Origin of the sequence: Tenacibaculum sp. 190524A02b (assembly GCF_964036645.1) — a bacterium.
Lineage (GTDB): Bacteria > Bacteroidota > Bacteroidia > Flavobacteriales > Flavobacteriaceae > Polaribacter > Polaribacter vairaonense.
In genome coordinates this window covers 1,882,501-2,343,873 of the sequence record NZ_OZ038525.1, presented here as the reverse complement: position 1 = coordinate 2,343,873, position 461,373 = coordinate 1,882,501, and the positions used below count along the sequence as shown (strand labels likewise).

Annotated in this window: 405 protein-coding genes, 6 tRNA genes, 2 rRNA genes and 5 pseudogenes (2 of these 418 cut by a window edge); 211 read left to right on the top strand and 207 right to left on the bottom strand. The window is 30.9% G+C overall.

The features are described 5' to 3' along the window. From glgB to ABNT65_RS09400, 8 genes are all read right to left on the bottom strand, one after another. Positions 1-1,866: the 5' portion of a 1,4-alpha-glucan branching protein GlgB gene (gene glgB / locus ABNT65_RS09435; RefSeq protein WP_348747741.1), read on the bottom strand. Its footprint begins 48 nt before the window's first position; 1,866 of the gene's 1,914 nt are visible here — the first part of the coding sequence; it begins with the start codon at positions 1,864-1,866; its stop codon lies beyond the left edge, outside the window. Next, complete coding sequence (locus ABNT65_RS09430; protein WP_348747740.1) at positions 1,863-3,164, bottom strand: glucose-1-phosphate adenylyltransferase; 1,302 nt, start codon at positions 3,162-3,164, stop codon at positions 1,863-1,865. Before ABNT65_RS09430 ends, glgB begins: the two co-directional genes overlap by 4 nt. 13 nt (positions 3,165-3,177) lie before the next feature. Beyond that, positions 3,178-4,584 (bottom strand): glycogen synthase, encoded by a 1,407-nt coding sequence (locus tag ABNT65_RS09425; protein WP_348747739.1) that lies wholly within the window; start codon positions 4,582-4,584, stop codon positions 3,178-3,180. Between the two features lie 455 nt (positions 4,585-5,039). Next, positions 5,040-6,584: a T9SS type A sorting domain-containing protein gene (locus ABNT65_RS09420; RefSeq protein ID WP_348747738.1), complete on the bottom strand. Its 1,545-nt coding sequence runs from the start codon at positions 6,582-6,584 to the stop codon at positions 5,040-5,042. Positions 6,585-6,745: 161 nt separating this feature from the next. After that, positions 6,746-6,819: transfer RNA gene (locus ABNT65_RS09415), tRNA-Arg, on the bottom strand. A 47-nt stretch (positions 6,820-6,866) separates the two neighbouring features. Further along, positions 6,867-7,094 (bottom strand): putative signal transducing protein, encoded by a 228-nt coding sequence (locus ABNT65_RS09410; protein WP_348704438.1) that lies wholly within the window; start codon positions 7,092-7,094, stop codon positions 6,867-6,869. A gap of 16 nt (positions 7,095-7,110) precedes the next feature. Further along, positions 7,111-7,263 (bottom strand): SsrA-binding protein, encoded by a 153-nt coding sequence (locus tag ABNT65_RS09405; protein WP_348704439.1) that lies wholly within the window; start codon positions 7,261-7,263, stop codon positions 7,111-7,113. A gap of 179 nt (positions 7,264-7,442) precedes the next feature. Next, on the bottom strand, positions 7,443-8,774 hold the full coding sequence (locus tag ABNT65_RS09400; protein ID WP_348738038.1) for a hypothetical protein: 1,332 nt from the start codon (positions 8,772-8,774) through the stop codon (positions 7,443-7,445). A 530-nt stretch (positions 8,775-9,304) separates the two neighbouring features. On the opposite strand from ABNT65_RS09400, the gene ABNT65_RS09395 reads away from it, so the two are divergent. Beyond that, entirely contained in the window at positions 9,305-10,246 is a 942-nt protein-coding gene (locus ABNT65_RS09395; RefSeq protein ID WP_412766855.1) for a calcium/sodium antiporter, read from the top strand. 377 nt (positions 10,247-10,623) lie between these two features. On the opposite strand, the gene ABNT65_RS09390 is transcribed toward ABNT65_RS09395, so the two are convergent. Continuing rightward, the gene (locus ABNT65_RS09390) at positions 10,624-11,652 is read right to left on the bottom strand and encodes a glutamine synthetase beta-grasp domain-containing protein (protein ID WP_348747737.1); all 1,029 of its coding nucleotides are present in this window, start codon (positions 11,650-11,652) and stop codon (positions 10,624-10,626) included. A gap of 245 nt (positions 11,653-11,897) precedes the next feature. On the opposite strand from ABNT65_RS09390, the gene ABNT65_RS09385 reads away from it, so the two are divergent. The 9 genes from ABNT65_RS09385 (at position 11,898) to ABNT65_RS09345 (ending at position 30,777) form a co-directional block, all read left to right on the top strand. Continuing rightward, positions 11,898-14,081 carry a glutamine synthetase III gene (locus ABNT65_RS09385; protein ID WP_348747736.1) on the top strand — a complete coding sequence of 728 codons (2,184 nt, stop codon included), beginning with the start codon at positions 11,898-11,900 and terminating at the stop codon, positions 14,079-14,081. Continuing rightward, complete coding sequence (locus tag ABNT65_RS09380) at positions 14,081-14,557, top strand: GNAT family N-acetyltransferase (protein WP_348747735.1); 477 nt, start codon at positions 14,081-14,083, stop codon at positions 14,555-14,557. Before ABNT65_RS09385 ends, ABNT65_RS09380 begins: the two co-directional genes overlap by 1 nt. A gap of 1,306 nt (positions 14,558-15,863) precedes the next feature. Further along, positions 15,864-17,045 (top strand): AIR synthase related protein, encoded by a 1,182-nt coding sequence (locus ABNT65_RS09375; RefSeq protein WP_348738043.1) that lies wholly within the window; start codon positions 15,864-15,866, stop codon positions 17,043-17,045. Between the two features lie 131 nt (positions 17,046-17,176). Then, positions 17,177-17,710 (top strand): OmpH family outer membrane protein, encoded by a 534-nt coding sequence (locus ABNT65_RS09370; RefSeq protein WP_348747734.1) that lies wholly within the window; start codon positions 17,177-17,179, stop codon positions 17,708-17,710. Between the two features lie 410 nt (positions 17,711-18,120). After that, positions 18,121-18,747 carry a hypothetical protein gene (locus ABNT65_RS09365; protein ID WP_348747733.1) on the top strand — a complete coding sequence of 209 codons (627 nt, stop codon included), beginning with the start codon at positions 18,121-18,123 and terminating at the stop codon, positions 18,745-18,747. A gap of 467 nt (positions 18,748-19,214) precedes the next feature. Further along, positions 19,215-24,359 carry a hypothetical protein gene (locus ABNT65_RS09360; protein ID WP_348747732.1) on the top strand — a complete coding sequence of 1,715 codons (5,145 nt, stop codon included), beginning with the start codon at positions 19,215-19,217 and terminating at the stop codon, positions 24,357-24,359. A gap of 3 nt (positions 24,360-24,362) precedes the next feature. Then, positions 24,363-28,937 (top strand): RHS repeat-associated core domain-containing protein, encoded by a 4,575-nt coding sequence (locus ABNT65_RS09355; RefSeq protein WP_348747731.1) that lies wholly within the window; start codon positions 24,363-24,365, stop codon positions 28,935-28,937. 72 nt (positions 28,938-29,009) lie between these two features. Then, positions 29,010-29,327, top strand: coding sequence for a S1 RNA-binding domain-containing protein (locus tag ABNT65_RS09350; protein ID WP_348747730.1), 318 nt, complete (start codon positions 29,010-29,012; stop codon positions 29,325-29,327). Between the two features lie 892 nt (positions 29,328-30,219). Further along, the gene (locus ABNT65_RS09345) at positions 30,220-30,777 is read left to right on the top strand and encodes an REP-associated tyrosine transposase (RefSeq protein WP_348747729.1); all 558 of its coding nucleotides are present in this window, start codon (positions 30,220-30,222) and stop codon (positions 30,775-30,777) included. A 192-nt stretch (positions 30,778-30,969) separates the two neighbouring features. Here the strand turns inward: ABNT65_RS09345 and ABNT65_RS09340 are convergent, their stop codons facing one another. The 4 genes from ABNT65_RS09340 to pdxH all read right to left on the bottom strand — a co-directional run bounded on the left by ABNT65_RS09340 (position 30,970) and on the right by pdxH (position 35,247). Beyond that, on the bottom strand, positions 30,970-33,054 hold the full coding sequence (locus ABNT65_RS09340; RefSeq protein WP_348747728.1) for an OmpA family protein: 2,085 nt from the start codon (positions 33,052-33,054) through the stop codon (positions 30,970-30,972). 122 nt (positions 33,055-33,176) lie between these two features. Continuing rightward, complete coding sequence (locus tag ABNT65_RS09335; protein ID WP_348704967.1) at positions 33,177-34,073, bottom strand: exopolyphosphatase; 897 nt, start codon at positions 34,071-34,073, stop codon at positions 33,177-33,179. A gap of 8 nt (positions 34,074-34,081) precedes the next feature. Then, complete coding sequence (locus tag ABNT65_RS09330; RefSeq protein WP_348704447.1) at positions 34,082-34,570, bottom strand: histidine phosphatase family protein; 489 nt, start codon at positions 34,568-34,570, stop codon at positions 34,082-34,084. A 29-nt stretch (positions 34,571-34,599) separates the two neighbouring features. Next, positions 34,600-35,247 carry a pyridoxamine 5'-phosphate oxidase gene (gene pdxH, locus ABNT65_RS09325; protein ID WP_348747727.1) on the bottom strand — a complete coding sequence of 216 codons (648 nt, stop codon included), beginning with the start codon at positions 35,245-35,247 and terminating at the stop codon, positions 34,600-34,602. A 216-nt stretch (positions 35,248-35,463) separates the two neighbouring features. Between pdxH and ABNT65_RS09320 the strand changes: the two genes are divergently transcribed. From ABNT65_RS09320 to ABNT65_RS09305, 4 genes are all read left to right on the top strand, one after another. Then, complete coding sequence (locus tag ABNT65_RS09320; RefSeq protein WP_348747726.1) at positions 35,464-37,623, top strand: TonB-dependent receptor; 2,160 nt, start codon at positions 35,464-35,466, stop codon at positions 37,621-37,623. Positions 37,624-37,954: 331 nt separating this feature from the next. Further along, positions 37,955-38,371, top strand: a complete 417-nt coding sequence (locus ABNT65_RS09315) for a DUF2141 domain-containing protein (protein WP_348704450.1) — start codon at positions 37,955-37,957, stop codon at positions 38,369-38,371. A gap of 31 nt (positions 38,372-38,402) precedes the next feature. Further along, a complete protein-coding gene (locus tag ABNT65_RS09310; RefSeq protein ID WP_348704451.1) occupies positions 38,403-39,041 on the top strand; it encodes a hypothetical protein in 639 nt (212 codons plus the stop codon). A gap of 195 nt (positions 39,042-39,236) precedes the next feature. After that, a complete protein-coding gene (locus tag ABNT65_RS09305) occupies positions 39,237-39,911 on the top strand; it encodes a hypothetical protein (RefSeq protein WP_348737402.1) in 675 nt (224 codons plus the stop codon). A 61-nt stretch (positions 39,912-39,972) separates the two neighbouring features. Here the strand turns inward: ABNT65_RS09305 and ABNT65_RS09300 are convergent, their stop codons facing one another. From ABNT65_RS09300 to ABNT65_RS09225, 16 genes are all read right to left on the bottom strand, one after another. Then, positions 39,973-40,392 (bottom strand): hypothetical protein, encoded by a 420-nt coding sequence (locus ABNT65_RS09300; protein WP_348747725.1) that lies wholly within the window; start codon positions 40,390-40,392, stop codon positions 39,973-39,975. Positions 40,393-40,988: 596 nt separating this feature from the next. Next, positions 40,989-41,666, bottom strand: coding sequence for a VOC family protein (locus ABNT65_RS09295; RefSeq protein ID WP_348747724.1), 678 nt, complete (start codon positions 41,664-41,666; stop codon positions 40,989-40,991). Further along, positions 41,656-42,195 (bottom strand): hypothetical protein, encoded by a 540-nt coding sequence (locus ABNT65_RS09290; RefSeq protein ID WP_348737405.1) that lies wholly within the window; start codon positions 42,193-42,195, stop codon positions 41,656-41,658. Before ABNT65_RS09290 ends, ABNT65_RS09295 begins: the two co-directional genes overlap by 11 nt. Positions 42,196-42,305: 110 nt before the next feature. Then, positions 42,306-43,025 carry a VOC family protein gene (locus ABNT65_RS09285; protein ID WP_348704457.1) on the bottom strand — a complete coding sequence of 240 codons (720 nt, stop codon included), beginning with the start codon at positions 43,023-43,025 and terminating at the stop codon, positions 42,306-42,308. 45 nt (positions 43,026-43,070) lie between these two features. Beyond that, positions 43,071-43,955, bottom strand: a complete 885-nt coding sequence (locus ABNT65_RS09280) for a sterol desaturase family protein (RefSeq protein WP_348704458.1) — start codon at positions 43,953-43,955, stop codon at positions 43,071-43,073. Continuing rightward, positions 43,955-44,443, bottom strand: a complete 489-nt coding sequence (locus ABNT65_RS09275; protein WP_348704459.1) for a hypothetical protein — start codon at positions 44,441-44,443, stop codon at positions 43,955-43,957. The genes ABNT65_RS09280 and ABNT65_RS09275 overlap by 1 nt, the downstream gene beginning before the upstream one ends. Before the next feature lie 65 nt (positions 44,444-44,508). Beyond that, the gene (locus ABNT65_RS09270) at positions 44,509-45,072 is read right to left on the bottom strand and encodes a Crp/Fnr family transcriptional regulator (protein WP_348704460.1); all 564 of its coding nucleotides are present in this window, start codon (positions 45,070-45,072) and stop codon (positions 44,509-44,511) included. Between the two features lie 18 nt (positions 45,073-45,090). Continuing rightward, positions 45,091-46,197: a DNA alkylation repair protein gene (locus ABNT65_RS09265; RefSeq protein WP_348737408.1), complete on the bottom strand. Its 1,107-nt coding sequence runs from the start codon at positions 46,195-46,197 to the stop codon at positions 45,091-45,093. A gap of 158 nt (positions 46,198-46,355) precedes the next feature. Continuing rightward, positions 46,356-47,279: an SDR family NAD(P)-dependent oxidoreductase gene (locus ABNT65_RS09260; RefSeq protein ID WP_348737409.1), complete on the bottom strand. Its 924-nt coding sequence runs from the start codon at positions 47,277-47,279 to the stop codon at positions 46,356-46,358. A gap of 12 nt (positions 47,280-47,291) precedes the next feature. After that, complete coding sequence (locus ABNT65_RS09255; RefSeq protein ID WP_348704463.1) at positions 47,292-47,693, bottom strand: DUF4345 domain-containing protein; 402 nt, start codon at positions 47,691-47,693, stop codon at positions 47,292-47,294. 82 nt (positions 47,694-47,775) lie between these two features. Beyond that, complete coding sequence (locus tag ABNT65_RS09250; RefSeq protein WP_348704464.1) at positions 47,776-48,612, bottom strand: AraC family transcriptional regulator; 837 nt, start codon at positions 48,610-48,612, stop codon at positions 47,776-47,778. A 128-nt stretch (positions 48,613-48,740) separates the two neighbouring features. Further along, positions 48,741-49,127: a nuclear transport factor 2 family protein gene (locus tag ABNT65_RS09245; RefSeq protein ID WP_348704465.1), complete on the bottom strand. Its 387-nt coding sequence runs from the start codon at positions 49,125-49,127 to the stop codon at positions 48,741-48,743. A 12-nt stretch (positions 49,128-49,139) separates the two neighbouring features. Then, positions 49,140-50,228, bottom strand: a complete 1,089-nt coding sequence (locus ABNT65_RS09240) for an aminoglycoside phosphotransferase family protein (RefSeq protein WP_348704466.1) — start codon at positions 50,226-50,228, stop codon at positions 49,140-49,142. Beyond that, positions 50,221-51,126 (bottom strand): sugar phosphate nucleotidyltransferase, encoded by a 906-nt coding sequence (locus ABNT65_RS09235; protein WP_348704467.1) that lies wholly within the window; start codon positions 51,124-51,126, stop codon positions 50,221-50,223. The genes ABNT65_RS09240 and ABNT65_RS09235 overlap by 8 nt, the downstream gene beginning before the upstream one ends. A gap of 11 nt (positions 51,127-51,137) precedes the next feature. Then, positions 51,138-52,526, bottom strand: coding sequence for a Gfo/Idh/MocA family oxidoreductase (locus ABNT65_RS09230; RefSeq protein ID WP_348704468.1), 1,389 nt, complete (start codon positions 52,524-52,526; stop codon positions 51,138-51,140). A gap of 14 nt (positions 52,527-52,540) precedes the next feature. Then, positions 52,541-54,184 (bottom strand): M1 family metallopeptidase, encoded by a 1,644-nt coding sequence (locus tag ABNT65_RS09225; protein ID WP_348704469.1) that lies wholly within the window; start codon positions 54,182-54,184, stop codon positions 52,541-52,543. Between the two features lie 204 nt (positions 54,185-54,388). Between ABNT65_RS09225 and ABNT65_RS09220 the strand changes: the two genes are divergently transcribed. The 6 genes from ABNT65_RS09220 to ABNT65_RS09195 all read left to right on the top strand — a co-directional run bounded on the left by ABNT65_RS09220 (position 54,389) and on the right by ABNT65_RS09195 (position 60,045). Continuing rightward, positions 54,389-55,093, top strand: a complete 705-nt coding sequence (locus tag ABNT65_RS09220; protein WP_348747723.1) for a hypothetical protein — start codon at positions 54,389-54,391, stop codon at positions 55,091-55,093. A gap of 114 nt (positions 55,094-55,207) precedes the next feature. Continuing rightward, the gene (locus ABNT65_RS09215) at positions 55,208-55,756 is read left to right on the top strand and encodes a hypothetical protein (protein ID WP_348737416.1); all 549 of its coding nucleotides are present in this window, start codon (positions 55,208-55,210) and stop codon (positions 55,754-55,756) included. Positions 55,757-55,852: 96 nt separating this feature from the next. After that, positions 55,853-56,653 (top strand): SDR family oxidoreductase, encoded by an 801-nt coding sequence (locus ABNT65_RS09210; protein WP_348747722.1) that lies wholly within the window; start codon positions 55,853-55,855, stop codon positions 56,651-56,653. A 65-nt stretch (positions 56,654-56,718) separates the two neighbouring features. Next, positions 56,719-57,372 carry a fructose-6-phosphate aldolase gene (fsa, locus tag ABNT65_RS09205; RefSeq protein ID WP_348704473.1) on the top strand — a complete coding sequence of 218 codons (654 nt, stop codon included), beginning with the start codon at positions 56,719-56,721 and terminating at the stop codon, positions 57,370-57,372. Positions 57,373-57,976: 604 nt separating this feature from the next. Continuing rightward, a complete protein-coding gene (gene menD / locus ABNT65_RS09200) occupies positions 57,977-59,632 on the top strand; it encodes a 2-succinyl-5-enolpyruvyl-6-hydroxy-3-cyclohexene-1-carboxylic-acid synthase (protein WP_348747721.1) in 1,656 nt (551 codons plus the stop codon). 2 nt (positions 59,633-59,634) lie between these two features. After that, positions 59,635-60,045, top strand: a complete 411-nt coding sequence (locus ABNT65_RS09195) for a DNA-binding protein (RefSeq protein WP_348704475.1) — start codon at positions 59,635-59,637, stop codon at positions 60,043-60,045. 12 nt (positions 60,046-60,057) lie between these two features. On the opposite strand, the gene ABNT65_RS09190 is transcribed toward ABNT65_RS09195, so the two are convergent. Beyond that, a complete protein-coding gene (locus ABNT65_RS09190; protein WP_348704476.1) occupies positions 60,058-61,296 on the bottom strand; it encodes an alpha/beta hydrolase in 1,239 nt (412 codons plus the stop codon). Positions 61,297-61,388: 92 nt separating this feature from the next. Between ABNT65_RS09190 and ABNT65_RS09185 the strand changes: the two genes are divergently transcribed. The 15 genes from ABNT65_RS09185 to ABNT65_RS09115 all read left to right on the top strand — a co-directional run bounded on the left by ABNT65_RS09185 (position 61,389) and on the right by ABNT65_RS09115 (position 73,287). Further along, positions 61,389-62,228, top strand: a complete 840-nt coding sequence (locus ABNT65_RS09185; protein ID WP_348737420.1) for a 1,4-dihydroxy-2-naphthoyl-CoA synthase — start codon at positions 61,389-61,391, stop codon at positions 62,226-62,228. 91 nt (positions 62,229-62,319) lie between these two features. Continuing rightward, entirely contained in the window at positions 62,320-62,928 is a 609-nt protein-coding gene (locus ABNT65_RS09180) for a fumarylacetoacetate hydrolase family protein (RefSeq protein WP_348704478.1), read from the top strand. Between the two features lie 9 nt (positions 62,929-62,937). Beyond that, a complete protein-coding gene (locus tag ABNT65_RS09175; protein WP_348737421.1) occupies positions 62,938-63,264 on the top strand; it encodes a hypothetical protein in 327 nt (108 codons plus the stop codon). 173 nt (positions 63,265-63,437) lie between these two features. Next, entirely contained in the window at positions 63,438-63,623 is a 186-nt protein-coding gene (locus tag ABNT65_RS09170) for a hypothetical protein (RefSeq protein WP_348704480.1), read from the top strand. 303 nt (positions 63,624-63,926) lie between these two features. Then, a complete protein-coding gene (locus ABNT65_RS09165) occupies positions 63,927-65,174 on the top strand; it encodes a competence/damage-inducible protein A (RefSeq protein ID WP_348704481.1) in 1,248 nt (415 codons plus the stop codon). Between the two features lie 161 nt (positions 65,175-65,335). Continuing rightward, complete coding sequence (gene rpmB / locus ABNT65_RS09160) at positions 65,336-65,575, top strand: 50S ribosomal protein L28 (protein ID WP_105004371.1); 240 nt, start codon at positions 65,336-65,338, stop codon at positions 65,573-65,575. Between the two features lie 27 nt (positions 65,576-65,602). Beyond that, entirely contained in the window at positions 65,603-65,785 is a 183-nt protein-coding gene (rpmG, locus tag ABNT65_RS09155; RefSeq protein ID WP_348704482.1) for a 50S ribosomal protein L33, read from the top strand. 27 nt (positions 65,786-65,812) lie between these two features. Continuing rightward, positions 65,813-65,965: a DUF4295 domain-containing protein gene (locus ABNT65_RS09150; RefSeq protein WP_348747720.1), complete on the top strand. Its 153-nt coding sequence runs from the start codon at positions 65,813-65,815 to the stop codon at positions 65,963-65,965. A 207-nt stretch (positions 65,966-66,172) separates the two neighbouring features. Further along, positions 66,173-67,126 carry a signal recognition particle-docking protein FtsY gene (ftsY, locus tag ABNT65_RS09145; RefSeq protein ID WP_348704483.1) on the top strand — a complete coding sequence of 318 codons (954 nt, stop codon included), beginning with the start codon at positions 66,173-66,175 and terminating at the stop codon, positions 67,124-67,126. A gap of 174 nt (positions 67,127-67,300) precedes the next feature. Further along, positions 67,301-68,890 carry an amidase family protein gene (locus ABNT65_RS09140; RefSeq protein ID WP_348747719.1) on the top strand — a complete coding sequence of 530 codons (1,590 nt, stop codon included), beginning with the start codon at positions 67,301-67,303 and terminating at the stop codon, positions 68,888-68,890. Between the two features lie 56 nt (positions 68,891-68,946). Continuing rightward, positions 68,947-70,299, top strand: a complete 1,353-nt coding sequence (gene rimO / locus ABNT65_RS09135) for a 30S ribosomal protein S12 methylthiotransferase RimO (protein ID WP_348704485.1) — start codon at positions 68,947-68,949, stop codon at positions 70,297-70,299. Between the two features lie 36 nt (positions 70,300-70,335). After that, a complete protein-coding gene (locus ABNT65_RS09130; protein ID WP_348704486.1) occupies positions 70,336-70,908 on the top strand; it encodes a Crp/Fnr family transcriptional regulator in 573 nt (190 codons plus the stop codon). A 149-nt stretch (positions 70,909-71,057) separates the two neighbouring features. Continuing rightward, positions 71,058-71,975, top strand: a complete 918-nt coding sequence (locus ABNT65_RS09125) for a hypothetical protein (RefSeq protein WP_348737425.1) — start codon at positions 71,058-71,060, stop codon at positions 71,973-71,975. A gap of 4 nt (positions 71,976-71,979) precedes the next feature. Continuing rightward, a complete protein-coding gene (locus tag ABNT65_RS09120) occupies positions 71,980-72,372 on the top strand; it encodes a hypothetical protein (protein WP_348704488.1) in 393 nt (130 codons plus the stop codon). Further along, entirely contained in the window at positions 72,373-73,287 is a 915-nt protein-coding gene (locus ABNT65_RS09115; RefSeq protein WP_348704489.1) for an NmrA family NAD(P)-binding protein, read from the top strand. It abuts the gene before it with no gap. 90 nt (positions 73,288-73,377) lie between these two features. On the opposite strand, the gene ABNT65_RS09110 is transcribed toward ABNT65_RS09115, so the two are convergent. The 12 genes and pseudogenes from ABNT65_RS09110 to ABNT65_RS09055 all read right to left on the bottom strand — a co-directional run bounded on the left by ABNT65_RS09110 (position 73,378) and on the right by ABNT65_RS09055 (position 84,808). Beyond that, positions 73,378-74,040, bottom strand: coding sequence for a LysE family translocator (locus tag ABNT65_RS09110; RefSeq protein ID WP_348747718.1), 663 nt, complete (start codon positions 74,038-74,040; stop codon positions 73,378-73,380). Positions 74,041-74,086: 46 nt separating this feature from the next. Beyond that, positions 74,087-74,995 (bottom strand): alpha/beta hydrolase fold domain-containing protein, encoded by a 909-nt coding sequence (locus tag ABNT65_RS09105; protein ID WP_348747717.1) that lies wholly within the window; start codon positions 74,993-74,995, stop codon positions 74,087-74,089. Between the two features lie 127 nt (positions 74,996-75,122). Beyond that, complete coding sequence (locus ABNT65_RS09100; RefSeq protein ID WP_348704492.1) at positions 75,123-76,355, bottom strand: alpha/beta hydrolase family protein; 1,233 nt, start codon at positions 76,353-76,355, stop codon at positions 75,123-75,125. A gap of 250 nt (positions 76,356-76,605) precedes the next feature. Further along, positions 76,606-77,820 (bottom strand): alpha/beta hydrolase family protein, encoded by a 1,215-nt coding sequence (locus ABNT65_RS09095; RefSeq protein WP_348747716.1) that lies wholly within the window; start codon positions 77,818-77,820, stop codon positions 76,606-76,608. Between the two features lie 194 nt (positions 77,821-78,014). Continuing rightward, a complete protein-coding gene (locus tag ABNT65_RS09090) occupies positions 78,015-78,782 on the bottom strand; it encodes a hypothetical protein (RefSeq protein WP_348747715.1) in 768 nt (255 codons plus the stop codon). Positions 78,783-78,862: 80 nt separating this feature from the next. Further along, positions 78,863-79,426, bottom strand: coding sequence for a Crp/Fnr family transcriptional regulator (locus ABNT65_RS09085; protein ID WP_348747714.1), 564 nt, complete (start codon positions 79,424-79,426; stop codon positions 78,863-78,865). Then, the gene (locus ABNT65_RS09080) at positions 79,419-80,852 is read right to left on the bottom strand and encodes a serine hydrolase (protein ID WP_348747713.1); all 1,434 of its coding nucleotides are present in this window, start codon (positions 80,850-80,852) and stop codon (positions 79,419-79,421) included. Before ABNT65_RS09080 ends, ABNT65_RS09085 begins: the two co-directional genes overlap by 8 nt. A gap of 74 nt (positions 80,853-80,926) precedes the next feature. Continuing rightward, the gene (locus ABNT65_RS09075) at positions 80,927-81,343 is read right to left on the bottom strand and encodes a GNAT family N-acetyltransferase (protein WP_348747712.1); all 417 of its coding nucleotides are present in this window, start codon (positions 81,341-81,343) and stop codon (positions 80,927-80,929) included. Between the two features lie 83 nt (positions 81,344-81,426). Next, positions 81,427-82,721 (bottom strand): annotated as a pseudogene (locus tag ABNT65_RS09070) (IS3 family transposase). Between the two features lie 314 nt (positions 82,722-83,035). After that, complete coding sequence (locus ABNT65_RS09065; RefSeq protein ID WP_348704498.1) at positions 83,036-83,485, bottom strand: DMT family transporter; 450 nt, start codon at positions 83,483-83,485, stop codon at positions 83,036-83,038. 54 nt (positions 83,486-83,539) lie between these two features. Further along, positions 83,540-84,139: a Crp/Fnr family transcriptional regulator gene (locus tag ABNT65_RS09060; protein WP_348747711.1), complete on the bottom strand. Its 600-nt coding sequence runs from the start codon at positions 84,137-84,139 to the stop codon at positions 83,540-83,542. An 18-nt stretch (positions 84,140-84,157) separates the two neighbouring features. Continuing rightward, the gene (locus ABNT65_RS09055; protein ID WP_348747710.1) at positions 84,158-84,808 is read right to left on the bottom strand and encodes a hypothetical protein; all 651 of its coding nucleotides are present in this window, start codon (positions 84,806-84,808) and stop codon (positions 84,158-84,160) included. 321 nt (positions 84,809-85,129) lie between these two features. On the opposite strand from ABNT65_RS09055, the gene ABNT65_RS09050 reads away from it, so the two are divergent. The 3 genes from ABNT65_RS09050 (at position 85,130) to ABNT65_RS09040 (ending at position 90,940) form a co-directional block, all read left to right on the top strand. Beyond that, a complete protein-coding gene (locus ABNT65_RS09050) occupies positions 85,130-86,983 on the top strand; it encodes a CocE/NonD family hydrolase (protein ID WP_348747709.1) in 1,854 nt (617 codons plus the stop codon). 468 nt (positions 86,984-87,451) lie between these two features. Next, entirely contained in the window at positions 87,452-89,932 is a 2,481-nt protein-coding gene (locus ABNT65_RS09045) for a T9SS type A sorting domain-containing protein (RefSeq protein ID WP_348747708.1), read from the top strand. A gap of 267 nt (positions 89,933-90,199) precedes the next feature. Then, positions 90,200-90,940: a diphthine--ammonia ligase gene (locus ABNT65_RS09040; protein WP_348737446.1), complete on the top strand. Its 741-nt coding sequence runs from the start codon at positions 90,200-90,202 to the stop codon at positions 90,938-90,940. 87 nt (positions 90,941-91,027) lie between these two features. Here ABNT65_RS09040 and ABNT65_RS09035 read toward each other — a convergent pair whose 3' ends face one another. From ABNT65_RS09035 to ABNT65_RS09000, 8 genes are all read right to left on the bottom strand, one after another. Beyond that, on the bottom strand, positions 91,028-92,176 hold the full coding sequence (locus ABNT65_RS09035) for a sensor histidine kinase (protein WP_348747707.1): 1,149 nt from the start codon (positions 92,174-92,176) through the stop codon (positions 91,028-91,030). Beyond that, entirely contained in the window at positions 92,177-93,274 is a 1,098-nt protein-coding gene (locus tag ABNT65_RS09030; protein ID WP_348747706.1) for an FIST signal transduction protein, read from the bottom strand. Between the two features lie 111 nt (positions 93,275-93,385). After that, a complete protein-coding gene (locus ABNT65_RS09025) occupies positions 93,386-93,952 on the bottom strand; it encodes a PAS domain-containing protein (protein ID WP_348747705.1) in 567 nt (188 codons plus the stop codon). A gap of 11 nt (positions 93,953-93,963) precedes the next feature. Next, positions 93,964-95,448: a S10 family serine carboxypeptidase-like protein gene (locus ABNT65_RS09020; protein ID WP_348747704.1), complete on the bottom strand. Its 1,485-nt coding sequence runs from the start codon at positions 95,446-95,448 to the stop codon at positions 93,964-93,966. Between the two features lie 41 nt (positions 95,449-95,489). Beyond that, positions 95,490-96,254: a TIGR02757 family protein gene (locus ABNT65_RS09015; protein WP_348747703.1), complete on the bottom strand. Its 765-nt coding sequence runs from the start codon at positions 96,252-96,254 to the stop codon at positions 95,490-95,492. 29 nt (positions 96,255-96,283) lie between these two features. Then, positions 96,284-96,838 (bottom strand): CPBP family intramembrane glutamic endopeptidase, encoded by a 555-nt coding sequence (locus ABNT65_RS09010; RefSeq protein ID WP_348747702.1) that lies wholly within the window; start codon positions 96,836-96,838, stop codon positions 96,284-96,286. A gap of 110 nt (positions 96,839-96,948) precedes the next feature. Beyond that, positions 96,949-97,611 (bottom strand): ABC transporter ATP-binding protein, encoded by a 663-nt coding sequence (locus tag ABNT65_RS09005; RefSeq protein WP_348747701.1) that lies wholly within the window; start codon positions 97,609-97,611, stop codon positions 96,949-96,951. Positions 97,612-97,808: 197 nt separating this feature from the next. After that, the gene (locus tag ABNT65_RS09000; RefSeq protein ID WP_348747700.1) at positions 97,809-100,289 is read right to left on the bottom strand and encodes a DUF5916 domain-containing protein; all 2,481 of its coding nucleotides are present in this window, start codon (positions 100,287-100,289) and stop codon (positions 97,809-97,811) included. A 241-nt stretch (positions 100,290-100,530) separates the two neighbouring features. Between ABNT65_RS09000 and sucC the strand changes: the two genes are divergently transcribed. Beyond that, on the top strand, positions 100,531-101,727 hold the full coding sequence (sucC, locus tag ABNT65_RS08995; protein WP_348704512.1) for an ADP-forming succinate--CoA ligase subunit beta: 1,197 nt from the start codon (positions 100,531-100,533) through the stop codon (positions 101,725-101,727). 170 nt (positions 101,728-101,897) lie between these two features. On the opposite strand, the gene ABNT65_RS08990 is transcribed toward sucC, so the two are convergent. The 6 genes from ABNT65_RS08990 to ABNT65_RS08965 all read right to left on the bottom strand — a co-directional run bounded on the left by ABNT65_RS08990 (position 101,898) and on the right by ABNT65_RS08965 (position 110,876). After that, complete coding sequence (locus ABNT65_RS08990) at positions 101,898-102,260, bottom strand: hypothetical protein (RefSeq protein ID WP_348747699.1); 363 nt, start codon at positions 102,258-102,260, stop codon at positions 101,898-101,900. A 63-nt stretch (positions 102,261-102,323) separates the two neighbouring features. After that, complete coding sequence (locus ABNT65_RS08985) at positions 102,324-103,256, bottom strand: restriction endonuclease (RefSeq protein WP_348747698.1); 933 nt, start codon at positions 103,254-103,256, stop codon at positions 102,324-102,326. Between the two features lie 27 nt (positions 103,257-103,283). After that, complete coding sequence (locus ABNT65_RS08980; RefSeq protein ID WP_348747697.1) at positions 103,284-104,798, bottom strand: class I SAM-dependent DNA methyltransferase; 1,515 nt, start codon at positions 104,796-104,798, stop codon at positions 103,284-103,286. Further along, positions 104,795-106,507 carry a DUF262 domain-containing protein gene (locus ABNT65_RS08975; protein WP_348747696.1) on the bottom strand — a complete coding sequence of 571 codons (1,713 nt, stop codon included), beginning with the start codon at positions 106,505-106,507 and terminating at the stop codon, positions 104,795-104,797. Before ABNT65_RS08975 ends, ABNT65_RS08980 begins: the two co-directional genes overlap by 4 nt. Positions 106,508-106,707: 200 nt before the next feature. Continuing rightward, the gene (locus ABNT65_RS08970) at positions 106,708-108,054 is read right to left on the bottom strand and encodes a restriction endonuclease subunit S (protein WP_348747695.1); all 1,347 of its coding nucleotides are present in this window, start codon (positions 108,052-108,054) and stop codon (positions 106,708-106,710) included. Then, the gene (locus ABNT65_RS08965) at positions 108,054-110,876 is read right to left on the bottom strand and encodes a DEAD/DEAH box helicase family protein (protein WP_348747694.1); all 2,823 of its coding nucleotides are present in this window, start codon (positions 110,874-110,876) and stop codon (positions 108,054-108,056) included. Before ABNT65_RS08965 ends, ABNT65_RS08970 begins: the two co-directional genes overlap by 1 nt. Before the next feature lie 443 nt (positions 110,877-111,319). Between ABNT65_RS08965 and ABNT65_RS08960 the strand changes: the two genes are divergently transcribed. The 7 genes from ABNT65_RS08960 (at position 111,320) to ABNT65_RS08930 (ending at position 118,316) form a co-directional block, all read left to right on the top strand. Beyond that, positions 111,320-112,060 carry a DNA-binding domain-containing protein gene (locus tag ABNT65_RS08960; protein ID WP_348747824.1) on the top strand — a complete coding sequence of 247 codons (741 nt, stop codon included), beginning with the start codon at positions 111,320-111,322 and terminating at the stop codon, positions 112,058-112,060. Between the two features lie 1,431 nt (positions 112,061-113,491). Beyond that, positions 113,492-114,103 carry a response regulator transcription factor gene (locus ABNT65_RS08955; protein ID WP_348704517.1) on the top strand — a complete coding sequence of 204 codons (612 nt, stop codon included), beginning with the start codon at positions 113,492-113,494 and terminating at the stop codon, positions 114,101-114,103. 64 nt (positions 114,104-114,167) lie between these two features. Then, complete coding sequence (locus tag ABNT65_RS08950; RefSeq protein ID WP_348747693.1) at positions 114,168-114,335, top strand: hypothetical protein; 168 nt, start codon at positions 114,168-114,170, stop codon at positions 114,333-114,335. After that, positions 114,319-114,993, top strand: coding sequence for a hypothetical protein (locus ABNT65_RS08945; protein WP_348747692.1), 675 nt, complete (start codon positions 114,319-114,321; stop codon positions 114,991-114,993). Before ABNT65_RS08950 ends, ABNT65_RS08945 begins: the two co-directional genes overlap by 17 nt. Before the next feature lie 135 nt (positions 114,994-115,128). Further along, the gene (locus tag ABNT65_RS08940; protein WP_348747691.1) at positions 115,129-115,326 is read left to right on the top strand and encodes a hypothetical protein; all 198 of its coding nucleotides are present in this window, start codon (positions 115,129-115,131) and stop codon (positions 115,324-115,326) included. 218 nt (positions 115,327-115,544) lie between these two features. Next, entirely contained in the window at positions 115,545-116,471 is a 927-nt protein-coding gene (locus tag ABNT65_RS08935; RefSeq protein WP_348747690.1) for a T9SS type A sorting domain-containing protein, read from the top strand. A 492-nt stretch (positions 116,472-116,963) separates the two neighbouring features. Next, on the top strand, positions 116,964-118,316 hold the full coding sequence (locus tag ABNT65_RS08930) for a hypothetical protein (RefSeq protein ID WP_348704523.1): 1,353 nt from the start codon (positions 116,964-116,966) through the stop codon (positions 118,314-118,316). Between the two features lie 92 nt (positions 118,317-118,408). On the opposite strand, the gene ABNT65_RS08925 is transcribed toward ABNT65_RS08930, so the two are convergent. From ABNT65_RS08925 to ABNT65_RS08915, 3 genes are read right to left on the bottom strand one after another with little or no spacing between them, the layout of a single operon-like run. Further along, positions 118,409-119,338, bottom strand: coding sequence for a peptidylprolyl isomerase (locus ABNT65_RS08925; RefSeq protein WP_348704524.1), 930 nt, complete (start codon positions 119,336-119,338; stop codon positions 118,409-118,411). 29 nt (positions 119,339-119,367) lie between these two features. Further along, complete coding sequence (locus ABNT65_RS08920; RefSeq protein ID WP_412766853.1) at positions 119,368-120,924, bottom strand: hypothetical protein; 1,557 nt, start codon at positions 120,922-120,924, stop codon at positions 119,368-119,370. Next, on the bottom strand, positions 120,911-122,500 hold the full coding sequence (locus tag ABNT65_RS08915) for a peptide chain release factor 3 (protein ID WP_348704526.1): 1,590 nt from the start codon (positions 122,498-122,500) through the stop codon (positions 120,911-120,913). The genes ABNT65_RS08920 and ABNT65_RS08915 overlap by 14 nt, the downstream gene beginning before the upstream one ends. 107 nt (positions 122,501-122,607) lie before the next feature. Between ABNT65_RS08915 and idi the strand changes: the two genes are divergently transcribed. The 4 genes from idi to ABNT65_RS08895 all read left to right on the top strand — a co-directional run bounded on the left by idi (position 122,608) and on the right by ABNT65_RS08895 (position 125,199). After that, positions 122,608-123,129, top strand: a complete 522-nt coding sequence (idi, locus tag ABNT65_RS08910; RefSeq protein ID WP_348747688.1) for an isopentenyl-diphosphate Delta-isomerase — start codon at positions 122,608-122,610, stop codon at positions 123,127-123,129. 6 nt (positions 123,130-123,135) lie between these two features. Then, positions 123,136-123,549 (top strand): 6-pyruvoyl trahydropterin synthase family protein, encoded by a 414-nt coding sequence (locus ABNT65_RS08905; protein ID WP_348704528.1) that lies wholly within the window; start codon positions 123,136-123,138, stop codon positions 123,547-123,549. A 10-nt stretch (positions 123,550-123,559) separates the two neighbouring features. Next, positions 123,560-124,534, top strand: a complete 975-nt coding sequence (locus ABNT65_RS08900; RefSeq protein WP_348747687.1) for a type I phosphomannose isomerase catalytic subunit — start codon at positions 123,560-123,562, stop codon at positions 124,532-124,534. An 80-nt stretch (positions 124,535-124,614) separates the two neighbouring features. Continuing rightward, positions 124,615-125,199: a hypothetical protein gene (locus tag ABNT65_RS08895; RefSeq protein ID WP_348704530.1), complete on the top strand. Its 585-nt coding sequence runs from the start codon at positions 124,615-124,617 to the stop codon at positions 125,197-125,199. Between the two features lie 7 nt (positions 125,200-125,206). Here ABNT65_RS08895 and ABNT65_RS08890 read toward each other — a convergent pair whose 3' ends face one another. The 4 genes from ABNT65_RS08890 to ABNT65_RS08875 all read right to left on the bottom strand — a co-directional run bounded on the left by ABNT65_RS08890 (position 125,207) and on the right by ABNT65_RS08875 (position 128,362). Beyond that, positions 125,207-125,671 carry a hypothetical protein gene (locus ABNT65_RS08890; protein ID WP_348747686.1) on the bottom strand — a complete coding sequence of 155 codons (465 nt, stop codon included), beginning with the start codon at positions 125,669-125,671 and terminating at the stop codon, positions 125,207-125,209. Positions 125,672-125,675: 4 nt separating this feature from the next. Beyond that, on the bottom strand, positions 125,676-126,209 hold the full coding sequence (locus ABNT65_RS08885; protein ID WP_348704532.1) for a hypothetical protein: 534 nt from the start codon (positions 126,207-126,209) through the stop codon (positions 125,676-125,678). A 33-nt stretch (positions 126,210-126,242) separates the two neighbouring features. Further along, on the bottom strand, positions 126,243-126,791 hold the full coding sequence (locus ABNT65_RS08880; protein WP_348739064.1) for a sigma-70 family RNA polymerase sigma factor: 549 nt from the start codon (positions 126,789-126,791) through the stop codon (positions 126,243-126,245). A gap of 128 nt (positions 126,792-126,919) precedes the next feature. Further along, positions 126,920-128,362, bottom strand: coding sequence for a TonB-dependent receptor (locus tag ABNT65_RS08875; protein WP_348704534.1), 1,443 nt, complete (start codon positions 128,360-128,362; stop codon positions 126,920-126,922). Positions 128,363-128,443: 81 nt separating this feature from the next. Between ABNT65_RS08875 and ABNT65_RS08870 the strand changes: the two genes are divergently transcribed. From ABNT65_RS08870 to ABNT65_RS08860, 3 genes are all read left to right on the top strand, one after another. After that, the gene (locus ABNT65_RS08870) at positions 128,444-129,226 is read left to right on the top strand and encodes an MBL fold metallo-hydrolase (RefSeq protein WP_348704535.1); all 783 of its coding nucleotides are present in this window, start codon (positions 128,444-128,446) and stop codon (positions 129,224-129,226) included. A 112-nt stretch (positions 129,227-129,338) separates the two neighbouring features. Further along, positions 129,339-130,097, top strand: a complete 759-nt coding sequence (gene yaaA, locus ABNT65_RS08865; RefSeq protein ID WP_348704536.1) for a peroxide stress protein YaaA — start codon at positions 129,339-129,341, stop codon at positions 130,095-130,097. 93 nt (positions 130,098-130,190) lie between these two features. Further along, positions 130,191-130,748 (top strand): vancomycin high temperature exclusion protein, encoded by a 558-nt coding sequence (locus ABNT65_RS08860; RefSeq protein WP_348704537.1) that lies wholly within the window; start codon positions 130,191-130,193, stop codon positions 130,746-130,748. Positions 130,749-130,792: 44 nt separating this feature from the next. Here the strand turns inward: ABNT65_RS08860 and ABNT65_RS08855 are convergent, their stop codons facing one another. Then, positions 130,793-132,220 carry an L-serine ammonia-lyase gene (locus ABNT65_RS08855; protein ID WP_348704538.1) on the bottom strand — a complete coding sequence of 476 codons (1,428 nt, stop codon included), beginning with the start codon at positions 132,218-132,220 and terminating at the stop codon, positions 130,793-130,795. Between the two features lie 86 nt (positions 132,221-132,306). Beyond that, the gene (locus ABNT65_RS08850; RefSeq protein ID WP_348704539.1) at positions 132,307-132,648 is read right to left on the bottom strand and encodes a DUF2853 family protein; all 342 of its coding nucleotides are present in this window, start codon (positions 132,646-132,648) and stop codon (positions 132,307-132,309) included. 206 nt (positions 132,649-132,854) lie between these two features. On the opposite strand from ABNT65_RS08850, the gene ABNT65_RS08845 reads away from it, so the two are divergent. Next, positions 132,855-134,240, top strand: a complete 1,386-nt coding sequence (locus ABNT65_RS08845; protein WP_348704540.1) for a tetratricopeptide repeat protein — start codon at positions 132,855-132,857, stop codon at positions 134,238-134,240. On the opposite strand, the gene ABNT65_RS08840 is transcribed toward ABNT65_RS08845, so the two are convergent. Then, positions 134,230-134,922, bottom strand: coding sequence for a leucine-rich repeat domain-containing protein (locus ABNT65_RS08840; protein ID WP_348747685.1), 693 nt, complete (start codon positions 134,920-134,922; stop codon positions 134,230-134,232). The genes ABNT65_RS08845 and ABNT65_RS08840 overlap by 11 nt on opposite strands. Positions 134,923-135,102: 180 nt before the next feature. On the opposite strand from ABNT65_RS08840, the gene pfkA reads away from it, so the two are divergent. The 4 genes from pfkA (at position 135,103) to ABNT65_RS08820 (ending at position 138,657) form a co-directional block, all read left to right on the top strand. Then, entirely contained in the window at positions 135,103-136,089 is a 987-nt protein-coding gene (gene pfkA, locus ABNT65_RS08835) for a 6-phosphofructokinase (RefSeq protein WP_348704542.1), read from the top strand. A 14-nt stretch (positions 136,090-136,103) separates the two neighbouring features. Then, positions 136,104-137,099, top strand: coding sequence for a type I glyceraldehyde-3-phosphate dehydrogenase (gene gap, locus ABNT65_RS08830; protein WP_348739060.1), 996 nt, complete (start codon positions 136,104-136,106; stop codon positions 137,097-137,099). A gap of 138 nt (positions 137,100-137,237) precedes the next feature. After that, on the top strand, positions 137,238-138,230 hold the full coding sequence (gap, locus tag ABNT65_RS08825) for a type I glyceraldehyde-3-phosphate dehydrogenase (RefSeq protein ID WP_348747684.1): 993 nt from the start codon (positions 137,238-137,240) through the stop codon (positions 138,228-138,230). Positions 138,231-138,294: 64 nt separating this feature from the next. Further along, positions 138,295-138,657, top strand: a complete 363-nt coding sequence (locus ABNT65_RS08820) for a methylglyoxal synthase (RefSeq protein WP_348739057.1) — start codon at positions 138,295-138,297, stop codon at positions 138,655-138,657. A gap of 53 nt (positions 138,658-138,710) precedes the next feature. On the opposite strand, the gene ABNT65_RS08815 is transcribed toward ABNT65_RS08820, so the two are convergent. Continuing rightward, positions 138,711-139,091, bottom strand: coding sequence for a RidA family protein (locus tag ABNT65_RS08815; RefSeq protein ID WP_348704546.1), 381 nt, complete (start codon positions 139,089-139,091; stop codon positions 138,711-138,713). A gap of 32 nt (positions 139,092-139,123) precedes the next feature. Beyond that, positions 139,124-141,841, bottom strand: a complete 2,718-nt coding sequence (locus ABNT65_RS08810) for a putative LPS assembly protein LptD (RefSeq protein WP_348739056.1) — start codon at positions 141,839-141,841, stop codon at positions 139,124-139,126. 91 nt (positions 141,842-141,932) lie between these two features. Here ABNT65_RS08810 and ABNT65_RS08805 point away from each other — a divergent pair, with 91 nt between their 5' ends. From ABNT65_RS08805 to aat, 13 genes are all read left to right on the top strand, one after another. Continuing rightward, on the top strand, positions 141,933-143,150 hold the full coding sequence (locus tag ABNT65_RS08805) for an N-acetylmuramoyl-L-alanine amidase (protein WP_348747683.1): 1,218 nt from the start codon (positions 141,933-141,935) through the stop codon (positions 143,148-143,150). Positions 143,151-143,220: 70 nt separating this feature from the next. Beyond that, a complete protein-coding gene (locus ABNT65_RS08800; protein WP_348739053.1) occupies positions 143,221-144,177 on the top strand; it encodes an MlaD family protein in 957 nt (318 codons plus the stop codon). Next, entirely contained in the window at positions 144,177-144,779 is a 603-nt protein-coding gene (locus ABNT65_RS08795; RefSeq protein WP_348739052.1) for a peroxidase-related enzyme, read from the top strand. The genes ABNT65_RS08800 and ABNT65_RS08795 overlap by 1 nt, the downstream gene beginning before the upstream one ends. A gap of 16 nt (positions 144,780-144,795) precedes the next feature. After that, entirely contained in the window at positions 144,796-146,109 is a 1,314-nt protein-coding gene (locus ABNT65_RS08790; protein ID WP_348704551.1) for a 4Fe-4S dicluster domain-containing protein, read from the top strand. Positions 146,110-146,175: 66 nt separating this feature from the next. After that, positions 146,176-146,955, top strand: coding sequence for a (Fe-S)-binding protein (locus ABNT65_RS08785; protein ID WP_348747682.1), 780 nt, complete (start codon positions 146,176-146,178; stop codon positions 146,953-146,955). A 104-nt stretch (positions 146,956-147,059) separates the two neighbouring features. Then, positions 147,060-147,461: a hypothetical protein gene (locus ABNT65_RS08780; protein ID WP_348704553.1), complete on the top strand. Its 402-nt coding sequence runs from the start codon at positions 147,060-147,062 to the stop codon at positions 147,459-147,461. Between the two features lie 86 nt (positions 147,462-147,547). After that, entirely contained in the window at positions 147,548-148,486 is a 939-nt protein-coding gene (gene menA / locus ABNT65_RS08775) for a 1,4-dihydroxy-2-naphthoate octaprenyltransferase (protein WP_348704554.1), read from the top strand. 90 nt (positions 148,487-148,576) lie between these two features. Continuing rightward, positions 148,577-149,257 carry a metal-dependent hydrolase gene (locus ABNT65_RS08770; protein ID WP_348704555.1) on the top strand — a complete coding sequence of 227 codons (681 nt, stop codon included), beginning with the start codon at positions 148,577-148,579 and terminating at the stop codon, positions 149,255-149,257. Positions 149,258-149,282: 25 nt separating this feature from the next. Next, positions 149,283-149,795 (top strand): SRPBCC domain-containing protein, encoded by a 513-nt coding sequence (locus ABNT65_RS08765; protein ID WP_348747681.1) that lies wholly within the window; start codon positions 149,283-149,285, stop codon positions 149,793-149,795. Further along, positions 149,796-150,833 carry an o-succinylbenzoate synthase gene (locus tag ABNT65_RS08760; RefSeq protein WP_348704557.1) on the top strand — a complete coding sequence of 346 codons (1,038 nt, stop codon included), beginning with the start codon at positions 149,796-149,798 and terminating at the stop codon, positions 150,831-150,833. It abuts the gene before it with no gap. A 3-nt stretch (positions 150,834-150,836) separates the two neighbouring features. Further along, complete coding sequence (locus tag ABNT65_RS08755) at positions 150,837-151,754, top strand: CPBP family intramembrane glutamic endopeptidase (RefSeq protein WP_348704558.1); 918 nt, start codon at positions 150,837-150,839, stop codon at positions 151,752-151,754. A 6-nt stretch (positions 151,755-151,760) separates the two neighbouring features. Beyond that, complete coding sequence (locus ABNT65_RS08750; protein ID WP_348704559.1) at positions 151,761-152,822, top strand: AMP-binding protein; 1,062 nt, start codon at positions 151,761-151,763, stop codon at positions 152,820-152,822. Between the two features lie 53 nt (positions 152,823-152,875). After that, a complete protein-coding gene (gene aat / locus ABNT65_RS08745) occupies positions 152,876-153,499 on the top strand; it encodes a leucyl/phenylalanyl-tRNA--protein transferase (RefSeq protein WP_348704560.1) in 624 nt (207 codons plus the stop codon). Here the strand turns inward: aat and ABNT65_RS08740 are convergent. Then, positions 153,494-153,994 (bottom strand): GNAT family N-acetyltransferase, encoded by a 501-nt coding sequence (locus ABNT65_RS08740; protein WP_348747680.1) that lies wholly within the window; start codon positions 153,992-153,994, stop codon positions 153,494-153,496. The two genes, aat and ABNT65_RS08740, sit on opposite strands and share 6 nt — an antisense overlap. Positions 153,995-154,124: 130 nt before the next feature. Here ABNT65_RS08740 and ABNT65_RS08735 point away from each other — a divergent pair, with 130 nt between their 5' ends. Together ABNT65_RS08735 and ABNT65_RS08730 are read left to right on the top strand one after the other, a co-directional pair. After that, positions 154,125-154,934 carry a CPBP family intramembrane glutamic endopeptidase gene (locus ABNT65_RS08735; RefSeq protein ID WP_348747679.1) on the top strand — a complete coding sequence of 270 codons (810 nt, stop codon included), beginning with the start codon at positions 154,125-154,127 and terminating at the stop codon, positions 154,932-154,934. Positions 154,935-155,004: 70 nt separating this feature from the next. After that, positions 155,005-155,184, top strand: a complete 180-nt coding sequence (locus ABNT65_RS08730) for a hypothetical protein (RefSeq protein WP_348704563.1) — start codon at positions 155,005-155,007, stop codon at positions 155,182-155,184. 92 nt (positions 155,185-155,276) lie between these two features. On the opposite strand, the gene ABNT65_RS08725 is transcribed toward ABNT65_RS08730, so the two are convergent. Then, positions 155,277-157,214: a CocE/NonD family hydrolase gene (locus ABNT65_RS08725; protein WP_348747678.1), complete on the bottom strand. Its 1,938-nt coding sequence runs from the start codon at positions 157,212-157,214 to the stop codon at positions 155,277-155,279. Positions 157,215-157,350: 136 nt separating this feature from the next. On the opposite strand from ABNT65_RS08725, the gene ABNT65_RS08720 reads away from it, so the two are divergent. Both ABNT65_RS08720 and ABNT65_RS08715 read left to right on the top strand, forming a co-directional pair. Then, positions 157,351-158,097 carry a DJ-1/PfpI family protein gene (locus ABNT65_RS08720; protein WP_348747677.1) on the top strand — a complete coding sequence of 249 codons (747 nt, stop codon included), beginning with the start codon at positions 157,351-157,353 and terminating at the stop codon, positions 158,095-158,097. A 190-nt stretch (positions 158,098-158,287) separates the two neighbouring features. Further along, positions 158,288-160,309, top strand: a complete 2,022-nt coding sequence (locus ABNT65_RS08715) for a protein-disulfide reductase DsbD family protein (protein ID WP_348747676.1) — start codon at positions 158,288-158,290, stop codon at positions 160,307-160,309. Between the two features lie 57 nt (positions 160,310-160,366). Here ABNT65_RS08715 and ABNT65_RS08710 read toward each other — a convergent pair whose 3' ends face one another. The 5 genes from ABNT65_RS08710 to ABNT65_RS08690 all read right to left on the bottom strand — a co-directional run bounded on the left by ABNT65_RS08710 (position 160,367) and on the right by ABNT65_RS08690 (position 164,846). Further along, positions 160,367-161,095: a phospholipase D family protein gene (locus ABNT65_RS08710; RefSeq protein WP_348739039.1), complete on the bottom strand. Its 729-nt coding sequence runs from the start codon at positions 161,093-161,095 to the stop codon at positions 160,367-160,369. A gap of 217 nt (positions 161,096-161,312) precedes the next feature. Next, on the bottom strand, positions 161,313-161,642 hold the full coding sequence (locus ABNT65_RS08705) for a hypothetical protein (protein ID WP_348739038.1): 330 nt from the start codon (positions 161,640-161,642) through the stop codon (positions 161,313-161,315). 75 nt (positions 161,643-161,717) lie between these two features. Continuing rightward, the gene (locus tag ABNT65_RS08700) at positions 161,718-162,080 is read right to left on the bottom strand and encodes a hypothetical protein (RefSeq protein ID WP_348739037.1); all 363 of its coding nucleotides are present in this window, start codon (positions 162,078-162,080) and stop codon (positions 161,718-161,720) included. Between the two features lie 634 nt (positions 162,081-162,714). Then, positions 162,715-164,076, bottom strand: a complete 1,362-nt coding sequence (locus tag ABNT65_RS08695) for an exonuclease domain-containing protein (protein WP_348739036.1) — start codon at positions 164,074-164,076, stop codon at positions 162,715-162,717. Further along, positions 164,073-164,846, bottom strand: a complete 774-nt coding sequence (locus ABNT65_RS08690; RefSeq protein ID WP_348739034.1) for a LexA family transcriptional regulator — start codon at positions 164,844-164,846, stop codon at positions 164,073-164,075. Before ABNT65_RS08690 ends, ABNT65_RS08695 begins: the two co-directional genes overlap by 4 nt. A gap of 355 nt (positions 164,847-165,201) precedes the next feature. On the opposite strand from ABNT65_RS08690, the gene ABNT65_RS08685 reads away from it, so the two are divergent. Next, positions 165,202-165,471, top strand: a complete 270-nt coding sequence (locus tag ABNT65_RS08685) for a hypothetical protein (RefSeq protein ID WP_348704575.1) — start codon at positions 165,202-165,204, stop codon at positions 165,469-165,471. 468 nt (positions 165,472-165,939) lie between these two features. On the opposite strand, the gene ABNT65_RS08680 is transcribed toward ABNT65_RS08685, so the two are convergent. After that, positions 165,940-166,917 (bottom strand): polyprenyl synthetase family protein, encoded by a 978-nt coding sequence (locus ABNT65_RS08680; protein ID WP_348747675.1) that lies wholly within the window; start codon positions 166,915-166,917, stop codon positions 165,940-165,942. Between the two features lie 64 nt (positions 166,918-166,981). On the opposite strand from ABNT65_RS08680, the gene ABNT65_RS08675 reads away from it, so the two are divergent. Then, positions 166,982-167,497 carry a hypothetical protein gene (locus tag ABNT65_RS08675; RefSeq protein ID WP_348747674.1) on the top strand — a complete coding sequence of 172 codons (516 nt, stop codon included), beginning with the start codon at positions 166,982-166,984 and terminating at the stop codon, positions 167,495-167,497. Between the two features lie 14 nt (positions 167,498-167,511). Here the strand turns inward: ABNT65_RS08675 and ABNT65_RS08670 are convergent, their stop codons facing one another. The 21 genes from ABNT65_RS08670 to ABNT65_RS08570 all read right to left on the bottom strand — a co-directional run bounded on the left by ABNT65_RS08670 (position 167,512) and on the right by ABNT65_RS08570 (position 193,020). After that, positions 167,512-168,264, bottom strand: coding sequence for a hypothetical protein (locus ABNT65_RS08670; RefSeq protein ID WP_348747673.1), 753 nt, complete (start codon positions 168,262-168,264; stop codon positions 167,512-167,514). Continuing rightward, complete coding sequence (gene rlmN, locus ABNT65_RS08665) at positions 168,264-169,304, bottom strand: 23S rRNA (adenine(2503)-C(2))-methyltransferase RlmN (protein ID WP_348739073.1); 1,041 nt, start codon at positions 169,302-169,304, stop codon at positions 168,264-168,266. Before rlmN ends, ABNT65_RS08670 begins: the two co-directional genes overlap by 1 nt. Before the next feature lie 118 nt (positions 169,305-169,422). Continuing rightward, entirely contained in the window at positions 169,423-173,790 is a 4,368-nt protein-coding gene (locus ABNT65_RS08660; protein ID WP_348747672.1) for a T9SS type A sorting domain-containing protein, read from the bottom strand. A 420-nt stretch (positions 173,791-174,210) separates the two neighbouring features. Beyond that, positions 174,211-175,260: a tRNA preQ1(34) S-adenosylmethionine ribosyltransferase-isomerase QueA gene (gene queA / locus ABNT65_RS08655; RefSeq protein WP_348747671.1), complete on the bottom strand. Its 1,050-nt coding sequence runs from the start codon at positions 175,258-175,260 to the stop codon at positions 174,211-174,213. Positions 175,261-175,332: 72 nt separating this feature from the next. Then, positions 175,333-176,559, bottom strand: a complete 1,227-nt coding sequence (locus ABNT65_RS08650; protein WP_348747670.1) for a 3-phosphoshikimate 1-carboxyvinyltransferase — start codon at positions 176,557-176,559, stop codon at positions 175,333-175,335. A 6-nt stretch (positions 176,560-176,565) separates the two neighbouring features. Then, positions 176,566-176,814 (bottom strand): hypothetical protein, encoded by a 249-nt coding sequence (locus ABNT65_RS08645; protein ID WP_348747669.1) that lies wholly within the window; start codon positions 176,812-176,814, stop codon positions 176,566-176,568. After that, a complete protein-coding gene (locus ABNT65_RS08640) occupies positions 176,815-177,141 on the bottom strand; it encodes a nucleotide pyrophosphohydrolase (protein WP_299109156.1) in 327 nt (108 codons plus the stop codon). Positions 177,142-177,237: 96 nt separating this feature from the next. Beyond that, on the bottom strand, positions 177,238-177,684 hold the full coding sequence (locus tag ABNT65_RS08635) for a GNAT family N-acetyltransferase (protein WP_348739028.1): 447 nt from the start codon (positions 177,682-177,684) through the stop codon (positions 177,238-177,240). Beyond that, entirely contained in the window at positions 177,677-178,468 is a 792-nt protein-coding gene (locus ABNT65_RS08630; RefSeq protein ID WP_348747668.1) for an RluA family pseudouridine synthase, read from the bottom strand. The genes ABNT65_RS08635 and ABNT65_RS08630 overlap by 8 nt, the downstream gene beginning before the upstream one ends. Before the next feature lie 142 nt (positions 178,469-178,610). After that, positions 178,611-180,602 carry an excinuclease ABC subunit UvrB gene (gene uvrB / locus ABNT65_RS08625; RefSeq protein ID WP_348747667.1) on the bottom strand — a complete coding sequence of 664 codons (1,992 nt, stop codon included), beginning with the start codon at positions 180,600-180,602 and terminating at the stop codon, positions 178,611-178,613. Between the two features lie 59 nt (positions 180,603-180,661). Continuing rightward, complete coding sequence (locus ABNT65_RS08620; RefSeq protein WP_348747666.1) at positions 180,662-184,195, bottom strand: T9SS type B sorting domain-containing protein; 3,534 nt, start codon at positions 184,193-184,195, stop codon at positions 180,662-180,664. Between the two features lie 51 nt (positions 184,196-184,246). Beyond that, complete coding sequence (locus ABNT65_RS08615) at positions 184,247-185,083, bottom strand: ABC transporter permease (protein WP_348704587.1); 837 nt, start codon at positions 185,081-185,083, stop codon at positions 184,247-184,249. Between the two features lie 2 nt (positions 185,084-185,085). Beyond that, positions 185,086-185,994, bottom strand: coding sequence for an ABC transporter ATP-binding protein (locus ABNT65_RS08610; RefSeq protein WP_348704588.1), 909 nt, complete (start codon positions 185,992-185,994; stop codon positions 185,086-185,088). A gap of 118 nt (positions 185,995-186,112) precedes the next feature. Then, positions 186,113-186,811: a response regulator transcription factor gene (locus ABNT65_RS08605; RefSeq protein WP_348704589.1), complete on the bottom strand. Its 699-nt coding sequence runs from the start codon at positions 186,809-186,811 to the stop codon at positions 186,113-186,115. Positions 186,812-186,825: 14 nt separating this feature from the next. Further along, positions 186,826-188,388, bottom strand: a complete 1,563-nt coding sequence (locus tag ABNT65_RS08600; RefSeq protein WP_348704590.1) for a HAMP domain-containing sensor histidine kinase — start codon at positions 188,386-188,388, stop codon at positions 186,826-186,828. A gap of 109 nt (positions 188,389-188,497) precedes the next feature. Beyond that, the gene (gene coaE / locus ABNT65_RS08595) at positions 188,498-189,088 is read right to left on the bottom strand and encodes a dephospho-CoA kinase (RefSeq protein WP_348747665.1); all 591 of its coding nucleotides are present in this window, start codon (positions 189,086-189,088) and stop codon (positions 188,498-188,500) included. Between the two features lies 1 nt (position 189,089). Then, positions 189,090-190,022, bottom strand: a complete 933-nt coding sequence (locus ABNT65_RS08590) for a YbbR-like domain-containing protein (RefSeq protein ID WP_348704592.1) — start codon at positions 190,020-190,022, stop codon at positions 189,090-189,092. Between the two features lie 53 nt (positions 190,023-190,075). After that, the gene (yajC, locus tag ABNT65_RS08585) at positions 190,076-190,396 is read right to left on the bottom strand and encodes a preprotein translocase subunit YajC (RefSeq protein WP_348704593.1); all 321 of its coding nucleotides are present in this window, start codon (positions 190,394-190,396) and stop codon (positions 190,076-190,078) included. A gap of 5 nt (positions 190,397-190,401) precedes the next feature. Beyond that, positions 190,402-190,866, bottom strand: coding sequence for a DUF1573 domain-containing protein (locus tag ABNT65_RS08580; RefSeq protein WP_348704594.1), 465 nt, complete (start codon positions 190,864-190,866; stop codon positions 190,402-190,404). 37 nt (positions 190,867-190,903) lie between these two features. Then, positions 190,904-191,842, bottom strand: coding sequence for a transcription antitermination factor NusB (gene nusB, locus ABNT65_RS08575; protein WP_348704595.1), 939 nt, complete (start codon positions 191,840-191,842; stop codon positions 190,904-190,906). A 77-nt stretch (positions 191,843-191,919) separates the two neighbouring features. After that, complete coding sequence (locus ABNT65_RS08570) at positions 191,920-193,020, bottom strand: Glu/Leu/Phe/Val dehydrogenase (protein WP_348739017.1); 1,101 nt, start codon at positions 193,018-193,020, stop codon at positions 191,920-191,922. Positions 193,021-193,185: 165 nt separating this feature from the next. Here ABNT65_RS08570 and ABNT65_RS08565 point away from each other — a divergent pair, with 165 nt between their 5' ends. Then, entirely contained in the window at positions 193,186-194,940 is a 1,755-nt protein-coding gene (locus ABNT65_RS08565; protein ID WP_348704597.1) for an ABC transporter ATP-binding protein, read from the top strand. Positions 194,941-195,021: 81 nt separating this feature from the next. After that, positions 195,022-195,378 (top strand): PUR family DNA/RNA-binding protein, encoded by a 357-nt coding sequence (locus ABNT65_RS08560; RefSeq protein WP_348704598.1) that lies wholly within the window; start codon positions 195,022-195,024, stop codon positions 195,376-195,378. A 173-nt stretch (positions 195,379-195,551) separates the two neighbouring features. On the opposite strand, the gene ABNT65_RS08555 is transcribed toward ABNT65_RS08560, so the two are convergent. Genes ABNT65_RS08555 through ABNT65_RS08545 form a run of 3 tightly spaced genes read right to left on the bottom strand, consistent with a single transcriptional unit; the run spans position 195,552 to position 197,856 of the window. Then, on the bottom strand, positions 195,552-196,589 hold the full coding sequence (locus tag ABNT65_RS08555; protein WP_348747664.1) for an isochorismate synthase: 1,038 nt from the start codon (positions 196,587-196,589) through the stop codon (positions 195,552-195,554). Next, a complete protein-coding gene (locus tag ABNT65_RS08550) occupies positions 196,586-197,437 on the bottom strand; it encodes an alpha/beta fold hydrolase (protein ID WP_348747663.1) in 852 nt (283 codons plus the stop codon). The genes ABNT65_RS08555 and ABNT65_RS08550 overlap by 4 nt, the downstream gene beginning before the upstream one ends. Further along, on the bottom strand, positions 197,437-197,856 hold the full coding sequence (locus ABNT65_RS08545) for a PaaI family thioesterase (protein ID WP_348704601.1): 420 nt from the start codon (positions 197,854-197,856) through the stop codon (positions 197,437-197,439). The genes ABNT65_RS08550 and ABNT65_RS08545 overlap by 1 nt, the downstream gene beginning before the upstream one ends. A 58-nt stretch (positions 197,857-197,914) precedes the next feature. On the opposite strand from ABNT65_RS08545, the gene ABNT65_RS08540 reads away from it, so the two are divergent. The 3 genes from ABNT65_RS08540 to ABNT65_RS08530 are packed head-to-tail and all read left to right on the top strand — an operon-like array spanning position 197,915 to position 199,702. Next, on the top strand, positions 197,915-198,406 hold the full coding sequence (locus ABNT65_RS08540) for an IS1096 element passenger TnpR family protein (protein ID WP_348704602.1): 492 nt from the start codon (positions 197,915-197,917) through the stop codon (positions 198,404-198,406). Positions 198,407-198,408: 2 nt separating this feature from the next. After that, complete coding sequence (locus tag ABNT65_RS08535; RefSeq protein ID WP_348704603.1) at positions 198,409-199,029, top strand: L-threonylcarbamoyladenylate synthase; 621 nt, start codon at positions 198,409-198,411, stop codon at positions 199,027-199,029. Position 199,030: 1 nt separating this feature from the next. Further along, entirely contained in the window at positions 199,031-199,702 is a 672-nt protein-coding gene (locus ABNT65_RS08530) for a hypothetical protein (RefSeq protein ID WP_348739012.1), read from the top strand. A gap of 67 nt (positions 199,703-199,769) precedes the next feature. On the opposite strand, the gene ABNT65_RS08525 is transcribed toward ABNT65_RS08530, so the two are convergent. Together ABNT65_RS08525 and ABNT65_RS08520 are read right to left on the bottom strand one after the other, a co-directional pair. After that, positions 199,770-200,306 carry a DUF2911 domain-containing protein gene (locus ABNT65_RS08525; protein ID WP_348747662.1) on the bottom strand — a complete coding sequence of 179 codons (537 nt, stop codon included), beginning with the start codon at positions 200,304-200,306 and terminating at the stop codon, positions 199,770-199,772. A gap of 34 nt (positions 200,307-200,340) precedes the next feature. Then, positions 200,341-201,444 carry a hypothetical protein gene (locus ABNT65_RS08520; protein ID WP_348747661.1) on the bottom strand — a complete coding sequence of 368 codons (1,104 nt, stop codon included), beginning with the start codon at positions 201,442-201,444 and terminating at the stop codon, positions 200,341-200,343. A 122-nt stretch (positions 201,445-201,566) separates the two neighbouring features. Here ABNT65_RS08520 and ABNT65_RS08515 point away from each other — a divergent pair, with 122 nt between their 5' ends. Next, a complete protein-coding gene (locus tag ABNT65_RS08515; RefSeq protein WP_348747660.1) occupies positions 201,567-202,814 on the top strand; it encodes a hypothetical protein in 1,248 nt (415 codons plus the stop codon). A gap of 8 nt (positions 202,815-202,822) precedes the next feature. On the opposite strand, the gene ABNT65_RS08510 is transcribed toward ABNT65_RS08515, so the two are convergent. Continuing rightward, positions 202,823-203,821, bottom strand: a complete 999-nt coding sequence (locus ABNT65_RS08510; protein ID WP_348704608.1) for a glycosyltransferase family 2 protein — start codon at positions 203,819-203,821, stop codon at positions 202,823-202,825. 47 nt (positions 203,822-203,868) lie between these two features. Then, a complete protein-coding gene (locus ABNT65_RS08505; protein ID WP_348704609.1) occupies positions 203,869-204,312 on the bottom strand; it encodes a type I restriction enzyme HsdR N-terminal domain-containing protein in 444 nt (147 codons plus the stop codon). A gap of 56 nt (positions 204,313-204,368) precedes the next feature. Here ABNT65_RS08505 and holA point away from each other — a divergent pair, with 56 nt between their 5' ends. Continuing rightward, positions 204,369-205,373, top strand: coding sequence for a DNA polymerase III subunit delta (holA, locus tag ABNT65_RS08500; protein WP_348704610.1), 1,005 nt, complete (start codon positions 204,369-204,371; stop codon positions 205,371-205,373). An 11-nt stretch (positions 205,374-205,384) separates the two neighbouring features. Here holA and ABNT65_RS08495 read toward each other — a convergent pair whose 3' ends face one another. Both ABNT65_RS08495 and ABNT65_RS08490 read right to left on the bottom strand, forming a co-directional pair. Next, on the bottom strand, positions 205,385-206,023 hold the full coding sequence (locus ABNT65_RS08495; protein ID WP_348704611.1) for a porin family protein: 639 nt from the start codon (positions 206,021-206,023) through the stop codon (positions 205,385-205,387). A 180-nt stretch (positions 206,024-206,203) separates the two neighbouring features. After that, positions 206,204-206,905, bottom strand: coding sequence for a hypothetical protein (locus ABNT65_RS08490; RefSeq protein ID WP_348704612.1), 702 nt, complete (start codon positions 206,903-206,905; stop codon positions 206,204-206,206). Between the two features lie 99 nt (positions 206,906-207,004). Between ABNT65_RS08490 and ABNT65_RS08485 the strand changes: the two genes are divergently transcribed. After that, positions 207,005-208,636, top strand: a complete 1,632-nt coding sequence (locus tag ABNT65_RS08485; RefSeq protein ID WP_348739006.1) for an ABC-F family ATP-binding cassette domain-containing protein — start codon at positions 207,005-207,007, stop codon at positions 208,634-208,636. Positions 208,637-208,919: 283 nt separating this feature from the next. Here ABNT65_RS08485 and ABNT65_RS08480 read toward each other — a convergent pair whose 3' ends face one another. The 16 genes from ABNT65_RS08480 to dapF form a co-directional block, all read right to left on the bottom strand. Continuing rightward, a complete protein-coding gene (locus tag ABNT65_RS08480) occupies positions 208,920-209,591 on the bottom strand; it encodes a DUF1906 domain-containing protein (protein WP_348704614.1) in 672 nt (223 codons plus the stop codon). Between the two features lie 33 nt (positions 209,592-209,624). Further along, positions 209,625-210,254: a hypothetical protein gene (locus ABNT65_RS08475; protein ID WP_348704615.1), complete on the bottom strand. Its 630-nt coding sequence runs from the start codon at positions 210,252-210,254 to the stop codon at positions 209,625-209,627. 28 nt (positions 210,255-210,282) lie between these two features. Then, on the bottom strand, positions 210,283-212,520 hold the full coding sequence (locus ABNT65_RS08470) for a glycosyltransferase (protein ID WP_348747659.1): 2,238 nt from the start codon (positions 212,518-212,520) through the stop codon (positions 210,283-210,285). Positions 212,521-212,522: 2 nt separating this feature from the next. Continuing rightward, a complete protein-coding gene (locus ABNT65_RS08465) occupies positions 212,523-213,140 on the bottom strand; it encodes a phage tail protein (protein WP_348747658.1) in 618 nt (205 codons plus the stop codon). 1 nt (position 213,141) lies between these two features. Further along, positions 213,142-216,039, bottom strand: a complete 2,898-nt coding sequence (locus ABNT65_RS08460) for a hypothetical protein (RefSeq protein WP_348747657.1) — start codon at positions 216,037-216,039, stop codon at positions 213,142-213,144. 33 nt (positions 216,040-216,072) lie between these two features. Then, positions 216,073-216,666, bottom strand: a complete 594-nt coding sequence (locus tag ABNT65_RS08455) for a hypothetical protein (protein WP_348704619.1) — start codon at positions 216,664-216,666, stop codon at positions 216,073-216,075. A 32-nt stretch (positions 216,667-216,698) separates the two neighbouring features. Then, the gene (locus ABNT65_RS08450) at positions 216,699-217,148 is read right to left on the bottom strand and encodes a hypothetical protein (protein WP_348704620.1); all 450 of its coding nucleotides are present in this window, start codon (positions 217,146-217,148) and stop codon (positions 216,699-216,701) included. Positions 217,149-217,232: 84 nt separating this feature from the next. Continuing rightward, positions 217,233-217,853, bottom strand: coding sequence for a hypothetical protein (locus tag ABNT65_RS08445; RefSeq protein ID WP_348747656.1), 621 nt, complete (start codon positions 217,851-217,853; stop codon positions 217,233-217,235). A gap of 34 nt (positions 217,854-217,887) precedes the next feature. Next, positions 217,888-218,124, bottom strand: coding sequence for a hypothetical protein (locus ABNT65_RS08440; RefSeq protein WP_348747655.1), 237 nt, complete (start codon positions 218,122-218,124; stop codon positions 217,888-217,890). A gap of 664 nt (positions 218,125-218,788) precedes the next feature. Next, positions 218,789-219,463, bottom strand: a complete 675-nt coding sequence (locus tag ABNT65_RS08435) for a porin family protein (protein WP_348704624.1) — start codon at positions 219,461-219,463, stop codon at positions 218,789-218,791. Between the two features lie 39 nt (positions 219,464-219,502). Then, the gene (locus ABNT65_RS08430; RefSeq protein WP_348704625.1) at positions 219,503-219,721 is read right to left on the bottom strand and encodes a hypothetical protein; all 219 of its coding nucleotides are present in this window, start codon (positions 219,719-219,721) and stop codon (positions 219,503-219,505) included. 85 nt (positions 219,722-219,806) lie between these two features. Further along, the gene (locus ABNT65_RS08425) at positions 219,807-220,097 is read right to left on the bottom strand and encodes a helix-turn-helix transcriptional regulator (protein WP_348704626.1); all 291 of its coding nucleotides are present in this window, start codon (positions 220,095-220,097) and stop codon (positions 219,807-219,809) included. Positions 220,098-220,147: 50 nt separating this feature from the next. Next, a complete protein-coding gene (locus ABNT65_RS21030) occupies positions 220,148-220,507 on the bottom strand; it encodes a helix-turn-helix domain-containing protein (protein ID WP_412766850.1) in 360 nt (119 codons plus the stop codon). 704 nt (positions 220,508-221,211) lie between these two features. Further along, positions 221,212-222,240: an endolytic transglycosylase MltG gene (mltG, locus tag ABNT65_RS08420; protein ID WP_348747654.1), complete on the bottom strand. Its 1,029-nt coding sequence runs from the start codon at positions 222,238-222,240 to the stop codon at positions 221,212-221,214. Further along, on the bottom strand, positions 222,233-222,757 hold the full coding sequence (locus ABNT65_RS08415; RefSeq protein ID WP_348704628.1) for a GNAT family protein: 525 nt from the start codon (positions 222,755-222,757) through the stop codon (positions 222,233-222,235). The genes mltG and ABNT65_RS08415 overlap by 8 nt, the downstream gene beginning before the upstream one ends. Next, positions 222,757-223,533, bottom strand: coding sequence for a diaminopimelate epimerase (dapF, locus tag ABNT65_RS08410; protein ID WP_348704629.1), 777 nt, complete (start codon positions 223,531-223,533; stop codon positions 222,757-222,759). The genes ABNT65_RS08415 and dapF overlap by 1 nt, the downstream gene beginning before the upstream one ends. 234 nt (positions 223,534-223,767) lie before the next feature. Between dapF and ABNT65_RS08405 the strand changes: the two genes are divergently transcribed. From ABNT65_RS08405 to ABNT65_RS08395, 3 genes are all read left to right on the top strand, one after another. Next, the gene (locus ABNT65_RS08405) at positions 223,768-225,144 is read left to right on the top strand and encodes a trypsin-like peptidase domain-containing protein (protein WP_348704630.1); all 1,377 of its coding nucleotides are present in this window, start codon (positions 223,768-223,770) and stop codon (positions 225,142-225,144) included. Between the two features lie 233 nt (positions 225,145-225,377). Next, complete coding sequence (locus ABNT65_RS08400; RefSeq protein WP_348704631.1) at positions 225,378-226,817, top strand: glyceraldehyde-3-phosphate dehydrogenase; 1,440 nt, start codon at positions 225,378-225,380, stop codon at positions 226,815-226,817. Positions 226,818-227,032: 215 nt separating this feature from the next. Beyond that, complete coding sequence (locus ABNT65_RS08395; RefSeq protein ID WP_348704632.1) at positions 227,033-228,376, top strand: T9SS type A sorting domain-containing protein; 1,344 nt, start codon at positions 227,033-227,035, stop codon at positions 228,374-228,376. 65 nt (positions 228,377-228,441) lie between these two features. Here the strand turns inward: ABNT65_RS08395 and ABNT65_RS08390 are convergent, their stop codons facing one another. Next, entirely contained in the window at positions 228,442-229,212 is a 771-nt protein-coding gene (locus ABNT65_RS08390; RefSeq protein WP_348747653.1) for a GEVED domain-containing protein, read from the bottom strand. A gap of 230 nt (positions 229,213-229,442) precedes the next feature. Between ABNT65_RS08390 and ABNT65_RS08385 the strand changes: the two genes are divergently transcribed. The 6 genes from ABNT65_RS08385 (at position 229,443) to ABNT65_RS08360 (ending at position 234,791) form a co-directional block, all read left to right on the top strand. Further along, the gene (locus ABNT65_RS08385) at positions 229,443-229,817 is read left to right on the top strand and encodes a lipocalin family protein (protein ID WP_348704634.1); all 375 of its coding nucleotides are present in this window, start codon (positions 229,443-229,445) and stop codon (positions 229,815-229,817) included. A 206-nt stretch (positions 229,818-230,023) separates the two neighbouring features. Beyond that, positions 230,024-230,602 carry a hypothetical protein gene (locus ABNT65_RS08380; protein ID WP_348704635.1) on the top strand — a complete coding sequence of 193 codons (579 nt, stop codon included), beginning with the start codon at positions 230,024-230,026 and terminating at the stop codon, positions 230,600-230,602. Positions 230,603-230,624: 22 nt separating this feature from the next. After that, the gene (gene ligA / locus ABNT65_RS08375; protein ID WP_348704636.1) at positions 230,625-232,622 is read left to right on the top strand and encodes an NAD-dependent DNA ligase LigA; all 1,998 of its coding nucleotides are present in this window, start codon (positions 230,625-230,627) and stop codon (positions 232,620-232,622) included. Positions 232,623-232,914: 292 nt separating this feature from the next. Then, the gene (locus tag ABNT65_RS08370) at positions 232,915-233,571 is read left to right on the top strand and encodes a lysoplasmalogenase (protein WP_348704637.1); all 657 of its coding nucleotides are present in this window, start codon (positions 232,915-232,917) and stop codon (positions 233,569-233,571) included. Further along, positions 233,568-234,296, top strand: a complete 729-nt coding sequence (locus ABNT65_RS08365; RefSeq protein WP_348747823.1) for a YafY family protein — start codon at positions 233,568-233,570, stop codon at positions 234,294-234,296. The genes ABNT65_RS08370 and ABNT65_RS08365 overlap by 4 nt, the downstream gene beginning before the upstream one ends. Before the next feature lie 36 nt (positions 234,297-234,332). Next, on the top strand, positions 234,333-234,791 hold the full coding sequence (locus ABNT65_RS08360) for a GyrI-like domain-containing protein (RefSeq protein WP_348704638.1): 459 nt from the start codon (positions 234,333-234,335) through the stop codon (positions 234,789-234,791). A gap of 102 nt (positions 234,792-234,893) precedes the next feature. Here the strand turns inward: ABNT65_RS08360 and ABNT65_RS08355 are convergent, their stop codons facing one another. Next, positions 234,894-235,283, bottom strand: a complete 390-nt coding sequence (locus ABNT65_RS08355; protein ID WP_348704639.1) for a DoxX family protein — start codon at positions 235,281-235,283, stop codon at positions 234,894-234,896. Between the two features lie 112 nt (positions 235,284-235,395). Here ABNT65_RS08355 and ABNT65_RS08350 point away from each other — a divergent pair, with 112 nt between their 5' ends. The 14 genes from ABNT65_RS08350 to ABNT65_RS08285 all read left to right on the top strand — a co-directional run bounded on the left by ABNT65_RS08350 (position 235,396) and on the right by ABNT65_RS08285 (position 252,569). Next, positions 235,396-236,475 (top strand): esterase-like activity of phytase family protein, encoded by a 1,080-nt coding sequence (locus ABNT65_RS08350; protein ID WP_348747652.1) that lies wholly within the window; start codon positions 235,396-235,398, stop codon positions 236,473-236,475. Between the two features lie 27 nt (positions 236,476-236,502). Continuing rightward, entirely contained in the window at positions 236,503-237,015 is a 513-nt protein-coding gene (locus tag ABNT65_RS08345) for a DUF6913 domain-containing protein (protein ID WP_348738992.1), read from the top strand. Beyond that, positions 237,015-237,890 (top strand): 4-hydroxy-tetrahydrodipicolinate synthase, encoded by an 876-nt coding sequence (gene dapA, locus ABNT65_RS08340; RefSeq protein WP_348747651.1) that lies wholly within the window; start codon positions 237,015-237,017, stop codon positions 237,888-237,890. Before ABNT65_RS08345 ends, dapA begins: the two co-directional genes overlap by 1 nt. Before the next feature lie 618 nt (positions 237,891-238,508). Beyond that, positions 238,509-243,239, top strand: coding sequence for a YDG domain-containing protein (locus ABNT65_RS08335; RefSeq protein ID WP_348747650.1), 4,731 nt, complete (start codon positions 238,509-238,511; stop codon positions 243,237-243,239). Between the two features lie 453 nt (positions 243,240-243,692). Further along, positions 243,693-244,205, top strand: coding sequence for a ferritin (locus tag ABNT65_RS08330; RefSeq protein WP_348704644.1), 513 nt, complete (start codon positions 243,693-243,695; stop codon positions 244,203-244,205). A gap of 122 nt (positions 244,206-244,327) precedes the next feature. Then, on the top strand, positions 244,328-245,149 hold the full coding sequence (locus ABNT65_RS08325) for an outer membrane protein assembly factor BamD (protein ID WP_348704645.1): 822 nt from the start codon (positions 244,328-244,330) through the stop codon (positions 245,147-245,149). A 3-nt stretch (positions 245,150-245,152) separates the two neighbouring features. Further along, positions 245,153-245,470 carry a DNA-directed RNA polymerase subunit omega gene (locus ABNT65_RS08320; RefSeq protein ID WP_348704646.1) on the top strand — a complete coding sequence of 106 codons (318 nt, stop codon included), beginning with the start codon at positions 245,153-245,155 and terminating at the stop codon, positions 245,468-245,470. 6 nt (positions 245,471-245,476) lie between these two features. Beyond that, positions 245,477-246,688, top strand: coding sequence for a bifunctional phosphopantothenoylcysteine decarboxylase/phosphopantothenate--cysteine ligase CoaBC (gene coaBC, locus ABNT65_RS08315; protein WP_348704647.1), 1,212 nt, complete (start codon positions 245,477-245,479; stop codon positions 246,686-246,688). Continuing rightward, on the top strand, positions 246,681-247,571 hold the full coding sequence (locus tag ABNT65_RS08310; RefSeq protein WP_348704648.1) for a DUF4835 family protein: 891 nt from the start codon (positions 246,681-246,683) through the stop codon (positions 247,569-247,571). The genes coaBC and ABNT65_RS08310 overlap by 8 nt, the downstream gene beginning before the upstream one ends. Before the next feature lie 59 nt (positions 247,572-247,630). Beyond that, positions 247,631-249,289 (top strand): DNA repair protein RecN, encoded by a 1,659-nt coding sequence (gene recN / locus ABNT65_RS08305; RefSeq protein ID WP_348738984.1) that lies wholly within the window; start codon positions 247,631-247,633, stop codon positions 249,287-249,289. Positions 249,290-249,297: 8 nt separating this feature from the next. Beyond that, on the top strand, positions 249,298-249,840 hold the full coding sequence (locus ABNT65_RS08300) for a GNAT family protein (protein ID WP_348738982.1): 543 nt from the start codon (positions 249,298-249,300) through the stop codon (positions 249,838-249,840). Between the two features lie 97 nt (positions 249,841-249,937). Beyond that, positions 249,938-250,750, top strand: a complete 813-nt coding sequence (locus tag ABNT65_RS08295) for an enoyl-ACP reductase (protein WP_348704651.1) — start codon at positions 249,938-249,940, stop codon at positions 250,748-250,750. Positions 250,751-250,835: 85 nt separating this feature from the next. Beyond that, on the top strand, positions 250,836-251,615 hold the full coding sequence (locus tag ABNT65_RS08290; protein WP_348704652.1) for a DUF3050 domain-containing protein: 780 nt from the start codon (positions 250,836-250,838) through the stop codon (positions 251,613-251,615). Continuing rightward, entirely contained in the window at positions 251,616-252,569 is a 954-nt protein-coding gene (locus ABNT65_RS08285; RefSeq protein WP_348747649.1) for a glycosyltransferase, read from the top strand. A gap of 24 nt (positions 252,570-252,593) precedes the next feature. Here the strand turns inward: ABNT65_RS08285 and arsC are convergent, their stop codons facing one another. The 3 genes from arsC to prfB are packed head-to-tail and all read right to left on the bottom strand — an operon-like array spanning position 252,594 to position 255,729. After that, positions 252,594-252,935, bottom strand: a complete 342-nt coding sequence (arsC, locus tag ABNT65_RS08280; RefSeq protein WP_348738978.1) for an arsenate reductase (glutaredoxin) — start codon at positions 252,933-252,935, stop codon at positions 252,594-252,596. Then, complete coding sequence (locus tag ABNT65_RS08275) at positions 252,932-254,605, bottom strand: phosphoethanolamine transferase (protein WP_348747648.1); 1,674 nt, start codon at positions 254,603-254,605, stop codon at positions 252,932-252,934. The genes arsC and ABNT65_RS08275 overlap by 4 nt, the downstream gene beginning before the upstream one ends. 29 nt (positions 254,606-254,634) lie before the next feature. Beyond that, entirely contained in the window at positions 254,635-255,729 is a 1,095-nt protein-coding gene (gene prfB / locus ABNT65_RS08270) for a peptide chain release factor 2 (RefSeq protein ID WP_348704656.1), read from the bottom strand. A gap of 42 nt (positions 255,730-255,771) precedes the next feature. Between prfB and ABNT65_RS08265 the strand changes: the two genes are divergently transcribed. Next, positions 255,772-256,794: a GntG family PLP-dependent aldolase gene (locus ABNT65_RS08265; RefSeq protein ID WP_348747647.1), complete on the top strand. Its 1,023-nt coding sequence runs from the start codon at positions 255,772-255,774 to the stop codon at positions 256,792-256,794. A gap of 23 nt (positions 256,795-256,817) precedes the next feature. Here ABNT65_RS08265 and ABNT65_RS08260 read toward each other — a convergent pair whose 3' ends face one another. Genes ABNT65_RS08260 through ABNT65_RS08250 form a run of 3 tightly spaced genes read right to left on the bottom strand, consistent with a single transcriptional unit; the run spans position 256,818 to position 258,466 of the window. After that, a complete protein-coding gene (locus ABNT65_RS08260; RefSeq protein WP_348738975.1) occupies positions 256,818-257,300 on the bottom strand; it encodes a hypothetical protein in 483 nt (160 codons plus the stop codon). A gap of 6 nt (positions 257,301-257,306) precedes the next feature. Then, positions 257,307-257,963: a hypothetical protein gene (locus ABNT65_RS08255; protein WP_348738974.1), complete on the bottom strand. Its 657-nt coding sequence runs from the start codon at positions 257,961-257,963 to the stop codon at positions 257,307-257,309. An 8-nt stretch (positions 257,964-257,971) separates the two neighbouring features. After that, positions 257,972-258,466: an RNA polymerase sigma factor gene (locus ABNT65_RS08250; RefSeq protein WP_348704660.1), complete on the bottom strand. Its 495-nt coding sequence runs from the start codon at positions 258,464-258,466 to the stop codon at positions 257,972-257,974. Positions 258,467-258,707: 241 nt separating this feature from the next. Between ABNT65_RS08250 and ABNT65_RS08245 the strand changes: the two genes are divergently transcribed. The 12 genes from ABNT65_RS08245 to ABNT65_RS08190 all read left to right on the top strand — a co-directional run bounded on the left by ABNT65_RS08245 (position 258,708) and on the right by ABNT65_RS08190 (position 266,833). Then, positions 258,708-259,121: a DUF2141 domain-containing protein gene (locus ABNT65_RS08245; protein WP_348747646.1), complete on the top strand. Its 414-nt coding sequence runs from the start codon at positions 258,708-258,710 to the stop codon at positions 259,119-259,121. A 13-nt stretch (positions 259,122-259,134) separates the two neighbouring features. Then, positions 259,135-260,493, top strand: a complete 1,359-nt coding sequence (locus ABNT65_RS08240) for a histidine kinase (protein ID WP_348738971.1) — start codon at positions 259,135-259,137, stop codon at positions 260,491-260,493. Further along, positions 260,493-260,822, top strand: a complete 330-nt coding sequence (locus tag ABNT65_RS08235) for a 2TM domain-containing protein (RefSeq protein WP_348747645.1) — start codon at positions 260,493-260,495, stop codon at positions 260,820-260,822. Before ABNT65_RS08240 ends, ABNT65_RS08235 begins: the two co-directional genes overlap by 1 nt. A 2-nt stretch (positions 260,823-260,824) precedes the next feature. Then, positions 260,825-261,124 carry a 2TM domain-containing protein gene (locus tag ABNT65_RS08230; protein ID WP_348747644.1) on the top strand — a complete coding sequence of 100 codons (300 nt, stop codon included), beginning with the start codon at positions 260,825-260,827 and terminating at the stop codon, positions 261,122-261,124. Between the two features lie 12 nt (positions 261,125-261,136). Further along, positions 261,137-261,424, top strand: coding sequence for a 2TM domain-containing protein (locus tag ABNT65_RS08225; RefSeq protein ID WP_348747643.1), 288 nt, complete (start codon positions 261,137-261,139; stop codon positions 261,422-261,424). Between the two features lie 2 nt (positions 261,425-261,426). Continuing rightward, entirely contained in the window at positions 261,427-261,720 is a 294-nt protein-coding gene (locus tag ABNT65_RS08220; RefSeq protein ID WP_348747642.1) for a 2TM domain-containing protein, read from the top strand. Next, positions 261,717-262,037 (top strand): 2TM domain-containing protein, encoded by a 321-nt coding sequence (locus ABNT65_RS08215; RefSeq protein ID WP_348747641.1) that lies wholly within the window; start codon positions 261,717-261,719, stop codon positions 262,035-262,037. The genes ABNT65_RS08220 and ABNT65_RS08215 overlap by 4 nt, the downstream gene beginning before the upstream one ends. Next, complete coding sequence (locus ABNT65_RS08210) at positions 262,021-262,365, top strand: 2TM domain-containing protein (protein WP_348704668.1); 345 nt, start codon at positions 262,021-262,023, stop codon at positions 262,363-262,365. The genes ABNT65_RS08215 and ABNT65_RS08210 overlap by 17 nt, the downstream gene beginning before the upstream one ends. Positions 262,366-262,496: 131 nt before the next feature. Beyond that, the gene (locus tag ABNT65_RS08205) at positions 262,497-263,252 is read left to right on the top strand and encodes a LytTR family DNA-binding domain-containing protein (protein ID WP_348704669.1); all 756 of its coding nucleotides are present in this window, start codon (positions 262,497-262,499) and stop codon (positions 263,250-263,252) included. An 87-nt stretch (positions 263,253-263,339) separates the two neighbouring features. Beyond that, a complete protein-coding gene (locus ABNT65_RS08200) occupies positions 263,340-264,689 on the top strand; it encodes a histidine kinase (RefSeq protein WP_348747640.1) in 1,350 nt (449 codons plus the stop codon). 13 nt (positions 264,690-264,702) lie between these two features. Beyond that, positions 264,703-266,091 carry a sensor histidine kinase gene (locus tag ABNT65_RS08195; protein ID WP_348747639.1) on the top strand — a complete coding sequence of 463 codons (1,389 nt, stop codon included), beginning with the start codon at positions 264,703-264,705 and terminating at the stop codon, positions 266,089-266,091. Between the two features lies 1 nt (position 266,092). Next, a complete protein-coding gene (locus ABNT65_RS08190; protein ID WP_348704672.1) occupies positions 266,093-266,833 on the top strand; it encodes a LytTR family DNA-binding domain-containing protein in 741 nt (246 codons plus the stop codon). Between the two features lie 282 nt (positions 266,834-267,115). Here the strand turns inward: ABNT65_RS08190 and ABNT65_RS08185 are convergent. Continuing rightward, positions 267,116-267,200 (bottom strand) — tRNA-Ser (locus ABNT65_RS08185). Positions 267,201-267,526: 326 nt separating this feature from the next. Between ABNT65_RS08185 and aroC the strand changes: the two genes are divergently transcribed. From aroC to ABNT65_RS08165, 4 genes are all read left to right on the top strand, one after another. Next, the gene (aroC, locus tag ABNT65_RS08180) at positions 267,527-268,588 is read left to right on the top strand and encodes a chorismate synthase (RefSeq protein WP_348747638.1); all 1,062 of its coding nucleotides are present in this window, start codon (positions 267,527-267,529) and stop codon (positions 268,586-268,588) included. A 167-nt stretch (positions 268,589-268,755) separates the two neighbouring features. Then, positions 268,756-269,820, top strand: a complete 1,065-nt coding sequence (locus ABNT65_RS08175; RefSeq protein ID WP_348747637.1) for a PA0069 family radical SAM protein — start codon at positions 268,756-268,758, stop codon at positions 269,818-269,820. Further along, a complete protein-coding gene (locus tag ABNT65_RS08170) occupies positions 269,820-270,353 on the top strand; it encodes a Crp/Fnr family transcriptional regulator (protein ID WP_348738961.1) in 534 nt (177 codons plus the stop codon). Before ABNT65_RS08175 ends, ABNT65_RS08170 begins: the two co-directional genes overlap by 1 nt. A gap of 57 nt (positions 270,354-270,410) precedes the next feature. Then, complete coding sequence (locus ABNT65_RS08165) at positions 270,411-270,956, top strand: DinB family protein (protein ID WP_348747636.1); 546 nt, start codon at positions 270,411-270,413, stop codon at positions 270,954-270,956. Positions 270,957-270,979: 23 nt separating this feature from the next. Here the strand turns inward: ABNT65_RS08165 and ABNT65_RS08160 are convergent, their stop codons facing one another. Continuing rightward, positions 270,980-278,818, bottom strand: coding sequence for a fibronectin type III domain-containing protein (locus ABNT65_RS08160; protein WP_348747635.1), 7,839 nt, complete (start codon positions 278,816-278,818; stop codon positions 270,980-270,982). 212 nt (positions 278,819-279,030) lie between these two features. Between ABNT65_RS08160 and ABNT65_RS08155 the strand changes: the two genes are divergently transcribed. The 3 genes from ABNT65_RS08155 to ABNT65_RS08145 all read left to right on the top strand — a co-directional run bounded on the left by ABNT65_RS08155 (position 279,031) and on the right by ABNT65_RS08145 (position 285,648). After that, positions 279,031-281,034, top strand: coding sequence for a glycoside hydrolase family 19 protein (locus ABNT65_RS08155; protein ID WP_348747634.1), 2,004 nt, complete (start codon positions 279,031-279,033; stop codon positions 281,032-281,034). Between the two features lie 143 nt (positions 281,035-281,177). Beyond that, positions 281,178-283,784, top strand: a complete 2,607-nt coding sequence (locus ABNT65_RS08150; RefSeq protein ID WP_348747633.1) for a glycosyl hydrolase family 18 protein — start codon at positions 281,178-281,180, stop codon at positions 283,782-283,784. A gap of 160 nt (positions 283,785-283,944) precedes the next feature. Then, positions 283,945-285,648 (top strand): glycosyl hydrolase family 18 protein, encoded by a 1,704-nt coding sequence (locus ABNT65_RS08145; protein ID WP_348747632.1) that lies wholly within the window; start codon positions 283,945-283,947, stop codon positions 285,646-285,648. A 366-nt stretch (positions 285,649-286,014) separates the two neighbouring features. Here the strand turns inward: ABNT65_RS08145 and ABNT65_RS08140 are convergent, their stop codons facing one another. From ABNT65_RS08140 to ABNT65_RS08115, 6 genes and pseudogenes are all read right to left on the bottom strand, one after another. Further along, entirely contained in the window at positions 286,015-287,652 is a 1,638-nt protein-coding gene (locus ABNT65_RS08140) for a pyruvate dehydrogenase complex dihydrolipoamide acetyltransferase (RefSeq protein WP_348747631.1), read from the bottom strand. Between the two features lie 26 nt (positions 287,653-287,678). Further along, positions 287,679-288,668 (bottom strand): pyruvate dehydrogenase (acetyl-transferring) E1 component subunit alpha, encoded by a 990-nt coding sequence (pdhA, locus tag ABNT65_RS08135; RefSeq protein WP_348747630.1) that lies wholly within the window; start codon positions 288,666-288,668, stop codon positions 287,679-287,681. Positions 288,669-288,792: 124 nt separating this feature from the next. Further along, a complete protein-coding gene (locus ABNT65_RS08130; RefSeq protein WP_348704683.1) occupies positions 288,793-289,470 on the bottom strand; it encodes a hypothetical protein in 678 nt (225 codons plus the stop codon). A 65-nt stretch (positions 289,471-289,535) separates the two neighbouring features. Further along, positions 289,536-290,207: a M15 family metallopeptidase gene (locus ABNT65_RS08125; protein ID WP_348704684.1), complete on the bottom strand. Its 672-nt coding sequence runs from the start codon at positions 290,205-290,207 to the stop codon at positions 289,536-289,538. Between the two features lie 5 nt (positions 290,208-290,212). Then, positions 290,213-291,859 (bottom strand): ArnT family glycosyltransferase, encoded by a 1,647-nt coding sequence (locus tag ABNT65_RS08120; RefSeq protein WP_348747629.1) that lies wholly within the window; start codon positions 291,857-291,859, stop codon positions 290,213-290,215. 324 nt (positions 291,860-292,183) lie between these two features. Then, a pseudogene (locus tag ABNT65_RS08115) lies at positions 292,184-293,506 on the bottom strand (ABC transporter permease); the annotation flags it as partial. A 106-nt stretch (positions 293,507-293,612) separates the two neighbouring features. Here ABNT65_RS08115 and ABNT65_RS21025 point away from each other — a divergent pair. Next, positions 293,613-293,672, top strand: a pseudogene (locus ABNT65_RS21025) (hypothetical protein); the annotation flags it as partial. Positions 293,673-293,680: 8 nt separating this feature from the next. Here ABNT65_RS21025 and ABNT65_RS21020 read toward each other — a convergent pair. The 3 genes and pseudogenes from ABNT65_RS21020 to ABNT65_RS08105 form a co-directional block, all read right to left on the bottom strand. Next, positions 293,681-294,166: pseudogene (locus ABNT65_RS21020) on the bottom strand (PspC domain-containing protein); the annotation flags it as partial. Continuing rightward, on the bottom strand, positions 294,159-294,503 hold the full coding sequence (locus tag ABNT65_RS08110) for a PadR family transcriptional regulator (RefSeq protein WP_348704687.1): 345 nt from the start codon (positions 294,501-294,503) through the stop codon (positions 294,159-294,161). The gene ABNT65_RS08110 and the pseudogene ABNT65_RS21020, both read right to left, overlap by 8 nt. 17 nt (positions 294,504-294,520) lie before the next feature. Beyond that, complete coding sequence (locus tag ABNT65_RS08105) at positions 294,521-294,958, bottom strand: DUF4870 domain-containing protein (RefSeq protein WP_348704688.1); 438 nt, start codon at positions 294,956-294,958, stop codon at positions 294,521-294,523. A gap of 157 nt (positions 294,959-295,115) precedes the next feature. Between ABNT65_RS08105 and ABNT65_RS08100 the strand changes: the two genes are divergently transcribed. After that, entirely contained in the window at positions 295,116-295,571 is a 456-nt protein-coding gene (locus tag ABNT65_RS08100; protein ID WP_348704689.1) for a DUF4442 domain-containing protein, read from the top strand. A 43-nt stretch (positions 295,572-295,614) separates the two neighbouring features. Then, the gene (locus ABNT65_RS08095) at positions 295,615-296,412 is read left to right on the top strand and encodes a TIGR00266 family protein (protein ID WP_348747627.1); all 798 of its coding nucleotides are present in this window, start codon (positions 295,615-295,617) and stop codon (positions 296,410-296,412) included. A 68-nt stretch (positions 296,413-296,480) separates the two neighbouring features. On the opposite strand, the gene ABNT65_RS08090 is transcribed toward ABNT65_RS08095, so the two are convergent. Further along, positions 296,481-297,875: a TlpA disulfide reductase family protein gene (locus ABNT65_RS08090; protein WP_348738944.1), complete on the bottom strand. Its 1,395-nt coding sequence runs from the start codon at positions 297,873-297,875 to the stop codon at positions 296,481-296,483. Between the two features lie 2,183 nt (positions 297,876-300,058). Next, the gene (locus ABNT65_RS08085; protein ID WP_348747626.1) at positions 300,059-300,862 is read right to left on the bottom strand and encodes a hypothetical protein; all 804 of its coding nucleotides are present in this window, start codon (positions 300,860-300,862) and stop codon (positions 300,059-300,061) included. Positions 300,863-300,966: 104 nt separating this feature from the next. On the opposite strand from ABNT65_RS08085, the gene ABNT65_RS08080 reads away from it, so the two are divergent. Beyond that, the gene (locus ABNT65_RS08080) at positions 300,967-301,137 is read left to right on the top strand and encodes a hypothetical protein (RefSeq protein WP_348747625.1); all 171 of its coding nucleotides are present in this window, start codon (positions 300,967-300,969) and stop codon (positions 301,135-301,137) included. Between the two features lie 121 nt (positions 301,138-301,258). After that, positions 301,259-301,453, top strand: a complete 195-nt coding sequence (locus tag ABNT65_RS08075) for a hypothetical protein (protein WP_348704693.1) — start codon at positions 301,259-301,261, stop codon at positions 301,451-301,453. Between the two features lie 297 nt (positions 301,454-301,750). Here ABNT65_RS08075 and thrC read toward each other — a convergent pair whose 3' ends face one another. From thrC to ABNT65_RS08055, 4 genes are all read right to left on the bottom strand, one after another. Further along, the gene (gene thrC / locus ABNT65_RS08070) at positions 301,751-303,052 is read right to left on the bottom strand and encodes a threonine synthase (protein ID WP_348747624.1); all 1,302 of its coding nucleotides are present in this window, start codon (positions 303,050-303,052) and stop codon (positions 301,751-301,753) included. A gap of 42 nt (positions 303,053-303,094) precedes the next feature. After that, a complete protein-coding gene (locus ABNT65_RS08065) occupies positions 303,095-304,027 on the bottom strand; it encodes a homoserine kinase (RefSeq protein ID WP_348738940.1) in 933 nt (310 codons plus the stop codon). Between the two features lie 27 nt (positions 304,028-304,054). Continuing rightward, on the bottom strand, positions 304,055-306,496 hold the full coding sequence (gene thrA, locus ABNT65_RS08060; RefSeq protein ID WP_348738939.1) for a bifunctional aspartate kinase/homoserine dehydrogenase I: 2,442 nt from the start codon (positions 306,494-306,496) through the stop codon (positions 304,055-304,057). A 236-nt stretch (positions 306,497-306,732) separates the two neighbouring features. After that, entirely contained in the window at positions 306,733-308,295 is a 1,563-nt protein-coding gene (locus tag ABNT65_RS08055; protein WP_348704697.1) for a hypothetical protein, read from the bottom strand. 132 nt (positions 308,296-308,427) lie between these two features. On the opposite strand from ABNT65_RS08055, the gene ABNT65_RS08050 reads away from it, so the two are divergent. From ABNT65_RS08050 to leuB, 4 genes are all read left to right on the top strand, one after another. Then, the gene (locus ABNT65_RS08050; RefSeq protein WP_348704698.1) at positions 308,428-309,603 is read left to right on the top strand and encodes a 2-isopropylmalate synthase; all 1,176 of its coding nucleotides are present in this window, start codon (positions 308,428-308,430) and stop codon (positions 309,601-309,603) included. Next, positions 309,603-310,985 carry a 3-isopropylmalate dehydratase large subunit gene (gene leuC / locus ABNT65_RS08045; protein WP_348704699.1) on the top strand — a complete coding sequence of 461 codons (1,383 nt, stop codon included), beginning with the start codon at positions 309,603-309,605 and terminating at the stop codon, positions 310,983-310,985. The genes ABNT65_RS08050 and leuC overlap by 1 nt, the downstream gene beginning before the upstream one ends. Next, positions 310,985-311,569: a 3-isopropylmalate dehydratase small subunit gene (gene leuD, locus ABNT65_RS08040; RefSeq protein ID WP_348704700.1), complete on the top strand. Its 585-nt coding sequence runs from the start codon at positions 310,985-310,987 to the stop codon at positions 311,567-311,569. The genes leuC and leuD overlap by 1 nt, the downstream gene beginning before the upstream one ends. Positions 311,570-311,649: 80 nt before the next feature. Next, positions 311,650-312,765 (top strand): 3-isopropylmalate dehydrogenase, encoded by a 1,116-nt coding sequence (gene leuB, locus ABNT65_RS08035; RefSeq protein WP_348704701.1) that lies wholly within the window; start codon positions 311,650-311,652, stop codon positions 312,763-312,765. A gap of 148 nt (positions 312,766-312,913) precedes the next feature. Here leuB and ABNT65_RS08030 read toward each other — a convergent pair whose 3' ends face one another. From ABNT65_RS08030 to ABNT65_RS08010, 5 genes are all read right to left on the bottom strand, one after another. Then, complete coding sequence (locus tag ABNT65_RS08030; RefSeq protein WP_348704702.1) at positions 312,914-313,456, bottom strand: hypothetical protein; 543 nt, start codon at positions 313,454-313,456, stop codon at positions 312,914-312,916. A 93-nt stretch (positions 313,457-313,549) separates the two neighbouring features. Then, positions 313,550-314,227 (bottom strand): YafY family protein, encoded by a 678-nt coding sequence (locus ABNT65_RS08025; RefSeq protein ID WP_348747623.1) that lies wholly within the window; start codon positions 314,225-314,227, stop codon positions 313,550-313,552. A 48-nt stretch (positions 314,228-314,275) separates the two neighbouring features. Further along, positions 314,276-314,905: a transglutaminase-like domain-containing protein gene (locus tag ABNT65_RS08020; protein WP_348747622.1), complete on the bottom strand. Its 630-nt coding sequence runs from the start codon at positions 314,903-314,905 to the stop codon at positions 314,276-314,278. A 127-nt stretch (positions 314,906-315,032) separates the two neighbouring features. Then, positions 315,033-315,596: a hypothetical protein gene (locus ABNT65_RS08015; RefSeq protein WP_348747621.1), complete on the bottom strand. Its 564-nt coding sequence runs from the start codon at positions 315,594-315,596 to the stop codon at positions 315,033-315,035. A gap of 219 nt (positions 315,597-315,815) precedes the next feature. Beyond that, complete coding sequence (locus ABNT65_RS08010) at positions 315,816-316,313, bottom strand: hypothetical protein (protein WP_348704706.1); 498 nt, start codon at positions 316,311-316,313, stop codon at positions 315,816-315,818. Positions 316,314-316,629: 316 nt separating this feature from the next. Between ABNT65_RS08010 and ABNT65_RS08005 the strand changes: the two genes are divergently transcribed. Both ABNT65_RS08005 and ABNT65_RS08000 read left to right on the top strand, forming a co-directional pair. Further along, positions 316,630-316,827, top strand: a complete 198-nt coding sequence (locus ABNT65_RS08005; RefSeq protein WP_348738932.1) for a hypothetical protein — start codon at positions 316,630-316,632, stop codon at positions 316,825-316,827. A 925-nt stretch (positions 316,828-317,752) separates the two neighbouring features. After that, positions 317,753-319,156 carry a hypothetical protein gene (locus ABNT65_RS08000; protein WP_348747620.1) on the top strand — a complete coding sequence of 468 codons (1,404 nt, stop codon included), beginning with the start codon at positions 317,753-317,755 and terminating at the stop codon, positions 319,154-319,156. 158 nt (positions 319,157-319,314) lie between these two features. Here the strand turns inward: ABNT65_RS08000 and ABNT65_RS07995 are convergent. The 10 genes and pseudogenes from ABNT65_RS07995 to ABNT65_RS07950 all read right to left on the bottom strand — a co-directional run bounded on the left by ABNT65_RS07995 (position 319,315) and on the right by ABNT65_RS07950 (position 329,018). Beyond that, positions 319,315-319,872, bottom strand: a pseudogene (locus ABNT65_RS07995) (REP-associated tyrosine transposase). 216 nt (positions 319,873-320,088) lie between these two features. Next, positions 320,089-321,369 carry an argininosuccinate lyase gene (gene argH, locus ABNT65_RS07990; protein ID WP_348747619.1) on the bottom strand — a complete coding sequence of 427 codons (1,281 nt, stop codon included), beginning with the start codon at positions 321,367-321,369 and terminating at the stop codon, positions 320,089-320,091. A gap of 151 nt (positions 321,370-321,520) precedes the next feature. Continuing rightward, the gene (locus ABNT65_RS07985; protein WP_348704714.1) at positions 321,521-322,585 is read right to left on the bottom strand and encodes a M20 family metallo-hydrolase; all 1,065 of its coding nucleotides are present in this window, start codon (positions 322,583-322,585) and stop codon (positions 321,521-321,523) included. Next, positions 322,585-323,361, bottom strand: a complete 777-nt coding sequence (gene argB / locus ABNT65_RS07980) for an acetylglutamate kinase (protein WP_348704716.1) — start codon at positions 323,359-323,361, stop codon at positions 322,585-322,587. The genes ABNT65_RS07985 and argB overlap by 1 nt, the downstream gene beginning before the upstream one ends. After that, positions 323,358-324,293, bottom strand: a complete 936-nt coding sequence (locus ABNT65_RS07975; RefSeq protein WP_348704717.1) for an acetylornithine carbamoyltransferase — start codon at positions 324,291-324,293, stop codon at positions 323,358-323,360. The genes argB and ABNT65_RS07975 overlap by 4 nt, the downstream gene beginning before the upstream one ends. Continuing rightward, complete coding sequence (locus tag ABNT65_RS07970) at positions 324,290-325,429, bottom strand: aspartate aminotransferase family protein (RefSeq protein ID WP_348747618.1); 1,140 nt, start codon at positions 325,427-325,429, stop codon at positions 324,290-324,292. The genes ABNT65_RS07975 and ABNT65_RS07970 overlap by 4 nt, the downstream gene beginning before the upstream one ends. Then, a complete protein-coding gene (proC, locus tag ABNT65_RS07965) occupies positions 325,426-326,226 on the bottom strand; it encodes a pyrroline-5-carboxylate reductase (RefSeq protein ID WP_348704721.1) in 801 nt (266 codons plus the stop codon). The genes ABNT65_RS07970 and proC overlap by 4 nt, the downstream gene beginning before the upstream one ends. Before the next feature lie 11 nt (positions 326,227-326,237). Further along, positions 326,238-327,215 (bottom strand): N-acetyl-gamma-glutamyl-phosphate reductase, encoded by a 978-nt coding sequence (gene argC / locus ABNT65_RS07960; RefSeq protein ID WP_348747617.1) that lies wholly within the window; start codon positions 327,213-327,215, stop codon positions 326,238-326,240. Between the two features lie 2 nt (positions 327,216-327,217). After that, positions 327,218-328,396 carry an argininosuccinate synthase gene (gene argG, locus ABNT65_RS07955; protein ID WP_348747616.1) on the bottom strand — a complete coding sequence of 393 codons (1,179 nt, stop codon included), beginning with the start codon at positions 328,394-328,396 and terminating at the stop codon, positions 327,218-327,220. Between the two features lie 7 nt (positions 328,397-328,403). After that, on the bottom strand, positions 328,404-329,018 hold the full coding sequence (locus ABNT65_RS07950) for a GNAT family N-acetyltransferase (RefSeq protein ID WP_348704727.1): 615 nt from the start codon (positions 329,016-329,018) through the stop codon (positions 328,404-328,406). 1,108 nt (positions 329,019-330,126) lie between these two features. Here ABNT65_RS07950 and ilvD point away from each other — a divergent pair. The 7 genes from ilvD (at position 330,127) to ABNT65_RS07915 (ending at position 337,547) form a co-directional block, all read left to right on the top strand. Continuing rightward, the gene (ilvD, locus tag ABNT65_RS07945) at positions 330,127-331,803 is read left to right on the top strand and encodes a dihydroxy-acid dehydratase (protein ID WP_348704729.1); all 1,677 of its coding nucleotides are present in this window, start codon (positions 330,127-330,129) and stop codon (positions 331,801-331,803) included. A 54-nt stretch (positions 331,804-331,857) separates the two neighbouring features. Continuing rightward, positions 331,858-333,591, top strand: coding sequence for a biosynthetic-type acetolactate synthase large subunit (gene ilvB, locus ABNT65_RS07940; protein WP_348747615.1), 1,734 nt, complete (start codon positions 331,858-331,860; stop codon positions 333,589-333,591). A 2-nt stretch (positions 333,592-333,593) separates the two neighbouring features. Next, the gene (gene ilvN / locus ABNT65_RS07935) at positions 333,594-334,118 is read left to right on the top strand and encodes an acetolactate synthase small subunit (RefSeq protein ID WP_348704732.1); all 525 of its coding nucleotides are present in this window, start codon (positions 333,594-333,596) and stop codon (positions 334,116-334,118) included. Between the two features lie 38 nt (positions 334,119-334,156). Further along, the gene (ilvC, locus tag ABNT65_RS07930) at positions 334,157-335,653 is read left to right on the top strand and encodes a ketol-acid reductoisomerase (protein WP_348704733.1); all 1,497 of its coding nucleotides are present in this window, start codon (positions 334,157-334,159) and stop codon (positions 335,651-335,653) included. 3 nt (positions 335,654-335,656) lie between these two features. Beyond that, complete coding sequence (gene ilvA / locus ABNT65_RS07925; protein ID WP_348747614.1) at positions 335,657-336,922, top strand: threonine ammonia-lyase IlvA; 1,266 nt, start codon at positions 335,657-335,659, stop codon at positions 336,920-336,922. 150 nt (positions 336,923-337,072) lie between these two features. Continuing rightward, entirely contained in the window at positions 337,073-337,276 is a 204-nt protein-coding gene (locus ABNT65_RS07920) for a transposase (RefSeq protein WP_348704737.1), read from the top strand. A 28-nt stretch (positions 337,277-337,304) separates the two neighbouring features. Beyond that, the gene (locus tag ABNT65_RS07915; RefSeq protein ID WP_348704977.1) at positions 337,305-337,547 is read left to right on the top strand and encodes a transposase; all 243 of its coding nucleotides are present in this window, start codon (positions 337,305-337,307) and stop codon (positions 337,545-337,547) included. A gap of 93 nt (positions 337,548-337,640) precedes the next feature. Here ABNT65_RS07915 and ABNT65_RS07910 read toward each other — a convergent pair. Together ABNT65_RS07910 and ABNT65_RS07905 are read right to left on the bottom strand one after the other, a co-directional pair. Next, positions 337,641-337,716: transfer RNA gene (locus tag ABNT65_RS07910), tRNA-Phe, on the bottom strand. A 65-nt stretch (positions 337,717-337,781) separates the two neighbouring features. Next, positions 337,782-337,854 (bottom strand) — tRNA-Phe (locus tag ABNT65_RS07905). Positions 337,855-337,962: 108 nt separating this feature from the next. Between ABNT65_RS07905 and ABNT65_RS07900 the strand changes: the two genes are divergently transcribed. The 7 genes from ABNT65_RS07900 to ABNT65_RS07870 all read left to right on the top strand — a co-directional run bounded on the left by ABNT65_RS07900 (position 337,963) and on the right by ABNT65_RS07870 (position 345,646). Beyond that, positions 337,963-338,694: a type III pantothenate kinase gene (locus ABNT65_RS07900; RefSeq protein WP_348747612.1), complete on the top strand. Its 732-nt coding sequence runs from the start codon at positions 337,963-337,965 to the stop codon at positions 338,692-338,694. Further along, the gene (locus ABNT65_RS07895) at positions 338,687-339,979 is read left to right on the top strand and encodes a hypothetical protein (RefSeq protein ID WP_348738912.1); all 1,293 of its coding nucleotides are present in this window, start codon (positions 338,687-338,689) and stop codon (positions 339,977-339,979) included. The genes ABNT65_RS07900 and ABNT65_RS07895 overlap by 8 nt, the downstream gene beginning before the upstream one ends. 21 nt (positions 339,980-340,000) lie before the next feature. Continuing rightward, entirely contained in the window at positions 340,001-341,311 is a 1,311-nt protein-coding gene (locus ABNT65_RS07890) for a hypothetical protein (RefSeq protein WP_348704742.1), read from the top strand. A gap of 7 nt (positions 341,312-341,318) precedes the next feature. After that, positions 341,319-341,888 (top strand): LPS export ABC transporter periplasmic protein LptC, encoded by a 570-nt coding sequence (gene lptC, locus ABNT65_RS07885; protein WP_348704744.1) that lies wholly within the window; start codon positions 341,319-341,321, stop codon positions 341,886-341,888. Continuing rightward, positions 341,888-342,085 carry a hypothetical protein gene (locus ABNT65_RS07880; RefSeq protein WP_348704746.1) on the top strand — a complete coding sequence of 66 codons (198 nt, stop codon included), beginning with the start codon at positions 341,888-341,890 and terminating at the stop codon, positions 342,083-342,085. Before lptC ends, ABNT65_RS07880 begins: the two co-directional genes overlap by 1 nt. A gap of 8 nt (positions 342,086-342,093) precedes the next feature. Beyond that, positions 342,094-343,386 (top strand): hemolysin family protein, encoded by a 1,293-nt coding sequence (locus tag ABNT65_RS07875; RefSeq protein ID WP_348704747.1) that lies wholly within the window; start codon positions 342,094-342,096, stop codon positions 343,384-343,386. A gap of 139 nt (positions 343,387-343,525) precedes the next feature. Then, the gene (locus tag ABNT65_RS07870) at positions 343,526-345,646 is read left to right on the top strand and encodes a peptidylprolyl isomerase (protein WP_348747611.1); all 2,121 of its coding nucleotides are present in this window, start codon (positions 343,526-343,528) and stop codon (positions 345,644-345,646) included. 336 nt (positions 345,647-345,982) lie between these two features. Here ABNT65_RS07870 and ABNT65_RS07865 read toward each other — a convergent pair whose 3' ends face one another. Next, the gene (locus ABNT65_RS07865) at positions 345,983-347,767 is read right to left on the bottom strand and encodes a T9SS type A sorting domain-containing protein (protein WP_348704750.1); all 1,785 of its coding nucleotides are present in this window, start codon (positions 347,765-347,767) and stop codon (positions 345,983-345,985) included. A gap of 365 nt (positions 347,768-348,132) precedes the next feature. Between ABNT65_RS07865 and ABNT65_RS07860 the strand changes: the two genes are divergently transcribed. The 3 genes from ABNT65_RS07860 to ABNT65_RS07850 are packed head-to-tail and all read left to right on the top strand — an operon-like array spanning position 348,133 to position 349,309. Continuing rightward, the gene (locus ABNT65_RS07860) at positions 348,133-348,303 is read left to right on the top strand and encodes a hypothetical protein (RefSeq protein WP_348704753.1); all 171 of its coding nucleotides are present in this window, start codon (positions 348,133-348,135) and stop codon (positions 348,301-348,303) included. After that, positions 348,290-349,090 (top strand): hypothetical protein, encoded by an 801-nt coding sequence (locus tag ABNT65_RS07855; RefSeq protein WP_348704756.1) that lies wholly within the window; start codon positions 348,290-348,292, stop codon positions 349,088-349,090. The genes ABNT65_RS07860 and ABNT65_RS07855 overlap by 14 nt, the downstream gene beginning before the upstream one ends. 15 nt (positions 349,091-349,105) lie before the next feature. Continuing rightward, positions 349,106-349,309 (top strand): hypothetical protein, encoded by a 204-nt coding sequence (locus ABNT65_RS07850; protein WP_348704758.1) that lies wholly within the window; start codon positions 349,106-349,108, stop codon positions 349,307-349,309. On the opposite strand, the gene ABNT65_RS07845 is transcribed toward ABNT65_RS07850, so the two are convergent. Then, positions 349,301-349,714: a hypothetical protein gene (locus tag ABNT65_RS07845; protein WP_348747610.1), complete on the bottom strand. Its 414-nt coding sequence runs from the start codon at positions 349,712-349,714 to the stop codon at positions 349,301-349,303. The two genes, ABNT65_RS07850 and ABNT65_RS07845, sit on opposite strands and share 9 nt — an antisense overlap. A 533-nt stretch (positions 349,715-350,247) precedes the next feature. Continuing rightward, positions 350,248-351,648, bottom strand: a complete 1,401-nt coding sequence (gene lpdA / locus ABNT65_RS07840) for a dihydrolipoyl dehydrogenase (protein ID WP_348747609.1) — start codon at positions 351,646-351,648, stop codon at positions 350,248-350,250. A gap of 134 nt (positions 351,649-351,782) precedes the next feature. Between lpdA and ABNT65_RS07835 the strand changes: the two genes are divergently transcribed. Beyond that, positions 351,783-352,253, top strand: coding sequence for a heme-binding domain-containing protein (locus ABNT65_RS07835; protein WP_348704765.1), 471 nt, complete (start codon positions 351,783-351,785; stop codon positions 352,251-352,253). Between the two features lie 2 nt (positions 352,254-352,255). Next, the gene (locus tag ABNT65_RS07830; RefSeq protein WP_348747608.1) at positions 352,256-353,491 is read left to right on the top strand and encodes a glycosyltransferase; all 1,236 of its coding nucleotides are present in this window, start codon (positions 352,256-352,258) and stop codon (positions 353,489-353,491) included. 472 nt (positions 353,492-353,963) lie between these two features. Here ABNT65_RS07830 and ABNT65_RS07825 read toward each other — a convergent pair whose 3' ends face one another. The 6 genes from ABNT65_RS07825 to ABNT65_RS07800 all read right to left on the bottom strand — a co-directional run bounded on the left by ABNT65_RS07825 (position 353,964) and on the right by ABNT65_RS07800 (position 359,304). Next, positions 353,964-354,281: a hypothetical protein gene (locus ABNT65_RS07825; RefSeq protein ID WP_348704770.1), complete on the bottom strand. Its 318-nt coding sequence runs from the start codon at positions 354,279-354,281 to the stop codon at positions 353,964-353,966. Between the two features lie 160 nt (positions 354,282-354,441). Next, positions 354,442-356,460, bottom strand: a complete 2,019-nt coding sequence (locus ABNT65_RS07820) for a M3 family metallopeptidase (RefSeq protein ID WP_348747607.1) — start codon at positions 356,458-356,460, stop codon at positions 354,442-354,444. Between the two features lie 79 nt (positions 356,461-356,539). Continuing rightward, on the bottom strand, positions 356,540-357,019 hold the full coding sequence (purE, locus tag ABNT65_RS07815) for a 5-(carboxyamino)imidazole ribonucleotide mutase (protein WP_348738902.1): 480 nt from the start codon (positions 357,017-357,019) through the stop codon (positions 356,540-356,542). Between the two features lie 3 nt (positions 357,020-357,022). Continuing rightward, entirely contained in the window at positions 357,023-357,655 is a 633-nt protein-coding gene (locus tag ABNT65_RS07810) for a hypothetical protein (protein ID WP_348747606.1), read from the bottom strand. Further along, on the bottom strand, positions 357,655-358,812 hold the full coding sequence (locus ABNT65_RS07805) for a 5-(carboxyamino)imidazole ribonucleotide synthase (RefSeq protein WP_348704777.1): 1,158 nt from the start codon (positions 358,810-358,812) through the stop codon (positions 357,655-357,657). Before ABNT65_RS07805 ends, ABNT65_RS07810 begins: the two co-directional genes overlap by 1 nt. A gap of 66 nt (positions 358,813-358,878) precedes the next feature. Next, on the bottom strand, positions 358,879-359,304 hold the full coding sequence (locus ABNT65_RS07800) for a hypothetical protein (protein ID WP_348704778.1): 426 nt from the start codon (positions 359,302-359,304) through the stop codon (positions 358,879-358,881). A 99-nt stretch (positions 359,305-359,403) separates the two neighbouring features. On the opposite strand from ABNT65_RS07800, the gene greA reads away from it, so the two are divergent. Continuing rightward, a complete protein-coding gene (gene greA / locus ABNT65_RS07795) occupies positions 359,404-359,877 on the top strand; it encodes a transcription elongation factor GreA (RefSeq protein ID WP_348704779.1) in 474 nt (157 codons plus the stop codon). 116 nt (positions 359,878-359,993) lie between these two features. Further along, positions 359,994-360,386, top strand: a complete 393-nt coding sequence (locus ABNT65_RS07790) for an HIT family protein (protein ID WP_348704781.1) — start codon at positions 359,994-359,996, stop codon at positions 360,384-360,386. Between the two features lie 87 nt (positions 360,387-360,473). Here ABNT65_RS07790 and ABNT65_RS07785 read toward each other — a convergent pair whose 3' ends face one another. Together ABNT65_RS07785 and ABNT65_RS07780 are read right to left on the bottom strand one after the other, a co-directional pair. After that, positions 360,474-362,093 (bottom strand): T9SS type A sorting domain-containing protein, encoded by a 1,620-nt coding sequence (locus ABNT65_RS07785; protein ID WP_348738900.1) that lies wholly within the window; start codon positions 362,091-362,093, stop codon positions 360,474-360,476. A 37-nt stretch (positions 362,094-362,130) separates the two neighbouring features. Continuing rightward, positions 362,131-363,282: a HAMP domain-containing sensor histidine kinase gene (locus ABNT65_RS07780; protein ID WP_348747605.1), complete on the bottom strand. Its 1,152-nt coding sequence runs from the start codon at positions 363,280-363,282 to the stop codon at positions 362,131-362,133. 79 nt (positions 363,283-363,361) lie between these two features. On the opposite strand from ABNT65_RS07780, the gene ABNT65_RS07775 reads away from it, so the two are divergent. Continuing rightward, entirely contained in the window at positions 363,362-364,222 is an 861-nt protein-coding gene (locus tag ABNT65_RS07775) for a flavin reductase family protein (protein ID WP_348738898.1), read from the top strand. 7 nt (positions 364,223-364,229) lie between these two features. Continuing rightward, positions 364,230-364,595: a DUF3127 domain-containing protein gene (locus ABNT65_RS07770; RefSeq protein ID WP_348704788.1), complete on the top strand. Its 366-nt coding sequence runs from the start codon at positions 364,230-364,232 to the stop codon at positions 364,593-364,595. A gap of 77 nt (positions 364,596-364,672) precedes the next feature. On the opposite strand, the gene ABNT65_RS07765 is transcribed toward ABNT65_RS07770, so the two are convergent. After that, positions 364,673-365,296, bottom strand: coding sequence for a Crp/Fnr family transcriptional regulator (locus ABNT65_RS07765; RefSeq protein WP_348747604.1), 624 nt, complete (start codon positions 365,294-365,296; stop codon positions 364,673-364,675). Positions 365,297-365,469: 173 nt separating this feature from the next. Beyond that, the gene (locus ABNT65_RS07760; RefSeq protein WP_348747603.1) at positions 365,470-366,084 is read right to left on the bottom strand and encodes a Crp/Fnr family transcriptional regulator; all 615 of its coding nucleotides are present in this window, start codon (positions 366,082-366,084) and stop codon (positions 365,470-365,472) included. Between the two features lie 607 nt (positions 366,085-366,691). Here ABNT65_RS07760 and ABNT65_RS07755 point away from each other — a divergent pair. The 4 genes from ABNT65_RS07755 (at position 366,692) to ABNT65_RS07740 (ending at position 378,289) form a co-directional block, all read left to right on the top strand. Next, entirely contained in the window at positions 366,692-367,675 is a 984-nt protein-coding gene (locus ABNT65_RS07755; RefSeq protein ID WP_348747602.1) for a hypothetical protein, read from the top strand. Between the two features lie 6 nt (positions 367,676-367,681). Then, on the top strand, positions 367,682-368,248 hold the full coding sequence (locus tag ABNT65_RS07750) for a hypothetical protein (protein WP_348747601.1): 567 nt from the start codon (positions 367,682-367,684) through the stop codon (positions 368,246-368,248). A gap of 11 nt (positions 368,249-368,259) precedes the next feature. Continuing rightward, positions 368,260-377,016: a LamG-like jellyroll fold domain-containing protein gene (locus tag ABNT65_RS07745; RefSeq protein ID WP_348747600.1), complete on the top strand. Its 8,757-nt coding sequence runs from the start codon at positions 368,260-368,262 to the stop codon at positions 377,014-377,016. Positions 377,017-377,566: 550 nt separating this feature from the next. Next, entirely contained in the window at positions 377,567-378,289 is a 723-nt protein-coding gene (locus ABNT65_RS07740) for a hypothetical protein (RefSeq protein ID WP_348704801.1), read from the top strand. 116 nt (positions 378,290-378,405) lie between these two features. Here the strand turns inward: ABNT65_RS07740 and ABNT65_RS07735 are convergent, their stop codons facing one another. The 4 genes from ABNT65_RS07735 to ABNT65_RS07720 all read right to left on the bottom strand — a co-directional run bounded on the left by ABNT65_RS07735 (position 378,406) and on the right by ABNT65_RS07720 (position 381,488). Continuing rightward, a complete protein-coding gene (locus tag ABNT65_RS07735; protein ID WP_348704802.1) occupies positions 378,406-379,380 on the bottom strand; it encodes an MBL fold metallo-hydrolase in 975 nt (324 codons plus the stop codon). An 82-nt stretch (positions 379,381-379,462) separates the two neighbouring features. Further along, positions 379,463-380,335 carry an MBL fold metallo-hydrolase gene (locus ABNT65_RS07730; RefSeq protein WP_348747599.1) on the bottom strand — a complete coding sequence of 291 codons (873 nt, stop codon included), beginning with the start codon at positions 380,333-380,335 and terminating at the stop codon, positions 379,463-379,465. 285 nt (positions 380,336-380,620) lie between these two features. Then, entirely contained in the window at positions 380,621-380,809 is a 189-nt protein-coding gene (locus tag ABNT65_RS07725) for a hypothetical protein (RefSeq protein ID WP_348747598.1), read from the bottom strand. A gap of 94 nt (positions 380,810-380,903) precedes the next feature. Next, positions 380,904-381,488 carry a Crp/Fnr family transcriptional regulator gene (locus ABNT65_RS07720; RefSeq protein ID WP_348747597.1) on the bottom strand — a complete coding sequence of 195 codons (585 nt, stop codon included), beginning with the start codon at positions 381,486-381,488 and terminating at the stop codon, positions 380,904-380,906. Between the two features lie 647 nt (positions 381,489-382,135). Between ABNT65_RS07720 and ABNT65_RS07715 the strand changes: the two genes are divergently transcribed. The 6 genes from ABNT65_RS07715 (at position 382,136) to ABNT65_RS07690 (ending at position 392,356) form a co-directional block, all read left to right on the top strand. Next, the gene (locus ABNT65_RS07715) at positions 382,136-384,097 is read left to right on the top strand and encodes a YgiQ family radical SAM protein (protein ID WP_348704810.1); all 1,962 of its coding nucleotides are present in this window, start codon (positions 382,136-382,138) and stop codon (positions 384,095-384,097) included. A gap of 37 nt (positions 384,098-384,134) precedes the next feature. Beyond that, a complete protein-coding gene (locus ABNT65_RS07710) occupies positions 384,135-384,467 on the top strand; it encodes a hypothetical protein (RefSeq protein ID WP_348747596.1) in 333 nt (110 codons plus the stop codon). A gap of 513 nt (positions 384,468-384,980) precedes the next feature. Further along, positions 384,981-389,294: a CusA/CzcA family heavy metal efflux RND transporter gene (locus tag ABNT65_RS07705; protein ID WP_348747595.1), complete on the top strand. Its 4,314-nt coding sequence runs from the start codon at positions 384,981-384,983 to the stop codon at positions 389,292-389,294. A gap of 4 nt (positions 389,295-389,298) precedes the next feature. Continuing rightward, positions 389,299-390,495 (top strand): efflux RND transporter periplasmic adaptor subunit, encoded by a 1,197-nt coding sequence (locus ABNT65_RS07700; protein WP_348747594.1) that lies wholly within the window; start codon positions 389,299-389,301, stop codon positions 390,493-390,495. A gap of 94 nt (positions 390,496-390,589) precedes the next feature. Beyond that, complete coding sequence (locus ABNT65_RS07695; RefSeq protein WP_348747593.1) at positions 390,590-391,486, top strand: cation diffusion facilitator family transporter; 897 nt, start codon at positions 390,590-390,592, stop codon at positions 391,484-391,486. Positions 391,487-391,525: 39 nt separating this feature from the next. Further along, the gene (locus ABNT65_RS07690; protein ID WP_348704822.1) at positions 391,526-392,356 is read left to right on the top strand and encodes a prohibitin family protein; all 831 of its coding nucleotides are present in this window, start codon (positions 391,526-391,528) and stop codon (positions 392,354-392,356) included. A gap of 34 nt (positions 392,357-392,390) precedes the next feature. Here the strand turns inward: ABNT65_RS07690 and ABNT65_RS07685 are convergent, their stop codons facing one another. Further along, entirely contained in the window at positions 392,391-393,287 is an 897-nt protein-coding gene (locus ABNT65_RS07685) for a sterol desaturase family protein (protein WP_348747592.1), read from the bottom strand. 124 nt (positions 393,288-393,411) lie between these two features. Between ABNT65_RS07685 and rpsF the strand changes: the two genes are divergently transcribed. From rpsF to rplI, 3 genes are read left to right on the top strand one after another with little or no spacing between them, the layout of a single operon-like run. Further along, positions 393,412-393,759, top strand: a complete 348-nt coding sequence (gene rpsF / locus ABNT65_RS07680) for a 30S ribosomal protein S6 (RefSeq protein ID WP_348704826.1) — start codon at positions 393,412-393,414, stop codon at positions 393,757-393,759. Between the two features lie 3 nt (positions 393,760-393,762). After that, positions 393,763-394,059, top strand: a complete 297-nt coding sequence (gene rpsR / locus ABNT65_RS07675; protein ID WP_348704828.1) for a 30S ribosomal protein S18 — start codon at positions 393,763-393,765, stop codon at positions 394,057-394,059. A gap of 15 nt (positions 394,060-394,074) precedes the next feature. Further along, positions 394,075-394,524, top strand: coding sequence for a 50S ribosomal protein L9 (gene rplI, locus ABNT65_RS07670; RefSeq protein WP_348704830.1), 450 nt, complete (start codon positions 394,075-394,077; stop codon positions 394,522-394,524). Between the two features lie 123 nt (positions 394,525-394,647). Here the strand turns inward: rplI and ABNT65_RS07665 are convergent, their stop codons facing one another. The 6 genes from ABNT65_RS07665 to ABNT65_RS07640 all read right to left on the bottom strand — a co-directional run bounded on the left by ABNT65_RS07665 (position 394,648) and on the right by ABNT65_RS07640 (position 400,886). Then, a complete protein-coding gene (locus ABNT65_RS07665) occupies positions 394,648-395,745 on the bottom strand; it encodes a PolC-type DNA polymerase III (RefSeq protein ID WP_348704832.1) in 1,098 nt (365 codons plus the stop codon). 32 nt (positions 395,746-395,777) lie between these two features. Continuing rightward, a complete protein-coding gene (locus ABNT65_RS07660; protein ID WP_348704835.1) occupies positions 395,778-396,437 on the bottom strand; it encodes a YggS family pyridoxal phosphate-dependent enzyme in 660 nt (219 codons plus the stop codon). A 19-nt stretch (positions 396,438-396,456) separates the two neighbouring features. Beyond that, positions 396,457-397,695, bottom strand: coding sequence for a DUF1015 domain-containing protein (locus ABNT65_RS07655; protein ID WP_348747591.1), 1,239 nt, complete (start codon positions 397,693-397,695; stop codon positions 396,457-396,459). Between the two features lie 3 nt (positions 397,696-397,698). Next, positions 397,699-398,652: an NAD(P)-dependent oxidoreductase gene (locus ABNT65_RS07650; protein ID WP_348747590.1), complete on the bottom strand. Its 954-nt coding sequence runs from the start codon at positions 398,650-398,652 to the stop codon at positions 397,699-397,701. A gap of 69 nt (positions 398,653-398,721) precedes the next feature. Further along, positions 398,722-399,786 (bottom strand): 3-phosphoserine/phosphohydroxythreonine transaminase, encoded by a 1,065-nt coding sequence (gene serC / locus ABNT65_RS07645; RefSeq protein ID WP_348747589.1) that lies wholly within the window; start codon positions 399,784-399,786, stop codon positions 398,722-398,724. 38 nt (positions 399,787-399,824) lie between these two features. After that, positions 399,825-400,886: an acyl-CoA reductase gene (locus ABNT65_RS07640; protein ID WP_348747588.1), complete on the bottom strand. Its 1,062-nt coding sequence runs from the start codon at positions 400,884-400,886 to the stop codon at positions 399,825-399,827. A gap of 69 nt (positions 400,887-400,955) precedes the next feature. Here ABNT65_RS07640 and ABNT65_RS07635 point away from each other — a divergent pair, with 69 nt between their 5' ends. The 3 genes from ABNT65_RS07635 to ABNT65_RS07625 all read left to right on the top strand — a co-directional run bounded on the left by ABNT65_RS07635 (position 400,956) and on the right by ABNT65_RS07625 (position 404,164). Continuing rightward, positions 400,956-401,306, top strand: a complete 351-nt coding sequence (locus ABNT65_RS07635) for a 4Fe-4S dicluster domain-containing protein (protein WP_348704845.1) — start codon at positions 400,956-400,958, stop codon at positions 401,304-401,306. A 325-nt stretch (positions 401,307-401,631) separates the two neighbouring features. Continuing rightward, positions 401,632-402,381, top strand: a complete 750-nt coding sequence (locus ABNT65_RS07630) for a DUF6503 family protein (RefSeq protein ID WP_348704847.1) — start codon at positions 401,632-401,634, stop codon at positions 402,379-402,381. Between the two features lie 118 nt (positions 402,382-402,499). After that, positions 402,500-404,164, top strand: coding sequence for a sodium:solute symporter (locus ABNT65_RS07625; protein ID WP_348738870.1), 1,665 nt, complete (start codon positions 402,500-402,502; stop codon positions 404,162-404,164). Between the two features lie 805 nt (positions 404,165-404,969). On the opposite strand, the gene ABNT65_RS07620 is transcribed toward ABNT65_RS07625, so the two are convergent. Together ABNT65_RS07620 and ABNT65_RS07615 are read right to left on the bottom strand one after the other, a co-directional pair. Beyond that, on the bottom strand, positions 404,970-405,557 hold the full coding sequence (locus ABNT65_RS07620) for a hypothetical protein (RefSeq protein WP_348747587.1): 588 nt from the start codon (positions 405,555-405,557) through the stop codon (positions 404,970-404,972). A gap of 231 nt (positions 405,558-405,788) precedes the next feature. Beyond that, on the bottom strand, positions 405,789-406,085 hold the full coding sequence (locus tag ABNT65_RS07615) for a hypothetical protein (RefSeq protein ID WP_348747586.1): 297 nt from the start codon (positions 406,083-406,085) through the stop codon (positions 405,789-405,791). Positions 406,086-406,151: 66 nt separating this feature from the next. Here ABNT65_RS07615 and ABNT65_RS07610 point away from each other — a divergent pair, with 66 nt between their 5' ends. Then, a complete protein-coding gene (locus tag ABNT65_RS07610; protein ID WP_348747585.1) occupies positions 406,152-406,622 on the top strand; it encodes a GNAT family N-acetyltransferase in 471 nt (156 codons plus the stop codon). Positions 406,623-406,753: 131 nt separating this feature from the next. Here the strand turns inward: ABNT65_RS07610 and ABNT65_RS07605 are convergent, their stop codons facing one another. Beyond that, on the bottom strand, positions 406,754-409,045 hold the full coding sequence (locus ABNT65_RS07605; RefSeq protein ID WP_348747584.1) for a neutral/alkaline non-lysosomal ceramidase N-terminal domain-containing protein: 2,292 nt from the start codon (positions 409,043-409,045) through the stop codon (positions 406,754-406,756). Between the two features lie 167 nt (positions 409,046-409,212). Next, complete coding sequence (locus ABNT65_RS07600) at positions 409,213-410,055, bottom strand: DUF2911 domain-containing protein (RefSeq protein ID WP_348747583.1); 843 nt, start codon at positions 410,053-410,055, stop codon at positions 409,213-409,215. A 103-nt stretch (positions 410,056-410,158) separates the two neighbouring features. On the opposite strand from ABNT65_RS07600, the gene ABNT65_RS07595 reads away from it, so the two are divergent. The 4 genes from ABNT65_RS07595 to ABNT65_RS07580 all read left to right on the top strand — a co-directional run bounded on the left by ABNT65_RS07595 (position 410,159) and on the right by ABNT65_RS07580 (position 415,454). Beyond that, positions 410,159-410,824 (top strand): aquaporin, encoded by a 666-nt coding sequence (locus tag ABNT65_RS07595; protein ID WP_348704861.1) that lies wholly within the window; start codon positions 410,159-410,161, stop codon positions 410,822-410,824. A gap of 89 nt (positions 410,825-410,913) precedes the next feature. Continuing rightward, positions 410,914-411,966, top strand: a complete 1,053-nt coding sequence (locus ABNT65_RS07590) for a helix-turn-helix domain-containing protein (RefSeq protein WP_348704863.1) — start codon at positions 410,914-410,916, stop codon at positions 411,964-411,966. A gap of 90 nt (positions 411,967-412,056) precedes the next feature. Then, the gene (locus tag ABNT65_RS07585) at positions 412,057-413,763 is read left to right on the top strand and encodes a S41 family peptidase (protein ID WP_348704866.1); all 1,707 of its coding nucleotides are present in this window, start codon (positions 412,057-412,059) and stop codon (positions 413,761-413,763) included. Then, entirely contained in the window at positions 413,763-415,454 is a 1,692-nt protein-coding gene (locus tag ABNT65_RS07580; protein WP_348747582.1) for a S41 family peptidase, read from the top strand. The genes ABNT65_RS07585 and ABNT65_RS07580 overlap by 1 nt, the downstream gene beginning before the upstream one ends. Before the next feature lie 72 nt (positions 415,455-415,526). On the opposite strand, the gene gldG is transcribed toward ABNT65_RS07580, so the two are convergent. From gldG to ABNT65_RS07560, 4 genes are all read right to left on the bottom strand, one after another. After that, positions 415,527-417,167 carry a gliding motility-associated ABC transporter substrate-binding protein GldG gene (gldG, locus tag ABNT65_RS07575; RefSeq protein ID WP_348747581.1) on the bottom strand — a complete coding sequence of 547 codons (1,641 nt, stop codon included), beginning with the start codon at positions 417,165-417,167 and terminating at the stop codon, positions 415,527-415,529. Continuing rightward, on the bottom strand, positions 417,160-417,879 hold the full coding sequence (gene gldF, locus ABNT65_RS07570) for a gliding motility-associated ABC transporter permease subunit GldF (protein ID WP_348747580.1): 720 nt from the start codon (positions 417,877-417,879) through the stop codon (positions 417,160-417,162). Before gldF ends, gldG begins: the two co-directional genes overlap by 8 nt. A gap of 137 nt (positions 417,880-418,016) precedes the next feature. Then, positions 418,017-418,313, bottom strand: coding sequence for an antibiotic biosynthesis monooxygenase family protein (locus tag ABNT65_RS07565; protein WP_348704873.1), 297 nt, complete (start codon positions 418,311-418,313; stop codon positions 418,017-418,019). Positions 418,314-418,315: 2 nt separating this feature from the next. After that, positions 418,316-419,182: an SAM-dependent chlorinase/fluorinase gene (locus ABNT65_RS07560; RefSeq protein WP_348747579.1), complete on the bottom strand. Its 867-nt coding sequence runs from the start codon at positions 419,180-419,182 to the stop codon at positions 418,316-418,318. 118 nt (positions 419,183-419,300) lie between these two features. Between ABNT65_RS07560 and ABNT65_RS07555 the strand changes: the two genes are divergently transcribed. The 14 genes from ABNT65_RS07555 to ABNT65_RS07490 all read left to right on the top strand — a co-directional run bounded on the left by ABNT65_RS07555 (position 419,301) and on the right by ABNT65_RS07490 (position 436,109). After that, positions 419,301-420,254 (top strand): PhoH family protein, encoded by a 954-nt coding sequence (locus ABNT65_RS07555; protein ID WP_348704877.1) that lies wholly within the window; start codon positions 419,301-419,303, stop codon positions 420,252-420,254. Positions 420,255-420,571: 317 nt separating this feature from the next. Further along, the gene (locus tag ABNT65_RS07550) at positions 420,572-421,564 is read left to right on the top strand and encodes a hypothetical protein (protein ID WP_348704879.1); all 993 of its coding nucleotides are present in this window, start codon (positions 420,572-420,574) and stop codon (positions 421,562-421,564) included. Positions 421,565-421,753: 189 nt separating this feature from the next. Then, on the top strand, positions 421,754-422,704 hold the full coding sequence (locus ABNT65_RS07545) for a phosphoribosylaminoimidazolesuccinocarboxamide synthase (RefSeq protein ID WP_348747578.1): 951 nt from the start codon (positions 421,754-421,756) through the stop codon (positions 422,702-422,704). Next, positions 422,694-423,095 carry a glyoxalase gene (locus ABNT65_RS07540; RefSeq protein ID WP_348747577.1) on the top strand — a complete coding sequence of 134 codons (402 nt, stop codon included), beginning with the start codon at positions 422,694-422,696 and terminating at the stop codon, positions 423,093-423,095. The genes ABNT65_RS07545 and ABNT65_RS07540 overlap by 11 nt, the downstream gene beginning before the upstream one ends. A 254-nt stretch (positions 423,096-423,349) precedes the next feature. Then, entirely contained in the window at positions 423,350-423,811 is a 462-nt protein-coding gene (locus tag ABNT65_RS07535) for a (2Fe-2S)-binding protein (protein WP_348704884.1), read from the top strand. An 11-nt stretch (positions 423,812-423,822) separates the two neighbouring features. Beyond that, positions 423,823-425,982, top strand: coding sequence for a molybdopterin cofactor-binding domain-containing protein (locus ABNT65_RS07530; RefSeq protein ID WP_348747576.1), 2,160 nt, complete (start codon positions 423,823-423,825; stop codon positions 425,980-425,982). 278 nt (positions 425,983-426,260) lie between these two features. After that, positions 426,261-429,713 carry a pyruvate carboxylase gene (locus ABNT65_RS07525; protein WP_348747575.1) on the top strand — a complete coding sequence of 1,151 codons (3,453 nt, stop codon included), beginning with the start codon at positions 426,261-426,263 and terminating at the stop codon, positions 429,711-429,713. A gap of 73 nt (positions 429,714-429,786) precedes the next feature. After that, positions 429,787-431,040 carry an aminotransferase class I/II-fold pyridoxal phosphate-dependent enzyme gene (locus ABNT65_RS07520; RefSeq protein WP_348704891.1) on the top strand — a complete coding sequence of 418 codons (1,254 nt, stop codon included), beginning with the start codon at positions 429,787-429,789 and terminating at the stop codon, positions 431,038-431,040. 103 nt (positions 431,041-431,143) lie between these two features. Beyond that, positions 431,144-431,602, top strand: a complete 459-nt coding sequence (gene smpB, locus ABNT65_RS07515; RefSeq protein ID WP_348704893.1) for an SsrA-binding protein SmpB — start codon at positions 431,144-431,146, stop codon at positions 431,600-431,602. After that, positions 431,602-432,501: a UbiA family prenyltransferase gene (locus ABNT65_RS07510; RefSeq protein WP_348704895.1), complete on the top strand. Its 900-nt coding sequence runs from the start codon at positions 431,602-431,604 to the stop codon at positions 432,499-432,501. Before smpB ends, ABNT65_RS07510 begins: the two co-directional genes overlap by 1 nt. Beyond that, the gene (locus ABNT65_RS07505; protein WP_348704897.1) at positions 432,488-433,069 is read left to right on the top strand and encodes a Maf family nucleotide pyrophosphatase; all 582 of its coding nucleotides are present in this window, start codon (positions 432,488-432,490) and stop codon (positions 433,067-433,069) included. Before ABNT65_RS07510 ends, ABNT65_RS07505 begins: the two co-directional genes overlap by 14 nt. 53 nt (positions 433,070-433,122) lie before the next feature. Then, positions 433,123-434,073 carry a transketolase family protein gene (locus tag ABNT65_RS07500; RefSeq protein ID WP_348704899.1) on the top strand — a complete coding sequence of 317 codons (951 nt, stop codon included), beginning with the start codon at positions 433,123-433,125 and terminating at the stop codon, positions 434,071-434,073. Between the two features lie 47 nt (positions 434,074-434,120). After that, on the top strand, positions 434,121-434,708 hold the full coding sequence (locus tag ABNT65_RS07495; RefSeq protein ID WP_348747574.1) for an outer membrane beta-barrel protein: 588 nt from the start codon (positions 434,121-434,123) through the stop codon (positions 434,706-434,708). A gap of 106 nt (positions 434,709-434,814) precedes the next feature. After that, positions 434,815-436,109 (top strand): IS3 family transposase gene (locus ABNT65_RS07490; protein WP_412766822.1). Its coding sequence is split into 2 segments (ribosomal slippage): positions 434,815-435,181 and positions 435,181-436,109, totalling 1,296 coding nucleotides; the frame shifts between segments, so codons are not numbered across the junction. Positions 436,110-436,166: 57 nt separating this feature from the next. Here ABNT65_RS07490 and ABNT65_RS07485 read toward each other — a convergent pair. The 10 genes from ABNT65_RS07485 to ABNT65_RS07440 all read right to left on the bottom strand — a co-directional run bounded on the left by ABNT65_RS07485 (position 436,167) and on the right by ABNT65_RS07440 (position 446,404). Next, entirely contained in the window at positions 436,167-437,306 is a 1,140-nt protein-coding gene (locus ABNT65_RS07485; protein ID WP_348704904.1) for a geranylgeranyl reductase family protein, read from the bottom strand. A gap of 55 nt (positions 437,307-437,361) precedes the next feature. After that, positions 437,362-438,375 (bottom strand): endonuclease/exonuclease/phosphatase family protein, encoded by a 1,014-nt coding sequence (locus tag ABNT65_RS07480; RefSeq protein ID WP_348704906.1) that lies wholly within the window; start codon positions 438,373-438,375, stop codon positions 437,362-437,364. Next, positions 438,376-439,254: a rhomboid family intramembrane serine protease gene (locus ABNT65_RS07475; RefSeq protein ID WP_348704908.1), complete on the bottom strand. Its 879-nt coding sequence runs from the start codon at positions 439,252-439,254 to the stop codon at positions 438,376-438,378. Continuing rightward, positions 439,247-440,476, bottom strand: a complete 1,230-nt coding sequence (locus ABNT65_RS07470; protein WP_348738840.1) for a tetratricopeptide repeat protein — start codon at positions 440,474-440,476, stop codon at positions 439,247-439,249. Before ABNT65_RS07470 ends, ABNT65_RS07475 begins: the two co-directional genes overlap by 8 nt. A gap of 5 nt (positions 440,477-440,481) precedes the next feature. Continuing rightward, positions 440,482-441,789 carry an AAA family ATPase gene (locus ABNT65_RS07465; protein WP_348747573.1) on the bottom strand — a complete coding sequence of 436 codons (1,308 nt, stop codon included), beginning with the start codon at positions 441,787-441,789 and terminating at the stop codon, positions 440,482-440,484. Between the two features lie 12 nt (positions 441,790-441,801). Continuing rightward, positions 441,802-442,437 (bottom strand): rhomboid family intramembrane serine protease, encoded by a 636-nt coding sequence (locus tag ABNT65_RS07460; RefSeq protein WP_348738838.1) that lies wholly within the window; start codon positions 442,435-442,437, stop codon positions 441,802-441,804. 160 nt (positions 442,438-442,597) lie between these two features. Then, complete coding sequence (gene mutL, locus ABNT65_RS07455; protein ID WP_348747572.1) at positions 442,598-444,475, bottom strand: DNA mismatch repair endonuclease MutL; 1,878 nt, start codon at positions 444,473-444,475, stop codon at positions 442,598-442,600. Further along, on the bottom strand, positions 444,475-444,759 hold the full coding sequence (locus tag ABNT65_RS07450) for a riboflavin synthase subunit beta (RefSeq protein ID WP_348704920.1): 285 nt from the start codon (positions 444,757-444,759) through the stop codon (positions 444,475-444,477). The genes mutL and ABNT65_RS07450 overlap by 1 nt, the downstream gene beginning before the upstream one ends. Before the next feature lie 319 nt (positions 444,760-445,078). Further along, positions 445,079-445,585 carry a 6,7-dimethyl-8-ribityllumazine synthase gene (ribH, locus tag ABNT65_RS07445; RefSeq protein WP_348704923.1) on the bottom strand — a complete coding sequence of 169 codons (507 nt, stop codon included), beginning with the start codon at positions 445,583-445,585 and terminating at the stop codon, positions 445,079-445,081. A 33-nt stretch (positions 445,586-445,618) separates the two neighbouring features. Next, a complete protein-coding gene (locus ABNT65_RS07440) occupies positions 445,619-446,404 on the bottom strand; it encodes a tetratricopeptide repeat protein (RefSeq protein WP_348704925.1) in 786 nt (261 codons plus the stop codon). A gap of 112 nt (positions 446,405-446,516) precedes the next feature. Here ABNT65_RS07440 and recF point away from each other — a divergent pair, with 112 nt between their 5' ends. Then, positions 446,517-447,599, top strand: coding sequence for a DNA replication/repair protein RecF (gene recF / locus ABNT65_RS07435; RefSeq protein ID WP_348747571.1), 1,083 nt, complete (start codon positions 446,517-446,519; stop codon positions 447,597-447,599). A gap of 57 nt (positions 447,600-447,656) precedes the next feature. After that, complete coding sequence (locus ABNT65_RS07430; protein WP_348738831.1) at positions 447,657-447,953, top strand: DUF721 domain-containing protein; 297 nt, start codon at positions 447,657-447,659, stop codon at positions 447,951-447,953. Between the two features lie 82 nt (positions 447,954-448,035). Here ABNT65_RS07430 and ABNT65_RS07425 read toward each other — a convergent pair whose 3' ends face one another. Then, positions 448,036-448,455 carry a nucleoside-diphosphate kinase gene (locus ABNT65_RS07425; protein ID WP_320417690.1) on the bottom strand — a complete coding sequence of 140 codons (420 nt, stop codon included), beginning with the start codon at positions 448,453-448,455 and terminating at the stop codon, positions 448,036-448,038. Between the two features lie 233 nt (positions 448,456-448,688). On the opposite strand from ABNT65_RS07425, the gene ABNT65_RS07420 reads away from it, so the two are divergent. The 12 genes from ABNT65_RS07420 to ABNT65_RS07365 form a co-directional block, all read left to right on the top strand. After that, positions 448,689-449,717, top strand: a complete 1,029-nt coding sequence (locus ABNT65_RS07420) for a bifunctional oligoribonuclease/PAP phosphatase NrnA (protein ID WP_348704935.1) — start codon at positions 448,689-448,691, stop codon at positions 449,715-449,717. Next, a complete protein-coding gene (gene gldI / locus ABNT65_RS07415) occupies positions 449,707-450,240 on the top strand; it encodes a gliding motility-associated peptidyl-prolyl isomerase GldI (RefSeq protein WP_348704938.1) in 534 nt (177 codons plus the stop codon). The genes ABNT65_RS07420 and gldI overlap by 11 nt, the downstream gene beginning before the upstream one ends. Before the next feature lie 2 nt (positions 450,241-450,242). Next, positions 450,243-451,010, top strand: a complete 768-nt coding sequence (locus ABNT65_RS07410; protein WP_348704940.1) for an FKBP-type peptidyl-prolyl cis-trans isomerase — start codon at positions 450,243-450,245, stop codon at positions 451,008-451,010. Positions 451,011-451,077: 67 nt separating this feature from the next. Continuing rightward, entirely contained in the window at positions 451,078-452,121 is a 1,044-nt protein-coding gene (locus tag ABNT65_RS07405) for a peptidylprolyl isomerase (RefSeq protein ID WP_348704943.1), read from the top strand. 1 nt (position 452,122) lies between these two features. After that, positions 452,123-452,698: a phosphatase PAP2 family protein gene (locus tag ABNT65_RS07400; protein ID WP_348747570.1), complete on the top strand. Its 576-nt coding sequence runs from the start codon at positions 452,123-452,125 to the stop codon at positions 452,696-452,698. A gap of 132 nt (positions 452,699-452,830) precedes the next feature. Then, complete coding sequence (locus ABNT65_RS07395) at positions 452,831-454,858, top strand: NADPH-dependent 2,4-dienoyl-CoA reductase (RefSeq protein WP_348738829.1); 2,028 nt, start codon at positions 452,831-452,833, stop codon at positions 454,856-454,858. A 133-nt stretch (positions 454,859-454,991) separates the two neighbouring features. Next, positions 454,992-455,168 (top strand): CAL67264 family membrane protein, encoded by a 177-nt coding sequence (locus tag ABNT65_RS07390; protein ID WP_348704980.1) that lies wholly within the window; start codon positions 454,992-454,994, stop codon positions 455,166-455,168. Between the two features lie 25 nt (positions 455,169-455,193). Beyond that, positions 455,194-456,885 (top strand): energy-dependent translational throttle protein EttA, encoded by a 1,692-nt coding sequence (gene ettA / locus ABNT65_RS07385; RefSeq protein ID WP_348738828.1) that lies wholly within the window; start codon positions 455,194-455,196, stop codon positions 456,883-456,885. 706 nt (positions 456,886-457,591) lie between these two features. Continuing rightward, positions 457,592-459,109: ribosomal RNA gene (locus ABNT65_RS07380) — 16S ribosomal RNA — on the top strand. Between the two features lie 163 nt (positions 459,110-459,272). Further along, positions 459,273-459,346 (top strand) — tRNA-Ile (locus tag ABNT65_RS07375). A gap of 114 nt (positions 459,347-459,460) precedes the next feature. Next, positions 459,461-459,534: transfer RNA gene (locus tag ABNT65_RS07370), tRNA-Ala, on the top strand. Positions 459,535-459,762: 228 nt separating this feature from the next. Beyond that, positions 459,763-461,373 (top strand): 23S ribosomal RNA (locus ABNT65_RS07365); it runs 1,261 nt beyond the window's last position. Together the 16S and 23S rRNA genes with 2 tRNA genes alongside form the textbook arrangement of a ribosomal RNA operon.

Sequence of the window (461,373 nt, the reverse complement as noted above, 5' to 3'; positions counted from 1 at the left end):
TTCACAAGAAAAAGATCTGTAATTCCAATTAACCTTTTCTATGGGTAAGCTCTTTTTGTTAGAAATACCACTTCCTCCGTATTTTTTATAATCACTATTAAATAATTGTATTAATTTACCTTTTTTAGGTAAACCAATTCTGTAAGATTCTCTAGGAATAGGGGTCATATTGCATACAACAATTAGGGAGTTTTTTTCATGCTTGCCTTTTCTGATGTAACTAATTACTGAGTTTTCATGGTCATCATAATTGATCCATTCAAAACCCTCTTGTTCAAACTGTTTCTCATAAAGGGCTGGATATTTTCTGTACAAAGTATTTAAATCCTTAACCAATTTTTGAGTTCCTTTATGAACATCATATTGCAATACGTACCAATCTAAACTAGTTTGAAAATTCCATTCTGCATGTTGTCCAAATTCACTACCCATAAATAATAACTTACTACCAGAATGTGTAAACATGTAACTGTATAGTAAACGTAAGTTGGCAAACTTTTGCCATTCATCACCAGGCATTCTACCAACAATACTACTTTTACCATGAACAACTTCATCATGCGATAAAGGAAGCATAAAGTTTTCAGTAAAAGCATAGGTCATACTAAACGTTAAGTCATTTTGATGATGTTTTCTATAAATAGGTTCTTTACCAAAGTATTGAAGAGAATCATGCATCCAGCCCATCATCCATTTCATACCAAACCCTAAACCACCTAGATAAGTTGGTTTAGATATTTTGGGAAAAGCGGTAGATTCTTCGGCGATAGTTTGTACATCGGGAAAGCTAGCATATACTTCTTCATTAAGTTCTTTCAGGAATTCAATAGCGTCTAGGTTTTCGTTTCCACCATATATATTAGGTTCCCATTCACCTTCACTTCTAGAATAATCTAAAAAAATCATAGAGGCTACAGCATCTACACGTAATCCATCAATATGATATTGATCTAGCCAATAAATAGCATTACTAATTAAAAAACTTCTCACTTCATTTCTTTCGTAATTAAAAATAAGACTTTTCCAATCTGGATGATAGCCTTTTCTTCTGTCTGGATGTTCGTATAAATGTGAACCATCAAAGAAACCAAGACCATGCGAATCTTCAGGAAAATGAGAAGGCACCCAATCTAAAATAACACCAATGTCATTTTGATGGAATTTGTCGATTAAATACTTAAAATCTTCTGGATATCCAAAACGTGAAGTGGGCGCAAAATAACCTGTAATTTGATAACCCCAAGAAGGTTCATAAGGGTGTTCCATAACAGGCATAAGCTCTACATGTGTAAAGTTCATGTCTTTCACATAATTCACTAACTCATCGGCCATTTCTATATAAGAATATGAGCGATGATTATCATCAAACTTTTTTTTCCAAGAAGCTAAGTGCACTTCATAAACAGAAAATGGAGCATTTAAGGCATTGTGTTGCTTTCTCTTTTTTAACCAATTATTATCACTCCATAAATAATCATCATTCCAAACAACTGAAGCTGTTTTAGGTGGATGTTCACAGCGTTTAGCAAAAGGATCGGCCTTTTCAGTTCTTATGTTGTTGTTGTGAGAAAGAATTTTGTACTTATATAAGTTTCCTTTCCCAATATTAGGGATAAAACCTTCCCAGATTCCTGATTTATCCCATCTAACATTTAATAGATGTTCTTCTTCTGTCCAGTGATTAAAATCTCCAATAACAGAAACTTTTTTAGCTGAAGGAGCCCATACGGCAAAGTAAGTTCCGGCTATACCGTTTACTGTTAGTGTATGTGATCCTAACTTTTTATAAAGACGGTAATGTTTTCCGGCTTTAAATAGATCAATATCAAAATCTGTAAACAAACTGTAGGTTATAACGTTGCTCATACAGAATAGGCTGCTTCTTGCGTTTTTTGTAATATAAATCCGTCAGGAATTACTGCTTTAGCTCTGATAACTACAATACCATCTTTAATTACATAAGCCTCATTTTCTTCATCCTTAAGATGAGAACCGCCTTTAATAATTACATTATTACCAATTCTAGCATCCTTATCTATGATAGCATTTTCAACATGGCAATTTTCGCCAATACCTATATAAGGAATGCCTTGTTGTTTATCGTTTTCTATTTCTCCAATCTCTTGATATAAATTAGCGCCTATAACATAACTGTTGGTAATTTCACTGCCAAAACCAATTCTTGAACGAATACCAATAACTGAGCGTGTTATTTTTTTAGCATGTATAATACAGCCATCTGCTACCATAGCTTTTTCTAAAATAGTCCCATCAATTTTACTAGGTGGTAATATTCTAGGTCTAGTTAAAACACCTTTAGAATTGGTAAATAAATCAAACTTAGGTACATCATCAGTAAGTCCAATATTTGCTTCAAAGAAAGAAGCAATAGTTCCAATATCGGTCCAGTATCCTTTATATTGATAGGCTAATACTTTGTTTTTATGAATAGATTGCGGAATTATTTCTTTACCAAAATCTATGGTACTTGGGTCAGACATTATTTTTTTTAATAATTCTCTATTAAAAATATAAATTCCCATAGAAGCAAGATAAGTTCTTCCTTCACTTACCATTTCTTCATCCACTTCAGATTCCCATCCTTTTAATTCAGTTTCTGAAGGTTTTTCAATAAAAGAAGAGATAAAACTTTCTTCATTAGTTTTTAAAATACCAAACTGAGGAGCTTCTTTAAAAGTAACGGGTAAAGTAGCTACAGTTATATCGGCATTTTTCTCTTCATGCTGTTTTAGCATATCGTTAAAATCCATTTGATACAATTGATCACCAGAAAGAATCAAGGCATATTCAAACTCATGATTTAAAATATGATTCATGGATTGTCTAACAGCATCGGCAGTACCCTGAAACCACGTTTTGTTTTCAGGAGTTTGTTCGGCAGCCATAATGTCTACAAAAGCCTCGCTAAAGCTACTAAAGGTGTAGGTGTTTTTAATATGTCTATTTAAAGAAGCAGAATTAAACTGCGTTAATACAAACATTCTTTTTAAGTTACAATGAATACAGTTAGATATTGGGATGTCAACCAATCTGTATTTTCCTGCTATAGATACAGCAGGTTTTGAACGTTTGTCTGTAAGAGGTGATAGTCGTGTTCCTTGTCCACCTCCCAAAATAATTGCGAGCGCTTTTTTATTGATCATGTTATATGTTAAGTTAGATTGATTTATAAAGTTCTATGTATTCTTGAGCAGATTTAGTCCATGAATGATCTATTTTCATGATGCGTTTTTGAATTTTTCTAAAAGCATCTTTGTCATGATACAATGCAATTGCTCTTTTAATAGAATAACAGATGTCCCATACTGAAGCTTGATCATGACAAATACCAAAACCATCATCTCCTATGTCTACTACAGTATCTTTTAAACCTCCCGTTCTTCTAACAATAGGAATGGTTCCGTATTGTAATGAATACATTTGATTCAGTCCGCAAGGCTCAACTCTAGAAGGCATTAACAAAAAGTCAGCACCCGCATATACTAAATGTGCTAATTTTTCATCGTATCCAATATGAGTATTAAAGTTGCCTTTAAATTCTTCTTTTAAGTCAATTAATTGTTTTTCTATTTCCTCATGTCCAGAACCCAATACAAGTATGTTTATTTTTGGGTGTTCTTGTAAGGCTTGTTGTATAACTTCAGGTAATAAATCGGCCGATTTTTCACCAACTAATCTTCCTATGAAGCCAAATAAAGGGTAATCAATGTTTAATCCGTATTTATCGCACAATTCTTTTTTATTGGCTCTTTTTCCTGATATCACATTACTTTGTTTATAGTTTTTAACCAGCATATTGTCTGTTTCTGGATTCCATACAGACGTATCAATACCATTTAAAATACCAGTACATTTTTCACTTTCACTTCTCAGTAAACCTTCAAGCCCATTAGCATTTTCTTTTAACTCTTCCATGTAGGAAGGAGAAACTGTGTTTACTTTTGAGGCGCACTTTATACCAGCTGCTAAAGGGTTGATAGCACCATACCAATCTAAAATTCCTACGTCTTTAAAATCAAAAGGAGGCAAAGTGTCTAATTTATCATGAGAAAAGTGACCTTGATATTGGGCGTTATGAATGGTTAATACGGTAGGTGTGTTTTCTAATTCCTTGTAGTTATTACAGTAATTAATAAAAAAAGGAATTAAAGAAGTATGATGGTCGTGACAATGGATAACATCAAAAGATAGTTCATTATTAATAATCCAGTCTAATAAAGCTAACTGAAAACCTAAACATCTATTAGTTTCGTCTTCATAACCATAAACTTCTTCGGTATCCAAAAGATTTTCTATTTGAATAAGGTATAACTCGTATGGTTTGTTTTTAGTAGTAACTTTTAAAATTGTATAATCAGATTGTTGTCCGTTAATGTCAATTTTACCATTACTAATTGCTTCTAGTTTTTGCTTTTTAACAAACGTGTTTTTATAAAAAGGCATAACCACAGTGGGGGACGTGTTCAAGTCGTGTTGATATTTTGGCAAAGCGCCTACTACATCGGCAAGGCCTCCAACTTTGGCTATTGGATAACACTCAAAACTTGTGTGAAGAATTTTCATTTGGAAGTTGTTAAATATTAAATAGTTGAATATTAAAAATAGCCAATCCTTGTGAAAATTAGGTGAATTTATTATTAAAAAAAGGCTATCAAAAATGTAAACACAATAAAAATAAAGCCTTTTTTTAAAGTTTTGATAATGTGGGGGTTGTAAGTGTTTTTTCAAGGGGTTTTGGGTAGGTGAAAACCCTTAAAAGTACTGGTTAGTTTAAAAAGTGTACTACTAAAAATTTTAAGTATTTTAATTGTATGAGCGATAGTTAAAGGGATTTTTCGATGTTTTGTATTGAATAGGTTTTTAATATTTTTGATTAGATATTCCGTGTGTTTATACTGGGGCGATTCATTAATGTTGTATGTGGTTTAACGTGTTGTTTAATGATATTGTTATTTATGAAGTGTGAAATAGAAGAATAGCCCAGTACTCTACTGAGCTTTTTAATAAGGAATGTTAAATTAGTATTTAATAAAGCGTTTTACACTTGAATTCCCATTCTTAGTGTAGGCTTTAAGAAGGTAGATGCCGTTAGCTAAAGAAGAAATTGTTATTGGAGTGTTTGTATTATAAGTAGCAACAATTTGTCCTTGTAGGTTGTAAATTTCAGTTTTTTCAATAGAGAACCTAGTTTGTAACTTAAGGTAGTTTTTAGTTGGGTTTGGGAAGATATTAAAGTCTACCAAAGTAATTTCTTTTAAAGAGGCAGTTGTGCAATTTTCTTTGAAACTAGCACTGATATCTTTTTGACTCCTCCAATGTGTATTGCTATAAGTTTCGTCATCTACCTGTATGCATGTTAAATTAGGGTTTTGAAACATAACAGGGCTAAGGTTTTTATAATTGCCGCTTTTTAAATTTAAAGAAGTCAATAAGTTGTTATTTATTTCAAAAAAATCCAGCTTCGCATTGTTAGAAATGTCAAAATGAGTTAATTGATTAAAGTCAATATATAAACCATTTAAATTAATATTTTTAGAAATGTCTAAACTTTTTAGTTGATTATATCTTAAGCTGATAAAATTTAACTCGGTGTTTTTAGAAATATTAAGGTCGGTAAAATTATTATAATCGCCAAAAAAGTGAGTTAGTTTGATATTTTTTGATAAATCTAGGTGGTTTAATTGATTAGTATAAACATATAGGTTCTGTAAAACAAAATTCTTGGAAATGTCTAATTGAGTAAGCTTATTGTCTGAAATTAAAAGGAAAATAAGTTTCGTGTTTTTAGAAGTGCCTAATTGATTCAGCATGTTAGATGTCAGGTCAAGATGTTCTAAAGCTGTATTGTTGGAAATATCTATAACTTCCAATTTATTCCCTGAAGCAATCAGTTTCTTTAAAGCAATATTTTTAGTAATATCTATGGTTGAAATCTGATTATTATGAATATTTAACGTAGAAAGAGAAGGATTTTTAGAAACATCTAAGGAAGTAAGTGAGTTTTTATAAATGAAAAATAAGGATAGCAATGTGTTTTTAGAAATATCAATGTTGGTAATTTTATTTTCAGATAAGTGAAGTGTTGATAGTAAAGTGTTTTTAGAAAGGTCAATATCACTAATATTATTGTTACTTAAACCTAGGTTTTTTAAAGCAATGTTGTTCGTAACATTTAAACTAGTAAGCCTATTGTTGTTGATATAAAGTTGTGTCAAAGCGACATTTTTTGAAATATTTAGTTCAGTAAGTTGATTGTCACTTATTAATAGTCTTGTAAGTTTTTTGTTTTTAGAAACATCAATGCTGGTTAAAAAGTTATCGGTAACATCTAGCTCTTCTAAGCTTGTGAACTCTTCAATACCAGTTAGGTCTTCAATTCCTTTAAGTTGAATAGATAAGCTTTTAATGGTGCTAATGTTTGCGGTGGGTACATAATCATCTAAAGGTTCACTATCATACCCTTGTTGAATTAAAGCACGTTCAAAATTATCATCAGGGACAAAAGTGTTTTGTGCTAATGTCATTTTATTGATAAGCAATATTAATAGTATAATTTTTTTCATGTAATAGTTTTTTGGAATAATGCAACAAAAATATTTTTTGTAATAATTTGTTTTCCCACCCTTTTTGGGTAGTTTTTTAGAGATAGGATGTATAAAATATCTATGTGAAAGTAAAAAGAAGGAATAAAAAAAGCTCTTTAAAAATATTTTAAAGAGCTTTGTGACCTCGGCAGGATTCAAACCTGCAACCTCTTGAGCCGTAATCAAGTGCACTATTCAGTTATGCTACGAGGCCGTTGTTTTGCGGGTGCAAATATATAAACTTTTTTGGCTTATCAAAAATTATTTTTCAATTTCTTTTTTAAAATTTTCAATTAAGTTTTTAGTAGCTTCATAATCAGAATCAAAAATATGTAACTCTACAGCATCTCCAGTAGTGCCAAAACCAGCCAATCTTCCAGATTCTTTGTCGTTTTTAATAATAAAAGGTATTTTAATTTCTTGTAATAAGTAGGCCAAACGATTTACAAGAATCGTTGATCCAGTAAAAACATTAATATAATTTGTCATGATAATCTTTTTTAAATTATGATAAAGAATTTTTAGTAACATAAGCCCTCCAACCAATAATAGCTAATTGAAATTTAGAGGCTTTTGTAATGTCCAACTGTCTTTTGGTGAAAGACGGTAAAATGATCTTATTAAGTTTAGCTAGTACTTTAAATACTTGTAATTTCATTATAGTAGGTTTACTATCAAAAATAATGAAAATAAGTTAAAAATGGTATTAAATAAGTAGAGTGGTTTATGCCACTCTACTTTTATATATCTTTCTTTTTGTTTTGTTTTATAGTTGAGGTCATAGCAAATTCTCCCATTTAACGACGACTGTATTCTTTTTTAGCAATTTTTATAGTATTATTTCTTTCCTTTTTCCATCATTTTTTTGGCTAGTTCTGCACCAATTAAAGATTGTAATAAGTTTCCATTGTTGCCAGATTTACTTCCTTCAATATAGGTAGAAGGTAATCTTAAATCCTTTAACTCTTTAGCAACACCTACAGCAGTTTTGTATTCCCACTCAGCACGTTCCTGTGGTGTTAATCCAGCACTAACTAATTTTGCATTTTCATAGTATTGTGCATCAGCAGCTACTTTTTTACTTTTTGCTTTAAACTGTTCAACTTCATACTGTTTCTTTTCTTTTACTAAGTTAAACTCGGCAACTTTAGCTTCTGTTTCGGCAGCAATGGTTTGTTGTATCTGCGCTTTTTCTAATCTAGCACGTTCTTTTGCTTTTTCAGCTTCTCCTTTTGCCTTTTCTTTTTGCGCTCTATAAAATTCACGTTCAGCTTGTTGTTTCTCTAACTGTGTTTGCGCAACTTCTTCTTTTTGTAATTGCAATCGATTGTCAAAAGTAGCTTCCCAATCAATTTCAGTAACTACGGCTTGTACAACTGTTAAACCGTATGATTTTAAAGAGTTTCCTTTTACACGGACTGGTTGCCCATCTATATATTTTATTCGAAACCTTTTTTGTCTAGATTCCTTGTTAGGAATTGTTCTAACTATGGTACTGTCTCCAATAACCTCAGGTTTTTCATTATTTTGATATTCTTCTAAAACATACATTCCGTTTTCTAACTGATCTTGAAAATAACGATCAAAATCTGCTGCCTGACCAGAAATGTAATCTTGTGCTGCCATTAGCTTACAAGTGTTTTTTATAGACTGATCTATATTGGGTATAATACGAGAACGTATTAAGTTTTTTTCTGTTTTGTTTCTATCGGCAACCGATAAAAACTGAACTTCATCAGAAATATCAATACTAATAACAATCGAGGTGGCTATTTTTCCTTTAACAGCATCGTTAAACTCCCATTGTCTAGCCTTGTCTACATAGGCGTACTGACTTTGATCGCCTAAGTTTCCATCAGTATTTGGAATTACATATTTAATAGGCATTTCAAATTGAATAGGAATCAAACGTCCCCACATTTTAGTATTAATTCCTTGTCTAAATACAGCTTTTTGACTTCCCCAAGGGTATTGTACAGCATAAGCAGTACCAGGTTCTGCATAGAAAAACATTCCTGTTATAATACTAAAGATAATTCCAATAATAGTTATTTGAATACTTTTAGCGGTTGTAAACCATTTTAGGTATTTGTTATCTTTTAAAATAGTATTGGTAAATAAAGTGGCTATTCCGGTAATAATTAATAAAACTCCAATAAATGTTAGCATAGTAATAGTGTTTTAATAGTTAATTTAAAATATAGATTGTATAAATACGGTAACAATTTTTAGTATAAATACAAATAGTTTTAAAGTGGCAGTAATCATTAGTTTTTTTAGTGTTTTTTAGTTAATAATTATAGTTAATTCCGGAATTGTTTTTTCAATATACAGGAAAGGAAATCACACCACCAAAAAAATAGAATAGAATTAATTAGTTTGCATTTTAATATTAACATAAAAAGGTTTAAAATGTTTTAATATGAAACTTTGTTTTCTTTAGATTGGTTTTATAGTGTAATTGTATTTTGTGTTTTTGGTTTGTTTTAGTTAGGTAGATAAGGGCGTTTTTTTTTGTTTTTGAAAAAGTAAAGGGAATTTGATTTTTTTTAAGTGTAAAAATGGACGTTTGATTTTTGTGTTAGTTGAAGAAACTCTTTTTTTGAGTGCTTTTTAAAAGAAGAAAAAGAGATGTTTTTGAACATGAAATTAGATTTCAGATTAGACTTCAAAACATTATCTTCGCACAAAAATATATTATGAGTATTCTTTACATTATTATAGGGTTGGTTTTATTAGTTTTAGGAGGGAATTGGTTGTTAAAAGCTGCTGTAGGTTTGTCTTTACGTTTAAACATACCTAAAATAGTGATTGGAATGACAGTGGTTTCTTTTGCAACTTCAGCGCCAGAATTAATCGTAAGTGTTAAATCTGCGTTAGATGGTGCAACTGGTTTAGCTGTAGGAAATGTAATAGGATCTAATATTGCAAACTTAGCACTGGTATTAGGAATTACGATTATACTATCTCCTATTGATGTAGAAAAAAGTTTCTATAAAACAGATTGGCCTGTAATGATGATAGCTTCAGGGTTATTGTATTTTTTTATTGTAAATGACAGAGTAATACAATCCTACGAAGGAATGATTTTATTTGCTGCGTTAGTAGCTTTTTTAGTGTATCTATTAAGGTTTCAAAAGCAAGCTGTAGTAGATGAAATGCCTGAGGACGATGAGGAATTGCCCTTGTATAAAGTAGTATTATTTTTAGCTATTGGAGGTTTAGGTTTGTGGGGTGGTTCTGAATTATTGATTAACGGATCAGTAACTTTAGCTAAAAATTTAGGAGTAAGTGATGCGGTAATTGGAGTAACAGTAGTTTCAGTAGGAACAAGTATCCCAGAGCTAGCAGCTTCTATTATTGCGGTATTAAATAAAGAAAAAGCAATTTCACTAGGAAACTTACTTGGTTCTAATGTGTTTAATATTTTGGCTGTTTTAGGAATCACATCTATGATAACACCTGTTGAGGTAAAAGCAGATGCATTAAGCTTAATTAATAATGATATCTATTGGATGTTAGCTATATCTTTTGCAGTATTACCATTGGTATTTATTCCAAAAGGAATGCGTTTAGGGTGGAGAGATGGTGTAGTGTTGTTAGCAAGTTATGTAACCTTTGTGTATCTAACCATAGCCTAATAGAGTTTTGAAAATAGGAGTTGTTAGTTTTTAATTATTAGAGCTTAATTTTAGTTTTCATAAACTCATAATTTAAGTTGTCATTGTGAATGTAGTTTACGGAATAAAGTAATCTTTTTTATAAGGTTATAAGAATTGAATATTTAGTAAAGAATAAGGACATCATTAAAAACTGAAAATTTACTAACCTTCCGCCTTCAACCTTTTCAAAAGTTAATAAGTTTCAGTGAGTATTGATAACTGATAATTGAAGAAAACTTCTACCTCAAACCTTTTACCTTCAACCTTTTTTAGAGGCTAAAAAAACTCTAAGAGTTAACAACTAAAAAAACCGCTAATTAGCGGTTTTTTAGTTGTGTTGTGTGTTGTTGTATTTATTATTTATCAGCAGTTACTTTAACTTTAGCACTTTTTACAGTTTCAACAATTCTACCAGCTACTTTGTACGGATCAGCATTAGAAGCAGGTCTTCTATCTTCTAACCAACCTTTCCATCCTTGTTCTACTGTGATAATAGGAATACGGATAGAAGCACCACGATCAGAAACACCGTAACTAAAATCGTTAATAGATGCAGTTTCATGTAAACCAGTTAAACGTTGGTCGTTATATTGACCATAAACTTCAATATGTTCTTTTGTTACCGGGCGGAAAGCCTCACATATTTGTTCGTAAACTTCTTGGCTACCACAAGTTCTTAATAAGGTGTTTGAGAAGTTAGCGTGCATACCAGAACCATTCCAGTCACCTTTTACTGGTTTAGGGTGGTATTCAATGTAATAACCATACTTTTCAGTAAGCCTATCTAATAAATAACGAGCCACCCAAATTTCATCGCCCGCTTTCTTAGCACCTTTTGCAAATAATTGGAACTCCCACTGTCCAGAAGCTACCTCTTGATTAATACCTTCAAAAGTTAAACCAGCAGCAATACATAAATCAGCATGCTCTTCAACAAAATCTCTTCCGTGTGTGTTTTTACCACCTACAGAACAGTAGTACATACCTTGTGGACCAGGATAACCACCAATAGGGAAGCCTAAAGGTAATTGTGTGTGTGTGTCCATAATGAAATACTCTTGCTCAAAACCAAACCAGAAATCATTATTATTATCGTCAATTTTTGCACGTGCATTGGTTGGGTGTGGCGTCCCGTCTGCATTTAAAACTTCTGTCATTATTAAAAAACCATTCTCACGAGCAGGATCAGGATAAATAGCTACAGGTTTTAATAAGCAATCAGAATCTCCGCCTTCAGCTTGTTTTGTTGAAGAACCGTCAAAAGACCATATAGGACAGTCTTCTAATTTACCGCTAAAGTCTTCTACAACTTTAGTTTTACTTCTCATGTTTTGAGTTGGAAAGTAACCATCTAACCAAATGTACTCTAATTTAGATCTACTCATGAATTTTATTTTTTAATAATATAAAATATTGTTGTTGTGTTGTTGAGTACAAAAATCAATATTTTTTTGGTTACCCCCAAATTTTTTAGGGTTAAATTTTTGTAAAGTTGTTTTTTGGTGGTTTTTGCGGGGTTTAAATTGGGGTTTTTTGTTTTTAATTATGTTTGTTTTTTAAATACCCCCTATTTTTTTAGGGGGTGTTTTGAATTATTTATATTTTTGAACAAAATTTATAAACTAATACTATGTCAGCTATTCGTTTTAATGCTTTACAAGAAACACTTAATAGAAAATCAGAAATGATTGAGGAGAGAAAAAGAAGATCGGAGTTGTATGCTGAAAATGTGTTTAATGAGAGGGCTATGAGGCAGCATATGGCAAAAGAAGCCTATCAAAGCGTAATGGATGCCATTGAATATGGAACTAAAATAGATAGGAAGATTGCAGATCAGATAGCGGTAAGTATGAAAGATTGGGCACTTTCTAAAGGAGCTACGCATTATACGCATTGGTTTCAGCCGCTAACAGGTGCAACTGCAGAGAAACATGATGCCTTTTTTGAAACTATTGAAGGAGGTGGAGCAATGGAACGTTTTGATGGAAGTCAGTTGGTGCAACAAGAACCAGATGCTTCTTCATTTCCCAATGGTGGAATTAGAAACACTTTTGAAGCAAGAGGGTACACAGCTTGGGATCCTACATCACCTGCTTTTATATACGGAACAACACTGTGTGTGCCCACAGTATTTGTAGCTTATACAGGAGAAGCTTTAGATAATAAAGCACCGTTATTAAGAGCGTTACAAGCAGTAGATGATTCGGCTACAGCGGTTTGTAAGTACTTTGATAAAAATGTAACTAAAGTAAATGCTACTTTAGGTTGGGAGCAAGAGTACTTTTTAATAGATAAATCATTGGCAGCATCTAGACCTGATATAATGATGACAGGTAGAACCTTGTTAGGGCATGCTTCTGCAAAAGGGCAGCAATTAGATGATCATTATTTTGGAACAATTCCGGCTCGAATTATGAATTTTATGCGTGATTTAGAGCAAGAATGTATGTTGTTGGGGATTCCTGTAAAAACCAGACATAATGAAGTAGCACCTAATCAGTATGAATTGGCGCCTATTTTTGAGGAAGCTAATTTAGCAGTAGATCACAATTCATTATTAATGGATGTAATGGAGAAGGTTTCACAAAGGCATCATTTTAAAGTGTTGTTTCATGAAAAGCCTTTTGAAGGAATTAACGGATCAGGAAAGCATAATAATTGGAGTTTATCTACAAACACAGGGGTTAACCTATTGAGTCCTGGAAAAACCCCAATGAAAAACCTACAATTTTTAACCTTTTTTGTAAATACTATAAAAGCAGTGTGTGATTATGAAGAATTAATTAGAGCTTCAATTGCCAGTGCGAGTAATGATCATAGATTGGGAGCTAATGAAGCACCGCCAGCAATTATTTCAGTATTTATTGGGTCTCAATTGTCAGAAGTGTTAGATGAATTAGAAAATGTAACGAAAGGAAAATTATCACCACAAGAAAAAACAGACTTAAAATTAAATATTGTTGGTAAAATACCTGAAATTTTATTAGATAATACCGATAGGAATAGAACTTCACCATTTGCTTTTACAGGAAATAAGTTTGAGTTACGTGCGGTAGGGTCGTGGTCTAACTGTGCAGGGCCTATGACCATATTGAATACTATCATAGCTAAGCAGCTTAAAGATTTCAAGGTAGAAGTAGATAAATTAATAGAAGAAAAAAGTTTGAAAAAGGATGAGGCAGTATTTAATGTGTTGAGGGAATATATTAAAGCTTCAAAAAAAATCCGATTTGAAGGTGATGGTTATGGAGAAGCTTGGGAAAAAGAAGCTAAGAGAAGAGGGTTGAGTAATAATAAAACAACTCCTGAAGCTTTAAAAGCTAAGATTTCTAAAAAAGCAATTGAGTTATTTGAAGAAATGAAGGTAATGAGTAAGATAGAGGTAGAGGCGCGTCATGAAATTGAACTAGAAGAATATACAAAACGTATTCAAATTGAAAGTAGAGTGTTGGCAGATGTAGCAAGAAACCATGTAATACCAACAGCAATTCAATATCAGAATACTTTAATAGAAAATGTAAAAGGGTTAAAAGAAATTTTTGAAGAACATTATGAGGGGTTTGCTAAAGAACAAATTGAATTAATTAAAAAAATATCAAATCATATAGCAGAAATTAATTCTAAAATAGAACAAATGACGGAGGAGCGAAAGCAAGCAAATAAGTTAACAGGGCAGAAGAATGCCGATACTTATTGTAATAAGGTAAAGCCTTATTTTGAAGAAATACGTTACCATGCGGATAAATTAGAGTTGTTGGTAGATGATAACTTATGGCCGTTAACAAAATACAGAGAGCTTTTATTTACGAAATAATGGAAAATGATATTAAATTAAAAAGAACAACTGCTACAGATAAAAAATTTAAAGAGTTAGCAGTGGAGTTGGATGCATATTTGTCAAAAATAAACGGTGAGAATGATGCTTTTTTTAAACAACAGAATCAGTTAAACGATATAAAAAATGTTGTCATCTGTTATTTAGATAAAGTGCCCGTTGGTTGTGGAGCGTTTAAGGTGATTACAGAAGAAACAGTAGAGGTTAAGCGTATGTATGTAAAAGATAATTATAGAGGATATAATATTGGAACACGTATTTTAAAGGAGTTGGAAAAATGGGCTAAGGAAGCGGAGTTTGATAACATAATTTTAGAAACTAGCAAAACAATGTTACCTGCTGTTAACCTATATAGAAAGAATGAATATAGTATTATACCTAATTATGAACCTTATAAAGACGTTACTTCAAGTATTTGTTTTAAAAAAAAGATTGGTTGGCGTATTTTGAGTTAGTTTAAATAATTGATAGCTGTTCGGGGTCTAGAGAAATAAGGTTGAATAGAGTGTATTTGTGTCAGTTTGAGCGCAGTCGAAAACTTTGTTTCTTGGTTTCAAAACAAGTATTGGAACTATCTTGGTCTGATTGAAATAAAAAATAACGATTAAAAGCAGCGCTTTTCAAATCTTCTTCGCAGAATAGAATTTTCTTTCGTTAAGAAATCTTGAACCCTTGGAAAGATTTTAGAAAAAAAGTTGTTACGATACAATTATAGGGGGCTCTAGTTAAAAGTATAAAAAAACTATTTGATGTAAGGTGTCTAGGAATTAAATTCTTGGCTTTCGCCCTTGCGATTAAAATTTGGTTTTTAGCTTAAGCTGAAAAATTCATTGAAGAAGTGTCCTTTTTTTGGTTCGTTTTTTTGGACAAGCAAAAAAATGAACAATAAACGAATAGAAAATCCTAGCTTATAAAGTTTACTAGAGGAGAAAAAAAGTGAAGATTGATAAACGAAATGTATAATAATGTGACAAAAACCATCCCAACCATGTTGAGAAGGAAAAAGTAAGTGCCGAAACCGTCCCAACTATGTTGAGAAGGAAAAAGCAAGTGAAGAAACCGTCCCAACCATGTTGAGAAGAAAAAAGTAAGTGCCGAAACCGTCCCAACCATGTTGAGAAGAAAAAAACAAGTGTCGAAACCGTCTCAACCGTGTTGGGAAGAAAAAAGTAAGTACCGAAACCGTCCCAACCACGTTGAGAAGAAAAAAGTAAGTGCCGAAACCATCCCAACCGTGTTGAGAAGAAAAAGATAAGTACTGAAACCGTCCCAACCATGTTGAGAAGAAAAAAAACAAGTGTTGAAACCGTTCCAACCGTGTTGGGAAGAAAAAAAAGTAAGTTTAGAAGCAGTTTCCATCATTTTATAGGATAAAAAATAGCGATTAAAAGCAGCGCTTTTCAAATCTTCTTCGCAGAATAGAATTTTCTTTCGTTAAGAAATCTTGAATCCTTGGAAAGATTTTAGGAATAAATATTTGGTTTTTAGCTTAAGCTGAAAAATTCATTGAAGAAGTGTCCTTTTTTTGGTTCGTTTTTTTGGACAAGCAAAAAAATGAACAATAAACGAATAGAAAATTCTAGTTTATAAAGTTTATTAGAGAAGAAAAAAGTAAGTGCCGAAACCGTTCCAATCGTGTTGAGAAGAAAAAACAAAGCATAAAATGGATCCAGTTAATTGAAAAAGCTAAAAAGTAACAATTCCTTTGAAAGTTTTAGGGTTTTAAAGTAATTTCGCAGGCAACAACACAACAAACAGAATATGAGTCAAGAAGTTTCTAAAAGATATGCACAAAGAGGAGTATCTGCCTCTAAAGAAGATGTGCATAATGCAATTAAAAATATAGATAAAGGTTTGTTTCCAAAGGCATTTTGTAAAATAGTACCAGATTATCTAACAAATGATGAGGAGTACTGTTTAATAATGCATGCAGATGGAGCGGGAACAAAAAGCTCTTTAGCATATATGTACTGGAAAGAAACAGGAGATGTTTCTGTATGGAAGGGAATCGCACAAGATGCGTTAATTATGAATATTGACGATTTGTTATGTGTAGGTGCTACAGATAATATTATGTTATCGTCAACTATAGGACGCAATAAAAATTTAATATCGGGAGACGTTCTTTCAGCTATAATTAACGGAACAGAAGAGTTGATAGCTGAGTTAAAAGAGTTTGGAGTAACCATTCACTCAACAGGAGGGGAAACGGCAGATGTAGGTGATTTAGTACGTACTATTATTGTAGACTCTACAGTAACAGCTCGTATGAAAAGAGAAGATGTAATTGACAACTCAAATATTCAAGCGGGTGATGTAATTGTTGGGTTGGCTTCTTTTGGTCAAGCAACCTATGAAAAAGAGTACAATGGAGGAATGGGAAGTAACGGATTAACATCAGCCCGTCATGATGTATTCCATAAATATTTAGCTGAAAAGTATCCAGAAAGTTTTGATGCATCGGTTCCTTCTGATTTAGTGTATTCTGGAGGAACAAAATTAACGGATGCAGTAGAAGAATCGCCAATAGATGCAGGGAAACTGGTGTTGTCACCAACAAGAACATATGCACCTATTATAAAAGAAATACTTTCAAAGTATAAATCAGATAAAGTACATGGAATGGTTCATTGCTCAGGAGGTGCGCAAACTAAAATTTTGCATTTTATTGATGAGAATCATGTGGTGAAAGACAATATGTTTGAAATACCACCTTTATTCAAATTGATTCAAGAGCAATCAAAAACCGATTGGAAAGAAATGTATCAAGTATTTAATTGTGGACATAGAATGGAATTGTATGTAACTCCTGAAATCGCGGAAGACTTAATTGCAATTTCAAAAAAATACAATGTAGAAGCAAAGGTTATAGGCCGCGTAGAAGCATCAGCTACTAAAAAGCTAACCATACAAAGTAAGTATGGTACTTTTGAATACGAATAAAGAAATTAAATTTATAGATAAAAGTCACATTACTATTGTTTTGTGGCTTTTTTTTTGTGGGGAAATATTTTGTGGTTGATTAAAAAGAACTACATTTGCGCCGTTAAATTTTTTAAGAAAAGATATAAATCATGAAAAAAATTGTTTTACCCTTAAGTGTTTTAGCACTAGTATTTTCAATCGTTACATTTTTCTATTCACAAAGTTCATCAGACTTAGTATATGTAGATGTAAATAAATTATTAGATGGTTATAAACGTACAAAGGTTGTTCGTGCTGAGTTTGAGAAAAAGGCAAAAGTGCTAAAATCAAATGTAGACAGTTTGGTAACTGATTGGCAAAAAGAATTAAAGCTATACGAAAAAGAGCGCTCAAAATTCTCTAAAAAAGAATTAGAATTAAAGCAACAGTTATTAAGTAACAAACAACAACAAATTAATAACTACCAACAAGCTATTCAAAAACAAATCCAATCAGAAGATAAAAAAGCGACACAAACTGTGGTGAATGATATCAATGATTATGTAAAAGAATACGGAAAGAAAAAAGGTTACAAAATCATTTTTGGAGCTAGCGGAGGCGGTAACATCATGTACGCAGATAAAAGTGCTGATTTAACAGAAGTAGTTTTAGAAGGATTAAATTCTGAATTCGAAGGAAAGTAAATTACTTCGTACCTCACAATGACGTTGAATCCCTTCATTACGAACGAAGTTTACGGAGTGAAGTAATCTTTATAAAAGGGAACAATAAATAAAAAAGAGGTTGTTACTTCGAGTGATTTTCTGGAGATTAAGTATATCGAAATCGAAAGAAAATAGTACTTCGACTACGCTCAGCAGAGCTATCGAGAAGTAGTTGAATGAAGAGTTTTCTTCGATATCTCACAATGGCGTTGAATCCCGTCATTACGAAGGAGCGGTAGCGGATGAAGTAATCCGTTAGTTGGATAAAGAGATTGCTTCGATACCTCGCAATGACGTTCAAATTCCTTCATTACGAACGGAGTTTACGGAGTGAAGTAATCTCATAAAAGAGGACTATAGAAAAGTAATATTATATAAGCTATAAATAAATGAAAACTAAATTAGTTGCTAATGCTATGAAGTATATCCTATTTATTTTATCAGTAATAATGGTAACAAGCTGTTCTAACAAAACATTTGATACCAAGGACGAATTATGGAGTTACTTGCGTAATGAAGACAATGGTTATTTACATACTAAAAAAGTAAATGGATATGAGTTCTCATTACTATACAAACCAACTGATTTATTGGTGGATCAAGAACTAGGAGAAGAAATTAACAAGGATAAAATAAAAGAGTTAAGAGAAAAGTACCAGCAGTACATCTATTTTACTTTATCCATGTCTAGAGACAATAAGGAATTGTTAAGTACCACTCCTAGAAACCGACAAGAATTTGGAGCTATGGTAAATGAGTTAGCCTTCGGTATGGGAAAAAAAGTACACGTATTCACACCACAAAAAGATACCTTGGAGTTGCTAGACTATGTATATCCAAGAATGTATGGAATGAGCAAAGCAACTACCATGCTTTTTGTATACCCAAGAGATCAAAAATATTTAAAAGAAGATTACATAAACATCACCATAGGCGATTTAGGAACCTATACAGGAGAGGTGAAGTTTAAAATACCTACAAAAAATATAAATAGCGAACCAAGTATAGAATTTTAATCCGTCATTACGAAGCAGCGGTAGCGAATGAAGTAATCTGTCAATCGATAAGAAGATTACTTCGATACCTCGTAATGACGTTCATTCCCGTCATTACGAACGGAGTTTACGGAGTGAAGTAATCTTTTAAAAGGGAACAATAAATAAAAAAGAAGTTGTCACTTCGAATGATTTTCTGGAGATTGAGTATATCGAAATCGAAAGAAAATAGTACTTCGACTACGCTCAGCAGAGCTATCGAGAAGTAGTCGAATAAGAAGATTACTTCGATACCTCGTAATGACGCTCAAATTCCGTCATTACGAACGAAGTTTACGGAGTGAAGTAATCTGTAAATCGAATAAAACAAAATGTGATCGATTAAGTACAATTAGCAATAGCGTAATTAAAGAATAGAAAAAACTATATAAATAGAAAAGAAAACATAACAACCCTTAAATTAAATAATTAAGCACAAACCAGAAATTATGATAAAGAACAAACAAACCCGAAGAACGATTGCTATGTTCTTCCTATTAAATTTTTTAAGTACCATTTTTCCGTACAATGTCTTGTATGCAAATAACAATGGTCCCAATGCACCAGAAGCAGCAGCTTTTGAACCAGTAGATGCGACAGATATGGTAAATTTAGTAACAGGTAATTTAAGTTATGTATTACCCTTGTTAAATGTACCCAGTCCAGAAGGAGGTTATCCGTTGGCATTAAATTATCATGCAGGAATTGCCATGGATCAAGAAGCTTCGTGGGTAGGTTTGGGTTGGAATTTAAACCCTGGAGCTATTAATAGAGGTGTAAATGGAAACCCTGATGATTGGGGGAAAACTTCGGTTAATGAATTTTTCTATGATAAAGGTTGGTCTGAGGATTATTATAGTTTCAGTGTGGGGACAAGTTTAAGTAATGGGTTTTCAGTTGGTTTAGGGCTTTCTTGGGGCTCAAATCAATCTTTATCTGGATCAGTTTCTTTTGGTGTAGGAGGAAGTTTTGTAAATATAGATCATAGCGGTGTTTCAGCTGGAATTGGTCTTAGAGCTAAAGGAGCTAACATAAGTTTTGCAACAAATGGTATAAACGCTGGATATGGTTATAGGAATAGTAACTCAGTATTAGGGTTAAATTTAAACTATAATTACAGTAATGGTTTATCAGGGAGTTTTTCTTCTTCAACGGTTGTCGGCTACTCAGGGAAAGGAGCGGCGCAAGTGTTAGGGACAGGTATTAGTTTTAATTCACAAGGAGTTTCTATGAATGGGAGTTTAAATGGTGCTGGAATAGGGGTTTTTAATTCTTCGGAAGTTATATCTAGTCAAGATTATAGTGTAAGATCTAGAGTATCAGGTTTTTCATTGCCTGTTTTTATGTTTTATGTAGGGTATCAACATAAAGAAGTTAAGTATTCATTATTTAAGAATAACACCCTTAATACTTCTGGGATACTGTATCCTTATGTGTCAAATTCTAATAGGAAATATAACGATGGAACTTTATTACCATATTCAAAGAGAGATCATTTTATGGATGTTAGTGATATCTATTATAAATCAGAAATAGAAAATAGATTTCATTCAGCTTCACATGGATTAACTCAATATAACTATGCTTCAATATCTTTACCTAGTTATGATAATTATAGTGTTAACTCACAGGGGATTTCAGGGAGTATCTCTCCATATAATGATAAAATGATATTATCACCAAGGTCAATAAAGGCACCTAAACCTTTTTGGTGGAAACCTAATGATGTACATTCGTCATGGGATAATGACTTTGGAACTTTTTATTTGAATAGAGATATAACTGAAATTACTAATGAAGAGTTAAATAAAAAAAGTTTTTTTACATTCCAAGATGCATATAATTCTTTTCTTAGAATTGAAACTTCAGATATTGAATATTCAGATAATATTGATTTAGGAGTTTTAAAAACTAATATTTTTCAAAAAGTTAAAACTAATCAATTAAATAACTATAGTAATGATTATGCGAATGGAAGAAAAAGAGAAGGGAATACAATAACAACTTTTACGAATAAGGAAATAAGGAGTGGAGTTAATAAATTTTTTCTTGAAGCTAAGGATAAGGATAACTTTTTAAATAGAAGTAATAAAAAAATATTTTTAAATGAAGGAATAGGAGCTTTTCAAATTACTGCTATGGATGGAAAAACATATCATTATTCATTACCGGTATATCAATTTGAAAGTTATTATAAAACTTTTCAAGACAAGTCTAATGAAAATAAAAATTTTTTTGAAAAAGAAAAAAATGCACCTTATGCAACGCATTGGCTACTTACAGCTATTACAGGACCAGATTATGTCGATACAAATAATAATGGTGAATTAGATAATACCGATTATGGATATTGGATAGATTTTGATTATGGTAAATGGTCTGAAGGCTTTGGTTGGAGAATACCGATAGAAGGCTATGAGGAAACTGAAAATGAAAAGGGTAAAAAATCATATTCATACTCAAAAGGGCGTAAAGAAATTTATTATTTGGATGCTATTAAAACAAGAACTCATACAGCACTTTTTGTTAAGGAAATAAGGGAAGATAATAAATCACATAATATTAAAGACTATATATATAAAGCGCCTTTTGATATTAATTCAAATACTTTTAATATAGATATAGAAAAAAATGGGTTAAGTATAACAACAGATGACTATGGTAGATATTTAAATACAGAGATTTATGAAATGTATACAGCTAAAGGAGATAGGCATAATTTAAAGTTAAATATACCCTATGGATATTTTTATAAAAAAACAAGAAGATTATATAGAGATGTACCTGAGAATTATTCATTAAAATTAAATAAAATAATTTTATTAAAAAATGATCATTATTCTTACAGGCCGATTGAAAAACAAAATGATCATATTTTGGGGCGTTGGAAAGAACTTGGTTTTGGAGCTATTAGTAAACCATTATATGGTATAGAAGATATAAAATGGGGGTTTAATGGTGTGCCTTATGAAAAAAACACTTTGTATTGGGATAGAATCGATTCTAAAATATTTAGATATAATATAGGTAAAAATATATTAGATATTTATGATTTAGATATAAATAGTATAGAAAGAAAAGCTTTACAGGTAATAAATTTTGATTATGATTATAAATTGGCGAGAAATTCTCCTAATTCATCTTATGGTAAATTAAGCTTGAGAAAAATTCTTTTTAAAGGAAAAAAAGGTATAGGATTGATACCTCCTTATGAATTTAACTATGAGAAAGAAAATACAATGTTTAATCTAGAAGATAAAGATAATTGGGGGTATAATTCAAAATCACCTGATGCTTGGAGTTTAAATAATATAAAAACTCCATTAGGAGGTAATATAAAAATAGAATACGAGTCGGATTCTTATTTTGCAGAGGCATCAAGTTTAGATATATTTAAATTGAAAGTAAATGTTGATCGTACAAATAAATTAATAACAACTAATAATGAGTTTGTAGATTTTACAAAATATTACCAGTCTAATGATTATTTCTCTTATTCTCATTACCCAAGACATGCATCTGTACAAGTAGAAGAAGTGTCAGAAAAGAGTATTAAATATAAAGGAGACATAAAAAATAAGCATGAAGTTGAACTTTTATTACCTAAAGATTATATTGTTAAAGATGAAACTTTAAATGGTTTTAAAGGAGGTGGTCTTAGAGTTAAGAAGATTAGTGTATCAAACAATGTAGGTAACGAAGAGGTTTCTTCAAATTATCTGTATTTGAATGAAGAAACAGGTAGAGTGTCAGGGATTACTTCATATGCTCCAACAAAAAAAAATAAATTAATTCCTTTTCAGCCTTATCTACCTTCACCTTTAGTTATGTATAGTAATGTTCAGGTCGAAAACAAAGATAAAAATGGAAAAGTATTAGGGAAAGAAAATTATGAGTTTGAAACGATAAAGGTTGCAAGTTCTTCAGGAAGGAATGAATTTAATTTTGGTAGAGTTTTTAGTATAAGAAGAGTTCAAGATCGAGCAGTGAAAAATGGAACATACACTTTTGATTATATAAATACAGGAGAAATTTATTCTGGACATTCTGGTGTAGTTATAAAACCAGATATTGAAACAACAAAGTATATGATAGAGAGTAGGTTGGGGGCTATTGGGAGATTGAAGAAAATGACAAAATATAACCATAGAGATCATGTACTACAGAGAGTGAAAAATAATTATAAAGAAGACCTTAATAAAGATAAAGAAATTGGAGTTTTTCAAGAGAGCCATATTAATTATAAAAGGTTATATGGTTTTTCATTTGGGTTATATGTTACATCGACAAGTAAGATTAATTACCCAAGTGTTTTAGAAAGTGTAGAAGAAACTTCAGGGGGATTAACCGTAACTAAGCATTTTGATAAGCATGACTTTTTAACAGGACAGGTACTTGAGACAAGAACCTATGCTAGTGATGGAAAGGCTTTTAAAACAAAACATGTTCCAGCATATACAATACCAGAATATGCTCAAATGGGATCTAAAATAGATAATGTGGATAACAAAAACATGCTAACACAAGGAGCTGTTAATTACACATATTTGTATAAAGATAATACATGGAGGCCTATTAATGTGGGAGTTACAACATGGAAGAATGAATGGACTTATAAAGCACGTCAAATATATTTACCAGAAGAGAATGATTATACTCCTACAGAATCTAGAAAGAAAGTTTGGAGGAAGCATAAAGAGTTTGTATGGAATGGAGAAATAGATGAACAAGGTTTGTATACTGGTTTTGATGAGAATAGTCATGATGATTTTCAATGGGGAATTGGAGCGTCACAAACTAATTCAGATTGGAGAGAAGTTTCTGAGATAACAGCATATAATCGTATTTCTCAACCATTAGAAGTAAAAGATATTAATGGAAACTATGCATCTACTAGAATGACAGGTGATAACTCTAAAGTTTTAGCAACTTCTAATGCGGCATATAAAGAGATGTATTATTCAGGAGCGGATAATTTATCAATGACTTCTGCTGTACTACCAGGTCAAGGAGGTGTAGCTTTAGTAGGAATTGAGGATGGTGCAGAAGCAGCTAAAAGTAAAACAAGTATAGAAAAATCACATACAGGGAAGACTTCTATATTGGTAGATAGTAATGTCAATTGTTTTACATTTTTAATGAAGAAAGGAGAACATCGAACAGGGGAATACAAAATATCTCTATGGGTAGACAAAGGTAATGAGTCAAAAGCAAGGGTAATGGTTAATGGTAATGCAAAGGCTTTTAATGGAGAAAAAGTGTATGCAGGTTCATGGGTATTGTTAAATCATTACGAAGATATATTAAGTACCGAGGATTATAACATAGGAATTAGAAGTACAACAGGTACTTTATACGCAGACGATTTCCGCTTACATCCAGCTACTTCAAGTATGACCAGTTATGTATATAACCAATGGGATGAAGTGACGTTTATTACAGGAGCTAACGGGTTGTCTACCTGTTATGTATATGATGATGCAGGACGTTTAAAAGAAACTTGGGTAGAAGTAGTAGACAATCCAGCTGCAGGAATCACTGGTGGATTTAAGAAAGTAAGTACGAATAGTTATAACTATAAAAAGAATCAATAAATTATGAAAAGGACAGGTTTACAACTTAGGTATATAACAATAATTTTCTTACTTATAGGAAACGTATTGGTAGCACAAAAAACGCTAGGAGATACGGGAGATGTTTGTAATTATTTAGGTTTTGAAGTTCAGGCTAATAATGACGTAAGTGTCATTCGAGGAGATGTAGTTTTAGCAAATTGGAATACAACAAGTTTAAATTTTCAAATGAATTATGAAGGTTGTCAAGGATTTCCTAAAGTGACAACTGATTTAGATAACTTTCCATGGGTACGAGTAATTAATACTGGAAAAAATAGAATGGAATTCTCTCTTTCTAATAATGAAACGGCAGTAGATAGGGAAGTTACTTTTACTTTTGATCATGGTACAATGTTAGCGGGTGGAATACCAGATATAATAACTATAAAACAAAAAGCCAATCCCTCATATAGTTTTTATTATAAAGATACAGATGGAGATGGTTATGGAGATTATAATGCAGAGCCAGTTTCAAGGTTAACAGCAGCAGCAGGAGAAGTAGATAATAATTTAGATTATTGTATTGATGAACCAAGTACTACAAATAATGGCTGTTTAGAACCTTACGAAGATAGAAATTGGACACGTTCAAAAACCTATGATATCAATGGTCGTTTGATAGGAAGTGCTAAAAATTACTATAATGATTTAGGTAAACTAGAGCAATCACAAAGTTATGATTCCAAGCATAATAGAGTATTAGCATCACAAACCATCTACGATGCACAAGGACGTCCAGCCTTGCAAAGTTTAAGTGCCCCAGTAAGAGAAGGAGAAAATTATAATTATCAAGAAGGATTTGTTGAAAAAACGACAGGAGGAGAGTTGACAACAGATGATTTAGACACAGATGATACATTAGACCCTACCATATTAAATACGTCAACATTAGGAGCCTATTATTACAATAACCAAGAGGAAGCTTTGATGGATAAAACGGAACGTCCTTATACTCGTTCTGTGTATAGCGAGTTAATGCCCGGAGCTGTAATGCAAACCATTGGAGGTAATAAACAAAACGGAGAGTGGAGAAGAGGTTACAGTTTTTCTATGCCAGCTGCTCAAGAAATGTATTATGTATATGGTTACAGTAGTTTTTCAGGCAATCCAGCTATTGCCGCTACCTATTATACGGACATTGATGGCGATTTAAGCGATGTTAATAAACACTTAGTGTGGTTAAAAGCAGGAAAAACAGTAGTACAAGATATAAAAGGAAATGAATCTGTAGTATTTACAGATGCAGATGGAAAAACCTTAGGTGCTGCACGTTCAGGCGGAGCTAAAGGATACCAAGTGTTATCATTAATAGGAGAACAAAAATATGTTGATGTACACATTCCAGTAGGTTGTGAAAATACAGCAACTTTATTAGGAAATGCCAGCGACTATAAAATTTTTGATTTAAAAACTGAGCAGCCTAATGGAGATATTTCTAAGGCTGGATTTTATCGTATTGAATACACAGGCTCAAAAACATTAACAAAGAGCCATACCTTAACGTATATTGACAAAGGGAGTAAAAGAATAGAACCTGTAAAAGGGAATGATGCGGTAGGAATACGTTATGAGGTAAACTATTATGATTTTAGCCTAAACTATTACAATGAAGTTGGTCAGTTAACCAGTTCATTACAGCCTTTAGGTTTCGTAGATACCTGTTTAGACGGGTTGCAAGCTAATGTAAGTCATAATGATAAGTTAAAGAGTAATTTTGTTTACAATGCTTTAGGACAGTTAACCCACACTCAAAGTCCAGATGAAGGACATGCTTGGTTTATCTACCGTAAAGATGGGCAAATAAGATTCTCTATTAATAGTAAGCAATGGAATCACTATGAAATTTCGTACACCAGTTATGATGAATTAGGACGTCCAGTTCAAAGTGGAGTACATTCAGATAGAGAGGTTTTAGAAAATTTTCCTGGAGATGAGCATATCACAATGGATACATATCCGTTTAAGAGTATTTTAATGAATAGTGTAGAAGTTTACCAGAGTGATTTGCCAAACCATAACAGAAAAGAACAACATTTTACAGAGTATGATTTCTTGTCTTCTTCTGCACAAACATGGTTAAATTCCAATGCAGGAGTAGCCTATAGGAATCCTACTTTTTTATCAGGTAATGTAGCAAGAACTTATAATATGGAAGGTAGTACTATTCTTTCTAGAACCTATTATAGTTATGATGTATACGGACGTGTAAAATGGATAATTCAGGATATTGAAGGTTTAGGCGTAAAAACCATTGATTATGAATACGACCCAATTACCAGTCAGGTAAATAAAGTATATTTCCAAAAGGGAAATGCAACAGAGCAGTTTATTCATAAATATACTTATGATGAGCACACACAACAGTTGGTGAAAGTAGAAACTTCTTCTGACGATAGTATTTTTACTACCCATGCAGATTATACCTATTATCAAACCAACGGAGCATTAAAAAGAACAGAATTAGCAGGCGGTATTCAAGGAATTGACTATGTATACAATTTAGCAGGACAATTAAAAGCGATTAACCATCCTAGTTTGACCAAAGAATTAGATCCTAATGGTGATGAAACCGATTTATTTGGAATGACCTTAGATTATTATGGAGGCGATTACCAAAGGAATAGTAACTTTACCTTTAACAATAACCTTATGGGAATTGAAGACCAATATACGGGGAATATTAAAGGAATGACTTGGAATACCAAGCGAACTACAGATGCTAATACCACACCTGTATTGTATAAATATAAATATGATAGAAATAATTGGTTAAAAGAAGCTATCTTTGATGGTATGGGGAATCAACAAAATGATGCTCCAAAAGATATTACGTTCAATGAAAAATTAACGACATCTAGAAATGCAGCGGCTACCGATTTTATAGTATTAAAAGAAGGTTTTGAAATAAAAGCATCTAGCAGTGTTACTTTTTCAGCTAAAATAGTGGATGTGAATACCGATGGAACCTACGGAACGGATGATTATAAGGTACACAATATTACCTATGATGCCAATGGTAATATTGAGAGTTTACATAGGAACAAGAACACAGAAGGTGGTTCTAACAAAATGGATGAACTGACGTATACCTATAAGGAAGATAAACCTAACCAATTAGATTATGTAAAAGACGATGCTGGTAATGTAGGGGTAGGTGATATAGGAACACAAAGTGCAGGAAATTATGTGTACAATAGCATTGGACAGTTAGAAGAAAATATAGAAGAAGATGTAAAGTATGAATACAATGCTAGTGGGTTAGTAACCAAAGTATTTTATAATGATGCTTTAAAAGTACAGTTTTATTATAATGATAAAAACTTTAGAACTAAAAAAGTAAGTTATCTAGATGGTGGAGGAAGTAAAACCACGCATTATGTACTAGACGCCTCAGGAAGTACTTTGGCTATTTATGAAAACCAACAGTTAGAAGAGCTACCAATATACGGAGCAAGCAGACTAGGAATTCATAAAAAGCAAAGTGGAACAAATGTGTACCAGTTAACAGATCATTTAGGAAATGTACGTGCGGTGATTGCTAAAAATGGAAGTACAGCAGTAGCAGCTACTAGTACTACAGATTATTATCCTTTTGGTATGCCAATGCCGAATAGACAAATCGTTAATGGTGAGCATTATAGATATGCCTATCAAGGGCAAGAAAAAGACCCTGAAACAGGGAAGGAAGCTTTTCAATTAAGGCTTTGGGATGCGAGGATTGGTAGATGGTTGACTACGGATCCTGCCCATGCACATCCGAGTCCTTATTTGGGTATGGCAAATAATCCTATCAATACGATCGATCCCGATGGAGGTTGTCCTTGTAGTGAATGTCCTGAAAATTGTGGAGAAGGTACAATTGACCCAGCAACTGACTCCTCTTCAGCTTTTCCAAATACAAGTGGACAACAATTATTAGATGAAGTAGTAATTGGCGGTTCTAATGGAGTGAAGAATATAACTGGATACCACTATACAGCTAAAGACTTAAGGATAAGAAGTATTTTAATGGAGTCTAGAATTTTACGACATTCTATTCTCGATTTGGAATCAAGAGGGTACTATGCTCCAATGGGATTACAAGATTGGATTGACTTTCATGGCGCAAGTCATTATAATAGTTATAGGTTTTTTACGGCAGTAACTTTGTCCTATGAGCTTTTAGCTCCACCATCTTTTGGTAGTATTTCTCCTAGAGGTTTCAATTTGAGAGGTTATGGGAAAGGTAGTCCAAAAGAAGTTTATATTTATAGAGCGCCTAGAGAAGGTACAATGGATGATATAATGAATAATGGATTTAGAAAAGCGGATCATTCCTCTGGTGATAGGAGAATATATTTTGGAGAGGAATCTGTAGCAGGAGAATATGCAAAAACGGGAGCATATGATTCGTTTTTGATAAAAATTAAAGTAAAAGAATCATTCTTAAAAGGCCATACGTTTAAATATGCTGCTAAGAAAATAGGTGGTCCAAGTAGACTTGAATATAGAATACCAGTAGAAAAAATAGATTTTTTAAATACGTTAGACAGAACTAAGATAGGTCCTTATTGGTAATGATAAAACAATTGAAACAAATTAATTACTGAGCATGACGTCAATTCAATTTAATGATTAATATTATGAAATATGTTGAATAATAGGACAGTAGAAAATTGGGAGAAATTAAAAATTGAAATTCAAATAGGTGATGTACTTTATGGTGAAGTTTTTAGAGTTGAGCCTTATGGTGTTTACGTTAATATAAATAAGGATTTTTATGGTATAGTTTTAGCTCCTTATATAGCGGAAGGAAACGTAAAATTGGCCGACTATCCTAAAATAGGTGAAAAATTAAAGGTCATAGTTGTACACTTCTCCGACTTTGATGGCGAATTTACCTATATAACTTTAAGTATGAAAGATTCTGATTTTCTTGATGCGGCTAAAATTATACATAAAAAGTAGTAAAACCCCCCCCGCACCTTGACACTTGAGCGATAGCGGAAATGACAAGTTTTAAAAGTAAGTTTAAAAAGAAACGAGCATATTATTAGCCATTTGTAATGGCAACACTAGAAGTTATAAAAAAGCTACTTTACATTAGATTGTAAGGTAGTTTTTTTTGTTTTTATATACTACCAAGTTTAATTTTAGTAATCATAGCATCAAGTGCAAATAAAATATGCTCTTGGTCTTTTTTTGAGAAGCTAGCAATATCATTAAGACGTTTAAGCATAACCGAATCTTTAAGCACGTTTAAATTATCTGTTTCCCCAAGTAAATACCCAACATTAGTGTCAAGTACATTTGCTAGTTTTTTAACCACACCCGATAGTGCATTCTATGGATAAAAACAAATAAAAATTGATGTTTTTTATGGGGCATTATTGAAATAGCATAACTTTTTTAAAACTTCGTTTCAAAAGTTATTACCAGTTCAACAAGCCAAAATTAATATTATTTTTAAAAAAAATAGGCAGCAAAATTGTGTGTATTAACATAAGGCTGCTGCCTTTTAATAACGGCAAAAATGCGATGCAAAAGTTTGTTCTTAATATTGTTTAGAACAACCCGATCGCGCGGATTTGTAATCCGTGCCGAGTATGATAAGCCAAATAATAATAAATATAAAAACTACTTTACATTAGATTGTAAGGTAGTTTTTTTGTTTATAGTAATTAAAAGAATATTATAAATGCTCGGATTACAAATCCGAGCTATCACGTTATGAAAAGTATAATACGTATGATAAAATTTTGAATTATAAATTTAATAAATAGATGAGTAGTGTAAGTTAATCTTTGTTAAATGATTTTATAATGTGTATTTTAACGACTTAAATAAAAGCTATAGAAAGATGTCTACAAAATATAAAGCAACAGACGATCAATGTTATTTTATAACTATAACAACAGTAGGTTGGATAGATATTTTTACTCGACTTAATCAGAAAGAATTAATTATAAAATCATTAGAATACTGTCAAAAAGAAAAAGGTTTAGAAATTTATGCATACTGTTTAATGCATAGTCATCTACATATGGTATGCAGAGCAAAAGAAGGATTTATATTATCTAATATTGTAAGAGACTTTAAAAAATATACCTCAAAGAAGATTATAAAAACTATTATAGAAGAGCCAGAAAGTAGAAGAGAATGGTTGCTTAGCTATTGTAAAGAGGCATGCAGTCATTTAAAAAGAAAGCAACAGTATAAAGTTTGGCAAGATGGCTATCATGCAGAAGTATTGTATTCAAATTCATTTTTAAAAGAAAAAATTAATTATATACATCACAATCCTGTAAAAGAAAAAATAGTAGAATATCCAGAAGATTATATATTTAGTTCAGCAAGAAATTATGCAGATTTAGTTAGTGAAATAGATATAGTTGTATGTATGGAAGTAATGATGTGAATTAAACTATAGTTTTATTAGTCACGGATTGCAAATCCGCCTTATCGGATTTCCTAGAATCCATAAAATAACTTTTAGTTGTAACGCTATTTTAGGACGGGACATTTATAATAAGAAAAAAACCGAGCACTAAGGCTCGGCTTTTATTTTTGATTACTTTGTTAGAGAATCGTAGTAAGTTAGTTCGGTGTATTACTTTTGGTTAATAACTCTAAACGTTGTTCTACGGTTAGCAGCGTGCTCTCTTTCTGTACAAGAAACACCGTCAGAACATCTGTTTGTTAATTTATTTTCACCGTAACCATTAGCTGTTAATTGACTTGGGTTAATTCCTTTAGAAATTAAATAATTAACAACTGATTGTGCTCTTCTTTCTGATAAATTCTGGTTGCTAGTTTTATTACCTCTAGAATCTGTATGAGATTCAATAGCAACAGCAACACCGTCTTTTAATATTGGTAATAAACGAGCATCAATAATACGCTTAGCTCCAGAAGTTAAGGTAGCACTACCTAAGTTCCAGTTGATAGGTAATGGTGTATTTTCTACTAACTTACACTCAACTTCTTTCCAAGACGTTAATCCACCTTTAGAAACTAAAACCTCTTTAGTAATTGTCTTGTACTTAGCAGCTACAGGAACCTCTTCCTTCCAAGCATCTTTTACTAAAACAGTTTTCTTAATAGTTTTATAAACAGCATCACCTTTAATCAATCTTGTAGTTGGAGGCGTAGCCATTACTGTTCTTTTCATGGTAGTAGTAACCTCAGGAATATCAATTACTCTAGTAGTTGTTTCAGCAGGAATTGCTCTCTTCACTGTAGTTGCAACTTCAGGAATTTCAATAGTTCTTGTACTTGGAGGCGTAACCATTACTCTTTTCTTAATAATTTTAGTTACCGCTGGAATATCAATAACTCTAGTAGTTGGTGGCTTCACCATAACTCTTTTCTTGATAACCTTAGTTTTTGCTGGTATTTCAACTACTCTTGTACTTTCAGGAGTAACTACTGTTCTCTTAATAGTTTTGGTAACCTCAGGAATGGCAATTGTTCTTGTGCTTGGAGGCGTAGTCATTACCCTTTTCTTAATAATCTTAGTTACTGCAGGAATATCAATTACTTTAGTACTAGGAGGTGTTACCATTACTCTTTTCTTAACAGTTTTAGTTACTGCAGGAATTTCAACAGGTCTAGAAGAAGGAGGAGTTTTTAACACTTTCTTTCTATAAGAAGCCTGTCCACATTTTGTAGGAGAAGTACTCTCATTACAAGTTGGTTTAGAAACCACAGAAGCATCTTTATTTAAAACCGTCTTATTAATAGTTTGGAACTGCGCAGGTACTTCTTTATAACACCAGTAACGACAATCATTAGGATCAGAAGATTCACAATCTGGCGCTTTTTCACTCATTTGCCATCTTGCAGATTTTGCTTTAACCTCAATAGTTTCACTATCTTGGTTAAAAGAAGCAGGAATGATGCTTAATTTAGAACCATAATCTCTTTTTTGATATGCGATTGTTTCATAGTCATATACAGCAGGAACAGTTGTTAAACGCTGCGATGCATCTTTAACAGTTACTACTACATCTCGCATTTCATATCTCGCAGGAATCACTTCCACTCTTTGCGAAGCTTCTTTTACGGTAACTACTACATCACGCATTTCGTATTTTGCAGGAATCACTTCCAAACGTTGTGATGCTTCTTTAACTACTACAGTTTCTTCTACTGTACTAGTTTTAGCAGGTACTTTTACTAAACGTTGGCTAGCTTCTTCTACAGTAACTACCACGTCTTGCATTTCATATCTTGCAGGAACAATTTCTAAGCGTTGTGTAGCTTCTTTAACAGTAACCACTACATCACGCATTTCATATTTAGCAGGAATTACTTCTAAACGTTGTGAAGCTTCTTTAGTAACTACTCTTTCGGTAGTTGAAGAAGGCTTTGATAAAGACTTTTCAATACGCTTAGAGGCTTCTTTGGTAGTAACAATAAAGTCTTCCGTTTTGTAGGTAGCAGGTACTACTACTAACTTTTGACTCCCCTCGTCAACCAAAACTCTCTCTGTAACTGTTTTGTATTCTGCAGGATGGGTAACAATTCTTTTGTACGCAGGTGCTACCTCAATAGTAACATCTTCATTTTTCCAAACTTCAGGAGTTTTACAACGTACGTAACATTTCCCCGGTTCAGCGTTTGTTGGAAGATCTTGCGAAAAAGCACTGTATCCAAAGGCTAATAAAACTCCAGATAGTATTAGTTTTTTCATAATTAATAAAAATTTGTTTGTGATTATTTAGTTTCATTCCATATGACACGCCAAGGGGTGCAAAGTCACATATACACAAATATAAAGATTTTTATTAAATGTTAAAAACTTGTTAAATTAAATTATAGTTTATTGAAATATAAGCTTTTAATAATTCCGTCAGAGAGCCCTATTTTAGGGACAAATATCTTTCTGGCGTTACTCCATTTCATGGCAGAAAGGTATATTTTAGTGGCTGGAATAATCACATCTGCTCTATCAGGATTCAATCCAAGTTCTGAAATTCGCTCCTTATACGTCATTTTTTTCAAGAACTGATATTGGGCATTTAAGTAAATATATGATATAGGTTTGCCTTGTTCTCTACCAGACATTTTAAATATCTTGTTTATATTACCTCCAGAGCCTATTAAAGCAATTCTTTTATAATTTTTAGTATTCTCTTCAATCCATTGCTGAACTTTCTTAAAAATGGCCTTATTTTCCGATTTTTTATTATTAATCAATCGGACAGTACCAATTTTAAACGATTTAGAGTTGATTATTTTTCCTCTTGAAAATAAGGTAAATTCTGTACTTCCACCACCTACATCTACATATAAGTAGGTACTATCAGATTCTATAAGCTGACTTAAGTCTGTAGAAGAAATAATAGCGGCTTCTTTTTTACCGTCAATAATATCAATAACTACTTCGGTTTTCTTTTTAATTGCTTTTACAACTTCTTCACCGTTACTAGCTTCACGCATGGCAGAAGTAGCACAAGCTTTGTACTTTTCAACCCCATGTACTTTCATAATTAATTTAAAAGCATTCATGGTGTCAATCATTCGGTTAATATTTTTCTCTGAAATAGCTCCAGATACAAAGGCATCTGCTCCTAAACGAATAGGAACACGTACCAATGATGATTTTTTAAATTGTGGATCTTTATCTTCTTCTTCAATTACATTGGCAACTAATAATCTTACAGCATTTGAGCCAATATCAATGGCTCCATATTTCGTTATTTTCAAAATTAGTTATTTTATCTATGATGTTTAGGGAACTCAATTAACTTAGTATTTCCTTTTTTAATATTTTTCCAGTGCTTTTCTGAAAACTCAATGCCAATAACGCCACATGTAGGTACATGAGCTATTGGTTTGCTTCCAAACTTGTTTACAAACGTATTGATACCATGGTCATGACTAAAAATAATGGCACTATTAAAGCTATCATCCAAAGCCATTACAGTTTTTACCAAGTATCCATCACTAAAACTATACAATTGACGTTTAATTTGCAAGTTAGATAAGGGATAACCAAAGTTTTCGCAAAAAATTACAGCAGTATGCAAAGCTCTGTTGGCACTACTAGATACAAAAACATCGGGTTTGTCTATTTTTTTTGAAAGGTACTTTGATAATAAATGAGCGTCTGTAATACCACGCTCTTTCAAAGGCCGGTCAATATCTTTAACGCTATCATATTTCCATGATGATTTTGCGTGACGAACAATGTAGATAGTTTTCATTTAATTATAAACAATGGGTAAATATAAAACTAAGGAGCTAAACGTTCAAGTATCCAAGAAAAATCTTTTTGTAGCGTATAACGAATCCTGTCATGCATTCGGTTAGGACGCCCTTGCCAAAACTCAATAGAAATAGGCTTTACAAGAAAACCTCCCCAATGTTCTGGTCTAGGTATTTCTTGATTTTTAAACCGAGTTTCTAAATCCACTAAACTTTGATCTAAAGCTTCTCTAGAAGCAACAACTTCACTTTGATTGGAAGCCCAAGCACCCAGTTTACTACCGTCTGGTCTTGAATCAAAATAACCATCCGATAAATTAGGCGCTAGCTTTTCAGCATTTCCTTTTATAATAACTTGTCGTTCTAAGCCAGGCCAAAAAAAGGACAAACAAACATGGTTGTTTTCTAAAATAGCTTTTCCTTTTTCGGAATTATAATTGGTATAAAAAATAAAACCTTCCCAAGTATACTTTTTTAATAAAACCACTCTGTTTTTAGGAAAACCGTCTAAACCCACTGTAGCAATAGTCATTGCATTTGCTTCGTCAACCATTTCGGATTCGTCAGCAGTTAAAAACCAGTTTCTAAAAAGTTCTATAGGATTTTCAGGGCAGTTTTTTTCAAGCAGTTCTTGTTTTTCGTAGGACTTTCTGTAATTACTTAAATCGTGTGCCATTGGTAACTTTAATAGTTGCGGTAAAGGTACACTTTTTAGCAAGATTTGTAAACTACATCGCAAGAAATGTAAAAGTTATAAGAGAAATTCACAGCTACATTTGCGGCATAACAATTCGTCATTAAAAAATTACAGTTGGGTAGCTCTTTTTAGTAAAGTACTTGAATCTGTTGCAATTTTGAAGTGTAAAAATTAATTAACTGTAGTAAAAACAACATGAAAAAATTACTAATAACTACTATACTAATACTATTACCATTTGTAATCATGGCACAAGAAACCATTTCAGGAACGGTAACGGATACACAAGGAAAAGCAATTGAAGGAGCTAATGTTTACGTGGAAGGAAGTTACGATGGAGGTTCTTCTGATGAAAAAGGAGCCTTTAGTTTTGAAACTTCTGAAAAAGGAACACAAACCTTGGTTGTTTCTTTTATTTCTTTTGAAACGTATACCAAAATAACAGAAGTTTCAGCGATGAAAAAACTAACAATTAAATTAAAAGAAGATGTAAATACCTTGGATGCAGTAACTATTAATGCTGGTTCTTTTGAGGCGGGAGATAATGCAAAAGTAACTGCTTTGAAACCTTTAGATGTAGTTACTACGGCAAGTGCATTAGGTGATTTTGTAGGGGCGTTACAAACCTTACCAGGAACATCTACAGTAGGTGAGGATGGACGTTTATTTGTGAGAGGTGGAGATGCAGGAGAAACCCAAATTTTTGTAGATGGTATTCGCGTATTTACACCCTATTCACCATCGGCTAGAAATGTGCCAACTCGTGGGCGTTTTTCTCCATTTTTGTTTAAAGGATTTTCTTTTTCAACAGGAGGTTATTCAGCGGAGTACGGACAAGCATTATCAAGTGTGTTAACTATGAATACAGTAGATGAACCTATGCAAGAAAAAACAGATATTTCTATCATGACAGTAGGTGCTGGACTTGGAAATACCCAAATTTGGGGTAAAAACTCATTAAGCTTTAATACATCTTACATAAATCTGAAACCTTATTTAGAGCTTTTTCCTGATAGAAATGTATGGATGAAGCCTTTTCAGTCGGCAAGTGGAGAAATGGTATATCGTTATCGAGTAAATGAGGATGCGTTGCTAAAATTGTATGGGGCTTTTAATTATACAGATTTAGAAACGTTGCAAGAGGATATTAATTATGAAAATGGTTTACGTTTTGGGTTGCAAAATAGAAACTTATATTTCAACGGATCCTATAAACAAAGATTGGGAGCTGGTTGGAAAGTATCTGGAGGCTTGAGTTATACAAATGACGGTGCCAAAGTTGGAATTATTGAGGATAAAGTAAACGATGTAGAAAACTCAGTTCATGCCAAAATAAAGCTACAAAAACGTTTTTCTAATAGATTTAAATTAAATTTTGGAGCGGAGTATTTACTAACAAAATTCTCTGAAAACTATAAAAACCCATTAGTAGGAAGTTTTGATTATAAGTTTACCAATGATATTAGTAGTGTATATGCAGAGTCGGATATTTTCTTTTCAAAAAAATTAGCATCTAAAGTAGGAGTGCGTATGGAAAACTCAGGATTGTTAAATGAGTTCACGGTTTCACCAAGAGTGTCTTTAGCTTATAAGTCAGGAAAAAACGGACAGTTTTCAGTAGCTTACGGACAGTTTTATCAAAATCCTAACAATGAATATTTAAAATTTACTTCAGCATTAAAAGCTCAAAAAGCAACACATTGGATTGCCAATTATCAATATGTAAAAGATAGACAGATTTTTAGAGTAGAAGGGTATTATAAAAAGTATGATGATTTAGTAAAATTTGATACCCCAAGAGCGATACCATCCGCTAACTTTACTAATAATGGAAATGGTTTTGCAAAAGGGTTGGATGTATTTTGGAGAGATGGGAAAACCATAAAAAACACGGAGTACTGGTTGTCTTATTCGTACTTAGATACAGAAAGAGATTATAAAAACTATCCAGTAAAAGCAACTCCCAATTTTGCAGCTACTCACAACTTATCTGCTGTAGTAAAACACTTTGTGAAAGATTGGAAAAGTCAATTAGGGTTGAGCTATAATTTTTCTTCAGGAAGGAATTATACAGACCCAAACCAAGCAGGTTTTTTAAATGCAAAAACCATTAATTATAATTCGGTAAGTTTTAATTGGGCCTATTTAATTAGTCAGCAAAAAATACTGTACTTCTCGGTAAATAATGTGTTAGGAACTCAAAACATATTTGGGTACAATTACAAGAATACGCCTAATACCAATGGAACCTTTGATAGACAGGCTATTTTACCAGCCGCAGATAGATTTTTCTTTGTAGGATTCTTTTGGACGATTAGTGATAATAAAAAAGATAATCAGTTAAATAACTTGTAATAATGTATTGTTTGCTAAAGTGCAGTGACTATTCATTTCTGACAAAAAAGAAAATCAATAAAATGTCAAATCGAGCGCAGTCGAGATCTTTAAAGTAACTAGATAAATAGCTCTTAATCTCTATTTGTTTATCAATATATCAAACGCTTACTTTAACCTTGTTCAGAACTAATAGTATAAAATAATTAATATAGATAGGTATAGAGAATTATAAATAGTTAGCAACTTTTACAATTCAGTAGTAAAAAATAACAGTTCAGTATAAAGCTTTTTAATAGGCTTTCAAATAGAAAGATATTTGAAGTATACAATCACTAAAACCAATAACAATATGCAAAAAATAGTATTAATCACCTTGTTTTATGTAATGAACTTGTTAGTAGCGCAAGCACAAGATACGGTTACCATAACAGCTACTTTTAAAGGAATGCAATCTGACACTGGGAATCTATATGTAGGTTTGTATAATAAAGAGGCAGATTTTTTAAAAAAGCGATACAAAAGTCAAATAGTTTCTGTAAAAAATCAACAAGCTATGGTGAAGTTTACAGTACCTGTAGGGACGTATGCTATTTCATCTTATCATGATGAAAATGAGAATCAAAAAATGGATACTAGCATGTTTGGAATTCCTAAAGAACCTATTGGAATGTCTAATAATGCTAAAGGTTTTATGGGGCCGCCAAAATATAAAGACGCCAAATTTGAAGCTAAGGAGAATATACAAATCATCATTCAAGTACAATAAGAACAAAATCAACAATTAAAAACATATAATTATGAAAAAAATAGCAAGCATTATCATCATATTCATAGCGTTTAATGTAACGGCTCAGACTAAATATGAAAAAGGAATGAAGAAAGCATTTGGTTTGTGGGAAGTAAATAAAACCAAAGAAGCAGGACAATTATTTGAACGTATTGCTACGGCAGAAAAAGAAAATTGGTTACCGCCTTTTTACGTAGCTACTATAGAAATATTAGGAAGTTTTGGAGTACAAGAGGAAGCAACGTTAGAGGCAAAATTAAAAAAGGCACAAGTGTTTTTAGATGAAGCTAAAAGTTTATCAGAGAATAATCCAGAAATTCTAATTACGCAAGCTTTGTTAAATACAGCGTATATTGCTTTTGATGGTCAGAAATATGGAATGACTTTATCTATGAAAAATGCAAAATTGTATGAAGAAGCATTGAAATTAGCGCCTAATAATCCACGAGTATTATTAAGTAAAGCAGAATGGGATATGGGAAGTGCTCAGTTTTTTGGACAACCTATAACTCCTTATTGTAAAGATGTAGAAAAATCGTTAGCATTATTTGAAAATGATAAACCCAAAAAGTTTTATCCAAGATGGGGAAAGAAGCGTGCAAAACAAGTACTGACCAAATGCCCAAAAAAAGAAAAGACAACCGAGTAAGAAAAAAAGTAAAAAATTTTTGTAAGGAAATATAAAGAGAGCAGTCTAAATTGTAACTTAAACGTATTTGTTTACTATTAAATGTAAAAATGTACTAAAAGTAACCTACTTACTATAGAAACCCATGTAACCATTGTGTTAGGTGGGTTTTATTTTTTATAACGTTTTGTTTTCTAGAATTGAAATGAAGGATTAATGTTACTTGTTATATTTGTTTTATACAGATGTCTAGGAAATAATATTATGGGAATGGACTTAGATTTATATGTTTATGATGGAAGTGTTGAAAGTCAATGTTTTTCAAGAAGTTTTAAAGATGAAATAATTTTTGATTGGTATGTAGGATTTGAATCCTTTTTAACTAAGAAAGAAATTGAAATAGTTTCACCTAATACGTATGGAGAAATAATTATTGGAGAAGGAAAGTATATTATAACTAGTGATAAAGTTGTAGATAGAGAAAGGAATCCATACAAACTGAAAGAGGTACTTGTTAAAATAGAGCAATATATGAAAACGAAAAGTTCGGAACTACCTTTGGTACATTTTATATATGAAGATTTTAATTTTAAAGAAGAACTTTATAGTCTAAACATAGACGGGGTAGAATCAATCATTGAAGGAGATTTATTTTATTATGAAAACTATGAAAAGGTTAGAAATAAAATTCAATTTAAAAGTTATCTTGAGGATTATGGAAAGATTGATTTTTTAATAGAAGTAACACCACAAATTGAAATCAATAATCAAAGGTTTTATACTAGAAGTATTACAAAAGCGAAACTGTTTGAAGGTGAATTTAAGCAATGTTATGACTTTTTAGATGAGGCAATAAAACAGAATAAAAAAGTACTATGGGAATTTGGGTGAAAATACTTAAGATACAGATTGTTCTGAAAAAAATGTGCTGACATTTGTATGTTTTTATTACTTATTCTACTTGAATCAAGGAGATATTTTGTTTTTCTAAAGCACAATAACTAAAATTTTTATTTAAAAAAGTGAAGTGCTCTTCATTAATATTGTTAGTAACACCTATATTAGAATTTACATGTTTAACAAAATCTTTAGGCCATTGAAAATTATAATTTTTTGTGTAATGTAAAAGATCAGAGCTCCAAACCCAAAGCCCATCTGTTCTAATTGTTTGATAATGATTGATATATTCTCCTGAGAAAATACAGACTGATTTGTCAAGAACGATATTTAAAAATTCTGCTTTTTCTAGATGATTAATTAGCCTATTATTATCTTTCATTTGATTCTTCTCAATATTGCATTTATCTTTTAGTTTTTCATTGTTCAATACATATTTCTTCCTATCCTTAATATTTACTATATAACGTAACATATTTAATATACTTTATGTTTTTAGTCTGTACCTTTCATAAAATAGTATTAACTCATAGTAGCATTTGTGAATTACTTTCATGTTTGTTTTATTAAGAACCACCCTTTTTTAGTAAGTAAATAGATAACACATCCAATTAAAAAATGAAAAACGAAAATTCCAAATGTCCATCCAATACCTAGCTCGCCACTTAATAAAGTTTTAGATTTTAAGAAAAGATTGGGATTGATAAAAATTCTATAAAGAATTGTAATTGTTAATGCTACTCCTATAAAGAGTAATGAGTAACCTAAAAATCTCTTGACCATAACTAAATCATTTTTTAACAAAAATACTAAAAAAATAAGCTGAAAGTCAACTATAAAAATTAGGTGCATTATAGTAAAATCTTATTTTTCATTACTATTTTTGACGCATTGAAATTGTAAAAATTGTTGAAGATACGTTGCTATGTATGCCCAAAAATTAGATAATATTACTTTTATATATAAAAAAGTAACTGGCATTGTTAATGTAAAACTAAATTAGTTCTAGTAATAAAGTGTCTGTCCGTTGTATTCCTAGGTTTGATCGTAATCAACAAACACTGCAGAAATTTATAGTTTCAGTTCGCTAATATGTACCTGTCCGTTAGTAAAACTAAGATGGTATTGGTTATTACTTTCAGTGAAATCTATTTCAAAAGGAGCTGAATAGGCTTTATCATTGGTAGGAAACCAATCTTTTGCATTTTTATCAATACAAATAAACAATCCGTTTTCATCACCAATAGCACAAAAACGCTCAAAATTACCGTCGTAAATGGCTAAGGGAATAGTTTCCGATAAGGTTTGGTAAGTTTCTTGAATAGTAGTTACTGGAAGTCCAATTTCAGAAATTTCTACTAATGAATTACTCTGAAAAGGCTGATCACTATCATTGTTAAGATTTTTACGTGCTATAAACTCCACAATATTTTTGTCTTTATCATAAAAATACATTGCTTTTGCATTCCAATTTTTAAAGTCTTGTATTTCTTTTTGTTCAAAAGTTAGTATAGATACACGCTCTTTTAACCAAGTTAAAGCTTCTTTTTCTTTATTAGCTGGAATGGTAATTGCAAAATGATAAGGATAGGACTGGTAGTGTTTTTCAAGTATAAAATCAGTATTCCCTACTTTAAAACAAACTTCTGTTTCGGTTTTATAGGCTATAGGAATGTTTAATACATTGGTGTAAAAATCTATTTGTGCTGTAAAGTTTTGTGTATGTATTTTTAACTTTTTAATTTTCATTGGGTTGGGTTTTAATAAAAGTTCTTGTGATAAAGCCTTTGGTGTTAATTAAAATAGTATCCTTTTTTATAATTCCTTTATAGTCCCTTCTAGTACTCATTATTTGTTCATTCCAATTCGTTTTTTTATAACTTGTAGTATTGGGAATAATGGGTTCTTTATAAAAGAATGAATTATCAACAGTTATACTAAAATACAAAGAATCTTTAGTTATTTTAAAAGTATTGACTTTGGTCTTGAAAAATCCGGGTAAATAAGCTTCTCTAGCTTGGTCAAAGTCATCACTGGTACCGTAGTAGTAGATTTCTTTGGGTTTAATTACTAGGTAGTGGTCTTCTTTAAAATCATAGGTATTGTACTCGTAGGTATACTTATAAGTACCTAACCAGTGAGTTAAATTAACGTTGGTATATGTTTTTCCAATACTGTCAAAGACTATTACTTCATTATTTGTGTATGTATGAAGTTTTTGGGCATCTTTCTCAACTCCTTCAGCAAATAAAAACATATTATATAAAAAATTCCCCAAATAAGTAATTGTTAGTATAATAAGGAAACGAACAAGATACTTTTTTATCACAATAACAGTTTTTTATAGAACTTAATCAGGTAAAAATACTATTTTTAAATTGTAGTTTACTAAACCTCTTTAAGGTAAAAAAAAGCTTCTTTAGAATTATCAGTACATAAAATACGATTATCGTCTATAGTTATTTCACTACCACCATTTTCCATAACTTTTTGTTTTACCAGTTTTAAATTTTCTACACCAAAAGTACATACCCAATATTCATATTTTCCTTTATAACTATTTGGAATTTCTAAAATGTCTCCTATATGTAATTTTTCTTCGTTGATAATGTAATAAAAATCATCACGTATTTTTTTAAACTCCCAATGAAAAATATTTTGATAAAAAGGAATGACTTTTCCTAGGTTTGATACATGTAATTCATTCCATATTAACGTGTTCTTTGTATCTTTTGTACGTGCGTTTTTTAACTTTGAACCTTCGTAAATAGTAAATCCAGCCCCTAAAGGATCTCTAACTAAAGCAACCTTTTCATTCACATCTAATTCATAAGAAATCTCAATACGTCCACCGTTTTTTTCTACATTTTCAATAATTTTAGTTACGTTTTTTACCTGAATGTAGGTCATCCAAAAATGAGGCATTCGAAGCTGTTTAAATTTAGGAGGTGTTTCATACAAACCAGTTATAGCTGTATTATTTATGTACGCCATAAAGTAATCGTTTTCTTGATAATACTTCCAATTAAAAAGCGCTTTGTAAAAGGCCATAGTTTTTTGAGGTGTATAAGTAGATAAATCAGCAAAAAATGGTGTGTTTATAAGCATAATGATATTAATTTAGAAAATTGTTTTCATAAAATAATGAAATATCTATTCATTTTTAGGCATCCAATCAGGTGGTTTTATAAAGGCTAATAGTTTGTTTTTTGCATTTTTAATAGTGTGTAGTTTTTTAATAAAGCGTGTTATACCGTGAAAAAATACGTTTATTGGATTCACACTTTGTAGAGGCTCTGAAATTCCATAAATAACTTTTTCTTTTTCAGGTTCAAAAGTACCTAACATTCTGTCCCATATAATTAAAATACCTGCATAATTTTTATCCCAATATTGCTTGTTAGAGCCATGGTGTACTCGGTGATGAGATGGTGTGTTAAATATAAACTCAATGGGTTTAATTAGTTTACCAATAATTTCAGTATGTAATAAGGTTTGGAATACTTGTACAAAAACTTCTGATAATAATACTAAAATAGGATCATAACCAAGCATTACAATAGGTAATGAAAATACAATAGGCAAAATAGCATCTAAAGGCCCAAAACGATAGGCAACCGACATGTTAAAATGTGGGGAACTGTGATGTACAGTATGTGTTGCCCAACCAATGCCAATACGATGCATCATACGATGTTCCCAATAATAAGCCAAATCAGCTAAAAGAATACAGGTAATAACAGTAGCCCAGTTGAGTTGTAAATGTGGTAGACTGATATGTTGATATACCCAAAAATAGAGTTTAGTGATGGCTAATATCCCAAGAATGATTTCAATAATAAAAAAAGCTCCAAAGGTAATAAGGTTAGCAATACTATCTAAAATCAAGTTTTTAGTAAGCTGTTTTATATAAGTGTATCTTATTAATTCTACTATGAAAAAAGGGACTATTATATAAAGCAAACTTAAATCATTTACAAGATAGAACCAATATTCAAGATCTATCCAACTAATTTCTTTTGATAAAAATTCAATCATTACTTTAGTTTTTTCCAAGTTTCTACTCCATTGTAACCATAAGCGTTATAGCTTAATTTAAAAGTGTGATTGTTATGGATGTTTATTTTACAATCTACCTTATATTTTTCATTTTTATAGGTAAGGATGTACATACCTTTAGCGCTGTTTTTATAAGATGATTTTATCGTAAGAATTTTCTCTTTGGGTGCATTTTCTGAATACCCATTTTCATCTTCATATTTATAGGTGTAAGCATTGAAAACACTTCCTTCCTTTTTTATATGATATATAATAAAACCGTTAAACTCTGTGTTTTTGTATTGCACTTTCCATTTACCTTCAAAGTCAATGGTGTTTGATGTTTTTTGGGAGGTTTTTACTAATTTTTCTGTACCTGAATTAGTTGTGTACGTATTACTTTTAGATGCGTAACTAACTAGGTGTGCACTTCCAGCAATAAGAATAATAAAAAATAAAGTTCTAAAAAGTAAGGTTGAATTCTTCATGTATTTCTTGTTTTTAGCAAATATCCAACCAATAAGATACTTTTTTTTTGATCTATATCAAAAAGCTATTTCTGGGCGCGAAGTCTGCTAAAAGTTTCTTGAGAAATACCTAAAAAAGAAGCAATATAGCCTAGTTTTATCCGTAATTCAATAGTAGGGAAGTAAGAAAGTAGGAGTTGATATTTTTCTTTGGCAGAAAGAAAAGACCATCCTTTTGAGAATTGATCTAAAAAGCTTAACATTTCTTCTGCTAATAAACGAGCAAAATTTCCAAAAGCAGGAAAATCTGTAATTAATTTTTGGTAATTGCTATAGCTGATTTTATACAAAACACAATCCTCTAAGCTTTCTATTTCTTCATAACTATGCTGTTGTGTATAAAAACTATACCATGAAGTAATAAACTGATTTTCTTTATAAAACCAAGAAGAAACTTGTTTTCCATTGTGATAATAATAATTATGTAATAGTCCTTTCTCAATAAAATAAAGATAATTGGCTTTGGAACCTTGTGTTAATACAATTTCTCCTTGCTTGATTTCTTCTACTTCAAAATAAGAACTAATATGTTCTTGTAGTTTAGGTGTTATCAAACATCTAGTGCTTATTTCTTGAAGTAAATTATGCATATATAAAGAAGTTTTTTATTAGGAAATTAACTCAAAATTAAAAGCTTCGAGCTCTTGACCATTAATAATTAAAGAAACTTGATGCAAGCCTACATGATACCTTCTGGTAGTAATAATTTTAAACGATTGTTTTCTGGTGATAGCTGTGGTAGATTGTCCGTCGTATTGCTTTTCACTTATTTTAAATACTTTTTTAGATAAGGTACCATTGGCTTTTTGATAATACAAACCGTACTCTAATCTAATTTTGCTAGGAGGGGAACTGATGTTTTTTAGTTTAAAAGAGAATTCCAGATAATTGCCAATACTTACTTTGGGGGTATGAATGTTAAAATCGGTTATTTTAATGTTTTCAATACTTCCAAAACCAAACAATTCCATAATTTCTGAGTTTCCTTGTTTTAAAAGTGTTCTGGAAGCGTGTTTTACTACCCAATCAATTTCTTTAGAAGTTCCCATCCATTTTTTAGCAAGTTGCATCACTATTTCAGGATTGTCTTTAGAAATATCATTTAGGTTATTGGCAACACTTCTTCGTACCGATTCAGAAACGTCTCCTTTTAAGGTTTCTAATATAGGAAGTATAGGTGTTGGATCTTTTTTTAATTCAGGTAATGCCATTGCCCACGGCAATCTAGGTCTGCAACCTTCAGTGGCTAATCTACGTACCATAGGATGTTTGTGAGTAGACCAAGCTTTCATTTGTGTCAACATTTTATCAGGGTAAGCAATGATAAAAGGACGTACTGCAAATTCACAACTGGTAAATTGTGTAATCTGTTCCATGGCTTTTACCGAAACGTTATAATGATTCATCCCGTATACTTCAATAAAATCGGGTAGAAACATGTATTCAATACTTTCTTGTTTAATGTTGTTTTGTTCTATGTATTGAATAACAGCGATTAGTAACTCTACATTTTGCTCAAAATTGGGACTAAGATGCGTGTTTAGCACTGTAGTAATATGGCGCATTCGTTGTTTGAGTTCTTTTTGTTCCCAATTATCGGTATAAATGTCTTTAATAAACTGTGTTTTATTAAAGTTTGGTTGAATGGCTAATACAATATTGGTAAAGCGCTCAAAAAAACGATCGTTGTATATATTTTTAAATAGTTCGGCCATGGGAGTAGTTTCGTTTGTTTACTTAAATAGGATAAAAATAGAAATTCTTAGCGTTATTAGATTATGTTTGTATGAAGAAAATACATATTAAACTATGATTCAATAAAAAACGGCTTGAATTGATATTCAAACCGTTTAACTGATACTTTTATAGTTTATCAATTAGTAAATTGATGAATAGCTATATCAGCATTATTTTGAAACGTATGATTATCTAAATCTTTCCAAATACTACTTTGATTTACTACTTGTCCAGTTAAAACATTTTCTTTACTAGCATAAAATACACCGCTTTTAAACTTAGGGTTATTGATACCTTCAACAAATCGTTTTGCGCCCTCTTTAACAGAATGAGACATTCCCATTAAAGGCATAATTATTTTCATTCCTATATGTTTTAAGAATATTCTTTTTAATAACGGTAAATCATTCATACCATTGGTACCTCTAGTTCCTCCAGGGCTCATGCTGATAAATTTAATTTTAGGATGTTTTTTAGCCATATTACTCATCCATAATGTACCTCCATATTTAATCCAGCCATAAACTTGAAAAGGATCAAAATCATCTTTGAACTTTGTACCGTTGAATATAGAAACAAATTCTTCAACTGAATTCTCAATTAAATTAGGGCGTTTCATTCCCATTTTTTGAATTCCTCTTGCTGCTTCAGAACTAGCAAATAAAGCAACGTTGTTTAGTTTGTTTTGTGCAATTAACTCGTCAACAAGAACAACATGTCCTAAAAGATTACTAGCTGTTAATTCCGTGACACCATTTGGAGTAAGTTTTTCTGGTGTTTTTCCTCCCGTTCCACCTGCATTCATTATTAGCGCATCAATAGCTATAGGTAATTCTTGAACGGCTTGTTTCACTGTTTCAGGTCTAGAAACGTCTAGGATAATAATTTTAAATATATCTCTTTTTGTAGTTTCTGTTAACTCTTTTTTTGCAGCCTTAGCTTTTTCAAGATTCCTACAGGCTAAATAAACTATTTTTGTTTCTTTTATTAAAGCCAATTGCCTAGCTGTTTCTTTACCAATCCCTGCATTAGCTCCTGTTATTAATATTGATCTATTCATTTTTGTGTTAGTTTAAAAAGATTGTTGTTTATTGTTTATTATAAAAAGAACAAGTCCTACTAGACCTAAAATAACTTCTAGTCCAGTGGCTTTAACCATTCCACTAGAAGGCATTCCATCTAGAATAATGCTTAAAATTCTTCCAGCACCTAGTGAAAGAAAAAGTAGCGAAGAAAAAATTGTTGCTGATTTTCTTAAAGAACTTTTAAAGCTTCCTAAAAATAAAAGAAGTGCTGTAACTAATAATAACATTCCAAAGGAGCGAACATCATTTAATGCACTTGCATTTCCTGCTATTTCTATTCCTTCATTAGCTTTAATAGTTATAGGGTTAAATGTGGTTAAGATTCCAACAGCTGTTAAAATTAAACCTGAAATAAATAAGTAAATTTTTAAAATTCTTGAATTGCTCATAACCTTGTATTTTAAATGTTGATACAAAGGTCATGTAGATTGATTTAGTTTAAAGCGCAGTTTAGGTCAAAGACTGCTCAATTTAGTTCAAACGGTATTCGGAAGGAGATTTTCCATAATAAACAGTAAAATTCCTGTTAAAAGTAGATACCGAGTCAAAACCTACATCATAAGCAATTTCAGATATACGATTGTTTTTTGATTTTAAAAACTCGGCTGCACGTTCTAGTTTTTTTTGAGTGAGGTATTTTCTAGGACTTTCACTAAAAACTTCTTTAAACTTCCTTTTAAATGAAGATTCACTCAAATGAGTTAATAGGGCAAGTTCCTTTACTGAAAGATTGGCATACAGGTTTTGTTTAATTACTTTTTTAAATTCAATTTCATTTGGTTTAAATAAAGCAGCTAAAAAATCTAATTCTGAAGGTGAGTTTTGCGATTTAACCATTAATTGAATAAACTCTTTTAGTTTGGTTTTTATGATGTTGTCATCTACTAACTCAGGATTTTCTAATAAAATGTCAATACTTTGTCTAAAATTATTTAACATTAAATCTACCTGTACTTGTTTTACATTATAATTACTTTCATAATTTGATAATGTAATATCTAAGTCAAATAGTTCTTCTACCAAAGATGGATAAAGAAAAATACCTACAGACTCAACTCCTTTATTTTGAGAGTTTTTATTTTTGCAAGGTTCAAAAAAGTAATTTAAACATTTGGCAATCATTGCTGTATTATGATTCAGGTTTAGAAAATTATTAGGAGTTCTAATTCCCACTTCGCCTTTGTTAACAAACATAAAACAAGCTTCATTTTCAGCATAACTTTTTAAAGTTCTATTGAAAAAAGGCATAGATAGTTTGATAAAAACTATTTTTTCTTTATATGTTATTACTTTTTCCTCGAATTTCATTTAAGGTATAGATAAACTTAATTATGCTTACTCCTAGCTTTTATATATTAATTAACCGTAAAAGTAAAGAATATTCATGAAGAGATAAAAATAGAAAAGCCTTATGTAGTAGTATTTTTACTATTTTATTACAAAATAGTATTACTGCTTCCTGCTATTACCTGCCATTGATTGTTATAGTATTTCCAAACTCTTAAAACTTTATATTTTCCGTTTAAGGAATGATTAAAATAGCTTCCTTCCATATCAATGACGACAGAAACAATAGCTGTATCATCAATTAAGTTTATTTGTTGTTCACTAGCTGACATTTTACTGATGTTCATATTTCCTGATTGGTAAACCTCTAAATCTGTTTTTTTATCTATTGTTTGTTCATTAGGAATGGTAAAGAGTAGTTGATCATGTAAGAGTTTATCTAATTTTTCAGTATCACACTGTTGCATAGCGTTTAAAATTTCTAGTTCCATTTTAACAATGCTATTTGTGTTGAAAGAAACTGTAGGTGTTGTCATACAAATATAAAATTAACTAAAAACAGTATATTGTTCCATAACATAATTAGTAAGCACATCATAATACTTTATGATATTCTTTAAAAAAGCAATTTGTACTCGAGTACGAATTAAATTATGTTTAGAATACGAAGTTTTATAATAGGTGTCACCTTGTAGATAATCAGTCAAAAAACGAATGGCTTGTTCATAGGTAATTACTTTTACGCCTAATACCAACGTATTGATTTCCTCTTTGGTAATAAAATGATGGCTATTGGCGGCATATCCTTTAGTAAAAGCTTTAAAATGTTCTAAGTGCAAACTTATTTTGTCTAAGTTTTGTTCGTCTTCAGTAGCGGTGTTCATACCAGTTCGTACGGCATCGCCAAAATCATAACATAAATAACCAGGCATGGTAGTGTCTAAATCAATAATGGCGATGGCTTGATTGGTATTGTCAAATAAAATATTACTCAATTTAGCATCTTGATGTATGGTACGTAAAGGAATTTTATGTTGTTTGCCTAATTCAACCACGGCATGCATTTCGGGAGCAAGTTTTAGTAAATAATCAATTTCTTTTTGAGTGTCTTTATTTCTGCCGTGCGAATTGTTTTGTATGGCTGTTTTAAAATGTTTAATACGTAAACTTGTATTATGAAAATCTGGAAGAGTTTCTATTAAAGGCGGTTGGGGTAAGTCTGAAAGTTGTTCATGATAATTAGCAAAAGCTTTTCCCATAGTCTCAGCTTGCCATTCATTTTGTATGGTTTCAAAAGTAATAGCATTAGGAATAAAATTGAACATACGCCAAAAAGTATGATCCTTATGTTTGTAATAAGCTTGCTCATTGTGAGTAAAAACAACCTGTAAAGCTTGGTGTTGTTTTTCTGGTGATGTTTTACTCTGAAGGTGTTTTGTAATTCGTACAATATTAGAACTTAACCCTTCAATATCTTTAAAAATTTGATGATTAACTTTTTGTAAAATATAGGAAGAAGTTGAGGTGGTTATTTTATAGGTAGTATTAATATACCCTGATTGTATAACTTCTACTAGCGAAAAGTTACCTTGTATTTGAAATGCTTGACAAATGTTTTGAATAGCTGCGTTATCCATTCCAAAGTTGTTTAGGATATTCACCAGCTTTTGTTAGTTGTAGAATATTATTTACAACAATTTCTTGATCTTCCTTATACGTCATACCAAACCACTTGGATTGCGTAGGCAGTACTTTTACAGTACTTTGTTTGGTGCTAATTAAATGATTAATTACAGATGGTAAATAAAATTCGGCTTTTAACTCAGTACTATTCAGTGTTAAGAAGTTTTGTAATTCCGATTCAAAAGTAGTTAAAGTAACAGGTGTTAAGCCAAACATGTTCATAGAAGTGATTTCATCAATAGCTAGTAGAGTTTCTTGATTGTTTTCTATAAACACAATGCGTTCATTCTTTGAAACTATCTGGGTGCGTTCGGTAATAGAAGTTAGGTTGTTGTTAGTATCCGTAGTACAAATACCTCTAGAAACACTACCGTTTTCTGATAATGTATTTACTAAATGATAACCCACCATACATTGTTTAGAAATATCGTTGGGGTTAAGATCTTTTAAATAAGTAGCCATGGTTAAAAATGAATCATACCCATAAAAGTCATCGGCATTAATTACGGCAAAATTCTCCTTAATAGCATGTCTAGCACACCAAATAGCATGTCCAGTTCCCCAAGGCTTTATTCGTTCAGAATTTTGAAAATCATTAGGAAGATTCTTTACATCTTGAAAAACAAAACCAACAGTTATCTGATTGTGATACTTCGCCGTGATTTTTTCTTTAAAATCAAGCTCAAACTCTTTTCGAATAACAAAAACTATTTTAGTGAAACCAGCTCTTTTGGCATCAAATACTGAGTAATCAATAATAGTTTCATTAAATTCATTTACAGGAGATACTTGTTTTAAACCTCCAAATCTACTGCCCATACCAGCAGCTAATACTAATAAAGTTAACCTCATAAATACTGTAGTTAAAAATCACGCATAATTTCTAAAGGTTGTTCTTTTTTCCAAGTTCTATTGGTGAAATCAGGAACAGGAATAGATAAACTTTTACTAGCAACAGAAAGCTCTGAAAGTGGCGTAATAGCGCTCCATAAAACACTATCGTAAATATTAATATCTAACGGCAACCCTAAATTTAAACATCTAATTAAACGATAAATCATTACAAAGTCCATTCCACCATGGCCTTGTTTGAAATCCTGACTAATGTTTTGTAATTTTTTTATAATTGGATGTTTGTATTTACTACGATAGTTTTTGTATTCTTCTTCAGGTAACCATTTGTGTCCCCAAAAAACCAATTCATCACTATCAATAAACAATTTGCTTGGGTAACCATCATGCGTAGCTTTGGTACCCACCACTTTATTTATTCTAGAATAAGGTTGTCCAGTATGCACATCAAACTGTAACAAAATAGTTTTTCCTTTGGCTGTTTTAATCATTGTAGAGTTCATGTCTCCACATTTAAAGTTGGTATACGGGCTTTTTAAACTTTTAGCTGTTTCACTTAAATTTAATTCTCTTGAACTCATAGAGGTCAAATGATCAAAAGTATCACCACGTCCAATACTTAGGTAAAAACTAATAGGACCTAAACCATGTGTGGTATAAAAGTTACCATCACGTTCAATATGGTGCTTAACACGCCAATCATTTTCATAATGATCGGTTAAAAGATGTTTGCGTAAATCATGTAAATAAGCACCTTCTGTATGGGTGATATCACCAAAAACACCATTTTCTATCATATTTAATACAAAAAGTTCTTCTTCATTATAGCAGCAGTTCTCAATCATAATGCAATGTTTCTGATTGGTTTCTGCAGCTTCAATTAATTGCCAACATTCACTTAAAGTATATGCAATAGGTACTTCACAAGCCACATGTTTTCCATGGTTCATTCCATAAATACACATTGGGGTGTGTAATTTCCAGGGAGTAGCTATTAAAAGTAAATCAATATCATCTTGTTTCGCTAAATCTTGCCAAGCATTTTCTTTACCAAAATAGGTTTTAGGTTTTTTAGATTGCCATTTGCTTAAGGTGTCTACAGCACGTTTAACTTTTTTCTCCTTTAAATCAGAAAGCGCAACAATCTCACAATAATTCTGTTGGGCTAGCCATTCAAACATTTGTAATAGCACAATTCCTCTATTTCCTAATCCAATAATTCCTACACGAACTTTTTTTAAAGGATTAGTTTTAAACCCAAATAAATTTCCATTAGTAGGTTTAGCAGTGGAGGCAATAGCTTCTGCTAAAGCATCAGAATTAGTAGCATAAGCGTTAGCTGGCAATGTTATAAAGGCGGAAGCGCCTAATACGGAACGGATAAAGTCTTTTCTGTTCATTGGATAAAGTTTGGTTATAAACTGTTGGTCTTTACATAAAAATTAGGATCTACAGTTATTTTGTTAGCGTTAATTGTTTGTGTTTGCCATTGCGTGGTAGGCGTTAGTAAGATATCATCTTTATATGTTTTTACTTTTAAAGGCATGTTAAAACCAGCTACTACATTATTCCATCTGTATTTTAATACATTATTTTTAAGTTGGTACTCAAATTCAGGGATTTTAATAGTACGTAAATATTGATCAAATACTTTGGTTAAATCAATCTCAGTTTGCTCAATTAAAAAGTTTTCTATTTGTTTTGTAGTAACGGTTTGATGGAAAAAAGTACTGTTTAAGCTACGTAAAATTTGACGCCATTTTTCATCATCATTCACCAAGTGTCTTATCATATGAATCATATTAGCACCTTTGTAATACATATCGCCAGAACCTTCACTGTTTACGTTGTATTGCCCAATTAAAGGAATGTCATTTAAGATAGATTTACGTGTACCAATAATGTATTCATTGGCTGCTTTTTTACCATGATAATAATCTACAAACAAACTTTCGGAATAAGCAGTAAAACTTTCATGAACCCACATATCAGCAATGTCTTTGTTGGTAATATTATTAGCAAACCATTCATGACCTGCTTCATGGATAATAATAAAATCAAACTTTAAACCCCAGCCTGTGCCTGATAAATCTCTACCTAAATAGCCTTTCATATATTGATTTCCGTAGGTAACAGAACTTTGATGTTCCATACCTAAGTAAGGAACTTCTACTAATTTAAAACTATCTTCATAAAAAGGATATTTTCCAAACCAATGCTCAAATGCCTTCATCATTTTTGGTGCGTCTTTAAAGTGTTTTTTTGCTTTATAAATATTATCCCTCAGTACATAATAAAACATGTCTAACTCGCCAGCTTCACCTTGGTATTTATCAGAAAACAATACATAATCACCAATGTTTACGTTGACACCATAATTGTTTATTGGATTTTTAACAAACCAATGGTAGGTACTAGTGCTATCTCTATGGTGTGAAACTTTGCGCAAACGACCGTTGGAAACATTAATCAAGTTTTTAGGAACACGAACGCTAATTGCCATGCTATCTACTTCATCATACATATGGTCTTTGTTAGGCCACCAAACACTAGCACCTAAACCTTGACAAGAAGTGGCAACAAAGTGATTGCCATTGTTGTCTTTTTTCCAAGAAAAACCACCATCCCAAGGCGCTCTGATAGCCTCTTTAGGATGCCCTTTATAGTAAACAATTACTTTGTTTTTAGAGCCTTTAGGTTCTTTTTTAGGAAGTTGAATAAAATGCGCATTTCCTTCTGAGGTAAAGCGTAGTTTTTTTCCATTTTGCACAACCTTAGTAATTTGCATGGGCGATTGTAAATCCACCTGTAGTATATTATGAGGTTTTAAAACGGTGTATTGAATGGTGTTTTTACCTTCAATATATTTTTTATCAGGATCTACTGAAATATTTAGATGGTAAAAAGTTAAATCCCACCAAGCTCTCTCTGGGGTAATAGAACCACGTAAGGTATCTTGTCGTGTAAATGTTTTTGTATGATTGAATAATGAGGTTTGTGACCAACCAATAATACTAGAAAAAAGGATACATGTGCTTAAAAAGGTTTTGATGCTCATAATATGTTGTGTAATAGAAATGCTAATATAAGTTTTTTGAAATGTTTTTGTTTTGTAGTAGGAAAGAGATGGACTTTATGTTAAATGTAAAACAGAAATAATTAGTGAGAGATCAGTTTATTAGAAGATAGAGGGTAAAAACTAATATATTTGCAGTGTAGTTATAATGCTTTTATGCATTTTAGGAAAAGAACAAAAAATAAAATGAATATAGAAAATATTAAAAATACTCTCTTTAAATATTTTAAGGTTTGGTGGATACCCATTATGTGTTATCTAATTCCATTTTTCCTATTTTTATTAGGAGAAGGATTAAAAAGAGACTCGATTATTAATGTTTCTTTAATATTATTTTTTATAAATATTGTAGGAAATATAATTTCTGCAATTGTTCAGGTATTTATAAAGAAATGGTATTGTTTGGTTCCACAAGTACTAATTTCAGGGCTTTTATTTGTTTATGTTTCAATTGTCTTTATTTTTTCACCACCAGATTATTATGGAGTGCATAAAGAAATCCCAAAAGGTATTGAGATTTATGAACCAATGGATATTAAACCTACTAAAAAGGAATTAGAGAAACATAAGTTAGTTTTAACTTCATCAATACAACCTGGGATTTATAATTATTATACAGATTATAAGGCTACTGAAACAGGTTATTTTTATATAAAAGCATTTGAGATAACTTCTAACGATCCTCTTTCGATATATAGGATAAAACTTAGGTCAAAATCTAAGGTGGAAACACTGGAGGCCAAAATGTTTTCTGGTGAATTTACAATTTACGAAGGTTCTTGGGGAGATAAATATGGGGCTAGAATAGAACTGTGGTTTAGTCCCTCAAATAGTAAACAAGATTATAAAATAACAGAACGAAATTATATTGTGGAAGGATGGATGAGGTAAATAATAGAAGTAACAATTGGAATAGAATATTATATCATTCAAAATTGAGAAGATCAATAATATAAAAAATAACAAACTAGTTTATTATCAAAAAAACTTTAATATATAAGAATTATGAAAAAGAGTAATAACATTTTAATACTAGAATCTAAATTAAAAAGATGCAAAATTCATTTCTCTAATGAGAACGGAAAAATAATCATAGGGAAATCGAAAACTGATTTTACCACGATTATTTTATTAGTGATACTTCCTGTAATTAGCGCAATTGGGGTTTTCTTGTTCGTTTTTTTAAATAATATAGAATTTAAAGGGAAAATTATAGTTGGGATATTATTTTTATTAGGAACAAGCTTCTTTAATATTTGGAGACTTATTGTAAAAAAAGGTTTAAATAACAAACTCAAAATTTTAGATGATAAAATAATAAAAATTAGAGACGAATCTGGCCAGAAAATTTTTGGTTTATATAATATTAAAGGTTTTGAATATCTTTCTAAAGAAATAGACGAAGAAACATATGAAGGGACTTTATATTTAATAGATATAGAAAACATAAAGCATCAGATTTTAGGATTTGATGACGAAAATGAACAATATGTTTTGAATGATTTAAAATGGTTTTCAGAATATTTAGCAAATCATGTTGGTTTAAAAGATTAAGTTAATATTACTTAAAAAATCTTTTTCTAGGAGTTGATGTGTTTTTTGTTTCTCAATTAAAGCTAACTTTTAGATATTTGTTGAAAATTAGAATCAATGTCAAAAGTTGTATTTATTACAGGAGCTTCTTCCGGAATAGGAAAAGCCATTGCTTTGTATTTGCACAGTAAAAACTACACAGTTTACGGAACCAGTAGAAATCCAGATAAAGTAGAAGTACCCTATGCTATGGTGGCTTTAGATGTTACTAGAAAAGACTCCATAAAAAGAGCAATAGCTGAAGTAGCGTCTAAAGAACAAAGAATTGATGTATTAATTAATAATGCAGGAAAAGGGATTACAGGGCCTATTGAAGACACTCCAACTGAAGAGATGAAAGCCAATTTTGATACGAATTTATTTGGAGTGATTGATGTGATTAAAGAGGTGTTGCCTGTAATGCGTAAGCAACAAAAAGGTTTGATTATAAATACAACTTCTATTGCAGGTTATATGGGGTTACCATTTAGAGGAGTGTATTCAGCTAGTAAAGGAGCATTGGAATTGGTAACAGAGGCTTTACGAATGGAAGTAAAAAGTTTTGGTATTGAAGTAACCAATGTTGCGCCAGGAGATTTTGCCACCAATATGGCAGCCGGTAGATACCATACGCCAGTTTTTGAAGATTCTGCTTATAAAGAAAAATACGGAGAAGGCTTAGCTTTAATAAATGAGCATGTAGATGCTGGAAAAGACCCTATAATAATGGCAAAAGCAATTCATAAAATAATAGAAACCAAACATCCTAAAATCCATTATAAAGTAGGAGCGTTTATGGAAAAGTTTTCTATTGTTTTAAAACGAATTTTACCTGATAAAGTATACGAAAAAATATTGATGAACCATTTTAAATTGTAAATTCGCAGCGTAATAAAACGTTACTTTTTAAATTATTAAGAACACAACTTTTAAATTTTAGATACATGAAATTTTTTATCGATACGGCTAATCTTGAACAAATAAAAGAGGCGCAAGCTTTAGGTATTTTAGATGGAGTTACTACCAATCCATCTTTAATGGCAAAAGAAGGAATTACTGGTGAAGAAAATATTATTAATCACTATAAAGCTATTTGTGAGATAGTAGAAGGAGATGTTTCTGCAGAGGTAATTGCTACCGATTTTGAAGGAATGGTAAGAGAAGGTGAAGCTTTAGCTGCATTGAATCCTCAAATTGTAGTAAAATTACCAATGATAGGAGACGGTATTAAAGCATGTAAATATTTTTCTGATAAAGGAATTAAAACAAACGTAACTTTAGTATTTTCGGCTGGACAAGCTTTGTTAGCTGCTAAAGCAGGAGCTACTTATGTATCTCCATTTATAGGGCGTTTAGATGATATTTCTACAGATGGGTTGAATTTAATTTCTGAAATCCGTCAGATTTATGATAATTATATGTTTGAAACAGAAATCTTAGCTGCTTCTGTACGTCATACAATGCACATTATTGATTGTGCTAAAATAGGAGCAGATGTAATGACTGGGCCTTTAAAAGCTATTGAAGGTTTATTAAAACACCCATTAACAGATATTGGATTAGAGAAGTTTTTAGCAGACTACAAAAAAGGAAATTAAAAAGTACACTTTAAATAAATTTGATAACCAGAAGATATACATTGTCTTCTGGTTTTTTGTTTTTGAATAACAAGTAAATATTACTTTCTAATGTATATGCATCCTATTAACGTTTAATTGGTATAGGGTAAAGAAAAAAAGGTTTGCTTAATTTTTAGATAGAAAAATATAAGTAGAAAAAATAAAGACTGCCTAATTAAAGACAGTCAATATATTTAAAATCATCTGTATGTTCCCCCGAACATTTAGACTGCCGCCAAATATATAATATAAAATAAAAGGTATGAGAAATTATTGATACGATAATTTTATATATTCTATAGGTAAAATAGTATTAGTCTATAAAACGTAAAAACCTCTCTAAAAGAGAGGTTAAAAAATACAATCTATATAGATTGTATTAACTACTACACACTTAAAAATAATAAAAATAAAATCCATATAAAAGTATATGATTAAAAAATTGGCATTGAAAAACTCAATTGATAATATGGTGCCTATAATTTTTTAATTTATAAAAAAGTTTAAATCACTTCAGTAACTATGAAAGGGAAACTTCGTAACTTTACGGCCTTTTAAAAATTAAATAAGGCGTTTAACATACATGTATCCCAAGAAAGAATTAGCACAATTAGTAATCTCTGTTTGTCATCAATATGCTATTGACACTGTAGTGATTTCTCCTGGATCTAGAAATGCACCATTGACTATTGGTTTTTCCAACCACCCAGAGATAGAAACCTTAAGTGTGGTAGATGAGCGTTGTGCAGCATTTTTTGCCATGGGAATAGCGCAACAAAAACAAAAACCAGTTGTCATTGTTTGTTCATCTGGGTCTGCCTTGTTAAACTATTATCCAGCTATTTCAGAAGCTTTTTACAGTCAAATTCCATTAGTAGTTATTTCAGCAGATAGACCTAAAAATAGGATTGATATTGGTGATGGACAAACCATTCGTCAAGAGAATGTTTTTGAGAATCACATCTTATTTTCTGCTAATTTAGTTGAAGGGAACGAGTATACTGATGAGAATAAAGAAAAGGTAAGTAAAGCTTTACAAAATGCTATCCAACAAAAGGGGCCAGTACATATTAATGTGCCTTTTGATGAACCTCTTTATGAAACGGTAGATGTTTTACAAGAATATCCTGTGATAAAAGAAGAAGTATCTGTTTTAAAGCCTGAAAAAGAATCGATAGACTATTATGCTTCTATATGGAATTCAGCTTCTAAAAAAATGATTTTAGTTGGGAGTAATTTTCCTGATAATAAATTACAACAGGTATTAGACCGCTTTATAGAGGAGTCATCAGTGTTAGTACTGACAGAAACTACATCGAACGTTTATCATAAAAAGTTTATTAATTCTATAGATAAACTTATTTTTCCTTTAAAAGAAGAAGAGTTTAAAGCTTTACAACCTGAAGTTCTATTAACATTAGGAGGTATGGTGGTTTCTAAAAAAATAAAACAATTTTTAAGAGCTTTTAAACCTTCACATCATTGGCATCTAGATGATTTAAAGGTAATGGATACCTATCAATGTTTAAGTAGTTTTATTCAAGTAAAACCAGTAACATTTTTAAGAAGTTTATATAATAAAACAGTAACAGTTCAAAGTGCTTATCAATCAGAATGGTTACAAGTAAAAGAAGAACGAGCCGTTAAACATGCTAAGTATTTAGAAAAGTGTGAATATTCAGATTTAAAAGTATTCGAAGCAATTTTAAATACAATTCCTAATGAGTATCAGTTTCAAATAAGTAATAGTTCTACCATTCGATATTCATTGTTATTCGATGTGAATCCTTCATTGAATATTTTTTGTAATAGAGGAACTAGTGGTATTGATGGAAGCACTAGTACAGCTATCGGAGCTGCTTATGTGAATGAAAAACCAACGGTTTTTGTCACGGGAGATTTAAGCTTTTTTTATGACAGTAATGCATTATGGAATACGAATATACCGTCTAATTTTAGGATTATTATTTTAAATAATGGAGGAGGAGGCATTTTCCGATTCATTCCAGGACCTTTAACAACCAATGCAACAGATTATTTTGAAACTCCACATAATTTAACGGCTGAGCATTTGGCTAAAATGTATAATTTTGAGTATGATGCTGTAGGTAATTTAAGTGAATTAGATAAAGTATTGGAGAATTTTTATAATGAAGGGAGCCAACCAAGAATATTAGAGGTTTTTACACCAAAAGAAGTTAACGATATAGTTTTAAAAAACTATTTTAAAAGTTTATAAATATGGAATTAAAAGAAGGCGATAAAGTAGACTTAGTTATAGGGCAACAAACAGCTTTAGGATATATAGTTTTAGTGAATGAAGAGGTTGAGGGACTTCTATATAATAACGAAATCTTCTCTGATATAGAGGAAGGAATGAAAACTGTTGGTTATGTTAAAAAGATACGTGAAGATGAAAAAATAGACGTGTCCTTAAGACCACAAGGATTTAAAAATGTAATAGACAAAGATGTAGCCATTATTTTAGATAAATTAGAAGAAAAAGGCTATTTATTATTAACAGACAAAAGCTCTCCAGAATCGATTAAATTTCACTTACAAATGAGTAAAAAAGCATTCAAGAGAGCTATTGGTAGTTTGTATAAAACAAAGAAAATAGTTTTAAAAGAAGATAGAATAGAGCTAGTTTAAAGCTCTTTTTTTTTACTTATCATCTTCTTCCTCTTCTTCGTTGTTTTCCTCTTCTTCAGGAAGAATTTCTTCATCTGGTTTTTGACTTCCCATTAAATCGTTAACACGTTTAATGTTTTCGTAAAAATCATCTGCGTTAGGGTCGGAAAGGTTCATTTTACCATAAGCTTGCTTATAGTAAAAATCTGCTTTTTCATAATCTTTACCTAATTCATAAAATTTACCAATATAGAAGTCACCAATATGTGAGTCAGGGTATTTAATCATTACAAAATCACCTAAAACTCTTAAATAATCACCATCCATTTTATCCATTACAATTCCTTCAATTGCATAAATATCATCCAATCTCACATTTAAGTTTGCTCCATATAAGTATTGAATATCTAGGTATTTTTTTTCTACATACTTGATGGCATCAAGAGGTTCTAAATCTTTAACATTACTTTCAAATTCTTCCTTTGATATTTTAGCATATAAAGAGAACATTTTAGTAAATGCTCTAGGTATGGTTTCACTAATAGTAGATAAAAAACTAGGCGAATTTGGAAACTTATCAAAAGTTACATGTAAGTTTTTAGCTTCGAAAGAAGATAAAAAAGCACTAATGTCACTAAAACGACTATATAATTCAGGTGTAGTTTGTTTTTCTGAATTACTTGCGTAGATATAATAGGTGTTGTCAATAGCCCCTAACCTTTTTAAAGTATATGATTCTATAATTTGTGGCGCAAATTGAGGAAACTCTGGAGTAGCAGCAATATAAGCATTAAAAATAGGCTCTGGTTCTTTTAAGTAATGTGTTAAAAAATTAGCAGCTTTTCCTTCACCTGTAATGGTCATAAAAGCTGATGTTTTAAAATTAGCCTCCATATAAGGAATCAACTCATGTTTGATGAATTTATAAAAGTGTTGTGCTCTACTAGTAAGCATGTTGGTAGAAGGAACAATAGAAATATCTTTAGCATAGGTTTCTCCCATATCAATTCCAACTACAATTTGCCTAGGAGCTTTATCAACGTCTGCAAAAAGTTTGGCATTTCCTACATATAAATCAAATATATATTGATCACCCAATACAATAGCTATAGGGTAATTAGCTGTTAAATCTTTTTTATAATTTTTAGGAAGATATACTTTAAATTTCCTCTTTTGTTTAAGTTCTTTAGAGTCTATTGATTTAGTGATAACTTCTTGTGAAAAAGAAACTAATGTTATAAAAAGTGCTAATAAAAGAGTCAGGTGTTTCATAGGGAATATATTTATATGATTCAAATATAAAAAAGAAAATAAAGTTATTGTATTATTTTTGCTCAAATAAGTAACGCAAATTTTTTTAAATTATGATAAAACCTGAATGGAAAACTGCAAAGGAGTATACCGATATTACCTATAAAAAGTCGCATAATGTAGCAAGAATTGCTTTTAATCGACCTAATGTTCGTAATGCTTTTCGTCCGCATACTACTTCAGAATTATTAGATGCATTTCATGATGCACATGAAGATACAGATATTGGTGTAGTATTATTATCAGCAGAAGGGCCTTCTACCAAAGATGGTGTTTGGAGTTTTTGTTCAGGAGGAGATCAAAATGCACGCGGACATCAAGGATATGTAGGAAAAGACGGTTATCATAGATTGAATATTTTAGAAGTACAACGTTTAATTCGTTTTATGCCAAAAGCTGTAATTTGTGTAGTGCCAGGTTGGGCTGTAGGTGGTGGACATAGCTTACATGTTACTTGTGACTTAACATTAGCGAGTAAAGAACATGCTATTTTTAAACAGACTGATGCAGATGTTACTTCTTTTGATGCTGGATATGGATCTGCATATTTAGCGAAGATGGTTGGGCAAAAGAAAGCAAGAGAAATTTTCTTTTTAGGAAGAAATTACTCGGCTCAAGAAGCTTATGAAATGGGAATGGTAAATGCCGTAATTCCACATGATGAGTTGGAGCAAACAGCATTTGATTGGGCACAAGAGATATTAGAAAAGTCACCAACTTCTATAAAAATGTTAAAGTTTGCAATGAATTTAACTGATGATGGTATGGTAGGACAGCAAGTGTTTGCAGGAGAAGTAACCCGTTTAGCTTATATGACGGATGAGGCTAAAGAAGGTAGAGATGCATTCTTAGAAAAAAGAAAGCCTAATTTTCCTAAAAAATGGATACCATAGGCAATTCATAAAGTATTAAATATAAAAAAACACGAATTCGTATTAAGATAAAGGATTCGTAATTTAAAATTGTTAATTCGTAATTAAATAAATGAAGATAATTTGTATTGGTCGTAATTATGCGAAACATATAGAAGAATTAGAGAATGAAAAGCCTGAAAGTCCAGTGGTTTTTTTAAAGCCTGATTCAGCCATTTTACCTAAAAAAATGCCTTTTTTTATTCCGCCATTTTCTAATGATATTCATTACGAAGTAGAAGTTTTAGTAAAAATTAATAAAGTTGGAAAGTATATTTCTCCAAAGTTTGCTCATAAATATTATGATACTATTGGATTAGGGATTGATTTAACAGCTCGTGATGTACAGGCAAAATGCAAAGAAAAAGGATTGCCGTGGGAAAAAGCAAAAGCTTTTGATGGTAGTGCTATAGTAGGCGAGTTTTTTCCAAAAGAAGAATTTGATGTAAATAATATTTCTTTTCAATTAAAGAGAAATGATGAAGTGGTGCAAGATGGCAATACACAATCTATGTTATGGAAAGTTGATGAGCTAATAAGTTATGTGTCGCAATACTTCACACTTAAAAAAGGAGATATTATTTTTACAGGAACTCCTGCTGGTGTTGGAAAAGTTGAAGAGAATGATGTATTGACAGGAATTATAGAAGGAAAACAAGCGTTTAGTATAAAAATTAAATAAAAATAAGCTATGTTAGGATTAGTACTCTTATATTTTATCGGGAAAAAATTTTATGAATTGGCAGAAGAATATAATAAGCATAAATGGGGAATAGCTATATTAGGTGTTGCAACTTATTATACATCTGCATTTATATTTGGAATGTTATTGGGTGTTTTTTTTATGTTAATTGAATCAAACTTTTTGGAAACAGCAAATGATTTGTTACTTGGTTTAATAGCAGCTCCATTTGGAATTCTCGGATGTTATTTAGTATATACAGGGCTGGAGAGAAACTGGAAAAAAAATAAACCAATGAATGATGGTTCCTTGATTGATCAAATAGGAGAATCTTAATTTTTAGAAAATAAAAAATAGCATACATATAAATAAATCTGTTGTGCATTTAGAAAAATTGTGCATATAAATTATAGTGTGGTGATTGCGATTTACTACTTTTTAGTGGTTTGTGTAGCTTTTTCTAAATACACAACGGGGTAACTAACTTGAATATTAGTAATAATAAAAACTTGAAAAAATTAGTTTGTTATGGAAATCAATTAACCGAATTGGACTTGAGTTCTAATACGGTGTTAGAAGGAATCAATTGTAATAGTACCCCAGAACTGGAAGTAGTAAATTTATCCAATGGAGACAATGGAAATATAACAGAAATGAAAGCTTTTGTTGGAACACCGGTGTTGACTTGTATATAGATAGATGAAGAGGGGAAACCTTCTGATGGTTGGGAAAAGAATTTTATAGTAAGCTATTCGGTTGTAGATTGTAGATGTTCAATAGTTTTTGAAGATGTAAACCTTGAAATGCGTTATTAAATCATACTTCTTTAATAGATTTAAATTAAGGATGGAAAAATAGAATGTGAAGAAGCTGAAAGTTTTTCAGGAACTATAAATTAAAAAAGGAAAACTCTTCGCTTAATAGTGAAGAGTTTTTTTTGCTATTAATCATATTATTGCTTTCTTTCCGTATTAAATCATGTAACTTTCAAATTAAATATGAAAGCAGAAATTATAACCATAGGAGATGAAATCTTAATTGGTCAAATTGTAGACACCAATTCACAATGGATTGGTCAAGAATTAAATAAAATAGGAGTTTCAGTATATCAAATATCATCTATTCAAGATGAAGAAAAACATATTTTAAACGCTTTAAATGAAGCAGAAAATAGAGCAGATATTGTCATTGTAACTGGTGGTTTAGGCCCTACGAAAGATGATATCACAAAAAAAACGATAGCGTCATATTTTAACGACAAAAATTTAGTAGAATACCCAGAAGTTATTGAAAACATAAAGTATTTATTTAAAAAGGTAAATCACCCTTTTAACGAAGTACAAAGATATCAAGCACAATTACCTTCAAAAGCTACTTTACTAATGAATCGTTTGGGAACCGCACCAGGAATGTGGTTTGAGGAAAATAATACTGTTTTTGTTTCTTTACCAGGAGTTCCTTATGAGATGAAAGGTTTAATGAAGTATGAAGTATTACCTAAACTACAAGAAAAATTTAAGTTACCTTTTATAATACATAAAACTATTTTAACAGTAGGTACAGGAGAAAGTGTAATTGCAGAAAGAATAGCAGCGTGGGAAAACAACTTACCATCTTTTATCAAATTAGCTTATTTACCATCTTATGGAAAAGTCCGATTACGTTTATCTGCAAAAGGAAATGATAAAAAACTTTTAGATGAAACAATGTCTAAGAATATTGAAGAACTAAAAGTATTAATCAATGATATTATTGTAGGAGTTGATGAAGAAGCATTATTAGAAAAAAGAGTAGGAGAGCTATTAAAAGAAAAAAATAAAACAGTAGCAACAGCAGAAAGCTTAACCGGAGGTAAAATAGCATCAACTTTAGTTTCAGTAGCGGGTTCTTCAGCGTATTATAAAGGAAGCTATATTACATACACGGCAGAGTTAAAAGAACAGTTATTAAACGTCTCTTCAAAAACAATTAATAATCATTCGGTTGTTAGCGCACAAGTAGCTGAAGAAATGGCTGTAGGATGTTTAGAAAAGTTACAGGTAGATTATGCAGTTGCAGTAACCGGGAATGCTGGTCCCACAACGGATCATAATGATAAAAGTGTAGGATTAGTGTATATTGCTATTGCAAGCAAAGAAGAAGTAATAGTAGAGGAATTTAACTTTGGAAAACCTAGAGAGAAAGTTATTAATAGAACAGTAACTAAATCTTTAGAATTATTACAAGTTATTTTATTAAAAAATTAGTACTTTTGCACCCGTTATGCTTCCAGAGGGTTAGATGCTGAACCCTAATAGTTAATAGATTAAAATAAAATAAAATTTAATCGAGAATATTTTTGTGCAATGAATTAAAATTCATAAATTTGCACCTCGTTTAGAAATAACACTATAAAACTGTCAAGAAGATGTCTAGAGTTTGTGAATTAACAGGAAAAAAAGCGATGGTAGGTAACAACGTATCGCACGCTTTAAACAGAACTAAAAGAAAATTTAACGCTAACTTAATGACTAAGCGTTTTTATATTCCAGAAGAGGATAAATGGATTACTTTAAAAGTATCTGCTTCTGCATTAAAAAATATTAATAAAAAAGGAATCTCTGCTGTTATCAAAGAAGCTAGAGAAAAAGGTTTCTTAACAAAATAATTCCTTACTAGATAAAATTTTAGAGAGATGGCAAAAAAAGGAAACAGAGTTCAGGTTATATTAGAATGTACAGAGCATAAAGGAACTGGACAACCAGGAACTTCACGTTATATTACAACAAAGAATAAAAAGAACACTCCAGATAGAATGGAATTAAAGAAATTTAATCCAATCTTAAAGAGAATGACAGTTCATAAAGAAATTAAATAATTAGCTACGGCACAAATTTTATAGAAAATGGCAAAGAAATCAGTAGCAACGTTACAGACAGGTTCAAAAAGATTAACCAAAGCTATCAAAATGATAAAGTCTCCAAAAACTGGAGCTTATACATTTGTTGAGGCTATTATGGATCCAACACAAGTAAACGACTTTATAGCAAAGAAGTAATTCTTGTAATACAGTTTAAAGAGAAGCTACTTTCAATTTTTGGGAGTAGCTTTTTTTATATATTTACATTTTGTCATTCTAATTGAAGTAAATAGAGAAATTCTCACTGTTTTAACTGTATTAAATAATTGTAAGGATGACAATTTGGCTATACTACCGTATTTGGTATAGTTTTTAACCTATTGTAAGCGATTATAAAATTTAAGAATGAGTTTTTTTAAAAGAATCTTCTCAAAAGAGAAAAAAGAAACCTTAGATAAAGGATTAGAAAAATCTAAAACAAGTTTTTTCTCAAAACTATCTAAAGCAGTTGCCGGAAAATCAAAGGTAGATGATGATGTATTGGATAATTTAGAGGAAATTTTGGTCTCTTCTGATGTTGGAGTAGATACTACGTTAAAAATTATTGATAGAATAGAAGAACGTGTATCTCGTGACAAATATTTAGGTACTGAAGAACTGAACCAAATATTACGAGAAGAAATAGCAGGTTTACTTTCTGAAACTAATACTGGAGACGAAACAGATTTTACGATACCTAAAAATACAAAGCCTTATGTATTGATGGTAGTTGGAGTAAATGGAGTTGGAAAAACAACTACGATAGGAAAATTAGCCTCACAATTTAAAAAGAAAGGGTTAAAGGTAGTACTTGGAGCAGCAGATACATTTAGAGCCGCAGCTATTGATCAATTACAAGTATGGGCAGATAGGACAGAAGTGCCTATTGTACGTCAAGAAATGGGGTCAGATCCTGCCTCTGTAGCTTTTGATACCGTACAGTCTGGAATTAATCAAGATGCTGATGTTATTATTATTGATACTGCTGGACGTTTGCATAATAAAGTGAATTTAATGAACGAGCTTTCTAAAATTAAAAGAGTCATGCAAAAGGTAGTCCCAGATGCTCCTCATGATGTATTATTGGTTTTAGATGGTTCTACAGGCCAAAATGCTTTTGAACAAGCAAAACAATTTACAAAAGCAACAGAAGTAACTTCATTAGCAGTAACCAAATTAGATGGTACAGCAAAAGGAGGTGTAGTTATTGGTATTTCTGATCAATTTAAAATACCTGTAAAGTACATTGGAGTTGGAGAAGGAATTGATGATTTACAAGTATTCAATAAGTTTGAGTTTGTGGATAGCTTTTTTAAATAAAATAGTAATAACAAGATATATAAAGCTCCTTTCTAATCATTTAGAAGGGAGTTTTTCTTTTTAAAGCTTTATATTTGGTAATCAAATAAATAACAAGTTTTGAAGAAAGTTTTTATAATCATAAGTGTTTTATTAATAATAAATTGTAGTAAAAAAAATAATAAAGAAAATTCTATGATAGAAGTAGTTAAAACAAGTGAAATAGCTGAAATAGCAAGACAACAAGAGCATGAAAACTCAAGAATGCGGTTTAAACTGATTCAGTCAAAATATTTAGACTTAAATAAAGAGTTTAAACCTTTTGAAAAAGATTTGGAGAAATTTACAGAAAGTGACTATATAAAATTAAAGCCATTAATTTTAGAAAACAATATTACCTCAATACAAAAAAACATTGAAGAAGGTAAACTTAGTTATGAAAAGTTAATCTTATTCTATTTGTATAGAATACGAAAGTTTGAAAAGGATACTACAAAAAGGTTAAATGCAATTATAAGCCTTAATCCTAATATATTAAAAGAAGCAAAAGAGAAAGACAGAGAAAGGCTTTTGGGTAAGGTAGATTCTCAAATTTATGGAATGCCAATTCTTGTAAAAGATAATATAGACATTATTACGATGGCTACTACTGCAGGGGCAGTTGTTTTTAAAGATAATTTACCACAAAAAGATGCATTTATTATTGAGAGACTAAAAAAGTCTGGCGCCTTAATTTTAGGAAAAGTAAATCTTAGTGAATGGGCATATTTTTTCTGTAATGATTGTCCTTTAGGATATAGTGCTACTGGAGGTCAAACATTAAACCCTTATGGAAGGAAGCGTTTTGAAACAGGTGGCTCAAGTGCAGGAAGTGGAGTTGCAGTAGCAGCAAATTATGCAGTAGCAGCCATAGGAACAGAAACATCTGGATCAATAACTTCTCCATCAAGCTTAAATTCAGTGGTAGGATTAAAGCCAACTATTGGTTTTCTTAGTAGATCAGGAATAGTCCCTATTTCAAGTACGTTAGATACACCAGGACCTATGACTAAAAATGTTGTTGATAATGCAATTCTTTTAGAAGCAATGATAGGACTTGATGTACTTGATAGCACTACTACTTTAACAAATAAGTTACCCAATGATTATTTTAATTTAAATTGGAGTAATGAATATTTAGAGGGGAAGAAAATAGGAGTTTTAACACCGTTATTAACCGATTCGATATATAAAAAGTCAGTACATAAAATAAAAGGAAGTAAGGCGGTTATCGTAGAATTATCACCTGATGAAATGAATTATGAAGGTTTCTTAAATTTATTGACAACAGAAATGAAGCATGATTTACCTCACTATATTAAATCATCAGGGAATGACTCTTTAAAAGTATCTAATGTAAAAGATATTGTGAAGTTTAATAGTTTAGATTTAGTAAAAAGAGCACCATATGGACAAGATTTGTTTGAAGGAATAGTTGCAGATACAACTTCAGTAAAAAAACTCTCTGAAATAAAAAATAAATTACAAAAGGAAGGAGAAAAGTATTTAGAAGCATTAATCACTAAAAAGGTTGATGTGGTTGTATCTATAAATAATAATCATTCAGCAGTGGCAGCTGTAGCTAAACTACCAACATTAACCGTACCAATGGGCTATAAAGAAACAGGAGAACCCATTAGTTTAACTTTTATCGGTAGGCCTTTATCTGAAAATGAATTATTAAAACTAGGATATGCATTTGAGCAATTGACGAAAGTTAGAAAAATACCAAATGATTATCAATAATTAAGGCAGTGTAAATCGTAAAAAAGCCGTAATTTTGCACACCGAATTTTTTTAAGATGCGTACAAAAACAGTAAAACAAAACAAAATCAATGTAGTTACTTTAGGATGTTCTAAAAACGTTTACGATAGTGAGGTGTTGATGGGACAGCTGAAAGCCAATGGTAAAAACGTTGTACATGAAGATGAAAATGATGATGGAAATATTGTGGTAATCAATACCTGTGGTTTTATTGGGAAAGCAAAGGAGGAAAGTGTAGATACTATTTTACATTATGCGCAAAAGAAAGAAAGAGGAGAGGTAGATAAAGTTTTTGTATCTGGTTGTTTGAGTGAACGCTATAAACCAGATTTAGAAAGGGAAATAACCAATGTAGATCAGTATTTTGGAACACATGATTTACCCAACTTGTTAAAAGTTTTAGAAGCGGATTATAAGCATGAGTTAATTGGAGAACGATTAACAACTACTCCTAAACACTATGCATACTTAAAAATAGCTGAAGGATGTGATCGCCCTTGTTCATTTTGTGCCATTCCGTTAATGAGAGGAAAGCATAAATCTACTCCAATTGAAAATTTAGTAACGGAAGCTGAAAAACTAGCGGCTAATGGCATTAAAGAAATTATGCTAATAGCACAAGATTTGACTTATTATGGGTTAGATTTATATAAAAAACGTGCGTTAGCTGATTTATTAAAAGAATTGGTGAAAGTGGAAGGAATAGAATGGATTCGTTTACATTATGCATTTCCAACTGGTTTTCCGTTGGATGTGTTAGAAGTAATGAAAAATGAGCCTAAAGTATGTAATTACTTAGATATTCCTTTGCAACATATCAATACAGAGATTTTAAAGTCTATGAAACGTGGTACAACACACGAAAAAACAACTGATTTAATCAAGAAGTTTAGAGAGTTTGTACCTAATATGGCTATTAGAACTACATTAATTGTAGGATACCCAGGAGAAACGGAAGAACAATTTCAAGAGTTGAAAGATTGGGTAGAAGAAATGCGTTTTGAACGTTTGGGAGCATTTGAATATTCACATGAAGAAAATACAGGAGCTTTTGCTTTAGAAGACAATGTACCAGCAGATGTAAAGTTTAGACGTGTTAATGAAATCATGGAAGTACAGTCACAAATATCTTGGGAGCTAAATCAGGAAAAAATAGGGAAAACATTCCGTTGTTTGTTTGATAGGAAAGATGGTGAGTATTACTATGGGCGTACAGAGTTTGATTCACCAGACGTAGACAATGATGTGATTGTTGATGCTAAAGAGTATTATATTAAGTTAGGTGAATTTATAGATATTGAAATTCATGATGCTGGTGATTTCGACTTATATGGTACACCGTTAGTAAAGCAAGAAAGACCTAAGAGTTTAAACCAAAAAAGAAAATAAAAACTATTGATATAAGTAATTAGTTATCTAGAATACATGGAAAAATTAATTAAATATATCAATAGTTATGTAACTTTAGAAAAAGATGATTTAACTGAAATTTTATCTTTTTTTGAATTTAGAACTCTTCAAAAAGATAAGTATCTTATTAAAAAAGAGCAGTTGGTAACTGATTATTATTTTATAGCTTCTGGAGGACTTATTATTTATGATGTTATAGAGGAGGTACAACATACTCGATACTTTGCTTTTGAAAATGAATTTATAGCAGACATTTCTAAAATAAAAAATAGAGAGCGTTCTAATTCTTATATTAAAGCGATAGAAAAAACAGAAATTTACAGCATTTCGTATCAAAAAATGGAAGACTTATATAATAAGTTTCCTTTATGGCAGAAGTTTGGTCGATTAATTTGGGAAGATGCTTTTGCAAGTGTTTTATATGGAATTCATAATTTTCAATCACTAACAGCTAAAGAAAGATATTTAGATTTATTAAAAAGATCCGATTTAATTTTTAGAGTACCTTTAAAAGATCTTTCTCTTTTTTTAGGAGTAACACCACAATCTTTAAGTAGGATCAGAAAAGAAATTAGTGAAGCTAAATAATCCTTAGTAGTATACACCCAAGTTTTTGTATTCTATTGTTATATCAATTCTGATGTAATTTTAAGTTGTAAATGGTATTAATTACCAAATGGTAATTTAACGAGGCTTTATTCAGCCAATATTTGTATTGAATTTAATTAATACAAATTATGGTTAGAAAAAAAATTGGAATTTTATTCATGTTGCTGTTAGGTAAAGCCTACGGGCAAGTAACAGGCGATGTTTTTGTCTCAGATAGAGACAGAGATATGTTTTATGCACATTATACACCAGAAATAAATAACAATCAATTATACGATTATCAAAGGGTAAGTACAAAGTTTAGTTTCCCACTTTTAAGATCTCAAAAGTTTGGTGTTTTTAATACTATAGGTATGGATTATCACTCGTTATCCTACAATTCCTTTAAACCTTCGTTTTTAAATAGTAAAGCATCTTACTATAATGTAAATTATAGTGTGTTGGCGCAGTATCGAATTGCTGAAAACTGGTCAATAAATGCCTTAATAATGCCGCATGTTATAGGAGATTTCAACAGAGAGTTGACAGATAATGATTTAAAAATTAATGGAATTCTATTTGCTGAAAAACGATTTAAAAGTAAAAATCAACAAAATTATTATGTGTTAAGCTTTGGGATAGGTTATCTAACTCTTTCGGGAGAAACTATGGTAAATCCAGTACTTAACTTTTCAGGGAACTTGAGAAATAAAATCACGTTTGCTGTTGGTTTACCCAGTACATATATAAAGTATAACTTTAATAAAAAACATGCTGTTAAATTACTAGGAGAGTTGAATGATTTTACGGTGAATATAGATAAGCTAGTACAAAAACGTAATGGTAGTGGATTAAGAGTAACTAAAAATATTTTTACTACTGCATTGGTCGGTGTAGAATATAATTACTGGTTAACTAAAAGTATAGGCATATTATTTAGAGGAACACATTCAATATTTGAAAAGCATGAGTTTCAGAATGATGAAGATGAGGTAATATATGGATTTGACACTTCGCTAAAATCATATATTTCTGTAGGATTAAGAATAAACCCATTTAGAAGATAATGTTATGAAAACAGTAAGTTTAGACGAAAATAGTTTTACAACAAAAACTTTTATAAAGGCTATTGTACCAGCATATTTATTTCCAGGGGTAATGGCATGGTGCTCAGGTTGGATGATAAAAAATGAAATAGTGATGAAGAATAGCTTTGTTAGTATTGCTATTCCTTCATTAATAGCAACGGTGATTAGTTTTCTAATACTTTGGCTAATGCAGCGAATAAACAAGTTTCCTGAAAATAAGTTTGTAAGAGTAGGATTGTTGCTAGTAATTATAATGAGCTTAGCATTGGTAACTATAGAATTAGGAAACATGCAAAACTATAGGTTTGATATTCTGTTATCATCACTTATAGGAACTGTAATTATAACTTGGAAAGTAAAATTAAAAAAGAGGTAAATGAAAGAATTAAGTAAACCTACTATTGTTGTTTTCGGAGCAACAGGAACAGTAGGTTCTGAGGTAGTAAAAATTTTGAGTAAAAGAAATTGTCATGTTAGAGGAATATTAAGAAGTCCAGAAAGAATACTGCCAAAAGAACTAAAAGAACTGGAAGGAGTAAGTTATGTAGCTGCAGATTTAAAAAATAAAGAACATATAAAGCAAGTATGTAGTAAAGCGGATGCTATTTTTTTACTAACAGCTACTTCTTTAGACCAAATTACTTACGAAACCAATATAATTGAAGTAGCGAAAGTACTTAATATAGAAAGAATAGTAAAGTTATCAGCACCAGTAGTACCCAATAATATACATGTAGAAGTCAGTGATTGGCATCGTAAAATAGAACGAGAATTAAAAGAAAGTAAGTTAGATTATTGTGTTTTACAACCACATTCATTTATGCAAAATTGGGAACGAAATACATTTACGATAAAACATTTTGGTAAAATTTATGGGGTCATGGGAGAAGCAGTAAGAAATTACGTAGACGCCAGAGATGTGGCAGAAATAGCTGTAAAATACTTGTTGAAGTCAACTAAATTGAATGAAGAAGCGCTGGTAATATCAGGGCCAGAAGCGCTTTCTCATCAAAATATGGCAGAAAGATTATCGTATGTTACAGGTAAGAAAGTTAGTTATGAAGATATTTCTAGAGATGCATTTTTGCATAAGTTGACAAAACAAGCAAAACTACCTAAATGGTTAGCGTATCATATTGTAGAGCTTGATGTTTTAGCTCAAAAATGGTCTGAACCTACAACAGACACGGTAGAGGTTATTTTAGATAGAAAGCCAAGAATTATAGATGCCTATTTACAAGAAAAAAGAGAGTTATTTTTACCAAGTAGATGGAGATCATTAACGTCTTAAATTGATATAGGGAGTCAAAACAAAATATGATATTGTAAAAACCATACAATTCCAAAGAGCATTGTATGGTTTTGTTCTGTTGTAAAACAGTTATTTGATGCTAGTAGCGTTTTTATTTGGCTGATTAATAGTTAAGGTTATTAAACCTAATAAAATATATATGCTACCAGTTATAATTTTTTGTTTTCTTAAATATTCTTTAGAATCAGAAAACCATTTTGACATTTTAACTGATAGTATAACATATAACATATCACTTGATACTGCATAAATTGTAAACAAAATACCAAGAAATAATATTTGACTCGCATTACCACCTCTTTCAATATTAATAAATTGAGGAAGAAAAGAAAAGAAAAATATGGCTGTTTTTGGATTAAAGGTATTCACTAAAATACCTTCGTAAAATATTTTACTAAGCTTGGTATTTTTTGTATTTATCACAGGTTGTTCTTCAGTAGGTTTCTCTACTAACTTTTTAATGCCTAAATAAATTAAATAAAGGGCACCAGCATATTTTATAATTGAAAAAGCAGTAGCGGAGGCTAATAAAATAGAGGATATACCAATGGCTGCAAACAGAACATGAATAATGCTTCCTATTCCTATACCAAGAACAGAGGCAATCCCTGCCTTAAAACCTTGTTCCATACTTTTAGCGATGATATATAATACGGATGGGCCAGGAATAAGAATTAAAAATGAAGCAGCAGCTAAAAAAAACAAGATGTTATTAATATCAGGTATAACCATAATATGAGTAGATTAGGTGATTTAGTTTGTTATTTATTTTTGAAAACTAATTTAGATAATCATTGTCATTATTATTTATAATATCAATGATATTTTTTAAGGAAGTTTTAGCTTCTTTCATTACAGGTAAAAGAGGCCATATATGTGGCATGTTTTTTCCTTCAATAACTAACAAATCTATATTAGCAGCTTTCATTTTTTGTATGGTTAGCTTTTGATCTGGGTAAGTGATGTCATTTTCAGCAATGCATAAAACTGTTTTAGGAAAGTTCTTAAAATTACCATAGATGGGCGAAATAATTTCATTTTTTAAATCTTCATTGTCAACACACATTTTTTTTGCACTTACTACCCCTTTTATTGATAGCATTGGATCTTTTGCATTTATTTTTTCTATTTCTGGATTAGACATGCTAGCATCCATTACAGGAGAAATTAAGATTATTTTATTTGGAAGTTTGTTGTTTTTTATGACTAGTCTTTGCATTAAGCAAGTAATTAATGTACCTCCCGCAGAATCTCCGATAAATGAAATTTTATTAGGACTATATTGTTTTAAGGCAGTATGATATATTGAATCAATGTTTTTAGTGATAGTGGTTATTTTGTTTTCAGGAGCTTTAGGATAATCACACATCCATATTATGTAATTGGTTTTTTTAGCTATTTCTTTAGCAGTATCCCAATGATGCTGAGCAGGGCCAGAAATAAAAGCACCACCATGTATAAATACTAATAATTTATCAGAGTTTTTATTTAAACCAATTTCAGTGATTAACGTTTCAGAAACCTTAAAAGTTTTTAGTTGATTTTGTTTAGAAAATTTATAGCAAGGGTAGTGAACATCCTCCTTTCTAATTTTTTTATAGTCTATAGGTATATTACTAAAGTTCTTTTTTATTCCCTTAAATTTAATAACCAATAAAGTAAGATAATATGTTAAGCTTTGTTTCATGTTAATTTGCTATAAACCTTCAGAATATTGTTTAAAATTAACTAAAAATAATTCAGTTTCATTTACTTTTAAATAAAAAACAAGCCTTTTAAAGGCTTGTTTGGATTAACAATTATTTTGAATTTATTTATTTTTTAAGATTTTTACTTTTAAATTGTTCAAAGAAGCCTATAGTTGCATTATTATATTGAGGAGTTATGTTACTATGATCACCATCTTCTATGCCAATAAGTTTAATGTTTGCTCCTTTAGAGGTCATTTTGTCGTAAGCTTTTTGAGCATTATAAAAAGGGACAAAATTATCTACTTTTCCATGAACTAATAAAACGGGTGCTTCTGGCATAAAATCATAATAACTATTATCTTTCATAGCGGCTATCATTTTAGTTGCTGTTCCATTTTTTATATCATTTACAAAATCTTTATTAAATACTTTTTGGGGGTTTGTAGAGTTTAAATCGGTGAAAACACCTTCGTTTTTAATAACATCAGCATATGGTTTTTTATAAATATCATTGTAATTTAAATTAATATTGTAAATATCATTATAACAATCTATTACCCATAAGTAAAAGTTTAAGTATTTTAACTCTTTATTAGTGTCCATTGTAAATTCCATAAAGGCTTTTTTATCATAAGCACCAGCACCACAAGAAGTAGCTGTTACAGTAAATTCATCAGAATGTTTATTTTGCAAAAGTCTATGTAAAGCCATAGTTGCAGAAGCTCCTTCAGAATAACCCGTTAAGAAAAGTTTGTCAGAAAGATTACTATCATCTTTTAAAGCTATAAACTCTCTTGTAGCTCTAATCATATCTCTTGATGCTGTGGCTAAAGACTCACCATGTTCATACGGGTGTTCAAATATTTCAGAACTACCATAACCAATGTAATCAGGCAATACAGAAATGTAACCAATAGAAGCAAAAACGGTAGGAGAGACATACAAAGGAGCACTGTTTAAAAAGTTAGAAGGAGGATAATTAGAAACTTCAAGTGTTTCATGTTGATAACTTAACATGTCCATCGTTTCTGATGTATTAGGGATTAGAACTGCTCCTGAAGCTTTAATTTTAAAGCCACTTCTTACATAGTTTGTACTGTAAATAATTTTATAAACTTTTACTCCATACTTTAATTTATTCGCTATATCAGAAGAATAATCTACATTTTTAGTAAATGAAGCTTGTATTTCAGCTAAACTATATTCACCTAAAAAGCTAGCTTCTATTAAGTAACCAGAGTTATTATCTGGAGTTATAGAATTTTGTTTGAGATCGTAATTTTTACAAGCAACAAAACTTGTACAAATGAAAATGAAAAGAGTAAGGGGGATACTTAAAAAGTTTAGTTTTTTCATAATACTAAATTGTGATTTTGATTTGAGTTTTAATTTATTTTTAAATAAAAAAGACTGAATATTAGTTGAATTTGCAAAGTATTTGCAATAAGGGATACTAATATTCAGCCGATTTTATAAAGTGTAAATTCACAAATATTATACCTTAATCATAATTTAGAGTAAAAAAGTATTGTTGTTTTTTTACAAAATTCATCTATGAAAAAATTAGTTACAATATTTGTTCTCTTGCATAAGGGAAATATAAATTTTAGAACTTTTTAAAAAAGGTTATTGTCTCTAGATTGTATTGTTGAGAAATGTTTGAATGATTTCCTTTTTTTATTTTTTTTAAGGTTATATCTACTCCATTAGCAATCATAGTATCATAAGTGTTTTTAGCGTTGTAAAAAGGAACAAAATTATCTTTTGTACCATGTACTAATTGAATAGGAGAATTAGATACAAAATTATAATAACTATTGGCTTTCATGGCATTAATCATTTTTGTTTCAGTGCCATTCTTTATATTGTTTATAAAGCTTTCTTTAAAAATATCTTTTGGGTTTTGGGAACTTAAATTAGCAAATACTCCTTCAGTTTCAATAACAGAGTTAAAAGGTGCTTTATAAATATCACTATAACTTAAGTTTATATTGTAAATTTTATTGTAAGTATCCAATACCCATATATAATAGTTTAAGAAGTTTAGTTGTTTATCTTTAGACATGGTAGCTTCAAGAAAAGCTTTTTTGTCATAAGCTCCAGCTGCACTGGAGTTAGCAGTTACAGTAAATTCATCAGGATGTTTTTCTTGTAAAAGTTGATGTAGTGCCATGGTAGCACTAGCTCCTTCTGAATAACCAGAAAGGAAAAGTTTTTTAGAAACATTGATTTTGTTCTTTTTTTCAATAAATTCTCTTGTAGCCCTAATCATATCTCTAGAAGCGGTAGCTAAAGACTCACCATGTTCATAAGGATGTGGGAAAGAGCTAGAGCTACCGTAACCTATATAGTCTGGTAATACTGTAATATAACCTATAGAACCAAAAATGCTGGGTGATACATACGATACTATACTTTGTGTAAAGTTTGAGGGAGCTTCTCTGTTATCAATAATGGTACCGTGCTGGTAGCTTATCATATCTAAGGTTTCAGAAGTATCAGGAATAATAACAGCACCCGAGGCAACTATGCTTTGTCCATCCAAATATTCTGTATAATAGGTAATTTTATAAACTTTTAGTCCATATTTTAAAGAGTCAATTAGTTCAGAAGGAAAATCTTTGTGTTTTATTAAAGCAGGTTTTAATTTCGTTAGGCTGTACTTTCCAATAAGATTAGCTTTAATTAAATACTGGAGGTTTTTAGACGAAAAACTTTCAACTGATTTCATTGAAGGATTAAAACTTGGAGAGGTACATGCTAAGAAAATAGAGTTAGTAGCTAAAATTAAGTAAATACGTAAAAGTCTTAGTTTTTTCATAATACTAAATAAGTTTGATTTTGTTGGGTTATTAATAAAAAAGGCTGAGTTAATAGTATATTAAAAAGTGTAATTATTTCTTATACTAAAAATCAGCCTTGTTATAATAAAGTTACTTAAATTTTAGAGGTTAATTACATATAATTGATGAATTTATTGGTGTTTTTTTAAGTTTCAAATGAATGTCTATAAAGCTAAGTTATCAGTTTGTATAAAATAGGCATAGCTCCTACATTATTAGTATAAAAGTTATCTAAAACATATAGTTTAAATGTTTTTTTAAATAGTAAGGAAGGAAGAATATCTATTAGAGTATCCCATCTACAATGATTAATAACTGTATAGTTCGAGACATTTTTATTCAATGGTAGCATTAATTCAGAGTTGTTTAATTTAGTTTCTTTTTCAAACCATCCAGCTGTGTAATTCCATACTTCTAAATTTTGTTCAACATCTTCAGCGTAAAAATAATTGAACAAAAATACACCCTGTTTAGCATGATCTACATCATCAATTCTTCTAATGTTTTTAGCAGTGGTATAATGAAAATGAATACTATTTTTCTCAAAAAAAATAAGTGAGTTTTTAAAATATTGATGGTTTATTAGTTGAGTTAAAGCTTCTTTTGAATTGACTTTAATTAACAATGCAATATCAAATTTAGCAATAGGTACTTTGTGGCTGTTTTCATCAATATATTTACCTTTTCCAGGAGGAATTAATAAAGCCTTAAAAACATTGGCCTCTATAACATTAGAATATTTTAAAACTTCAGAACAAAAAAGAGTAGCTTTTTTTAAAATTTTCTTTTTAAGCTTACTTTCAAATAAGAAAAAAGGAAAAGGAGAGTGGTCAATTTCTAAAGCTATATGTATGTAGTAATGTGGAGATGGATTCGTTAATGTTACATGATCATAATTTAAATGGCGGTTTACAATTTTTAATGTTGAATAAGTTTTCATCTCAAGTTGTTTAATAGGTTAATACGCTAAAACAAAATTCGATGAATAAAAGAGTTGATTTTTTAACAAATGCTAAAAAATCATTTCTTACTTCTAATTCTACTAAGTGTAACTTGATTAATTCCCAAGTACCTTGATAAATCCCCTAAAGAAATCCTATTAATAATATCAGGGTGATGTTTTAAAAAATTAGTATATCTAATATGTGCATTAGCTTCTAACATCTCACTAATTCGGTTTATCATATTAACATGCGCTCTAGTTAAAAATTTAGAAAAAAATAAAGCTAATCGAGTGTTTTTTGCAGATAACTTTTCAAATTCCCTATAAGGAAGTAGCGTACAATGAACAGTTTCTAGAGCAATAATTTGATATTTACTAGGGATATTTTCAGTAAGGCTTTCTAATTCTGTAAATAAAACATCTTCTTGAAAAAAACGCATTACAAATTCATTATTACCAGTATCAAATGATAGTTTTACAAGTCCACTATTAATACAAAATAGATGGTTACAATAGCCATTAGGTTTTTGTAAAAAATCACCTCTTTGATATGCTTTTTCTACACATAAATTTGTTAATGTCTCTATAGTATTTTTTTCTAGAGCAATAGTATTATTAATAAAGGCAATTAGATTATTCATATAACTGTTTAATTTTTGCTAACATTTTTTTTGCGTTTTTATTGTCAGGATATAGCTCTAAAGACTTTAAATAATTTTTGGTAGCCAAGTTATACTTTTTTTGAGTAAAATAAGCTTCAGCAAGACTATCAAACGCATTATATGAGTTAGGGTATTCTTCAGTATATAGTTTTAAAATGGTAATTGATTTTTCTATCTCATTATGGTTTAAATAATAATATCCTAAACCATTCAAAGCTCTTTCAAAGTTAACTTTTTGATTTTCATTTTTAATTTGCTTATATTTTTTGAAAGCTTCTTTATAAGGAGTTAATAAAAAGGCTAGTCTTATGTCTTCATTTAACATTCTATCTTTTCTAATTAAGGAAGAATCAGATAATCCAGAGATGTAGGTAATGGCATTACTAATAATAGGATTATTTTTAAAACCATTAGATAAAATAATTATAGTTAAATCATTGTCTATAAATTTCATCAACGCACTAACACCACCACCAGCAAAGCCATAATATTTTTTCCCTTCTGGACCAAAAATACCCCAACTATATCCAAAAGGTGTATTGTCATTTTTGAACTTAAAGGGCGTTAACATTTTAAGTTTAGACTCATTTTGTAGTAGTTGATTATTGTCAAATCTTGTATTCCAATCTATCAATGCGTTTAAATTAACATTCAAACCATTACCAGCTATGGAACGTTCTCCTGCATTGTAAGTAGTCATTTCATACGTGTTGTGCTCTTTGTTGAATTGATATTTAGCAACTCGATTAGGAATAGCAGTTAAACTATTGGATGCAAAAACTACAGGATAAGTACTGTTAAATTGATTTTTGATGATGAAATCATCAAATTTTTGATTACTTACTTTTTCAATAATTTGTTGAAGAAACCAGAAGTTGGTCTGATTATATTGAAACTTATTTCCTTTTTCAAAAAGAAGAGGCATGGAAGCCATTTTAGAAATTAAAGTTTGATTAGACATTGAGGTATCAAAATCTTTATACTCAGGTAAGCCAGAAGAGTGTGTTAACAGGTGTTCTATTTTTATATCCTTCCAGAGAAGAGGAAGTTGATCTATATATTTTGAAATGGGATCTTTTAAATCAATCTTTTTAGCTTCTATTAATTGAAAAACAGCAACAGCGGTAATTAATTTAGTAGTTGAGTAGGCTCTAAACAAAGTACTATCCGTAACAGGAACATTATGAGGTATATTGGCTAAGCCATAATTTTTCTTATGAATAATTTTTCCTTTTTTAATTACAGCTACAGCTATACCAGGGATTTTATCAGCCTTAATAATTGAATTGATGTAAGTATCAATTTCTTTATGAAACATTTTAGGGGGTTCATTTTTATGTTTAGCACAAGAGTTTATTAAAAAGCCAAGTATAAGTAGTGTATAAATTGAAGTTTTATTTTTCATATAATTTCAATGTTTTTGGTTGAGTCTCTATATACTATGACTTCAGTTTTTTACAATTGTTACAGTTAGTGATGTTATTCATTCAATAAATAATTCTCCATTAAAAAGTCAAAAGTAAACCCCAAATTTAAATACATATTTTTAGCCATTTCAGAAGCTTGTAGGATAGCAGTATCCATATTTTTATCAATAGCTAAATTGATGATTTCTTTCATAATTTTAGAAGCAAAACCTTTATTTCTTTGAGAAGGAATTATACCTAAACTGTGTATACCGGCTATTTTATAAGTATTAAATAGTACTACAGTTCCTATAATTTCCTCTTCATTAAAAACAAGAAAGTACTGAATATCTTTTAAGGTTTTTAATAAAGTTTCTACAGAAATAATATAATTAAAAGCTTGATAAAAAGTATCACTCCATAAAATAGCTTCTTCTTTATTATGTACTTGAATAAAATTTAATGGATTATGAAATTGATATTTTTTCATATTCCTTAAATCCAAATGCATACCATATTGAATTGATTGACTAGTCCTAAATAACCGTTACAGTTATTTATTGATTAAATATATTAAACATCATCTAAAGTTATAGCTTTAGATGATGTTTTTTTTCGATATGATTTTATTTTCATAATGTTTTGTTGATGTGCTTGGTCAGGAGTTTTAAAATGACATGACCAATGCGGTCTTTTAGAGTTATAAATAGTTATTGATTATTTTACTATTTTCTCCATTATCTTAATATCTAGATTTGTAGTATTGGTAAAGAACTCTTGTTTCAAGATTCCATTAACCCTTTCAGCTATGGCATTTTGATATGGATCATATGATTCTGTCATACTGCATTTAAGCTTTTGTTTTGACAAAATATCTTGATAGATGTTACTACAGTACTGTATCCCTCTATCTGAATGATGGATAAGTTCCTTCTCTGGATATACTCTGTTTTTTATAGCCATGACCAAGGCTTTTACAGTTGAGTTCACCGCTAAAGTTTTATCCAAATGGTATCCCACAATTTTCTTAGAATATGCATCTGTAATTAATGATAAATACATAGGTTTTTTACGGCTCCCTAAATAAGTAATATCTGCTACCCATACTTGTTCTGGTCGATTTACTTCCAAAGTTTCAATAAGATTAGCATGTTTTCTAAAACGATGATGTGAGTTGGTTGTAATATGGTAACTTTTTTGTCGTTTTATCAATAGTTTATTAGCTCGTAAAATATCAAATAATCGATCCCTTCCTACACCTAAACTGCCTAATTCTTCTGAAAGAATATAATACAGTTTTCTTGTTCCAATTCTTGGCTGTTCCATTCTTACATCCTTAACCAACTCAACAACCTTATTGGCTATGGTGTGAGCTTTGGTAACTCTATAATTAGCTCGATAATACACCTGCCTACTAAACCCGAGTAATTTACAGGTGGAAGAAATACTTTCTTTCTTTTGTAAAACAAACATATCAATTACTCGGTTTTGGAGTTTTTTCTGATAGGAATCTTATACTCTTTCTCAGCTAAATCAATCATCATATCAAATAGTATCGCTTTCTTCTCTACTGCTGCTGCTTGAGCTTTTAAACGATTATTTTGCTTTTCTAATTGACGTAATTTTTGTTCTAACTCTAATAGTTTTTGTTCTGGTGATTTTGGCATAGTAGATGGTGTTTGATGATCCCAATCAAAGTTACCATATTTTCTTAACCATACTAAAACAGTGCTACGACCTTGAATCCCATATTTAAGTTGAGCCTGTTTGTAAGTTAGTTCGCCTTTTTCTACTTCCGATACAACCGAAAGTTTAAAACTCATAGTATAATCTTTCTGTGTACGTTTGCGGTAAATATTGTCATTCATAATGTTACATAATTGTGTAACGCTATTTCAGGACGAGACAGATTTAATAGAAAAAGAGGGAGTATCTACAAGAGAACTTTTTTGTTTACTTCGGTTAAAATAAGAAAAAGTAACACCTTTTAAATTTGTCATTTGTTTTTTTAAATCATTAACAAGAGTATGGTTTAAAGGTGTGTTGATCCAGATTCGATTAGGCCAGCTTGAATTTTTTAAGTAAACTGAATGTATTTCATTAGCAGTATAATAACAACTAAAAGTTTTTCCAGCTATCTTCCATAACGTTGTTAAATTTTGGATGTTAAGTTGATATGTGTTCATTTTAAATTAATTAATATAATACCCATTACCATGGCAATTGTACCTATAATCTTTTGTATAGTTATAGGTTCCTTAGGGAGATTTAGCCAACCAAAATTTCCAGCTACTAAAGAAAAAAGCAATTGCCCACAAAGTCCCATAGCAATCATTTTAGATATTCCTAGTTTAGGAATGGTATAAAAATATAGAGAAATACCAGCCATACTAAATAATCCACCAATAAACCATAAGTACCAAGGTATGGTATGTATTATATGAAGATTTATATTATTTGTATTAAAGAAAAAAAAGAATAATCCACCTAATATCGCACTTGTAATAGAAGTAGCTATAACAGCTATTATAGGTTGTTTTAATGCAGTACCTAATTGGGTGTTAAAACCGGCTTGAACAGCAAGAAATATTCCTCCAATAAATGCCAGTAGATAGATTACTAATAATTTCATATTACAAAATTCCGTATAGCTAGCTACTTTTTCCTTTACATATGTTGATTGGGATTAATTTTCTTGTATTTTTTTCCTTATTCTACTTAACTGAGTTGCTGTAATTCCTAAATGAGAAGCAATATAGAGTAAAGGAATACGCTTTTCAATATTAGGGTACTTTTCTATAAAGCTTAAGTATCTTTCACTAGCTTCTTTTAATACAATGGTTGTTTCGCGTTGTTCTTTATCAATAACCCAATTTTTTTCCAGATAAGCAATGTAAAAATTTTTAAAATCATTAGTAGTATCAATAAGTTTCTTGTATTGATGGTAATTAAAAGAAATGAGTATAGAATCCTCAATTGCTTCAAGTGAAAATTGAGAAGGTTTTTGAGTTAAACAAGATACTGTAGAACTAACAAAATCTCCTTTTAAGAAAATGTTTTTATGATATTCTTTACCATCTTCGTTTAAAAAATTAGAAACAATAGTTCCTTTATAAAGAATAGAAACTTGTTGCGCAATTTTACCAAAAGGGAGTAATGTATCTCCTTTTTGTATATGTTGAACTTTAGCAATAGTCAATAATAAGTCAATAGATGTTGAAGTTACTTGATAGTAATTCCTTATCGTATCTTTTACAAATGTTTTATAATTAGGTAGTTCTTCCATTAAAAAAGTTAGCATTACTTATTTACGAGTAATAGGTTTAAATTTTTTGTTCCAATATACAATATATAACGTTCCTATTAGCGTTGGAATTATCCAAGCAATTACAGTTTTAATTTGTAAACCAGCCACTATAAAAGCTGTTACAGCAGCAATTAAAGCACCTATCATTCGTCCAATATGACTTTTAATCCAAGCGTTTTTGTTTTTAGTAAATGTTTTAAAAGTTTGAAAATCTTTTAAAGTCATAAAAATACCAAAACCACCAAAAAACAGATAAAGAATACTATTATCTACTTTTTGTATACTACCTATAACTCCAATTAAAGTCATTATTATAGAAATAAAAAACATGACTCCAGAAATAGATTTGTCAATAGCATCAGCTTTTAATTTTGTTTTGCTTTTTAAAGTAAGTGCTCTATTACCAGAAAGAATCATATATATAGTAAATAAACCAATTAGAAATAAAAATAAGTTTTTATGATTAGGCATCCTAGCTATAATTAGGGAAATTAGTGAGCTAAAAATCATTGCATAAGAAAATATTTTGCCTAAAATTTTATGAGGAGTGTTTCCTTTTTTTAGAATCACATTAGCAATTCCTGATATAAGTCCTATACCTCCTAAAAAAGCATGAATATAAATTGAAAATTGTATTACCTGTTCCATTAGTATTAGTTATTTAACAAGTTAAAAGTCTACATATAATTTTCCGTATAAAAATCTCTAATACTGAATTGTAGTTTTATATGGATGAGTTGTTTGTTATTGGTAAAATTTAAGCTGTACATAATAAAACTTCAAAAAATGGAGTAAGTAATTTTTCCTTTTGAAAAGAAAAGATAATACTATAAGTATTAGAATTATATTTTTAGATTAGCGTTAAGGTAGTTCCTTAAAATTCATAATCAATTGACAGTCCTTTTTTGAGGATTTTAAGGTAAAATACTACAAGTAAACAACAAACAACTAAATGAAAAAACACTATTTATGAAACGTACTACTTCAATTTTATTAAAAGGAATTTTTATTTTCTGTTTTTCCTTTTTTAGTTTTAGTCAAGAAGCGGAGGATACTTATAACTTAAAAGATCATTACACAAAAGAAGAAAAAACGGTAATAATGCGAGATGGTGTAAAGCTTCATACTACTATTTACGCACCTAAAGATACTTCAAAAAAATATCCTATTTTATTATATAGAACCCCTTATAGTTCTAGGCCTTATGGAAAAGATGCATTTCGTAAAACAGTTGGTCCGAACCAGTTTTTAATGAAAGAAGGAAATATTATCGTTTATCAAGATGTTCGAGGTAGATGGATGAGTGAAGGAACTTATGATAATATGAGAGCCTATATACCTAACAAAAAAGGAAGTCAAATAGACGAATCTAGTGATACTTATGACACAGTAGATTGGTTGGTTAAAAATGTAGCTAATAATAATGGTAGAGTAGGTATTTGGGGAATTTCATACCCAGGGTTTTATGCTACTTGCTCACTGTTAGATACACATCCTGCAGTAAAGGCTGTATCTCCACAAGCACCTATTGGTGATTTCTTTTTTGATGATTTTCATCATAATGGAGCTTATATTTTAGCGTATTGGAGAGCCAATGCTGTATTTGGTATTCATAAAAAGGAAAATACAACAAAAGCATGGTATAAAATGCCAGAAGTAACCTCTAAAGATCAGTATGATTTTTTCTTAGAAAAAGGGCCATTAACTAGTTTAGATGAATATAATAAAGACAATTTTTTTTGGGAGCAATTAAAAGACCATCCTAATTATGATACGTTTTGGCAATCAAGAGGAATTGTACAACATTTAGAAAATGTAAAACCTGCTGTAATGACAGTAGGAGGATTGTTTGATGCGGAAGATTTATACGGACCTTTGGAAACTTATAAAAATGTAGAAAAACGTAGTAATAATTATAATATTATGGTTTTTGGTCCTTGGGGGCATGGAGATTGGGCTAGAAAAAAAGGGCGACAGTCTATTGGGAATGTATATTTTGGTAGTGGTATCTCTGAAGCATATCAAAAAGATGTTGAAACTAAATTTTTTAACCATTTTCTAAAAGGAAGTGGGGATAAAAAACTTGATTTACCAGAGTTTAAGGTATTTGATACAGGAAAAATGGCATGGAATTCTTATGATGTTTGGCCTCCTAAAAAAGCAAAGAAAAAATCATTTTACCTTTCAAGTAATGAGGAATTAGGAACAAAATCTAAAAAGGGATCTGTAGAATTTGTAAGTGACCCTAAAAAACCAGTTCCGTATTCAGAAGATATTAAAATGAATTACAGTTTACGTAAATACATGACAGATGACCAACGCTTTGCAGCTAGGCGACCAGATGTTATGGTATTTGAAACTCCTAGGTTAACAGAAGATATAACATTGGTAGGTGAAATTTTGGCAAAACTAAAAGTAGCTACTACTGGAACAGACGCTGATTGGGTGGTAAAAGTAATTGATGTATACCCGTATGATGCTCAAGATACAGAAGAAACACAAAAATATTTAAAAATGTCTAACTATCACTTACTTGTGAGAAGTGAAGTAATGCGTGGTAGATTTAGAAATGATTTTAGTAAACCAGAAGCTTTTGTACCCAATAAAAAAACGGAGGTACATATAAAATTACAAGATGTACATCATACTTTTAAAAAAGGGCATAAAATACAGGTTCAAGTGCAAAGTACTTGGTTTCCTTTAATTGATATGAATCCACAAACATTTGTACCTAATATTTTTAAAGCAAAACGATCAGATTACAAGAAACAAACACATACAATTTTTCATGATTCTAAACTAGAAGTTTTAGTCTTAGAATAATAAAAGCTTTTATAGAAAACTTTTAAACAGGCTAATAGTAGCCTGTTTTTTTGTGCAATGTATGTTTAATTGTTTAAGATTTAATACAATTTACGGATGAGCTTATTTAACAGAAGTTATTAGAATGACCAGAATGTCATCGTTAGGTGAAATCTGAAGGTAGTGGTTAGTAAATTATTAACCTAACAAACAGAAATATGATACAATAGTTTGTTTTGAGGTAGGTAAAAGAAAGCTCAAGCGTAGTTGTGTTATGGTTTCGATTTATGATGAAATATGAGTTAAAAAACAGCAGTTTAATTGATGTAAAATAGCTTATGTAAGTTTCTAATTCAACAAGTAATCTTGAAAAAGTAACTATAAAGTACGGATTGTCTAATAGTACCTTATTTATGTTATAGTTAGATAAAATAAATAAATACAATTAAAGTTTAATATGGCATTAACTTTAATAGACCCCGAACAAATATGAAAAAACGATTATTATATGTAGCTTTATTAGCACAATTACTATCTGTAAATGCTCAGGAAAAGAGCTTTAAAGATCAGATGGTTGCATCGGATGAAAAGGCTCCTGAATTTGCAGTAAAGGATGCTAAGATTTCAAATCAATTTTTAGAATTTAAAAGAGCAAAGGCATGGAAAAGTAAGCTGGCAGCAAATTCAATATTTTCAAATCCCGCAGATTTAGATATTGTGAATATTGGAGGAAGAGTTCGAGCAAGTTTGGTAGATTTAGACAATAATATTGCTTTAGTTGCTCCCTCAGGAGGAGGGTTATGGACTTTTAACCCTGTTACAGGAACTCCTTTTGTTCCTTTGGATGATTTTGGGTCTTTCTTGGCAATTACGGACATAAAACAGCACCCTAATAGGAAAAAGGAGCTATTAATAGCTACTGGAGATGAAAAGCATGGTACGGTAGGTAATGGAATTTTCAAGTCAGTTGATGGAGGAAAAACATTTGAACTTTTGGAGAGTACCAATCCTAAAAATGATAATGATTTTAAGTTTTTAAGGTATATAAGATACGCACCTAATGCAGAGGCTATTTATATAGCATCTAGAGATAAAATATTTAAATCAAAAGATGAAGGGGAAACTTGGACAGAAGTTTTTAAGGTTAATAATTTTGGTTTTATTCATGCAATAGATTTTTTGAATAATGGCAAAATGATTGTAGGTGTAGATTATCAAGGAGTATATACTTCAACAACAGGTGAGTTGGGGTCTTTTGTAGCAGACACGAAATTGCCTTTTGATAAAGCAGGAAGAGATAAAGGCTATAGAGGAGTAATAGTTGCCGTTAGTCCAAGTAATAGAAATATTGCTTATACAGTTATTTGTGAGTCAAAACCAGAGGTCATTTTAACTATTCATAAGACTATAAATGGAGGTGTTTCTTGGACAAAAGTCATAGCACCAAATTTTCCAAGAGTTTCGCAAACTTCATTTTCAATGACAATAGGAGTACACCCGAACGATCCCAATACCGTAATATTAGGGAATATTGGATGGGCCTACTCTAGAGATGGTGCTACATCATGGGAAAGAGCAGCAGGATTAGAAGTAGATTATCATGATATTCATTTTCATGAGTCCAATCCAGATGTAGCCTATATAGGGTATGATCAGGGTATCGGAAGAGTTGACTTTAATAAAACACAGATGTTTTCGATATGGGACAATATACAAAAGAAGTACGTACAGAAACAACAAATAGAACAGGTAGAGCTAGGAAAAAAGGAAGGTTTTAATACAACACAAATTTATAGTGGAGATTATTTTCCTGAGGAGTATGGAGATTCTTATATAGAAGGACAGCAAGATGGAGGCTCTTTTGCTATTGTAAATGGAAAGAGTAGAAGAGTAGTTGTAGGTGATGGAGGAGCTGCTTTTGTAAATAAACAGAATCCTAAAAAAGCATATGCTTCTGCTCAATCTGGATGGATTACACGAACAGAAAATGCTTTGAATCCATTAGACCTTAATACAGGGAAATATGTCCGTATTGACGGATTTTATAAAAATCATCCGCATTTTGTAACACAATTCGTTGGAAATAATGCCGATGGTACACAGTTATATATTCCTAAAAATAATTCGTTGGAAAGAACAGTAAATGGAGGAGATTCTTTTACATCAATTTTTGATCATGAATTAGAGTATCCTTTTGTAACTACTGAAGACCGATTAAATCCTATTGTATATATGGTAGGTTTTGATAGAAATGCTAGAGGAAATGATTTTGTGAGAATTGAAAATGCAAAAACAACTCCTATTATTAAGCACCGAAAAAAAGTTTTGTCGAGTGCTGAAGTAGGAAGGGTAACCTCTATTACTATGAATCCTAATGATAGAAACTCAGTATATGTAACTACGCAATTAGGATTGGCTTTTAAAATTACCAATTTAGATACGGATACTCCTAAAAGCACACCAATTAATGGAGATATACCTAATGTGTTTTTTAATACAGTAATTGGTGTTAAAGAGGATCCTGAGATTGTTATTGCAGGAACAAATATAGGAGTGTTTTTTTCTACAGATAGTGGAAAAACTTGGACAATTAGTAATGAGCTTCCTTATACAAAGGTTATGGATTTGAAATTAAGAAACTCGGATAAACGATTGTTTGTATTTACACATGGAAGAGGAGCATGGGCTGTTTCAGTATTAAAAAAATCTTTAACGGTTAAAGATTTTACAAAGTCGTTAGATTGGGAAATTTATCCTAACCCAGTTCATAAAGATGGAGTTATATCAATTAAAGCAGATAATAATTTGAAGTTTGATAAAGTTAATATCTATGACAAAAATGGGAAAAAAGTTATAGTAACTAAAAATAGGAAGCATATTAATGTATCAGGATTATCTTCTGGAGTTTATATATTACATATAATGAAAAATAAACGTATTGTTTTTATAAAAAAGATAATTGTAGTATAGTTATATTTTTTACTTTTCAGTACTTATAATTATATTTTATGGTAAGAAAACTGGTAAAGTCGTATTAAGATTTTGCCAGTTTTTTATTGACATCACTAAAGGATATAATAGTTTTAGGTTTCTTTCGAAATTAAAGGATGAGAGTGGTGAAGGTGATTTCTTTTGAGTATATTTTAGTAATAAAAGTTACCTACAGAAAATATTGATGAATACTCCTGTTTCTATCAAAGTTAAAAATTTACAAAGATTTTAAGCATCTTTGTAAGTATGAAAAAAGCATACTTTAATTGGAGTTCTGGAAAAGACTCATCATTGGCATTGTATAAAATATTACAAGAAAAAAAATATTCGGTACAAAAATTAATTACCAATGTTAATAAAGAGTATCAACGAGTTTCTATGCATGGATTGCATGAAAATTTATTAGAAGCACAAGCTGATAGTATTGGAATTCCTTTAGAAAAAATTGAGTTTCCAGCTGATGTTACTATGGATTTGTATAATGAAAAAATGAAAGAGAAAACATCATTATTGAAAGCGGAAGGATTTGAGTATGCTGTTTTTGGAGATATTTTTTTAGAAGATTTAAGAAAGTATAGAGATGCCAAACTGCAAGAGGTAGGAATAACAGGAGTTTACCCTTTATGGAAAAAAGACACGAAACAGTTATTGAGAGAATTTTTAACCTTAGGCTTTAAAACCATTACGGTATGTGTAAATGCAAAATTACTAGGAGAGGAATTTGTAGGTAGAGTTATTGATGAGGCATTTATAGAGGAGCTTCCAGATAACATTGATGTATGCGGAGAAAATGGGGAGTTTCATACATTTTGTTATGATGGCCCTATTTTTAAGAAACCAGTAGATTTTACGATAGGAGAAAAGGTCCTTCGTTCTTATACTTTACGTAATAATGATGATGATAATTGTTATCAAAAATCAGATACAAAAAAAGTAAAAAAAGCGTATGATTCTAGTTTTTGGTATTGCGATTTAAAAGTAAAGTAAAAGAGATGTCTAAAACTTGAAGTTATATCAATTTATTTATAAGATATTTTATTGTTTAATTGATATTATCGTTTGATTTATAAAAGATTAGTTAAGAGTAAAGTAAAAGGTGGTTCCTTCATTAACAACAGAAGAAAGCCATATATTACCGTTATAATTTTCTACTATTTTTTCAACAATAGATAGGCCTATACCTGTTGAATTTTTCGATGTTTCTAATTTTTGAAAAACATTAAATATTTTTTTGTGATATTTAGGCGGAATACCTTTACCATTATCTTTAACAAAGTAAGCATATTTGTTATCTGTAATTGTATAACCAATTTCTAAAATTCCATTTTCTTTGTTGTTATACTTAATAGCATTGCTAATTAAGTTTTGAAACAACTGTTGTAACCTGTGAACATCCCCTTTAATGCAAGGAAAATTTTTATGAATATTTATATGTATATTTTTCGGTATAAGCATGTGTTTTAAAACATCTTTAATAACTTTATTTAAGTCTATAAAAGAAACTTCAAAGTCTTTTTGTCCAATACTAGAATACTGTAAAATACCGCTAACCAAACTTTCCATTCTAGTAATATTATCACTAATAGCATCTAATTGTTCTATAGCATCTGAGTTTAAGTTTTTACTATGATCTTCTTTTATCCAATTAACTAATGCATCAATATTACGTAAAGGAGATTTTAAATCGTGCGAAACTACATGTGCATAATTATTGAGCTCTTTATTACGCTCTTCAAGCTTTTTTAATAATTTTTGTTGGTTTTCATGTGCTTTACAAGCTTCTAAGGTTGTAGCAAATTTATTGATAACAGGTAAAAGCTGGCTTAAATCTTTTTGACACATATTATTCCCTTTAGAATATAGAAATAAAAAACCATGGGATTTTAATCTATAGACGGCAAGATGCCCTTCAGTAATATCAATGGTAGTAAGGTCTTTTAAATCATTATTGTATGGAATTAATATATAGGTGTCAATATTGTTTAAAAAGTCTAAAGATTTTTTGGAAAGGTTTGCTTTTATTTGATTTCCATAAGGGATAGAGTATTCTGTAGAGTAATTAGATTCTTTACAGTGAATTAACCAGCAGGCATTTAAGTTTCTTCTTTTTAATAAGAGTTTTAAAAATTGATTACAATTATCGTGGTAATCTAAAGATTTACCAATACTTATGGCATACTCATAGAGTCGTAAAACATCTAATATTTGATTATTGTTTTCCATTTATTCAAATAAGCTAACTACAATAGTTTTATTGTAAAACTCTATAAAACCATTACCATATGAGGAAATTTCACCTAAGGTTAAAGCGCCATTAATATCAATATCAGGGAATTTATTTTGAATAGTTTTTGAAACGTTTTGAATTTCTTTTTCAAAATCATTTTCCAAGTATAAAACTCTAGAAATGCAATCAATAACAAAAGCTGTTTTTGGATTTTGAGCTTTAGAAATACTTTCTTCAGTAGCCTCAACGGCAGCATTAATCAAAGAGCAAGCATCACCTTTCATAATGTTAATCAATGTGTTTTCTTCTACTTCTCCTACACATACCAATTCATTATTAGCATTTACAGTTAAAGGATCTCTAATTACAATATCCAACCCCTGTTTTATGATGCCTAATGGATAGCCTTTGGCAATGTCAAAAAAGTTAGAATCATTAAATGTTTGCTTGGCATCTTTCTCTACAATGTCTTTATAAATAGTAAAAGGGTGTTCCCAATTAATTTCTTCAACTGTGTTTGTGTTTGCTTTGTTAACAATAAAAGGCCCATTTAATTTTTTCCATCCATGTTTAACACCAATACTAGATTTCATTTCTAAAATACACGCAATAGCAGCGTCTTCAAAAAAGCCGTCTTTAGAAAATACACATGGTTGTTGTACTAGAGATAAACTTCCAGCACCACCTCCAAAATAATTGGTTTTCATACCGTAATTTTCATACAATTTACTTAAATAATTAGAAATATGAGCAGTTAATCCATCAACATATGTAATTAAACTGTACTCTTTATCTGAATTAAAAGCTATATTAGGAATGGTAAATGATTTTTTACTAATTTCTTGAATCGTAAATATTTTTTTTACATTGTATAATGGAGTAACTACAATTCCTTTTTCATAAGTATTACTTTGTGCAATCACCTTAGGAAAAATACCTCCAATAAAAGAAATATTAGCTTTATTTAAAGCATCTATTAATTCTGGTATCTCTATTTTAATATTTTCGCCTATAGCAATTAAAGCACAATTCTCTTTAACATGTTCCTTAATTTGAGTAACAATATCATGTACGTGATTAGAAAGTATAAGCATTTTGTTAGGTTTTAGAATTTAAAATTACTCAAAAATGCTTTTCTTAAAATTATCTATAGATGAATGGCAAAAAAGTTAAGGTGAAGTAACCATATCTTGCTTTATACGTTTTTACACAGCTTCTTTTTCTAAGGCTAAAAAATGGGTGGTATTTTCTCCATAAAGCGGAAAAATAGACAGTTCACATTTATACGCTGTTTTGTCCTTTTTATGATTAATGATTACTTCTTTAAAAGGTTTATTAGCTTTTAATTTTGCACGAATACGTAAACGGGTTTCTTCTGAAGTATGGATACCTTGTAAAAAACTAGGTGTTTTATTTATAGCAAAAGATTTTGAATACCCAGTCATGGTGGCAAAACCATCATTTACCCATATAATTTTTCTAGAAGTATCCGTAAGTATCAAGGCTTCAAAGTTATTATTGACTAAAATTTCATCAAAATCATTTTTCCATTGGTAAATTTTAGCCATTTCTTTTAAAGCAATCATTTCCTTTTCTACCTTAGTATAACCACTCAATTTATTAAAATTTTGAACATGTACATCCCAACTAATTAAGTTAGTAGTACTATAGTTTTTCGCTGTAAGGAGTGGTTGCAATAAAATAGCATCGTCTTTGCTTAAAGACGATGCGTACATATCTAAACACATCATATTATTGATGTTATTTTTCATAAAAACAGGGGTTAATATTTTGCAGCTCCAATATTTTTAGAACTCTTTTCTATAAAAATACGTAAATCTTCATTAGCTTTTTGTAAATCTTCTTTTCTAAGGTACATCATATGTCCACTTCTGTAACCTTTAAAAGATAAGCGTTCTTTTAATTTACCACTTGGATCAATTTTACCCAATGTATATTTAGCAGCAGAGTAGGTGGTAGCACCATCATAATATCCAGACTGTACTAATACATTTAAGTATGGATTTTGAGCCATGGCTTTACGAAGGTTTTCACGTGCATTATTTTTAGTAAAGTCCCAAGGGTATACAGAGCCAAAAACATTGTACTTTACATCTGTATTAAATTTTAATACATTTTTAATGTAATAATTAATAGCTGGTGTAAAAGAGTGTAACCAAGATACTAATTCAGGACTATAATCTGGTTTAGAACCCGTTTCTCTTCGGTCAATACCTAAGTATCTACTATCTAAACGACCTATAGTTTTTCCAGCAGTGTCACGTAACAATTCTTTCCAAAAATAACTTCTAGGTAACTCTAAGTTGTGTTGTAAAATAACTTCTTTTTTAATGCCTGAGTAGTATGCCATTTTTTCGGCAATAGTCTGTTTTTCATTTTCAGAAATATAGCCACCTTTAGCTAATGCTGGTAATAATTGATTGATAGCAAAATTTTCAGACTCATTTAAAGTGGGCAATAAATCCTGTTGTTGTAATTTTTGAGGTAACATTTTATGATACCAGGCTGCGGCAGTATAGTAAGGAAAGTTAATAGCATAATCTTCAGAACTGTCAGTTCTAAGTAATAGGTAATCTGCAGGAGATACCATAATTACACCATTTAAATACATCCATTGATTACTTTGTAGTTCATGAGCTAATTGCATAACACGCGTACCTCCATAACTTTCTCCAATAATATATTTAGGAGATTGCCAACGGTTAGCTCTTGTTACAAAATTATTTAACCAATCGGCTAAATATTTAGCATCAGCATTAATACCAAAAAAATAGTTTCTATCTACAGTTTCGTCTTTTTTAACAATAGGTCTCGAGTAAGCCGTGTTTACAGGGTTTACAAAAACAATATCTGCGACATCTAAAACGGAGTATGGATTGTCTTTTATTCCATAAGGCTGAATAGGATTTCCTTCATCATCTATTCGTAGTACTTTAGGGCCTGTATAAGCAATGTGCATCCATACAGAAGCAGAACCTGGCCCTCCGTTAAAAGACATAATTAAAGGTCTTTTTTCTTTATTAGGTACATCAGTTCTGTGATAATAGGTATAGTACAAGGTTGCCTTAGCATTTCCTTTAGCATCAAAAACAGGTTGCATTCCGGTTTGTGCTTTATAGCTTACTTTTTTTCCTTTAATGGTTACCGTATGGTTGGTTACTACAGTTGTATCTGCAGGAATACGGTGGTCTTGTGCGTTTATAATTACACTTGCAAAAAGTGCAATAAAGCTTAGAAGCTTTTTCATTATTTGTTTTAGTTTTTAGGTTTGTTTGGCAGTTAAAAGTATTAAAACTTCTCAAAAACACCTAATCCAAACAAAGCAAAGTCATATTTAACAGGATCGTTGCTGTCAAATTCACGTAATATACTATCTAGTTCAATCAATGCTTTCCAATCATTTTGTTTACGAGTTAGTAATCCTAATTTTCTAGCTACATTTCCCGAGTGTACATCTAGTGGGCAGTGTAAGTGTTTTGGTGAATGGCTATTCCAAATACCTAAATCTACTCCTGTGTTGTCTTTTCTAACCATCCAACGTAAAAACATATTAATACGTTTAGAGGCAGAATTTTTTAAAGGATCGGATACATGTTTTAAGGTACGACCTTGATGAGGTATCTCAAAAAATGCCTGTTTAAATTTATGAATAGCTTGTTGGTAGTTATCTTTTCCGTTTTCAGGTTTCAGTACTTTTTCTAAACCACTATGATTTTGATAAATATTTTGTAATGATTTTACAAAGAAATTAAAGTCAATTGCGTTAAAAGTTCTGTGAACAAAACCTTCAAACCTATCCGTATAATCATCCGTATAATTCATCACAAAATCATAAGGAGAATTTCCTAAAATATCTATCATACGATGGGCATTTTTAATAATCATTTTACGATTGCCCCAAGCAATGGTAGCTGCTAAAAACCCAGCAATTTCAATATCTTCTTTTTGAGTAAATAAATGTGGAATTTGTATAGGATCACTTTCTATAAAGTCTAAAGTATTGTATTCAATAACTTTGGCGTTCAAAAAATCTTTCAGCTCTTGTTTGTTCACTTAGTATTTATTTAGGTTAAGGTAACTGTTTACAGCATACCATCGCCTGCAAAAGTAATCAACATAAAGAAAGCATTATAACAAGCATGTAAAAGAATACTCCAAGCCAAGCCAAAACGGACACGAATAAAACCTAAATAACTACCTAAAATAATTTGAGGTGCAATTAAAATTGGGGTTAGTAATAATACATTACTGGTTATTTTATAATTGGTAATGTGTATTAAACCAAAAAGAATGGCAAAAGTATAAAAGGCTATTTTAAATACTTTTTTGCGTTTGAATAAGGTTAAAGGCCCTCTAAAAATAAATTCTTCTGTAAGTGGAGCCACTACTACTACAAATAAAAATATAATAGGTTTAGAAAAATCTTTAAGCATGCTTTCCATGGCATGTTTTTCCATGTCAATCAATTCTAAATGTTCAACAATTGCAAAAAGAGGCATTAAAAAGAAACTAGTTAAAATACTAATACTAAGTAGGTGTAAAAACTTATGAACTCTATAGGAGTTTTCTGTATTGGAATCTTTTTCCAAAACAGGATTTTTTAGGTAGCTTATAAGCTCTTGTAGTGTTTCTTTCATAAAAAAACAGTTTACACTATAGGTATTATTTATAAGGATAATGTTACATAAAATTACTTTTATTTACATTATTAAAGGGGGATGTATTTAGAGGTTTATCTCTAGGTGGTTTATTCCACAATCACCCCATCTTTCATGGTTAAGGTTCTGTCTGCCATTTCAGCTAAGTCTTTATTATGAGTGACTAAAACAAAGGTTTGCCCAAATTTATCACGAAGTTCAAAAAACAACTCGTGTAAATTTTTAGCAGAAGCAGAATCTAAGTTTCCACTAGGTTCATCAGCATAAATTACAGCAGGATTGTTAATTAAAGCTCTAGCTACTGCCACACGTTGTTGTTCACCACCAGACAATTCGCTAGGTTTATGTCCTTCTCTATGTGATAAGCCTAAAAAAGAAAGTAACTCTTTTGCTTTAGCTTCAGTTTCTGTTTTTCCTTTTCCGGCTATAAAGGCAGGAATACAAACATTTTCTAACGCAGTAAATTCTGGTAAAAGTTGGTGAAATTGGAAAATAAAACCAATATGTTGATTACGAAAAATAGAAATATCCTTGTCTTTTAAACCTTGTATAGGAGTGCTGTTAATTTGTAATTCAAAATAACTGTCTTTTTGAGGTTTATCTAAGGTACCTAAAATTTGAAGTAAAGTAGTTTTACCAGCACCAGAAGGCCCTACAATAGCTACAATTTCTCCTTTTTTAATATGAAGATTCACACCCTTTAAAATTTCAACATCTCCATATTGTTTATGGATATTCTTCGCAATAATCATAGATACTCTATTATAAGAAACGAATGTATAAAAAAGAAATCAGATAACGATTTAGGTTATCTGATTTTTATGTTGGGGGACGTTTACAAATGAGCCATTATTCAATGAAAGTCCTATTTTATAAAATGTTAGGTCTTTTTGTTTAGATGCGTAAATTAGTATTTTTAATTTAAAAAACTACTTACAATTATATAGTATTAAAAGATGTTTTTTAAATTATTGTAATCAATAAAATACACAAGACGTAAAGAAAACGTATGTTTCATGTTTTCATCAAAAAGACGTTCTAAGTTTTCAGAAAAACTTACATCAGCAGGTGCAAAATCATTACTAGGGTTAATAGAGTTTCTATAAAAAGCAATTAATTGACTTCCAGGAGCAAACTGCCAAGTATAGTTTAGGTCTAAATTCCAACTATTAAAATTAACATCATGATTATCATTATAGTTGTTATCCTCCAAGTACCCATCTTCTTTTAAGGTATAAAATTGCGCATCGTATACCGCTTTTTCCCAATTATGCCTAAATGTTAAAGAAAGTGAAGCATTGGCATTAAAACTATATTTACCAGAAAGCGTATTTTCATAACTATGAATATCACGTTCACCAAAAATAACACGATCTTGTAAAGGAGCCAAAGCAGCATTGTCGGTAACATGATCTTCGTTAATTTTTTTAACGTAACCTCTGTCTGCTTCGTTTTTACGATACCTGAAATTGTAAATTAAAGAAAACTGATTGTTAAATCTGTATCTAGGTGCTAATCGGAAACCATAAATAAATTTTTGTTCGTTAAAAAACTTATTTAAAAAGAAATTATAATCAAAGGCTAACTTTTTTCTATAATCGGTAGATCCCCAATGGTTAATAGCCACTCTAGGATTTCTAATAAAGTAAATACCACTAGTACTCCCTTGCCTAGGTTCAAAATAATCAAACTGTTCACCAATATTACCATTAACATTACCACCAAAAGCAAATCTATCTTTAGTTTCAAAAAATACATTTAAAGCTACCCAGTTTCCAGTATATACACCAGACTTATGCAAATAATTAACATTATACATAAATCTAAACCTGTAGTTATTAAAAGATTTTGTAGGCTGTAATATTTGATACGAAGCAAATCCGTATAAAGTTTGCGTATTATTTCTGTTTTGAATACCCAAATCATTAATATTATAATCACTATTGTCAAACTGATACCCAACTTCACCACGCCAATTTCCCGCATGCTTACCAATACTTGTGTCAAAAGAATACCCAGTATTTGGATGATCTATATCATCAGAAATGGCACTCATTTTAAAAGAACCATCAATATTATATCGACTCTTTTTATCTTCCACATGCCATAACAAGCCACTTACATTGGCATCTCTAAATTCACCTACACGGGTAACATTGGTATTAATTAAGGTAATGGCAGAATTTTGATTAAACTGTTGGTCCAATACCATAATATTATAGTTAGCAAAAGAATTGGTCGTTACTTTTCTAGTTTCTTGCGTATCTTTATTTATAACAGTAGCCTCGGCTTTATCTGTAATAGCATTAAAAAGCCCTATACCCAATCCTTTTTTAGTTCTACCAGAAACCTTCACAGCATTTAACATATCAACTTTATCAGGTTTCTCTAAAATTTCTTCATTATCTGCTAACTGATCTTCAACTTTAAATTGATCAATAGGTTTTCCACCAATCCTTCTAGAATAAAACAAACGCCCTTTGGTAAATAATTCTGTTCCTTCTGTAAAAAATTGACGTTGTTCTGTAAATTGCTGTTCAAAGGGGCCTAGGTTTAACACCACATTATCAAAAGCAGCCTGACCAAAATCAGGAATTAACGTAGCATCAAGGGTAAAGTTTTCGGTAATTCCATATTTAATATCCATACCCACGCTCCAATCCGCAGTAGTTTCTGTACCATCATCAATTACAGTTCCAGAAGCATATGGATAAAGAGTTAAACGTGTAGGCGGTTTAATATCTTTTAAATTCTCAACCAACCCATCATATTGAGTCCAGTTTCCACTAGTATTATCAATATGGTTCCACGTAAATTGCGCATTTAAGTTTTGCACCCTTCTGTGAAAGTTAACCGCCCAAGATTGTACTGGCTGATTGGCAAAACGCAATGCACGGTACGGTATTTTCATTTCCACTATCCAAGCATTGTCAGTAAGTTGAATACTGCTATCCCAAACCGCACTCCAATTAAAATCTTCATTTCCGTTAGATACTTTAGCGTCTGCTTGTACTCCAGAACTGGTTACAATAAACTGAAAAGGATTTTGCCCATCATCAATAGGATTAATGGTAACCAAAAAAAAGTCGGCATTACCAATATTATCTCTATTGCTAAACTCAGCCGGAATTTTTGAAGGATCTGGAGCGTGCATTACAGCACTTATATAAATAGCATTGTTATCATACAATAACTTTACTTCAGTTTTATGGGTATCGGGTTCTTTTTGCCCATTGGTAGGGCGCATCATTACAAAATCTTTGGCAATTTCGGCGTTGTTCCAAGCGGCTTCTGTAAGTTGTCCGTCTATTTTCATAGGCATAGTAGTACGCACTGCTTGAATTCTTTTTCTATGAGCATTTGGGCTTTGTGCTTTTGATACATGGGGAATGATCAAAGACACCAAATAGAGTAAGGCTGTTTTACGCATAAGTTTTATATAATAGTAGATGGTGCTAAATTATTGATGAATTAGGGTAATAATTCATAAAATCCTGTTAATTACTGTAAAGACCTGTTAAAAAAAATACTGTGACGCTTCGTTTGTTAAAGTTATGTGAAAGTAACTTACAGTTCAAGTTACAAATTATTATTATAAAATAAACAGCATTTTATAAGGTATTATAAATTGAATTTGTATTTTTGTTCGACTTTAAAAACATTCTTATCTAATGAACTTACACGAATATCAAGGTAAAGAAATATTAAGCAGTTTTGGCGTTCGTATACAACGTGGAATTGTTGCAAATACACCAGAAGAAGCTGTTGAAGCGGCTAAAAAGTTAACTGAAGAAACCGGAACAGGTTGGCATGTAATAAAAGCTCAAGTACACGCAGGTGGACGTGGAAAAGGTGGAGGCGTTAAGTTAGCTAAAAACTTAGATGAGGTTAAAAGTATTTCTAATGATATTTTAGGAATGATGTTAGTTACTCCTCAAACTTCAGCAGAAGGAAAATTAGTAAATCAAGTTTTAATAGCAGAAGATGTATACTACCCAGGTGATAGTGAGCCTAATGAGTTTTACATGTCGGTTTTATTAAACCGTTCTACAGGAAGAAACATGATTATGTATTCTACTGAAGGAGGTATGGATATTGAAACTGTAGCTGAAGAAACTCCACATTTAATTTTTACAGAAGAAATAGACCCAGGTACAGGTTTATTACCTTTCCAAGCACGTAAAGTAGCATTTAACTTAGGGTTATCTGGTGCGGCGTTAAAAGAAATGGTGAAATTTGTAACGGCTTTATATACAGCATATATCAAGTCAGACTCATCAATGTTTGAAATTAATCCAGTATTAAAAACATCTGATGATAAAATAATGGCTGTAGATGCTAAAGTAACTTTAGATGAAAATGCATTATACCGTCATAAAGATTACGCTGCAATGCGTGACATCCGTGAGGAGAACCCAATTGAAGTAGAAGCAAAAGCTGCTGGGTTAAACTACGTAGATTTAGATGGTAATGTTGGATGTATGGTAAACGGAGCTGGATTAGCAATGGGTACTATGGATTTAATTAAGCAAGCTGGTGGAGACCCTGCTAACTTTTTAGATGTTGGTGGAACTGCAGATGCACAACGTGTAGAAACAGCTTTCGGAATCATTTTAAAAGATCCAAACGTAAAAGCAATCTTAGTAAACATTTTTGGAGGTATTGTACGTTGTGACCGTGTGGCACAAGGTGTTGTAGATGCTTACAAAAACATGGGAGACAAAATTAATGTACCAATTATTTGTCGTTTACAAGGAACAAATGCTAAAGAAGCAAAGGAATTAATTGACAATAGCGGAATGGAAATTATCTCTGCAACAGAGTTCCAAGAAGCTGCTGATAAAGTACAAGAAGTTTTAGAAGCTTAAGTACACAGCTCAATTCAATTAATTTTTAGTTAAATATAAAAAAAACCTCACAGGCATGTGAGGTTTTTTTATACCCTTATTTTGTAGTTTTTAATTTTTAGTTTATCATGAAACTTCATAACTTATGTAAGTTGTCATTACGAACGAACGAAGTGAAGTAATCTGTTTATCTATGGAGGAGATTGCTTCGATGCCTCGCAAAGACATTCATTTTTGTCATTACGAACGAAGTTTAAACTAATTTCACCAAACTTATCTTTAGTAACTTTTACATGCTCGTTAATTTCACCACTAATATCACGCATATACATCATTATATACCCAGGCGTATTGTTGTACTGAGAAAATCGTTCAATAGAATTTTGTATATGTATAGCTAAAGCGGCACGTTTTTCATCTACACTAGAAGTATCTATTAGTTCAAAGTATAAACGATTAGCAAGGGTAGGGTCTTTTTTTAATAAACGAAGTATTAGTTTATCCTTTTCCTTAGCAGGTAGTTGGCTAATAGCTTCTTTAAAACTCTTTATCAAAGGTCATAAGTACAAAATAGTTAGTTTTAAATAATACGGGCTTGAATTATAAAAATAAGACTATTATTCCTCAAAATAGTCTAGATCTATTTTCTTTAGTACAATCGTTTCATTTTCCTGCACGCCTAAATTAAATTCAATAGCTAAGTCTGCTAACTTTTTTCCGTCTATAAGTACTATCTTTTGTTGCTTACTATTATCAGCAGTTTGTACAGCAGCCTCAGAAAAGCGAGAAGTAGTTAAAAAGACACCTTTATTAACACCTTGCAGGGCTAATGAACCTATAAAGTTTCTAATATCGGGTGAGCCTACCTTGGTGTCATTATACCGTTTGGCTTGAATATAAACGCTTTCTAAGCCTAAACGATCCTGATAAATAATGCCATCAATACCATGATCGCCAGATTGCCCAGTAACTTTACCTGCCTCTTCTCTAAATGCACCATAGCCCATTTTTTGTAATAACTCCACAACAAACTTTTCAAAAAACTCAAAGGTATTGTCTTTTAGTTTATCAATTAAGTCCGTGGCAAGTTGTTGATGTAGTTCATTTACGGTAGTATTTAAAAGCTCGTCAGGTGTTTGGTTGTCGGTTACTTTGGTAGCTGTGTTAGTAGTGCCATTGGTATCTTGATTAAAAGTAGCTGCCCATTCTTTGTATTTAGGCATGGTTTTTAATACCTGAATGTTTAAGGCTTTAGGATTACTAGCTAAAAAGGCAGTACCATATTCTGTTATTTTATATACACCACGACTAGGGTAACTGATTAACCCTGCATTTTTTAAATAACTACGTGTCCAACCTACACGGTTTCTAAACAATCCCATAGTACCACTAGGTACTTTTATTTTTAAATGGGCGGAGGTTAATTTAAAATGAGCAGTAAGCAATTGCATTACTTCATTTAAGGTTTTGGTTTGCCCGTTTTCTAATAACTGTAACATGGGTAACATGATACGCTGAAAATCGGGAATTTCTTCTTTTAGGGTTTGCATTTTTAGTAGAAATAAAATTGTTCTCTTTTATTCGTTTAAGGTTTCCATAATTTCTTTAAAACCAGCTAAACTAGCTTCTATATTTTCTATAATTTCACCAGCTAATATATCTGGATCAGGTAGGTTGTCTAAATCCGTTAAACTTTTATCCTTTATCCAAAAAATATCTAAGCTCGTTTTATCTCTATCTATAATATCCTCGTAAGTATATTTTCTCCAACGACCTTCTGGGTTTTCTGGACTCCACGTTTCCTTACGCTTGTAAATATTTTCTGCATTATAACAAGTAACAAAATCAGCCAAGTCCGCTTCAGTCATTGGTTTTTTCTTTAAGGTATGATGTACGTTAGTACGATAATCATAAAACCAAACATGTTTTGTTTGATGGTCTTTACTACCAGGTTTGTTGTTAAAAAACAATACATTTGCTTTTACACCATGAGCATAAAAAATACCAGTAGGTAATCTTAAAACGGTATGTAACTCGGTTGTTTTAAGCAGTTGTTTTCGTATTTCTTCACCTGCACCACCTTCAAATAAAACATTATCGGGTAATACCACAGCGGCTTCTCCTGTAGCTTTTAATTGGGTTTTTATATGCTGTAAAAAGTTTAACTGTTTGTTGGAGGTGGTTTCCCAAAAATCCTGACGGTTATAACTTAAATCTTCTTTAGAGGTTTCTCCATCTTCTTTGGTTATAGTAATACTACTTTTTTTACCAAATGGCGGATTAGCCAATATATAGTCAAAACGTTTACCATCATCAGTAATTAAAGAATCATTAGGGCTAATGGTAGACTCACCATCTATTTCGCCAATATTGTGTAAAAACATATTCATTAAACACATACGGCGGGTATTGGCTACAATTTCATTACCATAAAACGTTTCATTTTTTAAAAAGGCTTTTTGTTCTCTATTTAAGTTGTGGTTAGCCACAATATAATCATAAGCCGCTAAAAAGAAACCGCCTGTACCACAAGAAGGATCAGCAATGGTTTTTTCAGGCTTCGGTTGTACACAAGCTACCATGGTTTTAATTAAGGCTCTTGGAGTAAAATATTGTCCAGCGCCACTTTTGGTATCTTCCGCATTTTTTTGCAGTAAACCTTCGTATATTTTTCCTTTAATATCAGCTCCCATTAAATTCCAATCTTCACGGTTTATCATGTCAATAACTCTGGAAAGTTTGGCAGGGTCTTGTATTTTATTTTGACTTTTGGTAAATATTTGCCCTAATATACCTTTTTCACTAGCCAAGGTACGTAATAGCTGACTGTAAAAAGATTCCAATTCGGCACCACGTTTATCGGCAAGGTTTTCCCAATTGCAAACCTCAGCATCTTCAATTTCGTTACCATCTACATCTTTTAGCTTCGGAAAATGTAAACCTTTATTGTAGGGTGGTTTATTTAACTCATCTGCCATTTTTAAAAATAGCAAGTAGGTAATTTGTTCTAAATAGTCACCGTAGCTTACGCCATCGTCACGTAATACCCCTGCTAAGTTCCAAATCTTAGATATAATTGTTGCGTCTGTCATACTAATTCCTTAATTTTTTCTTTAATCTTAATTTCCCTTAATTGTAAAAACCTATCATACTTTGCTTGAACTTCTTCATTGGGAGTATTATCGTTTACAGTTTTCATAATTTCAAACATATCATCATTAATAAAATGAGTTTTTAATAAGGTTTTAACCTTTTCGGTTGATTTATGTTTTTCCAGCATAATTTGTACGTATTCTGCTGGTGATTTTTTACTAATACTTTTGTTAGTTGTCCCTAAAATAAGAGTTCTATTTAGTATGGTATTTACATTTTCTGTAACTCCTTTTTCTTCTAAAAACTTCTTTGGGAAAATATGGTGGTCATCTAAATCAGTTTTAGCATATTTTAACTTGTCTTCTTCGTAAAAGTCTAGAGCGTCGTTTTTAAATAATAAATTAAATACCCCTTTGTATACAGAGTTTCCTGCATTTTTTTTGTCCAGTAAATTAAACGTTTTGTCAACAATATCGTGCATGGTTCGTACTACTTCAGGAATATTATCATCATTAGTAAACCATTGTACTACCTCTTTATAATCTTTGGTTAGTTTTCCTTCAACAGAACCAGAATATCGTTCACTAAATACTGAAGCCCAATACCATTTATTTATTTTAGGAATGTTTTGATTTTCTTTCATAAAAAAAGAAATAAACGGTACTATAATGGGAGAGTATGGGAACCATTTATCAACTCTAGCAATTCCATACTCGTTAATATCAAGCAAACGAATTAATACTTTAGTTTCAACAATACTCACAATAGTTTCCCAAGTATTTTTATTAAGTATTTCGGCATTTATTTTAAGCATATCTCTAGCTTTAATACTTAGGCTGTGGTGCAATGCTAACGATTGTATAAAATAATAAGGAATAGAAGTGTTACGTTTATTATGTAATGCATACTTTTTAATACGCTCACTGTTATCAAAGGCATTTTCCCAGCTTTCTCTAAGGTTAATAAACTTGTATAATCGGGCAACTAAAAGGTCAAAAACAGAAAGTTTTACTCCAGTTCTATTAATGCGCTCAAATAATACCGCAATATTTTCGGGCTTTTCATTAACAGGTACATCTAAGGTTAATGCTTTATAGTTTGTGATATTTCTTATATAATCTCTAATTTTTTTATCTTCTTCCTTGCTGTAATTTTCTTTATAATTTTCGTACCAAATTTCCGTAAAGTCTTCTTTAATAAAGGTACATGGTATAATTTCTTGTGCTACCAACAACTCCATTTTAAAGTTATTGTGTTCATCTTTGAGTGATGTATAATGCCGCCATACTTTTGAGGTACTAAACACACTATTTTCTACATCATCATATAATAAAGCACGTATATTAATAAAAAAAGCATAGGGGTTTGAGGCGTTCTTTAAAGGTATATTAGGGGCATATAAGGCATAAAAAAAAGAACTTAACCTCTGTTGTCCGTCTAAAATTAAAATAGTAGGCTTTTGGGTGTAGTTTGGGTTTACCATCTGAGCCCCTTCAATAGCTATAGGTTTAAACGGAGGGTCTAAAGGGTTTACATTATGAATTAAAAAATTACCAATAAACATATTTTCTAACAAAGATTTTATGAGCTCTTCGATATCTTGTCTAGCCCAAATAAAATTTCTTTGAAAGTCAGGTAACATTACTTCTCCTGTAAATGCACCTTTGGCTAACGATAAAAGTTGTTTATTTCCTTGAGATAATTCCATTATATCTTTACTTTCTCTTTTTAATTGTTTGTAATGTACTTACTGAGTTGATACCATTTTACTCCGTTTCTCTCCGCAGAAGAACCATACAGATGGTTGTTGTTGGTCATTGCGAAGTACGAAGCAATCTTTGTGTTGATAACCAGATAACTTCATTGCTCTCCATTTCATTTGTAATAACGCATCAATTAAGTGGATGTTTATTTAGTTACTTTTTTCTTTGGTTTCTTTTTTACGGTTATTTTTTTAGTAAGAGCTTTTGCTACTTTCTCTGCCTTAATCTTTTCTAACAACACACTTGCAGGTTTATAATTAGGGTGTGCTTTACAGTTTGCTATTTCTTGCGGCGTTAACAAGGTACCCTCAAAAGCTTTTTTTAGAATACTTTGGCGTAAGGCTTTTGCTTTTTGTAAGCTAGTAGCAATGCTTTCTTCGAGTTTATCACATACCGATAAACGACTTTCAATTTCTTTGACAATTTGGTGTTGTTCTTCTATTGTACAATAAGGAATTTCTAGTTTTAAGAATCTTTTCTGGGTAAGGTTCAAACCACTATCACTACTACCAGATTTCATTATTTCGATTTCACTTAATATCTCAGGTGAATTTAAAACATATTCAAAATACTCTGGCACAACTAAATTATTAAATAACTCAATACGATAAACTTTATCACAATTAATTAACTTAGGCCTTACTTTTTTAACTAAGCAACAAATACCAACTCTTACCCTAGGTCCAGCTCGAGTAATTAGTATGTCCCCTTTTTTAATTTCATGATATTCTCGAGGTTCTATATGTTCTGGTAATATTTTATTTTCATTTTCAAGAAATCTACCTGCTTGTATTGCAGAAGTCTTAATTACAGCCCATTCTTCAATGTCTGCTGAATTTTTATTTAAACATTTAGGACTCCATCCCTGACTTAAATTTTTTATTAACTCTGAGATGTTTTTCTTATTCTTTTTGGAAAAGCAAGAAGATAATACCGCTTGCCTATATACTTTTAATTGCCCTTGGGCTTTGGTTAAACTTTCTACACTATGGTCTAAACTGCTAAACAAACCTTCTATCTTTTTTACAATGGCTTGTTGTTCAGGTAATGAAGGGATAGGGAGCTCTAGTTTTTTTATAATCGTTTGACTAATGTTAGGTTGCGCTCCTCCAGTTCCTTGGGAAACTAATTCTGGTCTTTTATATAGTAAAAAGTAGAACAGAAATTTAGAACTAAAATACTTACTTTGAAAAATGCCGCAAATAGCTTGATTAGTTGAAGCATCTATACCTAGAAACGACAATTTGCCAATTGTTGCTCCGTATAAAGCTATTAATAAAGTTCCTTTAGGGAATAATTTTGCACTTGAATTTTTTAAAGCTTCATTAGAAATCTTCTCTTCTGAATCATTAATAACACCTTTATCTAATTCACCTGATTTTATCCATGGTATTGTACCTTTATAGTAAGATATATTTCTTCTACTTGGTGTTCCTCCAGAGGTTGTCTTAAAAACTTCCCCCAAAGTACATTCCACCCAATCTTCTCTCATTATGCAGCCAGTATATTATTTAGTTCGTTCATAATTTCATTCATTTGTTCGCCAAAAAGTTGGTGCATTTTACCACGTCCGCCTTGGGCATCAAAAGGCGTATAATCTAAATCGTCTGTCTCTATATGGTAGCTGTTTTTAATATGCTCTTTAATTAAACGTAGCCAGTCTACCTGTTCAGGTGTAAAACGGTTGTGCTGCCCTGCGTTTTGTTGAAACATCCATGTTTTAAAATTATCATCTACCACCTTGTCATAGGCTTGTAATTGATTATCTATACCGCAAACTCTGCGGAGTAACGATACTAAAATGGTTAACTCTTTTAAAGGCTGTTTTCCTTTAACTATTTCCAATTGTGTATAGGCATCCCAAACATGTTGTGGTGCTAGCAATGGCTTATCAGCTTTTAGCTTGTCTAACACTTCTTTTAGCATGGCAAAAGTAACGTTTCTGCGGTTATGCGGTTGGTTATAGTAAATATTTAAAGCGGTTATTTGATCTTTATGTTCTTCTAAATAACTGCTAAAATCACTAACAATCTCATTGGCATTACTTATAGAGGTGGTGTCCCATTCGCTTTTGGTTACGGTATCAATATTAATATGGTCAATAATTTGCTCATTTTGCTTGCGTAGGTCTTCAATATAGGTGCAAAATTCCCCCGTAAAATTACTAGCCGCTTTTTCTAAAAGTTCCTCTTGTACCTGTTCTCTGGTTTGTGCATATAGGGCAGGGGTATGGTCTTCTCGTGGTATTTTCTTTATAATTGCTTCCGAGGCATCGTCTAACTTATCCAAATCGTACGCATTTAATAACTCCTGAGCTATTAGCGGAATGGTTTTACCTGTAAGGGTTACTATTTTTTCCTTTTCGCTGTTACTAATTTGTTTTTCTAAACGTAACAATCGGTTGGCTAAGGATAAAAACAAATCTTCATCAGTAACCCCCATTTTTACAGCGTCTAATAAGGCTTTAAAACCAATAGTAGGTTTTCTTTCTAATGAACGGCTGGTGGTTTTTTTAGATTTAGTAGCACCCACGGCATCTACAATAATAAAATGGGTTTTATTTTTAGCCTCTTTAGTTACTTTTTGTAAGCTATCACTATCAATAGTACGCGTACCGCGTCCTTTCATTTGCTCAAAGTAGTTTTTACTTTTTACATCACGCATAAAAAGTAATACCTCTAAGGCCTTTACATCGGTACCTGTAGCAATCATATCTACCGTTACCGCTATTCTAGGTTCGTAATTATTTCTAAAGCGGTTTAATACAGATTTAGGGTTTTCTTTAATTTTATAGGTAAGCTTTTTACAAAAATCGTCTCCTTCATTAAACTCATCTCTAATAATCTTTATAATATCATCGGCATGGCTATCAGTTTTAGCAAACACCAAAGTTTTGGGAACTTCATACACCCCGTTTTTATCAAAACGTTTTGGAAATAGGGTCGTTTGTAATACCCTTTTATATTCCCTTATAATATTACGAATTTGACTAGGATTAACTACCTTTTTGTCTAAGTCGTTTTTAGTATAACTAGTATCCTCATCTTCTTGTTGCCATCGTTTTTTACGAGTAAGTTTATCCCGTCTATCTACATACCACCCCGATTCTATGATGCCTCCTTTTTTAGAAATATCGGTTTCAATGTTGTATACTTGATAATCTACATTTACCCCGTCTATTACTGATTCTTCAAGAGTATATTCACTCACTACATTTTCCTCAAAAAAACCAAAAGTTCTATTATCTGGCGTAGCCGTTAGCCCAATTAAAAAAGCATCAAAATAGTCAAGGACTTGTTTCCATAAGTTATAAATAGAACGGTGGCACTCGTCTATAACCACAAAATCAAATGTTTCTATAGGTACATTGGGTGTATAAGCAACAGGCGCAGCTTCTTTTTTTGCAAGTTTTTGCTGCATCCATGTATTTTCTTCGGTAGGTGCTATTTCATCTGCTTCATCTAATTCTTCACCTTTTAATATAGAATACAATCGTTGTATGGTAGAAATGCATACATGACTATCAGGGGCTATATAGTTACCGCTTAAACGTTGTACATTATACAACTCGGTAAATTTACGGTTATCATCTATAGGCTGATAGCTTAAAAATTCTTGCTCTGCCTGTTCTCCTAAATTTTTGGTATCTACTAAAAACAAAATACGTTTGGCTTTGGCATGTTTTAATAAGCGATAGCTAAATGTTGCCGCAGTAAACGTTTTACCTGCGCCTGTTGCCATTTGTATTAAAGCCTTTTGTTTATTGTTTTTAAAAGAAGTTTCTAAATTAGTTATAGCTTTAATTTGTGCTTTACGTAAACCATCTGGTAGTAATTTAGGTAAATTTTGCAAGCGTTGGCGCAAAGAGTTTCCTTGTTTTAAGGAATGTGCTAAAGCTTCTGGTGTATGAAAACTAAAAATTCTACGACCTTTGGGTTTAGGGTCTCTTATATCTCTAAACCGAGTAATGATACCTGTGCTTTCATACACAAAAGGTTTTTCATTGGTTAATAAAAAAGAGCCTATTTTAATCCCTTCATTAGCATACCGAATGGATTGTTCTTCTGCGGTAGTTAATCGGTGCCCTTCTTCTTCTTTCTTGGCTTCAATAACGCCAATAGGCTTTCTATTTACATACAATACATAATCGGCAGCTCCTGAAATGGTGTTGGTTTCTCGTAAGGCAATGCCTTTACCAGCAGATAAATCTATATGCTCTTTAGATTGTACTAGCCAACCAGCTTCATATAGCATAATATCAATAATGTCACGCGCCTTTTGTTCAGGAGTTTGATTTGCAGTTGTTTGATTCATTTCTTCTTTCTTAATCGTTATAAAGAACACCGTTTGGTGTAAAACCGTACAAATTATGAGTTTTTAAATTAATTATCAAGTGAATGTTATGAATGTTTTTATGTTTCTAACATAAGAGGAATTTGGTAGTTTATTAACAAATATAAATAAGAGATGTGTTTTAAAAATGTGTTTTCCATTATAATTTGATTAATACATTTGAATGTTTTTAATAAAAAAAAGCAGGTATGTTTTAATAATAGTAAACCTCTTAAAACTACGTTAAAACAATGTTAAGGTGTTTGCATATAAAAAGTTACGGGTTATATTTGAGCAGCTATTGAACATAAGGAGAATAAAATGCTATAAAGACTATGAAAGAAGATTGCTATTCTGTTTACATTACCTCTTAAATACTATACTTGTTACAATGGCTATGTATTGGTTGTACTATTTATTATAGTATGGCTAGAAAAAGGAATATTAATTTTAAATTTTATACTATGAAATTCTATTTAACAGAGAACAAGTTAACAGAAGAAACCAATTATACAGCCCGTGTATTGGTAGAGCGCACCGTAAATCAAGAAGAATTGATAGACAAAATGCTAAGTAAACGTAATTTAGTAAGTAAAACGGATATTGTAGCGGTATTGAATTCTTATCATGAAGAAATGATAGAGTGTATAGAAGATGGAGACACCTTAAACTTACCCTTTTTTAATTTAAGCTATTCTATATCTGGCGTGTTTGATGATGAAGGTGATGGTTTTAATCCAGAAAAGCACAAATTACACGTAAACATAAATAGTGGTAAATTAATTAATGAGGTAAAAGAAAACATACCATTACAAAAAGTAGCCGCACCTATAACGAATACTTTTATTAGTGGATTTAAAGATTATACCTCAAATACAACCAATACCAGTTTATCATCAAACGGACTGTTTGAAATAATGGGGACTCGTTTGAAAGTAGATGGTGATGACCCAAATGTAGGGCTATATTTTGTAAAGGAAGATGGTACTGAGACTAAAGTACAAATACTAGTAGAAAACCGTTATAGAAAATTAATAGGGCAGGTACCTATATTAGAAGCAGGAACGTATAGGATTAGAATAAAAACCCAAGCAACAAGCTCAAACGGTGTTTACTTAAAAGATATAAGAGAAGCAGATGCCTCTTTTACATTAGAAGTATCTTAAAAAGATAACATTTCGATCCTCGTCGATATAGTTGAAAACCTTGTAAGTGTAAAAACTTACAGGGTTTTCTTTTTTTAGCTAGATAGTTATTAGGAAACAGCGGTAGCGAATGAAGAGATTGCTTCGATGTCTCGCAATGACGCTCATTTTAGTCATTCCGAATGCAGTTTACGAAGTGAAGGAATCTTTTTGTTAAGGAGTTAGTAATTTAGTTTATATAGGAGTTAAGAATTTAAGAAGTTAAAGGAGTTTTTAATTTTAAACAACCAAGAGCCAGCTGCTAATAGCTATTAAGTTAAATGGAGTTAAGAAGTTAAGAAAAACAATTCCTAATTGAATATTTATCCTCAACCAGCCAAGAACCAACAACTTTTCACATCATGAGGGTAATGGAAAAGCCTTTTGGTGTTTCGTACTAAAGAGGTCATAAGGGTAATGGAAAAGCCTTTTGGTGCTTCGTACTAAAGAGGTCATAAGGGTAATGGAAAAGCCTTTTGGTGCTTCGTGCTAAAGGAGTCATAAGGGTAATGGAAAAGCCTTTTGGTGCTTCGTGCTAAAGAGGTCATAAGGGTAATGGAAAAGCCTTTAAGTATATTGTTATAAAGTTTTTAATGCTTAATTTTTAGTTTTAAATAGCGAATAAACGTCAACACTTCCGCCCCGTGCCTTCAACCTTTTACCCCAAAAAAAGATTGCTTCGTACCTCGCAATGACGTTCATTTTTGTTATTACGAAGCAGCGTTAGCGGATGAAGTAATCTGTTTGTTTAGGAGTTAGCAATTTAGTTTTAAATAGCCAATAAACATTAACACTTCCGCCTCGTGCCTTCAACCTTCTACCCCAAAAAAAGATTGCTTCGTACCTCGCAAAGACACTTGTTTTTGTTATTACGAAGCAGCGATAGCGAATGAAGTAATCTGTTTGTTTAGGAGTTAGCAATTTAGTTTTAAATAGCCAATAAACATTAACACTTCCGCCTCGTGCCTTCAACCTTCTACCCCAAAATAAAGAGATAGCTTCGATGCCTCGCTATGACGTTGTAGGACTTTGTTTGTTTTTAAGCACAGTTCATTACGAAGCAGCGATAGCGAATGAAGTAATCTTTTGTTTAATGTAGTTATAATTACATTTTTGGATGTCACTTCGAGTGAAATTATGAGTAATGTAATGGAGCCTAATTTAGTATCGAGAAGTTTTCGATAACAGAATAGTTCTCGATACAATTTTAATTCCGTTAGCACTACATAAAAATTACTCGAACAGACAATTGTAATGTTTAATTTTTAATTCAAAATTACCCTCCGTCTCAGATCTTCAACCTTCTACCCAACAAACAAAAACAATTGTAAACCAAACCCTGAGCAAAAAAAAATGCAAAATATACCCAAAAGGTTTACAAAGGCTTTGGAATCAAATATATAAATTTGAGACATGGAAAAACTAAAAATAGCCATAGCCGATGATCATAAACTAGCCATTGAAGGATACAAGGCTGTACTGGTATTAAATGAAATAGAAGTAATAGCCGAGTTTACCCGTGGTGACGAACTAGTAAAGTGGATAGATAAACAGGCTCACAAAATAGACATTCTTTTATTAGACATACAAATGCCCGGCATGGATGGCATTGAAGTACTCCGGTATTTAAAACGCCATGCCATACAAGTAAAAACTATTATTATTTCTGCATTTAGTACCGCCAATTACGTGGCAGACGTATTGAGTTTAGGGTGTAAAGGCTTTTTATTAAAAGCTACATGCCATTTAGAATTTGAAAAAGCAGTAGAAATAGTAGCCAATGGAGGTACTTTTTATAGCAAAGACATAGAAATGCCCGAGTTAAACGAAGCCACACAATTAGAAAAACTATCAGGAAGAGAAAGAGAACTGTTACCTATGTTAGAAGAATACAGTTACGCAGAAATTAGCAAACAAACAGAACTAAGCATAAGCAGTATAAAAACCTATGTAAGCCGTATGAAAGAAAAATTAGGCATACAAACCAAAGTAGGTTTAGTAAAATGGTTTTACAATAAGAAATAACAAGTACACAGTGGGTTAGGTTTAGTATATTTATAGGATTAACATAACCAAATCCTATATTAAAATGAAAAAATTAATAGCCTTAGCCATTTTAGGTTGCCTAGCCATTGCTTGTACAGACAATACAACAGAACATGAAGAGTTATCAAACAAAATTCAAAATATTGACAAAGAAGACAATGTTCATAACGGAGGAGGTGGTGGAGTTCCCGTTGATGACGAAGAAGATTAGTAAATATTTTGTATACTTTATAGCCATAATTTGTTCAAGTTTGTTTTATGCTCATCAATTTATTCCTGAATTTGATAGGGAGTATAAACAAGCAGAACAATTATACAATGAAGCCAAGAAGAAAAATACCTTAGCTTTAACTAAGATAAAAGAGTATTCTAAAGGAACAATTTTGTATCAAGAGTATAAAGAGGCAAATATAGAAAAGAAAGTAGCCTTTAAAGATTGGAGTGAAATAGCTGAAAGTAAAAGAATATTTGGCTTTATATCTTTAAGACATTTCATTGAACGCTTTGGGTTAACATTATGCTTTTTTATTTATAGTTTATATAACTTGATAAAATCTTTTTTAAGAGAATCTAAAAATTTAGGAGCAAAAGCCTTACATACAGTAATCTTATCATTATGCTTTTTCTCTTTCTACTGGATTTTCCAACAGTTTCAAGATGTGAGTAGGTTTACCTATTATTTTATGACCGTATTTTCTGCAATACTAGTCACTTTAGCAGTATATTTAATAACCAAATACAATAAAGACCGCATAACTAAACTTAGGCAACAATTATTAAAAGTATCCTTACATAGTTTACGCAATGTGCGCCCAGAAAAGGAGCAAGAAACGTTTACTATGTTAAAAGAAATAGCACATGATAAATAACTTTTATTGGTGAGTTAAGTTATAATAAGTTATAATTGTACTAAGAAAACCAAATATTAAGCTTTTAAGAATGAAGAATTAGAAACACAACATTAAAACTAACATTAACAACTGAACTAATAGCCTCCAATATTTATGAACCTATTATTAACCAATTATCAAAACTTAACCCACAATCATCAAAAACTAATTGCTATTCTAGAAGCGTACGTAACCATTTATCAAGGAGATTTGCATAATCACCTTTGGAAAGAAGAAGTGTCTTTAACTTTACAAGAAGCACGTGAATTACAAGAACAAGTAAAAAATCTTTGGATAACACTTCAAAATTAAAAAAATGCACATACTATAAAGCTTAGAAGGGGGCTTTAAAGTTTGTATATACTATTTTTTATTTCTAAAAAAAACTGTATTTACCAAATGCAGTTAAGAGCATCAGTACTTAATTACAAACTGTAAGAGGACGGTTTTAGGGAAGTAACAAGTTTGTCTTAAAAGGACAAACGGTCTAAAAACACCACACGTATTTTTACCTAGATAATTAAAACAAAATGAAACTTATTTTATTTCTGGGGATACCCTTTTTTCTACTATGGAGTCCAATAAGAGGGCAATGTACAATTCCAAATAGGAACTTCAACTCATTTTACAAAAAAGAAATCACCGATATAGCTGGCAGCACATTTAGTATTGATTTACCAACAGATTGGACAGAGAGTTTTCTTTTTAATTTGGTACCTAGAAGGTTTCATGGTATTGGTTTTTTTGATAAATATGAAGGAACTGATGCTGTTGAAAATGTAGCTTTAACGTTAAAACGTGGTGATCGGTTAAAGAGTACTGTACTAAGTGCTAATAAAGGGTTTACCCGTTTTAAATGTAATAGTATTCCTAAGAAATTAACAGGTTTTTATAAGTTTAAAGGAACGGATATTGTAGGTAAGCCTGACACACTTAAAATTGTTGTAAAGTTTAGTACAAAAGCAGATACCTTAACTAAAAGTGAACTTAATGGTAAGTTAAATTTTATAAGAAATTCAAAATCTATTACCATTACAAAAAGCACGGAAAGTTTTATGCCTTTTGAAATAGACTTTTCAGGTTTTTCAGAACTACCTATTGAGTATATTTCTATTCATTTAATAATGCTTACAGGTTACGCATCTCCTCCTGATAATTTTGCTACAGCAGTTATAGATAATCTAAAGTTGGTTTATGAAAGTTTAGGAACTTCTGTACCTAAAGTATCAAAAAAAGACCTAGTTGTGTATCCTAATCCAACAGAAAATAAGGTGCACATAAAAAGTAAGAATCAAAAAAAGTGGACGTATGAGGTATATAATATATATGGAAAAATGGTGTTAAAAGGTTTGCATACTTCTACTATTTCTCTCGGAAATTTATCACAAGGAATGTATGTTTTAGCTATAAAAACTCCACAAAAAGCTATTATATATAAAAGAATAATAAAAAATTAAATATTTGTCAGTTCGAGTGATTTTTATGTAGTGTTAGCGGAGTGAAAATTGTATCGAGAACTATTTTACAAACAAAAACTTCTCGATAGCTCTACTGAACAAAGTTGAAGTACAAAATTATGTTGCATTGCATTACTCATAATTTCACTTGATGTTACATCAAGAACGTCTTTGAACCCTTTTTGTTAAACCAACAAACTATCATTTTTTATAGGAAATAACTATATATTTCAACACTTTATTGATAGGGATAATATGATTTGTTCTCTAGTTTTTTTTATTCTAGGCTTTAACTTTTTTTTAACAAGGAAGAAATTTAGTTGATAAACCTAGCGTTTTTGTAGGTTTATTAAAAAGAATGTTAGTTTGGTAAGGGGTAAGAGTACTTTTTGCCGTAAGCTATAAAAGAGTAGATCGTCTGAAAATATAGTTAAACTTTTTATTAACATTTGAAACAATTGGCCAGTTGTTTTTTAAAAAAAAACTTATCAAATGAAAGATTTCAAACTATTCGTAATCCCCCTATTATCTATGTTGTTTTTAGCATCTTGTAATAATGATGATACATTGTTGCAAGAAGGTAAAACAAACAATGACACTGAACTGGCCTCAAAACCTGTTAATCAAACTTTACAGGCTTTAAAAGAAGCTTTTTTATTACTAAGAAGTATAAAAGCTGATGGAGGAGAACCCTACAATGCTAAAAAACCAGCATTGCGTTTTACAAAGGCTCAAAATGTATTTATTCCAAGTGTTTTAGGAATTGATTACCGTATTGATAGAGCTATTGTTCCGGCAGGGCCAACGGTTAGGTTACCAATGTTTCAGGGTTGGGAAACCACTGCAAACGGGTTGAGAAAATGCTATTATGTAATTACAGAAGCCTCTGATGAATTGATGGCTAAAAAGCTAGGTGTAATTTTTGCACCAAGAATGGCAGCTTCAATAGGATCTGGTGGAGAGCAGCGCGCTTACTTTACTAAAAAAGGAAGACTTGTTTTTGAAGGTTCGGTAGATTTTTCTCCAAAAAGATCATTAGTACCTAGTGGAGAAAATGGTTTGTTACTTGGTTTTCCACCTGCTGAAGTAAATGCAGGAGCGGTAGCAGATGCTAATTGGTCTTCTTATGTAGTTTTACCTAGTGGTGTGGTAATTAATGCACAAATGGTTGCCAATGCAACAGGAATACATGACAGAATACCAAATCCAGCAGGAAATGGGCAAGCACAAGAAGATGATTTAAACAATCCTAATTTAGGAATTGGGCAAGCTTCTGTAGTCATGCAACTTTTAGATGGATGGCATGATAACAGACCTTATTATTTTCATATAGTAACAGATACGTCTGATCCTGGACCTGCTACCATTGAATTAGGTGTTTTTGCGCCAAGGTTAGCTAATTTACCAACTTTTGGGGTGTTCCCTGGAGGATCAATGCTTCCGTTTAGTCCAACAGCTAATGGTAGAACTGTAGATACAGATGGGTTTGGTGTACAAGGTTTAAATGCAGCGTCTTTAAGTGAGAGGCAAGTGCAAGACCCAACCAATACTTTTCCTATAGATCCGTCTAATCAGGAATATGCTCCAATGTGGGATGCGCACATTACAGAATTTACAATACCTGAAAATGAGCGTCCAATTTTAAGAAGTTTTGACCAAATTAATGAGTTGTTAGCAGCAGGAACTTTAATTCCTTTTAGAGGAAATGCAAATGCAACACCTTTAGACAATTCATTATCTAACTTATTAACAGCTACAGGAGCCATTATAAACTGCCCTGTGGTTACACAACCAGATGATAGTGTAATTGGAACTCAAATTGGAAATCCAAGAAATAGACATTAATAGTAAATAGAAAGCTATTGTATAACAAAAAAGGCTGTCTATTAATTTAGACAGCCTTTTGAATAGGTTTGTATAAAGTATGTAAAGATTGATTACTTTACATCCATTAATTCAACATCAAAAATTAAAGTAGCATCTGGAGGAATTACACCACCAGCTCCATTAGCACCATATCCTAAGTTTGAAGGAATAACTAAACGTGCTTTATCACCAACTTGTAATAATTGGATTCCTTCATCCCAACCAGCAATTACTTGACCAACACCCACAGCAAAATCAATAGGTTGTTTACGTTTGTATGAAGAATCAAACACAGTACCGTCTAATAATTGTCCTTTGTAATGTACAGAAACCATAGCTCCTTTAGTAGCTTGTTTTCCTTCACCTTTTTGTAAAACTTTGTAACGTAAACCACTTGGTGTTTCATCATAACCAGCAGCAACTTGGTCTAACAATTCTTTTTGACGTGCTTTTTCTGCAGCTTCACGCTTTTCACGCTCACCTTCAAAGGTTCTAAAAGCCTCCACAGCATTCCAGTTTTCAGCAACATCACCAACACGGATAATTTCTACATCCATAGTATCTTCTTGCTCAACAGCATCTACCACATCTTGTCCTTCAACTACACTACCAAAAACAGTGTGCTTACCATCTAACCATGGCGTAGCACCATGTGTAATAAAAAACTGAGATCCGTTAGTACCAGGACCAGCATTGGCCATAGATAATTTACCTGGCGCATCATGCTTTAATTCTGGGTGAATTTCATCATCAAATTTATAACCAGGATTTCCTGTACCAGTACCTAATGGACATCCACCTTGAATCATAAAATCTGCAATAACACGATGAAACTTTAATCCGTTGTAATAAGGAGTTCCTTGTGGTTTTGCTGAATTTTCTAAGTTACCCTCTGCTAAAGCAACAAAGTTACCCACAGTACCAGGAGTTTTTTCGTATTCTAAATTCACCAAAATAGCTCCTTTAGGAGTAGTGAACTTTGCGTAAATTCCGTTATTCATTTCTTAGTTTTTAAAAATATATATTATAGTTATTTAGATGCAGATAAACTAGCAAAGTTAAAGCTACATCCAATATTAAAATTCGTTGCATTTACATTACCAAATGGGGCAATAAATTTACCGCCAGATGTGGTAAGTGTAAAGTTAGGGCTAATTGCATAATTTAACCCTATTGTTGGTCTTACAACAATTCCTTCATCCGTATCAACACCAGCACCACCAGCTGCACCTCCAGTTAGATCAATAAAAGCGTTTAGCTTATTATTAAAAAAGTGATTGGTTTTGTAACCAATACCTGCTAAACCATGTGCATAACCACCAGATCTACCTCCGTAAGCAAAACCTGCTTCTCCTATAAGATAAAAGTTTTTAGATAAGTCATAGTTAAATTGTAAGGCTAATAATTGTAAATCTATTACTAAAATACCTTTTGAATCATCTGTTTTAGCTACATTAAAATACGTTTGGTTTTCCATACTTAAGGTAATACCTTGTGTTTTAAAACCTGTAGTGGTAGTATCTGTATCGGTCCCTCCGTTTAGCCCTAAGTATTTAATACCAAAACCATAAGTGTAGGCTTCTAAATCGCCAGCAATAGCACGGTAATACCCTGCGTGTCCGCTAATGGCAAAATTGTTAGATAGTTTTAAATCCATTCCTGCAGACGGATAAACCATTAAACCACCTTCTGGTGCTACACGTCCTCCAGCAGCACCCACTCCTAATTTAACAAATCCATCAACGTGTTTAGATTGAAAAGGATGGTAACCCGCTCCAAAAAACAAATCCATAAAGCCAGCACGTAATCCTTTGTATATAGCATCAGTATGTACAAATAAAAAGGTGTTGTCTGCTAAATATTTTTGGTATTCAAAACCAAGCACGTATAAGGTTTCAGTTAATGGTTGACGATTGTCTTTTTTAGAATTACCAAAAGGCTTGAAAAAATCAAAACGAATTTGTTGCACATTTTTTACCGCAGGCCGCTTCCAAAAACTATCAGATGAGAGGTTAGTAGCAACAAAGTTTTTATGCGCTTTATCATAATTAGCCAATCGTAGTACACTAGGTATTTCAACAAAGAAAGATACCGAGTTGCTTTGTATTTCTCCTGAATAGAAATCTACATAACTATATTGTACACCTAAAGAGTAATCGTTTTTTTTATATTGTAAACCTATGTTAGGGTTTATAAAACCACCATCATTTACTAAGTAACGGTATCCGCCACCGCCACCAAAATGAAAGTTAGCGTCTAGGTATACGTTTTTATAAAGCTGTTTATTAATACCTAATTCAACACCTAAAGTAAATAAACCGCCTTGATCTCCAGTTAGTGCTGCATGCATAGCAGCTCCACCATAAAGCCAGTTGTTAAAAGGAAATTGATAATGCAACCCCATCATTCCCATGGTAGATTTTAAATTGGGATATTTGCTAGATGGCATTTCAACAGGTATAAAGTTTAACCGTACTTTATTTTTTAAAGCAGTTCCTTTTAAAGTAGTTAGGTTTTCCTGTCCTAAAGAAAACCAGGTGCTTAAAGCCAAGCACCCAGCTAATAAAATATTTTTACTCAAATTCACTGGTAAAATGAAGTTTTACAGACGGGTATTTTTGCTGCGTCATTTGAATAGTAAAGGCAGAGTCTGCTAAAAATACCAATTGTCCTTGTTTATCTTTTGCTAAATAGCGTTGTTTTACACGCTTAAATTCTTTAAACTCTTCGTTTTTCTCATCTTCGGGTTGTACCCAACAAGCTTTGTGTACAGAAATGTTTTCATACGTACACTTAGCACCATATTCATGTTCTAAACGATATTGAATTACCTCATATTGAAGTGCTCCAACAGTACCAATAATTCTACGCCCGTTCATATCTAAGGTAAATAACTGAGCAACCCCTTCATCCATTAACTGGTCTAAGCCTTTATATAATTGTTTTGCTTTTAAAGGATCGGCATTATTTACATATCTAAAATGTTCAGGAGAGAAACTAGGAATTCCTTTAAAGTTTAGTTTTTCACCTTCGGTTAAGGTATCACCAATTTTAAAGTTTCCTGTATCGTGTAGTCCTACAATGTCTCCAGCAAATGATTCGTCAACAATTTCTTTCTTTTCAGCAAAGAAAGCATTTGGACTAGAGAATTTTACTTTTTTACCATTACGTACGTGTAAGTAAGGTGTGTTACGCTTAAAAGTTCCAGAAACAATTTTAACAAAGGCAAGCCTGTCTCTATGCTTCGGATCCATATTTGCATGGATTTTAAATACAAATCCAGTTAATTTTTGTTCTTTAGCATCTACCAAACGTGTATCAGACATTTTAGGTTGTGGGTTAGGTGCAATATCTATAAAGCAATCTAACAATTCTTTAACTCCAAAATTATTTAAAGCAGAACCAAAAAATACAGGCTGTAGCTGTCCATCATCATATGCTTGTTTGTCAAACTCTGGGTACACCTCATACACCAATTCTAACTCCTCTCTTAACGTATTGGCAGCATCTTCACCAACTAATTCATCCAATTCAGGAGTGTTGATGTCATCAAATTCAACTCCTTCAGAAATGGTTTGTTTGTTGTCTCCAGAGAAAATGTTAATCTTTTTCTCCCAAATATTATAAATACCTTTAAAATCGTAGCCCATTCCAATAGGGAAACTTAAAGGGGTAACTTTTAAACCAAGTTTTTGTTCAACTTCATCTAATAAATCAAAAGCATCTTTACCTTCACGGTCTAGCTTGTTAATGAAAACAATCATAGGAATGTTTCGCATTCTACAAACTTGTACCAACTTTTCAGTCTGGGTTTCCACCCCTTTGGCAACATCAATTACCACAATAACACTGTCTACAGCCGTTAAAGTTCTAAAAGTATCTTCTGCAAAATCCTTATGTCCAGGGGTATCTAAAATGTTTATTTTTTTATCTCTATAATTAAAGGCTAATACAGAAGTAGCTACAGAAATACCACGCTGGCGTTCAATCTCCATAAAATCAGACGTAGCACCCTTTTTTATCTTGTTACTTTTTACCGCTCCAGCTTCTTGAATAGCTCCACCAAAAAGTAATAGTTTTTCTGTTAAAGTTGTTTTTCCAGCATCTGGATGCGATATAATACCAAACGTACGTCTTTTCTGTATTTCCTCTAAAAAGCTCATGTATAAAATTTAAACGTGCAAAGATACATTTTAAACTGGAACTGTTCAAAGGTTTAATTGTTGAACTCCTAGGTATTTTGTAAGTTTGCTTTTCGTAAATTCGACCCATGAAAGAACAAGTTATCTTAGTAGATGAGCAAGACAATCCAATAGGATTGATGGAGAAAATAGAAGCGCATGAAAAAGCATTATTACACAGAGCTTTTTCTGTTTTTACGTTTAATGATAAAGGTGAGTTGTTATTACAACAAAGAGCAGCTCATAAATACCATTCGCCTTTATTATGGACCAATACTTGTTGCTCACACCAAAGAGATGGCGAAACAAATATTGATGCTGGTAAACGTAGGTTACAAGAGGAAATGGGATTTGTTTGCGAATTGGAAGAGGTGTTTAGTTTTATTTACAAAGCGCCGTTTGATAATGGGTTAACAGAGCACGAACTGGATCATGTGATGGTAGGACGTTTTAATGATAGTCCTGTAATAAATAAAGAGGAAGTAGAGGCGTACAAATGGATGTCTTTAGAAGCTGTTAAGGAGGATATAGCGCAACAACCAGATTTGTATACGGAATGGTTTAAGATTATCTTTAAAGAATCGTATCATAAAATTTCAAAATTTATTTAAAAGAATATGCCAAAAGTTACTGTACATAGAAAAGCTCATTTTAATGCCGCACACCGCTTGTTCAATCCTAATTGGTCTGAAGAAAAAAACTTAGAGGTTTTTGGGAAGTGTAGCAATCCTAATTATCATGGACATAATTATGAGTTAATTGTATCATTAACTGGTGAAATTGATAAAGAAACAGGCTACGTATACGATTTAGGGAAATTGAAAGAGTTAATTAAAGAAGAAATAGAAGAGGCTTTTGACCATAAAAACTTAAATGTTGAGGTAGCGGAATTTAAAAACTTGAATCCGTCTGCAGAAAATATTGCTGTGGTTATTTATAATAAATTGCGTGTGAAAATAGAGAAACAATTTGATTTAAAAGTTACTTTATACGAAACACCAAGAAATTACGTATCCTATAGTGGAGAATAAACAAAACTTAATGATAGATCAGTTATTAAAATTTGAGCCTATATTAAAACAAAAAATATGGGGAGGAGAAAAATTAAAAACAGTACTACACAAAAATACTCAGGATACGAATGTAGGTGAAAGCTGGGAGATTTCTGATGTAGAAGGGGATACTTCTGTAGTTGTAAATGGCGCTTTAAAAGGAAAAGATTTAAAAGAACTGATTACTTTATACAAGGAAGATTTTTTAGGGAAGAAAGTGTACGAGGAGTTTAAAGAAAAATTTCCTTTATTAATTAAATATATAGATGCAAAAGAGGCATTGAGTATACAGTTGCATCCGCATGATGAGTTGGCTAAAAAGAGACATAATTCTTTTGGGAAAACGGAAATGTGGTATGTAATGCAAGCGGATGAAAAAGCAAACTTAATTGTTGGTTTTAAAAAAGATTCAGATAAAGAAACCTACTTAAAATACTTAGAAGATAAAAAGTTACTAGAGATACTGAATGTAGATGAGGTATCTAGTGGAGATGTGTATCTTATTCCTACTGGACGCGTGCATGCTATTGGAGCTGGTGTATTACTAGCAGAAATTCAACAAACTTCTGATATAACCTACAGAGTTTATGATTGGGACAGACAAGATAAGGAAGGGAATTATAGAGAATTGCATACAGAAGAAGCAATTGATGCGATAGATTATAAAGCGCAAGATAGCTATAGAACAGCTTACACTAAAACGCAGAATACAGCTTCGGAGATAGTTTCTTGTCAGTATTTTACCACAAATGTTTTACCTGTAACAGGAAGCGTTACCGTAAACCATGCAGCCAAAGATAGTTTTGTAATTTATATGTGTGTAAAAGGAACTGCTACTTTTACTTATAAAAACCAGCAAGAAGAAGTAACTATGGGAGAAACCATTTTAATTCCTGCTTGTATTAAAGAGGTTCAAATAAGTACAGAGGCAGGTGCTGAATTGTTAGAGGTGTTTATACCTTAAATCAATCTATTTTTATTAGTGTTGTGTTTTGGAGTTTCTAGTTTATAGAAACTTTCCGTTATTTTAATAATATTAATTCTATGCAAGTATTAAAAGTAGAATATAATAAAATAAGGCAAAGCTTACTTCCTAGTTTTAGTGTTAAAAAAGGAGAAGTATGTGGGGTTTTTATTAGTAATGATGTTAATGTTGAGTTAATAGAAACCGAGTTAATAAAAACTGTTACCCAAAGAAAAATAAAAAATAAAATTACTATTCTTAGTCCTTTTTATGAAGTTAAGGATGTTTACAGAAAACAATCTTTTTGGGATTTTATCACAAAAAATAACTTAGTAAGAAATTATGTAAAAAAACAACTTGAATGTGATGAATCTAAAGTGATGGATATTCTTAAGAAATGTGATATTGGATATGACTGGGACATGAATTTATACGGAAGTACAAGAAGAATATTATCAACACTAATAGCCATGGAGAAAAATGAAAATATAATATACAATACCTTTGCTATAGATGTTAAAGGAGCACGAAGGTTAAATGATGTTGTAAGAGAAAAAGTATCTCAAACTAAAGGGTGTGCAATTGAAATTAATTATGGGTTTAGTTCAGAATCTATGGTGCCTTTAGAGAATTATAATCGTGTTGTAGAAATAATAACAGTATAAATAAACCTTATTTTTCTTTCTTAAACTTTCGTTTACCTCGTATTTTTCTGATTAACTTTTTATTGAATTCGTGTTCAGCGATTTCTAAGATTAGGGTTTTTTTGTACGATAAAAATGTGGATACTTTATCAAGTAATTTAGTTTTTATAGCAGCTTTTTGCTGTTGAATAGATTTAATTTCCTCTAAAATAGTTTTAGCTTCTTCTTCAGACAGTTTTTCAATACCGCCTTTTTTAAAAATACGCTTTTTAACATTTAAACGCTCACTTCTATAAAGCTCAGATATTTTTTTATTATAATCGTTATATATAGGCCAAAACTTTTGTGCTTCTTCCTCAGTTAAATCTAACTTTTCCGATATAAAAGCCATTTTATAAGCTCTTATTTTTTTATAATCTCTTCTTCCTTTCTGGGCTTGTAATGCTAGACCTAGAAATAAAAAAGAAAGTATGAGTAGTATATGCTTTTTCATTTGTTTATTGTATTTCATTGAAGAGTACTTCTCCATCAATGGTATGTAAATAATCTTCTAACTGTTCATTATCAGTATTAATAGTTGTTAAGGTTTCTTCATCAAACTTTAAATCGTCAAAGTTAATGGCTAAATCTAAATCATTGCCTGCGTCAATATATCCATTTTCATACCAAGATTCCATATCAGCAGTTGTAATGGTGTCAAAATTAATAATCTCATCACTATTATTAAAATATGTAATAGCAACAAATAAAAGAATAGAGGCAGCAGCCATACTGCTTAATAGTTTATATACGTTTCTTTTTATAGAAACAACTTTTGTTTTGTTGTTTTTTACCTTTTCTAAAATTGTATCATCAATTGTTTCAAAATATGCTTTAGGCGTGGTATAAGGATTTGTTTTGTGAGCACCTAAAGCTGTAAGCGTCATTTCTTGCTCAAAATCATCTAAATAATTTTCAGGTAAGTCAAAACCATGTTTACCTTTGGTCTTGTTATTGAGAAACTCTATACTATTTTCTATATCCTTGTCCATGTTAACTGTTTGACTTGTATAAACCTAAAAGGTTTAATTAGTGTTACTTTTTATATAGGTTTCAATTTTTTTTACAGCATGATGATAAGAAGCTTTTAGGCTGCCTATACTTACTTCTAAAACTTCTGCAATATCATTATACTTCATATTATCAAAATACTTCATATTAAAAACTAATTGTTGCTTTTGGGGTAAAGTAGCAATTGCTTTTTGTAAAATTAACTGTATTTCATCACCATTAAACCAATAATCACTATCTAAACTAGAAATTAATTGTTGTTGATATTCAGAAATATCAATGTTTTTTTCTTTGGCTTTTTTATTAATAAAAGTAATGGCTTCATTGGTAGCAATTCTGTACATCCAAGAGTACAGTTTACTGTCTCCTTTAAAGTTATCAATGTTTCTAAAAATTTTGATGAATGTATTTTGAAGAACATCGTCCGCATCTTCATGGGCAAAAACTATTTTACGAATATGCCAATAGAGTCGCTCTTTATATTGCGACACTAAATCTTTAAACGCAATTTCTTTGGTAGAAGCGTTTTTTAATTGATTTATAAATGCGATTTCGTTGGTCAACTAATAATCAAATTTAGTTGTTAGACTATAAAGTTAAAAAAAGGTTTAATGGAATAAAAAAATAAATGTCTCGATTAATATTAATCGAGACATTTATTAAAATATAGTGTAAGATATTCTATTTGTAATTATACTCTTTTTCGAGTATAACCGAATAATCTTTTTTGTTTAATATTTTCAGAAATTCCTTTAGGTAACATTTCTTCCCAGCCTTCTTCTCCATCTTTCACCATCTGTAATACTTTTCTTGAAAAAATTTCAAGTATTTCTGGGTCAAACCCTTCAATATCTACAATTTTACCATTCATTTTAAAGAATTTATATAGTTCTTTAACTCTAGGATGCACTTTTAAGTTTTTACTTGTAATATACTCTCCAGAATCTTCTTCCTTATACGGATACATATAAACTTTTAAATCACGGTGGAAAAGTTTACCAAAGGCCTCTAAAATACCACCACTTAAATCACGATAATACTTTTCGTCAAAAATTTGAATTAGGTTATTTACACCCATAGCCAGTGCCATACGCTCCTTAGTAAATTCACTAAAGTATTCAACTAACCTAAAATACTCTTGGTAATCTGTAATCATTACATTTTGACCTAAAGAACATAATAGTTCGGCTCTGTCTAAGAAATCACGCTCATTAATTTTTCCTTCAGATTTAAGGTTACTTAACGTAATTTCAAATATGATTTGCGTTCTTTCTGGATTAACTTTCTTTTCGGCTAAGAACAGTTCTTTAGAGCGTTCAAACATATCCATATTAACTTTGGTAACAGGCCTAAAGCTACCACGAAGTGTTAAAATATTACGTTTGTATAATACCTGAGCTGGTAATAAGTTATTTCCATCTGGGCCAAACATTACAGCATTGGTCATACCATTTTTAACCAATTGTAAACTCATTAAACGATTATCAACATACATAAATCGAGGCCCAGAGAAATTAATCATGTCAATTTCTAGACGGTCTTTATCTATATTGTCATAAAAAGACTTTAAAAGCTCTTTAGGATTATCATTTAAATAAAAAGCACCATAAATTAAGTTTACACCTAAAATACCTAAGGTTTCTTGTTGTAACCTAGCATCTGTTTCTTTAAAACGTAAGTGTAATACAATTTCATTATAATCTTCTAACGGATCTAGTTGAAAACGAATACCAACCCAACCGTGTCCTTTAAATTTTTTAGTAAAATTAATAGTTGCTACCGTATTTGCGTAGCTAAAAAAAAGTTTATCAGGATGTTTTTCTCTGTCAAGACGTTCTTCAATTAAAACCATTTCATGTCTTAACATTTTCTTTAAACGAGCTTCTGTTACATAACGTCCATCGTTCTCAACTCCATAAATAGCATCAGAAAAATCCTTATCATAAGCACTCATGGCTTTGGCAATAGTACCAGAAGCACCACCCGCTCTAAAAAAGTTTCTAACAGTTTCTTGTCCAGCACCTATTTCAGCAAAAGTACCATAGATATGTCTATTAAGATTAATCTTTAGGGCTTTACTTTTAGTAGCTGGTACCGATTCTATTTTTTGATCTCCTTTTAAAGTGATTGCCATTTTATTCTTTTTTATTACGTCCGACAAATGTACTGAAAATAGGAATTATTAGTCAATTATTATTGTATTTTTGTGTAATACATGAATAAAAAAAAGCAACTTAAAATAACTTTTTTGGGTACGGGAACCTCTACAGGAGTTCCTATGATTGGCAGTAAGCATCCGGTAGCATTTTCAAAAGACTTTCGAGATAAGAGATTACGTTCGTCTATTATGATTTCTTGGGATGATGTGAATTATGTTATAGATACTGGCCCAGATTTTCGTCAACAAATGATTCGTGAAAACGTGACGTCAATAAATGGTATATTATTTACTCATGAGCATTCAGATCATATAGCAGGTTTTGATGACATCAGACCTTTTAGTTTTTTTATGGGAAGTGTTCCTATTTATGTTGGAGAACGTGTTTTACAGGCATTAAAGAAAAGGTTTGAATATGTTTTTGTAACAGAAAACAAGTATCCTAGCGCACCTACGGTAAATGTAAACTTGGTTGACAAGTCAAAGAAACTTCTTCTAAATGGAGTTGAAGTTATACCTGTTGAAGTAATGCATGGAAAGTTACCTATTTTAGGATATCGATTTGGTAATATTGCTTACTTAACAGATATTAAAACAATTTCAGAAGAAGAAAAGCAAAAATTAGATGGGGTAGAGGTATTAATTGTAACAGGTTTACGTAAAGAACCACATGCTACGCACTTTAATATTGAAGAAGCTTTGAAATTTATTGAAGAGTTAAAGCCAAAGCAGGCATACTTAACGCATATAAGTGAATTGCTTGGTTTTCATGAAGAAGTTGAAAAAGAGTTGCCAGATAACGTTGCAATAGCCTACGATGGGTTATGTGTAACAGTTTAAAAATAATGTTTAATAGGTATTAGTAATAGAACTATTACTTTTTTATAAGAAAATATAGAAAGGTATATTGTATATACATTTACCTTTGAAATTCAAAAATGATTTTTAAGAAATGAAAATAATTATATCTCCAGCAAAGTCGTTAGATTTTGAAAATAAAGCCAATACTAGTTTACATACACAACCTAGGTTTTTAGAGCAATCAGAAAAATTGAATAAAAAATTAAAAACACTTTCTAAAAAGAAGCTCTCTGATTTAATGAAAATATCTGATGATTTAGCAGCATTAAATTATGATAGAAATCAAGAGTGGCAACCTCCTTTTACACCAAGTAATGCTAAACAAGCTGTTTATGCGTTTACAGGTGAGGTGTTCAGAGGGTTGGATGTAACGTCTTTACCGGAAGAAAAACTACCAGTTTTACAAGATACATTACGAATCCTTTCTGGATTATATGGTTTATTAAAACCATTAGATTTAATGCAGCCTTACCGTTTAGAGATGGGAACAAAGCTAAAGGTAGGAAGAGCAGATAATTTGTATAAGTTTTGGGATACTACATTGGCAGAATCTTTAAATGAAGAGTTAGAAGAAGGAGAGTTGTTAATCAATTTAGCAAGTTCAGAATATTTTAAAGCTGTTCCTAAAAAAGCGTTAAAAGTATCAATGATTACTCCAGTTTTTAAGGATTTAAAAAATGGACAGTATAAAACAATTATGACCTATGCCAAAAAGGCAAGAGGATTAATGGTTAGGTATATTATAGATAATAATGTGAAAAGTTTAGAAGAACTTAAAGGCTTTAATGTAGAAGGGTATGGATTTGCTGAAAGTATGTCTTCTGAAACAGAGTTAGTATTCACTAGGTAAGAGCTATAAGAAGCGTTGAAAAGGAAAGGTTTTAAAATAGTATTACTGTTTGTTATAAGTGTTTTTCTAAGTATTTATGTAAGTAATTATTTAGTGCAAAAAAATGCTAAAGAAAAGGTGTTTTCAGATACAAACCGTATTCCTAAAAATAAAGTAGGTTTAGTATTAGGTACCAGCAAGTATTTAATTGATGGAAGGATAAATTTATATTATAAGTATAGAGTAGAAGCTGCTGCGTCGTTATTTAAATCTGGAAAAATAGAGTTTATTTTGGTGAGTGGTGATAACGGTACAAAAAGTTATGATGAGCCTACTAGTTTTAAAGAAGATCTAATTAGTAAGGGAGTTCCTGAGGATAAGATATTTTTAGACTATGCAGGTTTTAGAACCTTAGATTCAGTAGTAAGAGCTTCTAAAGTTTTTGGACAAGAATCAATAACAATTATATCTCAGAGATTTCATAATGAAAGAGCATTATATTTAGCAAAACACTTTACTATAAATGCAGTAGGTTTTAATGCTAGAGATGTATCAGGAAGATATGGTTTGAAAGTTCAATTAAGAGAATATTTAGCAAGGGTTAAGCTGTTTGTAGATATTCTAGTTGGAGTACAGCCTAAATTTTTAGGAAAGAAAATAAATATTGTATAAACAAAAAAGAGGCTTTCAATGAAACCTCTTTTTTAAGTTTTATGTTAACAGTCAGCTAAACCAACTGTTATTGCTAAACCTCCTTCAGAGGTTTCTTTATAATTTCGATTCATATCCTTTGCCGTTTCCCACATGGTATCAATAACTTTATCTAAGGGAACTAAGGACTCTTTAGGGTCAGTTTCTAGGGCTAGTTCAGCAGCATTAATGGCTTTAATAGCTCCCATTGCATTTCGTTCAATACAAGGTACTTGTACTAAACCACCAATTGGATCACAAGTAAGTCCTAAATGATGTTCCATAGCTATTTCAGCAGCTACTAAACATTGTGCAGGAGTTCCTCCTAGTAATTCTGTTAAACCAGCTGCAGCCATAGCAGATGAAACACCAATTTCAGCTTGACATCCTCCCATAGCGGCTGATATGGTTGCATTTTTCTTAAAAATACTACCAATTTCACCAGCTACTAATAAAAACTTTTTAATATGCTCAAAGTCTGCATCATGATTTTCTATAACAAGGTAATACATGATAACAGCAGGAATAACACCTGCACTACCATTGGTAGGTGCTGTTACCACACGTCCAAGTGAGGCGTTTACCTCATTAACTGCAAGTGCAAAACAGCTAACCCATTTTAAAATTTCTCTAAACTTAACTTCTGTACCTCTAATAGCAGTAATCCATTCTTCTTCATTTGAGTATGAAGCTTCTTTTATTAGTTTTTTATGTGTTTCAAAAGCTCTTCTTTTAACATTTAAACCTCCAGGTAAAGTACCTTCAGTGTGACAGCCTATATACATACATTCTAACATGGTGTCCCAAACACGTTTTAGTTCAGCGTTAATAGTTGCTTCGTTTTTTAAAACTAACTCATTTTTTAAAACGATATCAGAAATTTGAGCATTTTCAGAAATACAGTATGCTTCTAACTCAGTAGCTCTGTTGATAGGGAAGGGAAAATTCTGTTTGTTGATTTCAGTATTCACTTCACCTTCTTCTTTTTCCTGAATCACAAATCCACCACCTATTGAATAATAAGTTTCAGAAGATAGTATGGTTTTGTCTTTAGAAAAAGCATTAAAAGTAAGTCCATTAGAGTGGAAAGGTAAAAAGTCTTTGTTAAATACTACTTGATCCATTGAAAAGTTCAATTTCTTTTCATTGTTGAAGTTAAGTGTATTAGTGTTTTTTATTTCAGTAATGATTTTTTCAATATCACTAATGGGAATATATTCAGGATCAGTACCGCTAAGCCCTAATAATACCGCTAAATCAGTGGCGTGTCCTTTTCCTGTTAAAGATAATGATCCGTATAAATCAACTTTTATTGAATCAATGGCATTTGTTTGATGCGCATCTTTTAGTTTTTGAATCCATTGCTGAGCAGCTCTCCATGGTCCTAAGGTGTGGGAACTAGAAGGACCTACACCAATTTTTAGCATATCAAAAACACTAATAAATTGTGACATATGATTTTGTTGTTTGTTGTGGGCTAAAATAAAAAAATCCTGCATTAATATTAATGCAGGATTGATTTTTTGATAAGAAAAGTTTACTACATTCCGTAAACAGATTCTTTATCGAATTTTTTTGCAAGCATATAATAAACTACCGCACGGTATTTGTTTCTTTCAGATTTACCAATTCTTTCCATAACTTCATTAATAGCTTCATCTAATTCAGGACCATCTGCTAAACCTAATTTTTTAATTAAAAAATTCTTTTTAACGGTTTCTAGTTCTTTAGGATCCGATCCAGAAACAGTTTCAGCATCTTTTTTATAAATAGAAGGACCTAAACCTTTAGTTACGGCTTTTAACAAATCAGTGTTAGAACGAATTCCTTTATCGTCCATAAACTTTTTGTATAGTTCTACTTTTTCGTCAAATTTACTCATGATTTTTTGTTTAAATTTTTAAATTTTGTTCTTGTTCGAATTTCAATCCACTCAAATATAGAAAAATAATTTGTGGTATCAAATTAGAATGAATTAATATATTTACGTGGATAAATTGTTAATTATTTTGTTAACAACAAAAGTGCCAAAATGTATTAAGGCACTATTCTTGTTGTAAATTTAGAAGAAATTCAAATACGAAGCCTATGCCAGTATCTAAATTTGAATCAATGTTAAAAACGAATAGCGTGTATTTTTTCGATGCTACAGAGTTTGAGTACATTATAGAACATTACTTAAATATAGGTAAACATACGTTGGCCAAAAAAGCGGTGAAATTAGGGTTAGAACAGCACCCATCTTCTGTCCAACTCAAGCTAATGAAAATAGAACTGCTAATTTTTGATGATGAACTACAAAGAGCTGTAGATTTATTGATAGAAATTGAGGCAGTAGAACCTCATAACGATGAAGTATTTATACAGAAAGCTACTATCTTGTCTAAGAAGAAAAAGCATAAAGAAGCTATTTCTGTATTAAAAGAATCTTTAGAATTTGTTGAAGATCCAGAAGATATTTGGTCTATGATTGGAATGGAATACCTTTATATGGATGATTATGAAAATGCACGGTTGAACTTTGCAAAATGTATTGAGGTAGATTATGAAGATTATTCGTCATTATATAACATTGTATATTGTTTTGATATGGAACAGAACAATGAAGATGCTATTAGATTTTTAAATAAATACTTAGATAAGAATCCATATAGTGAGGTAGCTTGGCATCAATTAGGTAGGCAATATTTTGAAATAGGCATGTATAAAGAGGCTTTACAATGTTTTGATTACGCTGTAATAATTGATGAAACTTTTATTGGAGGGTATTTAGAAAAAGCAAAAACTTTAGAGCAACTGAAAAGGTATGAAGAAGCGATAAATAATTATTCAATTACTTTAGAGTTAGATGACCCAACAGCTTTTGCTTACGTTAGGATTGGAGAATGTTATCAAGAGTTAGATAATATTGCAATGGCAATTCATTTTTACAAAAAAGCAGTACATGAAGACCCTCTTTTGGATAGAGCTTGGTTACTACTAACAAGCGCTTGTTATACAGTAAAAAATTATCCCAAAGCTTTGTATTATATAAACAAAGCATTGCAAATAGATGACATGAACGCTTTATATTGGAGGAAGTATGGTGATATTAATTTGAAACTGAATTTTTACGAAGAATCTGTAAAAGCATTTCAAAGATGTATTGAATTAGGAGATCAAGAAATTGAAATTTTCATTGCATTAGCGGATATACTATTGTTTTTAGGTAATTTTAATGATGCACTATCAGTTTTAATTCAAGCAAAAAAGATTTATAGAGAATTTGCAGAAATTGAATATAGATTATGCGGATTGTTTATGATTTTAGAAAAAGAAGAATACAGTTTAGCGCATTTAAAAAATGGTTTGGCTATAGATTATGAATATCACTTTATAATAAAAGATCTATACCCAACAGTATTTCAGAATAAAAAAGTAAAAAGAATAATTGATGGCTATATAAGTCATAAAGAAATAGAGTCTACCAAATAACTATACATTTTTTAGGAACATTGAGCTTAATTAATCCCTTTTCATAACTTGGAAAGGGATTGTTTTTTAGAATTAACTTTTTAAGATGCTTTAAACTTCTTTTGTTGAGTCCATTAGATATTTGTGATAAATTATTACCAGAAAAATCTACAACTAGTAAATTTTTTAGACCAACAAATGAATCAGGAATGAGAAACAGATTGTTATTTCTAATGTACAACTTTTTTAAACTTTTCAAAATATTAATCTCTTCAGGGATAGACCCAAGCGTATTGTTGTTTATGTGTAGATATTTAAGGTTTGGTAGTCTTAGAATTGAAGAATGGATGTTTTTAAGCTTATTTCCATTAAGTTTCAAGCGTTTTAGATTAACCATATTTGTAGAGCTTATAATAATAGAATCAAACAAGTTGTTGGATAAGTCTAAGTATTCTAATTTTTTAAAAGAAAAAAAAGAGCTATCAATAAAAGAAATATTATTATTGTTAAGTTTTAGTTTCTTTAAGTTTTTCAGGTTTCTAAGGTTTTTAGGAATAGAAGCAATGTTTTGATTAGAAACATCTAAGTAAGTAACTTTTAAAGGTGTTTTAAAAGCTTCGTTAAAAGAGGTGAAAACTTTTTCTTGTTGAGAAAATAATGAAGAGCTAATACAAAATAAGAGTAAACAATATACTTTAACCATACGAAATAAATTAATTCTAAAAAGATAATAAAAAATAAAGGATTAGATAAAGAACAATGATTGGGAATTTCGAGTTTTATTAATGTCAAAGCATTGTTTTTATTGAGGATAAGCCGAAAACGATTTCGTTTTTTTTAGAAAAACTAGTCCTAAAATTAAGTAGATTTGAAACATATAATTATGACAAAAAGAATAAAAAAAATAGCCGTAATGACATCTGGGGGAGATGCTCCTGGTATGAATGCAGCAATTAGATCAGTAGTTAGAGCCTGTGCTTATTATAGAACTGAGTGTGTTGGTATATATAGAGGATATCAAGGAATGATAGAAGGAGATTTTGTGCAAATGACAGCCCGAAGTGTAAATAATATCATACACAAAGGTGGAACAATTTTAAAATCGGCAAGATCTAAAGAGTTTAGAACTGAAGAGGGCAGAAAGAAAGCTTATGAGAACCTAATAGAAAATAACATTGATGGATTGGTAGTGATAGGTGGAGATGGTTCATTTACAGGAGGAGTGGTGTTCAATAAGGAATTTGGTTTTCCTGTGATAGGTATTCCGGGAACTATTGATAATGATATTTATGGAACTTCTCATACACTAGGTTATGATACTGCATTAAATACAGCTATGGATGCTATAGATAAGATTAGAGATACTGCTTCGTCACATAATCGCCTATTCTTTGTAGAGGTAATGGGAAGAGATGCTGGATTTATAGCATTAAATGCTGGGGTTGGAGCTGGTGCAGAGGAAATATTAATACCTGAAGAAGATTTAGGGTTGGATAGAATGCTGGAATCTTTGAAAAAAAGTAAGAGGTCTGGTAAGTCTTCAAGTATTGTGGTAGTGGCCGAAGGAGATAGGTCAGGTAAGAATGTGTACCAATTAGCTGATTATGTTGAGGAAAATTTGCCAGAATATGAAGTGCGAGTTTCAGTGTTAGGACATATGCAAAGAGGAGGTTCACCTACCTGTTTTGATAGGGTTTTGGCAAGTAGATTAGGAGTAAAAGCAGTTGAACTGGTAATAGATGGAAAGTCTAACCTTATGGTTGGGTTGAAAGATAATGAAGTAATTGCAACTGATTTAGAAAAAGCAATAAAAGGAATAAATAATATAAATATGGAGCTATTAAGAGTCTCCGATATTATGACTACATAACTAAAAACAACATTATGATAAAAATTGGGATTAACGGATTCGGTAGAATAGGAAGATTAGCATTTAGATCTGCAGTAAAACGCTCAAATGTACAAGTTGTAGCAATTAATGATTTGTTAGATATAGACTATTTAGCATACATGCTAAAGCATGATTCAGTTCATGGAGCATTTGATGGAACTGTAGAGGTTGTTAACAACAAGCTTGTTGTTAATGGAAATGAAATCAGAATTACAGCGGAACGTAATCCTGAAGATTTAAAATGGGATGAGGTAGGAGCAGAGTATGTTTTAGAATGTACGGGACTTTTTACTAAAAAAGAAAAAGCCGAAAGTCATTTAAAAGGAGGTGCAAAAAAGGTAGTTATATCTGCACCTTCACCAGATGCACCAATGTTTGTTATGGGGGTTAATAATAAAGAGTTAAAGAAAACGGATACTGTTTTTTCAAATGCTTCTTGTACTACTAATTGTTTATCTCCAATAGCAAAGGTACTTAATGATAACTTTGGAATTGTAGAAGGATTGATGACCACAGTTCATGCAAGTACAGCAACACAAAGAACGGTAGATGGCCCTTCAATGAAAGATTGGAGAGGAGGACGTTCTTCAATTCATAATATTATACCATCTTCTACTGGAGCAGCAAAGGCTGTAGGAAAAGTAATTCCTGAGTTAGATGGGAAGTTAACTGGAATGGCTTTTAGAGTACCAACAATGGATGTTTCAGTAGTAGATTTAACAGTTAAATTAGCTAAAGAAGCTAGTTACGATACAATAAAAGAAGTAATGAAAGATGCAGCAGATAATGAAATGAAGGGGGTTTTAGGGTATACAGAAGAATTAGTAGTGTCTCAAGATTTTGTAGGAGATACACGCACCTCTATCTTTGATGCTAATGCAGGGATTGCATTAACAGATAACTTTGTGAAGGTTGTTTCGTGGTATGATAACGAAATAGGGTACTCAACTAAAATTGTTGACTTAGTAGAGTACTCAGCTTCATTGTAATACATTTTTTTATTTTTTGTTAAAAACTGATAGAATTTATAACCTATCAGTTTTTTTGTTTTTATAAGTTTTATATTTGTCTTTGCATAAATAAAAAACACTCTACATCTATTTTGAGATGGAGTAAAAAGTAAAGAAATGATTAAAATAGGAATAAATGGATTTGGTAGAATTGGAAGGTTGGCTTTTCGTTCTGCTGTTCAAAGAGAAAATATAGAAGTTGTTGCAATTAATGATTTGTTAGATGTTGATTACCTAGCATATTTATTAAGGTATGATTCTGTTCATGGACGTTTTAACGGAACTGTTGAAGTTAAAAACGGAAATTTAATAGTAAACGGAAAAGAAATAAGGATAACTGCAGAGAGAAACCCTGAAAATTTAAAATGGGATGAAGTAGGTGCTGAATACGTCATCGAGTCTACAGGTTTTTTTACAGATAAAGATAAAGCGGCTTTACATATAGAAGGTGGTGCTAAAAAAGTGATTATATCAGCTCCGTCTAAAGATGCAAAAATGTATGTGATGGGAGTAAACCATAAAGACTTAACGGCTGATGAGGTTATCTTTTCTAATGCATCTTGTACTACTAATTGTTTAGCTCCTTTAACTAAAGTGATTCATGATACTTTTGGGTTAAAAGAAGGATTAATGACTACAGTTCATGCTGCAACGTCAACACAGAATGTAGTGGATGGACCTAATAAGAAATGGAGAAGAGGTAGAACTGTGGTTAATAATATTATTCCAACATCTACAGGAGCGGCAAAAGCAGTAACAAAAGTAATTCCTGCGTTAGAAGGTAAATTAACTGGAATGGCAGTAAGAGTACCAGTACCAGATGTATCTTTGGTAGATTTAACATTTAGAACAGAGAAAGCTACTTCTTTAAAAGAAATATTAGCAACTTTAAAAGAAGCTTCTGAAGGAAGTTATAAAGGGATAATTGGTTATACAGAAGATGAGGTTGTTTCTCAAGATTTTGTTTCTGAACCTAAAACTTCTGTTATTGATGCAGATGCTTGTTTAGAGTTAAATGAAAATTTCTTTAAAGTAATTTCATGGTATGATAATGAGTTTGGTTATGCGACAAAAATTGTAGACCTATTAGAATATTCAGCATCATTATAAATTAAAATATTGTTTTAAATTGTAACCTCGCAAATTGCGAGGTTTTTTATTTGAGTTTAAGTATATGGAAATAGCAATTATAGCCCATGATGGTAAGAAAAATGAAATGGTTAAATTCTTAAAGAAGTATAAAATTATTTTTGAAGATAAGAAGATAGATTTGATTTCTACTGGAACAACAGGGGGTAGAGCGGAAGAAGTTGGTTTGAAAGTCAATAAATACCTTTCTGGACCTTATGGAGGAGATGCTCAGATAGCTAGTAGAGTAGCTGAAGGAAAGTGTAATATGATATTGTTTTTTAGAGATCCACACGAGAAACATCCGCATGAGCCAGATATAACAATGCTACTTCGTTTATGTGATGTTCATAATGTACCTTTAGCAACCAATCCAGCTACAGCTGAACTATTGATAAAAGGAATATAAAAACTCCAGCGTTTAACTAACACTGGAGTTTTTATAGTATGTGTAATAATCGCTTATTTAACAGCAATCATACTGATTTCTACATTAACAAATTTAGGTAGATTAGCAACTTCAACGGTTTCTCTAGCAGGAGCTGTTGCTTCGTTAAAATAATTACCATAAACTTCATTGATTTTTGAAAAGTTGTTCATGTCAGAAATGAAAATAGATGTTTTTATGACATTTTCAAAAGTCATTTCAGCAGCAGCTAAAACCTCTTTCATGTTTTCCATTACTTGTTTAGTTTCAGCTTCAATTGAATCTAAAACTAGTTCGCCTGTACTTGGATTTAAGGCTATTTGTCCAGAAGTGTATAGTGTATTTCCACTTAAAACTGCTTGGTTATAAGGCCCAATAGGAGCAGGAGCTTTGTCTGTTGTAATGATTTTTTTCATATGTTATATTATTAATTAGTTGTTTGTTTTTATTAAAATAATACTCTGTCTGGTGGTTTGTTTTTATCCCATTTTAAATCACTCATTACAGATGATTTAACACCTATGAAAAAGTAATAAGATGAATTGATACCAAAAGGCGTCCAATTAAAATTAAAACGCCAACTGTCCAAATCTCTAGAGAAGTTAAGTCGTGTAAATGTAAACGCATTATTTTTTATATCGTATCCAGAAGAAAAACCAACTTTCCATTTAGGAGAGAGTTCTATATTTCCACTAAACATTAAAGAGTTACTACCAATTCCTGCATTACCAATTCCTGTATTAGCGTAATTTAAAGCGTATACCAAATTCAATGACCAAGGTATTTTGGCTTTATATAATTTAGCCTCTTTGGTTTCATCTCCTTTATTTTGGTTATTTCCAGGGTTGGTAGAAAATCCATTAGTAGTAGGCATATTTTGACCAAAAATATCAGGGGTGTTTTGAGCACCATTCCCAGATTTATTTTCGTCTTTATTTGATTCGTCTTTTTCAAAATCTCTACTAGATATAGAATAATTAGCACTTAAGCCAACATTGGTTACTCTAAATATATTGGCGTTAAACTTGTTAATTCGGTTTCCTTTTGAATCAATTTGATAAGGATCAAGTGTTGCATTTAAGTTTACAGCTAACTTATCTTTAAATAAACGAGTACCAGCACTAGTGCTAACAGGACTCCACCTTAAACTATCTGCAGCAATATTATAGCTTGTACTGAAGTTTAAATTATTTAGAATAGTTATTTTTTCATCTTCTTCATCACTGTCAGGATCTTTAGGTGCAATTTTAGCTTCTAAAACATTATTAACAGAAATACCTATAGAGTTAGATAAACCACTACCAGGAGAGCCATAAATGCCACCCTCAAAAGGAGAGTACGTTAACAAGTCATTAGGGTCATTAATAGCTTGCTGTACTTGTAAATTGTAGTTTTCAGCAAAATCAGGCCTGTATCCATAAGAAATTGAAGGCCTAATAGTGTGTCTAATAGCTTTTAAGCGTCCTTTTTTAAAGTTGAAAGTCCCATAAATATTAGTAGATAAAGATGCTCCAAAATTATATTCATGAAAACGATTAAAGCCGCTAATTGTATCGTTAACGATTACTCCAAGATTTCCTTGACTATCTCTAAGGTTTGGGTCAAACCGTTTGTTAATTTTCTTAAAATACCAAACATCTTTGTAATTAACAGATGGAGCAAGTGTAAAATATTTAAATACTTTAATATTTGTATTGGTACTTAAGTTGTGCTGAATACCAGTTTGCGCAGTTTCAAACATTTTAGGTTTAAAAAACTCAGCGTCTGTAGTATTAATTCTGTATTCTCCACTCATACTATAGTTGATCCCCATTTTTTGAATAGGATTCTTTTTGATTCCTCCTTTACCAGTGAATGGATAAATTCTATCCATATTTAATTGTAAAGAAGGGAAAGTCATAGTTATAGAATTGTTGTTGGTATTTTGAGAGTGTGTAGCAGTGACATTCATATTGAACGGAGTACCAACAAACTTTTTATAGTATGAAATAGAGGATTGAAAGGTATTGGTTAAGCGCTGTGCATTGTTTAATTCATTTAACGATTGATTATAGTATTGACTACTACCAACATTTACATTGGCAGAGAAACGAGAATGAGGACTAGATTTAGTATCTTGGCTATGACGCCAAGTAATGTTAAAGTTACTTCTTTTATTGTAACCACTAAGTCCTCTAATATTTTGGATAATATTTTCGAATCGGATACTAAAATTACCACTAAACTTATAACGTAAACGATAATTAGAGTCTCCACGTAAAGCCCAGCTACCATTTGTGTATACATCACCTAAAACTGTTAAGTCTACATAATCATTGATAGCAAAATAATAACCACCATTTTGTAAAAAGAATCCTTGACTATTACTATCTCCCCATGAAGGAATAATAAAACCTGAAGTTCGTTTGTCAGTTAATGGAAAATAAGCAAAAGGTAAAAATAAAGGAGTAGGTACTTCTGCCAGTACCAAATTACTTCTTCCTACAATAATTTTCTTACCTGGAACAAGTTTAGCTTTGTCTGTAGCAATATGATAATCGGGTATTTTCTTTTTTGAAGTAGTAAAACGCAGTCTACGCATATAAACAGTAGAATCATTAACTCTTTTAGTTTTTTCACCATAAGTAATAATTCCACCTTGCACAGTTTTTACACCATAAACTAAAGCTTTTTTTGTTTTAAAATTAAATAAAATAGAGTCTTGTTCACTTTCTTGCCCCCCTTGTTTAAAAACGGGGCGTTGATGGTACCCTAAACTATCTTTAATACCTGTAGCAAAAACAGTATTGTTTTTATAATCTAAAACAATAATACCCGCTTTTAAATCAATATCTGTATAAGTAACATGAGCTTTGTTGTATAAGGTAACTGTTCTTTTTTTAGCATTTTGAATCGTATAATCTTCAGCATCATGAGTAATAATACCGTCAATTACTTCTTTAGGTTTTCTAGGTTTAATAGAATCATTAACAATAGAATCTTTAGGTTTAACCAAAAGATTTTTTTCTTTTTCGTTAGCTTTAAAAACAGAATCCTTAACAATATTTATTTGTTTTTTAGGTTGCTGTACTGGTGTAACCTCTTTTTTTCCAAATTCTTGAGCATAGTTTATTTGAAAACTAAAAAGATAGAAAGCTAAAAGTATGTAAGTTAGATTTGTTTGCAATATTTTAAATACTATTTTTGTGTTTAATTAAATTATGGCTTACTCTTTGAGTTAACAAATTTTGAATGTCAAAATTACTTAAAAATAATTGATGAAAATCTTAAAATTCAGCAAATATAATATCAAAAATTTAACTTTTATTTTTTTTGTAGTAATTGCCCTTTTTAGCAATGTAACAACTGTAAATGCTCAAAAAAAATATAAAATTGTTTTAGATGCAGGGCATGGAGGTAAAGACCCTGGGAATTTAGGGAATGGATATAGAGAAAAGAAAATAGCTTTAAGAGTTGCATTAGATGTAGGTAAGGAGTTACTTACATCTAAAGATATTGAAGTGATTTATACTAGAAAAAAAGATGTTTTTGTTGAATTACATAAAAGAGCAAAAATAGCTAACGAACAAAAAGCAGACTTATTTGTATCTATCCACTGTGATTCCTATGTAAAATCTAGAGCCCATGGAGCTGGAACTTTTGTATTAGGGTTAAAAGGGAATAGTGGAAATTTAGAAATGGCAAAAAGAGAGAATGCGGTAATCTTATTAGAAGATAATTACGAACAGAATTATGATTATGATCCTAATTCTCCTGAATCTTTAATAGGATTGTCTGTACTTCAAGAAGAAAACTTAGATAATAGTTTATTGATAGCAGGTCTAATTCAAACAAACTTTTCAAACTTAAAAAGATTTGATAGAAAGGTAAAGCAAGATAATTTTTTAGTTTTAAGAGAAACCATTATGCCAAGTGTATTAGTTGAACTTGGTTTTTTAACTAATAAGGCGGAAGGTCGCTTTTTAAATACAAGAAAAGGTCAAATAAAAATGGCAAAAGCTATTGCGAAAGCAATAAGAAAATATGTACATCAATTAAAAATAAATACAGTAGGAGGTTCTTATGAAGAAGTATATGTAAAGGAAACTCCAAAGAAAGAAACAAAGAAAAAGCCCCAAAGTACTGAGATAAGCAAAAAAGCAAAGCCAAATAAAGCGAAGATCAAGAGGCCTAAAGTTGAAATAGCTAAGGTTAAAAAATCTACAACAAAAAAAACAGGAATAGAGTTTAAAGTGCAAATTGCAGCGTCAAGAAATTTTTTAACCAATGATAATTTTAATTTTAAAGGTTTAGAAAATGTAGAGTCTATGTATGTAGATGGTTATTATAAATATTATTACGGTAATACATCTGTATTTCAAAGGATTAAAAAGACTCTAAAGAAGGTTAGAAAAGCAGGTCATAAGGATGCTTTTGTAGTTGCTTTCAAAGATGGTGTTAAAATCTCAATAAAGGAGGCATTAAAGTCTAGATAATTTAGACTTATTTTACATACAAACTACCAAAAATTATTACTATTTTCGCCTATGTAATAATTTTTTTTGCATGTCTAAGGAACTAAAAACAGGGATAGTCGCAGTTGTTGTAATTTCTTTATTTATTTGGGGATACAACTTTTTAAAAGGACAAGATTTATTTAGTCCTAATACAAGGCACTTTTACGTTGAGTATGATAACATAAATGGTTTAAACCAAGCTAGTGTGGTAACTATTAGTGGATTGAAGGTAGGTAAGGTAGCTGAAATAAATTTTAATTCTAAGCCTAACAAAAGAGGTAAGTTAGTGGTTAAAATATTATTGGAAAGTAATTTTAAGTTTTCAAAAAATAGTATCGCTAAAATATATTCTGCCGGTTTAATGGGAGGTCAAAATTTAGCCATTGTGCCAGATTATGAAGGTGAGGAAGCCAAATCAGGAGATTATTTAAGAGGAACAATAGAATCTGACTTAATAGCTTCTTTAAGTGATAAGTTAAGCCCTAAAATAGAACATACTTTAGTTGGGGTAGATTCACTTTTAGTTGGTTTAAATCAAGTTCTAAACCAAAGAGCTAGAAATAGCTTGAATAGAAGTATTTTAGGCTTAGAAGGAACTATTACTGATGTTCGTAAAACATTAACCACAGTTAATTCAATGCTTAAAAACAGTAAGGTTAATGTTGAGGTAACAGTTGAAAATGCTAAGAAAATAACAGATAACTTTTCAAAAATGTCTGAAGACTTAGCCAAAGCAAACTTAGGTAATACCGTTAAAAAGTTAGAAGAAACATTAGCTAATGTTAATGGCTTGTTAGATGGTATGAAGAAAGGAAAAGGAACATTAGGTAAGTTAGTAACGGACGATAAAATGTATACTAACTTGACCAATGCGTCCAAAGAGTTAGAAGAGTTGTTAAGAGAAATGAAGTTAAATCCAAAAAGATTTGTGCATTTTTCTTTATTTGGGAAAAAAGCAAAACCATATAATTCAGAAAATAACCAAAACAATGTAAGTAATAAGTAATGAGTTGGATAAAGATTATATCTTTTGATGAAGCAGTAGGAAAACTTAGAAAATTATATGAAAAAGTAACAGGACCAAATAATAATGTAGATAACATTATGTTGGTTCACGGATTAAGACCCCATACTATGGTTGGTCATATGGCTTTATACAAAAATGTACTTCATAATAGTAATAATACGCTTCCTAAATGGTATCTTGAGTCACTTGGAGTGTACGTAAGCATGCTAAATGCATGTGAATATTGTGTAGAACATCATTTTTCAGGATTAAGAAAATTATTGAAAGATGATGAGAAAGCAAATCAAATCCGAAAAGGCTTAGAAAAAGATGATTTAAACTTAGCTTTAAATGAGGCTTATTTAGAAGGATTCAAATATGCTAAATTATTAACTTTACATCCAAGTCAATTATTAGAGAAAGATATTGAAAAATTAAGAGAAAAAGGACTTGAAGACGGCGAAATCCTAGAAATAAACCAAGTAGTTAGTTATTTCAATTATGCTAATCGAACAGTTTTAGGATTAGGTGTTTCAACAGAAGGGGATATTCTAGGCTTATCACCTAACTCTTCTGATTCAGAGGATTGGAATCATCAATAAAACTAACAAATAATACATGGAAAATTACGTACCCAACATCTTTTTTGCAATTATTTTAATCGCAGGTATAGGATATTTTGTAATGAATGTTCGTAAGCTAATAAGAAATATTAAATTAGGAAAGGACATTGATAGAACTGATAGAAAACCTGAACGTTGGAAAAATATGGCTAAAATAGCTTTAGGCCAATATAAAATGGTACGCCGTCCAGTATCTGGTATATTACACATTGTAGTTTACATTGGATTTATTCTGATAAATATTGAAATGCTCGAAATCGTTATCGATGGTTTATTCGGAACACACAGAATTTTTAGCAAACCATTAGGTGCATTTTATGGTTTTTTAATAGGAAACTTTGAAGTTTTAGCGGCCTTAGTATTAATTTCAGTAATTATATTTTGGTTCCGTAGAAATATAGAAAAGGTTAAGCGTTTTTGGAATAAAGAAATGGAAGGTTGGCCTAAAAATGACGGGAATATTATACTGTATTTTGAAATGGTACTAATGACACTGTTTTTAGTAATGAATGCAACTGACACAACTTTTCAAGAAGCAGGAAATGGAAATGTTATTTCTCAGTTTATAGCACCTTTATTTAGTGGTTTTTCTCCAGAAGAATTACATACTATTGAAAGAACAGCATGGTGGTTTCATATTGTTGGGATTTTAATATTCTTAAACTATTTATACTATTCAAAACATTTACACATTTTATTAGCTTTCCCAAATACATTTTATGCTAACCTAAAGCCTAAAGGACAGTTTACAAATGTAGAAGCAGTAACAAAAGAAGTACAGTTAATGATGGATCCAAATGCAGATCCATATGCAATGCCTGAAGAAGGAGAAGAGGAAGGAGAGCCAGAAAAATTTGGAGCTTCTGAAGTAACCGACTTAAATTGGGTACAGTTAATGAATGCTTATACTTGTACTGAGTGTGGACGTTGTACCTCTTCTTGTCCTGCGAATTTAACAGGGAAAGAGTTATCTCCAAGAGCAATAATGATGAAAACTCGCGATAGAGTTGAAGAAGTAGGAAGAAATATTGATGCTAATGGAGGAGAATTTAAACCAGACGGAAAACAATTATTAGACGATTATATTACAAGAGAAGAATTATGGGCATGTACAAGTTGTAATGCTTGTGTACAAGAATGTCCAATAGGGATTGATCCATTATCAATTATTATGGAAATGCGTCGCTATCTAGTGATGGAAGAATCTGCTGCGCCTCAAGAGTTAAATATGATGATGACTAATATTGAGAACAACGGAGCGCCTTGGCAGTACAGTCAAATGGATAGATTAAACTGGAAAGATGAATAAAACATCTATTTCATTTTAAAAGTAAACGTAGTAAAAATTAACCTAAAAAAATTAACAACTTAAGATATGAACGTACCAACAATGGCAGATATGATGGCTCAAGGAAAACAACCAGAAGTGTTGTTTTGGGTAGGAGCTGCAGGAAGTTATGATGATAGAACAAAGAAAATAACAAAAGCTTTTGTGAAAATATTACACCAAGCAAGTGTTGATTTTGCAGTATTAGGTACTGAAGAAAGTTCTACTGGTGATGCTGCAAAGAGAGCAGGAAATGAGTTTCTGTTTCAAATGCAAGCCATGACTAATATTGAAGTATTAAATGCATACGAGGTAAAAACAATTGTTACTTGTGATCCACATTCATTTAATACTTTAAAAAATGAATATCCAGGTTTAGGAGGTAAATACAAGGTATATCATCATACACAATATATAAGTAAACTAATAAAAGATGGACGTTTATCTATTGAAGATGAAAACTTAAAAGGAAAACGTTTAACATTCCACGATCCATGTTATTTAGGAAGAGCAAATGATGTATATGAAACCCCAAGAGAGTTAATCCGTAGGTTAGGAGTTAAAATGACGGAAATGAAACGTCATAAATCAACAGCTCTATGTTGTGGAGCAGGCGGAGCTCAAATGTTTAAAGAGCCGGAAAGAGGTGATAAGGATATTAATATTTTACGTACAGAAGATGCTTTAGAAACGAATCCTCAGATTATTGCAACGGGTTGTCCTTATTGTAATACAATGATGACGGATGGTGTGAAGTTTAAATTAAAAGAAGATCAAATAGTAGTAAAAGATATAGCTGAACTTATTGCAGAAGCCAATAACCTTTAAAATAATTAAAATATTGTTAAAAAGCGTATCATTTATATGATACGTTTTTTTGTGGTACAAATTTTGCTTGCAGTAGAAACTGTTTAATCAAAATAATTCATAATATGAAATATCTATACCTATTACTAAGTATTGTTTTGTTTGCTTCTTGCTCAGATACGAACCTTACATTAAATGAAGGAAATTTTTCTACAGTAAAATTTAGAATTATCAATAATGATAACAATCATCAAGCAAAAATTAGAACTGTTTTTTTAGAGTCTGGTTTTTTTAAATTTGATGGGAATCATGAAACCAATGTTTTTCCATTTGAAGAATCATATGCAAGTGAAATAAATTTTGCAGCTAATTTAGGGTTAGAGTATGAAGATTTAACAGTGGGTGATATTGGCAGTTATACAATTACTGTCCAAATGATAAGGGATAATATTTTGATAAGAGAAAAGCTGTTTACTATAACAACAGCTAATAAAAAAATTAGTTTTGACGCTGTGATTAATAAATAATTAAACTGATATAAAAGAAAAAAGGGAAGTATAGCTTTCCTTTTTTTTATGCTTAAATAAGTATCTTTGACAATTATACTTTATATATGAAAAACTACATTAAAGCAGCAAGATTACGTACTTTGCCATTATCTGTTTCAGGAATTATTGTAGGTGCTTTTTTAGGACTCAATGACTCTTATAATTCATTAACAAATGTTTTTGCTGGATGTTTTGGAAGATCAAGTATAATAGAAAGTGATATCTTTTGGTTAGCAATTTTAACAACTATAGGCTTCCAAGTGTTGTCTAATTTTGCAAATGATTATGGAGATGGTGTAAAAGGAACAGATGATAATAGAAAAGGAGAAGCAAGGATGGTGTCATCAGGTGCTATAACACCTACCCAAATGAAGAGAGCAATGCTAATAACAGCAAGCTTAACAATATTAGTAGCCTTATCGCTTATCTATGTAGCTTTTGGAAAAGATAATTTTTTATACTCCGTTATATTTTTTGGTTTAGGAATCACTTCTATTGTAGCGGCTATTAAATATACTGTAGGAAAGTCTGCTTATGGATATAGTGGATTTGGAGATATTTTTGTTTTTTTATTCTTTGGACTATTAGCCGTAGTAGGAACTTACTTTTTGTATACTAAAAACTTAAATTTTACAGTTTTTTTACCAGCATTTTCAGTGGGGTTACTTAGTACAGCCGTATTGAATTTAAATAATATGAGGGATAGAGAGAATGATGCGAAATCGGGTAAAAACACAATTGTAGTAAAAATAGGTGCTGAGTTTGCTAAATACTACCATTATTATTTAATAGGAGCTTCATTTTTGTTTGCCCTTTTATATACAGTAATACATTATAAATCACCTTGGCAATTTTTATTTATCATAGCTTATATTCCTTTACTAAAACATATCTTTTTTGTTATTAACAACAAAGAAGAGGCTTTACTAGATGGAGAGCTTAAAAAAGTAGCATTAAGTACATTCTTATTTGCAATACTTTTTGGTCTAGGGCAAGTATTATAAATACAATTTAATAACTTGTGAAAGGGTATTTCTTTTTATAAATTACAAGAAGTAATCATACAAATAACTAACACATATACCTACAATATTATGAATATAACTTTTTACGGACATGCTTGTTTTGGAATAGATATTAATGGGACAAATTTATTAGTTGATCCTTTTATAACAGGTAATCCTAAAGCATCACATATAAATATAGAAGATATAAAAGCAGACTATATTTTACTTACACATGCACATCAAGATCACGTATTAGATGTGGAGGTAATTGCAGAAAAAACAGGAGCAACTATTATTTCTAATTATGAAATAGTAATGTATTATGGAGCTAAAAACTTAAAAGGGCATCCAGTTAACCATGGAGGGACTTTTAAAACTGAAACGTTTTCAGCTAAATACGTGAATGCTGTTCATACCTCTTCATTTGCAGATGGAGCTTATGGAGGTCAGCCAGGAGGTTTTGTAATTTCAGACGGAGAAAAGTCCTTATATATAGCAGGGGATACAGCAGTGACTATGGATATGAAATTAATACCGATGACTACAAAATTAACCGCTTCTATTTTTCCTATTGGAGACAACTTTACAATGGGGGTTGAAGACGCTATAATTGCAAGTGATTTAGTAGAATGCCCAAAGGTTATAGGATGTCATTTCAATACATTTCCTCCAATAGAAATTGATACAGATAAAGCAAAAAAACAGTTTGCTAATAGCGATAAAGAGCTAATAGTGTTAGAAATAGGGAAATCAATAACTTTAAGTTAATAAACTAAAAGAATAAAACGAATAGATGAAAACAGTAAAAATAATATTAGGGATAGTCATTGCACTTTCCCTTGCTTTTTTTGCAACAGGAATTATTATCTCAGAACTTAACTATGAAGCAGAAGTAATTATAGAAAAGCCTGTAGAAGAAGTGTTTACTATATTTAATGATGATGAAAGTATAAAGCATTGGATTCCTGAAATAAAATCAATAAAGGCGGTGAAAGAACTTGATGGAAAAGTAGGGAGTACTTATGAAATAAAAGTAGAAAACCAAGGGGAAGAAATAACACTTAATGAAAAAATAAAAGAATTTGAAGTCAATAAAAAAATAACATTATTCTTTAATGGTGGAGGAATGCTAAAAAGAGATGCTTATTCTTTTGAAAGTAAAGGAGGACAAACTGTATTGAAATTACAAGCTAAATTTAAAAGTAGTAGTTTTATTTTAGGATGCATGTTACCTTTTGTAAAAGGGAAATTACAAGAGCAAGATCAGAAATACCTTATGAACTTTAAAAAATTCGCAGAAAAATAAATGATTCAAGCAAGTTATCAGCAGTATATTCTAAATTTTAAACAAGCAAGCGGAACATCAAGAGGAATTCTAAGGACAAAAGAGACATGGTTTCTAATACTAGAAAAAGAAGGGAAAAAGGGGATTGGAGAGTGTGGTTTGTTTAGAGGTTTAAGTGTAGATGATAGGCCTGATTATGAAGATAAATTACAATGGGTCTGTACTAATATAAACCAAGGAAAAACATTTTTATTAGAACAGCTTGTAGAGTTTCCTTCCATTCAATTTGGTATAGAGCAAGCGTTTTTATCATTAGAAGGAGATGACAGATTTAAATTATTTTCCTCAGCTTTTTTTGAGAGTCAAGAGCCAATTGCAATCAATGGGTTAATTTGGATGGGAGATAAAACTTTTATGCAGCAACAAATAAAGGAAAAGCTAAAACAAGGGTTTACTACTATAAAGATGAAAATTGGAGCCATTGATTTTGAAACAGAATTAATGCTTTTAAAATCAATAAGAAAAGAATTTTCTGCAAATGAAATTGAACTTAGAGTAGATGCTAACGGAGCATTTACAACAGATAATGCGCTGGGCAAACTTGAGAAATTATCCAAATTAACGTTACATTCAATAGAACAACCAATAAAACAAGGGCAATGGCAAGAAATGGCATTGTTATGTGAAAAAACACCATTACCTATTGCTTTAGATGAAGAATTAATAGGAGTATTTTCTTTAAAAGATAAAGAAAAATGCATACAAACAATTCAACCGCAATATATAATCCTAAAACCAAGTTTAGTAGGTGGTTTTAAGGGAAGTAACGAATGGATACAAATTGCGACAAATTATAAAGCTGGTAATTGGATAACCAGTGCATTAGAAAGTAATATAGGATTGAATGCAATAGCACAATGGACAGCAACCTTGAACAACTCTTTACCACAAGGCTTAGGAACCGGTAGTTTGTTCACAAATAACTTTAAGAGTCCTTTAGAAGTAAATAGAGGAGGATTATATTACAGTTCAAATAAAACATGGGATTTTAATCTATAAAAAATGAATTATATACAGCAGGCCTTCAAAGGGCAATTAGGGTTTTGGAAGTATGTTATTTACGCTTCAGTTTTCATGGGGTTTATGGCATTAAATTTTATAGCAATTGAGCTATTAAACCTAGATCAAGAAGCTTTATTAAAGAGAGAAATAGAGTTAAAAGGTGAAAATTTAGTCCTTATAGAAATGCTAGCTCCTTTTTTTGTTTTTCTAGGTGGTTTGTTATTATGGGTTAAATACGTACATAAACAATCTATAACTTCATTAACAACATCTAGGAAAAAAATAGATTGGAAACGGTTTTGGTTTGCTTTTTTAGTTTGGGGAGGAGTTACTGTGTTTTTTGTGGGGATAGAATACCTATTTAGCCCAGAAACTATGCAATTAAACTTTAAACCAAATAAATTTTTAGGTTTAGTATTAATTGGGGTTTTAATGATTCCAATACAAACTAGTTTTGAAGAATATTTTTTTAGAGGGTATTTATTGCAAGGTATTGGTGCAAAATTTAAAAGTAGACTTTTACCATTAGTATTTACTTCAGTAATTTTTGGATTAATGCATATAGCAAATCCTGAAGTAGAAAAATTAGGAATGCTAATAATGGTGTATTATATAGGAACAGGCTTTTTTCTTGGTATTATAACGTTAATGGATGAAGGTTTAGAATTAGCTTTAGGTTTTCATGCAGCTAATAATTTAGTAACAGCTTTGTTGGTGACAGCAGATTGGACCGCTTTTCAAACAAATTCATTATTTAAAGATATGTCTCAACCAAACTTAAGTACAGATGTATTAATTCCTGTATTAGTAATTTTTCCTGTATTACTATATATATATTCAAAAAAGTACGGTTGGACAAATTGGAAAGAAAAACTAACGGGAAAAATAAGTAAACCAGTTATTGAACCAGAAATTTAATTTTCGATGAAGTTTATTCATGCTAGTTTTAAATTGAATGGAAAATCATTTGAAAGCATTGAAGATTTATTAATGTTTTCTAAAAAACTTTCTGAAGAAGTAGTTAGCTTTTTAAAGGCTTGGTATGATGTTAATGATTTTGTAATAGTTCAAACTTCAGGATCAACAGGAAAGCCCAAATCCATAAAACTTAAAAAAGAATACATGGTAAATTCAGCAAAAGCAACAGGAGCTTTTTTTGAGTTACCAGAAAAAACATCAGCATTGTTATGTATGTCTGTAAATTATATTGCGGGTAAAATGATGTTGGTTAGAGCATTAACCTTAGGGTGGCACATAGATATAAAAAGAGCAGAAGCGAATCCATTAAAAAATGTAGAAAAAAAATATGACTTTTGTGCAATGGTGCCAATGCAATTAGCAGCATCACTTAAAGAGTTAGGTAAAATAGAAAAACTTATTGTTGGAGGAGGAGTCGTTTCAAATGATTTATATAAACAAATTCAAAATAAGTCTACTAAAATTTATGCAACTTACGGAATGACAGAAACCATAACGCATATTGCTGTTAAAAAGTTGAATCATTTTTCACTCAATAAAGAAGTATCTTATTACCAAGTTTTACCAAATGTTAACATAGCCTTAGATAAACGAAATTGTTTAGTAATAAACGCTCCAAAAGTAGCTAAGGAAAAAATAGTAACAAATGATGTGGTAGTATTAAAATCTGAAACCAGTTTCGAATGGCTTGGACGCTATGATAATGTAATAAACTCAGGAGGAGTTAAATTACACCCGGAAAAGATTGAGGAAAAACTAGCATTGATTATTCCCTCTCGTTTTTTTGTTGCTGGTATTAAAGACGAAAAATTAGGAGAAAAGTTAGTTTTAATTGTAGAAAAAGAAATGACTGAACGAGAAAAATTTATGCTAGAAAAAGAAATAGAGGAGGCAAATAACTTTCATAAATATGAAAAACCAAAGCAAATATTTAGTGTAAGTAAATTTGTAGAAACTGAAACAAAAAAGATACAAAGAAACCTTACTTTAAAGTTGCTAAACCTATAGTTTCTGTTTAAATAATGTAACTTTGCATTCATCTACAACTATGTATTTATAACATGATTTGGCTTTCTGAAAAAATAGAATTTCCACCTTATTCAATGGCTACTGAAGATGGAGTATTAGCACTTGGAGGAGACTTGTCATTAGAGCGTTTAATTCATGCTTATAAAAATGGAATTTTTCCTTGGTATAATGAAGGAGAACCTATTGTGTGGCATAGTCCTCCTGAACGTATGGTGTTATTTCCTGAAGAAGTGAAAGTTTCTAAATCGATGAAACAAGTGTTGAATAAAGGCGATTTTTTAATAACAGAAAATAAAGCTTTTGCTGAAGTTGTTTATAATTGTAAATATATCTATAGGAAAGATCAATTTGGAACTTGGATAACAGATGAAATGTTTGATGCCTATATAACATTACATAAAAAGGGATATGCAAAATCACTAGAAGTTTGGAAAGATCAAAAAATAGTTGGAGGGCTTTATGGTGTAGATGTAGGTAATGGTGTTTTTTGTGGAGAAAGTATGTTTAGTAAAGCTAGTAATATGAGTAAAGTAGCTTTTATTCATTTAGCTCAAAACTGTGGCTATAAATTAATAGACTGCCAAGTTTATAACGACCACTTAGCAAGTTTGGGGGCTAGAGAAATATCAAGAGAAACATTTTTAAAATGGCTATAATTTTTTTTGATATAAATTGTTAACAGACAAAGGCATTATTTTTTCACCTACCTTAACAAAACCTTGTTTTTCACAATAATTACAAAGCCCTTTATTATTAGCAACACAATCTAAACGAAGAAAATTTACACCGTCAATTTTTGCATTAGATGCTATCATATTTAATATTTTAGTTCCCATTCCTTTTCCCTCAAATTGTTCTTTTATAACTAAAGAGTGTACATAAATGGCATTGTCATTAGTGTTTCCCCAATACAATGTATCCTCTTTTAAAATACGTACCATTCCAAGCATGTTTTTGTTAGTATCTTTTATGAAGAAAAATTCATTATTATCAATACCTTCTTTAACCCATTTAATTTTTTCTTTAGGAGGATTTTTCCAATACTGCCAATGATCAATGTTTTTCTTAGCAATCTTTTCGGCTGCTTCTTTAAATAAAACTAAAATATTTGGTAGCTCATCAATTTTGATAAGATGTAAAGAAAATTCCATAAAATTAATTGTTTTCCACACCAAAGATAGGAAAGTAGTATCAGTTCTGGTGAGTTAATTTAAGTTAGGAATTTGGTAACAAATAAAGTGGTAATTCGTCTTTAAAAAGAATAACCAAATAATTGAAAAAATGACTAAGCAAAAGTTTTGGAAACAACTATTACAATTTATTACAATATTAATAACAATCATTTTACTTAGAGAATATTGTATAAAAGAATTGTTAGAAAAAGGAATGAATGATTATCAAACGCATACTTTATTGAGTACAATTGCTAATAGTATCCTAATAATATTTTCTTACATCTTCATTAAGAAAAATAAATTAACGGATTTAGCTGGGCTTAATAAAGCTATAAAGCCTCAAAAAGTATATTTATTAATAATACCATTGCTTTATTTAACACTTTTAAACCTATTAATAATGGATGATTTAGATCCTAATAAACTACTATCATTAGAATTATTAGTATTTATAATTTACTGTATATCCATTGGTTTAGCAGAAGAATTAAGCATACGAGGCTTTTTACAATCTCACCTAATAAAGTATATGGGAAATACTAAAAAAAAGATCATTCAATCAGTTGTGTTTGCATCATTCTTTTTTGGTTTGTTACATATTTTAAAGTTCAATAAAGGACTTTATGGAGAATTATCTCAAGTAGTATTTGCAATGTTTATAGGTGTGTTATTTGGAGTATTATTATTAATTGTTAAAAGAATATATCCATTAATAATAATGCATGCTTTAATTGATTTTATAGGAGGATTAGATACAGTTGGATTACCTAAAAAAGAAATTTCAAGTATAATGTCATTAGAAAATGCCATAATAATTTCATTACTCGTTTTACCTTGTTTGGTTTATGCAATTATCTTAATGAAAAAGAATGATCTTATAGGTTTAAGAAGTAAAAATTATATAAGAAAAGGGTAATTTTTAGAAAGCCATGCGGAGGTTAATATTATAAATTTATAGAATTAACTAACCAAACTTTTATTTAAAAATGAAAAAAATAATTTCAACTTTAGGAGAAACTTTAACTAAAGAAAAGCAACTATCAATTAACGGAGGAGGACCGCGTCAGTGTTATTCAGATAGTGATTGTAGGTCTGGAAGAGTATGCTGTTTTGTAATAAGATATAGAACTGATACTTGTGTAACAAGTAGAGAATATTGCTATTAAGAAATAATCATATTTGTAGTGTTGAAAAAAGGGACATAAATTTTAAATTTATGCCCCTTTTTTACTATAGATTTATGTGATTTTATAAAGAGTTACTCTTTTAAAACGGTAAAATCAATACTAGAATCTGTAAAAACAGAATGTGTTTGTGTTTTAAAATCTTTTTCTTCTGCCTTATAAATATTAGGAACATATGTTTGCGGATTCAAATCAATTAAAGGAAACCAAGTACTTTGTACTTGAATTTGTAATTTATGTCCCTTTTTAAACGTATGAAAAACGTCTTGTAGCTTTATATTAACAGCTGTTTTTTTATTAGGAGTAAAAGGCTCAGGATTTGAAAAACTATTTCTAAAGCGCCCACGCATCACTTCACTTCTAACCATTAAATGATAATTACTAAGTTTTAAATGAGTTTGCATTTCAGCATTATCATTTTCCATACTGTTAGGGTGTACATCAATAATTTTAACAATCCAGTCTGCCGCTGTACCAGTAGTAGCCACTTTTAGTTTCGCTAAAATATCACCAGCCAACGTAAAATCTTCTGTTAAAACATCAGTTTCAAAAACCAACACATCTGGCCTTCTAGCAGCAAAACGTTGATCGTCGGTCATATATTTTCTAGGAGTGTAAACAGTTTTAATATCTTCAGAATAAGGAACAGGTCTTTTAATATCACTAATAAAATTAATTTTATTAGCATCATTCTTTTTGGTTGTTAACTCTTGATTATTAGATAGGAAAAAAGTTTGCTTATGGGCATTTTTAGGAGGCCAAGTGGCATACGATTTCCAGCTTTTTCTACCAGTATCAAAAACATAGGCTTCGGGTAATTTTGATTGATGTGAACCATCACCTTTTAAAAAATGATTAAAAAATTTAGTTTCTATATCTTTTTGAAAGTTTAAAGAAATAGAATCTCCAAAGTAATAATTACCTACAGTATTAGCTTTTTTATTTCTAGCCCATCCACCATGATCCCACGGTCCAAAAACTAAGGTATTGTAGTTATTAGGTTGGTGCTTTTCAATTTTCTTATAAGTTTCTAAAGGACCATATAAATCCTCAGCATCAAACCATCCTCCTACAATCATAGTTGCTACAGTAGAAGGCACTTTATTTAAATGCTGAATAATACCTTTGCTCTTCCATATAGAATCATAATTAGGATGTTCAACAATTTCTTTCCAAAAAAAGTCATCTACTTGATTTTTATTAGCAACATTCTTACTATCTAGCTTTTCATACTTAAAATAAGAGTTCAAGTTTTTTAAAGGACCTTTGTCTAAAAAAAACTGATATTGATCCTCTGTTTTCATATCAGGAAAAGAATACCAAGATGAATCTGTAGGTTGATCTTTATACGTTCCAAACAATGGGATTACTTTAAAATAACTTAGTAAAAAAGCGCCATTATGGTGAAAATCATCAAAAAAGAAGTCTCCAATACAAGCTTGTGGAGAAGCTGCTTTCAAAGCAGGATGTGCATCAATGGCAGAAACTGTAGTATAGTGTCCTGGATATGAAATTCCCCAAGTTCCAACTTTTCCATTGGTATGTTGTACGTTTTTAACTAGCCAATCAATCGTATCATAGGTATCTGTAGTTTCATCGGTTTGTTTTTCCTTTTTATTAGGAATATAAGCACGCATATTATCATAAACACCTTCACTCATCCAACGGCCACGAACATCTTGATATACAATAATATTTCCTTCTTTCATTAAAATAGGATTAGGTCCAATTTTAGTTTTGAAAGCATCTTTACCATATGGACTACAGCTGTAAGGAGTACGTTGTAATAAAATAGGGTAGGTTTTACTAGTATCTTTAGGAGTATAAATAGTAGTATGCAATTTAATACCGTCTCGCATAGTAATACGAACTTCTTGTTTTGTATAATTATCGGCTACATACGTGTCTTCTTCTGGAGAAGTTGTAAGGATTGCTTTTTTAGTTGTTTTTTTAGCGCAACTACTCATAAAAACAAGTAAGCCTAAAATGAAAAGTTTATAAACTGGTTTCATAGTTGATTTTATAAAAAAATAGAGGTAAATATACTTAAAAGAATGAATTGATAAAGTAACTGATGTTAAAAAAATTAAATGACTTTTAAAACAGAAAATCAAAAGCTTTATTTTAGCAAAAAACATTAACGCTATTATGAGAGTAGTACTATCAATCCTAGCAATCGTATTTTTAACAAAATGCAAACAACCAGTTACAGAAAAAGTAGTAGCTACCATACCTAAAAAAGAATTTCCAAAACTAGAACCTAACAGATACAACGTTGCTTTTTTAATAATGGATGGTACTTTTAATACAGAGTTGACAGCACCGTTTGATATTTTTCAACATACTATTTTTAGAAAAGGAATCAAAGCAATGAATGTTTTTACCGTAGCAAACACTGATAAACCAATAACTACGTTTGAAGGAATCCGATTGTTACCTGATTTTAATTATTTAAAAGACAGTTTACCAAAAATAGATATTTTAGTAGTACCTAGTGCAGAACACCATTTAGATACTGACTTAGAAGATACTAAAATGTTGAATTTTGTTAGTAAAGTAGCGGAAGAAGCTGACTATGTAACCTCACATTGTGATGGTGCATTTGTACTAGCAAAAGCAGGATTACTAAAAGGCAAAGTGTCTACAACATTTCCTTCGGATATAGATAAAATGAGAGCGCTATTTCCGGAGTTAGATATTAGAAAAGAAGTGTTATTTGTACATGATGGTAAGTATATTACTTCAGCAGGAGGCGCAAAATCATTTGAAGCCGCTTTATACTTATGTGAACATTTATACGGAAAAGAAATCGCACAACGTTTGGCGCAAGGTTTGGTAATTAATTGGGATGTGAATAAAGTACCGCATTTAGTAATCAATGAAAAAGAAGAGTAATTAAAAAAGTATTTAATTAAATTCAGCTAAAGTTAATAAATGAGCCAATGTGTAACATTGGTTACAGACTTAATACTTTTTTACGAAAACAAACGTATTATCCATTGCATAATTGGTATTATTGCAATTAGCAATTCTATAGTAGTTAACTATAACAGGTATAGATTGTTGTTTAACAAATAAACTTAAAATGAATAGATTGGTAACCTTTAAACAAAATACAAGAGTATATACTTTAGTAACGTTTCTTCTTTTAGCTTTTATAAACCCAGCTTTTTCCCAGATTTTTAACCCAGTATCTTGGTCAACTTCTGTTGAAAAAATATCCGAAACAGAGTACAATTTAATTGCTACTGCAAAAATAGACGCTGGTTGGCATATATACTCGCAAAAAGTAGCTAAAGGAGGGCCAATTCCAACGTCATTTTTATTTGATAAAAACGACAAATACACATTAGAAGGAGAAGTAAAAGAAGAAAAGGGACATACGGTAAATGATCCTACTTTTGAAATGAAAGTAAAATCTTTTAGTAAGAAAGCCAAGTTTGAACAGCGTATAAAAGTAACAGAAGGAGTTACTAATATTAAAGGATCGGTTGAGTTTATGGTGTGTAGAGATACTCAATGTTTACCACCTAAAGAAGTAGATTTAAATTTTGATTTAACCAAAGCTAAAAAAGTAAGTAGTTTAAAAAAAAAGGGTGAAGATAATAAAAGTCAAAAAGGACTATTGTCTATTTTTTTAATAGCTTTTTTCTCAGGGTTTGCAGCGTTATTAACACCATGTGTATTTCCAATGATTCCTATGACGGTAAGTTTCTTTACCAAACAAAGTAAAAACAAAGCACAAGGAATTAGAAATGCGATTATTTATGGGATATTTATTATTGTAATATACGTACTTTTAGGTTCTATAGTTACTGCTGTTTTTGGAGCAGATGCTTTAAATGCCTTATCAACGAATGTATGGTTTAATTTAGCCTTTTTTGTCTTGTTAGTCATTTTTGCTTTTTCTTTCTTGGGAGCTTTTGAGTTAACCTTACCCAGTTCATGGAGTACTAAAGTAGATGCTCAGGCTGATAAAGGAGGGATAGTAGGTATCTTTTTTATGGCATTAGCCTTAGCAATAGTTTCTTTTTCATGTACAGGACCTATTGTAGGGACATTATTAGTAGAATCAGCGTCAAAAGGAGGAGTAGCTCCAGTAATAGGTATGTTAGGGTTTTCATTAGCAATTGCATTGCCTTTTACTTTATTTGCTATTTTCCCTGGGTGGATGAATTCTTTACCAAAATCAGGAGGTTGGTTAAACACCGTTAAAGTAGTCTTAGGTTTTTTAGAATTAGCATTTGCCTTTAAATTTTTATCAAATGCTGATTTAGTATTGCAATTGCACTTATTAGAGCGTGAAGTATTTTTAGCTATTTGGATTGCTATTTTTGGAGCATTGGCCTTTTATCTTTTTGGAAAAATTAGATTACCACATGATTCTCCTTTAACACATATATCTGTAGGTCGTTTAAGCTTAGGGTTGGCATCACTTGCATTCACAGTGTATATGCTACCGGGTTTATGGGGCGCACCATTAAATTTAATAAGTGCTTTTCCACCTGCTCAACATTATAGTGAATCGCCTTATGGAGTAGGATACCAAAAAACTAGCTCAACAAGTATTGTTCCTAACATCAGTGTCAATGTAAGTAAAAATACAGCGCATTCAAATGAGCTTCCAGAGGGAGCACATTTAATGCCTCCACATAATATTTTAGCGTTTAATGATTATGATAAAGGTTTGGCATATGCTAAAAAAGTAAACAAACCAGTATTGATTGATTTTACAGGACATGCTTGTGTAAACTGTAGAAAAATGGAGCAAAATGTTTGGGCTAAAAACAAGGTATTACAATTGCTAAAAAATGAAGTGGTATTAATCTCTTTATATGTAGATGATAAACGAGCATTAGAAGAAGATGAAATTGTAGAATCTAAGTTAACTCCGGGTAAAAAGCTACGTTATATTGGGGAAAAATGGAGCGAGTTACAAACCATTAAATACAAAACAAATTCTCAACCTTATTATGTGTTAATGGACACAGAGGAAGATAACCTAGTTGATCCAGTGGCTTATACACCAAATGTTGATGAATATTACAATTGGTTAAAACAAGGAATAGGTAAGTTTAAAGAGGGAATTACTATTACAATAAACTAAAACAAAAACGACCAATTGGTCGTTTTTTGTTTTTTATATCAGCGTTCTTACTAAATTTTATTTTATATAATCGACAATATCTTCAGGCCAAATGACAAATCTTCCATAATGTCCATTTCTTTCAATACCTCCTATTTCCTTTCCTTTTTTAGTAGTTACCCAATCGTCATCTCTTTTATACATAAGCTTTTGACTAGTAAACCAACTATTTACTTTTCTACTACTTAAACCTGTTAATTGAGATAATTCTTTAGTGGTTAGAAGTCTTGAATTAGAAAGTTTAGTCTTGTTAAGTATTCTTTCAATTGCCTTTTCTGAATTTAATTCAACTTTATTATTTACTTTCTTTACTGAAATTCTAATCTCTTCACTTATTGTAAGAAGCCTTAGTACTTCATTATAAATATCGTTATACAAATCTGAGTTTTTTTCTTTGGATACGTATATCCCCATTTCATCATTATTCTGTTGAGAAAATGAATATAAATTCATAGAAGTAACTATTGCTTCTTTTTCATTTAGATAACATTTAGCATGTAAGGAATTACATAAACTTGTTCTTATCCCAATTTGACTTTCAAGCCAGTTACTTTCCTCAACTTGAAGTTTGTTTTCTCTGTATATTATACGAATATCTTTTTTTTGAATATTAAGATTTTCTAAGTGATCTTTTATCCTTTTATGAAATTGAAGATATGGACTAATTAGAATAAGTCTATCTTCTGTATTTTTTATAAGTTCTTCTAAGTGGTATGATACTCCTGTGGTGTTTAAAAATTTGGCCATTTTCTTTCTTCAGTTTCTTAGTACTAGTATAAAGTTTTAGGTTTTAAAACTAAAAATAATCAACTTTAGAAGAATATCAATATCATATTAAGATATTTTAAATAAAATTTGTCAAAAATTCCCTAGCTAGCGCTCGACCCCGTCGAGTGACACACAAAGTTAATTTATAAACCCAACATCATCTATTTCTAGAATATTATTAACATTTTAAAAGTATTTACACATCTTTTATATCAATAAATAGGACTTCCATTTTTATATTGTTAAGCTTAAAAAAATCATTAAAACACTTAATACAAGCTCCTTTATCTCCGCTTATTTTATCCAAAATCACTTCAAAATTAGCTAAAGATTTTATCAATTTATAATCTTCTAAATTCTTTTTCAAATCGTAATAAATAAATTTAGAGCCCCATTCTTTTACATCAAAAATAACCTTTAAAATGTCGTATCCTACTTTTCTATTAGAAAAGTATTTTTCATAAAGGACATTGCTCATTTGTACAATATCACTATCTCCGTGGATTTCACATTTAATTACTCCCATAATTATTTATCTAATAATATTTTAATAACTCCAAATTCTATTAGCGGGCTCTTAGGTATATTCACACAACCTAGCTTATTTCCCTATCAATAAGCTTTTAGCTTCTTCTATATTTGGCTTGGTATTTAATTTTAAAGTACTAGCTAATATTTCTAACCAATGCCCCTTATCATGACTATTATGAAATGAAGCCCCATAAAGATATGCTTCATATGGATAAGTAGCTATATTCCTTTTTTTACATATTTTAGAAAAAACAATTGATAATGTTTCTTTATTGAGCTCTAATAATTTAAATTCTACTGGTAAAAAATCTACAGTAAAAAACAAAGCTAAACACAAATTAGATAAATTCATATAATTTGCATTATCAGGTAAAGATTCATCCAAATATGAAAAAAAATCTTTAAAATCATCGATTATAATACTTTCACTCATGTTATTTTATCAACTACTATTTTTTTAATAAAAGAGCTATAAAAATAAATACAGCACTATTATTAATATACCTTTAATCCCTTTCGTCTGGCTCTTCATCCTTTTCTAATGAATTATCTGTACAACTTTAAACAATAACATTCCTATAATAAATACAAATTCTACTACTACTATTTTATGTTTACATTGGTTTTTAAAATTAATAACTAATGTAAATATAAAGGTTAAGTGGGTTTTAGTTCTTTTTGTATTGATTGTTAGTTAGTTGTTTCCTTGTTTAATTAGCCAAACATATAAGTTATTTCCCAGTGCAGGAAGGTTCTGTATGATTAACAAAAGTCATTTCCCAGTGCAGGACGGTTCTGTATGGTTAACAAAAGTCGTTTCCCAATGCAGGAAGGGTTTGCAAGTTTACAATTTGGTATTTCCCAATGCAGGAAGGGTTTGCAAGTTTACAATTTGGTATTTCCCAGTGCAGGAAGGGTTTGTAAGTTTACAATTTGGCATTTCCCAGAGCAGGAAGCTTTTGCAAGCTTACAATTTGATGTTTCCTTGTGCATAGTGGTTCTGTAACTAATAATAAGTTGGTTAAGAAGTTTAAGTACTTACTAGTTTTACCTAACTAAGGTATTTCTTATAAAGGAATCAAACAATCAGGATTTTTTTTGATATAACTTTGTAAAATTCGGTGAATATCTCTAGTGTCTTTTTGAGGTATTAAAGCATCTTGATACTCTTTAATAGTAAATTTTTCAGCTTGTTTATTTAAATACCCATAACCTTGGTAAAAACTATTAGTAACCAATACATAGCTAAAATCATCAGCGTTTTTGCCAGCTTCCTTAATAATAAAATTATCGCTTTTAAAAGTTGCTGATGCTATGGCTTCTTGCACTCTTTTGTTATAGTTAGCAACGGTTTCTTCTTCTCTACAAATACCTTTGCATTGTTTTAGTTGATAATGAAAACAACTGTTTACATTGGTTTGTAAATGACAGTATTTAGGGCACAACATAAAATTTTCACACAATTGCTCCATAAAAGTACGAGCTTCAGATATTGAGTAAAACTTGGTAATAGGGTTAGAAATGAGTTTTAGCTTGTTCCAAGCTAAGTGTAAGATTCCTTTTCTATCTTCATAACAAAACAAACCGTAACTTTCATTAGTGCGTCTTTGTGCTCTATTGAATTTTGGATAGTATCGTTTTATTTCTGCCGATTCTACTAATAATGCTAATAACTCGTTACCAGTTTCTGTAAAGGTGATATTGGCAGTAGCTAAACACATATTGATTTCTTTTTTCTTTTTGTCATAAAAATGACTCAGCACACGTTGTTTAATGTTATTGGCTTTACCTACATAGATAATTTCCTTATGTTCATTCCAAAAATAATAGACCCCATGTTTTTCTGATAAACTTTCAAAAACTTCTTTAGGAAGTAGGGGAGGTAGTGTAGCTTCTTTGGAACGAGCATTTAAAAAAGCTTCAATAACGCTTAAAGGCTTTTCTTGATCTAGTTGTAGTAGTTTTTGAAATAAAGTAACGGTAGCTTCAGCATCACCTCTAGCTCTATGACGATCTGTAATAGAGATATTTTCAGATAAACATAATTTTCCTAAACTATAGGACTTTTTATTAGGTAATAGTTTACGAGCTAAACGAACTGTACATAGTTTTTTTCTTTTGTATTCTAATCCTAATGACCGGAACTCTTTGCCTATAATGCCATAATCAAAATTAACATTATGCGCTACAAAAATACAGTGCTCAGTGATTTGATAAATAGTTTTAGCTACTTCTGGAAATGTAGGTGCTTGCTTTACCATAAAATTGGTAATGCCAGTAAGGTTGGTAATATTAGCTGGAATATACGTTTCAGGATTGATGAGTGTGGTAAACTCATCAATCACTTTTTGACCATCAAAAATAAAAATACTGATTTCAGTAATTTTTACGCCTCCATTGGTTTCTATATCTACAATGGCGTAGTTCACTGTTGTAATTCCGCTAAAGATTTCAATTCAACTCCTAATTGTGTAAGCATTCCTGCAATACTACTAATTTTTAAATCCTTTTCATCATACTCTTGCGTATTAATACTACAGGTAAATTCCCATAATTCCACAATTTCAGAAGTAGGAACGTAGTATGATTGATAATTTTGATTATCAGGAACTAACAATAAGGCGTTTTTTTCTTCTATTTTGTTATAGACTCTTTTATAGGTCATGCCATCATTTTTAGTAACAATTATATAAGACGTTCCGTTTTTTACATCACGAATATCTTCAATAAAACTGGCAATAACATAGGATCCGTCTTTCATTGGGTGCATAGAGTCTCCTTTAATAGGAAAAGCTCTGTGTTTACCTACTGGCAAAAATGGGAGCTTTATTTTTTGTAATTGCTCTATATATTCAGGATCATCATATCCTAATAAATAACCGGCAGAGGCTTCTACAGGAACAACTTCTATTAGGTTTTCATCATTATCATCTACCATAATAGGAAATAACACACGTTGATTTCCAATTTCTATAAAAGAAGCATCTGTAGCATAGGTAAGATCGTTTTTGACCAACACATCAATAGGAAGTTTAAAATAATTAGAAAACTCAATCAATGTTTCTATAGAAGGTTCAGAACGTCCTTCTTCATAGGAAGATACTCTTGATCTTGTAATGGACAAATCTTCAGCAAATTGCTCTTGCGTTCGTTGTTTTAATTTACGTAAATGGCGAATGTTTTTGGCTATATCTTTCATTTGCTACAAATATAAGCATCAAATGCTATAATATGGTTCTTTTGTGTTTTTTTGTTTTTATAGCCTAATAAATAAAAAGTAATGAAGTATATCAAGTAGCTGTTAAAAATAGACTATTTTTCTTGTGAGTAAATTTAAACCAAAATTGCTATAAGTTTGAATACGTTATTGGCACAGCTAAAATACATAATATCTCGAGGTAGTTTACTTAACAATTTATGTATGGCATGATTATTTATATGAAATAGGATAATGTTTAACATCATTACGGAAAACCACATTTTTTTTCGCATAAATCACCTTTTTAAGCGTTTGGAGTATCGATAAATTTGTGATAACAAAACATCAATTAATCATGGAAGAAATTGTTTTTAGAGCTTTATTAGGTAATACAAAGTTTACTAAAATAGAAAGTTTTATTCAAAATATACTGGATTCAAGTAGTAGTGAGGTAACTTATGAAGCAGTTAGAGAATCTATTATAAAATTGGTTTTATATAGGTTTATTAAAGTGAACCCAAATACTACTAAAGAAGATTGTATTTTAAAAGAATCTAATTTTTATGAGGCACGTCAATTAGGTGGAGTGGCTCCTTGGTTAGAAAAAAGGCGCGCGTATAGATAACTATTACTTTTTGTTATAAATATCAGTTTGTCCAAAAGCTAAAAAATTATGAGATTTTAGTTATTATTTTTAGCTAAAAACTAGAGGTTTAAGGAGTTCAGGGTTATGAGTGTTGCGTTATAAGTGAATGACGAGTACTTAATAATTCGAAAATCATAATTTAAACCGTTGTCATTGCGATGAAGTGCTAACGGAATAAGCAATCTGTTAGTTGTTTTACTTAGAGAGTTAGAAAGGAGTTAAGAGCTATAAAGCTATAAGTGTGAAAAAATCAAAAAGCTAATAATTATAGATCGTTATCAGTTTTTAGTGTTTAATTTTTAGTTTCAGAAATGCCCATAATCAAAAGAAAATCTTTTACCTCAAATCTTCCACCTTCTACCAGTTTTAAAGCTAAGAATTATGAGTAATGAATATTTAGAGTGAAACTAAACACTAAGCATTAAAAATTCAAAACTAAGTAAAAAGCTATATTTTACGTTCCACAACATAATCAATCATTTTAGTTAATGATGTTTTATAGTCGGATTCAGGAAAGTTATCTAGAATAGCTAACGCTTTCTTTTTATAGTCATGCATTTTAGCAGTAGTATATTCTAATCCGCCATTAGCTTTTACAAAAGCAATGACTTCTTTTACTCGTTTTTTATTATGATTGTGTTTTTTTACTGAATTGATTAACCAAGCCTTGTCCTTTTCTGAACAGTTATTTAAGGTATAAATAAGTGGTAAGGTCATTTTTTGTTCCTTAATGTCAATACCTGTTGGTTTTCCAATTTTAGCTTCAGTATAATCAAACAAGTCATCTTTTATTTGAAAAGCAATCCCAATATACTCTCCAAATTTTCGCATTTGTTGCACGGTATTGTTGTTAGCGCCTACAGAAGCAGCACCAATACCACAGCAAGCAGCAATTAAAGTTGCTGTTTTTTGACGAATGATTTCAAAATAAACCTCTTCAGTAATATCAAGTTTTCTAGCTTTTTCTATCTGTAACAATTCTCCTTCACTCATTTCGCGTACTGCAATAGAAATAAGTTTTAGAATGTCAAAGTCTTCATTGTCAATAGAAAGTAGTAAGCCTTTGGAAAGTAAAAAATCACCTACTAAAACAGCAATTTTATTTTTCCATAAAGCATTGATAGAAAAGAAACCTCTACGTCTGTTACTGTCATCTACAACATCATCATGTACCAAAGTAGCCGTGTGAATTAATTCTACTACAGAAGCACCACGATAGGTACGTTCATCAAATCCACCATTAGAAACCATTTTGGCAACTAAAAAGACAAACATTGGGCGCATTTGCTTCCCTTTTCGTCTAACAATATAATACGTAATACGGTTTAATAACGGAACTTTAGACAACATAGCATCTTTGAACTTGGTTTCAAAGAGTTCCATTTCTTTTGCAATTGGTAGTTTTATTTGCTCTACTGGCTTCATATTAGCGAACAAAAGTAAGAATAAATTAGCGATTGTTTATATTTGAAACAGAAACAATATAACTATGAAACGACTTTTTAGTGTACTTTTTATGTTAATGGGGTTTATAGCAAGCTATGCTCAAAGTAATGCTAAATTTCCTGAAGATTTTTTAGGGATCTATAAGGGTGATTTACAAATACATTCGTCTAAAGGTAAACAAACGATAACCATGGAGTTTCATTTGTTGGAAACTGCTACTGAAGGAAAGTATGAGTATAAATTGGTGTATAGTGGAAATCCTAGAAACTATACTTTGGTAGTAAAAGATAAAGAAAAAGGATTATTTGAAGTAGATGAGAATAATGGAATTGTATTACCAGTAAAATTTGTAGAAAATAGTTTGTATAGTTTTTTTGAAGTAGGAGGTAGTATGTTAACTACTCGTTTATCTTTTAAGGATAAGTTGATAGATTTTGAGATTTTATTTAGCGCTACTAAAAATAAAACAACCACAGGAAAAGGTACTAAAGAAATTCCTTTTGTTTATGGGTATCCAATTTCAGTAGTACAGAGAGCTGAGTTAAAATTAATAGAATAAAGGTAGAGAATAGCTCATTTTTTAGAAGAAATACTTCTAATAGTTTTTAATCGTAACCAAGCAGTTTTATGTCTTCTTTTATAAAAAGACATAGTTCCTCTATCTAGTCCAAAATAAAATAAACTTATACCAGAAGGCGGATTGGCACTGGGTAAAAAAGTAAATTTATTAAAAGCCATAGTTGGCCAACTCCAGCATTCTAAACTTGTACCGATAAGTTCGGTAATAGCTACAACAGTATACATGACTAAGTAAAACATTCGTTCTTTAGGATGTTTACGTAAAAAGTAAAATATAAGAAGAGTACAGATAAAACCTAATACATCATTCTTAACAATTAAATAGTAGGTAGCAAAAGGTATAATAAATATTAAGCAAAAAAACTCAATATGTTTTTTATGTTGTTGTACTTTGGGTTTGCGGTTGAAGTAATACACTAATAAAAAAACAATAGCGTGACCTGGAGGAATATAATGTGGTATGTTTTGTAAACGGTAGGTATACATTCCAAAAGTTGCTGAAAAAAGATATTCGCCAACAATACCTATGAGTAAAGCATAAATAAGTAATTCTTTAGCTCTTGGAGTAGCTTTGTAAAAAAGGTATCCGTATAAAGGAATAATTAATAAAACGATTACTTCTTGAGCATGCTCATAGTAGTTTTGTGCTACAAATTTACTATCTAAAATAAGACCAGTAGTTATTGCTAATAACAACCAACCTAATGTTTGCAAAGTTTGTCCTAGTAATGTTTTAGAAAAAGGCATTAAGATTTGTTGGCTAGCTGTCCGCATGCAGCGTCAATATCCTTTCCTCTAGAACGACGTACATTTACAACAATATCATTCATTTCTAAGTTAGAAATATAATTGTTTAAGGCTCTTTCAGAAGCTTGTTGAAACTCACCATCATCAATTGGGTTGTATTCTATTAAGTTCACTTTACAAGGAATATATTGACAGAATTTTACCAATGCATTAATATCTTCTTTACGATCATTAATACCGTTCCAAACTACATATTCATAGGTTACTTTTCGTTTGGTTTTGGCATACCAATACTCTAAAGATTCTTTTAAGTCTTTTAAAGGAAAATTAGTATTGAAAGGCATTATAGAAGTACGTACTTCATCAATAGCAGAATGTAAAGAAACCGCTAAATTAAAGCGAACTTCATCATCCGCCATTTTTTTTATCATTTTGGGAACTCCAGAAGTTGAAAGCGTAATTCTTCTAGCTGCCATTCCCAATCCTTCTGGTGATGTAATTTTATCAATGGCTTTAATAACATTATTATAGTTCATTAAAGGTTCTCCCATTCCCATAAATACAATGTTTGATAGCTTATGGTTATGATATAATCTACTTTGTTTATCAATAGCTACTACTTGATCGTAAATTTCATCAGCGTTCAAGTTACGCATTCTTTTTAGGCGAGCAGTGGCACAGAATTTACAATCTAAACTACAACCTACTTGACTAGATACGCAAGCAGTGGTTCTTTTTTCTGTGGGAATTAAAACGGATTCTACAATTAAACCATCATGCAACTTAATGGCATTTTTTATAGTACCATCATTACTACGTTGCATGGCGTCTACTTCAATATGATTGATGACAAAGTTTTCATCTAACATTTTTCGAGTACCTTTAGAAAGGTTAGTCATATCATCAAAGCTATGTGCTGCCTTGTGCCATAACCATTCATAAACTTGATTTCCACGAAAAGCTTTATCGTGATTCGCAACAAAAAAATCACGAAGTTGTTCTTTGGTTAATGCGCGGATGTCTTTTTTAGTACTCAAAATGTTTAATTGAAAATAGATTATACAGTGCAGCTGCAAAGTTAGTATAAAAGGATGAATTTTGAAGCTATAAAAAAAGCTGCCCATAAGGACAGCTTTTTATAAATAAGGATAGTGTTTTTTAGTGTTTCATAAAACGTTTAATACCAGATTTATTATTGTCTGTATATATTTTTGCAAAATAAATACCGCTAGCAAGTTTACTGATATCAATTTGTTTATTAGCTGTAACACCAACTTTTCCTCCTTGAATGGTATAGATTTCAACTTTTTGGATAGTTTCACCTATTTGAATAGTAATTAAATTACTTGCAGGGTTAGGGTATAGTTGGATGTTTTGTAAACTAAATTCTTTTACTGATTTAGTAACACAGTTTTCATCATAAGAAGCACTATCATCTTTAAAGCCTCCCCAATTAGCAGTACTATAGGTAGCATCATCTACTTGAATACAGGTTAAGTCTGGATTGTTTTTAAAAGTAGTATCCATTAAAAACTCACTGTTATAACCGTTCTGTAAGTTTAAACTGGTTAATTTATTATTATCAGCAGTTATAAAATTTAATACTTTATTTAAGCTAACATCTAAACTAGTTAATTGATTATTGCTTATTTGAATGCTAGTTAATTTGGTATTGTTTGTAAGATCTATGCTAGTTAATTGATTACTAAAAGCAAAAATACTCTTTAACTCAGTGTTTTTGGAAACATCTAATGTTGTTAATTGGTTTTCATCTGCGTTTAATGTATTTAAAAGTATGTTTTTACTAATATCAATACTGGTTAGGTTATTATTATTAACATATAAAACCTCCAAACCAATAAAATCTTGGATACCCGTTAAGTCACTGATGTTTTTATTTTGAATAAATAAGCTGGTAACTTTATCAATATTTGCAGTTGGTACATAATCATCTAAATCACCAGAATCATAACCTAAATCTATTAAAGCTTGTTCAAAGTTATCATCTGGTACGTAAGTTAAGGTACTTGCTGTACAACTTTCATTATAGTTAGTATGTGAGTCTTTATCTAACCAATTGGTAGTACTCCAAACAGCATCGTCTACTTGTACACAAGTTAAATTTGCATTTGCTTGAATGTTTAGCACAGTTATTTTAGTGTTGTTATCATTTTTTAAGTTTAAGGAAGTTAATGTATTATCATTTAAAAATACTTCTTTTAACGAGGTGTTGTTTGAACAATCTAAATTAGTCAACTTGTTATTTGGAGCGTTAAATAATTCAAGTTTCGTGTTATTTGAAATATCAAGGTTGGTTAATTGGTTACTGTTTAGATATAAATATTTTAAACTTGTATTGTCCTCAATGTTGATATTAGTTAGTTGATTTAGTCCAACATTTAAACTTTCTAATTCACTTAAATTAGTCACATTTATAGTATTCAAAATATTACTGTTTAGTGCAAGATATTTTAAATTAACATTTTTAGAAGCGTCTATGTTAGTAAGTTTATTATAAGAAGCATAAACATTCGTTAATTTATCATTATTAGAGATATCTAAAACATCTAATTTGTTGTTTTCTATAGATATTTCTATAAGTTCCAGATTTTTTGAAATATCAATATTGCTTAATTGATTTCTATTTGAAATGAATCTTTGAAGCTTAGGGTTTTTAGACAAGTCAATAGTGCTAATTTGATTGTCTTCAACATATAGTTCAGTTAAATTAGTTAATTCACTTAAGTTAAGCGTAGTTATTTCATTATAACTGACATTTAATATCTTAAGATTGGTATTCTCACCAAGAACCAAATCAGTTAAATCATTCTCAGAAGCATAAACTGAAGCTAATGATTTATTATTTGAAATATCTAATTGCGTTAACTTATTGTTGTTTAAACTTAACTCTATTAAAGCAGGATTATTAGCTATATCTATGCTGGTTAACTCAGTAAATGCTAACGAAAGATTTTCTAGTCTGGCATTTAAAGAAAAGTTTACAGTAGTTAATTTATTATTACTTAAATTAAAATTATTTAGGTTAGTGAAACCTTCAACTCCAGTGATATCTGTGATGTTTTTATTTTCATAGATGTATATACGGGTAATTTCATAAGCATCTTTAGCAGAAATATAATTATCCATAATTCCAGAGGTGTCATAATTGCTGTCAATTAAAAATTGTTCAAAATTATCATCAGGAACATAAATCAAACATTCTTCATTATAATTAGCAGTAGCATCTTTGTCTGTCCAGTTAGTAGTACTATAAGTAGGGTTATCTACTTGAATACAGCTTAAATTAGGATTGTTCAAGGCATTAAAAGCCCAAATATCTTCGTTATTTCCGTTTTTTACATTTAGGTAATTTAAGTTGTTATTGTTTGCTAAAAGCCTTTTAAGATTTGTAAGTCTTGTTAAGTCAAGATTGTTAATTTGATTATCAGCAACAAATAAATCCTGAATATTTGTATGATACCTAATATTAATTTCTTTTAACTGATTCCCTGAAAGATATAAATCTCTAAGTTGTCTGTTATCATTCAAATCAATTTCTGTTAATTGATTTCTCATGATTGAAAGACTTTCTAGTTGATAGTTTTGATGAATAGCAATGTTAGTAATCTGATTATCCGATACATGTAAGTATGTAAGTTCAGAATTATTAAGTACATTAACGGTTGTTAATAGGTTGTTTGTTAATGATAATGTTCTTAATGATAGGTTTTTAGAAACATCAATAGCAGTTATTTGATTATCATTGGCAAATAAACGTTTAAGTATGGTATTGTATTCAAGGTTGATAGTACTTAATTGGTTGTTGCTTAAACTTACACCTTCTAATAATCTGTTTTCAGAAATATCAATACTTGTTAGTTGGTTGTTATTGAGGTTTAAATCAGTCAAAGCGGCAAAGTCTTCTAAACCAGTAGTGTTTGAAATACCTTTATCTTCTATAGTTAAAGAAGTAATTGTGTTAATGTTTGCCGTTGGAACATAATTGTCTAAAACAGTATCATAACCAAGATCAATTAATGCTTGTTCAAAAGCATCGTCTGGGACATAGGTTAAAGGAACAATACTACAATCTGTATTGTAAGTAGCGGTAGTGTCTTTATTAGTCCAGTTGGTAGCACTATAATCAACATTGTCTACTTGAATACAAGTTAAGTCTGCATTGTTAGTAACATTAAACTCTTTAAAATTAGCATTGTTTCCATTGGCAACATTTAAACTAGTTAATTGATTGTCATTGGCAACAAGTGTATTAAGACTTGTAAGCAAAGATGTATTTAATACTTTAATATTATTATTATTTGCGTAAATTTCTTCTAATGTTGAGTTTTTAGAAAAGTTTACATGGTTTAATTGATTTTCATAAATCCAAAGTCTTTTTAAATTTACATTTTTAGAAATATCTAGGCTAGTTAATTGATTTTGACTAACAGAAAAAACTTCTAATAAAGGGTTTTTAGAAACATCAATAGTACTTAATTGTGTGTTACGAGCTGTTAAAGTAGTTAATTCAGGGTTTTTAGTAACATCAATATTTTTTAGATTGTTATGTGAAACAGAAAGTGTTGATAATTTAGGACTTTGACTAACATTTATACTTGTAAGTTGATTGTTGTATATATTTAAAATTTCTAATAAAGAATTGTTTGAAAGGTCTATAGCTGTTAATTGATTCGTATAGGCATTTAATGCTTTTAAAGCTGTATTATTAGAAAGATCTATACTACTAATTTGATTTTGTGATATAGTAAGTACTTCTAAAAGTGGGTTGTTAGTAAGATCTATGGAGGTAAATTGATTATTATATATATTTAATCTTTCTAATAATGTATTTAGAGAGAGATCAATAGCTGTTAATTGATTACTAGATACCGTTAAACTTTTTAAAGCTGAGTTGTTAATTACATCAATAGAAGTAAGTTGGTTTTCAAAAATACTTAAAGTTTCTAACTTTAAGTTTGAAGAGACATCAATACTAGAAATATTATTTTTAAAAAGTAATAATGATGTTAAATCAGGGTTGTTACTAACATTGATACTAGTAAGTTTATTTTCTTGTCCCCAAATTGTTACTAGCATTGGGTTTTTAGATGCATCAAGAGTTGTTAACTGGTTTTTCTCAAAATAAACTCTCTCTAGTATGGTGTTTTTTGAAATGTCTAAACTAGTTAGCTGATTACTTCCAATAGCTAATTGTTTTAACTGTGTGTTTTTAGAAAGGTCAATTTCAGTTAAAAGATTATTGTCAATAAAAAGCTCTAATAAAAGTATATTTTTAGTAAGATCTATCTGAGCAATTTGATTACCATAAAGAGAAAGCTCTTCTAAAGAAACAAAATCTTGAATACCAGTAGGATTTTTAATATCTTTTAGGTTAAGATTCAGTTTTGTAAGTCCACTAATGTTTGCAGTAGGAACGTAATCGTCTAAACTTCCAGAATCATAGCCTAAATCAATTAAGGCTTGTTCAAAGTTATCATCAGGAACATAGGTGTTTTGAGAGAGCACAATTGTGCACGTAAAAAGCAATAATAAAGTAAATTTTCTCATCATTTATGGTTATTATGTATTTGGTTTTTAATTTGATTTCCAAACAATAAGATATTTTCATTTATAGATAGTGAAAACTATTTATATAAATAAAACAGACTTTACTGTACGGAACATAAAGTTTATGAGGGACAATAAATTTAGGGTGGTTTCGCTTAAAGTAAGCGTATTTTAAATTGTAAGTTTAGAGTGTAATTTTTTACGCATAGTAATTTTAATAAGGTTAATAACTTTTTTATTTTCAGATTCTAAAGGTACTGTTTTTTTTGAAAGATGAAAATTAATTTATAATAAAGATTAACATTATTTTAATATAATGAAAAACAAAAAAGCTCCATTGTAAAATGGAGCTTTAAAAAGTTATGTAAATTATATTAATTATAGAATTAACATAGCATCACCGTAAGAATAAAATTTATATTTTTCTTTAACTGCTTCTTGATAGGCTTCCATCATAAAGTCATGCCCTGCAAAAGCAGACACCATCATTAATAACGTTGATTTTGGTGTGTGGAAGTTTGTTACCATACAATTAGCAATACTAAAATCATATGGAGGGAAAATAAACTTATTAGTCCACCCTGTATAGGTATTCAGCCTTTTATTAGCAGAAACAGAAGATTCTACAGTACGCATAACAGTAGTACCAATAGCACATACTCTACGTTTAGTTTCAATAGCATTGTTTACAATTCTAGCACTTTCTTCAGGAATTACAATTTGCTCAGAGTCCATTTTATGTTTAGATAAATCTTCTACTTCAACAGGGTTGAAAGTACCTAGCCCAACATGCAAGGTCATTTCTGCAAAATCAATTCCTTTAATTTCTAAACGTTTCATTAAGTGTTTAGAAAAGTGTAATCCTGCAGTTGGTGCAGCTACTGCTCCTTCATGCTTAGCAAATATAGTTTGATAACGTTGCTCATCTTCAGGTTCTACGTCACGTTTAATGTATTTAGGCAAAGGAGTTTCACCTAACTCAATTAACTTTTTACGAAATTCTTCATATGATCCGTCAAAAAGAAAACGTAAAGTTCTACCTCGTGAAGTAGTATTATCTATAACTTCAGCAACTAAACTCTCATCTTCACCAAAGAATAATTTATTTCCAATTCTGATTTTACGAGCAGGATCTACTAATACATCCCACAAACGGTTCTCAGCATTTAATTCACGTAATAAGAATACTTCAATACGAGCTCCTGTTTTTTCCTTATTCCCAAACATACGGGCTGGAAAAACTTTCGTATTGTTTAACATCATTACATCTCCTTCATCAAAATAATTGATTAAATCTTTGAATAATTTATGTTCAATTTTTTGCGTATCACGGTGTAATACCATTAAACGCGCTTCATCTCTATGCTCTGATGGGTACTCTGCCAATAACTCTTGTGGCAATTCAAAATCAAAATTTGATAATTTCATTTGTAAAATTTTCTAAACGATGGCAAATATACAATATCAAAATAGGCGTTGTCAAGCGATTCCTATATTATTTTATATCTCAGAGGTTTCTATTTGTATTTCCTGCATGTCATTCCAAAAACTTCTGTATGATTTTGTAACTACTTCTGCATCTAAAATTTCAATAGTAGTTTTAAGTGCTAACGGAGCAAAAGCCATAGCCATTCTATGATCATTATAAGTTGCAATGGCAATGTTTTTATGAATTTCAGTTGAAGGTTCTAAATGTAAACTTTCATTAGTAACAGAAATAGTTGCTCCTAATTTAGTAAGTTCTTCTTTTAACGCTTCTAACCTGTCTGTCTCTTTGATTTTTAAAGTGTGTAAGCCTGTTAAATCACATGCTATACCCAAACCAAAGCAAGTAACCGAAATAGTTTGTGCTATATCAGGTGCATTTTTTAAATCCTGAATTAACTTTTCTGAATTATGAGTAGCTGTTTTGGTTAGTGTAATACTATTTTGTTCAAATTCTGTATTTACTCCAAAATGTTGGTAAATATCAGCTAATACACTATCTCCTTGTAAGCTGTTATTTTTATATGCAGATAGTTTTACTTTAGAGTTTAATTCACTTAAAGCAACTAAGGAGTAAAAATAAGAAGCAGAACTCCAATCGGATTCTATAACAATTGTTGTATCTTCAATTGTAGATTTTGAAGCTACCGTAATTGTTTGTTCCGTAAAGTTAGCGTCAATACCTATTTGGTGTAATAAGGCTAAGGTCATATTTATATATGGAACTGAAGTGATTTTGCCTACTAATTCTATTTCTAGTCCATTAGGTAAGCTTGGAGCTATTAGCATTAAAGCTGAAATATACTGACTACTAACGTTTCCGTTAATAGCTACTTTACTTTGTGTGAGTTTTTGTCCAACTATTTTTAATGGTGGATAACCATCTTTTTCCAAGTATGTAATGTTGGCTCCTAAAGAACGTAAAGCATCTACTAAAATAGCTATAGGACGATTGTGCATACGTTCTGAACCTTGCATTATTTTAGTTACACCTTCTTGTGTAGCGTAAAAAGCGGTTAAAAAACGCATCGTAGTTCCAGCATGCCCAATATCTGTAACTTCTTCAGAAGAAGCTAAAGCTTCTTGCATATGGTGACTATCATCTGAATCTGAAATGTTTTCAATATGTATGTTTGGGTATAATTGTTGTAAAATGAGCGCTCTATTTGACTCACTTTTAGATCCTGAAATGGTAATTTCAGTATTTAGTGTTGTAGATTTTGTGTTTAGTTGTAAGTTCATATGGTGTTACTTAGTGTGTTTGTTGGTCATCCAAATACCGTAAATAATACTTCCTAGTATTTTACTGGCAAAAAAGGGAAGCCATTTTCCTTGACTAAATTGATGTTCAAAAACCGTTTGAAAATCACCTGAAAAAATTGCCTTTCCACTGTTCCAAAGTAAAGAAATAACTACGAATATTAAAAAGAAAGGAACGGCTATTCTAGCAAAATTTTTCCAATAACCAACGGATTTCATTTTTTTGAAAAGACTCATTTATTTTAGTTTTTCATTATTATGATGACGGTCGTGATCTCTTTTGGTTTTTATGTCCAACTTTTTATCAAAAGCTTCTTGTAAATTAACACCAGTTTGATTGGCTAAACAAAGTACTACAAAAACTACATCGGCTAATTCTTCTCCTAAATCCTTTTGTTTATCACTTTCCTTCTCGCTTTGTTCTCCATAACGACGCGCAATGATTCTGGCTACTTCACCAACTTCTTCTGTTAATTGTGCCATATTGGTAAGTTCATTAAAATAACGAACGCCATGGTTTTTTATCCAATCATCAACTTGTTTTTGTGCGTCTTGTATATTCATCATTAATCGTTTTTAACTACTAGTTTATTAAGTGGTCAAATATACAGGATATTATGAGCAATTTATTTATAACAAAGCGGATTTTTATCAAATCTCTTAAATGGAGTTGTTTTTCATTTCCATAAGGTAAAGATCAAAATCTTTAGCCCAAAAATCCTTTTCAATACTAACCAATTGAAAGCCCATTTTTTCATAGAATTTATAGGCAAGTTGGGAAGTTCTTACAATAATCTTGTCAATCTCAATATTATTATTAATATGATTAATTCTGAACTGTGTTAACTTTTTTCCAATGCCTTTTCCTTGAGTTTTTGGATCAATAATGTCCCATGATATTCGGGCAGTTTTTTCATGTGTATAATAATTAATTCCTCCAGAACCTATAATTTTACCATTTTCTTCATACACAAAGTAATCTTCTAATTCATTATCTAAGTAGTTTTTAAAATCTTTTTCTTCAGAATAATCAAAAAATTCAGGGATGTTTTTTCGAAGTATTTCTATTAATTGCGATTTGTCTGTTGTTGAATAAGCTCTAATCATCTAATTTTGAGAAAATTTTTGTGAATTTTTTAGGTATTGTTGCTGTAAAATACAATTTTTTATTGAAAAAAGGATGTATGAATTCTAATGAATAAGCGTGTAAATAAATTCCTTTCCCTTTTAGTATGAAGCCTTTTTTTCCATAATCTTGATCACCCAATATAGGGGTTCCAATGTTTGCTAAATGCTTTCTAATTTGATGCCTTCTACCAGTTTTAGGAGTTAACTTTACTAAGTTCAAAATCTCATATTTTTCAGAGAACACAGCTTCTTGTACTGAATAATCAGTTAGTGATTCTTTCAAATCTATTGGTGTTGAAATAGTTCTATGCAAAGGCATTTTACCAATAGCAACAGCATAGTATGTTTTTTTTATCTCTTTATTTTCAAATAGTTTATTTAAAAGTCGGACAGCATTGTTTGTTTTTCCAATTAATAAAGCTCCAGTAGTTCCGTAATCCAATCGGTGAACAGGTTGAGGTATGGTTGCATCTGGTAGTTTGCTTTGCTGAATATTTTGAGGTAATGCATTTGCGATAGTTTTAAAACTATTACCACTTACTAAAATACCAGCAGGTTTGTATACTATTGCTAAATAATCGTCTTCATAAATTACTTGAAGTGGAAAAATTAATTTTTTAGTTGATTTAATTTCATTAGGAATAGTTAATTGTATAATTTCTCCTCCTTTAATAAAGGTTGCAGTGGTTGCTAGTTGATCATTAACGGTAACATAGCCTTTTTTTAAAACCTTTTTTAATGCTGATTTAGTTGAAGCAGCCATAAAAATACCCACACCATATTCTTGAAGTCGAGTAGGGGTGATAATGTTTGGAACGTTATGTATTTCTGTTTTGTTGATTTGTATTTATTTATCTTATTTGTATAAGTTTTTTAAAAAGTGTATAAAATGTTAGTATTGAAGTTTATGAAAGTTTAGATTTTAAATTAGCAATTTCATCACGTAATTGTGCGGCTACCATAAAATCTAAGTTTTTAGCAGCAGCTTCCATTTGTTTACGTTTTTCTCGGATACGTTTTTCAATTTCTTGTTTCGGTAAATATTCTAAATCCTGCTCGGCTGCTTTCTGTATAGCATTGTCATACTGATAGCTAATGGTTGCACTTTTAGAAAGTGTATTATCAATCTTTTTATTTATTTGAGTAGGTGTTATATTATGTGCTGTATTATAATTGATTTGTTTTTCTCTACGTCGGTTAGTTTCATCAATAGTCATTTGCATACTGTTGGTAATTTTATCAGCATACATAATAGCTTTTCCATTCACATTACGTGCAGCTCTACCTACTGTTTGAGTTAAAGAGCGGTGGCTACGTAAAAAACCTTCTTTATCGGCATCTAAAATAGCAACTAAGGAAACTTCTGGTAAATCTAATCCCTCACGTAATAAATTAACACCAATCAATACATCAAATAAACCTTTACGTAAACCTTGCATAATTTCAACACGTTCTAAAGTGTCTACATCTGAGTGTACATACCTACAACGCACTTGAATTCTAGTAAGATATTTGGCTAATTCTTCAGCCATACGTTTGGTTAAGGTGGTTACTAAAGTACGTTCATCTTTTTCAACGCGTATTTGAATTTCTTCAATTAAATCATCGATTTGATTTTGACTGGGTCTAACCTCAATTTCTGGATCTAACAATCCAGTAGGGCGAATAACTTGTTCTACAAATAAACCTTCCGTTTTTTGTAATTCATAATCTGCTGGTGTGGCAGATACATAGATTACTTGGTTTTGTAAGATTTCAAACTCTTCAAACTTTAAAGGTCTGTTATCCATGGCAGCAGGTAATCGGAAGCCATATTCTACCAAGTTTTCTTTTCTACTTCTATCACCTCCATACATAGCGTGTACTTGTGGAACGGTTACATGACTTTCATCAATAACCATTAAATAGTCATCAGGAAAATAATCTAACAAACAGAACGGACGTGTACCAGCTTCTCTGCCATCAAGGTAACGTGAGTAATTTTCAATCCCCGAACAGTAGCCTAATTCTCGAATCATTTCTAAATCGAATTCTGTTCGTTCTTTAAGGCGTTTCGCCTCTAAATGTTTCCCAATTTCTTTAAAGTAATCGTGTTGCTTCATCAAGTCGTCTTGAATTTGATGAATAGCATTTTGTAATACATCTGGTGAAGTAACAAATAAGTTGGCAGGGTAAATGTTTAACTGATCTAACCTACTTTCAGTTTCGTTACTTTCAATATTAAAAGTTTCTATTTCTTCAATCTCATCGCCGAAAAAATGAATTTTATATCCACTATCTCCATAAGAAGGATAAATGGTAACTACATCACCTTTAACTTTAAAGGTTCCACTTTTTATTTCAGTTTCTGTTCTAGCATATAAACTAGTCACCAATTGATGTAGAAATTTAGTTCTTGAAATTTGTTGATCTACTTCAATAGTAATGACATTCTTTTTAAATTCAATGGGGTTACCAATACCATATAAACAAGAAACAGAAGCTACTACTAACACGTCTCTTCTACCAGAGAGTAGGGAAGAGGAGGTGCTAATTCGTAATCGTTCTATTTCATCATTAATAGAAAGGTCTTTTTCTATGTAGGTTCCAGTTACCGGAATATACGCTTCAGGTTGGTAGTAATCATAATAAGAAACAAAGTACTCTACAGCATTGTTAGGGAAAAACTGTTTAAACTCAGTATATAATTGTGCCGCCAAGGTTTTATTATGAGCCAAAACCAAAGTAGGTCTATTTACCTCCGCTACTACATTAGCAACAGAAAATGTTTTTCCAGAACCAGTAACACCTAATAAGGTTTGGTATTTTTCATTTTCTAAAATTCCGTTAGCTAATTGTTTTATCGCTTGTGGTTGGTCTCCTGTGGGCTTAAATTCCGATTGTAAATCAAACTTCATAAAAACAAAAATACGGATAGTTTTAATGCTATCCGTATGTTTAAATATTTTATAAGTTATTATTTTCTAAGTAAAGAAAAATGACCTTGGTGCTCAAACTTTCTTCCTTTTCTGTCTGTAAGCTGAACATTAAACCAATAATCATTAGAAGGTAAAACTTTCCCGTTAAAAGTACCGTCCCAACCTTCACTTTCAATAGGTATTTTAGCTACAAGTTTTCCATATCTATTAAAAATTGAAATTTCACTTGAAGGAAAAAATGTAGCATTAGCTCCTTTAATTTTCCATGTGTCATAAACTCCATCTCCATTTGGGGTAAAAAACTTTTGAAATTGAACAATTGCAACTTCAAGCATTGCATCAGGAACACAACCATTTTTATCATTAACTAAAATAGTGTAAAAGCCACCAGATAGATTTGTAAAAAATGGATTGTCTTGAAATGGAGTCTGGTTATTTTTTTTATCTATAAGTGCAAATTGATAATCACCAATTCCAAGATTAGTAGTTCTTATTTTAATAGTATAGGTGTTAGTTTGATCATTATTGGTGTCATCTACAATAATAACGTCATTGTCTGTTAATGTTGGACTAGTAGATTGGGCTATAGTAATTTCTTGGCTTCTAGAACATAAAGTTCCATCTTGCGTTGTTGCGGTAACAATATAAGTACCTCCTTTATCTATATCTATAAAATTAGTAGCGTTAAGTACACCTGAGCTACCAATTCGAGTCCATTCGTAACTATATGTGGCATTATTATTTACAACTTCTAACCTTACTTGTGGATTGTTTAGGCAAACTAGGTCAGATGTAGTAGTAATATCAAATATAGGTAATGGGTTTACAGTTAGAGTAATATGATGTCCAAGACCAAGGCAGTCATTACTTAACTCACTATCAACACGAACATATATGTTTTGTGTAAAAGGAGAGTTTGTATTTCTGTGATTAGAAATATCAGAAATGGCATTTGTCTCAGCAAGAGCATCATTTTCGTTTTCATAATAAGTTACTTCTATTGCCTGCCCTACAGCGGTAAATAAACCTCTAATTTTTCGGTCAGCATCACTAAAATCAAATGTACTTATACCATCTAAATCACTATTTGTTCCGTTATTATCAAATATATCATCACAAGAGTTAAAAGCTAATGTTTGGAAGTTAGAAGGAATACCAGTTGTAGAAACTATTAAGTTAACTTCAGCTATTCTTTTACATCCATTTGAATTTGTTACAGTAGTCCAAATCTTATCTGAAGTAGCTGTTTTATTTTGATAAGATAATGGATTAGGTATTGGAGCGATTCCGCTTAAAGCATCAGAAGGAGATTCAAAATAAACAAACGTTTCATTTTCATAGTTACTAGATATTTTACTTCTAACCTCATTTAGATTAAAATTAGCAAAAGCGTCAGTGTCATTATCACATTGTTTTAAAGTAACAGTACTATTAATTTCAGGTAGTTTGTTAACAACTAAATTAAAAGAAACAGATGAGTCGTTACAAATACTATTATTTCTATTTTCTACACGAACATAAATAGTTTGAGAATCTTTAGTTTCATTTTGGTAAGGAATATTTTTGTTAATTACATTAGCACTGTTGTCGGTTTGAGCACCAATTAATGATTTATAATAGGTAACTTTATATAGTGAAGGGTCAAGACTACCTAAAATTTCTGAATCTTTAGTGTTTAGCAAAAAATTAGTATTAATTCCATCAATATCACTACCACTGGTTGTATCATCACAAAGGTTATAAGGGCTAGGTGTTTGAGGTTCTGGATTTCCAGTTACGGATAGATTAAAAGTTTTAATATCATAACAAGCATTAGGTGCTACTTTGTTATGCATTCTTGCATATACAATATTGTTTGCAAATGGAGTTGTATTAGTATATGGGTTTGCTAAAGCGTTAGTTATGTTATTGTTATTGGCATCGTCTTGTGAAAGATAATAGACAATCTCAAAAATATCAGGATCTTGACCGTTTAAAATGGTAGGTGTTACATCATTTTGTAAATCAAAAGTATTAAACCCATCATTATCTATATCACAAAAATTAATATTACTAGGTTGAGTGGCATTAGTAGCTTCATAAACTTCTACCTTAAAAGAACCTTCTTTTTTGACATCATTTCCACAAGAATCAGTTAACGTTACTGTTAATTTATATTCACCAGCGCTATTTGCATCAATATTCAACAATTCTAATGAAGAAGTAGTAGAGATAGAGGTTTTTGTAACTCCATTATCAAAAACCCAGTCATAACGAACGCTACTTCCAGTTACTATTTCAGAATTTATAGTTTTAGAATCTCCTTTACAGAATTGTAATGTTTTATCATTTACAAGCTCATTTGAACTAAGTTCTTTTATTTCTATAGGTAATAATAAGGAAGAGATAAAAGGAGGTAGTCCTTGGGTAGATAAAGTTTTGTTTAAAGGAATTGCGTTTTCAATAAACCTTATGTCACTTGCAGGGGCATTAGGGTTTTCTATAACATCCAAATGTGTAGCAAATCCCCCAGGATTGCCATAAGACTGAGGGATTGTGGCATAAATTTTACCATTGGGGCCTAGCTGTAATGCGCCTCTAAAACCATCTTGGCGGTGAATTAACTCTTTTGAATTACGAATATCATCAGAAGTCAAATCAAATTGAAATAATTTATAGGTGCTAGGGTTTGTTAAATCGTCTGTGAAGAATTCAGTGGTAGATACATATAGTTTTGTTGAGTTTCTTGAAAATTCAATACCGTATGCTTGCCCATCATTCCATGTAGTAAGTTGTGTTTGAGTTGAAGAAAGTTTACCAGTTAAATTATCAAATGAGTATAATAAAGACTCATTATTTCCTTGATTAGCAACGGCTAATTTAGAACCGTCAGGAGATAGTTTTAAATAACCTCTTCGTGTAATAAGAGCATTAGCTGGAGAGATTACTGGGGTTGCATTTATACCGTTTTCATCAATTTTATAAGCATAAAATTCATTGTCATTACAAGAAACAACCCAAAAGGTATTACATTCACTACCTCTTACAGCGGCTACTTTTTCAGTCCAATCATTAAATTTTCCATCAGAAAGATCCTTAAAAAAAACTCCATCGTTATCTTCATCTATTAATTGTCCTAAACCACTGTTTAAAGACATGTCTATAGTGTAAACATTAAATCCTTTTCCGTTTTCTATTATCTGGCCTGTGCTGAAATCAATCCTAGGGCCATCATCAACAGTAAATAAATAGTAGATACTATTTGATTTAGGCTTAGGTATAATCATACCAGATTGTGTACTAGAAGGATCTCCTTTTAAGTTATTGGCAAGTATTCCATTTGTGAATGTCATAATCTGATGATTTTTATCATAAACTTTTATACCATCAGAATAGAACAGTAGATTTCCATTAGCATCTGAAAAAGAAGAGCAGCCCTCTAAAGTACTTAAAGCGCCGTCATTTAATGCTGTTGGAGGTATTGTGTTAAAATTTAAACCAGATTTTTGACCAAAATACCAGATATTCGCTTCTTTTTGAGCGTGTGTTAAAAATACAACAAATAAAGCTAAAAGTGTAAGTAGTTTTTTCATTCTAAAAATTATGTCCCCATCATATATAACAGCTAAACTACTTAAAACCCTCTATAAATCTCTCTTTTTTAACAAAAAATATGAAAAATAGATAAAGATAATAGTCCAAACTAATACAATAGTGATGTTAAAAATACTTACTGAATAGTCTTTTGTGAAATTTTGCCCTAATTGGTTTGCTATAGATTTAACAGCACCTAGTCTTGATCCTGGTTCAATTATCAAATTTTGCATTGCTTCTAGAGGCAAGAAGTTTTTAATGCTTTGTGCGATTTTCCAATCAGAAACTATTTTCCAGCCTAAAAGCCCATAAATTAACCACTCTATCAAATACCAAACAATCATAGCTGCAACTGCAAAAGCTGATCTTTTAATGAGGATTCCTAAGAATAAACCAAAAGAGAAAAAGCCGACTAATTTTATAAAAAATGCTAATAAATAATCTAAGTCAGAAAAAATAATTGTGAACTCGTTGAAATCAGAATAAATTAAGCCTAGAGTTAATGAAACAATAAAAACAAAAATGGTTGAAACTAAGGCAAAAGCAATTACGGTATAGAATTTTGAGAGGATAAATTCTTTTTTACTTAATCCATCTATGAGGTTTTGTTTTAGTGTTTTGTAGCTGTATTCATTTGCCATCATAGAAACAATTACCATGAGTAGGAAAAATTTAAATATTGCAGCAACATAAGTGTTAAAGTGCCATATATATGGAAAATTAAATATTCCTTGTTCTGCCAAGTGAAACTTAAAAACTCCGAAGTTAAATTTAATAATAGCAATTAAGGCAATTGAAGTTAAAAGCCCAAAGTATATGATAGATAATACTCTACTAGCTTTATTATGTTTTAATTTATGAAATTCAATACTTAATAAACGTAGCATATTTATAATGTTTTATTATTGTTAGTTAAATTTAGAAATTGTTGTTCTAAACTTGGTTTTCTTTTTACTAAATGAGAAACAGAAATGTTATTTTCAAATAAATGTTTATTTAGTACAGCTGCTGAAATATCGTTTTCTAATTGAGCTATAACTAAATCGTCATCTATATTAACACTAGCTACTTCATGATAATTTTTTAAAACATTAGTTAAAGAGTCAATGTTACCGTCTGTTTTAATTTCTACTATACCATTTGAGGCTATTATGGTTTCTACACGTCCATTGTAGAGCTTTTCGCCCTTTTGTAAAACAATAACATGTGTGCAAACTTTTTCAACTTCATCTAATAAATGAGAAGCAAGAAGAATGGTAGTACCATTTTTAGCAATTTTTTTAATGATTTCTCTTATTTCATGAATTCCTTGAGGATCCAATCCATTAGTAGGTTCATCTAAGATTAAAATTTCAGGATTATTTAGTAAAGCAGAGGCAATAGCTAATCGTTGTTTCATACCTAAAGAATAGGTTTTGAATTTATCGTCCTTACGATCGTATAGATTGACAATCTTTAGTTTTTCTTCAATATTTTCATAAGTCACCTCCTTTATTTTACAGATCAGTTCTAGATTTTGAACAGCAGTCATATATGGGTAAAAGTTCGGGCGCTCTATAATAGCTCCTACTTTTTTTAGGGCATTGTGAGTTGATACATTGCCATTAAACCAACTGAAAGTACCTGAAGTTTTATTTACTACGTTTAAAATGATACCTAAAGTAGTTGATTTTCCACTTCCATTAGGTCCTAATATTCCGTAGATATTACCTTTTTGTATATCAAAAGACAAATCTTTTACAGCTTGAATTTTACCGTAGTTTTTATGCAAGTTTTTAATTGATAGAATTGTTTCCAAACGAAATAGTTTTTGTTGGTTATGAGAATATGACGATTCGAGCTATTTTTTGTTACAAATAAAAAAGCTCCCTTAAATATAAGGAAGCTTTTTTATACTTTTTCATATTAGTATTTTATTATGACTTATCAATTAGTCTAAAACCTTCTCCGTGAATATTTAATATTTCAACGTTTTCATCTGTTTTTAAATACTTTCGTAGTTTGGCAATATATACATCCATACTTCTAGATGTAAAGTAATTATCATCTCTCCATATTTTTGTTAATGCTAACTCTCTAGGCATTAAATCATTTTTATGGATAGCTAACATTCTAAGTAGTTTACTCTCTTTAGGTGATAGTTTTTGAGGTTCACCACCGTTAAAACCAAGATGTCTAAGTTTTGAGTTAAAATCAAATTGTCCAATTTTAAACTCAAACTCCTCACTATCTTTTGATTTTTCACTTTCCTTACGTTGTAAAATAGCTTTTATTTTGTGTAAAAGTACTTCAGAATCAAAAGGTTTATTTAAGTAGTCATCAGCCCCCACTTGATAACCCCTTAAAACATCTTCTTTTAATGTTTTAGCAGTTAAGAAAATAATAGGTATTTCTTTGTTAGTGGTTCTGATGTCTTCAGCTAATGAAAAACCATCTTTTCTAGGCATCATAACATCTAAAATACAAAGGTCATACTCTGCATTTTTAAACATAATTAACCCGTCAATTCCATCCTTAGCATGAGTTACATTGTAATCATTAAGGGCTAAATAATCTTTAAGTACGGTTCCGAAATTAGGATCGTCTTCAACTAGTAGAATTTTTTTACTTCCCATTGTATCCTTTCATTTTATATTAATGGTAATTTAACTGTAAATGTGCTTCCTTTACTTTTTTCACTCTCAACATAAACGGTGCCATGGTGGTTGTCTATTATTTCTTTTACATAGGCTAATCCTAATCCGTGCCCTTTTACATTGTGAATGTTTCCTTTATGTTCTCTGTAAAATTTATTAAATACATATTTTTGAGCATTTCTACTCATTCCAATACCTTGATCTTTTACCTTAAAGATAAAGTATTTATTTGTGTTTTCGGTTATAACATCAATTTTAGGTGCATCTTCAGAGTATTTTACTGCATTCTCAAGAATGTTAACAGCCACATTAGTTAAATGAAATTGATTTCCTAAAACTTCGGAAGATATTGCTTTAAAATTAGTCGTTACAGTTCCGTTTTTATCATCAACTAAAAGTTGAATATGTTCAATAGCTTCTGTTATAATGTCTTGCATATCGGTAGCATCCTTACTAATTTCAATTTGGTTTTTTTCTAACTTTGAAATTCGAAGAACATTTTCAACTTGACCATGCATGCGCTTATTTTCATCACGAATCATTTGAACGTATCGCTTTACCTTATCCTCATCTTTTATAATTCGAGGATTTTTTATAGCATCTAAAGCTAAATTGATAGTGGCAATAGGTGTTTTAAACTCGTGTGTCATATTATTTATAAAATCAGTTTTAATTTCTGATATTTTTTTCTGTCTCACTAGTTGATATAATGATGTAGAAAATGCAGCAATAATTATACCAATAAACAATAATGAGAGTAATAAAATTTTCATCATTCCAGAAAGCATGTTTTCTCTCTTGTTTGGAAATTTTACATAAAGTTTATATTTGCTATTTCCATTTTCATCTTCAAGTAATGGATAGTAAAAATTATCGTCAGGTTGTATGTTGAAGTATCCTGATTTTAAAGGGGTTGCAAATCCGTCTTCATATACACCGTATTTGAAATCCTGAGTAATGTTTCTTTTAGTAAACTCCTCTTTTAACGTATTATTTAATTCTTTATTGCTAACTCTTTTATAAATAGGGTAAAAACGTTTACGTTGTTTGAAAATTTCTGAATACTGCATTTTATCCCATTTATCATATCTTTTGTAGGTTGAAAATCTTTTTTCGTTATAACTTGCAGAAAAATCATTTTTAGATTGAAGAGCTTGCACGTATAAAAAGTCTTGTTTTCCCGTTATTTTTTTTATAAAGGTAGAGTCGTTAACTGAAAAACCAGTAGGGATTTTGTAATTTTCTTCAACGTAGGTTCCAAAAATAAAGCTTTTATTACCTGTAGTATCTATTTCTTTGAATAGGAAATTTTTAACTTCAGCATCAGTTCTAAATCGATCAGTTTCTAAAAATTTACTGTACTCTCTAAAGGCTTCATTTTCTTCTCGTTCCTTTATTCTTTCAGAGGTTTTAGCCAAGGCTATGGTAACATCGTTCTCAAATTGTTGTTGTTTATTTTTAATAGCATCTTTTATCCAATATAATTGAACAGAAATGATTCCTATAAGAGAAATACTCATTAAAATAACAATTACGAAGAAGTTTTTTTTACTCATTACTCAAAAGTAAATTAATAAAATGAGGTGCAATTTTCTTTTAACTTAGATTAACAAACTTTTCTTAAATTTAAGAAAAGTTTAAGAAAAAATAGTTATTAATATAAGTTTAGTGTTTGTTTTTAGTTAAAAAATGATGAATCTGTTTAACGTTGTTTTTTGTTAGGTTAATATCAATATTATTGATGATATAGTTTGATTGCATTATTTTTTTTTCATCCTTCCATTGGTTATTCATTCTTTTTTTAACATCATTATAATTGGAATGGTCTCTTTTAATGACACGTTCAATTCTTAAAGCTATAGGAGCGCTAACTGTAATAATTTTATCACAGAAAGAGTTACTTCCATTTTCAAAAAGTATAGCATTTTCATATAAGATATAGTTTTTGTCTTTATTTTTGAAAATGAAATTATTTAAATGTTCATAAACTACAGGGTGAACTATATTATTTAAAATTGCTAATTTTTTTTTATCATTAAAAACAATATTAGCTATGTATGGTCTATTTAAGCTATTGTTTAAATAGGATTCATTTCCAAACTCTTTAATAAGGTTCTCTTTAATTTTTAGAGAATTATTCATTAGGTTTTTAGCTTCTTCATCAGCATTGTAATAAGCGATATTCTCAAAGTTAAGAAACATTTTTGCTACGGTAGATTTACCACTACCTATTCCGCCAGTTAATCCTATAACCATATTATTTATGAATTAAAAAATCTATTTTATTGGGAGTCATCCGTATTGAAGATACTAAATCAGTTTTAGATTCAAGTATCGGAACTAAATAAGTTAAGTTGTTATTCAATGATTGTTTGTAATCACAGTAAACGGAGAATGATTTCTTATTTACTTTACTAAAGTTTTTTAAACCTATTTTGTATGTAATATCCACAGTTTTTGGAAAAATATTTATTTTCTCGCTTTTGGGAGAATTTTTAATAATTATAGGAATGGTTAACTTTCCTTCGGTAAACTTTTCAACTTTAAATGTTATTACGGCTTCCTTTTGCTTAGATTTAATATTTGTGTTAGGAAGTATTAAGTTGACTTTTTTTGAAAAGTTTGCGTCAAGATCTACTAAATTAACTTTTTCTGTTAATACGTTATGAATCTCATTAAGCGCCTCTGTACTTCCTGATAAAGCTATTGAGTCAGGAGTTATTTTAATAGGTGAAGCAATATTATATCCTTTTTTGTAATTAATATTTAAATCAGGCGAAAGCGGTACTTTTTTAGTTGATAGGTTTCCAATCTTAAACTTGAGAGTATCTTGTAGTGAGGTGATTAAAGAAATCCCTGATTTTAACTGTTTTTGAATTTGATTAGAAAAACTATTACTGAGTAGATAGTAATTATTTTTAGATGTTTTTTTAAGATTTTTTAGATCAAAATTAATTTGATGATTGGAGAAACCAATATTAATTAGTTTAAAGCCAGTTCCTTTTACTTGTAAGGCTAATTTTTCTTGAGGTTTTTCTAATAAAACTTTATCTAGACCTAGATTGGTGTACGAAACTGGAACACTAATTTCTGTGGTGTATGTTTTAGATAGATTCATTAATAACCAAAAAAGGAGTGAGGCTATTAGAAAACCAATAAAAGTTTTGGGTATGTTTATAGCTTTTTTCAAGGCGTTTGTTTAAATAAAAAAGTGAGCTTTAAAAGCTCACTTTAAAAATACTGTTATTTTTTTAATTCAGTATTGTATTTTTTACTTAGCTCCATGGATATGGCTGAGCGTTCAAATTTTATTTTTCCAGCTCCAGTTTCTATTGATACTGTGTTGTCATTATCATGAATTTCTACAATTTTTCCGTGAATACCACTTGAGGTAACAATTTTAGCTCCTTTTTTTATTGAGGTTTGAAATTGTTTTTCCTTTTTTTGACGTGCCATTTGAGGTCTAATCATAAAAAAATAAAGAACACCAATCATTAAAACAAACGGAAGCATACTCATTATTCCACCGCTACTAGCTTGTAAAAAAATAGTTTGTAATATCATTTTAATTACTTTTTAGCTTTAGGAGTTACCATACCAGTAATCTTTACAATTTCTCTACCACTTTCAGTGTTAGTATGTAAAGTAACAGATTTAGACTGTTTGTTTGGTTTACCACTTGTATTAAAGCTTACTTCAATTTCTCCACTTTTACCAGGAGCAATTGGTTCTTTAGGCCAAACAGGAACGGTACATCCACATGTTGCTTTAGCATTAGTAATTACTAAATCAGATTTGCCTTCATTTGTAATTGTAAAAGTAGTTTTTACTACTTCACCTTCATTTACAGTTCCAAAGTCATGAGTTTCTTTATCAAATTTTGCTACAGGAGCTCCTTTACTAATATTGTCATCTCTTTTTTGAGCGTTGGCAATATTTTCCTTTTTTATTTTTGATTTAGCATTTCCTTCTCCACATGAGATAAAGAAACAAGTAGAGATAGCTAAAGCTAGGGTTAGTACTATTTTTTTCATTTTTGTAAAATTTGTTTGCTGTAAAAATAATAATTTATTACAATAATCCTCTTCCTATTTTTACCATTGTGTTATTCGCTAGAAAGTCTTTAGCCAACTTATCTAAAACTCCATTAACAAAATGGCCGCTTTTATTGGTAGAGTAATCTTTAGCTAATTCTATATATTCATTAATTGTTACTCTACTAGGAATTGAAGGGAAATGTAAAAATTCAGTAATAGCCATTTTTATTAAAATCATATCTATATCAGCTATTCTGTCAGCTTCCCAGTTAGGGGTTTTATCCTTAATATTTTCTTCGTATTTATGCTGATGTAACATGGTTTTATTTAATAAATCAGACACAAACTTCTTGTCTTCATCATCCTTGTATAATTTACCTAGAATAAAGGTACTTTTAGGAGATTGTTTGTTTAATGTTTTTAACACCCAGGTGTTTACAAAAGGAATGTCATCAGACCAAGAAATCATTTTGTCTTCAAAATAATCTGCTATTTTTTCATTAGGAGCAATAATATCTCTGAAAAAATTGATAACAAAGCTACGATCTACATTATAGGAATCCTCAACAGTATCCATGTATTTTTTATACAAATCACTAGCTATTAATTCATCAAAAATTATTTGAACATATTTGTCATCTAAATCCCAGTAGTTTAATTTGTTTAATTCTACATAACCTTCTAAACTCACACTTTCGTTAAGTAGGTTCAATAATCTGTTATTTACAAATTTAGTGTTTGGGTTTAGGTCTTCCTTGGTGGCAAGTATTTTCTTTTTTGAAAGTTCGATTTTTTTTCGAGCTAGTTTTTGAATTTCAACAAGCAGTTGAAGGTTTAAAACATACAAATCAAACATTTTTTGAATACTGAATTTCAAGAATTTTTCCTCTTTAATCAAGTCAGTATTACTTGATTTTTGCATCGAATAAACCGATTGCATTACTTTAACTCGAATATGTCTTCTATTTATCATTTTAAAGAACTTTATAAAAAAAGAGCGATAGATGAATTTCTAACGCTCTGCAAAAGTAAAACTTTTATTTTTTTTAACTAGTTATTTTGCTCTTTTTTACGAGCATCAATTCTTGCCTGTGCAATGTTAAAAGCAGCTTTATGAGTAGTGATATTTTCCTTCTCTGCTAAACTGAAGATTTCTAAGGTAGTATTATAGATGTTCTCGGTTCTTTTAATACTTTCTTCCTTACCGTAACCAGCAACTTCAGCATAAACATTTATAATTCCACCGGCATTGATTAAGAAGTCAGGAGCGTAAGCAATGCCTTTTTCTTGTAGTAACTTACCATGTTTAACTTCATTAGCAAGTTGGTTATTTGCTGCTCCAGCAACAACTTTTGCTTTTAACTTATTAATAGTAGTGTCATTTAAAGTTGCACCTAAAGCACATGGAGCATAAATGTCAATATCTAAATCAAAAATATCATTTCCTAAAACTACATTAGCGTTGTATTTTTTGCTTAGTTCTTCTAAACGGGCTTCATTAATATCGTTTAAAATTACTTGACCACCTTCTTCGGTAATGTGTTTTACCAAAGTTTCACCTACATGTCCAACACCTTGTACAAGTACTTTTTTTCCTGCTAGGTTATCAGAACCAAACTTATATTTTGCAGCAGCTTTCATTCCCATGTAAACACCATAAGCAGTTACAGGAGAAGGATTGCCAGAACCACCTATAGATTCAGAAACACCCGTTACATGTGGAGTAACTTCTCTAATAATATCCATATCCCTAGTTTCCATACCTACATCTTCAGCAGTAATATATTTACCGCTTAAAGAGTTGACAAATTCACCAAATCTTCTCATTAATTTGTCATTCTTTTGAGTTTTAGCATCACCAATAATAACTGCTTTACCACCTCCTAAGTTTAAACCAGTAATGGCAGATTTAAAAGTCATACCACGAGAAAGGCGTAACACATCATTTAATGCTTCCCATTCACTTTTGTACTGCCACATTCTTGTTCCTCCTAAAGCTGGACCTAAAGTAGTATTATGGATACCTATTATTGCTTTTAAACCTGTATCTTCGTCGTTACAAAAAACGATTTGTTCATGATTGTCAAAAGATAGTTGACCAAATACTGGATCTCTTTTAAGATCTTTAGTATCAATGATTTCTGATGTCATCTAGTATATGTTTATTGTTGAGGTTATTTTGTTGAATTAATAAAAATTCGATGTAAAAATATATAATTGTTAAAACATGTGCAAAAAATGGCTGTTATTTTGTATTATATTTAACAGGTGTACGTTTTTAAATAAGTTATTTTTGTAAAAAGAGTATATAGAGTTTTGAAGGCATTACAATATTTAAATAAGTATTTTATAAAATACAAATGGCGCTTATTAATAGGTGTTATTATTACAGTGTTATCTAAATTATTAGCTTTAAAAATACCTGTTATAATAAGAGATTCGTTGAATATAATAGAACATTATATAAAGGGAGAGGTAACTGATTTAGCATTGGTAAAGAAGGAGTTGTTACACAATATACTTTTTATTATTGCTGTAACTTTAATAGCTGGTTTTTTTACTTTTTTAATGAGGCAAACTATTATAGTTATGTCAAGGTTAATTGAGTTTGACTTAAAAAATGAAATTTACCAGCAATATCAGAGACTCTCTATCAATTTTTATAAAAAGAATAGAACAGGCGATTTAATGAATAGAATTAGTGAAGATGTTTCTAAAGTTCGTATGTATTTTGGACCTGCAATTATGTATTCACTAAATATGATTGTTTTATTTATAGTTGGATTTACACAAATGATGCAGATTGATGCGACATTAACTATGTATACTTTAATTCCATTTCCGGTTTTATCGATTTCTATCTTTGTTTTAAGTAGGCAGATTAACAAAAGAAGCACTATTGTCCAGCAGTATTTATCGAAATTAACAACTTTTAATCAAGAGTTTTTTTCAGGGATTAATGTTGTAAAATCTTATGCAATAGAAAAAGAAGTGATAGCTAATTTCGATGTATTAGCTAATACAAGTAAAGAGAAAAATATAGAGTTACACAAAGTACAGGCTTTATTTTTTCCATTAATGATTTTGCTTATTGGAATTAGTAATATTATAGTATTATATGTTGGAGGTAAGCAGTATATAGCAGGAGAAATTCAAGTAGGTGTTATCGCTGAATTCTTTTTATATGTTAATATTCTTACTTGGCCAGTAGCAATTGTTGGATGGGTTACTTCCATAGTTCAGCAAGCAGAAGCTTCTCAACAAAGAATTAATGAATTTTTGAAGCAAGTGCCAGAAATTAAGAATACTTCAGAAGAGGTTTCAAATATTGAAGGAAAAGTTGAGTTTAAAAATGTTTTTTTAACGTATGATGATACAAATATAGAAGCTTTAAAAGGCATTAGTTTTACAGTAGAAAAAGGAGAAACTTTAGCAATTTTAGGTACAACAGGAAGTGGGAAATCAACAATAGTAAATTTAATTTCTAGGCTATATGATGTAACTAAAGGAGAAGTGTTATTAGACGAAAAAGAGATTAAAAGCTGTAATTTATTTGATGTAAGAAATCAAATAGGTTTTGTGCCACAAGATCCATTTTTATTTTCAGATACTATTGAAAACAATATAAAATTTGGAAAAGAAAATGCGACTCAAGAAGAAATTATAGAAGCAGCTAAAAATGCAGTAATTCATGATAATATTCTAGGATTTAAAGAAGGTTATCAAACTATTTTAGGAGAAAGAGGAGTAACTTTGTCAGGAGGGCAAAAACAACGAACTTCTATAGCGAGAGCAATTATTAAAAACCCGAAAATTTTAATTTTTGATGATTGTTTATCGGCTGTAGATACAGAAACCGAAGAGAAAATTCTTTCTAATTTAGAAAGAGTTTCTAAAAATAAAACAACATTTATCATTAGTCATAGGGTTTCATCAGCCAAAAACGCTGATAAAATCATTGTTTTACATGAAGGAAAGATAGTGCAACAAGGTGTTCATAATCAATTAATAGAAGAGGAAGGATACTATAAAGAACTATATGAACAACAACTTTTAGAAAAAGAAATGTAAGGTTTCGCATTGTTAAGTCAAATATTTTTTTAGATTTGTTGAGGAATTTTAAATAAACAACTATTACTTAAAGCAAGAATTATGAGCGAGAGAGTTGAACAAGAAGAAATTTTTTCACAGGTATTAAGAGCTGGTAGAAGAACTTATTTTTTTGACGTAAGGTCTACCAAAGCAGATGATTATTACTTAACGGTTACGGAGAGTAAAAAATTTACACATGATGATGGGTCTTTTCATTATCAAAAGCATAAAATCTATTTATACAAAGAAGATTTTACAGACTTCAAAGAAATGCTTAATAAGGCAACAGATTACATAATAAACGAAAAAGGTGAAGAAGTAATTAGTGAACGTCACCAAAAAGATTATAAAAAAGAAGAAGTACCTGTAGGAGCATCGGCTGATAGCTTTACAGATGTTTCTTTTGATGATATATAAGCAGTAAATTAAAGTTGTTTACCACTATTTTGGAGATAAATTCTCCTAAAGAATAATAGTGTTCAAAAATTTCAATTCAAATTCAATTTACACAACAAAACCACCAAATAAAGTTTTTATCTTGGTGGTTTTAATTTTATAGAACTTATAGCTTTAAAGTTAGTATGTGTAGCTTATAAAACTCTTTTCATAGTAAGAGTTTTAGCTACAGTTTCATCCCATTCTTTTTCAGGGATACTATCTTGTGTAATGCCACCCCCTACATAAATTGTAGCTAAGTTGTTTTCTATTTGCATACAGCGAAGATTTACAAAAAGCTCTGTAGCTTTATCTTTAAGGTTTAATTCTCCTAAAAAACCAGTATAGAACAAACGATTATATCCTTCGTTTTCAAGAATAAATTGTTGTGATTCGTTTTTAGGGTAACCACATACAGCAGGTGTTGGGTGTAGTGTTTTTATTATATCTGTGGCATTGTTTTTTATAACTCCGCTAATTTTAGTTTTTAAATGCAATAAGTTACCTGCTTTTACTGTTTCGGTTTTATTTGTGTAAACTTCTTTACAAGTTTTCTTTAGCTTGGTTGTTATATAATCAGTAACCAGTTGTTGTTCTTCAATCTCTTTAGATTGCCAAATAATCTCTTTGTCAGGGGTGAAAGGTTGTGTTCCTGCAAGAGACATTGTCTCGAATTTAGCCCCGTTTATCTTTACCAATGTTTCAGGAGTAGCCCCCAACCAGAGTCCCACTTTAGGGTGATACCAAATATAAACCAATGCATTGTTATAGGTATTTAAAAGTGTTTGAAGAATAACCTGTGCATCAAAGTTAGATAAGTTAATAATTTCTTTTCTTGATAAAACTACCTTCTTAAATAAACCTGTTTTTATTGCTTTAATAGCTCTTTTAACTACTTCAATATGTTTTGATTTAGAAGAAGTATCCGAATAAAAATTATTTAAGTCTTTTAATTTAGTATCGTAGTCAATCTTTTCTTCTAATAGTGTAGCATTGTTCCAAGGAATTAAAATAGCTTCTTTTCTGTTATCAAAAGGAGCAAAAATAAAACCGCTACCATTATAGTGTTTAGTGATGTTTAAGATGTTGTCATTTTGAAAAACACCTTTTAAAATTGTACTATTAGGTTTTCTATAGGCAACAAACGGTAATTCTTCCTTTAAATAAAGATTTATTTTTTTTAAAATACTCAATAGACTTGTTTTAAAAGTTGTTGTTTTATTTGTGAAAATTGACTCCAAATTAAATCGTGTCCAGTACTGTTTAGCGTGATTAAATTAAATTGTTTGTTAGAAAAGTGCTTTTTTAAGTATAAAGAGTTTTCATAAGGGACAATCCAGTCTTCATTCCCGTGAATACAAACAATAGTATTAGGAGTGTTATTCCATTTATTTTCAAATTTTCGCAAATCGGATTTGTGAGAAATTTTTTCTTTAGAAGCTTCTTGCCAAATTTTAGGAACTAGCCATCGAGTGATTTTCCATTTGTAAAAGTTCAATAACCAAGGCATAGGTTCTACTTTACTATATACAGCAGGCGCAAAAAGTAGTATTTTTTTTACTTGCTTTTTACTGGCTAAAGCTATTGGCCCGCCATAAGAATATCCTGCTATGATTATTTTTTTACTAGGAATAGTTGAAATAATAGCATCTAACAAATCACGTTCAAAAGCAATACTTTCTTGTACATGATTTTTGTCTTGGTAATTATAGCCAATTCTATCGTAAGAAATAAAATTGAATTTTTTTAATAAATCTTCATCCATCATATATTTAGCAAAATCACTACTAGAACCAATGGTACCATGAACAAAAATAATAGTTGGAAGTTCTTGATTGTGGATACTGTTTAGGGTTCTGTACCTAAAACCTCTATAAGTTTTGTATTTTATTACGGGTTTAATAGCGGCTTGTTCAAACTTTTTTAAAAGCTTTTCATCAGAATTTGGAGAAGATATATATACGAATAAAGCATACACTCCAGTAAGGAGGATTGCTAGTGTAATTCCAATAATTTTTAAAAGCTTTCGGAGTTGCCTCATTATTTTTTATCTAACACAATATTGGTTAACTTGCCAATAGAAATCAGGTTATTTTCCTCGTCTACAATTTTAATTTCCCATAAATGAGTAGTTTTCCCTTTGTGAATAGGTTTAGCAGTAGCAAAAACAACACCTTCTTTTTTACTTTTAACATGATTTATGCTTAATTCTAAACCTTTAGCTATTTGAGTTTTGGTGTCAATAAACAGAAATCCAGAAGCACAGCTACCAACTGTTTCAGCTAATGCAGCAGTAGCTCCTCCGTGTAGTAAACCATAAGGTTGATGTACTTTAGGAGTCACAGGCATTTTAGCAGTAACAAAATCTTCACCAACATCTGTAAACTCAATTTCTAAAGTTTCCATCAATGTATTTTTGTTAAAGCTGTTTAATTTATCAAGAATCTGTTGCTTATTCATAAGGTAAAAGAAAAATCATCCAAAAATACGTATTTTTGTAGCTATAAAAAACAATAGAATGTATAAAGTACGTGCAATATTAGATACAGAGGAAGATGTAATTAGAACTCTTATGATTGATGAGAAAAAATCATTAGAAGAGTTACACTCATCAGTAGCTAAAGCATTTGGTTTTGAAGGCAATGAAATGGCATCATTTTATAGAACAGATGATGAGTGGAATCAAGGAGAGGAAATTCCATTGTTTAGTATGGCAGAAGCAGGAGAGGGAATTTCAATGGCTAGTTGTATCATAAGAGAAACGTTACCTAAACTGAATGATAAATTAATTTATGTGTACGACTTTTTAGATATGTGGACGTTTTTTATCGAGTTAGTAGAACAGACTGATACAAAAGCCGAAGAAAAAGTAATTTTAGAAGTAGGAGAGGTGCCAAAAGAAGCACCTAATAAAATATTTAAAGCAGATGATTTTTTAAATGATTCTGGAGAAGAAGGTTTTAAAGATGAATTTGAAAGTCTTGATGATTTTGACTTTGATAATTATTAGTTATGGCACAATTTATAAAGTTATATAACGAAAACCCAAACCCTAAAGAGATTGAGAAGATTGTAAAAGTATTGCGAAATGGAGGATTGGTAATTTATCCAACAGATACTGTTTATGGGTTAGGATGTGATATAACAAATACCAAGGCTTTAGAAAAAATAGCGCAGATTAAAGGAGTAAAGTTAGAAAAGGCTAACTTTTCTTTTGTTTGTAATGATTTAAGTCATTTGTCTGATTATGTAAAACAAATTAATACACCTACGTATAAAATATTAAAAAGAGCTTTGCCTGGACCTTATACTTTTGTACTACCAGGAAGTAATTCACTACCAAAAGTATTTAAAAAAAGAAAGACAGTTGGTATTCGTGTGCCTGATAATAACATAGCACGAGCTATTGTTGCAGCTTTAGAAAATCCAATAGTATCAACTTCTATTCATGATGAAGATGAAATTATAGAATATACTACAGATCCAGAGTTAATTTTTGAAAAGTGGCAAAACATAGTAGATATTGTAGTAGATGGAGGTTATGGAGATAATTATGCATCAACTGTTATAGATTTAACTGATGATGAACCTGAAGTGATAAGGGAAGGAAAGGGAAGTTTGGATGTTTTATAGTTTGCTACAAAAATTTCCTAATGATAGTGGACCTATATATCAAGAAACGATAGAAGGTCGTTTACCAGTGGAACCTTTCAATACTTTTAGTAACCTTATTTTTATAGCAATTCTAATTTATTTTGGTAGAAAAATAGCTAAAAATCCTAAACAACATCCATTTTTTTTATTTGCCATTCCAGTAATATTTATAAGTTGGATAGGAGGAACAATGTTCCATGGTACAAGAAGTCATGAGTTTTGGTTAGTGTTAGATTGGTTACCAATTATGATTGTTTGTTTAGGTGGTATTGTGTATTTCATAGGTAAGATTACCAAAAAATGGGGACAACGAATTTTATTGTTCTTGAGTTTTTTATTGCTTTCTATTTTGCCAAGAATGCTACCATTACCTAAAGAGTATAGAATATCATTTGGTTATGTAGTAACTGCAGTAACTGTAATCACTCCTTTTATCTGGTATGCTTACCGAACACAATGGAAAAACATACAGTATATAATTTATGGCTTTGTTATTTTTGGAGGAGCAGTCTTGTTTAGAACTTTAGATAACCTTGTTGTTTTACTACCCATGGGAACGCATTGGTTGTGGCATACATTTGGAGGAGTTGCTGTTTTTTTTCTACTCTATTATATTTATCAAGATAAAAAAGAACTTTTGAAGAATAATTAGCTTTACCATAATGCTAAAAATGATAAAGCTAATATGAGTTAAAAAAAGATATTATTCGTAAATCGTATTAGTAGTTGAAATCAACAAAAATTTCAATATCATCCCAGCTAAATAAAATTTTACCATTGCCAGCTCTATGCTTACCAAAAGCAATTCCAAAAGCCTCTACAGGTTCACTTGTGCGTTTTACAGGAACATCAAATTCCAGTACATTTTTTGAAGCATCATAATCATAAGCCCCCCAAGTAAATAAATTAGAATTGAAAATGACTTTCCAAGAATCTTTATTAGGAACAGTATAAAGGGTATAACTTCCAGCTTTTAATTTTTTGCCCTGAATGGTAATGTCTTTATAAACGTTTATTTCGGTAGTCTGATTGGCACCAGTCCTCCAAACTTTTCCGTAAGGAACCAATTCACCAAATATTTTTCGATTCTTTTTTTGAGGTCTACTATAAATAATTCTAGCTACAGGTTGTGTGCCTTGACCATCTGGTCTAAAAACAGCAAAATCAAGAGGGCTTGTATCAAGGTCTTTAATTTTTTGACCGTATGAAAGATTAAAAAAACTGAAAAGTAATAATGTTAAAAGTACTTTTTTCATAATGTTAACGTATAAATTAATGTGGATTATAAATTTAATAAATGATTTTTATTTGTGAATTGTCTTTAAATCTCCCAGTAATTAGCCAGCCTCCAAAATCTTCAGAAACAGCCATAAGCAATATGTTTTTTCCTTTCTTAAGAGGTAAGTAGACAGCATCAAATAAACCAATAGTACCTAAGTATCTATAATCTCGAGACCGCCATTTATTTGTTCCTCTATAGATAGGTATTCCATTTAAAATAGTAGTAACTCTATCACTATATCCGAATTCAAATAATTTGGTTTGATTTTTATCTGAATAAATTTCAATTTTTGCAAAAACCGTATTTTTAGATTTATTATTGAATAGTTGTGCTTTTCTTGAAATATTAGCAGCCGTACCTTCTTCAACAGAAATAGAGTTTGTCCATTTTCTAGATGAGATTAGTTTTTTATAAGTATTAGGTGAATCAAGTAACTTTTCTTCAAATTTATCTGAAATTTTCCATGTGGGAATTAAGTTTTTTAATGCTTTTCGTTCTTTAGGCTTAAAGCCTGCAATTCTTGTAGTGCTGGTATTTATTTTAATATTGGCTAAATGCATTCCAGATAATCTTCCACCATTAAAACTAATACTGCCGCTTTGTGCTTTGTGAAATAAGTGCCATGATAAGTTAGGTTTTTCAGTTCCGTCTAAAAAAACTTGTGCTTTATCATTATTAACAACTAGTTTAACATGTGTCCAATCATTAAATTTATAACGATATGGGAAAGAGTATTTTTCTCCAAAATACAGTTGCCATGGAGTAACACCATTGGTAAGTGGTACGGCTTGATTACCATCTGGTTTTCCAGATAAATGTGGTCTTATATACCATTTTTCACCATCAAAATTTTTAGTTGTTCTAAAAGTTATTCCCGGAAAAGCTTGTTCTTCTTTTAAAAAAATATCAAACTCAATAGTCCCATTTAAAAAAGTTTGATTTTTAAGTGTCATACCACCAGCTTGTATATAGATAGCTTTCTTTCCTTTATACTTTTCAATAACATAAGCTTTGGCTTTTATATCCCAATGTGCAGTATCTATAGGAATGTAGTTCTGTGTGTAAATACTATTGCTAAAAAATAGTAAGATTAAGATAGTTGTAAACCTCATAATAAAGAATATTTGTAAAAATTATATTCAAAAATCTATATTTCTGTATTTCAGTAAAAAACAAACCCGTTCAAGTTGGTTCATAGTTGTTCAAGTGGTTATTTTTAGTGATTTTTGTGATTATGAAGTTGTATAAAGATTATAAAGAAGTACAAGTCTGTTTGAACTTAATAGAAGAAAAGTTACAATGGGGGAAAGCTAAAAATTGGCATAATAATGTGTTTATTGAATTGAGTGAAAAAATTCAAGAAGAAACAAAAGTACTTTTAAGTCCAACTACATTAAAAAGAGTTTGGGGAAGGGTTAATTATGAAAGTGCTCCAAGTATAAGTACGTTAAACACCTTAGCTCAGTTTGCTGGTTTTTTAAATTGGAGAGATTTTAAAAGTAAAAGAAAAAAGCCCAAAGTTACTATTTATAAACAAACAGTATTAGCTAATATCAGAGTTATTATGCTTTCTGCTTTTATAATAGCAGCATTATTTTTCTCTATATTTTCTATGTCAACCAAGAACCAGATAAAAAGAGCAGATTATACTAAGGTACTTTTTAAAAGTAGACCTATAGCCAATGGTTTGCCTAATTCGGTAGTGTTTGATTTTGATTTGAAAACAATTGAAGCGGATGATTTTTTAATTCAACAGCATTGGGATCCAACCAAAACTATAAAGATTCATAAAAAACAAAAACAAGCTACAGGACAATATTATTATCCAGGATATTTTAGAGCGAAACTTTTAGTTAATAAAAAAATAATTAAAGAGCATGATTTGTTTATAAAGTCAAATGGATGGATAGGTACTATTGATTATAAGCCAATACCTAAATACATTGAAGAAAAGAAAGTTTTAAAAAATAAAAGTTTGTTGTTTGCCGAAGAGACTATAAATGAAATTAAACAGAGCAGTGAACCAGTAAACTCTACGTATCATTATGTAGATGATCTGGGAAATATTTCAGGAGATAATTTTGAGTTACATACTTCTATAAAACATTTGTTTATTGATAAATGGGGTGTTTGCCAAAAAACTACGATTACAATCATAGGAACAAAAAGCGCAATTTTAATTCCTTTAACTATTTCAGGTTGCGTTTCAGAAATAGGAGTAATGTTTAGTGAAAAATATTTTGATGGAAAGAAGTATGACTTGTCACCCTTTGGAACAGATTTGTCTAGTTTTAAAAATATTAAAATTAGCGTAAAAAATAAGCAAGTACGTGTGTTTTTAAATAAACAAGAAATATATAACGAAACATATACAAAAACACTTGGTAAGGTTGTAGGAGTTCGTTTTAAGTTTAAAGGAGTGGGAGAGGTTAAAGGTTTTTCTTTGAAAAACTTATTAGGTAAGGAGTTCTTGAATTTGTAGACCTAATCTTAATCTAGCTTTTCAAACTTTTTTCTTCCTAAAATAAAATACTGCCAAACAACAGAAGTATGAAGGTTGTAATTAGCTTTCTTTTGTAGTTTTCTTCTTTTACCTAAAAATCTAAAAAAGTTTTTATAAAAACTTAAATGCGCTTTTAAAATAGCTAGAGTGTGTATAGGTCTTAATTCTAAAGCAAATTTAACTCCCGCAATACCATCTAAAACTAAACGAGAAAAAACCACGAATAAAAACCATCGTTTAGGTACACTTTTAACTACATTTAATAAACTGTTTCTAAAATTTAAAAACGTTTTATGTGGGTTACTTTCTTGTAAGGTAGCCCCACCCACATGAAATACAGTAGAGGCTCCTACATATTTAACCGTATAACCTTCATTTTGGGCACGCCAGCATAAATCAATTTCTTCTTGATGCGCAAAATAATCCTCATCAAAACCTCCTAAACTATGATATATCTCAGAGCGTATAAACATACAAGCACCGGAAGCCCAAAAAATTTCGGAAGTATCATTAAACTGGCCGTTATCAGCTTCTAAGTAATTGAAAACTCTACCTCGGCAATACGGATAACCAAATAAATCTATAAAACCCCCGCCAGCACCAGCATATTCGAATTTAGTTTTCTCTTTGTAATCTAATAGTTTAGGTTGAATAATTCCTGTATTGGGTTCTTTTTTAAAGGTTTCTATAACTGGAAGCAACCAATTTTCCGTAACTTCAATATCAGAGTTTAATAAACAATAAATATCGGCATCTATATGCTGTAAAGCATCATTGTAACCTTTAGCATAGCCACCATTTTGGGAATTTTCTACAACCTTTACTGTTGGAAAATATTGTTTTATGTATGCAATAGAATCATCAGTAGAAGCATTATCTGCTACATAAACTTCAGCAATTTTAGAACTAAAGCTAACTACTGAAGGTAAAAATTGCTCTAACAATTTTTTACCGTTCCAATTTAATATGACAATGGCTGTTTTCAAGACGCCAAAAATACACTTTTAAAGCGACTTAAAGAGGTAATAATTTGTTAATTATAAATGGGGATATCTCTTAGAAAAACATACGATTCATTTTTGGTATCTAACATGCAATAAAAATGTTGTAAACCATTTGTAACTACCAAAAAGTTAGCTTGTAATTTCAAGTTATAGCGTGCTATTTGATCAAAAGTATTTTGGGTAATCTTAATATGTGGCGCCTTACATTCCACTATAATGTTAGGAAGTCCATCTTTACCAAAAATAACAATATCAGTGCGCTTTTTTAAATTATTAATTATTAATTGTTTTTCAATAGCAATTAAAGAAACAGGATATTTTTTTTCTTCTAATAAAAAATGAACAAAATGTTGTCTAACCCATTCTTCTGGGGTTAGTACTACATATTTTTTTCGCAAACTATCAAAAATAAGCGTCTTATTTTCGTTACTTTTGAGCCTGAAATCGTATGTAGGTAAGTTCAACTTTTGCATTGGTCAAAAATAGGAAACTTTCAATTTGTAAACATCCATAAAGTTTATTGTTTTAAATGAGTGACGTAAACCATATAGTTAGCGATATAAAAAACGGAAACCTGAAGCCCATTTATTTTTTAATGGGAGAAGAGTCGTATTACATTGATAAAATATCGGAGTATATTGAGAATAATGTACTAGATGAATCTGAAAAAGGTTTCAATCAAGTGGTTATGTATGGACGTGATGTATCTATTGATGAAATAGTTTCTTCAGCCAAACGCTTTCCAATGATGGCAGAACGTCAGGTGATTATTGTAAAAGAAGCACAAGATTTAAGTAGGACTATAGATAAAATAGAAGCCTATGCTAACAATCCACAACCTACCACAGTTCTTGTATTTAATTATAAGTATAAAAAGTTAGATAAGCGTAAAAAAGCGTATAAAGCCATTGCTAAGAATGGGTTGATATTCGAGAGTAAAAAATTGTATGAGAATCAGGTTGCAGATTGGATTAGAAAAACTTTGGGAGCTAAAAAATACAATATTGAGCCTAAATCGGCGCAAATGTTAGTAGAGTTTTTAGGGACTGATTTAAGTAAAATTAACAATGAATTAGAAAAGTTAATTTCCATTTTACCAGCACAAACAATTATTAATCCTTCACATATAGAAGAGAATATAGGTATTTCTAAAGATTTTAATAATTTTGAGCTTCGTAAGGCAGTTGGGCAAAAAGATGTGGTAAAAGCTAATAGAATTATTAATTATTTTGCTCAGAATCCAAAAAATAATCCTTTGGTAATGACTATTTCTTTACTGAATAGTTTTTTTACACAGTTATTAATGTATCATGGGTTAAAGGATAAATCAAAAGCATCAGTAGCAAAAGCTTTAGGAGTGAACCCTTATTTTGTTGATGATTATGTTACAGCTGCACGTAATTATCCAATGCGAAAAGTATCACAGGTAATTGCATTATTACGTGATGCTGATGTTAAGAGCAAGGGAGTTGGAGCTAATGGAATGCCGCAATCAGATATTTTAAAAGAGTTACTATTTAAAGTGTTACATTAGTAAGTATCTAGCTAAAGTGAAAAGTTCCAAGAAAGAATAAAGTTAGTTGTAGTTGTTTTAACTGATTCATTATTTAGGTCATATACACTACTAGTGTTTAAAAGCCCTAAGCTATGTCTAACCTCTATAGTTAATGAGTTAGTCTTGTCTAGCTCAAACTTTTTCCCTAAACCTGCAGATATGGCTAAATCAAATATATTAGCATTATCATTAAGATTGTCTTCTTGGCTTATTATTTCAGAATGCGTATTTAAAAGAAAGCTCATGCTAGGGCCAGCATTTATGTATAAACGATTGTTATTACCAAATTCAAATTTTAGTAGAATAGGTATAGATAAATAATCAAAATTAGTAACTTCCTCTGTTTTGCTAATAAGGCGTGTAAACTCATCATAAACTGTTCTAATACTGCTTATCTTTTTTCTTACATAATTAATTTCACCTTTTAAGGAAATTTTATTTTTTAAATGATATGTAATACCAACTCCAATTAAATAATCCAGTCTAGAATCATTATCCTTTATTAATTCGTTTCCTCTTAAACTAGAATTAGTTATCCCAGCACTTAGGTTGTACTTTTGTTTGTTTTGTGAAAAACAATTAAGAGTATAGAAAAAAATAAAAGCTATAAAAACAAGCGTTTTTTTCATTAAAGTTAATATTAAGCCTTGGTTATGCAAAAGTAAAACATATTATAGTTTAAGAAATATGTTAAACAAGATTATTTTAATAGGTTGTTTTTATATAGCTGGAGGCTTATTAAAAAAGAAAAACACCATTTTTTTAATGGTGTTTACTAATAGTATTTTCTGAATTAAAATAGATTTAAGTTATTTCCAACTACTACCATTTGAGTTTATTTTGTTTGTTGGGTGTTGTTCATTCCAAAGTCTGGAAAGATAACGTTTGTCTGTTAAATCTTTTTGCCAAAAACTTAACCAACGTAGATGTTTATCTTGAGCATTTTCAGAATTTAAAGGATCTCCTGGGTCTAATGTTAAAATCTTTCCTGTGGCTTTGTCAAATCTAACTTGAAAGTCAGGAATATCTGTTTTTTTTATGTAAGGAGTTAATAAATCAATACTTTTTAGAGCATTGGCTCTTATTACTTCAGCCGCTTCTATAGTAGGTTGTTGACAAATATATTTTAAAATTTCAATACTAAACTTCTTTACCTCATCTTCAGAGAAAGCAGTACCCTTTCTAGGTATTTCAAAACCATCAATTTTTTCTTCTAAAAAAGCAATTTTAGTATCAGTTCCATCTTGAACGTTAAAAACAGCTTCTTCGGTAGTAGAAACGCCAAGGTCAGGAGTAAAAACTCCATTCTTTTTCAAAGTTAATATTTGGTCAATTTCAGCTTTAATTAATCGCTCTTTAGATATTGAAGCGCTTAATACAATCCATGAAGAATTGTTAACTCCATAAGCTTTTTTATTAACGCCGCCTCCAAATAAGGTAAAATAAGTTGTATCGGTTAAGTTTTTAGTAGTTGCTAGTTCTTTTACTTCTTTAAAAGATAGTTTACTCATATGGTAAATTAATTTTTAATAATTATGTTTAGTGTATGCAAATTTAAAAGTAAGAATGATGCCTTTAAATTATTATTTTCGCCACAAAAATAAACACAAATGATTACAGTAGATCAATTAACAGTTGAGTTTAGTGGGAAAACTTTATTTAAAGACGTTTCTTTTGTAATAAATGAAAATGATAAAATTGCCTTAATGGGTAAAAATGGTGCAGGAAAATCTACTATGATGAAAATTATAGCTGGTGTTTCTAAAGCAACAAAAGGAGGTGTAAGGAGTCCTAAAGATACTGTAATTGCATACTTACCGCAGCACTTATTAATGGAAGATGACTGTACGGTTAAAGAAGAAGCAGCCAAAGCATTTGATGCCATTTTTAAAATGAAGGAAGAAATGGAGGCGTTAAATAAGCAGTTGGAAACTCGTACCGATTATGAATCGGAAGAATATATGAAGATTATTGAACGAGTATCAGATTTAGGCGAAACCTATTATGCACTTGAGGAAGTAAATTATGAAGCTGAGGTTGAAAAGGCTTTAAAGGGACTTGGGTTTAAACAAGAGGATTTAAACAGAGCCACTTCAGAGTTTAGTGGAGGTTGGCGTATGCGCATTGAATTGGCAAAAATTTTATTACAAAAGCCAGATTTAATATTGTTAGATGAGCCTACGAATCATGTAGATATTGAGTCGGTAATTTGGTTAGAAAATTTCTTATTAAATAAAGCCAAAGCTGTAGTGGTTATATCACATGATAAAGCGTTTATTGATAATATAACTAATAGAACCATAGAAGTAACTATGGGGACTATTCATGATTATAAAGCGAATTATTCACATTATTTAGAATTAAGAAAAGAACGAAGAGCCCATCAATTAAAAGCATATGAAGAACAACAAAAGTTTATAGCAGACACAAAAGCTTTTATTGAGCGATTTAAAGGAACCTATTCAAAAACAAATCAAGTAGCTTCAAGAGAAAGAATGCTTGAAAAATTAGAATTAGTGGAAATAGATGAGGTAGATACTTCTTCTTTAAAGTTACGTTTTCCACCTTCTCCAAGGTCTGGAGATTACCCTGTTAGAGTAGAAGGGTTGACTAAAAAGTACGGTGATTTAACAGTTTTCAAAGACGCTAGTTTTTCTATCGCTAGAGGCGAAAAAGTTTCCTTTGTAGGACGAAACGGAGAAGGAAAGTCAACCATGATTAAAGCTATTATGGGAGAAATAGATTTTGAAGGAGAGTGTGGGTTAGGGCATAATGCTAAAGTTGGTTATTTTGCTCAAAATCAAGCGTCGTTATTAGATCCAGAATTAACCGTGTTTCAAACGGTAGATGAGGTGGCTGAAGGAGATGTGAGAACGCAGATAAAAAATATTTTAGGACGTTTTATGTTTGGGGGAGATGATATAGATAAAAAAGTAAAAGTTTTGTCAGGAGGTGAGAGAACACGTTTGGCAATGGTGAAATTATTATTGGAACCAGTAAACTTATTAATATTAGATGAGCCAACCAATCACTTAGATTTACGCTCTAAAGATGTGATTAAAGAAGCATTATTACATTTTGATGGTACGTTGATTCTAGTTTCTCATGATCGTGATTTTTTACAAGGGCTCTCACAAAAAGTATTTGAGTTTAAAGATCAACGTGTTATAGAACATTTTGAAACAATTGATGCTTTCCTAGAACGTAATAATATCAATGCCTTAAAAGAGATTGATTTGTAAAAGAAAGGCTTCATGCACTTGTGTATAGCGTTTCCTTAACAAAACAAAAGCTTCGTGCACTAGTGTATGGTGATTCCTCAACAGAACAAAAGCTTCTCGCACTAGTGTATGGAGTTTCCTCAACAGAACAAAAGTTTCTCTCATTAGTGTATAGCGTTCTTCAACAAAACAAAAGCTTTCCGCACTAGTGTATAGCCATTCTGTAACTGTACAAAAGTTGCTTGCACTAGTGGGTAGCATTTGTTTAACTAAGTGTATCAATTAAAAATTTATACGTGGCGTATTACTCTTTTACTAGCCATAAAACAGAATCGCCTTTATCATCATCTTGTGTGGTATCTTCATCAATTCCAATTCCGTTAATCAGATTGGGTTGGTACGATTGAATCATTTGATATCCGCGATTAGCTACATTAGGAACATTACTCATAGATTTCCAAAAGTGTTGGAATTTTAAATCCCAATATAATTGTTGACTATCTAATACAGCGTTGGCTCCAACGTAAATACCCGGAATGTATTTGGCTTTATAAACAGCATCATACCAAGCATTACAGTAAGCAATTACATCATCACTAGTTGTTCCTGTAGCAATGCCTTCTAGATCACACCAAATATTCATTCCTTTAGGTAACCCTATAGAAGTTGCATTATAGGCGGCGTTTTCTCCATAGGTAGTTCCTAAACTTCCAGTAGGAACCCAACCAGGATTAGATACGTGTTGTACTGCACTTAAAGCTAATCCTGAATTTAGAATATCGTTTGCTTCTTGAAAACTTAAATCTCCGTCATGTTGACCTTTTCCTCTTGATAGATAACGAAAGCAAAAGGAATAGCCATCTTCTTTAAATTTAACAGCAGTATCTTTACTAATAATTGTGTCAGAGTCAAAACCTCTAAGTCCAGCAGGGGCTTTGGTAACCTTTCCAGGTAATTGTTGTATTGTGGTATTCATAATTAAAATTGGTTAGTTTATTGATAAAAATAATTAAAAAGGTGAAGGACTTTTTTCTTTTGCAGCTAAAAATTGATTTACAATTTGCAAAACAAAATTAGGTGGATTACCTAATATAAGATTAGATCTTGAATGATGTGGAGTTCGTTGTATTATATCACTGTCATTGTAGTATATTTCAATTAAACGAATATCTTTTGTAGGATTGTTTTTAGCTGCCTGTTGGTCTTTTTTAAACTGCTCTTCATTAAATATACCTCCTTTTTTATAATTAGGAACATCTTCATACAAAATATTTCCATAGGCATAATTAAATCCTTGTCTTCTTGGATGCCAACCAATGTTTCTGCAATTGGAATGCTCAAGAGTTAATCTACCATTTTGAAAATATAACGTAGGTAGTTGAGTAGGAGAAAATTGTGTATATCCTATTAGGTTACCCATTTGTTCAGCTTTGATAATAGGGCGTATAGCTATATTTTCATATTCAGGGCCATTTACATGTTTAAAAAATACCCCCAAAGAATAATTATAGATAACCTTATCTTTAGGATATAAAAAGTATAGATCGGTATCATCGGCAAAATAAAAATCAGGAAAATAAGCATTAGCTTTATTTCTAGATACCAATACAGGAGGCTTTTGGGAATAATCGTAAATCATAATTAAAAATTTTAATAAAATGCCTACTCTATGCAGTTTTCGGCTTCCCTGTTATTTGTATTTTTATAGGGGTAATTGTATTGTTGAAAATAGGAATCGACTTAATGTTTTTGTATTTAAATGTTTTTTGGAAATCCTCCAGTTTCAAATCAAACCAACGCTTATCTTGAGTTTGTTTAGGACTTGTATTTTTAGAGTGAATATGACCTATATATAAACTAATAGCTTCATGATTTGGGCATATTTTTTTAGAAGAAGAGGCCCATACAAAAGCATTGTCTTCTCCGCAGTTTATATTGGGGAAGGGGTTAGATTTCCAAAATTGATACGTATAACATAAGGTAGCTCCGTAAACCCACTTTCTTTGATGCAACGGGTACTTATATTGTGAAACTTTAGAAGTTAAAGGTTCATAAAAACAAGGAGAGCTTAATCCAGTTATGTCTAAATTGTTATCAATTAGAAAAGTGATTTGTTTTTCAATCCAATTAGTAGCATAAAAATCATCATCATCTAAATGAATTATAAAGGCTCCATTACTCATTTGGCAAGCCATATTTCTTTTACTACCGATATCTAGTTTTTTATCAATATGAACGTAACGTATCGCTGGATTTTCTGGAATCAGTTGTTTTATGCTAGACTCACTATCATCAATAATAATTAATTCTTTATTAGCATAAGTTTGATTTAAAAATTGCTGTACAGCATTTTCTATAAATTCGGGACGATTATAAGTTGGCATAATACAACTTACTAAAGGCGTATTTTGTTTTTTATAAGTTAAAGGTTTTACTTTTTCTTTGAGGTTTAAGTTGTCAACGCTTTTTTGTAATGCAATTAAAGAAGAGCTTTGCTTTAAAATTTGATATGAGTTTTGATTAATTAATTCATTAACAAAAGATAATACACCAGGGAAACTAGTACAGTAATCATGAAAAAGAATTAAAGTGTCTTTTTTAAAAAGCTTTTCAAAATGGTAGAAATCTCTAGCTACACTTGCATAATCATGAAGTCCGTCAATTAGAATTAAATCTACTTTAGTAGTATAGTTTGTTAAATGAGGTGTTACTTTAATTACTTCAATCATACCCGCTATTTCTAATTTATTAAGTGTATCATAAAACTTATCATAGGATGGAGGATATTGATCTATTGTGGCATCTTCAGCTCCTAATCTCCCTGTAAAATTATCAATAGCTACTATTTTAGATGCTTTATTTATGTGTTGTGCTGTTAATGAAATGACAGAAGTTGCTTTACCACAATAACTTCCTATTTCCAAGAAAACTGGCTTTTTGTTACGTTTAGCTGTTAAAAATGCAAGCTCAACAAGTAATGCTAGTTCATCATTATTCAACCAACCTTCAATAGGGTTTGTTTTTATTTGAATAGTATTAATTAGTGAAAGTATTTCTTTATTAATAGGGCTATATGGAAGAATGTAATTTGAGAAAGCATTTCTAACATACTTTCTGTTTATATCTTTTACGTCTCTAGAAACTGGGTGAATCCAATAGCATGTTTTCTTATCTATTGCCTGCTGTATTTGTTGCGTAGTATATTCTGTTTTATATTTTACATAATCATAGGTACACGGATTTTTAACAATTGTATATCCTAAGGCAATGGTTAGTGTGGGGAGTAAAATTTCTTCACTAGCCCAAATTTTAGTAGTTTTTAAGAGTTCTTGTAATAATGTATTATTTCTAAAAAGCAAAACCAAATCTTTAGAAGCATTATAGGTAAATACAGTAGAAGGCCAAAAAGTCCAATGTAAAAAAGCGTCTTTACCATTGGGTAGTTGATTTAAAAAAGGTTGCCATAACTCTTTTTCTTTATAAGCAGTAACAGCAGGATGAATTTCGGTATCTATTGGAAGCCTATCAGGTATTTGACCTAGCATTCCTAAGTTTGGATTTTGTGAAAATGTATCAGCTATAAATGAACTATAGTTTTTTTTACATGCTAATTGATCCGAGTCTACTATGGTAATAGTATCAAATTCCATATTATCAACAGCGTACTCCATACAGTCTATAGCAAAATCATGAAGCCATCCCCATTGTAAAGGTTTGGGATTAGGAAAAATAATAACATCATATTTATGAAAAGGGAAATGTTTAAATAAATCAATGTTAGTACCGCCATTGTAGAGTATGATTTTTGATGTAGGATCTGAATATTTGAGGTTTCTTACTAAATCAATAATGCAATCTTGATTTTCATGTACCAAACAAATAAATATGTTTTTAATAATAGTCATTACTATAAGTTTACTAGGTTATTAAAATCATGCATATCATTCAACCCAGATAAAGAATAAGTATACTTTATTAAATAATTAATGAAAGTATTTACAGGTCTTGTTTCATATTGACTTACTCTTACGGAGGACGGATCATTTTCACTGGTTGGAACTCCGGTATAGGCATTAGTATTTACGGTAGAAGTTCCTTCACTACTTTCACCAGGAGCAGGAGCACCTGTAGGTTTAGTATAGGTGTGTTGATGTGTTTGGAGCGCATCTTTTTGAATAGAACCTACTCCTGTTTTGGTGCCACCAGGAGGAGCAATTCTGTTTTCAATACTAGCTGTATCTGTACCAATACCTCTTAAAAACTGTCCTCTTAAGTCAGGAAGATTAAAACATAAGTCATTTCCTGAACCAGAACTTCCATACAGTTTGCCAATAGCAGCATATAGTTCTGGATAGTTAGCAGCTTTTAAGGCTGTTCCATCACAAAGCATCCAACCATAAGCCTCAATTGGAGAAGTTACAAAAGGAGTAGTGGTATTTTGTATATTTTTATAACTATCAATATTTCCAGCAAAAGCAATTACTGTTCCTACTGGTGTAGTAATATTATATAAAGAAGAGTTCATATTATTTATGATTTTTAATATTCATATGTTTTTTTTCTTGAAGTATTTGCATGGAAGTAGGAATACATATTTCCCAAGAATCAATTACTTTGGAGTTTGTTTCGGAGTGTTGAAATATTTTTTTTATCTCATAAATAATAGATTTTTGATCTTTAATAATCTCAGTAGTTGTTTCTGAATCTTCAAAACAAGGCGTAAGTTTATCTAAAGAAGCCCATATACTTCCTGTAGATAAAAAATAAAGAAAACTTTGATTGAATTCAGGGAAAACTGGGATTAGAACCCTAACATAATCAGCATTAAGAAAAGCCGAAAAAAAATTAGGAGAGGCAGATGAGATGGCAAAATGATTATTGGTATTACTATACTGATCGAAAAAAGTATAAGACATTTCACTCCACTCTAAAACCTTGTTTAGATATTGGGTTATTTCTGGTTGATTAAAATTAAAAGAAGGGGGGACATTCTTATTAATTAGGTTTGAAGAATAACCGTTAATACGAAGTACATTTTGTAATAACAGTTTCCGTACACTTTTCTCTATTGAATTTATAACTATTAATCGTTCTTCTAAAGGGTTTTTTAACTCTTTTTTTGAGTTAGAAGCTTTTGTTTCTTCATGATAAATTGTACTCTCTTTGGTATAAGCATTATCAAATAAATCATACATCTCTATTTGCCAAGAAAGTATAGTATTAGGAAGCGGTAAACATTCAATACTAATACTCATTTGGAATTCTATTTCCGAATTCGGAGGAGACATTTCAATATTAGTATTGTATACAGCACTAGCAGCAATTTTGTTTTGCTCTCCATTTAAAGAAGGAATTTTTTTAGTACCAGTTACCCCTTCTGATTGTTGAAAAGAAAAACTATGTTGCCCTATAAATCCATTTACTATTGAATTTGATTGTTGAGAACCAAAAGCATATTCAATAGTGGCAGAGCCAGCATAATAAGCATCAGGTAAATCAATTAATTTACTTTGCGATAGTGAAATTACCTCAGAAATAATAATAGTTTCTTGTGGATATAAGTTGAATTTTTTAAGGTTGTAATATTGTGCTACTGTTAAATAGTTTTCCTGATTAATATCTTTGTAAGAATTGATATGAAAATCAGAAAGTGATTTAGGCTTTTTTAAATCAAGTCCTTTTAAAACAATTGTTTGTTCAATATAATCTTTAGCAGGATGAGGTATGTCAAAGCTAAATAACATTCGATTTCCATAATTAATAACTTTAGTTTTATATACTTTATTTAACCAACAATAAAAGCCATATTCAGGAAAATTATTTTTTTTATTAGTAATGGTACTAACAGTGGTATCTTCTAATTCTCTTAACTCTGAATGGGTTCTTATTTTATTAACTTTATCAGACAAACGTTTAGCCGTTTTGTTTAATACTTTTTTAGCAAAAGAAGCCAGTTGTTTTTTATCGGGTTTTTGGGTAGTCTTTTTTTTAGTATAAGAACCCTTTATAGTTATATTGGTTGGTGGTCCATAAGTAGAAATTAATCCAGGGTTAGGATAATCTGTAGTTTCAGAAGTTTCTGCAATGGCATTCCATAATTCTTCATTAAAATCGTTATTACTTTGGTTGGTTGCGTTATATGAATTATCTATTGAAGATGTTTTAGAAATTTCTTTAGTAACTGTCCGATTTATTTTTTTATTGGTAAGTTTTCTTTTTTCACCAGGCATTAAACTAAGAATATTAGCCAATTCACCTATTTCATAATGAGAAAGCTTATACTTTACCAATTGTAAATTACCAATAGCATAAGGAATAAAAGTGCTTTGAGCAGAAATAGGAGGAGAAGAAGGATATGGAGGTAAGGGGAAAATACCTTTGTATAAAATAATAGTGGCATTTAATAAAGATGATAGCTGTTCTTTACTAAAGGTACTGGTTGGATGTTCTTCATCTATATGTTTAAAAATTATTTCTAAAAAATTACAAAGAGTTAACACCTCTATTATGCTGGTAAGTTGTTCGTGTTCATACCCCATTTCAATAATTAATGCAAAATAAGAGTCCCATAACCGTTCTTTGCTTTCTAAATAGGTAGTACTTTTAAGATAGGTAGAAAAATCAGGTATATTAGTTTGAAAAAACGCACAGGTTTGCGCTACTATTGAGGTTAAACTTTTTGAGGTGATTAATTGATTATATAAAGCTTTAAAATTAGTTAAGTAGCCAGGGAGTTTAGTTGTGTTTGAAACAAACTGTGAATTATAAGGAGGCTTCCCTTCTATAAAAAGAATAGCTTCTTGTTGCATTCCAAGTCTATTATTTGTTTTTTTTAGAAAAGACAGTTTATCTGTAAAAGAATCTATAGGAAGTCCTTTAGAATAGGGTTGGTAATAAAAAAAGTTCCATTTTATTTCTGAAGAAGCAATTTTAGGCCAATCAGTAACATAAATATAAGGGAATAAATCACTATAAGTATCTGATGAAATTATTGGATCTAATGGTGTTGGTTTATCTTTAGGAGGTTTTTTACTAGGATCTTTAACATTTTTTTTAAAATCTGGATCAAACCCTATAAGAAACCCTTCAGTATGCCATATATAATTAACGTCAGTTTTATTAAAGTAATAAAAATCAGCAAAAACACCTAGTGTATAACTAGAGTTAAAACTGCTAAAGTTTTTTATAGATAATTTTCCTTTGATAGAAATTCCATTATGAAAAGAATAAAGCAGATTACAAGGAGTAGTAGTTGTTATCTTCTCAGGATGATAAACATCTTGATTACTTTTTTTCCAAAATATTTTAGAGGAAATTTCAAAATCATTTTTACTACCACCTGTAGGAATTTCAAATTCAATAATTAAATTATCATTTACATTTGGGAATATGCGATCCTCCCATATTTTTAATATAGTTTCCATAATAAATAAATTGAAAGTTTTAATAGTTGTTTTTTACCATTTTTTAATGGCATCAATTACTAATTGATGTTTCATACTGGAACCAAGAAGAATAAGGTGAACAGATTTTAAGGGGATAAAATCAATACAAAGAGTATTTTTGCTCTCATATCTTGGTATTTCTTGGTGTGTAAAATCAGTAGTGAGAATATTGATATTAGAATCTATCTGAAAACAAATTTTAGAAGTGTTAAAAAACTGTTCTTTAATAAGTAAATCACCTCTGTATAACTGTATTGCTATAAACTCATTTCCTTTTATCTGTTTAAAAAGTATAATTTGATTTCCATTATTACAAGTTTGTTGAACGGATGTACTTCCTTCTTTATAGATAAGAAAGAAGGGACGTTGTTCATTGTGTACTGTTTTTAAATTATAAATAGGAGTTAGGTTACCAGATTTTTTCTTCAAACGAAAACTTAAACTCCATGACACTCTTATTTTATGACACCAATTAAAAGGGCAACCTTTAATGCTGGCAAAAACATTATCAATATTAGGTGTTTCAAAAGATGTATTTTGAGAAAAAACAATATCCTTTATTTTTTCATCAGTTGATAAGTTTGTAAAGTAAAAATCTGTATACATAACATAAATTGTTTTTTATAGTAAACAATTATTTAATCTTCTACATATTCATCAAATTGTAAAATAAAGCCTAATTCTTCTCTTGTTCTATTAGTTTCACCATAGCGAAATTGAATTTGCAAATAAATGCCTGTTGTGGTAACATTTAATTTGAGTTTTCCTAAATCACCATTTAGATAAATTCCAGTTATGGTAAAATCGGTATTAGGTTCAGGAGGAGAAACATTTGTTTTATCAGGAATAGTAATCTCATACCATATACCAGTTCTACTAAGCTTAATAGTATTAGAAACGCCATTAGGGTCTTTGGTAAAATCTGTAATTGTAGCATTAACAGAAGTCAGTTTTCTTTTGGAAGGAGGGCTTGTAGGAGATGTGTAATTAGGAGTGGCTGTAATTTTAACCCCATTGTATGGAATGGTATCATTATTATGTTGTTTCCAGTCTCCAGAGTACCAGGTGTTTTTATCTGTATTATCCATTGTTTAGTCGTTTAATGTATTATTAATTTAACAAGGGGCATGAATAAAGCATGCCATGCCACCTTGTATAAATGAAAGAGATGATTATTTATTTATATTTTCTAATGTAAAATTAAAAGGTTGAGAGTTTTTACCTGGTCCACCTCCGGTCATTACTATATCAGCACTTCTAATACCAAATAAATTAATTTCCGAATTTACTTGAGAAATAATAGCAGAATTCATAACATCTCCCTCTTCTATTTGAGAAACTACTCCAATATAAATTTTAGGTTGAAATTCAAAAACAGCTTTTTGTCCTGGAGCTAAACCTGTTTTAGATGCCAATAATTTACCATCTCTATAACAATTAGCATTGATAGCTCCATTAGCTAAGTTATTACGTATTTCTACTTCATTTGGACTAGTAGCATGGGTAGATGATTTTTGTAAAACATCACCAGAACTATCTTTTACCATATCAAAAGCATCTCCATTGTATGCTGCTAATTGTGGCGTAAAGTTTCCATATGAATCACTTGATGAGACATCAAAGTTTAAAGGGTAATTAAAAGGATGGTTATCTAACCTACCACAGTTTTCTATTACTTTCCAAGCAATGGCAAGTTCTCCAAAATCTTCTGCAACATTTTGTTGAAAAATTACAATACTACTATTATTGGTGTCCGCAGACTTGTTTACGAAATTTAATTTAATTTTATCCATGATGTTTGGTTTGTTTTATTATTAATTTTTTTGATTAAACTTTTACCCAATTGTTTCCGTTCCAACGAAATTCTTTACCTTCATTTGGTCTTGGTTGATGAGACCTAAATGGACCAGGTTGTATGTTTTGGCAACCTTGACCTTGAAGGTATGCAGTAACATCAACGGTAAATTGAACAGCTCTGTCATGATCATGAACATCTTGTTGTCCGTAACATAGACTATCTCCAGGTCCATCATAAGTGAAATTCTGAACATTGTATTGTGGCATAGTGTTATTTTTTATAATTATTTAACTTATTTTTAAATTTCAAATTCAAAAAAGAACGATAAAGTATCTTTAGAATCACGGTTTTGTTTTAACCATTTTTGATATATTGTATATCAGGAACTTTTGTTGTTTTTTTTCTCTGAAACCTAGTTTGTCAATTCTTAAATCTGCAGCTTTAATTCATGACATTAAAAATTCTAATTGTACAATTGTTGAATTCTTATATGTCAAATTTACTAGTGTTTTAGAGAGTTGTTTTGTACTCAAAAGGCAAACTTTTAACAATTTGAAGCATATGCTAATTAAGTAGTTAGTTTTAAAAATAAATAACATATTTACCCTAATTTCCATGGTGTTTTAAATGCTTTTACTTTTGAGTTTTTATAAATTGAAAGTAGAAAAGAATCCTTAATTTTTTTGATAAAAGGTTATAAGTGTTTTGTATTAAGGGATGGATTACAATTAATTAGTTATGTCTTTTTAGAATATGTAGTAAAAATGGGAAGGTAAGAAATAAGTAACCATGTTTTAGTAAGTAACTTTTATTGTAAAAAATGATAAGAATCAATTATTTGATTCTTATACCATAAATAAAACGTATAAACTAAAAAAAGCAACAATAAAATATTGTTGCTTAGATATAAATTATAGAATGTTTTTTTAATTATAATTTGAATAAAACGCCTAAGTTAAAACTATGTCTAATATTAGAAAAAATATCTAAAAGATCATTTTTGGCAATTTCACTAAAACCAAATTTACCTTCATATTCAATATAAAGTTTTGTTTTGGGGTTAATATAAAATTGGTAACCAAAACCAGAAATTATTCCAATATTAAAGCTATTAAAACTCTCAAAAGAGTCAATTTCCTCGTTACTATCGTTAATTATTAGTTGTTGACCTAATGTTGTATTGATGTTTTTTTCTTTTTCATTGATAAGAAAATCTACATACGGTCCAAAATTAAGGTACCAATTTTTATGTTTTCCAAAATGCCAGTTTAATAAAATAGGTAAAGTAATTTGATTTAATTTTAAATCAAAATAATGCACATTATTGAGTTTAAATTCCCAACTTTTAGAATCGTAAATTAGTTTCGATTTCAGTCCTAATTCTTTTGAAAAATAATATTCTCCAGAAACACTAATATTAAGAGAAGCTTTAGGAAGAATACTAATGGATTGTAATTGTGTATTACTATTTAATAATTCAATAGTAGCTGATGAACTAGTATAGTTTATACCTATTCCTGCACCAAATTCAAAATCTCCTTTTCTTTGAGAATAAATAGAAAAAGTACTAACTAGGATAATGAAAATAAATAATGATTTTTTCATGATAATAAATTTAAGATTGGTTGTTGTTATGTTTAATATTTAAAATTTTTCTATAGATAAAATCTCCCCATTAGCCTTATGAAAAACAACATGTACTTCATTGGTTATAGGATCAGAAATTGTATTATTATTTAAGTGATAAGGAAGTGTTTCTAAAGGACGATTGGTTAAAGAAATTAGCCTATAATCTTTAGAATTATTGATTATTGTTGCTAATATTCTTTCTTTTAATATTTGTTTTTTTGAAGAGTTGAACATAAAGCTGCGTTTTTTGATTTGTATTAAGTTATAATGATTCAAAATTAGATAGCTAACCACTATTTGATTTGTATTTAACAGGCTATTAATTGTCAATTTGATTCATTTCTGAAGACAAAAGAATTTCTATAGATTTAAAAAATGGTGTTATATTTCTATACTCTCCGGGCGAGCAACCAAAAGTTGGTTTAAAGTATCTAGAAAGATGAGCAGCATCAAAAAAACCAGAAAGCATAGCTGCCTCTGAAACAGATTTATTATAGAAGTTTAATAATTCAGCAGCATTTTGTAAACGTAAATCTCTAATCAATTTTGTAGTAGGAAAACCAAATAACTGTTTGGTTTTACGGTTGAGGTTAGAAGTAGATATAAACAATTCACTAGATAATGTATCAACAGAAAAAAGTTCATTATCTAAATTATTGATTACGATAGTAAAAAATTTTTGAAGCCAATTATTTTTTTTTTAAGGAAAATTATTTGATCTAGTAAGGCTTGTGTAAAAGGAAGTGTCCAATTTAAACTGTTAATACCGTTATAGGAATTTTTTGTTCGGTATTTAGAAGGGGAGCAACTGTTTTCTTGTTTAAATTTTCTACTAAAGCTACTTAAGTTTTGAAACCCGGAGTTTAAAGCCACGAGTTCAATTGAATTAGAAGTAAATATTAATTGTTGTTGGGCAAGCTCAATTCTGTGTTTTAAAATTAATTTACTAGGAGTATACCCAGTTTGTTCAAGAACTTTTCTGTTTAGTTGAGATTTGCTTATTTGTAATAACTCAGCCAATTGTGTAACACCAAATAAAGGATTCGTTTTTTTTCCTGTATTATAGCGTTCAGTTGCTCAGCAAACTTTGTTACGTTAATAATAGGGGTTGATTGATTGGTTTTGTCGTTTTTTAAGTTTGTTTTTTTCATGATAAAATTAATTTTTGTTAAAAAAGTTTTAGTGAATTATGCATATGCTAACCTAGACCACATCCCAATAAATAATTGGATGTAACCTTTATGTGTTTTATATGAAAGGTTAGTTTTACAAGAATTACTTTCGTGGGATTTGTTGAAAAGAGATTCTAGATGGGGAGATAATCATTTTTCACTTAAATCATTGATATAGAAAACAAGGTTTTAAATGTTGGAAAATCTAAAAAAGCTAGGAAACAAATAAGAATAGTAATTTAGATAAAATAATATAGTATGGTTAGCCTTTGTATCTTTTAATAAAGATTTATTCTTTCTGTAAATATTTTAAGGTTATGGATGGAAATTGTTTTCGTATTAAGCTAAAAAAAGTAGAGTTCATGATTTAAGTTTTGGTTAGTTAGCTTAAAAGTAAAAAATAGATAGGAAGAATGGGGATTAATAGCTATAAAAGCCATTTTTTTTGTAGTGAAGGTAGAAAAACTTGGCGTGAAAGCTATATAATAAAAAGATGACTGACTGATTTAAGATCAATCAAAGTGAATATTTCCTAAATTTAAGAAGTGCTATTTACCTATTAATTCCCTGTTGACTAATCCATCTTTGGTACTTCTGAGCATTCCTATTATGTTGTGCTAAAGAACTAGCAAATTCATGAAAACCAATTTTGTCAACACTAGCACACATATAATAGTAGTTATGTTTTTGATAATTTAATACAGCGTCAATAGCAGAAATATCTGGCATAGCAATCAAGGTAGGAGGTAGACCTATATTTTTATACGTGTTGTAAGGAGAGTTAATTTCTAAATCTTTATTTAATACTCTTTTAACTACAAAGTCTTGACCTTTCAATTGTTTTACACAATAAATAATTGTTGGATCAGCTTGTAAAGGCCAATTGTTTTTTAAACGATTCAAATATAAGCCTGCTACAATAGGTCGTTCACTTCTCTGAGCAGTTTCCTTTTGAACGATAGAGGCTAAGGCTATAACTTCATCTTTAGATAAATTCAATTTGTTTGCTTTTTCTAGTCTAGAAGTATTCCAAAAACGTTTGTACTCCTTTAACATTTTATTTCTAAACTTAGTAGCAGAAGTATTCCAATAAAATTCATAACTATTAGGTAAATACATGCCCAAAGCAGATTTAGGAGTGAATTTATTTTTAATTAAGAAAGAATTATCTAACATAGCATTTAGAATACTTAATGAATCAGCTTCAATTTGAGTAGCAATTCTTCCAGCTAATTTTTCTAAAGTATCTTGATTATTAAAGGAAACCTTCACAGGGGTTTGGTTACCACTTCTTAAAAGGTTTACAACATCATTGGCACTCATCCCTTTTTTTAAAAGAAATTTACCAGCTTTAGGTTTTGTGTATTTCTTCCTATTTGCTACCCATTCAAAATTTTCAATATTATGAAGATGATTTTTGAGTGTTTGTGTAACATCCGCTAATGAGTCATCAGATTTTATAAAAACAGCTATGTCATTAATAACAACTTTACTAAAAATTTTTTGATAAAAATTAAAACCAACTATTGCACCAATTATAAAGAAAGTTATGATGCCACCGTATAAAAATTTTCTACTCATTAATTAATTGAAATAAAACTTCGTCTTTAAATTTTCCTTGACTAAAAATCCAATCCTTTTTTATACCAATCCTCTTAAAGTTCTTTTTTTGAAACAAATGTAAGCTTTTTATATTATCAGTAGTAATATTAGCATATAGTTGATGCAACTGTAAATGAGTAAAAGCATAAGTAACAACTAAATCTAAAGCTTCAGAAGCAAACCCTTTCTTTTGAAAAGAAGGATGAATTAATATACCAATACCTGCTCTTTTATGTTGTGGATTAAAATCAAAAAGGTCAATCATACCAATACATTCCAAAGTGTCATTTGATTGAATAATTAACCTTAGTTGTTTAGCTTCATAAATATCTAGATGCGCATTTTCAAGATATTGCTTTAATAAAAACTTAGAGAAAGGAGTTTGCGTATGACTGACTTCCCAAAAAGCTTCATTATTCTCTATAGTAAATAAAAAAGATAAATCCTCAGGCTCAATGGCTCTTAAAGTAGTATGTATTCCTTTTAGTGTTTGCATTAAATTGAAATTTCACCCTTAAAGACAAAAGTAGCTGGTCCAGTTAAAAAGACTTTAGAATATTTCCCTTTATTTTCTTGAAAAGAAACACTCAATTCACCACCTTGTACAGGAAGTTTAACAGTGTTGCTTGCCGTTATTTTAGTAGCGTGCATGGCAATAGCAACAGCAGTAACACCAGTTCCGCAAGCTAAAGTTTCATTTTCAACTCCACGTTCATACGTTCTTACCTGAAAAGTATCGGTGTTTAACTGTTCAACAAAATTTACATTACTACCTTCTTTACCATACATATCATTTCTGATGCTTTTTCCATTGGTAAAAACATCATAATCATTAATGTTGTTTACCAATTGAACATGATGAGGCGATCCTGTATCTGCGAAAATATAGCTGTCATGAATTTCTACAGTGTTAACATCAATCATTTGTAAAGAAACAATACTATCATCAATAGAAGCATTGTGTAATCCATCAATAGCCATAAAAGTAGTTTCCTTTTTAAATAAACCTAATTTATGAGCAAAAGCTACAATACATCTACCTCCATTACCACACATGGTACTTTCATTACCATCAGCATTGAAGTAAACCATTTTAAAATCGGTAGTTTCATCATTTTCAAGTAAAATTAAACCATCTGCACCAACTCCAAAATTTCTATGGCATAAAGAAGCTATTAATTTATTGTTTTCACTAGGAAAAGTTTTTGTTCTGTTATCAATAATAACAAAATCATTTCCTGTACCCTGATATTTATAAAAAGTAATGTTCATAATGGGCAAAGATACATATTTAAAGCAGGAAAAGGCATTGTTAAATGGCGGTTAAAAATCGTTAAAACAGCGTTAAACGTATTTCTTTAAAATGTTAAAATCGTATATTTGAATAAGTAAATTATCTTGATACAAACTCAAGAGATATTTAAAAAAGCAATTAAGTTTAATTTTGAGACAGGTTTCAGGGTGTTGTACCCTTTGTCGTAGCTAATAAAAATATTTGTAAGCATAATGAAGAGATTTTTAGGAATTTTAGGGGTAGCGTTTGTTGGGGGAGCGGTAGCGCTTTCAGGTTACAAAATGTTAATAGAAAAACCAGAAACAGTTATACAGCGAGTTGAACAACCTGCAATGCAAACTGTAAGAGCTAGTTATACACCAGCTACTTTAAACACATCGTCTGTACCTACCAACTTTACAGAAGCAGCTGAGAGTACTGTAAATGCAGTAGTGCACGTTAAAAATACAGCATTAAGGACAAAGCAAGATCCTTTAAGTTTCTTTTTTGGAGGAGGAGGCGCTAGAAAATATGAACAAGTAGGAACAGGAAGTGGTGTAATTATTTCTCCTGATGGTTATATTGTAACAAACAACCATGTAATAGAAGGAGCTTCTGATATTGAAATAACGTTAAATAACCGTAAAAAGTTAAAAGCTGAATTAATAGGAGCAGATAAAGAAAGAGATATTGCACTTTTAAAGGTAGTATCTGATGTTGATTTGCCTAATATTCCATTTGGGAATTCAGACAATGTAAAAATAGGAGAATGGGTATTGGCAGTAGGAAATCCTTATAACTTAACATCAACAGTAACAGCCGGTATTGTAAGTGCAAAAGGAAGAGATTTAGAAGGAAATAGAAATATAGAATCTTTTATACAAACAGATGCGGCTGTTAACCCTGGAAATAGTGGAGGTGCTTTAGTAAATACAAGAGGAGAATTAATTGGGATTAATACTGCTATTTCTTCAAGAACAGGATCCTTTATTGGGTATTCTTTTGCAGTGCCTTCTAACATTGCTAAAAAAATCATTGATGATTTATTAGAGTTTGGTTCTGTGCAAGAAGCAATTTTAGGAATATCTATAGATTCTTCTGAAAAAGATATAGAAGGAGTAAGGATTGGTTCTGTAGATCAAGATAGTGATGCTGTAGAAGCTGGGTTGAAAAAAGGAGATGTAATAACAAAGGTTAATAATGTTAAAATAACAAAGTTTTCAGATTTAAAAGGGCAGTTAACAGCAAAAAGGCCAGGGGATTTGGTTGATATAACAGTTAATAGAGATGGGACAGATTTAACTAGAACTGTAAAACTAAGCAAGAAAAGTACCTTTACCTCTTTTTCTTTTGGAGTACAGCTAAAAGATTTAAACGATAAAGAAAAAAGAAAGTTAGGAGTAAAAGGAGGGGCAAAAATCACAGCAACAAATAACAAAGGTTTTCAGTATTATAAAGTGGGAGCAGGTTATGTGTTAACCAAAATTAATGGTAAAAATATTTCGAGTGCTGCTGAAGCAGTATCTATTTTAGATAGATATACAGGAAATGAACAAATGATTTTAGAGCTTATTAGTCCTTCAGGTCAAAAAGAACGTTTCAGATTTTAAAATTAACTGTTTTGTTACGAGTTTTCTAGGTAGGTAATAAGACCATAAGTTTAATTTCGAAGTAAGCTTCTAGGTATTATATCCTTTGGAGATACCAACAAAGAAATATAATAATTTGTTAATCTCACTAAATGATTTTTAGTGAGATTTTTTTCTTTAATAAATACTATACGAAATCGATTGAAATAACTACTTTTGCAGCAAATTTTTTAAAATTTAGTTAACACACAACTATGTCAACAATAACAAATTACGAAAAAGAAGTAGTAAATCAAGCTCAATTAAGAAGAGCTACTGTTGAGTTTATCAATATTGTTAATGATTTATGGTATGACAAATCAATTGAATTAGTATTATTTAGAAATCCATTAGTAGATAAAAGAGCTAGTGAGGTTTTAAATTTAATAGACTATGCAAAAGAGTTTGTATCTAAACCAATTACTCTACAAGATGCTTTAGATATAGCAAAAGCTATTCAATCTATTGAGTTACCTGCATCAAAATTAGATATAGGTAAATTAGCTTATGAATACCATTTGTCTGATGAGGAAAACTTAGATAAAGTTGATTTTGTAAAGAACCAATTAAAAGATGCTACGCAGGCTAATGGAATTCAACCAAGAGATGTAGTTTTATATGGTTTTGGGCGTATTGGTCGTTTATTAGCACGTGAGTTAAGTAGTAAAATGGGAAAAGGGTCTCAATTGAGGTTAAGAGCCATTGTAACTCGTGGAAAAATAGATCAAACAGTACTAGAGAAAAGAGCTTCTTTGTTAAGTGTTGATTCTGTACATGGTGATTTTTTAGGAACAGTTCAGGTTGATGCAGATAATAATGCGTTAATCATTAATGGAACTACTGTTAAAATGATCTCTGCATCGCAACCAGAAGATATTGATTATACAGAGTATGGAATAAATGATGCTTTAGTAATTGATAATACAGGAGCTTTTAGAGATAAAGAAGCATTAAGCCGTCATTTAGTAAAAGGAGCAAGCAAAGTGTTATTAACTGCTCCAGGAAAAGGAGTACCTAATATTGTACATGGTGTAAATCACTTAGAGAATAATCCAGATAATGTAGATGTTTTCTCAGCAGCTTCTTGTACAACAAATGCAATTACACCTGTATTAAAAGTATTGGAAGATAATTTTGGTATTAAAAAGGGACATTTAGAAACAATTCATGCATATACTAATGACCAAAACTTAGTAGATAATATGCATAATAAATACCGTAGAGGTAGAGCAGCAGCTTTAAATATGGTAATTACTGAAACAGGAGCTGGAAAAGCAGTTTCTAAAGCGTTACCAGCATTGGAAGGTAAATTAACTTCAAGTGCTATACGTGTACCAGTACCAAATGGATCGTTAGCTATTTTAAATTTACAATTAAATAGTACTGTAACTGTAGAAGCAGTTAACGCTATAATGAAGCAATATGCTTTAGAAGGTGATTTAGTTGAACAAATTAAATATTCATTAAGTAATGAATTAGTTTCTTCAGATATAGTAGGAACAACTGCACCTTCAATTTTTGATAGTAAAGCTACCATTACTGATGGAAACACAATTGTTATCTATGTTTGGTATGATAATGAGTATGGATATTCTCACCAAGTAATGCGTTTAGCAAAGCACATAGCAAAAGTACGTCGTTACACTTACTATTAATAGAAACATTTTATAATATTGTAAAAAGGCTACCTTTTAAGGTAGTCTTTTTTATTTACACCATTTTAAACTATATAAAATCTAAAACTCGTTCCGTAGTGATGGTTGTTGGTTTTTTTGTTTTTAATAGGTTCATAATTAGTGTTTTGTTTTTGTTTTTGTAAGGAAATATGTAAATTGTATATCACTATATAATACAAAAACAATTATTTATTATGAAGAAAATTACCCCCGTTATCTTTTTTATGTTTATGGTTTCTTTAGGGTACGCGCAAGTGTTTCCTATTGATTTTTCAGAAACAGCAGATGAAAATTTTGATCCATTTAATGGAGCAGCTACAAGCTATGAAGCTGACCCCAATGATGCTAATAACAAAGTCTTGAAAATAGTTGGAGCGAATCATGCTTGGGATGGAGCAGGACTAGTGTTAAAACAGTTTATAGATTTATCAGATGATAATAACAACACCATCACTTTTAGAATAAACCCATTAGGAACAGGATCTGGAACTAGTGGTAATCATTTGTTAAAGTTTGAAGGTCCTAACGGAAATACAGAGCTAGCTTTTACAACTACAGGTACAGGTTGGCAAAATATTTCATTAGATTTTGGATCTGGTTTGTCTCATTATTCTAAGATTGTCATTTTTACAGATGCAGGAGATGCAAACACTGGTAATGATGACGCTTTTTTAGTTGACGATTTTGATGGAGGAGTGGTTATTGCAGCTACTTGTTCTGATGGATTACAAAATGGTGATGAAGAAGGGGTAGATTGTGGTGGTTCATGTGCTAATGCTTGTACAATATCAGAGCCAGCTACAGCGGCTCCAGTGCCAACAAGAGATGAAACAACTATGGAAGTACTTTCTATTTATAGTGATACTTATACGGATGTAGTGGGAACTAATTTTAACCCTGGATGGGGACAAGCAACTACTTTTTCTGAAGTGATGATAGAAAGTAATAACACTATAAAGTTAACAGGGTTGAACTACCAAGGAAATGCTTTAGGGAGTGCTATAGATGTTTCAGGAAAAACACATATGCATATTGATTTTTGGGCGAAAAGTTCTACAGATTTAGGGATATTTTTAATTAATTCTTCAGCAGTGGCAAATCCAGCTGCAGAAAAAGAGTATTTATTAATCCCTTCAGGAACGGTTGAAACATGGAATAGTGTTGATATTCCCCTGTCTAGCTTTAGTGATGTGGTTGACTTAACTAAAGTAGATCAACTCAAATATGATGGTAATGGTAATATTTGGATAGATAATATTTATTTTTATAAAGAACCAACAGCAGGGGTTGAAGAGAGAGAAATAGCGTCTTTTTCAGTTTACCCTAATCCGTCTTCTTCAAGTTGGAATATTAAAATGAAATATAGTATTATAAACGATGTTGTAGTGTATAATATTTTGGGTAAAAAAATGATGACATTATCTAATATAAATAAAGATAAAGTATCTATTCCAGTTACAGAATTAAATTCCGGAGTGTATTTTGCAAAAGTGAAAATGGATCACGAAGAAAAAACAATAAAGTTAATAAAGAAGTAATTGAGAATTAGAATAAACAAATGAAGTAAGCCGCTCTTATGAAGCGGCTTTTTTATAAAATAATCTTAGTTTTTAATAAAAGTTTGTTTAAATTGTGTTTGAGAACTATTCACTTTTAAAAAGTAATTACCTTTAGGTAGTTCGTTAACATTAATTTCACTTGTGAAAGTGCCTTTTGAAACTATAATACCATTTTTATTAGCTATTTCAAAGCTTTTAGTTTCTGAGTTTTTATCTTTTAATAAAAGCTTTTCAGTAACAGGGTTAGGAAAAACTTTCATATTATGATTAGGAGTAGTTTTACTAGATGAATTTTGAATAATAACAGTATAATCTTCCACTTCTCCAAAACCAGAAGCAGCAGTTCCACAAGAAGACCTAATAAAATCTGCACTCATTCTTACACGCATTCTAGTAGCTCCGTTTCTAACATTTTTAGGTACAGTAAAATTTCCACTAACTAATCGTTGTGGCGTAGCATTTTGAGTCCATATAAGTTCTCCTTGATCATCAAAATCACCATCTTGATTGTAGTCAATCCATACTTTAAAAGCCTCCCAATATTCAATAGGGGTAGTTAATACAGCTTTTATAGATATAGTATATGTTGTATTCTTCGTAAGTACAGTACTTAGATTAGTAAAATCACTATAACCTGTAGCGTTTGTAGTAGAAGAATTATTAATAGTTCCTAATTGTACACTTCCAATGTGCTCGTCAGTTGTTGTTCCTCCGTTTGCGCTACAGTAATTACTTGGTCCGTTTTGAGCCTTTGCTTGAAAACTAAAAACTATTATAGTTAATAAGCTCCATAGAATAAATGAGTTTGGTTTCATAATTAAATTTTAAGTTGATAAAGTTTGTGAGAATACTTACAAGTTCAAGTAAATTACTTGATTTAGTATAGTATTCTGTTTTATTAATGAAGATAAACCTATAAATAAATGACCTAAAGAAATATAAGAAATGTTATTTTATATGTAACAATTTTAACAGACTTAACACTTGTTGTTTTTAAGTTTTTTTATTAAATTTGGAATATTAACCCCCAAATTCCCCAAGAATAATGAAAAAAGCAATCTTATTAATTGCATTTTTGCTTAGTTTTTCAACGTTAGTATCTTCACAAGAAATCCAGAAAAAAACATGTTTAACCTCAGGTAAATGGCAGATAGAGTCATTAGCAATAGGTGAGCAAAAAGAAGATTTTTCTGATTGCCAAAATAGCTGGATGGTTTTTAACAATGACGGAAACTATCAATTAGTAATGCGTAAAAGTGAAAAAAAAGGTCAATGGAAGTTTAGTGAAGATAAAAAAGTAATTCATTTTGAAAATGAAGGAGAGATTGATAATTTCAAAATTATGCAGTTAACAGACAAAGAGTTATTATTTTCAACTATAGAAGACAATATTGTGTATACAATGAAGTTAATAAAGTAAATAAATCATCATTCTGTTTGATTTAAAAGGCCGAGGCAAATTGCTTTGGCTTTTTGTTTGGAAAAGGTTTAGTAGGTAGTAAAAGTTTGATTTTTTGACTTTTGGTTAAAAATCTTAAATACAAAATAACTCTTTCATTCTACCTAATGAATAGCGTGGGGAGAATCTACGAAAAGTTTTCCTTAAATTAGCGTCAAAATACTTCAATGAAATTAATAATCGCAAGTGTCTTTACACTATTATTTACGGTACAAATGAATGCACAAAACCTTCCTTATTACGAAATATCAGAATCAGCAAAAAACTATACTTCTGGAACAGTAGCAAGTAGACTAGTTGATGGTTTAGGATTTAGATATTATTGGGCAACAGAAGGTTTAACAGAAGAAAATTTAAAGTATAAACCAAGTGCTGAGGCAAGAAACATGTTTGATACATTAGATCATATCTTAGTTTTATCAATAATGACATTAAGTGCTTTGGAAGATAAAGAAATGCAATTTCCTGAAGAAGGAACATTGTCATTTAAAGAAATGCGAAAAATGACGCTAGAAAACATCAAAAAATCAAGTGAAATTTTAAAGAGGGCTGATGATTTATCTGGTTTTACAATGAAGATTAAAAGAAAAAATGGAAAAATAGAAGAATATCCTTTTTGGAATCAGTTAAATGGACCAATAGCAGATGCAATTTGGCATGTAGGACAAGTGGTTTCTTTTAGAAGGTCAGCAGGGAATCCATTGCCTAAAGGACCAAGTTTTTTAACAGGAACAGTAAGAAAGTAAAAATACCTTACATTTTACACGTATGACAATAAAAGAAAAGATAGAAAAGTTACGAGAAGAATTACGTCAACATAATCATAATTATTATGTGTTAGATAATGCAACCATCAGTGATTATGAATTTGATATTAAATTAAAAGAATTAGAAAAGTTAGAAGAAGCCAACCCTAATTTTTTCGATCCTAATTCACCAACTCAAAGAGTAGGAGGAGATATAACTAAGAATTTTGAAACCATAGTTCATAAAAATAGGATGTACTCTTTAGATAATTCATATTCTAAAGAAGACCTATTAGATTGGGAAAAAAGGGTTCAAAAGAATTTAGGAACTACAGATATAGAATATACCTGTGAGTTAAAGTATGATGGTGCTTCTATAAATCTAACTTTTGAAAATGGAAGTTTTGTAAGAGCAGTAACAAGAGGTGATGGTTTTCAGGGAGATGAGGTAACCACTAATATTAGAACTATTAAGTCAATACCGTTAGTGCCTAATGGCGATTTTGTAAGTGATTTTGAAATGAGGGGAGAAATCATTCTGCCCTTGGAAGGTTTTGATAAAATGAATGAGGAACGAGTAGCGAATGGAGAGGAAGCGTATAGAAACCCTAGAAATACAGCTAGTGGAAGTTTAAAGCTACAAGATAGTGCTGAGGTAGCTAAACGACCTTTAGATTGTTTATTATACCAAGTGGTAACTAATGAAAGAAAATACAAAACACATTATGAAAGTTTAGAAGCCGCCAGACAAGTAGGTTTTAAAGTTCCTGATACTATTGTGTTGGCAAAATCTATAGATGAGGTTTTAGACTTTGTAAATAAATGGGATATTAAGCGCCATGACTTACCTTATGAAACCGATGGAGTTGTAGTAAAGGTGAATAGTTTACAGCAGCAGGAAGAGTTAGGGTATACTTCAAAATCTCCACGTTGGGCTATTGCCTATAAATTTAAGGCAGAACAAGTTGCTACTGTTTTAAATGAAATTACCTATCAAGTTGGTCGTACAGGAGCAATAACACCAGTTGCTAATTTAGAACCTGTGCATTTAGCTGGAACAATCGTTAAAAGAGCTTCTTTACACAATGCTGACCAAATTGAAAAATTAGACATACGTGTTGGAGATACTGTTTTTGTTGAAAAAGGAGGCGAAATTATTCCTAAAATAATTAAAGTTGATGTAACTAAAAGACTAGAGAATTCAAAAGTTACAGTATATGCTACGCATTGTCCTGAGTGTAATACTGAATTAATACGTACAGATGGAGATGCAAAACACTATTGTCCTAATGAATTTGGATGCGCACCACAAATTACAGGAAGAATTCAACATTTTATTAGTCGTAAGGCAATGGATATTGATGGACTTGGTGGTGAAACTGTTGATTTGTTGCGTAAAGAAGGATTAATAAAAAATTATGCCGATTTATATGAGCTAAAAAAAGAGCAGATAATTCCCTTAGAAAGAATGGCAGAAAAATCGGCTCAAAATATGATTGATGGTATTGAAAAATCTAAAGAAATTCCATTTGAAAAAGTATTATATGCTTTAGGAATTAGATTTGTTGGAGAAACAGTAGCTAAAAAACTAGCAAAACATTTTAAATCTATAAACCATTTAATGAATGCCGATTTCGAAACATTAGTGGCAGTTGATGAAATAGGAGATAGGATAGCACAGAGTATTATTGATTTTTCTTCCAATGAACATACACAAACATTGGTAGAAAGATTAAAGTCTTATGGAGTACAATTAGAAGTATCAGCAGAAAGTTTAGAAGGGCAAACAGATAAGTTAGTGGGCAAGGTATTTGTAGTATCTGGAGTCTTTCATCAAATGAGTAGAAATGAATTGAAAAAAGCCATTGAGGATAATGGAGGAAAAGTTAGTTCTTCTATCTCTAAAAAAACAACTTATGTTGTAGCTGGAGACAATATGGGGCCAAGTAAACTAACCAAAGCTGAGAGTTTGGAAATACCTATTATATCTGAACAAGATTTTATTGATATGATTGGTTAATTAAATCACTTCAATATGAAACTAAAAGATAAAAGTAATAAAGATATTATTAATAGGTTTATTACTTTTTTTTGTTGGGATGCTTGTTAGAAGCTTTTCATTTAATATGGAGGAAATGAGAAAGGGCTTTTTAATAGGTAGGATAGGTTCTTATATTCAGATGATTGGAGTTTTAATGTGTTTCTAAAGATTTGAATAGTAAGTGAAACAATTTTTATTAATACCATTTATTATTTTTAGGAAGTTTTAACTTTGATATATAGTGTGTTAAATAAATAAAAAGATAATTTAAATGACAAAACAAACTAAAATAATTATAGCTACGCTATTATTTTTAATAGTTGCTATGGTAGATGTATATGCAGTAATCACACAAACAAAAATCATAGAAATGATTTTTAAGCCTTTATTGATGACTACTTTGGTAATTGTTTATTTATTATCTGTAAAAAAGCCAAACTTTTGGTTTGTGAGTGGTTTGTTTTTTTCGTTCTGGGGTGATGTTTTTCTTTTAGACAAAGAAAGCTTTTTTGTTTTTGGATTAGGAGCTTTTCTTTTTGCTCACATAATTTATATAAAAATAACTACTAGCTTTTTAGAGAAAGATTTGACTTCTAAGATGATTACTTCCGCAATTCCTTTTGTGTTGTTGTTTGTAGGTTTATTATACTTAATAATTGAAAATCTTGGAGAAATGTTAATTCCTGTACTTGTTTATGGAGTTACCATTGCAACATTTGGAACAGCGGCTTTATTGAACTTTCGTCAAGAAAAATCAATAGCTAATTCATGGTTGTTATTAGGTGCTATTTTATTTATAGCATCAGATAGTTTAATTGCCTTAAATAATTTCTATACACCTAAACATTTATTTGATATTGCTATTATTATCCTATATATCATATCACAATATTTCATATGCAAGGCCATGATTGCAAAAAGTGAATAAACATGGAAAAACCAAGAATTACTAGGTTAACTCAAATTCTAACCGAATTACAATCAAAAAGAATTATTACAGCTGGATACCTAGCAGAGAAATATGGAGTAAGTAAGCGTACCATATATAGAGATATTAGAACGCTTGAAAATTCAGGAGTTCCAATTGTGACAGAGGAAGGAAAAGGATATTCTCTAATAGAAGGATATCAGCTTCCTCCTGTAATGTTTTCAGAAGAAGAAGCCAATGCTTTAATTACAGCAGAACAGTTAATGATAAAAGATAAAGATGCATCGTTAGCTGAAAATTATAAAAAAGCGATCACTAAAATAAAAGCAGTACTCAGGTATTCTCAAAAAGATAAAGTAGATTTATTATCTAAAAGAGTTCTTTTTAGGGCTAATAAAGAAGAAGAAAGGACTAGTACATTTTTAATGCAAATACAATCAGCAATTACTGGTTTTAGAGTTCTTCAGATTGAGTATTTATCATTAGAAAATAACTTCACTAAACGTAGTATAGAACCTTTTGCTTTATACAGTACCAATCAAAATTGGGTATTGATAGCTTTTTGTAAACTTAGAAAAGAGTTTAGAGCTTTTAGGGTAGATTCTATTCAAAAAACTATAGAAACAGCAATTACCTTTGAATCACATCAAATGACACTAGAACAGTATTTTGAACTTTGTAAGGAGAAATATTTAAAAACCCTTGACAAAGGGCTGTCACAGTAGCTATTTAGTTTTGTATAAACTTTAAAAATGTATAAAATGAAAGTAGTACAAAAAGAAACATTTAATGTAGTAGGAATCTCTGTAAGAACTACCAATGAAAATGGTCAAGCAGCTAAAGATATTCCTAACTTATGGCAACAGTTTATGAATACTGATATGTATGGATTAGTTAAAAATAGAATTGATGATACCATATGCGCGGTTTATACAAATTATGAATCAGACCATACCAAACCTTATGATACTGTTTTAGGCTTTATTGTTCCAGATTTAAATACCATTCCGAATGGAATGGTTGGACTAACTATACCTAAATCTGACTATAATGAGTTTAAAGCAACGGGAGACTTAACCAATGATGTTGTAATAAATAAATGGGTAGAAATATGGAATATGGACTTGAATAGAACTTATAAAGCAGATTTTGAGTTGTATGGAGAGAAAGCAAAAAATCCTAAAAATGGTGAAGTAGCAATTTATATTTCAGTTAATTAAGAGTCAGGTTTTTTTAAAAAAAAATATTTTTTTAAATCTAATAAACCCTCAGTTTTAATTTTAAAAAAAAACTGAGGGTTTAACAATTAAACAAACAATTAATTACAAAATTTTATTGTAATAAGGAATCTCTTTTTTGTGTAAGTACATTAATATCATTCCAGAAACTAATGTAATAATAGCTAGTATAAATAAAGTACCACCATCATTATTATGTACAATACCAATTTTGGTAATATGACTCATAATGGCACCACCCATTAAACCAATTGTTAAAAATGCTCCTAACCATGTTTTACTTGGGATGAATAATAGTGCAGCAGCAATTAATTCTAAAATACCAGTTCCAATTCTTATGATGGCTTCGTTTGAACCGGCTACCTTAGTGAACAAATCAACACTTTCCTGAGCACCAGAAAACTTAAAAAACAAAGTTTGGAGCATTATAATAGCAGCTATTAACTTTAATACTATGGGGATGTATTTCTTCATGGGTTTCTAAATCTCTTGCTTGTTTAGACGAATAAAAAAAGCACCCTTACAGATATAAAGTAGTATTTTTGTGTTTTTTAAAATTCTAATTATTTTATAAAGAGGTTTTTATATGAGGAACAACGTGTTTTTTCTGGTGTTATTGATAATCTCAGCTTGTAATAAATCTAAAATAGGTTTAAAATTTGTTGATGAATATGTAGTTAAAGATTCTTTACTTTTTGAAGAATTTCTTATAGGAGGAATATCTGGGATAGATTATTTTAATAATGACTATTACATGGTGGTTGATGATGCAGAAAACCCAAGAATACTAGTTGGGAATATCAACTTCAAAGACGATAAAGTAACTAGTATTGAGTTTACTAAGTTAATTTCTCTTCAAGATTCTATAAATCAATTCTATAAAAACAATGTATTAGATTTAGAATCTGTTTTTTTAGAAGATGAAAACACAATAAGTTTGGTAAGTGAAGGCTCTATAAGAAAGGGTAAAAGTCCTTCTGTATTTGCAATAACAAAGGAAGGAAGGTTTAAAGAAGAAATTACTATTCCTAGTTATTTTAAAAATATTAAAGAAGGAAAGCCAAAACATAATGGAACTTTTGAAAGTTCAGCAAAAAGTATAGATGCTAAAGGTTTTTGGGTGGCTATGGAAGCTCCATTGGAGGTAGATGGAGAAGAACCTACTTTTCAAGAAACACAATCCCCCATAAGAATCACCTATTTTGAGAAAGCTACAAAAAAAGCTACTAAACAATATGCTTATCAATTAGAAAAAATAGACAAGCCATCTAAAGGAAAAGTAAACCTAAATGGAGTAACAGCTATTTTAGAGTACGATAAAAATACTTTTTTTGTAGTTGAAAGAATTTATCAAAGTGGATACGGAAGTTATGGTAATACGGTAAGAATTTTTAAAGCTACAGTTGAAAAGGAGTCTACCAATACGTTAGCAATAACGTCTCTTAAAAAAGAAAAATATATACCTTTAAAAAAAGAACTACTATTGGATTTTAGTAGTATAAAAAATAATTTGACAGATACTATTATTGATAACATTGAAGGGATTACCTTAGGCCCCAAATTAACAAATGGTAATCAAACATTGTTATTGGTTTCAGATGATAATTTTCAGAAATACGGGAAACAACTTAACCAGTTTATTGTGCTGGAAATTGATGAGAAATAAATTATTTTAGTCTAAGAAAACGATAAGATGATAGGAAAGCTAAAGCAGAACTCTATTCAGAAAGAATATAATAAGTTAATAGAAAAACAATCTTCTAAAACCCCAAACCAACAAAAAGTAAAAACGATTGCAATACTTTTGGATAATGAATCGCTAATAAATGTTATAGAAGCCAATTTAACTAACAAATTACCTTTTAAAAAAGAAAACATCACTTTTTTAGTTTATAAGGAACAAGTAAAAAAAGGAGAAGAAAATGATCGACTTTTTACTGAAGAAGCAATTGGTTTTAAAGGAAGTTTGAAATCAGACAATATAAAAAACTTTGTTAAAAAAGATTATGACTTGCTTATAAATTACACAAAGCAGTCAAATTTATATACGAATGTAATAACTTTGTACTCTCGTGCAAAATTTAAAACAGGTTTTGCCAATATTGACGATAGGTTGTTTGATTTGATAGTAGCTGATGATACTTATAATGAAGCAGTCTTAAATCAAGAGTTAAAAAAATACTTAACGATTTTAAAAAAGGTATAATGCAAAAGTTCGTAGGAATGGGAGTTGCTTTAGTAACTCCATTTAATGAAGATTTAAGTGTAGACTATAATGCGCTAAGAAAATTAGTTAATTATAATATTGACAATGGTACCAATTATTTAGTAATAAACGGAACTACTGGAGAGAGTGCTACAATAACTAAACAAGAGAAAGAGCAAATTATAAAAGTAGTAGCAGAAGAGAATAATAAACGTTTACCTTTAGTATTAGGAGTTGGAGGAAATAATACACAAACTGTTGTAGAAGAGCTTCAAACTATTGACTTGTCTGAAATAGACGGAATCTTATCGGTAGCTCCTTATTATAGTAAACCTACACAAGAAGGCTTTTACCAGCATTTCAAAGCAGTAGCTGAAGCAAGTCCCAAACCTGTAATAGTATATAATGTGCCTGGAAGAACAGCAAAAAATATGTCGCCAGAAACTACTTTACGTTTGGCAAGAGACTTTGAAAATATTGTTGGGGTAAAAGAAGCTGGAAATAATCAGCAACAGTATTATGCATTGTTGAGAGACAAACCTGAAGACTTTTTAATTATTTCTGGAGATGATGATTTAACACTAGGAGTTGTTTTAGCTGGTGGAGCAGGAGTAATTTCTGTTATAGGGCAAGGATTACCTAAAGAGTTTTCTACAATGATTCAATTAGGGTTAGAAGGAAAAAATAAAGAAGCTTATGAAATTCATTATAAATTAATGGATATTGTAGATTATATTTTTGAAGAAAATAATCCAGCAGGAATTAAATCAGTATTAAAAAAGCTGAATATTACATCAGATGTAGTAAGGTTACCTTTAGTTCCAGCATCAGAAGCATTACAAAACAAAATATCAAACTTTATAGATAGTTTATAAAAGGTGTAATACACTACTATACCTTTTTTTAATGACGAACTAACTAAATTGTAAAAATCCAGACCTCATAGATTTCAAAACCTATGAGGTCTGAGATCTTTAAGGTTCTATATGTCCTGTGTTTTGTACACGAAAAAGTTGCGAGAAAAAAAACGTGTACAAAGATCAGTTATTTAAAAAGAGTTTTTGTTTAGTATGTTTTTTGAAATCTTATCAAAAATAAAAGCCTTAAACTTCACAAAAAAAGCTCTAAACTTCACATTTTTAATATGTAGATATATTTTAATTTTAGATTTGCGGCAATTTTGTAAACAGTAATACAGCAAAATTATTGGGTTTTTAAGACGCCATAAAATCAACACTAACTAGAACCATTTGAGTCATTAACTTTAAATAATTTATGATGAAAACTACTTATGTATTTTTACCATGGTTACTGTTTGATATAAAGTTGCTAGCAGGCTTTGTAAAAATTTATAAAAGAAAAAACAAAATACAACTAGTAAATGATAAACGGTTGTTTACTACTTTATATAAATTTAATTACTCTCAAAGATTAAAATCTTTAAGACATTCCTAAAAAACACTTATAAACACTTAAAACTATTAGTTACTACTATGAGAAAAATTACTTTTTTCCTAACCATGTTAGTCACCTTATTTTTTATAAGTCATGCTTTTTCGCAGCGTACTAAAAAAACAATAACTAACACAGTGCCAAACTTTATAACTACGGCAATTACTTCCGTAAAAGAAGGAGAAATATATACATACACGATTGATGCTAGTGATGTTGATGGAGATGTTGTTAGCGTAACAGCACCTACGAAACCCAATTGGCTAAGTTTAGCAACAAAAAGTGGAGGAGAGGTAACTACGTTTGCAGGTATTTCGGGGACATTTGGTCATGTAGATGGTACTGGTACAGCAGCAACTTTTGGACAGCCAAGTTCAATAGTGTTTGATGCTTCAGGAAATTTATACATAGCAGAATATGGAAATCATACCATCAGAAAAATTACCCCAAATGGTGAAGTATCTACCTTTGCAGGCTTAGCTGATTTTACAGGAACTACAGACGGAAATGGAACGTCTGCTAGATTTAATCTGCCGATTGGTTTAACTATTGATGCTTCTGGTAATTTATATGTAACAGATCAAGGGAATCATTCCATTAGAAAAGTTACCCCAAGTGGAGAAGTAACAACAATAGCAGGTTCTGGAGGTATAGGAAGTGCAGACGGAAACGGAACATCCGCTAGTTTTAATTCGCCAGTTGGGATTACAGTTGACAATTCTGGTAATCTTTATGTATCGGATACAGGAAATCATGCCATTCGAAAAATTACCCCAAGCGGAGAAGTAACTACGATAGCGGGAACAAAAGGAACTTTAGGAACTGTAAATGCAAATGGAACGTCAGCTAGTTTTCATTTCCCATATGGAATTATTATAGATAGTTCAGAAAATTTATACGTGGCAGAAGGAGGTAATCATACCATTCGTAAAATTACACCGAATGGAGATGTAACCACTTTGGCAGGAACAATGGGCGTATCAGGAACTACAGACGGAAATGGAACAAATGCTACATTTAATACTCCTACAGGAATGGTTAAGGACAAAGTAGGGAATATTTATGTGACAGATTTACAAAATCATGCTATTAGAAAAATTACCCCGAATGGAGATGTAATTACCATAGCAGGAATCATTGGTACCTCTGGAATTGTAAATGGCAATGGAACATCTGCAAGTCTTTCTCAACCAATAGGAGTAGCTATAAATCCTTCAGGAAATCTTTTTATCACTGAATTTGATAAATATACAGTAAGAAAGTTAACATTGCCATCAGCAACATTAACAGGAGATAGTACTGGTAATGCAGGAGTGCATAATGTGGTATTAGAAGCTAATGATGGTAATGGAGGAATTACACAACAAAGTTTTACCATTACAGTAAAAGTAGCTCCATCAGTAACTACAAATACAGTAAGTTTAATTGGTGTAAATACAGCAACATTAAATGCAGAAGTAACAGCAAATGGAGGAGATGCCATAACAGAAAGAGGTTTTGTATATGCATTAACCTCGGAAGATGCTACTCCAACACTAGCAGAAGTAAATGGAACAACAATTATAAAACAAGTGGTTGTAGGGACTACTGGGGTTTTTACTAAAGAGTTAACGGGGTTAATTGCTAATAGTGAATACAGTGTGGTAGCCTATGCTACTAATAGTGCGGGTACTACCGAAGGTAGCGTACAAACATTTACAACAACCAATACAGCACCTACCATTACATCAACAGCAGCAGCTACTGTAAATGAAGGGAATACGTATAATTATGTAGTTACAACAAACGATGCAGATGGAGATGTGGTTACTGTAACGGCTATAACCAAACCAGATTGGTTGTCTTTAACCACTACTAGTAATGTAACTACTATTGCAGGAGCACCTGGAACAACTGGAGCTATTGATGGAAATGGAAACGATGCACTTTTTGACAGACCAATAGGTACAGCAGTAGATGCATCTGGTAATCTATACATTGCAGATACTAATAACCACCGTATTCGAAAAATAACGCCAAGTGGAGAAGTGTCAACTTTTGCAGGAAGTACCCAAGGATTCGCAGATGGAACTGGTACTGCGGCACAGTTTCGTTCGCCTAGAGGAATTGTGATAGATGCCTCAGGGAATTTATATATAGCGGACAATAATAATCACCGTATTCGAAAAATAACACCAGCAGGAGTAGTTACAACTCTTGCAGGAAGTACCCAAGGATATACAGATGGTACTGGTGTTGCAGCACAATTTTATTTTCCTTCTGGGTTGACTATAGATAAATCAGGAAATCTTTATGTAGCAGACCAACTTAATCATCGTATTAGAAAAGTAACACCAACTGGAGTAGTAAGTACATTTGCTGGAAGTACAGCCGGCTTTACAAACGGAAATGGTACATCAGCTCAATTTAATGAACCATTTTCAATAGATATAGATGCTTCAGGTTCTATGTATGTAGTAGATAGGTTAAACCATAGTATAAGAAAAATAACATCTTCAGGTGAGGTTAGTACTCTTGCAGGAAATGGAACAGGAGGTTTTGCAGATGGAAATGGAGCATCAGCCCAGTTTAACTCTCCATTTGATGTGGCATTAGATGTTTATGGTAATGTTTACGTAGCGGATTTTATTAATCATCGTATCAGGAAAATTACTACAACAGGAGAAGTGTCAACGGTTGCTGGTACAGGAACTGTCGGAAATACCAATGGAGCAGCTACAGAAGCAACATTTAATTTTCCAGCTGGGTTAGATGTAGATACCTATGGGAATATCTATGTAGCAGATTATTATGGACATGCCATTCGGAAAATTACAGCACCAATAATTACGTTAACAGGAGATACTAAAGGTAGTGAAGGAAATCATAATGTGGTTTTGGAAGCGAACGATGGTAATGGAGGCGTAGTGCAACAAACTTTTACAATTGAAGTAAAAGCAAAACCTACCGTAGTAACAGGTACAGTAAATATGATTGCTAAGAACGGAGCAACTTTACAAGGAACTGTTATTAATGATGGAGGAGCTACCATAACAGAAAGAGGTTTTGTATATGCATTAACCGCAAACGATGCAAGTCCTACCTTAGCAGAAGTAAACGGAACTACTGTAAAAAAAGTGTTAGTGTCAGGTACTACAGAGACATTTAATAGTGCGATAACTGGCTTAGAAAACAATAGAGCTTATAGTGTTATAGCATATGCTACCAATATGGTAGGAACTACTGAAGGTGAGGTAAAGACATTTAATACACTTCATATTAGTTTTGAAGCTGTAACTAAAACCTATGGAGAAGCAAACTTTGATCTTGCAGCAGGCTCAAATTCATCAGGTAGTATTAGTTATGCAATAGTTGAAGGAGGAACAGGTTCTGCGGAATTATCAGGAGTTAATAATGCTACCGTAAATATAGGAAATGCAGGTACGGTTACTATTAGAGCAACACAAGCCGCGGCAGGTAACTTTTCAACAGGAAGTCAAGATATGACCTTAACTATTGAAAAAGCAACTTTAACTATTACACCAAAGCAACAAACAAAAACTTATGGAAGTAATTACACATTAACAAATATGGTTAGCTATACTGGTTTTGTTAACGGTGATAATGCTGGTGATTTAGCTGCTACTCCAACAGTTATTTCTTTGAGTGATTTAGAAGGAAATACAACAGCAGGTGTAAATACATATACAGAGGTTTTATCAGTAGCAGCTTTTACAGATAGTAATTATGAGATTACCTTTGGTAAAGGTAATTTTGAAATTACTACTAAACAATTAAGTGTTGAAGACATTACAGGAGCTAATAAAGTATATGATGGAACAATAACAGCATCAGTAATTGGAACAGCTAATTTGGTAGGTGTCATAAATTCAGATAATGTAAGTTTAGCGGGTACGCCAGTACACAATTTTGTAAAAGCAACCATAGGAACAAATATTGAAATTACTACTACAGGATATAGTTTAACTGGAGCAGATGCCTATAATTATACAGTAAAACAACCAAACTTATCTGCAACTATTACAGCAAAAGAGTTAGAAATAGTAGGTCTGCAAGGAGTTAATAAGGTTTATGATGGAACAACAAACGCATTGGCAACAGGAACCGCAAGTTTATCAGGTGTAATTGATGGAGAAACGGTAAGTGTAATTGGTACGCCAGTATATACTTTTGCATCTAAAAATGTAGGATTAGGAATTGCAATAACTACTACAGGTTATAGTTTAACAGGAACAGATACTAGTAATTATATACTAACACAACCAAGTTTATCAGGGGCAATTACAGCTAAGTTAATTACAGTAACAGCTGATGCTAAAACAAAAGAAAAAGGAGCAGAAGACCCAGAATTAACCTATCAAATAACAACAGGAGAATTAGTAGGGGTAGATGATTTTTCTGGAAGTTTAGAAAGAGAAGAAGGAGAAGAAGTAGGCGACTATGTTATACGACAAGGAACTTTAGCAGTGTCTGATAATTATAGTATTACCTATAAAGAAGCATTATTTACTATAACAAAAGCATTGAGTATAAGAGAATTTTCAGTGAATACTGATATTACATTATACCCTAATCCAACAAGTGGTATTGTAAATATCAAATCTGAAAAAGGAATAGCGATAAACAAAGTTGTTTTATACAATGTACTAGGAAGAGCATTAAATACGTTTAATAAAGAAGTTTTAGATATTTCAACATTAAAAGCTGGGACTTATATACTGCGTATAGAAACTGAAAAAGGAGTTGGTGTAAAAAGAATAGTAAAAGATTAAATACTATGTTAAAAAAATAAAACGATAAAGTTTTTTTAATTAATAGCATGCCGTTCATTTTGAATGGCATGTTTTTTATATCAGAATCAGAAATGTTATAATACAAATAGACTTTATGTCTATTACTATAAATTTGTAAAGCACTCAAAGTATAATTTAAAAATAGTCCTATATTTATTTTAGGTATGAGACTATTATTATTTAAAATAGAAGTGAAAGCACACCGTTTTAAAGAAATCAATGTTTTGTACATGCTTTTTTCTTGGAAAAAAATGTGTGCAGGAGCTATGGGCTTATAAACTAAATTAATACAAACGTATAGGTAGTTAATAGAAAATATTATTAACCCTTTTTATGTAGTTAAACTCACAGGGATTATAAATGATTAAAGAAGCGTTTTTTGTGTAAGCTGTCTTTTTTTAGCATCTTTGTAGACTTAAATAAAACGGAACTATGTTATCAAAAAAAATAGAGGAAGCGTTAAATACACAAATAAGGATAGAAGCAGAATCATCACAAGTATACTTATCAATGGCGTGTTGGGCAGAAGTGCAAGGATTTGAAGGAGTAGCACAGTTTATGTATGCGCATTCTGATGAAGAACGTATGCATATGTTAAAGCTAGTAAAGTTTGTAAATGAAAGAGGAGGACATGCACAAATATCTGACTTGATAGCGCCACCTAATGAGTTTGGTTCTTTTAAAGATATGTTTCAAACGTTATTTGATCATGAGGTAATGGTATCAAAATCAATAAATGATTTAGTGCATATAACATTAGAAGAAAGAGATTATGCCACGCATAACTTTTTACAGTGGTATGTGTCTGAACAAATAGAAGAAGAGGCATTAGCAAGAACAATTCTAGATAAAATTAATCTAATTGGTGACGATAAAGGAGGATTGTATTTATTTGATAATGATGTAAAGCAATTGGTAGGACAAATGCCAGATGCACCACAGTAAGATTAACAAACATTTAGGAGTCTTTTGTAATTTTAATAAGAAATTATATGGTTTATTGCAGTACGATTTCCACAGTAAAAAAATCGTTTTAATAATCCATAATTAATCCTTAATTTTGCCAGATGCGAAAAAATAAAAATTTAGCGTTTATACTATTGCTTTTCTTGGTGCTAACTTCCTGTAGTGAGTATCAAAAAGTGTTGAATAAAGGAACTGTAGAAGAACAATATAAAATGGCTGTAAAAATGTACGAATCTCAAAAGTACAGTAAGGCCTTACGTTTATTTGAGAAAATTACACCTTCTTATAGAGGAAAACCTCAAATGGAGCGTATTCAATTTATGGTTTCGCAATCAAACTTTAATGAAAAGAATTATAGTTTAGCTGGATACTATTTTAATAGGTTTACGCAAAATTACCCAAAGAGCTCAAAGAAAGAAGAGGCAGCATTTTTATCAGCATTAAGTTACTACAAAGCTGCACCAGCTTTTAGCTTAGATCCAACGGACACAAATAAAGCCTTAGAATCATTTCAGAAATTTATAGATGCTTATCCTGAATCAGATAAGTTGGCAGAAGCGAACAAGTACTATTCAGAGTTAAGATATAAATTAGAGAAAAAGGCTTTTGAAATAGCTAAAACATATTATAGAACTGCGGATTACGATTCAAGAAACTATAAAGCGGCAATAGTTGCGTTTGACAACTTACTATCTGATTACTTAGGTACTACTTTTAAGGAAGAAGCATTATTTTATAGGTTAAAGGCAGCACATGATTTTGCTATTAAAAGTACTGAAAGAAGAAAAGCAGAAAGAATTAAGGAGGCTGTAAAAGCCTATGATAAATTAAAAAGAAACTTTCCTGAGTCTAAATTCATGAAAGATTCTGATAAAATGTTAACAGCATTACAAAGAGAGCAAGAACAATTAGTTAAAAGTTAAAAGATGGATTATAAAGAAACGAATGCGCCAGTAAGTACAGTAACTTATGATAAAGAAGCTATCGAAGCTCCAACAGAGAATATTTATGAAGCAATTTCAGTTATCGCAAAGAGAGCGGTTCAAATTAATTCTGATTTAAAAAAGGAGTTGGTAGATAAGTTAGACGAGTTTGCTACTTACAATGATAGCTTAGAAGAAGTTTTTGAAAACAAAGAGCAAATAGAAGTTTCTAAGTTTTATGAGCGTTTACCAAAACCACATGCAATAGCAGTAGAAGAATGGTTAGACGGTAAAGTTTATTTCAGAACACCAGACGCATAAAAGAGTATGTCTTTATTAAGCGGTAAGAAAGTATTATTAGGCATTACAGCCGGTATTGCCGCGTACAAAACGGCAAGTTTAGTCCGTTTATTTATAAAATCAGGCGCAGAAGTCAAAGTAATTATGACTCCTGCGTCTAAAGATTTTATAACACCTCTAACACTATCTACCTTATCTAAAAATCCTGTACATTCTACTTTTTATAATCAGGAAGATGAGAATGAATTGTGGAATAATCACGTAGAATTAGGACTTTGGGCTGACATTATGTTGATTGCCCCAGCTACAGCAAATACTTTATCAAAAATGACAAATGGAACTTGCGATAATTTATTATTAGCAACCTATTTGTCTGCAAAATGTCCTGTGTATTTTGCACCTGCTATGGATTTAGATATGTATAAACATCCTTCAACTAAGAAGAGTTTAGAAGAACTTCAACGTTTTGGAAATGTAATGATTCCAGCTACTTCTGGTGAGTTAGCTAGTGGATTAGTAGGTGAAGGAAGGATGGCTGAACCAAAAGATATTGTATCTTTTATAGAAAAAGATATATTATCAAAATTACCATTAAAAGGTAAAAAGCTTTTGATAACGGCAGGACCAACTTATGAGGCTATTGATCCTGTTCGATTTATAGGGAATCATTCCTCAGGAAAAATGGGGTTTGAAATAGCTAAAACAGCAGCAAATTTAGGGGCTGAGGTTTTTTTAGTATCTGGACCTTCTCACCAAAAAGTCAATCACTCATCCATTAGCAGAATAAATGTTACTTCAGCAGAAGATATGTATCAAGCATGTCATAAGTTTTTTGAGGATATGGATGTAGCTATTTTATCTGCTGCCGTGGCGGATTATAGACCTAAAAATATTGCAAATCAGAAAATAAAAAAGAAGGAAGCTTCGTTAACTATAGAGTTGGAGCCAACAAAAGATATATTAAAGTCTTTAGGAGAAATAAAAAAGCATCAATTGTTAGTCGGTTTTGCATTAGAAACAAATAATGAGTTAGAAAATGCAAAAGGAAAAATACAGCGAAAAAACTTAGATTTAATAGTATTGAATTCATTAAGAGATAAAGGAGCTGGTTTTGCAACAGATACAAATAAAATTACTATTATTGATGCAGATTTAAACCAAAAAGGATTTGAATTAAAATCTAAAAAGGAGGTTTCAAAAGATATAATTAACGAAATAATACAAAAATTAAATGCGTAAGTTTTTACTTTTAATTGCCCTAGTTTTTACATCTACAATTTTACCAGCACAGGAATTAAATGCTTTGGTAACCATAAATTCAGATAAAATTCAGAGTTCAAATAAACAAGTATATGAAACGCTAGAAAAAGCGTTAACTGAATTTTTGAATCAAAAACAATGGACAGAGAAAACGTATAAAGCGCAAGAAAGAATTAATTGTGCGTTTAATATTATTATTAATGAGCAAAATGGCAATAATTTTGCTGCGAGTTTACAAATACAATCTACTAGGCCTGTTTATAATTCTTCTTATGCAACACCAGTATTGAATATAAACGATACCAACTTTAATTTTAAGTATAACGAGTTTGATCCGTTAATTTACAATCCAAATGCCTATGATTCTAATTTAGTTTCTATGATAGCTTTTTATGCTTATGTTATTATTGGAGTTGATGCAGATACTTTTGCTAAAAAAGGAGGAGAAAAATATTTGAAACAAGCAGAAAACGCAATGTTACAAGCACAATCTAATGGTGAAAGCGGTTGGCAAAACCAAATAGGAAAGCAAAATAGATTTGCATTAGTAGATAGTATGCTTTCTCAAAAGTTTGCAACACTTCGAAACATTATATATAGCTACCATCGTGATGGTTTTGATAATTTTGTAGACAAAAAGGAAGAAGCCAAAGAAACAATATCTAATAATGTGGCTCAGTTAGATAGGTTACATAATATTACTGTTGGAAATTATATGATTCGTGTGTTTCTTGATGCGAAAGCAGATGAAATAGTAAATGTTTTTTCTGATGGAATACCAGCTAAAAATCAACAAAAAATGCTTAATGTGCTTAAAAAAATAGCACCAACTTATGAAGATAAGTGGAAACAAATTAAATAAAAACAAGGTTTAATTTATAAAGCAAAATTCTTACTTTTATCCTTTTGAATCTTTAGAATTTGCTTACACACTTATCTATACATAATTACGCTTTAATCAATCAATTATCTATTGATTTTACGAAAGGCCTTTCTATAATAACAGGAGAAACTGGTGCGGGGAAATCTATTTTACTTGGCGCTTTAGGCTTAGTAATGGGAAATAGAGCTGATTTATCTTCATTAAAAAACGCAGAAAAAAAATGTGTGATAGAAGCACAGTTCTCTATTCATAATTACGAACTACAAAAACTTTTTGAAGAAATAGATGTAGATTATGAAGAAGATACTATTATAAGAAGAGAAATATTACCTTCAGGTAAATCAAGAGCTTTTGTAAATGATACACCTGTAAAATTATCATCGTTAGTTGCTTTAAAGTCAAGATTAATAGACATTCACTCTCAACATCAAACATTAGCGCTTTCAGATGTAGCTTTTCAATTTTCAATAGTAGATGCATTGGCAAAGAACCAATCAAAAATAGCTTCTTATAAAAGGGGACTAAAAAAATACAATGCGTTAAAAAAAGAGCTAAAAGAGCTAGAAGAACAAGCGCAGCAATCAACAGAACAGTATGAGTATAATTTGCATCTTTTTAATGAATTTGAAGAAGCAGATTTACAATTAGGAGAACAAGAAACTATTGAAGAAAAATTAGAAAAGCTTAATAATATTGAAGAGATTAAACTAAATCTTTCTGAAGGACTTCAAATAGCAGTTAATGAGGAGTTAGGTGTACAGTCTCAATTATATTCTTTAGAAAATAGATTGAGTAAAATAAGTAGTTATGCTAAAGAATATGAAGAAATAGCTTCAAGAGTTAATAGTATAAAGATAGAGTTGGATGATATTGTTTCTGAATTAGAATCAGCAAATGAACAAGTTGAATTTAATCCTAACGAAATAGAGCAATTAAATGATCGATTACAATTCATTTACAACTTGCAAAAAAAGCATGGAGTAAGTACTATTAAAGAATTGCAAGAAATTCATGAAAATTTAGCCGAGAAAGTAGCACAGGTTGAAGGAGCAAGTGGAACAATAACTCAAAAGAAAAATCAAATAAAAGATGTAGCAGTAAAATTGGATGAAGTTGCCGCTATGATTACTAAAACAAGAGAAAAAGCAATTCCTAAGTTATTAAAAGAATTAAAGTATTTGTTATCTGAATTGGGAATGCCCAATGCACAATTCCAAATAGAGGTAACGCCAAGTGAACAATATGCATCTAATGGAAAAGATGTACTTACCTTTTTATTTTCAGCAAATAAAGGAGGTAATTTTGGTGAGCTCAAGAAAGTAGCTTCAGGAGGAGAGTTGTCAAGAATAATGTTGTCTATTAAAAAGATTTTATCGGAAAATATGCAATTACCAACGATTATTTTTGATGAAATTGATACGGGAGTATCAGGTGAGGTTTCTAACAAAATAGCTAAAATAATGGATGATATGGGGAACAATATGCAAGTAATGACCATAACCCATTTACCACAAATAGCGTCAAAAGGTAAGCAACATTATAAAGTATATAAAGGAGAAGAGAATGGTGTAACAACTTCTAACTTGAAAAAACTTAATGATAATGAAAGAGTAGCCGAAATTGCTGAAATGTTAAGTGGGAAAGATTTTTCAGAAAGTGCATTAACACATGCAAAAGAATTGTTGAACTTTAATTAAAAGATAATTTGATAATCTTACGAAAGATACAATTAGAAGATATAAAAGAATATAGGTTTTGGAAGAATCCAACACATAAATATCATACATTAAATGGTCCGTATTTTCAAAAATTAACAGAAAAAGAAGTAGAAAAAGAAATAGATAAAATAGAAGAAGCTTTACAAAATAATATAGCAGCTCTTTCTCATAAAAGAATTATTTCTAATAAAGAAAATGAATTAATAGGAGAAGTTAGTTGGTATTGGAAATCAGAAGAAACAAATTGGTTAGAAATAGGAATAGTTGTTTTTAATGACAAATTCTGGGGAAAGGGAATTGGTTATGAAGCTTTAAAAAAGTGGATTCCTATTGTTTTTGAAGAGAAACCAGAAATTGTTAGGCTTGGATTAACAACCTGGTCAGGAAATCATGGAATGATGAAATTAGCAGAAAAATTAGGAATGAAAAGAGAAGCAACTTACAGAAAAGCAAGAATAGTAAACGGTGTGTATTATGACTCTGTTAGCTATGGAATATTAAAAGAAGAATGGGAAAATCAATACTTATAAATTTGATTTTAATAGAACTGGAGTAACTGATAAACGAATTGAGATAAAGGTTTATATTTGCCTTTACAAATAACTAAAGAAAAAAGACTATAGCACTATGTATAATTTATTAAAAGGTAAAAAAGGAATTATTTTTGGAGCTTTAAATGAGCACTCTATAGCATGGAAAGTTGCAGAAAGGGCTCACGAAGAAGGTGCAGAATTTGTACTAACTAATGCTCCTATAGCGATGCGTATGGGGGAATTAAACAAGTTAGCAGAAAAAACTGGCTCAGAAATTATCCCAGCAGATGCTACTTCTCTAGAAGACTTAACAAATTTAGTGGAGAAGTCTATGGAAATATTGGGAGGTAAACTTGATTTTGTATTACACTCTATAGGAATGTCTGTAAACGTACGTAAAGGCCGTCATTATACAGATTCTAAATATGATTTTACTATGAAAGGTTTTGATGTTTCGGCATTATCTTTTCATAAAACAATGAATGTATTGTATAATAAGAAAGCAATGAACGAATGGGGAAGTATTGTTGCATTAACTTATATGGCTGCACAAAGAGTATTTCCAGATTATAATGATATGGCTGACAACAAAGCGTATCTAGAGTCTATTGCTCGTAGTTTTGGGTATTTCTTCGGACGCGATCATAAAGTACGTGTTAATACGGTTTCTCAATCACCTACACCAACTACAGCGGGTAGTGGTGTAAAAGGGTTTGATGGTTTTATATCATATGCAGAGAAAATGTCTCCATTAGGAAACGCTACTGCTTTAGAATGTGCAGATTATACCATATCTTTATTCTCAGATTTGACCAAAAAAGTAACTTTGCAAAACTTATTTCATGATGGAGGTTTCTCTAATGTAGGAGTAAGTGATGCAGTAATGGATAAATTTATTGAAGAATAAATTAGTTCAATTATAAAATAGAATAACTTAAAATGCAAATCGTTAGATTTGCATTTTAAGTTGTTGGTAACTAATACTAAACAAGATGAATCGTATTTTATTATTAGAAAAGGAATTGGCTTCTTTAAGAGCTAAATTGAGAACGCACGAATTGTATGACTCATTAAAAACAATTGATGATGTAAAAATGTTTATGGAAGAACATGTATTTGCCGTTTGGGATTTTATGTCATTACTAAAAGCATTACAACAACAATTAACATGTGTTAGTTTACCGTGGATTCCTGTTGTGAACCCTAAAACTGCCCGCTTTATTAATGAAATTGTATTAGGGGAAGAAACAGATGTTAATGAATTAGGAGAGCCTAAAAGTCATTTTGAAATGTATATAGATGCCATGTTTCAAGTAGGTGCAAATACATCTGAAATGTCTAATTTTATTTCAAATATTATTGATGGAGGAACAGTGAATTCTGTATTACAAAACCTGCATATAGAAGAAGAAACAAAAGAATTTACTTCATTTACATTTGATGTATTAAATACTCAGGAACCTCATATTATAGCGGCTAGTTTTACTTTTGGGAGAGAAGATTTGATACCTGATATGTTTTTAGAAATTGTAAAAAAGACAGAAGAAAAAGAAAATAAAGATTACAGTAAGTTAAGCTATTACTTAAATAGACATATTGAATTGGATGGAGATGAGCATGGGCCATTGTCATTACAAATGATAGAAGAGTTATGTGGTGAAGATGAGCAAAAATGGAATGATGTTTTGTATTATGCAAAAGCTTCTTTAGAAAAAAGAATTTCATTGTGGGACGGAATTACTGCAAGAATAAAAAATGCTGTTTTAATTTAAATGAGTATTAAATTTTCAATCATAATCCCTGTTTATAATAGGCCTAAAGAAATTGAAGAGTTATTAGAAAGTTTAACAAAACAAGAGTATAAGGAAAGCTTTGAGGTTATCATTATAGAAGATGGATCAAGTGAAGTATCTGAAAAGGTTGTAAAAAAATTTGAGTCAACTTTAGAGATAAAATACTTTCTTAAAGAAAATACTGGAGCTGGTTTAAGTAGGAACTATGGAATGGAAAGAGCTTCTGGTAATTACTTTATCATCTTAGATTCAGATGTGTTAGTGCCTTCAAAATACTTGATAGAAGTAGAGAAAGCACTTATAAAAAAATATACTGATGCTTATGGTGGGCCAGATGCTGCTCATAAAAGTTTTACTTCATTACAAAAGGCTATTAATTATTCCATGACGTCTATAATAACAACAGGAGGGATACGTGGAAAGAAAAAAAGCGTAGGAAAGTTTCAACCTAGAAGTTTTAATTTAGGAATGTCAAGAAAAGCCTTTGAAGTAACCCAAGGATTTTCAGCATTAAAAGCAGGAGAAGATATTGATTTAACTTTTCGTTTATGGGAAAATAACCTAGAAACCCAATTGGTTGAAAAGGCGTACGTATATCATAAAAGAAGAAGTACAATTAAGCAATTTTTCAAGCAAACCTTTGCTTTTGGGACAGCTAGACCAAAACTTAACAGAAAATATCCAGAGACAGCCAAAATCACTTATTGGTTTCCTAGTTTGTTTATTATTAGTTTAGATATAGCTATTATAGCTTTGCTATTTGGTTTTTGGCAGTTTTTGCTAGTGTATGTAGTGTATTTTGGTTTACTATTTATAGATTCTTTATTTCAAAATAAAAACATTAAAGTAGCTTTTTTAAGTATTATTACTACGCTAACACAGTTCTATGGCTATGGAATGGGGTTTTTACAATCACAATTTTTAAAAAAGTAAAAGCTCTCGAAAGAGAGCTATATTTTATATAATAGAAGAAATATTTTCTGGTGGGCGGCCTATGACAGCTTTATCACCATTGATAACTATTGGTCGCTCAATAAGCTTAGGGTTCTCAACCATTGCTTTAATTATTTCAGCGTCGGTTAAGTCTTTTCCTTTATAACTTTCTTTCCAGACTTTTTCATTTTTACGAACCAATTCTATTGGAGAAATACCAAGAAGTTTAACAATCGCATTTAATTCTTCTTCAGAAGGCACATTGTCAAGATATTTAATAACCTCAAACTCTTTTCCAGACTCTTCTAAAATTTGTAAACCATTTCTAGATTTACTACATCTATTATTGTGGTATATTTTTATCATTCTAAATCTAAAACTTTTTTATTAATAGCGTAAAAACGCCTTTTTTGTAAAGTATCAAAATTACGATTGCTAAAACTTTTAGACAAATTTTGACTAGGGTAATAAATATTTGATAAGTCCAATAGTGTATGAAATGTATTTACACTAGAAATTTTTTGATAAATATTTTGATTTGCAATAGCAAATTTGTTAGGAAAGGTGTTTTTATATAAATCCGAAAACCAAATTATTAAGGGGATTTCTAATTCATATTTTGAAGGGATATTATAACCATGAACTATTTTATTAGAGCCATCGTCAAATAAATTTTCTCCATGATCTGAAATATAATACATAAAAGAGACAGCTTGTGATTTTTTCAACTGATTAATTACCTGATGTAAAAAATAGTCTGTATACCTAATAGAGTTATCATAGCTATTGATAATTTCTGTTTTTTTAGAAATATTGGTAGCTCCTTCAATAGAAAGCCCTTTTTCTAAAGTAGGTGTAAAAACGTTATATTTTTCTGGGTATCTGTAATTGTATCTAAAATGACTTCCAATGGTATGAAAAATAATTAGTTTTTTACTAGCACTATTATCAGTAATAACCTTGTCTAGTATTGGAAGTAGTGTTCCATCAAGAGTAGCACTATCCATTGTAGTAGAAACATTTTTATAAACATCGGCTTGATCAGCATAAAAACCAAAAATACTTCCAACACTATAAGTTTGATTACTTAACCAGTATGTTTTAAATCCTGCTTCTTTAAATGGTGCAACTAAGCATGGTTCATTAAGTTTTATATTTATGTTATCAGGAGTAGCTCTAGTTAACATAAAAGGAATACTTAAAGAAGTAACATTAGCGCTTGTTTTTACATTTTTAAAAACAGCTAAATTCTTAATAGTATCAAGGTTAGGAGTGGTATTCCTTTTATAATTATACACACCGAAATTATGCTTTCTTGCAGTTTCTCCAATTACTAGCACATATATTTCTTGTTGATTTATCGAATCAATTTTTTTAGCCGAGAAAGAGAAGTTTTCAATGTCTTTTTGATACTCTTCTTTACTTTTTATTCCTTTAATTACATTAGAAGCCTTCATGAAAAAACCAGTGGGAAATGTTTTTCTAAATAAAACATTAAAAGAGTATTTACAAGCGCGTACTCTTTCTTCCCAGTTATCATTCATTTTATAGGCGAGCAAAGAATTTCGAATAAAGAGAATAGATAGTATGGTAATAAAAGAAAGAAGTATTATGTTTTTTGACTTTTTACTTAAAACAAAAGAAGGTTTAAGTTTTATTATAATGTATATATAAAAAGAAAGTGTAATTAAAGTAATTAATAGTAAAGGTAAATTACTGGATAATAATTCTGAAGCTTCGTGATAATTAGTTAAATAAATTGAAAGAATAGCTTCCTCGGAAGAGATGGCTTCAAAAGTTGAAATATGATAAAGTTCAAAAAAGACAAAGGGAATTATAAATGTAAGAAAACCAATGTATATTTTAGGCTTAATCCTGTAAAGAGGTACTAATACTATAGAGGTGCTAAGTAACAGAAATACTATTTTTTTTGTCAAAGTTCCCGTTACAGAATCTATTCCTGTGTAAATGATTAGTAGATTTGGAGAACAGATGATTAAAATTGCTAAAAACAGTAATAAATATTGTTTTTTCATAGCCTATAAAAATATAACTTACTTAACACTTAACCCTCTTTCTGCCCCATCATCATAAGAAAAGCTTTTAAAAACGGATTAATATCACCGTTCATAACTGCATCCACATTACCAGTTTCATGTGCTGTTCTTACATCTTTCACCAATTTATAAGGATGCATTACGTAATTACGAATTTGGCTACCCCATTCGTTTTTCATTTTATTCGCTTCAATATCGGCACGGGCAGCTTGACGTTTTTGCAGTTCTATCTCGTATAATTGTGATTTTAACATCTGTAAAGCAGTAGCCCTGTTATCATGTTGAGATCTAGAGTTAGAACATTGAATTTGGATACCTGTAGGTTTGTGCAATAACTGCACTTTAGTTTCTACTTTGTTTACATTTTGTCCACCAGCACCACTTGAACGAGCGGTAGTGATTTCAATATCAGCAGGGTTAATTTCAATTTCGATAGAATCATCCGCAACAGGATAAACATATACGGAAGAAAAAGAAGTATGACGCTTAGCGTTACTATCAAAAGGAGAAATACGTACCAATCTATGTACACCATTTTCACCTTTAAGCCAACCAAAGGCATAATCACCGTCAAGTTCAAGAGTAACCGTTTTAACACCAGCGACATCACCTTCTTGATAGTTAAGTGTTTTAATTTTAAAACCTTGTTTTTCTGCCCACATCATGTACATTCTCATCAACATTTCTGTCCAGTCACAACTTTCTGTTCCTCCAGCACCAGCCGTAATTTGAATTACTGCACTTAAACCATCTCCCTCTTCAGAAAGCATATTTTTAAATTCAATATCTTCTAAAAAAGACACTGTTTTCTCATAATGCTCATCTACTTCATTTTCATCAACTTCTCCTTCTTTGTAAAAATCGTACAAAACACTTAAATCTTCCTGTAGAGATACCGCAGTATTATAATCGTTTACCCATTTCTTTTTAAAACGTAACGATTTCATTAATACTTCCGCTTCTTTTGGATTGTTCCAAAAATTTGGGTCAGCAGTTTTTTCCTCTTCATTAGTAATTTCAATCAACTTTTTGTCAATGTCAAGATAGCTTTTTAACTTGCCAATTCGTTCAGTAATATCTTTAAGCTGTTCGTGTGTAATCATAAGATTGCAAAAATACACTTTACAAACTAAATTATAACTTAAATGGAAATCAATTTAATAAGCGACACTGTTACCAAACCAACTAAAGAAATGTTACAAGTAATGCTAGAAGCTAAAGTAGGAGATGATGTTTTTAAAGCAGATCCAACAGTAAATGCTCTACAAGAAAAAGTAGCTAATATGTTTGGAATGGAAGATGCTTTGTTTTTTCCATCAGGTACCATGGCTAATCAAACAGCTATAAAAATACATACACAACCAGGTGATAGAATGTTTTGTGATAAGTGGGCACATGTTTATAATTATGAAGGAGGAGGAGCGGCTTTTAATGCTGGAGTAACTTCTTGTTTGATTGATGGAAGTAGAGGAATGTTTACCGCAAAACAATTAGAGAGTTTGGTAGGAGGAAGAAATGATATTCATACACCATATAGTAGGTTGGTTTGTGTGGAAAATACTACAAATAAAGGTGGAGGAGCATGTTGGGATTTTGAAGAGTTAAAGGAAATAGAAAAAGTAGCTAAAAAGAATGATTTGAAATATCATCTAGATGGGGCTAGACTTTTTAATGCTTTGGTGGCAAAAAATGAAACAACTAAGCAATATGGAGAATTGTTTGATACAATTTCTATATGCTTATCTAAAGGGTTAGGAGCTCCAGTCGGGTCCGTTTTAGTAGGGAGTAAAGGACATATTGAAAAAGCATTACGAGTTCGTAAGCTATTTGGAGGAGGTATGCGCCAAGCTGGATTTTTAGCAGCAGCAGGAATCTATGCTTTAGAGAATCAGGTAGCGCGTTTATCAGAGGATCACCGTAGGGCAAAACAAATAGGAGAAGTTTTAGAGGATTGTTCTTATGTTAAAAAAGTAGAGCCAATTGAGACGAACATTATTATTTTTTATGTTGAAGAAACTATAAATCCAGATGAATTTATGCAGAAAATGGCAGATAAAGGAATTTTATTAATCTCTATGGGTGAAGGAAAAATACGTATTGTAACCCATCATGATTTTACAGATGATATGTTAGAAGTATTAATAAAGGAACTAAAAAGTTTTAAGTAAACGATTGTAAAAATATAATGTAACTAAAAGAATATTCGAACTATTGGGGAAATTGGAGAAGCAAAAATACTCTTGTTTTTATCGTACAAAACATCATATCGAATACCAAAAGAAACATGTCCTGTTCTATACGCTGCACCAAGATATAGGGCAGGATAGTTATAGTTTTCAGTAAAGCTTCTAGAACGTCTATTTACAAAAAGATGTTCAAACTCAGCTGAAAGTTGAATTTCATTCATAGGATTGTATAAAGAGATAATACTTCCACTATAAACGTTAGAAGAAAAGTTGTTTTGTTTGTTATATAAATAACCAACTCCTAGTCCTAAAGAAAATTGTTCGTTAAAATCATATACAGCACTTGGAGAAATTGCTACTGTTGTATTATTGTTTCCAAAGCCTAAACCAAAACCACCTCCAAATCTAACTTTATTCCAAAAATTTGACTCTTGAGCTGTTAAAGATGCACAACAAAACAAGAAGGAAATAAAAAGAACTCTCTTCATAAAAAATTAAGTATTAGATTGTTCTAATTTAGTTAATTTTTGATAGTTAATGTGTAGTTTTTTTAATAGGCTACCATAAATAACTTTATAAAATAACCATAGGATAACAAACATTAAGCTAAGTACAAGAACAACAGCAATTATTAATGAAACAATCAGTTGATTTTTACTACTTGGAGCTACAATACCATGCGTATTGTAATAGTTAATAAGTCCATCAAGATCATTAAATATAAAAAGTACAATTATAAGGTTTGCCAAAATAGCATAAAATAAGTTAAAGTAGACGTAGTATTTTACTACTTTTCTAGTGTTTAAAATCTTTTTAATAAGTGTTTTTGTACTATCAGAAACAGAAATAGACTTGTAATTTTTATAAAAAGCAACTAAAAATACTACAATAATGAAGTAGTGAAGGTATATACTGGTATATACTAAAGTGTTTAAATGTAATTCATCATATAAATCAGTATAAGAAGAACCTACAAAAACCATGTTAAGTCCACCCCAAAAAAGGAGTTCTAAAATACCAATAATAAAAATCCATTTCACGATTGATGACGACTTTGAGCGCGTCATTTTATAGATATCTACCTTAGAAACTTTTTCAGTTTCTTCAGGTTGATTATCCCAAGCTTTTTTATATTTATCTAATGCATCCATATAGTAAATTATGGTGTCAATATTTTCTTTAATTTATCTTTAGCTCTATTCATTTTTACCCTAGCGTTTACAGAACTAATACCTAAAGTATCAGCAATTTCTTTGTAAGGTTTGTCTTCAAGGTATAAAAATATTAGCGCTTTATCAATATCATTTAATTTATGTATAGCCTTATATAAAGCTTTAAGTTGTACTTCTTCAGTATCATCATATTCATTAGACTGTATTTTGTAAGCAAAGTCACTAATGTCTTGTGTTTTTACAGTTCTAGTCGATTTTCTATATAAAGAAATAGCAGTGTTTAAAGCCACACGATACATCCAAGTACTAAATTTAGCATCGCCTCGAAATTTTGTGTAGTTTTTCCATAGTTGAATAGTTATCTCTTGAAACAAATCATTATGAGCATCTTGGTTGGTAGTATAAATTCTACACACTTTATGCACAATATTTTGATTAGCTTCAAAATCTGATAAAAATTTATTTTCGAGTTCAGTTTGCACTAAATATAGTAACGTTTGATATTAAATAAGTAGCTCAAAAGTAAGAAACGTTACAGTATCATTATAATTTTTTAAGAATAAAAATATAGTAACTGTTCATTATAGTATTGTATAGGTAGAAAATTATTAGATAAATTGAATTTTACAATTCATCTCAAAAAAAATACAGTTCGGTAGTTTTTAATTTAAAAAGTAAGGGCATTCAAAGATATTTGTAGTGTAAATAATTAAAAACAGCACCATGAAATTATTAATCAATCTTTTGTTTTTTGTGATCAATCTAACAGTACAACACGTGTCTGCTCAAGAACAAAGTATTACAGTATCAGTAACCAATGCTACTTCAGATAAAGGAAAGGTAAATTTTGCTCTTTATACTAAAAAAGGATTTTTGAAAGAACCATTACAAAGAAAATCAGCAACTATTAAAAGAGGAATAAGTACTATTGTTTTTGACAAAATAGAGCAAGGTGAGTATGCGGTAGTTTGTTATCATGATAAAAATAATAATGATATAATGGACTTTGAACCTAATGGAATGCCTACGGAAAACTATGGCGCTTCTAACAATACAATGAATTTTGGACCACCTAAATATAACGATGCAAAATTTATGCTTAATGATAAAAATGTATCTTTAGAAATCAGATTTTAATAACTAGCTAGCAATGAATACAGAGCAAATAAATTGGATAGAGCGATTGAAAAAAGATTTTTGGATTTGTTTAAAAATGACCATTATTTTCGGACTTGTATTTACATTAATAAACCAAGAATTTTCATTAAAAGGAGCAGGAACAGTATTTTTATTTTCAGCAATGTATTCATTTATATTAGGAATGGGGAATGGGTTTATAAATGATTATTTAACTACTAAATGGAGTTGGGTTACTCAAACTAATCAAAGGGTAACTGCCGCAATAGTTACTACGTTGTTGTATACAGTGATAGCTGTACTGTTTATACATTATGTGCAATATGTACTTATTTTTAAAAATGATGTAAGTATTCTTTTTTCTGAAAAGTTAATTATGACACATATGTTTACGGTGGTGCTCTCACTTGGTGTAGCAGTGTTTTTTCATGCTAGAGGTTTTATGTTGGCTTGGAAAAAAGCAGCTACTCAAGAAACACAACAACAACAAATAGTAGCTAAGACAGAAACAGCAAAATTTGAAACATTAAAGAGTCAAATAGATCCTCATTTTTTATTCAACAGTTTAAATGTATTAACGTCTTTGATTGGTGAAAACCCATATCAAGCAGAAAAATTTACAACCAAACTCTCAAAAATATATAGATATGTTTTAGAGCAGAGAAATAAAGAGTTAGTTCCAATACAAGAGGAGTTAAAATTTGCAAAAACATATATGGAATTATTACAAATGCGATTTGAAGATGCTGTTAAGTTTACCATTCCAACACAAGTAAGTAATTCAGAATTAAAAATAGTCCCGCTTTCACTGCAATTATTATTAGAAAATGCAGTAAAGCACAATGTTGTGTCTTCTAACAGGCCATTAGAAATACACATATTTGAACAAGAAGGCTTTTTGCAGGTTCAAAATAATATTAACCCAAAAGAAGCCATAGGAAAAAGCACCAAAGTAGGATTAAGAAATATTGCTGATAGATATGGATTAATAACTGATATAGGTGTGAAAGTAACCAATAATAACAAAACATTTACAGTGAGTTTACCACTGTTAATAAAAGCAACAGACATGAAAATTAATACAGATACATTAGAAAATAGTAAATATGTAAAAGCAGTAGAGAAAGTAGAGAAACTAAAAGAGTTTTACCAAAACTTAGTTTCTTATTGTTTAGTAATACCGTTTTTGATCTATATAAATTTAACGTTTTCATCACAATTCCATTGGTTTTGGTTTCCGATGATAGGATGGGGAATTGGATTATTTTTCCACTTTTTAGAAATAAATAATTACAGCTTGTTCTTAGGGAAAAACTGGGAAGAAAGAAAAATAAAAGAAATAATGGAAGAGGAAAAAAAACGTAGGCACTAATGGAACAAGAATATATAAAGGAAGAACAGTATATAAAAGCTAAAAAAAGGGTAAAAGAAGTAAAAGATTTTTATGGACATTTATCAGTCTATTTAATAGTGAATACATGTATAAGTATTGTTGTTATACTAGGTTTTATATACGAGGAAAAAAGAACCCTTAATCAAGCTATTAAACATTTAGGAGTGTATATGACGTGGTTAGGCTGGGGAATTGGATTAGTCTTTCACTGGATGGAAGTTTTTGGAAAAAATAAATTAGGGTTTGGTAAAGATTGGGAAGAGAGAAAAATAAAAGAACTAATGTCAAAAGATAATAATCTAAACTAAAAATGGAAAACAATAACCTATATCGTTATAAATATTCAAAAGCGAGAAAGAAAGCAAAAAAAATAAAGAAATTATATGTACATACTATAATTACCATTGTAATGATTCCTGTTTTGATTATTATCAATAAAAAATATATACCAATGCATAACTGGTTTTGGTATCCATTAATAGGAATGATTTTAAGTTTGTTTTTTCATTGGATTAATGTTTATAAAGAATACCAGTTAATCTTTGGGAAAACATGGGAGGAAAGAAAAGTAAATGAGATAATGAATAAAGAAAAAGAACCTAATAACTAATTATCTATTATCATGGAAAATAATTATATCAAAGAATATCAATACATAAAAGCAAAAAAACGAACAGAAAAAATAAAAGGGTTTTACATTCATACAATAATCACGGTGTTTATAATAGTAGCATTAATATTTATTAATTTAAAATTTTCAGCTGAATATCATTGGTTTTGGTACCCAATAACAGGTGTAAGTTTAGGGTTGATTGTTCATTTTATAAGTGTCTTTGGGGTAGACAAATTAGGTTTTGGAAAAGACTGGGAGGAAAGAAAAATAAAACAATTTCTTGAAGAAAATCGATAGATATGGAAAATCAGTTTATAAAGGAACATAATTACATGTTAGCCAAAAAGAAAGTTGAGAAAATAAAAGCATTTTATATTCATGCAATAATAACGGTGTTAACAATGCCAATAATAATAGTTGTGAATTTAAAGTTTGTGCCCCATTATCATTGGTTTTGGTATCCATTAATAGGAATGAGTTTAGGAGTGTTTTTTCATTGGTTTGGAGTGTTTGGAGCAGACAAGCTTGGATTTGGAAAAAACTGGGAAGAAAAAAAGATACAACAATTTTTAGATAAAGAAAATAGAAGATGAAAAATGAGTTAACAAAGGAGCGTAAGTATATCTTAGCAAAGAAAAGAGTTGAGAAAATAAAAGGATTTTATTGGCATGCCGTAGCTTATGTTATAGTAAATGTATTTATATCTAGTGTTATTGTGATAGGTTTAATGTCTGATGAAGGAGATACATTTAAAGATGCAATTAGTAATTTTGGAGTGTATGCAACTTGGTTATTTTGGGGTATTGGATTGTTCTTTCATTGGCTAGGAGTTTTTGGATCAAGAATATTTTTTAGTAAGAATTGGGAAGAGCAAAAAATACAGGAATTTATGAATGAAAATAATAGGTAGAGAAAAGATGGAAACGGGTAATTTAAATAAGGAAGAAAAATATTACAAAGCAAAAAAAAGAGTAGAACAGTTGAAAAAATACTATACTCATTTAGTGGTATATGTTGTAGTTAATCTTTTTGTAAGTGTAAAGAAAATAGTTAGAAATTTAGATAATGGAGAAACTTTTCAGGAAGCGTTTTTTGATTTAGGAACCTTTATTTTATGGATTTTTTGGGGAATAGGTATTATTTATCACACATTTAATGTTTTTGGATTTGATTTCTTGCTAGGTAAAAACTGGGAGAGAAATAAAATAGAAGAGTTTATGAGTGATAGAACTATTTAGAGACGAGAAGTGTGACAGTAGTATATTGTGCTATTAAAAAATGAAGAGGTAAACTACTTCGGGATATTATACCCTTTGGAGGTGCCAATAAAAACGAATCAGTAAAATAATACCAAACGAAAATAAAAACAATGAATATAGTAATTATAGAAGATGAAAAACCAGCAGCAAGAAGGTTACAAAGAATGCTAGGTGTGTTAAACTTAGAAGCAAAACAAATGTTGCATTCAGTAGAAGAAGCAATTAATTGGTTTCAAAATAATGAGCACCCTGATTTAATTTTTCTAGATATTCAATTATCAGATGGTTTATCTTTTGAAATCTTTGAAGAAGTAACGGTAAAATCGGCTATAATTTTTACAACAGCGTATGATGAATACGCTTTAAAAGCTTTTAAATTAAATTCTATAGATTATTTGCTGAAGCCTATTGATGAAGACGAGTTGAAAATTGCTGTAGAAAAGTATCAAGAGAACCAACCTAAACAAACCGATTTAAAAGTAAATATAGAGGATATAAGAAAACTGTTAATAAATCCAATTGATAGAAAGTATAAAAAACGATTTACTATTAAAGTTGGCCAACACATTAAAATTGTACACGCTGATGAAATAGAATGTTTTTATTCGGAAAATAAAGCAAGTTACATTCATACCAATGGCAATAGAAACTATTTATTAGATCATTCATTAGAACATTGGCAAGAGCAATTAAACCCAGAACACTTTTTTAGAGTTAACCGAACCTATATTGTACATATAAATGCAATAAAAGATATTGTATCGTATACAAATTCTCGCTTACAGTTAAAGTTACATAATTATGAAGAAGCAGAAATAATAGTAAGTAGAGAAAGAGTAAAAGATTTTAAAAACTGGATAGATTAACAACTCACTAGTAAAAAATAACAGTTCACTTATTTTAATTTCTACTTTCGTTTTTTCTTTTTCATTTTTGAGGAAAATTAAATAAGTATGAATAAGTTTTTTAAAGCATTAGCAATAGGAATAACAACAAGCATTGTGTTTTGTGTTGTTTTTGTTGCTTTTTTTTATTTTTTTATGAATGAGAAAGAAATGGTTAATAAGTATTTTATATCACGATTAATTTCAATAATCTTTTTTCCTGTATTTTTTTCAGTTTATTTTTTTAGGAGAGAGAATATAGATGAATTGAAGTTTTTAAAATACTTAATAAGGGTAGTGGTATTTTCAGTTTTGGGTGATTTGTTTCTTACCATTATTAAAACATATGGGAGTGGTTTTTTTAATTTTAGTCCAAGTTTAAATCAAACATTTTTTACAATACTAGTAGCTCTAGCTTCGTCTTTGATATTGTATACTTCAAGGTGGAAGCAAAAAGAAATTATTTATAAAAAAGATAATCTATTATATAGTTGGTTTTTGGTAACAGTATTTTGGTGTTTTTTTTCAATATTGAATTCAAAGCTTGATTTTTATCTCTTAGTATTAGCTTCTTTAGGACAAGTTTATGTTTGGTTATTACATTTTATGAAAAAAAGTAAAAACTCAAAACACCTCAAATATATATATTATTTATTTTTAGTAACTAGCCCTTTAGTTTATGCTTTTCTGCTTGGAGAGATAGATAAAGAAGTGTACTATAGTAGCTCTATTATTTTTGAAATAGCATTAGGTGGTATAAGTTACGAAATGACTTTGTTAAGAGAGGTTATAATTCCAGTAGTTTATTTTATGTTAATTAAAATATTGAGTTGTTTTATATATACGTTTAAAGAAACAAAAATAAATAAAGAAAAAGAAAGCAAAGAATTACAAGAGAACTATAAGAATCTAAAAGAAAGGTTAAGTCCAGATTATTTATTTCAAAACCTAAACTATTTAAGTAATATAATAGAAGAAGCCCCAGTTAAATCAATTCAATTTTCAGAAAATCTTTCGGAAGTGTATAGGTATTTCTTAAAGAATGAAAAAGAAGACATTGTAAAATTAAAAGAAGAAGTAGGTTTTATAGAAAGTTATGTTAGTATTTATAAAGCTAAAACTAACTATAGATTAGTTTTTGAAATAGAAATTAAAGAAAAGTACATGGAGAGCTATATAGTTTCAGGAGTTGTTTATGCAATACTGAAACAACTAGAAAACGCCCCCAAAAAAGAGGTGAATTATAGGTTTAGTGTGATAGAAGAGCAGTTAACTGTAGAAATAGATAGTATTCTAGAACTAGATAATGAAATGGAGTTTATAAAAAATAAGTATTCCTATTTTACAGAAGAGTGTGTACAGTTTTTTAACTCTAATAATAAAACATTAATCAAACTTCCAATTTTGTCAGAATATTAAAAAAACTATGATTATGAAAAAAAATAGAATAATACAGTTATTAAAAATAATTAGTATTTCAGCATTTTGTGTTATAGCTGTATTTATACTTGATTACAAGTATATCAACAACCAAGAAATATATGAGAGTTTTTTTTCTAGTGGAAGAATTATAGATTTTATATCCTTTATTATACCAATAACACTGTCAAAATACTTTTTAGAACAAGTTAATGAAAAAAAAGTAAGTAGTATACTTTATTATTTGTTTTCTTCGGTATTATACTCAATCTTGGTACAGATTATAATAAATCCGTTCATTAGAGAGAATGTTATATTGATAGAAGCTTATAATATAGCATTAGATGCAAAATATATTATGTTTACAATTCATCAGGCATTAGTAAGGGCGTCTCTGGTTAGTATTATTTTATTTGTAGTTTTTAAAAATAAAGAATTAAAAAATCAAGTTCTAACATATTCATTAAGTACATTAATACTGTCTTGGTTTTTGGTAACTTTATTAAGGAGCTATTATTATTTCTATTTTACAACGCCCTTTTTTTTAATTATAAATATAATAATAGGGATTTTAGGTGTATTATACATTGCTATCTTGTATTTTCTTTCAATTAAACAAATGAATACTTTAAAGAGATTGTTGTTTGTTAGTATTATTTATCCTGTTGTTATATGTTTATTGTTCTTTGTTTTAGAAAAAATTGAAGTTTTAAGATTTGAAAGTTTGTTAGATTTGTTAGTGTTCTTGTATGTTTATATAATACCTATGACAATAACCAATCATTTTTTTGCCTTATATAAAACAGTAATAAGAAAAGAAAAGCAGTTTATAAAAAAAGGACTTAGGTCAAAAGCAGAATACCAGCAGTTAAAAAAGCAATTAAGTCCGCATTTTTTATTTAATAACATAAATGTATTAACCTCATTTATTGAAGAGTCTCCTAAAAAAGCAGCTATATATTGTAAAAAGCTGTCAAATATTTATCAGCATTTTTTAGAACAAGAAAAGCATGATTTAGTGAGTTTAAAAAGAGAAATGGAGTTTGTTCAAGATTATTTAGATTTACTTGAGAGTAGGTATGAAAAATCGTTTTCGTATTGTATATCTATTGAAGGAAAACATTTAGAGAAGAAATTGGTGACTACTTCCTTACAACAGATAATAGAAAATGTTGTAAAACATAATGAAATTAGTAAGCAAACACCAGTAAGAGTAAGAATAATTTCGTACGAAGATTATATAGTAATAATTAACAATGTTAATTTGAAATTAACAAAAAGTTATAGTGGAAAAGGAATTAAGAATATTGTTGAACGTTATAGTTATTTTACAAAAAATAAGGTGATGGTTGAAAATAGTGAAACCAACTTTTTAATAAAACTCCCTCTTTTAAAAGTTTAATATGAATTCATTAATAATAGAAGATGAAATGCCTTCGGTAAGAAAGCTGGAAAGAATGCTTGTTGATTTTAAAGTAGAAGTTTTAGGTTCTGTACCTTCTGTAAAAAAAGCAATTGATTGGCTACAGAAAAATAAGCATCCAGATATTATTTTTTTAGATGTAGAGTTGTCGGATGGAGTCTGTTTTGAAATTTTTGAGAAGATAGAGGTTTGTTCTAAAATTATTTTTACAACTGCATATAGTACCTATAGTATTAAAGCCTTTGATTATAATAGTATTTCCTATTTATTAAAACCAATAAAAAAAGAACAAATAAATAAGGTCATGCTAAAAGCAAGAAGGTTAAAAGATGAAGAAGAAGATTTTATAAAGTTAAAAGAGATGTTTAAAAATACTCAAGTAGAATCTTATAAAAGTTCATTTACTATAAAAAATGGTAAAAAGATTAAAATAATAAAAGAAGAAGAAGTATTGTGTTTCTATAGTTTCGATAATGCTACTTTTGTTAAAACTATAAAATTTAATGCAGTTATAGATTATTCTTTAAGTGGTTTAGGTAATATTTTAAACCCAGAACACTTTTTTAGAGTTAACCGAACCTATATTGTACATATAAATGCAATAAAAGATATTGTATCGTATACAAATTCTCGCTTACAGTTAAAGTTACATAATTATGAAGAAGCAGAAATAATAGTAAGTAGAGAAAGAGTAAAAGATTTTAAAAACTGGATAGATTAAAAAAGAAAACCCACTCAAAAAGATGAGTGGGAAAAATTGCTATGAAAAAGAAAAAGTCTAAGGACGTCTCCAAAGACATTCCAAAGATACAAATAAAAAGCATTGTACCAAGAAAAAAGTAAAATATATTTGAAATTATTTTTAAAATAGATGATTTTGTATTACTTTAAATTAGTAGATGGTATGAAATAGGTAAGTTTTAAGCAAAAAAAAAAAAGCCTGCATTGCAAGCCTTTTTTCTTTAATCCCCTAAAAAAATCCGAAGCGTTAACTTCGGATTTGCGGAGAAAGAGGGATTCGAACCCCCGGACCTGTTACAGTCAACGGTTTTCAAGACCGCCGCATTCGACCACTCTGCCATTTCTCCTTTGTGGTATCAGGTATTCCCTGATTGCGGGTGCAAATATATGACCTTTTTTTAATTCTAAAAAAGTTTTTTTGAGTTTTTTTTGAATAAAAATCTAGAGAAAATACAAAGGTGATTGTAACATGTTTGTAGTCAGTGTTTTTTGCTTTTTTATCAAAAGAAAAAAAATAATAAAAAAATTAAACAGCCATACATATATAAAGAGTGTTCAGCTAAAACGTAGCATGAAACAGTAATTATAAGGGAATAATTGACGAATAATTATTAATATTTCATTGTGTTATTTTAATAATTAATTCTACTTTCGTTCCCAAAATAACTATAAGATGTTTAATTCATTCGGAAATATTTTAAAATTAACCACATTTGGTGAATCGCACGGTATTGCTATTGGGGGAATCATAGATGGTTTTCCAGCGGGCATGAAAGTAAATTTTGAGGCTATCCAAAATGAATTGGACAGACGTAAGCCTGGACAGTCGAAAATTGTAACGCAACGCAAAGAACCAGATACAGTAGAATTTTTATCTGGAATATTTGAAGGGGTTACTACAGGAGCTTCAATAGGGTTTGTTATAAAGAATACAAACCAAAAGAGTAAAGATTACAATCATAATACAAATGTGTATAGACCTTCTCATGCAGATTTTACCTATGATAAAAAATATGGTATAAGAGACCATAGAGGAGGAGGAAGAACTTCTGCTAGAGAAACAGCCAATTGGGTAGTTGCAGGAGCTTTAGCTAAGCAACTTATTAGTCATATTAATATTAATGCTTATACTTCTTCTGTTGGTAATATTTTTTTAGAAAAACCATATCAAGATTTAGACTTTTCCAAGATAGAGGAGAATATTGTTCGCTGCCCTGATGAGGAAATTGCGGAAAAAATGATTGATAGGATTAAAGAAATAAGAAAAGAAGGAGATACAATTGGTGGCACCATTACTTGTGTAGTTAAGAATACGCCAGTAGGTTTAGGTGAACCAATCTTTCATAAGTTACATGCAGAATTAGGAAAAGCAATGCTTTCAATTAACGCTGTTAAAGGTTTTGAGTTTGGAAGTGGATTCTGTGGAGCTAAGATGAAAGGATCTGAACATAATGATATTTTCAATTCAGATGGAAGTACAAAATCTAATCTTTCTGGAGGAATCCAAGGAGGAATATCAAATGGAATGGATGTGTATTTCAGGGTTGCTTTTAAACCAGTAGCTACAATTATGCAAAACCAGGAAACAATAAATGCTGAAGGAGAAGCTACAGAAATACTAGGTAAGGGAAGGCATGATCCTTGTGTAGTACCTAGGGCAGTACCAATTGTTGAAGCGCTGACAGCACTTGTCTTTGCAGATTTTTGGTTATCCAATAAAACAAGAAAAATATAAAAATGAGGCTCTTAAGAGCCTTTTTTTATGATATTGTTTTTTGTATTATTTGTGTTTTGTTTGTAATATTGCAGTGGGTGATTTTGTGATAATGCAAAAGGGTGTTTAGGGGACTTTTACTTCTTTATTCTCAATAAGGTCATTCAATAATTTAATGATTTTTAATAATGAGTTATATAAAGGGTAGAGGAGCGCAACACAACGTCCATAATAGGTTTTTACAACATAAATATGAAGTTTTAGATGATTTTTTAAATTATTGTGAAATTGAAAAAGAAAAGTCAGATAATAATAAAACATCTTATTTAGAAATTTTCCCTAAAACAATTTTAAATAAAGCGCCCAGCCCTGATGTTGGTTTTTTGTATTCAATGAATCCCTATCAAGGATGTGAGCATGGTTGTATATATTGTTATGCTAGAAATTCACATGAGTATTGGGGATATTCTGCGGGTTTAGATTTTGAGCGTAAAATCTTATACAAAACAAATGCGCCTGAGTTATTAGAAAAGAAATTAAGAAGTAGGAGTTGGGTTCCTAAAAACATAATGTTATCAGGGAATACGGATTGTTATCAACCGATAGAAAAGAAACTTCAAATAACGCGTAAAATGTTAGAGGTTCTATTAAAACTTAAACATCCAGTAAGTATCCTTACTAAAAACTCTTTGGTATTAAGAGATATAGACATTATAAAAGAAATGGCGTCAATGAACTTGATACGAGTTAATATTTCAATAACGTCATTATCTGAGGAAGTAAGAAGAAAAGTAGAACCAAGGACAGCTTCAATAAAAAAAAGATTAGAAACAGTAAGAATTTTATCAGAAAATAAGGTACCTGTAGGTGTTATGATGGCACCAATAATACCAGCTATTAATAATCATGAAATTATACCACTAGTGAAAAAAGTGAGTGTTTTAGGTGCAAAATCAGTTGGTTATACCGTTGTTAGGCTAAATGGCGCTATAGGTGAAATTTTTACGAATTGGGTGAAAAAGACATATCTAGATAGAGCGGACAAAATTTTAAATCAAATAAAAGCTTGTCATAACGGTACATTAAATGATTCTAATTATGCAACAAGAATGAAAGGTGAAGGTGAGTTTGCAAAGCAAATTAAAATTCAATTCCAATTAGCTAAAAGGATGTATTTAAAAAATATAGAATTACCTCCTCTAGATTTTACTAAATTTGATAAAAATCAAACCAATCAAATGAAACTATTTTAATGAGTGTACACAATCAACTTTTAAATATTCTTGAAAAAGCTTGGGAAGATGAAATAGAATTAAAAAGAGGTCAGTTTTTAGTAAATAAAGAAGAAGTAAATACATATTTGTTTTTGGTTGTTGAAGGAAGTTTGAGGGTTTTTATTGAAGATGAGGTTGAAGAGCATACGATTAGGTTTGGTTACAAAAACTCAATAATCACAGCTTTAGATTCTTTTTTAACAGATCAACCGACTTCTTTTTATATACAAGCGATAAAAAAATGTAAGTTAAAAGTGATTTCCAAAAAAAGCTTTACAGAGTTAATGAATTCAAAAAAAGAGTTCAAAGATACTTGGGAACAATTATTACAAAGTTTCGTGTACCAACAAATAGAAAGAGAGATTGATTTAATAACATATTCACCACAAAAAAGATTTGAACGTGTTATGAAAAGAAGCCCACAGGTTTTTCAAGAGATACCTCAAAAGTACATTGCATCTTATTTGAGAATGACACCAGAAACATTATCAAGAATCCTTAAAAACTCTTGATTAGAATCAATATTTAACCATTTTTATTTTTAGAAATTTGAATAAATAATAATTGAAATGGTTTTTAATAAACAAAAATTACTTTCCGAGTTAGAGAATTATGTATGTTCTCATATTGAATATGCCCAATATTTAAAAACAATACCAGAAGAAGAGCTTCAAAAAAAGAGGGAGAAAACTTCTTGGTCTATCTTAGAATGTATTGAACATTTGAATAGATATGCAGCCTTTTATAATGAAGAGATAGACAAGAGAATTAGGACATCAAGATACCAAAATTCATCTGTATTTAACCCTGGATATTTAGGGAATAAATTCGCTATAGATATGTTGCCTAAAGAAAACATGAAAACAATGAATACGTTTAAGAGTAAAAACCCTATTTATTCAATATTAGAAAAAAATGAGGTGTTAGATGGTTTTATAGGGTATCAAAATGAATTATTAGAGTTGTTAAAACTAGCTAAGGATAAAAACCTGACAAAAATTAAAACCTCTATCACATTACCATTACTAAAATTAAGGTTAGGAGATGCTTTTCGATTTGTAATTTATCATAATGAAAGGCATATTGTTCAAGCACAAAAAATAAAAAAGGAATAGCTTTAACACTATTCCTTTTTAAGTTATTCTTTTAAGATTCTAAAAGATTTGAGTCTATTTTGGGCAAATACCTTTACAAGATATGTTCCAGAAGCATAATTAGAAAAATCAATATCGAGAACGTTATTAAACTCTTTAATTGGCTTATCTAGAAGTTTTCTTCCAAGTATAGAATAAACTTCTACTTTAGTAATTAGCTCAGGACTATTTATTTTTAAATTATCTTTTACTGGATTAGGATAATAGGAAACATTATCTAAGATATTAACTTCTTTAGTTCCTAAGGTAGTTAGGTTATCAATTCTAACATCATCAATTAAAATATCATTATGATAAGGAGACTCAGGGCTATTTTCTGTGATTATAAATTCTATATGTATCAGATTAGATTCAATATAATCAGATAAGTCATATGTAAATGTTTGCCAACCTCCATTTTCTGTAGCACCTTGTAGCTGTAAAAGTGTATGGGCTGTGCTTGCAGTATTATGTACTTTAACTAGTAAGCTATTAAAACTATTACTTATAGTGTTTTTACTGAATACTGAAAACTGTAATGCAGGTTCTGATAGGTTAGAAATATCAATAATCTCAGTAAATAAATTACTTGTTTGATTTGGACCATTAGGAGAAGAACCATCAATCCAAGCATAATTTGTATTTCCTCCAGATGTAAAATCACCAGCATTTTGTGCATCATAATCTGCTCCTGTGCTAAAATTCCAATTTTCGCTTCCATATTGTGTCCAGCAATTAGGAACAGAGTTACTGGAGAAGTTTTCATAAAATGGAGCAGTTAAATTACAATTTGTAGCAAAACTAAAAGGACCAGCCCATAAACTATTGTCAGTACTTCCACAGTTGGCTCTTACATATACATCATAACTTTGTAATTGTCCTAAATCATTAATTGTATAGTTGTTGTTGTCAACTTGGATAAGAGTACCATTACCTTGAGTAAAACCTGTTTGACCATATTCAATTTCCCATGATTGTTCGTTAGAACCAGCTATCCAGTTTATATCTACTGAATTTTGCGTGATGTTTTCAATTTGAATATTTGTAGGTTTAGGACAAGATAATGTTCCACACTCAACAGTAGCATCCCAACCTGAACTGGTTATTGAACTATCTGATGTAAAGCTAAAGGTTAAAGCACCTGTTTCATGAGTAGAAATAATGGTTCCAGGGCTATTGTTACCAGCATAACTACCTATTAAGATGGCGTTCGTATTGTCTCCATCATAAATGTATAACCTATCACAACAACCTTCCGTAGAAAAAGAGTTAAATGTAACAGAAACAAAATCAGCATTATCTTGTGGGTAGATTGTAGTAATATAGTTTTCATTATTTTTATAACTACCGTCAATACCTCCTGAATCGTAAAAACGATCTCCATTACAATAGTTAGGTGTTGTTTTAAAACTATAAGGATTTAAGATTGTACTAGGAGTTCCTTCACAATTAGCAGTTACATATATATCATACTCTGTATCTGAGGTTAAATTGTTTAAGGTAATAGGATTGGTTAATATTTGAATATTATTTCCTGTTCCAGGGGTGAATCCTTTTTCTCCATATTCAATAAACCAACTAGTTTCGTTACTTCTAGTTTCCCATTGAATTTGAGCAGAATTATAAGAAATATTTGTTGCTAATGTGTTAATCGGTGTTAAACAAGTATCACTTTCACATAAAACAGTAGCATCCCAACCACCGTAATTAGTATAATTACTAGAAGTAAACTTAAAGGTTAAAGCTCCTGAGCTATGAGTAGAAGCAATGTTACCAGGAGAATTGGTACCATTATATTGTCCTATTAAGTTAGCATTCGTATCGGGACCATCATATATATATAAATAATCGCAACAGTTTTCAATTTCAAAATAATTAAAGAATACTGTAACTATATCAGTACCGGTTTTAGGGTAAATGGTAGTTGTGTAATTTTCATTATTGCTATAATTCCCTGAAGCTCCACCAGTATCGTAGAAATGGTCTCCGTTACAAAAATCAGCTTTGGTTTTAAATTTAAAAGGACCATTCCATTCGCTAGAATTATTGGTGTTACAATTGGATTTTATATAAACATCATAGGTAGTATTTGAGTTTAAGTTTTCTAAAGTATATGGATTGTTAGAAACGTTAACCTGTGTACCAGATCCAATACTAAAGTTTTCGATACCGTATTCTAATGTCCAGTTATTTTCATTGTTATTAGTAATCCAGCTTAAATCAACACTATTAATAGTTTCATTACTAACTTTAATGTTTGTTGGTTTGATACATGATGGTTTTTCAATAATACTAATGTCATCAATATCAATTTCTTTAAGACCATAGCCTTCAGCAGTAACAGCTCTGAATCTTACTTTAATAATATCTGTAAATTGTGATAGATCGATAAAATGCTCATCCCATAGATCATGAACAGAAGTTTGTTGACTTCCGGTTATGCTAAATATGTCATTAGTCCAAGTACCGTTATTCAAAATATCAACATGTAAACTACCAATATTTTCACCATGCATAAAAGTGTAAAAATGTAAAGTAGGGGTTGTTACTGTAGAAATATCAATATTTGGTGTTAATAAGTTAGCTTCATCACCACTAGTGCTATTGTAGGCTCTAGCTCTGTAATATTTATTTCCGCTTTGCGCTTTATATGGTCCATAAACATTTGAACTGTTTTGAGGTGAGTATTGAGCTTCCCAAAAATAATTGCCTTGATAAATTTCAGGTAAACCAACAATGCAATTTTGTAAAATAGAATTGGTATTTTGATTTTCAGCACCATTGGTGTATGGGGTAGAGTAAATACCACAAAGTGTTTTGATTTGGATAGGGCCAATAAATTCACTGTTATCTTCATTAGAAGCATTTCCACATACAGCTCTTAAATAAATATCTAATTCAGTATTAGAAGGTAAGTTTTCTAAAGTGAAATTATTAGTATCAGTTTGAACAGTAGTTCCATAACCAATTGTAAAACCTTTTAAACCGTATTCAACTTCCCAATTATTTTCTTCTCCATTTGAAGTCCAAGTTAAATCAACTGTGGTAGCAGTAATATTATCATAATTAAAATTTGTAGGATTAGGACAGCTTGGTTTTTCAATAATATTGATAGAATCAATATCAATCTCGTTATTAGTTTCTCCTCCTGAGATAGCTCTAAAACGAACAGTTATCTCACCAGAAAAGTTACTAAGGTCTACTAAATGCTCTTGCCACAAATCATTTGGAGACGTTTGTTGTTGTCCATTAATAACATAAATATCGTTATTCCAATTTCCATTATTTCTAATATCAATGTGTAAGCTACCTACATTTTCACCAAACATGAAGGTGTTGAAGTTTAAAGTAGGGTTATTTGCACTATCTATATTTACTACAGGAGTAAACAGGCTAGCTTCATCTCCTTGTTTGCTATTTTGATATGGATTATTGGTGCTATAGTACTTGTTCCCTTCATTAGCTTTGTATGGGCCAGTTGTAATAGAATTACTATAGTTTGAGTACTTAGCAACCCAGTAATAAGCGTTTTGATAAACATCAGGTGTTGCACTCATACAATTTTGAATTGTATTGCTTGTGTATTGATTTTCTGCTCCATTATTAAAAGGAATCGAAAAAGTACTACAAAGAGTTTTTAAACCAATAGGGCCTATGGCATTGCTATCATCTTCATTAGGATTTTCGCCACAAATAGCTGTTAAATAAAAATCATATTCAGTTTCAGGTAAAAGAGTGTTAATCGAAGTAGGATTTGTTGTAGTCATTATTTTAACACCGTTGCCTTTTGTGTAGCCTTTGTGTCCATATTCTAAAACCCACTTAGATTCTCCTCCGTTAGCATCCCAAGAGAAATTTACGGTGTTACCGTTAATTTTTTCATAAGTAATTTTGCTAGGGTTAGGGCAAGATGGTTTTTCAATAACACTAATAGCGTCAATATCTATTTCATTAGTATTAGTTCCACCAGATATTGCTTTAAATCGTATTAAGATGTCACCAGAATAATCACTTAAATCTATTAAATGCTCAGACCATAATTCTGTAGCGGAGCTTTGTTGTTCACCATTTATAACAAGAACATCTGTAGTCCAATTATTATTAGACCATACATCAACATGTAAACTACCTATGTTTTTACCATGCATATAACTAAAGAAGTTTAAAGTAGGTACGGTAAGATTATCTATATTAATAAAAGGAGTTTGTAAAAAAGCTTGGTCTCCAGAATTCGAGTATGAGGAAGGAGAAGTTCTGTAATATTTATTGCCTTCATAAGCTTTATGTGGCCCAGTACTAATTGTAGAGCTGTTTGTTGAAGAGTAAGTTTCCCAGAAAAAGTTTGCTTGATAAATATCTGGGGTTGCGCTCATGCAATTTTCTATAGAGCTTCCTGTGTTTTGATTTTCTGCTCCATTATTAAAGGGAGTATCAAAAGTACCACATGGTGTTTTTACGGATATTGGACCTACATTGAAACTATCATCTTCAGAAGGAGTTTCACCGCAGATGGCCTTTACATAAAAATCGTACTCAGTTTCTGGAGTTAACCCTTCAATAGTAATTGGGTTAGAGGAAACTTGTGTTTTAATACCATTTCCAGGGGTAAAACCTTTAGAACCGTGTTCTATTAACCATTTATTTTCACTACCATTTACAGTCCACTCTAAGTCAATAGAATTTCCAGAGATGTTTGTATAATTAAAATCAGATGGTTCAGGACAAGTAATGGTAATACAATTAACAGTTGCTTCCCATCCTATATCTGTAACAACATGATCAGATGTAAAAACAAAGGTTAAACCTTGGTTTATTTTTGACCTAAGTAAACCAGGAGAATTCATCCCCGTATATCTACCAATTAGTGGAGCATCAGTATCGTTACCATCGTAAACATATAAATAGTCATATCCACTCTCTATTTGGAAATAGGAAAAGTTTACTTCAACCACATTGGCGTTTTCTGGTAGTATAATAGTTTTTACATTTTGATTTTTAGGATAGTTTCCTTCAATTCCAGGATCGTAAAACTTATCTCCATTACAAAAATCAGCTAAGGTAGTCACGCTATAAGGTCCAGCCCAATCACTTGAATTAGTATCAGAGCATAATGATTTTACATAAATGTCATAAGTTGTTCCAGACTGTAAGTTGCTAGCAGTATAAGGATTAGTGTTTGTAATAGTTCCTATTCCAGTAGGTAGGGTATTGTTTAAAACAACTTCTATTTCCCAATTATTGGAATCATTTGAATCTGACCATGAAATTTGAATATTGTCTTTATCAGCTGTAGTATTAATTGAAGAAGGAGTTGAACACTTGGTAGTGAACGAAAAAGCTTCTGAGTAATCACTATCTCCACAAGTGTTTGTTGATTTAATTCTCCAAAAATAAGTAGTATTAAAGTTAGTTACTTGCTTAGTATTGTAAGAGTTTTCGCTTAAAGAACTACTTTCTATTATTGTATTGAAGTTATTGTCCGTAGCAATTTCAAGAAGATATGTAGCGGAATTATCATCGCTTTCCCAAGACAATAAAGGAGAGATATTTATACCTGTACTATTATTTACTGGAGAAGTTAGAGTTGGAACAAGAATTGTGCTTTCAAATATGTTAAATTCTAACGAAGCTTTTTTTACAGTAGTATTTGTAGTTCCAACTACATTAAATGTATAATTGTCAATTGCTAAGTTATTAGTTCCAGTAATTGTTAATTTAATAGGAGTATTATTGTCTATAACAGTATTAGGAGAAAAACTAGCAGTTAAATTATTAGGAAGATTTTCTACAGTAAATGTAGTAGTTTCTCTAAAGCTTAAGTAAGTTTTGTAAGTAAAGTCATATTCAATAACATCTGGTTTACAAACTTCTTGAGAGCTTTGGTTAAAACTCATTATAAACTCTGAAACTTGAATGTTTATATTATTACTGTTGATGGCATAAAAAATATTATCAACAGGTTTAATCATAATTCTTCCTTGTGTGGTAGATTCAGGAATTTCAGGTATTATGATTTCTTGACTTCCATCGTTAGGTGTATTAGATATAATAGTATGTGGGTAGGTAAACCCTCCATCAGTAGAAAGTAAAATCTCTACATGAGAAGCATTAATAGGAGCGACGTCAGTATTGGCAACATCCCAAGTAATCGTTTTAGTGTCTCCAACATTCCAGTTTTCTGCAGAGTTTTGAGAAGTAACAACAAATGGACCAGCTGTATCAGTAGTGTTAATAATCATTTCGTCTGAAGCAGTTTTTGCTCCAGAACTAGCATTATCTCTAACTGTTAAAACAAAGTTTATGGCTCTACTTACTGAAGGTACTACTTCCCAAGTAGGAGTTAAGTTTCCTTGAACTACATCTTCTAATTGTGGAATATACCTGATAGGTGACTCAGTTGGCAACTTTGACCTGAATAAAGGGCCTTGGCTCCATGTTGGTTGAGGAGTACTAGTAGATAAAGGATCTTCAGGGTTATTTTGCTCCCAACAGTAAGTTAAACTAGAATTAGCATCATTATCACTTCCAGCTCCTTCCAGTATAAAAGGAGTGGAAATAGGAATGGTATAATCATTTCCAGCATTTGCTGTCGGATCATTATTTCCAGTAGCTATTAATTCTGCACACGAACTATTATTTCTTGTCCATTCAATTACATCTCTAATATCTACATAGTTAAAATAATCATCAGAATGGAATTGGACATTAGGAGCACAAATACCTGCGTAACTCATAATAGTACTACCACTACCTGGTTCTACTTCTTGCAAACCAAAAGCACTTCTACAATTGGCACTACTTTGAACATGAAGTCCTCCATATTGATGTCCGAATTCATGAGCTGCAAGCATATTAAAATCATCAGTATCGGGAGAATGGTGTGCTGAAAAAGCACTACCTTTTGATCCTTCAGTACAAACACATGCTATACACCCTGCGCTTCCATATTTTCGATTACTAAGAACAAATACATGCCCAACATCATAGTTTCCAGTTCCAATGGTCGTGTCTAAAGTGTTCTGAATTTGATTATTGAAACCACCAGTACTAAAAGGATCATTATTACCATCAAGAAAAATTAGTTGATCATTATTGTCAATCAATTCCATGGTTACACCAAAATCTCTCTCAAAAATACTATTGATTCTTGTTAAAGAGTTGTTTATAGCAGAAAGAACAACGGCTTTCTTTTCTTCATCAGTAGTTTCTGAACCTGTTAAAAAAAAGTTTGAAAACTCTCCAGTAGTTGCTAGAGCTAACCTATATTTTCTTAGATATCCGTCATTAGTGCTAATCTTATTATTAAGTTTAAAAAAGTTTCTTTTGGAAGTTTCTATAGTAGTGCATTCAAAATCATTAAAACTTTTAGTATCTGATCTTTTAAAATGTACATAACTATTAGTTTTATGATCTAGAGGTTTTACTATTCTAGTTCCTTCACTTGTTTGAATGTAAGCATATAATCCAGTATGTTTTGAGTAGCTAATTCTTGCAGTTTTATTAGTGGTTAAACTTTTAGCAACATAAGAATTGATACTAGGGAACTTTTGATGTAATTTTTTACTGAAGTTAGAAGCTTTTAAAATTTCAAAATCTTCAAACTTTTTACCAGTAATAGGTAAAGTAAGAATAGTTTTAGTGTGGTGCTTAGAAAATCTATTGGCAGATTTCCTTAAAATGGTAGCTAATTGATTTTGATTTAATTTTAGTTGATGATAATTGCTTGGAGCATCGCTAATTTTTTGAGAATAATTGATTTTTAAATCGTTTCTCCATACTTGTTGAGAATAGTTTTTAGCTACATATACGCATAGCAATAAGAAGCATAGTATTTTCTTATTCATAGTTAATAATTTTTTAATTTGGTAGTACAAAACTATAAAAAAATAGCTTTTTAAAAAAGTTAAATAGCTGTTTTTCATGTTAAGCTTTCATTAATAGATAAAAAAGAGTTGTTACGTAGTTAAAATATGTGGTTGGTCTAAATTATTTCTCAAGGAGCAGAAAATAGAGTAATATGAATGCAACTAAAATTTATTTAAAACTCTTCTAACTAATGATTAACCAATCTATAACTAAACAATTACTGTTGTTATTTATAGTAGCATGTACTAGTACTATAATAGCAACCCCCAAAAAAAACTGTAAAAAAGAGGTTTTCTCAAAAAAAGAAAAAATAAACCAAGAACATCCATTAGTCTCTGAAGCCATGTGGAATATTTTGTTCCCATATCGTTTTGGAGCTAAAGATAAAGGAGGTGGAAACTGGGAGTTAGACCCTAAAGATGATTTTTATACGTATGCTTCTTTTATTGAAGCTATTAATAGAATGTCTAAAATTAAAGCTGTTTTTGAGAGAAGATGTGCCACTAATGCGTATAGAATTACTAGAATAGACAAGGTTTCAGGAAGTAAGGTAGTAATTAGAAAGGATGCAGATTTTGAAGCTCCTAGAAATATAAATAAAGATATTGTAAGGGAAGAAGTTGACTATGGAAACTTTTTAAAAGAAGGTAATCAAGAAACAAAAAAGAGAGAACTAGCTGCTTTTTTCGCAAATATATCTCATGAAACAACTGGTGGATGGCCAACGGCTCCTGGAGGAAGGTTTTCTTGGGGATTACACTTTAGAGAAGAACCAACAACCTCGTTATACGCTTCACCAGATGTTAACTACCCTCCAACTCCAGGGAAATCATATAAAGGTAGAGGACCTATGCAACTATCATACAATTATAATTATGGACCCGCAAGTGAATTTATTTTTGGTGATAAGCAAGTTTTATTAGATAACCCTGAAAAGGTTATTGAAGATGCTGCTTTAGCTTTCCAAACTGCTATTTGGTTTTGGATGACTCCGCAATACCCTAAACCATCTGCGCATGATGTTATGGTTAGAAATTGGCAGCCAACTGAACTAGATGTTTCTAAGAATAGAGTAGTAGGTTTAGGAATGACAGTAAATATTATTAATGGAGGTGTTGAATGTGGGCAAGGAGTAGAAAAGCCTCAGGTATTAGATAGGATAGGGTATTACGAGCGTTTTGCAGGTATTTTTAATGTAGGAACAGATATGGATGGTGTAAATGATTTATCTGATTGTGGTTGTAAGGATATGGAAAGATATGGAGGAGATGCAGCTGATATAACAACAGAACCATGTGCAATGAAACCTTCTATTAGTTTTACATCTCCTAAAAATAATCAACTATTTAAACAACCAAATTTCGAAGTAATACCTTTTACAATTGAAGTAGACAGAAAAAACACAACATTAGCCAGTATTGTAACAACGATTAATGGACAGGATTTTAATGGCACTTCTTTTTCTTGGACACCAAGTACGTATGGGACACATTCTTTTAATACAAAAGCGTTGTTTCAAAATGGTTTGGAGGCTGTTGCTAATATAAAAATTACAGTATGGGATGGTGTAAATCTTTCATGTGATGATATTCCTGAATGGAATAATGCTATTATTTATGATAAAGCTGATAACTATATAAAGTATAATAATGTAGTGTATAGAAATAAATGGTATGCAGATAGTAGTAATATTCCTGGAGGAAGTAATGTTTGGGAGAAAATAAAATCTTGTGGAGGAGATGATGGAGGTGGAACTGGTACTTTTTGTGGAAAAGAAAAGTGGGATGCTAATAAAGTGTATTATAAAGGAGATCAAGCTTATTATGAAAGTAAAATATTTAGGGCAAAATGGTGGACTCAAAACAATATTCCAGAACAAAGCCAAGAATGGGAGTTTGTAGAAAATTGTTCTCAATTAAACAAAAAACAAAAACAACCATTCAATGCATACCCTACTATAGTTGTAGATAAATTGTATTTGAATATGGCCCCTGATATAAAAGAGAGTGTTAAAGTACAGGTGTTTGATTATTCAGGGAGCTTAATAAAGAGTTTTAGAACAGATAATTTTCAAAAAGGAACTTATAATTTCACTTATGATGTATCAGACCTTAAGAGAGGTTTATATATCTATAAAATTTCTGTTGGAGGTAAAACTTATAACAGGAAATTTATTAAGTATAATAATAAATAAAATAACTTCAAAGAACATTTAAATAAGCCTTTTCTATAAGGCTTATTAGGCTATATATTAAGATTTTTTTAATCAAACATTAACTAATAAATAATTAACAAACAACAAATAATCCTTCTAGGAATTACAAAAACTAAGTAATAATGAAAAAAACAATACTAACCCTTATACTCTTAATTTGTGGTGTAAGTCTTTACGCACAATATCAATTTCCTGATTGTTACCCAGCATGGGATCCTAACAAAGAAAATTATGTAAAGGGAGATCAAGTTTCGTTAGACGGTGTCAATTATGAAGCGAAATATTATACAACAGCTAAGCCAGCAGATCAATCTTGGCAAGTTATTAGTGCTTGTGGAGATGGTGGTTTAGGGGCAGATTATAAAGGAAAACAGAGAATCATAGGATATTTGCCTACCTGGATTCCTGATTATGATATTAAAAATAATTTTAAACCAGAAGTAGTGACCAACCTTAACATTTCTTTCTTAATGTTTAAGCAAAATAATAACAACTATAACAGTAGTGATTTTGCTTCTATAGGATTTAATGAAAGAGAATTATTTAAGGTTGATTCTGTTTTAACTGATTGTAAAGTTTTATCAAAATCAAGAGCTAAAAATGTAAAAGTTTCAGTGGCTGTTGGTGGTGCTACTGATTATGCCTTTTTATGGTTAATGACTAAGTATTATAATAATGACCAAAAATTAGAGGAAATAGCAAATCTTTTAGTAAACTATGTTAATCAACGTCAATTAGATGGATTAGATTTAGATTTAGAGTGTTGGTGGGCAGATCCTAATATTTCTGGAACTTCTGATCAGGGAGGAAGAAAAAGAGGAGATAAATGGGGAGGAGCTGATGATGGTCCGCATCCAGCGGCTATTGGTTTAACGACTTTAAGTAAGAAGTTAAGAGAAAAAATGCCTAATAAGTTAATAACCGCTGCTGTTTTTGGAACTTCTTGGTACGGTAACAATTACGATGCGAAAATGGCTGATTATATGGATTGGATTGGGTTGATGACTTATGATTTTACAGGATCTTGGGATAAATCACCTATAGGACCGCATAGTTCGTTGTACAAAGTCCCTGAAAGAACATATACAGGTCAATCAGCAAATGACCCTATTTATTCTGTACAAGATGCTTTAGAATATTGGATGGGTATTGCAGAACCTGTATGGAATCATGCTGGCGGATTAGGAGTGAAGAAAAATAAATTAGTAGTAGGTGTACCTATTTATGGTTATGATTTTTCTGAAAGAAAACCAGCAGGGAGTAATGGTTTTAAATTTGTTCCTTACAGAAAAATATTAGAAGAGTTTCCAAATGCAGCTACAAGTTATGATCCTAAAGATACCAAGAAATTAAACGGGCATATTGGACTTAATGGGAAGAATATATATTTTGATACACCTAAACAAGCAGGTGAAAAAATAAAATATAGTAAAAGGTTTGGGCATCAAGGAGTAATTGTTTGGGAACTAACACAGGATGCTAATTATAATTCATCATCAAGTATATTGAAGGCTCTAAACGAGGCAAATGGAAATACAGATCCAATTAACCAATCTCCTGTAATTACTTGGAATTCACCAACCAATAATCAGGTTTTTGAAGTTGATAGTTTATCAACTATTAATTTAAAAGCAACAGCAATTGATAGTGATGGTACTGTGGATTCTTTTAAATTTACGAATAACGGAACTGTAATAAATTCATCAAAATCAGGTAATGAATATACAGGGAGTTTTACGCCTTCAACATTTGGTAGTTATACAATTATAGCAGAAGCAATAGATGATAAAGGAGCGAAGTCTGAGAGTAGTATTACATTCACTGTTAGAGAAAAGTCAAATGATAACACACCACCAGTAATTTCAGGAGTTAATCCAGTTGACAATAGTACAATAGAACAAACAGATTTATCAGCCATTACATTAAAAGCAATGGTAACTGATAATGAGTCTGTAAGTACAGTTGAATTTATAATAAATAACCAAACTTTCAATGCAGTAAGTTCAAATAGTGATGAGTACATAGCTAACTGGACTCCTAATCAATTTGGAACTTTTTCTCTAAAAATTAAAGCAGCAGATAATGCAGGTTTGTTGTCTGAAAAGACAGTTAGTTTTACGGTTAAAGAGAAAAGTACTGGTGGAGGATGTAGTGGAGTTGCTGCATGGGAAGCAAAAGTGTACGCACAAGCAGGGCAAGAGGTAGTATATAATAATGTAATTTATAAAAATAAGTGGTATGCAGAAACAACAGATGTACCTGGCAATAGTAATGTTTGGGAAGAAGTAAGGTCGTGTGATGGAACAGGAGGAGGAGATTTCTGTGGAAGTTCAGAGTGGAAAGCTAGTAAAGTTTACAATAAAGGTGATAAAGTATACTATGATAAAAAAATATATGAGGCTAATTGGTGGACACAGAATCATACACCTGGACAGTCAGCAGAATGGAAGTTTATATCTAATTGTCCAGAAAGTACATTGTTGAGAGTTTATCCAACATCTGTTTCTGATAAAGCAAATATAGATGTGCAATTAGAGAAGAAAAGTGCTGTTAAAATTCTACTTTTTGACCATTCAGGTAAATTAGTGAAAACATTTGTAGATGATAACGTAAGCAAAGGGCTAAGTACTTTTGATGATAATTTGTCAATGTTAAAAAATGGACTGTACATTTATAAGATATTTGTAAATGGAAAGTCATATACTGAGAAAATCATAAAAAACAATTAGTAAACAATAACTTTTAAAATATAACGTCTTATAGTGTAATAACATCAACTGAATAAGTCTTTTAAAGACTTATTCAGTTTTATTTTAACCCAATTAAAAACTAAATAATTTGAATTAATAATTAAAACTTAAAATAAACAAACAACAAAACCCCTTAATCATGAGAAAAAAACTCTTAACCTTAAGCTTTCTAATTTGTAGCATATTTCTGCATGCACAGTATCAATTTCCAGATTGTTATGGCTCTTGGGATTCCTCAAAACAAAATTATGTTAAAGGAGATCAGGTTTCTTACGAAGGTATCAATTATGAAGCTAAATATTATACAACAGAAAAACCGGGACATGAATCATGGCAAGTTTTAGGCCCTTGCGGAGATGGTGGATTAGGAGAAGATTATAATGGAAAACAGCGCATTATAGGTTACTTACCTACGTGGATAAAAGATTATGACATTAAAAATGACTTCAAGCCTGAAGTAGTAAGTAATTTAAATATTTCATTTTTAACTTTTAAACAAAATAATACGAATTATAATAGCAGTGATTTTGCTTCTATAGCATTTGACGAAAAAGAGCTGAAAAAAGTAGATTCAGTTTTAACGGAGTGTAAAGTGTTATCAAAGGCAAAAGCTAAAAATGTGAAAGTATCTGTAGCTGTAGGTGGTGCCATAGATTATGCTTTTTTATGGTTGATGACTAAGTACTATAACAATGATCAAAAATTAGAAGAAATAGCTAATTTATTAGTGAATTATATTAAAGATCGAAATTTAGATGGTGTTGATTTAGATTTAGAGTGTTGGTGGAATGATCCAGCAATTACAGGAACTGTAGATCAAGGCGGAAGAAAAAGAGGTGACCAATGGGGTGGAAGTGATGAAGGACCACATCCAGCAGCAATTGGTCTAACCAATTTAAGTAAGAAGTTGAGGGAGAAGATGCCCAATAAACTTATTTCTGCAGCTGTTTTTGGAACTTCTTGGTATGGTAATAATTATGATGGAAAGATGGCTGATTATATGGATTGGATAGGGCTAATGACATATGACTTTACAGGGTCTTGGGATAAGTCACCAATAGGGCCTCATAGTTCTTTATATAAAGTACCAGCTGGGTCATATACAGGACAAACGGCAGATGATCCAATATATTCCGTACAAGATGCGTTAGAATATTGGTTGGGTATAGCGCCACCAACATGGAATCATGGAGGAGGTTTAGGTGTTAAAAAGAGTAAGCTAGTAATAGGAGTTCCTATGTATGGGTATGATTTTTCTGAAAGAAAACCAGCAGGAAGTAATGGTTATAAATTTGTTCCTTATAGAAAAATGTTAGAAGAGTTTCCAGATGCAGCAACAAGTTATGATGCTAAAGATCCTAAAAGCTTAAATGGACATGTTGGGTTGAATGGAAAAAATATCTACTTTGACACACCAAAACAAGCAGGGGAGAAAATAAAGTACAGTAAAAACTATGGACATCAAGGTGTTATTGTTTGGGAGTTAACACAGGATGCAAGTTATGATTCTCCATCAAGTATTTTAAAAGCGTTGAATGATGCAAGTGGAAATGGTACATTGAGTGAAGATGATTGGCAGTTTGCATCAGTACAATCTTTAAAGTTATATCCAACTATTGTAAAAGATGAGGTTAAATTATTAATAAATTCATCAAAAGAAAATGTAATTAAAGTAAAAATTTACGACTACTTAGGTAACAGAATAAAAACATTGATGAATGGTAAGGCACCAGTAGGTGCAAGTGTTTTTAATTTACAAGTTCCTAATTTAAAACCAGGAGTATACTTATGTAGTATTGAAATAAATGGTAAACGAAAAGTAAAGAAGCTAGTTAAAAAGTAAAAAGAAGTGTAATAAATATTTGTTTGAAGTAAAAGCGTCTAAGAAATTAGACGCTTTTTATGTTTATACTAGTTTTTGCTAAAAATTAATATACTTAAGAAATTATAACTACTATACGCCTAAAGCCTTTATAGTTATACTTATGAAGTCATTCCTACTATACAGTAAAAGATTTTAAGATTATACTTGTGAAGTTGTTACTGCTATAAATATAGAATTAGATATAATAGAAATACATACTATTTTAGAAAAATATACTTTAAGCTTTAGTGAGTTTATATTTGAGGTTTCATTATTAAGTTATAAAAAAATAGGCTGTTTAAAAGAAAATTAAACAGCCTGTTTTTATATATTAAGTTATTATGTTTAAGCTAACATAGTAACTGGATTTTCTAAGTAAGTTTTTAAGGTTTGTAAGAATTGAGCTCCTACAGCACCATCAACTGTTCTATGATCACAAGCTAAGGTAAGCTTCATTGTGTTACCTACAACAATTTGTCCATTCTTAACAACAGGCTTTTCTACAATAGCACCTACAGATAAAATAGCAGAATTAGGTTGATTAATAATAGAAGTAAAACTTTCAATACCAAACATACCTAAGTTAGATACTGTAAAAGTACTTCCTTGCATTTCATCTGGTTTAATTTTTTTACTTCTAGCTTTACCTGCTAAATCTTTTACTGCTCCACCAATTTGAGTTAAACTTAAAGAGTTGGTATGTTTTATTACTGGAACAACTAATCCTTCGTCAACAGCTACAGCAACACCTACATGTATATGACTATGGTATTTTGTAGCATTATCAGACCAAGAAGTATTTACTTGCGGATGTTTAATTAAAGCCATTGCGCAAGCTTTAACAACCATATCATTAAACGATACTTTAGTATCAGGTATCGCGTTTATAGTTTTTCTAGAAGCGATAGCATTATCCATATCCACTTCAATATTTAAATAGAAGTGAGGAGCATTAAACTTAGAGTTCCCTAAAGATTTAGCAATTGCTTTACGCATTTGAGAGTTTTTAACCTCTTCTGTTCTTTCTTCACCAGCAATAGCAAAACTAGTAACCGTAGAAGGAGTAGAAGTACTAGCTGGAGTTGAAGTTTCAACTTTTGCAGAAGGTGTATAATTTTCGACATCTTTTTTAATGATACGACCATTTTCACCAGACCCCTTAACGTCAGCTAAGTTAATACCCTTGTCCTTAGCTATTTTTTTAGCTAAAGGAGAAGCAAAAATTCTTCCTCCAGAGTTAGTGTTTACTACAGTCTCTTTAGTATCCACTTGAGTATCTGAGCTAACACTGGGAGTTGAAGCAGGCGCTTCTTTTTTGTCTGCAGTACTATTAGAAGTAGTTAAACTTCCTGATTTATGAGCTTCTATTAAACCGGCTACATCTGTACCTTCACTACCAATAATAGCTAGTAGGCTATCTACAGGTGCACTATCTCCTTCTTGTACTCCAATATGTAATAAAGTCCCCTCATAGAAAGACTCAAATTCCATAGTAGCTTTATCAGTTTCAATTTCAGCTAATATATCACCTTCTTCAATTTTATCACCAACACCTTTTAACCAAGTAGCAACTGTACCTTCAGTCATCGTATCACTTAAACGTGGCATGGTAACTACTTGTACACCTTCTGGTATTACAACATTATTAGTGTTTTCTGTATTTGCGTTTTCGTCGGCTTTTGGAGTTTCTTTTGTTTCTTCTTGAGTAGTAGAATTTCCATTTAAAAGGGCAGAAAAGTCTTCGCCTTCTTCACCAATAATAGCCAATAAACTATCTACAGGTGCAGTTTCCCCTTCTTGAACACCAATGTGAAGTAAAGTTCCTTCATGGAAAGATTCAAACTCCATAGTGGCTTTATCTGTTTCAATTTCAGCTAGAATATCACCTTCTTCTACTTTATCTCCAACGTTTTTTAACCATTGCGCCACTACACCTTCTTCCATAGTGTCACTTAAGCGTGGCATGTTTACTATTGTAGCCATATTTTATAATGTATTAGTTGGATTATTTATTTAATAAATGGATAATCTTCTTGTTGGTATACCATGTCATGTAAAAGATTTAACTCTGGGTAAGGAGAATCTTCAGCAAATTGCTCACATTCCTTAACAGATGCTTTAACTTCTTTATTAATGGCTTCTATTTCTTCGTCAGTAGCGTATTTTTTATCCTTGATAACGTCTAAAACTTGCGTTATAGGATCTATTTTTTTATACTCTTCAACTTCGTCTTTAGTACGATAATGTTGTGCGTCAGACATTGAGTGCCCTCTATAACGATACGTTTTCATTTCTAAGAAAGTAGGACCATCACCTCTGCGAGCTCTTTGTATAGCTTCGTCAACAGCTTCAGCAACCTTTATAGGGTTCATTCCATCAACAGGACCACAAGGCATTTCATATCCTAACCCTAGTTTCCAAATATCAGTATGATTAGCAGTTCTTTCAACAGAAGTTCCCATTGCGTATCCATTGTTTTCTACAATAAATACTACAGGTAATTTCCAGTTCATAGCCATGTTAAATGTTTCATGTAATGAACCTTGACGAGCTGCACCATCACCAAAATAACATAAAGTTACGGCGTCATTTCCTTTGTATTTATCTCCAAAGGCAAGACCTGCTCCTAAAGGAATTTGACCTCCAACAATACCATGACCACCATAAAAACGGTATTTTTTAGAAAAAATGTGCATAGATCCACCCATTCCTTGAGAAGTTCCAGTAGCTTTACCATAAAGTTCAGCCATTACTCTTTTCGGGTCTTCACCCATTCCAATTGGTTGAACGTGGTTACGATAAGCTGTAATCATTTTGTCTTTAGTTAAGTCCATTGCATGTAATGAACCTGCTAAAACAGCCTCTTGACCGTTATATAAGTGTAAAAAACCTCTTACTTTTTGTTGAATGTAAACCGCTGCTAATTTATCTTCAAACTTCCTCCAAAATAGCATGTCTCTATACCAATTGATATAGGTTTCTTTGGTGATTTCTTTCATTTATACTAGTTGTTTATTTAAGTTGTTTGTTTTACTTTATATAAAACGCAGCTACAAAAGTAGTAGTTTTTAGCAATTTAAAAAAAGGTTCTTGTTAAAAGTTGTACAACTAGATTGGGTGAAGTTATTTTTTTTCTTTTTCTCTAATAATCATAGCTATTACTTTGGCTCCTTTTGCTAGATTCCACATGTCTGAAGATACAATATCTTTATAGTCATCATATATAGTAAAAGCTCCTGTATTAGGTCTTAAGTCACCTTCATTAATAGCAATAATTTCTATTTTATTAAAACCTAAACTTAAGGGAATACTAAAGTTTTTTAAATCTCTTTTTAAAGTATAGTTTTCAAAAACAGGAATTCCGTTTTTATAAATAGATATGACGTCTCCATCAATTCTTCCAAAATCAATAGCATTAATGTGGATATTTCTTGATGTAGTATGGAAACTTCCCATGTCTTTATCAGTCATAGGAATTTTTAAATTAAACTTCTCCATTTTTTTTTGAAGAACTAATTGTCGTCTTAAACTTGGGGTTAAAACACCTTTATTTTCTAAAGCTTTTTCGGCTTGTTTTTTTTGTAGTTCTTGTTGTTGTTTAGCATGTGCAGACTTGAAGCCGTCATTATTTTTAAAATCTAATGATTCTGGGCGTTTTACTTCTTTAGCGTCACTATTTATAATACCAATACTCGTTTTACCTTTGTCTTTTCCTCCAAAGCTTCCATCTAATTGGGCTGCTACAGATTGAGTGAAAGTTAAAAAAACTACTGCAAATGTGATTTTAAAAATATTCATCATAAATAATTCTTGAACAAAGATAATGCCGATTTTATAAGTTGGTCTAAATAAAGCGTTAAAAGTTACTATTTTATAGGAAAGTCAAAATAGGTTTTGGGAAAAGGTTCATTATTTAATGTAAAATGCCACCATTCATTCTTATAAGGCCTAAACCCGTTTTTAATCATTATATTTTGTAGTGTTTTTCTATTTTTTTGTTGCTCTTTAGTAAGATCTTGATAAGTAATATGTGAAGAAATACCAAAAAAGTCATACGGGCTTCCCATATCTAATTCAGTTCCTGTTTTTAAATCAATAATAGTTAAATCAACTGAACTTCCTCTCGAGTGCCCTGATTTTGAAGCAATATAACCTAGTTTAAAAAGATGACGTTTATTTATTTTAGGGTAATAGTACTTTTTCATTACAGTGTCATTAATTACTCGTGCCCATCTTACAAAATGATTTACAGCAGTTTGTGGTCTGTATGCATCGTATATTTTTAAGCTTAAGTTTTTCTTAAGTAATTCATCTTGTACTTTCTTTAAGGCTTTAGCTGTAAGAGTAGAGGTTATTAAAACATCATCTTCATAGCCATCAATAGGAATACCTACAAAATTATTATGGTTACAGTACCTTAATTCTTGTTGTATGGTTGGGGCAATTTCACTAACATAGGAAAAACCTTTTGGTAGTTGAGCAAAGGAAATTGTAGTGATTAGTAGAAATAGAGTATATGTTAATTTGATTTTTTGCATTTGGATTAAATTATAGTAATTAAATAAGTTTTATTAATTACATTTTCTCGGGTGTTTTTATTAACAAACTGAATGTTTAATTTGGTGATTCTAAAGTTATTAAATGTCTTTATTAATTGGAATTTAATTTTTTGCTGCTTTAGTAGTTCAATTTGATTAGAACTAGCATAGAAATTTTGTCCTTTGTACTTACTTATTTCTTTTAAATCTACTCTATTTAAAGGTTTATTATTATATAGCTCAAAGGCAAAATCACCTTGATCATTCTTAAAAATGTTTATATTTTTAAACTTTTCATTTACATGGCGAGCTGCGTAAGTTCCTCCTTGGTATTTTAAAAGAGTAGGATAAAAACTTGTCATTAAAAACGAATAAACTATTAAAAGACTAGTTGAGCAAATTATAAAATTTTTTTCAACTTTATCAATTTGAGTATTCTTAATCGTTTGAAATATTAGAAATATAGCTGCTATTGTAATAATGATAAAAAGAGGATTTATACTTTCAATCATCAAATAAAAGATAACAGGAATTAGAATTAATATAATAGTAGATATGGCTAATTGTATAGCTGTATATGTTTTTTGAAGCTTTTGATATTTACTTTTGAGTTTGTATATAAAGTCAGCAGTAATAATTGCCATAAAAGGGAAAATAATATTGGTATAATGTGCCAACTGGAACTTGCTTACAGAGAAAACTATAATAGCAGCAAGTGCAGCAAATATTGAGTAAAACTCTTCTTGTTTGTTTACTTTTTTTAGATTTCTTTTTATTTTTAAGAAAGTTGCTATATAAAACAAGAATCCCCAAGGTAAAAAAGCCCATAAAATAGTATGTAAAAAGAAAAAAACACTGCCATTTCCAATAACAATAGGACCAGTGTTGAAAAAACGACCAAATTGACTGTCCCAAAAGAAAAATTTAATACCAGAAACATTATTTTTTCCAAATACTATTTTTTCAGGATGCAAATCAAACTGTTGGTATAAGGTATATAACTCTGGAATGGTAAATATTAGTACAACAGTAAAAGCTAATAACCAAATTGGAGAAAGTAATGTTTTCCAATTTCTTTTGACAATAAGTTCGCCACCCAAAGCAGCAATAATAGGGATTAAAGTAAAAATACCTTTTGTCATTAAAGAAAAAGCTGCGAATAAACACCCAATAATTAAGTGTTTTAGTTGTCTATTGTTAATGTATTGGTAAAAATAATAGACAGAAGCTATGATAAAAGCTGTTAAAAAAGGTTCAGCTCTAACGTCAAAATTTGAAATAACACTATGAAGAGACGTACTTAGAATTAAAGAAGCTAAAATGGCTGTTTCTTTATTGTAGTTTTCTTTAGTAAACTTATAAGTAATACAAACTCCATAGAAAAAAATTAAAACGGCAGGGAATTTATAAGCAAAATTATTGATTCCAAACAGCTTAAAAGAAAAGGCCGAAAGCCAGAAAGGCATATGAGGTTTGTCTAACCAATCTTTTCCTAAAGAGTATAGGTTTATAAAATCATTATTTTCTGACATTGTTTTAGCAATTGAAGCATATAGAGCGCCATCTGGAGCCATTATGTCTAAGAATAAACCTAATATAGTTACAAAACCAATTAAAAAATAGATACTTATATATAGTTTGTTTTTGCTCATAATATTTTTTAAATGAGCAACCAAAATACTACAAAAATAGAAGGTATAATAAGTTTTAGTATTAATTTATAAATGATGATAAAAATACAAGCCAAAGCAATGAAGCTTTGGCTTGTAAACTAATAAAACCAAGTATTAGTATCATTTAACGTTAGCTAGCAAATGAACTAATGTTGTTAAGGTTTATTACCTAGTATTTTTAAATATTTATATTTTCTAATAGTGATATTAAAAGGCTGTATAAAAAATTTAAGATTTTTATAAAAAGGTCACCTTTAAAGAAAAAATCAAAAAGAGAATCCATAGTTTTTAGCTTTAGAATAGTTACCAAATTTTAAAATTAAAAGACTCATCGTCATAACTTCTGATAAATCCATGTTCATCACCATTTCTAATTATTATTTTAGAAGTTGTTTTGCCTTTATAGCCATCATTACAATTAACTTTTAGACTGTAAGTGTTAATTTTACCATTTTCATGAAACGTAGATTCTGAGAAATCTATGTCAATGTTTTTACGTTTCTTAAACCATTTAGCTAATTTGATTAATTGTTTTTCTGTGGTTTCATCTGTAATGGTAAGTTCAGCTTTAATATTATTAATAGTACTATCAAACAAAAAGCTAACATTTTCATTAACGCTATCATCATAATCTATATCAGCATCATCAGTTTTTTCTTTTTCTTCCTTTTCCTGTTTTTTTTCACAATCGGTACATTCAAAACCTTCAGAGGTCATTTTAAATTTATGATTAGCCATGTCTCGATCATAAATATCCTCAGTATTCTCTATGTTGTATAAAAAATTACGAGAAGACCTTTCAAAATACACGGTGGTGCCTTCTGGAATATAAAGCGTAACTTTAACTTCTTCGTCTTTTCGCATATTTTTTAAATCGCTTAAAAAGTAGGCATCAAAAACTAATGTATTATTAGCTGTTTTAAAACTATAGTCTATTAATTCTGCATTTTTATTAGCTTTATTTCGCTTTCTGCCTTCTGATGTTTTCTTTATTTTTATATAAGCATTGCCTGTCTCACTTTTTCGTACATTGATATGTATATCATTAGAATACTTTACAGTTTTATCATTATGTGTAACATTAATAGCATTATCTCTATTTCTTAGGTTTCCTAAATCATACAAATTGTCATCGTTTATTACACGTATTTTAATAGGATTTTCTGTATTGTATGTGAGACTGTGTTTTTCAACATGAGTTCCATTATAAGCTTTTGAAGTTCCATATTCAATAGCTGAGAAACCAACACCTAATAAGGCAACTAACCATAACCCAAGTAATGTTAAAACTGTAGTTGTATTTAGCTTTTTTATATTAGGAGAAAGAATTCTTAAACCTAAAATAAATAAAACTAAAAAGGGTATACCTGCAAGGATAAAGAAAAATAAAAACATTAGCCATTTAGGCAATAAAGAGTCATATAAAAACGGAATATTAAATTCATTATCGAAATTTAAAACTTCTAAACTACCAATAGAAAACATTCCTAAAATTAGTGACACTAAAGCTATTCCAGCAATAAACAACAAAAGTACGCCCATGAACTTACCAAACACTTTAAAAACTGCTAGTAAAATTTTTCCTAAAGTATCTATAAAATCTTGCGCTCCTGATTTAGTTTGGTTACGTAATTTATCATAATCAGCGTTAGAGATTTTATCGGTCAACTCATGGGCGCCTTCCTTTACCTTTGCAGAAAGACTTTCAAATTCGGTTCTAATTTTTTTTTCTATGTTACTTATATTAACAGCTTCACCTTCCATTTGTAACTTTTCAGCTGTAGTTCTAGCTTCAGGTAATAAAACCCATAAAATAATATACCCAATTACACCAAAACCAAATCCAGCCAAAGTTAAAATAAGGAATGCTAAACGAATCCAAATAACATCAATGTTAAAGTAATAACCTAGACCAGAACATACACCAGCTAAAAACTTATCTTCACTATTTCTAAATAGTTTTTTTGAATTACTAGTTCTGTTTGATTTGTAATAAGTATTGTCACTGTAAGTTTCTTCTGCTTCAGTATAATCTTCTGGTTGTCCCATGATGGCAATGATTTCATCAATATCACCTTCATTAACTACTTGACGAACATCGGTAACTCTTTCAGATAAGAGTTCACTTATTCTAGCTTCTATATCAGCTATAATTTCCTCTTTTCCTTGTGGATCATCACTTAAAGAACGAGATATAGCATCTAAATATCGTTTTAATTTTTGAAAGGCAATTTCATCTATATGGAAGAAAAATCCGCCTAAATTTATATTTATTGTTTTATTCATTTTTAGTTGATTTTGAGCTTGTTACTTGGTTTACTGCTTCTACTAAATTATTCCAGGTTTTATCTAATTCTTTTAAAAATAGTTGTCCATTTTCGGTTAGTACATAATACTTTCTAGGTGGGCCAGAGGTTGATTCTTCCCATCGATAGCTTAAAAGTCCAGCATTTTTGAGTCTAGTTAGTAAAGGGTAAATAGTACCTTCAACAACTATCATCTCTGCACTTTTAAGTGTAGATAGGATTTCTGAGGTGTAAGCATCTCCATTTTGTAAAATAGTTAAGATGCAATATTCTAGCACACCCTTACGCATTTGAGCTTTTGTGTTTTCTATCTTCATTGAGTGTGATTTATAAATTATTTAATAAAGTTAATGGTAAAAGGATACTTATAATTTTCTCCTTTGTTAGCTTTCATTGCAGCAATAATAATAAGCGCAATTTTAATAAGAGTGATTAAGCCTACTAATGAGAAGGCTCCAAATACCCCAAAAATACCATGGTTAGAGAAATGGTTGTTTCCAAAATCAATGTTTACATTAATACCATTAAAGACGTCAAAAAAGTTCCCAAATATGATAGAGAAAAAAGAGGCGCTTAAGATGAATATGTATATGCCAAAGCTGATGTTAAAATTAACTGCTTGTTTTCCATGCTCATCTAAAAAGTAACTTCTCTTTTTTAAAGTTTGCCATATTATTAATGGAGTTATAATACTTCCAAAAGGAAATAAATAACCAGCAAAAGCTGAAATGTGTATTAAAAAAGCATTGGTGTTTTCGTCGTTTTGTTGCATGATAAATAGTTTTGTATAATACCTTACAATGCAAATATATGTATTTAAAAAGGTATTATGCAATACATAGTACTAAAATTTAACATTTTTAACATTTCAATGTGTATAAGATAAGTTTTGATAAAAAGTTGTACATTGCCTTTAAACACTAGAGATAATGAAGTTTACACCACGAAAAATTAACCTATTTTTATTATTTAAATTACCATCAGCTTTTTTTACAGGAGTAAGAGTTAAGTCTATTACAGATGCTAATTCCATAGTTGTAGTTAAACATAGATGGATTAATCAAAACCCTTTTAAGTCAATGTTTTGGGCTGTTCAAGGTATGGCATCTGAGTTATCTACTGGTATTTTAGTGATGAAAGAAATTTATGAGTCAAAACATAAAATTTCAATGTTAGTAACTAATATGGATGCTACATTTACAAAAAAAGCAACAGGAAAGATTCGATTTGAGTGTAATGATGGACATTTGATAAGGGAAGCGATTTCAAAAGCAATAGAAACTAAAGAAGGTCAGGTAGTAATAGTTACTTCTGAAGGAATAAATGAAGAAGGAGTTTCAGTTTCTAAATTTAAGTATGAATGGAGTTTAAAAGTTAAATCGTAACAATTAAGCTTTTTTTGAGTCTAACATAAAAAACTAATTATTTATGAATGCACACGAAATTGATTATCGCATTTTTGGAGAAGAAATGCAATATGTAGAAATAGAGTTGGATCCTCAAGAAGGTGTTGTAGCTGAAAGTGGAAGTTTTATGATGATGGATGCTGATGTTAAGATGAACACTATTTTTGGCGATGGGTCAAATCAAGAAAAAGGATTATTAGGTAAGATTTTTTCTGCTGGAAAAAGAATCCTCACAGGTGAGAGTTTGTTTATGACTGTTTTTACCAATGATGGAGTGGGAAAAAAACAGGTTTCTTTTGCTTCCCCATATCCAGGAAAGATTATCCCTATTGATTTAACTGAGTTTGGTGGGAAATTTATTTGTCAAAAAGATGCTTTTTTATGTGCAGCTAAAGGTGTGTCTATCGGAATAGAGTTTTCTAAGAAGTTAGGAAGAGGTTTATTTGGTGGTGAAGGGTTTATTATGCAAAAGATGGAAGGAGATGGTATGGGCTTTATTCATGCAGGTGGAACTATGGCGAAAAAAGTTTTGCAACCAGGAGAGGTATTAAAAGTTGATACTGGATGTATTGTCGGTTTTACGCAAGATGTTGATTATGATATAGAATTTGTAGGAGGTATAAAAAATACTGTTTTTGGAGGGGAAGGATTGTTTTTTGCAACTTTACAAGGACCAGGTACCGTGTATATTCAGTCATTACCATTTAGTAGGCTGGCAGGAAGAGTACTTTCCATGGCTCCTCGATCAGGAGGAGATAGAGGTGAGGGGAGTATATTAGGTGGTATTGGAGATTTGCTAGATGGAGACAATAAATTTTAATCTGATGTAGTTTATAAAAAAATCCGCTTTTGAGCGGATTTTTTTATGATTTATATTAGTAAAATATCTTAAATACCTAATTCATCAAACATACTTAATAGTTTTTCTCCATCAGAAGGTCTAGGAGCGTTTGGACTAACAATAGTTCCGTCAGGAGCAACCATAATAAATCTAGGAAGACCTTTAATTGCAAACTTCTTAATAAAGTCTGAGCCAAATGATTTATCAGCAAATAACTGAACACCTCCCATTTCTTTTTGTTCAACAGTTTCTTTCCATTTATTCTTAGCATTTATATTATCAACACTAATACTAACAAACTCAATGTTTTTATCATGGTATTGTGTTTCTAGTCTTTTTAATAAAGGAGTTTCTCTTTTACAAAAGCTACACCAAGTTGCCCAAACATCAATATATATATACTTGCCATTACCTAGTAAGTCGTCTAAAGAAGTTTTGTCTCCATTATAGTTCTCATAGTTGTCAAACTTAGGGCAAGGTTTACCTTTAGAGGTTAATTTTAATGAATTAAAAATTTCAGTAATTCTTCCTTCGTGGCTTGGGTTTGTAGAATAAGACATGAATTTTTTGTAATACTCATTTAGGTATTCGGTATAAGTAATTCCATCTTTAGCACCCACCTTGTCTTTATTAAATAATAAATCGTTTTTAGCTATAGAATCTGTAACTTCAGTTTGAACAGTTTCTAGATAAGTAAGGTAGTAATCCCCTCCGTCTTTTAACTTTTCATTGGTTTTCTTTTCCATTTCTTTACCTAAGATTTCTCTATAAAAATCCGAGTTTATATAGTCTTCACCGCTGTCAAATCTTATATTTTCTGTAGGAGAAGGGAAGTTGTTAGAAACCTTAAATTCATCATCACCTATCAATAGTCCGTGGTAATCAGGATAAAGATATAAGTCTCTTAGGTATTCGTAATTAATATTTTTTAGCTCTTTTTTAGTAAAATCTTCAGATAATTTACTGTCTTTAACTAGTTTTTCTAAGGAGTTTTTATAGCCTTTCAGAGTTGATAAAAATTCATCTTCTTCAAGAGTAAGTAGTTTTCTAAGATTACCAATCTTATCTATGAAAGTTTTACTTTTTTTAATAAAGTAACTATTAATAGGAGCATTAGTACCTTGAAAGTTAATAACATTCAACTTGTTAAAATCAACAGCTAGTTGCGTGTCATCAGTTTTTGTTAAGTATAGGTTTATAGGTTTCTTGTTTACAATTAATTTGTAATAACCATTCCTTTCTATTTTGATAGTATCAAGAAAAGTTTTCTTTTTTCTATCAAACTTAAGCTTATGTTCAAAGTTAAAGCCTTTTAAAGTTACACTTCTTTTTTTGAAATTCTCAATAGATCCTGATAAAATTAAGTAATCTTTTACAGGTTTTTCTTCTTTACACGAAATTATAATACCTCCTATGAGGGCTAAAAGTACTAATTTCTTCATATTCTTATATTTAGGTAAATGTAGTGTTTCAAACATCGAAAGTAAATTATTTAGTATTTTAATCAAAGAATTTAACAAAATTTTTCCAATTAATATCTCATTTAACCTGTTTTTTTAAGAAATAAGTCTTGAATTTTAACAAAAAAACAAGAAGTAGTTTTTAATAAATGATTGTAAATGTGTTAGTTTAAAGGGAAAAACTTAACTATACCATTGTAAATATAGTAGTATTTCTTAATAAATGAAAAAAAATTGAGTAGATTTTGGTAGTAAAAAAGTAAAAGCTGAGTTATGCAACTCAGCTTTTAAAAATTTTCTCTTTTCCAATAACAATTATCCCCACACATTAGTTTTAGATAGTTCGTAGTTTCTCATAGTAGATATATTTAATTGTTAAAGCTATGTTAAAACAATAATTGTGCCGAGATTACTGTTTTTTCAATAAAAAAATAGTTTTATTGAATTATAGATGTTTATTTGATAGTTTTATATTGATATGTTTAATTAAGTTTGGGAGAAAATATAGTTATTAAGGTGTTGTTTTTTAGTTTTTTATAACTGTATAGCTTTAAGGGGAGTACTATGAAATAAAAAAGGTTCTTAAAATATTAAGAACCCTTAAAGTAATGATTTTTTCAAACCTAATTACATTGATAACATTGAGTATTTAAAGTTATGTCTGAGATTCCAAATCAAACATATCGCAATTTATATATAATTTGGAATAAAAAAAATAGGGAGTATCCCTTAAAAAACAACTAGGGTAAACCATTAGTTGTATACTCAATAACCCTCGTTTTTTTGATTTTGTTATACAAGTTTAAAAAATAACCTTTTCGAAGAAATTGTTTAAATTGTTTAAAACTAACGAGTACTGTAAATATGATGTTGAAATTCTTCCTTGAGATAGAGGTTTTTTTAATCTAGATTGAAAAAATTGAGTTTTTGTATTGATAACAAGACGTTGTTATACCTAAGGTTGTGAAGAAATATGGTATAATAAAAGGAGCTCTAAAATTAGAGCTCCAAAACTATTCACTTAAAAACCCTTCTTACAAATAAATAAGATAAATAGAGCTGCAAATTTGTGAAATCTTAATGATATAGACAATCGATAGTATCCCTGTTTTTTTACTAAGGGTTTTCCCTTAGAATCTTTTTAAGCAATATTTAGGTTAAAAAAACTAGAGAAGTATTTTGGATAAATACTTCTCTAGCAAACTAACTAAACAATAATGAAACAAGTCTTTTGAACTTACTTCAAAATTAAAGCTATTTAGTAGTTGTTTTTTTTTAATAAGGTGAATTTATGTTAAGTGTAGGTGAAAAGAAGAAAACTAAAGATGAGTTGTAAATTTGTTAAAATAAAAAATAACATAAATATGTTGTTTAGTTTTTTAAATTAAAAAAAGCTCCCTATATGGGAGCTTATAAATAAAGGTAAGAAGGTAAAATATGAAAGTTTGGTTAGTTTTAATTTTTTAAAAATTCCCACTCTCTGAAGAGTAGGAATTTTCCCCTTGAAATATTAAGCTGTCTGAAATTTCTGCTTCAAACACATTGCAATTTAGAATAAAAAAGAACTATACGCAATAAGGATGAACCCTGAATGTAATCTAATGGTTTTCACTTAGTTTGTTAAGGGTTAACCATTAGTGTAGTTTTTGTTAATAATAAATAAAACGATTTGGTTTTGGAAAAAGATGTATTTAAAACTTAGCTTGTCTGACTTTAACTATAATGAATAATAAATTTGGATTTATAGTCTTCTAATCCACCTTGGATTATTTAGGTCAACATATAATAAGAGGCATAAAATAATTAATAGTAAACAGTATAACATGGTGTTTTAATTAAGGGTTAATAAAAGTGATACTATTCCAAGGGAGAGAAAAGCAAGCTCCTACTTTAAATACTTGAGGAGTTTATTCTTTTAATTTGTTTGGTAGGTAATTAAAATCTTACCTAATAACAAATTACTATAATAATTAAGAAGAGACAATAGGTAAAATTACTTAAGAAAAGCTAAGTGTTACTACTTAAAGTAATTAAGGGTAATATGTTAGTTATGGAAAGAAATAAATTAAGGATATTGTATTAAAAGAAAACACCATTAAGTATAGGTTGCTTAATAGTGTTTAATTTATTGTATAAAATTTAGAGTAAATAACTCAAAGTTTATTTTATTCTGACCAGTAAGATAATGTAACTGTTATTTCATTATCAATAACTAAAGCGTAAGATAGAGAAACTACTTTACTACTTGCTCCATCAAAATAACCATCATAAGCATCAAAACGATACCTTCCTTGTGGTAAGCTTGTGAAAAGATCAATATTTCTCCTATTTTCACCTGCATAATAATATTTGCTAGTGTCTAAATTTAAAGCTGCATAACCAGGTAAAGTTTCAGCAGGAACTTCGTTACCATTTCTGTCAATTAACCTTATTCTTACGTTAAATACTCCAGGTGTTTCTTTTAAGTCTATAGCACTTTCTTTAATGAAGTTAGAGTAATTTAAAATGCTTTTAAAATCTTGACTAAGTATACCAATTAATCTAGAAACTTCTGAGGTATTTCCTGCATTAATGGCGGTTACTAAAGCAAGAGAGTTTACCTCGGTATAATCCCCTTTACCTTCAATTTCAGTAGAAGCATCTTTAATTTCAGATACATCTAAATCGTTGTCACTTAAATCTTCTGTAAGGTTTGCGTATTGATTTATTTCATCAGAATGCTCTTCTATGGTTTCAAATTCATTGTTTATAACTGCCATAAATCCATTCGTGTTAACTTTTTGTCCAAAGAAGTATTCAATAGTAATGGTTTTTAAAGCAGATTCGGCTTTTTTAGTACTTGTATCAATAATGTTTGTAGAAGCAATGATTTGGTCTAAAGCTTGGTGAGCTGTTTGTTGTCCAAAAGTAGTAACTCCTGTAATTAACAAAAGGCATGTTAAAATAGTTTGGTAAGTAATTTTTTTCATAATATAAATTAGTTTTGGTTAATATGGGAAAGATCTTGTTTTTCTATTTATATAATGAAAATATAGGCTTATTAGAAGGTTATGAGATTATTAATTAACGTTTCTTGAATCAAGAGATAAGAATTAGTTTTGTAGCTGATTTTTATAGATTTATTATTATAAATACTATTCTAAGCATAGAAGAGTTTAACAAAGAGTTAGAGAATTGGATAAACTATAATGGAAAGGAAGTGTTTGATTTTATAGGGATGTTATATATTTTGAAACCTTGTTAGTCTAATCTTAAAAAAAAATATTAGTGTAGGTGATTTTGAAGGTTTGGAAGATTTTTTTGATAAAGAAGATGTGAAAGTTTTGAGTTTACTGATAAAAAATGCTAAAATTTAGGTGGAAAATATGAATAAAAAATTAAATGCGGACTACTTTAAAGTAAAGGAGGTTCATAAAAAAAATTATAAGAAAAGTAAGTTGACGCTTAAAAAGATAGTTGCTAACTTATTATTAGCATTTGTAATGATTGTAATTTATAGCTCTTTATCAAAATCTTGTACAAGAACTATTAATGAAAGTAAAATAGAAAAAATTAAGTAAAAGGTAATTATTAAAATAAAAAGAACCACACCAAAAGGTGTGGTTATATTCAAAGGGAAAATTCTCGGCGATTTGTGTTTGTAATATATATTAGGGAATCTCTATGTTTTTGTCTATTTATTTGTCTGCAAGATACAATCAATTTACATTTTAATGTTTTGATTTTCGGTGAGTTGTGGTTATGTGTGGTCGAGTTGTAAAATGTTTAAGGTGAGTTAAATATAATTTAATTAAGAGTAAAAAATAAAACCATAGCATTTACTATGGTTTTATAAAAGATTAGTGTATAAAATGATGTTAAGAAACCACTTTAGCAGTATTTAAAAAATCTTTTAAATCGTTATAAGAACTAATAGCGATAGCACTTTTTTCTTTGTCTAATACAGATTCGATTTGTTTTGGAATACTTACTTTAACTTTTAAAGTTTGTTCAACTTCATCTAAAAACTTAACAGGGTGAGCAGTTTCTAAAAAAATACATAAATCATTTGGTTGATTTTGTAGGTGTTTTTTAGCTCCTAAATAACCGACCGCTCCGTGAGGATCTGCAATATATCCACTTTCTTTATAGATCGTTAACATTGCTTCACGAGTAATTTCATCCGTAAAAGAGTAGGAAGAAAAGACTTTCTTTAAACTATCAAGATTATTTTCAAAAAGTTCTTGAATACGAATAAAGTTACTTGGGTTTCCAACATCCATAGCGTTAGAAATAGTAGCTTTAGAAGGTTTAGGTTCGTATATACCATTTACTAAGTAATTGGGTACAGTATCATTTATGTTAGTTGAGGCCACAAAATGCTTAATTGGTAAACCTAACTTTTGGGCCATAATACCGGCGCAAATATTACCAAAGTTACCGCTAGGTACAGAGAATACAACATCTTTTTGTTGTTTATATACCTGTTTGTAAGCGAAGAAAAAGTAGAACATTTGTGGTAGCCAACGAGCGATATTAATAGAGTTTGCGGAAGTTAATACACGGTTAATATTACCATCTAAAAAAGCTGTTTTTACCATGTCTTGACAATCATCAAAAACACCATCAACTTCTAAAGCAGTAATGTTTTGACCTAATGTGGTTAATTGTTTTTCTTGAATATCACTAACTTTTCCACTAGGATATAAAATAACAACATCAACTCCTTTAACACCTAAGAATCCATGAGCAACGGCACCACCTGTATCTCCAGAAGTAGCTACTAAAACAGTTACTTGGTTGCTGTTGTTTCTATTAAAATACCCTAGGCATCTAGCCATAAATCTAGCACCAACATCTTTGAAAGCCATTGTAGGGCCATGAAAAAGCTCTAAAGTATGTACATTTTCTTCTATAGAAACTACAGGGAAATCAAAAGATAAGGTTTCACTAATGATTTCTTTTAAGGTTTCTGTAGGAATTTCATCACCAACAAATTGTTTAATAGCTTCGTATGCAATTTCTTCATTAGAGTATTGATCTATATTTTCAATAAACTCCTTAGATAATGGAGTAATGCTTTTAGGGAAATACAAGCCTCTATCTGGGGCTAATCCGTTTACCACCGCTTTTTGAAAGCTAACATCTGGTGATTTTTTGTTAAGACTATAATACTTCATCTTGTGTTGTTTGTTTTTGTTTACAATGTAAACTATAGTTTGTTATGTTGTTTCTAAAATTTGTATTCCTTTTGTGTTTACTTTAGATTGGAATACATAGTATTCAATTCCTGTATTTGAATAGGCATTTTCTATAGCGTTATGTACTTTTTGAGCAACAGCATCACCTTGGCATAAAGCAAAGATTGTAGGACCTGCTCCAGAAATTCCAGCACCTAAAGCTCCAGCTTTAATGGCTTCATTTTTAACAGTATCAAAATGAGGAATTAAATGCTTTCTAGCAGGCTCAACAATTACATCTGTTAAGGAATTACTAATTAAATTATAATCATTAGTATATAAGCCACTAATTAACCCACCTACATTAGCCCACTGTGTAATTGCACTTTTAAGCGGAACATCTTTAGGTAATACATCACGAGCGTCTTTGGTTTTTACTTCGATTTGTGGGTGAATTGCAACTAATCTAAGTTCTTCAGGAACAGGTAGACGTATAATATCTAAAGGGTGATAATTTCTAATTAAAACAAAGCCTCCAAAAATAGCAGCAGAAACATTATCGGCAATAGGAGTACCACAGGCAGCTTCTTCCCCTAGCATAGCAAACTTAGTAAGTTCAGTATTAGAAAAAGGTTGACCTAGTAATTGATTTACACCAAAGGCAGCTCCAGCTGAGCTTGCTGCACTACTTCCCAGACCACTACCAGGAGCAAAGCCTTTGTGCATGGTAATTGCAATACCAAAATCACAAGGGTGTTTAGTTAACATTGCTAAAGCAACTACACCAGCAGCATTTTTGGTAGGATCTAATGTTAATCCTTCAGCACCAGTAATACTAGTTATGGTTACCCCTTTTTTATTTGTTTTGGTAAAGGTCATTTCATCTCCTTTGGTTTCTACAGCGAACCCCATAGAATCAAATCCACAGGAAACATTGGCTACAGTTGCAGGAGCAAATATTTTTATTGAATTCATTTTTAGTCTATAAAAGGTTACAATAAATTAATTATTTCCAGTTCTAATAACATCAGCAAAAATACCTGAAGCAGTTACGTCTGCACCAGCACCAGCTCCTTTAATTTGCAAAGGTTGTTTAGGGTATCTATCTGTGTAGAATAGCACAATATTGTCGCTTCCTTCTAAATTATAAAAAGGATGTTCAGTTGGGATTTGTTGTAACCCAACCTTAGCTTTTCCATTAGAAAATTCGGCTACATATTTTAAGCGACACTTTTTGTCGTTTGCTTCTTTAAATAGTGTTTGAAAATCATCCTCAAATTCAGTAAGTGTAGTATAAAAATCGTTATTATTGGTAGTATTCAAGCTTTTTTCTGGCAAGAATGCATTATTTTCAATATCAGATAGCTCTAATTCATAACCACTTTCACGAGCAAGAATTAATATTTTTCTAGCTACATCTACTCCGCTTAAATCAATTTTAGGGTCTGGTTCTGTATATCCTTGATTTTGAGCTTCAGTAACTACATCATGAAAAGTAGTGGAAGCATTAAAGTTGTTAAAAACAAAGTTTAAACTTCCTGATAAAACAGCTTGTATTTTATGAACTCTATCACCAGAAGCAACTAAGTTTTTAAGCGTGTCTATAATAGGTAATCCAGCACCAACATTAGTTTCAAATAAAAATGGGGCATTGTATTTACGTGATATTTGTTTTAATGTTTTATAGTTTTCTAATTGAGAGGCGCAAGCTATTTTATTACAAGTAACAACTGCTATATTGTTGCGTAAATATTTTTCGTAAACTTCAGAGACTTTTTGATTAGCTGTATTATCTACAAAAACAGCGTTACGTAAGTTTAATGATTTCGTTTTATTAAAAAAGGAATCTAAAGAAGCTGGTTCTCCATTAGAAAGGACAGAATTCCAATTATCTAAATCTATTCCAGAGGTATCAAAAGCCATTTTTTTTGAGTTAGCAATTCCTACAACTCTAATGCTCATTTTTAAATGCTCTTTTAAATATTTACTTTGTTGATTTATTTGAGCTAAAAAACGTTCGCCTACATTTCCTACTCCAGTAACAAATAAATTTAGTTGTTTAATTTTTTCTTCAAAAAACTGTTCATGTAAAGTATTTAAACCTTTTTTAGCATCTTTACTATCTATTACAGCAGATATGTTTTTTTGTGATGCACCTTGTGCAATAGCTCTTATGTTAACATTATTTTTACCTAAAGCACTAAACATTTGACCACTTAATCCTTGGTGATTTTTCATGTTATCTCCAACTAGAGCAAGAATAGATAATCCTTGTTCTATAACAACTGGATTTACTTTGTGGCGTTCTATTTCAATTTCAAAAGCTTGGTTTAATGCTTTTTCTGCTTTTTCTGCGTCATCGTCATAAATTCCTACACAAATAGAATGCTCAGAAGAGGCTTGTGTAATTAGCACCACATTTATTTCTTGATTGGATAGCGTTTCAAACATACGTTTTGAAACACCTGAAACTCCAATCATACCACTTCCTTCTAAAGTTAATAAAGTAATATTTTCTATATGACTGATTCCTTTTACAGGACTATTACTCTGTATATTATTAGCTATTAAAGTCCCTTTGTTATCTGGTTCAAATGTGTTTTTTATTACAATAGGTATTTCCTTGTAGAGTACAGGTTGGATAGTTGGAGGATAAATCACTTTTGCTCCAAAATGAGATAACTCCATAGCTTCTTGATATGAAATCTCTGGTATAGGAAAAGCTTGTTTTACAATACTAGGATTCGCTGTAAACATACCGCTTACATCTGTCCATATTTGTAACTCATTAGCACCTAGAGCTGCAGCGTAAATAGCAGCTGTATAGTCAGAACCGCCTCTTCCTAATGTAGTAGATAAACCGCTTTCCGTTTTAGCTATAAACCCAGGTAAAACAGTTACTTGGTGTTGGTTTTGTTTAAAATAATTTACACAGTTTTGATTTGTAGTTTTAAAGTTGACTACAGCTTTATCAAAAACATTATTAGTTCTAATTAATTCCCTACTGTCTTTATAAGTTGCATCTAAATTATTTTTTGCAACTTCTGAGATAATATAAGAAGAAAGTAATTCACCAAAGCCACTAATAGTTGCCATTGCTTTTGGTGTGATTTCTTGTAATAAGAAACATCCTTCTAATAAAGTTTTTAACTGGCTAAATAGCTTGCTAACATGTACAGTTACAGCTGATTTTTGTTTAGTATTTACTAAGGTGTCTATTACTTGTAAGTGGTGTTCTTTAACTTCATTATATAGCTCTAAATAATCAGTTTGATTATTAGCTGCAAAATTTGCTGAAGCAATAAGTTTATTAGTTGTTTTACCAAAAGCAGATACCACTACGGCAATTTTTTCTTTTGAAGCAGTTTTAGCTACAATGCTAACTACTTTACTTATGTTTTGACTGTTAGCTACAGATGAGCCTCCAAATTTTAAAACTTTCATTTTAAATGTTATGTATGTGTTGTTGTCTAAAAATTAGTTGTTTGTTTATTTTTTATTTTATAAAAAATATATAGTATGAAAAGATTATATGTTTATAGCTACCCCCTAAAGGGTAATAATAATGATAGTAGAAATGATTGTAATAGCAAAAGAAGCCACTGTAATGGTGGTTTTAGAATAAGTTATATTTCTTTCGTCTAATAACATCGGGTCAAATATATATAAATGATTTTAAATTACTTGTTAATTTGTTTAAATTTTTCTTGAATAATTTCACCAACAGTTTTGTTTGCTATTTTGCTTTCTAACCAAGATAAAATATCTAAATACAGGAAAGCTCTTTTTTCATAAGGATGATTTTCAAATATTTTTAAACGTTCATATATCTTTTTAAATTCCTTTTTTATTTGGTGAGGATACACATCTCCAAGTGATTTTATTGAAGAAATAAATTCTTTTTGTACCTCTTGTAGGTTTTCCATTTTTAATAAAAAACGGTAGGTATCCTTAAACTGTACTTCTAAATGATAATCTAAACCAGATTCATAATGAGCAATTAAACTTAGTACTCTAGCAAAGCATTGTAAGTCTTCAGCAACGTGTAAGTTTTTAGATTTTATAATCTTATTTAGATATAAGATACAGTTTTTGTTATCTCCCATTCCAAAATATAGACAAGCAATTTTATAATATAACACAACAACATGATGATTATCTAAAAGGCTTCTATATTCTTCAATTTTTTGGTTAATAATAGCAACTAAATATTCTCCTTCTTTAAAGCTACCTTCTAAAAAATGCAAATGAAGTTTGTTAGCATAATAATATTGGAAAATTAAAATTTCAGTATTACTATTTTGTGGAATTGTTTTCGTTTCTATATTTTCTTCAAAAAGAGCGAATTCTTCTTTAAATTTATGATAATGTTTTACAAAGAATAAGCTTTCTAATAAATAGTTAATTCCTTTAAGATAGAATACTGGGTGTAAGGATATGTTTTTTGGATCTGATTTAAATAATAAAATCCATTTGTTAGCATGTTTGTAGCTTTTTAGAAAATCTTGGGTTAAAAAACTATGCCATAAATTAGCCTTGTATAACCATAATTTTTCTCTAAAACCTAATGTGTTAAAGTTGTATTTAGGTAATCTAGCCTCAAAATAATCATTAACTTTTTTAAGCTCTTCATCATTTCTAACATATCCTTTTTTTAATAATATACCATATAACTGTAATGAAAGGTTAGAAAGTTTACTAGTAATAACATTTTGTTGGCTTAGTTCTTTGGCTTGAATAGTTAATTCGTCTGCTCTAGTATTAAGGCTTCTAGTTATATATTGACTTTCAATAATTTTTTCAAATTCAACAATTTCATAGGCAATATTTTTTTCTTCACTATCAAGAGCCATATTTTTGGCTTTCTCTAATAGTTTTAAACTCTGTTTATACAACCCTTTCAAATAAAGAACAGTTGCAAAATCTAATTGTTCTCTAATTTGAATTCTAATGTTTTTATGGGCTGGGTTTAAACGTAAACTAGTTAATATTTGTTTATACAAATGTGCTTTAAGATTAGAAAGCTGTTGCTTGCTAACAACACCACTTTTAATGATTGCTTTTTCATCATAGCTTTTTTGTTTTTCTAATAATTTAAAAAGTGCAAAAAATTTTGCATCTACATTACCACCTAAACGCCCAACATAAAGATTAAATTGACGCTTTTCTGACTTTGATAAGGACTTTATCAAAATAAAAAGAGAATCATTTTGTTGGTTGGTTGATGTAATTGTTTTGCTCATAACTAACTGATATTCAGTTTTTAAAAAATAATTATTTTGTGTTAAGTCTCGTAGATAACCTGTTTTAAAAAGGTTACTTAGAAAAACCAATATATACATTTGAATTAACATTAAGACAAAAGTTTTTAGATTATGCCAAATGATAAAGTCCAAATTTTCGATACTACATTAAGAGATGGAGAGCAAGTCCCTGGATGTAAACTAGACACACAACAAAAGTTAATAATTGCAGAAAGATTAGATGTTTTGGGAGTTGATATTATTGAGGCTGGTTTTCCAATATCAAGTCCAGGTGACTTTGCTTCGGTGAACGAAATTGCTAAATTGGTGAAAAATGCTTCGGTTTGTGGGTTAACAAGAGCCGTTAAAAAAGATATAGAGGTAGCAGGAGAGGCGCTCAAGGTAGCTAAAAAACCAAGAATACATACAGGAATAGGTACAAGTGATTCACATATAAAACATAAGTTCAATATTTCTAGAGAGGAAGTAATTGAAAGGGCTACTAAAGCAGTAGCTTATGCTAGAAACTTTGTAGATGATGTTCAGTTTTTTGCTGAAGATGCAGGAAGAACAGACAATGCTTTCTTAGCAAAGGTATGTGAAGAAGTAATAAAAGCAGGTGCTACAGTACTAAATATTCCTGATACTACGGGATATTGTTTACCAGAAGAGTATGGAGCTAAAATAAAGTACTTAAAAGATAATGTAAAAGGTATTGAAAATGTAACAATTTCATGTCATTGTCATAATGATTTAGGTTTAGCTACAGCAAATTCAATTGCAGGTGCAGTAAATGGTGCACGTCAAATAGAGTGTACAATTAATGGAATTGGAGAGCGTGCCGGAAATACAGCATTAGAGGAAGTAGCCATGATATTAAGGCAACACTCACATTTGAACTTACATACAGGTATTGATGCTAAATTATTGTACGATACAAGTTTAATGGTTCGAGAAAAAATGGGTATGTTAGTGCAGCCTAATAAAGCAATTGTAGGAGCTAATGCATTTGCGCATAGTTCAGGAATTCACCAAGATGGAGTAATAAAAAATAGGGAAACTTATGAAATTATTGATCCAGCAGAAGTTGGTGTAACTGAAAGTGCTATTGTTTTAACAGCAAGAAGTGGTAGAGCAGCTTTAGCATATAGAGCTAAAAAAATTGGTTATGAATTAACCAAAGTACAGTTAGATGTTGCTTACAAAACCTTTTTACAATTTGCAGATAGGCAAAAAGAAGTAATCGATGAAGATATTCACGTGATAATGAAACAAGTCAGTAAAATTTCAAATATAGCAATAGCCTAATGGGAAAAACACTATTTGATAAAGTGTGGGATGCACATGTGGTAGATACAGTAGAGAATGGCCCACAAATATTGTATATAGATAAACATTTAATTCATGAAGTAACAAGTCCGCAGGCGTTTAAGGAATTGGAAGAAAGAAATATTCCAATTGCACGACCAGATAAGATTGTTGCTACTGCAGATCATAATACGCCAACGGTAGATCAGCACTTACCAGTAAAAGACGAATTATCTAGAAACCAGTTGGAACAGTTAACAAAGAACTGTGAAAAAAATGGAATTACATTGTATGGTTTAGGGCATAAATATAATGGTATTGTGCATGTTATGGCACCTGAACTTGGAATTACACAACCAGGAATGACTATGGTTTGTGGAGATAGTCATACATCTACACACGGAGCTTTTGGAACAATTGCTTTTGGAATTGGAACAAGTCAAGTAGCACAAGTATTTGCAAGTCAGTGTTTACTATTAGAGAAGCCAAAAAGTTTACGAGTAAATGTTAATGGTAAACTGAAAAAGGGAGTTTTACCTAAAGATGTTATCTTATATGTTATCTCTAAGTTAGGAACCAATTCAGGAACAGGATATTTTTGTGAATACGCTGGAAACGTATTTGAAGAAATGTCTATGGAAGGAAGAATGACAGTGTGTAACATGAGTATTGAAATGGGAGCAAGAGGAGGAATGATTGCACCAGATGAAACTACTTTTGAGTATGTAAAAGATAGAGAATTTGCGCCTAAAGGAGAAGAGTTTGATAAGAAAGTAGCTTATTGGAAAACCTTAAAAACAGATGAAAATGCTGTTTTTGATCAGGAATATTCCTTTAATGCAGAAGATATTGAACCTATGTTGACGTATGGAACAAACCCAGGTATGGGAATAGGTATTTCTGAAACAATTCCTAAAGAAGATGATGATTCTTTTAAAAAGGCGTTGAAGTATATGGACTTTCAAAAAGGAGAGAGTTTAATAGATAAAGAAGTAAATTACGTTTTTATAGGTAGCTGTACTAATTCTAGAATAGAAGATTTTAGAGTAGCGGCAGATTATGTTAAAGGTAAGCAAAAAGCAGCTAATGTAAATGCATGGCTAGTACCAGGTTCACAACAAGTAGCTAAACAAATTCAAGAAGAAGGTTTACAAACTATATTTGAAGAAGCAGGATTTCAATTACGCCAACCAGGTTGTTCAGCTTGCTTAGCAATGAATGATGATAAAATACCTGAAGGAGAATATTGTGTATCAACTTCAAATAGAAACTTTGAAGGACGTCAAGGACAAGGAGCTAGAACTATTTTAGCAAGTCCACTAATGGCAGCAGCAACCGCTGTAGAAGGTAAAATTATTGACTTTACAAAACATTTGAATTAATGGAGAAGTTTGTTAAACTAGTAGATACAGCAGTACCGTTACCAACAGAAAATATTGATACAGATCAAATTATTCCAGCACGTTTTTTAAAGGCTACGGATAAAAAAGGGTTTGGAGATAATGTTTTTAGAGATTGGCGCTTTCATAAAAATGGAGATTTAAATACAGACTTTGTTTTAAATAACTTAAAATATAGTGGAAGTATTTTAATTGCAGGAGATAACTTTGGGTGTGGATCAAGTAGAGAGCATGCTGCTTGGGCACTATCAGGATATGGATTTAAAGTTATTGTTAGTAGTTTTTTTGCTGATATTTTTAAAGGAAATGCCTTAAATAATGGTATATTACCTATCCAAGTTTCTAAAGAGTTTTTAGCTAAGCTTATGGATATAGTTACTATAGATCCAACGACAAGGATTATGGTCAACTTAGAAGCGCAAGAACTAAGAACTCCAATAGGAAATGTAAGTTTTGATATTGATGCTTATAAAAAAGTGTGTTTGATAAATGGATATGATGATATTGACTTTTTGGTAAGTAAAAAGGAAGAAATACAAGCGTTTGAATTAAATAATACAATATAAGGACACAACTAAATTCTAAAACGTCTGCCCATTTTAATTGAAGGGTAAAAAGGGCAGACAGTGTCTAAAAGAATATAGAAATGAAAGTAAATATTACAGTTATACCAGGAGATGGAATTGGACCAGAAGTTACGGCACAAGCAAAGAAAGCATTAAATGCTGTAGCAGATGTTTTTGATCATACTTTTTTATATAAAGAAGCCTCAATGGGAGCTTGTGCAATTGATGCAACTGGTAATCCATTACCAGATGAAACCGTTGAGTTGTGTAAAAGTTCTGATGCCGTTTTATTTGGTGCAATTGGAGATCCCAAATATGATAATGATCCAACAGCAAAAGTTCGTCCAGAACAAGGATTATTACGTTTACGTAAGGAGTTAGGATTGTTTTGTAATGTACGTCCAGTAAAAGCTTACGACAAGTTAATAGAGAACTCTCCGCTTAAAAGAGATCGTATTCAGGGAACGGATATTAGTATTTATAGAGAGTTAACTGGAGGTATCTATTTTGGTAAAAAAGAGTTAAGTGAAGATGGTCAAGTAGCTTCTGATGGTTGTACATATTCTGTAGAAGAAATAGAAAGAATAGCACATTTAGCTTTTAAAACAGCGCAAACTAGACGTAAGAAATTAACGTTAGTAGATAAAGCAAATGTTTTAGAAACTTCTAGATTATGGAGAAAAACAGTAACAGCTTTAGCTAGCCAATATGAAGATGTAGCATTAGACTTCTTATTTGTAGATAATGCAGCAATGCAGTTAATTTTAAATCCAAAACAGTTTGATGTAATTCTTACAGAAAATTTATTTGGAGATATTATTTCAGATGAAGCAAGTGTAATTGGTGGATCAATAGGATTGTTAGCTTCTGCTTCTGTAGGGAAAGAAAATGCCTTGTTTGAGCCAATTCATGGTTCTTTTCCACAAGCAAAAGGAAAGGATATAGCTAACCCTTTAGCTTCAATTTTATCAGCAGCTATGTTGTTACAACATTTAGGTTTGCATGAAGAAGCAGCTGCTATTGAAAGAGCAGTACAAAAATCGTTAGATTTAGGAGTAACTACAGAAGATATTAATCCTGAAAATCCATTTTCAACTAGCAAAGTAGGAGATTTTATTGAAGACTATATCCAAAATGAAGATGATAGTGATGTTAACTTTAAAAACTTACATATGGGGCAAAGCACCATTATATAATTAATTAAGTTTTTAAATGTATAAATAAATACCCTTGAAGTTATCGCTTAAGTGATACAATCAATTATTAAAAGTTTAAAATGAGCTCCCTTAATTATCATTGTGTGAATTAAGGGAGTTCTTATTATACTACAGTTAGTATTGGTTATTATCCTGTTTTTGTCATATCCATAAACCAGTTCCATTCCCAAGTTTTACCTTGATCATTTGAAAAAGCTTGTCCCCATTTAGGATTATTTTCATCGGTTTTATCCCAACGAAAAACAACAAGAACATTTTTACCGTTAATAATGTCTTTAGTAAAAAAATAGCCAATGTTATTTTTAAATGACCCAACAACTGGCGGGTCAAATTTCCCTCTGTTAGAATCCGCCCAATACATACTCCATAGTTTGGTTTCTGGATTAAATAGTCTAACTGTCATTCCTTCAAAAGGCTTACCATCTCTAATAGCTAAAAAATTGTCAATATTTCCTAAACCGTGTAGAATTTTATACATTTCTTGAGTTGAATCAAATGTTATCCATTCATTACAATTATTGAAAATTTCTTTTCGTTTTTTGTTTTTAAGCACAAATTTTCCTTGAAAAAAATCAAAATCATCTTTAGAGGAAGTAGTAGAAGCTTTGATAATTAATTCGTTATTATTATCAAATAATACATTTGGAATGCTAAAAAATGGTTGTTCCATATTATATACTTTTTATTAATTAGGTAAGTTTTAATTTATATTGCAAGTATATATAGTAGGTATGACAACCCTATGTCAGTGATTTTTGTAAAACTAAAAAATCTTCATATAATCTTGAATAGTAAAGGAGTGCTCTTTAGTGTATTCTTTTGAGGTAAGTATTAGGTGATTGATTTTTGAAACTTTAAAATCTCTATAAGCTTTCCTTAAACAACACCAAGCAATTAAGTGCCATTGATTGGTATAGAAAATTAAACCGATAGGTTCAACTTCTCTTTGAGTTTCATTGTCTTGATTATCCGTATAGGTAATACTTAAAATATTTTTAGTAGAAATTCCTGTTTGTATTTTTAATAAATGATCAGTGTGATTTTCATTGTTTTCAGGGATGTAAACTTCTATTTTAGAGCTGATGTCTTTATTCTTTTTCCAATCTTCATTTTTTAATAGCGCTTTAATTTTCTCTAATGCACTTTCTGATTTTTTATAGACAGATTGGTCGGCAAACTTACTAGCTAAGGATTGTAATAGTACTAATGAGTTTGCTTCTTCAATAGTAAAAGAAAGTGGAGGAAGGAAGTAACCATGCATAAGGCTATAACCTTTATTAGGTTCTAAATATATTGGAACCCCAATTTCGTTTAAAGCTTTCAAGTCTCTGTAAATAGTTCGTTCGCTTAATTTATACTTACTAGCAAGTGTTTTTGCAGGAACAAATTTTTTAGATTGTAGGGTTAGTAAAATACTCATTAATCTATCAACTCTATTCATAGGGTGTTCAAAAGGGATTAGAAGATTGTATTTTCAAAAATAAGAGATTTACAATTTAAATTCAGTAATTGTGTCATTAGTATCAAAAATATGTGGATAATGTGCCTTGATGTTTTCTTTCATAAAGTCTAAAGGCACATCCTCAAAATGTCCGTAATCTTCCGTATACTCCATAAACAAACTACCATTTTTATTGTACTGCTGTAAAAAAGAGTTGTTTTTACCGTCAAAATCTAAAGGTAAAACATTGAATTTTTTACAAAGTGAGCTATTAAAGGCAGGAGACATTTTTAACCATTTATTGTTTAAAAATACGTTAACCATGCCGTGAGGTGTTAATTCATTTGATCCAAACTTTTCAGTTAATCTTTCCACAGCTAAATGATTTTTAACTTTTCCTAAATGTAATCGAGCAGGAATATGCAAGGCTCTAAGACATGCAATTAGAAGTATGGATTTTTCAACACAATTACCAGAGTCTTTACCTGCAATGATGCTTGCTTTATAGTTTTTTTTGGTAAAACTAATAGCATACGGATTGTACTTCCAATTATCACGGACTCTAGTATAAATACTAATGGCTTTTTCTTTATCTGATAAGTGTTGGTAGTTAGTAATGAGTTTTTGAATGTTGCTTTCTTCAAAATCAAAATAATAAGAAGGGTTTAAATAGGTCATTTTTGAGCTTTATTTAAAGTAGTATCTTTTGTTATAGATTAAAGTGTAGCTTAAAAGTTAAAAATTATATTTTACAATTCCTTTAGATATATTAAAAGAAATTAGTTGTAAAGTTCAAAACAGAAGTCTATTTACTTCTATTTATAGCAAACACTAAGGTAGAATTCGGGATAATTTTAATTGACTTAGTAGATTTTATATCGTTTAATACAATTTCTTTTGTAACTCGGATGATCAAATATTCAGTGCTTTTTTCTGATGTATACGAATATTCAAGACCATTAATAATTTGTTCACAAGCACCATCAATTACTGAGAGTTCGTAATGAACTCCTTGTAAGTAAATAGCTAATGCGTTAGCAAAAGCGTAAGTTTGATATATTATTTTTGTTCTCCCACTAGTTGTTTTTCCTGTGTATTTTTTATAACTAATATCGTAAATCTCATGTTCATCTTTTTCAATGTCTAATTCTGCATAACTGCCTTGAAAGTCTAGTAAAAGCTCTTTGTTTTGTGTGTCCTTTACAATTAAAACACCGTTAGCTGTTCCGTTAAAATTTCCAGATTCTAAACCCTGAAAAACAGAGTTGAATTCATGATTATCATTAACTGAAATAGCATAGTTTTGACTCAGTAAATTGAAGGTTGTAAAAAGGAAAAAGAACACAAGTTGTAGGGTGTGTTTTTTCATAACTAATGTGAGTTCGATTTAAGAATATGTTTTTTTAGCATATAAACCAATGGATTACGTCCTTACGAGGAAGGTACGACGAAGTAATCTTTCTTTTATATAGCAGATTGCCACAAAAAACTCCATTAAATTCCATTTTTTTCGCAATGACTTCCTTAATTTACAAAGGTTATCAAGATAGAGTTATTCACGTTAGCTATATTTTTTTGTTAAAGACAATTAAACTTTTTTAGCTCTTTTAGCTAATTGTTTTCTTAAAAAATGCACCCAGAAATTCCATTTGGTAGATTTTTGAGCTGATGAAAAGTTATTCTCAAGTTTGTCAAATCCATCTTCAATAAGTGCATTATGTAAAGAACGAATGGCTAATCCCCAAATAAAAGTTCCTTTACCTGCGGTATTCATATCAATGGTATGCTTTATTTCTGTTGTATTGTTGGGCAGTTCTTCAATTTCAAACTTATGAATTCCATTAAACCCAGTAGGTTTTGAAAATCTAAATTGAATAATTTGTTCAGGATTGTATTCTTCTATGGTGTAACGGATAGGACCGTGTCCGCCTTTAGCACCTACTTTAATTCCTTCTTTAAACTTCATGGCAGGCCATTTCTCTTTTGGCCAAATTTTATCGTTTTCAGTAGCTAAGGTTTTTAATAGTTCAACCACGTTGCTTTTAGGTTGATTTATGGTGCGTTTGTGAATGTTTAGTACTTTCAATTTGTTGAATTTCTTAAGAGTTGTTAGGTATGTTTAATTTGGTATTACCTAGTAAAAATAGCTAATAAACAAGTAGGGTAGGTGTTACTTTTTGTTAATTTTAATTGAAAGTTTTCTAGGGCTGTAGATTGTATGACAAAATGAGTGCTTTGACTGTTTAAATTGATAAATAGTTGTTTTTTATGTACAAAAAGAATAGTAAAAGAGTAGATAGATTTGTGATGGAATCAAGAATAAATATTTGATTAATGATTTCAAGGTGAAGCTCGAAAAACCCAATTTTAAATAGAGTAGAGAATTTTAAATTTTTATTATTATGCCATATAGAAGTGTTGCTAATCAATCGGGGCAGACAGTTAATGTTTTATTTCATGATGAGGTACCTCCTCGTCAAGGATTAAGGCCAGTTCCTTTAAGGAATGGAGGAACTCTAACGTGGTCTACTAACTATATTACTTATGACGGTTTAGAGGTTAGTAGAGATTCAGGTGATGGAGTTTATACCATTGATTAGAATTTAAGCTAAAAAACCTGATGTAGGATATTTGCATCAGGTTTTCTCTTTTTGATTATATGCTACTGCTAGTTTTTAAAACTAGTAACGTAAAAAATGGTCTTTTTGTAATACTATTTTTAGCAGTATATATAGTCAGTCAAGCATTAGTTAGTGCTTTTAATTACTCATTTTCGTGCGATGAGGGGAACAGTCTTCTGTTGACGTTTTAAAATGTTTAGCAGATGTGTTTGGGTAGCTATTGATTACATTGTAAATGGTACTTTATAAGAAAAAGTAGAAAATACATAAAGTAATATTGAGCCTATACACTAGTGCGAGAAGGTTTTGTTGCGTTGAGGAATGGCCATACACTAGTGCGAGAAGGTTTTGTTGCGTTGAGGAGTGGCTATACACTAGTGCGAGAAGGTTTTGTTGCGTTGAGGAATGACTATACACTAGTGCGACAAGCTTTTGTTGCGTTGAGGAATGGCTATACACTAGTGCGACAAGCTTTTGTTGTGTTGAGGAATAGCTATGACTAGTACGACAAGCAAATTATTCGGTTCGCTGCTGTGTTTCTGTAGTCCATTGATGCTTTCCCACGGTTCGCTGCTATATTTCCATAGTCTGTTGATACATTCTCACGAGTTATTTTTGTTGAAGTATATGCTAAACGTATAGTATTCGAATAATATTCGTTTATTCTAATTTTTATTTTATGAAATATAGGTTTACCATTTCTGTGTTTATTGGCTTAGTATTAAAGTGGTTTGAAGTTAAGGTGTTTGCAATTAGTTGTTTGTGGGCTTAAATTGAAGTTGAGTTATTTTGTGGTTTTTAATTAGTGAAAAACTAGTAGATTTGTAGATAATGGGAATAAACACATTGTGTTTATCTTTTCGTTGGGCATAATACAAAAGAGCATTCACGAATATTTCGAACTATGGATAAAAGATTATTGACATTTGGATATAGTATTAATCAGATTCAAGGATTAACTGATATTAAATATAGCAATTATACTCTCAGCTACACTAGTGAAAAACGGTGGGAGAATAAACTGAGAAAAGTTGAAGAAATGATTGCTAATAATGAATTACAATGTATTCTTTTTGTAGTAAGTAGGTATCTGATAGATGAAATTGAATCGTTAGGAATGACGCGATTTCAGGAATTATTAAATATTTGTGCGAAAACGAACTGCTTTATTGCAATTCAGGAATATTTACAAGAAGACAAACCTCTATATTATGATTATTTAAAAGATAGAAAATTGACTATTGAGGAATTGAAGGAATTTGCCATACAAGAGGAAAAGGAGTTTAAATCAACAAGACCATTAAAATCAAAACCCTTTATACCTAAAGAGGAAATTGCTCCATTTGACATAGAAGAATTACTTGATGAGAATCCATTTACTGCTAAGGATAGTTCTGAAAAGTTCGTCTCTGATTATAGAAGGAAATTGGAACTCCTAACAGATACAGAGAAGGTTCTTCCCAAAGCTAAAAAGATAATTGATACCCTTAAATCCTCTTTTGAGGATGTAATGGTTTTTAGGTACTTAAGTCAAATCTATGATTATGTGAAAAGTGAAATTATTGAGCGCTTTTCGAATGAGATTTTAAATATCTATATTCCAAGGCAATACGGCTTTAAATTTGAGTTTGATGACTTCATTCAAGTTTTTGAAAAGTATCTAAAAAGTGTAGAGCAACTTAATATCTCAGTTGAGATTAATGAAACACAGAAAGGTGTTAATTACAAGTTTATATCAAATGATTTAGTTGAACGTATTTCTGATTTGCCTGAAAAGTTTCAGCGGTTCACAAACTTTATCGATATATGTGAAAAGGAACCAGAACAAGCCCTGAAGCTTTTAGAGACAAAAAATATTGCTCCCAAACAAGCTCTTGAAGTTATTCAGCGATTATCTAAAAAATATAAAAGGTTAGTTCTTGATATTCAACAACAACAAGAGAGACTTGAGCTTGCTTATAAACAAGAGGTGCAATCAGAACTTTTTGAATATGGGTATTCTGATACTCCTTTTAGTTTGGTTAAAAAAAGCTTTTCTGTTGAGTCCCTTGATACGATATATAAACCTAATGAAGACGAACAAGAATTTATTAGGATAGTACAAACACATAGTAACGATATTGATGTAACAAACTTAAAATCTGATTTAGGGATAATAAATGACCCAGAAATAAAGCAAGATGACAGAAAAAGGTCAGCATATAAGTTAAAAAAAGTATTGGGTAAGTTACTTAACAAAGGACTTGAACATGCTGAAAAAATAGCTATTGATGCATTGATGACATATATTAATAGCAAAGTAGGATAAAGTACTATGCCCAACAATAAATATACGTAATGCGAGGCGATTTTATAAACTTGAGCATTAAAGCAATTAATAAACAATATAGCTGTTTGATAGTGAAGTGCCCCTGCTCCCGCTAGTTTCTATAACTAGTGGCGGATACGAGTAAGAAAATACAATCATCATTGTATAAAACCAATTTTATCTATTACTAAAACTGTATTGTCATCTTGGAAGTTCCTTGCACTAGAATATTTCCAATCTTCTATATTAGTTACTAAACCACTTACTACTGGATTATTATGAATATAATCTATCTTTTGTTTAATTACTTTTTCACTCCATAACTCTATTGGTTTATTATGCTGTTGCCAAAATTGATATTTTGTAGTAGTGGCGTTCTTTTTTCCTGCTCGTTCAAACATCCATAACAACCATTCTTTTCTGCTTTCTTGTTGGTTATTCTTTATTGTTTCTACTACTTTTTTGGAGGTATGACGTTTAAAATCTCTTAATAATTCTTATGGCTTTGATAAGGAGGAGCGAAAAATAAAATGTACATGACTTGGCATAAAACAATAGCAATACAACTCCATTCCTTTTTCTCTTCTACAATAGGTTATGCTTTCCGCTAAGATATCAAAATATACTTGTCTTGTAAATTCATCTATCCAATGAACCGTAGCAAAACTGACAAAATATAATCCTGATTTGTTATGAAATTTATAGTTTCTACTCATAGCAATGCTAAAGTAAAAAAAACTACACCAATTTGTCTAAAATTAAGATAGTGATTTATATTTTATTGCTTACTCATACGCTCCACTAGCAAATGCTAGCGGTAGCCACTACTTTTTTGTTACTCATTCTAACAGGATTTTGGGGAATACCCGAAAACCTCCCGACTCATGCAGGAAGCTTTCGGATAAAAATAAAATTGTATTTAAAAGGTGTTTTTAAGTGTTTGCGTTAAACTTTTTTCTAATAGCATCTATACATAAATTACCAATACTACCAGCATGTGTATGTACTTTAGAAGTATCAGGAACATAAGTGTTGTTTTGCACAGCACCTCCAATAGTTTGATAAGCCTCTCTAAAGCTTACACCGTTTTCAACAAGCGTGTTGATGTTATCAACGGTAAATAAATACTTATACTTTTCATCATGAATATCAACATCATGCACCACAACTTGCTGAATAGCGTAGTTAAAAATGTCTAGAATATCCTTTACATCTTCAAAAGCCGCAATGCTATTTTCCTTTAATAATTGATAATCTCTATGGTATCCACTAGGAAGATTATTTGTAATTAATAACATTTCGGTTGGCAACGCTTGTATTTTATTACACTTACCACGTAACAACTCAAAAACATCAGGATTCTTTTTATGCGGCATAATACTACTTCCAGTAGTTAACTCGTCAGGAAAAGAAATAAAATTAAAATTCTGACTATTATACAAACAAATATCCATAGCAAAACGTGCTAACGTATTGCATAAACTAGTTAATGCCATAGCAATAGTACGTTCACTTTTACCTCTACTCATTTGTGCTGCTACCACATTGTATTTTAAGGTAGCAAAATCAAGTTCTTTAGTCGTAAATTCTCTATCAATAGGAAAAGAACTTCCGTAGCCAGCAGCAGAGCCTAGTGGGTTTTGATCCACTATTTTAGTAGCTGCTTTTACTAAATGTACATCATCAATCAATAATTCAGCATATGCAGAAAACCATAAGCCAAAAGAAGAAGGCATAGCAACCTGTAGGTGTGTATAACCAGGTAATAATTGGTTTTTATGTTGTTCCGCCAACTGTAATAACGATTCAAAAAGTACAAGTACCTTTTCAGTTACTTGTTGTAAATTATGTTTATAATATAATTGTAGGGCAACCAAAACTTGATCGTTTCTAGAGCGTGCTGTATGAATTTTTTTACCAACTTCACCATACATTTCTGTAAGTGCAAATTCTATTTTAGAGTGTACATCCTCAAATTGAGGCTCTATTACAAAAGAACCATTGGTTACTTGTTCTTGTAATATTTCAAGACCTTCCGTAAGCTGTGCAAGCTCTTCTTGATTAATAATACCAATTTTTGCCAGCATTTTAGCATGTGCTAATGAAGCAGTAATGTCATAAGAAGCAATAAAAAGATCAATTTCTCTATCATTACCAACGGTAAACTGCTCTATTTTTTTATCTATGTTAATGCCTTTGTCCCAAAGTTTCATATCTGAATATCAGTTTTAATGTTAAGTAGAGAATTATAGTTTAGTGTTTGCTAACAAAATTCTCCAGTGTGCTTTTAATCGCAGAGCGATAACCAAGGTTTTAATTATTGGAAAGGTGAGTTTTATATTGATTTTTAATTTTAGTAGTTTATTAAAACAATACTCTACTTAATAACTTTATATATAAATCAATACCTTCCTCAATTTCCTGTATATAAATAAACTCATCCGCGGTATGAGACCGTCTGCTATCTCCAGGGCCTAATTTTAATGATGGGCAACTCAATACTGCTTGATCTGAAAGAGTAGGAGAGCCATAAGTTTCTCTACCTAATGCTATTCCGGCTTGTACTAAGGCATGTTCTTTAGGAATAGAAGAAGAGTTTAAATTTAAACCTCTTGGTGTTATGCTAGTACATGGAGCATGTTCTTGTAAATAATTACTAATTTCTTGATTTGTATATTGGTCATTTACACGCACATCTATTACTAATTCAACATTAGCAGGTACCGCATTATGCTGTTTACCAGCATTTATTTGTGTTACTGTTAGCTTCACATCGCCTAAAGTTTCCGAAGTTTTTTCAAAATTAATATTTTGAAACCATTGTAATACTTCTATGGTATTGTATATAGCATTGTTATTGTTAGGATGTGCAGCATGACTAGGAGTTCCTTTTACTTCAGCATCAAACACTACCAATCCTTTTTCAGCAACTGCCAATTGCATCAAGGTAGGCTCACCAACAATAGCAACATCTATGTTAGGCAAAGTAGCCAGTAAACCGTTTAAACCATTAGGCCCACTACTTTCTTCTTCTGCTGTGCCTGCAAAAACTAAATTGTATTGTAGGTTAGATCGTTCATAAAAATAAGTATAGGTAGCTAATAAAGAAACTAAACAACCACCAGCATCATTACTTCCTAGTCCAAATAGTTTCCCTTCTTCAACTATGGCTTTAAAAGGATCTTTAGTATAACCATTGTTAGGTTTTACAGTATCATGGTGTGAGTTTAATAATAAGGTAGGTTTGTTTTCATTATAATTGGGAGTTACAGACCATACATTGTTATTAGTTCTAGTATATGGAATATTAAATTCTTTAAACCAGTTTTCTAATAACTGAGCAGTTTTATCTTCCTCAGAAGAAAAAGAAGGAGTTTCTATTAAATTTTTTAATAGTTGAATAGCTTTGGTAGTGAGTTGCTTTTCCATTATAGTACGAGCGATGTGTGTTTGGTTTGGTTGTGAAGTAACATGGTAGTTTTACCAATGTGTACCCTATGCACCTTATGTTGTAAGGCATGGAAACAATTATCTAATTTAGGAAGCATTCCTTCAAAAATGATATTGTCTTTTTTTAATTGTTGATAGCTTTCTGAGGTAATTTTTTCAATTACAGAAGTATCGTCATTAATATCTATGAGCACTCCGTTTTTTTCAAAACAGTAATACAGCTCTGTGGTATATTTTTCTGATAAAGCAATGGCTATTTCAGAAGCAATAGTATCAGCATTTGTATTTAGTAGTTGTCCGTTAGCATCATGAGTAATAGCACAGAATACTGGTGTCATATTGTTTTGAAGTAATAACTCAATAGGTTGCGTATTTACTTTTAAAATATCTCCAGCATAGCCATAATCTATTGGGGTTGAAGGACGTTTTTCTGAAAGAATAGTATTTCCGTCACTGCCAGTTAATCCCATACAATTAATAGACTTAGCTTGTAGTTTTGCTACAATATTTTTATTGATTTTTCCAGCATATACCATCGTTATGATATCTAAGGTGGCTTTATCAGTAACACGTCTGCCATCAATCATAGTAACCGGAATGTTTAGTTGTTTAGCTAGTTCAGTAGCTAATTTACCGCCTCCATGTACCAAAATTTTAGGTTCTTGAATGGTTGAAAAATGCTGTATAAATTCGGTAAGCGCATTTTCATCATTAATAATAGTACCACCAATCTTAATTATTTTTATAGTTTTCATGCGTTTTGTAAGATTTGTTGTAATACTATTTGAGCAGCATAGGTTCTGTTATTGGCTTGTTCTATGACTAAAGAGTTGTTACTATCTAAAACAGCATCTTCAGCAACTACATTTCTTCTAATAGGTAAACAATGCATAAACTTAGCATTGTTTAACTTTTCCTGAGTAACCATCCAATGCCTATCTTTATTAGTTACCTGTCCATAATTATTATAAGAACTCCAGTTTTTAGTGTAAATAAAATCGGCGTTTTCAAAAGCCTTTTGCTGATTGTATTCAATAGGAAAGTCTTTAGTAACCTCAGGATTTAACTCATATCCCTTTGGATGCGTAATGGTAAACTCAACATCCATTTTGTGCATAAGGTGTACAAAAGCATTGGCTACAGAATGCGGTAAAGCTTTAGGATGTGGAGCCCATGACAATACTACTTTAGGTTTCTTTTTAGGGCTATTTTCTATAATGGTAATCGCATCAGCTAGAGCTTGTAATGGATGGTCTGTAGAGCTTTCCATATTAATAATAGGAACTGTGGCGTATTTTACAAAACTGTTAATTACAAATTCAGAATTATCTTTAGACTTGTTTTCCAGAGAAGGAAAAGCTCTTACAGCAATAACATCGGCGTATTGTGATACTACTTTAGCGGCCTCTTTAATATGTTCAGAAGTGTTTAAATCCATAATAGTACCATCTTCAAATTCTAAATTCCAAGTATTTGAAATGTTTAAAATACTTACATTCATACCCAAGTTTTTAGCCGCTTTTTCAGTGCTTAATCTTGTACGTAAACTGGCATTGAAAAAAAGCATTACTAAGGTTTTGTTTTTTCCAAGTTCTGAAAATTGAAAAGGCTGTTTTTTTAATTGAATAGCCTTATCAATAGTTTTTTTAAGATTTTGAATGTCTTGTAAACTTACATATTGTTTCATGGCAAAAGTGTTTTTAATTCTTCTTGTAGTGCCTGTATAAATACATCAATATGTGCTTTTTTAACACATAAAGGTGGTAATATTCTAAGCTGATTAGGGTTCTTTGAGCTTCCTGTAAAAATGTGGTGCTTAAAAATTAAGTTTTTTCGTAGCTCTGCAATAGGAAAGTCAAATTCTATCCCAAGCATTAAGCCTCTACCTTTTATGCCTTTTATTTGAGGAATGTTTTTAAGCTGCGTTATAAAATAGCCAGAAACTTGCTGTGTGTTATCTAATAGTTGTTCGTTTTCAATAACTGATAAAACGGCTAAAGAAGCGGTACAAGCTAAATGATTACCACCAAAGGTAGTGCCTAACATTCCATAAACGGCTTTGATGTTTGGATGAATTAAAATGCCTCCAACAGGAAAACCATTTCCCATACCTTTGGCCATTGAAATAATATCTGGCTCAATACCGTGTTTTTGAAAAGCAAAAAAATCGCCAGTTCTTCCAAATCCACATTGAATTTCATCAGCAATTAAAAGCGTATTGTATTTTTTACAAAGCTCAGAAAGCTGTTGAAAGAATGTGGTAGAAGCTTCATGTAATCCGCCAATACCTTGAATCGTTTCAATGATTACAGCACAAATATCATTGTTTTGAAGAGCTTTTTCAACCCCGTTTATATCTTCAAAATCTAAAAAAACTACTTCTTGTTGCTCATTAATAGGCGCAATTATTTTGGGGTTATCAGTAGCGGCAACAGCCGCTGAGGTTCTTCCGTGAAAAGAGTTTTTAAAAGAAATGACTTTCTTTTTTTTAGTGATAAAAGAAGCTAGTTTTAGTGCATTTTCATTCGCTTCAGCACCAGAATTACAAAGAAAGAGTTGATAGTCTTTGCAACCTGAGACTTCTCCAAGTTTTTGTGCAAGCTTAGATTGTAAAGGATTTTGAACAGCGTTGCTATAAAACCCTAATGTGTTTACTTGTTCACTTATATTGTTAACATAAGTTGGGTGAGAATGTCCGATAGAGATAACGGCATGGCCTCCATATAAATCTAAATATTGGGTGTTGTTTTCATCGTATACATATACATCAGTAGCCTTTACAGGAGTGATGTCAAATAGGGGATACACATCAAATAAACTCATATTTGTTCTTTTTTAATGTTGTTAATTTTGTTAAATGAAGCTACCATTCCTTGAATAAGAGCAGCGCTTAAACCTTTGTGTTCCATTTCGTTTAAACCTTCAATAGTGCAGCCCTTTGGAGTAGTAACTTTGTCAATTTCTTCTTCTGGATGATTTCCAGTAGTGATTAACAGGTTGGCGGCTCCTTCACTAGTATGCATGGCTAATTCTTGTGCTTCTTTTGCATCAAAACCTAGTTGAATAGCAGCCTGAGTAGTTGCCCGTATTAAACGCATCCAAAAAGCAATTCCGCTAGCGCATATAACAGTAGCAGCTTGCATTTGAGTTTCGGGAATAATCATTGAACTTCCTAACTGGTTAAAAATGGTAGTAGCTATGTTTATTTGTTCTTTCCCTTTAGTATTGCTACAAATACAAGTCATAGATTTTCCAACTGCGATAGCTGTATTAGGCATAGATCTAATAATAAAATTATCAGCACCAATAACTGCTTCTATTTTAGAAATAGAAAACCCAGTAATAGTTGAAACAATTACATGATTTGTTGTTAAGTAAGGTTTGCTTTCTTGAAGTATGTTTTCAAAATGCCTTGGTTGTACAGCAAAAATTAAAATATCTGACTTAGTAATGGCTTCTTGGTTATCAGCTGTAATAAAAACATTGGTGTATTCTTTAAACTCATTTAGTTCTTCAATGTTTCTTTTAGTTAAATATAAACTATCAAAACCATTGTTTTTAATTAATCCTTTGGCAATAGACTTCCCTAAATTTCCAGTTCCTATAATGGCTATCTTCATAATGTTTGCGTTTAAAAATAAGTGGCTTTAAGTTGAATTCCAGTGTGTTCCTCAAGTCCAAGTAATAAGTTCATATTCTGGACAGCTTGTCCAGAAGCACCTTTTAATAAATTGTCAATAGCACTGGTAATTAATAGTTTATTTTGATGCTTGTGTAAGTGAATTAAACATTTATTGGTGTTTACTACTTGTTTTAAATGTATAGGATTGTCTGAAACAAATGTAAAAGGAGCGTCTTTGTAATAGTTTGTATATAAGTTAACCGCTTCTTCAATAGTTTTATCAAATTCAGTATACAAAGTAGCATAAATACCTCTAGAGAAATCACCTCTATTAGGTAAAAACAAAATATCCGAATTAAATCCATTTTGCATACTATTAATAGTTTGATTAATTTCTCCTAAATGCTGATGTGTAAAAGGTTTGTAATAAGAAAAATTATTATCTCTCCATGTAAAATGAGTGGTGGCAGACAAGGAAGTTCCTGCGCCTGTAGCTCCAGTTACAGCATTAATATGAATGTCTTTATTTAAGGTTTTAGCATTAGCTAATGGCAATAAAGCTAATTGAATTGCAGTTGCAAAACAACCAGGATTGGCTATGAAATTAGCTTTTTTAATTTGTTCTTTTTGAAACTCAGGTAAACCATACACAAATTGCTTTCCTTGAAAATTACTATCATTTTCAAGCCTAAAATCATTACCTAAATCAATAATTTTAGTGTTTTCAGAAAAAGAATAATTTTCTAAAAACTTTTTAGAATTCCCGTGTCCTAAACATAGAAATACAATATCAACTTGTAGATTCACCTCGCTACTAAACTTTAAATCAGTAGAACCAACCAAGTCTTGGTGAATATTAGAAACTTTATTACCAGCATTTGAGGTGCTAAAAATAAAATTGATACTAGCTTTAGGGTGTTGTAATAATAATCTGATAAGTTCTCCGGCAGTATAACCTGCGCCGCCAATAATTCCTACTTGTATCATGTTTATTGATTTACTTGTTGATAAATTTTATTTTGATTACCTAGTATTTTAATAAAACCTTTAGCTTCTTCGGCAGTCCATTTATTGTTCATTTCACCATAACTTCCAAACTTAGTATCCATTAAATCATGAGGAGAATCAATACCGTCTAATGTAAAATGGTAAGGCTTCAGTGTGATAAATACATCGCCAGATACTTTAGACTGACTGTTTTTTAAGAAAGATTCAATATCTCTCATTACAGGATCTAAGTACTGACCTTCATGTAAATGCATTCCATAAAAGCTAGACAAATACTCCTTATGTTGTAACTGCCATTTTGTTAATGTATGTTTTTCTAGTAGGTGATGTGCTTTTATAGTAATCAAAGCAGCAGCAGCTTCAAAGCCAACTCTACCTTTAATTCCTACAATAGTATCGCCAACATGAATGTCTCTACCAATTCCAAATTTAGAAGCAATAGCATTAAGGAAACTAATTGCTTCAACAGGAGTTTTATTTTCTTTATTTATAGCAACAAGTTCGCCTTTTTCAAAAGTAAGTTGTATTTGTTCAGGACTAGTTTTTTCAAGTTGAGAAGGATAAGCGCTTTCTGGTAAAGGTAATTTAGAGGTTAGTGTTTCATCACCGCCAACACTCGTTCCCCATAAACCTTTATTTATTGAGTATTTGGCTTTTTCCCAAGATAAATCTATGCCGTTATTGTGTAGGTATTCAATTTCCTCTTGCCTAGATAATTGTTGGTCTCTTATAGGAGTAATAATATTAATTTCAGGAGCAATGGTTTGAAAAATCATATCAAATCTTACTTGATCATTTCCAGCACCCGTACTACCATGAGCAATATATTGTGCGCCAATACTTTTAGCATAATTAATAATTTCTATGGCTTGAACAATACGTTCAGCACTAACTGAAAGTGGATAGGTATTGTTTTTTAAAACATTACCAAAAATTAAGTATTTAACTACTTTGTTGTAAAAACTGCTAACAGCATCTATGTTTTTATAGGTAGTTGCACCTATAGAAAGCGCATTGTGTTCAATATTTTTTATTTCTTCAGAAGAAAAACCTCCTGTATTTACGCTAACAGCATGTACCTCATATCCTTGTTTAGATAGACTAACAGTACAATAGGATGTATCTAAACCTCCACTGTATGCAATGACTAATTTTTTCATTTATATTCTATTTAGTTGCGTGTTTTTTTAAATAAATGTGTTCTTTAATTCTTTTTAATCTGTTGAAAACTTTTTCTTTAACTTTAGTTTTTTCTAAGGTTTCGTTAGGGTCAAATAACATGCCGGTACAAAGACACATTTTTTGCTGTGTTCTTTGTAGTACGTCATAGTTAATACAAGTTTGACAACCTTTCCAGAATGATTGATCTTCAGTTAATTCAGAAAAAGTTACGGGTTTATATCCTAGATTAGTGTTCATTTTAATAACAGCTAATCCAGTAGTAATACTGAATATTTTTGCATTGGGGTATTTGGTTCTTGATAAATTAAAAATGGTATGTTTTATTTTTTTAGCAAGCCCCAAACCTCTATAACTAGGATGAACAATTAGCCCTGAGTTAGCAACAAATTTTCCATGTTCCCAAGACTCGATATAGCAGAAACCTGCAAATTTTTTACCATCAAGAGCTATTACAGCATTCCCTTGTTTAAGTTTGGATATGATGTACTTTGGGTCACGTTTGGCAATCCCTGTACCTCTTTTTTTAGCTGCATCTTCTATGGTGTCACAAATAATTTGTGCATATTTAATATGAGATGCATTTGTTGTAACAATTTTCATTGTTTTAAATTAATTTAAAAAGAATTTGTTGTTTGGTTATTTGAATTGAAGAAGGAATCGGACGCACCTAAATTCCATAAATATATAGCACCCTTACGGGCGAGGTCGATTAAAGTTAGTTAAAGAAATTTTAGTAAAGTTCTTATTACTTTCCTTAATTATTATGTATATCGTTAAAAAATATATTGTAGTTATCAAAACAGAAAAATTAAATTATATAAATACTTCAGTATAGGGTAGGTGGTAATCTGCGCTTAACTATGACCGCACAAACAAACTGGGTATATGTATATATAACTTAAGTTGCATAACGCCACAAATGTATAAATTAAATTATATTGTCGTGTAAAAAAAATGTAAAAAACAGGTAAAATTATGTTTCTAATGAATAAAAGATGATTATTTAAACAAATATCTGTTAATTGTTTAATTTTTGTTTTTTTTTATTGAAGTTTGGATATTTTAGAAATATTTTTAGATATTTGCCACATATATGAAGAAACAAGTATTAAATATTATCTCTGTCATTATTGTCATTGTCATTATCTCAATAGGATAATAAGGGAGTTATATTTGATGTACTAAAATAAAATACTAAAAAAGCTTCCTGAATTCAGGAAGCTTTTTTAGTACAACAAAACGGCATGGTAAAAATAGTAAGAGTAATTATTATAATTATAGTCATTATTAACTTTTTTAAAAGTTGATACTGGATGTTTATGTAAATAAAAAAAGCCTGTATCAATTAAATTGATACAGGCTTTTTTTATAAAGTGAATATCATTAGTGGTTTTAAGTTAAATTGTTGTTTTTAAGTGTTTTAGATGTTTTTTTTAAATATTAGGAATCATTACTTAAAAGAAATTAAGAGTAAAACGATAAATCAATAAAATAATTTCGAATAACAAAACTATTAAGTATGTATAGTAAGAAAGAAATAATAAAATCAAGAAAACAATGAAATTATCTGATTAATAGTTTTTTATAAATGGCTAATGATAGAAGAAGTTTAGTATTAATAGTAGCTAAGAATTAAGAGTAAGAGAATAACAAAAGACAAACAAAATATAAAAACAAAGCTTTTAAAAAAGAGCTGATAAAACTAAAAATGGAATTAAACAAATTTAGTAAGAGAGTTACACAAGATGATACCCAGCCAGCGGCACAAGCAATGTTACATGCATTGGGATTGTCTAATGAAGATTTAAAAAAACCTTTTATTGGAATAGCTAGTACTGGTTATGAGGGGAATCCTTGTAATATGCATTTAAATGACCTAGCTAAGTTGGTGAAAGAAGGTACTGAAAATGTTGATTTAGTTGGATTGATATTTAATACAATTGGAGTTTCAGATGGAATTTCAATGGGAACACCAGGAATGCGTTTTTCGTTACCGTCTAGAGATGTAATTGCAGATTCAATGGAAACAGTTGTGCAAGCAATGTCTTATGATGGATTGGTAACAGTGGTAGGGTGTGATAAAAACATGCCTGGAGCTTTAATGGCGATGCTTAGGTTAAATCGTCCTTCAGTTTTAGTGTATGGAGGTACAATAGCTTCAGGGTGTCATGAAGGTAAAAAGTTAGATGTGGTTTCGGCATTTGAAGCTTGGGGAGAGAAAGTAGCTGGAAAAATAGATAACGAAGAGTACCAAAGTGTTATAGAAAAAGCTTGCCCAGGAGCTGGAGCTTGTGGAGGAATGTATACGGCAAATACTATGGCGTCAGCAATAGAAGCTTTAGGTATGAGTTTACCTTATAACTCTTCTAACCCAGCAATAAGTGAAAATAAAGAAAATGAGTGTGTGAAAGCTGGGGAAGCGTTAAGAGTATTACTAGAGAAAGATATTAAGCCGTCAGATATTGTAACTAAACAATCGTTAGAAAATGCAATTCGTTTAGTAACGGTTATGGGTGGGTCTACAAATGCTGTATTACACTTTTTAGCTATAGCTAAAGCAGCAGATGTAGAGTTTACATTGAAAGACTTTCAACGAATTTCTGATGAAACACCTTTCTTGGCTGACTTAAAACCAAGTGGAAAGTTTTTAATGGAAGATGTACATAGAGTTGGAGGAACACCAGCGGTTTTAAAATATTTACTAGATAAAGGATTATTACATGGAGATTGTTTAACAGTAACAGGTAAAACTTTAGCTGAAAATTTAGCTGAAGTTCCAAGTTTAACTGAAGGGCAAGAAGTGGTGAAACCTTTGGAAAGTCCTATTAAAGAAACAGGACATTTAAGAATGTTGTATGGGAATTTAGCACGAGAAGGTTCTGTGGCTAAGATAACAGGTAAAGAAGGTTTGTTATTTAGAGGTAAAGCTAAGGTATTTGAGGGAGAGTATGCTGCTAATGATGGAATTCGTGATGGAAAAGTAGAACGAGGAGATGTCGTGGTTATTCGTTATGAAGGACCTAAAGGTGGACCAGGAATGCCAGAGATGTTAAAACCAACGGCAGCTATTATGGGAGCAGGTTTAGGAAAAGATGTTGCTTTGATTACGGATGGTCGTTTCTCTGGAGGAACTCATGGGTTTGTAGTAGGACATATTACACCTGAAGCTCAAGAAGGAGGGGTAATAGCATTAGTGAAAGATGGAGATTTAATAACAATAAATGCAGAAACTAATACTATTAATGTTGAAGTTTCTGATGAGGAGTTAGAAGAAAGAAGAAAGGGGTGGCAAGCACCACCTTTAAAGGTAAAACGTGGTGTTTTGTATAAGTATGCAAAAACTGTGGCATCAGCATCTAATGGATGTGTAACAGATGAGATTTAATTTGAAAAAATAAAAAGCTTATAGCCAAAAGCTAATAGCACAAAGCAAAATAAAATGGCAACAAAAACAGAAGAACAAACTAAAGAAATCTTGAATCAAACAGAAAGAATATCAGGAGCAGAAGCGGTAATCAAGTGTTTACTGGAAGAAGGTGTAGATGTATTATACGGATATCCAGGAGGAGCGATTATGCCTGTTTATGATGAGTTTTATAAGTATCAAGATAAAATTCATCATGTATTAACTAGACATGAGCAAGGAGCAACACACATGGCACAAGGTTATGCTAGAGTGTCAGGGAAAGTAGGGGTTGCAATAGCTACTTCAGGTCCAGGAGCAACAAATTTAGTAACTGGTATCGCAGATGCACAAATTGACTCAACTCCTATGGTCTGTATTACAGGTCAGGTTGCAGATCATTTATTAGGAACAGATGCTTTTCAGGAAACTGATATTGTTGGAATTTCAACACCAGTAACTAAATGGAATTATCAAATCACTAAGGCTAGTGAAATTCCAGAAGTAATGGCTAAAGCTTTTTATATAGCGCGTTCAGGACGCCCAGGACCAGTGCTTATTGATATCACAAAAAATGCTCAGTTTGAAGAGTTTGATTTTTCTTATGAAAAATGTACTTCTGTTAGGAGTTATAAAGCAAAACCTGAAGTTGAAGAGGTGAAGCTAAAAGAGGCTGCGGCTTTAATAAATGCAGCTAAAAAACCTTTAGTGGTTTTTGGCCAGGGAGTTATATTGGGTGAGGCAGAGGAAGAATTTAAAGCGCTTATAGAAAAAGCTGGATTACCATCTGCTTGGACTATTTTAGGGTTGTCTGCTTTACCAACATCTCATCCATTAAATGTAGGAATGGTTGGTATGCATGGTAACTATGGGCCAAATAAGTTAACAAACGAATGTGATTTGTTAATTGCTGTTGGAATGCGTTTTGATGACCGTGTAACAGGAGATTTAAATACTTATGCAAAACAAGCTAAAGTAGTGCATTTTGAGATAGACCCAGCAGAAGTGGACAAGAATGTGAAGACAGAGGTAGCTGTTCTTGGAGATGCAAAAGTGAGTTTGGAAAGAATATTACCTTATATAAATGAAAATAAGCATGAAACTTGGTTGGAAGAGTTTAAAAAATACGATGCAATTGAGTTTGATAAAGTAATAAAAGATACTTTATATCCTGAGAAAGAAGGTTTGACAATGGGAGAGGTAATAAAGGAGATAAACAAGGCTTCAGGAGGAGATGCTGTTATTGTTTCTGATGTAGGACAACATCAAATGTTTGCCTGTAGATATGCTGAGTTTAATAAAACAAAAAGTAATGTAACTTCAGGAGGTTTAGGTACAATGGGGTTTGCTTTGCCTGCGGCTATTGGAGCTAAAATGGGAGCGCCTGAAAGAGAGGTTGTAGCTATAATTGGTGATGGAGGTTATCAAATGACAATACAAGAGTTAGGAACTATTTTACAAACAAAAACAGCTGTTAAAATTGTTGTGCTAAATAATGAATTTTTGGGCATGGTACGTCAATGGCAACAGTTGTTTTTTGACAAAAGGTATGCGTCTACAGAAATGATAAATCCAGATTTTGTAGCGATTGCTAAAGGATATCATTTAAAAGCAAACAGGGTAACTAAAAGAGAAGATTTAACAAGTGCAGTAGAGGAAATGATGAAAGCTGATGAAGCTTACTTTTTAGAGGTTTGTGTAGAGAAAGAAGATAATGTATTTCCAATGATACCAACAGGGGCATCAGTGTCAGATATAAGATTAGAATAATTATGGAAAATAAACAAACATATACCATTTCAATTTATACCGAGAACAATATAGGTTTATTGAATAGAATTTCAGCAATTTTTCAAAGAAGACATATTAATATTGAGAGTGTAAATGTGTCTAAGTCTGAGATAAAAAGTGTATCTAGATTTACTTTGTTAGTTAAATTAACTGAAGAACAAGTAAAAAAAATATTAGGACAGCTAGAGAAGCAAGTAGAGGTGATTAAAGCATATTACCATACAGATGATGAAACAATATATCAAGAATCTTGCTTGTTTAAATTAAGTACAGATTTGCTTACTGAAAATGATGATATTCAAAAAATAATAAACAGTAGTAAATCAAGAGTAATTAATATAAATAAAGATTTCTTTGTTTTGGAGAAATCAGGAACAAAAGAAGAAGTAGAAGAATTGTATCATATCTTAGATAACCATGGTATAATGCAATTCGTAAGATCAGGTAGAATAGCAATAACAAAAGCAGAAATGCCTGTTTCAGAAATGCTAAAAGCACTAAAATAAAACAATAACACAACAAGAAAATATAATATAAACAAACAATGGAAAATTATTTTAACCAATTATCTTTAAGAGAGCAGTTAGAGCAATTAGGGAAATGCAGATTTATGGAGGCTTCTGAGTTTGAAGATGGAATCAAAGCTTTAGAAGGAAAAAAAGTAGTAATTGTAGGATGTGGGGCTCAAGGATTAAACCAAGGGTTAAATATGCGAGACTCTGGATTAGATGTTTCGTATGCGCTACGTGCAGCAGCTATAGAGGAGCAACGTCAGTCTTATAAAAATGCAACTGAAAATGGTTTTAATGTAGGGACGTTTGAGGAGTTGATTCCAACAGCTGACCTAGTTTGTAACTTAACACCAGATAAACAACATACAAGAGTTGTAAATACGGTAATGCCTTTAATGAAAGAAGGAGCAACATTGTCATATTCTCATGGATTTAACATTGTGGAAGAAGGAATGCAGATCCGTAAAGATTTAACTGTAATTATGGTTGCGCCTAAGTGTCCAGGTTCAGAAGTGAGAGAGGAGTATAAAAGAGGATTTGGTGTACCTACATTAATGGCTGTTCATCCAGAAAATGACCCACAAGGAAAAGGATTTGATCAGGCTAAAGCTTATGCTTTTGCTACAGGAGGAAATAGAGCAGGAGTTTTAGAATCTTCGTTTGTAGCTGAAGTAAAGTCAGATTTAATGGGAGAGCAAACTATTTTATGTGGTGTGTTGCAAACTGGTTCTATTTTATCATTTAATAAAATGGTTGAAGAAGGAATTGAGCCAGGATATGCATCTAAATTAATTCAGTATGGTTGGGAAACTATCACAGAAGCATTAAAGCATGGAGGTATTACTAATATGATGGATCGTCTGTCTAATCCAGCTAAAATTAAAGCATATGAAGTGTCTGAAGAATTGAAAGATATTATGCGTCCATTGTTCCATAAACATATGGATGATATTATGTCTGGTCATTTCTCTAGAACTATGATGGAGGATTGGGCTAATGATGATAAAAACTTATTATCATGGAGAGCAGCTACTGGCGAAACTGCTTTTGAAAAAACAGCACCACAATCAGGAGAAATAAGTGAGCAAGAATATTTTGATAATGGAGTATTAATGGTTGCTTTTGTGAAGGCAGGAGTTGAGTTGGCTTTTGAAACAATGACTGAAGCTGGTATCATTGATGCTTCGGCATATTATGAGTCACTTCATGAAACACCATTAATTGCTAATACAATTGCACGTAAGAAGTTGTTTGAAATGAATAGAATTATTTCTGATACAGCTGAATATGGATGTTATTTATTTGATCATGCTTGTAGACCGTTATTAGTAGATTTCATGAAAACAGTTTCTACTGATATTATTGGAAAAGCATACGGAGAAGGTAATGGGGTAGATAACCAAAGATTAATAGAGGTTAATAGTGCAATAAGAAATCATCCAATCGAAGCTACGGGAACAGTTTTACGTTCTGCAATGACAGCGATGAAATCAGTAAAAACAGAAGCAAAAGAACCAGCTTTAGCTTAATAAATGAAAATCGAAACGGAAACATATTATCCTAAGTTGGCAGATATACAGAGTGCAGCTTCTACCTTGAAAGAGGTAGTTGCTGTAACTCCACTGCTGCCTAGTGCAACTTTTTCAGCAAGATATAAAGCAAACATACTTGTAAAAAGAGAAGATTTACAGCAAGTACGTTCTTATAAAATTAGAGGAGCTTATAATAAAATCAGTTCTTTAGCAAAAGAAGAATTAGTAAATGGTATTGTTTGTGCTAGTGCGGGAAACCATGCACAAGGAGTGGCTTTGGCTTGTAGTAAAAAACAGATTCAAGGTACTATTTTTATGCCAGCTCCAACACCAAAACAAAAAGTTGAGCAAGTAAGAATGTTTGGAGGAGAATATATAGATATTCAACTAACAGGAGATACTTTTGACGATGCATATAACGCTGCAAAATATGTTTCAGATAGTTTAGGTAAAACGTTTGTGCATCCGTTTAATGATGAAAAGATAATTGAAGGGCAGGGAACTGTAGGTTTAGAAATTATAAATCAATGTGAGAAGCAGATTGATTATGTTTTTGTTCCTGTAGGAGGTGGAGGATTGGCTTCTGGACTATCTAGTGTTTTTAGGGTGTTATCTCCAAAAACTAAAGTAATAGGGGTTGAACCTAAAGGGGCGGCTTCAATGAAGTTGGCTATTGAAAACAATAAAAACCTAAAGTTAGATAAAATAGATAAGTTTGTTGATGGAGCAGCTGTAAAACAAGTTGGAGATTTAACTTATAAAATATGTAAAGAGAATTTAAGTGATATGATTACTGTTCCTGAAGGGAAGGTGTGTCAAACAATTCTTGATATGTATAATAAAGACGCGATTGTTGTTGAGCCAGCAGGGGCTTTAACCTTGGCGGCTTTAGATGAGTTTAAAGATGAAATAGAAGGGAAAAATGTGGTGTGTGTTATAAGTGGTAGTAATAACGATATAACAAGGACAGCAGAGATAAAGGAAAGGGCTTTGTTGTATGGTGGTTTAAAACATTATTTCATAATTCGGTTTCCACAAAGAGCTGGGGCTTTAAAAGAGTTTGTAATGGATGTATTAGGGAAAAATGATGATATTACTTTTTTCGAATATTCTAAAAAAACAAGCAGAGAAAATGGTCCAGCTGTTGTAGGTGTTGAATTAGAGAAAAAAGAAGACTTAGCACCATTAATGACTCGTATGAAAGAAAGAAATTTTTACGGAGAATATTTAAATGATAAACCTAATTTGTTTGAATTTTTAATCTAACAAATTGTAAGTTAATATTGAGTAGAGAGCCGCTTTTTAAGCGGTTTTTTTGTTTTATGAATTAAGTTGTATAAAATATTGATAAGGTAGTTGTAAGGGCTAATATAAATAGCTTTAAATGTAAAGTTTTTCATAATACAAACAGATGAAATGTATTCGTTTAATAGAGGTAACATTGTTTTATGTCTTTATTGGAAGTATGATCCTGGATCAATACTCAATTATTTTGATAACCGAAGTACAAATGTATTAGTGGAATGGTTCAATGCGAAAATAAAAGCTTTTAGAGCGCGGTTTAGAGACCTAAGAAATGTAGAATTCTTCTTATACAAATTAACTCAGGTTTTTGTATAACCACAACATTTAGAAGTGATCCAAAAAAATAGCGTATACCAAACTAGCGCATTGGTTTAAAGAAGTGGAAGATTCAGGATTTAAAGCTTTTAATATTGTAGCAAACTCAATAGCTCTAAATTATCAATCAATACTCAATTATTTTGATAATAGAAGTACAAATGCAGCGGCAGAATCTTTTAATGCTAAAATCAAAGCTTTCAGGGCACAATTTAGAGGTGTGAGAAGTATAGAGTTCTTTCTCTATAGATTAACTCAAATTTTTGCATAACCACAACAATTGAGAATGATCCGAATGATCCCTTGTTTGGAATATATGTGTTTTTTTAACCAAAAAACCCAAACTTAAAAGTTTGGGTTTTGGTGGTGGTGCCTCCAGGAATCGAACCAGGGACACAAGGATTTTCAGTCCTTTGCTCTACCAACTGAGCTAAGGCACCATTGGTACTTAGTTTAGTAGCTTTTATATAAAGCTCACAATGTGAAATCATGAGCTTTATTTTTGTGGTGCCTCCAGGAATCGAACCAGGGACACAAGGATTTTCAGTCCTTTGCTCTACCAACTGAGCTAAGGCACCAGTTGCTACTTTTACTAAGCGGATGCAAATATACAATCGTTTTTCAATTTACCAAAATAAAAGAAGTAAAAAATCTATCGTAACTTTGGAAACTTATAAAATTATACCATGTTTTTAATAATTGATGTAGGTAATACTAGAATAAAATTAGCTGTATTTGAGAAAGATATCTTAATTCATAAAACCATTTTTAAAAAAGAAGAAATTTTTAAAAAAATTTTAAAAATTAAAGAAAAGTACTCAATAAAAAGTAGCATAATATCATCCGTAGCGTCTTTTAGCCCTGAAGAAACTATTAAAATAAAGGAGTTATTAGAACCGATATTTCTAAATAATGAGACTAAAGTGCCTTTTAAAAATTTATACAATACTCCAAAGACGTTAGGGGTGGATAGGATAGCATTAGCTGCAGCAGCAGTGAAAAAGTATCCCAATAAAAATTGTTTAGTTATTGATGCAGGTACTTGCATAACTTATGAATTTATTACAAAAACAAAAGAATACCTAGGAGGAGCAATTTCCCCAGGAATTAGAATGAGGTATAATGCACTGAATAATTATACATCTAAGTTACCATTATTAGAGCCTACAGAAATAACAAGTATTATTGGGACAAATACCCAAACATCTATTCATTCTGGAATTGTAAATGGAGTATACAATGAAATAAATGGGCTTATTAATCAATATAGAGTTAAATATCAAGATTTAACAGTAGTTTTAACAGGAGGAGACACAAATTTCTTGTCAAAACAATTTAAAAATGTCATATTTGCCCATCCAAATTTCGTTTTGGAGGGATTACACACTATTTTGATATATAATATAGCGGATGATTAAGAGGTTTATAATAGGATTATTTTTAGTAGGAACAACTACAATTAGTGCACAACGTAATAGCGCTTCACCTTATTCTTATTTTGGAATTGGAGAAAATTTTGACCCAGTAACTGTTGAACAGTCGTCAATGGGAGGAATAGGGGTAGCATTAAAAGATAGCTATCACTTGAATTTTACAAATCCAGCAGCTAATGCAGATTTAAGATATGCAACTTATGCTTTAGGAGGAAACTTAACATTTTTAACACTTAAGGAAGCACAAGCTTCTCAGTCAGGAAATTCGACAAGTTTAAGATATGTTTCTTTAGGTTTCCCTATTGGTAAAAAAGCAGGTTTTTCTGCAGGGTTGCAACCTTTTTCTTCAGTAGGATATTCATTAGTGAATAGAATTTATGATGGATCGGGTAACATATCTTCATTGACAAAATTTACAGGGAGTGGAGGAACAAATAGACTATATGGTAGTTTTGGTATGTATGTGTTAGATGGTTTATCGTTAGGACTTGAAGCCAGTTTTATATTTGGAAATATAGAAAACAGTATTGTCAATCAAAGATCGGGAGTAATGTTAGCTACTAAACAAGAAGAAAAACTTAATATTAAAGGAGGGCAGTTTAAATTTGGAGCACAATATAAGAGAGAGCTTAAAAATAAGTTAGAGCTATCTACTGGAGCATCGGTAACTTTTGAAAGTGATTTATCAGCAAGAGGAAATGAACGATTATATTCATTAACATTCGCAAGCAGTGGAGCAGAAAGTCCTAAAAAATTATCGTATGATACATCTGTATCAGGAAACATTACATTACCATTTAAAGCTGTTTTTGGTGTAGGATTAGGAAAACATAACAAATGGTATGTTGGATTGAATCAGGAATATCGTGAAGCAATTGCTAATTCAAGTGGCATTAATACTACAGCAAGTAGTTTTCAGTATGAAAAAGGAAATAAATTTTCTTTAGGAGGATATTACATTCCTAAAAAGAATTCTATTTCAAGTTATTGGGATAGAGTTGTTTATAGAGCTGGGGTTCGTTTTGAAAAAATAGGTGTTTTAGCAGATGGAACTGGAACAGGGCAAAATTTAACATCAATAAACGATTTTGGCATAAATGTTGGTTTTGGTTTACCATTACCAAAGCAATTATCCAATGTTAATCTTGGGTTTGAGTATGGTCAAAGAGGAACTACTAATAATAATTTAATTAAAGAGAATTATTTCAATATAAAACTAAGTTTATCTTTAAACAGTTTTAATTGGTTCCAAAAGAGAAAAATAGATTAATAAAAAACAAACAATATAACGATGAAAAAATTTACGTATTTATTATCAGGGGTATTTTTGTTTGTAGCTGTAAACACAACTAAAGCACAAGCAAGTCAAGAATGTAATGTAAAGTATAACCTATTTAAAGGGAATGCAATAACCAAAAAATATGATGCTGCTAAACCAGATTTAGAGTATTTATTAACTAACTGTGCTAAATTATCAGTTAATATATACAAATATGGAGCTAAGGTTGCGGATAAGACAGGGGACCATGCTTTAATGAAAAGAGTGTATGAGGCTAGATTAGTCAATTTTCCTAAAAAAGGAGCGGCTAAGGCACACAGTGATTACGCAACTTATTTAATTAAAAATAAATTAGGAACAGATGCAGAAATATTTACTTTATTAGAAAAAGCATACAAATTGTCTCCTAAAGATATGGGAGTTAAGAATATCTTTAGATATTTTAAAGGTATTGTAGAAAAAAATAAAGACTCTAATCCACAATTAGTATTTGATACTTATGATGATGTGGTTGAATCAGTACAAGAAAAGTTAGATGATTATAATGTGAAAATTGCAAAATTACAAGCTAAAGAAGAGGCTGGTACAATTGGAGCTAAAGAAAAAAAGAGATTAAAAGCGTATACAATCAATTCTTCATCTTTAGGAAAGGTTGAAGGAGGTTTAGATGCTATGATTTCTGAAATAGCTACTTGTGAAAGATTAATACCTATATACAGCAGAGATTTTGAAGCTAATAAATCTAATGGGGTTTGGTTAAAAAGAGCTGTTTCAAGGATGTATAATAAAGGTTGTCAAACAGATCCTTTATTTGAGAAATTAGCAAAAGCTTATGCAGATGTAACTCAGTCTGCAGATGCCTTTAACTTTATTGCTGGTGTATTAGAAAGAAATGGAGATAGAAGCGGAGCTAAAGAAATGAGAAAAAAAGCATTTGATCTAGAAACTGACCCATTAAAGAAAGCTAAATTAAAACTTAGAGAAGCACAAGGTAAAGGAGGAGCAAGAGGTAGAGCTTTAGCTTATGAAGCATTAAAATACAATCCTAATTTAGGTAAAGCTTATTTATTCATTGCTAGTTTATATCAGAAAAGTGCTAACTCATGTGGTACTGATGAGTTTGAAAAGAGAATGGTATACGTAGCAGCTTTACAAAAAGCATTAAAAGCAAAAAAAGTAGACCCTGGTTGTGGAGCAGGTAGATATATTTCAAGTTATAGAAAGAATGTGCCTTCAAAGAAGTTAGTTTTCCAAAAAGGAGTTTCTTCAGGTTCTTCTCACAAAGTAGGATGTTGGATAGGTGAAACGGTTCGCGTACCTTAGTAGTCATATGAAAACTAAACAAAATATAATTTTTAACATTGCTATCATTAGTTTGATGGCAATGTTTTTTTCTTGTACTAATAGTAAAAAAGAAGTACAAGATTTTTTAGCAGATAAAAATTTACCCATTGCAATTGGTAAAGATGTTTTTCATGTTTATAAAGACTCAGGTAAAATTACCTCTAAGTTAATAACCCCATTATTACATGATTTTACAAATAGAAAAGAGCATCCATATAATGAGTTTCCTAAAGGAGTAAAAATTATAAGTATAGAAAAAAATGGTGTCGACTCTACAACTATAACAGGAAAGTATGCCCTAACTTATAACAAAACTAGAATTTCTGAAATAAAAGAAAATGTAGTTATCATTAATCATACAGAAAAAAGTAAGTTAGAAACCAATCAGTTGTATTGGGATCAAAAAGAAAAATATTTTTTTACAGAGGATGGGTTTAGGTTAACTACCCCAACTGATACAATAAATGGATTTGGTTTTGAGTCTAAAGAAAACTTATCTAAATGGATTGCAAAAGATATTACAGGAAAAATAGAAACTAAAGAAAACGATTTATAATGAATACATTATGGAAATACCTACAATATGGTTATTTAATTGTAGGAGTTATTTTTTTTATAGAAGGAATACTAAAATTTAATTCAGATCGAACACAGGCGTTTATTATGTTTGGTTTTGCTATATTTATTACGTTAATTTTCTTCTTCAAACGTCACTTTAGAAGAAAGGTAACTAATAGAAATAACCAAAAATAACTTACTATATGGAGGTAGACCTACTCATTATTTTTATATCTATATTGTTATCTGCTTTTTTTTCAGGAATGGAAATAGCGTTTGTGTCAGCTAATAAGTTGCATATAGAATTAGAAAAGAAAAGAGAAGGTTTATTGCCTAAAATTCTAGCTAAACTCACAGAAAAATCTTCTAAGTTTATTACAACAATGCTTGTTGGTAATAATGTGGCCTTAGTTATTTATAGTTACTTTATGGGGAAGTTACTTATGGGGTGGTTTCAAACATTTTTACCATCTGATAATGAAGTGATAAATTATATGTTGTCAGATGTAAGTTTATTAACCCAAACTTTAATTTCTACATTAATAATTTTAGTAACAGCAGAATTTTTACCCAAAGCAATATTTAGAATTTATGCAAATGAAATGCTAAAAATATTTGCGATCCCTGCGTATTTTTTTTACCTGATTTTTTACATAATAACTTATGTAGTAACTAAGATTTCAGATTTCTGTTTACGCGTATTTTTTAAAACAAAGGAAAATGAGGTGCAAACTGAGTTTAGTAAAGAAGAGTTAGGAAACTATATTTCTGAGCAGTTAGATGGTGGAAATGATGAAGAAAAAGTGGATTCTGAAATACAAATTTTTCAAAATGCATTAGAGTTTCATAAAGTAAAAGCGCGTGAAATAATGGTGCCTAGAATTGATGTAGTAGCTATTGATATTCATGACTCTGTAGTGAATTTAAGAGATTTATTTATTGAGACAGGTTTGTCTAAAATTTTAGTGTATAAGAATTCATTAGATGACATAGTAGGATATGTAAATGCTTTTGAATTGTTTAAAAAGCCAAGAACAATTCGTTCAATATTACTACCAGTAGAATTTGTTCCAGAATCAATGATAATTAATGATGTTCTAGGTGCTTTAATGAAAAAAAGAAAAAGTATAGCTGTTGTAGTAGATGAATATGGAGGAACCTCAGGAATTATTACAGTAGAAGATATAGTAGAAGAATTGTTTGGTGAGATAGAAGATGAGCATGATACTCAAGAGTTTTTAGATGAGAAACTAAGCAATAATGAGTTTAATCTTTCAGCCCGTTTAGAAGTTGATTATCTAAATGAGGAGTATAGTTTGAATATTCCTAAAGAAGAAGCTTATGAAACACTGGGAGGTTTTATTATAAATCATACTGAAAACATTCCAGAACAAGATGAAGTATTAGTAATAGGAGGTTTTGAGGTTAAAATACTAAAAGTTAGTGCTTCAAGAATTGATTCAGTATATTTTAGAGTGGTTCAAAAAGAGGATTAAAAATTTATTGTTTTTACAAAAAGTATATAACTTCAAAATTTGTAAAACAGCTAATTATCTTAACTATCCTTAAAAAAAACATTGCATTATTAAATGTGAAATTGTATTTTCGCACACTGTTAATAAAATAAACTGACGTATGGCAATTTTATCGAAAATTAGAGAACGATCAATGTTCTTAATTCTTGTTATTGGTTTAGCGCTTTTCGCTTTTGTATTAGATCCTTCAACAATTTCAGACTTCTTCAATGCAAGTAAAGTAAATGAAGTAGGTGAGGTAAATGGAGAGAGTATTTCTAGACAAGAATTTGTAGAAGCTTTAGAAGCATATAAAACACAAACTGGAAATAGAGTATCTGAAATGCAAGCGGCTAAAACTGTTTGGAATAATTTATTACGTCAAAAAATATATAAATCTCAATTAGAAGAGGCAGGAATAACTGTTGGTGAAGCTGACATTATGAATGCTTTATTTGAGTCTTCTGCAGTAAAAAATGACCAAAGATTCCAAACTTCAGGAATTTTTGATAAAAGCAAACTAAAAGAGCATTTAGCTAACATTAAAGCAGAAAACAGTCAAGAATGGAAAGCTTGGCAAAACTATATGGTATCTTTAAGAGATAATATAGAAAAAACAGCTTATGATAATTTAGTAGCTTCTGGTTTGGGGGCTTCTTTAAAAGAAGGTGAGGCCAAGTATTTGTTAGAAAATACTAAGGTTTCAGGTAAGTATGTATATGTACCTTATACATCAATTGCTGATAGTTTAGTGGCAGTAACTAAAGGTGATGTTAAAAAATATATTGAAGCAAACCCTAATAGTTACCAAGTAGAAGCATCAAGAGATATTAAGTTTGTAAAATTTGATATCAAGCCTACAACAGCTGATGAGGAAGCTTTAAAAGCTGATGTGGCAAAGTTGATTAATGATTCGGAAATTAATGGGACTCCTGTAAAAGGATTAAGAAATACTACTGATTATGCTTTTTTCTTTGAAGACAATCAATCTGATCTATCTTTAGATGAAAAGTTCAAATTTAAAGTAGAAGTACCTCAGGTAATAGCAGATAAGCTTTTTGAAGGTAAAGAAGGAGATGTTTTTGGTCCATATAAAGATGCAGATCACTTTAAATTATCAAAAATAACAGAAGTAACTCAATTACCTGATTCAGCTCAGGCTAGACACATTTTAATTCCTTTTGTAGGAGCTTCAAGTGCAGATGCATCAGTTAAACAAACAGAAGAAGAGGCTAAGAAGACAGCAGATAGTTTATTAACAGTTGTAACTGCAGATAAATCAAAATTTGAAGATTTAGCAAAAGAATTATCATCAGATAAAGGTTCAAAAGATAAAGGTGGTTTTTATGATTGGTTTGGGTACAATAGAATGGTACCTGAGTTTAGAGACTTTGTATTCAAAGGTAAAAAAGGAGACATGGGAGTTGTAAAAACAGCTTTCGGATTCCATGTAATAAAAATTGAAGATCAAAAGAACTTTCAGCCAGTATTAAAGTTAGCTACTTTTGGACGTAAAATTGAAGCTTCTGAAGCAACAGAAAATACTGTGTTTCAAAATGCAGAAACTTTTGCTTTAGATTTAACGAATGGTAAAAAGTATGATGAGGTTGTTAAAGAGAAAAGTTTATTTTCTCAACCAGCAGTTGGTTTAAAAGCTTTAGACGAAAATGTTCCAGGAGTAGGAAATGAACGACCAATTATTTCTTGGGCTTTTGAAAAAGAAACTAATGTTGGAGATTTTAGACGTTTTGATGTAAATGGAGGTTATGTAGTAGCTATGGTTACAGCTAAAACAGCTAAAGGATTAATGCCAGTTGAGAAAGCTACAACTAAAGTTAGACCAATTATTGTTAATGAGAAGAAGGCAGAAATGCTTAAAGCTAAGCTTACAGGTGCAACATTAGAAGATATAGCTAAGGCGTCAAAGCAAACTGTAAGAAATGCAACAAATGTTAATTTACAATCGCCAACCATTTCTGGAGTAGGATATGAGCCTAAAGTAGTAGGAGCAATGATTAATGCAAAGGAAAGCAAGGTGTATAATCCTGTTGTTGGAGATAGAGGTGTATTTGCTTTTGTAGTAAACAAAAAGGAACTACCTACAGCTTTACCAAATTATGATACCTATAGAAAAAGAATAGCTAATGAAAGAAAAAATAAAACTTATCAAATGTATGAAGCTGTTAAAAAAGCTTCTAACGTTGAAGATAATATTAATTATTTCTACGGTATTCAAGAATAGAAAACAAGTTGTTTAGATAAATATTTAAAAAAGCTCGAGTAATATCACTCGAGCTTTTTTAGTAAAATAAATCGAAAATAGCACAACTAACCTTGCTGACTAAAACCTCCTTTATTATGGGGATAATTCCATAATAAAGGAGGTTTTGTTCCTCACGTGTGTATGTTTTGTTTTTCTTTTTAATCCAAGCTTAAAATTGACTGCTTTTTCTATGAGTAAATTTACATCAGAACTAATTTTAGTTATAGTTTATGTTTATTAAAAATCGCAACCAATAAATATTGATTGCGATTAAAACAAATAATAAACTTGATAGTAATTATATTATAATTGGCATTATTTCTTTATTACTTTAAATGTTTTCTGTATTCCATTTCTATTTACATTTAAAAGATATAAACCATTAGTTAAATTAGAAGTGTTTAATAGGTAAGTATTCCCATTATTATTTAAATTTTTAGTAATAATTTTTTGACCATGAATATTGTATAGACTCACATCTATTTGAGTATTTTTAATAATAGAAGCATCAATAATTTGTAATTCATTAGAAATTAAATTGGATTTAAGGCTTAAAAAAGAGTCGTTAGTGAATGATTGTTGCAGGCTTTTTAGTTTAGACACGTTTAACTCACCTACTGTAAACCCAGTTATTAAAGACCTTTTAAAGTCTGTATGTTTTCCAGTAATAAATATACTGTATACTCCTTCATCAAAGACAGAAGTGTTAAGTCTAAAGTCTTTTGTTGTTCTATTACTGTTTAAAGAATACATAAAAGTTTCTTCTGGAGATTTATTACCTAATAAATTATTTGTCTTAGTAATTGTCATATTCACTTCTATATTATCAACTTCAGCATTGGTATTGATAAATGAAATAATAAGTTCCTTATCCTTTTTTTTGAAGATCATTTTAGGTCCATTTGGTTGATGCACTAAAGCAGTATATTTCCCTTTTGCTTCTAACTCAATTTTATTAGATAAACTATTTAAAACATAAGTGCTATTGAGTGGGGTGTTATTGTTTCTACCTCTTAGTCTTTCAATTACACCGTTATTTGTTTTCAATTCAAGGTCAGAATGCTCTATAGTATGAAATAAGTTTATAACTGCAGAACTATTCCCTTTATCTAAATAGATGTTATCATAATCATTTTCGGAATGAATAATTTGATAGTCGCTGATAATTTTAGAGTCAATATTTTTTGAGGAGTTATTTGATACAGGTGTTCTTTCTTTTAAGCCTTTTAAATATGGTAAAATATGTTTCCAAGTATATTGACCTAATGCAACATCAATATGGTCTAATTTGGACGCTCCTTTGCTAAAAACGTATTCTCCATTAGGGCGTAAAGTACTACTATATGGAGCAACACCATCGTTTGTACCTTGATGAAGGTACAGTATACCTCCGCTAGCTAACATTAATGGAGCTATTGGTGTATGACCACTAGCAAATCCTGATGTACCTAAAATAACGAATTTTTCTGGTTGGTTGTTTGGATGATTATCAAAAAAAGGACGGACTACATCTTTACTATAGTAAGTAGTAGAAGTAGCACTACCTTCATTAAGCCCTGTTTTTTTCCATAGCCAATTAAACCACCATTGTTGTGATAAATCAGCTAAATAGGTTCCCCAATATGGTGTGCCTAAAGCAAAAACTTTTTTAACTTTGTTGTACTTTCCATGATGAAACATAGCTACTTCTGAAGCTTTTCCTCCATTGCTATGTGCAACAATGTAAACCTCTTTTACTTTATATTTTTCAGTAATAATATCTATGGATTCTGCTAGTAATTTTCCGTTTTCCCACATACCTTCACCTCTAGTTGTGGCAACAAATACAGCTTGATAACCTGCGTTATAAGCTTCTTCGTAGTATGTGTTATTTGAAAAATAGAGTTGATTTAAATCTATATAACCATGGTTGAAAATAATAACCTCTCCATTATAATTTGAAGGCTTAGCACCATAATGGATGGTAGAGTTGATTAGTGGACCAATAAAGAATGAACTCAGATTCTCAGGAGTTGGTAGTTGTTTTTCAATAAAGTTTTGACAAAATGAGGCATGGGTAATCATGATAAGGCATAAAGCCTTTAATAATTTTAATTTCATTTTTGAAGGGATTAATGTTAATTAATTTAAATATATGTAAAATAATAGTGTTAAAAATAAGTATAAGTTACTTTTTTGAAATGTTTATATGTAGTTTGTTGTTTTTTAGTTGGTTAGTTTTTTGTTCAGGAATAGATTCTTAAATATAAATAAAGAGTATTCTAAGGGGTGTTGAGTAAGTTGCTAAGGGTAAACCCTTAGTTGTGAACTAGGGGTATTAGGTATTTTTTTTTTATAAAAAAGGTTTTAAGTTTGGTGGTGCTGAACAAACTTAACTAACTATTAATCAATTGTAATAAGTTGCTATAAACTTATAAATACTTTTATATTTACTCAAGTAATTAATTTAAAATTATAGAGTAAATATGAAAAAAACAGTATTATTTTTTTTAGTTGTTTTTAGTTTAGTTGTAAGTGTTAGTTGTACTGATAACACATTAGAAGAAATTAAACAAAATGAATTACAAAAAAGAAACAGACTTGTTGACCCTTCAGACAACGGCGTCCTTGACACAGAAGATGATGATGAAAGTTAAATTGAGACCTATGGTTTTAGGCGTAGCTTCTTTTCTTATAGTTGCTATGTCTATTTTTCATATTTTTTTTTCTTCCGTATCAGATGAGTATTTGGCTCATAAAAAAACACATAAGCTTATATTAAAAGAAAGAGATTCAAAAACTATTGAATTACTTAATGAATTTAACGAAAAAGTAAAATCTATAAAGGATAATAAATCTATGCTTTTATTGTCAAATAAGTTATTAAAAGATTATAAAAATCATTATAAAGAATCAAAAATAAAATTGAAAAATTATAATGATAAAAAAAGAAAACTAGTAATAGAGCATTCGTTTAGAGGTAGAAGTAGCTTTCATTTTTGGTTATTCATTTTTGGTTTGGTAACTGCATTATTATTTTTCAGTTGTAAGTCATTGTATGATGATATTGTAAAAGGGAGTGCCTATAAATTTCAATTCCTGTCATTAACAGGAATAGCAGTATCTTTTTTCTGGTTAATACACTTATTTTTCTTTACTCAAAAAGATTTCTCACAGAATAGTTATGTGGCATTTATTTTACTATGTGCAATTTTATCAACCTTTTTCGTCTATTTTTTAGTTAAAAATTATACTTATAAAGATGATATTATATTAAAGCAACTGTCATTAATAGATAGAATTAAAACAATACATTATCCTAAAATAGCTATTAAAGCATTGTATTCTGAAAGAAATGATAGAGCGTTGAATAGTAATGAGAGTGTAGAAGATAATACAAATGCTTTTGATAAAGATATACTAGTAACCTTAAACAATATTTAAAGAGCTATGAAAAAAATGATAAAACTTCTAGAGATTTTTTTTAAAAGAAAAACATATTCAACGCCAGATCAGGTTAAGAATAGAGAGAAAATGACAATTATAGAAATTGCTCAAAAAGTAATAGAAGAAGAAGAAAAAACGTTAGTATTGAGAAATGAGTTAGAAAAAAAAATGAGTCAGTTTTTAAATAAAACCACTAATAAACCATTATTACTTTAGTTTATTATCAATTAGTTTTTCATATTTGTCAATTTTTTCATACATGCTTTGAAGTTTCTTTTGTTGTTCAAAGTTTGAAAATAATGAAACAATAGCCTCTATTTTAGGTTCATCTCTAAACTTATCAGCATTGGCTAAAATGTAATCTAAAATACTTTCAATACTTATAGATTCTAAATCGTCAATATTAGCATCTTTTAGCATAGTGCCATTCCCAGTAATTAGCCAAGAAATATTTAAGTCTGAATATGTTTTTGTAATCTTTAGTAATAATTCACTATGAATTTCAATATTGTTATCTATTGAATGACTTATTACTTCATTAAAATCACCAATACTTATTTCAAAATCTGTGACTGAGATGTTTTTAAATACTATAAATTCTTTAATTCTATGTATAATCATGATGTTAGGTAAAAATACTTGAAAGGGGAATATCTATTTTTAAGATATTAGCATATCTACTTCTAACAAATATATTGATTTTTAAGATGAAATAATAGTTGTTTAAGTACAAAAAAGAAGTATTCTCCAACTTAAGAATACTTCTTATCAAACTAATTTTAGCTTATATAAAAAATGAAAAAGAATACTTTAATAAGTATAATGTAAAAGTATCTTATTTTATTAATGAATTTTGAGTTAGGTAGATAAAATTAGAAAAAGTTTAGATGTTTTTTAAGCTTAGTAGTGCTTTGTTAGAGTAATTATATCATTTAAACATAAACTGATATAGCTTTTGTTATTATAAAAATAAAAAGGCTCTCAATTAATTAAGAGAACCTAGATAATAAAAGTTACTTTTTCTTCTTTCCTAAATAAAAAATAACTAATGTCTATAAATAGGAAACATTAAAAGTTAAAAAGTCACAATATTTATAAAAAAAACTGTCTAATTTTTAGACAGTTTTCGTGTTTTATAATTGTAGTATTTTAAATTAAGCATTTAAAGGTTGCCCATCCCATGCGGCTTTAGCTGCTTCTTTTACAGCTTCCGAATAAGTTGGGTGCCCGTGACAAATACGAGCTAAATCTTCAGCAGATGCTCTATATTCCATTGCAACGGCAGCTTCCATAATTAAGTCAGCAACACGTGCACCTACCATATGAACACCTAATACTTCATCCGTATTTTTATCAGCTAAAACCTTTACAAAACCATCAATATCACCACTTGCTCTAGATCTACCTAAAGCACGCATTGAAAATTTACCAGCTTTATAATCAACCCCAGCGTCTTTTAATTCTTGTTCTGTTTTACCAACAGCAGCAACTTCAGGCCAAGTATATACAATACCAGGAATTAAGTTATAATCTATATGAGGTTTTTGACCGGCTAAATATTCGGCAACAACAACACCTTCTTCTTCTGCTTTGTGAGCTAACATAGCACCACGAACAACATCACCAATAGCATATATATTACTAACGTTAGTTTGTAAATGGTCATTAACATCAATTTGTCCTCTTTCACTAACTTTAACACCCGCTTTATCTAAAGCCAATCCATCTGTATAGGGACGACGACCTACAGAAACTAAACAATAATCTCCTGTGAAGGTTACTTCTTCTCCTTTTTTATTAGTAGCTTTAACTATTACTTCATCACCATTTCTTTCAACAGAAGTAACACCATGACTAACATTGAATTTCATACCTTGTTTCTTTAAAACTTTGGTTAGTTCTTTAGAAACATCTTTATCCATTGTAGGTGTAATGGTTGGAGCATACTCAATAACTGTAACATTAGCCCCTAAACGTTTGTATACAGAACCTAATTCTAAACCAATAACTCCACCACCAATCACTAATAAGTGCTTAGGTACTTCTTTAAGTTTTAAAGCTTCAGTAGAAGTAATCACACGTTCTTTATCAATAGAAATAAAAGGTAATGTAGAAGGTTTAGATCCAGTAGCAATAATAATATCAGTACCTTCAATTACTTCAGAAGAACCATCATTTTTAGATATTTTAACATGAGTAGCATCTTCAAAAGAACCTAATCCTTCGTAAACCTCAATATTATTTTTATCCATTAAGTATTTAATACCTCCAGTTGTTGTTTCTACAACATTTGCTTTACGAGCTACCATTTTTCCAAAATCAAAAGAAGGTTTTTCAACTGAAATTCCATGCTCTTCAAAATGATGTACCGCATCGTAATAATGATGAGATGAATCTAATAAAGCTTTTGAAGGAATACATCCAACATTTAAACAGGTACCTCCTAATGTAGCATACTTTTCTATAATAGCTACTTTTTTTCCTAATTGAGCGGCTCTAATGGCAGCTATATACCCACCAGGACCAGAACCAATAACGATTACATCGTATTTCATTGTTGTTTATTTTTTAAAGCTAATAAGCTTAAATTATTTAGTTCTTTTTTAGGTGTACAAATGTACAATTATTTGTGATATTATACCTTACAACTAAAGAATTACTATTTTTAGCATTTTAAAATTATAACGTAATGAAAACAATAAAAAGAGTAGCAGGTGTTGTGTTAGTTGTATTAATAATTAGTCAGTTTTTTCAGCCTAAACAAAATGAAAAAGGCTATGTAGAAGTAGATGAGTTTTTAGTACAAACAAAAGCATCTGAAAACGTAAAGGAAATACTTACCAAGGCATGTTTTGATTGTCATACTAATAAAACACAATATCCTTGGTATAGTAAAATAACACCTGTAAATTTTTGGATGGCACACCATATTGAAGAAGGAAAAGAACACTTAAATTTTGATACGTGGAATAGTTACTCTTTAAAAAGAAAAGAGCATAAAATGGAAGAGATTTATGAAGAAGTAGAAGAGAAACATATGCCATTAAAATCATACACATTGACTCATGGAGATGCTAAATTAACAGAAGAAGAGGTTAATTTAATAGTAGCTTGGGCAAAAGAAGCAGAAGGGAATTATAAAAAGCAGTTAGAGAATTAGTATTGAAAAAACAGATTTTAATAATAGGTTATGTTTGGGTTGAACCCAATTCTTCTGCAGCAGGCAGTAGAATGCTACAATTAATAGAGTTGTTTAAAAAAAACGAATATGCTGTAACTTTTGCCTCACCAGCACAGAAAAGTGAGAAAGCTATTGACTTATCTGAGTTAGGGGTAAATGAAGTTTCTATAGTGTTAAATGATTCTTCTTTTGATATTTTTATACAAGAGTTAAGTCCAACGGTAGTTCTTTTTGATCGATTTATGATGGAAGAACAGTTTGGGTGGAGAGTAGCTGAGTATTGTCCAAAGGCTTTACGAATTCTAGACACAGAAGATTTACATTTTTTACGAAAAGTGAGACATCAAAAATTTAAAAAAGGTGAGATTTTTGAGGAAAGCTCCTTACTTGCATCTACAGAAGCTAAAAGAGAAATAGCTTCAATTCTACGTTGTGATCTTAGCCTAATTATTTCTTCTTATGAGATACAATTATTACAAAATGTTTTTAAAATAGATAAAAACTTAGTGTACTACTTACCCTTTCTTTTAGATAAAATAGAGGATGCACAGGTTGAGCTATGGAATTCTTTTGAGCAAAGAAGTAATTTTGTTTTTATAGGGAATTTTTTACATGCTCCAAATATGGATGCAGTTATTCAATTGAAGCAAAACTTGTGGAGTTTAATTAGAAAGAAAATCCCAGATGCTGAATTGCATGTATATGGAGCTTACGAAAATCAACAGGTAAGAGAGTTTCATAAACCGTCTGAAGGTTTCCACTTTAAAGGCTATGTTAATAATGCACAAAAAGTAGTGGAAGAGGCTAGGGTTGTTTTAGCGCCATTAAGATTTGGAGCGGGAATAAAAGGAAAATTAACAGAAGCTATGATCTGTGGAACGCCTAGTATTACTACAAATGTTGGAGCAGAGGGAATGCATGGGAATCTACCTTGGAATGGGGGAATAGAAGAGAACTTTGAAAGGATGGCTGAAAAAGCAGTTGAGCTATATAATAATAAAGTTACTTGGATTAAAGCTCAACAAAACGGAGTTGTTATTATTAACTCAATTTATGATAAAGAAATTATAGGTTCCCCTTTTATAAGTTTTATTGAAGATTTATATAGCAGGTTAGAAAAGCATAGGCAACATAATTTTTTAGGTAATTTATTACAACACCATACAATGCAAGCCACAAAATATATGAGTAAATGGATAGAGGAAAAAAATAAGTAATAAGAAAAGGAACAACGTTTAATATACTTTACAAACTATAAAATCAATTAATTAAACCCAACTTAATTGTAATAGCTATTAATAAAACCTTCTACTTTTTTATAAATTTAATAGCTATGTTGATTAAATAAAGCTTTTTAAACGTGTTCCTTATTTTTAATATTATAAATAAGTTTTAAAACAAACTTTTTAAATAGTAATTATTTACTTAAATTTGGTAATATATAAAAGGAACATCAATCGAATCGCTCTATAAACGATAAAATCAATTAATTAAACCCAACTTAATTGTAATAGCTATTAATAAAACCTTCTACTTTTTTATAATTTAATAGCCGTTGATTAAAATAAAGCTTTTCAAATTGTGTTCCTTTAGTTTTGCGTTTAAACAATAAAGTGCTTTTAAAGTTAAAACATTATAATACAGTTATAAAATAACTATATCATTAAGTATATATAATAAAGAAAATTTTTACGAACACACAGTGTAAGGTGGGGCTCTAAGTCTTTTTAATGTTAATACTATTGAAGTGGTATTAGTATTAATGTAATTATTAATGTTGTTATCAACTGTTATAATTCTAGAAAATTCAGGTAAGGTTACAGAGAAGCCATTAAATGAAGAAAGAGAAAAATAACAAACCTCACAATCACTTTCTGCTTTTTGATGAAGATGTGTTGTTTTTTTATGACAATCATGGTGTACATCTTCCTCATGATGATGATGAGTAGCTTTAACAATAGAAGGCAACATAAAAATAAGCACTAGGAAAAGTGCGTTAATTTTCATTAGTATGTTCTTATTGTTTTTCACTTTGAATAATTAGTTGCGGCTAATATACTAATTTTATCAATAAAAATAAAGTTTATTTATTATATTATAATTGGGTATTTTGAAACTATTCTCCCAAAACTTTTAAAAGTAGAAAAGCTTTAGGAGAAGTTAAATTTTATAATAAACCAGCACGTTTTAAAAGCGCATCAGCATTAGGTTCTTTACCTCTAAAACGTTTGTAAAGTTCCATTGGTTTTTCTGTACCTCCTTTTGAAAGAATATGATCCTTAAATTTTTTGGCAACGTCTTTATTAAATACACCTGCTTCTTTAAAATATTCAAAAGCATCTGCATCTAAAACTTCTGCCCATTTATAAGAGTAATAACCAGCTGAATATCCTCCTTGAAAAATATGAGAGAAAGCAGTACTCATACAATTTTCTGATACTTCAGGGTATAATTGTGTTTTTTGGAAAGAAGCGCTTTCAAAATCTTTTACAGAAGTAATGTTTTGAGGTGTTTTATTAGCGTGCCAAGCCATATCTAATAGTCCAAAACTCAATTGACGTAAAGTTTGCATTCCTTCATGAAAACTTGCTGATTCTTTTATTTTTTCAACATATTCCATAGGAATTGTTTCACCGGTTTCATAGTGCTTCGCAAATAACTCTAAAGCTTCTTTTTCATAACACCAATTTTCTAAAATCTGACTAGGTAATTCAACAAAATCCCAAGATACAGAGGTGCCCGATAAACTCTTATAAGTAGTATTTGCTAACATACCATGTAAAGCATGTCCAAACTCATGGAACAAGGTAGTAACTTCATTAAAAGTTAATAAAGAAGGTTTGGTTTCTGTTGGTTTTGTGAAATTACAAACAATAGAAACATGCGGACGAATATTCTCTTGTTTAAGAATTTGCTGAGACTTATATGAGGTCATCCATGCACCATTTCTTTTACCTTGTCTTGGATGAAAATCAGCATATAAATAAGAAATAAAGTTTCCTTCAGTATCATTAACAGCATAAGTTTTTACATCTTCATGATATTTATCAAGAGAGTTAACTTCTTTAAAGGTTAAGTTAAATAAGCGTTTGGAAACTTCAAAAACACCATTGATAACATTTTCTAATTTGAAATAAGGTTTTAAAAGTTCTTGATCTAAATTATATAATTCCTTTTTTAACTTTTCTGAATAATAAGCACCATCCCATTTCTGTAATTGGTCTATATTATCTAGTTTTTTAGCATAATTTTCTAGATTAGAAAACTCACGTTTTGCTGCGGGTTTGGCTTTCTCTAATAATTCATCTAAAAAAGTTAAAACTTTTTCAGAGTTTTCGGCCATGCGTTCTTCTAATACAAATGCAGCGTGTGTTTCATAGCCTAGTAAATTTGCACGTTTTTGTCTAAGGTTTACAATTTTTAAAATGGTCTCTTCATTATTGTTTTCATTATTTTGAAAACCTCTTTTACCAAAAGCAATAGCTAACTCCTTTCGTAATTCTCTATTTTCAACATAAGTCATAAACGGAATGTAACTTGGATAATCCAATGTAATTAACCATCCCTTTTTCTTACGTTGCGTAGCTAACATTTTAGCGGCTTCTTTGGCGCTTTCAGGTAGCCCGTTTAAATCATTTTCATTAGTAATAAGCATTTCAAAAGCATTGGTGTCAGCTAAAACATGTTCACCAAAAACCAATGATAATTTGGCTAATTCAGAGTCAATTTTTCGTAGTTCATTTTTATCATCGTCATTTAAATTAGCTCCATTACGTGAAAATTTTTTGTATTGTTTATCCAGTAACATTTTTTGTTCTGGAGATAAGTCAAGTTTTTTTTGTTGATTGTAAACATTTTTTATTCTAGTGAATAAATTATCATTTAAAATCATATCATTCCTAAATTCACTTAACCAAGGAGATACTTCTTTAGCAATGGTTTGAATTTTGTCATTAGTTTCAGCAGAATTCAAATTAAAAAAAATAGAAGTAATTCTTCCTAGTTTACTACCTGTATTGTCAAGTGCCTCTGTCGTATTTTCAAAAGATGGATATTCAGAATTTTCTGCAATAGCCTTAATTTCTTTTTTGGCAATTTGGATAGCTTCTTGTATGGCTGGTTTAAAGTTTTCTTCTTTTATAGATGCAAAAGGAGCAGTATCAAAGTCTTGTAAAAGTGGATTCATTTTAAACTGTTTTGATAATTAATAAAACCTCACAAATTTACAATTGGTGAGGTTCATATAGTATTTGGTACTAAGGTACTTATTTTTTTACGCTTTCAGAAGCTTTTTCTACTTTAAGCTTTAAACCTTCTTTGTATGCTATAATTTTATCCAATACGCATTTATCTGAAGCACCAATAATTTGTGCAGCCAAGATTCCAGCATTTTTAGCTCCATCTAAAGCAACGGTAGCTACAGGAACTCCTCCAGGCATTTGTAAAATAGATAAAACAGAATCCCATCCGTCAATAGAGTTTCTACTTTTTACAGGAACGCCAATAACTGGTAAAGGGCTCATACTAGCAACCATCCCAGGTAAATGTGCAGCGCCACCAGCTCCTGCAACTATGGCTTTTATTCCTCTTTTGTGAGCATTGGTAGCATAATCAAAAAGTTTTTCAGGAGTACGGTGTGCAGATACAATGTCTACTTCCACCGGAATATCAAAACTTTCTAAAATATCAATTGCATCTTGCATTATTGGAAGATCAGAATCACTTCCCATTATAATTCCTACCATAATTTATCTAGTTGTGTTTAATTTTTGCAAATAGCTTTTCACGCCAAATTCAGGACTTGATAAAATATCAATGCCTAAGTTTTTAAGATGTTTTTTAGCACCATCCATAGAAGCTTGTGCTAAAAACACGGCTTCAACTTTTGGAGCAATTTCTTTTACATATTTAGCTATAGTTTGTTCGTATTTTTCTATGTTGTTTTCTAAAAAGTGAGGCCAAGCTTCCGTAGCATCACAGTTTATAATGATTGTATTTTTATTTTGTTTTGAAATTTCTTGTGTAACTAGTTGCTGGCTTACCTTTTGTGTAGAGGTTACAGTGTAGGCTATTGCTATATCATTATAGTTAGTTACTAAAAACTCAACAACAGGAGCATCTATTCTGTATACATTATTATATTGTTGGCAAGCTTCTCCATAAGTAGAGCATGTGCAAATAATTATTTGAGGTTGGTTATTTTGTATTTGTTTTATCTCTTTTTCAAAACCAATTAAATCTAAAGAAGCTTTTTTAACAGCATAAGTTAACAAGTCTTCATTTACATAATGTTGAATGGAAATATCTGCATCATACTTTCTAACCAAACTTTCAAAACGATCTATATGAACTTCAGAGGTATGTAAAAATGCAATAGCCATTATTTGCTAATAACTTTTATAGTTTCTTTTACCTGTTGTGCTATTTCTCTAGCTTTATTAATGTCTGAATTAACAATAGTTACATGTCCCATTTTACGGAAAGGCTTGGTATGTTTTTTCCCATAAATATGTGGAGTAACGCCTTCTATGCCTAAAATTTGCTCTATGTTTTGATAGACAACATCACCAGTATACCCTTCAGCTCCAACTAAGTTAACCATAATACCAGCTACTTTACTCTCAGTATTTCCAAGAGGAAGATTTAAAATACTTCTAACATGCTGTTCAAATTGATTGGTATAACTTGCTTCAATAGAATAATGCCCTGAATTATGAGTTCTAGGAGCTACTTCATTTACTAGAATATGATCCTCTTTAGTTTGAAACATTTCAACAGCTAATAAACCAACAAAATCAAATGCATCCGCTACTTTTAACGCTACGTTTTTAGCTTTTTCAGCTACTGAATCATCTATTCTAGCAGGACAAAGTACATATTCTACTTGGTTAGCTTCTGGATGAAATTCCATTTCAACTACTGGGTAAGTTTTGGTTTCTCCTTTAGCATTTCTTGCTACTATAACTGCTAGTTCATTTTTAAATGGAACTAACTTTTCAGCAATACATTCTCCCTTTGGTAAGCCTTCTAAATCTTGAATAGAACGAACCATCTTTACACCATTACCATCGTAACCAAACCTTGCAGATTTCCATACAAAAGGAAGTGTAGCTTTTTGATTACTTATAGCTTCTTTTAAATTATCTAGAGATGAAAATCTTAAAAATTCAGCTGTAGGAATATTGTTCTCTTGATAAAAAGCTTTTTGTAGTGCTTTATTCTGTATAGTTCGTAAATTACTTGGTTTTGGATAAATGCTTAAACCTTCAGCTTCTAGTTTATCTAAAGCGTCAATATTAACATTTTCAATTTCAATAGTTAATAAATCTACTTTTTTTCCAAATTGATAAACTGTATCAAAGTCTAATAAATCACCTTGATGAAACTCATTGCTTATCTGCGCACAAGGAGCTTCATTATTAGGATCTAAAATGGATGTGTAAATATCTAGTTTCTGCGTTTCTGTAAGTAACATTCTTCCCAATTGTCCGCCTCCAAGTACGCCCAATTTAAAATCTGAAGAAAAATAATTTTTCACGATAAATTTGTTAGTAAGTTGTGTTGTAGCTGCAAAAATAAGAATCTATTTGTTACTAGGTTTAAATTAATTAGATATTTGTAAACTACTACCATTTTGTGAAACATTATAAAGTTTTGCACCACCTTCACAATTATTGGTTCCTTTAATAATGCTACCATTTAACATACTATATTTACTATTGTCGCAAGAACATTCTAATACAGGTGGGTTTATAATCATTGGTGTGCTACAATCTTTACTAGGGCATTCTCTATCTATAGCTACATAAGGTGTAAAAGACCCACCAGTACCTTTGTTAAATAAAACAATATTACGAGAACTTCCACTAATTTCTGCAGTTCCATTAGGAGTTAAAAGCCCATTTAATTGTGGTGTATTTAAATCTAAAGAAATAGGGGCAATACTATGGTTAAAACAACTGTTAATAGGTGTGTCACTACTACAGTTGGTTAATAATGCTAATAGCATGATGCCTAGAAGTTTTTTCATAATGTTTGAAAATATTGTGTGACGAATTTACGAAAATTTCTTACATTTGTAAGACGATCTCATCCCTGACGGAATGAGATTTTTAAATTTATTGAAGTTATGAGTAACGTATCATATTACACTGAAGAAGGACTAAAAAAGTTAAAAGAAGAGTTAGCACATTTAGAACAAGTAGAGAGGCCGCGTGTATCTCAAGAGATAGCAGATGCAAGAGATAAAGGAGATTTAAGTGAGAATGCAGAGTATCATGCAGCTAAAGAAGAACAATCTTTATTAGAAACTAAAATAGCAAAACTTAAAAATGTAGTAGCTAGTGCACGTATACTTGATGAGAGTCAACTAGACACTTCTAAAGCTTTAATTCATTCTATAGTAAAAATAAAGAATACTACTAATGGTATGGAATTTACGTACACATTGGTTGCTGATAGTGAAAGCGATGTAAGAAATGGTAAACTATCAGTAAATTCACCTATAGGTAAAGGATTATTAGGTACACAAGTAGGCGATATAGCTGAAATAAAAGTACCTAATGGAATTATGAAATTTGAAATCTTAGAGATTTCTAGATAAGTGAAATTTAGTCCATTAAATCATGAAAAGAAATCGGATTTTGACACTGTCAAAATCCGATTTCTTTTATATTTGTGAACAAACAAACTATACAAAACTTTAAAACAAAAAATAATATGGCAAGTATTTTTACTAAGATTGTAGCTGGAGAAATTCCTTCATATAAAGTTGCCGAAGATGAAAACTTTTTCGCTTTTTTAGATATTAGTCCTAATGCTAAGGGGCACACATTGGTGATCCCTAAAAGAGAAGAAGACAAGCTGTTTGATTTGTCAAAAGAAGAATACGATGGATTAATGTCTTTTTCTTATAGAGTAGCAAAAGCGCTAGAAAAAACGATTCCTTGCAATAGGGTAGGTATGAGTGTTATTGGATTGGAAGTACCTCATGTACACGTACACTTAATTCCTATCAATAAAATGGGAGATATGCGTTTTATAGACAAAGAAACCTTAACAAAAGAGGAATTTGTTGAAGTTGCAGAGGCAGTAGCAAAAAACTTTGAGTAAAAACAATATTTAATACCACTTTTTGAATAACAAAAAAACCGATGAAGCATATCATCGGTTTTTTTATATTTTTAATGTAAATTACTCTTACTCTACTAAAGTTTTTAAACTAATACTTTTTTGATTATCAAAAGTTAAGTTAATAATGTAAATCCCCTTAGAATAGTTTCTTAAGCTGATTTTAGTATGTTTGTTAGCTAATTGACTATTGATAGTTCTTCCAGATAAATCAATAACCTTTATTCTTTTTAAGGTAGTGCTGTTATTACTTTGTTTTACATGCAAAATTTTATTTTCAATAAGAACATCAATACCTTTTAAATAAATGTCATCTTCCACATTTAATGTACAATTTGGTCCTTCATTACACGCACTCACTTCTTCCCAAACATTATGCTCTCCAGGAATTTCATTAGGGTTAGCCCACCATTTATTTTTCCAAATTTTACACTCATAATACACTTTAGTACCAGTAGTAGGATATTCGTTAGTTTTTACATATTCAGAAGTATCACAATAAGTGTTAGAAGTATCACTACCACATCCTTGTGCACCTCCAGTATAAGGCGATAAACTAAAATCATTTGCTTGACTAATAGCTGTAGTTTTATCAGTTCCATTCAAAACTTTACTAGCTACATTTAGATAAGAATAAGCAGAACTATTAGTACCTTTCATTAATAACTGCCAAATCATAATACCATCATTTCTGTTTCCTTTATCAGGATGATTCGTAATGTGATGAGAAAGATCAGCGGTATTTTCATGAGTGTATTCATAAAATGGCCCCCAAGGTTCATCAGGATAATGAATTCCTGCTACTACATCAAATCCATAAGTTTTTGCATAATGCGCATAAGCATCATACATAATAGCTCTATTTTTACTTCCACCAGCATTGTAACCTTGATAGGCAATAATATCAATTTTATCACCAACGCTTTTAATTACAGGAATCATGTGTCCGGTAGCAGAAAAACCAAAAAGGTTAATACCGTTGGTTTGTGCTTCACCTTTATATAGGTTGTCATCATTTTCTCCTGTTAGTGTATTTCTTTTTTCAAAAGCAAAAGGAGAGGCTGTGTCATTGTTTGTTTGTCCTCCAAGGGCTCCAACTCCACTAGGAGCACAAGCTAAAACATAACCTTCACTTCTAGGCATTAACGCTCTAGATTTGTTAAAGAAGTCTATAAAGTGTTGTACATTTTCAGTATTCCCAATAGTTGCAAAAGATCCTGAAGGTTCAAAATCCCAGTCAATACCCACACAACCTAAATCATCTACTAAATCTTTTATTTGTTGGTAATTAATTCTTTCATAAACAGTATCGTCTCTCCAAAAAGTTTCACCACCAACAGATAGTATAACTTTAATTCCTTTGTCTTTTAAAGCAGATACACTTTCTTTTAATAAACAGCCATCATAAGGAACTTCAATACCTGTTTTAGAAAGGTCATAAGAACCTTTTTCATAAACCAAATCTGGTTTTGCAAAAGATAAGAATACATAGTTCACAAAATTAGGAATGTTTCTTAGCTTAGAATCTTGATTGGCGCCAGCATAACTTTCAGACCACGAAGGGAAGTATGCAAGAATAATAGGGTCAGTACTTTTCTTAGATTGTGAAAAAGAAAATTGACTGATAAGTATTACAAAAAGTAATAAACTTTTTACAACACATTGCTTAAGGGTGCAATAATTTTTCATCAAGGGGTAATTTTAGTTAAATAACTTTTGAGTTTATTTAGGTTTTGTTTAACATTATTTCGAAAGTAGTTCCTCTATTCAATTCAGATTTCAAAACAAAAATTTTACCTTTATGATAATCTTTAATAATTCTTTTAGATAAAGATAAACCTAATCCCCAACCACGTTTTTTAGTAGTAAAACCAGGTTTAAATATTTGTTTGAACTGAGATTTTGGAATCCCCTTTCCTGTGTCAGAAACGTGAATTTTAAGGTATTTATTGTGTTCAGAAATTTTTACAACAATGCTACCTTTCCCTAACATGGCGTCAATAGCATTCTTTATAAGGTTTTCAATAACCCATCCGAACAATTCAGTATTAATATTTGCTAAAATTTTATTATTGGAGCTTTGAAATGAAAAAGATATTTGTTTAGAACTTCTAGATTCCAAATAGTTAAAAACAGTTTTTGTTAAAGTAACTATATTGTGAGGCTTTAACTCTGGAAGCGAACCGATTTTAGAAAACCTATTGGCTATTATATTTAAGCGATCTACATCTTTTTCTATTTCTGAAATATACTTATCATTTACACGTTCCGTTCTTAAAATAGCTATCCACCCTAATAAAGAAGATAAAGGAGTACCTATTTGATGAGCAGTTTCTTTAGCCATACCAGTCCAAAGCTTATTTTGTTCAGCAATTTTACTCGAGGTAAATACCATATAAATAACAATTAAAAAAAGCCCTAGTATTAATAAAAGAGCAAGAGGATAATATTTTAATTTATATAATAAATCAGAGTTTCGGTAATAAACATATTGTTTATCGGTATTTTTATAACTAATCTCAATAGGTGCATTTTGGCTTTTCATTAACTGTAGCTGGTTAGCTACATATTTAGGGTTAGATAATTTAAGGCTATCTAGGTTTTGTGTGTCAATAATCTGACCATTAGCGTCAGTTAATATTAAAGGAATATTTTTTATGTTTTCAATAACTTTTCCTTCTATATTGAATTGATCATTTAAGTTTTGATTGGCAGAAAGTTCTTTCATCGCAGCAGCAAAAAGCTCCATCTTCATCCGTTCTTCATCTTTAAACTTCTGAAAAAAAGTATAGGTATTCCATAAAATAAAAGAAACAATCACTACAGAAATTAAAACGGCAATACGTTTTAGCCAAAATGTATTATTAAAAAAAGTCATGCATCAAATATAAACCATTACTAGTTATAACATCTTATCTAAAACTGTATTATATTTACACATAAAATAAAATACATATATGTTATCTATAAATCCAAAAGATATTCCAATAGCCAAGTTACATAGTTATCTTTTAGGAGCCATTGCACCAAGACCTATTGCTTTTGCAAGTACTATTGATAAAGAAGGAAACCCTAATTTATCGCCTTTTAGTTTTTTTAATGTTTTTGGAGCAAATCCGCCAATTATGATTTTTTCTCCTGCAAGAAGCGTACGAGCTAATAGTACCAAGCATACATTGGATAATGCTGAAGAAGTAAATGAAGTGGTAATTAATGTAGTTAATTATGCAATTGTTCAGCAAATGTCTTTAAGTAGTACCATGTACCCAAAAGGGGTAAATGAGTTTGAAAAGGCTGGATTGACTATGTTAGCTTCAGAAAAAGTAAAACCGTTTAGAGTTGCAGAATCTCCAGTACAGTTTGAATGTAAAGTTAAAGATATTATATATACAGGAAATGAAGGTGGCGCAGGAAATTTAATAGTTTGTGAAGTAGTAAAAGTTCATATAAATGAAGATGTTTTGGATGAAAGTGGAGCTATAGACCAGCATAAAATAGATTTAGTAGCCAGAGCTGGAGGAAATTACTACACAAGGGCTAGAGATGGATTTTTTGAAATACCTAAACCAATATCTACCTTAGGAATTGGAGTAGATAAAATACCTTTTGAAGTAAGAAACAGTAAAGTTTTAACAGGTAACAATTTAGGAATGTTAGGAAACGTAGAACAAATACCATCTAATGAAGATGTTAATAACTTTGCTAAAGAACAAGCACAATTTGTAGGATTATCTGAAGAAAAAAAGCATACTTTTGCACAAGAGTTTTTAGAAAAGAATGATGTAGAGAGTGCTTGGAAGGTACTTTTAATTAAATAGAATAGAAATGGAAGTAATTGGTAAAATTAAATTAATTAACGAAACACAAACTTTTGGTAGTAACGGTTTTAGAAAGCGTGAACTAGTGGTAACTACGGATGAGCAATACCCGCAAATGATTTTAATTGAATTTATTCAAGATAAATGTGATTTATTAGATGCTTACCAAGTAGGACAAGATGTTAAGATTTCTATTAATATAAGAGGTAGAGAGTGGATAAACCCACAAGGAGAAGCAAAGTATTTTAATTCAATCCAAGGATGGAGAATTGAAAACTTAGCACAAGCAGCTTCACAAAACATTCCTCCGGCTGATCAATTTGCACCAGCTCCAGATTTAACGGATAATGAACCAGATGATTTACCGTTTTAATTAGGTAAATACATTTTAATAAAAACAAAACCAGCGTCTATTAAACGCTGGTTTTATCTTTTATATTAAGTTATGTTTTAGCTAGCAATACTTTGTTCTAACACTATAATAGATCTTGTTTTACGTATAATTCTATTTTCAGATTCTAATGTTTTTAAACCTCTAGATATAGCTTCTCTAGAGAAATTTAAATCCTCAGAAATTTCAAGCAAAGGTACTTTCACTTCATTAGTATTGTACAAATCTACTTTAACTTTTAAATAATTATATAAAATAGTTTTTAAAGGTTGATCAGAAGTGTTTTGAGTTCGCTCTAAAATTGAAGTATAATGCTTATGAAAAGAAGCAATCATGAGTGCTCTAAACTCACTAAAAGCATTCACCCATTCTAAAAATTGATGATTAGTCATTCTTAAAATGGTAACATCGTCTAAACAAATACAACAAATATCACTGTTTTCTTTTGAGTAGATACCAGAATAATTAATCATATTAGGTTGTTTACCATTTATATGATATAAAAAGATTTTTTTGTTATCACTTTGTACTGAAACCTTAACAATACCTTTTATAATAATACAAACACCTGTATTGTAACAGTCGCATTTTTGTAATAAATCTCCTTTTTTGTAATGTAAAACGGTTCCATGTGTTTGAAATAGTTGAATCACTTCCTTTGGTAAATGTAAATTTTCTAGCATAATCTATTTTGGTAAAGTTTGATGTAAAGTTATTTTAGTTTTATAGTAACTTTTTATGATTTCAATCAGTAACTATTATTTTGTTTAATACTTAAGTTAAGCCAGTTATATTCCAAGGAACTTTTTAAAAGCACCCTAAATAACTATTATAAGTTGAGGTATTTGTCTAAAGTTTAAGCAACTAATAAGATTGATCTTGGTTTTCCTATAACTTTATGTTGGTTTTCAAGTCGTTTAATGGCTCTAGATATTGAAGCAAGTGGAACTTTTAAATCTAAAGAAATTTCAGTTCTAGAAATATGAATATCCTTTTGCTGATATATTGAAGCTTTATTTTTCAAATAATCAAAAAGTCTATTTTCTAAAGTATGCGTCATTAAACTTTTTAAATTATAGAGCATTTGTTTAAAGTTATATTCACTTGAACTCATAACAGCTTTTTTTATAGGAATCGTGTTTATTTCAGCTTCACCAAATTTATCATCGGGTATCCATAGTAGCACACTTTCTTCTATAGCGGTAACTGAAATTGGAGCAGCAGCTACTTCTGTCATATCCATAACAGCAATAATAGGGTTAATATTAGGAGTAATATGATACAGTAACAGAGAATTATTTTCTTGATCTAAGTGTGCTTTTAATACGCCCTTTAAAATAATTGCAGTATGATTAACCGGTACATCTTTTAATAAGATAGGGTCGCCTACTTTATATTTTCTAGTAATAGCATTAGATTTAATTAATCTAGCGGTTGTTTCTTTGCAATTGATAAGGGTCTCTAGTATCATTAATAAATTATTTTATGGTATAAAATTATTTAACTCTTTGCTTAGTAGTAAAATCTAAAAGCTACTTACATATACTATAACGTTTAAGTAAGAAAAAACCCTATCAGAGTGTTATATAAAATATTTATTGTTGATAAGTAAAACTTATAAAACGTATTGTTTAGTTGATTTAGAAATGTTTTATTTTTTTTGATTTTTAGGTTTCTATGGGGTTTTTCTTCTTGTGATCTATACAAGTTTTATATTTTGAGATTAGATGACAGATAGTATATTTTTTATGTTAAAATAATGTTAAATAAAAATACTTCTGACTTTCAGATATGTATATAATAGATAGGTACTAATTAAACTATTACTTCCTTTTTATTACCTCATTTTTTCAGGTTTTACAGTAAGTTGATGAATAAAACTACAAGAAAAAAGATACAAAAAGGATTACAAAATGTGATCTAAGTCAAATATTGATCTAAGTCAAATAGTGATGTCTGTTAAATATATCAGTTTTTCTTATCTGAATTTTGTATCTGCATAAGCAATTACTATGTCATTGTTTATGGGGTAACATTAAAAAGTATAATAATTAAAACATTAAAAGATGAGAAATAAGATGATTAAAAAAATTACAATTGCAGGAGCATTGCTTCTAGGAACAAGTGCTATGCAAGCACAACATGTTATAGAAACTGTAAGGGCTATACATATTAAAGCAGATACAGATAAAGCTGGAGGTTTAGAGGGGATAAGTTTTTATGCAGCAGGGCAAGAGATGGCAGAATTTAATCCAAGTAACAATATAATGTATAAGAAAACTTTTTTTGAGAAAGATATCATAGCACAAGGAAAGAGCACATTTCAACAAAATGTTGAACTACGTCAAGGTCTTTTTGTAGATGGGATTAGTACAATTCAAGGAAATTTAGATGTAAATGCAAAGTTCTTTGCTAAAGAAGAGGTAAAATCTCCTAAAATACAGACATTGACAGTTAATACTAATATAGTAAACTTTGCAGAGACAACATTAAACACTGAAACAAAAGATGGAGAGAAATTTTTGACATTTAGAGGAGGTAAAACTAGATTTATTGGCGCATCGTTTCATGAAGGGAGTATTCATACTAATGAATATTTACAAACAAGAAGGGGGGTTTTTATAGAAAATGAAGGGGCTTTGGTATCTAGAAACTTAGCTTCAAATAGTGATATAACTTTTCACCCTAGTAACAATGGAAAAGTGATTTTTGATACTGATGCAGATAAAAAATCATATGCTTTTATAGAAAAAGGTCACTTAACAGCTAAAGGAGTAACTTTGGATGTGGGTTCTTTTCCTGATTATGTATTTGCAGAAGACTATAACTTAATGCCTTTAGAAGAAGTTGCTAGTTTTATTAAGAAAAACAAACATTTACCTAACATGCCATCAGAAGCAGAAGTAGTGGAGAAAGGAATGAATGTAGCTCAAATAAATACCATTTTAGTAGAAAAGGTAGAGGAGTTAACCCTGCATACTATTAAGCAGGAAGAAAAAATTAATACGCTTTTAAAAGAATTACAAGCTATTAAAAAAGCAATATCAGCTACTAAAAAGTAATAATCTATGAACAAGTTTATTTTTACAATATACCTATTTCTAATAGGTACAGGAATCGCTATGGCTCAAGATATAGAGCTCTTTAGGTTTTCTAATCTACAATTAGCGGAAGGAAAAACAATGGTATTGCATCATAATAAAGTGAATAATAAAGTAACCTTAATAGAAAAGTCTGAAGGAGATTTTGGAGTTAACAGTGGTTTTTTACAAGCCTTTATTTTAAAAAGATTAACCAATGGTAAGGTACTAATAGCATCAGCGAAACAGAAGAACTACTTTCTACGCTATAAGCCAAGTACAGATGAAGTTGATTTTGCATTAATAGAAAATAAGGAAGTATTAGAGAATTATACTTGGCAACTTCAGTTTGCGGGTAAGTTGAATAATAACAATGCTAAAAATATTATTGCCATTTCACCTACTAGCGTATTAAGTAAAGGATTAGTTCATAAAAGTAATAATCAGGTAGGGGTAGAAACATTAAAAGCGAATCCAACTTCTAGTGGAAGAGGAGGCACAATCATTGGAAATCAATACAGGTTTACCATGGAAAAATTAGCAGATGTACTTTAAAGCTTTAACAAATGAAAAAAAATAGAATTATAAATAAAAGTAATATAGTGGGCTATTTAATTATAGCACTATTAAATTCTTTTACTTACATACAAGCACAGCAGTCACATGATTTGGCAGTGTTGCATATGCAAGGTAAAGGAAAATACGACAGGGTATTTAACCCACAAACAAACCTAAATCGCTTATTACAAAATGGCGTACAAAATAAAGCGACTATTGAGTTTTGGGCAAGACATGATGCTCCTAAAACCGGAGAAATAGTAAGCTGGAAACTATCAAATTTAAAAACAAATGGCAGAGAATTTACAATAGGAATTCAAGAAGATAAGATATCTTTAAAGGTAGGAGCACATGAACAAGAAACCAATCTACTTTTAAATGATAAATTATTTAAAAATGCATGGTATCATTTTGCGCTTGCATTAGATAAAGAGAGTCGTGAGTTAAGAATATTTATTGATGGTGTAGAACGTTTATATGCTAATAATTTAAGTTTATCAGTAGAAGATATCTATCTTGTTAATGATAAAAAAACGGATTTATTTTTAGCAGAATACAGAGCATGGTCAAGAAAAAAATCAAAAGATCAAATTCAACTTCAGCAATTCCGTACTTTCTATAAAGAATCAGAAAGCGCATTAAGTGAATTAAAGAGTAATGGATTGGAAATTGTTTATACAAATACCAATTATAAAAGTGAAGATTATTTATTAGGAAGAGAGGTGATTAGTACTACTTGGGAAAATTTATTATACGAATACTTTCCTAATGATAACCTAGTAAAAGAAGCAGAAGTAGCTACTACTTTACAAGCGAATAAAATTGGAGAGATAGCCTCTAACATTCCACATCCAATATTAAATTTAGACAAGGTAATTGTAAGAGCTAGTGATGGTGATGGAATAGATGAGCAGTTATTATCAGGAACTAATGGGGTTTTAGTAAAATGGCAACATATTGATGGTATTGAAGAATATGAAGTAAAAAGGAGAAATGTAAGAACTGGAGAAACCAGTCAACAGTTAGGAGACAGAATTGATGCACGTTCTAAAAATCCATCTGAAGAGTTGTTTATAATAGATAAAGGAGGATTACCAAATGAATTGTATCAATATACAGTTTCAGCTAGAAAAGGTAATATAGAGAGAAAAACAGGAAGTGATATAGGTTTTGTATTACCAAATGGTGTTGTAACAGGAATTGTTCAAACTTCTTCAAGTGTACCAACAAAGTTTGCTAAAGTAGAAGCTATTGCAAAAAACAATATAAATCCTGGAGGAGCTTTAAAAGTAAATGTAGGTAAAAAAGCAATTGCTATTAAAAATATAGATGCATTTAGGCAAGCTACTGGTGGAGGTACTTTTGAGTTTTGGTATAAAAGCCCACAAGTAGCTACAGGAGAAAATGTAGTATTACAAATAGGGAACAGTAAGTTAACAGTAGCAGGAAATAAAATTAGCGTAAAGTTAAATGAAACAACTTATTTAGAAGGAACAAAAGTAAATGATACCAATTGGCATCACTATGCTTTTACTTTTGGAAGAGAAGGATCAAGCTTATTTGAAGACGGAGAACTAATGCAGGGAGCTACTACAGCTAACTTATTTGCGTTAGATTTAAGAAATACCAATGCTTTTTATTTAGCGGAAACTACTAGTGCTACTTATCATTTAGATGAAGTTAGATTTTGGAATACAGCAAAAACACCTGTACAAATTCAAGAATATGCAAACCATATTGTTGGAGGAAATGTAGAAGGATTATTTGCTTACTATCGTTTTGATTTTAACGATCCTAATAAAGTATACAATTTCTCAACAACTAGAAGAGGAAGTTATGTAGGAGAAAGTGAAGATATATTGGAACATTTACCAGCCAATGCACAACCATCAATTACCTATGCAACTTATACTAATGAAACAGGAAATTATGAGTTTAATTCTTTAAATACTGGAATACAAGGGGTTACTAATAATGATAATAAATTTGAGTATACCATTCAACCTTCAAAACCTAGATTTGAGTTTTTACCTAGCACAAAATTAGCGAACATACCAAGAAGGTTAAATGGAGCAGAAGTAAAAGATGTAAACTTTACAGATGTTTCTAGTTTACCGGTTACAGGAGTAATTTCTTATAGAATAGGAGAGAATTTATATCCAGTATTAAAAGGAACATCACTAAAGTTAGACGGTGCTGTAGTTCAAAGTATAGAAAAAGACGAAGTAACTACAGATAGTAATGGAGCATATGCTATTAAAGCATCGCCAGGAAAGCATACCATAACTCCAGAAAGAAGACCAGCTTTAACCAATGAGGAGCGATTAAACGAAGGAAGTTTAAAATTTGATGGAAAAACAGGATATGCCCGCTCAGCACAACGTATAAATAATGAAGGGAATAGTTTTACATGGTCAGGTTTTGTACGTCCATTTTTAAAAGTAAAAGAAACAGACGTTATACCAGCTACACAAACTATTTTACAATGGGGAACGTTGTCGTTAAAGTTAATCAACAATAACACATTAAAACTGTATACAGGAACTCAGGAAAGATTATCAGAGTTGTTACCAGCCAATAACCAAGGACAATTTGTGTTTTTTGGAGTGAGTTTTAATAAAGAAAATGGAACCCTAACACTATACGTTCATAATAGAAAAAAGAACACAGCTTTAAGTACACTTGAAATAGCTACTAATGTAATTGTAGGAGCAGAAAGTAATGCTAATGCATTTACCAATTTCTCAAAATCACATTTAGATATCTTAGAGTATAGAGCAACAGCGTTTGATGATGCTACTATTACTAAATTAAGAGAAGGTAAATATTTAACACCTGAAGAATCAGCATTACGTTTATCATATCGTTTTGATCAGAAAGCAGGAACAAAAGCAATAGATTGGGTAGCAAACGGGCTAGACAATAATTATTTGCAATTTGAAGGAGCAGCTAATTTTGACAACGCAGTAACAGTTAATTATAGAAGAGAAGTAGAGTATACTTATATTGCAAGTGAAGCAAAGTTAAATCCTCAAGGAGAAAGTTATGAAGTAGTATTAGAAGAGCCTTTACAAAATGTAAACTTCGAAAATATAACAAGGTTTAGTTTTGTAGGAAACATAGTAGTACCATGTAATAATAATGTAGGAGCTTGGACAGGTAAAATTGTACGTACAGATATTGAATTTCCAAAGTTTGAAAAAACAATTGATAACAATAACTTTAATAATGACGCTACGGTTTTTAAAGTAGAAGGGTTACTACCAGGACAGTATAGGGTAGAGATAACTAATGTAGATTCAAATAGAACGCTGCAAAGCCCTATTATTGATTTACGCCGTTCTAATGTGGTGTATGATTTTGAATTTAGAAACCCTATTGAGTTAGAAATAGAGTTGTTTGAGTTTGATATGGCAGGAGCAAATGATAGAAATAATATGAAGGATTATGTAGGAGCTCCAATAAATAGTACTTGTGATGGTAAATATAAATTTGAGTCACATGATGGTTTTAAAATGAATGTTCGTGTTTTTGAAAGGTATGGAGAAAATAAATGTATTGTTGAAGATGCAGAGGTTACCTTAGGAGGAGATGCTATTTTATCTAGCGAAAACCTAACAGTATCAGTAGTATCTGAGGTAAAAGAATTTTTCACACAAGTTTCTTCACCAAATTTCTTAGGAGATCATACTAGAAGCTTTTTAATATCTGCAAATCATAATGGAAGAACAACTTCAACTACTGAAACAGCTATTATTTTAGGAGCTCGTCAAGGAAACTCTGATTTTACATTAGTTGAGCCGCAGGTAGGATTTGTATTGCATGATCCTCCAGGAGATAACAGTTTTGCTACGCTAGAAAAAGGAGCAACTTTTACAAAAACGTTATCTAAAGAAAATGGAGTAAATACAGCTATAGATAATTCTATAGGTGCTAAAGTTAGATTAAAGCAAACATATATAACAGGAACAGCAACAGGAATTGGTGCTGCAGCTATCGTAGCTACAGGAGGTTATATTTACAATGCAAATTCAGAAAATAAATTTTTAATAGGAGGAGAGTTTCAATACGCAAGACACAGTGGTAGTGAAACAACAGTAGTTTTAGAAAAATCAATTTCTACACCTTCTGATCCTACTTATGTAGGAGAAGATGCAGATGTATTTATTGGTATGTCTCAGGTAATTACATTTGGAAAAGGGCAAGAATTAAAATTAGAGGGTTGTACACCAAGAGTTATCAATTTAAGTAATGTAGCTAAACCATCTACACTTACTCCTTTTGCATATACTAAACAAAGTATACAAGATAATGTAATTCGTAATTTATATGATTTAGCCATTCAGAAGTACGATCAAAATCACGGTATTACAAGTACCCCTGAAGGTAGAGATCATTTAAATTTAGATCAAACATTAGAAAAACTATTAGCAGCAAGTCCTAGTGATAGAGAGGATAAGGATATTAAAAACTACCAACATCAAATAATGCGTTGGAAGGAAATTATCCAAAAGAATCATGATAAGATTACGAAAAACTTTGCAACCAATGGTAAAGATTTTAGTGATACTACTAAAAATTTAAATACCAATAATAATCAAGGGCCTGCAGGAGTAGGATTAGATCCTTCAAGTTTAGATCAACGTATTACATTAGATGCGTTAACAGAAGTAAGCTATACACTAACAAGAGAAAAAACAAATAATGCAGGAAATGAATTTAGTGGAGGTCCATATGTAGGTGGAAGTTTTTCAGGAGAATTTACAGCGGTAGGCCCTGGTGCTTCTTTAAGTAATGAAACAAAGGTACATAACTTTAATAGTAGTACAGATACGGATACGCATGGTAATAATAGAGTAGATAGTTTTACATTGAATGATGATGATGCAGGAGATCAATTTGATATTTCTATAAAAAGAGATCCAGAGTATGATACACCAATGTTTAAAACAAACGCAGGTAGAAGCTCATGTCCGTTTGAATCAGGTACAGTACCAAGAGAAGGTGTTGAATTAATAGTAGATAAAGTAGTAGGGTATGGTACAGGAGATGAATCAATCTTGTATAACTTAACTTTACGTAACACACAAGTAGCGAATGATGCAACTAGAAAAACCTATATAGTAGGTATGGCAGGATCATCCAATCCATTAGGTGCAGTAGTAAATTTAAACGAATCACCAATTTTTGAGCCAGCTACTACCTCTAGGTTTGTGTTTGACTTAGACCCTAATTCATCAACGGGAGTACAACAAGAAGTAAAAGCACAACTGCGTATTGCAAGAGGTACAGATGCACCTTCTGAAATTTCATACGAGAACATTAAAATTCAAATGTATTCAGAGTGTGAGCAAGCAGGAGATCGTTATCGTTCGTATGGAGTAGATGAATATGCTGAAGTTGGTGTAGCACCATATGCAGAAATCTTAGTAACTGCTCATTTTACAGGAGCTTGTATTGAAGAAATTGAAGCAGATGCACCTCAAAACGATTGGATTGTAAATGGATCTGATAAAAAAGAACTAGATTTTACATTTAGAATACCTGAGTTAAAAGACAAACCAGATACAGATGATTTCTCTGTAGACTTAGAGTATACTATTAAAGGGAATAATACGCCAAGAATTTTAAAGAAGTTAGACTTAAAAACATTAAAAGAAAACTTAGATGCAGATACAGATCAAGTATCGTATAGTGCAGATGTTTCTGGTTTAACTGATGGAGAATACAGTTTTAGAATAGTACCTGTATGTGGTGATGGTGGTTCAGACAATCCTAACAATCGAAAAAATCCAACACCTTTTGTAAAAGGAAAAATTTCAAGAAATGCACCTCAATTAGTGTTAACTACTCCAGATAACGGAGGTATACATACAAGTGGAACCATTTCAGCTAAATTCTCTGCGCCTATTAATCCGGCAACAGTAAACTTAAACTCACTGGCATTAAGAGGTATTTTAGGAGGAATTCCTAAGCCGTTAACTTCTGTGAAATTAGACAATGTATCGGATGAGATCACAATTCCGCACAATAACAAATTTAATTTAGAAGATAAATTTACGGTGGAAATGTGGGTTAATCCAGCAAAATTCCCGTCAGGAGTACAAGTGCCAATTTTACAAAAAGGAAGAAACTACCATGTTTCATTAAAGTCAGATGGAAAAGTAGTAACTAATGATAATGTACAGTCTAATGTTGGTTTACAACCATTTACTTGGACACATGTGGCTGTGGTATATGAGAAGCAAAACGGAAATGCGGTAATCTACTTCAATGGAAACCCAGTAGGTTCGGGTAGAATTTCAGATACAGCCAATGCAGCCAATGAAGAAGCATTGTTAATTTCACCAATGGCTTCAGGAGATTCTTTTGTAGGATCATTGGATGAGGTTAGAATATGGCAGGCAACAAGAACCCCTGCAGAAATAGCTAGTAACTTTAAGAGTCAATTATTAGGTAATGAAGATGCATTAGAAGCTTATTTTGTGTTTAATGATAATAAATTAGCGAAGCAAGGTTTGTCTGGACAACCAGATGAGGCGGTGCAAGACTTTACAGGAAATGCCGTGGGAACTACTGCTACAGGAATTAGTTTTGTAACTAATGAAGAAGCTGCACCTTTAGATAAAACTAGAACAGTTGAAGACATTCAGTTTGAAACTACCATGTCTGAAGGCAATACGGTTATTAACTTCAATATGAAAATTCAAGACTTAGAATTTGTAGAAGGAGCACAATTAACGGTGTTTATTAAAGACAAAAAACTACAAGATCCATTAGGAAATAAAGTAGATAAAGCATCTTGGAGTTTTATAATTGATAGAAGCAAGCTAACTTGGAGTCAAAACAATATTTCAGTTACACAAAATCAAGGAGAAGCAACAAGTATTGAACATATTGATTTGGTAAATGAAACTGGAGGAGTAGATGTTAGGTATGAGTTTAAAAACTTGCCATTCTGGATGAAAGTTTCTGATAACGATGGAGAAATTAAAGAAGGAGATGAGAAGTTTATAAGAGCAAGAGAAACAAAGAGAGACTTTAAGTTTGAAGTACAAAGCTTCTTAAGCCCTGGTGTATATTCATCTAATATTTATATTTCAACTTCTAACAGAGTAACAGGACATAAATTAGGTATTGAAAGCTTTAGGGTTGAGGTAACGGTTAATTGTCCAGAACCAATAGTTGATAGAAGTTTTGAAAATAACCACCCATTCTCTATGAGTTTAAGAGGAAATTTATTAATCAATTCACAAATTTCTACAGATGTAAAAGATGCTGTTAAAGTATACATTAATAATCAAGTAAGAGGGTATGCAAACGTTAGAAACAACGGATTAGTAGATATGACTGTGTTTGGTAATGTATCAGAAAGTGATGCGTTAACATTTAAAGTATGGGATGCATCTGAATGTACAGAATATGAAGGAATTGTAGAGAATTATAACTTCCAAGTAAACCAATCATTAGGAGTAAATAGTCCTGTAACATTTACGGTTGGAGAAAAGGTAACGCAAAGAATTGCAGTAAGTAGAGGATTTCAAGAGTTAAGCTTTAATTTAAAAGATAACAACGTAGCAAATACCTTGTCATTATCAGCAATTAAAGGATTACCAGTGAATTCACAAATTATTGATATTATGAATCCAACACAAATGGCTACTGTAGAAAGTGATTTAAGTTTCTCAGGTGAGTTAACAGTGTTAGATGTATCTAAAGCATACTTAGTAAATGTAGCTTCTGCAGAAGTTAAGTACATTCAAATCACAGGAGTACCAGTAAACTTGAATACAAATATTACTATTACAGGCAATAACTTTAGAAATGCAATTCCATATTATCCAAATGAATTACAACGCACAGGATATGCTTTAAGATCATTTACTGCTAATAACGTAAGTGATGGAGATAGAATTGAAAGAAGAGGATTATTTGCTGAATATTCAACTACAGAAGGATGGCGTGGTAGTTTAACACACCTAACACCTGGATACGGATATTATTTCAAGGCTAGTAATAGTGGCGCTATTAATTATTCAGGTATTGTAGCAAGGCCATCATTAGCAAGATTCGCTAAGTCAGCAAATAAAAATCAAGTAAATAATGATTCAAGTGAATTAGAAGAAGCACCAGCTTATCAAGATTTAGGAGAAACATTTAATGCTAATAATTTTGCGAACTTTATGTATGTAAATGGTGTTATAGAGCAAGATGACTTTAATGTGTCTGATAAAACCTATACCATTTTAGCCTATGTAAACAATAAATTAAGTGGAGTGTCTAAGGCAGAATATATTAACGATGCGTACCATTACTATTTAGGAGTTGGAGCAAATGAAGCTAAAGAAGTAACCTTTAAGTTATACGATGGAGAAAAAGTGGTAGATTTAGAGAATACGGAAGCCTTTACAGCTAATAAAGCAATGGGAGACTTAAACGATCCATATGTATTTAAGCTAAAATCAGAGGTAACATCTGAGGAGGTAGTTAATGAATTGTCATTATCACAAAATGCACCAAACCCAATGCGTGAGTTTACACAAATTAACTATAGTATTCCAGAAGATGCACATGTAAACCTTAGTTTATATAATGTATTAGGACAAAAACTACACACTTTTGTAAATGAGCGTGTAGCAGGAAAACAAAAGCACACAGTAAATTGGAACGGAGTAGCCAATGGTGAAAAGTTAGAAAGTGGTGTGTATATTTATGAGTTAACCGTTGAAGGACAAAAACTACAACGTAAATTAATTATAGAATAACAATTGATTGTAATTATTTGAATTAGATAGGAGGTTGCTTTCGCAACCTCTTTTTTTAGCCAAAAAGTAAACTACCTCGGGGCAAGCCCACTAGAAATTTAATAAGACAAAAAGTTTAATTTCTAGGCAAGCCTCGGGGTATTATACCCTTTAACGATGCCAATAAATACGCTTACTCTTATAAAAGTTACGCTAAAGGAATTTTCCCCATACAAATAGAAGAAGCAAGTATATTTGCTCTGAGTTGATAAACTAAATCTGGGGGGATTTTAGTTTTACTACTAATACATATTAATTCTTAAGTCCAAGCAATTAGCTTGGGCTTTTTAACTGTTTAACAGAGTAAATAATTGAATAGAGAAAACTAAAAAATGTGCTACTAATACTGTTAATTAAAAATTCATAATTCAATATTTTCCATCATTAACCCAAAAGCAAATAGCTAACAGTCATTATAGGTATATAAAAAATTGTTAATTAAAAGCTTAGAGAGTAAAAGCAAATAAAAAACAAGTATATTTAGCATGCTAGAAATTTAAAAACACAAAAAATGAGCAAACAATATGAAACAGGACATTCCAAAAATGTTGCTAATTTTCAAAAATTGATCGAACAAATTGCAGTCTACACTAAGTACAACCCACCAATAGAAAGCTTAAAACTAGAAAATTTAAACATACTATATAATAGTGGACTTACGGTATTAAAAGAGTTAGAAGAAAAAAGAAACGCAAACAAAATTGCCATTCATCAAAGACAAGAAGCCTATGAAAACCTAAAGCCAATCAGCGCACAAATCATCAGTCATTTAGATATATTAAATCCAAACGAAGGAACATTTGAGCAAGCAAAATCATTAAAACGCTTAATACAGGGCAGTAGTACCAAAACTAAAAAAGTAGAAGAAAACAAAGAAGACGAAGAAACAAAAACAACCTCAACCTCTAGGCAATCCTATACAGAGTTAGCCGAAAACTTTTCAAAGCTACTACAAGTATTGGCAACAGTAGAAAACTACCACCCAAATACAGAAGCCTTAAAGTTAGAAAACCTAACAAGCTACCATGTTAATTTGGTAAGTACTACACAAGCGGTAAACCAAACAGAAGCAATATTTAAAACCAAGTTAATAGAACGGAATAATTTATTATATGCAGACAATACAGGACTATATGATATTGCTCAAGACGTAAAAAAGTACGTAAAAAGCGTATATGGTAATTCTGCAAAAGAATATACCAATATTTCAAAAATTAAATTCACAAATAAATAAAATAATAACCCATTTCTAGCACAAAACACCCTTAGTATTTTAATACTAAAGGTGTTTTTTATGTAAAATAATTTTATTTATAATCTAAATTAAGTAAGATAAAAACAATAATGTTTTTACTCAAACCAATTGGCACCAGGATCTCCAGGAAAGAAAGCATCAGGTAAAGCAAGCGTTAAGGCACCAGATATTAAATTAGGATAAAGTAAAGCCAATTCATCAACAACCTCTTGAACAGAAGTAGCAAAACTACCAGATGTTAGTTCTTTAGTCCCTTTAATCAAACCTTGAGCGTTTCTTAAGTATTCAATATTAGCATCAATTAATGTAGGGATATCGGTATGTGTACCTATATGACCAACAAAGACACGATTGTAATTACCAAAATCGTTTTTTAATTGATTTAAGCCAGTAATCCAATTATCTAGCTCATCAACACTATCTAAAGGAGTATATTCACGAATATAATTATGTCTACCATTATACATTAAATCACCAGGGAATAATACACCAAGACTCGGAATAAATATATACCCATTTTCTGCTGTTTCCGCATTAGGAATGTTTGCAAACTTAAACTCTAATCCACCAATAACTTGTGAATCATCAACAACATTAATAGCAGTTGAGTACATTGTTGTAAAACCAGTATTAGCAGCAAGATCAGCAGCAGCCTCTGTATGTGCAAAAACTGGCACATCTGAAAAGTTACTAATATTACCATAATGATCTGGATGGTCATGAGTAATGATAACCGATAAAGGTTTATTAATAGCATTAGCATAGGCTCTCATCTCTGCACCTTCATTTACTTGAGAACCAACATCAATTAAAGTAGCTGTAGTCTCAGTTTCAACAATAGTTGAGGTATATCCACCCGCATTAAAGTTTAATACATGATAACGTACAGTGTTTTCAGTAATAATCTCAACATTCCCTGTAGATAATATAGTAGCATCTGGGGCACTATTAAAATTTACTGTTGTAGGTTTGTTAATGTTAACATCGTCGTTATTACAAGCTATTATAATAAGCATTAGTAAAGTTAAACAAGTTACTATTTTTAAAAGATTGAATTTTTTATATTTCATTTTTTATATTTTAAGAATATTATATGTTAAAGAAAAACTTTAGTGGTAAAAAATTGATAAATTGAGTGTTATGAGGTGTTGTTTATCCGCCGTGAAAAATAGCCATAGCCATTCTGTATACATGTGTTGGAAGAGAATCGTAATTTTTTAAATCCTTATGCTGACGTAATTCAGTGGTTTTAGGCAATGTTTTAATAGCTTCCATAGTTTCTAAGTAACCTTTTTTAGTAGCCTTAATCATGGTAGGAGCTATAGCGTCATAAAGGTCATTATAAAATTGAGACGCTTTAATTAAATGTTTAGGATCTAGTCCGTCAGAATGGCCATTAACAACATATTTTGGATTTAAAGCAGTTAAGTTATTCAGTATTTTTCGTACACCTAACAAGTTAGAGTCTTCAAGCCATTTGCCTTCCGTGATAGCTCCATTAACAAACATATCAACACAGTAAACTACATTTTCTTTAGGTAAATGAACAATACTTGAAGCTACACCATCTCCAGCTCCATAATGATGAAGGTTAACTCTAGTTTTCCCCATCATAATTGTAGCATCAGTTTCAAACCAGTTGTCTACTCTTTTAGGAGTGATCCCTCTAACATCTAATTTAAAAATAGATCGAGCATTATTTTGAGCATAAATTTGAGCGTTAGGAAAAACTTCTGTTCCTCCAATATGATCATAATGTTCATGACTTAATACAACGTGTGTTACAGGTAATGTTGTAAGCTTATTAATTTCTTTTTGAATTAATTGTGCTCTATATGAGTTTGCAGGATCAACCACAAGTACACCTTTATCTCCAATTACAACTAATGAGTTATAATGAAATATTGAAATAGAATAGATGTTATTAGATATTTTTTGAACTTTAGCCTTTCCTTGGCTATAGCTAAAGCTAAATGTTGTTAATAAGATTATGACTAATAGTCTTTTAAATTTTAATTTTTTCATTTCTTTAATTATTTAATGATATTTTTATAAGTACTTATTGTATAATTGCAAAGTTCAGGTACATAGAAAACCTATGCGACAAACTAGATTATGAAAAGAAGTTAAACTAGATTAACATATCTAGTTGTTGTAATAATACTTTTCCTTGATTATCTGTCCATCTTTCCACTCCTGAACAGCTACCTGAGTGTAATTTTTGTTTCCTAAATTTTTATGAGTATAGTCAAATAGCCATTCAACCATAGAGATATTCTCTCCTATAGTTACTTTTAAAGGTTTAGCATTTCAGAATTCAATAATTGAAGCCATGAATTCTTTTTCCCGCTCTCTATTTGCTGGTTTTCCAATAGTAGGAGTATGCTCGTTCTCTTGCATAATCACATCTTGATGATAATACTTTTCAAAAGCTTCTAAAGATTTACCTTCAAGAATAAGATCATTTAAATTGCTTATTTTTTCTAATAATGTTGCCATAAAACATTGTTTTTTGTTTATAGCAAAGTTCAGGTAGGTGAGAAACCTGTACGACAAACTAGATTATAAAAAGAAGTTAAACTAGATTAATATTTTATTGTTCAGAGATAAGTTGACTCTTAATTTTACTTAAAAACTCTTTAGTAATACCAAGATAAGAAGCAATCATGTATTGAGGTACACGTTGTTCTATTTGAGGGTATAACTTTTTAAATTTTAAATATTGGCTCTTTGCAGACATGCTAAAGTTTCTAATAACCCTTTGTTGAGAAGCCACATAAGCCTTTTGAGTAACAAGCCTTACAAAACGTTCCATTTTCGGAACTTTAGCAAACATCAATTGTAAACTATCATAAGAAAACTGGATTACTTCAGTATTTTCTATGCATTGAACATTAAAATTAGCAGGAGATTGTGTTATAAAGCTACCAAAATCCGAAGCCCACCAATTTTCAATAGCAAAAGTAACTATATGTTCTTGTCCATCAGAATCAATATGGAATGTTTTAGCACAACCACTAACTACAAAACTTTCATTTCTACATACATCACCTTGCTGAACTATAAACTGCCCTTTTAAGTACTTTCTATATTTTGTATAGTCAGTTATAATATCAATTTCATCTTGGGTTAAGCTAATGTGTTTACTAATATATTCGATAAGAGGATTGCTGTCCATGATAAATGATACTTAGGTTTAGTTTTTATATGAATGTAAAATGAGTTTATAAGAAAAACATAGTATTTACACATAAGTACAAACAAATATAAAATAATATAATGACACACTTTATTGAATAGTCCCTTGTATGGCAAACGTTATATCTTACATGGTAATTGTTATTTGTTGAATGGAAAACATTATATCTCACAAGGCAATTGTTATATGTTGCATGGAAAACATTATATCTCACAAGGCAATTGTTATATGTTGTATGACAAACGTTATATCTTACATGGTGATTGTTATATGTTGTATGACAAACGTTATATCTTACATTGTGATTGTTATATGTTGTATGGCAAACGTTATATCTTACATAGTAATTGTTATATGTTGCATGGTAAACGTTATATCCCGCAAGGCAATTGCTAAACCTTACAAGAAAATATCTATTTATAAAAAGAATATTCGTAAATGGAGTATTGGAGTAAAATGTTTAAAAGTAATGTTTTTAGTTTTCAAGTATTAAACATTTACTAACGTATCAACACACTTCTACATTACTATCATTAACCTCACCCCAATGACTAGCAGCCAAAAGCTAATTAACAATCAAAAAAATACATGACCATCTAATCAAAACGTTGTACCTTTGTAGCGGTATGAGGATTAGACGACTTTCAGATTGGTTACCTACTACAAACAAGGAGGTAAAATTAAGAGGATGGGATGAATTAGATGTAATTCTATTCAGTGGTGATGCCTATGTAGACCATCCAGCATTTGGTCCAGCGGTAATTGGACGTATATTAGAAAGTTACGGATTACGAGTAGCTATTGTACCACAACCTAGTGTACATGATAACTTACAAGACTTTACCAAACTAGGAACACCACGTTTATTCTTTGGAATAACCGCAGGTTGTATGGACTCTATGGTAAGTAACTATACCGCCAGTAAAAAAAGAAGAGATAAAGACGCCTATACACCTAACGGAGATAAAGGTTTCAGACCAGATTATGCAACAACTGTATATACCAAGATTTTAAAAGAAAAATTTCCAGACGTACCTGTTTTAATAGGAGGGATAGAAGCTTCATTACGTAGAGTAACTCATTATGATTATTGGTCTAATCAATTAATGCCTTCTATACTAGAAAGTTCAGGAGCGGATATGTTGGTCTATGGAATGGGAGAGCAACCTTTAAGAGAAGTAGTAGAATTACTACAAAAAGGTGTACCATTTTCAAGCCTAAAAACCATCAAGCAAACCGCTGTTTTATTAGAAGAAGGTGAGAAAGTACCTAAGAATAAAAATTGGGAAGATGTAGAAATTGCTTCACATGAAGTTTGTTTAAAAGATAAAAAAGCATATGCATCTAACTTCAAAGTTATAGAGCAAGAATCAAATAAATTATACGCACGTAGAATATTTCAAAAGGTAAAAGCAAAAAAGTTAATGATTAATCCGCCATACCCAACCATGACGGAAAAAGAAATCGACGGCTCTTTTGACTTGCCTTACACAAGAATGCCGCACCCAAAGTATAACAAACGCGGACCAATACCAGCGTATGAAATGATAAAGTTCTCAGTGAATATTCACAGAGGATGTTTTGGAGGATGTAGTTTTTGTACTATTTCAGCTCACCAAGGAAAGTTTATTGCCAGTAGAAGTCAAGAATCTGTATTAAAAGAAGTAGATGAGTTGACTAAGATGGACGACTTTAAAGGGTATTTATCTGATATTGGAGGACCATCGGCTAATATGTATCAAATGAAAGGAAAGGTTCAGTCCATTTGTGATAAATGTGTTGCACCTTCTTGTATATCACCAGTAATTTGTAGTAATTTAGATACCTCACACAAACCATTAACCGATTTATACAAGGCGGTAGATAAACATCCAAAAGTAAAAAAATCCTTTATAGGAAGTGGAATAAGGCACGATATGTTAGTGCCAGAATTCAACAAAAATGCCGATCCTAAAGAACTAGATGCTTATACAGAAGAAGTGATGACTAATCATGTATCTGGACGATTAAAAGTAGCACCAGAGCATACTTCTGATCCAGTGTTGAAGTTAATGAGGAAACCGTCGTTTACGTATTTCCATAAGTTTAAAGATAGGTTTGATCGTATTAATAAAAAGAGAAAGTTAAATCTACAGTTAATACCATACTTTATATCTAGTCATCCTGCTTGTGAGCCAGAAGATATGGCAAACCTAGCTGCGGAAACTAAAGATATGGGATTCCAGTTAGAACAAGTACAAGACTTTACACCAACACCTATGACGGTGGCAACGGTAATTTATTATAGTGGTTATCATCCATATACGTTAAAAGAGGTAAAAACACCAAAAACAAAACAAGAAAAGTTAGATCAACACAAGTTTTTCTTCTGGTATAAAAAAGAAAATAGAAAGTGGATTAAAGACACCTTAACAAAAGTAGGGCGTAATGATTTACTGAATAAGTTATTACCCTCGGATAGCTCATGGAGAAAGAATAAACCTCAGAAAACAAAAAATACTTTTGATGATGCGGTTACCTTTAAACCCAAATCTAGAAAGTCTAGAAATAATAAAACTAAGGGAGGTTTTAAGAAAAAAAGAAGATAATTCGTATCTTAACCACTAGAATAAGATAATTAATTAAGTGAAACATTGCATCATTATCATATTAACTTTACTATTAGTTGCGCCACCAATGCAAGCGCATTATGATGTAGTAGTATATGAAGATGTAGAACACCACTTTGATGTAGACGAAGCTCATGAAGATATTCACCACCAGAATGATTCTCATGAAGAAAAAAGTAAAGAACATCATCATCACTGTACGGTAATTACCTTTTCCTCAGATTTTATAGCTACCGTATATAACTTTCAATTAATTCCTTTGATTGAAGTAAGAGAGGAAATTAATTTTTACCAAAATAAATATTCCAATTCGTTTTTAAACGAAATATTCCAACCACCTAAATTTTAATTTATTACTACAAATTTTATACTCTTAATAAGAGAGTTATGTTGTATTTTTAATAGAACATAATATGTAATGCTACATAGTTAACTATGTAATATTATATACAGTTTGTAGCTTCAATTGTGGCTTTTTAGTGACTTGTTTGAATAGAAATTATACGAAATTGTTATTCGTAAATCATATTAATACATTTTTCGGTTAATTATTTAGTGTTCTAAAGCTTAGTATATGTTTTAGAAATCAGATTAAGTCTAGTCGAAATCTGATTATACGCGAAGTTTAAATCTAAAAATAGCATGAATGAATAATTAAGTTAGAGAATAACATTCTTTATCAAGATCATGTAATTTAATGAAGAGTTAACACAATAAAAAAATATCAAGAATAATTAATTGAATAACTATAAGGCAATAGAATTATTCTTTATTCTAATAGTTTCATTTAAACGAAAATTTAACTCATAAGAGCTACTATCACAGACCGTTTAAAAAAACATAATAAATTAAAATAAATAGAATGTTAGATAACATTATAAAACAATCAATAAAAAACAAATTGCTTGTAGGGGTGTTTATAGCAGCTTTAATAGGTTGGGGTATATACTCATTACAACAATTACCTATAGATGCTGTTCCAGATATAACTAATAATCAGGTACAAATAATTACATCAGCACCTTCACAATCCGCTCAAGATATAGAACGTTTAGTAACGTTTCCAATAGAAATAACAATGTCAAGTATTCCAAATATAGAAGAAGTACGCTCTTTTTCAAGGTTTGGATTAAGTGTAGTAACAGTAGTATTTAAAGACAACGTAGATATTTACTGGGCTAGGCAGCAAATAAGTGAGCGATTAACCGAAGCTAAGAACCAAATACCTATAGGAATAGGTACACCAGAAATGGCACCAGTAACAACAGGATTGGGAGAGATTTATCAATATACATTATATGCTAAAAAAGGCTATGAAGAGCAATACCCGCCAATGGAGTTAAGATCAATACAAGATTGGATTGTAAGACGTCAATTACTAGGTTTAAATGGAGTAGCAGATGTAAGTAGTTTTGGAGGATTTTTAAAACAATATGAAGTTGCTATACAACCAGAAAGATTGCAAAGCTTAAAAATAAACATTACTGAAGTTTTTGAAGCATTAGCAAAAAACAATCAGAATACAGGAGGTGCTTATATAGATAAGAACCCCAAAGCATATTTTATAAGGAGTGAAGGCTTAATAAAAACAAAAGAAGATATCCGTAACATTGTTATAAAAAACACTACAAACGGAACACCTATTTTAGTAAAAGATATAGGAGAAGTAAGATTTGGTCATGCTGTACGCTATGGAGCAATGACAAGAAATGGAGAAGGAGAAGTAGTTGGTGCTATTGTAATGATGTTAAAAGGAGCAAACTCTTCAAAAGTTATAAAAAATGTAAAGAAAAGAATAGCTCAAATAGAAAAAAGTTTACCAGAAGGAGTAGCAATTCGTCCATTCTTAGATAGAACGAAGTTAGTGAACAAAGCAATAAAAACAGTAACAACAAACTTAATAGAAGGAGCTTTAATTGTAATTTTTATACTCGTTTTATTATTAGGAAACTTAAGAGCAGGTCTTATAGTAGCGTCTGTAATCCCTTTAGCAATGCTCTTTGCCATAAGTTTAATGAATGTATTTGGAGTATCAGGAAACTTAATGAGTTTAGGGGCTATAGATTTTGGGATTATTGTAGATGGTTCCGTAATTATTGTAGAAGCAACCTTACACTATTTAGGCTTAAAAGCATCAGGAACTCAACTAACACAAGAACAAATGGATGAAGAAGTGTATCAATCTGCATCTAAAATTAGAACCAGTGCAGCTTTTGGAGAAATCATTATCCTAATAGTATACTTACCAATCTTAGCACTAGTAGGAATAGAAGGAAAAATGTTTAAACCTATGGCAATAACAGTAAGTTTTGCTATTCTAGGAGCATTCTTATTATCACTCACTTATGTACCAATGATGAGTGCTTTGTTTTTAAATAAAAAAATAAAACATGAACACACTTTTTCTGATAAAGTCATTGAAGGAATACAAAAAATATATGCACCAACCTTAGATTTTGTATTAAAATACAAATTAAAAGTAGTGGGTGCTTCAGTATTATTTTTTATTGCAAGTATTTTCATATTCACTAAAATGGGATCAGAGTTTATTCCATCCCTAGATGAAGGAGATTTAGCAGTACAAACGGTAGTTTCTACAGGAAGCTCATTGTCTTATTCAGTTGATGTTTCCAATAAAGCATCTAAATTATTAATAGAAAGATTTCCGGATGAAGTTGAACAAATAGTAAGTAGAATTGGCTCCTCAGAGATTCCAACAGATCCAATGCCTATTGAGGCCACTGATATGATTATCATATTAAAAAATAAAAATGAATGGGTGAAAGCTGATAATAAAAATGAGTTGACACATAAAATGGAACATTTATTACAAGATAATATGTTAGGAGTGTCTTTTGGTTTTCAACAACCAATTCAAATGCGATTTAATGAGTTAATGACGGGAGCAAGGCAAGATGTAGTATTAAAAGTATATGGAGAAGACCTTGATAAATTAGTCGGTTATGCTAATCAATTAAGTCTGATAATACCAGAGGTAGAAGGAGCAAAAGATTTGTACGTTGAAAAAATAACAGGATTAAAACAAATTGTAATTAAATATAATCGAAGTCAGTTAGCCTATTACGGATTAAATATTTCAGAGGTAAATATGGCAATAAACGCAGCTTTTGCAGGGCAAAGCGCAGGTTTGGTATATGAAGGTGAAAAACAATTTGATTTGGTAGTTAGGTTGGCTAAAAGGAATAGAGAAAGTATTGAAGACCTTCGTAAACTATACATTACAACATCTAAAGGGGTACAGGTGCCTTTAGTAAATTTAGCGGAGGTAAAATTTGAAACAGGACCTAACCAAATTCAAAGAGATGATGCAAAAAGGAGAATAACAGTAGGTTTCAATATAAGAGAAAGAGATGTAGCTAGTATTGTTACAGAATTAAAACAGAAAATAAATAAAAAAATAAAGTTTGATCCTGGGTATTATGTAACTTATGGAGGGACTTTTAAAAATTTAGAAGAGGCAAAGGAACGTTTATCTATAGCGGTACCAGTAGCTTTATTGTTAATATTCATCCTACTATATATAACATTCAAATCCGTAAAACAAAGTGTATTAATTTTTACAGCTATTCCTATGTCGGCTATTGGAGGAATAGTAGCTTTATGGTTAAGAGGCATGCCGTTTTCAATATCAGCAGGAATAGGGTTTATAGCCTTATTTGGTGTAGCGGTATTAAACGGTATAGTTCTAATAGCTGAGTTTAACAGATTACGGAAAGAAGGAATGTCTGATTTAATTGCTATAATAAAAAAAGGAACCAATGTAAGGTTACGTCCAGTAATAATGACAGCAGCAGTAGCTTCTCTAGGTTTTTTGCCAATGGCATTGTCAACATCCGCAGGTGCTGAGGTACAAAAACCTTTGGCAACTGTAGTTATTGGAGGTTTAATTTCTGCAACTATATTAACGTTATTAATTTTACCTGTTTTGTACGCGTTATTAGAACCTATAAAATTTAAGAACATTAAGAGTACAAAACATTTAATGTTTTTATTTTTATTAATAAGTGTTGGTATGGGGCAAGCTCAAGAAGTACCTCGTAAAATGTCGGAAGAACAAGTAATAAATCTATCATTGCAAAAATCTGTTCTTTTCAAAAAAGCAAAATTGAATATAGAAAAAAACAAGGCAGAAATAGGAAAATCTATTGAGTTAGCTCCATTAAATTTTCAATATCAAAAAGTAGGGATTTCACAAGGAATAGAAGAAACAGAGTGGAGTATTAATCAGAATTTTGGTTCAATACTTACACATATAGAAAAACGAAAAGCAGCAAAAATTAAGAATCAATTAGCAAATGCTTCTATTCGTATGTCTAAAAAAGAAACCATTAGAAATGTTTCAAATTTGTATCAGGAATGGAATTATTTGTATGGTTTGTTAAGTCTGATGAATGAACAACAAGAAAACACTATTAAAACAAATAAAATAGCAAAAGAATTATACAAAACAGGTGAAATTGGAGGTTTAGAAAGTGATGTAACAACATTGCAGGTTTTAGGTGTACAATCTCAAAAAACTAAAGTTTATAAAGAGTTTATAGAGGTAGAGAATAAATTAAAACAATTACTTCAAATAAATTATGCAATTGAACCAACTTTAAAGTTTACAAAAAAGAAAAGTATTCCTAAGTTTCAAGCTATACTTTCTGAGGCGTTTTCAAGTTTATTAGAAAGTAAAAAAAAAATAACTGAACAAAACGTAGCCGTAGCTAAATCAATTTATTTTCCAGAGTTAAAAGCAGGACTTGTAAATAGAAAAACAGGAATATCCAATAGTTTTAATGGTTTTAATGTAGGGGTTACTTTACCTATTTCTTTTTGGTCTAATAGCGCTAAAATTAAACAACAAAAATTAATTCAAGAAGAGGTCGTTTACGAAAATCAAGCTACAAGTATTGCTTTAAAAAATCATTTGAAAAGTTTAAAGGATCAATTAAAATACCTTGATAATGAACTTTTGAATATACAAGAAACTGTATCGGTGGCTAATAAGTTCATAATTAAATTGCAACTAGCTTATAAGTTAGGAGAAATAGATGCTTTTCAATATACTCAAAGCTTCAATGCTTATTTTCAAGTAATGCAAAACTATTTGTCATTAATTAATAATTATAATCAAACCGTAATAGCATACGAGTTTTATACAAAAGACTAATACCATGAAAAAATATATAACAATAATAATAGCAACTTTTTTAACCAGTTGTGGGTTAAAAAATGATCATTCTAATCATGATCATCGAGAAGATATTGTAAAACAAAAAAGTATTCACAAAGAAAGTAAAGATAATAATCATAAAGAAGTAAAAATTAGTTTAAAAAAAGAACAATTAGCATCTGCAGAAATAAAAGTTGGGAAGTTGGAAAAGAAAAAAATAAGGAGAAGAATAGAGGTAACAGGTACAATTGAAGCACCTCCACAAAATAAAGCGACAATATATGCACCAATGGAGGCTTTTGTGTATCAAACAGATTTATTACCTGGAGATGAAGTTAAAAAGGGGCAAACTGTGGCTATTTTACAACATCCTAATTTTATTAAGTTACAGTATTCTTATTTAGAGGCAGTAAACAATAGAAATGTAGCGAAAGCAGATTATGAAAGAAAGAAACTTTTACTAGAGAAAGATATTACTTCAAAAAAATCGTACTTAGCTTCAGAAGGAACTTATAAATCATTACAAAACTTAGTTGATAGTTATGCTTCACAACTTAAAATGGCTAGTATTATGCCTAGAACTGTTATAGAAAGAGGTATTCAGGAGTACATACATATAAAATCGCCAATAGAAGGGTATGTAGTTGAGAACAATTTAAATAAGGGTAAATTTTTGGCAGCCAATTCTGAAATGATGGAAATTATAGATAATGATCATATTCATGCTGAATTAAATGTTTTTGGAACTGACATTGCTAAAATTAAAAAAGGAGATGATTTTGTATTTAAACCATCTGGGTTAGATATAGAGTATGATGGATATATTAAGTTGATAAGTCAGAAAGTGAATGAGAGTACAAAAACAGTAAATGTACATGGACATTTTGAAGATCCTGAACATAAATTAAAATCTGGAATGTTTATTAATGCTGAAATTTTTTTAGAAGGAAAAGAAGTATATGCAGTGCCAGAAGAAGCTATAATATCTAATGATGGTACTAATTTTGTTTTTGTAACTAATAAAGAACTAGAGTTTGAACCAATGGAAGTTGTTTTAGGAAAAGCGGATAATGGATTTGTAGAAATAGTATCAATTAAGGATAGTAATTTTACAAAGCAAATAGTGACTAAAGGAGCACATTTTTTAAAAGGAAGGTTGCTACAAATGATAGGAGGAATGGACGGCCACGCACATTAAAAATAATTATCCTCTTATTATGAATACTTATCATGATAAGGGGAAATTGATGCATCTTTTTTATAATTTAAAAGTCAATTAATCAAAACTAAAAATGGGGCATCATCACAAACATTGTCAGCATCACAATACTACAAAAAATTTAGCAACTGCATTTTTTCTAAATTTAGGTTTCACAATCATCGAATTTATTGGTGGTTTTTTTACTAACAGCTTGGCTATCATGTCAGATGCTTTGCATGATCTAGGTGATAGTTTAAGCTTAGGTTTGGCTTGGTATTTTGAAAAAAAATCATCTAAAAATCCAACTAAAAAATATTCGTTTGGATTTAAAAGGTTATCCATATTAGGAGCTCTAATTAACTCGGTTGTGCTTATTATAGGATCAGTCTTTATTATTACAGAAGCAATGCCTAGACTTACAAATCCCCAATTGACAAATGCTAAAGGAATGATGTGGTTGGCAATTTTAGGAATAGTAGTTAACGGAGTAGCTGTTTTAAAATTAAAAGGAGGATCTAGTATTAATGAAAAAGTTGTTTCTCTACATTTATTAGAAGATGTTTTAGGTTGGGCTGCGGTTTTAATCGCTAGTATTATTATGCAATTCTGGGAAATACCAATTTTAGACCCAATTTTATCAGTGCTTATTGCAGTATTTATATTGGTTAATGTATATAGAAATATAAAAGAGAGCATCCAAATTATACTGCAAGGAGCTCCAGAGGGAATATCAATAAAAGAAATCGAGGAAGAATTAATAAAAACTGAGGGAATTAATAGCGTACATGATACTAGAATATGGACTATGGATGGAGAATATCATGTTTTTACGATACACTTAGTTTTAGAGGATAACAAAAATATAGAAGAGCTTCACCCCCTTAAAAAACAATTAAAGAACAAATTGAACACATTGTTTCAGTTGGAGCATATAACTTTAGAGTTTGAGTATTTAGATGAAGAGTGTCCTTATAAGAACAATAATTAGTGAATTTAGTTGTACATTTGAGTAATAAAAAACATAAAAATGTCAAGAAATCAAATAGGGATAAACTTCCCAAAAGGAGGAGCATTATTAATACCAGTAGTGGTGGTGTTATTAATATTCATAGCTAAATCAACAGAAACCATTGGGCCAGGTGAGGCTGGAGTATTGTTTGAGCGTTTTGGCGATGGGATTAATACAGAAAAAACATACGGAGAAGGGTTTCATGTGGTGGCACCATGGAATGAAATGATTGTACAAAAAGTACGTCAACAATCTATTTCAGATCAAATGAATGTACTTTCCGTTAATGGACTTGAAGTCAGAGTTGATGGAACAGTATGGTTTAAACCTGAATATAAAAATTTAGGAAACTTAATTAAAACTAAAGGGACTAATTATATTTCAGATATTTTAGATCCAGCCATTAATGCAGCAGCAAGAAGTGTAGTTGGTCGTTACACACCAGAACAACTATATTCAAGTAAAAGAGATGTAATTGAACAAGAAATTTTAGAAGAAGCTCAAGAAGAATTAAAGAATCAATATATTGTAGTGGAAAGAGTGTTAGTTGAAGATGTGCAATTACCAAATACAATTAGAGATGCCATTGAGAGAAAACTAAAACAAGAACAAGAGTCTTTAGAATATCAGTTTAGAATAGAAAAAGCCCAAAAAGAAGCAGAACGTCAAAGAATAGAAGCGAAAGGTAAGGCAGATGCGAATAAGATTTTAAGTGCGTCATTAACTGATAAAATATTACAAGATAAAGGTATTGAAGCTACCAATAAATTAGCAGAATCTAGCAATAGCAAAGTAGTTATTATTGGATCAGGTAAAAGTGGAATGCCAATTATTTTAGGAAATCAATAATTGAATAAACTAATAGAATATAGAAAGAGAGTTTTTACAGACTCTCTTTTTTAGTTTGTATCCATTCTTTTCGTAAGTCAGATGATAATTTTCCAGAACCATCATGTTTCCATCCTGGAGGTTTTATCAAATATTTAAAGCGATTAAAGAGGTTTGTTTTTGTGGAGAAGAAATCAGAAAACATCGCTATCCATTCATGAAAAGCTACTTTAATTGGGTTGTAAGTATCTATATTTTTAACGAGACCATAAATAGGTTTTTCTTTTTCTGGTTCAAAGGTACCAAATAGTTTGTCCCAAATAATAAAAATACCCGCATGATTCCTATCTAAGTATTGTGGATTAGTAGCATGATGTACTCTATGATGACTAGGCGTATTAAAAATAGCCTCAAACCATTTAGGCAATTTATCAATTAATTCAGTATGAATCCAGTACTGATATAATAAACTAATACTCATTTGCATTAAAATCATAATAGGATGGAAGCCTAAAAAAGCTAGAGGAGCCCAAAAAATAAAAGTATAAAAACTACCAGACCAAGTTTGACGTAGGGCAGTTGCTAAATTATATTTTTTAGAAGAGTGGTGTACCACATGGCTAGCCCAAAACAACCTACTTTCATGTGCAATTCTGTGATTCCAATAATAAATAAAATCTTCCGCAAATACTAAAATCAACCAAGCCCACCATTCAAAAGGAATGGTAAAAAGTTTAAATTGATATAAAAACAAAAAGAAAGTAAAAGTAATTCCCTTAGTAAAAAGCCCTATAAAAACATTCCCTAAGCCCATGCTAATAGAGGTTATAGCATCTTTATATTCATAATCATCCATTTTAACCTTTACAGTTAAAATTACTTCAATAATAACAGTAATTATAAAAAAAGGAATTGCATAATGTATAAGGTTAGGTAAGTCAGGTACTTGCATAGAAGTTATAATTTTAGAAGGTAAACAAACTTACCGAAAATAAACAGTAAAATAAAATAGAGAATAGTTAGAATAACTAGCTAAATTTTGTATATTTGCAGGCTTAAAAATAAATTTATTAATTATGAACCGTTACGAGACTGTTTTCATTTTGAATCCCGTTTTATCTGAAGGTCAGATAAAGGAAACAGTGCAAAAGTTTGAAGACTATTTGACTTCAAAGGGTGCAGAAATGACTCACAAAGAAAATTGGGGCTTAAAGAAATTAGCTTACCCAATTGAAAAGAAAAAAAGTGGATTTTACCACTTGTTAGAATTTAAAGCTTCAGGAGATGTTATTGCTCCGTTTGAATTAGAGTTCAGACGTGATGATAGCATTATGCGTTATTTAACTGTAAAGTTAGATAAGCATGCCGCAGCTTGGGCTGACAAGAGAAAAGATCGTGTTAAATCTAAATCTGCAAAAAAATAATCTATGGCGTCAATAGATCAACAAGCAAAAGGAAATAAGCAAGGAGAAGTACGTTACTTAACTCCGCTTGATATTGAAACTAAAAAAGAAGCTAAGTACTGTCGTTTTAAGAAAAGCGGAATCAAGTACATCGATTATAAAGATCCAGACTTCTTAATGTATTTAGTAAACGAACAAGGTAAAATTTTACCAAGACGTTTAACAGGAACATCATTAAAATATCAACGTAAAGTTGCACAAGCTATTAAAAGAGCTCGTCATTTAGCTTTAATGCCATACGTTGGAGATATGTTAAAATAATAAAGAAGTAGAAACATGGAATTGATATTAAAACAAGACGTAGAAAACTTAGGTTTTAAAGACGATATCGTAACTGTTAAGAATGGTTATGGACGTAACTACCTAATACCTCAAGGATATGCAGTTTTAGCTACTTCTTCAGCTAAAAAAGTATTAGCAGAAAACTTAAAGCAACGTGCTTTTAAAGAAGCTAAATTAGTAGAAGATGCTAACAAGTTAGCTGAAGCTATTAAGGGTTACGAAATCAAGATTGCTTCTAAAGTAGGTTCAGGAGATAAATTATTCGGATCAGTAAACAATGCAGATGTTGCAGAAGCTTTAGCTAAAGCAGGAACTGAAGTAGAGAAGAAGTTTATCAAAGTTACTGGAGGTAACGTAAAGAGATTAGGAAAATACAATGCTGCTGTTCGTTTACACAGAACTGTAGTAGCAGATATCGTATTTGAAGTTGTTGCTGAAAAGTAATCAAGTTTCAAATCCTATAAAATAAAAAACCGCAATTTTGCGGTTTTTTTGTTTTATATCTAATTGAGTCTCAAGAAACGCGTAAAAAACTATTTAAATACTTCTTCGTCTGTCTTACTACGATTAAATATCCCCTTCTGCTTCTAAACGGATGATTTTTTGAACGCTGTTACGCAACAAATAGTTTTTAATAATGGTTTTGGCTAACTGTTTGTTCTCTATTTTAGTTAACATAGATTTTAAAATAGGTAGTTGATTTTGTTGAAAAGCCAAATTGGTAAATGTATAACCAAGTACTTCATTATTTTCAATCAAAATAACGCTATTTTCTTCAGGAACTCTTCCTTTGTCGTTAATTATAAAATGATCACTATTAAATGTCTTATTATTATTTTTACGCTTTCTAATGATGTTGTATTTAGGTTTAATACTATCCAGATCTAAATGGTACTTTAGCCTTGTTAAGAGTGTATTTCCTGTTTCTTCATAGGTAACGTCAGAAACACGTTTTAATATTTTCTGAGCTTTGGTAGTTTTCTTTAAAAACTGTTTATTTACTTCAAGTTTAATATTGTTTCCTCTGCCTATAAATATAATATTACCTTCTTCGTTATGAATATAGAACACACCTTGAGATTCAGGTAACTTATCTAGTATTTTGATAATACGTTGTTTCTCATGACGATTGTCGAAGTATTTAACAGAGTCAGAAATAATTTGTTTATCAGTATCCTTATCTAATAATAATTTAAAAAGCTTCACAGTAGCCAAAGCATCTCCATTAGCTCTATGTCTGTCAGTAACAGGAATTCCTAAAAATCGACAAAGTTTGCCTAAACTGTATGAAGGAGCATTGTCTATTAATTTTTTACTTAAAGTAACTGTGCAAATGGTGTTTTTTTTATAATCATAACCTAGTCTATCAAATTCAGTACGTAAAATTCGATAATCAAAACTAGCATTGTGTGCTATTAAAATACAGTCCTGAGTAATTTCAATAATACGTTTGGCTATTTCAAAAAACTTAGGTGCATTTCTTAACATTTTATTATTTATACCAGTTAATTTTACCACAAAGTCTTGAATATCTCTTTCTGGATTAATTAAACTGATAAATTGGTCAACTATTTGATGACCATCATATTTATAGATGGCTATTTCAGTAATGCCTTCTTCGTTATATTTACCACCTGTGGTTTCAATGTCTAAAATTGCGTACAATTTTTCCTTTTTTAAAGCTAGTTAATGTAAATCTAAGCAATATAATTCCTAACACCAAATATTGAACTACCTATTCTAACCATATTACTTCCTTTTTCAATGGCTAATTGGTAATCACCACTCATTCCCATGGAAAGTGTGGTTAAGTTTGGAAATACTTTTTTTTGTTGTTGATAAAATTTATTAAGTGAAGAAAATTCTTCAGAAAGTTGCTCTTGGTTGTCAGTAAATGTAGCCATTCCCATAAAACCAACAATAGTAATGTTCTCTAATTCTTTTAAAATATCAGAATTTAAAATTTCAGTAATCTCACCAAAAGATAAACCAAATTTAGTGTCTTCCTTTGCAATTTTAGCTTGCAGTAAGCATTTAATAACTCTATTATGCTTTTTGGCTTGTTTATTTATTTCTACTAATGTTTTTAAGCTGTCAACACCATGAATTAAACTTACAAAGTGTGCCATATATTTTACTTTATTTCTTTGTAAATGACCAATCATATGCCATTCAATATCTTTAGGTAAAACATCATATTTACTGGCCATTTCTTGAATTTTATTTTCACCAAAAACTCGCTGACCAGCATCATAAGCTTCTTGAATATCACTAACTGGTTTTGTCTTTGATACAGCTACTAACGTAACATCAGTAGATAATTGGCTCTTTATAGTATGTAAGTTGTTTTTTATCATGTTTAGCTATTACCTTAAATTAAAGTTCATATATAGTTATGGCACTTCTTAATTTGGGTTCAATATAAGTAGTTTTTGGAGGCATTAAAAGTCCTGCATCTACAATTTCTTTTAATTCTTTTATATTCGTAGGAAGCATCCCAAACGAAACTTTAAAAGTACCTTCATCAACTTTTGTTTTTAGTTCTAAACCACCTGATTTATCTTGAGAATAAATAATTTTTTTACTATTTCTAATGTTATGTATACCTAAAATAGGTTTTAGTACAGTTTGGTATAAAATCTGTGCGTCTAATTTACTTAAAGAGTCGGTAAATTCATATACTGATTTTCTTAGAGCTAAGGAATAAAAGTTACCATCTAAGTACATGGAGAAATGATGTTTTTCTTTAGGTTTATATAGTTCTAGACCTTTATTCTCTATTTTAAAAATAGTATCTAATTCAATCAAAAACTCATCAACAGAAAGCCCATTTAAATCTTTTATAAATCGATTAAATTCATAAATGCAAAGTTGGCTTTCAGGTAATAAATAACTCATAAAGAAATTATACGGTTCATTTCCAGTATGCTTATTATTTTGCTCAGCTAAATTCTCAGCAAGCATGCAAGAGGAAGTAGAGCGGTGGTGTCCATCCGCTATATAAAGCGTTTTTACCTTTTGAAAAGCGTTTGTAATGGTATTGATATCATTTATATCATCTACAACCCATAAGAAGTGTAAGTCTTTATCGGTAGTTGTAAATTCATATTCAGCTCTTTGCTGTTGGTATTTTATAATTACTGTTTCAATAATATCATTATCTGGATAGGTAAGAAGCACAGGTTCTGCGTTAAATCCTGTGTTTTTTAAATATTCCTCAAATAATAATTCACGTTCTCGTAAAGTACCCTCATGTTTTTTAATCACATTGTTATGGTAATCTTTAACAGAAGCAGCGGCTATAATACCACAAAAAGTTTCATTGGGAGTTATCTTTTTATAAATATAAAACCCAGGTAGATTGTCCTGAGTAAAATATCCATCTTCTTTAAACTCTAAATAGCGATTGTGAACCAATTTAAAGCGTTGTGCCCCAGAAATATCATTTTTATGATATTTGTACCCGGGATTAATAACGTGCAAAAAGGTAAAAGGATTAAAGTCTAATTTAGCATTTAAGTTTTCTGTAGAATATATTTCATAAGACTTAGAAGATACTAATGCTACTTTATCTCTTGTAGCTCTAACAGCTTTAAATGGTTTTACTATTGCCATATGTTATTCAGAAAGTAATTCTATAATTTGTTTAGCTAAGTCTACGTCTATCTTTTGTTTAGCTTCAATAGTAGAAGGAGCAATACGTGGAGTAAAAGATAACTCAGGATTCATTAATAATTGAATTTCTGGAGTTGGTTCATTTTCAAATACATCTAAACCAACATATTTAACCTTACCTGTTTCAATAGCTTTTACAATAGCTACTTCGTCTATAGCACCACCATAACAAGTATTTACAATTCCAACACCGTCTTTCATTACTTTTAATTGTTCATTTCCTATTACATATCCTTCTTGTTGAGGTAAATGCAAACTAACAAAATCAGCACTAGATAACACTTCTTTAAAAGGTTCTGTTTCTACCTGAATGTCTATAAATTGATCGTTGTGGAAAGCTACGGAAATATTTCTTTCTTCTGTGTAATCACCAGAAAAAACAACTTTCATTCCAATACCTAATGCAATTCTAGCTACTTCATTAGCAGAAGGTTCATTACCAATAATTCCTAACGTTTTTCCACGCAGTTCTATACCTTGAGAAAATTGTTTTTGCATGCTGTTAAAACGAATATCTCCTTCTAAAGGCATATCTCTGTTTGCTTGGTGTAAATAACGAACCATACCAAAAAGGTGGGCAAATACTAGCTCAGCAATAGCATTGGCAGTTGCATCAGTAGTATTGATAACATGTACACCGTTTTCTTTAGCAAAATCTGCATCAATGTTATCCATGTCAGGATTACCACATCCTATTAATTTAATACTAGGACAAACTTCAATAAGTTCTTGACGAACTTGTGTGTTGTTTTTCACAAGTATAGCGTCTATATGCTCTTCATTAATGAAGTTTTCTAATTGTTCCTGAGCAACTTTAGTAGTTACTACTTCAAAACCATTTTTTTCAAGAGTTTCTTTGGCATTGTTAGAAATTCCATCGTTCGCTAATATCTTCATCTTCTAGTTAATTACTTTTCTATATGTTGTTGAGAATTAATTAGTTCTCTTTTATAAATATTTTTTGTTTTAAGCCTTTCTTTCCAATTCTTGCATTACATCTACTAATGCTTGTACACTGTACAAAGGTAATGCATTATACATACTTGCTCTATAGCCCCCAACACTTCTATGACCGTTTAATCCGTTAATGTTAGCTTCTTTCCATAACGAATCAAATTTATTGGTTAAATCTGGGTTGGTTAACTTAAAAGTAGCATTCATAAAGCTTCTATCTTCTGTAGCCACATTTCCTTGAAAAAGAGGGTTTCGATCTATTTCCTTGTATAATAAACTGGCCTTTTGCTCATTTACTTTTTCAATAAAAGAAATTCCGCCTAAGTTTTTTAACCAATCTAATGTAAGCATAGATACATACACAGCAAAAACAGAAGGCGTATTAAACATACTATCTTTATCAATATGTACCTGATAGTTTAACATAGATGGAATGGCACGTTCTACATTACCTAAAATAGCTTCTTTAACAACAATCAGTGTAGTTCCTGCTGGCCCCATATTTTTTTGAGCTCCAGCATAAATCAAATCGAACTTAGAAAAATCTAGTTGACGAGAAAATATATCTGAACTCATATCACAAATTAAAGGAACAGAAATTTCTGGAAAACTTTTCATTTGTGTACCGTAAATGGTATTATTACTAGTACAATGAAAATAATCCACATCTGTTGGCACTGCATACTCTTTAGGAATGTAGTTGAAGTTTTTATCTTCAGAAGAGGCTACTTCAATTAATTCACCAAATAGTTTAGCTTCTTTAATCGCTTTACTACTCCAAGTTCCCGTGTTTAAGTAGGCTGCTTTTTTGTTTAATAGATTATAAGCAGTCATTAAAAACTGTGAGCTGGCTCCTCCTTGTAAAAATAAAGCCTTGTAGCCTTTATTTTCCAGGCCTAATAACTCAAGTGCTAAACTTCTGGCTTTCTCAATAACATCAACAAAAGGTTTACTTCTATGTGATATTTCAATTAATGATAAATTATCATTATTAAAATTTATAACAGCTTCAGAAGCTTTTTGTAATACGCTTTCAGGTAAAATACAAGGGCCTGCGCTAAAATTATGTTTTTTCATTAGTACTGTTTGTTAGTTTGTGTTGTGTATACTGTTTGTTATAAATTAGCTAAAAAAGCTAAGGTATTTACACCATCAGCATAATCCCATAATTGTGGTTGTTGGGTTTGACCAAAAGTAATTTCTTCATCAAGAAAATCTTTAGCAACAATACATTGTATTTGTTCTTTGTCTTGGTGTAATTTTATCTTTAAATCATCTGTATTGTCATAGTATTCATAGAAAACAGAAGCGATAGGAGAAGCGTAACTAGCATCTTCTTTAATCATTAAAAAACCATTTTCTAAAATATCAAATTCGCTCATTAAGTATACCGCTTTGTTATAGTCGTAGTTATTAGCGTATTTAGCATTGTTAATTATTTGATGCCTATTATACATTCCTTTAAAAAAAGAATCGAAATTATAATTTCTAGGAACAAATAATTTAGAAACAGAACGACATCCTAAGCCAAAATAACGAAATACATCTTCACTTAAATACTCAAAGTCTTGTTCAGTTTCATTACCTGTTAATATAGCTACTGAATTTCTGTTTTTACGTATAATACTAGGTTTGTCTTTAAAATAATATTCAAAATACCTAGCTGTATTATTACTTCCTGTAGCAATTACTGCATCAAATCCTGAAAGCTTTTCACTAGTAAAAGTTATTTTACCTTTTAATTCTGGGGTAACATACTCTAAATACTTGGCTAAAAAAGGCAATAAATGTTGGTCGTTAGAAGATTGTTTTACAATTACTGAATGTCCAGCAATTAGTACCGACAAAAAATCATGAAACCCAACTAAAGGAATATTCCCAGCCATAATAATAGCCACATTTTTAGCAGTGTTATTTCCTAACTTCTCCTTAGCTATCCATTGATTTATGTTTTCAGAAGTTAAAGCTTTTGCCCAATTTTCTGTTGCAAATAATAAATTCTCTTTAGTAAACCAACTGTTGTTTTCTTCTGCTATTTTTAGTTGATGTTTAAAGCCATCAAAAAATAATTCATTAAAAGCTATATTTTCTTTTTGTTCAATTCCTTTTCTTGAAAACTGACTCAAAAAGTTACCTAATTGTAAAAAAGCGTCTATTCTACCTTTTATGCTATCCATTTATATTGGTTCTAAATTAAATTGGAACTATTTTTGCGAGAGCAAAGTTACAAAACTGAAATATTAATTATGGCAATTATAATAACAGATGAATGTATAAATTGTGGCGCTTGTGAACCAGAGTGCCCAAATACAGCAATATATGAAGGAGCTGATGATTGGAAGTATGCAGATGGTACCGATTTGGAAGGTGATATTGTGTTGCCTGATGGAAAAAAGGCCAATGCAGAAGAGGAACAAGAGCCTATTTCAGATGAAATATATTACATTGTGGCAGATAAGTGTACAGAATGTAAAGGTTTTCATGAAGAACCACAATGTGCGGCAGTATGTCCAGTAGATTGTTGTGTTCCTGATGAAGATAATGTAGAAACAGAAGAAGCATTATTAGCTAAGCAACGTTTTATGCATAACGATTAATCGCAAGGGCGATAGCCAAGGGTTTAATTCCTCGATGTCTTACATCGTATATTAAAAAATAATATTTTCGGCTAGATACCACTATGCTTGCATTGAGGTAGTTCATTTACTTCTGAAAATAATAACATAAAAGTCTTGAGAAATTTCTCAAGACTTTTTTTATGGGGTTATAAATGTATTTTGTTGATTTTGATGAGAATAATGGAGTTCATTTAAAAAGAGGTTACCTTTCTTATATAGGGGAAAGAACCTTTTTTAATAGTTTTGATTTTTAATGTAATTTTAGAGTGTTTTTTCGACAGAAGAGTCATAAACTAGTTTAAAAATGAAACAAATAATGTTACTATGTGCCCTAACCATAATGTTAGTGGCATGTAATCAAAAGAAAAAAAAGGAAACTAAGAAAGCAGCGGTTAATTATCCTGAGAGTTTAGCTAAAGTTATTGAAAAACATGGAGGTATTAAAAGTTGGAAAGCAGCAAAAACATTATCCTATAAAATAAACGCAGAAGAGCACACGGTTGATTTATCTTCTAGAAAAACGGTTATTAATACAAATACGTATGCTTTAGGTTATGATGGAAAGGATGTGTGGTTACATCAACAAGATTCTACAGCCTTTAAAGGCAATCCTGAATTTTATTACAACTTATATTTTTATTTCTATGCTATGCCATTTGTATTGGCTGATGATGGAATTATTTATGAAGATATGAAACCTTTAGAGTTTGAAGGTGTGCGTTATCCTGGAATTAAAATTTCATATAAAGCGAATGTTGGAACATCTCCTGACGATAATTATTTTATATTTTACCATCCTAAAACCTACCAAATGACTTGGTTGGGCTATACAGTAACTTATTTTTCTAAGAAGCCATCTGAGAAGTTTAATATTATTCGTTATCATGATTGGGAAAATGTTAACGGTTTGTTATTGCCAAAAGCTATATCTTGGTACAAGAAAGACGAGAAAGGCAATCCATTAGAACCAGCAAAAGAACCAATACAATTTGAAGATGCATTGGTAAGTCAAGCGGCTTTAGCGGATAGCTTTTTTGAAAAACCCAAACAATAAAACTTATATGAGCCTTCAAAAATACCAATGGAAACGAGAATATATGCTCGTTTTAGTAGCAAATCTAGTGTACATAATCCTATTTTATTTCATCACTCACACATTTACAAAATAATATATGCAAAGTATCGATTGGATTGTGTTATCCGTAACCTTAGCATTTATTGTAGTATACGGAGCATGGAAAACTAGAGGAAGTCAAAACGTTGAAGAATACATAAAAGGAGGTAATGAAACCAAGTGGTGGACCATTGGTTTGTCAGTAATGGCAACGCAAGCAAGTGCCATCACTTTTTTGTCTACACCTGGGCAAGCTTTCCATAGTGGAATGGGCTTTGTACAGTTCTATTTTGGATTGCCAATTGCTATGGTAATTATCTGTTTGGTATTTATTCCTATTTATCATAAGCTAAATGTGTATACCGCTTACGAGTATTTAGAAGGACGGTTTGATAAAAAAACCCGAACCCTTACCGCTATTTTGTTTTTAGTGCAACGTGGTTTAGCAGCAGGAATTACCATTTTTGCTCCTGCAATTATTCTATCGGCAGTATTAGGTTGGGACTTAATTACACTAAACGTACTTATTGGGGTATTGGTAATTATTTATACAGTATCTGGCGGAACCAAAGCAGTAAGTGTAACGCAAAAACAACAAATGGCAGTAATTTTTGCCGGAATGTTTATTGCATTTTATTTAATACTACAATACTTACCTGATGGAATTACCTTTACTAAAGCTTTAGAAATAGCTGGAGCAAGTGATAAAATGCAAGTATTGGATTTTTCTTGGGATTTGAATAACCGTTATACGGTTTGGACTGGAATTTTAGGAGGAACTTTTTTAATGCTTTCTTATTTTGGTACCGACCAAAGTCAGGTACAACGATACTTGTCGGGGAAATCAGCAAGAGAAAGTCAATTAGGGCTTATTTTTAATGGGTTACTTAAAGTACCTATGCAGTTTTTTATTCTGTTAGTAGGAGTCATGGTGTTTGTGTTTTATCAATTTAACAGTTCACCATTAAACTTTAATCCCAAAGCACAAGAAGCGGTATTAAACTCAGCATATGCAGCAGAATATCAAGAGTTAACTGCAAAGCATAAAAAGATTGAAGCAACTAAAAAAACATTATTGTTTGAGGAGTTAACAGCTGCAAAAAAAGAACAGCTACAAACGTTAAATGAGCAGGATAAAGCGTTAAAAAAGCAAGCAAAAGTCATTATTGCAAAAGCAAATGCAGATGTAGAAACGAATGATAAAGATTATGTATTCATTCAATTTATACTAAATAACCTACCAAAAGGTTTAATTGGTTTATTATTAGCAGTTATATTATCGGCAGCTATGTCATCAACGGCATCAGAGTTAAATGCTTTGGCATCAACTACCGCTATAGATTTGTATAAACGAAATGTGACTAAAGAATATTCAGAAGCCCATTACGTAAAAATGTCTAAATGGTTTACTTTAGGTTGGGGAGTTTTAGCTATTCTAGTAGCCTGTGTTGCCAATTTATTTGATAACCTAATACAGTTAGTAAATATTATAGGTTCTATATTTTACGGAAATGTTTTAGGTATTTTTTTACTGGCGTTCTTTTTTAAGTTTGTAAAAGGAAACGCGGTATTTATAGCCGCTATTATAACGCAACTTATTATTATAGGAGTTTGGTATGTAGATTGGCTTCCGTATTTATGGTTAAATGCTTTAGGTTGTATTATTGTTATGACAATAGCATTAGTGTTGCAAAAAGTAAACTTTGATCAGGTCACTACATAGCAATAAGTAATAGTTTCGATTAAAAAAGCGAATCTCATTAATAGGTTTTTATTGTTGTCTTACAGCAATAAAAACCTATTGTTTTTCATAGATACTTCAGTTTTACAAAAGCTTGCTGCACTAGTGCATGGCGTTTCCTCAACACAACAAAAGCTTGCCGCACTAGTGCATGGCGTTTCCTCAACGCAACGAAAGCTTGTCGCACTAGTGTATAACGTTCCTCAACACGACAAAAGCTTGTTACACTAGTGTATGGTGTTTCCTCAATGCAACGAAAGCTTGTCGCACTAGTGTATGGTGTATCCTTAACGCCACGAAAGCTTGCCGCACTAGTGTATAACGTTTCCTCAATGTAACAAAAGCTTGCTGCACTAGTGTATAGCGTTTCCTCAACATGATGAAGCCTATTACACAATTTTTCGGTTAATTATTTCGTGTTTTAAACTTGATATGTGTTCTATATGTCAGATTGAGCGCAGTCGAAATCTAATTAAATATGAAATTTAAATCTAACAAATTGTATTAGTCTTTAATTATGCTTCGTTGCTCTTCCTTATTAGTTATCGGTGATAGTCCTCATTATGCTTCGTTGCTCTTCCTTGTTAGTTATCGTTGATAGTCCTCACTATGCTTCGTTGCTCTTCTTTATTAGTTATTGTTGATAGTCCTCATTATATTTCGTTGCTCTTTCTTGATTGGTTATAAAAAGGTATCATAGCTTTTGATCGCAACAATAAAAAAGGTCTAAAAAGTAATAACTCTTCAGACCTTTTGTTCTTGAATTTGGTAATTGTATAGAAAAAAATTAGTTTTTGTTTTCTAACCTATCTAAACGTTTTTGAATTTCTAACAATTGTTTATTAATTGTTTTTAACTGCTTGTTTTCTTTTTGTAAAGTAGTTAATTTCTTTTCTTGTTGAATAGTATATAAAGTAAGCTCTTCTATTTTTTGTAAAAGCTTGGCATCCATATTTCCTAAAAAGAAACCATCTTTCTCTACTTCTTTCGCACTTGGTATATTCTTTAAATGTCCTTTAGTTTGAATATGGTTTTCTACTTCTGTTAGACTAGGCAAGTTATAGGTGCTTTCAAAAACAAAATCTGGCCAGTTTTCATGCTTGGCAATTTTTACTTCCTCAGCAGCTATTCTTCCTTTTACGCCTAGTTCAAGTCCTTTGGTGTCTGGAGTTCCAATACCGACATTACCTTTTACTATTAAATCATTTTTAGATGGGGAAGCATAATTGAAGTTTTCAGCAATTAATAAACCTCCAGCCTTAATTCCAGAAGCTGATTTATATCTAGGAGAGTTCATGATGTATAAAAACCTGTTGGTCTCAATATTTTCCTTACCTGTGAATAAAGAAGGGTTTGAAGCATTGTCTAAAATCATATTACCATTTATGTGTAGTTTTTCAATTGGAGCAGAAGTTCCTGTACCAATCCCTACATTACCACCAAGAGGGTTTAAAGCAAGTGGATATGCTGCTGTATCATATTTAGCAGCTTTATGTCTTGTTTGAATCCAACTACCACCGTTTAGTCTAGAACTAGCACCTATAGCTAATTCTGTATTGTAACCTAGTACAGTTATAGCTCCAGTCTTGTTTCCAGAAAGTCCAGGTTAAGAGTGTTTAGCTATTACTAGTTTTCCTTCTGTAGGGTTATTAGTTCCAATACCAATATTACCATTGTTTTCAACAGTGAATTTAACATTTGTATTGGGTTTAGTAGTTCCACTAGATAGTCTTAGTATAGGTTTGGTTTCGTCAGTAGATGCTTGATTTATATAAACAGCAGCACCACCACCATCACGTATAAAATGGTTATAATCAGTATTCGTGTCTGGGTTTTTGTACGTTTGCGCATTCACACCAATTGCTATTCCAACCATAGCAATTACTAAAAGTTTTGATTTCATAATTATTTTTGTTATACTTTTCAGCTGGCAAACTTAGTAAGAATAAAGAGAATTAGTACTATACAAATGAATAATTTACCAACAATAAGGATACGAAAAGCAAAGCATACAGATTTAGAAATCTTGCTAGATTTTGAACAAGAAATAATAAAGGCAGAACGACCATACGGAATTAGTTTAAAAGAAGAAAAAATATCCTATTACGATATTGCGGCTATGATAGACGCCGAAGAAGTAGAAGTTTTAGTAGCTGTAGACAGAGAGGAGCTAGTAGGAAGCGGTTATGTAAGGGTTCAAGAAAATAAACCGTATTTAAAATACCCAACACATGCCTTTTTAGGATTTATGTATGTAAAACCAAGCCATAGAGGAAAAGGAGTAAATAAATTGATTGTTGAAACTTTGCTAGCTTGGGCAAAAACAAAAGGGCTGGTAGAGGTGAAATTGGATGTATATGCAGGAAATTTACCAGCTATAAGAGCTTATGAAAAAGCTGGTTTTGAAGGCTATTTATTAAACATGCGTACTACTATTTAAATATAGTGTGATGGTTTAAAGTTTAATTCTTTGATAGTATATAATTATAAATTTAAAAATAAAAAGTGTCCAATAAAATACTGTTTTCTAATAGTCTTTTATTGGACATTTTAAGTCTAAATAATAAAATTTTAACGTTTTATGATAGAGGCCGTTTGTACATTGTGATTGTCAAAAACAACTTTAAATACATAAGTGCCTGAATTTTGATTCTGTAAATTCATAGTTTGATATTTATCTTTGGTAATAGTCCCTGTTTTTATAATTTGACCTAATATATTACTTATTGTGTAATAGCCACCTTGTAGTTGCGTGTTTATGAAAGTAAAATCATTATTTATAGGATTGGGAAATACTAAGTCGTTTCCAATATTAAAATTTAGTGTTTTTTTATCCCTCATAGTTCTATTGGTATTTCCGTTTACATAAAACGTTCTGCTTACACCAGAATAGGGATTTATTTTACCAGTCCAACCGTTTTTCCAATGTCCTTCATGCACTATTCGGTAATAACCACTTGCTATTTGTTGTGGAATTTTCCATTGTATGGTTATTTTAGAATTGGCAATACCGCTTCTTTTCCATATAAATTTGGTATTGGTATCACGATCTTCATATTTTGTAACCCAATTGCTCCCTTGTTTTTTCTGAACTTTTAAATACGTACCGTTTGTTTTAGGATTGTTATTAGGGTGTGCGCCCCAAAACATGACTTCTACAGTTTGGTTAGTATTGTAAGAGTTATTCGCATTTTTACAAATACTACCAAAAGATTTAAAAATAGGTTTATCATCAAAAAGAATAGGAGCAGTTTTATCTAAGCCAATATAATTTTTTTTAGGAGGAGTAGACGCTGAGTGTGGCCATGGATTGGCGGTTGGATCTGCTAAAACAGTAGCTAATCTATCAAACTCTTGTTGGTAAGCGGCCAATGTCCAAGGGCCAAAATGTGTACTCGCACCTTCGTATTGCTGAGAAGCATATTCTTCTCTAGTGGTAACATAACCAGCATAAGCATCTGAATAACCAGCAAAAACTAAATGTGTTATTCCTGTAGCTATATGAGAAGCTACTGTTGCTTTAACTCTTCTTCCAGACATTACAGTAAATTCTGCTGGAGCAGCTAAAATACCTAATTGACCTATTTTAAAAAGACTCGTAGGTAGTATTTTGGGAGTTCTGGGGTTGTTAGTATTGGCTCCAATATTAAAAAGAATATCAATAGGTTTCTCTAAGTGACATTGTGCGTTACTAGATCCAGAAGTTGGATTACTTCTAGTTTTTCCTTCACGTCCAATACCGCTTCTGCCATCTTCTGCACCCGCTCTAAAAGAAAGTCCTAAAGCTGCTTTACAAGTACTACGCCAATGACCATCAGTAAATTTAGGTGCAATGCTTAAGTTGGAATAATCACTGTACCTACTTACAGCTTTTACAGATCCAACTAATTGTTCACTAGCATTGTTGTATAGTTCTAAAGCTTTTTCAAATTGACGGTTTCCTATAATCTCACTACTTTCTTCTTCGTTATTTCCAGGACCAGTAGCATCTGAATATAAATCATTAGGAGAAGGTTGGTTGAGGTTAGGAGACATGTCACCAGCATTGGTATTGGCAAATGCAGCTACAAAAGTGGTAGTTCCTTTTCCGTAAGAGGATTGTTGTAATCGTTCAAATTTTAAGGAAGCATATCCTTTATTGTCTCCACTACAGTATTTATATTTTTTAGAAAGATTAGTAGGGTGTACGCCAAACCAAGAAATCATTCCAATAGGTGTGTCACCTTGAATTAATTTTAAAACAGTCATTTCTTCATCAATACTAGGAAACTCATGAGCATCTTTGTTTAGGTTGTAAGCAACTAAAGATCTGTTGATACTAGCATTGGTTAGTGTGCCTTTATTATAATAAATTCTACCTGGAGCGAGACTATTATGAGCTTGTTGAATGGCATTTACAATTCCATTTACAAGGATGTTAAAGTTGGTTTTATAAAACCCGCCAGAGGAAGTATTGTATAGTTCATAATGAGAATAACCTCCAGGCGAAACATGTGTGTGTGTAGCACTGATAATGACATTGGTATCGGTGTAAAGGGTTCCATATTGCCCTTGTAGTTTTTCCAAAACAGCTAGATTTACCGATTGAAAAGTAGCTCCTTTGTCAATACTAACAAAAACAACCGAATTTCCATCAGGCTCTTTTATGATGTAAGCTCTAGCGTATTGCCGATCTTTAATTCCTGCATTAGAGAAGAAAGGATTTCCATATCCAAAAAAATTACTCTGAGCAATTTGTCCAGTGATGTCGGAAATACCTACACCAATATCATAGTTGTTGGTTTGTGCAGTTGTGTAGAAGGTTTGGAAATAGAAGAACAGGCTCATAAGCATGAGCTTTGGTTGAAGGGTTTTAAAGTTCATTAGTTTAGTGATTTTCGTTATTATCACTAATTTAGGAATTTATATTTTTTGTGTTAAAAAATCACTATAAGTTGTGTTTATTGTTTGATAATTTTAATTTATTGTAAAAAAAAGAAGGTCTGCTTTTTAGCAGACCTTCTTAATATGGTTAAAATAGCTATGAAATATTATTTCATTTTAGCTAAAAACTCTTTATTCATTTTAATATAATCAGCATTACCTCTTTTTTCAGCACCTGCTAAAGAAGCTTTAGCAGCTTTGATAGCACCTTTTTTATCTCCAGCTTTAGCAAGGATTAAAGATTGCTGACGTAAATACCAAAAACGAGGCTCATCTTTAGTCATATCAACAGCTTTGTTAATCCATTCTTTAGCTTTGTTAATGTCTTTACCTTCTTGTAAATAATATACAGCAGATGAATAGTAGTCACTTGGTTGTGGACCGTTCATTACTTTTTTAATACTAGCTTCAACACCTTTATCTGTAGGAGTATTGAATTTAACACCTACATAAGCGTTTTCCCATAAAATACCTAAAACAGCAGAGCTATTAGTAATATCATCAATAGTCATCGTGTAAGTTTCTATCTTCATAGGCATTTGCTGTACTTTAGCAGTAGTACTTAAAGTTACTTTTTTAGCATCCCATTCTCTTGGAGTTCCCCAATTGTTTGTGTCTGCATAAAAAATTACTTCCCAAGAGCTTTTATTTGGCTTTGTAAATATAGCATATGATCCTTTTTTTAATTCTTTTCCATCAATAGTAACATTATCACTAAAAGTAATAGTAGTGTTTTTGTTGGCACCAGTTCTCCATAGTTTTCCATAAGGCACTAAATCACCAAAAATAGTTCTTCCTTTCATTCCTGGTCTTGAGTACTCAACAGTAACATCTGTTAAACCTACTTTTTGCTCTAATTTGGAAGCAGGACTTGGAGCTGGAGTTTCTACTTGGGCATTGATATTTGCTGTTAATGCAACAACAAACAAACTTAAAAGTATTTTTTTCATGATAAGTTAGGGTTTGTTTTTAATTAGTTTGCTAAAATTACAACGAAAAAGAAGGACAAATGTTAACAAAAACTTAAAATAGCGAAATGTATCTTTGTTGCCAATGAAAAAATATATTGGAGAAATTATAGGAACGTTTTCACTTATTTTTTGTGGAACTGGGGCAATGACTGTTAATGAAGTAACAGGAGGTGCAGATTTAACGCATATTGGTGTAGCAATTACTTGGGGTTTAATAGTAATGGCAATGATTTACGCTTTTGGAGAAACGTCTGGAGCACATTTTAATCCTGCGGTAACTATAGCTTTTGCCTATGCAAAAAAGTTTGCTTGGAAAGAGGTGCCTAAATACATTATAGCTCAATTAATAGGCGCTTTACTTGCTAGTGTAATGTTGTGGGTTATTTTTCCTGAAGCGGAATATTATGGAGCTACCATTCCTTCTTTAGATGCCTGGCGGGCATTTTTATTAGAATTATTACTAACTTTTTTCTTAATGGTTACTATTATTAATGTTTCTACAGGGAGTAAAGAAGTAGGTGTAATGGCAGGAATAGCTATCGGTGGTGTTGTTTTACTGGAAGCAATGTTTGCAGGTCCCATGACCAAAGCTTCTATGAATCCAACTAGGTCAATTGCACCAGCTATCATTTCAGGGCATTATGAACATTTATGGTTGTATATTTTTGCACCAATTTTAGGAGCTTTATTAGCAGTAGTTTCCTGCAAATTAGTAAAAGATGATAATTGTTGTGATGGAGATTGTTAGTGTTATATATTGTAATTAATAAGTAAAACTCAATAAACTTTATCATAAATTTGTGTCTAATAATTTGCTAACTTTTGAAATTGTGAAGCATGAATTTTACAAATCTATTTTTGTTTTTCTTTGGAGCTATAGGAGTATTTAATAGTTTGTTGATAAGCCTTTATTTTCTAATTTTTAAAAACAAACAATTACCTAATTTATTATTTGGGTTTTTCCTATTGTTTTTAACAGAAAGAGCATTTAGATCATTAATTTATTATTACTCATCTACTTTATCAAACCCTTATACGCAAACAGATCCGTTGTCTTTTTTATTTGTAGGACCTTTTTTATTTTTTTATGTTTTAGCCGTTTTAAATAAAGCAAAAAAAATACTTCGCCTGTGGAAACCAACAGTTTTTATTTTTTTAATAATTGCTATTCTTTTAGGAGTGTACTTTCCATTTTTAGAGGATCCAATTTTTTGGAAAACATATATTTTAAAAGCTATCAACCTGCAATGGTTATGCTTTATCTTAGGAGCGCTGTTAGTACTTTTTATAGAGATTAAAAAAGAGGGGGTGCAAAAGAAAAAGACAGGAATAACTAAACTATGGTTAGTAGCCTTATTAATAAGTGTTTTAATATTGTGGAATATTTACTTTTTTATAAGTTATAGCTATTTTATTGTTGGTTCTATTGTTTTTTCAATGTTGTTTTATACGGGATTTCTTTTTTTTATTTTTAGAAAAAAGGAGAAGCGAGAAATATTTTTTAAACAAGAGAAGTACAAAACTTCTAAAATAATAGCGATAGAATCAAATGAAATGTTGGCAAAATTACAGTTATTAATGACTACAGAAAAGCTGTATAAAAATTCATCACTGAAACTAGAAGATGTAGCTTTAAAGTTAGGTGTAAGTAAACATCAATTATCACAAGTGTTAAATGAATATACTGGAAAAAACTTTACGCAATATATTAATGCGTATAGAATTGAAGAAGCAAAAGTGTTGATTGTAGAGAATGATAAATTTACTTTAGAAGCTATAGGAAAAGAAGCGGGATTCAATTCTAAAACAACTTTTTATAATGCATTTAAAAAGATTGAAGGGGTAACTCCTGCAGTATATAAAAAGCAACATAAACGTTCAGATTTATAAAAGTGTACACTTTTGAAGTTTTAAAATGTTGATTTTAAAATGCTAATTGTGTTCTTTGAAAAAAAACAAAAAAATAAAATCAAAGAATTTATGAAGTATTTATCCAGCTTATTATTGATTGTAAATTTAATTTTTGGCTGTGTTTATGGACAAAAAAAGGTAGTTGAAGTCAAAGAAAAAAAATCCATAACTAAGGTTCTAAAAAAGATGCCTAATGCATCTATTCAAGAAACAATAACTTACTATTATAAACTAAAAAAAGAAGCTTTTAACTCATATAATTTTGATGATGAAAATGAGTTGAACACATTAGGGTATGAGTATTTAAATAGAGGGGAAGTAAAAGAAGCTATAGAAATATTTAAAGTGTTGATTAGTGAGTTTCCTAAAGCTTTTAATCCGTATGATAGTCTAGGAGAGGCATATTTTAATGATAAAAACTACGAACTATCTATAAAAAACTATGAAAAATCATTAGTGTTGAATCCTGAGAATTGGGGAGCAGAACGACAGATTTTTAAAGCACAACAAAAAATTAAAGAAAAACCAACTTTCAGACAGGTGTTTACAAAAGAACAGTATTTAGAAGATATTGATGAACTTGCTAAAAGAATTGAGAAAACGCATCCAAATCCATTTGAATTCACATCAAAAAAAGCATTTTATGAGCTTGTAGAAAATCAAAAGAGTAACATAAAAGATAAAATGACTTATGGTCAATTTATTTGGCAATTGAGCCCTATTATAGCAAGCATAGGTTGTGAACATTCTCATTTTGATGTTTTCAATCAAGAAGATAGAATGTTACCTGTGAATTTAAGATTTCCTATAGAGGCAGAGTTGGTTAATGGGGAATTATTGGTTGTAAAGGCGCATAAAAGTAAGGTAAAGCTAGGCGCAAATATTAAGGCAATTAATGGTGTTTCTATTGATGTAATAACATCAGATATATTTAAACATATTGCATCAAATGGACACAGCTTGTCACTTAAAAATAGAGTTTTTAGTGCGTACATAACTTCTTATATACCTTATTATTTTGATTTTCCTACTTCTTATGAAGTTATGTTTGATGATAATAGAAAAATGCAGTTGGAGATGTTAAAAGAGTTTGAATATGAATTAAAAAAGAAACAACTCAAGTTTGAAATTGTAGAGGAAAAAAATATAGCTAAACTAAAAATACCTACATTTAATTATTACGGTGGAGAGCGATTAAGAAACTATAAAAAGTTTATTGATGAAAGTTTTAAGAAATTAAAGAAACAAAAAATAACCAACTTAATAATAGATATTAGAGGTAATGGAGGAGGATGTTCTTGTGCGGCTATACATTTATTACAATACATTGCTAAGGAACCATTTTACTATTTTGCCAAAAATTCACCGTTACCGGGAGATAAAAACGAAGCGGATATCAAACAATTAAAAGATAATAAGTTTTCAGGAAGTATATACATGATAATAAATGGTTTTAATACTTCAACAAGTGGTCATTTTTTATCATTAATTAAACAAAATAAGATAGCGACTTTAATAGGAGAAGAGTCTGGAGCAAGTTATTATGCCAATGGGAAAGTAAAAGGGTTTTTAGGAACTAATACAGGAGTAGCTTATTGGATTTCTAGAGCTGTTTACACAACTCCGGCTAAAGATTTTCCAAGGAATAAGGGAATAATACCAGAGCATATTATTTATAAAACGGAGTATGATATTGTGAATAAAAATGATGCAGAATTGGAATATACTTTAAGGTTAATACAGGATTTGGAAGGACAAAATAACATTAAGAAATAATGAAGAGGTTACTATTAATAATACTATCAATATACTTGTGTTTCGGATGCAAGCAAAAACAATCAGATAAAAATAATTCCAAAGAATCAATAGCTAAAGTGTTAGGAACTATGCCTAATGCAAGTATTCAAGAAGTAATAGCATATTATTATAAACTTAAAAATGAAGTTCCTTCTATTTATAATTTTGAGGATGAAAATGAATTGAATACTTTAGGTTATCAATACTTAAATAATGGAAAAGTAAAAGAAGCTATAGAAATTTTTAAATTATTAGTTAGCGAATTCCCAGAAGCTTCTAATCCGTATGATAGTTTGGGAGAAGCCTATCTTGCTGATGGAAATAAAGAAAAAGCTGTTAAAAACTATGAAAAATCATTGGCTTTAAATCCTAAAAATATAAATGCAGAAGACTATATCAATAGAATTAAGTATGGAGATTATGATACTTCCAGATTTTATAAAGTATATCCAAATCATCAATACTTAGAAGATTTGAACGAGTTGGGAAAAAGGCTAACAGAAGTACATCCAAATGTGTTTAAGTTTATTTCTGAAAAAGAATTCTGGCAAAAATTAGAAGAAAAGAAGAAGTTAATAACTGAAGAAACTACTTTTAGTCAATTTATTTGGTATTGTAGTGAAATTATAGCTAATATCAATTGCAGTCATACTTCATTAGGATATTTTTACCAAGAAAGAACAATGCTACCCATTGATCTACGATTTCCTCTAGAGGTTAGATTGATAAAAGATAGACTTTATGTGGTAAATCCTTTGATGAATAAAAATGTATTGAAACCTGCTGATGAAATTATAGCTATAAATGGTTTTACTATAAATGAACTAAAGGCTAAAGTATATCCAAATATTTCTTCTCAAGGAAAAATAGAAACGTATAAAAAGAACTTTCTGAATGCGCATTCAACTTCAATTATACCTTACGCATTCAACTTTCCAAAGTCTTATACAGTAACATTAAAAAAGCAACAAAAGAAAGTAGTTTTAAAAAAATTATCTAGTTATAAAAGTAAATTAGGTGTTTTACCAAAATATTTGGCAAAGAAACCATTGGATTTAAAATATATAAATGATAAAACAGCAGTTTTAACTATTAGAACTTTTGCTTATTATGGAAACAAGTTTAAAGAATTTAAACAATTTACTGATAAGATTTTTAATGAATTGAAAGATAAAAATATACAAAACTTAATTATTGATGTAAGAAAAAACGGAGGAGGATCGTCAGATGCAGGAAGGTATTTGTTGAGGTATTTAGCTAAAGAACCATTTGTCTATTATTCTAAAGCCCAGTTTAATGAAAAGTTAGAGGAAGTTAGCCCTTTAGAGAATTCGTTTAAAGAAAATCTATATTTCATGATGGATGGAAACGGAGGATCAACTACAGGGCATTTTATGTCGTTAATAAAGCATCTAAAATTAGGAACATTAGTAGGAGAGGAGTTGGGATCAAATCAGTTTTGTACTGGAGGACAAAAACGTTTGAGGTTGCCAAACACAGGGATTCAATATGCCGTGGCAAGAAATACGTATCAAACTACAGCAACTAGTTTACCTATTGATAGAGGTGTTTTTCCAGATGTAGTAATAACTCAAGGAATACAAGAGTATTTAAAAGAACAAGATACTATGCTAAAGTATATTTTAGAGGAAATCAAGTTGAGAGAATAGGGATTACTTGTAAAACTTGAGAAGTAATAACTTAAACTAAGAAGAGGAACGCTTATAAAGTTCCTCTTTTAGTTATTGATATTTCTTTTTTCTTATATAATTAAATCCAAAACCAAATAAAGTTAGTAATAAAAGTGGTATTCCAATATTAAGTAATTGCCAATACCCTTTTTCATTATAAGCTCTTTGTTTATCTAAAAGCGGAATGTTTATCGTTTTATTTCGTAGTTGAATAATGCCTGTGTCGTCTAATAAATAGTCAATGGCATTTATTAAAAACTCTTTATTACCATAATATGCTCCAGTCCATTTGTCTTTGGCTAAATCATAAGGTTTTCCTTTTAAAATTTGATTTTTAGCAATGTCACCATCGGCTATTACAATCATTTTAGTATCAACTTTGTCAGAAGTAAAATCTTCATTTTTAAACGGTTTTATTCGGTTTTTATAGGCGGAAGAAAAGGTGCCTTCTAATAAAACAGCTAATAGTTGAGGCCCAGCAGTATATTCATCTTGTTTAGGTTCTTTAGCAATACTACTCAGTTCAATAAAATTAGGCGTTCCAATTTTTTTGGAGAGTATAGAAGATATAAATAAAGGAGTTTTTTTAATAGTTCCTTTTAACGTATCAATTTGTGTGGTAAACTGAAAACGAGTGGGGGCTACATTTTTAGTAATAGGATGTTGTGGATTTCCATTTGCTAAAGGATGATAAAACCAATTTAGATGTTGAAACTGAGCTTGGTTTCCAACATTTCCGGTGGCTAAAGGAATTTTAGCACTGTACAAATCTTTTACAAGTTTATTATTTATTCTTACTTGATAGCTAAATAACAAATCTGTTAAGTTTAAATCTCTAGGAAACGCCATCATTTTACCTTCATTGTACAAGCTATCCGTATCCGCATAATTAGTGTCTACCATCCATAAACTTCTACCACCTTTATTAATGTATTGATCTAGCACTAACTTTTCACTTTCCGTAAAACGTTCAGTAGGCTTTGCAATAATAGCTAAATCGTATTTAGTTAAATCGTTTAATGTTTTTTGTGGTGCATTTTCAACACTATCTAAGGTGAACTTAGCTAAACGATAATTGTTTCGTAATGAAGTTAACAGACTGTATAAATGAATATCTTCAAGCTGACCATTACCAGTAAGAATAGCTATTTTAGGTTTTTGTTGTTTAGTAATTAAATTTAAAGCATTAGCAAAAGAATATTCTAACTTTTCAATAGCGTTTTGTAATTGCGCTTCTTGTGTTTTTAAAGCAGAATCTGGTAATAAAGAAACAAGTTCTCTTTTATTGTTGTAATTAATTTCTGCCCAAGGAAAAATAATAGCTTCAGATAATTTACCATCTTCTTCAACGGTTAGCTGACTAGGAAGCATTCCTTTTTTAATGAGTTTCTCTCTGTATTTGTCGGGGTTAATAAATCGGAAACGGATATTGCTGTTTTGCGCTTGTAGTTCCTCTAAAAACTGTCTAGTTTCTATTTGTAAGCGTTTAAATTCAGAAGGAAAACTACCTTCTAAGTACACATTTATAAATAAGGTATTATCTATTTTATCAATTAAATGATTACTAACCTTGGATAGTGTATATCGTTTATCTTTAGTTAAATCAAAACGTTTATAAATATTATTTCCTACGTAATTGATGATTACCAAACCAACAAAAATGAGTACTATTTGTTTAATTTTTTTAGTCATTGTTTACTTGTTGTTTAGTGATGAATAAGAAAAAGAAACTAGCACTTACAAAATAAATAACATCACGACTGTCAATAACACCACGACGAATACTTTTAAAATGTTCATTAATTCCAAATTGTTGAATTGTATAACCAGTATTTCCCATGGCATTACCTATAGCTTCTATACCATAAAACAGTAAAAATGTAATAAAAACACTTATTATAAAAGCAACAATCTGATTTTTAGATAAAGTAGAGCTAAATAACCCAATAGCTACATACGTTGACGCTAAAAAAAGCAAACCTAAGTACGAGCCAATAATACTACCACCATCAAAATTGCCAACAGAATTCCCTAAGTCATTAATAGTATAAACATAGATAAGTGTTGGTATTAAGGCCATAACAACTAAAAGTAAACAAGCAAAAAACTTACCTAACACAATTTGCCAATCGGTTAAAGGTTTTGTTTTTAAAATCTCTATAGTTCCGTTACTAAACTCATCCGCAAAACTACGCATAGTAATTGCTGGAATAAGAAATAAAAATAACCAAGGAGTTAAGTAAAAAAAACTATTCAAATCGGCAAACCCTGCATTTAAAATATTAAGGTTGTCTTTAAAAACCCATAAATACAATCCGTTAATTAATAAAAAAATACCAATAACTAAGTAAGCTATGGGCGAAGCAAAAAATGCGTTGAATTCTTTTTTTAGTACTGCTAACATTAAGTAATATCTATTTAGTTGTTAGTGATGTCTATAATTTTACCAAAGGTATTTATTCTTTTTCGTATTTTAAATTCATGTGAATCACAAGCATGTTTTATAACAAATACATAAAAAACATAACTCATAACTCATAACTAATCTAAAGAAACCATTTTATCTACACTCCATGCCATTGGTTTGTCATTAAAAAGAACTTTAGTTTTAGCCCAAACCCCTTTAAATAAATCAGAGTTTCTATAATTCTCTAAATCCTGTTCTGTATCCCAATAACTATAGGTAAAAAATATATTCGAATTTTCTTTGTCTCTATACAATTCTAATAAACGACAACCTGGTGCGTTTCGTATAAACACTTTTTTTTCATTGAAATTACTTAAGAACTCCTCAACTTTTTCTGGCTGGAAACTTAACTTAACAATGCGTACAAACATAATTATTGATTTGCAGGAATAAACTCTGGTTTAATAATATCTTCAAACTCTATAGTAATGGTATCTCTATATTGGAGACCTAATAAAGTAGAAGCTCCACCAACCGTATTTAAATTGCTTCTGTAAATGGCAATCTCTAAAAAGTCAGCAGAATTAAAAATAGCCAATTTATCACCATCATATTGTCTCTTTTCTTCAGGTATGCTATAATCTACTATTTCATTATACTTATCAAAAACTTTGGTAAATTGGTATCTACTTGCCGAAATCACAAAATTTCTACCTTTCCCAATTGAAGAGAATAATTTTTTAGAAATGTTAGTAATGGCATTTCCATAATTATCAATATAAATAACACCACCTTTAATAATGGTTTGTTGTTGGTTAATTTTAGGTTGAATTTCAATTAACTTTTTATAATCAGTAATTTCTTTTCCAATAACACTTAAACTACCTCCTCTAGCTATGTGTGAAGCTACTTTTACAAATACATCTAAAACAGGAAAACTACTATTAATATGATTATGAATATTAATCTCTACTATTTTAGTTGGGTTAATTTCTGAAGCAACCATAGAAATTAATCCGTTGTCTGGACAAATAAAAAACTGATTGTCCAGTTCTATAGCAATGTGTTTGTTGTCAGGACTTAATTCAGAGTCAACTCCAATAATATGAATAGTTCTCTCAGGGAAACTCTTATATGCATTTTTTAGAATGTAAGCCGTTTCTGTAATATTAAACGGAGATATTAGATGGGTAATGTCAACTATAGTAGCCGTTGGTAATTCAGAATATATAGCACCTTTTACAGCTCCTACAAAAGGATCTTTCATTCCAAAATCTGTAGTTAAGGTGATAATAGCCATTAATTTAGGTGCCTGTTAATTATTTTGTGAAAAATTATACTGAAAATAATGACAAAACTAAGTAATTCATTAAAAATAATCGTTACTTTTAGAGGAATAAAATTAAAACATATAGCATTTGAACGAGAGAATTATTGAATTAACAGAAATCAATCCGAATGATTTTTTTGGTGCACAGAATAGTACTATCTCATTATTAAAAACATACTTCCCAAAAATTAAAATAGTTGCTAGAGGAAATAAGCTTAAGATTTACGGAGAACCTGATATTTTAGACGAATTTGAAAAGCGTTTAGGGATGCTTATTAAATACTTTAATAGGTATAATAGATTAGATGAAAATAGTATAGAGCGTATTTTAACCTCTACAGGTAAGGAAGAAGAGATTAGAAAAGCTGGAGGAAATAGCGATGTGCTAGTTCACGGCGTAAGCGGAAAATTAATTAAGCCAGAAACCGAGAATCAGCGTAAGATGGTTAAATTAATGATGAAGAATGATATGCTTTTTGCTGTGGGACCAGCTGGAACAGGAAAAACATATACAGCAGTAGCCTTAGCGGTAAAAGCACTAAAAGAGAAAGAAGTGCGTAGAATTATTTTAACTAGACCAGCAGTAGAATCGGGTGAAAATTTAGGTTTTTTACCAGGAGATTTAAAAGAGAAGTTAGATCCCTATATGCAACCCTTATACGATGCGTTAAGAGATATGATACCGCATGAAAAGCTTCAAGCTTATATAGAAAACGGAACCATTCAAATAGCACCTTTAGCATTTATGCGTGGTAGAACATTAGATAATGCTTTTGTAATATTAGATGAAGCACAAAATACAACACATGCCCAAATGAAAATGTTTTTAACACGTATGGGACGTAGTGCTAAGTTTATTATAACAGGAGATCCAGGGCAAATCGATTTACCACGTAAGCAAGTATCAGGACTAAAAGAATCTTTATTAGCTTTAAAAGATATTGAAGGTATAGGTCAAGTGTATTTAGATGATAAAGATGTAATCCGTCATAAATTAGTAAAACGCATTATTAAAGCTTATAAAAGCATAGAGACAGAATAATATACTTTATAAAAAAGATACTGTTTTTATATTTTTTATAAAATATAGAAGCGACAGAAACCTGATAAATTCATAGTGGAATTTATCAGGTTTTTTTCTTGTGAGTAAATTTAAATAAGGAATGGTATTAGACTACTATTTTGGTGTTGTAGTATTAATAAGCTAATCACACAAACTGTTTAATATTCCACAAATAAATAGTTAACGTTTAATTCATGTTTTTTTTATGTATTTGTTTGGGTTGATGAATAACTTTATAAGTTGTAGTTAGAAACTAAAAACCATTTAAAACAAAAATCAATTAAACTAAACTAAAAATGAAAAAAACAAACTACTATAAGTACATATGGCTATTTGTAATACTATTGATGTTAGGATGCCAAAAAGAAAATGATGTCGTTATAGAACAAGAAATAATAGAAAATAGTGACATACAAAATGCGACAGATTTTGAAAATGACGTTTTTGTAGACGGAGTTAACCAAACTTTTCTGGAAGAAACTGGAATGACAGTTGAAGAACTAGAAAAAATGGTAGCTGAAGAAGTTGAGCAAGAAAAAGCAAAATTTGAGCAAGAGTTAGAAAAGCAGGCTAAAATTTTTACTTTAAATAATGATGCAGCCAAAGGTGGTTTTACCTATGATAAAAATGAATTAGCAGGAGCTATAGGATACTTATTATGGGATATTAAACAAAATGCAAAGAAATACTTTGCAGCTAGTATTAGCTCACAATCAAATAATCTTACTTTAAAATTAGGCTTATCTGAGCAATTACTTAAAAATGCGGTAGCTAAATTTCCTGCTTTAAGAAAGCATAGTAACAAACAAAAAGTTGATTTGTATGGGTTTTCATTAGAATCTATAACTACTAGTGGAGGAACTAATGTAATAATCAAGTTTAAAGGAAATGCTAGGTATAGACACTATATTAAATTTTTTGGAAAATATAGAAGAGTACTAGATAGAACAGGAAGTGCTCATGTAGAGTTGCCATTACACTTTAATACTGCTGTAAATAAAATTGAAGCGGGAACATTAAAGGTTTCTAAAATTAAAATTAAAAATAAATTTATAGATATTGTTTTTCTTTTTAAAAGCACAATTATTAAACTTATCATTAACAAATTTGTAGTGATTAAGAAAAATATTGATATGGATATTTCTTACAACTTTATATCTAAAGTTTATGTGAATTTTGATGCTATTTATAAAAGTAGTGGTAAAATCTTTTTCCAATTTAAAATTAAGAACCCTACAGTTGTGAATACAATAAAGGATTTACTAAAACTCGTAGGAATAATACTATAATAAAAACATAAATCGTTTTACTTTTTAGCTACAACTCTTAGTCAGTTTGATGTTTTTTTCAAACTGACTTTTTTTATTTAATAGAATATTTTTAGACGAGAAATAAAGAATTACTTCAAAAAAGAAAAACAATTTTTAATCATAACTAAAAACTCTAAATTTGCACACTACAACACAACAAATAAAATAATGAATACAATTAACGAAACTAACTTCCAGTTTCCTAAGCAAAAGCAAGTTTATAAAGGTAAAGTAAGAGAGGTTTATAATATAGATGATGAATTACTAGTAATGATAGCTTCTGATAGACTGTCTGCTTTTGATGTTATTTTACCAAGGCAAATTCCTTTTAAAGGGCAAATATTGAATCAAATAGCAACAAAGATGATGAACGATACGGCAGATATTGTTCCAAACTGGTTGCTAGACACTCCAGATGAAAATGTAGCGGTAGGCCATTTATGTGAACCATTTAAAGTGGAAATGGTAATTCGTGGGTATTTATCTGGTCATGCGGCACGTGAATATAAAGCAGGAAAAAGAGTGCTTTGTGGTGTTGAAATGGCAGAAGGAATGAAAGAAAATGATAAGTTTCCAACTCCAATTATAACCCCATCTACCAAAGCGGATAATGGTGAACATGATGAAGATATTTCTAGAGAAGATATTCTAGCCAAAGGAATTGTTTCAGAAGAAGATTATATTGTGTTAGAAGATTATACACGTAAGTTATTTGAAAGAGGTACAGAAATAGCAAAAAAACGAGGGCTTATTTTAGTAGATACTAAATACGAATTTGGAAAAACTAAAGAAGGTAAAATTGTTTTAATAGATGAAATTCATACACCAGACTCTTCACGTTATTTTTATGAAGAAGGATATGTAGAACGTCAAGATAAAGGAGAGAAACAAAAGCAATTATCTAAAGAGTTTGTGCGTCAATGGTTGATAGAGAATGGATTTCAAGGAAAAGAAGGGCAACAAATTCCAGAAATGTCTGATGAGAAAATAGAAGAAATCTCTAATAGGTATATAGAACTATACGAGCAAATAACAGGAGAAACTTTTGTGAAAGCTAATACTGAGAATGTCTTAGAACGTATAGAAAGTAATGTAACCAACTTTTTGAATGGAAGATAAAAAAAGTATTCGTCCAGTTTTAAATCTTTCTTCAAACAATGAAAATGAGAGTTTTCAGAATGTAACCTTACGTCCTATATTAAAATTACAGCATGATATAATTGTAAGAGTATTCAGTAGAATATCAATAAAACAAAAAGTAGATATTCATAATTTTTCAAATGATAGGTTTACTGATTATATTAAAAAAGTAGTATTTAAAAATATAGGATTAAGAAATCAATTATTAGGAGTTGTAATTGGTCAATTTACAAATGAAGAATACATCTCTTATGAAAAGAATACTTCAGAGTTTCACAAAAGAATCATACAAATGATTCAAAAAAGATTACTGGATAGTATTGAAGAAATAAAAGATATTAATATAGCACAAAAGAGCAATCTGAAATAGATTGCTTTTTTTATGACTTATTTTTAGAAATATGTGATAAGAATCAATTTCTAATAATCCTACACCTATTTTTATGGGGTAAGATTTAAAAAGGAGGTTAAACATAACTCCATGTGTAAGTTTTTAATATCAGGTTTTTAGTGGTTGATATGCTATTAGTGTTATAATTAAAACTCTGTTAAAATAGTATTAGAAAGAAATGTGGCTAGGTTATTTTTTGTAACTTACAAAAGACGAAACAAAACTAACAAGAAATGCCAACATATAATTTAAAAATCAATGGAGAGTTGGTAACAATCTCTGCTGATTCAGATACTCCTTTACTTTGGATTTTACGTGACGAATTAAATATGGTAGGAACTAAATTTGGCTGTGGTATAGCACAATGCGGAGCCTGTACAGTTCATATAGATGGAAAAGCCATGAGAAGCTGTCAATTACAGGTGTCCATGTTAGAAAAAGAAGAGATTACTACTATTGAAGGATTATCCAAAGAAGGAAATCACCCATTACAACAAGCTTGGAAAGAAGTAGATGTGCCTCAGTGTGGATATTGCCAAGCAGGACAAATAATGACAGCAGCTTCCTTTTTAAAAGAAAACCCTAAACCAACTACAGAAGAAATACGTGAGGCAATGCATGGTAATTTATGTAGATGTGCTTCTTATAATAGAATAGAAAAAGCAGTAGCTATAGCAGCTGATAAAATGTCATAAAACAACTAATCATGAGTACAAAAGAAATGTTAAGTTTCAGTAGAAGAAACTTTTTAAAAACAACTGCTTTAGCAGGAGGAGGATTGTTAGTTGGGTTTAACTTATTTACAGCTTGCAAACCTAATGTAGCACCTTCAATAGATGTTGAAAACTTAAATTTTAATGATTTTAATGCATTTATAAAAATAGCCGATAATGGGTATGTAACCATTTATTCACCCAATCCAGAAATAGGTCAAGGTGTAAAAACTGCAATGCCCATGATTATAGCAGAAGAATTAGATGTAGACTGGGATAAGGTACATGTAGTACAAGCCAAGTACAATAAAAAAGAATATACTCGTCAGGTAGCAGGAGGAAGCCAATCTATTAGACATGGATGGGATGCACTTCGTCAAACAGGAGCTACTACCAAGCAAATGTTAATCAATGCAGCAGCTGTAAAATGGGGAGTAGAAGCAAACTCTTGTAAAGCATCTAAAGGGATTATTACCAATGCAAAAGGTGAAACCTTAGGGTATGGAGAAGTAGTAAAAGAAGCTGCTTTGTTGGAAGTTCCAGAAAAGGTAACTTTAAAGAAACCTTCAGAGTACTCCATTATAGGAAAAGATGCCATAAATGTTGATGTAGACAAAATAGTAACAGGTAAACCATTATTTGGATTAGATTATGTTGCAGAAGGAATGCAATACGCATCTGTATTACGTCCACCAGCATTTGGACAAAAATTAGAAAGTTATACAGATGTTGAGACTAAGAAAGTAAATGGTGTAACACAAGTATTACAATTTGGAGATAAAGTGGCAGTATTAGCAACCAATACTTGGGCAGCTATGAAAGGAAAAAAAGCCTTAAAAGCTGTTTGGAAAGATGAAGAAAAACTAGAAAGTACAGAAGATCATAACAAAATTCTAAATAATATTCTTGGAGGGAATGACTTTAAAAATAGGCGAGAAGACGGCAATGTAAAAAAGGCATTTTCTGAGGCTGATAAAGTAATTGAAAAAACATATCACTCTCCTTTTTTGCCTCATAACTGTTTAGAACCAATGAATTTTTATGCTAACGTAACCAAAGAGAAAGTTCATTTAGTAGGCCCTATCCAAACACCACAATGGACGGCAGGAAGAATAGCGCAATTATTAAATAGAAAAGAAGAAGAAATTGAATTGGAAATGACAAGAATGGGCGGTGGTTTTGGAAGACGTTTGTATGGTGATTTTGCACTAGAAGCTGCTGAGATTTCTAATGTAGCAAAACAACCCGTAAAAGTTGTGTTTTCTAGAGAAGATGATATGACTGATGGAATTTATAGACCCGCTATTAAATACCGAATAGCCGCTTCTATAAAAGATAATAAAATAACAGGATACCATTTAAAAGAAGCAGCTATAAACGGAAATATGTACGGAGCCATTCCACATTTTTTTCCTGCAGGTTGTATTCCTAATTATAAAGTATCAACACAAAACTATCAGAGTACTATAACAACAGGAGCTTGGCGAGCACCTTATACAAATTTTTTAGCCTATGCAGAACAAAGTTTTTTTGATGAGTTAGCAGAAGAGTTAGGTAAAGATCCAGTACAGTTGAGAATAGAGCTATTGCAAAACGTAAAAGGAACTAAAGATGAAAATATCCAATATTCTGGACAACGAATGGAAAATACCATAAAACTAGCTGCTGAAAAAGGTGGATGGGGAAAAGCTGAAAAGGATGTTTATCAAGGATTCTCTGCGTATTATAGTCATAATACTCATGTAGCTGAGTTGGCTGAAGTGGTATTGAAAGATGGATTGCCAGTAGTAACGAAAGTGGTGGCTGCTGTAGATTGTGGTATTGTTATAAATCCAACAGGAGCTATTAACCAAATACAAGGAGGCGTTATAGATGGTATTGGACATGCTTTGTATGGCGATTTTACTTTTAAAGATGGAAAACCTTCTCATAAAAACTTTGATACGTACCGTTTAATTAGAATGAATGAAACACCAAAAGTAGAAGTACATTTTGTAGAAAATGAATTATCTCCTACAGGTTTAGGCGAGCCAGGTTTACCACCAGCAGGAGGTGCTGTGGCTAATGCAATCCATAAAGCTTTAGGTAAGCGCTTGTACAAACAACCATTTATAAAGGAATTACAAGCAAAACAAGGAGAAATTCTAGGGTAGGATAATATAAATAAATAATAAACTAAAAAAGACGCTTTTTGAGCGTCTTTTTTAGTTGTTGTAATTAAGTTTTCGAAATATAAAACATTAAAGACTTAATAAGGTTGTTAAATTGATAATTATTCAACAAAAAACTTAAAAATCGTTTTTTTATTGCATTTATTTTGATGATTTGCTAAAATGATGGTTTTTTGTAATTAAAATCTTTGTTTTACTTATAAAAATGTAAATTAAAGGTTAAATTTGAGAACCAATTAACAACAACAATAAACATAACAATGAAAATACAAAAGGTACTGGTAGCAAACAGGGGAGAAATTGCTATTAGAGTTTTTAGAGCATGTGTAGAAATAGGTATCAAAACGGTAGGAATTTACACCTATGAAGATCGTTATTCTTTACACCGTTATAAAGCAGATGAATGCTACCAAATAGGAGAAGACAATGAACCTTTAAAGCCCTATTTAGATATTGATGCTATTATAAAAGTAGCTAAAGAGAATCATGTAGATGCAATTCATCCAGGGTATGGTTTTTTATCTGAAAATGCTGAATTTGCAAAAAAGTGTGAAGAAAACGGAATTATTTTCATTGGCCCCAAAGTATCAGTATTAAAAGCGTTAGGAGATAAAATTACAGCAAAAGAAGTTGCGGTAGCAAACAATGTTCCTATTATTCAAAGTAACAAAGAAGATTTAACTACTATTAATATAGCAATTAAAGAAGCAGAAGGCATTGGGTATCCTGTAATGTTAAAAGCAGCTTCTGGTGGTGGTGGTAGAGGAATGCGTGTAATACGAAATGAGAATGAGTTAAGGAAAGGATATACAGAAGCTAAAAGAGAGGCTTTAAATGCATTTGGAGACGATACCGTTTTTTTAGAAAAATACGTTGAAAACCCTAAGCATATTGAAATTCAAATAGTCGCAGATGCTCACGGTAATATGGTGCATTTATTTGAAAGAGATTGTTCTGTACAACGTCGTTATCAAAAGGTTATAGAAATAGCACCTTCTATAGGTTTACATGAAAATATTAAGAATGATCTATACAAATATGCTACCTCAATTTGTAAAGCTGTAGATTATAATAATATTGGTACGGTTGAGTTTTTGGTAGATGAAGATAATTCTATCTATTTTATAGAAGTAAATCCACGTATTCAAGTAGAGCATACGGTTACAGAAATGATAACCAATATTGACTTAGTAAAAACACAATTGTTTATAGCTGGAGGTTATAAATTAGGAGATACGCAAATAAAAATACCAAATCAAGAATCTGTAAAAATAACAGGACATGCCTTACAGTGTAGGGTAACAACAGAAGACCCAGCAAATGATTTTAAACCAGATTACGGAACAGTAACTACATACAGAAGTGCTTCAGGTTTTGGGATTCGATTAGATGCAGGAAGTATTTATCAAGGTGTGAAAATATCGCCATTCTTTGATTCAATGTTGGTGAAAGTTTCTGCTATCAGTAGAACCTTTGATGGTGCTTGTAGAAAAATGTTAAGAGCCTTGGCAGAATTTAGAGTTAGAGGTGTAAATACGAATATCGCTTTCCTTGAAAATATTCTAGAACATCAAACTTTTAGAGAAGGAAAAGTAACGGTAAACTTTATTAAAAATGAGCCTAAACTTTTTGAGTTTAAAGAAACGAAGAACAGAGCCAATAAATTAATTAATTTCTTAGGAGAAGTTATAGTTAATGGGAATCCAGATGTTAAAAAAACAATAGAAGGACACCAGTTTGCAAAACCAAAAGTTCCTAAATTTCCTAAGTTAGAAAAACATCCAAAAGGAACTAAAGACCTTTTAACAGAATTAGGGCCAGAGAAGTTTGCAGAATGGCTGAAGAATGAAAAGAAAATTCATTTTACGGATACAACGATGAGAGATGCTCATCAAAGTTTATTAGCTACTCGTATGCGTACAACAGATATGCTAAAAGTAGCAGAAGGATATGCTAAAAATCATCCTGAAATTTTCAGTATGGAGGTATGGGGAGGCGCTACTTTTGATGTGTGTTTACGATTTTTACAAGAAAATCCTTGGGAACGTTTGGCGTTGTTACGTGAGGCGATGCCTAATGTATTATTGCAAATGTTGATTAGAGGGTCTAATGGTGTAGGTTATACAGCATATCCAGATAACTTAATTGAAAAGTTTGTAGAGAAATCATGGGAAACAGGAGTAGATGTATTTAGGATATTTGATTCCTTAAACTGGATGAAATCTATTGAGCCATGTATTAAACACGTACGTAATAAAACCAAAGGTTTAGCTGAGGCGTCTATTTGTTATACCGGAGACATTTTAAATCCATCCAAAACAAAATACGATTTAAAATATTATTTACAGTTAGCAAAAGACATAGAAAATGCTGGAGCACATATTTTAGGAGTAAAAGATATGGCTGGTTTATTAAAGCCGCAAGCTGCTTATGAATTAATAAGTGCTTTAAAGTCAGAAATAAACATTCCTGTTCATTTACATACTCACGATACATCATCAATACAGCCAGCCACTTATTTGAAAGCCATAGAAGCTGGCGTAGATGTTGTAGATGTAGCTTTAGGTGGATTATCTGGATTAACATCGCAACCAAACTTCAATTCCATGGTTGAAATGTTACGATTTAATGAAAGAGAGCATAAGTTTAACACGGAAAAATTAGCAGAGTATTCTAACTATTGGGAAGCAGTAAGAACCTATTATTATCCTTTTGAATCTGGATTGAAATCTGGAACAGGAGAAGTATATGAGCATGAAATCCCAGGGGGACAATATTCAAACTTAAAAGGGCAAGCCATTGCTTTAGGGTTAGAAGATAAGTTTACAGCCGTAACTAAAATGTATGGTGAAGTAAACAAAATGTTTGGAGACATTGTTAAAGTAACGCCAAGCTCTAAAGTAGTAGGAGATATGGCGCAATATATGATTAGTAATGATTTAACAGTGGAAGATGTAATGGAAAGAGGCGAAACCATTTCATTTCCACAATCAGTAATCAGTTTTTTTAGAGGCGACTTAGGGCAACCGGTTGGAGGTTTCCCAGAAAAATTACAAAAAATTATATTAAAGAACGAAGAACCTTACACAGATAGACCCAATGCACATTTAGCCCCAATAGATTTTGAAAAAGAATTCAAAGCGTTTAAACAACAGTTTAAAAAAGGAATGGGAAGAGGTTTAGAAATAACAGACTTCTTATCGTATAAATTATATCCAAAAGTATTTACGGAAGCTTATAACAATCATCTTAAATATGGTAATGTAATGAGTATTCCTACTAAAAACTTCTTTTTTGGAATGGAAGTAGGAGAGGAAATAATGATAGATATTGAATCAGGAAAAAGAGTATTAATATCATTAATACAAAAAACAGAACCAGATGAGAATGGGTTTGCTAATGTATTTTTTAAAATTAATGGTCAAATGAGAAATGTCTTGATAAAAGATACTTCTATAAAAGTTGACAAAATAGAAAATAAGAAAGCAGACAGTAATGATACTAAACAGATAGGAGCACCATTGCAAGGATTGTTATCAACAGTACTTATTAAAAAAGGAGAAGAGGTAAAAGAAAATCAACCACTATTTATTATTGAAGCCATGAAAATGGAAACAACAGTAACAGCTGTTTCTTCAGGAGTAATAGATAATGTACAATTAGAAGCAGGAACCTTGGTTGATGCTAATGATTTGGTATTGGAACTCGTGTAGTTGTTGGGTAACAAGTTTTGATATGCTCTTAAAAAAGATTACTTTCGCAACGTATTAAAAACAAAAAGTAAAAATGGTTAAAGATTTATTTGAAAGAATTAAAGGAGATAAAGGACCTTTAGGAAAATGGGCAGATAAGGCAGAAGGATATTATGTCTTCCCAAAACTAGAAGGGCCAATATCAAACCGTATGTCTTTCAATGGAAAAAAAGTAATTACTTGGAGTATTAATGACTATTTAGGGTTGGCAAATCATCCTGAAGTGTTAAAAGTAGATGGAGAATCTGCTGCGGAAGACGGAATGGCGTACCCTATGGGAGCACGCATGATGTCTGGACATACAAAATATCATGAACAATTAGAACAAGAATGCGCTGAATTTGTAGGTAAAGAAGCCTCTTATTTAGTGAATTTTGGATATCAAGGTATGGTATCAGCTATTGATGCCTTGGTGTCAAAAGACGATATTATTGTATATGATATGGATACACATGCATGTATTATTGATGGAGTTCGTTTACATGCAGGTAAAAGATTTGTGTACCGCCATAATGATATTGAAAGTTGTGAGAAGAATTTAATGCGTGCTACTAAAATGGCAGAGAAAACTGGAGGAGGAATTTTACTAGTTTCTGAAGGAGTTTTTGGAATGCGTGGAGAGCAAGGTCGTTTAGCAGAAATCGTAGCATTAAAAGAAAAATATAACTTCCGTTTATTAGTTGATGATGCTCACGGATTTGGAACACTAGGTGAAGGTGGTAGAGGAACTGGTTTTGAACAAGGAGTACAAGATGGTATTGATGTGTATTTTGCTACGTTTGCAAAATCTATGGCAGGAATCGGAGCATTCTTTGCTGGAGATAAAGATGTAGTTCAATATTTACAATACAATATGCGTTCTCAAATGTTTGCAAAGTCATTACCAATGCCAATGGTTAAAGGGGCTTTAAAACGTTTAGATATGATACGTACCATGCCTGAGTTAAAAGACAGGTTATGGGACATTACCAACGCTTTACAATCTGGATTACGTGAAGCAGGCTTTGATTTAGGAACTACTGCTACCTGTATTACTCCTGTGTATTTAAAAGGAGAAATTCCTGAAGCTATGGCTATGGTTCATGATTTAAGAGAAAATCACGGAGTATTTTGTTCAATTGTAGTATATCCAGTAATTCCAAAAGGATTAATTATTTTACGATTAATACCTACGGCACGTCATACTATTGAAGATGTAAAAGAAACTATTGAAGCTTTCTCAGCAATTAGAGAAAAATTAGAAAATGGAACGTATAAAAAAGTAGCTGAAGCTATTATGGCTGAATAAATCACTTTTTTAAACAAATAAAAGCACACTGAAAAATATATTTTCAGTGTGTTTTGTTTTTATTGCAGGCCTTAAATTAATAAGTATATTTGCTTATATAATTATGCAGAAGAATATAAATATACAGAATAAGAAAGCTCGTTTTGAATACGAGATATTAGATAAATATACAGCAGGAATTCAACTTACTGGAACGGAAATAAAATCTATCCGTCAAAGTAAAGCAAGAATAACTGAAAGTTTTTGTGAGTTTAATGACAGAGGAGAGTTGTTTGTGGTAAATATGTACATAGAAGAATATGCTTTTGGAAACCACTATAACCATAAACCAAAAAGTGAAAGACGTTTATTGTTAAACAAACGAGAGCTTAAAAAGTTAGTTAGAGAGGTTGAGGTAAAAGGAAATACAATTGTTCCTTTAAGACTTTTTATAAATGAAAATGGTTGGGCAAAATTAGATATTGCGTTAGCTAAAGGAAAGAAAACGCATGATAAGCGTCAAACTATGAAAGATAGAGATAATAAAAGAGATTTGGCTAGGATTAAAAAGAATTTTAATTAATGTATAGGCACTTTTTTAATATAGTAAAATGGAAAGCATTGCTATATTTGGTGTTTATTCAATTCTTATTTAAAATCTTTTTTTTATCAGGTTATGGATTTAATACCCGTCTTTCCTTTTCTAATCTTTTATTACTTTCCATCACTACAGTTACGCTTTTAGCGTCAGGTAGTTTAACCAATTACTTTGTAAGAAAAAAAAACACTAAAAAATACACATTTTCTCCTTTAGTAGCCAGAAATTTAGCTGTCTTTTTAGGAGTAGTTGCCATTGTATTTAGCTTTTTACTAGCTTTTTGTATTGAAAAACCCTACTACGGATTTATAGGAGTTGTTAATCTGATGATTATAACAATTTACTCTGTATATGTTGTCAAGAAAACGATTTTCACAAATATTATAAACTCATTTATTAAAGCATTTAGTGTATTAATTGTTTGGTGGTGTGATGTACCTATAAAGCTAACAGAAAGCCAATGGGATTTGTTTTTTAAGTTGCAATTAATTACTATTTTTTATATATCATTATCATTTATAGGTAGTATTATAAGAGATACTGTACAGGACATTGTAAATATTAACCAAGACTATATACGTAAACATCAAACAATACCAATTTTACTAGGAAGAAAAAGAACTAAGGCAATGTTACTAATGATTTCTATAATTACAAGCATCATTGTATTGGGCTTTGCTATTTCTTTTGTAGAAAGTAAATTCATTTTATTAACCATATTATTTTTAGGAGTTTTTCCTGAACTATATTTCATTTATTATTTAATGATAGCTGCTAGTGATAAAGATTATAAGTTATTATTTAAAAGAATAAATATGGTATATGCTTTAGGAATTATAAGTATTCCAATTATAGCCTATTATTTTAAATATGTTATCCAATAAATTAGCTAATTATAAAATTACTTTAGCATCAGCTTCACCAAGAAGGCAACAATTATTAAGAGACTTAGATATAGATTTTACTATCCAATTAAAGGAGGTAGAAGAAATTTATCCTGATAATTTAACGTCCTATCAAATTACAGACTATTTATCGAAATTGAAATCTGTACCATTTAAGGAAAATATAGGAGACAATGAGTTAGTGATAACTTCTGATACAATTGTTTGGGTAAATGAGGAAGCATTAGGAAAACCTAAGACGTATGAAGAAGCTTACATAATGTTAACTAAGCTATCTAATAAAACACATGAAGTAATTACATCTATATGTATTACAGGAAAAGAGTATCAAAAAGTAGTACATGATATTGTAAAAGTTAGGTTTAAAAAGTTAGATAAAGAAGAAATAGAATACTATATAAATACTTATAAACCATATGATAAAGCAGGAGCCTATGGGATTCAAGAATGGATTGGAAAAATAGGAATTAATAAGATAGAAGGAAGCTATTTTACTGTAATGGGATTGCCTATTCATAAACTATACAAAGAATTAAAGAATTTATAACTTAAATCTCTTATAAAAGATTATTTTTGAACCGTATTTCACAACACAAACTAATGAAAAAATATACATATACTGAGAAAAAAGACACCCGTTCTGGGTTTGGAGATGGTTTAACCGAATTAGGAAAAACAAATCCAGATGTAGTTGCCTTATGTGCAGATTTAACAGGATCATTAAAAATGAATGATTTTGCAAAAAATCATCCAGAGCGATTTTACCAAGTAGGTATTGCAGAGGCAAATATGATGGGAATTGCTGCAGGACTTACCATTGGAGGTAAAATACCATTTACAGGTACTTTTGCAAACTTTTCAACAGGTCGTGTGTACGATCAAATTCGCCAATCAATAGCGTATTCTGATAAGAATGTAAAAATTTGTGCATCTCATGCAGGTTTAACATTAGGAGAAGATGGAGCAACACATCAAATACTAGAGGATGTTGGATTGATGAAGATGTTACCTGGAATGACTGTAATTAATACGTGTGATTATAGTCAAACAAAAGCAGCTACAATTGCAATAGCTGAGCATGAAGGACCTGTGTATTTACGTTTTGGACGTCCAAAAGTACCAGTATTCATGACAGATCAACCTTTTGAAATAGGAAAAGCAGTTCAACTTACTGAAGGAACAGATGTTACTATTGTAGCTACTGGACACTTAGTTTGGGAATCATTACAAGCAGCTGAAAAGTTAGAAGAAAAAGGAATTTCTGCTGAGGTAATAAATATCCATACTATAAAACCATTAGATGAAGAAGCTATTTTAAAATCAGTAGCAAAAACAGGTTGTATTGTAACTGCTGAAGAGCATAATAAATATGGAGGTTTAGGAGAAAGTGTAGCACGTTGTTTAGCTACCAATAATCCTACTCCACAAGAATTTGTTGCTGTAAATGATAGTTTTGGAGAATCTGCTACGCCAGCTGAATTAATGGCTAAGTATGAGATTAATGATGAAGCTGTTGTTAAAGCAGTAGAAAAGGTGTTAAAAAGAAAATAATAATTTTTTTAAACCGTTTTAATAGCAATAACTAAAAAATTATAATAATGAAAAAAGTAGTATTCTTAATCGTTTTTGTTTTAGGAGCGGTTCAGTTTTCACAATCGCAAATTGATTTCGGTATTAAAGGAGGTATCAACTACAATTCAGACTCTTTTGGAGAAGTAAAAGCAGATGTCTTTTCTGGAGCAAAGAGTAAAACAGGTTTTCATGCAGGTGTTTGGACACGATTTAAAATACCAGTAATTGGATTATATGTTCGCCCTGAATTAGTATATACATCATTAAAAACATCAAGTGATGTTGCTGCTTACGATTTTCAAAAAATAGATATTCCTGTATTATTAGGGAAGAAGTTTTTAAAGGTAGCACATGTTTTTGTAGGGCCGTCATTTCAATATTTAATTGATGGAGATTTAAGTATCAATACTTTAAAAAGTATAAAAACAGAAGCCAATGGTTTAACAGTTGGACTTCAACTAGGAGCAGGTGTTGAGATAGGTAAGTTTGGTTTAGATGTTAGATGGGAAAGAGCTTTTTCTGATATAAGTTCTACTCTAGTAACTGAGTTAGCTAATGTTAATTTTGATACAAGAATTAATCAAATTATAATTGGAGCATCATTTAAGTTTTAAAACTTAAAATTCAATAAAAAAATTAAAGCCTGAGTTGAAAAACTCAGGCTTTAATTTTTTTAGATATGTCTCGTCCTGAAATAGCGTTACACAATTATGTAACATTATGAATGACAATATTTACCGCAAACGTACACAGAAAGATTATACTATGAGTTTTAAACTTTCGGTTGTATCGGAAGTAGAAAAAGGCGAACTAACTTACAAACAGGCTCAACTTAAATATGGGATTCAAGGTCGTAGCACTGTTTTAGTATGGTTAAGAAAATATGGTAACTTTGATTGGGATCATCAAACACCATCTACTATGCCAAAATCGCCAGAACAAAAACTATTAGAGTTAGAACAAAAATTACGTCAATTAGAAAAGCAAAATAATCGTTTAAAAGCTCAAGCAGCAGCAGTAGAGAAGAAAGCGATACTATTTGATATGATGATTGATTTAGCTGAGAAAGAGTATAAGATTCCTATCAGAAAAAACTCCAAAACCGAGTAATTGATATGTTTGTTTTACAAAAGAAAGAAAGTATTTCTTCCACCTGTAAATTACTCGGGTTTAGTAGGCAGGTGTATTATCGAGCTAATTATAGAGTTACCAAAGCTCACACCATAGCCAATAAGGTTGTTGAGTTGGTTAAGGATGTAAGAATGGAACAGCCAAGAATTGGAACAAGAAAACTGTATTATATTCTTTCAGAAGAATTAGGCAGTTTAGGTGTAGGAAGGGATCGATTATTTGATATTTTACGAGCTAATAAACTATTGATAAAACGACAAAAAAGTTACCATATTACAACCAACTCACATCATCGTTTTAGAAAACATGCTAATCTTATTGAAACTTTGGAAGTAAATCGACCAGAACAAGTATGGGTAGCAGATATTACTTATTTAGGGAGCCGTAAAAAACCTATGTATTTATCATTAATTACAGATGCATATTCTAAGAAAATTGTGGGATACCATTTGGATAAAACTTTAGCGGTGAACTCAACTGTAAAAGCCTTGGTCATGGCTATAAAAAACAGAGTATATCCAGAGAAGGAACTTATCCATCATTCAGATAGAGGGATACAGTACTGTAGTAACATCTATCAAGATATTTTGTCAAAACAAAAGCTTAAATGCAGTATGACAGAATCATATGATCCATATCAAAATGCCATAGCTGAAAGGGTTAATGGAATCTTGAAACAAGAGTTCTTTACCAATACTACAAATCTAGATATTAAGATAATGGAGAAAATAGTAAAACAATCAATAACTATTTATAACTCTAAAAGACCGCATTGGTCATGTCATTTTAAAACTCCTGACCAAGCACATCAACAAAACATTATGAAAATAAAATCATATCGAAAAAAAACATCATCTAAAGCTATAACTTTAGATGATGTTTAATATATTTAATCAATAAATAACTGTAACGGTTATTTAGGACTAGTCAATATAATCTTGTTAGAATACCAATTCTTTAATACGTTGTTTAATGGTTTGCTTAATGTCTTTAGGATAACTTCTTTTACCATGAAAAACATCAGCCATAGCTTCACTAAAGCGTTGTCCGTACTTTTTAAGTAAAATATTACGAACGGTTTTTTGCTCATAAAACCATTTTGAAAGCCATAAACCAGTTTTTACCTCAGGTAATAAGCCTTCTTCTATTTTTTCTATATATAATTGCGCAGCAAGCGTTTTATCTTGATTACTCTCAATAATAGCTTCAGCAGCTAGCTTACCACTGTAAATAGCATTAGAAATACCTTCTGCTGTAACTGGATCAGCAAAGCCAGCAGCATCACCAATTAAAAAGACATTGTTTTTTACAAAGCCATCTGTACGTGGCGCTACAGGTATTTGAAAACCATGTTGAGTAGCATTTATAACGTTAGTAATACCTAAAGTTTCCAAATATTCTTTATAGAATTGTTTAAGATTTATTTTAGTCCTTCTTGCAGAAGCAACTCCAATAGATAAATGTTTCTTTTTTGGAAAACTCCAAGCATACCCATAAGGGATAGCATCAATATCAAAACGGACTTCTTTAGACAAACGCTCAAAATCTTCATCAGATACTTCTACTTCGTATTCTAAAGCAGGGATTAATTTACGAGTATCTTCTTTCCATCCCGCTAGTTTAGCAGTAGGACTTAAAGCGCCATCGGCAGCAATAACAAAGTCAGCAGTAAAATTACCTTGACTGGTTTCAATAGTAATATAAGAATCTGAAAAGTCTAATCCTGTTAGTTTATGATTTTCTAAAAGAGTAGCGCCAAATTCTTTTGCCTTTTGAGTTATAAGATTATCGAAAGAATCACGCATAATCATAGAAATAGTAGGTTCCTCTCTATGTGTTTGAAAGTGTAACTTATCACCTAAATAAATGTCTACTGTGTGAAACTCTTTTTCAACAACATCATCAATTTCAAAAGGTAAGTTTTTTCGACCTCTAAAAACAAAACCGCCACCACAAGTTTTATAACGTGGTAGTGTTTCCTTTTCTATAATTACAGTAGAGATTCCTTTTTTAGCTAAATGAAAGGCAGTAGAAGCTCCTGAAGGTCCACTACCAATAACGGCAACATTAAAGTGTTTCATTAATTATAGTTTGATTGGCTGGTAAAAATACAGTTTTTAAAATAAAAAAAGAAGCTTACCAATTTAAACGGCTCATGATAGGGTAGTGGTCGGAAAGTTTAACATCGTTATAGGTTTTAAACTGATTAATAGTAGCTCCATTATCTGTTAAAATAAAGTCAATACGCATAGGGTAAATATATCTGAAACTTTTACCTAACCCTAAACCACGCTCAATAAAAGCGTCTTTTTTATTCTCAGTTAATTTTCTATATACCCATGAGTAAGAAGTATTATTAAAGTCGCCACACATAATTTTTTTTCCTTTCCAACTATACTCATGTTGCATAATAAGTTCAGTTTGTCCAACTTGTTTTTTAAAGCCGTTACGCAAACGTTTAAATAATCGTTCTGAACTTTCTTCGCCAAAATTTTCTTTATTGGTGTTTAATTTTAAAGATTCTAAATGAACATTATAAACTCTAATAGTATCTTCATTTTTGGCTATATCTACAAAAATAGTATTGTTAGCACTGTTTTTAAAGTTTAAAGAACCAGAGTTAACAATGGGATATTTTGAATAAATAGCTAAACCAAATTTATTATGATTGGTTTTGGTTTTTATGTATTTGTATGGTAATTTGATATCTAATAAATCTGAATGGTAAAACTCTTGCAAAGCAACAATGTCCGGAGATTTAGTATTGATAAATTCATATATCTTTTGTTCAGTAGTTACATCCTCATTCCATTTATAATGATTGAATAATCGGACATTGTAACTCATTACTTTTAAATCATTAGTAAGTACTACTTCTTTGTTTGAAAACTTTAAAAGAGGAGGTGCTACAAACCATCCAATCAGTAAAATAAGCGCCGAAAGCAAGGCGTTTTTATGTAGTTTAATCAACCAATAAATGAGAAAACCTAAGTTAGTTAATACCAAAAAAGGAACAAACAAACTAAAAACAGTAAGTGCAGGAATTGTTTTTGGAGAAATATAAGGTAATAAATATGACAATAGTAGCGCAGTAGCTAATAATGAATTTATAAACAATAAAAGTGTATTTATAATGGAGTTTTTTCTCATCTAATTCTTACCTTGTTTAAACAAAAACTCTTTTTCTTCTTTAGTAAGAGTTTCGTACCCTGATTTGCTTATTTTGTCTAAAATAGTATCAATTTCTTGTTGCGTTTTTGACTTTGATCTACTTGAATATGAGGGTTTATTACCTGATTTATAAACAGTTTTTAGTGGGGTGTCTTTTTGTTTTTTGATTGATTTCTTAAAAAAATCTGTAATAGAGCTAAATATAGTTATTTCCTTGTTATTGGCATAATTAATATACACAAAACCAAATAAGGAACCTCCTAAATGAGCTAAATGCCCTCCAGCATTACCCGCAGGAATTTGTATAATATCCAAAGCAACCCAAATAGCTCCTAGCACCCATAATTTAATAAAACCAATTAGAGGTATTTTAACTTGGTATTCTGGAATATAGCTAGCAATACCAATAAATATGGCAGAAACACCAGCAGAAGCACCTAATAGAATACTGTTTTTAGAAACGTTAGCAAAAACAGGAAAAAAGTTATAGCTAACCATAAAAATAAGACCTCCTAAAACGGTACCTAATATGTAAAAGTTAAGTAATTGTTTTGATGTGAAATATTGTTTAAATAAATTTCCTATGAAAAAAAGAGCTATTAAATTTAATAATAAATGAATAAAACTTGTATGTAAAAAACCATACGTAACAATAGTCCATGGTTTTGTTACAAAGTCATCAGTATTTGAAGGGAATGCAAACCATTTTACAATGAAGTTACTATCCGCTTTAAATAAAAAAGTAAAAGTATTTAAAATAAAAACTAAAATAAATACAGCTAGATTAGCATAAATTAGTTTTTCAACAATACCAGCGTGTTTAAATTTATATTTTAAATTGTTAATAAAATCAGTCATTTCGAGGTTTTATTAAACTTTGCAACCAAGTGTAGGCAACAAACATTATAATAGGTACTAAAATAGAAATATTTAAACTAAAAATAAGGTTAAATATTCCTATGGCAAAAATAATAAGACCATAAAGAAAACCTATGTTTTTTATGGAGATACTACTTTTTTGTATTGAATGTGTAATTGGAATAATGGATGAAAAAGTAGCTATTACAAAAAACAATAGATGTGGTGTATTAAAATAGTAATACACAAAGATACTTAGTATAGCTATGGAGAATAAAAGAATAAAAGAGTAAGCCGCATTCTTATCTTTATTATTTAAAAGGTATTTGCTATAGGTATCACTAAGTAATATAGCGTTAGAAACTGGAGTAATAATCCAAGATCCTAAAACAAAAGAAAAGTACAGAAGAGCTATAATAGGTATCATAAAAGAAAAGCCAAATTCACTACTAAGTTTAGTAGAGAATCTATACAATAAGTATAGAGAAATAAAAATACCCCATTGGTATTTTGAACTTTTCTTTTCCATCCAAAAAGAATATTTTAGAAAAGAACGATATACTATATTTTTAGCTTTAATGGCTTCTAGCATTCCTTCTTTAGCATATTCATTATTGGGGTCTTTTTGAAGTGCTTCTTGAAAATGAACTTTAGCGACTTTATAATTTCCTAATTCAAGGTTTGTCCATCCAGCATTTGCACGAGTAAAATAGTCTTCTGGGTTGTCTTGTAAGGTGTTTTGTAAAGTTTCAAAAGCATCTTCTTTCCTTTGTAATTTAGTTAAAGCTTTTGTTCTTGTATTTAGGCAAAGTGTATTTTTAGCATCAATACTTAAGCCTTGATTAGCCGTATTTAAAGCCTTAGTATATTCTTTTTTTTGTATAAGAATTAAGGATTTGTATCCAAAATAAGTTGCTTCATAAGAGTCTAAAGAGATAGCAGAATTTATATATTCATAAGCTTTATCTATATTGTCAATAGATAAATAATAAATAGATAAAAGATAATGTGCTTCATCGCTGTCAGGATATTGACCAATAAGAGCAATAGCTATTTGTTTTAAATTATCGAATTCATCTAAATTGTGAAAACATAATGCTAAATAATATTGAGCATAAAAATCATTAGGCGTTTCAGTTAATGAATCTTTAAGATATTTAGATGCTTCTTTATAACGATTTAGGTTGAATAATTGTACGCCTTTTTCGTAATAAGGGTTCATAGCTTTTATTTTTTAATTTTTAAGTAAGAAAGAATGTCGTCATATAATCCTGAATCATTTGAGTATAAAGCATAATTCTTGGCAGAATTAAACCATTCTTTAGTACTAGCTTTGTGTTTTTTTATAGCTTTAGTTAAACTAGTCATAGATAAAGGTTCAAGCTTTCCAGTTTCAAAAGATTTTTCTAATTTCTCTTCTATGGCAATATCTATAACAGCTTGCATATCAGCTCCTGAAAATTCTTTGGTAAGTTTAGAAAGTTTTTCAAAATTAATTCCTTCAATAGGCTTGTCTTTTAAAAGTATTTCAAAAATTTCCTGTCTTGCTTTTTCATCAGGAGGAGAAACAAAAATAATTCTATCAAACCTGCCAGGTCTTCTAAAAGCTGGGTCTAAGTACCAAGGATTGTTAGTTGCTGCTAAAATTAAAATACCATCATTATTGGAGTCAAGCCCATCAAGTTCAGCAAGAAACTGATTAATAACCGTTCTACTACCGCTTTTACTAATGTCACTTCTATTAGCCCCTAAAGCATCTATTTCATCAATAAATAAAACACAAGGTTTATTACTTCTAGCATTTTCAAATATTTCATGAAGATTACGTTCGCTACTACCAATCCACATGTCTAATATATCATTTATACCAACATTGATAAAGTGTGCATTTATTTCGCCAGCTGTAGCACGAGCAATATGAGTTTTACCACACCCAGGAGGCCCGTAAAGTAATATACCTCCTCCAGTTTTTTTACCATAGGCTTTATATAGCTCAGGGTGCTTCAGTGGTTGTATTATTTTTAAGGAAATTTCTTTTTTTACCTCTTCCATACCACCAATATTCTGAAAGTTTATAGAGGGTTTTTCAATAGATTGAAATCCGTCTTCATCAATTTCGTTAACTATATTAGTATGATTGGCACGTAAGTGTTTGTCTATATCCTCGTTATTATAATGAGGGTTAATTTCTAAAATAGATTTATACACTTCTTGAGCTTCATAAAGCTCATTTAGTTTTATAAGTGTTTTACAATGTAATTCAAGTAAATCGATATTTTCTGAACTATAAGGTAGTATGTCTTCTATAATAACCTGAGCAGCTTGATATTTTTTAGAAGAAAAGTAAACACTTGCTAAGGCTTCTTTTGCCTTTACATTTTTATCATCAATTCTTAAAATATACAGGTATTCCTCTTCTGCATTCTCTAAATCCAAAATAGCTTCGTAACATTTACCTAGCCTTAACCTTAAAGGTAGGTTATTGGGTGAAAGTTTTAAAGCTTCTTTTAGGTCTTGTATTAGTTCTTTATACATAATAATTGAATGTTATTTTTTCCAGTTTTTAGCAATGATAAACCCTATAATAGCACCTCCAACATGCGCAAATCTAGCAATATTATCCCCTGGTAAGCTATAAGTACCTACAATTAAATCGGAGACAAATAATGAAATAACAAATACTTTATTAGCTATAGGAAAAGGTATTGGGAATATAACCATTTTATTATTTGGAAAATAAACGGCCAATGCGGCTAAAATACCAAAAACAGCTCCAGAGGCACCTACCATAGTTTTAAGAAATATAGTGCCAATTTTATTAAATTCTAATTGAGTTATTGCGGATATAAATCTTGGATCACTAGTTTTTCCAGCGTCTAAAATATTGATGATTTCACTACTATTTAACCCTGCGTTTTTTAAATTTTGAAAAACACCATTAAACTGAAAATAATCGATACCAGTATATAGCAATGCAGCACCAATACCAGCAGATATATATATAAATAAAAAACGTTTAGAACCTAAAACGTTTTCAACGGCACTACCAAACATCCATAAAGTAAGCATGTTGAATATTAGATGTCCGTAACTTCCATGCATGAACATGTAAGTGAAGTATTGCCAAATACCATAGTGCTTATTTTTTATAAAATGTAAATCAAAAAAATTTGATAAATCCATTTTTAAAAGCTGTGGAGCAATAAACATTATTGTATTAATAATGATTAGGTGCTTTATAGTCTCGGTGAGTCTTGGTATATGTATCATAGGTTATAACAGTTACTCTAAATAGAGTAAAAACAACGTTAAAAATAATTAATCTTTTTGTTGATTAAATTATTTATTTGTTAAAAATAGCATCAATTTCTTGTATTGTCAATGTTTTAAATGTTGGTTTTCCAAAAGGAGAAATTGATGGTTCCTTGCATGAAAATAAATCATTAACTAAATTTTCTTGCTCTTTTATTGATAATATAGTGCCTGTTTTTATAGCTAGTGACTTAGCAAAAGATTTAGCCATGACATCAAAATGACTAAAACTAGCGTCAGGAACTTCTAGCTTAATATCGTCTAAAAGTTGTTCTAATATCAAAGTAATTTGACTTTCCGTGATAGAGGTAGGAATTCCACCTATAACCACGCTTTCCTTAGTGAATTCACTAAACATAAACCCTGCACTTTCTAAGTCAGATTTAATACTATATATCATTTCAATATCAGAAGAAGGAAAAGAAATACTAACAGGAAATAATAATTGCTGACTACTAGCTTCTTTTACAGTAATGTTTTCTAAAAACTCTTCGTATAAAATACGTTGATGTGCTAAAGATTGGTGAATAAGTACAACACCAGATTTAATAGAACTAAGCAAGTATTTTTTTTGAATTTGAAAAGTTTTCCCAGTTTCAGTTTCTTGTGTATTTTCAAAGAGTTGTTCTTGAGGCGAACTTTCTATAGGTTCTAAATTGGTATATAAAGCTTCCCAACTACTAGTATCCTTTTTAAAATCTGATTGATAACTTGTTTTAGATGGGCTAGTATTTCTTCCAAAATTAGAATTTATAGAAGAAGTAGTTTCTTTAGGGGGTGATGTTTCGAAACTTTCTGTTTTAAAAGGATTAAAATTAGGGTCTACTGTAATTGGAGGTACAGAAGGCGTTCCTTTTTTACTATAATCATAAGGAGTGTCTAAGTTAGCATCTCTATCAAAATCTAAAACAGGAGCAACGCTATATTGTCCCAAGCTGTGCTTTACAGTAGCTCTTAAAATAGCATACAGCGCTTTTTCGTTATCAAATTTTATTTCTGTTTTTGTAGGATGGATATTAATATCTATGCTATTAGGAGGTACATCTAAATACAAAAAGTATGAAGGGTGAACACCTGTTTCTAATAACCCTTCAAAAGCATTTACTACTGCGTGATTTAAATAAGAACTTTTTATAAAACGATTGTTTACAAAAAAGAATTGTTCTCCACGTTTTTTCTTTGCAAATTCTGGTTTAGCTACAAAACCAGTAACGGTTATAATATCTGTTTGTTCATCAATAGGGACTAACTTTTCATTAGTCTTCGACCCAAAAATAGAAACAATCCGTTTACGTAGGTTACTTTTTTTTAAATGATAAACTTCATTATTATTATGATGCAAAAGAAAAGCAATATCTGGATGTGCCAAAGCTACTCTTTGAAATTCATCTACAATATGACGCGTTTCAATAGTATCTGATTTTAAAAAATTTCTACGAGCAGGAATGTTGTAAAATAAATTTTTAACAGCTAAGCTGGTACCTTTAGCTGTAGCAATAGCATCTTGAGAAATAACCTTACTTCCTTCAATTTTAATTTGAGTGCCTAAATCTTGATTTTCTTGCTTAGTTTTCAATTCAACATGTGCAATAGCGGCAATAGAAGCCAAGGCTTCTCCACGAAATCCTTTGGTGTTTAGGTTAAATAAGTCTTGAGCATCCTTTATTTTAGAAGTGGCATGGCGTTCAAAAGATAAACGAGCATCTGTATTACTCATGCCTTTTCCATCATCAATTACTTGAATAAGTGTTTTTCCAGCATCTTTTAAAAGTAGCTTAATGGAGGTTGCACCAGCGTCAATAGCATTTTCTAATAATTCTTTAACTACAGATGCAGGGCGTTGTACCACTTCACCAGCAGCAATTTGATTGGCTACATGATCGGGTAATAATTGTATAATATCAGACATTAATTATTGCTAGGTAAAAAAATTGAAAGGTCAAAATCAATAATATATAAGAAGATTAAAACAAGAATAACTATTATAATTAGAATAGTTTTGTTAAAACCACCATATTCTGAGCTTTTAAACTCATCAATAGCAGCACTAAACCTCCCTTTTAAACCTTTGTTTTTTCCTACAGTATTTCTATACTCATCAAACTTGTGTTTAAACTCATAAGGATTACCGTCTCCTTTGTAGTATCTAGGTTTATAGTCAAATTTCTTATTTTCTCTTTTAATAAATCCCATATATGATTTGTTGTTTTTTCTATATAAAATACCACTTCAAGGTAAAATATGATAGTAAAAACCAAATTTACTGAATTATAAAAAGGTGGTCAAACAATGTTGATAAAATCAAGTAGTAAGATAGAGAGAGTTTTTTTGTTTTACAATTTCTTGCTGTATCTTACATGGTGGTTCTGTAGGCTTATAGTTAACAGTTAAACTACATTAGATAAACAGGGAGTAAACTAAAAAGTCAAAACATGTAGTATTTATGTTTTGACTTTTTTAATATTTTTAGGCTAGATATCCTGTATGCTTGTATCGGAACAGTTTACTTAGATTAAAAACCTAAAGAGCTAGATTTTCTCTCTTGATTTTTAATAGCAGCCATTTTTATAGCAGCTATAGCACATTCAATACCTTTATTACCTAGTTTTCCGCCAGATCTTTCTATTGATTGTTGTTTGGTGTTATCTGTGAGTACACAAAATATTACTGGAACATCATATTTTATGTTTAAATCTACAATGCCTTGAGTAACCCCTTCACAAACAAAATCAAAATGTTTTGTTTCTCCTTGAATAACATTACCAATAGCTATAATTGCATCTAGTTTTTGTGTTTCAATCATTTTTTTACATCCGTAAACCAGTTCAAAACTACCAGGAACATCCCAAGAAATAATATTATCTTTTTCAGCACCACAATCTAATAGAGCTTCAATAGCTCCTTTATGTAAGTTTCCAGTTATTTCAGGATTCCATTCTGAAACAACAATCCCAAATCGAAAAGACTTCGCATTTGGGATTGTAGCTTTATCATAATGTGATAAATTTGTTGTTGCCATATATTTTATGATACCTAAATTGTAGGTAACTAATTATTGTGCATATTTAGCACTGTTAATATACTTTTCAATGTCTCTCCCTTGATCAGTTTCAGGGTACTTTTGTTTTATTGTTGAAAATAAATTTTCAGCTTTACTATAGTCTTTTAATTCCATAGCTATCTGAGCAGCTTTAAATAAAAATAAAGGAGACGTAAACTCATTATCCTTCTGATTTGCTGCCTTTTGATAGTAGTCTAAAGCTTCTTCAGGCTGGTTAATATCAGCAAAAGCATCACCAATAGCACCTAAAGCGGTAGGACCTAATAACTCATCATCAGACTTAAAGCTACTTAAATATTCAATAGCTTCTTCGTATTTCTTCATTTTTAAATAAGAAATACCAGCATAGTAATTAGCTAAATTCCCAGCTTTAGTTCCACTAAATGATTTTGCAATGTCAACAAAACCATACTTACCCTCACCACCTTCTAGACCTAAATTGTATAACGAATCTGCAGCTTGTCCTGTAGAAGTTGCCGCTTTGTCAAAAAATGTTCTAGGGTAAGCTAATTCATTAGAAGCATTTACTTCTGATGGTTCAGCTATAAACTTATTATAAGCTAAGTAAACCAAAATTAAAGCAGCAACTCCAACTAAACCATAGAATAATGGTTTGCTATTCTTTTCAATCCATTCTTCAGATTTATTAGCTACTTCGTCTAGGCTTTCAAACGTCTTAGCTACATCACTTTGTGATTCGTCAAACGTTTCTTCAATTACTTCCTCTACAACCTTTTCTTTCTTAGGTTTGTAACCTCTTTTCTTGTATGTTGCCATAATTGCTTTAAAATTAGTGCCGACAAAAATAGTTTTTTTAATTGGATTTTAAAAACTGATTTTTCGTAAATTTTCAATAATTTGCGTTCCCTTTTTAGAAACACCTTTTTACATGTATTTGCAGAAAATATCATTAGTCAACTTTAAAAACATAGAAAGTGAAACATTTTCTTTTGAAAAAAAGATAAATTGTTTTGTAGGTGATAATGGAGTCGGTAAAACTAATGTACTAGATGCTATTTATTATTTGTCGTTCGCAAAAAGTTATTTTAACCCTGTGGCGGGGCAAAACATAAAGCATGGAGAAGGCTTTTTTATGATTGAAGGAGAGTATCTATTAAATGAAAGACTTGAAAAAATAGTGTGCTCTTTGAAAAAAGGACAAAAAAAAGTACTAAAAAGAAATGGTAAAGCATATGATAAATTTTCCGATCATATAGGGCAATTACCTTTGGTAATTATTTCTCCAGCTGATAGAGATTTAATAGTGGAAGGAAGTGATACAAGACGAAAATTTATTGATGGGGTTATTTCTCAGCAAGACAAAAATTACCTACAAAACTTAATTTCTTACAATAAAATTTTAGCACAACGTAATGCGTTATTAAAATTCTTTGCAGCTAATAGAACTTTTGATGCACTGAATTTAAAGGTGTATGATGAGCAGTTAATGGAGTACGGAACAAAAATTTATTATAAAAGAAAGTTGTTTTTAGAGGATTTTGTGCCTATCTTTAATAGTAAGCATGAAATTATATCTGGGGCTAAAGAAAAAGTAAATCTTTTGTACAAGAGTCAGTTACATGATAAAAGTTTAGAGGAATTATTTGCTCAGAATCTTGAAAAAGATAAAATGTTACAATATACTTCAGTAGGAGTACATAAAGATGATTTAGGTTTTGAAATTGGAGAATTTCCAATTAAAAAGTTTGGCTCGCAAGGGCAACAAAAATCGTATTTAATTGCGTTGAAGTTAGCGCAGTTTGAGTTTATAAAAAAACAAGCAAATATTACACCAATATTATTATTGGATGATGTTTTTGATAAGTTAGATGAACAGAGAGTAGCTCAAATAATAGAGTTGGTGAATAATGATGAGTTTGGACAAATATTTATTACAGATACACATGCTGATAGAACAGAGAATGCAATAAGTAAAAGTAATAAAGAATATCAGTTATTTAGATTGGAGTAATTGTATGTTGTTGAGATTTAAAATTATAATAAAAAAAGAGAGGATAATACTTTAGAGATGGCAAAAAGAGAGAATGATAGTTTTTCTATAAAAGATTTAATGGGGTCTTTTATAAAAGAGAATAATTTAAAAAAAGGATTTGAAAAAATTCATATTGAAGAAGCTTGGGTTAAGTTAATGGGAACTGGTGTAGCTTCATATACAGATGAAGTTAAGTTGCAAAATGGAACTTTATTTGTTCGTTTAAAATCCTCAGTTTTAAGAGAAGAATTGAGTTACGGAAAAGATAAAATTATCAAAATGTTGAATGAAGAAATGAAAGAAGAGGTAATAAAAAGATTAATGTTAGTCTAGCCTAAACTTTATAATAATATAATAAAACAAAAAACTCACCTTATTTAAGGTGAGTTTTTACATATGTATATAATGTTTTTACTTAAAACATTTCTCTTCCTGAAAAATGGAAAGCACCTTCAATAGCGGCATTTTCGTCAGAATCTGAACCATGAACTGCATTTTCACCTATTGAAGTAGCATATAGTTTACGGATAGTTCCTTCAGCAGCTTCAGCAGGGTTTGTAGCACCAATTAAAGTTCTAAAATCTTCAACAGCATTGTCCTTCTCTAAAATAGCAGCAACAATTGGTCCGCGTGTCATAAACTCAACTAATTCTCCAAAAAATGGACGCTCGCTATGAATAGCATAAAAAGTTTCAGCATCACGCTTAGTCATTTGAGTTTTTTTCATTGCTACAATTCTAAAACCTGCAGCATTAATTTTTTCTAAAATTGCACCAGTATGTCCGTTTTCAACTGCATCTGGTTTTATCATTGTAAAAGTTCTATTTGTTGCCATTTTACTAAATCTTCTATTATTTTTTAATCGGCGCAAAAATACGTTTTTTAATGTTATGAACAAGTTAAGGTTGAAATCATGTTGTTGTTTAAGGGTAATGTGTTTGTTATGTGGTGTTTGTGTGTTTTTTTGCTTTGCGGTAATTTATTCAATTTACCATTAAGATTTAAAGAAGTAAACAAAAATAAAAGGTCAAAAGATTAATAAAACATTAATTTGTATCTTCGCCACTTATGATTTTAAAGCAGTTTAAAGAACTCAAAGAATTTTTATCACAACCTCAAAATGTGGTAATAATTGGACATAGAAACCCTGATGGAGATGCTATTGGTTCTACATTAGGATTAAAACATTATTTAGAAAAAAAAGGACACCATGCACAAGTATTGGTGCCAAATGAATATCCTGATTTTTTACATTGGATTCCTGGTTCTGAAACTGTTTATCGTTTTGACCGTCAGAACAATCAATGCGTTAAAGCTCTAAGAAGGTCGACGATTATTTTTCTATTAGATTTTAATGCGTTGCATAGGGTAGGAACTGATATGCAAAATACCTTAGAAAAATATACAAACGATTTTGCATTGATAGATCATCATCAGCAACCTGATGAGTTTAAATATATGTACTCAGATACTTCAATGTCATCAACCTGTCAAATGGTCTATAATTTTATAGAAATGATGGAGGATGTTGATATGATAGATAAAAATATAGCTACTTGTTTGTATACAGGAATAATGACTGATACTGGTTCATTTAGATTTAGGGCAACTACAAGTACAACACATAGAATTATAGCAGATTTAATAGATAAAGGAGCTGAGAATGATAAAATTCATAGTAATGTTAATGATGCAAATACTTATTCAAGATTGCAACTGTTAGGGCAAGCATTAACAAATCTAAAGGTTCTTCCAGATTATAAAACAGCATACATCACTATTTCCGAAGAGGAAAAGAAAAAGTATGATTATGAGAAAGGAGATACTGAGGGTATTGTTAATTATGCACTTTCCTTAAAAGGAATTAATTTTGGAGTTATTTTTATAGAAGATGAAGAACAAGGAATTATAAAAATATCTTTCCGTTCTAAAGGTAAATTTTCAGTGAATCAGTTTGCTCGTAATTATTTTAATGGAGGAGGTCACGATAACGCAGCTGGAGGTAAAAGTGAGTTAAGTATGGAGGATACTATAAATAAATTTATAACGTTATTACCAAATTATAAAGAAATATTAGAAACATCTTATGAAGTATAAATATGTTTTTTTAGCAATAGTAATTTCTTTTTTTTACGGATGTAAGGAACCATTAGCTAGACGACCAAAAAAGCATGGTAAGCAGAACTTCTATAGAGAAGTTATAAAGAAAAATAAAAAATTAAACGACTTGCAGAAGAAACGTATTGAAAAATGGATAAAAGAAGATACTATACATCAATACCAATCAACAACTAAAGGTTTTTGGTTTTATTATAACACAAAGGATACGTTAAATAACCCAAAGCCTAAAATAGATGACATTGTACAGTTAGAGTATAATGTGCGTAGTCTCAATGGAGATATAATTTATGAAAACAGACAAAGAAGTTATAAGGTTGATAAACAAGATTTCATACCAGCGCTTCAAGATGGAATAAAGTTGATGAAGAAAGGAGAAACCATTACATTTGTCATTCCATCATATAGAGCTTATGGAGTAACAGGTGATGGTAATAAAATAGGAATACATCAACCTATTCAAAGTACAGTAAAACTAATAGACATTAAAACAAATAAATAAAAATGAAATTAACCAGGATTTTAGCGATAACTGCGGTAGGATTGTCAATTGTAGCTTGTAAACAAGAACAATTTAAAACAAAAAGTTCATTAACTTCAGAAATTGATTCTGTGAGTTATGCTATAGGTTTAGATATGGCAAATAAAATTAAGATGAACTTTGAAGAAATGGATCAAAATTTATTTGTACAAGGATTCAAAAATGGAATGGATTCTACTAATTTACTAGTAGAGAGTAAAGATGTAAATAATATCTTACGTAAGTTCTTTCAAAAAAAGCAGGAAGAAAGAATGAAAAAAATGCAAGAAGAGCAAGTTAAAAAAGCTGAAGAAGAATTTGGAGATTATAAGAAAGAAAACGAAAAGTTTTTAGCAGATAATAAAGGTAAAGAAGGAGTAAAAACTACAGCAAGTGGTTTACAGTATGTTGTTCTAAAAGAAGGTAATGGAGAAAGTCCTAAAGCTGATGAAAGAGTTAAAGTTCATTACCATGGAACATTAATTGATGGAACTGTATTTGATAGTTCTGTTGATAGAAAACAACCAATGGAGTTTGGTGTAGGTCAAGTAATCAAAGGGTGGACTGAAGGATTACAATTAATGAAGCCAGGAGCAAAATATAAGTTCTTTATACCACAAGAATTAGCATATGGAGCAACACCTAGACCAGGTGGTAAAATTAAGCCATTCTCTGCTTTAGTTTTTGAAGTAGAGTTATTAGAAATTGTGTTAGGACACGGTCACTCTAAGGGTGACGGGCATGGTCATTAAAAAATAAAAACAAGTATAAGGCATCAATTTAGAAATTGGTGCCTTTCATTTTTTAAGACAAACTAAAATGAGAGTAATAAAAATATTAATTGTATTAGTAGCAATAACATTTTCAGCTTGTAAAGCTGCAAAATACCCCAACTTAGATAATGGTTTGTATGCAGATATTCAAACAAACAGAGGAGATATTTTGGTTAAACTGCATGAGAAAGAAGTTCCAATGACAGTAGCGAATTTTGTTTCTTTGGTAGAAGGAAGCAATCCTAAAATGACAGACTCATTAAAAGGAAAGCCTTATTTTGATGGAACAAAATTTCATAGAGTTATTAAAGATTTTATGATACAAGGAGGCGACATAACTGGTACTGGTCGAGGGAATGCAGGCTATAAATTTGGAGATGAGTTTCCAATGAATGAAGAAGGAAAGTTGATATATAAACATGATAAATCCGGAGTATTGTCAATGGCAAATTCAGGAAAGAATACAAATTCTAGTCAGTTTTTTATAACACATAAAGCAACTCCGTGGTTAGATGGAAGACATTCTGTTTTTGGTCAAGTAAAAATTGGGCAAAAAGTGGTAGATACCATCCAACAAAATGATTTTATTAATAAGGTAGAAATTATTAGAGTAGGTAAGGATGCAAAAGATTTTAATGCTCCTAGTGTTTTTGAAAAGGAGTTAGCTAATGAAGTTAAAAGAGAAGAAGAGCGTAAAAGAAAAATTGAAGAAAGAAAACAACAGTTTTTGAAAGAAAAAGGTATTGATAAGGCTGTTACTACAGCTTCCAAATTAAAAATACTACGTTTAAAAGAAGGAAAAGGTAAAAAAGTGAATTCAGCAATTCCTACAACTGTACATTATACATTATACCTAACTGATGGTAAAAAGATAGATTCAAGTATTGATAAAGGACAGCCTTTTGTTTTTACAATTGACAAAATGGGATTAATAGCAGGTTGGAAAGAAGGAGTAAAAACAATGAGAGAAGGTGATAAATCAAGATTTTTTATACCCCATTATTTAGGATATGGAGATAAAGGTTTAGGGCCTATACCACCAAAAGCAGATTTAGTTTTTGAAGTTGAAGTTTTAAAAGTAGGGAAATAAATTGCTAGAAAACGTTTTACAAAAAGATAGAGAGCTATTAATAGCGTTAAATAATTTAGGAAGTGAGTCCTTTGATTATTTCTGGTTAACAATAACCAATCAATTTACTTGGATACCACTTTTTGCAACAGTTTTGTTTTTTGTGTTTAAAAAGTTAGGATTAAAAAAAGGGATATTTACTTTACTTTTTATAGTTGTGTTAGTTGCTTTTTCAGATCAGTTAACAAATTTCATGAAAAATACAACAGAAAGACTAAGGCCATGTAATACCGAAGAATTAAGAGGTTATTTAAGGCAGTTTTCTTATAAGCCTGGTGGATATAGTTTTTGGTCAGGACATGCGTCATTGTCAACAACATTTAGTGTTTTTATAATATTAATTTTTTATAGGAGTTCTAAATACATATTATTGTTAACTGTTTTTCCAATACTTTTTGGATATAGTAGAATCTATTTAGGAGTACACTATCCATCAGATGTATTAACAGGATATATATCAGGAATTCTTATTGGTTTTATTTTTTATTTTTTATACAAAGAACTATACAAGGCTGTTTTTAAAGAAGTTTATACATAAATAATCAATATAATAATTAAAAATATTAGGAGGCACTTTATTGAAAGTACCTCCTTTTTTTTATTTTATACTTAAAATATACTATCTTGCATTTATTATGCACGCATAATAAATAACAAAAACTATCAAATTATGACAAAGTATAAACATATTTTTGAACCCTTAGATTTAGGTTTTACTACTTTAAAGAATAGAATCTTAATGGGATCAATGCATACAGGTCTAGAAGAAGAAAAGAATGGAATGGAAAAAATAGCAACATATTATGCAGAAAGAGCAAAAGGAGGAGTTGGATTGATAGTTACTGGAGGAATAGCGCCAAGTATTCAAGGATGGACAGCACCTTTTTCTTCAAGAATGAGCACAAAAAAACATGCTAAGAAACATAAAATAATAACAGAAGCAGTACATAAAGAAGGAGGTAAAATCTGTATGCAAATTCTTCATACTGGTCGTTATGGTTATCATCCACTTAATGTAGCTCCTTCACCAATAAAATCACCAATAACTCCTTTTAAACCTTTTGAGCTAAAAACATCAGGAATACGAAGAACAATTAAAGATTTTGTTAATTCTGCATCATTAGCAAAAGAAGCTGGATATGATGGTGTAGAAATAATGGGGTCAGAAGGATATTTAATTAATCAATTTATAGCAAAAAGAACGAACAAGAGAGTGGATACTTGGGGAGGAAGCTATGAAAATAGAATTAAGTTACCTATTGAATTGGTAAAACAAACTAGAGAAGCAGTTGGAAAAGATTTTATAATTATATATAGGCTTTCAATGCTTGATTTAGTAGAGCAAGGAAGTACTTGGAACGAAGTTGTTCAGTTAGGGAAGGAAATAGAAAAAGCAGGAGCAACTATTATTAATACTGGAATAGGTTGGCATGAATCTAGAATACCAACAATAGCTACATCCGTACCTAGAGCAGCATTTACATGGGTAACGCAAAAGATGAAAGAAGAAGTTTCTATACCTTTAGTTACTTCAAATAGGATTAATATGCCTGATGTAGCTGAAAGGATATTAGAAGAAGGACATGCAGATATGATTTCTATGGCAAGACCTTTTTTAGCAGATCCAGAGTGGGTAAATAAAGCTAAAGAAGAAAGAGAAGATGAAATCAATACATGTATTGCCTGCAATCAAGCGTGTTTAGATCATGTATTCGAAAAGAAAATAGCTAGTTGTTTAGTGAACCCAAGAGCTTGTCATGAAACAGAATTAAATTACACACAAACTAACTTAGTAAAAAGAATAGCTGTAGTAGGAGCAGGCCCAGCAGGATTAGCAGCGGCAACTGTAGCAGCTCAAAGAGGGCACGAGGTAACACTCTATGATTCAGCATCTGAAATAGGTGGGCAATTTAATATAGCAAAACAAATTCCAGGAAAAGAAGAGTTTTATGAAACAATTAGATATTTTAGAAAACAAATAGAAATCCATAAAGTAAATTTAGAATTAAATAGAAGAGTTAATGCTGAAGATTTAGCAAAAGATAATTTTGATGAAGTTATTTTGGCTACAGGTATAACACCAAGAAAACCTAGGATAGAAGGAATAGATCATCAAAAAGTTTTAAACTATATAGATGTTTTAAAACATAAAAAAGAAGTAGGGAAAAGGGTTGCAGTAATTGGAGCAGGAGGTATTGGTTTTGATGTATCTGAATATTTGTCTCATGAAGGAGAAAGTACTAGTCAGAACATTGATGCGTGGTTACAAGAGTGGGGAATAGATAAAAAAATGGAAGCTAGAAGTGGGATTGAAGGAGTAATTCCAAAATTTCATCCATCACCAAGAGAAATTTTTATGTTTAAAAGAAGTAAAGGTAAATTTGGAGGAAATTTAGGTAAAACAACTGGTTGGATACACAGAGCTAACTTAAAAAAGAAAAATGTTCAATTTATTAATGAAGTACAATACCAAAAAGTAGATGATAAAGGAATACATTATATACAAAATGAAGAAGAAAAAGTTTTAGAAGTAGACAATGTAATAATATGTGCAGGGCAATTACCTTTTAAAGAACTGTACGAACCGTTAAAAGCTAAAGGAGTAAATGTACATTTAATTGGAGGAGCTGACGTAGCAGCAGAATTAGATGCTAAAAGAGCTATTAACCAGGGTAGTAGGTTAGCTGCTGAACTCTAATAAATAAAAAATAAATATAAAAAAAGAACTCTAAAACTATTAGAGTTCTTTTTTTATGGATATATAATTAATTGAAAACCTAAAAAAATACCGATATTTGTGGCTGTACTTATAAAGATATAATAGTATGGCAATGAATAAAAATACAGTTCTTGGATGGGCTACTTTAATAATGGTGTTAATGGGGGTTTTATTAGTAGCTTTAGCGGTATTCAAATATGATGAAATAGCAGGTTATGGTTTTGGAGCCGTTGGTTTAGGCTTTTTTGCCAACGCTTGGGTATTTAATGCGTTAAAAGGTAGAGTATAAAAAGAATTACAATAAAGACTAAAAAATGAGTGACGATAAAAAAATAATCTTCTCTATGAATAAGGTTTCTAAAACCTATCAAAGTACAGGGAAGCAAGTTCTAAAAGATATTTATTTAAGTTTCTTTTATGGAGCAAAAATAGGAATCTTAGGTTTAAACGGTTCTGGTAAATCAACATTATTAAAAATAATAGCCGGAGTAGAAAAGAACTATCATGGAGATGTTGTGTTTTCCCCAGGTTATAAAGTAGGTTATCTAGAACAAGAACCACAATTAGATGAAGAAAAAACAGTACTAGAAATAGTAAAAGAAGGAGTTGCAGATGTTGTTGCTGTTTTGGATGAATATAATAAAATAAATGACATGTTTGGCTTGGAAGAAGTTTATTCTGATGCAGATAAAATGCAGAAGCTAATGGATAGACAAGCAGAACTACAAGATAAAATTGATGCATCTAACGCTTGGGAGTTAGATACAAAGCTAGAAATAGCAATGGATGCGTTAAGAACACCTGATCCTGATAAGAAAATAGGAGTTCTTTCTGGGGGAGAAAGAAGAAGAGTAGCTTTGTGTCGTTTATTATTACAAGAACCTGAAATTTTATTACTAGATGAGCCTACAAACCATTTAGATGCAGAATCTGTTCATTGGTTAGAACATCATTTAGCACAATATAAAGGAACTGTAATTGCAGTTACGCATGATAGATACTTTTTAGATAATGTAGCTGGGTGGATTTTAGAGTTGGATAGAGGAGAAGGAATACCATGGAAAGGGAATTATTCGTCTTGGTTAGATCAAAAGTCGAAACGTTTAGCACAGGAAAGTAAAACAGCTAGTAAACGCCAAAAAACATTAGAACGAGAGCTAGAATGGGTAAGACAAGGAGCTAAAGGACGCCAAACCAAACAAAAGGCTCGTTTAAAAAATTACGATAAACTATTAAATCAAGATCAAAAACAAGCTGAAGAAAAATTAGAGATATTTATTCCTAATGGACCACGACTTGGAACTAATGTTATTGAAGCTACTGGAGTTTCAAAGGCTTATGGAGAGAAGTTGTTATATGAAAATTTAGAGTTTAATCTTCCTCAAGCAGGAATTGTAGGTATTATTGGACCTAATGGAGCAGGGAAAACTACAATTTTTAGAATGATAATGGGAGAAGAAAATCCAGATGGAGGTACTTTTTCTGTAGGAGAAACAGCTAAAATAGCCTACGTTGATCAATCACATGCTAATATTGATCCTAATAAATCGATATGGGAAAATTTTTCTGAAGGTCAAGACTTAGTAATGATGGGAGGGAAGCAAGTTAATTCAAGAGCGTACCTTAGTCGTTTCAATTTTTCAGGTAATGAGCAGAATAAAAAAGTATCAACTTTATCTGGAGGAGAACGAAACAGATTACATTTAGCAATGACCTTAAAAGAAGAAGGTAACGTGCTACTATTAGACGAGCCAACAAATGATTTAGATGTAAATACATTACGTGCATTAGAAGAAGGTTTAGAAAATTTTGCAGGTTGTGCGGTAGTAATATCACATGATAGATGGTTTTTAGATAGGATATGTACCCATATTTTAGCTTTTGAAGGAGATAGTCAGGTTTATTTCTTTGAAGGATCTTTCTCGGAATACGAAGAAAATAAGAAAAAACGATTAGGGGGTGACGTTATGCCTAAAAGAATTAAGTACAAAAAACTAATTAGATAGTATAGAATAAATCCATACATAATGATATTGTAAAGCAAGCTCTTTTGGGCTTGTTTTTTTATTTAGTTTACACTGTAAAATAATTTCCTAGAAAAAAAATAGTGTTTAACCTATTGTTAAATAGGTTTTTGAGTTTTGGTGTTTGGGTTTTAAATAAAAAAGATTGATAAAAGGCTTGTGGGGATTAAAAAGGGTTGTATATTTGCAGCCGCTAACGGAGAAATGTAGTTTACAAAGTTAGTAAGTTCATTGAAGATTTGGTAAGATATAGAGTTAAGAAAAGATTAAAAAATAGTTTAAATTTTATTTGTTTAATTGAAATTAATCTCAGTATCTTTGCAGTCCGAATTTAAAGGGACGTTCATTAAAATATTGTGTTTTATAGCGAATGAAAAAAAACTTCAAAAAAGTTTTGTTGGAGTTAAAAAAAGTTATTAGTTTTGCATCCGCTTTTGGAGGCAACACGATCTAAGAAATTTTGGAAAGATTTTGAAGAAAAATCAACTAGTTCGATTCTAGTGTTTCTACAAGAAGTTAATTGAGATTTTGATTGAGATATGTCAAATATTAAGATTAACAAAGTTCATTGAAAATATTGAAATTGACAGCGTAATTTAAGAGTAGAATTACCACAGATTATTTAAGTGATTAAATAATTTTAAAAAATTCTTTTGAAACTTTTACATTGGATAATATTAAAGATTATACAATGAAGAGTTTGATCCTGGCTCAGGATGAACGCTAGCGGCAGGCTTAACACATGCAAGTCGAGGGGTAACAGAGGTAGCTTGCTACTTGCTGACGACCGGCGAACGGGTGCGTAACGCGTATAGAATCTGCCTTGTACAGGAGGATAGCCTTTAGAAATGAAGATTAATACTCCATAATATTGATTAGTTGCATGATTAATTAATTAAAGATTTATCGGTACAAGATGACTATGCGTCCTATTAGCTAGATGGTAAGGTAACGGCTTACCATGGCAACGATAGGTAGGGGGTCTGAGAGGATTATCCCCCACACTGGTACTGAGACACGGACCAGACTCCTACGGGAGGCAGCAGTGAGGAATATTGGTCAATGGAGGCAACTCTGAACCAGCCATGCCGCGTGCAGGAAGACTGCCCTATGGGTTGTAAACTGCTTTTATATGGGAAGAAACCGTTCTACGTGTAGAACCTTGACGGTACCATAAGAATAAGCACCGGCTAACTCCGTGCCAGCAGCCGCGGTAATACGGAGGGTGCAAGCGTTATCCGGAATCATTGGGTTTAAAGGGTCGCAGGCGGTCAATTAAGTCAGAGGTGAAATCCTACAGCTTAACTGTAGAACTGCCTTTGATACTGGTTGACTTGAGTTATACGGAAGTAGATAGAATGTGTAGTGTAGCGGTGAAATGCATAGATATTACACAGAATACCGATTGCGAAGGCAGTCTACTATGTATATACTGACGCTCATGGACGAAAGCGTGGGGAGCGAACAGGATTAGATACCCTGGTAGTCCACGCCGTAAACGATGGACACTAGTTGTTGGGATTTATTTCAGTGACTAAGCGAAAGTGATAAGTGTCCCACCTGGGGAGTACGATCGCAAGATTGAAACTCAAAGGAATTGACGGGGGCCCACAAGCGGTGGAGCATGTGGTTTAATTCGATGATACGCGAGGAACCTTACCAGGGCTTAAATGTAGAGTGACAGGGTTAGAGATAGCTTTTTCTTCGGACACTTTACAAGGTGCTGCATGGTTGTCGTCAGCTCGTGCCGTGAGGTGTCAGGTTAAGTCCTATAACGAGCGCAACCCCTATCGTTAGTTGCTAGCAGGTAAAGCTGAGGACTCTAGCGAGACTGCCGGTGCAAACCGTGAGGAAGGTGGGGATGACGTCAAATCATCACGGCCCTTACGTCCTGGGCTACACACGTGCTACAATGGTATGGACAATGAGCAGCCACATTGCGAAATGGAGCGAATCTATAAACCATATCACAGTTCGGATCGGAGTCTGCAACTCGACTCCGTGAAGCTGGAATCGCTAGTAATCGGATATCAGCCATGATCCGGTGAATACGTTCCCGGCCTTGTACACACCGCCCGTCAAGCCATGGAAGCTGGGGGTGCCTGAAGTCGGTTACCGCAAGGAGCTGCCTAGGGTAAAACTGGTAACTAGGGCTAAGTCGTAACAAGGTAGCCGTACCGGAAGGTGCGGCTGGAACACCTCCTTTCTAGAGAAAAGATGTGAAGTTACAAAGAAGGTATATTTTACTCTTTAGCTGTTAATTTTAAAACAAGAGACTAAGATCTAAGATTAGTATAGAGTATTTAGGTGTTAGTATTGAGGGGGAAAACTCAATACTCAGAACTAATAGCTCATTACTGAAAAAAAACAGTCTTGTAGCTCAGCTGGTTAGAGCGCTACACTGATAATGTAGAGGTCGGCAGTTCGAGCCTGCCCAAGACTACTATAGTAAAAATAAAAAAGAGCTTAGTTTCAAAAGGAAATTCTAGAAGCGGGTTATGTTGAGCATTTTGATAAACTCATAACTCAACACTAAAACCTCATAACTAGAAACAATGGGGGATTAGCTCAGCTGGCTAGAGCGCTTGCCTTGCACGCAAGAGGTCATCGGTTCGACTCCGATATTCTCCACAGATAAATGTAACAATTAATCAAATTAGTAAGTGTAACAATTATAGAATTGAAACATTGATGAATTAAGACATTGATACATTAAACAAGTTCATTGACATATTGGTAAAATGATATCGTAAAGAATCAAGATAGAGCGTTAGATAGTATCTAACGAAATATTTTTATAAAAATATAAAGAATTATAAAGAGCTCGTTATAGTATTTAATATGCTATAGCAAAAAGTACAATAAGCTAAATAAGGGCGTATGGCGGATGCCTAGGCTTTCAGAGGCGAAGAAGGACGTGATAAGCTGCGATAAGTTACGGGGAGTGGCACATACATATTGATCCGTAAATTTCCGAATGGGGCAACCCACTATATTGAAGATATAGTACCCGCAAGGGGGCAAACGTGGTGAACTGAAACATCTAAGTAACCATAGGAAGAGAAAACAATAGTGATTCCGTTAGTAGTGGCGAGCGAACGCGGATTAGCCCAAACCAATATTGTTACGGCAATATTGGGGTTGTAGGGCTGCGACATTAGAATCTAAGTTAACTAGAAGTGTTTGGAAAGACACACCAAAGAGAGTGATAGTCTCGTATAGGTAAGCGAAGAGGATATAGCAGTACCCTGAGTAGTGCGGGACACGTGTAATCCTGTATGAATCTGCCGGGACCATCCGGTAAGGCTAAATACTCCTGAAAGACCGATAGTGAACTAGTACCGTGAGGGAAAGGTGAAAAGAACCCTAAGAAAGGGAGTGAAAGAGAACCTGAAACCGTACGCCTACAAGCGGTCGAAGCCCATTAACAATGGGTGACGGCGTGCCTTTTGCATAATGAGCCTACGAGTTACTGTTGCTAGCAAGGTTAAGAATTTAAGGTTCGGAGCCGAAGCGAAAGCGAGTCTGAATAGGGCGCATATAGTTAGTAGTAGTAGACGCGAAACCGAGTGATCTACCCATGGGCAGGTTGAAGCTGTGGTAACACACAGTGGAGGACCGAACCAGTTGACGTTGAAAAGTCTTTGGATGACCTGTGGGTAGGGGTGAAAGGCCAATCAAACTCGGAAATAGCTCGTACTCCCCGAAATGCATTTAGGTGCAGCGTTGAATAAAAGTTTTATAGAGGTAGAGCTACTGATTGGATGCGGGGGCTTCACCGCCTACCAATTCCTGACAAACTCCGAATGCTATAAAATGTTTTTCAGCAGTGAGGGCATGGGTGCTAAGGTCCATGTCCGAGAGGGAAAGAACCCAGACCATCAGCTAAGGTCCCCAAATATATGTTAAGTTGAAAAAACGAGGTGAAACTGCTTAGACAGCTAGGATGTTGGCTTGGAAGCAGCCATTCATTTAAAGAGTGCGTAACAGCTCACTAGTCGAGCGGTTTTGCATGGATAATAATCGGGCATAAACATATTACCGAAGCTATGGACTTTAAAAGTGGTAGGGGAGCATTCTATTTGCGCTGAAGGTGAACTGTGAGGTTTGCTGGAGCGGATAGAAAAGAAAATGTAGGCATAAGTAACGATAAAGGGGGCGAGAAACCCCCTCACCGAAAGACTAAGGTTTCCTCAGCGATGCTAATCAGCTGAGGGTTAGTCGGGACCTAAGGCGAATCCGAAGGGAGTAGTCGATGGACAACAGGTTAATATTCCTGTACTTCTTATAATTGCGATGGGGTGACGGAGTAATGAACCCGCCGCGAGCTGACGGAATAGCTCGTTGAAACATGTAGGTATTAGGACTGTAGGCAAATCCGCAGACCTAGCTGAACTGTGATAGTACCACAACTCTTCGGACGCGTGGATAGTGCGGCTAAGGGCTTCCAAGAAAAACCTCTAAGCTTCA

Bases quoted from the DNA above. Each gene is read 5' to 3' on its own strand.
- ABNT65_RS09430 (WP_348747740.1), bottom strand. From the start codon at position 3,164: ATGATCAATAAAAAAGCGCTCGCAATTATTTTGGGAGGTGGACAAGGA.
- ABNT65_RS09425 (WP_348747739.1), bottom strand. From the start codon at position 4,584: ATGAAAATTCTTCACACAAGTTTTGAGTGTTATCCAATAGCCAAAGTT.
- ABNT65_RS09420 (WP_348747738.1), bottom strand. From the start codon at position 6,584: ATGAAAAAAATTATACTATTAATATTGCTTATCAATAAAATGACATTA.
- ABNT65_RS09410 (WP_348704438.1), bottom strand. From the start codon at position 7,094: ATGACAAATTATATTAATGTTTTTACTGGATCAACGATTCTTGTAAAT.
- ABNT65_RS09405 (WP_348704439.1), bottom strand. From the start codon at position 7,263: ATGAAATTACAAGTATTTAAAGTACTAGCTAAACTTAATAAGATCATT.
- ABNT65_RS09400 (WP_348738038.1), bottom strand. From the start codon at position 8,774: ATGCTAACATTTATTGGAGTTTTATTAATTATTACCGGAATAGCCACT.
- ABNT65_RS09395 (WP_412766855.1), top strand. From the start codon at position 9,305: ATGAGTATTCTTTACATTATTATAGGGTTGGTTTTATTAGTTTTAGGA.
- ABNT65_RS09390 (WP_348747737.1), bottom strand. From the start codon at position 11,652: ATGAGTAGATCTAAATTAGAGTACATTTGGTTAGATGGTTACTTTCCA.
- ABNT65_RS09385 (WP_348747736.1), top strand. From the start codon at position 11,898: ATGTCAGCTATTCGTTTTAATGCTTTACAAGAAACACTTAATAGAAAA.
- ABNT65_RS09380 (WP_348747735.1), top strand. From the start codon at position 14,081: ATGGAAAATGATATTAAATTAAAAAGAACAACTGCTACAGATAAAAAA.
- ABNT65_RS09375 (WP_348738043.1), top strand. From the start codon at position 15,864: ATGAGTCAAGAAGTTTCTAAAAGATATGCACAAAGAGGAGTATCTGCC.
- ABNT65_RS09370 (WP_348747734.1), top strand. From the start codon at position 17,177: ATGAAAAAAATTGTTTTACCCTTAAGTGTTTTAGCACTAGTATTTTCA.
- ABNT65_RS09365 (WP_348747733.1), top strand. From the start codon at position 18,121: ATGAAAACTAAATTAGTTGCTAATGCTATGAAGTATATCCTATTTATT.
- ABNT65_RS09360 (WP_348747732.1), top strand. From the start codon at position 19,215: ATGATAAAGAACAAACAAACCCGAAGAACGATTGCTATGTTCTTCCTA.
- ABNT65_RS09355 (WP_348747731.1), top strand. From the start codon at position 24,363: ATGAAAAGGACAGGTTTACAACTTAGGTATATAACAATAATTTTCTTA.
- ABNT65_RS09350 (WP_348747730.1), top strand. From the start codon at position 29,010: ATGTTGAATAATAGGACAGTAGAAAATTGGGAGAAATTAAAAATTGAA.
- ABNT65_RS09345 (WP_348747729.1), top strand. From the start codon at position 30,220: ATGTCTACAAAATATAAAGCAACAGACGATCAATGTTATTTTATAACT.
- ABNT65_RS09340 (WP_348747728.1), bottom strand. From the start codon at position 33,054: ATGAAAAAACTAATACTATCTGGAGTTTTATTAGCCTTTGGATACAGT.
- ABNT65_RS09330 (WP_348704447.1), bottom strand. From the start codon at position 34,570: ATGAAAACTATCTACATTGTTCGTCACGCAAAATCATCATGGAAATAT.
- pdxH (WP_348747727.1), bottom strand. From the start codon at position 35,247: ATGGCACACGATTTAAGTAATTACAGAAAGTCCTACGAAAAACAAGAA.
- ABNT65_RS09320 (WP_348747726.1), top strand. From the start codon at position 35,464: ATGAAAAAATTACTAATAACTACTATACTAATACTATTACCATTTGTA.
- ABNT65_RS09315 (WP_348704450.1), top strand. From the start codon at position 37,955: ATGCAAAAAATAGTATTAATCACCTTGTTTTATGTAATGAACTTGTTA.
- ABNT65_RS09310 (WP_348704451.1), top strand. From the start codon at position 38,403: ATGAAAAAAATAGCAAGCATTATCATCATATTCATAGCGTTTAATGTA.
- ABNT65_RS09305 (WP_348737402.1), top strand. From the start codon at position 39,237: ATGTTACTTGTTATATTTGTTTTATACAGATGTCTAGGAAATAATATT.
- ABNT65_RS09300 (WP_348747725.1), bottom strand. From the start codon at position 40,392: ATGTTACGTTATATAGTAAATATTAAGGATAGGAAGAAATATGTATTG.
- ABNT65_RS09295 (WP_348747724.1), bottom strand. From the start codon at position 41,666: ATGAAAATTAAAAAGTTAAAAATACATACACAAAACTTTACAGCACAA.
- ABNT65_RS09285 (WP_348704457.1), bottom strand. From the start codon at position 43,025: ATGCTTATAAACACACCATTTTTTGCTGATTTATCTACTTATACACCT.
- ABNT65_RS09280 (WP_348704458.1), bottom strand. From the start codon at position 43,955: ATGATTGAATTTTTATCAAAAGAAATTAGTTGGATAGATCTTGAATAT.
- ABNT65_RS09275 (WP_348704459.1), bottom strand. From the start codon at position 44,443: ATGAAGAATTCAACCTTACTTTTTAGAACTTTATTTTTTATTATTCTT.
- ABNT65_RS09270 (WP_348704460.1), bottom strand. From the start codon at position 45,072: ATGCATAATTTACTTCAAGAAATAAGCACTAGATGTTTGATAACACCT.
- ABNT65_RS09265 (WP_348737408.1), bottom strand. From the start codon at position 46,197: ATGGCCGAACTATTTAAAAATATATACAACGATCGTTTTTTTGAGCGC.
- ABNT65_RS09260 (WP_348737409.1), bottom strand. From the start codon at position 47,279: ATGAATAGATCAATATTAATAACAGGAGCTAATGCAGGGATTGGTAAA.
- ABNT65_RS09255 (WP_348704463.1), bottom strand. From the start codon at position 47,693: ATGAGCAATTCAAGAATTTTAAAAATTTACTTATTTATTTCAGGTTTA.
- ABNT65_RS09250 (WP_348704464.1), bottom strand. From the start codon at position 48,612: ATGAAATTCGAGGAAAAAGTAATAACATATAAAGAAAAAATAGTTTTT.
- ABNT65_RS09245 (WP_348704465.1), bottom strand. From the start codon at position 49,127: ATGACAACACCTACAGTTTCTTTCAACACAAATAGCATTGTTAAAATG.
- ABNT65_RS09240 (WP_348704466.1), bottom strand. From the start codon at position 50,228: ATGGATAACGCAGCTATTCAAAACATTTGTCAAGCATTTCAAATACAA.
- ABNT65_RS09235 (WP_348704467.1), bottom strand. From the start codon at position 51,126: ATGAGGTTAACTTTATTAGTATTAGCTGCTGGTATGGGCAGTAGATTT.
- ABNT65_RS09230 (WP_348704468.1), bottom strand. From the start codon at position 52,526: ATGAACAGAAAAGACTTTATCCGTTCCGTATTAGGCGCTTCCGCCTTT.
- ABNT65_RS09225 (WP_348704469.1), bottom strand. From the start codon at position 54,184: ATGAGCATCAAAACCTTTTTAAGCACATGTATCCTTTTTTCTAGTATT.
- ABNT65_RS09220 (WP_348747723.1), top strand. From the start codon at position 54,389: ATGAATATAGAAAATATTAAAAATACTCTCTTTAAATATTTTAAGGTT.
- ABNT65_RS09215 (WP_348737416.1), top strand. From the start codon at position 55,208: ATGAAAAAGAGTAATAACATTTTAATACTAGAATCTAAATTAAAAAGA.
- ABNT65_RS09210 (WP_348747722.1), top strand. From the start codon at position 55,853: ATGTCAAAAGTTGTATTTATTACAGGAGCTTCTTCCGGAATAGGAAAA.
- fsa (WP_348704473.1), top strand. From the start codon at position 56,719: ATGAAATTTTTTATCGATACGGCTAATCTTGAACAAATAAAAGAGGCG.
- menD (WP_348747721.1), top strand. From the start codon at position 57,977: ATGTATCCCAAGAAAGAATTAGCACAATTAGTAATCTCTGTTTGTCAT.
- ABNT65_RS09195 (WP_348704475.1), top strand. From the start codon at position 59,635: ATGGAATTAAAAGAAGGCGATAAAGTAGACTTAGTTATAGGGCAACAA.
- ABNT65_RS09190 (WP_348704476.1), bottom strand. From the start codon at position 61,296: ATGAAACACCTGACTCTTTTATTAGCACTTTTTATAACATTAGTTTCT.
- ABNT65_RS09185 (WP_348737420.1), top strand. From the start codon at position 61,389: ATGATAAAACCTGAATGGAAAACTGCAAAGGAGTATACCGATATTACC.
- ABNT65_RS09180 (WP_348704478.1), top strand. From the start codon at position 62,320: ATGAAGATAATTTGTATTGGTCGTAATTATGCGAAACATATAGAAGAA.
- ABNT65_RS09175 (WP_348737421.1), top strand. From the start codon at position 62,938: ATGTTAGGATTAGTACTCTTATATTTTATCGGGAAAAAATTTTATGAA.
- ABNT65_RS09165 (WP_348704481.1), top strand. From the start codon at position 63,927: ATGAAAGCAGAAATTATAACCATAGGAGATGAAATCTTAATTGGTCAA.
- rpmB (WP_105004371.1), top strand. From the start codon at position 65,336: ATGTCTAGAGTTTGTGAATTAACAGGAAAAAAAGCGATGGTAGGTAAC.
- rpmG (WP_348704482.1), top strand. From the start codon at position 65,603: ATGGCAAAAAAAGGAAACAGAGTTCAGGTTATATTAGAATGTACAGAG.
- ABNT65_RS09150 (WP_348747720.1), top strand. From the start codon at position 65,813: ATGGCAAAGAAATCAGTAGCAACGTTACAGACAGGTTCAAAAAGATTA.
- ftsY (WP_348704483.1), top strand. From the start codon at position 66,173: ATGAGTTTTTTTAAAAGAATCTTCTCAAAAGAGAAAAAAGAAACCTTA.
- ABNT65_RS09140 (WP_348747719.1), top strand. From the start codon at position 67,301: ATGATAGAAGTAGTTAAAACAAGTGAAATAGCTGAAATAGCAAGACAA.
- rimO (WP_348704485.1), top strand. From the start codon at position 68,947: ATGCGTACAAAAACAGTAAAACAAAACAAAATCAATGTAGTTACTTTA.
- ABNT65_RS09130 (WP_348704486.1), top strand. From the start codon at position 70,336: ATGGAAAAATTAATTAAATATATCAATAGTTATGTAACTTTAGAAAAA.
- ABNT65_RS09125 (WP_348737425.1), top strand. From the start codon at position 71,058: ATGGTTAGAAAAAAAATTGGAATTTTATTCATGTTGCTGTTAGGTAAA.
- ABNT65_RS09120 (WP_348704488.1), top strand. From the start codon at position 71,980: ATGAAAACAGTAAGTTTAGACGAAAATAGTTTTACAACAAAAACTTTT.
- ABNT65_RS09115 (WP_348704489.1), top strand. From the start codon at position 72,373: ATGAAAGAATTAAGTAAACCTACTATTGTTGTTTTCGGAGCAACAGGA.
- ABNT65_RS09110 (WP_348747718.1), bottom strand. From the start codon at position 74,040: ATGGTTATACCTGATATTAATAACATCTTGTTTTTTTTAGCTGCTGCT.
- ABNT65_RS09105 (WP_348747717.1), bottom strand. From the start codon at position 74,995: ATGAAACAAAGCTTAACATATTATCTTACTTTATTGGTTATTAAATTT.
- ABNT65_RS09100 (WP_348704492.1), bottom strand. From the start codon at position 76,355: ATGAAAAAACTAAACTTTTTAAGTATCCCCCTTACTCTTTTCATTTTC.
- ABNT65_RS09095 (WP_348747716.1), bottom strand. From the start codon at position 77,820: ATGAAAAAACTAAGACTTTTACGTATTTACTTAATTTTAGCTACTAAC.
- ABNT65_RS09090 (WP_348747715.1), bottom strand. From the start codon at position 78,782: ATGAAAACTTATTCAACATTAAAAATTGTAAACCGCCATTTAAATTAT.
- ABNT65_RS09085 (WP_348747714.1), bottom strand. From the start codon at position 79,426: ATGAATAATCTAATTGCCTTTATTAATAATACTATTGCTCTAGAAAAA.
- ABNT65_RS09080 (WP_348747713.1), bottom strand. From the start codon at position 80,852: ATGAAAAATAAAACTTCAATTTATACACTACTTATACTTGGCTTTTTA.
- ABNT65_RS09075 (WP_348747712.1), bottom strand. From the start codon at position 81,343: ATGAAAAAATATCAATTTCATAATCCATTAAATTTTATTCAAGTACAT.
- ABNT65_RS09065 (WP_348704498.1), bottom strand. From the start codon at position 83,485: ATGAAATTATTAGTAATCTATCTACTGGCATTTATTGGAGGAATATTT.
- ABNT65_RS09060 (WP_348747711.1), bottom strand. From the start codon at position 84,139: ATGGAAGAACTACCTAATTATAAAACATTTGTAAAAGATACGATAAGG.
- ABNT65_RS09055 (WP_348747710.1), bottom strand. From the start codon at position 84,808: ATGGAACAGGTAATACAATTTTCAATTTATATTCATGCTTTTTTAGGA.
- ABNT65_RS09050 (WP_348747709.1), top strand. From the start codon at position 85,130: ATGAAACGTACTACTTCAATTTTATTAAAAGGAATTTTTATTTTCTGT.
- ABNT65_RS09045 (WP_348747708.1), top strand. From the start codon at position 87,452: ATGAAAAAACGATTATTATATGTAGCTTTATTAGCACAATTACTATCT.
- ABNT65_RS09040 (WP_348737446.1), top strand. From the start codon at position 90,200: ATGAAAAAAGCATACTTTAATTGGAGTTCTGGAAAAGACTCATCATTG.
- ABNT65_RS09035 (WP_348747707.1), bottom strand. From the start codon at position 92,176: ATGGAAAACAATAATCAAATATTAGATGTTTTACGACTCTATGAGTAT.
- ABNT65_RS09030 (WP_348747706.1), bottom strand. From the start codon at position 93,274: ATGCTTATACTTTCTAATCACGTACATGATATTGTTACTCAAATTAAG.
- ABNT65_RS09025 (WP_348747705.1), bottom strand. From the start codon at position 93,952: ATGAAAAATAACATCAATAATATGATGTGTTTAGATATGTACGCATCG.
- ABNT65_RS09020 (WP_348747704.1), bottom strand. From the start codon at position 95,448: ATGAAAAAGCTTCTAAGCTTTATTGCACTTTTTGCAAGTGTAATTATA.
- ABNT65_RS09010 (WP_348747702.1), bottom strand. From the start codon at position 96,838: ATGAAAGAAACACTACAAGAGCTTATAAGCTACCTAAAAAATCCTGTT.
- ABNT65_RS09005 (WP_348747701.1), bottom strand. From the start codon at position 97,611: ATGATTATTGCGAAGAATATCCATAAACAATATGGAGATGTTGAAATT.
- ABNT65_RS09000 (WP_348747700.1), bottom strand. From the start codon at position 100,289: ATGCGTAAAACAGCCTTACTCTATTTGGTGTCTTTGATCATTCCCCAT.
- sucC (WP_348704512.1), top strand. From the start codon at position 100,531: ATGAACTTACACGAATATCAAGGTAAAGAAATATTAAGCAGTTTTGGC.
- ABNT65_RS08985 (WP_348747698.1), bottom strand. From the start codon at position 103,256: ATGCAAACCCTAAAAGAAGAAATTCCCGATTTTCAGCGTATCATGTTA.
- ABNT65_RS08980 (WP_348747697.1), bottom strand. From the start codon at position 104,798: ATGACAGACGCAACAATTATATCTAAGATTTGGAACTTAGCAGGGGTA.
- ABNT65_RS08975 (WP_348747696.1), bottom strand. From the start codon at position 106,507: ATGGAATTATCTCAAGGAAATAAACAACTTTTATCGTTAGCCAAAGGT.
- ABNT65_RS08970 (WP_348747695.1), bottom strand. From the start codon at position 108,054: ATGAGAGAAGATTGGGTGGAATGTACTTTGGGGGAAGTTTTTAAGACA.
- ABNT65_RS08965 (WP_348747694.1), bottom strand. From the start codon at position 110,876: ATGAATCAAACAACTGCAAATCAAACTCCTGAACAAAAGGCGCGTGAC.
- ABNT65_RS08960 (WP_348747824.1), top strand. From the start codon at position 111,320: ATGGCTAGAAAAAGGAATATTAATTTTAAATTTTATACTATGAAATTC.
- ABNT65_RS08955 (WP_348704517.1), top strand. From the start codon at position 113,492: ATGGAAAAACTAAAAATAGCCATAGCCGATGATCATAAACTAGCCATT.
- ABNT65_RS08950 (WP_348747693.1), top strand. From the start codon at position 114,168: ATGAAAAAATTAATAGCCTTAGCCATTTTAGGTTGCCTAGCCATTGCT.
- ABNT65_RS08945 (WP_348747692.1), top strand. From the start codon at position 114,319: ATGACGAAGAAGATTAGTAAATATTTTGTATACTTTATAGCCATAATT.
- ABNT65_RS08940 (WP_348747691.1), top strand. From the start codon at position 115,129: ATGAACCTATTATTAACCAATTATCAAAACTTAACCCACAATCATCAA.
- ABNT65_RS08935 (WP_348747690.1), top strand. From the start codon at position 115,545: ATGAAACTTATTTTATTTCTGGGGATACCCTTTTTTCTACTATGGAGT.
- ABNT65_RS08930 (WP_348704523.1), top strand. From the start codon at position 116,964: ATGAAAGATTTCAAACTATTCGTAATCCCCCTATTATCTATGTTGTTT.
- ABNT65_RS08925 (WP_348704524.1), bottom strand. From the start codon at position 119,338: ATGAATAACGGAATTTACGCAAAGTTCACTACTCCTAAAGGAGCTATT.
- ABNT65_RS08915 (WP_348704526.1), bottom strand. From the start codon at position 122,500: ATGAGCTTTTTAGAGGAAATACAGAAAAGACGTACGTTTGGTATTATA.
- idi (WP_348747688.1), top strand. From the start codon at position 122,608: ATGAAAGAACAAGTTATCTTAGTAGATGAGCAAGACAATCCAATAGGA.
- ABNT65_RS08905 (WP_348704528.1), top strand. From the start codon at position 123,136: ATGCCAAAAGTTACTGTACATAGAAAAGCTCATTTTAATGCCGCACAC.
- ABNT65_RS08900 (WP_348747687.1), top strand. From the start codon at position 123,560: ATGATAGATCAGTTATTAAAATTTGAGCCTATATTAAAACAAAAAATA.
- ABNT65_RS08895 (WP_348704530.1), top strand. From the start codon at position 124,615: ATGCAAGTATTAAAAGTAGAATATAATAAAATAAGGCAAAGCTTACTT.
- ABNT65_RS08890 (WP_348747686.1), bottom strand. From the start codon at position 125,671: ATGAAAAAGCATATACTACTCATACTTTCTTTTTTATTTCTAGGTCTA.
- ABNT65_RS08885 (WP_348704532.1), bottom strand. From the start codon at position 126,209: ATGGACAAGGATATAGAAAATAGTATAGAGTTTCTCAATAACAAGACC.
- ABNT65_RS08875 (WP_348704534.1), bottom strand. From the start codon at position 128,362: ATGGCAATCACTTTAAAAGGAGATCAAAAAATAGAATCGGTACCAGCT.
- ABNT65_RS08870 (WP_348704535.1), top strand. From the start codon at position 128,444: ATGAATAAAAAAAAGCAACTTAAAATAACTTTTTTGGGTACGGGAACC.
- yaaA (WP_348704536.1), top strand. From the start codon at position 129,339: ATGAAAATAATTATATCTCCAGCAAAGTCGTTAGATTTTGAAAATAAA.
- ABNT65_RS08855 (WP_348704538.1), bottom strand. From the start codon at position 132,220: ATGTCACAATTTATTAGTGTTTTTGATATGCTAAAAATTGGTGTAGGT.
- ABNT65_RS08850 (WP_348704539.1), bottom strand. From the start codon at position 132,648: ATGAGTAAATTTGACGAAAAAGTAGAACTATACAAAAAGTTTATGGAC.
- ABNT65_RS08845 (WP_348704540.1), top strand. From the start codon at position 132,855: ATGCCAGTATCTAAATTTGAATCAATGTTAAAAACGAATAGCGTGTAT.
- ABNT65_RS08840 (WP_348747685.1), bottom strand. From the start codon at position 134,922: ATGGTTAAAGTATATTGTTTACTCTTATTTTGTATTAGCTCTTCATTA.
- pfkA (WP_348704542.1), top strand. From the start codon at position 135,103: ATGACAAAAAGAATAAAAAAAATAGCCGTAATGACATCTGGGGGAGAT.
- gap (WP_348739060.1), top strand. From the start codon at position 136,104: ATGATAAAAATTGGGATTAACGGATTCGGTAGAATAGGAAGATTAGCA.
- gap (WP_348747684.1), top strand. From the start codon at position 137,238: ATGATTAAAATAGGAATAAATGGATTTGGTAGAATTGGAAGGTTGGCT.
- ABNT65_RS08820 (WP_348739057.1), top strand. From the start codon at position 138,295: ATGGAAATAGCAATTATAGCCCATGATGGTAAGAAAAATGAAATGGTT.
- ABNT65_RS08815 (WP_348704546.1), bottom strand. From the start codon at position 139,091: ATGAAAAAAATCATTACAACAGACAAAGCTCCTGCTCCTATTGGGCCT.
- ABNT65_RS08805 (WP_348747683.1), top strand. From the start codon at position 141,933: ATGAAAATCTTAAAATTCAGCAAATATAATATCAAAAATTTAACTTTT.
- ABNT65_RS08800 (WP_348739053.1), top strand. From the start codon at position 143,221: ATGTCTAAGGAACTAAAAACAGGGATAGTCGCAGTTGTTGTAATTTCT.
- ABNT65_RS08795 (WP_348739052.1), top strand. From the start codon at position 144,177: ATGAGTTGGATAAAGATTATATCTTTTGATGAAGCAGTAGGAAAACTT.
- ABNT65_RS08790 (WP_348704551.1), top strand. From the start codon at position 144,796: ATGGAAAATTACGTACCCAACATCTTTTTTGCAATTATTTTAATCGCA.
- ABNT65_RS08785 (WP_348747682.1), top strand. From the start codon at position 146,176: ATGAACGTACCAACAATGGCAGATATGATGGCTCAAGGAAAACAACCA.
- ABNT65_RS08780 (WP_348704553.1), top strand. From the start codon at position 147,060: ATGAAATATCTATACCTATTACTAAGTATTGTTTTGTTTGCTTCTTGC.
- menA (WP_348704554.1), top strand. From the start codon at position 147,548: ATGAAAAACTACATTAAAGCAGCAAGATTACGTACTTTGCCATTATCT.
- ABNT65_RS08770 (WP_348704555.1), top strand. From the start codon at position 148,577: ATGAATATAACTTTTTACGGACATGCTTGTTTTGGAATAGATATTAAT.
- ABNT65_RS08765 (WP_348747681.1), top strand. From the start codon at position 149,283: ATGAAAACAGTAAAAATAATATTAGGGATAGTCATTGCACTTTCCCTT.
- ABNT65_RS08760 (WP_348704557.1), top strand. From the start codon at position 149,796: ATGATTCAAGCAAGTTATCAGCAGTATATTCTAAATTTTAAACAAGCA.
- ABNT65_RS08755 (WP_348704558.1), top strand. From the start codon at position 150,837: ATGAATTATATACAGCAGGCCTTCAAAGGGCAATTAGGGTTTTGGAAG.
- ABNT65_RS08750 (WP_348704559.1), top strand. From the start codon at position 151,761: ATGAAGTTTATTCATGCTAGTTTTAAATTGAATGGAAAATCATTTGAA.
- aat (WP_348704560.1), top strand. From the start codon at position 152,876: ATGATTTGGCTTTCTGAAAAAATAGAATTTCCACCTTATTCAATGGCT.
- ABNT65_RS08740 (WP_348747680.1), bottom strand. From the start codon at position 153,994: ATGGAATTTTCTTTACATCTTATCAAAATTGATGAGCTACCAAATATT.
- ABNT65_RS08735 (WP_348747679.1), top strand. From the start codon at position 154,125: ATGACTAAGCAAAAGTTTTGGAAACAACTATTACAATTTATTACAATA.
- ABNT65_RS08730 (WP_348704563.1), top strand. From the start codon at position 155,005: ATGAAAAAAATAATTTCAACTTTAGGAGAAACTTTAACTAAAGAAAAG.
- ABNT65_RS08725 (WP_348747678.1), bottom strand. From the start codon at position 157,214: ATGAAACCAGTTTATAAACTTTTCATTTTAGGCTTACTTGTTTTTATG.
- ABNT65_RS08720 (WP_348747677.1), top strand. From the start codon at position 157,351: ATGAGAGTAGTACTATCAATCCTAGCAATCGTATTTTTAACAAAATGC.
- ABNT65_RS08715 (WP_348747676.1), top strand. From the start codon at position 158,288: ATGAATAGATTGGTAACCTTTAAACAAAATACAAGAGTATATACTTTA.
- ABNT65_RS08710 (WP_348739039.1), bottom strand. From the start codon at position 161,095: ATGGCCAAATTTTTAAACACCACAGGAGTATCATACCACTTAGAAGAA.
- ABNT65_RS08705 (WP_348739038.1), bottom strand. From the start codon at position 161,642: ATGGGAGTAATTAAATGTGAAATCCACGGAGATAGTGATATTGTACAA.
- ABNT65_RS08700 (WP_348739037.1), bottom strand. From the start codon at position 162,080: ATGAGTGAAAGTATTATAATCGATGATTTTAAAGATTTTTTTTCATAT.
- ABNT65_RS08690 (WP_348739034.1), bottom strand. From the start codon at position 164,846: ATGAAAGATATAGCCAAAAACATTCGCCATTTACGTAAATTAAAACAA.
- ABNT65_RS08685 (WP_348704575.1), top strand. From the start codon at position 165,202: ATGGAAGAAATTGTTTTTAGAGCTTTATTAGGTAATACAAAGTTTACT.
- ABNT65_RS08680 (WP_348747675.1), bottom strand. From the start codon at position 166,917: ATGAAGCCAGTAGAGCAAATAAAACTACCAATTGCAAAAGAAATGGAA.
- ABNT65_RS08675 (WP_348747674.1), top strand. From the start codon at position 166,982: ATGAAACGACTTTTTAGTGTACTTTTTATGTTAATGGGGTTTATAGCA.
- ABNT65_RS08670 (WP_348747673.1), bottom strand. From the start codon at position 168,264: ATGCCTTTTTCTAAAACATTACTAGGACAAACTTTGCAAACATTAGGT.
- queA (WP_348747671.1), bottom strand. From the start codon at position 175,260: ATGAAATTATCAAATTTTGATTTTGAATTGCCACAAGAGTTATTGGCA.
- ABNT65_RS08650 (WP_348747670.1), bottom strand. From the start codon at position 176,559: ATGAACTTACAACTAAACACAAAATCTACAACACTAAATACTGAAATT.
- ABNT65_RS08645 (WP_348747669.1), bottom strand. From the start codon at position 176,814: ATGAGTCTTTTCAAAAAAATGAAATCCGTTGGTTATTGGAAAAATTTT.
- ABNT65_RS08640 (WP_299109156.1), bottom strand. From the start codon at position 177,141: ATGAATATACAAGACGCACAAAAACAAGTTGATGATTGGATAAAAAAC.
- ABNT65_RS08635 (WP_348739028.1), bottom strand. From the start codon at position 177,684: ATGATTAGAGCTTATTCAACAACAGACAAATCGCAATTAATAGAAATA.
- ABNT65_RS08630 (WP_348747668.1), bottom strand. From the start codon at position 178,468: ATGGCTGCTTCAACTAAATCAGCATTAAAAAAGGTTTTAAAAAAAGGC.
- uvrB (WP_348747667.1), bottom strand. From the start codon at position 180,602: ATGAAGTTTGATTTACAATCGGAATTTAAGCCCACAGGAGACCAACCA.
- ABNT65_RS08620 (WP_348747666.1), bottom strand. From the start codon at position 184,195: ATGAAAAAACTACTTACACTTTTAGCTTTATTTGTTGTATTTTTAACA.
- ABNT65_RS08615 (WP_348704587.1), bottom strand. From the start codon at position 185,083: ATGCTACGTTTATTAAGTATTGAATTTCATAAATTAAAACATAATAAA.
- ABNT65_RS08605 (WP_348704589.1), bottom strand. From the start codon at position 186,811: ATGGGAAGTAAAAAAATTCTACTAGTTGAAGACGATCCTAATTTCGGA.
- ABNT65_RS08600 (WP_348704590.1), bottom strand. From the start codon at position 188,388: ATGAGTAAAAAAAACTTCTTCGTAATTGTTATTTTAATGAGTATTTCT.
- coaE (WP_348747665.1), bottom strand. From the start codon at position 189,088: ATGGTTATAGGATTAACTGGCGGAATAGGTAGTGGTAAATCTACCGTA.
- yajC (WP_348704593.1), bottom strand. From the start codon at position 190,396: ATGATATTACAAACTATTTTTTTACAAGCTAGTAGCGGTGGAATAATG.
- ABNT65_RS08580 (WP_348704594.1), bottom strand. From the start codon at position 190,866: ATGAAAAAAATAGTACTAACCCTAGCTTTAGCTATCTCTACTTGTTTC.
- nusB (WP_348704595.1), bottom strand. From the start codon at position 191,842: ATGATAAATAGAAGACATATTCGAGTTAAAGTAATGCAATCGGTTTAT.
- ABNT65_RS08570 (WP_348739017.1), bottom strand. From the start codon at position 193,020: ATGACATCAGAAATCATTGATACTAAAGATCTTAAAAGAGATCCAGTA.
- ABNT65_RS08560 (WP_348704598.1), top strand. From the start codon at position 195,022: ATGAGCGAGAGAGTTGAACAAGAAGAAATTTTTTCACAGGTATTAAGA.
- ABNT65_RS08550 (WP_348747663.1), bottom strand. From the start codon at position 197,437: ATGAGGCAACTCCGAAAGCTTTTAAAAATTATTGGAATTACACTAGCA.
- ABNT65_RS08545 (WP_348704601.1), bottom strand. From the start codon at position 197,856: ATGAATAAGCAACAGATTCTTGATAAATTAAACAGCTTTAACAAAAAT.
- ABNT65_RS08540 (WP_348704602.1), top strand. From the start codon at position 197,915: ATGTATAAAGTACGTGCAATATTAGATACAGAGGAAGATGTAATTAGA.
- ABNT65_RS08535 (WP_348704603.1), top strand. From the start codon at position 198,409: ATGGCACAATTTATAAAGTTATATAACGAAAACCCAAACCCTAAAGAG.
- ABNT65_RS08525 (WP_348747662.1), bottom strand. From the start codon at position 200,306: ATGAAAAAAGTACTTTTAACATTATTACTTTTCAGTTTTTTTAATCTT.
- ABNT65_RS08520 (WP_348747661.1), bottom strand. From the start codon at position 201,444: ATGAGGTTTACAACTATCTTAATCTTACTATTTTTTAGCAATAGTATT.
- ABNT65_RS08515 (WP_348747660.1), top strand. From the start codon at position 201,567: ATGAAGTTGTATAAAGATTATAAAGAAGTACAAGTCTGTTTGAACTTA.
- ABNT65_RS08505 (WP_348704609.1), bottom strand. From the start codon at position 204,312: ATGCAAAAGTTGAACTTACCTACATACGATTTCAGGCTCAAAAGTAAC.
- holA (WP_348704610.1), top strand. From the start codon at position 204,369: ATGAGTGACGTAAACCATATAGTTAGCGATATAAAAAACGGAAACCTG.
- ABNT65_RS08495 (WP_348704611.1), bottom strand. From the start codon at position 206,023: ATGAAAAAAACGCTTGTTTTTATAGCTTTTATTTTTTTCTATACTCTT.
- ABNT65_RS08490 (WP_348704612.1), bottom strand. From the start codon at position 206,905: ATGAGTAAACTATCTTTTAAAGAAGTAAAAGAACTAGCAACTACTAAA.
- ABNT65_RS08485 (WP_348739006.1), top strand. From the start codon at position 207,005: ATGATTACAGTAGATCAATTAACAGTTGAGTTTAGTGGGAAAACTTTA.
- ABNT65_RS08480 (WP_348704614.1), bottom strand. From the start codon at position 209,591: ATGAATACCACAATACAACAATTACCTGGAAAGGTTACCAAAGCCCCT.
- ABNT65_RS08475 (WP_348704615.1), bottom strand. From the start codon at position 210,254: ATGATTTACGATTATTCCCAAAAGCCTCCTGTATTGGTATCTAGAAAT.
- ABNT65_RS08470 (WP_348747659.1), bottom strand. From the start codon at position 212,520: ATGACTATTATTAAAAACATATTTATTTGTTTGGTACATGAAAATCAA.
- ABNT65_RS08465 (WP_348747658.1), bottom strand. From the start codon at position 213,140: ATGAACTCTTCTTTATATAATATTACTACACCAGTAGGAACAGTAATT.
- ABNT65_RS08460 (WP_348747657.1), bottom strand. From the start codon at position 216,039: ATGGAAACTATATTAAAAATATGGGAGGATCGCATATTCCCAAATGTA.
- ABNT65_RS08455 (WP_348704619.1), bottom strand. From the start codon at position 216,666: ATGTATACAGATTTTTACTTTACAAACTTATCAACTGATGAAAAAATA.
- ABNT65_RS08450 (WP_348704620.1), bottom strand. From the start codon at position 217,148: ATGGATAATACAGATAAAAACACCTGGTACTCTGGAGACTGGAAACAA.
- ABNT65_RS08445 (WP_348747656.1), bottom strand. From the start codon at position 217,853: ATGGATAAAATTAAATTAAATTTCGTAAACAAGTCTGCGGACACCAAT.
- ABNT65_RS08440 (WP_348747655.1), bottom strand. From the start codon at position 218,124: ATGCCACAATACAATGTTCAGAATTTCACTTATGATGGACCTGGAGAT.
- ABNT65_RS08435 (WP_348704624.1), bottom strand. From the start codon at position 219,463: ATGAAAAAATCATTATTTATTTTCATTATCCTAGTTAGTACTTTTTCT.
- ABNT65_RS08430 (WP_348704625.1), bottom strand. From the start codon at position 219,721: ATGTTCAACTCTTCAAAAAAACAAATATTAAAAGAAAGAATATTAGCA.
- mltG (WP_348747654.1), bottom strand. From the start codon at position 222,240: ATGAGTAGAAAATTTTTATACGGTGGCATCATAACTTTCTTTATAATT.
- ABNT65_RS08415 (WP_348704628.1), bottom strand. From the start codon at position 222,757: ATGCAAACACTAAAAGGAATACATACTACTTTAAGAGCCATTGAGCCT.
- dapF (WP_348704629.1), bottom strand. From the start codon at position 223,533: ATGAACATTACTTTTTATAAATATCAGGGTACAGGAAATGATTTTGTT.
- ABNT65_RS08405 (WP_348704630.1), top strand. From the start codon at position 223,768: ATGAAGAGATTTTTAGGAATTTTAGGGGTAGCGTTTGTTGGGGGAGCG.
- ABNT65_RS08400 (WP_348704631.1), top strand. From the start codon at position 225,378: ATGTCAACAATAACAAATTACGAAAAAGAAGTAGTAAATCAAGCTCAA.
- ABNT65_RS08395 (WP_348704632.1), top strand. From the start codon at position 227,033: ATGAAGAAAATTACCCCCGTTATCTTTTTTATGTTTATGGTTTCTTTA.
- ABNT65_RS08390 (WP_348747653.1), bottom strand. From the start codon at position 229,212: ATGAAACCAAACTCATTTATTCTATGGAGCTTATTAACTATAATAGTT.
- ABNT65_RS08385 (WP_348704634.1), top strand. From the start codon at position 229,443: ATGAAAAAAGCAATCTTATTAATTGCATTTTTGCTTAGTTTTTCAACG.
- ABNT65_RS08380 (WP_348704635.1), top strand. From the start codon at position 230,024: ATGAAATTAATAATCGCAAGTGTCTTTACACTATTATTTACGGTACAA.
- ligA (WP_348704636.1), top strand. From the start codon at position 230,625: ATGACAATAAAAGAAAAGATAGAAAAGTTACGAGAAGAATTACGTCAA.
- ABNT65_RS08370 (WP_348704637.1), top strand. From the start codon at position 232,915: ATGACAAAACAAACTAAAATAATTATAGCTACGCTATTATTTTTAATA.
- ABNT65_RS08360 (WP_348704638.1), top strand. From the start codon at position 234,333: ATGAAAGTAGTACAAAAAGAAACATTTAATGTAGTAGGAATCTCTGTA.
- ABNT65_RS08355 (WP_348704639.1), bottom strand. From the start codon at position 235,283: ATGAAGAAATACATCCCCATAGTATTAAAGTTAATAGCTGCTATTATA.
- ABNT65_RS08350 (WP_348747652.1), top strand. From the start codon at position 235,396: ATGAGGAACAACGTGTTTTTTCTGGTGTTATTGATAATCTCAGCTTGT.
- ABNT65_RS08345 (WP_348738992.1), top strand. From the start codon at position 236,503: ATGATAGGAAAGCTAAAGCAGAACTCTATTCAGAAAGAATATAATAAG.
- dapA (WP_348747651.1), top strand. From the start codon at position 237,015: ATGCAAAAGTTCGTAGGAATGGGAGTTGCTTTAGTAACTCCATTTAAT.
- ABNT65_RS08335 (WP_348747650.1), top strand. From the start codon at position 238,509: ATGAGAAAAATTACTTTTTTCCTAACCATGTTAGTCACCTTATTTTTT.
- ABNT65_RS08330 (WP_348704644.1), top strand. From the start codon at position 243,693: ATGTTATCAAAAAAAATAGAGGAAGCGTTAAATACACAAATAAGGATA.
- ABNT65_RS08325 (WP_348704645.1), top strand. From the start codon at position 244,328: ATGCGAAAAAATAAAAATTTAGCGTTTATACTATTGCTTTTCTTGGTG.
- ABNT65_RS08320 (WP_348704646.1), top strand. From the start codon at position 245,153: ATGGATTATAAAGAAACGAATGCGCCAGTAAGTACAGTAACTTATGAT.
- coaBC (WP_348704647.1), top strand. From the start codon at position 245,477: ATGTCTTTATTAAGCGGTAAGAAAGTATTATTAGGCATTACAGCCGGT.
- ABNT65_RS08310 (WP_348704648.1), top strand. From the start codon at position 246,681: ATGCGTAAGTTTTTACTTTTAATTGCCCTAGTTTTTACATCTACAATT.
- ABNT65_RS08295 (WP_348704651.1), top strand. From the start codon at position 249,938: ATGTATAATTTATTAAAAGGTAAAAAAGGAATTATTTTTGGAGCTTTA.
- ABNT65_RS08290 (WP_348704652.1), top strand. From the start codon at position 250,836: ATGAATCGTATTTTATTATTAGAAAAGGAATTGGCTTCTTTAAGAGCT.
- ABNT65_RS08285 (WP_348747649.1), top strand. From the start codon at position 251,616: ATGAGTATTAAATTTTCAATCATAATCCCTGTTTATAATAGGCCTAAA.
- arsC (WP_348738978.1), bottom strand. From the start codon at position 252,935: ATGATAAAAATATACCACAATAATAGATGTAGTAAATCTAGAAATGGT.
- ABNT65_RS08275 (WP_348747648.1), bottom strand. From the start codon at position 254,605: ATGAAAAAACAATATTTATTACTGTTTTTAGCAATTTTAATCATCTGT.
- prfB (WP_348704656.1), bottom strand. From the start codon at position 255,729: ATGATTACACACGAACAGCTTAAAGATATTACTGAACGAATTGGCAAG.
- ABNT65_RS08265 (WP_348747647.1), top strand. From the start codon at position 255,772: ATGGAAATCAATTTAATAAGCGACACTGTTACCAAACCAACTAAAGAA.
- ABNT65_RS08260 (WP_348738975.1), bottom strand. From the start codon at position 257,300: ATGAAGAGAGTTCTTTTTATTTCCTTCTTGTTTTGTTGTGCATCTTTA.
- ABNT65_RS08255 (WP_348738974.1), bottom strand. From the start codon at position 257,963: ATGGATGCATTAGATAAATATAAAAAAGCTTGGGATAATCAACCTGAA.
- ABNT65_RS08245 (WP_348747646.1), top strand. From the start codon at position 258,708: ATGAAATTATTAATCAATCTTTTGTTTTTTGTGATCAATCTAACAGTA.
- ABNT65_RS08240 (WP_348738971.1), top strand. From the start codon at position 259,135: ATGAATACAGAGCAAATAAATTGGATAGAGCGATTGAAAAAAGATTTT.
- ABNT65_RS08235 (WP_348747645.1), top strand. From the start codon at position 260,493: ATGGAACAAGAATATATAAAGGAAGAACAGTATATAAAAGCTAAAAAA.
- ABNT65_RS08230 (WP_348747644.1), top strand. From the start codon at position 260,825: ATGGAAAACAATAACCTATATCGTTATAAATATTCAAAAGCGAGAAAG.
- ABNT65_RS08225 (WP_348747643.1), top strand. From the start codon at position 261,137: ATGGAAAATAATTATATCAAAGAATATCAATACATAAAAGCAAAAAAA.
- ABNT65_RS08220 (WP_348747642.1), top strand. From the start codon at position 261,427: ATGGAAAATCAGTTTATAAAGGAACATAATTACATGTTAGCCAAAAAG.
- ABNT65_RS08215 (WP_348747641.1), top strand. From the start codon at position 261,717: ATGAAAAATGAGTTAACAAAGGAGCGTAAGTATATCTTAGCAAAGAAA.
- ABNT65_RS08210 (WP_348704668.1), top strand. From the start codon at position 262,021: ATGAAAATAATAGGTAGAGAAAAGATGGAAACGGGTAATTTAAATAAG.
- ABNT65_RS08205 (WP_348704669.1), top strand. From the start codon at position 262,497: ATGAATATAGTAATTATAGAAGATGAAAAACCAGCAGCAAGAAGGTTA.
- ABNT65_RS08200 (WP_348747640.1), top strand. From the start codon at position 263,340: ATGAATAAGTTTTTTAAAGCATTAGCAATAGGAATAACAACAAGCATT.
- ABNT65_RS08195 (WP_348747639.1), top strand. From the start codon at position 264,703: ATGAAAAAAAATAGAATAATACAGTTATTAAAAATAATTAGTATTTCA.
- ABNT65_RS08190 (WP_348704672.1), top strand. From the start codon at position 266,093: ATGAATTCATTAATAATAGAAGATGAAATGCCTTCGGTAAGAAAGCTG.
- aroC (WP_348747638.1), top strand. From the start codon at position 267,527: ATGTTTAATTCATTCGGAAATATTTTAAAATTAACCACATTTGGTGAA.
- ABNT65_RS08175 (WP_348747637.1), top strand. From the start codon at position 268,756: ATGAGTTATATAAAGGGTAGAGGAGCGCAACACAACGTCCATAATAGG.
- ABNT65_RS08170 (WP_348738961.1), top strand. From the start codon at position 269,820: ATGAGTGTACACAATCAACTTTTAAATATTCTTGAAAAAGCTTGGGAA.
- ABNT65_RS08165 (WP_348747636.1), top strand. From the start codon at position 270,411: ATGGTTTTTAATAAACAAAAATTACTTTCCGAGTTAGAGAATTATGTA.
- ABNT65_RS08160 (WP_348747635.1), bottom strand. From the start codon at position 278,818: ATGAATAAGAAAATACTATGCTTCTTATTGCTATGCGTATATGTAGCT.
- ABNT65_RS08155 (WP_348747634.1), top strand. From the start codon at position 279,031: ATGATTAACCAATCTATAACTAAACAATTACTGTTGTTATTTATAGTA.
- ABNT65_RS08150 (WP_348747633.1), top strand. From the start codon at position 281,178: ATGAAAAAAACAATACTAACCCTTATACTCTTAATTTGTGGTGTAAGT.
- ABNT65_RS08145 (WP_348747632.1), top strand. From the start codon at position 283,945: ATGAGAAAAAAACTCTTAACCTTAAGCTTTCTAATTTGTAGCATATTT.
- ABNT65_RS08140 (WP_348747631.1), bottom strand. From the start codon at position 287,652: ATGGCTACAATAGTAAACATGCCACGCTTAAGTGACACTATGGAAGAA.
- pdhA (WP_348747630.1), bottom strand. From the start codon at position 288,668: ATGAAAGAAATCACCAAAGAAACCTATATCAATTGGTATAGAGACATG.
- ABNT65_RS08130 (WP_348704683.1), bottom strand. From the start codon at position 289,470: ATGATGAATATTTTTAAAATCACATTTGCAGTAGTTTTTTTAACTTTC.
- ABNT65_RS08125 (WP_348704684.1), bottom strand. From the start codon at position 290,207: ATGCAAAAAATCAAATTAACATATACTCTATTTCTACTAATCACTACA.
- ABNT65_RS08120 (WP_348747629.1), bottom strand. From the start codon at position 291,859: ATGAGCAAAAACAAACTATATATAAGTATCTATTTTTTAATTGGTTTT.
- ABNT65_RS08110 (WP_348704687.1), bottom strand. From the start codon at position 294,503: ATGAAGATAGAAAACACAAAAGCTCAAATGCGTAAGGGTGTGCTAGAA.
- ABNT65_RS08105 (WP_348704688.1), bottom strand. From the start codon at position 294,958: ATGCAACAAAACGACGAAAACACCAATGCTTTTTTAATACACATTTCA.
- ABNT65_RS08100 (WP_348704689.1), top strand. From the start codon at position 295,116: ATGAAGTTTACACCACGAAAAATTAACCTATTTTTATTATTTAAATTA.
- ABNT65_RS08095 (WP_348747627.1), top strand. From the start codon at position 295,615: ATGAATGCACACGAAATTGATTATCGCATTTTTGGAGAAGAAATGCAA.
- ABNT65_RS08090 (WP_348738944.1), bottom strand. From the start codon at position 297,875: ATGAAGAAATTAGTACTTTTAGCCCTCATAGGAGGTATTATAATTTCG.
- ABNT65_RS08085 (WP_348747626.1), bottom strand. From the start codon at position 300,862: ATGAAAAAAATTACTTACCAAACTATTTTAACATGCCTTTTGTTAATT.
- ABNT65_RS08075 (WP_348704693.1), top strand. From the start codon at position 301,259: ATGAATAAAAAATTAAATGCGGACTACTTTAAAGTAAAGGAGGTTCAT.
- thrC (WP_348747624.1), bottom strand. From the start codon at position 303,052: ATGAAGTATTATAGTCTTAACAAAAAATCACCAGATGTTAGCTTTCAA.
- ABNT65_RS08065 (WP_348738940.1), bottom strand. From the start codon at position 304,027: ATGAATTCAATAAAAATATTTGCTCCTGCAACTGTAGCCAATGTTTCC.
- thrA (WP_348738939.1), bottom strand. From the start codon at position 306,496: ATGAAAGTTTTAAAATTTGGAGGCTCATCTGTAGCTAACAGTCAAAAC.
- ABNT65_RS08055 (WP_348704697.1), bottom strand. From the start codon at position 308,295: ATGAGCAAAACAATTACATCAACCAACCAACAAAATGATTCTCTTTTT.
- ABNT65_RS08050 (WP_348704698.1), top strand. From the start codon at position 308,428: ATGCCAAATGATAAAGTCCAAATTTTCGATACTACATTAAGAGATGGA.
- leuC (WP_348704699.1), top strand. From the start codon at position 309,603: ATGGGAAAAACACTATTTGATAAAGTGTGGGATGCACATGTGGTAGAT.
- leuD (WP_348704700.1), top strand. From the start codon at position 310,985: ATGGAGAAGTTTGTTAAACTAGTAGATACAGCAGTACCGTTACCAACA.
- leuB (WP_348704701.1), top strand. From the start codon at position 311,650: ATGAAAGTAAATATTACAGTTATACCAGGAGATGGAATTGGACCAGAA.
- ABNT65_RS08030 (WP_348704702.1), bottom strand. From the start codon at position 313,456: ATGGAACAACCATTTTTTAGCATTCCAAATGTATTATTTGATAATAAT.
- ABNT65_RS08025 (WP_348747623.1), bottom strand. From the start codon at position 314,227: ATGAATAGAGTTGATAGATTAATGAGTATTTTACTAACCCTACAATCT.
- ABNT65_RS08020 (WP_348747622.1), bottom strand. From the start codon at position 314,905: ATGACCTATTTAAACCCTTCTTATTATTTTGATTTTGAAGAAAGCAAC.
- ABNT65_RS08015 (WP_348747621.1), bottom strand. From the start codon at position 315,596: ATGAAAAAACACACCCTACAACTTGTGTTCTTTTTCCTTTTTACAACC.
- ABNT65_RS08005 (WP_348738932.1), top strand. From the start codon at position 316,630: ATGCCATATAGAAGTGTTGCTAATCAATCGGGGCAGACAGTTAATGTT.
- ABNT65_RS08000 (WP_348747620.1), top strand. From the start codon at position 317,753: ATGGATAAAAGATTATTGACATTTGGATATAGTATTAATCAGATTCAA.
- argH (WP_348747619.1), bottom strand. From the start codon at position 321,369: ATGAAACTTTGGGACAAAGGCATTAACATAGATAAAAAAATAGAGCAG.
- ABNT65_RS07985 (WP_348704714.1), bottom strand. From the start codon at position 322,585: ATGGAAAAGCAACTCACTACCAAAGCTATTCAACTATTAAAAAATTTA.
- argB (WP_348704716.1), bottom strand. From the start codon at position 323,361: ATGAAAACTATAAAAATAATTAAGATTGGTGGTACTATTATTAATGAT.
- ABNT65_RS07975 (WP_348704717.1), bottom strand. From the start codon at position 324,293: ATGAAACAATATGTAAGTTTACAAGACATTCAAAATCTTAAAAAAACT.
- ABNT65_RS07970 (WP_348747618.1), bottom strand. From the start codon at position 325,429: ATGAGTTTATTTGATGTGTATCCCCTATTTGACATCACTCCTGTAAAG.
- proC (WP_348704721.1), bottom strand. From the start codon at position 326,226: ATGAAGATAGCCATTATAGGAACTGGAAATTTAGGGAAGTCTATTGCC.
- argC (WP_348747617.1), bottom strand. From the start codon at position 327,215: ATGATACAAGTAGGAATTATTGGCGGCGCAGGTTATACTGCCGGAGAA.
- argG (WP_348747616.1), bottom strand. From the start codon at position 328,396: ATGAAAAAATTAGTCATTGCATACAGTGGAGGTTTAGATACATCCTAT.
- ABNT65_RS07950 (WP_348704727.1), bottom strand. From the start codon at position 329,018: ATGAAAATTGTTACAACAAATGCATCTCATATTAAATATGCACAAATT.
- ilvD (WP_348704729.1), top strand. From the start codon at position 330,127: ATGGAATTAAACAAATTTAGTAAGAGAGTTACACAAGATGATACCCAG.
- ilvB (WP_348747615.1), top strand. From the start codon at position 331,858: ATGGCAACAAAAACAGAAGAACAAACTAAAGAAATCTTGAATCAAACA.
- ilvN (WP_348704732.1), top strand. From the start codon at position 333,594: ATGGAAAATAAACAAACATATACCATTTCAATTTATACCGAGAACAAT.
- ilvC (WP_348704733.1), top strand. From the start codon at position 334,157: ATGGAAAATTATTTTAACCAATTATCTTTAAGAGAGCAGTTAGAGCAA.
- ilvA (WP_348747614.1), top strand. From the start codon at position 335,657: ATGAAAATCGAAACGGAAACATATTATCCTAAGTTGGCAGATATACAG.
- ABNT65_RS07920 (WP_348704737.1), top strand. From the start codon at position 337,073: ATGTATTCGTTTAATAGAGGTAACATTGTTTTATGTCTTTATTGGAAG.
- ABNT65_RS07900 (WP_348747612.1), top strand. From the start codon at position 337,963: ATGTTTTTAATAATTGATGTAGGTAATACTAGAATAAAATTAGCTGTA.
- ABNT65_RS07895 (WP_348738912.1), top strand. From the start codon at position 338,687: ATGATTAAGAGGTTTATAATAGGATTATTTTTAGTAGGAACAACTACA.
- ABNT65_RS07890 (WP_348704742.1), top strand. From the start codon at position 340,001: ATGAAAAAATTTACGTATTTATTATCAGGGGTATTTTTGTTTGTAGCT.
- lptC (WP_348704744.1), top strand. From the start codon at position 341,319: ATGAAAACTAAACAAAATATAATTTTTAACATTGCTATCATTAGTTTG.
- ABNT65_RS07880 (WP_348704746.1), top strand. From the start codon at position 341,888: ATGAATACATTATGGAAATACCTACAATATGGTTATTTAATTGTAGGA.
- ABNT65_RS07875 (WP_348704747.1), top strand. From the start codon at position 342,094: ATGGAGGTAGACCTACTCATTATTTTTATATCTATATTGTTATCTGCT.
- ABNT65_RS07870 (WP_348747611.1), top strand. From the start codon at position 343,526: ATGGCAATTTTATCGAAAATTAGAGAACGATCAATGTTCTTAATTCTT.
- ABNT65_RS07865 (WP_348704750.1), bottom strand. From the start codon at position 347,767: ATGAAATTAAAATTATTAAAGGCTTTATGCCTTATCATGATTACCCAT.
- ABNT65_RS07860 (WP_348704753.1), top strand. From the start codon at position 348,133: ATGAAAAAAACAGTATTATTTTTTTTAGTTGTTTTTAGTTTAGTTGTA.
- ABNT65_RS07855 (WP_348704756.1), top strand. From the start codon at position 348,290: ATGATGAAAGTTAAATTGAGACCTATGGTTTTAGGCGTAGCTTCTTTT.
- ABNT65_RS07850 (WP_348704758.1), top strand. From the start codon at position 349,106: ATGATAAAACTTCTAGAGATTTTTTTTAAAAGAAAAACATATTCAACG.
- ABNT65_RS07845 (WP_348747610.1), bottom strand. From the start codon at position 349,714: ATGATTATACATAGAATTAAAGAATTTATAGTATTTAAAAACATCTCA.
- lpdA (WP_348747609.1), bottom strand. From the start codon at position 351,648: ATGAAATACGATGTAATCGTTATTGGTTCTGGTCCTGGTGGGTATATA.
- ABNT65_RS07835 (WP_348704765.1), top strand. From the start codon at position 351,783: ATGAAAACAATAAAAAGAGTAGCAGGTGTTGTGTTAGTTGTATTAATA.
- ABNT65_RS07825 (WP_348704770.1), bottom strand. From the start codon at position 354,281: ATGAAAATTAACGCACTTTTCCTAGTGCTTATTTTTATGTTGCCTTCT.
- ABNT65_RS07820 (WP_348747607.1), bottom strand. From the start codon at position 356,460: ATGAATCCACTTTTACAAGACTTTGATACTGCTCCTTTTGCATCTATA.
- purE (WP_348738902.1), bottom strand. From the start codon at position 357,019: ATGGTAGGAATTATAATGGGAAGTGATTCTGATCTTCCAATAATGCAA.
- ABNT65_RS07810 (WP_348747606.1), bottom strand. From the start codon at position 357,655: ATGGCTATTGCATTTTTACATACCTCTGAAGTTCATATAGATCGTTTT.
- ABNT65_RS07800 (WP_348704778.1), bottom strand. From the start codon at position 359,304: ATGAAAAAACTTCTAGGCATCATGCTATTAGCATTATTAACCAACTGT.
- greA (WP_348704779.1), top strand. From the start codon at position 359,404: ATGAGTAACGTATCATATTACACTGAAGAAGGACTAAAAAAGTTAAAA.
- ABNT65_RS07790 (WP_348704781.1), top strand. From the start codon at position 359,994: ATGGCAAGTATTTTTACTAAGATTGTAGCTGGAGAAATTCCTTCATAT.
- ABNT65_RS07785 (WP_348738900.1), bottom strand. From the start codon at position 362,093: ATGAAAAATTATTGCACCCTTAAGCAATGTGTTGTAAAAAGTTTATTA.
- ABNT65_RS07780 (WP_348747605.1), bottom strand. From the start codon at position 363,282: ATGACTTTTTTTAATAATACATTTTGGCTAAAACGTATTGCCGTTTTA.
- ABNT65_RS07775 (WP_348738898.1), top strand. From the start codon at position 363,362: ATGTTATCTATAAATCCAAAAGATATTCCAATAGCCAAGTTACATAGT.
- ABNT65_RS07770 (WP_348704788.1), top strand. From the start codon at position 364,230: ATGGAAGTAATTGGTAAAATTAAATTAATTAACGAAACACAAACTTTT.
- ABNT65_RS07765 (WP_348747604.1), bottom strand. From the start codon at position 365,296: ATGCTAGAAAATTTACATTTACCAAAGGAAGTGATTCAACTATTTCAA.
- ABNT65_RS07760 (WP_348747603.1), bottom strand. From the start codon at position 366,084: ATGATACTAGAGACCCTTATCAATTGCAAAGAAACAACCGCTAGATTA.
- ABNT65_RS07755 (WP_348747602.1), top strand. From the start codon at position 366,692: ATGATTAAAAAAATTACAATTGCAGGAGCATTGCTTCTAGGAACAAGT.
- ABNT65_RS07750 (WP_348747601.1), top strand. From the start codon at position 367,682: ATGAACAAGTTTATTTTTACAATATACCTATTTCTAATAGGTACAGGA.
- ABNT65_RS07745 (WP_348747600.1), top strand. From the start codon at position 368,260: ATGAAAAAAAATAGAATTATAAATAAAAGTAATATAGTGGGCTATTTA.
- ABNT65_RS07740 (WP_348704801.1), top strand. From the start codon at position 377,567: ATGAGCAAACAATATGAAACAGGACATTCCAAAAATGTTGCTAATTTT.
- ABNT65_RS07735 (WP_348704802.1), bottom strand. From the start codon at position 379,380: ATGAAATATAAAAAATTCAATCTTTTAAAAATAGTAACTTGTTTAACT.
- ABNT65_RS07730 (WP_348747599.1), bottom strand. From the start codon at position 380,335: ATGAAAAAATTAAAATTTAAAAGACTATTAGTCATAATCTTATTAACA.
- ABNT65_RS07725 (WP_348747598.1), bottom strand. From the start codon at position 380,809: ATGGCAACATTATTAGAAAAAATAAGCAATTTAAATGATCTTATTCTT.
- ABNT65_RS07720 (WP_348747597.1), bottom strand. From the start codon at position 381,488: ATGGACAGCAATCCTCTTATCGAATATATTAGTAAACACATTAGCTTA.
- ABNT65_RS07715 (WP_348704810.1), top strand. From the start codon at position 382,136: ATGAGGATTAGACGACTTTCAGATTGGTTACCTACTACAAACAAGGAG.
- ABNT65_RS07705 (WP_348747595.1), top strand. From the start codon at position 384,981: ATGTTAGATAACATTATAAAACAATCAATAAAAAACAAATTGCTTGTA.
- ABNT65_RS07700 (WP_348747594.1), top strand. From the start codon at position 389,299: ATGAAAAAATATATAACAATAATAATAGCAACTTTTTTAACCAGTTGT.
- ABNT65_RS07695 (WP_348747593.1), top strand. From the start codon at position 390,590: ATGGGGCATCATCACAAACATTGTCAGCATCACAATACTACAAAAAAT.
- ABNT65_RS07690 (WP_348704822.1), top strand. From the start codon at position 391,526: ATGTCAAGAAATCAAATAGGGATAAACTTCCCAAAAGGAGGAGCATTA.
- ABNT65_RS07685 (WP_348747592.1), bottom strand. From the start codon at position 393,287: ATGCAAGTACCTGACTTACCTAACCTTATACATTATGCAATTCCTTTT.
- rpsF (WP_348704826.1), top strand. From the start codon at position 393,412: ATGAACCGTTACGAGACTGTTTTCATTTTGAATCCCGTTTTATCTGAA.
- rpsR (WP_348704828.1), top strand. From the start codon at position 393,763: ATGGCGTCAATAGATCAACAAGCAAAAGGAAATAAGCAAGGAGAAGTA.
- rplI (WP_348704830.1), top strand. From the start codon at position 394,075: ATGGAATTGATATTAAAACAAGACGTAGAAAACTTAGGTTTTAAAGAC.
- ABNT65_RS07660 (WP_348704835.1), bottom strand. From the start codon at position 396,437: ATGATAAAAAACAACTTACATACTATAAAGAGCCAATTATCTACTGAT.
- ABNT65_RS07655 (WP_348747591.1), bottom strand. From the start codon at position 397,695: ATGGCAATAGTAAAACCATTTAAAGCTGTTAGAGCTACAAGAGATAAA.
- ABNT65_RS07650 (WP_348747590.1), bottom strand. From the start codon at position 398,652: ATGAAGATATTAGCGAACGATGGAATTTCTAACAATGCCAAAGAAACT.
- serC (WP_348747589.1), bottom strand. From the start codon at position 399,786: ATGAAAAAACATAATTTTAGCGCAGGCCCTTGTATTTTACCTGAAAGC.
- ABNT65_RS07640 (WP_348747588.1), bottom strand. From the start codon at position 400,886: ATGGATAGCATAAAAGGTAGAATAGACGCTTTTTTACAATTAGGTAAC.
- ABNT65_RS07635 (WP_348704845.1), top strand. From the start codon at position 400,956: ATGGCAATTATAATAACAGATGAATGTATAAATTGTGGCGCTTGTGAA.
- ABNT65_RS07630 (WP_348704847.1), top strand. From the start codon at position 401,632: ATGAAACAAATAATGTTACTATGTGCCCTAACCATAATGTTAGTGGCA.
- ABNT65_RS07625 (WP_348738870.1), top strand. From the start codon at position 402,500: ATGCAAAGTATCGATTGGATTGTGTTATCCGTAACCTTAGCATTTATT.
- ABNT65_RS07620 (WP_348747587.1), bottom strand. From the start codon at position 405,557: ATGATTTTAGACAATGCTTCAAACCCTTCTTTATTCACAGGTAAGGAA.
- ABNT65_RS07615 (WP_348747586.1), bottom strand. From the start codon at position 406,085: ATGAAATCAAAACTTTTAGTAATTGCTATGGTTGGAATAGCAATTGGT.
- ABNT65_RS07610 (WP_348747585.1), top strand. From the start codon at position 406,152: ATGAATAATTTACCAACAATAAGGATACGAAAAGCAAAGCATACAGAT.
- ABNT65_RS07605 (WP_348747584.1), bottom strand. From the start codon at position 409,045: ATGAACTTTAAAACCCTTCAACCAAAGCTCATGCTTATGAGCCTGTTC.
- ABNT65_RS07600 (WP_348747583.1), bottom strand. From the start codon at position 410,055: ATGAAAAAAATACTTTTAAGTTTGTTTGTTGTTGCATTAACAGCAAAT.
- ABNT65_RS07595 (WP_348704861.1), top strand. From the start codon at position 410,159: ATGAAAAAATATATTGGAGAAATTATAGGAACGTTTTCACTTATTTTT.
- ABNT65_RS07590 (WP_348704863.1), top strand. From the start codon at position 410,914: ATGAATTTTACAAATCTATTTTTGTTTTTCTTTGGAGCTATAGGAGTA.
- ABNT65_RS07585 (WP_348704866.1), top strand. From the start codon at position 412,057: ATGAAGTATTTATCCAGCTTATTATTGATTGTAAATTTAATTTTTGGC.
- ABNT65_RS07580 (WP_348747582.1), top strand. From the start codon at position 413,763: ATGAAGAGGTTACTATTAATAATACTATCAATATACTTGTGTTTCGGA.
- gldG (WP_348747581.1), bottom strand. From the start codon at position 417,167: ATGACTAAAAAAATTAAACAAATAGTACTCATTTTTGTTGGTTTGGTA.
- gldF (WP_348747580.1), bottom strand. From the start codon at position 417,879: ATGTTAGCAGTACTAAAAAAAGAATTCAACGCATTTTTTGCTTCGCCC.
- ABNT65_RS07565 (WP_348704873.1), bottom strand. From the start codon at position 418,313: ATGTTTGTACGCATTGTTAAGTTAAGTTTCCAGCCAGAAAAAGTTGAG.
- ABNT65_RS07560 (WP_348747579.1), bottom strand. From the start codon at position 419,182: ATGGCTATTATCACCTTAACTACAGATTTTGGAATGAAAGATCCTTTT.
- ABNT65_RS07550 (WP_348704879.1), top strand. From the start codon at position 420,572: ATGAAAAAAACAAACTACTATAAGTACATATGGCTATTTGTAATACTA.
- ABNT65_RS07545 (WP_348747578.1), top strand. From the start codon at position 421,754: ATGAATACAATTAACGAAACTAACTTCCAGTTTCCTAAGCAAAAGCAA.
- ABNT65_RS07540 (WP_348747577.1), top strand. From the start codon at position 422,694: ATGGAAGATAAAAAAAGTATTCGTCCAGTTTTAAATCTTTCTTCAAAC.
- ABNT65_RS07535 (WP_348704884.1), top strand. From the start codon at position 423,350: ATGCCAACATATAATTTAAAAATCAATGGAGAGTTGGTAACAATCTCT.
- ABNT65_RS07530 (WP_348747576.1), top strand. From the start codon at position 423,823: ATGAGTACAAAAGAAATGTTAAGTTTCAGTAGAAGAAACTTTTTAAAA.
- ABNT65_RS07525 (WP_348747575.1), top strand. From the start codon at position 426,261: ATGAAAATACAAAAGGTACTGGTAGCAAACAGGGGAGAAATTGCTATT.
- ABNT65_RS07520 (WP_348704891.1), top strand. From the start codon at position 429,787: ATGGTTAAAGATTTATTTGAAAGAATTAAAGGAGATAAAGGACCTTTA.
- smpB (WP_348704893.1), top strand. From the start codon at position 431,144: ATGCAGAAGAATATAAATATACAGAATAAGAAAGCTCGTTTTGAATAC.
- ABNT65_RS07510 (WP_348704895.1), top strand. From the start codon at position 431,602: ATGTATAGGCACTTTTTTAATATAGTAAAATGGAAAGCATTGCTATAT.
- ABNT65_RS07505 (WP_348704897.1), top strand. From the start codon at position 432,488: ATGTTATCCAATAAATTAGCTAATTATAAAATTACTTTAGCATCAGCT.
- ABNT65_RS07500 (WP_348704899.1), top strand. From the start codon at position 433,123: ATGAAAAAATATACATATACTGAGAAAAAAGACACCCGTTCTGGGTTT.
- ABNT65_RS07495 (WP_348747574.1), top strand. From the start codon at position 434,121: ATGAAAAAAGTAGTATTCTTAATCGTTTTTGTTTTAGGAGCGGTTCAG.
- ABNT65_RS07485 (WP_348704904.1), bottom strand. From the start codon at position 437,306: ATGAAACACTTTAATGTTGCCGTTATTGGTAGTGGACCTTCAGGAGCT.
- ABNT65_RS07480 (WP_348704906.1), bottom strand. From the start codon at position 438,375: ATGAGAAAAAACTCCATTATAAATACACTTTTATTGTTTATAAATTCA.
- ABNT65_RS07475 (WP_348704908.1), bottom strand. From the start codon at position 439,254: ATGACTGATTTTATTAACAATTTAAAATATAAATTTAAACACGCTGGT.
- ABNT65_RS07470 (WP_348738840.1), bottom strand. From the start codon at position 440,476: ATGAACCCTTATTACGAAAAAGGCGTACAATTATTCAACCTAAATCGT.
- ABNT65_RS07465 (WP_348747573.1), bottom strand. From the start codon at position 441,789: ATGTATAAAGAACTAATACAAGACCTAAAAGAAGCTTTAAAACTTTCA.
- ABNT65_RS07460 (WP_348738838.1), bottom strand. From the start codon at position 442,437: ATGGATTTATCAAATTTTTTTGATTTACATTTTATAAAAAATAAGCAC.
- mutL (WP_348747572.1), bottom strand. From the start codon at position 444,475: ATGTCTGATATTATACAATTATTACCCGATCATGTAGCCAATCAAATT.
- ABNT65_RS07450 (WP_348704920.1), bottom strand. From the start codon at position 444,759: ATGGGATTTATTAAAAGAGAAAATAAGAAATTTGACTATAAACCTAGA.
- ribH (WP_348704923.1), bottom strand. From the start codon at position 445,585: ATGGCAACAACAAATTTATCACATTATGATAAAGCTACAATCCCAAAT.
- ABNT65_RS07440 (WP_348704925.1), bottom strand. From the start codon at position 446,404: ATGGCAACATACAAGAAAAGAGGTTACAAACCTAAGAAAGAAAAGGTT.
- recF (WP_348747571.1), top strand. From the start codon at position 446,517: ATGTATTTGCAGAAAATATCATTAGTCAACTTTAAAAACATAGAAAGT.
- ABNT65_RS07430 (WP_348738831.1), top strand. From the start codon at position 447,657: ATGGCAAAAAGAGAGAATGATAGTTTTTCTATAAAAGATTTAATGGGG.
- ABNT65_RS07425 (WP_320417690.1), bottom strand. From the start codon at position 448,455: ATGGCAACAAATAGAACTTTTACAATGATAAAACCAGATGCAGTTGAA.
- ABNT65_RS07420 (WP_348704935.1), top strand. From the start codon at position 448,689: ATGATTTTAAAGCAGTTTAAAGAACTCAAAGAATTTTTATCACAACCT.
- gldI (WP_348704938.1), top strand. From the start codon at position 449,707: ATGAAGTATAAATATGTTTTTTTAGCAATAGTAATTTCTTTTTTTTAC.
- ABNT65_RS07410 (WP_348704940.1), top strand. From the start codon at position 450,243: ATGAAATTAACCAGGATTTTAGCGATAACTGCGGTAGGATTGTCAATT.
- ABNT65_RS07405 (WP_348704943.1), top strand. From the start codon at position 451,078: ATGAGAGTAATAAAAATATTAATTGTATTAGTAGCAATAACATTTTCA.
- ABNT65_RS07395 (WP_348738829.1), top strand. From the start codon at position 452,831: ATGACAAAGTATAAACATATTTTTGAACCCTTAGATTTAGGTTTTACT.
- ABNT65_RS07390 (WP_348704980.1), top strand. From the start codon at position 454,992: ATGAATAAAAATACAGTTCTTGGATGGGCTACTTTAATAATGGTGTTA.
- ettA (WP_348738828.1), top strand. From the start codon at position 455,194: ATGAGTGACGATAAAAAAATAATCTTCTCTATGAATAAGGTTTCTAAA.